We start from the raw sequence: 397,550 nt of genomic DNA on the forward strand, positions 1-397,550 counted from the left end.
CTTGGCGAAATACCCTTGAAACCAGAACATTGCGGGGAAAATGATACAATCATTAGAAGAGCTGGACAAAGCTCTATATGAAATTGTCTTATCTCGCATGGAAGAAATAGGCGACAACGATAGCGGCGCATACAGTTATTATGGACACAGAATAAAAGAACTTAAATGCGCCTTTATTTCATATGAATGGTGGTTACCACACGTTATTCAGGAAGCTCGCCCGGATCATGTTGTCTATGCCGGATCTGGATTTGGCTACTTGGCTTTCGCATTAGCCATGCTGGGCATTCCCGTGCATTGCTACGAAGGTGATCAAACGCGATTCAACACACTGCTTGCCATCCGCGACCGCTTGTCGGGGCAGATCCCAAATGTGCAGCAGCTTGTCACAGCCACCAACAGCAAGTTCCCGGATATTAATTTGCAATTGCCGGCAGGAAGGAATCTTTTCCTGACCGCTAATCTTGGCGCCAAGACTACGTCAGAGGTCCGTGACAGCATTCTGGACGAATTCAAAAAGTTCGACTGCGTGATCGTCTGTGAACGGTTATTTTGTGGCACCTATGGTACTGATGAAGAACGTTTGGCTATGCGCAACCGGATATTTGAGAAATATCCGTCTACGCGCCAGGAGTTCAAAGAATATTTTGCGCGATTTGACGCGATCTGAACGCTGACAAACCCTCCACCCACCTCGTCGCCCAGGTGTCGGATGGTGCCGTTCAGTAGACAAAGATGGTCAACGTTACTGTGACTGTATGCTTTTCCTCCAGCGCATCCGCAACGCGACGGGGCGTTCGGGATAGCGTTCGCCCATGAAGTCCGCCCTGACCACGCGGTCCGTGCGGAAATGGCGGAAATCGCCCCGCATCTCGCACCAGGCGGCCAGGGTGCGTGCATTCTCGAAATAGGCGATCAGGACGGGCCAGACGGTGCGCTCCGTCTCCCGCCCCTGTTCGTCACGGTAAAGCAGGGTGATCTTGCGCCCGGCATGGATAGCGGTGCGCAGGGCCACCATGTCGATGGCATCCTCCACCGCGCGCAGGCGGGGCGGGGCCACACTGGCCGGACGCTGCACCACGGGGCGCAGATCCTCCGGCACCGACGCTTCGATCTTGGCCATCAGGTCGGCGGCGGCCCGGGCCAGCACCGGGTCGCCCTGGCGCGACACCCATTGCGCACCCAGCATCGCCACCTCGATCTCGTCGGGTGTCAGCATCAAAGGCGGCATGTCGAATCCGCCGTCGAGCATATAGCCGATCCCGGCCTCCCCCCGGATGGGCACACGCTGGCCGATCAGCGTGGCGACGTCGCGATAGACCGAGCGTTTGGAAGTCTCCAGTTCCACCGCGATGGCATCGGCCGTCACCGGCCGGGGTGTGCGGCGCAGGATCTGGATGATCTGGAACAACCTGTCCGCCCGCCGCATCGCACCCTCGTTGATTCATGCGCCCTCAAACGCCGGGCGCCCGCATCCGCGGGCTTGGCTTGACACCGCACGTGCGGCGGGCCGGCGGTCGCCGGCCTCCAGGCGCATGGGTCAGAAACCCATGCCTCTGACTTCATTGCTGACAGTAGGGTGGCAGCAGGGGGCGTGTAAACCAATGCCATCACCCAACAACGCGATGATGGAGCCCGACATGATCAAGCTGCACGCTTTCGGCCCGGCCTTCGGCCTGCCCGACCCCAGCCCCTATATCACCAAGACGGAGGTGCAACTGCGCATGGCCGGGCTGGCGTATGAGAAGGTAAAGGGCGATCTGGAGCAGACGCCCAAGCACAAGTTGCCGATCATCGAGGATGACGGGCGGATCGTCGCCGACAGCACCTTCATCCGCACCCATATCGAGCGTACGCGCAGCATCGACCTGGACGAGGGGTTGAGCCTGCGGGAACGGGCGGAGGCCTGGGCGGTGGAGCGTATGCTGGAGGATCATCTGTGCTGGGCCATGGTGCATGAGCGCTGGATGGATGATGAGAATTTCCGGCGCGGGCCGGCCCTGTTCTTCCAGGGCGCGCCCGACCATCTGCGCGATGCCATCATCCAGGATGTGCGGGCCCGCGTGACCACCAACATGTATGCCCATGGCATCGGCCGGCATAGCGCGGCGGAACGGCTTGAACTGGCCAACCGGTCGCTGTCGGCACTGGCGGTGCTGCTGGGTGACAAGCCGTTCCTGATGGGCGACCGGCCCACGGGCGTGGATGCCTTCGCCTTCGCTTTGCTGGCCGGGTTGATGTCACCCCAATTCGACACGCCGATCCGCCAGGCGGCAGAGGCCCATGGCGCCTTCGGCCCCTATGTCCGGCGCATGGCGGCGCGGTTCTATCCCGGTCATGCCTGGTGGTGGGACCGCGAAGCAGCAGCGGCGTGAAGATAGCGGCGGCGGGTGGTCAATCCCCGTCCCGCACCCGCCGCCATTTCACGACGTTGCGGTTATGCTCCTCCAGCGTTTCCGCGAAGGCGTGGCCGCCGGTGCCATCGGCCACGAAATAGATGTAGCGGTGCGCTTCCGGCTTCAGCACGGCCTGCAAGGACAACAGGCCCGGATTGGCGATGGGTCCGGGCGGCAGGCCGGCCAACACATAGGTATTGTAGGGGGATTCCAGCTTCCAGTCGGCGCGGGTCAGATCACGGTCGATCTGACCGCGCCCGTCCGACAGGACATAAATGATGGTCGGATCGGATTGCAGGCGCATGCCGATCCTGAGCCGGTTCACGAACACGCCTGCCACGCGCGGGCGCTCGGCAGCCACACCCGTCTCCTTCTCCACGATGGAGGCCAGGATAACGGCTTCCTGCTTGGATTTCAGCGGCAGGTCAGGGTCGCGTTCCGCCCATAGCCGATCCAGGGCCTTCTCCATGTCCACCGACATGCGAGCCAACAGGTCGGTTCGGGCGTCATCACGCAGGAACTGATAGGTTTCCGGCAACAATGTCCCCTCGGCCGGGATGGCGGTGACATCACCCGCCAGCCTTGCCTCTCCGCGCAGCCGTTCCACGATCTGCCAGCTGGTCAGACCCTCAGGCACGGTGACGCGGTGAACGATGACCTTGCCGCTGATGATCAGGTCCAGCGCACCCTTCACGCTGGTGCCGGCCGGAAACAGATATTCGCCGGCCTTCAGCCTGGCACCGTCGCCGCGCAGGCGGGATGCGGCCAGCACCTCCACGGAGTGGCGAACCACCCCGCCCTCGGCCAGTTTCTGGGCAATGCCCTGCACGCCGGCGCCGCGCGGGATGACGATGGCCGTGTCCGCCGCCAGGGGACCGGGACCGGTATAGAGCCGCCAGCCGAACCAGGCGCCGCCGGCACCCAGCAGGCCGATGACAAAAACCAACGCCGCCGTCGGCAGAAGCCAACGGCGGCGCGGTTTCGTCTGATTTTCCGTCGCGTTGCCCACGCCGGATGTCAGGACAGGGCCTTGAAGACCAGCGAGGCGTTGGTGCCGCCGAAGCCGAAGCTGTTCGACAGGGCAGCCCGCACCTTGCGTTCCTTGGCCACCTTCGGCACCAGATCGGCGCCTTCGGTCCCCTCGTCCGGATTTTCCAGATTCAGGGTCGGCGGAACGATCTGGTCGCGGATGGACAGGACCGAATAGATGGCTTCCACGGCACCGGCGGCACCCAGCAGGTGACCGATGGCCGACTTGGTCGACGACATGGACGCACCGGCCAGATCATTGCCGAACAGCCGCTTCACAGCCCCCAGCTCGATCAGGTCGCCCATCGGCGTGGAGGTGCCGTGCGCGTTGATGTAATCCACGTCGCCGGGGTTCATGCCGGCACGCTTCATGGCCATGCGCATGGAGCGGAAGCCGCCATTGCCGTCTTCGGACGGCGACGTGATGTGATAGGCATCACCCGACAGGCCATAACCGACCACTTCGGCGTAAATCTTCGCGCCACGGGCCTTGGCGTGCTCCAACTCCTCCAGCACGACCACGCCCGCACCCTCGCCCATGACGAAACCGTCGCGGTCCTTGTCATAGGGGCGGCTGCCCTTTTCCGGCGTGTCGTTATAGCTGGTGGACAGGGCGCGGGCGGCGGCGAAGCCGGCCATGCCCAGGCGGCTGACCGCACCTTCGGCACCACCGGCGATCATCACGTCGGCATCGTCCAGCGCGATCATGCGCGCGGCATCGCCGATGGAATGGGCCCCCGTGGAACAGGCCGTGACCACCGCGTGGTTAGGGCCCTTGTAGCCATGGTTGATGGAGATATGGCCCGACGCCAGATTGATCAGGCAGGACGGGATGAAGAAGGGGGAAACGCGGCGCGGACCCTTCTCCTGCAGGATCAGCGACGTCTCGTAGATGCCGGGCAGACCGCCGATGCCGGAGCCCACGGAAACGCCCGTGCGCTCGAATTCCTCGTCATTGGACGGCTTCCAGCCGCTGTCCTTGATGGCTTCATCCGCCGCCGCGATGGCGAACATGATGAAGTCGTCCATCTTCTTCTGTTCCTTGGGCGGAATGAAGAGATCGAGGTTCAGCGTACCGTCGCTGCCATCGCCGCGCGGCACCTGGCCGGCGATGCGGCAGGGGAGATCGGAGACCTCGAAGCCCTGGATGGTGCGAATGCCCGACTGACCCTTGATCAGCCGATCCCAGTTGGTTTGCACCCCGACCCCGAGCGGAGTCACGAGACCCATACCGGTGATGACGACGCGGCGCATGTATCCGACCTGTAGGCAGTGAAAAAGGAAAGACGGGCGACGGCCATGGCCGGGCCCGGACAAGCACATGGTGATGCCAGGGCGGGATTGCCAGGACCGGGGCCGGCATCGATGCCGGCCCCGCCCCCTCCCACCTTGGAAATCAGCCCTGCTTGGAGCTGATGAAGCTGATGGCGTCAGCCACGGTCAGGATCTTCTCGGCGGCGTCATCGGGGATCTCGATGCCGAATTCCTCTTCGAACGCCATGACCAGCTCGACGGTGTCCAGGCTGTCGGCGCCCAGATCGTCGATGAAGCTGGCGGTGTCGGTGACCTTGGCCTCGTCCACGCCCAGGTGCTCGACGACGATCTTCTTCACGCGTTCAGCAACATCGCTCATTTATTTGACCTTTCAGAATTTCCGGTGGGACCGGCCGGGGCCGGTTGTTGAGGGTCACCGCGGGAACGAACAAGCGCATTCCTTGCCCGGCCCGCGACGCCGGTCAGGAAAGTGCCGTCACTTAACATGAACGGCGGCCCCTGACCAGCACTCGCAGCAGAAGGATACGGCGGGCCCGCATGCGCCGGCCCGTCCGACCCTTCCTTAGATCATGGCCATGCCGCCATTCACATGCAGCGTCTGCCCCGTGACATAGGCGGCCTCGGTGGAGGCCAGATACAGTACGGCGGCGGCGATGTCATCGGGCGTGCCCAGGCGGCCGGCGGGAATGCGGCTGTTCATCGCCTCCTTCTGGGCGTCGTTCAGCACATCGGTCATGGCGGTGGAGATCATGCCGGGCGCCACGGTATTCACCGTGATGCCGCGCGTCGCCACTTCCTGGGCCAGCGCCTTGGACATGCCGATCATGCCGGCCTTGCTGGCGGCATAGTTCACCTGGCCGGGATTGCCGGTGACGCCGACGACCGAGGTGATGCCGATGATGCGGCCCCAGCGGCGCTTCATCATGCCCTTCACGGCGGCACGGGCCAGACGGAAACCGGCCGTCAGGTTGACATTGATGACGCTGTCCCAGTCCTCGTCCTTCATGCGCAGGATCAGGCCGTCGCGGGTCAGGCCGGCATTGTTGACCAGGATATCGACCGTGCCGCCCAAGGCGGCCTCGGCCTTCTTGAACAGTTCCTCCACCTGTGCCGGATCGGACAGGTTGGCGGGAACGACGACTGCACCCTCGCCCAGCTCCGCGGCCAGCGCTTCCAGCGCCTCCACCTTGGTGCCGTGCAGGGCGACCTTGGCGCCCTTGGCGTGCAGGGTGCGGGCGATGGCGGCACCAATGCCGCCCGAAGCACCCGTGACCAGGGCCGTTTTGCCGCTCAGGTCGAACATGGAAAACCTCCAGAAAGAATGAAGCGGATCAGCCCAGGGTGAAACCGTCGATATCGGCCGGAAGGCCGACGGAACTGGCCAGCAGTTCCTTGTCGATGCGCTTGGCCAGACCGGCCAGCACCTTGCCGGCACCCAGTTCCACCAGTTCCGTCACGCCCTGCTCCTTCATGAACAGCACGCTTTCGCGCCAGCGGACAGCACCGGTCACCTGTTCCACCAGCAGGCGGCGGATGGCTTCCGGATCGGTCACGGCCGACGCGGTGACATTGGCGACCAGCGGGGCGGCGGGGGACGTGATGATCGTGCCGGCCAGCGCTTCGGCCATGGCATCGGCGGCCGGCTGCATCAACGGGCAATGGAAAGGGGCGGACACGGGCAGCAGCATGGCGCGCTTGAACCCGCGCTCCGCCGCGATCTTGATGGCGCGCTCGACGGCTTCCTTGTGCCCCGACACCACCACCTGGCCAGGGGCATTGTCGTTGGCGGCGGTGCAGACCTGGCCCTGGGCGGCCTCGGCCGCGATTTCGCGCGCCGCATCCAGGTCGGCACCCAGGATGGCGGCCATGGCCCCCACGCCCACGGGCACGGCCTTTTGCATCGACTGGCCGCGCAGCTTCAGCAGGCGCGCCGTATCGGACAGGGAGATGGCGCCCGAGGCGCACAGCGCCGAATATTCGCCCAGGCTGTGGCCGGCGACGAAGGCGGCCTTGGACAGGTCCAGGCCCTTTTCGGCCTGCAGCACGCGGGTCACGGCCACGGACACGGCCATCAAGGCCGGCTGCGCATTCTCCGTCAGGGTCAGATCCTCACCCGGCCCTTCGAACATCAGGGCGGAGAGCTTCTGGCCCAGGGCCTCGTCCACTTCGGCGAAGGTGTCGCGGGCAATGGCGAACCGTTCGGCCAGCTCGCGGCCCATGCCGACGGCCTGGCTGCCCTGGCCGGGAAAGACGAAAGCGCGGGTCATCAAGGTAGTCCTGCAATAAATCCGGTGCGGCCTTGATACAGCGGTGCGTGGCCCTGTCAAGCTGTCAGCACCCCGACAACAGGTCCCGAACCTTGTGACGATTACGGAAGCCGATGCTAAGCCGATGGAAATACTGGCTTGAAGGCCCGTGCATGGAGATATCGCAGTGCCGGAGCCGCGGGAAGGCGAGTGGCACCCCGTGCCATACATCAACCCGATGGTAAGCGATCATATCGAATCTATCAGCGCCCTATGCGGGCAAGGCCGATCACCTTATACTACCTGCAACCACCAGCCGGGATGCGCCATGGCAAGCCCGCGACGTCAGGCACCGAACGCCCGCCACCCCCTTGCAGCCGCGATGCTGCTGGCCTGGGCACTGGTTTGTATGCCCATGGCTGCCCCCGCGGACGATGTGGCCGACAGTTTCGGTGATCCTACCCTCCCCGGGGTGACATTGGCAGTGCCGGTGATACCGACCATCGTCGACAGCAAGGGGCTGCTGGTGCCTGCCATGCGCGCCTGGCTTGGTCGCGTGGCCGCGGGGGCGAACATCCATCTGAAGATACAGGCCGCCAATTTCGACCGGCGATCCGCCGACATGGCGCGATCCGCCGACCATTGCGTGCTGGGCTATGCCAGGCTGCCGGCGCGGGAGGACAAGGCGCGCTGGCTGGCGCCGGTGCGACGCGACCGCATGATCTTCGTGGCCCGGCATGACGACCCGTTCCAGGGCGGGCTTGACGCCTTCATGAAAGCCGCCGACGGCAAGGTCGCGGCCCCCAGCGGCGTCTATCGCGAGGCGTTGGCCCAGCGCGGCGTCGAATACGTCGCCATCGACGATCAGCGGGCGTTGGCGCGCATGGTGGAGGCCGGTCGCGTCCGCTTCGGCATGCTGATCGCCGGCAGCCTGAACGCGCCGGAGGTACAGGCCATGCAATTGCGCGTCGTGGCGGAGATGCCGCCGCAGGAATTCTGGTTCGCCTGTTCACCCCTGATGCCCGACAGCGTGGCGGTGTCCCTGACCCGCGCTCTCCGGGATGGACATACCGAGGCATTGCGCCGGCTGGCCATGGCGGAGACACCGGCGGAGGAACGGACACCCACGCAATAGGGCGGCGCCCGCGCTTTTCCGGTAACAAAAGCTGGCCTATACTGTCGGCATACCCTTGATCGGGATATGCGATGGCAATCCTTCCCCGTGTTGCCCGACTGTGTATTGCCCGACTGCCGGCTGCGCTGATCGCCGGCGGCCTGCTGATGGTGATCAGCACAGCCGGCGCGGTGGGAACCGTGCTGGAGACAATCGGCCCCGCAAACGGGCCGGAGGTGGCGTTGCTGATCGCCAATACCCCCACGACGATGGACAGTGCCGGCAATCTGCGCCCCGCCCTGCGGCAATGGATCGGCCATATCGCCACGCAGGGCGAGGTCCATGTCAGCGTGCGGACCGTAACCGTCGACCAGCGGCAGGACGAGGCGCTGAAGAGCCCCGGCACTTGCGCCATGAGCTATGCCCGCCTGCCGGCGCGGGAGGACAAGGTGCGCTGGCTGGCCGAGGTGAAGCGCGACCGCATGGTGTTCATCGCCCGCCGGGATGACCCGTTCCAGGGCAGCCTGTCCGACTTCCTGCGCATCACCAACGGCAAGCTTGGCGCGCCCAGCGGCATCTATCGCGATATCCTGGAAAATCGCGGCATCCGCCACACACCCGTGGACGACCAGCTTTCACTGGCACGCATGGTGGAAGCAGGAGAACCCCGCTTCGGCCTGCTGATCGGTGGGGCCATGCACACGCCGGAGATCAGGGCCATGGCCGTCCGTGTGGTGGCCGAACTGCCGCAGGCGAGTTTCTGGTTCGCCTGCTCCGCCGCCATGCCCGATATGTTGTCAACAAGGTTGGCGGCCGTGCTGCATACGAAGGAGGCGGAAGCGCTGCGCCGGGAGGCCCTGGGCAATCTGGCGCCCGCGCGGTCGGTCGGGCAATAGCCCCATGCGACATGATCGCCCCGCCCATGTCCCGGCCAGATCCCGCCGGGCCTTGCACCGCGCGGCCCTTTCTGTATAGTGCGCGCCTTCCGAAACCCCGCCGGTGCTTTGCCAAGGCGCCGGCTAGGACCGTGCGGCTGATCCGGGGCATGCCCAGGACACAGCGGCGGACCATCAATAGCCATGGGGAGTTATATGGCACTGTATGAATCGATCCTGATTTTCCGTCAGGACATCTCCTCGACTCAGGTGGAAAGCCTGACCGAGACCTTCAGCACGATCCTGAAGGACAATGGCGGCTCCGTCGTCAAGACCGAACAGTGGGGTCTGAAGACCCTGACCTACCGGATCAAGAAGAACCGCAAGGGTCATTACGTCTATCTCGGCCTGGATGCGCCCGCCGCCGCCATCGCCGAAATGGAACGCAACCTGTCGATCAACGAAGACGTGCTGCGCGTCATGACCGTCAAAGTCGAGAAGATCGACGAAGGCCAGACCGCCATGCTCGCCAACAAGGGCGAGCGCGCGGAGCGTGGCCCCCGCGGTGGCTTCGGCGACCGTGGCCCCCGTCGTGAATTCGGCGATCGTGGTCCGCGCGAGGGCGGCTTCAGCCGTGGCCCGCGTCGTGACGCCGCCGTGGAAGGTGAAGGAGACCGCGCATGACCACCGAACGTCCCCAGGGCGGTGCTCCCGCCGGTGGCGCCCCCCGCTCCGGCGGCGGTGGTCGTCGCCCGTTCTTCCGTCGCCGGAAGACCTGCCCGTTCTCCGGCCCGAACGCGCCGGCGATCGATTACAAGGATATCAAGCTGCTGTCCCGGTTCATCTCCGAGCGTGGCAAGATTGTCCCGTCCCGTATCACCGCCGTCTCGGCGAAGAAGCAGCGTGAGCTGGCCCGTGCGATCAAGCGCGCCCGCTTCCTGGCTCTTCTGCCGTACGTCGTCAAGTAAACCAGGAGAAAAGACATGGACGTCATTCTGCTGGAACGCGTCGAGAAGCTGGGTCAGCTGGGTCAGGTGGTCAAGGTGAAGCCGGGCTATGCCCGTAACTACCTGCTGCCGAAGAAGAAGGCCCTGCGCGCCACCAAGGAAAACCTGGCCGTCTTCGAGGCCCAGAAAGCGCAGCTGGAAGCTCGCAATCTGGAGCTGAAGAAGGAAGCCGAGGTCGTAGCGACCAAGGTGAACGGCCTTTCCGTCGTTGTGGTCCGTCAGGCCGCCGAATCCGGCGTCCTGTACGGCTCGGTCAGCTCGCGCGATATCGCCGAGGCCGTGACCGCTGCCGGCACGACCATTTCCCGTGGTCAGGTCGCGATCCCCGATCCGATCAAGACCCTGGGTCTGTTCAAGATCCGCGTCATCCTGCACCCGGAAGTGTCCGTCGCCATCACGGTGAACGTGGCCCGTTCGGTCGAGGAAGCCGCCGTCCAGGCCGCCCGTGGCGGCATGGTCGTCGGTCGCGACGAGGATGAGGACGAGGAAGAAGCGGTCGAAGAGACCGAAGCCACCGAAGAGACCGAGGCCTGATTTAAGGCCCCGGTTGCCGGATGGAGACATCCGGCCTTCTGGTAGACGGGATGAGGGCGGTTTCCTTCGGGGGACCGCCCTTTTTCTTTTGGCCAGCTTTGCGACAGCGCGCGGCGGGACTACCTTTTCAAGACGCACCAGCGGCTTGGGAGATGTTCCGACATGCTGTTGTTCCGTTTTCTGCGCGCCATCGTCACCCAGGGCAGCCTTACCGTCATTGATGCGCGCGGTCAGCCGCACAAGTTCGGCACCGACATGCCTGGCATCAGACCGGTGAAGGTGCGCCTGACCGATCCGGCCCTGGAATGGACGCTGGGCCTGCATCCCGGGCTTTTCGCCGGGGAAGCCTATATGGACGGTACCCTGCAGATGGTGGAGGGCAGCCTTTACGACTTTGTCGATCTGATCACCCGCAATATCGGGTTCAGCCATATGGGCCCGGCGGGATTTGTCCAGCGCTTCGGCGTCGGTGTGCAGCGCTTCATCCAGCAGCGCAACCCGCTGGACCGGTCACGCCGCAACGTGGCCCACCATTATGATCTGTCCAGGCACTTCTATGATCTGTTCCTGGATGCGGACCGGCAATATTCCTGCGCCTACTTCCCCGAACCGGGGATGAGCCTGGAGGCCGCACAAGACGCCAAGAAGCGGCATATCGCGGCCAAGCTGCTGCTGAAGCCGGGCCAGGAGGTACTGGATGTTGGCTGCGGCTGGGGCGGCATGGCGCTGACGCTGGCCAAGCTGGCCGATGTGCATGTCACCGGCATCACGCTGTCCACCGAACAACTGGCCGTGGCGCGGGAACGGGCGACGGCGGCGGGCCTGTCGGACCGGGTACGGTTCGAACTGTGCGATTACCGCGAACTGCCGGGCCGGTTCGACCGTATCGTCAGCGTCGGCATGTTCGAACATGTCGGCGTGCCGCAGTACCCCACCTTCTTCAAGAAGGTTCGCGAGCTGCTGGCCGATGACGGGGTGGCGCTGCTGCATTCCATCGGAAGGGCGGAGGGGCCGGGCACCACCAACCCCTGGATCCGCAAATATATCTTCCCCGGCGGCTATTCCCCCTCCCTGTCGGAGGTCACGCCGGCCATCGAGGGGGCCGGCCTGTGGCTGACCGATATGGAGGTCTGGCGCCTGCATTACGCGGAGACGCTGCGCCATTGGCGCGAACGGTTCCTGGCCAATCGCGACAAGGTGCTGGAGCTTTATGATGAGCGGTTCTGCCGGATGTGGGAATTCTATCTGGTGGGATCGGAATGCGCCTTCCGCCACCAGGGCCACATGGTGTTCCAGGCCCAGCTGGCCCGCGACGTCCATGCCCTGCCGACCGCCCGCGACTATATGCTGACCGATGAGCGGGGGATGGCGGAGCGGCAGACGCGGGCAGCGTGAATGGGCAACTTATCCACAGCTTATCCCCAGATCGTTCCCCTTCTTTCTCAAGCCCCATCCTTGCGACGGCATGACGGCGCCCATGCGGGTCGCTAAAGTACGCCCGCCATGGATACCAAGCTGATCGACCCGTCCGGCTTTGCCGGTGCCGCCCCCATCGCCTATCGCACGCCGCCCCATAACGAGGAGGCGGAGCAGACGGTGCTGGGCGCCATCCTTGTCAATAACAAGGCATTTGAAAAGGTTGGTGAATTCCTGCGGCCGGAGCATTTCTTCGACCCCGCCAACCAGAAGATTTTCCAGGCCATCCTGAAGATGGTCGACCGGGGTCAGGTCGCCAATCCGATCACCCTGAAAGCCTATTTCGAGCAGGACCGCGACCTGTCGGAAATCGGCGGGCCGGAATATCTGGCGCGCCTGGCCGCGGCCATCGTCACTGTCCATAATCTGGAGGATTACGGTCGGGTTATCCACGACGCCTTCCTGCGCCGGCAGTTGATCGAAGTCGGCGAGGATATGGTCAATCAGGCCTATAAGCACGACATCGACATCGCCGCCAACGACCAGATCGAAGATGCGGAAAAGAAGCTGTTCGAGCTGGCGGCCACGGGCGACATCAAGGGCGATTTCATCCCCTTCGACCGGGCGCTGACCGCCGCCATCGCCACCGCCGAAGCCGCCTTCCGCCGCACCAGCCATGTCACCGGCGTCACCTCGGGCCTACGCGACCTGGACGGCAAGCTGGGCGGGTTGCACCCCTCGGACCTGCTGATCCTGGCCGGTCGTCCGTCGATGGGTAAGACCGCGCTGGCCACGAACATCGCCTTCAACGCCGCCAAGGCCTATATGCTGTCCGGCGGCAAGGAGGGGGCGCCCGTCGGCTTCTTCTCGCTGGAAATGTCGGCCGAACAGCTGGCTTTGCGTATCCTGGCCGATCAGGCGGAAGTGTCGGGTGACAAGATCCGTCGTGGTGAGATTTCCGCCACCGACTTCCCCAAGTTCGTGGAGGCCAGCCAGTATCTGGCCCGCGTGCCCTTCTTCGTGGATGATACGCCGGCGCTCACAATCACCGCCGTGCGTACCCGTGCCCGGCGCCTGAAGCGCACACATGGGCTGGGCCTTGTGGTGGTCGACTATCTTCAGCTGCTGCGCGGTGGCGGGTCCAGCCGGGGTGAGCAGAATCGCGTGCAGGAAATCTCAGAGATTACGCGCGGCCTGAAGGCCATCGCCAAGGAACTGGAACTGCCCGTTATCGCCCTGTCGCAGCTGTCGCGTTCGGTGGAAAGCCGCGAGGACAAACGGCCGCAGCTGTCGGATTTGCGTGAATCGGGCTCGATCGAGCAGGATGCCGACGTCGTCATGTTCGTGTTCCGCGAGCAATATTATCTGGAGCGTGCCGAGCCGGGCCGACGCCCGGACGAGTCGGAAGACAAGTATAATGACCGGTACGCGCAGTGGCAGGACCGGCTGGCCCAGGTCCACAACACCGCCGACGTGATCATCGGCAAGCAGCGTCACGGCCCCGTCGGCACCGTCCGCCTGTTCTTCGACGGCAATTATACCCGCTTCGGCGACCTGGAAACCCAGCATGGCGTGTCTTATGACGACTGAGCTGGCGGGGCTGCTGGACAGCCCCGAGGCAGCCCGTGTCGGTGCCGTGCTGGTCATCGACAAGGGCGCACTGGTCGCGAACTGGTGTGCCATGGCCGATCGCGCCGCCAGCGCCGAATGCGCCGCCGTGGTCAAGGCCAATGGGTACGGCCTGGGCGATGTCGCAGTGGCCACGACCCTGTGGGGAGCTGGCGCCAGAAGTTTCTTCGTGGCCGATATCGAGGCCGGGGTGCGGGTCAAAGCCACCCTGCCCGCTTCCCGCACCATCGTCCTGCACGGCGTGCCGGCGGGGACAGAGGATGAACTGGCCACGCGCGGGCTGGTCCCGGTGCTGAGCAGCCTGGGCGAGATCGAGCGCTGGGGTGCATTTGCCCGCAAGCTAGGTCACAAACTGCCGGCGCTTATTCATGTCGATACCGGAATGAACCGCCTGGGCCTGCCCGGCGGCGAATTAGACCGGCTGTGCAATGATCAAGCAACGCTGCTGCAAGGCCTGGATGTCCAGGCCTGGATGAGCCATCTGGCCTGTGCCGATGATCCCGCCAATCCGCTGACGGCGGAGCAATTGCGGCGGGTGCAGGCGGCGCTGGCGCGGCTGCCCAACGCGCCGGTCAGCCTGTCCAACTCCGCCGGCATCTTCCATGGCGCGGATTATCATTTCGATCTGGTGCGGCCGGGCATCGCGCTTTACGGTCCCAACCCCGCCCCCTGGCTGCCCAACCCGATGCGGCCGGTGATCCGGCTGTTGGCCCGCATCCTCCAGGTCCGTGACGTGGTCCCACCCGATACGGTCGGATATGACGCCACCCACCGCATCACGGCACCGGGCAAAGTGGCGGCCCTGGGCATGGGTTATGCCGACGGCTATCCCTGGTCACTGGCCGGCAAGGGGGTGGTGATGATCGGCGGGCACGCCGCACCCTTGGTTGGGCGGGTGTCGATGGACCTGCTGACGGCCGATGTGACGGGCGTTCCCGACCACCTGCTGAAAGTCGGCGGCTGGGCCGACGTCATCGGCCCGCATCGCGATGTGGATCAGGTCGCCAAGGAGGCCGGTACCATCGGGTACGAGGTGCTGACGCGTCTGGGGTCGCGGTATCACCGGATTTATGTCGGCGGTTGAGCCAAGCCCTTACGCCGTGATGGAAATGAAGCTCTCCGACGTCTGCACCGCGATGGTGAGGGTTTCGGTGTAGGTGGTGGTATAGGTCACATCCAGCACGGCACCGGCATCGACGCCACTCGTCTCCGACGCGCCGCCGGGGTCCATCCCCTCCAGCGTGCCATTCAGCCGTTCCAGCGTCTCTCCCGCCGCCGCCAGATCGTCGCGCGCCGCCTTCAGCGCCTCCTCATACTCCTTCTTGTCCTCCTCGCTCATCCAGACCGTGTTGCCCTTGTTGGCTTCGGCCTGGGTCAGCAGGGTGCGGGCGCGGCCCGCCACATCGCGCACCTCCTGCACATAGGCGCGGGCGAAGGAGATGGGAACACCACCGGCCGTCATGCCGGGCTGCTGTGCCACAGGTTTTGCGGGGTCCGGTTCCCCGCGCGCGATGGCGGCGGCCCGCTCAGCCGGATCGACATCACGGCCTTCGACAAGGTTCTTGGCCTCATCGGCCAGATTGCGGGTCATGCCCGACGCTTCGCGGGCAATATGGGCCAGCTTGCGAGCGTCGCCCTTGGCCGCGGCCTGACGCGCCTCCTGCTCCAGTTCGCCCATGCGGCGCTTGCCCTGGTTCAGCTTTTCGGTGGCGGCCTTGCGGTCGATATCCGACCGGGCCTGATCCATATATTTGGAAAGTTCCTCGACGCGCGCGGCGGATTTCGCGGCATCCTGAAAGGCGCCGCCGGTGATGCCGATATCCATCAGGCGCTTGAACATGTCCTTCTGGGACGTGCCCTGATATTCAGGGCTGTCGACCTTCCTGAACCGCTCCTCAACCGCCTTGTCGACATGGCGGTCGATAGCCGTCTTCATCGCCTGCGCATTCGTGGCGTTGAAGAGCGAACCCGCGTTTAGCGAGATCATGGGCTCCCCCGATGCGATCATTTTGATCCGCATAAAAGGTACGACACTCGCGCGATAGGCTCAAGTTGCTAAAATTGTATCTTTAGTCATAGTCGCCGAAAAGAAACCGCCCGGCAGGTTTCCCCACCGGGCGGCATCATTTTCACCAAACCGTTGAAACGGCTTAGTTCTTGGACTTGTCCACCAGCTGGTTGGCGGCGATCCAGGGCATCATGGCGCGCAGCTTGGCGCCCACTTCCTCGATCGGGTGTTCGGCCTGGCGACGGCGGGTGGCCTTGAAGGACGGGGTGCCGGCCTTGTTCTCCAGCATCCAGTCGCGGGTGAAGCGGCCGGACTGGATATCATCCAGAACGCGCTTCATCTCGGCCTTGGTCTCGTCCGTCACGATGCGCGGGCCGGTGACATAGTCACCATACTCGGCGGTGTTGGAGATCGAGTAGCGCATGTTGGCGATGCCGCCTTCGTAGATCAGGTCCACGATCAGCTTCACTTCGTGCAGGCATTCGAAATAGGCCATTTCCGGGGCGTAACCAGCCTCGGTCAGGGTCTCGAAGCCGGCCTGGATCAGCTTGGTCAGGCCGCCGCACAGCACGGCCTGCTCACCGAACAGGTCGGTCTCGCACTCTTCCTTGAAGGTGGTCTCGATGATGCCCGAACGGCCACCGCCAACGGCGGAAGCATAGGACAGGGCGACGTCGAAGGCGTTGCCGGAAGCGTTCTGGTGAACGGCCACCAGGCAAGGGACGCCGCCGCCCTTCTTGTATTCGCCGCGCACGGTGTGGCCGGGGCCCTTCGGCGCGATCATGAACACGTCGGTGTCGGGACGCGGCTCGATCAGGCGGAAATGCACGTTCAGGCCGTGGGCGAACGCGATGGCCGAGCCCTTCTTCAGGTTCGGGCCGATCTCGTTATTGTACAGCTCGGCCTGATGCTCGTCCGGCGTCAGGATCATGATGACGTCGGCGGTCTGCGCGGCCTCGGCCGGGGTCACGCACTTGAAGCCGGCGGCTTCGGCCTTGGCGCGGGTCGGCGAGTTGGGCTTCAGCGCGATGACCACGTCCGTGACGCCGCTGTCCCGCAGATTCTGGGCATGGGCATGGCCCTGGCTGCCATAGCCGACAATGGCGACCTTCTTGCCCTTGATCAGGTTCACGTCGGCGTCGCGATCGTAATAGACGCGCATGGGAATGTTCCTTCGTCTTGCTCTGCTGTTGTCAGATCCGGCCCCGGCACGGGGTCCGGCATTGCGGTGATGGGTGTTCTTCTACAGGGTCGAGGTGCCGCGCGACAGGGCGGCGGCGCCGGTACGGCTGATATCGACCTCGCCCAACTGCTGCATCAGGTCGATGAAGCGGTCCAGATCATCGGCGGTGCCGGTGATCTCGAACACGAAGCTGGAAATGGTGGCGTCCACGACGCGGGCCTTGAACACATCGGCGATGCGCAGGCTTTCCACCCGCTTCTCGCCATTGGCCACAACCTTGACCAGCCCCATCTCCCGCTCGATGAACGGGCCTTCCAGGGTCAGGTCCTTGACCTTGTGAACAGGGACCAGGCGCTCAAGCTGCACCTTGATCTGCTCGATGATCATCGGCGTGCCCGACGTGACGACGGTGATGCGCGACAGGCTGTCGCCGGCATCGATCTGCGCCACCGTCAGGCTTTCGATATTATAGCCGCGGCCGGAAAACAGGCCGATGACGCGCGCCAGCACGCCCGGCTCGTTATCGACGAGCACGGAGATGGTGTGGCGGCGGATGCTGGTATCTTGGGTCACGGGCGGAAGGCTCCAGTGAGGTCTTGTTCTGGGGTGCGGAGGGGGTGTTGAGGACAGATGCCGGTTATACCAGCACCATCCCCTCCTCCGGCGTCGCCTCGGCCACGCGGTCCGCCGGGCCCAGCAGCATTTCGTTATGCGCCTTGCCGCCGGGGATCATGGGGAAGCAGTTTTCCTTCTGGTCCACGCACATATCGACGATCACGGCGCGCGGGGTGGCGATCATCTCGGCGATGACATCGTCCACTTCCGACACCTTGCTGGCGCGCAGGCCCACGCCGCCGAAGGCATCGGCCAGCTTCACGAAGTCGGGCAGCGCCTCGGAATAGCTTTCCGAATAGCGCGAGCCGTGCAGCAGCTCCTGCCACTGCCGGACCATGCCCATCCATTGATTGTTCAGGATGAACACCTTGACCGGCAGACGGTATTGCAGGGCCGTCGACATCTCCTGGATGTTCATCTGGATCGACGCTTCGCCCGCCACGTCGATGCACAGCGCGCCGGGATTGGCGATCTGGGCGCCGATGGCGGCCGGCAGGCCATAGCCCATGGTGCCCAGGCCGCCCGAGGTCAGCCAGCGGTTGGGCTTGTTGAAGGGCAGGAACTGGGCGGCCCACATCTGATGCTGCCCCACCTCGGTGGAGATGAACACGTCGTCGCGGCCCTGGATGGCGGCGCGCAGACGCTCCAGCGCGTATTGCGGCTTGATGACCTTGTCGGTCTTCTCGTACTGCAGGCAGTCCTTGGACCGCCAGACGGCGATCTGGTCCCACCAAGCTTTCAGCGCCGCCTGGTCGGCCCGCTTGTTGCGGGCCTTCCAGATGCGGATCATGTCTTCCAGCACATAGGCCGCATCGCCGACGATGGGCAGATCGACGCGGATATTCTTGTTGATGTTCGACGGATCGATGTCGATATGTATCTTCTTGGAGTTCGGGGAGAACTCGCTGACCTTGCCGGTGACGCGATCGTCGAAGCGGGCGCCGACCGAGATCATCAGGTCGCAGCCATGCATGGCCAGATTGGCCTCGTACGTGCCGTGCATGCCCAACATGCCTAGCCATTGCTGATCATGCGCCGGATAGGCGCCCAGGCCCATCAGGGTGGTGGTGCAGGGATAGCCCGTCATGCGCACCAGCTGGGTCAGCAACTGGCTGGCCACCGGACCGGAATTGATGACGCCGCCGCCGACATAGAAGATGGGACGCTTGGCATTGGCCAGCATCTCCACCGCCTCCTCGACCTTGTTCAGGTCGGGCTTCACCTGCGGGCGGTAGCTCTTGGGCTGGCTTTCGCCCGGCGTGCGATAGACGCCGTCGGCGAACTGCACATCCTTGGGGATGTCGATGACGACAGGGCCCGGACGGCCATTCTTGGCCACATAGAACGCCTCGTGCAGCGTACGGGCCAGATTATTGGCGTCCTTGACCAGGTAATTATGCTTGGTCGCCGGACGGGTGATGCCGGTCGTGTCGCATTCCTGGAAGGCGTCGTTGCCGATCAGGTGGGTGGGCACCTGACCCGTCAGGCAGACGATGGGAATGCTGTCCATCAGCGCATCGACCAGACCGGTGACGGCATTGGTGGCGCCGGGGCCGGACGTGACCAGCACGACACCGACCTTGCCGGACGAGCGCGCATAGCCTTCCGCCGCGTGGACGGCAGCCTGTTCGTGGCGAACCAGGATGTGCTTGATCTGGTTCTGCTTGAACAGCGCGTCATAGATGGGTAGTACCGCCCCACCCGGATACCCGAAGATCGTGTCTACACCCTGGTCCCGAAGGGCCTTGATGACGATTTCCGCACCGGAGAGGATGGTTCCCGAAGACATGGCAGACGCTTTCAAACTGTTCCAACTGGGTTGAAAAACGCCGCCTTTCGCAGGGGCGAAGGGCGACGTGGCGGCACCCTAGATGGAACCGGAAAGATGGTCAACCCATTTTGGCAATGTTCTTAGTCATGCCTGTCATGATCCGGTCATAAAGTTTCGCGAACGCCGTTTCAGATGCAAGTTCCGTCGAATCCAACCGCAGTGCGGCAGGCATCTGGTTGCGGAACCATGTAAGCTGGCGCTTGGCGTAATTGCGGGTCAGCTGCTGGGCCTTTTCGGTCGCAGCATTCCGGTCCAGGGTGCCAGAGAGCATGGAAGCGATCTCCGGCACGCCCAGCGCCTTCATCGCCGGCAATGCCGGATCGAGGCCCTGGGCCATCAAAGCCGCCACCTCCTGTTCCGCACCCTGTTCCAGCATCAGCAGGAACCGCCTGTCACACTGGGCATAGAGCCGGGGGCGCGGGGGTTCGACCACCAGGGTCGTGAAGGACAGGTGCGTGGGTGCGTCGGTGGGCGGGGCCGATTGCCAGTCGCTGATCGACCTTCCGGTGGCCTGGATCACCTCCCAGGCGCGGATCAGGCGCTGGCTGTCGGTCGGGTGCAGGCGCGCGGCCGTGACGGGATCGATTTCGGCCAGACGGGCGTGCAGAGCCGGGCTGCCGATCTCCGCCTGCAGGTCCATGGCGGCTTGACGCGTCCCCGCCGGGATCTCGGGAATGTCGGACAGGCCCTGCATAAGCGAGCGCAGGTAAAGCCCGGTGCCACCCACGACGATGGGCAAGCGGCCGGCGGCGTGTGCTGCATCGATCTCCGCCAGCGCCAGTTCCCGCCAGCGCGCGGCACTCATCCGGGTAGAGGCTGGAACGACACCATATAATGTGTGTAGTGCCTGGGCCTCATCCGCCGCCGACGGGCGGGCGGTGACGATGTGCAGATCGGCATAGACCTGCATGCTGTCGGCATTGATCACCACGCCATTGGCGCGTTTGGCCAGGGCCAGGGCCAAGCCCGACTTGCCCGACGCCGTGGGGCCGCCGATGACGAGGACGGGGCGGGGATCGGTGGGTTCGGACATGGGGAGATCGGGATCGCAGTGCATGGGCTGTGGTAGCGTCCCCTTGGATTCGTGGCAAGCGGTTGGCCACTTGGAATTCAAGCCCATTACATTATAATTCCGGAAATTACGGATTTTATGGAGGCAACCATGGTCGCCGTCACCGCTACGGAGTTCGCCAAGAATTTCGGCCGCTACAAGGAGGCCGCCCAGCGCGAACCGGTCGCCATCACCAGCCATGGCCGCACCAGCGGCTATTTCATGTCGGCACCAGCCTTCGAGGAATATCAGCAACTGAAGGCCAAGGCCGCCCGTATAGCCTTCAGTATCGAAGAACTACCCGACGAGATTGCCGATGCCATCGCGAAGGCGTCCATGGACCCATCGCACGCGCATCTGGACAGGCTGATGGACGAGTAATCGTCCATGGCATTGCCCCAACCGGAAAACGGCCTCGTCCTCTCCTATACCTATCTCTGGCGACATGAGGCGGCCGCCGGCCTGACGGAAGGCCGTAAGAACCGGCCGGCAGCGATTCTTCTCTGCGTGAACCGGATGGATGCCGTAGCACCCCAGGTGACGGTCGCACCCATCACCCATAGTCCACCACAAGACCCGGCCGCTGCCGTGGAAATCCCGCCTTCTGTGAAAGCCCATTTGGGTCTGGACTACGAGCGGTCGTGGGTCGTGCTGGATGACCTGAACGTCTTCACATGGCCCGGCTTCGATCTGGCTCCAGTTCCAGGCCACCCCGACCGGTTCGCCTATGGACTGTTACCGCCGGCCTTCTATCGCAGGCTGATCGAACAGTTCGCCCAGTTGCGGCGCGAGCGGCGTATCGCGGTCCAGACGCGAGCCGATTGAGAAGCATTCCCGCCCCCCGCCCGCACACCATTGCGCTCCCGCCCGCCAGCGGCGATAAGGGCGGCAATCGACCACCCCATATGGACGGGACCTCCGATGCTGCGCCAAGTCTTGACCCTGATCGCCGATCCAGCCGCCCCGGCCCTGGATGATGCCATCGCCAAGACGGCGCGTGCCGCCCTGGCCGATCTGGGGGCGGAGACGGCACCGCATGACTGGCTGGCGCCGGGTATCGCCTGCGATATCGGCTTCAACGGGCTGAACGATGACCAAGCCCAGGCCGCCGTGGCCAAGGCGCTGGCGGGCAAGCCCATCGATATCGTCGCCCAGGCGGTGGAGGGCCGGCGCAAATCGGTGCTGGTCGCCGACATGGAATCCACCATCATCCAGCAGGAGATGCTGGACGAGTTAGGCGAGTTGGTCGGGGCCCGCGACCGCATCGCCGCCATCACCCACCGCGCCATGAATGGCGAGATCGATTTCAAGGGTGCGCTGCGCGAACGCGTGGCCCTGCTGGCCGGGCTGGATGCCGGCGTTCTGACCCAGATGATCGGGCGCGTCACCTATATGCCGGGTGCGGCCACCCTGATCGCCACCTTGAAGAAGCATGGCGTTTACTGCGCCCTGGTGTCGGGCGGGTTCAAGACCTTCACCGCACATGTGCGCGAGGCGCTGGGCTTTGATGAGGATCAGGCCAACGATTTGATCGTGGCCGATGGCAAGCTGGCCGGCACGGTGTTCGAGCCCATCCTGGACAAGGATGCCAAGCACCAGGCCCTGATCCGCATCACCGCGGCCAAGCGGGTGCCGGTGGCCGCCAGCATCACCGTGGGCGACGGCGCCAACGACCTGCCCATGTTGCTGGCAGCCGGCATCGGTGTCGCCTATCACGCCAAGCCCAGCGTCGCCGCCCAGGCGCGTGCCCGCATCGACCATGGCGACCTGACCGCCCTGCTCTATATCCAGGGGTACAGGGCTGCCGAAATCGTGGTGGTGTAAGAGTATTTACAAATGCAGCATGGTGGGATCACGCCCTTGATGGAGCGCCCGCCATGCCCGATTTTCCCATCGACACGCTGCTGCTGTTCATGGCGGCCGCCCTGGCGCTAAACCTGACGCCGGGACCGGACATGCTGTTCTGCCTGGGCAGCGGGGCACATCGCGGGCCCAAGGCCGGCATCGCCGCGTCATTGGGCGTGGCGGTGGGCGCCATGGTGCACACGGCTGCCGCCGCCTTCGGGCTGGCCGGCCTGCTGATGGCGTCGCCGACCCTGTTCGAGATCGTGCGCTGGACCGGGGCGGCCTATCTGGTCTGGCTGGCCTGGAACACGTTCCGCGCCGCCCCGCCGGCGGCGGAGGGCACCAGGGTCACGCAAAAGGATATCCGCCGCATCTTCCTGCGCGGCATGGTCACCAACCTGCTGAACCCCAAGGTGGCGATCTTCTTCCTGGCTTTCCTGCCGCAATTCATCGATCCGGCGCGGGGCAGCGTCATCATCCAGGCCCTGGTGCTGGGCACGATGCTGAACATTTCCGGCACCATCGTGAACGCCCTGGTCGGCATCGGTGCCGGTGGGCTGGGACGGCAGCTGGCGCGCAACCCGCTGGCGGCCAAGGTGTTGAACTGGGCGTCGGGAACGGTGTTCCTGGGCTTGGCCGTGCGCTTGGGGCTGATGAGCCGGGTGTAAGACCATATCCCGGTGATCGTAACCGATCACCGGCCTCAGTCGCCGGCGCCGCCATCCGGCGGCTTGGCTACGCGCCACAAGGCGCGCGGCGGCAGTCGCCGCCGAACCAATTCCCGATCAAGGGATGGCCAGCACACCCTCCATCCCGGCGCGGATGGTGGCGCGGTCGGCCACGTCCTTGTTCTGGCTGAGCTTGGCCTTGCCTTCCAGCCGCTCAACATGCAGCACCAACCCGACAATGCCGCGCAGGTTGGCGGCGATGAAGTCGGCCGGCGCGTCGGAGACTTTCCAGGGGCTTGCCCGCCCGCCCTCATGCCGGTTGGTCAGGCGGGTAACGATGTCCAGCACCCCATCGGCATCCTCCACCGCCTCCAGCCGTCCATGGGCGTGGACGGTGACATAGTTCCAGGTGGGTACCACCTTGCCCGTCGCCGCCTTGGCCGCATACCAGGCGGGAGCGACGTAGCCGTCGCCGGCATTGAAGATGGCCAGCGAGGGCACCGACGGGTCGAACCGCTTCCAATGCGGATTGGCACGGGCCACGTGGCCGATCAGGCGGATATCCCCGTGCGAGCGATCCAGCAGCAGCGGCAGCGGCGTGGACAGCAGGCCGCCCTGCCCCAGACTGACCAGGGTGGCGAAGTTCTGCTGTTCAAGGACGCCAAGCGCGTCCTCTTCTTCCATCTTGAAATGTGTCGGCATGTACATGGGGCAAGGGTCCTGGATCGGGGGTCCTTCTTCCTGACGCAGAACGGGCGGACGCGCATTCATTGTCTTGTCATAAGGACAAGGTTGCATCCGCAACCGCCTGCCCGCAGCATCACCCGGATTTCAACGGGGGAAAATACGATGCCCGGTTTCAGGGAGGCTTTGCGGTTCTGGTTCTGGCTGGGCTGCGTCAGTTTCGGTGGGCCGGCGGGGCAGATCGCTCTGATGCAGCAGGAACTGGTGGATAAGCGTCGCTGGATCGACGCCACGCGCTTCCTGCACGGGCTGAACTTCGCCATGCTGCTGCCGGGCCCGGAGGCGCAGCAATTGGCGACCTATGTCGGCTGGCGGATGCACGGTACCATCGGCGGCCTGGCAGCGGGCGGGCTGTTCGTGCTGCCGGGTGCGCTGGTGCTGCTGGGCCTGTCCTGGCTGGCGGCAGAACATGGCGATCTGGCCTGGGTGGCGGCCCTGTTCGACGGGGTGAAGCCGGTGGTCATCGCCATCATCGCCGCATCGGTCTGGCGTCTGGGCCGGCGCACGCTGAAGGGGCCGGCACCGCTGATCCTGGCCGGTGCGGCCTTCCTGGGGCTGTATCTGGGCCACCTGCCCTTTCCCGTGCTGATCGCCGGGGCGGCCCTGATCGGCTATCTGGCGGCCAGGGCGGGCAAGCCTTTATTCGCGCCGGCGGGCCATGGCAGCATGGATGACGGCTTCGTGCCGGACGACCGGCCGGTGGACCGCAGCGCCGGACGCTTGCTGCGCCTGTCGCTGATCTTCGCCGTGTTGCTATTGGTGCCGGTGGTGGGTGTCGTGCTGCTGCTCGGGCGCATGCCCTGGGCCGATATCGCCGACCTGTTCACCAGTGCCGCCTTCATCACCTTCGGTGGCGCTTATGCGGTGCTGCCCTATATCGCCGAACGGGCGGTGGAGACCTATCAGTGGCTGACGCCGGCCGACATGCTGAACGGCATGGCACTGGCAGAGAGCACACCGGGACCGCTGATCCTGGTCACCCAATATGTGGGGTTCTTCGCGGGCTGGAACAATCCGGGCGCCCTGTCGCCGGGAATGGCCGGGCTGATGGCGGCGGCGCTGACCACCTATGTCACCTTCCTGCCCTGCTTCTTCTTCATCTTCGCTGGTGCGCCCTATGTGGAGGCGCTGATCCATAACCGGGCCGCCGCCGGCGCCCTGGCCGCCATCACCGCCGCCGTGGTGGGGGTGATCCTGAATCTGGGCGTGGTGCTGGGGGAGCAGGTGCTGGTGCCGGGTGGAAAGCCTGACCTTGTGGCGTGCGCCGTCGCGACGGTAGCGCTGGTGGCCCTGCTGCGCTTCAAGCTGGCCGTGCACTGGCTGGTGCTGGCGGGGGCAGGATTTGGCTTGGCGCGGATGGCATTGACCTGAAACCACGGTCATTTCCCATGACCGTTGGAGGCCGGCGACTGCCGGCCCGCGGCCACGTGGTCGCGTAAGCCAGGCCGCCGGATGGCGGCGCCCGGCTTCTCGAGGGAACAATGCACAAAAAGAATGGGGCGCCTTCGGACGCCCCATTCTGATCACTCTTCGAAATCCTCGTCATCGTCGTCCTTCGACTCCGGGCCGACATCGACATCGATGGGCACGCCCGGCGCGTATTTGGACTGGCGGATGGCCAGGGCCGACTTCACATGGCTGACATTGGGGGCCGCCGTCAGCTTGGTGGTCAGGAAGCGCTGATAGCTGTCCCAGTCGACGGCGACCACCTTCAACAGGAAGTCTGTCTCACCGGCCAACATGTTGCACTCCCGTACCTCCGGCCAGGAATTGACCAGGGCTTCGAAGCGCTTCAGATCGCTTTCCGCCTGGGACGACAAGCCGACCTGTGCGAAAACCGTGACATGGAAGCCCATGGATTCCGGATTGATGTCGGCATGGTAGCCGCGGATGTATCCCGCCTCCTCCAGCGCGCGGACACGCCGCAGGCAGGGAGGGGCCGAAATGCCGGCACGCCGCGCCAATTCCACATTGGTCATCCGGCCGTCCGCCTGCAGGTCGCGCAGGATGCGCCGATCAATTCGGTCGAGTTTGACCCGCCGCATGGTGATTTTTTAACTCCAGGAGTTCTTGATTTGAGCAAGGATATTACACGGGACGCTCCTGCCCGCAAGGGCGACCCGGTTTGCGACACAAAATTTCCTGGGGACAAGTCTTCGCATACGTATGCGAACAACAAAATGCCGACTTGCTGGGTGGTGTCGGACGGACGGGCGGGAATCGAGAACCCGTGCCTGGGGTTGGCGGAAGCACTGGGGCTGGCGCCATTGGTGAAGCGGGTGAAGCTGCGCACGCCCTGGCGGCAGACCACGCCCTATCTGCCGCTGCCCGGCATCGGCCTGGCGCTGGATCCGGCATCGGACCGGCTGGAAGCACCCTGGCCCGACCTGCTGATCAGTTCCGGACGGCAGGCGGTGGCCCTATCCATGGCGGTGGGGCGGCGGTCACCGGCAACGGTGCGGGTGCATATCCAGAATCCGGGCGTAGCCTTCGACCGGTTCGATCTGGTGTCCCTGCCCCGCCATGATGGCAAGTCGGGCGCCAACCTGGTGGAAAGCATCGGCGCCATCCACCGGGTGACGCAGACGAAGCTGGACGTGGCGGCACTGGAGTTTGCGCCCCTGGCGCAAGGGCGCAACCGGCCTCTGGTATCGGTGATGATCGGCGGATCCAACCGGTTCTGCAAACTGACGCCGGCGATGATGGCGGATGTGGCCGATCAACTGGCGGTGCTGGTGCGTGACCAGGGGGTTGGGATGATGATCACCACTTCCCGGCGCACGGGTGCCGAGAACGAGGCGATCCTGAAGGACCGGCTGGCGGGCCTGCCCGTCTTCATCTGGGACGGGATGGGCCCCAATCCCTATTTCGCAATGCTGGCACTGGCCGACACGCTGATCGTCACATCCGACAGCGTCGCCATGGTGTCGGAGGCGGCCAGCACCGGTAAACCCGTGCATGTCATCGACCTGCCCGGCAACGCACCGAAATTCGAACGCTTCCACGCGCTGTTGCGGCAGGCAGGAGTGACGCGCACGTTCAGGGGCGTGCTGGAAAGCTGGACGTACCAGCCGCTGGACGACACCGCCCGGCTGGCCGACCGAACGCGGGCGATATTGGAAAACCACCTGGGTTAGGGGCTCAGCCCCGGATGCTCATCGGCACCCGGAGGCGGTGCGTCGGGATCACCCAGGGGACGGACCATCAGCACCCAGTCCAGCCAGCGCCCATGCTTCACCCCCAGGCCCGGCACGGTGCCCGCCAGTTCGAAGCCCAAGGCACGATGCAGTCCTACCGACCCTTCGTTGCTACCGTCGCCGATGACGGCCACCATGCGGCGGAAGCCGGCACGGGTGCATTGATCGATCAGCGCCTTCAGCAGGGCGCGGCCCACGCCCGCCCCTTGGGCCTGTGGCGCCACATAGATGGAATTCTCCACCGTGAAGCGATAGCCGGGGCGGGAGCGAAAGGCGCTGGCATAGGCATAGCCCAGGATATGTCCGCCGCGTTCAGCCACCAGATAGGGAAAGCCCTGCGCCTGGATCGCCGCCATGCGCAGCGCCATTTCGCCCGCATCGGGGGGCACCGACTCATAGCTGGCCGTGCCTTCGCTGACATGGGGGGCATAGATGGTGGCGATTGTGGCGGCATCGCCCGCCCCGGCGGTCCGGATCAGCATCCCCGTCCCCTCCCGCTCAGCGGTCGCGCGGGTGCAGCGCCTGCGCCGGCACCGCCGCCAGACGGGAGACCAGCTGGCGCATATGCAGGGCCAGGGTGTCGAGATAGGGACGGCGAGCCAAGGCGACCTCATCCATATAGAGGGAGCGGTTCAATTCGATCTGCAATGCGTGCACCCCATCCCCAGGCCGCCCGTAATGGCGCGTCGTATAACCGCCGGCATAGGGCGCGTTGCGGCCGACGACATAACCCAGGTCGTTCAGCGTCTCCTCCGCGACACGGGTAAGGGCCGCATCACAGGCACTGCCGAAGCAATCGCCCAGGACCATGTCCATCGCACCGCTGGCCGCCGCCTCTGGCGGCAGGTCGATGGAGGGCATGGAATGACAATCGACAAGGATGCAGAACCCGAACGCCGCCCGCGTCTGATCGATGAGCGAGCGTAATGCAGCATGGTAGGGATAGTAGCAGCGATCCACCCGCTCCACCGCCTCGGCGAAGCGCAGGCGCTGGCGGTATATCTCCTCCCCGCTGGCCACGATGCGCGGAATGGTGCCCAGGCCCGCCGCCACGCGCGGACTGCGGCTGTTCACATATGAGGGCAAGGCCCCTTCGAACATGCCAGGATCGAATTCGAACGGTTCGCGGTTGGGATCCAGATAGGCCCTGGGGAACAGCGCCTCCAGCAGCGGCACGCCCAGGTCCACGGCGGGCCGGAAAATCTCGTCGACGAAGCAATCCTCCGACCGGCGCAGCGCCCGCGCATCCAGCCGCGACCGGGCCACGAAGCTTTCCGGATAGTCGCGTCCGCTATGCGGCGATGCCATGACGATGGGCAGCAATTGCCGCGGCGGCCGGGAAATCCGGAACACGCCGCCACCCGTGCCGACGTCTGGGGGACGGGCAACAGGCTTTTCGCTGGAAAAGGCGGGGTCCAGACTGCTCATGGCTGAAAGATGTATCGAATTGTGAGAAGCGTCGCCAGCCGAACGGAAGCGGTTGGAAAAAAATCGGCGATTTTCTGAAAACAGACTGTTGCAATGCCCGGATCGGCTCGCTATAAGCACGCCCACCCCGACGGCGCTGCCGACGAACGGCACGAAGCGGGGCGATGGACGGATGGGCGCGTAGCTCAGCGGGAGAGCACTACCTTGACATGGTAGGGGTCACAGGTTCAATCCCTGTCGCGCCCACCATCCGTACCAAACCGAAAAGGGCCGGCCCCACCAGGGGCCGGCCCTTTCGCTTTTCCGGGCCTGCCCGCCTCACCCAAAGGATAGGTTCCGCGTTGCGACCAATGGTACGGTGGCCTGATAGGCTTGCTCGGGCTGTGGAAACCGGCGCGGGCGGCGCCCTGGATGGGATTCGGGTGCGGTCATGATGGTTTGGCGTTCCTGGAAACTGTTTCTTGCCGCGGGATTGGTTACCGCGGCGGCCGTGACGGGCACCCTGCTGGTGCGTGGTCATGGCGGGCGCCAGCATCTGGTCCTGGCCGAAAGCCATCAGATGATGTCGGCCCTGATCTTCGTGGCCCAGGCGGAGGGCCATTTCGCCGATCAGGAACTGACCGTCGACCTGCTGCCGGCCTCCAACGGCAAGATCGCCATGGAACTGATGCTGGATGGCAAGGCCGACCTGTCGCTGTCATCCGATGTCCCGGCGGCCGGGGCGGTGATGGCCCGCAAGCCCATCCGCATCCTGTCCACGATCCAGACATCCGACCGCGACGTGGTGATCGCCTCTCCGTCCGGCAGCGGCCTGACCATCCCGGGGGAACTGGCGGGAAAGCGCATCGGCTATACGCCGGAGACGAATTCCCAGCAGTTCCTGGACCTGCTGCTGTTGCAATCGGGCCTGACCGGCAAGGTCACCCTGGTCCCGCTGGACAGCAACAAGATCATGCAGGCGATGGCGGATGGAGAGGTGGACGCCGTGTCGGTCTGGACCACGGTCCGCATCCTGGGTGCCGGCCTTTTCCCCAAGGGATTGGATACCCTGTCCCTGCCGGGCCTCTATACGGGAAGCTGGATCCTGTCGACCCGTACGGAGGTGGTGGAGGCCAGGCGCGACACGATGGTGCGCTTCATCCGCGCCCTGCTGGCGGCTGAATGGTCCATCCTGAAGGATCGCGAGAAGGCCATCCCCGTGGTCGCGGCCGCCACCGGCTTTGACGAAGCACTGGTCCGCAGCCATTGGGAGAGTTATGGTTTCACCCTGCGTCTCGACCAGGCGCTGCTCTTGTCACTGGAGGGGCACCTCCGGCGCGCAGGCGGCGATCCGGGGCCGGAGATGCTAGGCTATCTGCAAAGCGACGTCCTGAGGGAGGTCGACCCTACACGCGTCACGGTGCTGGACTGAACTGATGAACATCCGCACGCGAATCACCACGACCCTGGTTTTCGCGGCGGTCGCCCTGGTCATGTCGGTGGCATCGGCCCTGTGGTCCTGGCAATGGATGGGCCAATCCACGGCGCGGGTGACGGAAGCCCAGGCCCTGGTCCGCTCCGTGTTCGAGTTGAGCCTGCTGGTCCATGAATATGCCGATACGGGCAGCGAACGGGCGCTGTTCCAGTGGCAACGTTCCCACGAACGGTTGTCGGCGGAGCTGGAGCGGCTGCGTGGCGGCATCCAGGACCCCGTGGACCAGGCGCTGCTGCGCCGGCTGGCATCGGACAATTCCCTGATGATGGACGGCATGGTGCGCATGACCCAGGCGCACACGTCCCCCGACGCGGCGCGGGTGGCGCAGGACACGCTGCAGCTGCGCTACAATGTCATGGCATCGGATGCCGACCGGCTGGCCGCCCATGCCAATGAGCGGGTGAATGCCTGGGGCCGGCTGCTGCTGGTGCTGCAAGTGTTGCCGCTCCTGCTGCTGGCCGTCACGGTGGCGCTGGCCACCGCCGCCAGCCGGCGGGTGCTGGGCGGGCTGGACCGCATCGCCGACGGCATGGCGGCTATCGGGCAGGGACGGCTGGACCACCGGCTGGAAGTGGCGGGCAAGGACGAGTTCGCGGTGCTGTCGGCCGGTGTCAACCGCATGGCCGAACAGCTGCAGACCCTTTATGCCGATATCGGCGGCAAGGTGGAGGCGCTGTCCAACGCCAAGGTACAGGCCGAAGCCGCCGAGCGCGCCAAGAGCGCCTTCCTGGCCAATATGAGCCATGAGATCCGCACGCCCCTGAACGCCATCATCGGCTTCGCCGACCTGCTACGTGACGAGAAGGCGCCCCTGGTGGAGCGGGAGAAGTGGCTTTCATTGCAGATGGAGGCGTCGCGCGCCCTGGTCGCCATCGTCGATGACGTGCTGGACCTGTCGAAGATCGAGGCCGGGCGCCTGGAACTGGAGATGGGGCCGCTGAACCCGGCGCGGCTGGCGGAAAGCTGTATCGCCCTGCTGGCCCCGCGCGCCGCCGACAAGGGGCTGTCCGTGCGCGCGGAGATGTCGTCCGACCTGCCGGAATGGGTGTTGGGGGACGAGGCGCGGCTGCGTCAGGTGCTGCTGAACCTTTTGTCCAATGCCGTGAAATTCACGTCCAAGGGCAGCGTCGTGCTGTCCGTGGCCCGCATGGGCGTGCAGCTGCGCCTCAGCGTCACCGACACCGGCATGGGCATCCCGGCCGACCGGCTGAAACATCTGTTCATGCCGTTCAGCCAGTTGGACGCATCGGTAACCCGCCGCTTCGGCGGCACGGGCCTGGGGCTGGCCATCACCAAGCGGCTGGTGGAGGCCATGCAGGGCCGCATCGAGGTGAAGAGCCAGCCCGGTTCCGGCAGCCGGTTCGAAGTGACCCTGCCGCTGGCCGTCACCACAGCCCCGCCGCCCGAGGCGGAGACGCCGGCGACGCCGGCCGCCCTGCCCTCCTTCCGGCCATTGTCGATCCTGCTGGCGGAGGATGTGTTCGCCAACCAGATGCTGGTGCGCACCATCCTGGAAAAGGCCGGGCACAGCGTCATCGTGGTGGAGAACGGGGCCGACGCCATCATGACTGTTACCCGCGACGAGGACGAACTGGATCTGGTGCTGATGGATGTGCAGATGCCGGTGATGGACGGGATGGAGGCCACGCGCCGCATCCGCCAGGCCGGTTATACCCTGCCCATCCTGGCGCTGACCGCCAACGTGCTGCGCGAGGAGCGGGAGGCCTGCCTGGATGCCGGGATGAACGGCCATGTCGCCAAACCGGTGACGCCGCAGGCGCTGAACCAGGCCATCGCCGAGATTGCAGGTTTCCGCCCCACCCGGACGGATGCGGCACCTGCGCCGCCCGCTGCCGCCGATCCCGGTGAACCGGCGCTGGATCAGGAGATCCTGGACAATCTGCTGCTGGTGGTGGGCGATGATATCGGCGTACAGCTGCTGAACGACGCGCTGTCATCCTTCCGCACGCGGGTCGACACGATCATGGCGGCCGGGAACGATCTGGAGCGGGTGGAGCGGGAAGCGCATTCGCTGGTGTCGTCGGCCGGCAATCTGGGCTTCATGGCCCTGTCGCGGCGATCGCGCGCGTTGATGAACGCCGCCGCCGAGGGCGATGGGGCGGAGGTGGCACGGCTGGTGGGTGACCTGCCGGCGCTGTGTGAGGCGGCATTGGCCATGGGCCACCGCATCATCGCCAAACTGTCGGCGGATGCGGCGGAGTGAAAGCAAGCCTGCGTTCGTAATAACCGGGCTCGAAACTCACCGCCGGAAATCGGCCAGGGAACGACGGGCGGCATTCTCGGGCACTTCCGACCAGTCGCCGATCAGGTCGCCGGACAGGTAGTTGATCCCCACATCCTCGCACAGGCTCTCCATGGCCAGGCTGTCCACGCCCTCCACCGAGGTCTGCAGGCGGTTCTTGGCGGCGATGGCCCCGAAGCGCTGCAGCTCGGCCCGGTGCCGGTCGGTCGCGGCACCCGAGGGCAGCAGCACGCAGGCCACACGGGCCCCGGCAGCGGCCAGGGTCGGCAGGTCGTTGGTGTTGGGATCGACCACCACCATGATGGTGCGGCCATAGGGACGCAGCGTGCCAACCATCTCCGCCAGACGGCCGGTGGGCACACCCGCCGGCACGCCATAGAGATGGTAGGTCATGAACGGGCGCATATGCATGGGGATGGATTGCAGGGTGGCCACCATCTCCCGCCGCCGGCCCAGCACGGCCAGGCTTTCGAAATGCACCGGCACCGACAGGAAGAAGCGGAAACGATTCTCGTAAAGCTCCACCGCCTCGCTGACCGCCTCCTGGATCACCTGCAGGTCCATGGCCAGGATCTGCTGCGGGTCTTCCGGATTGTCCAAGCCATCATACCCCCAGACCAGGGTGAGCCCGCCGCGCAGGCGGCAGCCACGGGCGATGAAGACGGAGACGACCTGCTGCTTCACGTCCCAGACCGGACGGTAGCGCACCTCGATCCGGCTGGGCTTCTCACCCTGGCGTACGCGGGGGGCGGAGCTGTCCAGGGCGGCACTGGCCGCCGCCGCCTCACGGCCCAGGCGGCCGGCCGCATCGTCCAGCATCTGTTTCAGGCTGGCGGGCACCAGCATCATGTCCGACCCGATCTCATGCACGGCGGTGCGCACCATGATGGTGGCCGTGTCGGCCTCCCCCAGCAGCATAATCTGCAATTCCTCCACCACCTTGGCGCAGATCAGGCGGGCCTGCTCGGGCCCCAGCTTGGAGAACACCACGACATAGGCCTCGCCGCCATGGCGGAACCATGTGTCCTGTGGTGAGAGATACCCTTCCAGCAGCCGGGCGGTCAGCATATGGACGCGGTCGGCGACCGCCTTCCAGCGCTCGCCCACCCGTTCGCGCAGGCTTTCCAGGCCCATGAGATGGATGCTGCCGGCCTGCGCCGGGTCACGGCGGGAAAAGATGCTTCGCAGGGCGTCGGCGACGTTCGCATCGGCCGACGGCGGCGGTGCGGCATCCGCTTGTTTACTAGAGGAAACGCCCCCGAGGGGGGAACCGGTATGAAGGGCACCATGCGCCGTATCACCACGGAATGCCGCCATAACCCTCCCGATCAGCCTGAGCATGGGGAGCTGCCTTTCCATCTGCGAGGATGTTCGGATGCTACACCCGGCACGCGGCAGTGGTGATGCGCGAAGGGTTATATAAACCTTTTGTCAATCAGGCGGGCCGGGACGGAGATTGACCTCCTGGCGCTCGAAATCCGTGCGCGACCGGCGGACCACATGCTCAGGCACGTCCACCCAGCCGCCGATCAGATCTCCCGACAGGAAACGCACGCCCGCCTCCTCGCACAGATCCTCCATGGCTAGGTTCGCGACCCCTTCCAGGGCGGACAGCAGCCGGTGGCGCGCGGCATTGGCGGCGAAGCGGGTGACCTCCGGCCGCCAGCGTTCCAGGGACGCATCAGCCGGCAGGGTCATGTTGATGACGCGCACGCCCGCCGTCTCCGCCGCCACCAGCGCCGTGCCGGGGGCCGGCTGTTCCAGCATGATGGTGCGGCCGAACGGCTTCAGGGCGGCAACCAGCTCCGACAGCCGCCCCCCGGGCACACCCGCCGGCACGCCATGCAGGTGATAGGTCATGAAGGGCAACAGGTGGCGGGGGATGGACCGCAGGGTAGCCATCACCTCCTGCCGGCGTGTGGTCGCGGCCAGGCTTTCGAAATGCAGCGGCAATGACAGGAAGAAGCGGAAGCGGTTGTCGTAAAGCTCCAGCGCGGTTTCCAGCGCCTCGCGGGCCACATGCAGGTCCAGTTCCAGGATGCCGGCCACATCCTCGGGATCGTCCAGACATTCATAGCCCCAGAGCGGCGCCCTTGCCTCCCGCTCGCGGCAGCAGCGGGCCATGTAGAGCGACAAGACCTGCTTCTGCGCATCCCAGACGGGGCGGTAGCGTACCAGGGGCGGACCGGCGCGGGCCAGAAGCGGCGCGCGAAAGCCGGTCGGCCTGATCAGCACGGGGCCATGCGCCGCCTCATCCGCCGCGTGGCGGGCGGCGGCCAGCATCTCCGTCAGGCTGGCAGGCACCAGCACCACGTCCGACCCGATCTCATGCACGGCGGTATGCACCTTGATGCTGTCGGTATCGGCATGGCCCAGCAGCAGGACCTGCAATTCCTCCACCACCTTGGCGCAGACCAGCCGCGCCTGCTCCGGCCCCAGATGGGCGAAAACCACGACATAGGATTCCTCACCATGCCGGAACCAGGCATCCTGGTCGGACAGGTGCTGGTCCAGCAGCTTGCCCGTCAGGGCATGGACGCGGGCCGCGACATCCGCCCAGCGCGCCCCCAGCCTGTCATGCAGGCTGCCCAGGCCCAGCAGATGCAGGCTGCCGGCCTGGGTCGGGTCGCGCCCATCGAAGATGCGGCGCAGACGCAATGCCAGATCGTGATCTGGCCCGCCCGACATGTCGGGCGGCGCGGGGGCGGCGGGTTTCGGGGCGGGCGTGTGATCGCGATGGAATTGCGGGCGCGGAACAGCCGCCGGATGCTGCGGCTGGCCATCGGCGCCGAACAGCGTTTTCAGGATGGAAGCCATGAATTTACGCATCGACTCCCCCTTTCCCGCCAGGACCGCCGCTTTCCCTTCATGTTTGCCGCTTTGGGCGGCGGGTCAAGCTGACTTTCGGTGCGGCCTCTCTGATCTGGATCAATGCGGCGAACCAACCATTCGGGCATGCAAGTGGCATACTGCCTGAGGGCAGATGGAAAAGGATGGGAACGTCATGACCATTGCCGACGCGCCGCCGGGGAAATCCCGGCCTTTCCTGACCGGGGTGGAACGTCCGTTCCATGATGACGAACTGATCGTCACCAAGACCGACAAGGGTGGGCGCATCACCTACGCCAACCGCACCTTCCTGCGCGTTGCCGCACTGACGGAGGAGAAGGCGCTGGGCCAGCCGCACAATCTGATCCGCCATCCCGACATGCCGCGGGTGGTGTTCAAGCTGCTGTGGGACACGCTGGGGGCCGGCAGCGAGATTTTCGCCTATGTGCTGAACCGTGCGGTGAATGGCGACCATTACTGGGTCTTCGCCCATGTCACCCCGTCGCGCGACACGGGCGGCAACATCATCGGGTTCCATTCCAGCCGCCGCACGGCGGAAAAGCGCATCGTGAACGATGTCATCAGCCCCCTCTACAAATCGCTGCTGGCCGAGGAGGCCAGGCACAGCCGCATCCGCGAGGGCATCGCGGCCAGCGAGGCGATGTTGGTGGGACTGCTGCGCGACCGGGGTTTGAGCTATGAACAACTCATCTTCTCTCTTTAAGGCCCGTCTGACGGGTGTGGCCGTGCTGGCCGGGTCGACGATCGATCTGGCGGGCAATTTCCTGGGCGTGCATGAAGTGGCCGTGGCCGGCGGGGTGATCACCCTGCTGGCGGCCCTGGCCAGCTTCTATTACCTGGCACGCGTCGACCGGGTGCTGACCGGGGCGGGCGTGGTACTGGAACGGCTGGCTAGGGGCGATTACGAGGCCCGCGTCATCGGCATCCGCGAGGGCGGACCGCTGGGCGAGCTGCTGCATCGGATCAACGAGGTGACCGACCGCGCCGATGCCTTCGTGCGTGAGGCCACCGCCTCGCTTCAGGCCATCACCAACCAGAATTATCACCGCCGCGTGATCGAGAAGGGCATGCTGGGCACCTTCCTGGTGGGCAGCCGCGCCATCAACCAGGCCAACAACGCCATGACGGCCAAGGTGACCGGCTTCCGCGGCGTGGCGGACGAGTTCGAGGTGACGATCAAGTCCGTCGCCGACGATCTGGGCCGCGCCGCACACGAGATGGAGGATGCGGCCGACACCATGACGCACGCGGCCGAGGGCACGAACCATGAAAGCATGGCCGTGGCCGCCGCTGCCGAGCAGGCCAGTTCCAACGTGCAGACCGTGGCCGCCGCCGCGGAGGAGTTGACGGCCGCCATCCGGTCGATCACGGAGCAAGTGGACCGATCGCGCGACATCACCAATGCCGCCGTGGGCCGGGCCCGCGCCGCCAATGAAAGGGTAGCCACCCTGTCGGACGCCGCCATCCGCATCGGGGAGGTGGTGGGCCTGATCCAGGAGATCGCGGCCCAGACCAACCTGCTGGCCTTGAATGCCACGATCGAGGCGGCCCGCGCCGGGGAGGCCGGCAAGGGCTTCGCCGTCGTCGCGTCGGAGGTGAAGAACCTGGCCGGGCAGACGGCACGCGCCACGGAGGATATCCAGCACCAGGTGGCCGACATCCAGGCCGCCACCCAGTCGGCCGTGGACAGCATCAGTGAGATCACCCAGGTCATCGCCGACGTCAACGGCACCACGGTGAACATCGCCGCCGCCGTGGAACAGCAGGGTGCCGCCACGGCAGAGATCGCCCGCAATGTCGAACAGGCGGCCCTGGGCACGCGGTCGGTGTCCGAACGCATTGCTGAGGTGACGCGCGCGGCGTCGGAGACGGGTGCCGCCTCCACCCAGGTGCTGGGTTCCGCCGGCCGCCTGTCGCACCGGTCGGGCCAGTTGGGCGCTGCCATGGGCGACTTCCTGGTGGCGCTGCGCCGGGTGATTTAATCCAGTTGCTGGGCAACTGGATCGGCGGCGACTGCCGCCGCGGCGCACGTGCGCCGTGAAGCCAAGCCACGAATGTAGCGCCGGCGTCTGAGGAAATGTAAAAACCACCCTGCCTAACGCAAAATCATATGATTTTGCGTTAGGCAGGGTTTGATCTTTTTCAAGGGCGACACCAGATGAAGGCCACCTGCATGAACGGGAGGTCTGCCATGTCGCTTCATCTTACCCGCCGCACATTCCTGAACAGCACCGCCGCCATTGCCGGCGCCGGTGCCGTCGCCCCGCTTCTCTCCCTGCCCGCCTTCGCCGCCCCGGCGGCGGTGATCGGCAAGGCCGCACCGGCCTTCACCGGCACCAATGTCGACGGCGCCGCCGTCTCGCTGGCCGATTACAAGGGCAAGCTGGTTATCCTGGAATGGACCAACCATGGCTGCCCCTTCGTCCGCAAACATTATGATTCTGGCAACATGCAGGCCGTGCAGGCGGAAGCCGTGGCTGCCGGTGCGGTGTGGCTGAACGTCATCAGTTCCGCCCCCGGCGAACAGGGCAATGTCACCCCGGCGGATGCCAAGGCCCGTGCCGCGTCGGAGAAATGGTCCGCCACCACCACCATCCTGGACCCGACGGGCGCCATCGGCCGCGCCTATGCCGCCAAGACCACGCCGCATCTGTTCATCATCGGCAAGGACGGCACCCTGCTCTATGACGGCGCCATCGACGACAAGCCGACGGCCGACAAGGCCGATATCCCCGGCGCCAAGAACTATGTCCGCGCCGCCCTGGCCGACATCGCCGCCGGCAAGCCGGTGGCCGTCAGTTCCAGCCGCGCCTATGGCTGCTCGGTGAAATACTCCAAGACCACGGCTTGATGGAGGTTTGTTCCCTCAAGCGCCGGGCGCCCGCCTCTGCGGGCTTGGCATGACGCCGCACGCGCGGTGGGCCGGCCGTCCCGCCGGCCGTCCCGTCGGCCTGCAGCGGCAAGCCGCTGACGCGAAGCCGTCCACCTTGTTGGACGGCTTCCATTTCAGCCTGCCATACAAGGTAATTTTGCTACATTTTGGACAGAAAAAAAGGCCGTGGCATTGCCACGGCCTGAGTTTAGGGAGGAAACGCCCAAGAAGTGCGTTACGACAGAGGGCATAGGGCCGTGTCGCAAGACAGAATATGCGCGCCTGACGGCCATTGTGCAAGTGCAAAATCGTACAGGGGCCATGCGGATAGGTTCTAGCGCAGCCAAGCGAAACAGCTACTTAGAAGGCATTCGACTAAAGTAGGTGCATATTGCACCGCAGCAGAAGTGCCGTTTGGCGCCGAAAAATGGCACGAACGGCCGATTTCAGGCGGCCTTGCCCTTTCCGAAATGGGCCACATGGTTCACATGTCGAAACATCTGTAACGTCGGTACCGGACGGTTTGTCGCACCCTGCCCAGGCCCAAACAAAAAGGGCGCCGGCCCTGCAGCCGACGCCCCGATTGCCACCGGTTACCCGGTGGGTGTTTCAACGGACGGGTATCAATGCGCCGTCTCGCCACCATTCTGCACGATGACCCCATACCAGCCAAGGCCGCGATAGGTCTCATATCCCGGCGTCAGGGCAAAACCCACCAGCCGGCCGAACCGGTCGACATAATGGCCCATGGAACGGCCCTGCGTCTCCAGCGGGAAGCTTTCCGTCAACTGACCGCGCCCATCAGACGATGCGATGATGCGGCCCGTCGCATCGACCAGCAGGCAGCGCGTATGCGCCTCCTCGCTACGGTCCAGGCGCACGCCGGAGGTCACGGCACGGGCCTGCGGTTCCCAGTCGAAGAAGATGCCCATGGCGCCGATCACTTCGCCATCCACGGCGCCGTCGCGACGGACGGCGGTGGAATATGCGGCCACCGTGCGGCCGTCCAGCACCTGGTTGGCGGTGACGTCGACCACGGCGAAGTCCGACCCGTCGCGGGTATTCAGCGCCTGACGGAACCAGGGCTCGTTGGCGACATTGGTACCAATGGCCTGCGGGAACCGGCGCGGCCGGCCCGTGGCGATGACCCGGCCCTGGCGATCGGCCACCCACAGGTCCAGATAGACCGTATAGCTGTCCAGGATCACGCCCAGGCGGGAGGAGGCGAAGGCGGTGGCGTCGGTCGAGGGGTCCGCCAGACAATCCACCACGGCCTTGTCCGTCGCCCACCAGCGCACGTCGCAGGAGCGTTCATAGAGATTGCGATCGATGATCTCGATCATGTTCAGCGCCAGATCGGCCAGCCGCTGCCCCCGGAACCGGACCATCAGGTCCTCGCCCACCGTGGCCATGCGGTCGACCAGCTGCCCAATTTCTGAGCGGAGTTCGCTGGCCACCACGCTGACCTGACGGGAGATGGAGTTCACCTCGTTCGCCACCACCGCGAAGCCGCGGCCCGCATCGCCGGCCCGGCCCGCCTCGATCAGGGCGTTGAAGGCCAGCATCTTGGTGGTGCGGTTGATGTCCTCGATGGCGGATACCTTCTGGCTCGCCACATCCAGTACGTTCCTCGTCAGGTCGATCAGGCTGTTATCCATGGGTGGTGCCCTTGCCTTGCGCCAACATTCCGCGAAAACTCTTTCCACGAAAGCGAAAGCAATTTGCATGCCCTTCCGTAACGGAAACTTAACCCTTTGACTCATTTAAGAAGTTTAAAAGAAGTTAAACAACGGTGTTAAGGTACGAACCTTTCGTTTGCCTGTATTTTGGGCAAAGCAGTGGAAAATGCCGTGCGGGGTGGCGGTTACAATTGAAACAATCGCCGGAGGTGCCCTCAAAACGGCATTTTCTGATTTTGCCAGCGCGGAAACGCAGCTGGAAGCTGTCATACCGGATTTGCATAACCCCATGACGGGAGCCTATGGCCCGCACCGTCGGGAAGACATGTGGCGGACCGGCCAGGGTTCCAAGGGGCGAATAGGTTCCCCGGCCGGTCCGTCACCCGATACCGCGCAATTGGGGCATCGCGGGGTATCGGCGTCTTTGCCACCGATGCGGGATGGGGCTCTGCATCGGCGGTATTCTGATGCTAAGTCCCGGGGACGGCGCGAACGCCGCCCCCGGAGCTTTTCGTTCGAAACCCGAAGACAGGGGCGATGCTCCGTGCCTCGAACGATGTCCAGTAATCCTGAAACGTGGAGTTTATGTCAAGCAAAATTCTAATGAGCGAAGCTGAATTTTTGCCCCTTGCCCCCACGCGCCCGGCATGCCACCTTGAAAACCAGTGAGTTCGGAGATTTTGAGCATGGCCGCAGCCGTGACCCCGCGCACGAAACCGCGCGGCGAGGAAAGTGAAAAGACCAAGCTGACCCGCCAGATGCGGCGCGACGCCGGCCGCTGGCTGAGCGCGCAGCGCGAGAAGGCTGGTGTGACCCAGGCGCAGGTTGCCGACCATGTCGGTTACCGCTATTACACTTTCGTCTCACAGGTTGAAGGCGGGCATGGCCGCGTGCCGTCCGAACATTTCGAACTCTGGGCCCAGGCCATCGGTGTCGAACCGCCGGCCTTCGCCCGAAAGCTGCTGGGATTCTATGAACCGGAAATCCATCGCCTGCTGTTCGGCGGCGAGGAATGAGGGGTTGACACGTTGAGCTGCGCAGCGGGGCTTGGGGCCTCCGCCGGCGGTGATCAACAGGGGGGCGGATTTGGGCGACGTGCTGCGGTTCATAAGGGCCGTGACGCAAACCGGCTACTGGACGAACCAGGAAAAGGCGGAACTGTTCCGCCTGGCCGAAGAATTGTCGGGCCAGGGCACTGGGATCGAGACGGCGACAGGGATCAGCGACAGCGGTGATCCCTGGTTCATCGTCTATGACGCCGGTTCCGGCGACGTGCTGGTGCATGTGGCCCGCATCGCCGGCAAGTTCGTCGTGCATGACATGTCCGGCGACCTGCTGCTGGAGGGTGACGACCTGCGTCGCCTGGTCAACCGCGCCGCGGGCGCCGAAGCGGCGGAGCTGGCCAGCGGTGGCCATAACAATGTCGTGGTGCTGGCGGCATTGGCCCTGGTCGTCGATTTCTTCCTGAATACGGAGAAGGCGCAAGCCGCGGAGGATGGGTCGGGCGCCGACCTGCCCGTCGTCTTTGCCACGCTGGCCCTTTCCCACACCTATCTCGATCTGCCACCGCCCGATGCGGTGCAGGGGGAGCGTACGGGCCCCGCCGACCGATCGCATGGCCAGGCGCAATGGGCCGCCCTGCCCGTCGTCGGCGAAAGCATGCTGCTGGCCCCCGGCGGGGAGCGCCAGGCCCAGACGGCGACGCAACTGGCACTGTCGGCGGACAATGTCCGTACGATCACCATTCCCCTGCATGCGACCCTCTCCGCCCTGCCCACCGCAGCAACGGACAGCACGCCGCAGGACCTGACGGGCACAGCCGGGCACGACACGCTGGTGGGCGGTTCCGGCAATGACACGCTGCGTGGCGGCGCCGGTAACGACCTGCTGGCCGGCGGTGCCGGCGATGACCTGCTGATCGGCGGGGATGGCGACGACACGCTGGTGGGCGGTGCGGGGCATGACACGCTGGAAGGCGGGGCCGGCAACGACACCCTGGTGGTCGATGCCCAGGACGTGGCCCATGGCGGTGCCGGGGCCGACAGCTTCGTGATGACCGACAGCCTGGTCGGGCAATGGGTGGCGCTGACCCAAGCCGGCAAGGAAGTGGTCTTCGCCGACAATGTCCGGGATTTCAGCTTCGCCGAAGGTGACCGTCTGTCCTTCGCCGTGAAGCAATGGCTGGTGACGGTCGATCACCCGACCGATGCGCGGCCGGTGCGGCCCGGCACGGATGATGCCGTGAAGAACAATGGCAATGACGAAACCCGCCTCACCGAGGGTGAAGGCGGCGGCAACCGCCATGTCGATGGCGGCGGCGACAAGGGTAATGGCGGGGGCGATTTCGGCGTCACCGGCAATGGTGACGGCGATTTCAGTACCAGCCTGGTGCCACCCGGCGGTACCGGCCTTGTACCCGGCCCCGGCCCCAGCACCATGGTGGAACTGGACACCGACAATGACGGGGTGGTGGACACGATCATCACGGTCCGCCCCACGCCGCCGGCCGACGATATAACGGGCACCGTCGATCTTTCGGGGCTGGCGGGCCTGTCCCCGGCCGATGATTGGGGTTACTGGGGCTGATGCCCCGCAACCGGTTGCGACGGACCGCCTTCACTTCCCATCCTGACGGGTGGGTCGTTTCCCGCGGTCCGCCGCCCGGCCGTCAATAGCCTGTCAGACGCCTTGACGGCCGGTTACTTGGTCCCAGGCGCGAAAAGCTTCGCGCCCGGAAATCAGATCCAACCCGCGTTGAACCCGTCGAGCAGGGCGCCCGACAGACCCGACGGGTCGATGGCCAGACGGCCGGTGCCGACGATGTCGACGGCCGGGGTCTCACCCACGGTCAGGTTGAACACGGTGCCGTCCAGCAGCGTCAGGCTCACGCCCTCTTCCGTCAGCACGAAGGACTGGAAGCCGAAGCCCGACGTGGCCACCAAATCGGCCGGCAGCAGGTTGGTCCAGTTCACGGCCGACAGGTCGATGCTGCCGATGGCCAGGGCGCTGAAGTCGAAATTGAAGCTCAGCGGACGGACGGCGAAGATGCCTTCGTCAAACACCGGCAGGATGCTGACTTCACCTTCGGGGAAGTACGGCAGGATCGTGAACACGCCGTCGTCGCCCGGCATCGGGAACGGCAGAATGGTGACGACGCCGTCTTCGGCCGAGATCGGCTGAATGCTGACTTCGCCATCGAACGGCAGGATGGTGAACACGCCGTCATCCGTGGGCAGCGGAAACGGCTGGATCGTGAACACGCCATCACCAGCCGGCAGGCTCATGATGGTGACTTCACCCGAGACAGGCAGAGCGCCATTATCGACGAACATTTTATGCTCCATAGAGGAAACAAGGTTTTACGAGCACCCGACGCTTCGGGTTACCCCCGTCGTGCCGGCCGTCGTGGTGTACAGTAATCTTGAAACTTGAAATTACAGTCAAGAATTTTTGAAACTATGATCCACGAAATTCATTCTTGCGCATGTCCGCCCCCTGTGCCAGCCTTGGCCGCGGTTTGAAGTGGAGGCAGTGATGAGCACGGAACCGGAGCAGCGGGGCAAAACCCGTGGCGCGGACAATCCGAAAAGCAAGCTGACCAAGGAGATGCGCAAGCAGGCGGGCAAATGGCTGTCCGCGCGGCGCGAGGCGGCGGGCGTCACCCAGGCGCAGTTGGCCGAACAAGTCGGCTATCGCTACTACACCTTCGTCAGCCAGGTTGAAGGCGGCCATGGCCGCGTGCCCTCGGAACATTTCGAACAATGGGCCGATTGCGTTGGCGTGGAACGGCGCGACTTCACCAAGCAGCTGCTGCGCTTCTATGAGCCCGACATCTATCGCCTGCTGTTTCCGGGTGACGTTGCCGCCATGCCTGCCTGATCAACCGGACCGACGCGTTTTTGGGGAGGACGCATTTGGGCGACGTGCTGAATTTCATCCGGGCCGTGCGGCAGACCGGGCAATGGACCAACCAGGAAAAGGCCGAGCTGTTCCGTCTGACCGACGCGCTGTCGGACGACAATGTGGAGATCGAGACGGCGTCCGGCATCAGCGACGCGGGCGATCCCTGGTTCGTGATCTATCATGCCGTGACCGGCGACGTGCTGGTGCATGTGGCCCGCATCGCCGGCAAGTTCGTCGTGCATGAAATGTCGCGCGACCTGCTGGTGGAAGGCGACGACCTGCGCCGCCTGCTGGGCCGCGCATCGGGTCGGGGCGAGGAATTGTTCGCCCAGGCGCAGAATGTCGTGGTGCTGGCGGCCCTGGCCATGGTGGTGGATTTCTACCTGTCCACGGAGCCGGCCGAAGCCGCCGAGGCGCCGACCGTTGCATCCGTCGATGATGACATGGCCCTGGCCGCCATCCTGCCGCTTGCCGGGATGCTGGCCGATGCGGAAGCGATCAAGTCCAATGCCCATGCCGTAATGGCGGATAGCGATGGTGACCGGCCGCATGGTGCCCTGCTGCTGACCGGGGCGTTGGACCTGAAAGCCATGGAGGGAGACGAAAGCCCCCTGCCCGACCCGGTGGCGATGGCCGTGAGGCCGATCACCCCGCCTGCCCATCACGAGGCCGTAACCGCCATCGAAGCCACCGCCCTCCCCGACGCGCCCGGCATGACCCTGGTCGGCGGGACCGGCAATGACACGCTGATCGGTGGCGACGGACACGACCTGCTGATCGGCGGTGAGGGCGACGACCTGCTGGAAGGCGGGGCCGGCAACGACACGCTGATCGGTGGTGCGGGTCATGACACGCTGGTGGGTGGTGCCGGCGACGATGTGCTGGTCCTGGATGCCGACGACATCGCCTTCGGCGGTGCTGGTGCCGACACTTTCGTCATCACCGACAGCGTGGTCAGCCAGTGGGTGACCGTATCGCAGAGCGGCGGCACCATCAACCTGCTGGACCAGTTGAAGGATTTCACCTTGGCAGAGGGCGATCGCCTGACCTTCGGCACCCTGGACTGGGATGTCACCATCCTGACCGGGGGCGAGGGTTTCGAACTGCCGCAGGATGATGGTCGCGTCGGTGGCCTGAATGTCGAGATCGAGATCGACATAGATGGTGATGGGCAGATCGACACGGTGCTGAGCGCCAGCAATGGCGGCAGCCTGACCCTGCGCGCAGACACGCTGACCACCACGGGTGCGATCAGCCTTTTCGGCCTGCAAACCACCGGCGTTACCACGCCACAGGATACCGGCTTCTGGGGTTAACAGCCCCACCCCTTTAGCCGGGAAAGCAAAGGCCCCGCCGCTGACGAGCGACGGGGCCTTTGTGTATTTTGTGTTCCCTCAGGCGCCGGGCGCCCGCATCCGCGGGCTTGGCTTACGCGACCACGTGGTCGCGGGCCGGCCGTCGCCGACCTCCAACGGTCATGGGAAATGACCGTTGGTTGAGCACCTGAAACCTTCAGCGGCAGAAGGGCGGCAGCGGCTGCGGGCCGGCGGCCTTTTCGATGACGTCCGCCACGCGCAGCAGCGTCTCCTCATCGAACGGACGGCCGATGAGCTGCAGGCCCAGCGGCAGACCATCCGATGCCAGACCAGCCGGCACCGACATGCCCGGCAGACCGGCCAGGCTGGCCGGCACCGTGAACACGTCGTTCAGATACATGGAGATCGGGTCGTCCTGCTTTTCCCCGATGGCGAAGGCCGTGCTGGGCGCCGTCGGCGTCAGCAGGATGTCGCAGCTCTCGAACGCCTTGGCGAAATCCTCGGCGATGCGGGCGCGGACCTTCTGGGCCTTCAGGTAATAGGCGTCGTAATAGCCGGCCGACAGGACGTAGGTGCCGATCAGAATGCGGCGGCGCACTTCCTTGCCGAAGCCCTCGCCACGGGTATTCTCATACATCTCCGCCAGATCCTTGCCTTCGACGCGCAGGCCGAAGCGCACGCCGTCGTAACGGGCCAGGTTGGAGGAGCATTCGGCCGGCGCCACCACGTAATAGGTGGCCAGGGCGTATTTGGTGTGCGGCAGGCTGACCTCCACCGGCGTGGCACCGGCCGCCTTCAGCCAGTCGATACCCTGCTGCCAGACACGCTCGATCTCCGCCGGCATGCCATCGACGCGGTACTCCTTGGGAATGCCCACGCGCAGGCCGCGGATATCGCCGGTCAGCGAAGCCAGCAGGTCCGGCACCTTCATGTCGACGGACGTGCTGTCCTTGGGGTCGAAGCCGGCCATGCTCTGCAGCATCAGGGCGGCGTCGCGCACCGTGCGGGTCATCGGCCCGGCCTGGTCCAGCGAGCTGGCAAACGCGATGGTACCCCAGCGCGAACAGCGGCCATAGGTCGGCTTCAGACCGACGATACCGGTGAAGCTGGCCGGCTGGCGGATGGAGCCGCCGGTGTCGGTGCCGGTGGCGGCGATGGCGAAGCGGCCGGAGACCGACGCGGCCGAACCGCCGGACGAACCGCCGGGCACCAGCTTGCGATCCGCACCGGCCGGGTTCTCACCCGTCCAGGGGTTCAGCACGGGGCCGTAATAGGAGGTGATGTTGGCCGAACCCATGGCGAATTCGTCCAGGTTCAGCTTGCCCAGCATCACAGCACCGTCACGGAACAGGTTCTCCGTGATCGTGCTTTCATACTCCGGCTTGAAACCGTCCAGGATATGGCTGGCGGCCGTGGTCAACACGCCCTTGGTGCAGAACAGGTCCTTGATGCCCATGGGCATGCCGTCCAGCGGACGCGCCTCACCCTTGGCATAGCGGGCGTCGGACGCCTTGGCCTGTTCCAGGGCGATGTCCGGCGTCTCCGTGATGAAGGCGTTCAGCGGACGCGCGGCCTCGACAGCGGCGACATAGGCGTTGGTCAGTTCCAGCGCCGTGAAATCCTTGCTCTTCAGGCCGGCCAGAGCCTCGGACATGGAGAGATGGGTCAGATTGGTCATTATTCGACGACCTTGGGCACGGAGAAGAAATGTTCGGCGGCATCAGTGGCGTTGGACACGACCTTGTCCGGATAGCCACCATCGGTCACGGCATCGGGCCGGCGGCGCAGCGTCTGTGCTGCGACCGACGTCATCGGCTCCACCCCGTCGGTATCGACCTCGCCCAATTGCTCGACCCAGTCGAGCAGCTTGTTCAGTTCACCCGCGAGATGCTCCTGCTCTTCGGCGGGGACCTTGATGCGGGCAAGATGGGCGATCTTCGCCACGGTCTTGGCGTCCAGGGTGGCCTTGTCCTGCGACATGGTGCTAAATCTCATCCTTGCTGCGGGCAATCGCCCCGGCCGTCCGCCGATATGGAAGACGCGGGCGCGAAAGCGGTCAGGAAGCTAGCATCCCATCATGTCCATCCGCAACCTTGTGGAACTGAAGGCGGTCATGCCGCGCCACGCCCGGCTGATCGGGCTCGATATCGGTGAAAAGACCATCGGTATGGCGGTCTGCGACCCCGGTTTCACCGTGGCCTCGCCCATCGGCACCATCAAGCGCACCAAATTCACCCAGGATGCGCAGGAACTGGCCCGCGCCATGAAGGACCGCGACGTGCGCGGCCTGGTCATCGGCCTGCCGGTCAACATGGACGGGACGGAGGGGCCGCGCTGTGAGTCGGTGCGCGAGTTCGCCCGCAACCTGCTGCTGCGCCCGCAATTCTTCGCCAATGTCGAACCGGAGATCGCCTTCTGGGACGAGCGGCTGTCCACGTCCGCCGTCGACCGCATGATGATCGAATGGGACATGACCCGGAAGCGGCGGGACGAGGTGGTGGACAAGATGGCCGCCGCCTACATCCTGCAAGGGGCACTGGATTTCTTGAAGAAGGCCGAGGAGCAGGACGAGCCCGATCAGTAATGCCGGCGGCAGGAGGCGATCTCCACCCTCTGATCAGCGCCGGTACCGGCAACCCGGTATACCAATCGGTGTTCCTGCGCGATCCGGCGTGACCAGAAGCCGCTGAGCATGCCTTTCAAGGGTTCCGGCTTGCCGATGCCGCTGAAGGGTGTACGGCGGACACTTTGCAGCAGTTCATTGATACGTCCGGCGACGTCTGGAGCCTGCGCCTGCCATGCTAGGTAATCCTCCCACGCGTCGCCGGAAAAGATGACCTTCATTCAGGATCGGTCCATTCGACCGTCCGGCCGGCATCCAGCTGTTCGATCGACCGCCGAAGATGCTCGGCATTCTTGGGCGAGTTGAGCAGGTGAACAGTTTCCTGCCAGCCCTCGAACTCGCTCATGGACATCAGCACCACATCCTCCGCCCCCTGACGCGTGACCACGACGGGCGTCCGATCCTGGGTCACCTTGTCCATCAGGCCAGCCAAGTTCTGGCGCGCAGTGCTGTAATTCACCACATCCATGGGGACCTCCGCTCACCTCACCATCAACATTTGTACCATAATTTGTACATCCCATGAAGCCGTCGTGATGGCGCAAAGCAAAAGGGCCGGAGCTTTCGCCCCGGCCCTTCGCAACGCTAAACCGCAAACCGCGATCACATATGGATGGCGCGGCCATCCACGGCCAGGGCCGCTTCCTTGATGGCCTCGGTCAGAGTCGGGTGGGCGTGGCTAGTGCGGGCGATATCCTCGGCCGAGGCGCCGAACTCGATCGCCAAGCCCAGTTCCTCGATCATCTCGCCGGCGCAGGCGCCGATGATATGGGCACCCAGGATGCGGTCTGTCTTGGCATCGGCCAGGATCTTCACGAAACCGTCGGTGGCGTTCATCGAACGGGCGCGACCATTGGCGGTGAAGGGGAACTTGCCGGCCTTGTAGGCGACACCCTCGGCCTTCAGCTGCTCCTCGGTCTTGCCGACCGAGGCCACTTCCGGCCACGTATAAACGACGCCGGGGATGGCATCGTAGTTCACATGGCCCGTCTGGCCGGCCAGGATCTCGGCGAAGACCACGCCCTCTTCCTCGGCCTTATGGGCCAGCATGGCACCGGCCACCACGTCGCCGATGGCGTAGATGCCGGGGACGTTGGTCTGGAAATGATGGTCGATCTTCACGCGGCGGCGCTCATCCAGTGCCACGCCGACGGCTTCCAGGCCCAGGCCGGTGGTGAAGGGACGGCGGCCGATGGCGACCAGGACGATATCGGCCTCGATGGTTTCGGCATTGCCGCCGGCCGCCGCTTCCAGCGTCAGCTTGACCGTACCGCCCTCGTTCACGGCGGACGTGACCTTGGTGGAGGTCTTGAAGCCCATACCCTGCTTGCCCAGGATACGCTGCATCTGCTTGGACACTTCGCCATCCATCGTCGGCAGGATGCGGTCGAAGAATTCGACCACGGTGACCTGTGACCCCAGGCGCTGCCACACCGAACCCAGTTCCAGGCCGATGACGCCGCCGCCGATGACGACCAGGCGACCCGGCACCTTGTCCAGGGCGATGGCGCCGTCGGAGGACACGATGGTCTTCTCATCGATGGTCACGCCAGGCAGGGGGGCGACGTCGGAACCGGTGGCGATCAGGATGTTCTTGGTGGCGACATCTTCCGTCGAACCGTCGTCCTTGGTGACGGTCACGGTGCCGGCGGCCTTGATCGAGCCCAGACCGGTGAGACGGGTGATCTTGTTCTTCTTGAACAGGAAATCCACGCCGGTGACGTTGGACTTCACCACCTCGTCCTTGTGCTTCATCACACCGGGCAGGTCCAGTTCCACGCCCGACACCTTCACGCCGAAGGCGCCCAGATGGTGCTTGGCCTCGCTGTACTTCTCCGACGCGACCAGCAGCGCCTTGGACGGGATGCAGCCGACATTCAGGCAGGTGCCGCCCAGCGTCTTGCGCTTTTCCACGACGGCCACGCGCATGCCCAGCTGGGCGGCGCGAATGGCGGCGACGTAACCGCCGGGACCGGCACCGATGACGACGAGGTCGAACTGCGTATCAGCCATGGGAATGACCATCCGTTATTGTGCGACCCCGATCGCCGAGGCCCTGGGTTCTTGTCGCGGGATTTATGGCAATCCCCGGCGCGCATGTCCATCGCGCGCCCCTGGGGACAGATGCCGCCCCCGCACATGGCTGCCACAGAGGGCACGTACACCTGTACAGGCTGGCGACCGCCAGCCCGCCGCACGTGCGGCGTAAGCCAAGGGCGCGGATGCGCCCGCCCGGTGCCTGAGGGAACAAGCACAAACCGGAGTAACACGTTTTAGTAAAAGAACCGGGTAAAATTACAGGCGTTTTAGGAAATTATCGACCAAAGGCGATCTACCTTCGGACAGGAAAGGATGAGATGCTTGTGCCTTATAAGCACAAAGCCGGTTCCACCCAAAAAAGGAACGACAATGGCGCAGGAGTTGGGAGGAAACATGGACCACGCCACGCCTTGGCGGGATACCGCCACGTCTGCACATAGAACGCAAAATGCCATCGCCGAACTGGCACAGGAGGTGGGAACGCTGGGCGTCGCCATCGCCGATGTCGCCGGCCATGTCGGCGATGTTTCCACCCGCATCGCCCGCCAGGCCGCCATTTTCGAGGAGCTGCGCCATCAGGCGCATGAGATGGCCGGCGGCAATACCCGCGTCACCGAAGCCGCGTCGGCCGCCCGTGACGCCACCATCCGCGCCCGGCGCGAGGTGGCGCAAAGCCGGAGCCAAGTGGATCATGCCCTGGCCGATATCCGCGCCCTGGCGGAGGATGTGAACGGCATCGAGCGGCAGCTTTCCGGCCTGACCGAGGCGCTGACCCGCGTCGGCCGGGTGGCGGCGGAGATCAACACCATCGCTAAGCAGACCAACCTGCTGGCGCTGAACGCGACGATCGAGGCGGCACGGGCCGGCGATGCCGGGCGCGGCTTCGCCGTGGTGGCGACGGAGGTCAAGGCCCTGGCCAACAAGACGGCGGAGGCGACGCAGGAGATCGACGCCACCATGCGCGACCTGGGCCAGCAGGTGAAGGACCTGTCGGCCAAGGGTGCCGCCGGTGCCGCCAAGGCCACCGCCGTGCGCAACGACACCACCCGCATCGGCGATGTGATGAACACGCTGGACAAGGCCATGGCGGAGGTCGATAGCCAGCAGGACCAGATCGACCGCGCCGCCCGCGCCATCGCCAGTTCCATCGACGCCGTCGATGGCCGCATCGACGGGCTGGCCGGCGACGTGAAGGACAGCGCTGCCAGCCTGTCCGTGGCCGGTGACCGGTTGAACAAGCTGCTGGCCACGTCGGAAAGGCTGATCGGGCATTCGGCCGAACTGGATGTGGAAACGGTGGACACGCCCTATATCCGCACGGTGCGCGAGATCGCCGCCCGCGTGGCCGCCGGGTTCGAGCGTGCGGTGGCGGAAGGCGTGGTCAGTGTCGCCGACCTGTTCGATGACAGCTATCAGCCCATTCCCGGCACCGATCCGGTCCAGCACCGCACCCGTTTTCTCGACCTGACCGACCGGCTGCTGCCCGACATCCAGGAACCGGCGCTGTCATTGTCGGACAAGGTGGTGTTCTGCGCCGCCGTGGACCGCAACGGCTATCTGCCCACGCATAACCGCAAATTCAGCCAGCCGCAGCGGCCGGGCGACGTGGCCTGGAACACCGCCAACTGCCGCAACCGCCGCATCTTCGACGACCGGGTGGGGCTGGCCGCCGGGCGCAACACGAAAACCTTCCTGCTGCAAGCCTATCGCCGTGACATGGGCAACGGCAGTTTCGCCCTGATGAAGGATTGTTCGGCCCCCATCATCGTGGCGGGCAAGCATTGGGGGTCGGTGCGGTTGGCGTATCGGGTGTGACAAAGGGAATGAACATTTCCGGGAGTCCTCATCTGTCACTTTCTGAAGTGATGGCATGGTGCCATGGCAAGGCGGATTCTCTGGGGAGGGTTGGTTTCGTTTGCGAGGTGAAGGAAAATCTCGAATGCGACAACCGTTCCGTAACGATGACGGTGGATGGAAAGAATATTATCGCCGAGTTGGTCATATGGAGCGGCGGTAGAATCTATAGCGAAGCGCTGAGCCCTCACACCGGGGCACGCCAATATCTGAAAGATACTGATGTCGAAGATATGAACTCTCTTGAAGCCGAAGCGGCGGATTTCTTTCGTCTCTTCCTTTAACTACATAACCCTTACCGCCGCAGCCGTCGCTCTAGTTCCGTCACCGCCTCCGCCTTGCCGAAGGCGCGGCACATGTCCATCAGCGGTGCGATGTTGGCGGCGGTGGCGTGGCGGGCGTTGGGGGCCATTTCGTGACTGCGCAGATAGCGGTCCACGTCATCCACCGCCTTGTCGCCCAGGCGTACGCGCAGCCGGTAGGCGCGGCTGCCGCGCTCCCCGCTGTCGATCAGCATCAGCAGGGCCGGATAGATGCCGGCCAGCGGGCCCAGCACCATGGTGGCGCGCATGCGCTTTTCCGCCGGCCCCACCAGCACATCGTGCAGCCAGTCCATCAGACCCTCGCCCAGCCGTTCGACGCTGTCGAAGCCCAGGCGGCCGCGCAGCAGGGCTGTCACCCCTTCCGCCCCCGCCCCTTCCGTGCCGAACAGGGGGATGCGGCGCAGGCGGGTGACCAGCCGGTTCAGGGTGAATACCCGGTCGGCCAGGTCCAGCAGGACCTCCGTCGGCTGGGTGCGCGGCGGGCGGGACAGCAGCGTGGCCAGATCGGCCGCCAGATTGTCCAGCCGATGGTGCAGCCACTGCACGGCCAAGCCCACCGGTTCCGTCAGCGTGTCGAAATAGAAAGGGAAGGCATCGATGACATCCACGGGATTGGGCGTCATCTCGAACAGATACAGGACATAGAGGTCGAACTGCGTATCCAGCAGTTCGAACACGCCATACCAGTTGGAATAGAGGCGCAGGGCCTGCACCTGATCGGTCTGGCGGGCTTGGGATTGCTGGAAATAGCGGACATTGGGCATGACCAGCCGGTGCCATTTCAGCACCCGCGCCGCGAACCGCACCACCGCCGCTTCATGCACCGACAGTTTCAGGCGGGCCGGGATATTGGCGGCATTGTTCAGGATGAAGGCAGCAAGATCGGTGACCTGATGGGCCACCTGGTCCAGCGCCATCTGGTCGCCATCGAAACAGGCCGTCAGGTGGCGGCGGCGCAACTGGTCCACCAGATCAGCGTTCGCCGCCTCCACCAGTTCCCACAAGGGGCGCAGCAGGCGGCGCGGCACGATCCAGGGCGCGTCGGGCACGATGTCGGGTTCGTCGGTCAGGAACCGTTCCAGCGGGCGCCAGCACATGCGCTCCACCGACCCGACCCGTTCCGGCCGCAGGTCGCGCAGGCGCGGGCGCAAGGTGTCCAGCAGGTCGGGAGCGTCCCCCTCCAGCACACCCTGGAATTCCAACGACCGGGCCAGATGCCTTATGTCGGCATCGGACAGCGCGGCCAGCCCCCGGCGCAAGGCATCGGACCCGCCCGCGGTGCGGACGATATGCAGGCGGCTGAAGGAAAGTGGGGTGTGGCGGTCGGCAGGCATGGGCAGGTGCGTCGGCAAAAGGACCGGCACTATACAAAGGCAAACGCGACTGTCCAGCAGACAAACGAAGACGATAATGGTTAACGAATTATTGATGTCAAAAGGATGACGAATTGGTCACATGACACCGAAAGACAAATTAAGAATTGAATTCCGAGGCGGGATTCGGATTCCCTTGTGCCTGGGACGGGATCAGTAAACCCCGCCCGTGCCCGTACCCACGGTGGGCTGCGGCTGCCCCGGCGTGGCGCCCGGCTGGCCCTGGACGAAGCTGGCACCGCCATCGCTGCCATCCAGCACCCCCTGCTGGCCGCGCGGTTCCGTGCCGGGAATGAACCCTTCCCAGATGGCGTTGCGCTGGCCGGGCGATGCCGGGCGGCCCGTTTCCGCATCGACACGGACCAGCTGCAAACCCGGCGGCACGCGGAACGGCGTGGCCGGCGCATCCTTCAGCGCGGCACCCATGAAATCCTTCACGATGGGCACGGCGATGGTGGAGCCGCTTTCATGATCGCCCATCGATCGCGGCTGGTCGTACCCGACGAACACGCCCACGGCCAAGTCGGGGGAGAAACCGACGAACCAGGCGTCCATGGCATCGTTGGTGGTGCCGGTCTTGCCAGCCAGCGGCTTGCCGATCTCCCGCAAACGTACACCGGTACCCCGCTGCACCACACCTTCCAGCATGGAGACGATCTGATAGACGCTGCGCGGATCGGCGATCTGTTCGCGCGTGTCGGGAATCAGGGGCAGCACGTTCGGATCGGCGGCCAGCACGGGTTCCGCCGGAACCGGGGCGGGCATCGATACCGGCACCACGCCGGGGGAAGCGGGGGCCGCCGCAACCTCCGTCACCAACGGGCTGCGACAGCCGGCGCAGTCGCGGTTGTCATGGCGATAGACGGTCTTGCCGGCCTTGTCCTGCACCCGGTCGATGAAGCTGGGGTCGATCTTGCGCCCGCCATTGACCAGCATGGAATAGGCGGCCGTCAGGCGCAGTACCGTCGTCTCCCCCGCCCCCAGCGCCATGGCCAGGGTGGGTTGGAGATCATCCTTGATGCCGAAGCGGTGGGCGACATCCACCACCTTGTCCATGCCGATATACTGGGCCAGACGCACGGTCATGACGTTACGCGACTTCTCGATCCCCACCCGCAACGGCGTGGGGCCGTAATATTTCTCGGTGTAGTTGGATGGCTTCCACTTGCCCAGACCGCCACCCTGGTCCAGCGCGAAGGGGGCGTCCAGTACCAGGGTACTGGGTGTGAAGCCCTCATCCAATGCGGCCAGATAGACGAACGGCTTGAAGGCGGAACCGGGCTGGCGATAGGCCTGGGTGGCGCGGTTGAACACGCTGATCCGGGCGCTGAACCCGCCGGACATGGCCAGGACGCGACCCGTATGCGGGTCCATGGCGACAAGCGCCCCCTGCACCTCCGGGATCTGGCGCAGGCCCAGGGTACGGGCCTTGTCGTCCAGCGCCTCCACGAACACCACCTCCCCCGGCGACAGGGCGTCGGACGCCTTCTGGATACTGGGACCGACGAACTTGCCGTCTTTGACCTTGCGCGCCCATTTCAGTTCCGACAGCGGGATCTGGCCCGTGGACCCGTCGGGCATGCCGACCTCCACCGCGTCAGCCCCGGTCGACAGCACGACGGCCAGGTCCCATTCCTCACCCCCGGCCGGAGCGCGGACATCCTCCAGCTGTTCCTGCCAGCCGGCCAGATTGTCGAACCGGGTGATGGGTCCGCGCCAACCGTCGCGGCGGTCATAGGCCAGCAACCCGTTGCGCAGCGCCGTCGACGCGGCGGCCTGAATATCCGGGTCCAGCGTGGTGCGCACCGACAGGCCACCGGCATAGAGCGTCTGCTCGCCATAGAGCTTGGCCAGCTCGCGCCGCACCTCCTCCACGAAATAGTCGGCGCGGACATTGCTGTCGTTGGAGCGGTCGGCGAAATTCAGCGGCTCGGCACGGGCGGCGTCCGCCTCTTGCGCGGTGATATAGCCATCCTCCTGCATGCGGCCGATGACATAGTTGCGGCGTGCGATGGCGGCATCGCGGTGACGCTCGCGGTAATAACGATCCGGCGCCTTGGGCAGGCTGGCCAGGAAGGCCGCCTCCGCAATGGTCAGCTCATCCATCGACTTGTTGAAATAGTTCAGGGCGGCGGCACCCACACCATAGGCGCGATTGCCCAGAAAAATCTCATTCATATAGATTTCAAGGATCTTGTCCTTGCCCATCGCCTCTTCCAGGCGGCCGGACAGGATGGCTTCCTTGATCTTGCGGACGTAGGAGACCTCGTTCGACAACAGGAAGATGCGCGTCACCTGCTGGGTGATGGTGCTGGCGCCGATGGGTCGGCGGCCCTGGCCGATATTCTTCACATTCTGAAGCTGGGCGCGGACCACGGCGAACCAATCCACCCCGTGATGGGTATAGAAATTCTGGTCCTCGGCGGAGACGAAGGCGTTGCTGACCCGCTTGGGGATGGCGGCAATGGGCACGAAGACGCGGCGTTCACTGGCGAATTCCGCCACCAAGCGGCCGTCGCCGGCATGCACGCGGGTGGCAACCGACGGGTTGTAATTGGCCAGCGTCGTATGGTCGGGCAGATCCTTGCTGAAATAGACCCAGGCACCCCCGGCGGTGGCCACACCCAGCACACCCAGCGAGACACCGGCGATCAACAGGCCCTTCACGACGCGATTCATGCTCACAACACCCCAACCGGCCGGCAAAGGCCCATAGAACAAGCGCCGCCCGGTCGGGGGCGGCGCCACATCAGCAGTATAACAATGCAAACCGGATTATGTCGCGGTCATGACCGCGGTGAGGACGCATTGCCGGCAAAGTAGCCATCCACGGCGCGCAGGAGCGATGAGGCCATGCGTTTGCGATGGGTATCGCTGGACAGCAGCTTGGCATCCTGACTGTGTGACAGGTACCCCATTTCCACCAGCACGGCTGGCACGTCGGGCGCGGTCAGCACGGCGAAACCGGCCGAGCGCAACGGGCCGGGCAGCACGGCGATGTTGGGGTCCAGGCTTTTCAGCAGGGTGGCGGCGAAGCGGCGCGACTGGTTCATCGTATCACGCTGCGACAGGCCGATCAGGATATTGGCCACGTCGGCACGATGGCCCGACAGGTCCATGCCGACAATGGCGTCGGACTGGTTCTCGCGCTGGGCCAGCATCTCCGCCTCCTTGTCCGATGCCTTGTCGGACAGGGTGTAGATGGACAGGCCGCGTATCTGCTTCGATGTGATGCTGTCGGCATGGAGCGAGATGAACAGGTCGGCACCCTTGGCCCGGGCAATGGCCGGCCGGTCGCGCAGCGGGATGAACATATCCTTGTCGCGGGTCAGGGCCACGCGATAGCGGCCGGTGGCCAGCAGCTGGCGCCGCACCTCCTTGGCCATGGCCAGCGTGAGGTCCTTCTCATACCCGCCACCCACGGCGATGGCACCGGGGTCCTGGCCGCCATGGCCGGGATCGATGACGATCATCGGCAGGGGTGGCTTGGGCTTTTCCTTGGGCACCGGCGGGTTCAGCGTCGTGACGCTGGCCGGCGTCAGAACGGCACCGGGCCCGGCCGTGCCGGCAGCCAGATCCATGATGAAACGGGGCGGCATGCCGTCGCGCGGCGGGATCACCTCGGCCAACAGCACGCGCACCGGGCCATTGGTGGTCAGCACCAGGCGCAGCCGCCCGGCCTTGGCCCCCGCCCGCACGCCGACGGCCCGCACCAGCCCCTTGGGCGGCGGCAGGACGGCATCCAGCGCCGCTTCCATCTCCACCACCACGCCATTGGCGTCGGGCAGGATGGCGAAGGGCGCGTCGCGTGTCAGTTCCAGAACGAAGCGGGTCTTGTCGCCATGATCGCCCAGCCGGGCGGCCCCGATGCGGGCCGCGCCCGGCGCGGAGAGGGAGGATGCCACCGACGCCGTCTGTACCGGCCCCTGGGCCCATGCTGCCATCACAAAGCCTAGGCACAGCAGCCAAGCCAACAGCGCACGCGCCGTTGACGCCGACCTTGCGGCCATGGCCCGGATTGCCCCGTTTTGCGGCACGGTTGCCCTTCCCCCTTCGGGCGAATCGAAAATGGCGATCTGTTCAATGGCACTATAAGCACGTCGAATCAGTGACTTCAACGGCTATCATCACCCGATGACTCAATTGGTATCGGCAGGGCTGAAGATGGCTCCGGGAATCGGTGTGAACAAACACGCCGGTCGCAATTCTATCGTTGTGGAACAGGGGGGTGTGTGTTTATGGTGACAGTCGCGACAAACCGCGCTTCGCCAGGGCCCTGAAACGGGCATCGGCGTCGCCCTTGGGGACCCGCCGCCGGCCATGTTTGCCGACTTGGCAGCGCCCCCTGGATGTGACGCCACAAGGGTTCGACCCCAGCGGCGCGCGGTGCAGTGGAAACCTTGAGGCTGGCCTGTCCGGTTCATTCGGCACGGGCCCGGCATCGGCGCTGGTCCATCCTGGCTGCGTCCCCTGGGTCCCTCACCGGGCTTTGGTCGGCGCGCTGTTCGATGACCCTCCCCGCCTTTGCCGACAAGCCTCGCACCGCTATGGTGGCAGGGCCCGTTGTTCCGTCCCGTCGCGCGGAGGCTGCGGTGCCCCTTGCCACGGGGAAGACATATGGCCAAGCGTATGCTTGTCGATGCCACGCATCCGGAGGAAACCCGGGTCGTCGTGGTCAATGGTAACCGCCTGGAAGAGCTTGATTTCGAGATCGCCTCCAGGAAGCAGCTCAAGGGCAATATCTATCTGGCCCGGGTCATCCGGGTCGAACCGTCGCTTCAGGCGGCGTTCGTGGAATATGGCGGCAACCGTCACGGTTTCCTGGCCTTCTCCGAAATCCACCCCGACTATTACCGCATCCCGGTCGCCGACCGTGAGGCGCTGCTGCGCGAGCAGCAGGAGCTGGCGGAAGAGCGGGAGGCCCGCGCCGAGCGTGGCGAGGATGATATCGCCGAGAACGGCCATATCGAGGAAGCTCCCGCCACCCTGCCGCCCGAAGAGATCGGAGGTGCGGCCCCGGCCCCCATCGTGACCGAGGATGCGGGCGAGCCCCTGATCGGTGACGCGGCCGATGTCGTGGAAGCCGGCGACGCCGAAGGCGTACTGCCTGAGGATGAGCATACCGGCGGCGACGCCGATGGTGAGACGGCCGATGCCGGCGAAGGCTCGCCCTTCGTGCATTCCTCGGGCCGCGAGCGCAACCGCCGCTACCGTCCCCAGCCCGCCCAGGCCGAAGGCAGCGAGGAGAGCGTCGAGGAAGAGGTGGAGGAACGTCCCCACCACCACAGCAGCAACCAGCAGCGCCGCCGTCCGCTGAAATCCTACAAGATCCAGGAAGTCATCAAGCGCCGCCAGATCCTGCTGGTGCAGGTGACGAAGGAAGAGCGCGGCAACAAGGGTGCCGCTCTCACCACCTACCTGTCGCTGCCCGGCCGTTACGCCGTGCTGATGCCCAACACGCCGCGTGGCGGCGGCATCAGCCGCAAGATCACCAACCCGGCCGACCGCAAGCGCCTGAAGGAGATGCTGGAGGATTTCGACATCCCGTCGGGCATGTCGGTCATCCTGCGCACCGCCGGCATCGAGCGGTCCAAGCCGGAAATCCGCCGCGATCTTGAGTACCTGATGCGCCTATGGGACAGCATCCGCGAGACGACGCTGCAATCCGTGGCCCCGGCGCTGATCTATGAGGAAGCCAACCTCATCAAGCGCACCATCCGCGACCTCTATTCCAGCGACATCGATGAAGTGCATGTCGAGGGTGAGGCCGGGTACCGGGTGGCCAAGGATTTCATGCGCATGCTGATGCCCAGCCACGCCAAGAAGATCCAGCTCTATAACGACACCTCGATCCCGCTCTATCACCGGTTCCAGGTGGAAGGGGCCATCGAGACGATGTTCAACCCCGTCGTCCAGCTGCGCTCGGGCGGGTACATCGTCATCAACCAGACCGAGGCGCTGGTCGCCATCGACGTGAACTCGGGCCGTTCCACCAAGGAGCGGAATATCGAAGAGACGGCGGTCCGCACCAACCTGGAAGCCGCCGAAGAGGTGGCCCGCCAGCTGCGCCTGCGCGATCTGGCCGGTCTGGTCGTTGTCGACTTCATCGACATGGAAGACCCGCGCAACAACGCGGCCGTCGAAAAGCGCATCAAGGACGCCATGAAGGCGGACCGTGCCCGCATCCAGCTGGGCCGCATCTCCGCCTTCGGCCTGCTGGAGCTGTCGCGTCAGCGCCTGCGCCCGTCGCTCCAGGAGATCAACTTCGAACGCTGCCCGCATTGCCAGGGCACCGGCATGGTCCGCAGCCTGGAGAGTGCGGCTCTCGCCGTGCTGCGCGCCGTGGAGGAAGAGGGTATCCGCAAGCGGTCGGCCGAGATCACGGTCACCTGCGCCACCCATGTCACGCTCTATATCCTGAACCACAAGCGCGAGGCTTTGGCGGATATCGAGCGGCGCCATGGGCTGCGCGTCTATCTGTTGTCTGATGACAAGCTGATGGGCCCCAGCCACCATATCGATCGCATCCGTGCCCGCACCGCCGCCGACGATGTCGTGGCCGCGGCACCGGTCAGCGCCGAGCGGGTGATGGCCCAGACCGAACGCGCCATCGAGATCGAGGAAGCTGAAGCCGAGGTGGAAGCTACCGAGATCGAGGCGGAGGACGAAGTCCAGGAAACCAAGCCGCAGGCGCGCGGTGAAGGCCGCGGCGACCGGGATGGTGATCGTGGCCGTCGCCGCCGTCGCCGCCGCCGTCGTGGTGAGCGCGGCGAGAATGGTGGCGCACCCGAGGCCGGTGAGGCCGAGGATGAGGCTGAAGGCGATGCCGGTGAGGAAGCCGAAGCGGCTGCCGAAGGCGAGGCGACCGAAGCCGCCGAGGGTGAAGCCCCCGCCGCCGCTGGCGAGGATGAGCGCAGCAAGAAGCGCCGTCGTGGCAAACGTGGTGGTCGCCGTCGTGGCCGCCGTGAGGATGGCACGATCGATCCTGCCGGTGAGGATGAGGGCGACGAGGAAGGTGTGACCGAGGGCGAAGCCCCGGCCGCCGCCGCCGAGGAAGCCCCCGCCGTCGCGGTAGAGCCGGTTGCGTCCGCCGAACCGGTGGTGACCGAGCCTATGGCCACGGAGGAGGCTCCGGCCCCGAAGAAGCGCGCCACCCGCAGCCGCAAGAAGGTCGCCGAAGCAGAGGCCGTACCGGCCGAAGCGCCGGTGGTTGAAGCCGCCCCCGTCGTGGTCGAGGAAGCCCCTGCCGCCCCCGTGGCGGAAGAGGCCCCGGCCCCGAAGAAGCGCGCCACCCGCAGCCGCAAGAAGGTCGCCGAAGCGGAGACCGCGCCGGCCGAAGCGCCGGTGGTTGAAGCCGCCCTCGTCGTGGTCGAGGAAGCCCCTGCCGCCCCCGTGGCGGAAGAGGCCCCGGCCCCGAAGAAGCGCGCCACCCGCAGCCGCAAGAAGGTCGCCGAAGCAGAGGCCGCACCAGCCGAGGCCGTGACCGAACCCGTCGCCGAGCCGGTGGCGGAAGCGGTCGCGGAGCCGGTGGCCGAACCGGCCCCGACGCCGGCGCAACTGGCCACCGAGGTCAACCCGACGGTGGAAAAGCCCAAGCGCGGCTGGTGGAGCCGCAAGTCGTAAGGCTTGTTCCACATACGCAATGGAAAGGGGGAGGTGTTCCGCACCTCCCCCAATTCATTTTGACTTCGTAATGATAAAGCAGCTGGACGCAGCGTCGATCCGCCGCTTGTCGCCTTGCGCGTGAATGCGGTAAGCAACCGCGCAATCCCGTTTCGAGAGACCCGCCATGACCGCCCTTACCGCCCCGCGCCTGACCGACCGTGTCGCCCTTGTCACCGGTGCCTCGCGCGGCATCGGTGCCGCCGTGGCCGAGCAACTGGCGCGCGAAGGTGCGCATGTCGTGCTGCTGGCCCGCACTCTGGGCGCGCTGGAGGAACTGGACGACCGGATCAAGGCGCTGGGTGGGGCCGCCACCATCATCCCGCAGGATCTGATGGACAGCGCCAAGCTCGACAGCCTCGGCCCGGCCCTTTACGAGCGGTTCGGCCGGCTGGATGTGCTGGTCCATGCCGCGGGTCAGCTGGGCACGCTGGGCCCCATCGCCCATTCCGATCCGAAGGATTGGGACAAGGTCATGGGCGTGTCCATCGCGGCCGGCATGCGCCTGATCCGCACCACCGACCCGCTGCTGCGCCTGTCCGATGCCGGCCGCGCGATCTTCCTGACCGACCGGGTGGGGCGCGAGCCCACGGCCTACTGGTCGGCCTATGCCGCATCCAAGGCGGCGCTGGACATGATGGCCCGCACCTGGGCGGCGGAAACGCTGAACACCAAGCTGCGCATCAATCTGGTCGATCCCGGCCCGGTGGCCACGGGCCTGCGCGCCAAGGCCTTCCCCGGGGAGGATGCGGCGACCATTGCCACGCCAGCCGACACGGCCCGCGCCATTGTGGAGTTCGCTGTGCCTGCCTGCGCCCTGCATGGCGAATTGATCGACCTGCGTACGGCGTGACCAGGGTCACAGTCGCGGGGCCGAAGTCCGGGTTAGGGTTTGATCACTGACCGTTCCCCGTTCAGTGGCGGATGGGTTCCATCCCTTTCCCATCCCGCCGACGACCCCGCCTTGAACCCGCCGCCCCGCCCCGGGCTGGCGGGTTTTCTTTGTGTTTGTTCCCTCGGGCGCCAGGCCAGTGGCCACCCGGCAGAATTTTCCCAATAAAAACCGGCATATGGCTTGCTTATACCCTCCCGTCCTTTTCACCGGGAGGGTCCACATGCACGACCGACTACAGCGCCCTGGGGTTGCCAAACCGACAGCCTCCTTCCTGCGTACCAAGGAGACCAAGCCTGCGAGCGGTTTCGACGGGTTGCCCGCCGGGCTGCGGCTGCTGGATGACGCCAAGGACAATGTCGGCCTGGCGGAAATTCTTGCCGCCCTCACGGCAGAACCTGCCCAGCCCGACATGCGCCTGCGCGAGGTGGAAGACAGCATCCGCCGTCATTGGGCCGTGCTGCGCAATCTGGTGCGCGAACATGCCGAACTGACCCGCGCCGCCATGAACCTGCCGTCCAACGCCACGTCGGTGCGCACCGATCGCCCCCTGCCCAAGGTGGCGATGTTCACGCCGCCGTCGCGCGGGATCGTTGCTGCTGAATAATACCAACCTGCCGCGCAGGTTGGTTGGCGCGTTGAGCGCCCGCGCCCATGCGCGCACAAGCCAAAGCGGCCGGATGGCCACGCCGGCGCCTGAGGGCATTGATCGTGACCAGCGGTCATGATCAATGCGACTTACGTATAAGCTGTGACAAGTCCGGTGGAGGCGGGACGGGCCATGGCAAATCCGCCAACCCGCCCCGCCTCCGCCCGGTGCTTGACCGGGTTTCGCCGCAATCTCCGCCCATCTTGATCTCATGGACGCCAATTGGCGCGAATGATCACAAGGTGGCGGTTATGAGTTTCACGATGAAAATCCTGGTCCTGTCCAGCCTGGCGGCCCTTCTCGGGGCCTGTGCCGGCTTGTGGGACCTGACCGCCGACACGCTGTCCGGAACGCTGGCCATCCTGGCCGCCTCGGCCTTTGTCCTGGCCCTTTTCCTGCCGCGCCTGGCCGCCCTGGGCGTGCTGGGTCTGGCCGGCGGCGTGCTGCTGGCACACCTCATGACCTATCCCCCGCCGGGCAGCACCCCCCTACCCGTGCTGGAACGCGGCCTGATCGCCGCGGCCGTGGCCCTGCTGCCGGCCGCCGCCGGTGCCCTGGCCGGTATTGTGGCGGCACGCACAGCGGTCTATATGGGCTGGCGCACGGAGTAGATTTTATCCGTTGGCCACCAGCCGCGGCCCCGCCAGCGCGACATTCAATATCCCGCCCAGCGCCCCGCACTGGCCTTCGCAGGCATTGACCTCCGACAAGATCCATTCCCGGAAGGCCTTGATCTTCGGCTCGTCCACCCGGCGCTGGGAACAGACCAGCCAATAGGAGCGGTCGGTGACCAGCACCTGATCCGGGAACGGCACCACCAGCCGGCCCGATGCGATATCGGCGGCGAAGAAGGCGGGACAGACCAGGGCCACGCCCTGGCCCATCACCGCCGCTTGGCCCGTGATCGACTGCATGTCATATTGCGGGCCACTGCGCATCCGGTCCACGGCCACGCCCGCCTGGGCGAACCATTGGTGCCAGTAGCGGATATCCTCCTGGTCGTTATAGTCCAGCAGCGGCAGGCGGGCGATGTCCGACGGGTGGCGGATGCCGCCGACACGTTCGGCCAGAATCGGGCTGATCACCGGGGTCAGCCGGTATTGCACCAGCTTTTCCGACACCGTGCCCGGCCATTCCCCATGGCCCGACCGGATGGCGATATCGAACTGGTGGCTGAGATCGCCCAAACCGACGGAACTGTCCAGCCGCACGGCGAGATCCGGCCGGCGCAGCTGGAAATGGCCCAGGCGTGGTACCAGCCAGTGCGAGGCGAAGGTGGGCAGGGTCGTCACCGACAGCACCTTGTCCTCCGCCGCGTCGGTCAGCTTATGCATGGTGGAGCGGATACGGTCGAACGCATCCTCCACCGCCCCCTGCAATTCCAGCCCGGCCGGCGTCAGTTCCAGCTTGCGCGTCAGGCGGCGGAACAGCTCCCGCCCGATATGGTCCTCAAGCTGTCTTATCTGATAGGACACCGCCGCCTGGGTCACCGCCATCTCATCCGCGGCCTTGGTGAAGGACAGGTGGCGCGCGGCCGATTCAAAGGCACGCAACGCGTTCAACGGGGGCAAACGCTTGTCCATAACCGAGCCTCACGCACAAAGCCAGTTATTGCATCCTATCGGGATTACTCGTTTGTCGTCCAGGTCGGAATGGGCGAAAAAGAGGTCAAGGAAGACATCACCCTCCGACGGTTCGGAAAGGAACCCTGACAATGCAAAAGCTGAACTTGGTCCATGGGGCCGCGCCGCGGCCGCAAACCCTGGCGTTTGCCCGCACCACGCCGCCCTCGCGCCGGATGACCGCCTTTTCCGGTCTGGCCGGGCAGTTGCAGGTGGTCCTGACCGAACTGCTGGCCGGCGAAACCTATCGCCACGGCATCTCGCCGCAGCTGAAGCGGGATGTGGGATATTGGGGGTGAGTGTGCAGGTGCAGGCCCCGGAAATGAAGCTTACCCGAAGAACCCGATCCGCTGCGTCAGCGCGTTGCTGGTCCGGCGGATCAGTTCATAGAGCGAGGCGAGCGGCCGGAAGATGTTCTGGTTCTCCTGGCTGTAATCCTGGCTCTCATCGCTGACATAGGTCGCGACTTCGCCGAACCCATCATCCAGCGTCGCCTCGGTCCGCGCCGGGAAGATACGGGCCAACTGGTCCAGCGCCCAGGGAATATCCAGGTGCAGCAGACGCGTCACCAGCCGCTGGTTGGTGATTGAGTGCTGGCTGGAGAATTCCGGGATATGCACGGCCAAGCGATAGACCTGATGGATCAGCGACAGGCGCACGGCATGCAGCAGGGCCAGATGCCGGTCCAGTTCCGGATTGGGCTTGGGCGCCGCGCCAGCCCGTTCCAGATTCTGCCGGAGCACGCCATAATCGCGATAAAGCTTGCGGAAGATGCGGATCAGGCGGGCCTGGGTCGGCGTCTCCTCCAGCACGGCCGCGATGCGGCGCATGTCGTCGGCTTCCAGCGGATTGTCGGTGCGCGCCGCGCGCGTCAGCCAATGGCCGGGGTCGAGTGTATCGACATAGGCCTTCAGCGCGTCGGGGCAGCTGACCGCCGTGCCATAGACGACGATGCCGATCAATTCCCGGAAGCGCGGTGAGGTGGAGTAAAGCGTGCGGAACTGTTCGGGATCACGGTCGATCGCCTCCCCCACGCCCGACAGGACATTGGCGGCCAGACCCATCTGCAACAGCACGGCATTGTGCGGAATGGCGCGGAACTGCCCGGCCATGACGCGGGCCGCCGGGTCGGGGGCGGCATCATGCTGGCGCTTGATGGCGCGGCTGCCGCTGGGGAACAGCAGGTTGGTGCCGAAGGCGGCCAGCAGCTCGCCATAGTTCGGGTCCTCGACCAGCCCGACCTGGAAGGTCTTCACGGTGGTGAAGAACTCCCGGATATAGTCGCCCTTGGCATAGAACACATCATGATCCAGGTCCGGCTTGGCCGTGCCGATCATGTATTCCAGGATGCGGGTGACCACAGCCAGGGCCGAGGCCGGGGTGACGAAATAGGTGTAGCCGTCGCCACCCTGGAAGCTGACCTCCTGCTTCAGCTCGATATTGTGCTTCGCCGCAAAGGCCAGGGTGGCCGGTGGGCTGACATAGGCCAGGCGGTTATGCAGGCCGGCGGGATGACCACCACGGCCGATGCTTTCACCATGGGTGTCGAAGATCACCAGTTGCACATTGTTCAGCGCATGGCGGGTGAACAGGCGCATGACGCGCAGGCGCAGACGTTCGATCGACGCGCTGGCCGGCGTCTGGCCCAGATAGCGGCCGGCATCGGAATAACCGGTCTGGATGCACAGGCGCCCGCGCTTCTGCACATAGGCGCGGTAATGCGGGTTCTCCAGCAGCTGTTCGATGATGCGGCTGCCGGTCTCCAGCGCCTTTTCCGTCTCGAACAGCGGGCTGATATCGACCCGTTCCTCCACCCCGAACAGCTTGGCGAAATACAGCGCCGACAGCACCGTGAAGGCGCTTTCGCTCTCGGCGATCAGGAAGCGGATGGGCGTGCGCGCATCAGAATATTTCAGCATCTGCGCCACGACCATGAACAGGCGCTTGGCGCTGGTGCGTTCGGCCACGACGGAGCCGAAATTGATATCGACCGGTTCCACCTTGTCCAGCAGGTCGGTCAGGGTCGCCAGATAGGATTGGCGATAGCGCGGATCGTCCGCCGCCGTATCCAGGCCCACGGCCTTGCGGATGGCGTTATGCACCTGGGTGCTGTTCAGGCGGACATGGGTATGGGCCATACCCAGGCCGAACGTGGCCAGCTCGGCGCGCAGCACGGCCAGCTGTTCCACCGTGCCCAGGGCCTTGTCGCCTTCGATCGCGGCGGACAGGCGGATGGCACGGTTGACGAATTCGATGGCCTCGGTGGCATCGACCAGACGCAGCGGCAGTCCTTCATGCATGCGCTTGGCGATGCGGCGCAGATGCTCCAAATCCTGGGCTTCCGACCCGCCGAAGGCCGCGATCTCGTCCGTCACCTGGTTCAGCGCCAGGGCCAGCCGGCTCTCGATCAGGGCTAGCGTGTGGCGCAGATCCTCCAGCACCGGCGCGCCGGCGCGGATGTCGCGCAGATTGGACAGGTAATAGCGCAGCTGGCGTTGCTGCACGATCAGGCGCTTGTGCAGCGTGTCGGACCAGCGGATGTCCGACCGACCGTCCAGGTCGTAGCCGACCCAGCTGGCCACGGTCAGCAGGCGCGGCGTCAGTTCCGTCCAGCGTTCCGGATAATGCCGGCGGCCCACGCGCAGCACGGCGCGGTAAAGCGTGCGGATGGCGATCTGGATATTGGCGATGGCGTCCAGGGAGAGTTCGTGTTCACGCGTCAGCGACATGTCTTCCGGCGCATGTTCGGCAGTCGCCATCTGGCGGATCAGCGCCTCGCGTGCGTCGGCCGTCAATGGCTTGCCGTTCTGGTCGCGCCCCGTGGCTAGGCAGGCCATGGTCACCATCTGCGTGCCGGCCAGGTTGAAGGTGGGATGCGCGGTAATAACGATACCGAACACCTCCTTCTCCACCAGCTTCTGGAACGCCTCGAAGCTCAGCGGGTCGCCGCCGCTGCCGGCGGCGGCCACGTCCAGCAACTCTTCCATGCGGCTGGCATTGGCTTCCGGCGATGCCTCACCCAAATAATTGGAGAGACGGGCGGAACGGGCCAGGAACCCTTCGGCCGACAGATACTGGATCAGCTGTTCCAGGGCGCCGGGCGACAACTCCCCCGACGCGACGCGGCGGGAAATGTCGAGCGCCAGCAGCATGACGGGGTTGGCGAACGGGTCCTTCTCACCTTCGGCGCTGAACCGGTCCAACTGGCCCATCAGATCCGACGCCAGGGCCCGCACATTCAGTCCCTTGGGTGCCGGGAAGCGCGCCTGTTTGGTGGACAGCAACGCCCCCTTGGCCGTAGTGGTGCCCAGGAACTCCAGATCGGACGGGGCGGCGGCTTGGGGCATGGCGGGGTCCAGCGGCATGGGGGCTTCCATCTTGTACGCGAAGGCGGCATTCTGCTGCGGCGCAGCGTCGCAGGTTGAGGTAACTCCGTTACATCTGTCAACGCCGATTGGGTAATGGCGGACATAATCAGTCCGCATTACGCTTCGGATTGAAGCGATAGAATAATTGAGCTGGGCCCGGCTGGCGATAGATTACTTGTAACGTCATTCGCTTACAGGTGAGATCAGTACAAGGGTGTTGCGCATGCACAGCAGTCCGGCACGCGACCGCGAGATGATCGGAGAGGGCGGCCAGACCCTGGCCATTGCCCTGCTGTCCGACGCGTCCACGCATGGGCTGCCGCCGGGCGGGTCTGTCGATCGTATCGACACGCATGCCGCCCGGATTTTCATGGCCGGCAGCCGCGCCTTCAAGATGAAGCGCGCCGTGACCTATCCCTTCTTCGACTATGCCACCCTGTCGCAGCGGCTGGACACGTGCGAGGCGGAACTGGCGCTGAACCGGCGGACGGCACCCGATCTGTATCTGGGCGTCGGCGGGCTGGTGCGCGGGACCGATGGCAAGGTGCGGCTGGTCGAACAGGCGCCGGTGGCTGCCGATGGCGGGCCCGACCCGTCGGTGATCGAGTATCTGATCACCATGAAGCGCTTCCCCCAGGCGGCGCTGCTGGACCGTATGGCCGGCGACGGCACCCTGTCGCCTTCCATCATGCGCGACCTGGCCGCCATCATCGCCGAATTCCACGAGACGGCGGAACCCAGGCCAAAGGCACCGGGTGCCGAGGAAATGGCCGATCTGGCCCGCACCAATATCTGCGAGATGCGCAAGCATGGTGCCCTGTTCGATGCGACAGGCGTTGACAGGCTGGACCGGGCCACGGAGACGGCGCTGGCGGCGGGGGCGGACCTGATCGACCGGCGCCGCGATGCCGGCTATATCCGCCACTGCCATGGCGACCTGCATCTGCGCAATATCGTGATGCTGGAGGGGCGGCCGGTGCCGTTCGACTGCGTGGAGTTCGGCGACCGCATCGCGGTGACCGACGTGCTCTACGATCTGGCCTTCCTGCTGATGGATCTGGAACATCGGCGGCTGCGCGGGCTGGCCAATATCCTGTTCAACCGCTATCTGGACATCACCGGTGATCTGGCCGGCATGTCGCTGCTACCCCTTTTCATGTCCGTGCGGGCCGGCATCAGGGCGCACCTGACGGCATCGGCTGCTGTTGGCCAAAGTGATGCACGGCAGGCGGCATTGCTGACGGCGGAAGCGGCATCCTATCTGGAACTGGCAAACCGGCTGCTGGCCCCGCCGACCCCTTCCCTGGTCGCCATCGGCGGCCTGTCGGGCACGGGCAAGACGACGCTGGCCCGCGCGCTCGCCCCCACATTGGGGCCGGCACCGGGCGCGGTGATCCTGCGATCGGACGCGCTGCGCAAGCGGCTGGCCGGGGTGGAAGAGAGCCAGCATCTGCCCGAAAGCTTCTATGGCCCCGATCACGCCGCGCAGACCTATGCGGAGCTGACGGGACAGGCGGGTCTGGTGCTGGACGGGCATCACGCGGTCATCTGCGACGCCGTCTATGCGCGGCCCGATCAGCGGCAAGCCATAGAGGATGTGACGCGGGCGGCAGGGCTGGGCTTCACCGGCCTGTGGCTGGTGGCCGATCAGGCGGTGGCGATGGCGCGCGTGGCGCGGCGCCGGGGTGATGCGTCGGACGCCACCGCCCAGGTGGTCCGCCGCCAGGCCGCCTATGATCTGGGGGAGATGCGGTGGGAAGTGATCCCCGCCAGCGGCGACGCCGACGACACGACGGCGATCGCCAGACGGCATATCGCCAGCTGAAGAACCGGCGGCATGGCTATCGGGTCAGGAATCGCTCCACGCCCTTTGCCGCCGCCACGGCGGTAGCGTAGCAGCCCTGGAGCAGATAGCCGCCCGTCGGCGCCTCCCAATCCAGCATTTCCCCGCAGGCGAAGGTGCCGGGGACATCACGCAGCATCAGGTTGCCATCCAGCGCCGACAGCTTGATACCACCGGCGGACGAGATGGCGCGATCCAACCCGCGCTGTCCGGACAGGGGCACGGGCAGCGCCTTGACCAGCCCCGACAGCACCGACGTCCGGCCCAGATCGGCATCACCGGCGAATTCCCGGATCAGGGCACCCATGGGCGGGCCCAAGCTCAGGCCCTTGCGCAGCTTGTTGGCCAGACTGTCGGCCGGCGGCACGCGGGCCAGCTTGTTCTGCACCTGGGCGAGCGACAGGTCGGGCTTCAGGTCCAGATGCACCAGGGCCCTGCCCTCCCGATCGATGGCATCGCGCAGGGGGGCGGACAGTGCGTAGAGCGCCCCGCCCTCCAAACCGGTCTTCGTCACCACCAGTTCGCCCGGTACCGTGCGGTCCTTGAAGGCAATGGCGATTCGCTTCAGCGGCTCCCCCTCCCCCCGCTCCAGGAAACCCGGCGTCCAGGGCACATCGAAACCGCTGTTGGACGGGCGGAACGGTGCCAGCGGCACGCCCTTTTCCGCCAGCAGCGAAGCCCAGCCGCCATCGGAGCCCAGGCGCGGCCAGCTGGCTCCACCCAGCGCCAGCAGGGTGGCCGCGGGTTCGACGGCGAGCGGGCCCGACGGCGTATCGAAACTGACGGCACCGTCGGCAGCCCAGCCCGTCCAGCGATGGCGGGTGAAGAGCTTCACGCCCAGTCCGTCCAGCCTTTGCAACCAGGCGCGCAGCAGGATGGAGGCCTTGAAGCTTTTGGGGAAAACCCGGCCCGAAGAACCGACAAAGGTCTCCACCCCCAGCCCATGGCACCAGTCACGCAGCTGTGCGGGTGTGAAGGCACGAACCAGCGGGTCCATGAAGGGCCGCGCAGCGCCATAGCGGGTAATGAACCGGTCCAGCGGTTCGGAATGGGTGATGTTCAGCCCGCCCCGGCCCGCCATCAGGAACTTGCGCGCCGGGCTGGCCATGGCGTCGTGGATTTCCACCGCATGGCCGGCTTGACCCAGGATTTCAGCCGCCATCAGGCCCGCCGGGCCGGCACCGATGATCAGGATGGGGCGGGTCATGGGCGCGGTTCCGAACAGTGGGGCAGAGGATGCATTCGTCAATGTTTAGCGAAATAGCATGCAATTCCTGAAAGTGTCATGCTTTACAATAGTATCGACCATGCTGATCTTGATTTCTGATCGCACGCAGTTTTAATCATGGCACCCAGGGAGATGTTTTATATTTCACTGGATTTCTAATTTATACAAAAAATCCATAGTGGAATCGTATGCACCCGCCACACAATCAATCTGCACTTGATGTGATGGAGACAGAAAATGAATGCAGTCAACATCTTGGAAAAGCATCTGGAAAATGCTCGATTTGCGCCGATCATTAAAGAGGCTATTCAAATAGTTAATGATTCGAAACAAGTTAGCGTCGATAATTCCTCAGAAATCTATACTGATAGCGGTTATCTTGTAAGACTTTATGAGGGGAGATTAAAATATGGTAACGTGAACAATGTACCCGGAATACACGATACGTTAAATTTCCTTCGCCAGAAAAATATTAAAATCAAAACCGAATTTATACTAGCTGACGAAAAAATTATCATGCTGATCAAATCGATAGATGATGATTTAGTTGGAATCATGATTTTTACGCTAAAGACCCAATGAATCCCGACTTTACCTGGAGCGTGTCATGGGTATGGGTCCGAACGGTGAGGCGGGGGAAGCATTGCGAATAAGAAAAGGCGGCGCCGTCGCCGGCACCGCCCTTTGTCCAAACCCGGCGCCGAAATCAGGCGTGGGTGATGGCGCGCTCGACCAGCTGGCCCAGATGCTGGGTACGCTTGGTCAGGCTCTGCAGCACGGCGGAGATTTCCGCCGTGGCGGCGGCGGTCTGGCCCGACAGGTTCTTCACCTCGCCGGCCACGACGGCGAAGCCCTTGCCGGCTTCACCCGCACGGGCGGCTTCGATGGTGGCGTTCAGGGCCAGCAGGTTGGTCTGCTTGGCGATGGCGTCGATCTGCTGCGCCACCGTGCCGACCTTTTCAATTTCGGTCCGCAGGCCTTCCAGTTCACGGCTGATTTCCTGCAAGGCGGAGGAAACCTCGCTCTTGCCAGCGCCGGAGAGAGTGCTCGATTCGCTGCCGTACTTCATCTGCAAAGGCCTTGCGTCTATGGGTTGCCCGGTATTGAACCCAGTTCCTGCCGGGTCCGACAGACTACATAGCACAAACTATCGAACGGCATGGTTACGATTTTCCACATCGCGCACCACTTTCGGATAGGCGGCACCGCAATGAAAAAGGGGAGAGCTTGCGCCCTCCCCTCTCCACATCACGCGGGTGCGTGAAACTTAAGCGAACGCCAGTTCCGTCGCGCGCACCACGCTGGGCAGGGCGCGGATGGTGGCCAGCAGGGCCTCGTCCACCTTCTGATCGACCGACACCAGACAGATGGCATTAGCGCCCGGGGCCGTGCGGCCCAGGTGGAAGGTGGCGATGTTGACGCTTTCATTGCCCAGCGTCGTGCCCAGCTTGCCGATGAAGCCCGGCTTGTCCTCGTTGCGGACGAACAGCATGAAGGGCGTCACTTCGGCTTCGATCGGCACTTCGTCGATCTCGACCAGACGCGGCTTGTCACCGCCGAACAGGGTGCCGGTCACGCTGCTGGTGCCCTTGTCCGTGGTCACGATGATGCGGACCAGCGTGTGGTAATCGCCATCCACGGCGCGCTTGGTCTCCGCCACCTTGATGTCACGCTCCTTGGCGATGACGGGGGCGTTGACCATGTTCACCGATTCCATCAGCGGGCCCAGCAGGCCCTTCAGAACGATGGCGGTCAGCGGACGGGTGTTCAGCGTCGCGGCCTGGCCTTCATACTCGATGGTCACGCCCTTCAGGCTGCCATCGATCAGCTGGCCCACGAAGCCGCCCAGTTGTTCGGCCAGCTTCATGTAGGGACGCAGGCGCGGGGCTTCCTCGGCGGTGACCGACGGCATGTTCAGCGCGTTGACGACCGCACCGCTGACCAGATAGTCGGCCAGCTGCTCGGCCACCTGCAGGGCGACATTTTCCTGCGCCTCCGTCGTGGAGGCGCCCAGGTGCGGGGTGGCCACGACCTTCTCATTGCCGAACAGCGGATGGGCCTTGGCCGGCTCCTCCGCGAACACGTCAAGTGCTGCACCGGCGACATGGCCGGCCTCGATGGCGGCCTGCAGAGCCTCTTCCACGATCAGGCCGCCACGGGCGCAATTGATGATGCGCACGCCCTTCTTGGTCTTGGCCAAGGCCTTGGCGTCCAGGACACCCTTGGTGGCCTCGGTCAGCGGGGTGTGAAGGGTGATGAAGTCGGCACGGCGAAGCAGGTCTTCCAGTTCCACCTTCTCCACGCCGATTTCCGTGGCGCGCTCCGGCGACAGGAACGGGTCGAAGGCGATGACCTTCATCTTCAGACCGATGGCGCGGTCGGCGACGATGCCGCCGATATTGCCGCAGCCGATGACGCCCAACACCTTGCCGAACAGCTCCACGCCCATGAAGCGGTTCTTTTCCCACTTGCCGGCATGGGTGGAGGCGTTGGCGGCCGGGATCTCACGGGCCAGGGCGAACATCATGGCGATGGCATGTTCGGCCGTGGTGATCGAGTTGCCGAACGGCGTGTTCATCACGACGACGCCACGGGCGGTGGCGGCCGGGATGTCCACGTTGTCGACGCCGATACCGGCGCGGCCGACAACCTTCAGGTTGGTGGCGGCGGCCAGGATATCCTTGGTCACCTTGGTGTTGGAACGGATAGCCAGACCATCATACTCGCCGATGATGGCCTTCAGCTCGTCGGGCTTCAGGCCGACCTTCACATCGACCTCGACGCCGCGCTCCTTGAAAATCTCAACGGCGCGGGGGCTCAGGCTGTCGGAAATCAGAACCTTGGGCATTTTGGGGGTGTCCTTCGCATGAAGATGCGGGATGTCGTTGGGGGGCTACTGTCCGGCTCGCTCTCAACATCGCCACTTGCACTTTGCTGCCTCCCCCGCGAAGGCGGGGGTCCAGGGGCCGCTTGGAACCACGGTCGGGCCTGTGGCCCCTGGTTCCCCGCTTTCGCGGGGAAGGCACTTAAATGCGATGGCTGCTCAAGGAGCGTTTCACCGGAACAGCAGAGAGTTTGAAATCAGCCGGCCTTGACCGTGGCGTAGGCCCAGTCCAGCCAGGGCAGCAGGGCCACGATGTCGGTGTTCTCGACCGTGGCACCACCCCAGATGCGGATGCCCGGAGGCGCATCGCGGTAGGAGCCGGCGTCCAGCGCCACGCCTTCCTTTTCCAGCAGGCTGGTCAGCTTCTTGGCGATTTCCGCCTGAGCCTCGGCCGGCTGTTCCGTCGCCCAGGGGTCGACGATCTTCAGGCAGATGGAGGTGCAGGAACGGCTCTCCGCCGTCTCGGCCAGGAAATCGACCCAGTCGGTCGCGGATACCCAGTCGGCCACGGCCTTCAGGTTGGCTTCCGAACGGCCGACCAGCCCTTCCAGGCCACCCACGGACTTGGCCCAGTTCAGGCCGTCCAGCGCGTCTTCGACGGCGATCATCGAGGGGGTGTTGATCGTCTCGCCCTTGAAGATGCCTTCCGACAGCTTGCCGCCGCTGGCCATGCGGAAAATCTTCGGCATCGGCCAGGCCGGCGTGTAGTTCAGCAGCCGTTCGACGGCGCGGGGGCTCAGCGCCAGCATGCCATGCGCCGCCTCACCGCCCAGCACCTTCTGCCAGGACCAGGTGACGACATCCAGCTTGTCCCAGGGCAGGTCCATGGCGAAGGCGGCCGAGGTCGCGTCGCAGATGGTCAGGCCTTCGCGGTCGGCCGGGATCCAGTCGCCATTGGCGACGCGGACGCCCGAGGTGGTGCCGTTCCAGGTGAAGACCACGTCACGGCTGAAATCCACCGTGGAAAGGTCGGGCAGCTTGCCGTAACCGGCGGTGAGCTGACGGACGTCGGCCAGCTTCAGCTGCTTCACGACATCGGTCACCCAGTCCTTGCCGAAGCTTTCCCAGGCGACCATGTCGACGCCACGGGCGCCCAGCAGCGACCACAGGGCCATTTCGACAGCACCGGTGTCCGAAGCGGGAACAATGCCAAGCCGGTAATCGGCGGGGATGCCCAGAATTTCCTTGGAGAGGTTGATCACCTGCTCAAGCTTGGCCTTGCCGGGCTTGGAGCGGTGCGAGCGGCCCACGAGGGCGCCCTTCAGGGCTTCGATCGTCCACCCGGGGCGCTTTGCGCAGGGACCGGACGAGAATTGCGGATTCGCGGGGCGATTGCCCGGCTTCGGCGCAGCCATTATGGCTATTCCTTCCAGAATAGTAGCGCCCCGTTGGGGGGGCGTGACCCGCCGCCGAAGCTATGGAGTTGGAAGGGGCGCGTCAATGGGGGATCGGCGTGTGCGGATCGGAAAGCTGCCCTGCGAAGCGTGCAGGGGAAAGATAATTGCTCTTTCTTTGTTCCCTCGAGAAGCCGGGCGCCCGCATCCGCGGGCTCGGGTTTACGCGCCACGTGGCGCTGGCCGGCAGTCGCCGGCCTGCACTGGTCATCGGCCTGACCTGTGCTTTTCCCCATATAAATCGTAGGTCAGGTCGAGCAAAGCGAGCCCTGACGCTTACTGGCACCGTCGCTTGTCAGGGCTCGGCTTCCGCCTCGACCTGACCTACGGCACCTCCCCGTGCTCACCCCATCGGCAGCAGCGACTTGTCCACCAGCCCCGATTCCAGCATGGCGTTGCACAGCTTGAAATAGGCATCGCGGCGTTCCTGGGCGCCGGGGAAGCGCTCCAGATAGTTCAGGATGAATTCCGGGCGCTTCAGGGCCTGGGTCAGCTGGTCCGCCGCCAGCTGCCGGGCGCGGCCTTCCGGCAGGCCGCCACACAGGCGCACGATGGTCAGGATGCGGTCGGCGAACGGCATCGTATTGTTGGCCAGAATCTCCGTGCGGATGCTATCGAAGATCGAACTGTCCAGGATCTCCGCCATCTCGCGCTTGGTTGCCGCCGGCATGCCCGACATCACGATGCGCCGCGCGAAACCGCCCAGGGTCTTGATCGACTCCATGCGGTTGCCCATCTCGCGGATCAAATCCTCCGGCACGATCAGGCTGCGCAGGTAAGTCGCGATCTTGGCCTTGGGCGCATCGCCCGGTGCCGTCTCGGCCAATGACAGCACGGTTTCCGCCTTGCCCATGGGGCTGCGGATCGGACCGATCAGTTCCGACATGGCTTCCGGCTGAATCAGGCGGTCGGCGCGCTGGGCCAGTGCCTCCAGCACTTCCTCGTCCCTGGCCAGCGTCGGCGCGTGCTTGCGCAGGTACGTGATGACCTCGACCGTCGCCTCCATCTCGTCGCGGATGCCGCGATCGCTACGCAGCGGCAGGCGGGAATGGAGATGGCGCAGCAGACCCAGGCGCAGTTCGGCCAAAGTGCGGGGCAACACCCCTTCGGCCAGCAGCATGGACAGAGCCTTCACCCCCGCCGGCTGCTCCCCTTGCCCGCTGCCCATATTGCCGACATAGAGATCGACCGCGCTCAGCACCAGTTCCAGGCGCTGTTTCTCCTGCCCCGCCAATTCCTTCAGCGCGAAGGGCGACGCCAGGATTTCGGCCGCTATGCTGTCCAGGATGCGCATTTCCCGCACCGACAGGTCGGGCGTGGACAGAAGGAACAGCCGGTCCAGCTTCTCCACCCAGCTCTTGGCGTCGGCCAGATGCGCCGCCACAGCGCGATAAAGCACGCGGGACAGGCCCTCGGCCGGGCCCTTGTACGCCGCCACCACCTCCAGCAGGCCGCCGGGACCGATCTTCAGCGGCGGGTTGCCCTTGCCTTCCTTGACCAGCACGGACAGGCCGTTATCGGCGATGTTCATCAATTCCTTCATGCGCGACACGGCAGTCTGCTTCGTGCCGCGCACCTGTACCGACGCCAGGCGCTGCAAGGCGCCCTGCACGGTGGTGCCAGCCCCGTCCAGGACGCGGGCATGCACCTCGTAGTTCAGGATTTCCAGCGGTGTCAGGCGCTTCTCGTCCAGGAACTTGGCGAAGAAGGTGCGGAACATCTGCCGCTGGATATCGCCCATCAGGTCTTCGGGCTTGTCGCACCAGGACGCGTCGCGGCCGGGATTGGCGCGGGCCAGCGGGTCCGCCTCCTGCACGCCACTGCGCAGGCGCTTCACCATGGTGACGGTGGTCAGGAACTCATGGTCCTTGTAATCGGACCGGCGGACAAGGCGGATGCCATCCACCTCGTTGCGCTGCACCAGCATGGCGGCAGACGGTTCCAGCTGCCGCAGGTCGGGCGACTCCCGCACCACCAGCCACAGATCGCCGTGGAAACTGTGCAGTTCATAGACCGTCTGGACGGTACCGATGAGTTTCTGTTTGTCCACAGGCAAGGGCTCGATAATACCGTCCGGAACGCCGACCGCGTGGCAGATCGCGGTCGACGCCAGCGGCGGGCAGGTCTGAAAGCCGGGCTATCTTGCTCAATTCTCCATCCGGGGTAAACAGTGGAATAACGGAAGAGAAGTTTAGGCCGAAAGACATATTACTGTTTTACCACCTATGAGAGTGAGTTTCAGGCAGGTGCCGGCCGAGCCATTACCCTTTCCGGCTTATCGAGCGGACCGAAGCCGAACTTCGCGTACAATCCCTGCCCGTCGGCCGTAAACAGCATGAAACGGCGCAAATCCGCCCATTCCGGACGGTTCACCACCGTCTCCACGAAGAAGGTTCCCAGCCCGCCGGCCCGCCGCGACGGGTCGATCCAGACGTCGGCCAGATAGCCGAAACTGGTGTGATCGGTGATGACCCGGCAATAGCCGATCTGGAAACGATTGGAATCATAAAGCCCGATGGCCACGGAATGGCGGGCCGCACGCTCCACCTTCTCGCGGGTGATTCCCGGCGACCAGTAGCTGGACGCCAATGCCGGATGGATGAAATCAAAATCCAGCCGGGTCGGATCGTTGGTCACGACATGACCGTCATCGCGACGGACCTCCCAAATGTCCACGTCCCCTACCCCCTACCGGTTGATGGCCATATGAGCGGCAAGCCCGGCCAGAACGGAGCCCATGACCATGCGCTGCACCCGCGCCCAGAGCGGCCGGCCGGATAGGAAACGTGCGATCTCGCCTGCGACCAGGATGAAAATCGCGTTCACCGACAGGCTGATTATGATCTGCATCGCCCCCAGCGTCAGGCCCTGCACCAGCACCGACCCGCGCGCCGGATCGATGAATTGCGGCAGCAGCGACAGGTAAAGCATCGCGGCCTTGGGGTTCAGCAGGTTGGTTAGCAGCCCCATGGAATAGAGCCGCCAAGGACCGTCCGGCGGCAGATCACGCACCTGGAAGGGTGAATGGCCACCGGGACGCAGCGCGTTCCAGGCCAGCCAAGCCAGATAGGCGGCACCGGCCCAGCGGATGATCTCGAATGCCAGCGGCAGGGCCTTCAACATCGCGGCGAGACCCAGCACGGTCGCGGTCAGGAAGGCGACGAAGCCAGTGGCCACGCCCAGCAGCGACACCAGCCCCGCCCCCCGCCCCTGGCAGATGGAGCGCGAGACCAAGTAGGCCATGTTGGGGCCGGGCGTCAGCACCATGCCCAGGCACAGGGCCGCGAAGCCGCCCATCACGGGCAGCGGCACCAGCGCGAACGTCTCAGACATGGATCGTCCCTTCCAGGTAGAGAACGGCCCGGCCGGCAATATGCACCCGGTCGCCCAGCAGGCGGCAATGCAGCCTGCCGCCACGTGCGGAGACCTGATGCGCCTCCAGCATATCCTTGCCCAGCCGTTCGGCCCAATAGGGGATCAGGGTGCAATGGGCGGAACCGGTAACGGGGTCTTCCGGAATGCCGTCCATGGGGGCGAAGAAGCGGGAGACGAAATCCACCCCCGGCTCATCCCCGGGTGCCGTCACGATGGTCATGCGGCCAACGCCATTCAGCAGGGCGAAGTCCGGCGACAGGGCGCGCACCGTGGCCGCATCCTTGTACACCACGAACCAGTCGCGCGCCGCCTGCACCAGTTCCGGCTGCGGCCCACCCAAAGCCGGGATCAGGTCGGGATGCACATCGATCGCCTGCGGGGCGCGGGTGGGGAAATCCAGGGTATAGAGATCGTCGGCATAAAACACCCGCAAGGCCCCCGCCACCTTGGTGCGGAAGATGAATTCCGTGGCGTCGTGATTGATGAAGTTCCTGATGACGAAGGCCGATGCCAGCGTGGCATGGCCGCACAGGTCGATCTCGTTGGCCGGCGTGAACCAGCGGATGAACCACTCATCCGCGTCACGCACGAAGAAGGCGGTTTCGGCCAGATTGTTCTCCGCGGCAATCGACTGCATCACGGCGTCGGGCAGCCAGCTTTCCAGTGGCACCACGGCGGCCGGATTGCCGGCGAACAGCGTGTCGGTGAAGGCATCGACCTGATAGAGGGGCAGGCGCATGATCTTGTCCTTGGGTGAAGATTCAAACGGTTTCGCGCAGGCTGGCCAGCACGGCGATGGCGTGATCGATCTCCGCCTCCCCCGTCCGCCAGCTGGAAATGGACAGGCGGGCGGCGGGCCGGCCACGCCAGATTGTGGGGCCGAACCAGAGTTCGCCGGACGCTTCGGCCGCCTTGCGGATGCGGGTCAGGCGGGCGCCATCCTCATCCCCCTCCAGGCGGATCAGCACCTGGTTCAGGACGACACGGTTCACCACCTCGTAACCCGTGGCGCGCAACCCGTCGGCCAGGCGGCGGGCCAGGGCGCGATGGCGGTCCACCATCCCGGCGATACCATCCACGCCCAGCGTGCGCAGCGCCGCCCAGACCGAAATGCCCCGCGCCCGGCGGGAGAATTCCAGGGTCAGGTTTTTCTGCGCGAACGGATCGGCGGCGGCATAGGCGGCGTCGCTGTTCATGGCATCGGCCAGGGCGCGCGCGTCGCGGCAGATGGCGATGGCGCCATCATAAGGCGTGTTCAGCCATTTATGCCCGTCGGTGGTCCAACTGTCCGCCCCGTCCAATCCGGCGGTCAGGCGCACGGCGTCCGATGACAGACGGGCCCAGAGGCCGAAGGCACCATCGACATGCACCCAGGCACCGACCGCACGCGCCGCCTGGATCAGTGGGATGAACGGGTCGAATTCGCCCATGTTCACCTCACCCGCCTGCAGGCAGAGGATCGTCATGTCATCCAGCCGCGGCAGGCGAGCGGGATCGACGCGGCCATAGTCGTCCGTAGACGCGATGATCAGATTGTCCAGGCCGAAGCCCAGGATGCGCAGGGCCTTGCGCACCGTGACATGCACCGTCTCCGACACGACCACCTGCACCGCCGGCGATCCGGCCAGCCCCTGCCGGTCGACATCCCAGCCCTTGCGCGCCAGCAGCGACCGCCGTGCGGCCGCCAGACAGGCCAAGCCGCAGGCCGTGGCGCTGGTGCCGAAACCCACGGCGGACTCGCGCGGCAGGTCCAGCGCCTCCAGCAGCCATTGCCCGGCCAGCTTTTCCAGCGTCGCCGCCACAGGTGAATTGTCGAAGGAGGAGGCACACTGGTCCCAGGCCAGCATCAACCGTTCGGCCGCGGCGGCCGCCGGCAGGGCGCCGCCGATGACGAAGCCGAAATAGTTCGGGCCGTTGCTGGTGACCGTTGCCGGCGTCCCGATACGGTCCAGCAGGTCCAGCGTCTCCGCCGCCGGGCGACCCAGGCGGGGTAACGGCTCCTGGAAGGCCCAGAGTGCTGCCAGCGCATCGGCATCGGGGAAGACCCGGCGATCAGCCACGCCCGCCAGATAGGAAGCGGCACGATTGTCAGCGTCGCGGATCAGGGCAAGCTCGTCCATGATTGTCCCTGTCAGGAAGGGAAATGCCGCAGATAAGCGGCACAATCATCAGGTACAATCAGGACAATAAGGGTTCAATCTCGAAATTGTATCCATAACAAGATCACGACCAGGGCTTTGATACCCTTATCCCACCAGATGGTAGGGGCGGACCAGCATGTCCGCCGGTATCTTCCATTCCTGGTGCAGGCGCCAGATCATATCCGTGGTCAGGGCACGCTTGCGGTTCAGCACTTCCGATGCGCGCGAGCGTGAGCCAAGCAGCTTGGCAAGGTCGGTCTGCTTGTATCCGGCGGTCTCCATCACTGCCACGACAGTATCGATCGGGTCTGGCGCTTCGACCGCCCAATGCTTGGCCTCATAGGCACCGATCAGATCGGCCAATACCAGGAACCGATCGGCATCCGGCGTACCCGGCTCCGGCTCATGTTCGAAGTAAGACTCTATCTCCTTGAGGGCCCAGTCATAATCTTGTTCAGTCAGGATCGGGCGGACATTCATCATGATCATCACCAGGATATCGAAAACGTGAGGCGGGAGCAGTCAAACACTGACGGGATTGACCCTGTCATACTCCGCATGGGTTCCAATGAACTTCACCAGTACCTTTCCGTACCGGTAGGCCACATGCACGATCAGGCGGTACTTGTTGCCGGCGATATCGAAGATAATGCGATTGTCACCCATAAAATCGACGGCACTGCCAAACATCGCTTTCACATCTGCCGGCCCGGCCCACGCAGCCTTGGACACCAAGCCGTACCAAGTCTGCAAAGGCACCTCCCCTTGCGGATGCATCTCCCAAAACAGCTTCAGGGTACGCTTGGCAATGATTTGCATCGTGGCTGCCTTGGGTAAGGCTATGGCATATAATATCATGTTCCCGATACGGGAACAACCCGCCTGCTTCAAAGCAGCAACAGCAGCGCGCTGGCCGCCGTGGCCAGCCCCAGGAAGCCGTTAAACAGGCGCAGGCGGCGGTCGTCGCGCAGCCAGTTGCCCATGGCTTGGCCGAACAGCACCCAAAGCAAGGTCCAGGGCATGCCCACCACCAGGAACATGGCCGTGATGGTGGCGATGCTGCCCCATTCGCCCAGTTGCGGCATGCGATAGATGGCATGCACCGACAGAGCCATGGCCAGGCCCTTGGGATTGATGAACTGGAAGGCCGCAGCCTGCCAGAAGGTCAGGGGCTTGGCCCGCGATCCCGCTTCCGGCCGGCCGGCCGTGCCGATCTTGAAGGCCAGGTACAGCATATAGGCCACGCCGGCATATTTCAGCACCGGTTCCAGCACCGGCACCGCATGCATCAGCGCCTCGCCCCCGACGCCGGCCAGCAGCAGCAGGGAACCGAACCCCACGACGATGCCCAGCATGTTGGGGATGGTGCGGCGGAAGCCGAATGTGGCACCGGACGCAGCCACGATCATGTTGTTGGGACCGGGCGTGACGGAGGTGACGATGCAATAGACGGCCAGGGCCAGCAGGATCTCGGTCAGGCTGTTATCCATCGCACCCTCCATAAAAAGGGTGACAATCCATATTGCCACCGTTGAATTGCGATAATTGTCACCCTGCATCGCATTTATGCCGGGTTGAACCGACTACCCAATCTGGATATTGTGGAGACAATCAAGGGTCAATGTGCGGATTGTTCCTGGCACCCATGCGACAATGGGGGACAATTTCCGCCACGGAGGGATGTGCCATGAATCAGCCCGCCACCGTCCGCTGGCAGCCCGCCATTTCCGGCCGTCCCGGCCCGCTTTATCGCGCCATTGCGGCGGTGCTGGCGGAGGATATCGCCAACGGCACGCTGCCGCCCGGTACCCGCCTGCCCACCCATCGCGATCTGGCCTGGGACCTGAAGGTCACGGTCGGCACCATCACGCGGGCCTATCAGGAAGCCGAACGCCAGGGCCTGATCGGCGGTGAGGTGGGGCGCGGCACCTTCGTGCGCGATCCGCGGCGCCTGACCGAACCGGTGGTGGAAGCCGGCGGCAGCCTGATGGACATCAATGTCGGGCTGATCGACCTGTCGGTGAACGCCACGGCGCTGTGGCCCGATGCCCAGGCGCTGGCCAGCGCCACCCAGGCCGTGGCGCAGCGCCCGGACCTGGTGGCGCTGATGTCCTATCAGACGCCGCTGGGCCATCCGCGCCTGCGCGCCGCCATCGCCGACTGGCTGGCCGACAGCGCCAATATGCATGTGGCGCCGGAACAGGTGCTGCTGGCCGTGGGGGGCCAGGGTGCCATGCTGACGGCCCTGTCGGCCGTGACCCGGCCGGGCGACACGCTGCTGGTTGAACAGCTGACCTACCCCGGCCTGCGCGCCGTGGCGCTGCATCTGGGCCTGCGGCTGGTGCCGGTGGCAATGGACGCGGAAGGGTTGCTGCCCGACGCGGTGGAACAGGCGGCGCGCGCCCATGGCGCCCATGCGCTCTATTGCATGCCGACCTTGCAGAACCCCACGACCATCACCCTGTCGCTGGAACGGCGCAGGGCGCTGGTGGATGTCGCCCGGCGCATCGGACTGATGCTGATCGAGGATGATGTCTACGGCTTCCTGAAGCAGCCGGCGCCGCCCACGCTGGCCAGCCTGGGGCCGGACGTGACGCTCTATATCTCCAGCCTGTCAAAATCGCTGTTCCCCGGCCTGCGCACCGGCTATGTCGTCGGCCCCCGGCCCTTGTTCGACCGGCTGGCCACCATTCTGCGCGCCACGGTGCTGGCGCCGGCCCATATGGGCACGGTGGTGGCGGCCGAACTGATCGACAGCGGGGAGGCCGGGCGTATCGCCCATCGCCGCCGCCTGCTGGTGGCCGAACGCCAGGCACTGGCACGGGCCAGCTTGTCGGGGCTGGACCTGTCCGGCTCCGATGCCGCCGTCACCCATCTCTGGCTGCCTTTGCCGGAGAATGTTCGGCGGGAGGAACTGGTGCGCGGTGCCCTTGAACGCGGGGTGAAGATCACGGCGGCCGACGGATTCGGCCTGGGCAAGGGTGAGGTCCAGAATGCGGTGCGCATCTGCCTGATGGGCGTGGACCATGCCTGTCAGCTGGAAAAGGGCCTGTCGGTGGTCGAGGGGCTGATCAGCAACCCCGTCGCCACCAGTGCGGCATGGGTGTGAGTATATGACGTGGTGCCGTAGGTCAGGTCGAGCCGAAGGCGAGCCCTGACGAGCGACAGTGCCGTTGAGTGTCAGGGCTCGGGCTTCGCCCTCGACCTGACCTACGACAATAGCCGCTCCGCCAGCTCCACATCCGCCGCCTTGTCGACATCGACGGCGGCCAGGCCGAACGGCATCTCCACCATGGCGGCCTTGGCCCCGGTGATACGGCCCAGCCGGGCCAGGGCGCCGGTCAGGGTCAGGCGGCCGGTGATGAATTTCAGGATCGACAGCAGGCCCAGCAGCCGGATCATGCGCAGCGGATGCTTGCGCTGCGCCTCCACCTGACGCCAGGTGCGGGCCACACCCTCGGACGCCGGCGTGCGGAAGGCGAACATGTTGCAGCCGGAAAAGGCCCCGTCGGCGAAGCGCAGATAGGTGCGCTTGGTCTCCGGCACCGCCGCCTGGATGACAAGATCCCGCGCCAAGCCGACACAGACATCCGACCCGTCCGGCAGATGCGACAGGAAATGGTCCACCCATTCCGGGCGCAGCAGGGCATGGTCGGCCGTGGTCACGAACAAGGGCGTGCCCAGTTTTTCCAATGCCGCCGACACGGTGCGGCTGGGGCTGCCCTCCGCCGGCAGTAGGGCCAGCCGCCCGCCGGCCAGCAGCAGGCCCAGTTCCGGATGATCCTCCACCAGTTCCGGCCGTTCGATGGCGATATGGATGGTCCCCACCGATGGCGATGCGATCAGGGCGCGCACCACCCGCACCAGCATGGGCACACCGGCGATGGGGGCAAAGGCCTTGTGGCTGACACCCATCAGCCTGGCCACCGGATCGTCCGGCCCGCGCGATCCCGCCAGGACCAGGGTTGCCACAGCACTCACAGCGGCTTCCCGTACAGCCGGTAGGTCTTGTAGCGCGAGGTTGCCACCGCCTCGATGATGCGGCGCATGGGCAGATTGTCTTCCAGGATCCAGGACAGTTCGATCTGCTTATAGCCCAGCTGTTTGGCTTCCCGGCGCATGGCATCGATGATCAGGAAGGGCAGGATGGCCTGCAGCCAGCCGCCGACATCCCGCCGCACCCCCATCAGGGGCACGCGGGCCGTCTTCACGCCCTTCACCTTCAGCCGCCACAGCAGCTTGATCAGGCCGAAAGGCAACAGCTTGCCACCCAGATCGGCGATGGCCTCGTTCAGGTTGGGCAGGCAGACGCCAAAGGCGGCGGGGGTGTCATCCACCTCCACGATCCAGGCCAGCTTGGGATTGATCAGCAGCTTCAGCGACTTGGCCATCTGCTTGGTTTCGGCCTCCGACAGGGGCACGAAACCCCAATTGCCGGCCCAGGCATTGTTGAAGATGGAGGTGATGTTTTCCAGATCCTGGTCGTACCGCTTCATGTCCAGCATGCGCAGACGGATATTGGCCGGCAGCGGCCGGTCGATCAGCCGGCGTACCGGCTTGGGCAGGTCGTGCTGGATATCGTAGAGATAGGCATAGATGTCCTTGGCCTTGGTCAGGCCCGCCCCTTCGATCCGCGGCCCCAGATAGGCCCGGTCATGGCCCATCAGCAGCATGGGCGGGGTATCCCAGCCATCGACCAGCAGCCCCGTCTCCTCATTGATCGACAGGTTGAAGGGGCCGACCATATGCACCATGCCCCGCGCGCGCAGCCAGTCGGCCGCCGCCGCGAACAGGGCATCGACCACCGCCTGGTCGTCCTCTGCCGCCAGCAGGCCGAAATGGCCCGTCGCGTCCTGACGGATCTCAAGCCCTGCCCGGTCGATCTGGGCGGAGATGCGGCCCACCACCTTCTCCCCGCGCAAGGCCAGGAAGAACATGACGTCGGCATGCTGGAAATAAGGGTTCAGCTTGGGCGACAGGGTTTCCTGCCGCTCCATATAGAGCGGTGGCACCCAGTTGGGATCGCCCTCATGCAGGCGATATGGCAGGGCGATGAACCGGTCAACAGCCTTGGAGCCGGGTACCACCTGTTCGATGCGGATGCCGGCGTCCCCGCCCTGGCCGCCGCTCAAGATGCCGCCTTCACGCCGTCATTGGTGCCCGATGCCGGCGGGCGCGGCGGCCGGTCGCGCGGTGGCGCCCCCGTCGCTTCCATCACCCAGGGATACAGCTTCGCCTCCTCCAGGTCATAGCCCAGGTTGAACACCGTGGGGCTGCGCGGCTTCTGCTTGGCTTCGGCATAGAAGGTGCCCAGCATCATGTCGGGGCCATAGGAGATGATGCCGTAATTGCCGTCCTCGTTATGGAAGTGGTGATAGAGGTGCAGCTGCTTGATCCGCGCCACCCAGGCCCAGCGCGGCTTGTAGTTCAGGTGCTGGATGCAGTGGAAGAATTCATAGATGCAGGTATTGACCAGTCCGGTGGCCAGCGCCGCTGCGGCACCCGCCTCCCCGCCGATCCACCAGCCGACGGGCATGCTGACCAGGGCGATGGTGGGCAGGGTGTTGGCGAGGCTGCCGAACAGCACCTCCAGCTTGTGCGGGTCCTGGTGATGGTCGAAATGGATGCGCTTCCACAGGGTGGCGGACCATTTCATCCGGTAAAGCCAACGCCCATGCAGGATGTAGCGGTGGATGCCATACCAGGCGAGCGGATAGATGATGGAAACCACCAGCACGATCAGTGCGATGCGTCCCCAATCCTGCGCCCAGACTGCGGCCAGGATGGCGGAAACCAGCGCCAGTGCCGCATAGACCTGGATCGCCGGATATGTGGAATAGGCGAACGCCAGTTCCCGCAGGTTCATCTTGCCGAGGTCATAGCTGCGGCCGCTCCAGGCATCGCCCCACATGCCCCTACCCTTTCCAAAGTAAAAAAGCCGGCCCGTAGGGCCAGCATCATCATGCCGTCAAATTAGAACCCGCATCGGTCTGCATCAAGGGCGTTGCCGGATTGCGACATCGTGGCATCCAGGTGCCAGCAATGCAGTGACCGGGCGCACTACCCCTCCACATAAACCATAATGGCCCCGCCGATCGCGGCGAAGAAGATCAGGGGCGACCAGACCGCCACGATCGGCGGCAAAGCGCCGGCCTGCCCCATCGACCCCAGGATGCCCGAGGACAGCAGGAAGACCAGGCCGATCACCGTGCCCAACGCCAGGCTGCCCATCGCCCCGCCGCGCCGGCGCATGCCATGCGCCACGGGTGCGGCGAGCAGCAGCATGACCAGCGACGCCAACGGTGCGGCATAGGTGGAATGCAGGCGCGTGGCATAGAAGGCGGGACTGCCGCCCCCGGCCCAGGTGCCGCGCACGATGCGCAGCAGCCGGTGGAAGGAGATGTTCTCCATCGGCTTGCGCAGGTCGACCATGTTGTTGGGCGACAATTCCACGCTCCACAGCGTGCTGTCCTCATGCGTGGTGCGTATCGGCTCCCCGATGCGGGTGCGGTTGACATCGTATAGCTGCCAGCCGCCCGGCCCATGTTCCCCGCGTGCGGCGGACATCATGGCCGTGGCCTTTCCCGCCTCGTCACGGCTGATCATTTCCAACCCGGTGATCTTGCGGCCATCGTCGGAGATGCTGGCGATGCGCACCACATCGTCGCCCAGGCGGAACCAGACGGGCTTGTCCGGCGTGGCATCGTCGGGATCGTCGGCCACATTGTCGGTGGCGGCCCACCAGGTGACGAAGGCGCGTTCCGCCCGCGGCGCCACCTGGTCCGATAGCAGGAAATGGCCGACGGCAACCACCAGGGCCGCCGGCAGCAGTGCCCCCATGATCTGGTAGGGCGTCATGCCCACCGACCGCATGGCCACGATCTCGTTGGTCGACGCGAAGGTCCAGAGCGTGGAGAGCGACCCGATCAGCACCGCCAGCGGCACCACCCGCTCCACCACCATGGGCAGGCGGATGATGGTGTAATAGACCAGCCCGCCGCCGCCCAGGCCGCGTTCCAGCACGGTGGACGCGGCGTCCAGCAGATCCAGCAGTTGCAACAGCGCCGACAGGGCGATCAGCACCGACAGGACGCGGACCAGGAAGGTACGGGTCAGGTAGCGGGTGATGGTGCTGCGGTTCATGGCCTGCCCCCCCCCGCCTTCCTTCTGCGCTTGAACAGCTTGCCGACCATGCCGACCAAAGTATCGATGGCATCGAACATGGCGGCGAACGGGTTCTCCCCCGGCCGCACATCGGCACGGTGGAACAGCCAGCCGCAGAGCAGACAGAACAGGCCGAACGGCACCCAGATGCCGATCAGGGGCGACAGGCGCCCGACATCGCCCAGGCTTTCGCCCAGCTGGATCAGGTGGTGGTAGATGATCAGGATCAGGGTGGCGAGTGCTATGCCCTGCCCGCGCCGCGCCCGCTTGGCCGCCATGCCCATGGGCACGGCCAGGAGCGGCAGCAGCGGCAGGGACAGCGACCGCGCCAGCCGCCCATGGAGTTCCGATTCCAATCGTGTGTGCGGCACGATCGATTTCGGATCGTGCATTTCCGACCACAGCTCGTGCAGGGTCAACTCGCGTTCGCTGCCACCCCGGTCCCGGAACGGTTCGGTGACCAGCTGGAACGGCTTGTCCAGGGTCAGTTCGCCGAACTCCATCACCATGCGCCGCCCGTCGGGCAGCATACGCACCTGCACCCCGTCATGCAGGGTCAGCAGCACGCGCTGCCGGTCGTCGGTGGCGGCCAGCGCACCGGTGACCGAGGTGGTGACCCAGGTCTCCCCGTTCCCACGGTCCTGCTGCACGAACACCTTTTCCAGCCGGCGGCCCGTGGCATCCACGATATCGGCGGAAATGGTAATGCCTTCACCCGCATCCACGAACATTCCCTGGGGCACGGTCGCGTCCCAGGCGGCATTGACCACCATGTGGTAGATGGCGCTGTAGCCATAGCGACTATAGGGCTGGAGATAGCCGAACAGCAGGATGGAGAACACCATCAGCGCCACACCCAGGCCCAGGAAGGACCGGGCGATACGCGGCACGGACAGGCCGGCCGATTGCAGCGCGTCCAGTTCATTATCCTCACCCATGCGGGCGACGATGATGAACATCGAGATGAAAAAGGCGGCCGGCAAAGCCAGGCCCAGATAATGCGGCACCAGATTGGCGACCAGCCACATCACCATGTTGAACGGCCCGCCATGATTGGCCAGCAGGTCGAACAGGCGCAGCAGCCGTTCCATCAGCAGCGCCACCAGCACGACCAGCAGCGACGCGAACAGCGGCTTCAGCGTCTCCACCAGGATATAGCGGTCGATCCGCTGCGTGGAATGCAGCGGGCCGCGCTGTTCAGCCGGAAGCGGGGAACCGGTCACGTTGCATCCACCCACATGGCCTTCAGGTCGGCGACCAGGGCCGCCAGCGTCGCGCCATCCAGCGCCACCGCCTGACCCAGCGCCGGCGGGCCGGGCCAGCCGGCATCGGCGAAGCTGAGCCCCCGATAGTCGCGAACACCCTCATACCGGGGGATAACGTGGAAATGCACGTCGGGGTCCACCATCATCAGCATCAGGTAATTGATTTTCTGATAGGCGGTGAAGCGGGTCAGCACCGCCTCCACCTTGGCCACGACGCCCTGCAACTCCGTGAAGGCCGCCGGGCTCAACTGGCCGAAGGCCGTCGCCGGCTCCTTGCACACCAGGACCAGGGCGCCCAACGCCGGCTGCTGCGGCCGCACCTGAACCGACCACAGGGCCGTCTCCGCCACGACACTGGCCGGGTGGCCGAATTTCAGCATGGTGGCGTTGGGTGCGGTCATGGCGAACGGGACTCGGGGCGTATGCAAGGGAGGGCGTACTTTAGTGATTAAGCCTGGGCGTGGCAATGAACGCTCAACCGGGGTCCGTTCATCCGACACCTGTGCCCGGCAGCCGCAGGGACCAGCCGCCCAGCGCCGTCACCGGCGCATCCCGGCGTTCGACCCCGCGCACCTCCACCTGCACGTGCCAATCCGGCCCGTCTGTGTCCACCGTCACAAGATGCCAGCGGGCTGGCATGTCGTGGCGATAGCCGATGGCCGAGGCCGATGGCGCCGTCAGGCTGGGAATTGGGCCCAGCGGTCCCTTGATCATCGACAGGTCGGCATGATGGGCATGGCCATGCAGCAGCATCTCCGCCCCCGTCCGGGCCAGCAGCGCGCGCAGCGCCTTGCGGTCGGTCATCCCCTTGCGGTTGGATACGACACCATCGGCCACCGGATGATGCACCATCAGCACCCGGAACAGGCCCCGCCGCCCCGTGTCGGACAGCGTATCGCCCAATCGTTCGATCTGTTCGGCCCCCAGATGCCCCTGGGCCAGCAAGGGTGCGGTGGGCACCCCGGAATTGGCGCCGATGAAGGCCACCGGCCCGCGCTGGCGCAGATAGGGGAAGGAAACCGCCTTCGCGCCGTCGCCGGTCATGTAACCGGCCCACAGGCCCAGGCCCTGATCAAAGGGCACATGCACCATGGCGTCATGGTTGCCGGGCACATAGCTGACGCCCGCCGCCGGCCCGATCGACCGCAGCCATTCCGCCCCGCGCCGGAACTCACCGGGCAGGGAGATATTGGCGATGTCGCCGGTCACGGCCCAATGGTCCACGCCTTGCGACCTTATGTCCGCGACGATGGCGGCCAGCATGGCGGGCGTGTGGGCATGGCGGCGCTTGCGCTGCCAGGACTGGTAGCTGAGCGTGCGTTTCGACAGCCATTCAAGGCCCCGTGGACGGTCGGGGGCCAGCGGCAGGTGCGGATCGGACAGGTGGGCGAAGCGGAAGGGCTGCATGGACGCCAACCTACAATGCCCTGCGGCCCATAGGCAAAGGCCGCGTCTGGCTGTATGAAGACGGGCAGGAAACCCATCTGATCATGGTTCAAGACCTTGTCCGCCGATACCTCCACCACCGAGACCCCGATGCCGATGGCCGCAACCATCGGCGACAATCCCGTCCGCCTCTGGGGCATGACATCCGCCGAACGCCTGCGCCGCCAATGCGTGCGCAACGGCGTGAAGGAGGTGCGGGCCTGGGACGGGCTGGACAGCGGCAATGCACAACTGCTGCTGCGCACCGACTGGGTGTTCGATGAGGTGCTGGTGCGCGATCTGGCCAAACGGCCGGGCACCATCCTGGTCGATGCCCGCAACAAGGAGCCGGTGGCGGCCCATGTAGCGGCGGAAGACGCAAGCGAAGCGGCGGCGATGCTGTCCAGCAGCCGAATCGTGCCAGACAGCCTGTCGGCCCGGCTGCGCGTGCTGGAACCGGAGGAGCTTTCGTCCTCCTACAATCACGCCCTGCGCAAGCGGGAGGTGCCGTTCCTGCTGCGCCTGACTCCGGAGGCGCTGCCCAGGATCGAACAGCGCATGTTCGCCGGCAGCTACAAGGGCGTCACCGACGTCATCACCAAATATGTCTGGCCCCTGCCGGCCCGCCACGTCACCAAGGCCTGTGCCGTCATCGGCATGACGCCCAATATGGTGACCGGCATCGGGGCGGTGCTGATGCTGCTGGCCCTGTGGCTGTTCGCGACTGGCCACTACCTGCCGGGCCTGGCCTGCGGCTGGGTGATGACCTTCCTGGACACGGTGGATGGCAAGCTGGCCCGCGTCACCCTGACCAGCAGCAAGTGGGGCAACATCTTCGACCATGGCATCGATCTGGTGCACCCGCCATTCTGGTGGTGGGCCTGGGTCGCGGGCCTGCCGGCAGCGGGATTCGCCATGCCGGGTGGTGAAGCCTTCGCCCTGATCGTCATCTGGGTGGGCTATGTCTCCCAGCGCCTGCAGGAAGGCTATTTCATCAAGCAGTTCAACATCGACATGCACACCTGGCGGCCGTTCGACGGGTTCTTCCGGCTGATTACCGCCCGGCGCAATCCCAATCTGGTGATCCTGACCATCGCTACCCTGCTGGGAAGGCCGGATATCGGCATGGCGCTGGTGATCTTCTGGATCGTGGCCTGCTTCGCCGTCCACATGGCGCAGATCGTCCAGGCGCATCAGGCCGCCAAGAAGGGTCCCATCGTCTCGCACCTGTCCGCCTGATCCATCATGGCGCGTCCGGGACTGATCCGTAATCCGTTCAGCCATCGCAACCATGGCGGTAGGGCGGTGCCGGCCGATGCCGCCCGCCTGTTCGGTCCGCATGTCGCATCGCCCGACACACCGGAAAAGCTGATCGCGGCCCTCGCCGGCTTCGTGGCCGGTGGCGTGGATGTGCTGGTGGTGGATGGCGGCGACGGCACGGTGCGCGAGGTGCTGACCGCCCTGCCCCATGCTTATGGCGACAATCCGCCGAAGATCGCCATCTTGGCCGGCGGCAAGACCAACCTGATCGCCGCCGATGTCGGCACCACCGGCTACGGCGCGCGTGGCATGGCGGGGCTGGTACGCGCGGCCCATGAGGAAACGCTGGGCCGGCGTACGACCCGCCGCCCCGTCCTGTCCCTGCACTGGCCCGATGGCGAGCATACCGACGTGCGCGGCATGTTCATGGGCGCCGGCGCCTTCACCCGCGGCACCGATCTGGCCAACGCCGCCATCCACAAGGCTGGCTTCACCCAGGAGATCGCGGTCGCGCTGACCATGGCCGGCGTGCTGGGCCGGGCGCTGATCGGCAATGACCAGCATGGTTGGCTGGCGGGGGAGGATTTCGGGGCGGCCGTCGATGGCGATGCCGTGGGGGATGGCAACCGCTTCCTGTTCCTGGCGACGACTTTGAACCGGCTGATCATGGGCCTGTGGCCCTTCTGGAACCATGGTGACCGGCCGCTGCGCTATCTGGATGTCGCGGCCAATCCGCCGGGCCTGCTGGGCAGCCTGCCCCGGCTGATGACGGGGCGGCCCAGCGCGGCGATGCGCGACGGCGATGCCTACCGCTCCGGCGGGGCGGAACGGATCGAACTGCGCCTGACCAGGCCGCTGATCATGGATGGGGAGACGTATCCCGCCGGCCGTGTCATCCTGTCGGCCCATGACAGCATCAGTTTCGTGCAGCCGTGAGCCTGACCGACATCCTTCGCGCCGAATGGGAAACGGACCTGCCGCCGCCGGCCGCCGCCATGGTACAGGCGCTGATCGATCATGGCGGCGGCACTGTGTCCTCCGTGCTGTTCTACGGTTCCAATCTGCGTTCGGGCGATGTGGAAGGGGTGCTGGATTTCTACGTGCTGGTCGATGATCTGATCCGCTGGCGCGACAGCCGGCCACTGGCCCTGGCCACAAGCCTGCTGCCCCCCACTGTGGAATATTGGGAACTCCCCTGGCAGGGCCACACGCTGCGCGCCAAGGTGGCGGTGATGGGCGCGGACCAGTTCGTTCACCGCACACGGTTCGACCGGCTGGACACCACCATCTGGGCCCGCTTCACCCAGCCCGTGCTACTGGCGTTTGCCCGCGACGATGCCGCCCGGCAGCAGGCGCTGGATGCGGTGGCGCAGGCCATCGCGTCGGCGGCGCGCTGGGCGGCCCTGCTGGGCCCGGAGACGGGTACGGCGCGCGATTATTGGGAAGCCCTGTTCAAGGCCACCTACAGCGCCGAACTGCGCGTGGAAAAGGCGTCTCGTGGGGTCAGCCTGGTCGATCATGCCGCTGACCGCTACACCGCACTGCTGGCACCCGCCTGGGTGGCGGCGCGTATTCCCTTCGAAGATCGGCCTGGCGACCAGCACCGCCCGCTGCTGTCACGGGCTGAACGGGCACAGGGATTGGCCGCCTGGGGCTGGCGGCGGCGGTTCGGCAAGGCGCTGAACATCGCACGGCTGGTGAAGGCGGCCTTCACCTTCACCGGCGGGGTGGATTACCTGCTGTGGAAGCTGCACCGCCATTCCGGCGTGCGCCTGGAGCTGACGCCGTTTCAACGGCGCCACCCCATCCTGTCCGCCCCCGGCATCCTTTTAAAGCTGCGGCGCATGGGGGCGATACGGTGAGGGCCCGGGCGGGAAACTCCACTCTCGCCCATTACAGCGCGCATGCCGCGCATTACGCCGATATCCTTGCCGACCATGACAGCAAACCCGCCCGTGACCGGTTCCTGGCCGCCATCGGGCAAGCCGCCCCCACGATCCTGGACCTGGGCTGTGGTGCGGGACGCGACCTGACCGGGTTCCGCGATTCCGGATGTCAGGCGATGGGTGCTGACGGTGCGGTCCCGCTGGTCGCCATTGCAGCAGAACGCACAGGCTGTCCCGTCCATGTGCTGGACCTGCTGTCCACGGCATCGCCACCCTGGAACGAGGCGACCTTCGACGGCATCTGGGCGCATCACCTATTCTTCCACCTGCCCAGCCCGGCCCTGCCCTTAATCCTGCGCCGGCTGCGCAGTTGGTTGCGGCCGGGCGGCCTGTTCTATGCCTGCGACCCGACGGGCGACGGCATGGAAGCAACCGCTGACGATGGTCGCCACCTTGCCTTCCGCCGGCCGCAAAGCTGGAAGGCCGCGGCACGGGCAGCAGGTTTTCACCTGGAAGCCGAATGGCGCCGCCCGGAAGGGCTGCCCAGGCCCCGGCAGGACTGGCTGGCGACACTATGGCGGGCATCACCTGACCGATAGAAAACAAAAACCCCGCGGGAACCTTCCGGCCCCCACGGGGTTTTTCAATTCATGAACCAACCAGCCTTATTCGGCGGCGGTCTGCACCAGGGCCGGCTGCACGCCCAGCTGACGGGCCACCTTGGCAAACAGCTCGATCGCGGTATCGATCTGCTTGGCCGTGTGGGCGGCACTGATGCTGGTGCGCAGCAGCGACTGGCTGTTCGGCGTGGCCGGCGGCAGGGCGAGGTTCAGATACAGCCCCTCTTCCAGCAGACGGTTCCAGAAGGTGATCGCCAGTTCGATCGACGGCAGCGACACGGCCACGATCGGGTTGACGTCCGGACCGACCTGGAAGCCCAGGTTGCGCAGGCCGTGATACAGCCGCTCGGAATTGGCGCGCAGCTTGGTGCGCAGGCCAGGCTCCTCCTGCAGGCGACGCAGCGACTGCAGGGCGGTGGCGATGACCGACGGGGGCAGCGAGGCCGTGAACATGTAGGGGCGGCAGGCGACCCGCATCACGTCGAAATCCGGCAGGTCGGAGACGCAGAAGCCGCCGACGGCACCCAGGCTCTTGGAGAAAGTGCCGACGATGAAATCGACATCGTCCTCAACGCCGACTTCCTGAGCCAGACCACGGCCGGTGTCACCCAGCACACCCATGGAATGGGCCTCGTCCACCAGCATGTAGACGCCGTTCTCGCGCTTGACCTGGGCGAATTCCTTCAGCGGGGCCACGTCGCCCAGCATGGAATAGATGCCCTCGACCACCACCAGCTTGTTGCCGGGATGATCTGCCACGCGGCGCAGGCGCTTGTTCAGGTCTTCCGGGTCGTTGTGACGGAAACGGATGACCTGGGCTGGCGTCATCTTGGCGGCGTCATAGATGCTGGCATGGCTGTCGCTGTCCAGGAACAGCAGATCGTCCTTGCCCACCAGAGTGGAGATGATGCCCAGGTTCGCCTGATAGCCGGTCGTGAAGACCATGCAATGCTCACGGCCGTAGAAAGCCCCCAGCTCACGCTCCAGCGTGGCGTGGCCGTCGTAGGAACCGTTGGCGATGCGCGAACCGGTGGTGCCCGTGCCGAACGACCGCAGCGCTTCGACACCCTTGTCGATGCAGCTCTGGTCGAAGGTCAGGCCCAGATAATTGTTGGTGCCCAGCAGGATCGTGCGGCGGCCGTTCAGCATGCCTTCCGTGGAAGACAGCATGCTGTCGAATTTCACCGTGAACGGGTCACGGCCGGCACCGGCGATACGGTGATAATGCTCGCGGAGCTTGGTGTACTTGGCAAGGATCGTCATGTCTCAGGCGTGCCCCCGGAGTTCCGATATGGTCCTGGCCAGGTCGCCGATGGTTTCGACCTCCGCGATCCGCTCCATGGGGATCGAGACGTCGAACTTGTCCTCGAGCACCATCACGAAATCCATGACGGCCAGACTGTCCAGGCCGAGATCGCGCGTGATGCTGGTCTCCGTTGTGATGGTGACCGGCGTTGGCAAGGTCTTGACCAGGGCGGCGATGATGGTTTCGACGATGTCGTTGACGTCGGTAGTCATTAAAGCGCCCCGGTAATCCAGTCGTACAAGGTTGTTGCAGTGGCGAACATGCCGGTGCCCCCCGGCATTGTCCTAAAAAGCGTCACTTTCCCGTAAGGTAATTGCAACGCTCAAGGATGCAAGAACAAACCACAAAACCCATCGGGCACCTGTGACAGATGACACACCAAAGGGCAATTCCGCAACAGTTTGGAGCGAACTTCGTTCAAATTGCTATATCCAGCGATGCTCCCGATACCATTTTGCCGCATCCGCGAAGCCCTGCTCCAGCCCGATGCGGGGTTTCCACAGCGATTCAGGCGGCATTTGCTGCGACGCGACGGACCAGTCCGGAAAGGTGATCTCCCGCGTCTTCGGCAGGGTCAGCATGACGGGTTTGCCCGTCAAAGCCGCCTGGATGCTGCCGCCCAGACCGATGGCGCGCAGCAGCGGCACCGGCACCCGCATGCGCATCGCCCGCCGCCCCACAGCCCTGGCCGCGCAATCCAGCAATGTTTCCCAGTCGTACCCACCTGCGACACCATCGCACAGGGCATATTCCTGTTGTTTCGGCCCGCCCGACGCAGCCAGGGCGGCGATGGCGTCGGAGGCATCGGCCACCTGCACCATGGCCAGCCTTGCGTCGCGGCCGCCCAGCACGGGCACTATGGGACCGCACGCTGCCTTGAACAGCGACAGGGTTTCCCGGTCCCAGGGGCCATAAATGGCGGGCGGGCGGGCAACGCACCAATCATCCCCGCCATACGCGGCGATCGCCGCCCCCTCGCCCGCACGCTTGCTGGCGGCATAATGCGACAGATGCGGCTGGGTCGCGGCCTGGCTGGACACGATCAGCAGTCTGGCCTGCGGCGCGTGCGCGGCCATGGCCCGGCCGACCGCGGCCGCCCCACCCTCATTCACGGCGAAGAAGCCGGCGCGGTCGCGCGCCTTGATCAGGCCGGCGGCATGGATGACGACATCGGCCCCCGTGACCAGCCGCACCAGCGCCGCCTCGTCCCGCAGGTCGCCCGGCACCAGCTCCGGCCGCACATCGGCCAGCAGCGGGTGCACCGGGTCCTGGCGGACCAGCATGCGGACCTGGAAGCCGGCCCGATACAGCGCCGCCACGACATAGCGGCCCAGGAAGCCGGTGCCACCGGTGATGGCGGCGATGGCCATGTCAGGCGGACAGGGTGGCGTTGGCACCGAACTCCCCGGCCAGCAGCATCTGCTTGGCCTTGGTGCGCGACAGCTTGCCGGACGAGGTCTGGGGCAGCGAATGGGTGGGCACCAGCACCACCTTCACCTCCAGCCCATGGGCGGCGCGGAGCACACCCTGTACCTGGGCGGCGAGCGCTGCCCGCGCCTCCTCCTGGGTCGGACGGCACTGGACCAGGACGATGACCTGTTCCCCGCCATCGCCATCGACGGAGAAGGAAACCACGTCACCCGACCGCAAGGATTCGACCGCATGTTCGGCCGACCATTCCAGGTCCTGCGGCCAGATATTGCGGCCATTGACCAGGATCAGGTCCTTGGCGCGGCCGGTGATGACGATCTGCCCATCGCAGAGATAACCCAGGTCGCCGGTGTCCAGCCAGCCATCGGCGGACAGCACGGCCTCGGTCTCCTCCGGCCGGTTGAAATATTCCCGCATCAGCGACGGTCCGCGGGCGAAGATGCGGCCCACCTGCTTTTCGACCAGGATCCCGCCGTCCGGATCGCGCACTTCCAGGGTGTGGCCGGGCAGGACGGGACCGTTCAGCACGAATTCGCGCTCCCGCTCCGTATCCGGGCCGGGCGGCACGGCGATGGCCTCACCCTCCAGCTTGTCCAGATCGACCAGATCGGTGACCAGTCCTGTGCCCAACGGTGCGAAGGACAAAGCCAGCGACGCCTCCGCCATGCCATAGGACGGGACCAGGGCACCGGGTTTGAAGCCGCGCGCGGCGAAGGTTTCGGCGAATTTGCGCAGCACGCGCGGGCGCACCATGTCGCCGCCGATGCCGGCCCCGCGCCAGGTGGACAGGTCGATGCCTTCCGTCGATGCCGTCTCCGCCCGGCGCGCCGCCAGCTCGTACCCGAAGCTGGGGCTGTAGGACAGCGTGCCGCCATTGCGGGAGATGATGTTCAGCCACAGCAGCGGCCGGCGGGCGAATTCGCGCGTCGGCAGATAATCGATGGAAACCTGGCAGACCAGTGGGGTCAGCAGGAACCCGACCAGCCCCATATCGTGATAGAGCGGCAGCCAGGACACGCAGCGGTCGGCCGCCGTGATCTCCAAGCCATAATGGGTGATGGCGTAGGCGTTCGCCATCAGCGCCTTCTGCGTCACCGCCACGCCCAGCGGGAAGCGGGTGGAACCGGACGAGAACTGGAGATAGCAGAGATCATCTGGTCCGACGGTGGGCAGCTCCACGCCCGCGCCATCGACATCGTCGAACACGGACAGCGTGCCCACGGCCTTCAAGCCCAGACCATCGGCGGCAGCGGCCACCCAGTCGGCCAGAGCGGCGGGGGAGACAACGGCCGAGGCCGACGCACCCTGCATCATGCGGCGGATATGGTCGATATAGGCATCCTTGCCACCGAACGCCGCCGGCAGCGGCAGCGGGGCCGGCACCAGACCCGCGAACTGGCAGGCCGTGAAGGCGCGCATGAAGTCGCCGTCGCTTTCGGCGATGATGGCAACGCGGTCACCCTTGACCAGCCCCTTGGCCAGCATGCGACGGGCCAGATCGATACCCTGTTCATACATGCGGGCATAAGGCAGCGCCTCGGTCAGCTCCCCCTTGCCGGAATAGAAATTCACGCCGGTCTCACCGCGGGCCGCGTAGGCGATGGCTTCCGGCACCGTGGCGAAATCCGCCCGGCGGGAGGCAAGCGCATGCTTGGAAGGGGTGGGGCTGGCCATGGCGAACTGTTCCGAAATAGAGAACCGGACAAGATTTGAAGGCTGTTCAACGCGCGAACGGACAGCCATCGCGCCCTCGGCATGGAGGGCACGTGTAAGTCGGCTGAATAGCAGAGCGTGACCGTTCGGGCAATCGGCGCGGATGCGAGGGCACCCCTGCCCAGGGTTAAATCCCTCTGGACAGCCAGTCGGCCAGCAGCTGCGCATTGTGCCGGCCGGGATCGGGGACGGACAGGTCGAAATTGGCGGCGAACGCCTTTTCCTGGTGCGCGCGCCATTCGCCATGACGGGCGATGGCGTTGGCCAGCCGGTCGGGCAAGCCGTCCAGATCGTCCAGCACCGGCCCGAAATGCCAGAACAGGTAACGGGGACTGTCCCGCCATTCCACCCCATGGGCGTTCAGGAACACACATGGCCTTGGATTGACGAGATATTCGTAAACCTGGCTGCTGACATCGCCCATATAGAGGTCGGCACCCAGCGTATAGGTCATGTCGCAGCTGGCATCGCTGCCCAGATCGATGCGCATATGCGGCACATCCTTGAACCGGTCGAAGGCAGCCAGACGGCGCGGCGTCGGCGGGTCGAAAAGCCGCATATGCGGGGCGAAGACCAGATTGAACCGGTCCTGCCGCGCCATGGCATCCAGCACCGCCATGCCGAAGCGCGGCCAGGAGGACAGGGTCGGCTCGAAATGCGGATTGTACAGCACGGTGGGCCGGCCATTGCCGAACAGGGGTGGCCGGTCGCGGTGCAGCCGGCGCACGATGTCGAACTTGGCATAGGCGGAAACGGCGTAGCGGTCGGACTTCAGATATCCCGCCTCCACCAGCCAGTTGGCGATCTTGGGGCTGGGGATCAGGTTGAAGTCGAATTTGGCGACACGCGCATCGACGGCCACGTCCCGGTCGCCGGCACCATGTTCGGTATTGATCAGCTTCGGCCGGTCGACGCCGAAACGACGCATCCACAGGCTGGTCTTGTCGGTCATGACCAGCACGTCGAAACTGTTCAGGTACGCCCGGTTATGCAGCAACGACCAGACCTTGGGCGGCACCGGCATCGGCCGGAAGCGGCGGATCAGGCCGACGGCCATGGGCTGGCGCAACAGGCGCAGGGCGACGCGCGCGCCGGGATAAAGCCCGACGAACTGCGCGACATAGTCCAGATGCGCCTGGGATGGCGCCAGCACCTCCACCTGCCAGTCCGGCCGCAGGATGGACAGTTCCAGCGCCATGGGCAGGGAATGCAGGATCTGGTGGTTCTGGCTGTTATAGAGAAAGCCGATCTTCATGCCCTGTTCCGCTCCTCCGCCAGCCGATGCCGGAACCAGCGCACCACGGGCACGGTGAATGCCACCAGCACCAGCACGGCGGAGAACATGCGGGCCCAGCCGGCGCCGATCAAGCCAAAGTAATGGATCGAGGCGAGAAGCACGGGGATATAGACGGCCGTGGTCCATAGCCGCACGACCAGCGCCTTGTGCGCCTCACCCGCCGACACCATCACCGGTTCCAGCGGGAAGGACCAGATGCCGACCACGGCGGCGGCCACCAGCCACATCATCACCGGGTAAGCGGGTACGAATTCCGGACCCACGATCAGGCGCAGGCCGATCTCCCCGATGCCCCAGCAGATGACCAGGGCCAGCATGGCGCCTGCCCCGGCCAGCAGGGCGGACCGTTCGATCAGCGACCGCATCACCTTGTAATTGCGCGCCTCGATCATCCGCGACAGTTCGGGATAGATCGCGGGGATCAGCAGCTTGGCCGGCTTGGCCAGCGCTTCGCCCAGCTGACGCGCGATGCGGAACAGGGCCGCCTCACGCGGGCCCAGCATCCAGCCCACGGCCAGCGTACCGATATGGGTATAGGCCAGTTCCAGGGTGGAGGAGAGGTTGGTGGACCAGACGAAGCTCCATACCCCGTCGAATCCATGGGTCATGGGTTTGCCATCGCCACGCCAGCTATACCCATCCAGCAGGCCGCGCTTCTTCAACTCCGCCCAGCCCTTGGCGATCAGATAGATGCCGGCGATGGCGGTGGCGACGTACCAGGCCACCAGGAAGGCGACGATGCCCCCGCCCACGGCCCAGGCAATGCCGCCACCCACCATGCGGATGATGGCGCCCAGCGTGCTTTGCACCGACAGGATATCGAACCGGTCGATCAGGCGCAGAATGCCCGTGGGCGTGGCCTGCACCATGAACAGCACCGACGTCACATAGATCAGCGCCGCCGGCATCAGGTCGGGCGGCCAGTCGAAGGACGGCCCCAGCGCCCAGGCCACCGCCACCGACAGGAAGGTGCCGGCCAGCGCACTCCACCCGTCCAGATGGGCGGTGAATCGCAGCAGGCGCTGGAAATCGCCGATCCGCCCCTCGTTCAGGGCCGGGGTGCCATAGCGCAGCACAGCTTGCCAGCTCTGGAACTTGGCGATCTCCCCGATGGTCTGGGTGAAGGTATGGATCAGCACCAGGATGCCGAACTGTTCCACGCCTAGGGCGCGGGCGGCGATGGCCAGGCCCGCCAGGCCGGCGATGGCATTGACCGTCTTGCCGCCCAGCAGGATGCCGGCATTGCCGAACAGCTTGCGCAGGCGGTCGTCGCGGAACCAGGTGGTAATGGCGGAACGGGGGGGCTTGGCTATCACGAAGGGTCGAACTGTCTTAAATGCGTATGCCTGCCCATTTAGCAGCATGTATCCCGGCCGCATAGGCCATGCATACGGGGATAGACGAAATGCAACGTTGGCAATGGCGGCGTTAACTGTGACTGTGATCACTTTGTTGCACCGCGTTGCGGCCTAAATGAACAAGGTTCGCACCGCATGTTCCGCCCGTTTGACAGATTGCCGAGGCTTCCCCGCATGTCCCGCCCGTCCACCGCCCCCTTGCTGCGCCGCACGGCGATGGCGACTCTGCTGGCCCTGTCCGTCGCTGTCCTGCCGGCCGCCTCACAAGAGGCTCCCGCCCCGGCGCTGAATGTGGACCATTCCGGCTTCACCGACGACCAGGTGGCCCAGATCCCGGGCGAGGATGTGAATGATCCGCTGGAGCCGGTGAACCGTGCCATCTTCTGGGTGAACGAGGGGCTGGACGTCGTGCTGATCCGGCCGGCGGCCAAGGTCTATCGCACCGTGCTGCCCACCCCGGCACAGAAGGGCATCCGCAACGCGCTGCGCAACCTGCGCTCGCCGCTGGACCTGACCAACCAGCTTCTGCAGGGCGACTGGGACGGGGCGGGCAACGTGCTGAAGCGCTTCCTGATCAACAGCACGGTGGGTTTGGCTGGCCTGATCGACGTGGCCGCCGACAACGGCATTCCGTACGAGTATGAGAGCCTGGACCAGACCCTGGCCATCTGGGGCATCCCGGAAGGGCCCTATCTGGTGCTGCCGCTGCTGGGCCCCTCCTCGCTGCGCGATGCCACGGGCACCGTGGGCGAATATTTCGCCGACCCGGTGTCCAACTATGCCAGCAATACCGACCGGGAATGGGCGAACTACACCCGTGCCGGCCTGCTGGCCCTGGATACCCGCGCCGAATATATCGAGGCGCTGGACGACGTGAAGCGCAACAGCTTCGACTATTACGCCTCGATGCGCTCGCTCTACCGCCAGCGCCGCGATGGCTGGATCCGCGACGGGCAGCCCGCCGTGGACCAGATGCCGGACATCCCCGACTACGACAACTGATCGGGCGACAGCCCCATCGACGCCAATGTCGCCGCCATGTGCGGCGGCTCGCAGGCGGTGGCACTGACCTCCGCCCCCGAGCCATCCAGGCCGGGGAATCGGACCGAGCGGGCCAGCAGGTGCAGCGGCACCTTCGGCGGCTTCTCCGCGCCGTAAATCTTATCGCCCAGAATCGGCATGCCCATATAGGCGCAATGGGCGCGCAGCTGATGCATGCGGCCGGTGCGGGGATAGAGTTCCAGCAGCGACAGGCCATTGGCGCCGGCCAACCGCTTCCAGCGGGTCAGGGCCGGCTTGCCGACCGCATCCAGCACCATCTTCGACCCGCCGGGCACCCAGACCTTGTGCAGGGGCAGGTCGATCAACCCCTCATCCGCCTTGGGGCCGCCCTGCACGACCGCCCAATAGGTCTTCCGCACCCGCCCGTCGACGAACATGGCGCCCAGCCGGGCCGCGGCCTCGGTATCACGGGCCAGGACCAGACAGCCGGCCGTGTCCCTGTCCAACCGGTGGGCAAGGCGCGGCGGGTGCAGCCGGTCGCCCTGGACAAAGTGCAGATACTGTTCCAGGTCCACATCCCCATCGCCCACGGAATGGACCAGCAGCCCATGCGGCTTGTCCAGGATGATCACCCGTTCATCCTGATGCAGCACGCGGGCACGCATCTCCTGTTCCGTATAAGGCACGGGCGCTCGCGTCAGCCCAGGGCCAGACGGGTGAACAGCAACTGCGCCGGCTGGCCCTGCCCCTGCCAGACGATGGCATACTGGCCCAGCATCTCCGCCAGTTGCAGCGCGTCGAAGGGCGCCAGGTCGAAGATGGCCACGCCCTTTTCTACCGGCCAGTCCCTGGTGGCCGGACGCAGTTCGGCCGGGATGTAATCCAGGTCCTCATCCTCCAGGATGTCGGTCAGACGGGCATGGGCGGCGACATTCACCGCTTCCCCCACCCGCTTGCTCTTCGGGTTCCAGGCGGTGACGAACACCACTTCCGCCGCCCCGCGCTTTTCCAGCAACGCGTCGATCTCCCCGCCATCGGCCATGATGCGGGCCGTGGCCGTCTGCTTGCCGTTCAGGGCAACGTAGCTGGTCTGCTGATACCCGGCCAGAAGCTCAGGGCTGAAACCGGTCATGCGAAATCCCCCACGGTATGGGCATGGTTCAACGGACCGTGACCCTGGCCGAAACCGGGGGCGGTGCGGATGGCGATATCGACATAGCGCCGGGCGCGGGCGACAGCCGACACCACATCCAGCCCCTGGGCCAGCCCGGTAGCGATGGCGGATGACAGGGTGCAGCCGGTGCCATGGGTATGGCGCGTCTCCACCCGCTGGCCGGTGAAGGCATGTTCGCTGACCGGCGTGACCAGCAGGTCGGTCAGCACCGGCCCCTCCATATGCCCGCCCTTCATCAGCACCGCCCTGGCGCCATATTCCATCATCGCGGCGGCGGCACGGCGCATATCATCCACGGTCTTGATGGCAATGCCGGTCATCGCCTCGGCCTCCGGCACGTTGGGCGTGACGATGGCGGCCAGCGGCAGCAGGCGGCGGATCAGCGCCCCCGTGGCGCTTTCATCCAGCAGCCGGTGCCCCCCCTTGGCCACCATCACGGGATCGGCGACCACGGCCACGCCGGGGGCCGCTTGGATCAGCGTGTCGGCCACCGCATCAATGATCTCGGCGGTGGCCAGCATGCCGATCTTCACCGCATCGGCGCCGATATCACCAAGGACCAGCCGCATCTGCTGCGCCACGAAATCGATCGGCACGGGCAGCACGCCATGGACACCGTTGGTGTCCTGCGCCGTCAGCGCGGTGATGGCGGTCATGGCATAGCCGTTCAGCGCGGTGACCGCCTTGATATCGGCCTGGATGCCAGCCCCGCCACCCGAATCCGACCCGGCGATGATGAGGACGCGTCCCTTCATGGGATTTCCCTTTCAAGTTCCCTCAGGCGCCGGGCGCCGCCATCCGGCGGCTTGGCTTGCGGCGCACGTGCGCCGGGCCGGCAGTCGCCGGCCTGCGATAGCCGCTGAAGCGACCATCGCTCACTCCGCCGCCACGGCCTGGGTCACGCTGCGCACCGCATCGCAGATATCATCCACGACGCGGGTCACCAGCGCATCATCCTCACCCTCCGCCATGACGCGGATCAGCGGTTCGGTGCCCGACTTGCGGATCAGGACGCGGCCGACCCCGGCCAGCTTCTCCTCCCCCGCCCGGATGGCGGCCTGCACGCTGTCGGCGTCCAGCGGGCGGATGCCGGTGGTGGCATCGTAGCGGACATTCTTCAAGAGCTGCGGCAGCGGCTGGAACACGCGCAACACCTCGGACGCCGGACGGCCGGACTGGCGGATGCAGGCCAGCACCTGCAACGCCGCCAGCAGGCCGTCACCGGTGGTGGCGAAGTCGGACAGGACGACATGGCCCGACTGTTCGCCACCCACATTGAACCCATGCTCGCGCATATGTTCCACGACATAACGGTCGCCGACGGCGGTGCGGGCCAGGGTCAGGCCCAGCTTCTTAAGGTGCAGTTCCATGCCCATGTTGGACATGACGGTGGCCACCACTCCGCCGCCGCGCAGGCGGCCGGTCTCCGCCCAACTCTGGCCGATCAGGGCCATGATCTGGTCGCCGTCGATCTGGCTGCCCGTCTCGTCGGCCAGGATCAGGCGGTCGGCATCACCGTCCAGCGCGATACCCAGGTCGGCCTTGTGCTCCACCACGGCGGCGCGCATGGCGCCCACCGACGTGGCCCCACACTTGTCATTGATGTTGAAGCCGTTGGGCTGGTTGAACAAGGTCACCACCTCCGCCCCCAGTTCATACAGCACACGCGGGGCGACCTTGTAAGCCGCACCATGGGCGACATCGATGACGATCTTCATGCCGTCCAGGCGCAAACCGCGCGGGAAGCTGCTCTTCACCACCTCTATATAACGGCCGGACGCGTCCTCCATCCGCTGCGCCCGCCCCAGATCGCGAGGAGCGGCCAGATCGGGCGTGAAGGGCAGCGCCATGCGCGCCTCGATCTCCGCCTCGATCTCATCCGACAGCTTGTAGCCGTCGGGGCCGAACAGCTTGATGCCGTTATCCTGGAACGGGTTGTGGCTGGCCGACAGCATGACGCCCAGATCGGCGCGCATGGACCGGGTCAGCATGGCCACCGCCGGCGTGGGCAGCGGGCCGACCAGGATCACATCCATGCCCATGGAGATGAAACCGGCCGTCAGCGCCGGTTCCAGCATATAGCCCGACAGGCGGGTATCCTTGGCGATGACCACCGTATGGCGATGGTCGCCGCGCCGGAAATGCAGGGCCGCGGCCATGGCGGCCTTCAGCGCGGTTTCCGCCGTCATCGGCTCGGTATTGGCGGTGCCGCGGATGCCATCCGTGCCGAACAATTTACGCGACATGTCTTCTCGTCCTGGAGATGGCCCGAAGCCGGGGCCTTGATTGTTACATACCCTATATCACGCCGATTGCAGCGCCTGCCACACGGCGACCGCCTGCACCGTCGCGGCCACGTCATGCACGCGCAGGATATGGGCACCCTGGGCCAGCGTGTGCAGGGCCGTGGCGATGGACCCCGCCACTCGGTCCTTGGGCGCCTCCCCCTTCGACAGGCCGGCGATGAAGCGCTTGCGGCTGACGCCGATCAGGATCGGGCAACCCATATTATGCAGCAGGCCGACGCGGGCCAGCAGGTCGACATTGTGGCTCAGGCCCTTGCCGAAGCCGATGCCGGGATCGATGGCAATCTTCTCCCGCGCGATGCCCGCCGCCATTGCCGCGTCGATGCGGGCGGACAGAAAGTCGTGCACCTCCCGTCCGACATCATCGTAATGCGGCGCGTCCTGCATGGTCTGTGGCTCGCCCTTGATGTGCATCAGCACGAGGGGCAGGCCGGTGGCGGCCGCCACCGACAGGCTGTCCGGATCGCCGGTCAGGGCGGTGACATCGTTGATGATCATGGCCCCCGCCTCGGCGGCGGCTTGCATCACGGCGGCGTGGCTTGTGTCGATGGAGATCACGGCACCCTCGGCCGCCAGTGCCCGGATGACGGGCACCACGCGGGCGATCTCCGCCTCCACCGGCACCGGTGCCGCACCCGGCCGGGTCGACTCGCCGCCAATATCCAGGATGTCCGCCCCCTCCGCCAGCAACCGACGACCATGGGCGATGGCGGCATCGGCCTGCGCATGGTCGCCACCGTCGGAGAAGCTGTCGGGCGTGACATTGACGATGCCCATGATCACAGGCCGGGTAAGGTCGAATCCGGCCCATGGGGCGCGGGGGGTGGCCAGGGGATGGCTGGGGGGGAGTACGGTTGCCGGCATGATGCCGATGGACGTTTCAGCCAAGGTGAAGGCCAATGGACCACCAGCCAACGGGCGGGCATGACCAGCTTTGACAGCAACGCGGGCAGCAAGCCCGGAGAGGATGGCAAGGGGACGGGGCATGACCTGTTCCGGAGAAGACCGTAGGTCAGGTCGAGCCATAGGCGAGCCCTGACAAGCGACGGTACGGCATGGAAATGTCAGGGCTCGGCTCCGCCTCGACCTGACCTACGGCAACTTGTGCAAAAACAAACCCCCGGCACTTGCGCACCGGGGGTCTGCCTGCTCAAACAAACCTGCCTCACACGCCCGGCTGCGGTTCCGGCTCGATGCCGTCATTGCCGGAAGTGGGGACCGAGGACCGGCGGCCGGTGGATTTGGGCGGCTCCGGCGCCTGGGGGCGCGGGGCCGGCGGATCGGTGCGGACCACCTGCTCGCCCCGCATCAGGGCCTTCACTTCCTCACCCGACAGCGTCTCGAATTCCAGCAGCGCTTCCGACACCTTGTGCAGATCGTCCAGATGTTCGGTCAGCAGTTTCTGGGCCAAGCTCTCGCCCTGTTCGATCAAGCGGCGAATTTCCTCGTCGATCAACTGCGCCGTCGCTTCGGAGATATTCTGCTGCTGCGCCACGGAATGACCCAGGAAAACCTCCTGCTCATTGGCGTTGTAGCGCACGCGGCCCAGCTTGTCGGACATGCCGTACTCGGCCACCATGGCACGGGCCCAGCGGGTGGCCTGCTGGATGTCGCTGGAGGCACCGGTGGTCACATTCTCCGCACCGAAGATGATCTCTTCCGCGACGCGGCCACCAAACAGCACGGCCAGACGCGATTCCATCTCGCGTTTGGTGTAGTTGGTGCGGTCGCGCTCCGGCAGGTTCATCGTCACGCCCAGGGCGCGGCCACGCGGAATGATGGTGACCTTGTGCAGCGGGTCATATTCCGGCACCAGCAGCGACACCAGCGCGTGGCCGGCCTCGTGATAGGCGGTCAGTTTCTTCTCCCGCTCGGTCATCACCATGGAGCGACGTTCCGCACCCATCATGACCTTGTCCTTGGCCGCCTCGAAATCGGCCATGCCGACGACGCGCTTCCCGGCACGGGCCGCCAGCAGAGCCGCCTCGTTCACCAGGTTGGCCAGATCGGCACCGGAGAAGCCGGGGGTACCGCGGGCGATGATCTTGGGGTCCACGTCAGGCGCCAGCGGCACCTTGCGCATATGGACCTTCACGATCTTCTCGCGGCCCAGCACGTCGGGGTTCGGCACCACGACCTGACGGTCGAAGCGGCCAGGACGCAGCAGGGCCGGGTCCAGCACGTCGGGGCGGTTGGTGGCGGCGATCAGGATAACGCCCTCATTCGCCTCGAACCCGTCCATCTCGACCAGCAGCTGGTTCAGGGTCTGCTCACGCTCGTCATTGCCGCCGCCCAGGCCGGCGCCACGATGGCGGCCGACGGCGTCGATCTCGTCGATGAAGATGATGCAGGGCGCGTTCTTCTTGCCCTGCTCGAACATGTCGCGCACGCGGCTCGCACCCACGCCCACGAACATCTCCACGAAGTCGGAACCGGAGATGGTGAAGAAGGGCACATTGGCCTCGCCGGCCACGGCGCGGGCGGTCAGGGTCTTACCGGTACCCGGGGGACCGACCAGCAGCACGCCCTTGGGGATCTTGCCGCCCAGGCGCTGGAACTTCTGCGGGTCCTTCAGGAAATCGACGACCTCCTCCAGCTCCTGCTTGGCCTCATCAATGCCGGCCACGTCGTCGAAGGTGACGCGGCCCACCTTCTCGGTCAGCAGGCGGGCGCGGGACTTGCCGAAGCCCATGGCCTTGCCGCCGCCGGACTGCATCTGGCGCATGAAGAAGATCCACACGCCGATCAGCAGCAGCATCGGGAACCAGGACAGCAGGATGGAGAACAGCGTCGGGCTGTTATCCTCGGCCACCACCGACACGCGGACATTCTTGTCGACCAGACGGTCGGCAACGTTGGCGCCCGGCGGCACCGTCACGGTGAAGGGACGGCCGTCGTTGGTGGTACCGGAAATCTGGTCGCCCTTGATGGTCACGGCAGACACCGACCCACGCGACACCTCCGACAGCAGGTCGCTATAGGCCATGCCGGATTGGGACGAGCGGGTGGACGACGTCTGGAACAGGTTGAACAGGGCGATCAACAGCACCCCGATCACCAGCCACAGCGCCAGATTCTTACCGAAATTATTCACAGCCCTGACCTTTCATCGACCGCGCCCCCGGGCGCGCCGGGGGAACTCCTTCCATTAGATAATGTCATCTGTGGCGGTGACAACAGCGAACCGTGCGGGAACTGCCGGAACCGATACCAATGGCACCATATGGAGGCCCGGATCGGCCATGCCGCCGACCCGATAATCCAGATGGGGTATGGCGATCAGCCGATCTTCGGATAGCACCGCCGGCAGGGTCCAGCGCAGGGCCGCCGGCAGGTCGGACCGCCCCAAAACCGGCCGGTCGGCCAGGGCACGGCGCCATAACTCCTCGTCCAGCGCGCGAACGGTATAATCGCCAATCCGTTCGACCCACAGGCGGAAACGCCCGTCCCACGTGACCGGTGGCCCACCGCCGACGAACCGGACCGGTCCTTCCAGATTGCGCGCCTCCCGCACCAGCCGCCAGCCGTCGGTGATCGGCATGAAGCGGCAGCCGGCCAGGGTGCGCCCCTGCCCCCGCTGTTCCACCAGCACGGCCACCAGATCGGCGACGGCGGCCGGCGATGGCGGATAGGTCGCCCCGCCCACGGCGCGCAGCAGGGTTGCGATCAATCGCTGGGCCAGCTCAAGCGGATGCTCGAACAGGCCATGGTCCAGAATCGCCGAGCCGGCAGGCTGGAACCGTGCATGGGCGGCCAGCAGCCGGGCGGCTTCGTCATCCTCGCGGGCACGATCCTGCGCCGCCGCCCGCGCAGCCGTGGCGTCCCCCTTCCCCACCGACTCCGACAGGCGCAACTGGACGCGGGCGAAAGCGGGGTTGCGGTTGGACGGGTCCTCCACCCATTCCTGGCCCATGGCCCGGCAGGTGGCGATCAGCCGATCCTTGCCCACGGGCAGCAATGGACGGATCAGGCGCAACCGATCCATCTCCCGGATGGCGGGCATGCCGGCCAGACCCTGGCGCCCGCTGGACCGGTCGGCGCGCAGCCGGTGGGTTTCGGCCTGGTCATCCGCATGATGGGCCAGGGCCAGATGCAGGATACCGACGTCGGCTGCCGCATCGGCCAGCAGGCGCAGGCGGGCATGACGCGCACCCGCCTGGATGCCGGTGGCCGGCTTCGGTCCCTGCCAGTGCAAGATACGGTGGTCGATCCCCTGTGCCGCCAGCCAGCCGGCAACACGCGCCGCCTCCGCCCCGCTGTCGGGGCGCAGGCCGTGATCGACGGTCAAGGCCAGCAGATGGCCGCCGCGACCGGTCAGCCAGCGTTGCAGCAGCAGGGCCAATGCCATGCTGTCCGCCCCGCCGGAAACGCCGACGGCGACGTGCGGGGCCGACTCGAACGGTCCCAGGGCCTGCATCAGCCGGTCGAATCCGACCGGCCCGATGGGCCCGCTCACTTGCATTTCAGGCGGTTCTTTTCCGCGTCGGCGCGACGCAGGATGGTTTGCGGCGCCGTCGCCTTATAGGCGCGGTTCAACTCCGTCAGAGCGGCGCACGCGTCCTCGTTCGACTTCATCGCCGAGAGCGACAAAGACAGTTTCAGCAGGGCATCGGGCGCCTTCGGGCTCTTGGGATATTTCTGATACCCCTCGGCGAAGGCCACCGCCGCCTCCTTGTACTTGCCGCGCACATAGAAGGTCTCGCCCAGCCAGTATTGGGCATTGCTGGCCAGCGGGCTGGCGCTGTTGGCGCTGATGAAATGGGTGAAGGCCGTTTCCGCCTTGTCGTACTGCGCCTGGCGCAACAGGTTGAAGGCGCTGTCATACTGTTCCTGCGCCGATCCGCTGGGCAGGTCGGCCGGCGCCGACGGAACGGTATTGGTGGCCGCGGGCGCTGCGGCCGGCGCCGTGCCGCCATTGCCATGGGAAGCGGGCGCATCGCCGGCGGGCGCCGGGGTCGCGGACAGGCCACCACCCTGGCCCTGTTCCAGCCGGCTCAGGCGGAACTCCAGGTCCTGCTGCATCTTGGTCAGCTGTTCGCGCAGCTGCGCCACCTGGAAGGTGGATTCCTCATAGCGGCCGGTCAGGGTCTGCATCTCCGATTCCAGGCGCTGCAGGCGCACCTCGAAATCGGCCGCGACATTCCCGCCCATGGCCGGTGCCGGTGCAGCCCCCGCCGGACGGCCACCACCGCGATAAACCTCGCGGCTCAGCGTCTGCAACTCGTTCTCCAGCCGTTGCAGCCGGTTCGCCATCTCGCGCGTGTCGGACTGGCCGGAAGCCGGCAAGGTGGCGATGACGGCCGCCAATGCGACAGCGGCAACGGTCAGGCGGCGGGAACGGAGACTGACGGCGGAACGCAGGGGTCGGATCATCGGAGACCAATGGCTGGCGGAGATTACGATGGCGCGACCCTACCGCGTCGGCAGGGACCGGGAAAGTGTCCACAGGCGGTAAGGCATGATTATGGCGGTTTATATGCTTTGCGCCCTCAGACGCCGGGCGCCCGCATCCGCGGGCTCGGGCTCACGCGACCACGCGGTCGCGGGCCGGCGGTCGCCGGCATTTTACCTGCCCTCAGACGCCGGGCGCCCGCATCCGCGGGCTCGGGCTCACGCGACCACGCGGTCGCGGGCCGGCGGTCGCCGGCATTTTACCTGCCCTCAGGCGCCGGGCGCCCGCATCCGCGGGCTTGGCTCACGCGACCACGCGGTCGCGGGCCGGCGGTCGCCGGCCTGGGTGCGCATCGGGAATGTGGCAGCGGCAGAATCACGCCGAAAAAGAAAACGCCGCCCGGTTTCCCGGACGGCGTCTCCTTCAGGCTGTCGCCCGAACCGGTCGGATGACGGTGATCAGTTGATCACGGTCACGCCACGGCGGTTCTGCGTCCAGGCAGCTTCGTTGGAACCAACGACCTGCGGACGCTCCTTGCCGTAGGAGATGGTCTGAACGCGGGCGGCTTCGACGCCCAGGGCGGTCAGGTAGTTCTTGACCGACGTGGAGCGGCGATCACCCAGGGCCAGATTGTACTCGCGGGTGCCGCGCTCGTCAGCATGACCTTCGATGGTGATGGTCACGGACTTGTAGGTCTTCAGCCAAGCGGCCTGACGATCCAGGGTAGCGGTCGCTTCCGGGGTCAGGTCGAACTTGTCGAAGCCGAAGAAGACGCGATCGCCAACGTTGACGATGAAGTCTTCGGCGGAACCCGGGACCGGGCCCGAGGGCTTGGCCGGAGCGGTCGGAGCAACGGCGGTGGTGCCACCGGTGGTGGCGGTCGCGGCCTGTTCCGGCTTGCTGGAGCAGGCGGTGGCCAGCAGGGCGACCGCGACGAGGCTGAGCATCTTGAAGCGCATTTGAGAGACCCCCTAGGTGGAACTCGAGTTTAAGTTAGAAGTGCGTGTTTGCCCCACGGAACAGTGCGAACCACAGTCAGCCGCCGCATGGACGCGATCTTTGAGGACCAACGGATTTGAGCACTGTTCTTGCGTTGCGAAATTAGTGTGACGCACTCACGGAATCAAGGGCGACCATGCAGGGTCCGAAGCATCGGTGGGCGTCAAGACCTGCCGTTCATTAAACCCTGTCAAGTCGATTGAGTATAGCTTGGCTTGGCGCTGTTTGCCTCCCTGTCCAGAAGGCCGTTCCTTAAAGAACATTAGCACTCGTCCATTTGGGGCCCAGGTAGGCCCTTCGACGTGGAACGCCTCGGTCAAAAGGCGCTCGCCCGACCCATCCGGCCGAATGACGCCTATATAGAACTTATCACCGGCCAGACGGGTGAAGGCGATGAGATCGCCACGCGGAGACCAGACGGGCGTGCCGTAGCGGCCCTGCCCGAAAGTAATCCGCTTCACGTCGCTGCCATCGGCATTCATCGTGTACAGCTGCTGTGTACCGCCACGGTCGCTTTCGAAAACGATTCTATTGCCATCGGGCGAATAGGACGGCGATGTGTCGATGCCCGGATGGTTCGTCAACTGCGTCTGGCGGCGGGTGCGCAGGTCCAGCGCATAGATGTCGCTGTTGCCAGATGTGGCCAGCGACATGATCACCTTATTACCATCGGGTGAGAAGCGCGGGGCGAAAGTCATGCCGGGGAAATCGCCCAGCACTTCCTGGCGGCCCGTGTCGATATTGAACAGGTACACCCGAGGCTTGTTGTTGAAGTAGCTCAGATATGTGATTTCCTGAGTGCTGGGCGAGAAGCGCGGCGTCAGCACCAGGACACGGCCATCGGTCAGGAAACGGTGGTTCTGCCCATCCTGGTCCATGATCGCGAGTTGCTTGACGCGCTGCAACGCAGGGCCTGACTCGGCGATATAGACGATGCGGGTATCGAAGTAGCCCTCTTCACCGGTGACACGCTTATAGATGGCATCGGAGATGATGTGGGCGACTCGCCGCCAGCCATCGGCCTGCACCGTATAGGCGAGGCCCGTCACCTGCTGGCCCGCCGTCACGTCGAACAGGCGGAATTCGATGCGGGTACGGCCGTCCGGCGACTGGGTCACCGTACCGGTCACCAGCCCCTGGGCCTGGATCAGACGCCAGTCGGCGAAGCGCACGCCGGTTTTCAGGCTTTCGGGCGTCTGCACGAACTTCGCCGGTTCCAGCGGACGGAACAGGCCGGAACGCTCCAGATTGGCGGAGATCACACCGGCGATGTTGTTGCCGATCTGCTGGGCATTCGGATTGTCGCCGGCGAAATTGGTGACGGCGATGGGAATCGGTGTCGGATTGCCTGACGTGATGTCGATCTCAAGTTCGGCACGCGCGGGTGCGGTGAAACCGGCGGTCAGCACCACCGCCACCAGGGCGACGAAGCGACCGACGACCCGCCAGCCGCCCGTGGAGAAAAGAGCGTTGGCTTGCATCAGAACATGTCCTTCGGGCTGAATTTCATCAGGATGGACCCCTTGTCCCCGTACTTGTCGCGGGGGATGTTCAACGTACTACAGCCGGGCAAAAGCGGCGCCCGTAAGGCAGATTCCACGAAAGCCCGAAAATGGGGATCGGTATTGGGATTACCCGTACCCGACACGTACTCCACATTTGTGACGCGCAGAGCACTGTCGAACAAGACTCGGATTTCCGCCTGCATGCTTTCCACGCCCTTGGCACCCACCGGTACGTTCCAGCAATTGCGGATTTGACGGCGCAGCGCGTCCTCCTCGCTGATGGAAAGCCGCTCACCGGTCTTCGCGGCCAGGGGCTGCGGCGGCTGCGAATTCTCCTTCGGCGGCTCCTTGGAGGGGGGCGCGTCCGTCTTTAGCTTGGCGACATTCTTCAGCACACTGTCGAGCGTCTTTTCCGGTGGCTTGGGCTTGGGTTCCTCCTTGGGAGGCTTCGGCTTGGGCTCTTCCTTCTTCGGCTCTGGCGGCTTGGGCTTGGGTTCCTCCTTCTTGGGAGGTTCCGGCTTCGGCTCTTCCTTCTTCGGCGGCTCGGGCTTGGGTTCCGGCTTGGGCTCGGGTTTCGGCGGCTCCGGCTCGGGCGGCTTCTCGGCCACCTGCTTGGGCGGCTCGGGCACCTTCACCTCCGGCGGGGGCGGCGGGGTTTCCTTCGCCTGCTGGGGCGGCGGCGGGGGTTCCGGCTTCGGCGGAGTCGGCTTGGGTGGCGGGGGTAGCGGCTTGGGATTGGGCTCGGCCAGCTTGGCGATGGTCATCGGCCCGACCTCCACCACATCGACCGGCACTTCCTGAAGCTGAATGACCTCCCGCTCCTTGATCAGGTGCGGAAGGCCGATCAGCGCCAGAATCAGCAGCGCCAGGTGGAGGATGCCGGAAAGGATCAGGGTGGTCCGCATGGTACGTCGGTTTCCGCCCTTACTGTGTGCCGCGACCGTCGGATTCGATGATCAGCTTGGCCTCCGACAGGCCGGCGCGGCGCGCCTCGCTCAGAACATCGACAATGCTGGCATAGGTTGCCTGACGGTCGCCCCGCACCAGCACCTTGCGGTCGGGTGTCTGTTCGGCGACCACGGACAGGCGCGGGCCCAACTCGGCCAGATCGAACATCTCGTTGTCGAAGACCTTCTTGTCCTTGAAGGAGATGCGGCCATCGGCGGTCACGGTGACCCAGAGCGGGTCCTCCTCCGACTTCAGCGCCTGCGCCGCCCCCTTGGGCAGATTGACGGGGATGCCGGCGGTCAGCAGCGGGGCCGCCACCATGAACACGATCAATAGCACCAGCATGACGTCCACGAAGGGCGTCACGTTGATATCCGACATGGCGGCGCGGCGACCACGCCGTCGCCCGCGACCACCCTGCTTGCCGGAAAGGCTCGCCCCCATATCAGCCCCGCTCTTCCAGATGACGCTGCAGAATCGCGGAGAATTCTGTCACAAATGAGTCGAGCCGGTCGCCAAAACGCCCGATCTCCGACGAGAAGTAATTATAGGCCAGCACGGCCGGGATGGCGGCCACCAGACCGATGGCCGTGGCGAACAGGGCCTCGGCGATGCCGGGCGCCACGACGGCCAGCGAGGTGTTCTGCTGGGCCGCGATGTTGGTGAAAGCGCCCATGATGCCCCAGACCGTGCCGAACAGGCCGACGAAGGGACCCGCCGAACCGACCGACGCCAGCACCGTCATGTAGCGTTCGGTTTCCGCCATCTCGCGGCCCACCGTCACCGACATCACGCGTTCCATGCGCTGCGACAGGTTGGCCCGCATGGCACCGGAAGACGACAGGCCGCGCTCGTTCGCGTGGCGCCATTCGCGCATGCCGGCGGCGAAAACAGCGGAGAACGGGTCGGCCGGGGTGGGGCCGACGCTGTCGTAGAGCTGGTCCAGCGAGCCGCCCGACCAGAACTGTTCCTCGAAATCGGCAGCGGCGGCCTTCAGGCGGCGCAGCTTGGTCACCTTGTTGAAGATGATGGCCCAGGTCCAGACCGATGCGGCCAGCAGGCCCAGCATCACCAGCTTCACGACGAAATCGGCCTGCAGGAACAGGCCCAGCGCCGTCAGTTCATGGGCGGGGGCGGTGGTGCCGCCAAGCGCGGACGCTGCTTGCAGAAGGGTGGAAAACATCGGGTTCAGTCCTGACCTTGCCTAGATAAACCATGACCGGAGCCGGCCGCGTCGCGGACGGCGGGTGACAAACCATTGCGCAGTACGGCCCGCAGCGCGGCCGGCAGGCGGACGGGCCGCCCTTGCGTGTTTATGCATGCCAGGCGCAGGCCCATACGGACCAGCGGCACCGGCCCCGTCGAGGCCGCCACCCCGCCCCAGGCCAGGCCCGATGCGCGGCACACATCCTGTTCGATATCCAATGTCGCGGCGCCGATATCGACAATCCGCGTGACGATCACAAGCGCGTCGTCAAGACGGGCGGGTTGCCGAAAATCGATGTCGCAACGGCGCACGGTGAGCGCCATGCCGGTTTCGGCCACCATGGCGGCATGCGGGAAACCAGCCAGCCGCAGCATCTCGTTGCGCGCCCGCTCCGCGAACCGCAGGTAATTGGCGTGATAGACGATGCCGCCGGCGTCCGTATCCTCGTAATAGACGCGGGTCGGAAAGACGTGGGAGGCACCTTCCCACCAGCCGGCCGGGGGCATGGCGACATCAGGCATCGTCATCCCCGTCGAACAGGTCGCCCACCGGCGCATTCCCCTTCCCCACCGTCGGCATGCCGCCCAGCAAGTCCAATTGACGTGACGGCGTGGCCGGCACGGGCAGGCCCAGATAGCGATAGCCCGTATCCGTCAACATGCGCCCGCGCGGTGTGCGCTGCAACAACCCTTGTTGGATCAGGTAGGGTTCGATGGTTTCTTCCAGCACGTCGCGCTGCTCCCCGAGCGCCGCCCCCAGCGTCTCCACCCCCACCGGCCCGCCGCCATAATGATCAGCGATGCAGGTGAGATAGCGGCGGTCCATGGCGTCGAAACCCAGCCGGTCGACCTCCAGCCGCGTCAGCGCCCGGTCGGCAGCCTTGGCATCGACCACCGCAACCCCCTGCACCCCGCAAATGTCGCGCACCCGGCGCAGCAGGCGACCGGCGACACGCGGCGTGCCACGCGACCGGCGGGCCACTTCCAGCGCCCCTTCATCCGTCATCTCCACGCCCAGGATGCGGGCGCCACGGCTGACGATCAACTGCAGCTCTTCCGGCTCGTAGAACTGCATGCGCAGCGGGATGCCGAAGCGTTCGCGCAGGGGACGGGTGATCAGGCCGGAACGGGTGGTGGCACCGACCAGGGTGAAGGGCGGCAGGTCGATGCGCACGCTGCGCGCCGCCGGGCCTTCGCCGATGATCAGGTCCAGCTGGAAATCCTCCATGGCCGGATAAAGGATTTCTTCCACGGCCGGCGACAGGCGGTGGATTTCATCGATGAACAGCACATCATGCGGCTGAAGATTGGTCAGCAGGGCCGCCAGATCACCCGCCCGTGCGATCACGGGGCCGGAGGTGGCGCGGAAACCGACATTCAGTTCCTTGGCCACGATCTGGGCCAGCGTCGTCTTGCCCAGGCCCGGCGGCCCGAACAGCAGTACATGGTCCAGCGCCTCCCCGCGCGACCGCGCGGCCTGGATGAACAGGGCCAGGTTTTCACGCACCTGTTTCTGTCCGGTGAATTCGGCCAGCGACAGCGGGCGGATGGAACCCTCGGCGCCATCACCGCCGATACGGTCCTGCTCCACCATGCGCTCCGGTCGCGGCGCCTCCGGCTTGGGCTTGGGCGTCCGGCTCACTGGCTCAGTTCCTTCAGGCCGGCCCGGATCAGGGCGGAGACATCAGCCTCGCCACCCAGGGTCTGGGCGGCCTTGTTCACGGCCGTGAAGGCCTCGATCCGCTTGTATCCCAGATTGACCAGAGCCGACACCGCATCACCGACGGAAGAACTGACGGCGGGTTGTGCCGCCGCCTGGGTTTGGCTTGCCGCCACGGGCGTGGTGGCGAGCGTGGCCACCTTATCCTTCAATTCGTTCAAAATTCGGGCGGCCAGCTTCGGCCCGACGCCATCCGCCTCGCACAGGGTGGTCTTGTCCTGGGCGGCAATGGCGCTGGTCAGCCGGTCGGGCGCCAGCACCGACAGGATGTTGAGCGCCACGCGCGCCCCCACCCCCTGCACCGTGGTCAGCAGGCGGAACCAGTCACGCTCAGTAATGTCGGCAAAGCCGTAGAGCGCCATCTTGTCCTCCGACACCCACATCTCGGTATGGACGGAGACGGCGTTCCCGGTGCTGCCCAGCCGGCGCAGGGTGCGGGTGGAGGCAGAGATCAGATACCCGACCCCGGCCACATCGATGATGGCCCAATCCAGGCCCGTGCTATCCAGCAGCCCGGACAATTTCGCGATCATTGGCTCACTCCCGCCTCCGGCACCAGCAAAGGCAGGGCCGCGACGATGTCGGTATGGATGAAATCCTTGCCCTTGAACAGCAGCGGGGCGTTCAAGGTGCGGGCCAGCGCATAGGCGGCACAGTCGCACAGGTTCAACTGGGCCGGATGGCCACCCCCCTTGCCGAACTGGCGATAGGCCTCGAACGCAGTATCCGATTGCGTGCCGTCAAAGCCATGCACCGCAACCGGATAGAGGGAGAGCATGCGGTTGAAGCGCGCCACCAATTGCTCCCCCACCCGTCGCATCAGCACCGTCTGCGCCTCGAACACGTTGACGGCCGACATGGCGAGCGCCGGTGCCACGCTCATGGCGTGGGTATAGGTATCAGCATCCGGCTCCGCCAGCAAAATGGCCATCAACGCCGAACTGTCGACAATGATCGGCGCGTTCAATCGAACGTTCCCCGCTCGTTATAGCCAATGATCTCATCAGGAGAGCGGGGGTCCAGCACGGGGGCAGACTGGATTTCCTTGATGATGGCGTTGATTTCCGCCCAGCGCGCCTCCTCGGCGCGCGCCTCGGCCTGTGACAGCCTTTCCAGCCGCTCCCGCACGGCCGTATGCATCGCCTCCGTCAGGCTCTCGCCTGTCAGTTCGGCCAGGCGGCGGACGTCCTTCTCCGCCTCCGGGGATTTGATGTTGAGCGCCATGGGACGGCCCTTTCTTCCTCAGCGGGAAGAATTCTACACCATATGAACAAATCAGCAACATATGGCGGAAGCACAGGTGCCGATTTCGGCTTGGCACCTACCGCCGGATCCCCAGGACCGCATCGCCCACCTTGCGCCGCGTCTGGGCGTGGTGGGCGTGGCAAATGGCGACGGCCAGGGCGTCGGCGGCGTCGGCGGTGGAGCGCTGGAAACCGGGCAGCAGCATCTTGACCATGTGCTGCACCTGCTTCTTGTCGGCATGGCCGGTACCGACGACGGATTTCTTCACGGCCATGGGCAGGTACTGTTCCACCGGCAGCCCGGCCTTGGCGGCACTGAACAGGGCGATGCCGCGGGCCATGCCCAGCTTCAGGGTGGAGGAAGGATTGACGTTGGACAGCGTCTCTTCCACCGCCGCCTCGTCGGGCTGCCATTGCGCGATGACGGCGGCGATGCCCTCATGCAGTTCCAGCAAACGCATGGCCAGATCATCGGCACTGTCGGTATTGATCGTGCCGTCGGCCACATGGCTCAGCCGATTGCCGGCGACGTCGATCACACCCCAGCCCAAATGCCGCAAGCCGGGGTCGAGCCCCAGGATACGCACGGGTGTTTGCCCCGCCATCCCTCAGCCCTCCCCCCAGTTCGGCCTGATACTTAACCCAGCTTTTCCAACAGATCGGCCGGAATGTCGAAATTGCCCAGCACCGTCTGGACATCGTCATTGTCTTCCAGCACGTCCAGCAGCTTCAGCAGCGTCTGGGCCGTATCCTCCGCCGTGACCGGCAGCAGGTTCAGCGGCGTCCAGGTCAGCTTCGCACTTTCCGGCGCACCGAACCGGGCTTCCAGCGCGTCGCGCACCTCGCCCAACGTGTCGGTGCCGGTGATGATGGCGTGGCCGCTCTCATCGGACTGCACATCCTCGGCCCCGGCCTCGATGGCGGCTTCCAGCATGTCGTCGGCGGATGCCGCACTGGCCGGGTAGGTCACCTGGCCGATGCGGTTGAACATGAAGGAAACGGAGTTGGTTTCACCCAGCGAGCCGCCATGCTTGGTGAAGGCGGAGCGCACTTCTGATGCCGTGCGGTTGCGGTTGTCGGTCAGCGCCTCGACGATCAGGGCGACGCCGCCTGGGCCATAGCCCTCGTACCGCACCTCGTCATAGTTGGTATCGTCGGCGCTGCCGGGGATCCCCATTTTGATGGCCCGGTCGATGCGGTCCTTGGGCAGGTTCTGGGCGCGGCCAGCCTGGATGGCGGCGCGCAGGCGCGGGTTCATGGCCGGGTCGGGCAGGCCCGACTTCGCGGCGACGGTGATTTCGCGCGCCAGCTTGTTGAAAATCTTCGACCGCTTGGCGTCCTGCGCGCCCTTGCGATGCATGATGTTCTTGAATTGGCTATGACCGGCCATGGGGTGACGCCTTACCGTATCGTTTTGATATATGGGCTGAAACTGCGGCTTGATACCATATATCCGGCCCTTTGGGCACCCCTTGCCCTAACCGACGATGGAATACCCCCCGTCGATATATTCGATGCCGCCGGTCACGGCCTTGGCACCGTCGCTGGCCAGGAAGGCGGCATAGGCGCCGACATCATCGATCGTCACTTGGTTGCGGATGGGCGCCCGTTCGGCGGCGCGGACCAGCAATTCATCGAACCGGTCGATGCCACTGGCCGCACGGGTCTTCAAGGGTCCCGGCGACAGGCTGTGGACGCGGATACCTTTCGGCCCCAGCTCGGCCGCCAGATAGCGGGTGGTGGCCTCCAGCGCCGCCTTCACCGGGCCCATCAGGTTGTAATGCTCCACCACCTTTTCCGAGCCGTAGAAGCTGACATTCATCAGGCAGCCGCCATCGGGCATCAGCGGTTCGGCCAGCTTGGCCATGCGGATGAAGGAATGGACGGATACGTCCATGGCGGTCAGGAACCCCTCCCGGCTGCTGTCCACGACGCGGGCATGCAGGTCCTCGCGCGGGGCAAAGGCGATGGAATGCAGCAAAAAATCCAGCCGACCCCAATGCGCCGCGATCTTCGCGAACACGGCCTCCAGTTCCCCCGGCTCCCGCACGTCGCAGGGCAGGAACAGCGGCGCTCCCAGTTCGTCCGCCAGGGGACGGACATGCGGCACCGCCTTTTCGTTCAGGTAAGTCACAGCCAGATCGGCACCCTGGGCACGGAAGGCCTTGGCACAGCCATAGGCGATGGAAGCGCCATTGGCGATGCCGATGACAAGACCACGCTTGCCGGAGAGATCGAACAGACCCATGTCCCACCTTCTTTTCGCATTGCACAAGGGCGCCAGGGTGCGGTTTAAGCCGCCCCCGATCAACCCCATATGCGTGTGGCCATAACCCGGACGAACCCGCCTGTAACTGACCTGTATCAAGGTGGAACCCCGAAAAGCCCGCGCCGGTGGCCCTTGGCCGCCCGCAATCGTGGCGCAATCATGGCAGACCCGATGGTACCCGTAAGGCAGTGTCCCTGAATGTTCACCCACTTCCTGATCATTGCCGCCGCGGCGCTGATCCTGACCGGTCCGGCCCAGGCGGGGGCCGAATTCCGGTCGGGCAACGAGGTGCGGCTTTACACCCCTTTGCCCGATGATCTGGTCGCGGCCGGCTGTTCGGTGTCCATCGACGCACCGGTGGATGGCGACATCCTGGGTACGGGTTTCGACGTGCGGATCATGGCACCGGTCGGCGGCGATGCGGTGTTTGCCGCCTTCGACCTGACGATGAAGGGGCCGGTTCGGGGCGATCTGATGGCGGCGGCCTTCGATCTCACGCTCAACGGCGATGTTGCGGGTGATGCCGCCCTGACGGGTGCGGAGATCAATCTGCACAAGGGCGCCCATGTGGCCGGCGATCTGCGGGCCGACGCCAAGGAACTGACCCTGTCCGGACAGGTGGATGGCGATGCCGTCCTGACCGGCAACCGCGTGGTTGTCGAAGGCCGGATCATGGGCGATCTGGAGGTCGCGGCGAACATTCTGGAGTTACGGCCGGGGGCGGAAATCCTGGGCGACCTGCGCCATACCGGACCGCAATCGGTGACGGTGCCCGACGGTGTGCATGTCGGCGGCACCGTTCGATACCACTATCAAAGCCAGGTGAGCGACGGTCCCACCCTGCTGGGCACGCTGGGCAAGGCCCTGGCCCTGTTCCTGCTGGGTGCCGGCGTGCTGTGGCTGCTGCCGGGTCCGGTGACCCGCGCGGCCGATGCCATGGGCCGGCACCCGATCCGTCACCTGCTGCTGGGTGCTTCCATCCTGCTGTTCTCACCGATGCTGCTGGCCCTGCTGATGGTCAGCGTCATCGGTATCCCGCTGGGATTGCTGCTTCTGGGCCTGTGGCTGCTCTGCGTGCCGCTGGGCATCGCGGTGACCGGGTTCGGTCTGGCGCTTGCCATCCGCCGCGGCCCTGCCCGGTCGGGAACGGAAGCCGCGGCCCTGATGCGCCGCTATGCTCTCGCGGTCCTGGCCCTGGCGCTGGTTTCGCTGATGCCCATGGCCGGGGTCGCCGTTCTGGCACTGGCGGCCTCATTGGGGTTGGGGGCTCTGGCCGAAAGCCTGCTGCGCGGGCGCGGGAAATTGGCCACCGGCTGAAACAGAAAGGGCCCGCCGTCACCGGCAGGCCCTTTCCCATTTCAATCGCGGACCATCAATCGCCGAACGCCTCTTCCCAGCTGCCCTTGGTGGCGGCCTTGGAATATTCGGTGGCGCGGTTCTCGAAGAAGTTGGTGTGTTCCACCCCGTTCAGGATGGCATCCATCCAGGGCAGCGGGTTCTTCTCCGTCTGGTAGATCGGGTCGAGGCCCAACTGCACCAGGCGGCGGTCGGCGATGTAGCGGATGTATTTCTTCACATCCTCGCCTTCCATGCCCCTCACCGCACCCATCTCGAACGCCAGATCGATGAAGGCGTCCTCGTGATGCACGATGGTGCGGCAGGCCTCGTACAATTCCTCCTGGAAGGCGGGCGTCCAGACCTCGGGATTTTCGCTGATGAAGGTCTTGAACAGCTGGATGATCGACTGGGTATGCAGGCTCTCGTCACGCACCGACCAGGTGACGATCTGGCCCATGCCCTTCATCTTCCCGAAGCGGGGGAAGTTCATCAGGATGGCGAAGCTGGCGAACAGCTGCAGGCCCTCGGTAAAGGCGCCGAACACGGCCAGGGTCTTGGCGATGTCGGGTTTGCTGTCGACGTTGAAATTCTGCATGTAGTCGTACTTGTCCTTCATCTCCTTGTAATGGAGGAAGGCGGAGTATTCGACTTCGGGGATGCCGATCGTATCCAGCAGATGGCTGTAGGCCGCGATATGCACCGTCTCCATGGCGGAGAAGGCGGCCAGCATCATGCAGACCTCGGTCGGCTGGAACACGCGGCTGTAATGGCGCATGTAGCAGTTATTCACCTCGACATCGGCCTGGGTGAAGAACCGAAAAATCTGCGTCAGCAGGTTCCGCTCGCCGTCCGACAGGTTGTTGCGCCAATCCTTGACGTCATCGGCCAGCGGCACTTCCTCCGGCAGCCAGTGGATGCGCTGCTGCGTCAGCCAGGCCTCGTAGGCCCAGGGATAACGGAAGGGCTTGTAGACGGGATTGGGCGTCAACAGGGACATGGCACCGACACTAGATGTAGGGGGTGGATGCCGCACCCTAGCACAATGGGCGGCGGTGGGAAGCTGAAATGCCTGTGGATGGATTGTGGATGACGGGGGTGGGCACAGAACTGTGCCTCGTGGCTATAACGAAGGAACAGGTCGTACGGGACAGCGTTCCTTTATCGGATACAGCACAAGTCCGAGCTTGCCAGCCTCTTGCATGGCAGCGATCAAAAGCGCCCCGCTGCGAACGCTTGATCGTCCATGCTCTCGCTGAACGGGATTTGGTTCATCTCGAATAGATGCTTCGCTGCGATCAGGCTGAGACACGATCCACTCCCCAAACGGGCCGTCACTCCGAATCCAAACATTATAGCCCAGCAGTGTCGAAAACCTACCGGCCCCGCTCCGCCGTCTGCGTATCGGCATTCATCAGCGGGTTCAGCGCTGGGGCCAATATCTTCAGCAACTGCGCCGGCAGGGCCGAGGTGAAGCGGTATTCCGCCGCCTCCGGCCCATGGACATGGGCGGTGATCACGCCGAAGAACCGGTCGCCGATATAGAACACGAAGGTGGCCGTGCGGTTGACCACACGGCTTTCCAGCACCACCCCGCCGGGGCCATAGCGTTCGAACCGGTGGTCGCCCGTGCCGGTCTTGCCGCCCACGGCGATCTCCTGCCCGTCCTGTCCGGTGAAGGCGCCCTTCACGCGCCGGGCGGTACCGTTATCCACGATGTCGCGCAGATGGCGGCGAACGACACGGGCCACTTCCGGTGCCATCACCTGCTCCGCCCCGTCCAGCAGGCGCGACGGCACGAAGCTGGTCTCATACGGCGTGCCCGACGCGAAATGCAGCCGACCGACGCGCAGGGTGGGCAGGCGCACGCCGTCATTCAGGATGATGCCCATCAGTTCCGCCAGCGCGCCGGGCCGGTCGGCGGAACTGCCGATGGCGGTGGCATAGCTGGCCAGCAGGCTGCCGAACGGATAGCCCAGCCGCGTCCATTCCTCATGGATGCGGTTGAACGCCTCCTCCTCCAGCACGATGCCGATGCGCGTGTCCTGGGCGCGCTTGGAGCGGGAGGAGAACAGCCACTTATAGCTCTCCTGGCGGGGCGCGCTGCTGTCCTTCAGCATGTCGCCGCGCTGCGGCCGGCGGCTGTCCTGCAGATAGGAGACCAGCCACAGTTCCAGCGGATGTACGCCGGCAATATAGCCACGGTCGTTCAGGGACCAGTTGTCGGGCGCATAGCGATCATAAAGCGCCTTCACCTGTGCCTCGGGCGGCCCACCCGCCGGTAAATGCCGGTTCAGGAACAGGGTCAGGTCCTCCACCGGCGCGTTTGGCAGGGCGGAGCGGAACACCACCGACAGCCGGTCGGGCACCGGCCGGATGCGCTTGGCCAGCTTGTCCAGCGCCGCCTCCGGCTCCAGCCCCTTATAGTCGGACCAGAACTTGTTCAGATACGCACTGCCCTCCTGATCGGCGAACTGTGCCAGATAGGTGCGGCGGGCCGGATGGCGCGGATCGTCCATCAAATCGTCGCGGCTGTCCGGCCCCTCCGCCACGTAATGGTTCACGATGTCCCGCATGATGCGGATGAAGACCAGATTGATGGAATGGCGGAACGCCTCCGCCACGGTCACGATGCGGCCATCATCCTTGTCATCGAAATTGCCGAAACTGTGCAGACCGCCGCCGGTGAAGAAGCGTTCGCCCGGACTGGCGGAATATTGCCGCTCCATCGCCTGATCCAGGATGCCGGCGATGCCGATGCCGGGCTGTGCCGCCATGGTCCGCAATACCCATTGCGACAGCCGGTCCGGCGCCTCCATCGCCGCCGCTTCCAGCTCGTAAGATTCGCGAGTGATATAGCGGTCATGCAGCTTGGCCACGATCTCCAGATATGTGACCAGCGTGCGCAGCTTGGCCGTGGAGCCCAGGTCCAGCTTGGCGCCTTCGTTCAAATCCAGCGGCTGGGGCAGTGTGTCGACCTGCACCCGCACCAGATTGGCATCGGCGGTGCGTTCGAACAGGGTGACGGAATAGACGATGCGGCCCGGATCGGCATTGTTCAGCAGCCGTTCGCCAACCAGTCCCAGGGCCGCGGCCTGCGCCGGATCGGCCAGCTTCTTCAGCGTGTCGGTCACCCGCATCTGCGTCGGCTGGTCCAGCGTCGTGTCCACGGCCAGGTCCAGCCGGTCCAGCGCATAGAGGCTGGGCACGCCCAGCATGCCCAGCAGGCGGGCGCGAATGGCGTTGGTGGCCTTCTGCTCGACAAAGCTGGGTTCCGGCACGGGCGGCGGTTCGGCGCGGAAGCGGAGCGGGAAGAAGCGGGCAGCATCAGCCAGCGGGGCGGGCACCACACCCGCCTTCTCCAGCAGGCTGAGATGGCTGTTGGCCAGATCGTTCAGCGCCTTGCGCCCGTTCGGCCCCAGATAGGCGGTGGGCCGTCGCTGCGCCAGCAGCAGGCTCAACACCTGCTTATAGACGACGGCCTGGACCTGCAGGTCCTCCTCATTCTTCGGCTGGGAGCGCAAGATACGATTGGCCACCATGAAATCTGTGCCGTACCAGGCCCAGAGCCCGTCCCCCAGCCCGTTCACCTCCCCCACCCCCGGCCGCGCGGAAAGCGGTGTGGAGTTCAGGTAGTCCACCACGATCTGATGGCGGGCCCGCGTCGTCTCCGCCCCGCCCTTATAGGCGCGTACCGAGGCCGACATCATCTGGCGCAGCTTCTCCACGCCGCTGCCGGTGCGCCCCTCCGGTGAATGGCGGTATTTCTCGATCTGGGTGGCCAGAGTGGAGCCACCGGCGCGCGGGCTGTCCGGATCGATCAGCTTCAACGGGATATTGACCAGGGCAAGCGCGAACCGGTCCCATTCCACCGCCGGATTGCGGTTGGGGAAGGTCGTGTCCAGCAATTCCCGATTCTCGATGAATAGCAGCGTATCGGCCACCAGCTTCGGCACCTCGTTGAAGCCGGCGTAGATACGTTCGGGATAACGGGCGTCGAACAGCGGGTTCCCCATCTGGTCGCGGATGGACAGGCCGCCCGAGGTCTTTTCCTGGTACGGCGCGAAACCGCCAAATTCCATGTAATCGCGCAAGGAAGGGGTTGGCCGTGCCTGCAGATCCACGCGGTAATCGGCGGCCAGCAGCCGTTCCACGAAACTGGGCAGACTGGCATAGCCCAGCCGCGCATCATAAGGGCCGGAGCCTGGGAAGCGGATATCGGGATTGGGGCCGGGTTCGACCTTCCAACCCAGATCACGGCCATAGCGGGCCAACACTTCGGACTGGAACGCCGATGTCCGCGCCTCCTGCCAAAGGGCGGCACCGGCACCCGCCACCAGCGCCAGGGTCATGCCCCAGGTCATCCAGCGATAGAACCGTGCCGACGCCATGCCCCGAAAAACTCCCCACCCCTTTGTTGTTAAGGCATCCATAGCATGGGCCAAGGCAGGCTTTCCATGCGGGTGGTGGTCTCTAACCCTAATGGATGTGCCCGGTCACATCAGGCATTGCGGAAGACGAGTTTCTTCGACAAGACAAAGTTGAAAACCAGGCCCGAAACACTGCCCGCCGCCACCCCGGCATAGGGCAGCAGGACCGTAAGCGTCTCCGGCCACAGGCCGATGGCGTCGATCACCCAGGGTCCGACATTCAGCACCAGCACATAGACACCATAGTTCACCAAAGCCCCCACGGCGTTGGCCGCCAGGAACCGCGCCCATTGCCGGATGGCACCGCGGCGGCTGACACCCGTGAAGGTGTATCGCCGGTTCATGTACCAGGTGAAGGTCGCCGCCATCAGATAGGAGAAGACGCGCCCGCCATAGGGGTCCAGCCCCAACAGATGCAGGGCCACGGCCAGCGCCGCCATATCGACAAACAGGCCGCCGACACCGATCAGGGCGAAGGTCGCGAACTGGCGGGAAACAGGCTTGGTCATGATGGGCGGCGGTCCGTGACGTCTGCCCCCTGCCTACACCCTTTCGCATCGGCGGTCACGCCACTCGACAGGGGGCGTGTGATGGGATAGGCGTTGGCCCATGTCGATCGCCAAAGCCATCCACCACCCGTTCGCATCCTCCCTGCTGCCCCTGCCCGCCAGCGGCTTCATCCTGAATGTCCAGGCCGACAGCGAATTGCCGCCGGCCCTGCGCGCTTTCACCTGCGTCACCGGCTTCAAGCCCGCCCACGATACGCTGACCAAGGCCGGGTTCCGCGTGGTGCAGGAACTGCCCGAGGGGGACTGGCAGGCCGGCCTGTGCATGATGACCAAGCACAAGGCCGAAAGCCTGGCCAGCATCGCTCGGGCCTGGGCAGCCCTGCCCGTGGGCGGGCTGCTGGTCTGCTGCGGCGACAATGACACCGGCGTGACCAGCCTGATGAAGGCGGTGAAGGATACGTTCGGGGAGGTCGAAAGCCTGTCGAAATACCACGCCCGGACCTTTTGGCTGCGCAAGGGCGACAGGCCGGCACCGGCTATCCTGGCCGACTGGCAGGCTGGCGGTGCCGTGCGACCGGTGGCGGCCACGGGCTTCACGGCCGGTCCCGGCATGCATGGCTGGAACAAGATCGATACAGGTTCCCGCCTGCTGGCCGCCCAGTTCCCCGGTGCGATCCGGGGCCGGGTGGCCGATCTGGGTGCCGGCTGGGGCTATCTGTCGGCCGAACTGCTGCGCGCCGCCCCAGGCCGGATCACTGGCCTGGACCTGTACGAAGCGGATGCGGCGTCGCTGGCGGCGGCGGCGGTGAACGTGGCGCCGCTGGCCGGTGAAACGGTGTTGAAGTACCATTGGGCCGACGTGACGGCGGGCCTGCCGCGCGGCCGGTTCGACTGGGTCATCACCAACCCGCCCTTCCATGCCGGCAAGGCCACCGACGTGACCCTGGGCACGCAGTTCATCACCCGCGCGGCCGAGGCACTGGGTAGCGGCGGCACCATGCTGCTGGTCGCCAACAAGCACCTGCCCTATGAGGCGGTGGTGGAAAAGCATTTCAAGTCCCGCCGCACAGTGGCGGAGGCGGATGGGTTCAAGGTGATCGAGGGGAAGCGCTGAGAGAAGGAGGCTCTGATGCGGTTGGGATTGGTGATGCTCCTAGCCCTTGCCTTATCGGCCCTCGGCCTCCAAGGCGCATATGCAACGACCCGCATGATCATCATCGAAGAGCCTGAGCTGATCCTATCTGCCAACGGCCGGTTCCACCTGACCGTCACCAACATCTGCACACCCGCTCCGTCGGAATATGACCACTTCCAGGACAGGCCGCAACGTCCTGTCAGCGAAGCACAGTACAAGCCACGATGCGCCACGGCCGGGGTCGTCTATGTCGCAGAATTCGCGGCACTGAATGATGATGGATCCTGGCGCATCCTGTGGTCCAGGCCATTGCCCGAAGGCTCCCCCGCCGCTGGCTGGGTGATTGATGATCAAGGACGCTTCCTGGTTGTCAACTGGCGGGTGGGTCCGGGCATGATTGACAGGCTCATGGTCTTCAGCGGGGCGGGCGACCTGCTGCACAATCACGATCTGGCGACCACCCTGTCCGGGGCCGGCCTTTTCTGGCTGTACAGCGAATATGAGCGCGATTACTGGTCCGGCAGCGCACGTTTCAGCGACGACGGGCTTTCATTGCGGTTCACATTGAGGGTACGCGGTGGACCGACATGGCTGAATCAGCCCGCCGATGCGCAGGCCACCCTGTCGCTGGCCGATGGTCAGCTTACGGCAACCGACCTGAACCAGTGGCATCCGTTCCGTCAGGAACTGGACTGTGCGCGTATGGTACGGCGCGCCGAAATAACTGCCTCCGACCCGCAAATCGAATGGGATGATCAGGGGCACGGCAAATGGGTGAACAATTCCGCCCCGGAGCGAATGTGGAACAGGATCACCACGCGACTGTCGGCCGATACAGCACCAGTCAAGGCGAACATCCTTTTCCGGCTTGGGATTTCCTGCGGCAAACGCCCATTCGTCGCCCCGCCGTGACGCCCCTGCATCCCCGCCCCGTCCCCACCGCCGTTTACGCCTTGCCCGCACGGGCTTATATATGCCCGCATGACGATACCGTTTTTGAAGATGCATGGGCTGGGCAATGACTTCGTGGTCATTGATGCCCGCAAGACCCCCGTCCCCCTGACGGCGACGCAGGTGGTTGCCATTGGCGACCGGCGGCGCGGGGTGGGTTTCGACCAGTTGATCCTGATCGAGCCGCCCCAGGACAAGGCGGCCGACATCTTCATGCGCATCCTGAACCCCGACGGCAGCGAGGCCGGGGCCTGTGGCAACGCCACGCGCTGCGTCGCTTCCCTGGTTGGCAAGGGGTTGGGCGGGGATGCGCTGGTCATCCAGACCATTTCCGGCCTGCTGGATTGCCGCCTGCACGAAGACGGTACCGTCACCGTGGATATGGGCCCGGCCCGGCTGGACTGGCAGCAGATCCCGGTGGCGGAGGCTTGCGACACACTGCACCTGCCCCCCATCGCCGGGCCGTTGGGTGATGGTGTCGGCGTCAATATGGGCAACCCGCATGCCGTGCATTTCGTGCCGGATGCCGAGGCCGTGGACCTGGAAACCTGGGGCCCGCAGCTGGAACGCCACGCCTTCTTTCCCGACCGCGCCAATATCGAGGTGGCCAGCGTCACCGGCCCCTCATCCGTGCGCATGCGGGTGTGGGAACGCGGGGCCGGCATCACCCAGGCCTGCGGGTCGGGGGCCTGCGCCGTGGGCGTGGCCGCCATCCGTCGGGGACTGGTCGAGGGCCGCCGCGTCGCCGTCACCCTGGATGGCGGCGTCCTGACGATCGAATGGCGCAAGGACGGGCATGTCCTGATGACCGGACCGGTCGCCACCTCCTTCGCTGGTCATCTCGGCCCCGACCTCTTGGGCGGAGAAGCCCTGTGAGCGTCGAGACGGCCCTGGCCGATGCCGAACATGTGCATGAACATGGCGAAGGCGGCCCGCCCGAGGTGACGGGCGGGGCCGGGGAACCGACGCTGGTTACGTTCGGCTGCCGCCTGAATGCGTATGAGTCCGAAGTGATGCGCACCCATGCGCGACAGGCCGGGCTGGACGATGTCGTCATCGTCAATACCTGCGCCGTGACGGCGGAGGCCGAACGTCAGGCCCGCCAGACCATCCGTCGCCTGCGCCGCGAGCGGCCGGGATCGAAGATCATCGTCACCGGCTGCGCCGCCCAGGTCAGCCCGGAGAAGTTCGCCGCCATGGGCGAGGTCGACCATGTGCTAGGCAATGACGCCAAGCTGACCGCCGCCCCCTGGGTGGAATTCGGCGGGGCGAATGCCGAGCGTGTCGTCGTCAACGACATCATGAGCGTGAAGGAAACCGCCGGCCACCTGATCCAGGGGATGGAGGGCCGGGCCCGCGCCTTCGTGCAGGTGCAAAACGGCTGCGACCATCGCTGCACCTTCTGCATCATCCCCTATGGCCGCGGCAATTCCCGCTCCGTGCCGATGGGAGAGATCGTCCAGCAGGTCCGCGCCCTGGTCGAGGCCGGCTATAACGAGGTCGTGCTGACCGGGGTGGACGTCACCTCCTATGGCGCCGACCTGCCGGGCACGCCGTCGCTGGGCCAGATGGTCCGCCGCCTGCTGGCCCTGGTGCCCGACCTGCCGCGGCTGCGCCTGTCGTCGTTGGACGCGGTGGAGATGGATGATGATCTCTGGCGGCTGGTGGCGGAAGAGCCGCGCCTGATGCCGCACCTGCACCTGTCGCTCCAGGCCGGCGACGACATGATCCTGAAGCGCATGAAGCGCCGCCATCTGCGCGGTGACGCCATTGCCTTTGCCGACAAGGCGCGCGCTTTACGCCCCGACATGGTGTTCGGCGCCGACATCATCGCCGGCTTCCCGACCGAAACCGATGCCATGTTCCAGAACAGCCTGGACATCGTCGAACAATGCGGCCTGACCTGGCTGCATGTCTTTCCCTACAGCCCCCGTCCCGGCACGCCGGCCGCCAAGATGCCCCAGGTTCCCGGCCCGGTCCGCAAGGAACGCGCCGCCCGTCTGCGCGCCACCGGCGAGGCGCAGGTGGCCCGCTATCTGGCGACCCAGGTTGGTCATTCCGCCAACGTATTGATCGAGCGCAAGGGCCTGGGCCGCAATGAGGGCTTTGCCGAGATCATCGTCCCGGATCATTATGAGACCGGAACGATCATCCGCTGCACCATCACCGGCGTGGCCGGCACGCAACTGACCGCACGAGTCCCCGACTGATGTTGAACTGGTTCAAGAAGAAGCCGGCCGCCACCCCGGAAGCCCCGGAGCCGCAAGCCGAGCTGGTCGTCACGCCCGAACCGATCGTCGAAGCCGTTCTCCCGACGGAAATGGTCGAGCTTGTGGTGGAGCCGGTTCCAGTTGAACACACAGCGGAGGAACCGCCCCCCGCCATCATCGAGCCGGCCCCCGTGGTCGAGGCACTGCCCGAGTTGGAGGACAGGCCGGAACGCAAGAGCTGGTTCTCCCGCCTGAAGGACGGCCTGTCCAAGTCCACCGGCCGCCTGACCGAGGGCATCACCGGCATCTTCACCAAGAAGAAGCTCGATGACGAGGCGCTGGAGGAGTTGGAGGAACTGCTGATCCGGGCCGACCTGGGCCCGGTCACCGCCGCCCGCCTGACCGCCGGCCTGGCCAAGACCCGCTTCGGCAAGGAGGTTTCGGCCGAAGAGGTGAAGGATTACCTCGCCACCGAAGTGCAGAAGATCGTGGAGCCGGTGGCCCAGCCACTGGTCATCGATCCCACCAAGAAGCCGCATGTCATCCTGCTGGTCGGTGTGAACGGCACCGGCAAGACCACCACCATCGGCAAGCTGGCCCGCCAATTCCGCGATGAGGGCAAGAATGTCTGGCTGGCCGCCGGCGACACATTCCGCGCCGCCGCTGTCGCGCAGCTCAAGGTCTGGGGCGAGCGTACCGGCTGCCCCGTGGTCGCCCGCGACACCGGGGCCGATGCGGCAGGGCTGGCCTTCGACGCCATCCAGCAGGCCACCCAAGCCGGTGCCGACGTGCTGCTGATCGACACTGCCGGCCGGTTGCAGAACAAGGCCGGGCTGATGGAGGAACTGCGCAAGATCGTGCGCGTGATCAAGAAGATCAATCCCGAGGCCCCGCACACCACCCTGCTGACGCTGGACGCCACCACCGGCCAGAACGCCCACAGCCAGATCGAGGTGTTCAAGGACATGGTGTCCATCAACGGCCTGGTCCTGACCAAGCTGGACGGGTCGGCCCGCGGCGGTGTGCTGGTGGCGCTGGCGGAGAAGTTCAAGCTGCCGGTGCATGCCATCGGTGTGGGCGAAGGCGTCTACGACCTGCGGCCGTTCGAGGCCAAGGGGTTCGCACGGGCCCTGGTGGGGCTGGAATAGGCGTTACGCCTATTTCCGTCGTTGTCGTATAATGCGACCCGGTCATTGACGGGTGGCACTAACATGAACGTAGCCCTTGAAGAGGCGGACGACGCCGATTGGCCCGGCTTTGACATTGCGAAGCCGCCTCCAGCCCATGTCGATGCCTTCCTGGATTGGCTGCCCTTCGCCCCCATTGGCCGTTGGGAATTGTTCGACGGGCAAGCCCGCTGCATGTCCCCTGCCAGCCCCACCCATGGCGCGACCCAGGGAAACGTGGCGGGCGAAATCCATGCCCATCTGCGCAAGACCGGCTCCCCTTGCCGGGTGCTGACTGAGGCACCTGTGGTGCCCCATATCGAAAGCGACACCAATCTGCGTGTCCCCGATATCCTGGTCACCTGCACGCCGGACAAGCGTGGTCAGAAGGTGGTTAGCGATCCGGTGCTGATCGTGGGAATTCTCTCACCCCACAATGCCGGCCGCACGCACGCCAATGTCTGGGCCTAAACCAGCATCCCGTCGGTGAAGGAAATCCTTGTCCTGCAATCGGACCAGGCAGGGGCCAAGCTGTTCCGGCGCGATGATGCCGGCCAATGGACCACACCTGCCAAGCGCATCACGCGCAGCGGCAAGCTGGTCTTGAAATCCATCGGCCTCAGCCTGCCGCTTATAGCGTTCTATGCGCAAACCTGGATCGCCAACGGCAAAGCCTGACGGCACCACTGTGCCCTTCCGGCAACCATCCGCCCCCATCCTGAAACCGTCAAAAATCCCCCCTTCCCAACCCCCCCTCCCTGGCGCATAAAGAAGTGCAAACTCATAGGAGCTTGCACAGTGATTTCATCCAACAATTCGACCGTTGACCCGTCGGTGGAAAGCTTCCCCGACGCCGATAGTGCTTATGCCCGCGTCCGGGCGCTTTATGACGAAGCCGTTGAATATCTGCGCGGCCGCTTTTCGGCCTTCGCCCGGGGCGAGGATCTGGGCGGGCGCGTGCGCGCCTGCTACCCCTTCATCCAGGTCCGCATCGACAGCGAACCCCGTGTCGACAGCCGTCTGGCCTATGGCTTTGTCCATGGCATGGGCACGTTCCGCACCACCATCACCCGGCCCGACCTGTTCGACCATTATCTTCACCATCAGCTGAGCCTGCTGGTGAAGAACCATGGCGTGCCGCTTGAGGTGGGTGTCAGCGACAGCCCCATTCCCATCCAGTTCGCCTTCCCGGAAGGCATGCATGTCGAAGGCGACCTGACGCCGGAGCGGCTGTACCAGCTCCGCGACTATTTCGACCTGCCCGATCTGGTCTATATGGATGACAGCATCGTCAATGGCACGCATGTCACGCCGCCCGGCGCGCCCCGTCCGCTGGCTTTGTTCACCGCCCCGCGCGTCGATTACAGCCTGCACCGGCTGAAGCACTACACGGCGACCAAGCCCGACCATTTCCAGAACTACGTGCTGTTCACGAACTACCAGTTCTATATCGACGAGTTCGTGCGCCGTGGGCTGGAGATCATGGAGCCGTCGGACGATCCGGCCACCCAGGCCTATCGCCGCCAGTATAAATGCTTCATCGAACCGGGCGACCATATCACCTGGAACCAGGCCACCCATCCCGGCAAGGAGGCCACGGGCCAGAAGGTGGCGCGCCTGCCGCAGATGCCGGCCTATCACCTGAAGCGCAAGGACGGCAACGGCATCACCATCGTCAATATCGGCGTCGGGCCGTCCAACGCCAAGACGATCAGCGACCATATCGCCGTGCTGCGCCCGCATGTCTGGCTGATGCTGGGCCATTGTGCCGGCCTGCGCGACACCCAGAAGCTGGGCGACTATGCCCTGGCCCATGGCTATGTCCGCGACGACAAGGTGCTGGATGCCGACCTGCCCACCTGGGTTCCCGTCCCGGCGCTGGCCGAGGTGCAGGTGGCGCTGGAGGATGCGGTGGAGGAGGTTACCGGCCTGTCGGGCTGGGAGCTGAAATCGATCATGCGCACCGGCACGGTCGCCACCATCGACAACCGCAACTGGGAACTGCGCGACCATAGCGAGCCGGTGCAGCGGTTCAGCCAGTCGCGCGCCATCGCACTGGACATGGAATCGGCGACGGTCGCCGCCAACGGGTTCCGTTTCAGGGTTCCCTACGGTACCTTGCTCTGCGTGTCGGACAAGCCGCTGCATGGCGAGATCAAGCTGCCCGGCATGGCCAACCATTTCTACCGCGCCCGCGTGGACCAGCATCTGGCCATCGGCATGCGCGCCATGGAAATGATGCGCGACACCGGCCTTGAGCGCCTGCACAGCCGCAAGCTGCGCAGCTTCGCCGAGGCGGCATTCCAGTAAATCGGATCAGGCGGGCGGGATATCACCCCTCCCGCCGCCCCCCAATCAGGAATTCCTTGTTCCCCTCCGGCCCCGTGATAGGGCTTTCGACCACACCCAGCACCGTCCAGCCCGGCTGGCCCGCCAGCCACGCCTGGATACGGTCGCAGACCTCCTGGTGCAGCTCCGGTTCGCGCACCACGCCGCCCTTGCCGACGCGGCCCTTACCCACCTCGAACTGCGGCTTGATCAGTGCCACCAGGTAGGCACCGGGTTTGGTCAGGGCCATGGCGGCCGGCAGCACCGTCTCCAGCCCGATGAAGCTGGCATCGCAGACCACGATATCGACAGGATCAGGGATGATCTCGGCCGTCAGGTGCCTTGCATTGGTCTTTTCCAGCACCACGACCCGCTGATCCTCACGGATCTTCCAGGCCAGTTGCCCATGCCCGACATCCACGGCATAGACCTTGGCGGCGCCGCGCGTCAGCAGCACGTCGGTGAAACCGCCCGTGGAGGCGCCGACATCGATGCCGGTGAAACCCGTCGGGTCGATCCCGAACTGGTCCAGCCCCTTGACCAGTTTCAGCCCACCGCGGCTGACCCAGGGATGGTCCTGGCCCTTGACCACCAGCAACTGGCTCCCAGGCACCGTGTCTCCGGCCTTGTCGATGCGGCGCGTGTCGGCATAGACCAGACCGGCCAGGATCAATGCCTGGGCCTTGGACCGGCTTTCGGCCAACCCACGATCGACCAAAGCCTGATCGACCCTGACTTTCGGCTCTTTAACTTTTGGCGGCTTGGACATCTTGGCCCGCTTTGCGATAATGGGTTAACCGGAACAGGTAGTTCCAGAACAACGGATAAGATCATGAAGCGCGCTCTGACCCTCGTCACCCTTGCCATTGCCGCCCTGTCGCTTTCCGCCTGCAACACCGTCGAAGGTGTGGGCAAGGATATCAAGAGTGCGGGCAAGGCCATCGAAGGCAGCGCCAACGGCGCCAAGTAATACCAGAACCCAGCTCGCGGGTTCTGGTATTCGGCGGCGACTGCCGCCGCGCGCCACATGGCGCGTGAGCCAAGTCGCCGGATGGCGACGCCGGCGACTGAGGACAGGCATTGGTCTTCAAGCGGCCTTGAATATGGACGCGATTTCGGTCGCGTCCAGCAACCGCCATTCGCCCTCTTCCAGATCGCCCAGGGTCAGGCCGCCGATGGAGACGCGGTGCAACGTCTCGACATGATTGCCCACGGCGGCGAACATGCGGCGGATCTGGTGATAGCGCCCCTCGCGAATGGTGAGCCGGGCACGCCGCTCGCCCAGCACCTCCAGCGTGGCCGGTAATAACGGCGTCTTCTCCGATTTCAGCATCATGGTACCCGACGCGAACACAGCCGCCTCTTCCCCCGTCAGCGGCCTTGCCAGTTCCGCCTCGTACACCTTGGGCACATCGGCCTTGGGCGAGATGATGCGGTGGAGCAGCTGGCCGTCATCGGTCAGCAGCAGCAGGCCGGTTGTATCCCGGTCCAGCCGGCCGACGGGGGCGATGATCGGGTTGCGATATTCGAACCGCTCGGGCAGCAGCTCATAGACGACGCGGCCGGGATCGGAAGTGGAGCAGGTATAGCCCGCCGGCTTGTGCAGCATCAGCACCGAACCCTGGGCCGGGTCCAACCCCTCCCCGTCGATGTGGATATCGGCGTGATCGGCCTTGTCGCCATCGGACAGGATGGTGCCGTCGGCCAGGGTCACCCGGCCTTCCTTCAACAGCATCTTCACGTCGCGCTGGCTGCCATAGCCCAGATTGGCGATGAGGCGGACAAGGCGCATCAGGCAAACCCTTGAAAAGAGATTGGGGCCGGAGATTGCTCCCCGGCCCCATTACAGCGAATTTCGCCCGGATCAGCGTTCCAGCGGCTTGTACTTGATGCGGTGCGGCTGATCGGCCTCGGCACCCAAACGGCGGCGCTTGTCGGCCTCATAGTCAGCGTAGTTGCCCTCGAACCACACCACTTGGCTGTCACCCTCGAAGGCCAGGATATGGGTGGCCAGACGGTCCAGGAACCAGCGATCGTGCGAGATGACCACGGCGCAACCGGGGAAGGTGGTCAGCGCCTCTTCCAGGGCGCGCAGCGTTTCGACGTCCAGATCGTTGGTCGGTTCGTCGAGCAGCAGGACATTGGCGCCGGACTTCAGCATTTTGGCCAGATGCACGCGGTTGCGCTCACCGCCCGACAGCTGACCGACCTTCTTCTGCTGGTCGGCGCCACGGAAATTGAAGGCCGAGACATAGGCGCGGGACGGCATGGACTTCTTGCCCAGCTCGATCACGTCCAGACCGCCGGAGATTTCCTCCCAGACGTTCTTCTTGTCGTTCAGGGCGTCGCGGCTCTGATCGACATAGCCCAGCTGCACCGTCTCGCCCACGCGGAAAGCGCCGCCATCGGGCTGCTCCGACCCGGTGATCATGCGGAACAGGGTGGTCTTACCGGCGCCGTTGGGGCCGATGATGCCGACAATGCCGCCGGGCGGCAGGCGGAAGGACAGGTCATCCACCAGCAGCCGGTCGCCGAAGCCCTTGCGCAGGTTCTCCGCTTCGATGACCAGATTGCCCAGGCGTGGCGGCGTCGGGATGACGATGCGCGTCTCGCCGATGGCTTCCTTCTGGTTGGCGGATGCCAGCAATTCCTCGTAAGCCTGGATACGGGCCTTGGACTTGGCCTGGCGGGCCTTGGGCGAGGCGCGAACCCATTCCAGTTCCTGGGCCAGGCTCTTCTGCTTGGCGCCCTCTTCCCGGCTTTCCTGCTCCAGACGCTTCTGCTTCTGTTCCAGCCAGGCGGAGTAATTGCCCTCGTACGGGATGCCCGAACCGCGATCCAGTTCCAGGATCCAGCCCGTGACGGCATCCAGGAAGTAGCGATCGTGGGTGACCATCACCACGGTGCCCGGATAATCGGCCAGGAAGCGCTGCAGCCAGGCCACGCTCTCCGCATCCAGATGGTTGGTCGGTTCGTCCAGCAGCAGCATGTCGGGCTTGGACAGCAGCAGCTTACAGAGCGCCACGCGGCGCTTCTCACCGCCCGACAGCTTGTCCACGGCGGCGTCGCCGGCCGGGCAGCGCAGCGCGTCCATGGCGATCTCGACCGTGCGGTCCAGGTCCCAGGCGTCGGCGGCGTCGATCTTCTCCTGCAGCTCGGCCTGTTCGGCCATCAGCGCGTCGAAATCGGCGTCGGGATCGGCCATGGCCTCCGACACCGCATTGAACCGGTCCAGCAGCGCCTTGGTGGGACCGACACCCTCCATGACATTGTCCCAGACATTCTTGTCCGGGTTCAGCTGCGGCTCCTGCGGCAGATAGCCGACCTTCACGCCCTCGGCCGACCAAGCCTCGCCATTATAATCCTTGTCCAGCCCCGCCATGATCTTCAGCAGGGTCGACTTACCCGACCCGTTCACGCCAAGCACGCCGATCTTGGCGCCGGGATAGAAGCTGAGCCAGATATTCTCGAACACCTTCTTGCCGCCGGGATAGACCTTGGTCACACCCTTCATCACATAGACATATTGATAAGCGGCCATGGCGGCATCCTTCGCAAAAGGCGGTCTGGAAAATGGTTGCGGGCCTTGTACCCCAGCGGGCGGCGGGGCGCAATCGGGTGGGGTTAGAACAGGGGCACAGAGAGGGAGCGCGCGGCGGCGATGATCTCCCTGTCATATGTTGCCACCGGCACACCCAAGCGCATCGCCAATGCCAGATATGAGGCATCATAACCGGTGAGGTTGTGCTTGGCCGCCAAGTCAGCCACTTGCCGCCATAAATCGGGTTCTGTCGGCAGATCAAATTGTATCGGCATCCGTTGGAACTGCGCCAAAGCCTGGAGCCGATATGATGGCTCTACACGTCGCCGGCGTTCTGCCGCCAACAGGGCGTTCATGATTTCATATTTCAACAGCACCGGCGCGAACGCCCCATCATAGGATAGGCGGTCCAGCAGATGCAAAGTCCTGTCATCCGGCTCATCGGGCAAAAGGAACGACATCAGCACCGAACTGTCGATCACAAAGCTCACCGACGCCCCTCATCCCGCAACTGCCGCCTTTCTTCATCCGTGAAAGGTGCGATCCCCGCCAAGCGGGCACGCTCCCGCATTTGTAGATAGAGGTCCTTCCAACTGATGGCAGCCTCCGGTGGCGGCTCCGGCTCAACCGGCGACACCCGCGCCACGGGGCGGCCATGATCGGTGATCACCGTCTCTTCCCCCTTGCGGGCACGGTCGATCAGCCGCGCAAACTGCGCCTCTGCCTCCGCGGTCGAAAGCTGTTCTTCCATGCAGCACCTCCGGCATTCCGGTCATCAAAATATGGACCTGTTTGGCGTGAGCGCAAAGGGGCTCTGCAATGACCGGAACGGAGCTGGTGAACCGATAACGCCGAATGGGGCCGTTGTACAGCCCATCGGCCCTCCCTGCCGCCTATCCCAATTCCTTCGCGCCAAACCTGCCAAAATCCTGTAACATCCTGTCCTAGTGCCACATCCCAGGGAGCCACGCATGGGTATGTTCGACTTCCTGAAGGTGGATGTCATCGAGAAGGTAAAGGTGCCGAAATATACCGCGCACCTGAATATCGATGGCAAGGAACTGACCGTCGCCAATCTGGGCGTCAACAGCGTCACCGTGTCCGGGGCCAAGCTGAAGGTCGGGCAGTCGGTCACCTTCGACCTGAACCTGAAGGACCCCAAGCAGAACCTGCGGCTGAAGGGTGCGGGCACCGTTGCCTCGGTGGACAAGAAGGCCGGGACCAAGATCAATTTCACCAGCCTGCCGGAAGAGAGCAAGAAGGCCGTCGCCCTGTTCCTGGCCCGGTTCGCCATCACCCGCTGATCATGACCCGCCGCTTGCCGATATCGGGCCTTGCCCTGGCCTGCCTGCTGCTCACCGCCCCCGCCCTGGCCGACCGTCCCGCCCCGGCACAGCCCAACCACGGCCGTGGATTCGGCAAGCTGCCCTGGCAGAGCTGGACAGACCCCGCCATCGCCAAGCCCCGGCCCGCACCCCAGCGGCGCGACCGCATCGTCTATGCCTTCGATGCCCCATCGCGCGGGCTGCTGACGGTCAATCTGGAACTGTCGAAACTCTGCCGGGCCAGACAGTTCAGCCAGTTGATCAACCTGCATTACCGCGCCTTCGGGTCCGAGGAGCGTCCCTGGGGCGTGGCCTATGGGCGCATGGCGGTGAACCTGTTCGACCCCAATCACAAGCGTGACGAGGGGCTGGTCTATTTCTTCAAGGGCCAGGAAACCACCAACTGCACCGTCTACACGGCGCGACAGGACGATCTGCGTGGCTTCTATATCGGGCCGTGACAGGCGATAGCGCTCACCATCTTTTGCATCCCGCCCGACGCATCCCAGCGCCCCAAGCTCGGCACTTCAATTCCCGGTCCGACCCCTCTATATAGGCGCCTCAGCCGGGCGTCCCCCGCACCCATTGTGGAGCGGGGGGCGTTTTGCCGCGACCATACTCGCCCTTCCCGCCCGAAAAAGACGGTCCGACTGATCATGCCGAAACGCTCCGACATCAAATCCATCTGCATCATCGGCGCGGGTCCGATCATCATCGGACAGGCCTGCGAATTCGACTATTCCGGCGTTCAGGCCTGCAAGGCGCTGAAGGAGGAAGGCTACCGGGTCGTCCTGGTGAATTCCAATCCGGCCACGATCATGACCGACCCCGGTCTGGCCGACGCCACCTATATCGAGCCGATCACGCCGGCCGTCGTCGCCAAGATCCTGGAGAAGGAGCGGCCCGACGCGCTGCTGCCCACCATGGGCGGCCAGACGGCGCTGAACACGGCACTGGCCTTGTTCCATGACGGCACGCTGGAGCGCCTGGGCATCGAGATGATCGGTGCGAAGGCCGACGTCATCGAGAAGGCCGAGGATCGGCTGAAGTTCCGCGACGCCATGGACAAGATCGGGCTGGAAAGCCCGCGCTCGCGCGTCGTGCGCAATTATGACGAGGCGCTGGACGCGCTGGCCGTGGTCGGCCTGCCCGCCATCATCCGCCCGTCCTTCACGCTGGCCGGCACCGGCGGCGGCATCGCCTTCAACCGCGCGGAGTTCGAGGACATCGTCCGCGGCGGTCTGCGCGCCAGCCCCGTGCATGAGGTGCTGATCGAGGAATCGGTGCTGGGCTGGAAAGAGTATGAGATGGAGGTTGTCCGCGACAGCAAGGACAATTGCATCATCATCTGCTCCATCGAGAATATCGATGCCATGGGCGTGCATACGGGCGACAGCATGACCGTCGCCCCTGCCCTGACGCTGACCGACAAAGAATACCAGATCATGCGCAATGCCAGCCTGACGGTGCTGCGCGAGATCGGCGTGGATACCGGCGGGTCGAACGTGCAGTTCGGCGTGCATCCGGAAACCGGCCGCATGGTCGTGATCGAGATGAACCCGCGCGTGTCACGTTCCTCAGCCCTGGCGTCCAAGGCCACCGGCTTCCCCATCGCCAAGATCGCCGCCAAGCTGGCCGTCGGCTACACGCTGGACGAGCTGGACAACGACATCACCGGCTCCACGCCCGCCAGCTTCGAGCCGACGATCGACTATGTCGTCACCAAGATCCCGCGCTTCGCGTTCGAGAAGTTCCCCGGCGCCGATAACACGCTGACCACGTCGATGAAGTCGGTCGGTGAAGTGATGGCCATCGGCCGCACCTTCGCGGAGAGCATGCAGAAGGCGCTGCGCGGCCTGGAAACCGGCCTGACCGGCTTTGACGAGATCGACCTGCGCGACGCCAACGGCAATCTGGACCAGGGCCGCCTGCGCCACATGCTGAGCCGCCCGACGCCGGATCGCCTGCTGATGGTGGCCCAGGCCATGCGCCATGGCTGGACCGTCGAGCAGATCTATGAAGAGTGCAAGTACGACCCCTGGTTCATGCGCCAGATCGAAGCCATCGTGAAAGAGGAGGAGGCCATCCGCGCCGCCGGCCTTACGAACTTGGACGCGCAGGCCATGGCCCGCATCAAGTCCATGGGCTTCAGCGATGCCCGCATCGCCACCCTGACCGGGCAGCCGGAGGCGGCCGTGTCGGCCCATCGCCGCGGACTGAACGTCCGCCCGGTGTTCAAGCGCATCGACACCTGTGCCGCCGAATTCGCCAGCCGCACGCCCTATATGTACTCCACGTACGAAGGCAACGGCCTGGAGCCGGCGGAGTGCGAGAGCGCGCCGACGGACAGGAAGAAGGTCGTCATCCTGGGCGGCGGTCCCAACCGCATCGGCCAGGGGATCGAGTTCGACTATTGCTGTGTCCATGCCGTCTATGCCCTGCAGGAAGCGGGCTATGAGACGATCATGGTCAACTGCAATCCGGAGACGGTTTCCACCGACTATGACACCGCCGATCGACTTTACTTCGAATCGCTGACGGCCGAGGACGTGATCGAGCTGGTGGAGAAGGAAAGCCAGAATGGCGAGGTCAAGGGCCTGATCGTGCAGTTCGGTGGCCAGACGCCGCTGAAGCTGGCCAAGGCCCTGGAAGAGGCGGGCCTGCCCATCCTGGGCACCACGCCGGACGCCATCGATCTGGCCGAGGATCGCGAGCGGTTCCAGCGGCTGCTGCACAAGCTGGAACTGCGCCAGCCGGCCAACGGTCTGGCCCGGTCGCTGGAAGAGGCCGTCGCGGTGGCCGAGAAGATCGGCTTCCCCGTGGTCATCCGCCCCTCATATGTGCTGGGCGGCCGCGCCATGGAGATCGTCCATGACATGGCCAATCTGCACCGCTACATCGCGACCGCGGTGAAGGTGTCGGGCAACAATCCGGTGCTGATCGACAGCTATCTCCAGAACGCCATCGAGGTGGATGTGGACGCCGTGGCCGACGCCACGGGCGAGGTCTATGTCGCCGGCATCATGGAGCATATCGAGGAAGCCGGTATCCATTCCGGTGACAGCGCCTGCGCCCTGCCCCCCTACACCCTGTCCAAGCCGGTCATTGACGAGCTGACGGTGCAGGCGGTGAAGCTGGCCAAGGGTCTGAACGTCGTCGGCCTGATGAACATCCAGTTCGCGGTCAAGCAGTCGGCGGACGGGTCGGGCGTCGGTGGTTACGACATCTACATCCTGGAAGTGAACCCGCGCGCCAGCCGCACGGTGCCCTTCGTGGCCAAGGCGACGGGCACACCCATCGCCAAGATCGCGGCCCGTGTCATGGCCGGGGAAACCCTGTCGCAGTTCAAGCTGTCCGGCCCCTTCCCGCCGCATACCGCGGTCAAGGAAGCCGTGTTCCCGTTCAACCGTTTCCCCGGCGTCGACCTGCTGCTGGGGCCGGAGATGCGCTCGACGGGCGAGGTCATGGGCCTGGACAAGAATTTCGCGCTGGCGTTCGCGAAGAGCCAGCTGGGTGCGGGCGTCACCCTGCCCAAGGAAGGCACCGTCTTCATCTCTGTGCGCGACAGCGACAAGGCGTCGATGATCCCGGTGGCCGCCAAGCTGGTGTCGCTGGGCTTCAAGGTCGTCGCCACGCGTGGCACCGCCAAGCTGCTGAACGACAATGGCGTGAAGGTTTCCCCGATCAACAAGGTGGTGGAAGGCCAGCCGCACATCGTCGATGCCATGATCAACGGCGACGTCCAGCTGATCTTCAACACGACCGAAGGGTCGCAGGCGGTTTCCGATAGCTTCAGCTTGCGCCGCACCGCGCTGACCAATAACATCCCCTACTACACCACGGTGGCCGGAGCCGAAGCGGCGGTTGAAGCCATTTCGGCGTTGAAGGTCGGCGGTCTGGACGTGGCCCCGCTCCAGTCTTACTTGAGCGGCTCTTACTAAGGACGGTCTGGTCGGCCGGGACGGGAGACCGTCCCGACAGGCTTATTTTGTTTCTGGGTTACCTTTACTGGGATAGGGCACGATGGAAAAAGTTCCCATGACGGCTCGGGGGTATAACCGGCTGCAGGATGAGTTGAAGCACCTGAAGAGCATTGAGCGTCCAGCGGTGATCAAGGCCATCGCGGAAGCCCGCGAGCATGGCGATCTGTCGGAAAATGCCGAGTACCATGCGGCGCGTGAGAAGCAGAGCTTCATCGAAGGCCGCGTGATGGAGCTGGAGGACAAGATCAGCCGCGCCGAGGTGATCGAGCCGACGAAGCTGTCCGGCAGCGCCGTGAAGTTCGGCGCCACCATCACCCTGGCGGATGAGGACACCGATGAAGAGGTGACCTATCAGATCGTCGGCCAGGATGAGAGCGACATCAAGCAGAGCTTGATCAGCATCACCAGCCCGCTGGCCCGCGCGCTGATCGGCAAGTCCGTCGGCGACAGCGTCGAGGTGACGACCCCCGGCGGCTCAAAGAGCTATGAGGTTGTGGGCATCGCCTTCAAGTAAGGCGCTTCCGGCACCTTATGCCAAGGCATCGAACCCGCCCGGCCCCGGCCGCGGCGGGTTTTGCTTTTCAGGCCGGGCAATGGTGGCACTACTTTCACGCGCTTATGGCCCATCACTTTTACATTGCATACGTGTATCGCGCCAAGCATCATGACGGCACCAAGGTTGATGCTCGGGGGTCCCATGCGTGCCGTTTTGCTGCTTCTGGCCGGCTTGGCACTGGCACCGGCAACCTTGGCCGGGGAAGTGACCGACGTGACGGCCGACAAGCCGGCCTGGCGTAAGGTGCCGCTGAAGCGCATTCCCACGGCGGATGAACTGGTGGCCCTGCGCATCGGCATCCGCGAGGAAAGTTTCTACGGCACCCGCCATATCATCGTCGATGTGCCCACCGGCCCGGCCTTCGTGGCGCAGATCATGATCGATCCCAAGGCGCCGCCGCCGGCGGAAAACGGCATCCTGTGGTTCGACGGGGCCGTGCCGTCCCATGCCTTCAACAGCACCCATCCCGACCTGAAACTGCGCTTCCTGATGGATGAGGGCTGCAAGCCCGGACAGGCTGTGCCCGCCGGGCGCGGCCCGCTTCAGGTGACGGAGGTGAGGGCCGAGCTGGCGTCGCTCAGCCCTTGAACGTGTGCCCTCAGGCGCCGGGCGCCGCCATCCGGCGGCTTGGCTTACGCGACCATGGGGTCGCGGGCCGGCGGTCGCCGGCCTGTGGTTTTGTTCCCTCAGGCGCCGGGCGCCGCCATCCGGCGGCCTGACTCATGCCGCCGGCCTCAGCCGACCACCTGCCAGGAACCGTCCGGCTGCTGGCAGGCCGTGCCATAGGCATCCTCCGTCCGGCCACCGATGGTCACCCGCTGCTGGAATTCGCGGCAATAGGCGCCCTGGGGCGTGCGCCCCTCGCGCAGGCTGGTGACGGTGCCGGTGGCCTGCCCGTCGGACCAGATGATGGGCTGGCCGATCGGCGCCGTGGTGGCACGGATCTGCGCATCCTCATGCGCGCGCTGCTGCGTCTCGTTCAGCGAATTCAGCGCCAGCAGGGTGATGGCCGTCAGGCCCAGAAAGGCCAGCGCGTCATTGTCACGGCGGTAATGGCCGTAGCCGCCATACCAGTGGCCATAGGGCCGGACGACCACCACGTCGCGATAGACCCGGCGGCGGGCCGGCGGCACATCCCAGTGCCGGACCGGGTAGCCACCCCGGTCGTACCAGCCCGGCGGCGGGGAGCCGTAGCGGTAGTCGGGACCGTGCCCACGGTCATCCCAGCGGTCGCGATCCCGGCCCCTGTCGCGATCATTGTCACGGCCCCGATCACGGTCATCATGCCGGCCATGGCCGTCCCGGTCCCGATCGCCCGCCATGGCCGGTGGCACGCCCAGGGAAAGGGCCAGAACAGCCGCCACCGCCAGTTTGCCAACATCACGCAAAGCCATGATCGCCTCATCACCAACAAGCATGTTCCGAATTGGAACATCGTTCATATTGGGAAGCTGCGCCCGGCCCGCGGCGAATTTATGGCAGCGCATCCGATATCCCTGTCCTTTCCCGCAAGCCCCAACAACAGCCGGATGGTCCAGTGCGACCGGGACTTGGCACAAGGTTACTGAGTCACTCCCTACCCCTTCCGACCACCCCCACACTCCCGAATTGTATTCGCCAATTCTTATTATCGCCCTTATGGTTTCCATGGGGGCGCCGGATTGGAATGCAAGGGTGGAGAGATGGCGACGGGACAGGTCCTGACGGGTACCAATGGCGATGATACGCTGACGGGCGGCGCTGATGATGACACGATCACCGGACTGGACGGCAATGACGTCCTGTCCGGTGGGGCCGGGAGTGACAGTCTGGTCGGCGGTGCCGGCAACGATATTCTGTCGGCAGGCATCGGTTCTTCACAGACGTTAGGGCTCGGCTTCGACACGGTCGATGGCGGTGATGGCAACGACCAGATATCCGCCAACAACTTCACCCTGATCACGGCAGGGACGGGCGACGACCTGATCACCCTGGCGGGTGGCAACAACACGGTCCGCGGTGGAGCCGGCAACGACACCGTCAATAGTGCCACTGGTACGAATTGGATCTATGGTGAGGATGGCAACGACGTTCTGACCGTCGCCGGCGGCACTGGCAGCAACCCCGTCAGCGGCGGTAGCGGCCAGGATCGGTTCGTGATCATCCCGAACGCCACCGGTTCCGGTTCCAGCCCCTGGCAGGTGACCATCTCGGACTTCACCGCCGGTGCCAATGGCGACATCATGGACCTCACCGCCATTTTGCCAACCCTGATCGGGCTGCGCGGCAGTGATCCGTTCGGGACCCATCTCTGGGTCGAGCCGGTCCCGGGCGGCGGCACCCTGATCACCATGGACCGCGATGCAGCCGGGCTTCAATATCGTGATTTTTATGATGAATTTTATGGCAGGGAGACGCTGGTCGTTCTCAATGGCGTCTTCGCCAATGATCTCGTGGCCGCGAACTTCGCCGGCGGCATGGTGCCGACACGCGAGGTGAACCGCGCCGACGGCACCCAGACAGGCACGGCGGCATCGGAAACGCTGGCCGGCGGCTGGGGCAATGACACGATCAACGGGGCCGGTGGCAACGACTACATCACCGACGGGGTCGGCAATAACTCCCTGTCGGGTGGCGACGGCAATGACACCATCAGTGCGGGCACCGGCAGCGATACGCTGCTGGGCGGGGCCGGGGACGATTGGCTTTTTGGTGGCAGCAGCATCAATAACGGCCTGGACCAGTTGTCCGGCGGCGATGGCAATGATCGGTTGGAAGGCAACGGCACCCTGGATGGTGGTGAGGGGGACGATACGCTGAATGGTGGCGGCCTGCTGCTGGGGGGCAATGGCAATGACACGCTGAACAGTGTCGGCCAGAGCACGGTGCGCGGCGGGGCCGGCAACGACACGATAACGGGTGGCGGCGGTGGCCAGTTCTTCGGCGAGGCCGGGGACGACATCATCACCGCAGGTGGCGCCAGTGTGGATGGCGGCGACGGCAATGACGTCCTGCAGGTCAGTTCGGGCCAGATGACCGGCGGCGGCGGTGCCGACCGTTTCGTGCTGGACGGCGTGACCCGGCCCTATTCCGGCTCCTTGCAATATTACGGCGTCGCCACCACCACCATCACGGATTTCAGCGCCGCGCAGGGCGACAAGATCGACCTGGACCGCATCATCCACACGATTTACGGATTTGAAGGCGGCAATCCGTTCGGCCGTTACCTCCGGCTGGAACAGGACGGGGCGGATACGCTGATCACGCTCGACCCCGATGCGGGTGGCCTGTCCTGGAACAATGCGGACCGGGGCCTGCTGGCCCGGCTGAAGAATGTCCAGGCCAGCAGCCTGACCAGCAATGATTTCGTGCAGGGCTACGACCTGTCGATCCTGGCGCAGTACCAGCCCCAGACCGTGAACGGCGGCGATGGCAACGACATCGTGCGCGGCGGGTTGGGTGAGGACAGCCTGATCGGCGGAAAGGGTGCCGACCTGCTGATCGGCGGGGATGGCAACGACATCTTGCAGGGCGGGGATGGTATCGATGCCGCCTATTTCACCGCACCGCCGGGCAATGCCTTCGTCATCAGCTACAGCCAGGGGACGGATGCCAGCGGCAATGTCACTTTCCGGGTCTGGGATCATCGGATTGCGGGCGAAGGTATCGATATGCTCCACGGGGTGGAGATCGGCATCTTCGACGATATCATCCTGCCCCTGATCGCGCCGACGGGCCGGTCGGCCGTCCGTCCCTATGATCACGCGCAGTTCGATGATGCCGCCTATCTGGCGATGAATCCCGATGTGGCCAACGCCGTCGCCAATGGCATCTTCAAGAATGGGGAGGCGCATTTCCTGGCCTTCGGGCAAAGGGAACAGCGCGCCTCCCCCGCCCTGGCCAATGGTACGCTGGTGCTGTTTGACAGCAAATATTATCTGCTGGCCAATCCGGATGTGGCCCGCGCCGTTCGCGACGGGGTGATCACCGATGCCTGGACCCATTACAAGCAATGGGGCGCCCGGGAAGGGCGCGACCCGAACATCCTGTTCGACACCGACTGGTATCTGGCCAGCAATCCCGACGTGGCCGCGGCCGTGGCCGCGGGCCATACGGACGCCCTGACCCATTTCGCGCAATATGGCTGGAAGGAAGGGCGCGACCCGTCACGCTGGTTCGATATCAGCGCCTATCAGCAGAACCATGGGGCCACGATCCCCCAGGGCATGAACCCGCTGCTGCATTATCTGAACGATGGTTATCCGTTAAATCTTCCCCTGACCTGGACGGAGATGGGATGAGCCACCATGGCCGCGGGACTGGTGATCACTGGCACTGACGGTAACGACAGTCTGACGGGCACCGCCGGCGATGACACGATCGCCGGCCGGGCTGGTGTCGACCGCCTGTCTGGTGGGCCTGGCAACGACACGCTTGGCTCCGACGGTGCCGGCTCCCTGCTGCTGGGGGAGGATGGCAACGACACGCTGGTCGCCATGGCCCCCGCCACGCTGGAAGGCGGGGTCGGTGATGACTGGTTGCAGGCCGGGGCCGGCCTGATGATCGGCGGGGCCGGCCGGGACGATTTCACCCTGCGCGGGGTGGTGCCGGGCAGTGGCGGCCTGCAGGTCAACGCCGTCACCATCGCCGATTTCGATATCGCCGGTGGGGATGTCATCGGCCTGATGCCGGCGCTGCGGCAATTGCGGGGGTTCGAGGGGGGAAACCCCTTCGGTCGCTGGTTCCGGCTGGTTCAAGACGGGGCCGATACCCTGCTGCTCGTCGACCCGGATGGTACGATGCTGTCCGGCGACGTCCCCTTCTCCGTCCTGGCACGGCTGAGCAATGTCCGGGCAGACAGCCTGACCGTCGATGATTTCGAACAGGGTTACGACCCGTCGGTGCTGTCGCAGTACCGGCCACAAACCATCACCGGCGGCAGCGGCAATGACCGGCTGGTCGGCGGACGGGGCAACGATCTGCTGACCGGGGGTGACGGGTCGGACCTGCTGATCGGTGGGGATGGCGATGATGTGCTGTATGGCGGCACTGGCATCGATGCCGCCCTGTACCGTTTCGCGCTGGATGTCTGGGTGTTCGCCCACTCATCCGGGTCACAGGTCAGCATCACCGACACTTACGCCACAGGTGATGGAAGGGATCAACTGCATGGGGTGGAGATCGGCATCTTCGATGGCCGGGTCGTGCCGCTGCTGGCTCCCTCATCTCTCTCCTGGAACCACCCCCATGATGGCGCCTTCATCCTGTTCGATGCCAGCTTCTATCTGTCCCAGAATCCCGACGTCGCCACCGCCATCGACCAGGGCATCATCGCCGATGCCTGGAGCCATTATGTCCGCTTCGGTGCCGGCGAAGGGCGCGACCCGAATGTGCTGTTCGATACCGACTGGTATCTGGCACAGAACCCGGATGTTGCTGCCGCCCGCATCGACGCCCTGGCCCATTACGCGCAATTCGGCTGGAAGGAAGGGCGCAACCCGTCACGCTGGTTCGACGGGGACGCCTATCTGGCCGCATATCCGGACGTGGCGGATGCTGGCATGAACCCGCTGCTGCATTATCTGGGCTATGGCTATCACGAAGAAAGGGTGCTGACCTGGACGGAGGCGGGTTAGGTCCAGCCCGCCCAGAGATGCGCCGTCGCCAGGCTGCGCCAGGGGGCGAAGGGACGCATCAGCGCCTCCTGCTCTGCAATGGTCGGCCGGCGGTCCAGCCCGTGGAAATGCTGCAACGCCGCCGCCAGCCCGGCATCGCCGATGGGCGCCACATCGGGAAAGGCGCAGGCGCGCAGCAGCACATAGGCCCGCGTCCAGGGCCCGATACCCTTGATCCCGGTCATCGCCGCCTCGGCAGTCGCCGCATCACCCTCCGGCAGCGCCTCGAAATCCACGCCGGCCGATGCGGCGTTGATCAGGTAGGCGGCCTTGGAACAGGAGAATTTCAGTGTGCCCAGCAGACCCGGATCCAGGGCGGCGATGCCGGCCGGCGTGGGGTGCGCCTTCATGCCCGACGGATGGTCGATGCCCGCCAGCTCGATCAATGTCCGACGCAACTGGCCCGCGAAGCGCAGGTTCACCTGCTGCCCGACAATGGCCCAGCACATGGCCTCGAACACGCTGGCCGTCTGGGCCAGACGCAGGCCGGGGCCACAGCGCGACAGCAGCCGCGCCACCCCAGGATCATCCTCCGCCAATGCCTCCAACCCCGACACGTCGCCCGACACGCCCAGCATGCGGGAAGCCGCCGCCTGCAGCCGCGCCGCCTCGAAATCCGTGACATCACCCGGATCAGCGGTCAGGGCGGCGTGGGTGTCGTGCAGGGTGATGTCCAGACGGATGGCCCGGCCGGCGGGTGCCAGCAGCTTGGTGATGGTGCGGTCCACAACCCGTTCCGACAGCCCGTCCGGGTCGCGGCCATGATAGGAGAGCACCCAGTCCGCGCGGTATCCGGCGGGCAGCTTGATGTCGGGCAGGCTGGCCATGGGATCAGCCCCCCACCAGCACGCCGTCGCGCATCTCCACGATCCGGTCCATGCGCCGCGCCAGATCCAGATTGTGGGTGGCGACCAGGGCACCAAGCTTTGCGCCCCCTGGCCCCTGCCCCCGCACCAGATCGGCGAACAGGGCGAACACATTCTCCGCCGTGTGCATGTCCAGGTTGCCCGTCGGCTCGTCCGCGATCAGCAGGCGCGGGCGGTTGGCCAGCGCGCGGGCAATGGCCACGCGCTGCTGCTCCCCCCCCGACAGCTTGGCCGGGCGGTGGCCGGCGCGGGCCGACAGGCCGACCAGACCCAGCAGTTCCCGCGCCCGGTCGCGCGCCTTGGCCCGCGGCACGCCGGCCAGCATCTGCGGGATGGTGATATTCTCCTCCGCCGTGAATTCCGGCAGCAGGTGATGGAACTGATAGACGAAGCCGATCTTGTCGCGCCGGATGGCGGTGCGTTCCTTGTCGGACAGGCCGTCAGCCTTCACACCCGCGATCTCTATCCCGCCCTTGTCGGCCGGCTCCAGCAATCCGGCGATATGCAGCAGGGTGGATTTGCCGGCGCCGCTGGGCCCCACCAGGGCCACCATCTCGCCTGCGCGGATGGCAGCATCGACGCCGCGCAGCACATGCAGGGGGCTTTCCACCTGGGTGAAGGACCGGTGGATGCCGGTCAGGCGCAGGACGGTATCGGCCATGGGATCACTCGTATCGAAGGGCTTCGACGGGGTCCAGCTTCGCCGCCCGCCAGGAGGGATAGAGCGTGGCCAGCAGCGACAAAGCCACCGAGGCCAGACCCACCTGTGCCACCTGCCACGGATCGGTGAAGGAGGGCAAGGAGGACAGGAAATAGATGTCCGAATTGAACGGATCGACACCCGTCGCCGCCTTCACCAGCTGGCGCAGCTGTTCCATATGGCCCGACAGAACGACACCCAGGATCAGCCCGGCCGCCGTGCCCGCCATACCGATGGAGGCACCCGACATCAGGAAGATGCGCAGGATGGTACCCCGCCCGGCCCCCATGGTGCGCAGGATGGCGATCTCCCGCCCCTTGTCCTGCACCATCATGATCATGCCGGAAATGATGTTGAAGGCGGCGACCACGACGATCATGCCCAGGATCAGCGACACGACATTGCGCTGGGTTTCGATGAAGCCGAAGAAGGCGCCATTCACCTGCTGCCAGTCGCGCACGAACAGGCTGCCCGGCAGGCGCTGGGCCACGTCGGACACGTGCAGCGGCGCCAGGGCCGGATCAGCGAAATTCACCTCGATGGCGGTGACATTATCCTCCACCTCGAAGAATTCCTGCGCGGTAGCCAGGTCCATCAGCACCAGGGTATTGTCGAATTCCGACACGCCCAGCGCCACGATGCCGGACACGGTGAAGGCGCGCGACCGAGGCGATCCGCCCTGGCCGTCCACCTTGGGCGACAGGATGGTCACGCGGTCGCCGACCTTGATATGGCCCTGTTCCGCCATGCGCTTGCCGATGGCAATGCCGTCGCCCTCAGCCAGCGTACCGTCCACCAGCGACCCGGCGAAGGCCGGGCGGGACGCCATGTCGGCGGGGCGCAGCGCCTTGACCAGCACGCCGCCCGCGAACTCGCGATGGGAGAGCAGCCCCTGCGCATCCAGGCTGGGCATTACGCTGACCACACCGGGCACGGTGCGCACCCCATCCATCAGCGTATTGGACGCCGGGAACGGCCCCGACCCGCCGATGGCCACGACATGCCCCTGGAAGCCCAGCACACGGGCCAACAGGTCGCGCTGGAATCCGTTGAAGACGGAGAGCGAGATGATCAGCGTCGCCACGCCCAGCGCGATGCCCAGGAAGGAGAAACCGGCAATGACGGAGATGAACCCCTCCTGCCGGCGTGCGCCCAGGTAGCGGAAGGCGATCCAGCGTTCCAGCACGCCGAACATGCGGGATTTGGCATCAGCCATGGCGCAGCGCCTCCACCGGGTCCATCGCCGCCGCCCGGCGTGCGGGGTAAATCGTGACCCCTACCGACAGGAACAGGCCCAGCGCCACCACCAAAGCCACCTCCGCCCAATCAATGATGGCGGGCAATGTGGTCAGGAACAGCAGCATCTGCGACCCGCCCACGCCGGGTATCCGGCCCAGCGCATAGCCGATGGCCTGCACATTCTCCGTCAGCACCCAGCCCAGCAGGAACCCGATCAGCGTGCCCATGGCCCCGATGGAGGCGCCGGCCAGCAGGAAGATGCGCGACACAGACCCCCGCTCCGCCCCCATGGTGCGCAATATGGCGATGCTGGCCGCCTTGCCGCGCACCAGCATGACCATGGAGGAGACGATGTTGAAGCTGGCCACCAGGATGATCAGGGTCAGCACGATGAACATCGCCACCCGCTCCACCCCCAGCGCCGTCACCAGCCCCTGGTTGGACTGGCGCCAGTCGGTGACCTTGAAACCGGGGCCGGCGGCAGCGGCCAAGGAGGCGTGCAGCGCCGGCAGGTCATGCGGGTTCTTCACGAACACGTCGATGCCACTGACGCCCGCCCCCAAGCGGAAGAAGGCCTGGGCGGCCGGCAGCGGCATATAGAGCAGGCTGGCATCCTGTTCGGGCATGCGCAGATCGACCACGGCATAGACCGGGAATTCCTTGCGCCGGAGCATGGTGCCGAAGGCGGTGACGGTGCCCTTGGGGCTGATCAGCGTGACATTGCCGCCGGCGGAGATGCCCAGCGAGCGGGACAGGTTGAAGCCCAGCGCCACGCCATCCTCGCCCAGGTCGGACAGGCCGCGGATGACGCTGCGCCCCACGATGGGACGTGCCTGGAAATCGGCAACCGTCAGCCCCCGCACCTTCACGCCGACCGCCCTGCCATTGACCGTGGCCAGCGCCTGGCCCTCCACCACCGGCATGGCCTGTACCACACCGGGAGCGGTGCGCAGCCGCTCCAGCAGCGGGGCATAATCGGCCAGGGGGCCGTTCGTGGCGGTGACGCTGGCATGGGCGGAAACGCCCTGGATGCGGGATACCAGTTCAGCCCGGAAGCCGTTCATCACCGACATGACGATGATCAAGGTCGCCACGCCCAGCGCCACCCCGATGAAGGAGAAGCCGGCGATCACCGACACCGTCCCCTCCTGCCGCCGTGCCCGCAGGTAACGGAAGGCGACCATGCGTTCAAGGGCTGTGAAGATCATCGGGGCTTTCGGGCGAAGGACGGGAGGGCTTGTGATCTAGCTTTGCTTATAGGCGGAATTGGGGCGGCGGCGGTAGGGTGATGTCGTCAAATTCCCAACCATTCCAGCCCACCCGGTAGCGCCGCTGCCGCGTAATCCACATGCAGTACCCGCCGCCGACCGGTCTGCACCGCAGGTGCAGACGCATGCAGGATCAAGGTGGCGTAGGCCCAGGCATCCCCCGCCGCCGCGAGCGATGTGGCCGTGCCGCAACGTGCCACGGCCTGCGCTACCTCCCTCTCCGGAACCATACCCAGGCGATGGGAGCCGGGCGCGTAGAGCAGCGGGGCATTGCCCTCATCCACCGGGTCCAGATGCAGGCGGATGGTCACCATTCCTGCCAGCACCGACACCGGCGGCGCGACATGGTGGATGCCATCCTTGACCGACCAGGGCCCAAAGCCCGGCACGTCGCGCCGTTCCCTGACGGCGATCACCCGGTCCTGATGCCAGCCCACGGTCCAGTTGCGTGCGGCCGACTTGTCGAACAGCAATGCCCGCACCGGCATGGCACCCGGCCGGATCAGGTCCGCTGCCAACCGACCGACCCTACCCTGCGGCCCGAGAAGGTCGTGCAACGGCTCAACACCCCGCAACCGCAGGCCGGGCCTGTCCAGCGACACGGGAGCCAGCGCCGTGCGCAGCGCATCCAGGGCGGGCACATCAATCAATCGGGGAACATGCAGGGCACCCTCGGCGGGGATTCCAGTCAAAGCCACTCCTGTTCCCCTTCCATCACCCGACATCATCCTGGCACCATGCCCATATTCTGTGGAAGGAAGCACCGCATGGACAAGACCCTGCCCGGCCCCGATGGTCGCCCCCGCTGCCGCTGGTGCGCCTCGGCCCCGGAATTCCCGCATTACCATGACACGGAATGGGGTTTCCCCGTCGCCGACGACCGCCGCCTGTTCGAGAAACTATGCCTGGAAGGGTTCCAGTCGGGCCTGTCCTGGCGCACCATCCTGGCCAAGCGCGAGAATTTCCGGGCGGCTTTCCACGGGTTCGATATCGACGCCGTCGCCGCCTTCGGTGAAGGCGACGTCGAACGGCTGTTGCTAGATGCCGGCATCGTCCGCCATCGCGGCAAGATCGAAGCCGCGATCAACAATGCAAGACGCGCCCGGGAACTGATCGCCACGGAAGGTTCCTTGGCCGCCTATGTCTGGGGCCATGAACCGGCGGCGGGAGAGGCCGGCCCGCCGCAGACGGCCTCCACCTCCCCCACTTCGCTGAAACTGTCCAAGGACCTGCTGAAACGCGGTTGGAAATTCGTCGGCCCGACCACGATCTTCGCCTTCATGCAGGCCATGGGGCTGGTCAACGACCATGCCGAGGGCTGCGTGATCCGGGAGGAGGCCGCGAAGGCGCGGGAAGCGTTCAGGGTGCCCAGCCTGTGAAGCGGCTTGAACGATCAGGCAATGGCTGATCCGTCACAGACGGGCTTGCCAAACCGCAGGGTCACGTCGTTCATGCAACAAGGCGATAACAACAATCAGGTCGGCATCAACGCGAAAATAGAGACAGTACGGAAATCGCTGCATCCGTGCGACCCGGATATATGCCATCCGTTCCTGGTATATCTGCGGCATGCTGACAATTCGGTCTTGAAGCTGCCGCAACTGGCTCAGAAATGGCTGCACCATCCCCGATGCTTGGCTTTGATACCAATCGGCAGCGGCCAGGATATCTTCCTGCGCCAGAGGTGTGACAATCAACGTCGACATTATCCGAAGCGCTGCCGCAGTGTACGGTCGAATTCCTCCCAAGAGATGCTGTTGGCGATATCAACATCCAGGGTTATCAACCGCCGCTCCAACTCCTCCCGATGCCCATCCGGCAGCGGCAGGTCGGCGGGGTCCAGGCTGTCGACCAGACGTTCGATCAGGTCGATCTTCTCTTCCGTTGTCAGCTTGTCGATGGCGATGGCCGTCATGGCGCGCGCTCCTTTGAAACCCGATGATCCTGGCACCGGCATGGGACCCTGTCGAGGGTACAAACAAAAAGGGGCGGCACCATGGCCACCCCTTTGCACTCAAAGCCGCCGAAAGCCTCAGGCCATGACCTTGGCCAGCGCTTCCTCCAGCCCCAGTTCCAGCTTCTCGCCCGTGGCGCGGCGCTTCAGTTCCACCGTGCCGGCCTTCAGGCCGCGGGGGCCGATAGTCAGCTGCCAGGGAATGCCGATCAGGTCCATGTCGGCGAACTTGGCACCCGGCCGCTCGTTGCGGTCGTCATAGATCGTCTCCACGCCGGCCGCGTTCAGGCGGGCATAGAGATCGTCGCAGGTGGTGCGGCAGCCCTCGTCGTCGGCCTTCAGGTTGATCAGGGCCACCTTGAAGGGTGCGACCTGGTCCGGCCAGATGATACCGGCATCGTCATGGCTGGCCTCGATCAAGGCTGCCACGACGCGGGACACGCCGATACCGTAGGACCCCATCTCCACCGTCACCGGCTGCCCGTCGGGACCCGTCACCACCGCACCCATGGGCGCGGAGTACTTGGTGCCGAAATAGAAGATGTGCCCGACCTCGATCCCGCGCGCGGTCTCCAGATCGGCCGGCGCCTTGGCCGGATCGTGCATCTCCTCCGTCGCGGCATAGATGCTGGTGTACTTGGCGAAGAAATCCTTCAGGTCGCTATTGGCGTCGGGATTGTCGGCCAGCACGTCCATGTCCAGCCAGGCCTTGTCGCAGAACACCTGGCTCTCGCCCGTTTCCGCCAGGATGATGAATTCATGGGACAGGTCGCCGCCGATGGGGCCGGTATCGGCGCGCATCGGGATGGCCTTGATGCCCATGCGGGCGAAGGTGCGCAGGTACGCCAGGAACATCCGGCGATAGGACAGGCGGGCACCCTCCGCATCCAGATCGAAGGAGTAATTGTCCTTCATCAGGAATTCGCGACCGCGCATCACGCCGAAACGAGGGCGCACCTCATCCCGGAACTTCCACTGGATATGGTACAGGTTGCGCGGCAGGTCTTTGTAGGACTTCACGAAGGTCTTGAAGATGTCGGTGATCATCTCCTCGTTCGTGGGGCCGAACAGCATCTCGCGGTCATGGCGGTCGGTGATGCGCAGCATCTCCTTGCCATAGGCCTCGTACCGGCCCGACTGCTTCCACAGCTCCGCCGACTGGATGGTCGGCATCAGCAGTTCCTGCGCGCCGGCGCGGTCCTGCTCCTCGCGCACGATCTGCGACACCTTCTGCAGGACCTTCCAGCCCAGCGGCAGCCAGGCATAGATGCCGGCCGAGGTCTGGCGGATCATGCCGGCCCGCAACATCAGGCGATGGCTGACGATCTGCGCCTCCGACGGCGTTTCCTTCAGCGTGGGCAGGAAGTAGCTGGACATACGCATGGGGAGCGAACTCACAGGGTCTGGGGTGACGATTTGTGCCGCGACTTTATGGGCTGGCGCGGCCGGGGGCAAGGCGGGAGAGTGCCGGGCCGGAATGTGGGATATGCCGGAACCGGTCCGGCGCCGGTGGCGTTGCCGGTACAGCCCTTGCCAAGGACCCATCCCCATGAAGCTGTTCCAGTGCCAATGCTGCGCCCAGGCGCTGCATTTCGAAAACACCAGTTGCCTGCGCTGCGGCCGTTCCGTCGGCTATCTGGCGCAAGCCGACCGCATGGCGGCGGTGGAGGCGGACGGCGCCTGCTGGCTGGTGCCGGGCCCGGAGGGGGCGGCACCCGATGGCGCACGCTGGCGCTTCTGCCGCAACTGGGAGCTGAGTGCCTGCAATTGGATGGTGCCCGTCGCCGACGGGGATGATCCGGATGCCGCCGCCGCCTTCTGCCCCGCCTGCCGGCATAACCGCACGGTCCCGGACCTGACGGATCCGGTCCGCCATGCGCAATGGCAGAAGATCGAAGCCGCCAAGCGCCGGCTGGTCTACACGATCCACCGCCTGGGCCTGCCCCATCCGGCCCCCGGCGACGGCCATCCCGAACCGCTGGTCTTCGACTTCCTGGCCGACGACCCGGATGCCGGGGAACGGGTGACCACCGGCCATGACAGCGGCGTGGTGACCATCGCCCTGAAGGAAGCCGACGACGCGGCGCGCGAGAAGACCCGCCTGGAAATGGGCGAGGCCTATCGCACCCTGCTGGGGCATTTCCGCCATGAGGTCGGGCATTATTACTGGGACCTGCTGGCCCGCGACACCGATGCCCTGGCGCCCTTCCGCACCCTGTTCGGCGACGAGCGGCAGGATTACGGCCAAGCCCTGGACCGGCATTACCGGGAAGGGCCACCACCGGGCTGGCAGGATTCCTACGTCTCCGCCTATGCCACCATGCATCCATGGGAGGATTGGGCCGAAACCTGGGCGCATTACCTGCACATGGTCGACACGCTGGAAAGTGCCGGTGCTCTGGGCATGCGGGTCGAGCCGGCGGTGGATGAGGAAGGGGAACTTTCCGCCGCCGTCGATTTCGATCCCTATCGTGTGCGCCGGGCCGAAAGGCTGCTATCGGCCTGGGTACCCTTGACCGTGGCGCTGAACACGCTGAACCGGTCCATGGGCATGGCCGACCTGTACCCCTTCGCCCTGACCGACCCGGTACAGCGCAAGCTGGGCTTCATCCACGATCTGGTGCGGGGCGCCATCGGCAAGGGCTGAGCCATTGCCGATACTCGCCACCACACCTATGATCCCCCCATCATGAGCGATTTCTTCTCCGATCCCGCCCCCGCCCGCCCCGGCACCAACCTGCCCGAACAGACGGTCAGCGATCTGGCCCGCTCCGTGAAGCGCACGGTGGAGGATGCCTTCGGCTATGTCCGCGTGCGCGGCGAGATCAGCCAGCCCAAGCGCCATACCTCGGGCCATATCTATCTGCGGCTGAAGGATGATGCGGCGGTGATCGAGGCCGTGTGCTGGAAGGGCACCGCCGCCCGCCTGTCCATCCGGCCGGAGGAAGGGATGGAGGTGGTCTGCACCGGCAAGCTGACGACATATCCCGGCCGTTCACAGTACCAGCTTATCATCGACAGCATGGAACTGGCGGGCGAAGGTGCCTTGCTGAAGATGCTGGAGGAGCGCAAGCGGCGGCTGGCGGCGGAAGGGCTGTTCAATCCGGAGCGCAAGAAGCCCCTGCCCTTCCTGCCCCGCACCATCGGCGTCGTCACCAGCCCCACGGGGGCGGTCATCCGTGACATCCTGCACCGGCTGGCCGACCGGTTTCCCCGCCATGTCCTGCTCTGGCCCGTGGCCGTGCAGGGCGAAGGGGCGGCAAGCCAAGTAGCCCGCGCCATCCAGGGATTCAACAGCCTGGAACCCGGTGGCAGGGTGCCGCGCCCCGATCTGATCATCGTGGCACGCGGTGGCGGCAGCCTGGAGGACCTGATGGCCTTCAACGAGGAGATCGTGGTGCGGGCAGCGGCCGACAGCCGCATCCCCCTGATCTCCGCCGTGGGGCATGAGACCGACACGACCCTGATCGACTTCGCGTCGGACCGGCGCGCCCCCACCCCCACGGCCGCGGCCGAGATGGCGGTACCCGTGCGGGCGGAATTGCTGAGCCAGGTGCTGGATGACGAACATCGGCTGCACCGGGCCATGACCCGCGCCCTGGACCAGCGCCGCACCTATGTGCAGGGCCTGGCCCGCGGCCTGGGCGATCCGCGAAGCCTGCTGGATGGCTTGGTACAGCGTCTGGACGACCGGGGCGAACGGCTGGTCCTGTGCATGCGCACAGGCATTGAGCGGCGGGGCACTGCCGTGCGCCAGCTGGGCCTGAAGCTGCGCCACCCGCGTGAGGTGCTGCATCTGGCCGCCACGCGGCTGGACGGGGCGTCGCGGGCCCTTCGCACCGGCCTGGAAAGCTCCATCCGCCTGTCGGAGGGCCGTTACCACCGCATCGCCGACCGGCTGTCCGACCGGGCCTTGCGGCGCGCCATGGCGGAGGGTGGCAACCGCCTGTCCGATCTGCCTGCCCGCCTGGAACGCGCCCATCTGGCCGCACTTTCGGCCCACGGCGACCGGCTGGCGCAACTGGGCCGGCTGCTGGAGAGCGTGTCCTATCGCGGCGTGCTGTCACGCGGATTCGCCCTGGTCACCGATGCGCAGGGCCACCCGGTGACGCGTGCGGGCGATCTGACGGACGGACAGCAGGTGGCCATCGCCTTCCAGGATGGCCACCGTTCCGCCGTGATCGGCGACGCCGGGGCGGCACCACCCACCGCCAGGCCGGCACGCCCCGCCCGCAAGACGACCCAGCCCCCGCAAGGTAGCCTGTTCTAACGACATACCCCGGCACCCTATCCACTGGGATTAGTGTGCCGCACTGCGACAGCAAGCATCGCACTGTATGCTTGCAAGCATGAGTGACCCGTTCTCCACCTTGCCGGCCCAGGACGCCTTGTCGGTTTCACGCCTTCGACGGAATGCCGTGGAATGGCTGGGATTGCCGCTGGGCGTGGTGATGGCGCTGGCCCTGGCGCTGATCATCGCCCTGCAATTGGTCAATGACCGGGACAATACCAGGGCGCAGGCGCAGGAAGCCGCCGTCAACCTGTCCAGCGCCATCGCCCGCGACATTTCCCGGCATGTCGACCTGTTCCGCTTCGTGCTGTCGTCGCTGCGCGATACGGTGACATCCGATGCGTTCGACCGTATCCCCGCCGACCTGCGCGACACCGTCCTGTTCTCCCACACCGCGGCACCCAAGGCGCTGGGGGTGCTGTTCGTCACGGACGAGAACGGTATCATAACCGCCGAATCCGGCCAGAATGGCATCAGGGGGAAAAGCCGGGCCTGGCGTCCGTACTTCGCTTACCACCGCCAGAACGACGACCCGGCCCTGCTGATCAGCGGGCCGGTGGCATCGGCCACGTCGGGGGACCCCATCATCGTTCTGTCCATGCGGCTGAACAATCCCGACGGGTCGTTCAAGGGCGTGGTCGTGGCCTCCATGCTGCTCACCTATTTCGACGGGCTGATGGCCGACCTGACGCTGGAGGAAGGGGCGAGCCTGACCCTGCTGCTGGACCAGGGCGTGGTGGTCTCCCGCAAGCCCACGGACCCCGAGGCAGTGGGCCGTGACCTGCGGCGCGATCCGCTTGTTGCCGCCACCGCCGGATCGCCGCTCGCCATCTATGAGGCGCCGGATACCCTGTCTGGTGACCGACTGGTGGTCTCCACCGCCGTGGAGGGCTCCAGCGTGCGGGTCCAGATGGCGCAGTCGCTGGACACGATCCTTGCGCATTGGCGGGCCAAGGCCTGGACCATCGGCATCACCACCGCCGTGCTGATCGCCGGCATCATCAGCCTGATCGTGCTGTTCTACCGCGAATCCGGGCGCCGCGCCCGGGCGCAGGCAGCGCTGGCCCAGGCCAACACCACGCTGGAACGCATGGCCACCACCGACCCGCTGACCGGCATCCCCAACCGCCGCATGTTCGAGGAGACCCTGCGGCGGGAGGAGGACAGGGCGGCGCGCACCCCGCATGAGGCCGCCGTTCTGATGATCGATATCGACCTGTTCAAATCGTTCAACGACACCTATGGCCATGGTGCCGGCGACGCCACGCTGCGTTCGGTCGCCCATGCGGCCAGACGGGCCGTGACGCGGGGCGGTGATCTGGTGGCCCGCATCGGGGGCGAGGAATTCGCCGTACTGCTGACGGAAACCGACCTGTCGGGCGCGCGCGCCGTGGCCGACCACATCCGCGCCGGCGTGGCCGCTCTGGGCATCCGCCATACCGGCAGCCCGCACGGCCATGTCACCGTCTCCATCGGCCTGGCCGCATCGGCCGGAAACAGCGAGGTGCTGAACCTGGACGAGACGCTGGACCGTGCCGACCAGGCGCTCTACATCGCCAAGAAGGCCGGGCGCGACCGGGTGGAGGTCGCGTCACCCACCATGGTTGCGGCGTGAATCAACCCAGATGCCGCCGGCCATAATATGGCCGGTGGTACGGCGGCGACCGCCGCCGCGCCGCACGTGCGGCGTAGCCAAGCCAGCAGATGCTGGCGCCGGCGATTGAGGGGCAGGAAAGATTGACCGAAGGTCAAGATTTCATGCCACTGGTATGATAGCGCAGGAAATGGATGCGGGCCTGTGAATAGTCGCGCGCATCCAGAGCCGTGAACCCCTCGGGCGTCGTGAAGGCATCATCCGCCCCCACCTCCACGATGACCAGCGCGCCGGGTGCCAGCCAGCCAGCCCGCGACAGGCCGGTCAGGGCCGGCGGCGACAGATTCTGGCCATAGGGCGGGTCCAGAAAGGCCAACCGGGCGGCGAAGGGGGCTGCCGGTGGTTTGGCGGCGTCCCCCAGGATGAAGCGGCAATTCGCCCCCTCCCCCAGCATCTCCGCATTGCGCCGCGCGATATCCAGCGATGACCGCGCCCTGTCCAGGAAGGCGGCGCGGGCGGCACCATGCGACAGCGCCTCCAGCGCCAAGGCACCCGTACCGCAGAACGCGTCCAGCACGTCCGCACCTTCCAGCACATCCGACCCATCGCCCATCCAGTCGCCATGGGACAGGATGTTGAACAGGGACTGGCGGGTGCGGTCACTGGTGGGGCGCACGTCGCGACCCGTCGGGGCCTCCAGCTGCCGGCCGCGATGCCTACCGGCGACGATCCGCACGCGGGGCTCCCTTGGGCAGCGGCTTGTTGCCTGCCGGCTTGGCCGGAGCGGCGGCAGCAGCCGGCGGACGCTTGGGAGCCGTCTTGGCCGAACGGCGCGCGGGCGCGTCATCGTCGGGGATGTCCGCACCGGACAGGGCGCGGTCCAGCTTGGCCACGGCGCGCCGCGCACTCTCGCTCAACTGGTCACCGGCGCCACGGCGGGCGGCCTTGGGCATTTCCGATTCCACGCGGGTCGCCGGAGCCGGCTTCTTCGGCGCGGTGCTGGCAGCGGCCTTGCGCGCACCACCCATCAGGCGTTCCACGCTGTCGCGGGCCTTGGCGGCGGACGGCTTGGCTTTGCCCTTGGTGGCGCTGGACGGCGCCGATGCCGCCATGGCCTTGGGCAGGCGGTCATAGCGCATGCGCGGAACGGCACCCGGCTTGGCGGAAGCTTCCGTCGCCGGCTCCACCGCGTCGGCGGGGAAGAAGTCGGGCATCTGGTCGCGCAGGACGCGGCGCGGCACTTCCTCCACCGCCCCGCGCTCCAGCTTGCCCAGTTGGAACGGGCCGTAAGCGACGCGGATCAGGCGGCTGACGGGCAGGCCCAGCCATTCGAAGACACGACGGATCTCGCGGTTCTTGCCCTCGCGCAGACCCACGGTCAGCCAGGAATTATAACCGACGGTGCGGTCGATCACGGTTTCGATGGGGCCATAGGCCAGACCGTCGACGACGATACCGTCGGCCAGCTTGCGCATCGTCTCCGGCGTCGGAACCCCGTGCACACGGATGCGGTACCGGCGCAGCCAGCCCGTCGATGGCAGTTCCAGGTGACGGGCCAGCGCCCCGTCATTGGTCAGCAGCAGCAGCCCTTCCGACGACAGGTCCAGCCGGCCGACGGAGATGACGCGCGGCATGGTGGGCGGCAGATGGTCGAACACCGTGGCCCGGCCCTTCTCGTCACGCGCCGTCGTCACCAGCCCTTCCGGCTTGTGGTAGCGCCAGAGACGGGTCGGTTCCGGTTCGCCGACATTCTGGCCATCCACCTGGATGCGGTCACCGTCGCGCACCAGGAAGGCTGCGCTTTCCAGGGTCACGCCGTTGACGCGCACGCGGCCATCGGCGATCCATCGCTCGGCATCGCGGCGGGAGCAGATGCCGGCGCGGGCGAGTCGCTTGGCGATGCGTTCACCCCCGGCGGGCGCGGGGGCGTCATCACTATCGGTTTCGTCGGCAACGGCATTGACCGCCACCTGACGCAAAGGGTCGTATGAATTCTGGGACATGGGCGCGGAGATTACGCGCGAAACAGGCAAGCCGCAAGCGGACCCCCGCCTTGACGGGCGCGACCGTCCCATGCAGCCTTGCGCGCATCATGACCGACCTGCCCAGCGCCCCCAATCCCATGGACATCGCCTTCGCCGAAGCGGAGAAAGCCGCCGCGCGCGGGGAGGTGCCAGTGGGGGCCGTCGTGGTCGATCCCGCCACGGGTGCCGTGCTGGGGGCCGCCGGCAACCGGACGGAGGAACTGTCCGACCCCACGGCGCATGCGGAGATGCTGGCGATAAGGCAGGCGGCATCCGCCCTGGACAGCCCGCGCCTGCCGGGCCTGGACCTTTATGTTACGCTGGAACCATGCGCCATGTGCGCGGGCGCGATCAGCTTCGCCCGCCTGCGCCGCGTCTATTTCGCGGCCTATGATCCCAAGGGCGGAGCCGTGGATCACGGCCCCCGCTTCTTCGCGCAGCCCACCTGCCACCACGCCCCCGACGCCTATGGCGGCTTCGGGGAGGCGCGGGCGGCGGCATTGCTGCGCGATTTCTTCAAGGACAGGCGATAGGAGAAAGACCATGACCCAGCCTCCCTTCCCCGCCATCGTGGCGCTTGCCGATGCGGGCGCGGAACCGGAAACCTATCGCCCGCCCGCCGACCGCATCCTGTCCGGCGATCCGGTGCAGAGTGTCAGCAACCGGTTCAGCAGCGCCGATGGCCGTTTCAATTGCGGCGTCTGGACGGGGGCGGTCGGGTCCTGGCGTGTCGTGTTCACGGAGAACGAGTTCTGCCAGTTGCTGGAGGGCGTGGTCGTGGTGAAGGGCGATGACGGGTCGGAGCGGCGATTCACCGCCGGCGAGGCGTTCGTGATGCCGGCCGGCTTCACCGGTGTGTGGGAGATTCTGGAGCCGGCGCGGAAATATTACGCGGTCTATGAGTAAAGCGGTGCCATTTGCAACTTTTGTTGCAAGCGTTGACTTCAGTATAAAAAGCGAACACATTATCAAAAATGCAATCTTGGTTTGGAATTGGCCGATGCGGCGCACTCTCTGTTTCCTGGCCGTCATGTCGACTGCGTTTTCTTCTGCCCAGGCTACTCCACAGGAGGACCTGAAGCGCAGCGTCGCGAAATGTGCCGGCGTCGCTGATTCCGTATTGCGCGCGCAATGTTATGATGAGTTGGCCAGGTCTATTGGCGTTGACACGCCCAAGACAAGCGCATCCTCCAATGGAAAATGGAATCTCAGGGAAAAATCATCCCCAATCGACGATAGCAAGACTGTTGTTGGAATGCTGGAGGCCGATGAGACCGTATCGGTCGGATCCTATCAAAGGACAAAACCCACATTTGTTGTCCGTTGCAGTGAGAATGTGACATCCGTATATTTTGTATATGACGTATTTCTTGGGTCGGACGAGACGGAAACGACGACCCGCGTCGACTCCGATAAAGCCGTGACGGAAATCTGGTCCATATCAACCGACCACAAAGCGGTGGGCATGTGGGAGGGCACCTCATCGATCCCGTTCCTCAAGCGACTGGCGGGGAAAAACCGACTGATCGTTCGATTGACCCCCTATTCCGAATCGCCGGTCACCGTGTCCTTTTCGCTGGATGGCCTGGCCAACGTCGCGACATCCGTGGCGAGAACCTGTGGGTGGAAGATGTAGTCCCGGACGAGTCATCCGCGGAAGATGCGATCCCGGCGTTTCAGTCCGGCCAGCGGCGATGCTGCCACATCCACTGGCCGGGAACCTCATTCACCCAGTCTCCCAACAGCGCATTCACCTGCGCCATGGCCGCCAGCGTATCGGCCTTCATGTCGCCTGTGCGGACAAATTCCAACGGCGATAGCACCATCACCCGAAACCGCGCCGCACCCGTCCGGACCACCCGGATGGGCACGGCGGGCGCGTCATAGCGCAGGGCCAGATCGGCCAGCACCGTGCCCGTCCGCGCCTCGCGCCCCAGGAAGGGCACCAGCGGCCCCTCGTTCAGCTTCTGGTCGACCAGCAGCCCGACATGGCCGCCGGCGCGGATCGCCGCCATCAGGCCGCGCGCCGCCTCCCGCCCCTTGGGCACCATCGTGCCGCCCAGGGGCGCCCGCGCCACCGCCAGCATCCGGGCGACATGCGGGTTGTTGGGCTTGCGGAACACATAGGTCAGGTCCAGGCCCATGCGGGCCGACACCATGGCGCACAGTTCCCAATTGGCGAAATGGCCGGTGAAGACGATGCCGGGGCGGCCATCCGTGGCCAGGGCGCGCAGATGCTCCGCCCCCGACAGCTCCACATGCCGGTCGAAATCCGCCGCCATCCGGTCCAGATGCACATATTCGGCGAAAGTACGGCCCAGATTGTCCCAGGCCTGAGCGACGATCGCATCAACCCTTGCCGGCTCTACCCCCGGCATTGCGCGTTCGATATCCCGGCGCATGCGGCGGGAGCGCGACAGGTGCCGCCCCAGCCGGCGCAGCAGCCCACCCCCCAGGTCCGATGCCCGCTCCGGCGACATCAACCGCATGGCGCGGATGAACAGCCAGACGAACGCCGCCTGTAGACGATAGCCCAGCAGCCGGTCGAACCGCCGGCGCAGGCGCCCATGGTCAGCCATGGCGCACCCCCATCAGCCGGTCCAGCAACCGCTCCACGGCAGCCGGATCATCCCAGGAAAGGCGCACAGGCAGGGTCATCACCCGGTCCCGCCATATGGGCGTCAGGCGCATCGCATCCTTCTGTGTCGTCACCAGGATCGCCCTATCCCGCGCCGCCTGTTCCGCCAGGGCGGACAGCTCGGCCTCGCTGAACCGATGATGGTCGGCAAAGCAATGCTCTGCCACCACCCGCGCGCCGGCGCCGCGCAGGGTGGCGAAGAATTTGGCCGGGCGGCCGATGCCGGCGAAGGCCAGCACCTGTCGATCCTTCAGGCCGGTCACCGCCGCCTCGTCCGGCACCAGTCGCGCCGTCAGCACGGGGCAATTCCCCGCCACCGCCCGTGCGGCCGGCAGCCCCGGCCCGTCGCCGATGACCACCAGCGCATCGGCCCGCGCCAGACCGGCGGCCACCGGCTCGCGCAGCGGCCCGGCCGGCATGACGAAGCCATTGCCGAAACCGGCCCCGCCATCGACGATGATAAGAGACAGATCCTTGCGCAAAGCCGGGTTCTGGAACCCGTCATCCATGATGACGGCCCCCACACCCGCCGCCGCCATGGCCTGGGCCGCCGCCACACGGTCGCGCCCGACCCAGGCGGGGTGGAAGCCGGCAAGCAGCAGGGGTTCGTCCCCTACATCACCGGCATCATGGCGGATCGGATCAACCGGCAGCGGTCCCGCCAGCCGCCCGCCATGGCCACGCGACAGCGACGCGGCCGCCACGCCCCGCACCCGCAGGCGGGCAACAAGGTCGCGCACCACCGGCGTCTTGCCGGTACCGCCCGCCACCAGATTGCCCACGCACAGCACGGGTACCGGCACCGCCTGCGGCTTTCCCGCCCGCAGCGCCCCACCCAGCCGCCACAGCCAGGATAGCGGCAACAGCAGCAGTGCCAACAAGCCTGGCGGGGCATGCCAGAAGCCCGGCGCCCGCATCAGCCGACCCCCGCCCGCGCCAGCAGCGGCGCCAATGCTTCCATCACCCGGTCGATGGCCGTGGCGTTGCGCAGGGCCACGCCGCGCGCGGCATCGGCCTGCGCATTCCGCACCACCGGATCGGACAGCAGCCCCGCCACGGCCGGGGCGATGGCATCCGGGCCGTCCAGGGACAGCAGCCCGCCCGCCGCCCGCATTTCCGCCACCATTTCGGTAAAGTTGAACATGTGCGGTCCATGGATGACGGTGCTGTTCAGCAAGGCCGGCTCGATCGGGTTGTGCCCACCCACGGGCATGAAGGACCCGCCCATCACGGTGACGGGCGCCAGGCGGAAGACCAGCCCCATCTCCCCCAGCGTATCCATCAGATAGGCGCTGTCATCCGCCCCTGGCAGCGCGCCCCCGCTCCGCCGCGCGAATGACAGGCCCGATGTCGACAGCATCCCCGCTACTTCCCCACCCCGGTCGGGATGGCGGGGAACCAGCAGCAGCAGCGTATCGGGGCGGATTTCCAGCAGCGCCTGCTGGGCGGCAATGGCCATGGCCTCTTCGCCCGCATGGGTGCTGGCGAAGGTCCAGACGGGACGGGTGCCGATGACGGCGGTCAGTGCCGCCAGGGCCGCCTCATCCGCCGGCAGCGGACCGCCGGAATATTTCAGGTTGCCGATGGCCCGGCTGTCCGTGATGCCCAGCACCCGCAGCCGCTTCGCCTCCACCGCCGTCTGGGCCAAGGCCAGGTCGAACACCGACAGCAGGCGCCGCGCCGTGCCGGGCACACGGCGCCAGTTGGCGAAGCTTTTCTGCGACAGCCGCGCATTGACCAGGGCACAGGGAACGGCCCGGCGGCGGATGGCCGACAGCAGGTTGGGCCAGAATTCGGATTCCACCCACAGCACCAGATCCGGCCGCCAATGGGCCAGAAACCCGTCAACCGCACCGGGCAGGTCCACCGGCACATATTGATGGAAAGCACGCGGCGCCGGCAGCCGCCTTTCCATCAGGGCGGCCGACGTGACCGTACCCGTTGTCACCATCACCGACAGGTCGGGGGACGCCGCCAGCAGCCGATCGACCAGTGGCAGGACGGCCAACGATTCCCCCACCGATGCGGCATGCAGCCAGACCAGACGCCCGGTGGGACGCGGATGCCGCGGGCGGCCCAGCCGTTCATGACGACGGGCCAGGTCCTCCTTGCCGCGTGCCGCCCGCTTGTCCAGCAGATGGGAAACGGCGGGGCCGGCAAGGCGCGTCAGGCCGCGGTAAAGGCTTTCCAGCATGGGATGTTCAGGGTTCCGGGCATTGGCGGGCACCCTAGCACGCGCCAACCGCTGGCCGCCAGCCCACCCCGGCCCCACCCCAACAATGCCCAGTCCCTGCCCCAATCCGGCCCTGATCGATGTTCAATCTGACCATGGCGGGGTATAGCCCCCGGAACTGGATATTGGTGACGATCATGCGCAAATCCCTGCCGTTTGCGGCCGCCACGGCCGCCCTGCTGGCCCTGGCGCCCGTTGGCGAAGCGCTGGCCGATCGCGATGACGACCGTCATGGCCGTCACCATCAGAATGATGACCGGGGACGGGACCGGGACCGGGGCCGCGATCATGACCGCGACCGCGGCGAGCGCCACGACCAGGGCCGGGGTCCTGACCGCGACAGGCCCCGGCATGACCATTACCGCCCGGCACCGCCGCCGCATGAGGTGCATCACCATCATCACCGTCCGCCGCCGCCCCCGCCGCCGCGCGTGGTCCACCACCATTACCGTCCGGCCCCGCCGCCCGTCGTGCATTACCATGTCGTGCAGCCGCAGCACTGGCATGGGCATTACGGCAACCGCTGGCGCCGCCTGCCGGAATTCTATTCGATGAATGTCGGCATCGATCGTGGCCGCTGCGACCGCCGCGCCGTGAACAACAATGTCGGCACCCTGCTGGGGGCCGTGGCCGGCGGTCTGGCCGGGTCCACCATCGGCGACGGCCGCGGCCAGGTGGCCGCCACGCTGGGCGGCGTTCTGGTCGGGGCCGCGATCGGCAGCAGCCTGTCCAGCAGCTACAGCCATGCCGATTATGGCTGTGCCGTACAGACGTTCGAGCGCGCGCCGACCGGTCAGGCGGTGATGTGGGACGATCCGGACCGCGATGCCCGCTATACCCTGACGCCGACCCGCACCTATGAGGCATCGAGCGGCCGCTATTGCCGGGAATATACCAGCCAGGCGCAAATCGGCGGCCGGACGCAGTCCACCTACGGCACCGCCTGCCGCCAGCCGGATGGCAGTTGGGAGATTGTGGGGTGATAAATCGACTGCCCCCTTGACGCGGGCGTCCACACGCATGACCTTATAGGCAATTGCGGGCACCCAAGAGGTGGCCCGGTTCCCCCGATAGCGGCGCCCGGCCCAACGGCCCCCAATGGCCCTGGCGCCCCGGCAGTGGATGGAGATGGTTCCGATGCGTAACGCTTTCACCCGTCAGGCCCGCGCCACCGGTATCGCCGCCCTGTTGGTGGCTGTGCCGATCGCGACGCCGGTGCTGGCGGACGAAGCGGGCAAGGCAGTGAATACCTTCAAGCCCATCACCCGCGCCGTGACGCCGGGCGAACGCGCCGCCGCCCAGTCCTATGCCCGCCCCGGCACCGAAGCGGCCGCGGCCGCTGCCCTGGCCCTGTCGGGTGAAGGCAATGCCCGCATGCCGGACGGGTTCAGCCTGTCGGTCAGCGGCAACATGCCCTCCTTCAGCAGCGGCTATGGCGCCCGCCGGTCGAACCAGCTGCTGGGGGACGGCCAGATCGGCTATGATGCCGAGCCGTTCTATTCCAACAATCGCGGCTATTACACGCCCTACGGCTATTCCTACGGCACGCCGCGCCTGAACTATAACGAGAGCTTCCTGCGCCATAAGTATGGCGGCAACATCCTGGGCGCCCCGTCGGTGTCGGCACCGCTGGAATTCTGGGACGGGCGCCGGTGATGCCATGAAGGCAGGCGGTTTAGCGGTCCTCGCGCTGTTCCTGCTCACGGTACCGTCCGCGCTGACCGCCGAGCCGGCGACCAATACATTCAAACCCATGCCCGCCTATGACCCGCTGCCGGGTCAGGTCGTGTCGCTGGACGATGCTGACCTGAAGCTGCGGGCGGCCCTGCCCCCGCCCTGCACGGGACGCAGCCAGAAAGGGGCGAAGGCCGGCACCTGGATCGGTGCGGCCCTGGGCGTGATGGCCGGCATGGCCGTCAGCAATGATGATGACAGCAGCGTCACCACGGCCGCCAAGGGTCTGGCCGGCGCCGGCATCGGTTCCACCATCGGCTACCTTGCCGGCCGTGCCTATGACGGGCCCCGCGACTGCCCCGGCATGAAGAACGAACTGCCGCGCAGCTCCTTCTTCCCCGTCGCGGATGAGGTGACATGGGAGGAACGCCGGCGGGAACTGGCGGGCGGGCCGTAAGACGAGATCGTGATCTGGTCCGGTGGCGACTGCCACCGCGCTGTACGTGCGGCGTAGCCCAGCCCACGGATGTGGGCGCCGGCGACTGAGGCCCTGTATAAGACGTGGAAACAAACAGAATATTATCCTTCGTGACGGATTCACCTTGGCGAGTCGCTGTGCTAGATTCGGTCAAAGTGACCGGACCGGCCCCTTCGTGCCGGCCCCTGTGTTGTTGGAGTGGCCGCCATGGCGATGCGCGTTCGTGAGGATTATCGTGGCCTGACCGGACCGGAGAAGGCCTCCATCCTGATGCTGGCGTTGGGCGAAGAGATCGCGTCGAAGCTTTTCGCCCTGATGGGCGACGACGAGATCAAGGAACTGTCCCAGACCATGGCCAATCTGGGGTCGGTCAGCTCCAACCTGGTCGAACGCCTGTTCGTGGAATTCGCCGAACAGATCAGTTCCACCGGCTCGCTGGTCGGTTCGTTCGACAGCACCGAACGCCTGCTCACCAAGGTCCTGCCCAAGGACAAGGTCGACCAGATCATGGAGGAAATCCGTGGTCCCGCCGGCCGTACCATGTGGGACAAGCTGACCAACGTGAACGAACAGGTGCTGGCCAACTATCTGAAGAACGAATATCCGCAGACCGTCGCCGTGATCATGTCCAAGATCAAGGGCGACCATGCCGGCCGCGTGCTCCAACTGCTGCCCGAAAGCTTCGCCATGGAAGTCATCATGCGCATGCTGCGCATGGAGGCGGTGCAGAAGGAGGTCATCGACGATATCGAGCGCACACTGCGCACCGAATTCATGTCGAACCTAGCCCGTACCAACCGCCGCGACGCGCACGAGATGATGGCGGAGATTTTCAACAGCTTCGACCGCAACACCGAAAGCCGCTTCCTGGCGGCCCTGGAAGAGCGCAACCGCGACAGCGCCGAACGCATCCGCGCCCTGATGTTCACCTTCGAGGACCTGTCCAAGCTGGACCCCAGCGGCATCCAGACCCTGCTGCGCTCTGTGGACAAGCAGAAGCTGGCCACGGCCTTGAAGGGTGCGTCGGACACGCTGAAGGACCTGTTCTTCACCAACATGTCCGAACGTGCCGCCAAGATCATGCGCGAGGATATGGGCGCCATGGGCCCTGTCCGCCTGCGCGACGTCGATGAAAGCCAGATGTACATGGTGCAGCTGACCAAGGATATGGCGGCGCGCGGCGAAATCGTCATTGCCAGCGGCAAGGGCGAGGACGAACTGGTCTATTGATCCCGACCATCGACCCCGCATTGTCCCCGACCGACGCCGGTGCACCCGCGCGCGCGATGGTGCGCGCGTTGCTCGATGCCCCTCCCATCGATGCCCTCCAATTCCTGCCCGTCCTGGCGGAGGCCACGCGACTGACCCCTTCCGACGATATTGCCGGCACCCTGGCGCTGGCCGATATCCTGCTCATGGCGAAGCGCCACATCGCGGTGCTGGGATTGCTCAGCAGGCCGGCCCGTCAATGGACGGGGGTTGAACGGGTGCAGGCCGAACTGCTGCTGGCCCGGAGCTGGCAAGGCATTGGCAGCATCCAGACGGCCCGGCGAGCCTATGAAACAGCCTCCCGGCTGGCGCCCTCCCTGGATCTGGGGCCGGCACTGGCGGCCCTGGCGGAAGTCGAAGCGACAAGCGTGCAGAGCCTTTTCGACGTATTCGCCGACAGTTTCGATGAAAAACTGTTGGGAACACTCGGCTACGCCATCCCCGGCATGCTGGGCGGGCTTCTGGCCGAATTGGGGGTCGGCGATGGTTTGTCGATCCTGGACATGGGCTGCGGCACGGGCCTGTGCGCGCCTTCCCTGGCCCCCCGCGCCGCTCGGCTCGATGGCTGCGACCTGTCCCTGAACATGCTGGAGAAGGCGGCGCAACGCGGGGGATACAGCCATCTCTGGTGGGGCGACCTGCTGGATGTCCTGTCATCCTGGACCGCAGCCTGGGATCTGGCCGTGGCGACCGACGTGTTGCTCTATATTCCCGACATCGAGCCGCTTTTCGCCCGGATGGCGACCGCCTTGCGGCCCGGCGGGCACTTCATCTTCAGTGTGCTCACCCCTGCCGGCGACGTGGAGGTGGAACGGCGCGCCGATGGCCATCATCACCATTCGGACGCCTATATCAGCCGCCTGATCGGCCAAAGCGGACTATCCGTAAGCCACTGGCAGGAAATCACACCGCGGTACGAGAACAAGCAACCCCTGGAAGGGCGGCTGGTGGTCGCGCGACGGCCCTGAAACAGAAAGGCCGGCGGGTTTCCCCGCCGACCTCTACCGTAAAAAATGCCGCCCGGATCACGTATCCAGGAAGCTCCGCAGCTTGCGCGACCGCGACGGGTGCTTCAGCTTGCGCAGCGCCTTGGCCTCGATCTGACGGATACGCTCGCGCGTCACGCTGAACTGCTGACCCACCTCTTCCAGGGTGTGGTCGGTGTTCATGCCGATGCCGAAGCGCATGCGCAGCACGCGCTCCTCGCGGGCGGTCAGCGTAGCGAGTATACGCGTCGTAGTCTCGCGCAGGTTCGCCTGGATAGCGGCATCAAGGGGCAGAACGGCGTTCTTATCCTCGATGAAATCACCCAGATGCGAATCCTCCTCGTCGCCGATCGGCGTTTCCAGCGAGATCGGCTCCTTGGCGATCTTCAGGACCTTGCGGACCTTCTCCAGCGGCATCATCAGCCGCTCGGCCAGTTCCTCCGGCGTCGGCTCGCGCCCGATCTCGTGCAGCATCTGGCGCGAGGTACGCACCAGCTTGTTGATCGTCTCGATCATATGCACGGGGATACGGATGGTGCGGGCCTGGTCGGCGATCGAACGGGTGATCGCCTGCCGGATCCACCAGGTGGCATAGGTGGAGAACTTGTAACCGCGCCGATACTCGAACTTATCCACGGCCTTCATCAGGCCGATATTGCCCTCCTGGATCAGGTCCAGGAACTGCAGGCCGCGGTTCGTGTACTTCTTGGCGATGGAGATCACGAGGCGCAAGTTGGCCTCCACCATCTCCTTCTTGGCGCGGCTCGCCTCCTTCTCACCCTTCTGGACGGTGGAGACGATGCGGCGGAACTCACCGATGGGCAGGCGGGCCTGCGTGGACACGTCCGAAATGCTCTCGCGAACGCGGCCCACCTCGAACGACGAGCGTTCGGCGAACTTGGCCCAGGCCTTCGACAAGTTCTTGCAGCGGTCCAGCCACTTGGGATCCAGCTCCGAGCCGTAATAATGCTGGAGGAAATCCTCGCGCTTCACACGGCAATCGGTGGCCAGACGCAGCAGGCGGCCTTCGAAACCCAGCAGCTTGCGGTTCAGGGCATAGAGCTGCTCGACCAGCTGCTCGATACGGCCATTGTTCAGGCGCACGGAATTGACCAGCTCGGTCAGTTCGCCCTTCACCTTCTCGTACTTCTTGTCGGAACCCTTGGGCAGCTCCTGGCCGCTCTGCAGCAGGCCCAGGCGCTCTTCCTGCATCTTGTGCAGGCGCTCATAGGTTTCCTCGATCTTGCCGAAGGTCTCCAGCACCTTGGGCTTCAACTCGGCTTCCATGGCGGAAAGCGAGACATTGCCCTCCTCCTCGCCCTCGCCTTCGGCGGCGGGACCGCCTTCGCCCTCGGGACGCTCGACCTCCTCCTCCTCGCGCTCGGCGGCGGGACCGTCCAGTGCTTCGGGCGGCAGCTCGCCGGCTTCCGGATCGACACCATAGGAGGCGTCCAGATCGATGATGTCGCGCAGCAGCATCTTGCCGTCCTGCAGCGACTGGTGCCATTCGATGATGGCCTGGATGGTCAGCGGCGATTCGCAAATCGCGCCGATCATCATCTCGCGGCCGGCCTCGATGCGCTTGGCGATGGCGATTTCGCCCTCGCGGCTCAGCAGCTCCACCGACCCCATTTCGCGCAGATACATGCGCACGGGATCGTCGGTGCGGCCGATATCGTCATCGTCCAGGTTACCGGACTGACGGCCTTCGCCTTCACCCTCGCCGCTGCCGCCTTCTTCGGCCTCCTCGGCCTCGACGACATTGATGCCCATCTCGGACAGCAAGGCCATCGTGTCCTCGATCTGCTCGGAGGACGAGCTGTCGGGAGGCAAGGCCGCATTCAATTCGTCATAGGTGACGTATCCGCGCTCCTTACCGCGCGCGATCATCTTCTTGACGGCAATGGCCATGCCATCCATCAGAGGGCCATTGGCTTCCTCTTCCCGCTGCTCCGACACTTCTGCCGTCTGCGCCGCTTTCGTCGCCATTCGTTCGCTGCCCCCGTACCCTCAGGCTGCCACCGGTAAACGCAAATGGACGACTCGGGCAAGGGCCCGGTCATCCGACGAAACTCGTATTGGCTATAACTTTGGGGAGTGACCGCCAACTGTGTCCGCCACGACACAGTTTCTGTGGACAAATGCGTCACACGACGCCCGAAAGATCGACCGTCCGTCCGTCATCCATCCAACTCCGTCAGATTGTCGACATGGCCCCGGAGAATCAGCAGCTCCCTCTGCAGCGCGCGAAGTCTCGCCAGATCATCCTCACTGAATGTCTCGGCAAACCGTCTCTCGGCATCGCGCAGCTCGCGTTGAAGCAAACCATCCTCGGAACTAAGCCAAACCTCCTGCCAGCCACTCTTCGCGATTTCGAACGACGCTCCAGGTTGCGCAAATCTAGGCGCGTCCGCATTCAGCAGACTATCCAGCGTCTCGTAAAAACCGCGACCAGACAGGTGGCGCTTCAAACCCTCCGCGTCAAGTGTTGATTCGGCCGTGAGGCATGCGACAAGCGCTTGGCGTAGCGCCTCCATCTCGCCATCGGCGAAATCCGCCCCCGCCAAGGTCTCCCCGATATCCTGGAAAAGCTCGGGATGATGGATGACAGCCAGCAACAGGTAACGCTCACGCCGGCGCGGTTCGGTGCGCAGGGTGCCACTGCGGAAACGGCTGTCCCACAGGCGGCTGACCGGCACCTCGCCCGGCTGGAGGCGGCGTGGGCGCCCACCGGCATTGCCACCACCCGCGAAGCCACCAGCCCCGCCGCCTGCCCGAATGGCGGCCCGCAGCTTCTCGCGCAGGACGGAGCGATAACTGTACTGCACCGACTTGTCGGTGACTTTTTCCATCATCTGGTTGATGCCACCTTCGATACGCAGGCGGCCATCGGCGGTCTTCGGGTCTTCCCCCTGCCGCACCATCTCCCAGATGAAATCCTCCAGCGACAGGGCACGCTCCAGGATGGCGGCGAAGGCATCGGGCCCGCCCGATCGGATCAGGCTGTCGGGGTCCTCCTTGTCCGGCATGAAGGCGATGCGCACCGTGGCGTCGGGCACCAGGATGGGCAGCACCCGGTCCACGGCCCGCTGTGCCGCCCGCCGCCCGGCATTGTCGCCATCGAAACAGAGGATGGGGTTGCGCTGCCCTTCCGGCGCCAGTTTCCACAGCACCTGGATCTGCGTCTCCGTCATCGCGGTGCCCAGCGGCGCCACCGCGCCCTCGAACCCCGCCTGGACGCAGGAGATGACGTCCATATAGCCTTCGGTGACGATCAGCCGCTGGCCATCCGCCGCCGCCTGGCGGGCGCGTGACATGCCGTAGAGCAGGTTGCCCTTGTGGAACAGCGGGTTCTCGGCCGAATTGATATATTTCGGGCCATCGCCTTCCAGCACGCGACCGCCGAAGGCCACCACCTGACCGCGCCGGTCGGTGACGGGGAACATGACGCGGTTCCAGAAGAAATTGCGGATGGGCCGGTCGCCCTCCGCCCGCTTGAACAGGCCGACCTCCACCATGTCGGCCTCGTTATACCCGGCCTCCAGCAGCAGCATGCGTAACGGCCCGCCTTCCTGCGGGGCATAGCCCAGGCGGAAGCGGGCGATGGCGGCATCATCCAGCCCGCGCCGGCGCAGATAATCCAGCGCCGTGCGCCCGCCGGGATTGTAGAGTTCCTTCTCATAATATTTCGTAGCGCGCTCGACCAGATCATAGAGCGACTTCTGCCGCTCATACTGCTGGCGCTCCTGCGGCGTGGCCTGGGGCACCTGCATCCCGGCCTCGGCCGCCAGATGCTCCACCGCCTCCATGAAGGACAGGCTGTCATGGCGCATGACGAAGCCGATCTGGTCGCCATGGGCCCCGCAGCCGAAACAATGAAAGAAGTTCTTCTGGTCGTTGACGTAGAAGCTGGGCGTCTTCTCATTGTGGAAGGGGCACGGGGCCTTGAATTCCCGGCCGGCGCGTTGCAGGCGCATGCGCTTCATCACCACTTCCGACACGGAAAGGCGGGAACGCAACTCTTCCAGGAACTGCGGCGGCAGGGCCATCAGGGACGCAATCTTAAAGCTACGGGAGGCGGGATCGGCCGGGCAGCATAGCGCAGGCGGGACCGGCATTGCCATGCATGGCGCCACTTATCCCCAGGTGCTGCGTTTTCCACAGGCTGTGGAAAACAAGGCCGATTGGTTCGAATTTCATCGGTATGGAGATTGCTTGCCCCGGGTAACAAAACATCCCGCACGAAGGGCATGCGCCATGAATATCAGCTCCATGTTTTCCCCCTCCGCCATCATCTCGCGATTACAGGTGAAGTCGACCGCCACCGCCGGCACCCAAGCACCGGCGGCCAAAGCCGGCACCGCCCCGGCCGATCCCGCCGCCCAGCAGAAGGATGAAATGGCGGCGTTGAAGAAGGAGCGCGAGGCCTATGACGCGCAGCGAAACACCGAAATCCGTAAGCGCGAGAAGGAGTTCGAGCAGACCTATGGCCGCAAATACGGCCAGGATGGCGACCCGCCCCTGGCCTATCAGATCGCCTTGCCGGTGAATGAACGCGGCTATCAGCCCTTCGTCAACGCCGACCAGCAGAAGCAGATCGACGCCATCACCGACAAATACATCTACCGGGAAAATCTTGCCCCCATGTGGGAAGAATTGACCTCCATGGGGCTCAATCCCGACCAGCTGGTGAAGTCGGCAAAATACTTCATCTCCATGGATGGCCGCATGGCCACGCGGGAGGAGGCGACGAAGGGCATCGACATCAAGGTGTGATGTCAGCCCAGCAGCACGATCCCGTAGTCACCGATGATGCGAAAGCCCAGTGACAGGTAGGCGCGCCGCGCCGGCGCGTTCTGCTTGCCGGTGAACAGCACGCCCGTCGCCGCCCCGTCTTCCCGCGCCGCCAGCAAGGCACCGGCCACCGCGGCACGGGCGTAGCCACGACCCCGCGCGGCGACGGGCGTCCAGACCCCGCCGATCTGCACAATGTCCGGGATGCGGGCATTGTGGGTGGCCATGGAAAGCGGCGTCCCCGCCGCATCGGTCAGCAGGAACACGTCCCCCGCCAACACCCAGGCCGTGACATCGGCCCGGGCGCGGGCGCGCAGGTCGTCGCTATCCGCCTCTCCCAGCGTTTCCAAGCAATAGTCGCGGCGCCAGCCGGACAGCAGGTCCAGATGCGCCTCCCCCGCCCGGCGCCACAACAGCGCGCCATCAGCCAGGGCCGGTGGCACGTGCAGGTCGGCAAGCGGCAGATCGAACAAATCCTCCGCCCCATCCTTCAAGGTGGGGCGACCGGAGAATAACGCCTGGACGGCACGCATGGCCGCCAGCGGACCGAGAATGCCCTTCACCGGGCGATCACCGACTGCAATGTGATATCGGGCCAGTTCAACCGCCGCCACCGGTTCCGCCTGGATCAGCAGGTTGCCGTTCCAGGCATGGGCCACCACACCCTGAACGGCTCCCGCCCCATCGACCAGAGCGACGTAGCGGGCCTGGAACCGCTGGCCCTTATCGGTCAGCCCGACCCGGCGCAGGTTGGAACGCAGAAACAGCGATGTGGCCGGGTGCCGGGCGAGGTAGGCATCAAGACGCCCCTCATCCCCTGGCGCCAAGCGCTGGATGGCGGTCACCGGAATGCTCAGTTGGCCAGTTTCTGGCGCACCAGGGCGCTGGCCTTGGTGAAATCCATCTGGCCGGCGAAACGGCCGCGCAGCTCGGCCATCACCTTGCCCATGTCCTTCACCCCGGTGGCACCCAACTCCGCGATCAGGGCCGCGATGGCCTCGCGCGTCTCCGCCTCGTCCAGCTGCTTGGGCAGGAAGGCCTCGATGATCTCGATCTCCTCCCTTTCCTGCTGGGCCAGTTCGACGCGGCCACCCTGCTCGTACATGGTGATGCTTTCGCGGCGCTGCTTCACCATGGTCTGCAGCATGGCCAGCAGGGCGGCATCGTCGATACCGTCCTGGTTGCCCGTGCCGCGCGCCGCGATGTCACGGTCCTTCAATGCCGCCAGGATCAGCCGGACAGTGGCGACGGCGCGGCTGTTCTTGGCGCGCATCGCGTCCTTCAGGGCCTCATTCAGCGTCTGGCGCAACATTGGAATACCTCTAAGGGTGGGGTGAAACAGCCGGCAACATTAGCCAACATACCGGCCGTATGCCAGCGAATAGCAATCACGCCCGTCGCCATCTGGAAACGTCCACGCCGGAACGGACACCCAACGATGGCGCGTGGCAGGGCCGCGCCCACGTTGGTTGACCCGGGTCCCGTGAATGGCTAATTCAGCTTCAGAACCGTACCGGCCATGGCCGGCGCGCGGCATCGGCGCGAACAGGCTTCGCGACGCGACTGCGGGCAGGCCGCCCCGCCCCTTGGGCGGGAAGGACCGGGCCTTTTCAACGGCGCCCCGGCGTCGCTCCGCAGATCATAAAGGTGCCCCCGCAATGTCCGACACCCCGCCGATGGGTTCCCCCAGCCGCGCGCCCGCCCCCAAGGGGGCCACGGGCGTTCTCGTCCTTGCCGATGGTTCGGTCTTCTGGGGACGAGGCGTTGGCGCCGTGGGCCATAGCGTGGGCGAGGTCTGCTTCAACACCTCCATGTCGGGATATCAGGAAATCCTGACCGACCCGTCCTATGCGGGGCAGATCATCACCTTCACCTTCCCGCATATCGGGAACGTGGGGACGAACCCGGAAGATATCGAGACGACCACGCCGGTCGCCCGCGGCCTGATCATCAAGGCCGACATCACCGAGCCCGCCAACTGGCGCGCCACCCAGCATCTGGACGCCTGGCTGAAGAGCCATGGTCTGGTCGGCCTGTCGGGCATCGACACCCGCCGCCTGACCCGCCTGATCCGCGACAATGGCGCGCCCAACGGCGTCGTCGCCCATGCGCCGGACGGGGTGTTCGACATCGACGCCCTGATCAAACAGGCCCAGGAATGGCCCGGCCTGGAAGGCATGGACCTGGCCAAGGACGTCTCCACCAGCCAGACCTACAGCTGGGATGAGACGATCTGGAGCCTGAAGGAAGGCTATGGCCGGCAGACGGCACCCAAGCACCATGTCGTCGCCATGGATTTCGGCGCCAAGCGCAACATCCTGCGCTGCCTGGCGGCCTCGGGCTGCAAGGTCACCGTCGTTCCCGCCACCACCAGTGCGGAAGAGATCCTGGCACTGAACCCCGACGGCATCTTCCTGTCCAACGGCCCCGGCGACCCGGCGGCCACCGGTGCCTATGCCGTGCCGACCATCGCGCGGCTGGTGGACAGCGGCAAGGCCGTGTTCGGCATCTGCCTGGGCCACCAGATGCTGGCGCTCGCGCTGGGTGGACGCACCGTGAAGATGGACAAGGGCCATCGCGGCGCCAACCATCCGGTGAAGGATCTGGCGTCGGGCGTGGTGGAGATCACCAGCCAGAATCATGGCTTCGTCGTCCTGCGCGAAAGCCTGCCGGAAGAGGTGGAGGTCACCCACGTCTCCCTGTTCGACGGGTCCAACGAGGGCATCCGCCTGTCCGGCCGCCCCGTCTTCTCCGTGCAGTACCATCCGGAAGCCAGCCCCGGGCCGGAGGACAGCCATTACCTGTTCGAACGTTTCATCGACGCCATCGAAGGGCGTTACTGAGGTGACGGCCGATCTCGGCCTGATCCGCCTGGGCGATTGGGACCGCCCTTCCGGGATGCCGGAAGGGCTGGCGGGACTAGTGGCGGGCTGGCCCGTCATCAACCGTTCGCCGGCCGGTGAAGCGTTCCTGGATGAAAGCGGCCTGATCCGGGTCAGCGATATCTGGAACCTGCCCGGCGGCGCCTTCACCACCGACCGGCCCGTCGATATCCACGGCGGCTGGGCCGTGGCCCGATTGATCGACGATGTCTGGAAGATCATCGAGATTGCACCGGCGCATCCGCGTGATGCCGGCCGAGCGCTGCTGCGCGACCGGGCCGAACGGCTGCTGAATGGCCGGCGCTGGACCGGTGGTGATCTGGAGGCGTTGGACAGCCTGCTGAAGTCGGAGCCGGTGACGCAGGATGCCTGGCTTTCCGCCGATGTCGGCCGTGAGCGTGCGCTGAAATCTTTGTCCAAGCTGCGGCTGGCGACGCTGACCGAAGCCTCCCACCCTGCCCTGTCCGCCGCCGTTGCCTCCGCCCTGCCCGCCGGCCCCGTCCTGTGGATGGACGAGGATGCGCGGGAAGTGGCCGAACAGGTCATGGCCCATAGCCGCCGCCGCATGGAAGTGTCGGCCAAGCGCGTGGCCCGCGACGACAAGCAGCGCGGCGCCGACCTGAAGGACAGCATCGCGCAGGCGGTGAAGGCGGTGTTCCCCGGCATGCCCGAGGATGTGTCACTGTCCATCGCCGCCCGTCTGGCACCCGCCGCCATCAAGCTGGGTCGCCGCCCCGGCACCCAGGCCATCGTCGATTGCACCGCCGAGCTGCGCCTGGACCGCTGGCGCCAGGTGATCATCGGCGACCCACGTGTGGCAGCCAGGCTCAACGCCATGCAGGCCAAGGGCGATAATAACCGGGCGCGCAAGCGTTACCGTGACCAGCGGGCGCTTGAACAGGTGGCCGCGGAAATCGCCCGGTGGCGTGGGGACCTGGAACCGGTCACCTCCCGCTGGCTGGGGGACGAGGTGTAAGGGGCGCTCAGCGCCCCAGCACTTTACGCCCCGTCGCCGGATCATCGGTGATCAAGCCGTCCACGCCCCAGTCGATCAGCCGCTTCATGTCGGCCGCGTCGTTGACGGTCCAGGGCAGGACCTTCAGGCCCAATCCATGGGCCTCCTTCAGCAGTTCCCGCGTCAGGTTGGGGTGGTAGGGCGACCAGATCGCCCCGCCCGCCGCCTTGATCGCCGCCGGCAGGCTGCCGTCATGCTTCACCGGGTCGAATCCGGCCGACCAGGGGCTGGAGCCGGTTATCGACACGGTGCTTTCCTCCGGATCGATGATGGTCAGATAGGCGGTGCTGATCTCCGGCGCGATCTTCTGCACCACCTGCAGCGTACGGAAATCGAAGCTCTGGATCGTCACCCGCTTTTCCAGGCCAGCCGCCCGCACCTGCTTCACCAGCAGGGTCGCAAACGTTTCGGGACCGACACTATCGCCGGGCGCGGTCGGATCGATCTTCGTTTCGATATTGAAATGGATATTGCTGCCCTTGCGCTTTTTCACCAGATCGAACAGGGAGGCCAGGGTCGGCACCGTCGTACCGTCGATGGGCATCTGGTTGGCGAAACGTTTGGCATAGGCACTGCCGGGCCGGATTCGGCCAACATCGAAGGCCTGCGTCTCCGCAAGGGTCAGGCTGTGCCAGGTCGGTTGCACACCCTCCACCCATTTGCCGTCGCGCCGGGCCAGGTTGGTATCGACATGGCGGTCATGGGCGATGATCAGCTGCCCGTCCCTGGTCACGCCGACATCCAGTTCCAGCGTATCGACGCCCAGATCCAGGGCCCGCTCGAACGCCGGCAGGGTGTTTTCCGGCCACAAGGCACGGCCACCGCGATGGGCCTGCAGGTCGAAGGCGAGGACGGGGCTGGTGGCGAGCATCAGGGCGGTCATCATCAGGGCAGAAAGGCGCATGTCGGTATCCGTTGCTTCGGTCTGCTACCGACCATAGGGTGCCGCGGTTACGGTTTCATGTCGGGCACCAACGACATGCCGTGGCGTTCGCGCGCCATCAGGCAGGCCTCGTCCCCCGCCACGCAGTCATGGCAGACGATGGGACGGTCGGCATAGATGGTACAGGCCACATGCTCCCCCACCGTGCCCGACAGGGCCGCGCATCGCTCGCCGGTCCAGCGCATGCCCGACCCATCCTCGGCCACCATCGCTTCCGGGATGCGGGCGATGTCGGCATCCTCTTCCAGGGAGAATCGCGGCCAGTCGGCGGCATAGGCGCAACAGGCCCCGCATTCCTGGCAGGCGAAGGGAGGGGGATCGTCGGGCTGGTCCAAGCAACGGCCTGTGGTGAAAGTCGACAATGCTGGTTTGTCGCCGACCGCGCGCCGCTTGGCAAGGGTGGCGCCTCTGCTATAAAGCGGCCAGGAGGAGCCATGCTGGAAATCTATGTCGATGCCGACGCCTGCCCCGTGAAGGAGGAGACGTTCCGCGTTTCCGAACGCTATGGCATGCCGGTGCATCTGGTGGCCAACGGCCCGTTGCGCGTGCCGTCCGGTGGGCTGGTGCGGCTGGTGGTCGTGTCCGACGGATTCGATGCCGCCGACAATTGGATCGCGGAGAATTGCGGGCCACAGGACATCGTGGTGACCGCCGATATCCAGTTGGCCAAGCGCTGCCTGGACAAGGGGTCGAAGGTGCTGGGCAATAATGGCCGCCCCTTCACCCCGGCCAATATCGGCTCGGCGCTGGCTTCGCGCGCCCTGATGCAGGATCTGCGCGACATGGGCGTCGTCCAGGGCGGTAACGCGCCCATGTCCAAGTCGGACAAGAGCCGGTTCCTGCAAGAGCTGGACAAGATGGTGAATGAGGTCAAGCGGGGACGATAGGAGGAGGGTATAGGTCAGGTCGAGGGCATCGCCCGAGCCCTGACAAGCGGCAGCGCCATAGAGTGTCAGGGCTCGCCTGCGGCTCGACCTGACCTACATGATGCACGTCACAGATACCGTGCCCGCAGATGCGCCTTGAATATACCGGCATCCAGCGGCTTGCCCGTGGCGCGGATCAGCATGTCGCGGGCCGAAAGATACCGGCCCCAGCGATGCACATTCTCACCCAGCCACGCCACGAGATCGCGGAAATCACCATTCCCGATCCGGTCGTCCAGATCGGGGATGGCCGCCTGCGCCGCCTGGAACAGCTGGGCCGCCATCATGGCACCCAGCGTGTAGGTGGGGAAATAGCCCCAGGCGCCGCAAGGCCAATGGATATCCTGCAAACAGCCCTGGGCTAGGTCCGGCGGGGTGATGCCCAGCAGGTCGCGCATCCCCTGGTTCCAGGCCTCGGGCAGGTCGACCAGATCCATCCGCCCTTCGATCATCGCCTGTTCCAGGCGCCAGCGCAGGATGACATGGGCGGGATATGTGACCTCATCCGCATCGACGCGGATGAGGGTGCGGTCCACACGGCGGAAACGGCGGCGCAGGTTCTCCGCCGACCAGGCATCCCCTTCCCGCCCGAACGCCTCGGCCAGTTGCGGGGCCAGCCATTCCAGGAAGCGCGGGTGACGGCCCACCTGCATATCGAAGGTCAGGCTCTGGCTTTCATGCACGCCCAGGCCGCGCGCCTGCCCGATGGGCTGTGACATCCATTCCGCCGGGCGGCCCATCTCGTAAAGCGCGTGACCGGCCTCGTGCAGGCCGGATTTCAGTGCCTTGAAGAAATTATCGGGGTCCAGGCGGGTGGTGATGCGCACATCGCCCGTCGCCCCGCCGCAGAAGGCGTGCAGCGACTGGTCCACCCGACCCTGAAAGCCCAGAATGCCGGCGAGCCTCTGCACCAATGCGCGCTGTGCATCCACCGGAAACGGTCCCTCGAACGGTTCCGCCCGGGGTTCACGCGCCTGCGCCACCTCCACCTCCGCCAGGAAATCCGGCAGGAAGGCGGCGTAATCGTCGAAGACTGGGCCGTATTCGGCCACGCGGCTGCCGGGCTCGTACAGTTCATGCAGCGCATCGTAGAGGCCGCAATCCAGCACGGCGGCGTTGGCGGCCGCGATCTCCCGCTGATGGTCCAGCACCTGGCGCAGGTGCGGCAGCAGCAGGGCGAAATCGTTTTCCGCCTTGGCCGTGCGCCAGATCACCTCGCACCGCGCCGCATCTCTGGCATTGGCCTCCACCAGATCGGGGGGTACAGCGGTGGCCAGCAGATGCTCCCGCCGCATCTCCGCCAGATTGGCGCGCTGCCAGTCATCCAGGTTGTGCGCATCCTGTTCCGCCGCATCCAGCCAGTCGGCGATGGCGGGGTCCAGCAGGGCGGCATGGATGGCACCCTCCAGGGCTGCCACCTGATCGGCACGGGCGGGCGATGCCGCGGCCGGCATCATCGTGCGGCTGTCCCAGTTCAGGATGCCGAGCGCGCCCTGCAGGCCCGCGCGGCGGGCGAACTGCTTCTCAAGGGTGGCATAGGCGGTCCGGGTCATGGTGTTTCCTGGCGGCGGAAGCTGGCGGCGATGAAGACGCCAACCAGGGTCAAGGCAAGCCCGTACCAGGTCAGCGCATAGGAGAGATGGTCGTTCTTCAGGGCGACGATGGTCCGCCCACCGATGGGCAGCCCGCCGGGATTGGGCGTGGCATCGACCTGCAGCACCAGCGGGCCCAGGCGATCCACGCCTGCAATGGCGGCCAGGGCCGGCATGTCCAGCCAGAAGAAGGTGCGGGTGGCCGGATCATTGTCCGGCTGCATGAAGGCCCGGTCCTGCGGCACGCGGGCGATGGCCGTGATGGTGACGGATCCGTCCAACTGCCCCTCGGCGCGGCCGGCGGGGTCGCGCCGGTCCAGCGGCACCCAGCCGCGATCGATCAGAACCATTCCCGCCCCATCATCACGGACCAGCGGGGTCAGCACATGCACGCCCTGCTGCTGCCGCCCATCCGGACCGGCATAGAGGCGCGGACCGATATAGGTTTCGCGCTCATGCAGGAAGCGCCCCGTGACACGGACGCGGCGATATTCCCAATCGGCGGGATGGTCGATGGCGGCGGGCAGGTCCACCGGATCGGCCGCCAGCCCGGCATCGATCCGTGCGATCAGGTCATTCTTCCAGGCCAGCCGATCCATCTGCCAGGTCCCCAGACCCACCAGGATCAGCAACGCCACCAGGGCGGCGATGGAGGGCAGAAGATGCGGCCGGAAGATACGTCGTGCGGCGGCGGACATGGCCGGATCAGCCTTCCTCGCCATCGAACTGGTCGCGGCGATAACGGTACTGGGCGGCGATGGTCAGGGCCTTGGCCGGTCGCATCAGGCCCAGCGTGGCACCAATGATGATCGGCGCCCAGAGCAGCAGCAGGACCCAGAGCGGCCAATCGACCTTCAGCGCGAAGATCAGCGCGGCCGGAACCAGCGTGAAGCCCAGAATGAAGATTAGAAAAACAGCCGGGCCGTCCCCGCTGTCGGCGGCGGCCAGATCCAGGCCACATACCGAACAGCGATCGACGACCCGCATGAAGCCCTTGAACAGGGCACCCTGGCCACAGCGTGGGCAGCGGCACCGCAAGCCCACGCTGAGCAGGGAGGATGGCGTTTCCGTCACCGGGGCGAACCCGTTGCGGATCAGTGGGCGGCAACCCACTTGCCGCCGGCACCCCACCAGTAGATGGAGATGAACAGGAACAGCCAGACCACGTCCACGAAGTGCCAGTACCAAGCCGCCGCCTCGAAGCCGAAATGGCTTTCGGCGGTGAAGTGGCCCTTCTTGGTGCGGAAATAGCAGACCGCCAGGAAGATGGTCCCCACCAGCACATGGAAACCGTGGAAGCCGGTCGCCATGAAGAAGGCCGAGGAATAGACGTTGGCGCCAAAGCCGAAGGCGGCATGGCTGTACTCATAGGCCTGGAAGCCGGAGAACAGGATGCCCAGCAGCACGGTGATGCCCAGCGCGCGGGCGGCTTCCTTCATCTTGCCTTCGACCATCGCATGGTGCGCCCAGGTCACGGTCGTGCCGGACAGCAGCAGGATGATGGTCATCAGGAAGGGCAGGTCGAACGGGTTGAAGGGAACAGTGCCCTTCGGCGGCCAGACGCCGCCATTCGCCTCGACACGGGCCACCTGGATAGCCTCGTTATAGAAGATCGAGGCGTCGAAGAAGGCCCAGAAGAAGGCGGAGAAGAACATCACTTCCGAGGCGATGAACAGCGACATGCCATAGCGCAGGCCGATCTTCACGACGGGGCTATGGGCCTTCTCGACCACCGATTCCTTCACGATATCGCGCCACCAGCCGAACATGCAGCCCAGCACGGCGGTCAGGCCGGCGGCCAGCAGGTACCAGCCATGGCCATGGAACTGCATCACCAGACCGGTCGCCAGCAGACCGGCGGCGAACGCGCTCAGCAGCGGCCAGGGGCTCGGGTTGACCAGGTGGTAGGGCTGCGGAATGCCTTCCCCGGGATTGCCGCCAGCAATATGGGCGTTGACGTCAGCCATCTCTCTTTTCCCTCAAACCAAGGAACTTTGGATCATACGCGATTTGAACAGGAACCGGTCCTCAGGACCTGTCCCCCGGGGCGGCGGCAGCGGTCGGTTTATCGGCCGAACCGTGAGCGTTCCCTTGGTAATCCTTCCCGGCCGGCCCGTCCAGTTGTCCGTCTGCCGCACCCTTCCCCGGGGTGGACAAAGCGGCGCTCTGATCAGCGGCGCGGAAGAAGGTGTAGGACAGCGTGATCGTCTTCACGTCGGCCATTTCCGGATCGTCGGCCATGGCCGGATCGACATAGAAATTGACCGGCATCTCGATCGACTGTCCGGGTTCCAGCTTCTGCTCGGTGAAGCAGAAGCATTGAAGCTTGTTGAAATACTGCCCAGCCTTTTCCGGCGTGACATTGTAGGTGGCGGTACCAATCACCGTGCGGTTCTCCAGGTTGCGCGCGCGGTAGGCGATGGTCATCGCCTCCCCCACATGCACATCGACCGCATGCGTATCGGGCTTGAATTCCCAATTGATGGAATTGTTCACGTCGGCATTGAAGCGGACGGTGATGATGCGCTCCAGCGCCTTGTCCGGCGCCTTTTCGGCCACCATCGTGGCGCCGCCGAAACCGGTGGCGCGGCAGAACAGGTCATAGAGCGGCACCGACGCAAAGGACAGGCCGATCATACCGGCCACCACCGCACCCAGACCCAGGGCCATGCGGCGATTGCGGCGATGCGCATCGGGTACCTTGGGGGCACCGTTCATGGGGCTCATGGGAAGGTTCCCCCGCTCATCCGGACCATCGCCACGACATAGATGATGATGATGAAGGTCACCAGGGCCGCCAGGACGGCCAGATTCTTGCCCCGCTGCCGGCGATGGATCTCCGTGTCGGCGCCATGGCGGCGGACCGGGCCGTTGCTCTGCTGCTGGTTCATGATCTTCCTCCCGTTTCTCAGACCGCCAGATGTTCGCCGATCAGGATGGCGAACAGGGCGAACAGGTAGAGGATGGAGAAGGCGAACATGCGCTTGGCCGGCTTATGGTCCTCGGTCCGCAGGACCTGGATGGCGAAGCCCAGGAAGGCCAGACCCAGGGCGACGGACCCGACCAGGTAGGCCAGCCCGCCGATGCCCAGGAAATAGGGGCTGATCGCCAGCGGAAACAGGATCGCCGTATAGATCAGCATCTGCTTCTTGGTTTCATGCTCACCCGCGACGACGGGCAGCATGGGCACCCCGGCATGCTGGTAATCCAGCTTGCGGAAGATGGCCAGCGCCCAGAAATGCGGCGGCGTCCAGAAGAAGATCAGGGCGAACAGCACGATGGAGGCGACGGAGACCTCACCGGTCACCGCGGCCCAGCCGATCATCGGGGGAAAAGCCCCGGCCGCACCTCCGATGACGATGTTCTGCGGCGTCCGCCGCTTCAGCCACATCGTGTAGATGAAAATATAGAAGCCCGACGCCAGGGCCAGCAGGCCGGCGGCAACCCAGTTCAGCGCCAGACCCATCAGCGAAACCGACGCCACGGTCAAGATGATGCCGAAAGCCAGAGCCTCTTCCGCGGGCACACGGCCCTGCGGGATAGGGCGGTTGGCGGTGCGGTCCATCAGCGCGTCGATGTCGCGATCATACCACATGTTGATGGCACCGGCGGCACCCGAGGCCAGCGCGATGCACAGGACGGCGACCAGCGTCAGCACCGGATGCAGGTGGCCCGGGGCCACGACCATGCCGGCGAAACCGGAAAAGACAACCAGCGACATGACGCGCGGCTTCAGCAGCGCCACATAGTCGCTTACCGTGCCGCTCGACACCTGACTGTCCATGATCTCGGGGGCGATCACGCTGTCGGTCATGATGATGGTCTCTTCAACTCTCAACAAAAACGGAACCGGTACTTAGGAGAAAACCGCGCGGCGGTGTCCCGCCGCGCGGTTTTGCCAAGGGCAAGGTCCGATCGGACCGCTGCCTTACTTGATCTTCGGCAGGGTTTCGAACTGGTGGAACGGCGGCGGGGAGGACAGGGTCCATTCCAGCGTCGTGCCACCGGTCTGCCAATAGTCACCCTCGACCTTGCGACCGAACAGCTGCGTGTAGATGGCCATCACGCAGAAGAAGATCGTGGAACCGAAGGCCATATAGGCGCCGTAGGACGAAACCATGTTCCAGAAGTGCAGCGCGTCCGGATAGTCGGGCATGCGGCGGGCCATGCCGGCCAGACCCAGGAAGTGCTGCGGGAAGAACAGCATGTTCACGCCGATGAAGGTCGTCCAGAAGTGCAGGTGACCCGCCCAGCCCGGATGCTGACGGCCCGACATCTTGCCGACCCAGTAGTAATAACCGGCGAAGATCGCGAACACGGCACCCAGCGACAGCACATAATGGAAATGCGCCACGACATAGTAGGTGTCGTGCATGGCGATATCCATGCCGGCATTGGCCAGCACGACACCGGTCACGCCGCCGATGGTGAACAGGAAGATGAAGCCCAGCGCCCAGACCATCGGCACCTTGAACTCCATGGAGCCGCCCCACATGGTGGCGATCCAGGAGAAGATCTTCACGCCCGTCGGGACGGCGATGATCATGGTGGCGGCGGTGAAATAGGCGCGGGTATCGACCGACAGGCCGACCGTGAACATGTGGTGGGCCCACACGATGAAACCGACGACGCCGATGGCGACCATGGCATAGGCCATGCCCAGGTAACCGAACACCGGCTTCTTGCAGAAGGTCGAGATGATGTGGGAGATGATGCCGAAGGCCGGCAAGATCATGATGTACACTTCGGGGTGACCGAAGAACCAGAACAGGTGCTGGAACAGGATCGGGTCACCGCCGCCGGCCGGATTGAAGAAATCCGTGCCGAAATTACGGTCGGTCAGCAGCATGGTGATGGCGCCGCCCAGGACGGGCACGGCCAGCAGCAGCAGGAACGCGGTCACCAGCATGGCCCAGACGAACAGCGGCATCTTGTGCAGCGTCATGCCCGGGGCGCGCATGTTGAAGATGGTGGTGATGAAGTTCACCGCACCCAGGATCGACGAGGCGCCGGCCAGGTGCAGGGCGAAGATCGCCATGTCCACCGACGGTCCGTTATGCCCGTACTCGGAGGAGGAGAGCGGCGGATAGACCGTCCAGCCCGTACCGGCACCGGGGCCGACGAAGGCGGAGCCCAGCAGCAGCAGGAAGGCCGGAACGATCAGCCAGAAGCTGATATTGTTCAGGCGCGGGAAGGCCATGTCGGGCGCACCGACCATCAACGGCACGAACCAGTTGCCGAAGCCGCCGATGAGGGCGGGCATCACCACGAAGAACACCATGATCAGGCCATGGGCCGTGATGAACACGTTCCACTGCTGACCGGCATCGGCCGAGAAGGCGTGCATGTACTGGATGCCCGGATCCTGCAGCTCGAGGCGCATGATCACGGAGAACAGGCCACCGATCAGGCCGGCCAGCACCGAGAAGTAAAGATAAAGCGTGCCAATGTCCTTATGGTTCGTCGAGAAGAACCAGCGGGCAATAAAGCCCGGCTTGTGATCATGATGATCGTGGGCGTGCGCCCCGGTGACAGCACCCATGGTAGTACCCTCTCTTCCGAACCGTTACTGGGCGGTCGCTTCAGCGACCTGACGCGGCGCGGAGCCATTGCTGTTCAGGGCCTGCTTTTGCTGGCCCAGCCATTCCTGGAAGCGCTCCTTCGACACGGCCTCGACGGCGATGGGCATATAGCCATGGCCGGTGCCGCAGATCTCGGAACACTGTCCGTAATACACACCCTCGCGGGTCACGTTGAACCAGGTCTCGTTCAGGCGGCCGGGCATCGCATCCTTCTTCACGCCCAAGGCGGGAATGGCGAAGGCGTGGATGACGTCGGCGCCGGTGACCAGGACGCGGACATCAACGCCGACCGGCACGATGATGCGCTGATCGACTTCCAGCAGGCGCAGCTGGCCCGGCTGGATCTCTTCTTCCGGGATCATCCGCGACTCGAAGGTCAGCCCCTCATGGTCGGGATACTCGAAGCTCCAGTACCACTGGTGGCCGGTGATCTTGACCGTCAGCTCCGGATTCGGGGCCTTGTCCATATAGTACAGGACGCGGAAGGACGGGATGGCGATCAGCAGCAGGATGATCACGGGAATGCCCGTCCAGGCCACTTCCAGCCAGGTATGGTGCGTCGTGGTCGACGGCACCGGATTGGTCCGCTTGTTGAAGCGGATCATCACATAGAGCAGCAGCAGGGTGACGAACACGGCGATGGCGATGATCGTCCACAGCAGGATGTTGTGGAACTCAACCAGCCGCTCCATCACGGGCGATGCCGCCTCCTGAAAACCCAACTGCTTGGGGTGCGGCGCACCGACGGCCTTCGCCGCCTCCTGCGCCATGGCCGAGCCATCGACCATCGCGCTGACAAACAGGGCCGTCACAGCGGCGCCGATCTTGCTTACAGACATCCCTTACCACTCTCGTCGTTGCCGGGGGTTTTCCCCCCGCTTGAGCCAGCCGGACCGCCCGCCCATCCCCCTCACCACCCGCCAATGGCGGTGGGCAGGAAAGTCGCGGCGTGACGCAGACCCGGAACGGATCAAACCGTTTCGGCGGGACACTACACGCGCGTGGGGCTCACGAACAACATATGCGCCACCAGGACGGGGCGCACATATCGTCGCAGACCATACAGGCAAGCACCCCGGAACGGCAAGAACGTCCGCCATCCGCACCCCGCAAGGCCGGTGGGCATTGCGTCGCAGGCCATGCGCGGATTGATCTGGCGCATGGCGAGCCTCACGACCGCCCCTGGGCCTTGCCCCCGGCGGCGCGCATCGCCATTGTGATGGGCATGTCTTCCGTTTGCCATGAAAGCATAGCGCCATGTCGCTCCTGACCCAGACCGACGATATCTTCTTCAACCAGGCGGGATTGGACCTGGGCCGTACCCATGCCCTGGTGGGCGGCGCGCTGCGCGGGGCCGATGATGGCGAGCTGTTCCTCGAATATGCGCAGAGCGAGAGCTTCGCCTGGGACGATGGCAAGCTGCGCAGCGCGTCCTTCGACACCAGCCAGGGATTCGGCCTGCGCGCCGTGGCGGGCGAGGCATCGGGCTATGCCCATGCCTCGGTCCTGACCGAAGACGCCATCCGCCGCGCCGGCGACACGGTGCGCGCCGTCCATGCCGGGCATAGCGGCCTGATGGCCGAGGCACCCATCGGCACCAACCGCCTGCTCTATGCCAGCGACAATCCCCTGGTGCTGGTGCCGTTCGAGGCCAAGGTGAAACTGCTGGAGCAGATCGACGCCTATGCCCGTGCCAAGGACAGCCGCGTGCGTCAGGTCTCCGCGTCGCTGTCGGGCGAATGGCAGGCCGTGCAGATCATCCGCGCCGATGGCAGCCGCGTCGCCGATATCCGCCCGCTGGTCCGCCTCAACGTCTCCGTCGTCGTGGCCGAGGGCGACCGCATGGAATCGGGCACCTATGGCGCCGGTGGCCGCCGCACCTATCAGCAGTTCCTGGAACCGGAACTGTGGCAGGGCTTCGTGGATGAGGCGCTGCGCGGTGCCCTGGTCAATCTGGGCTCCATCGACGCACCGGCGGGCGAAATGCCCGTGGTGCTGGGGCCGGGCTGGTGCGGCATCCTGCTGCACGAAGCGATCGGGCATGGTCTGGAGGGCGACTTCAACCGCAAGCAGACCTCGGCATTCTCCGGCCTGCTAGGCCAGCGGGTGGCCGCACCCGGTGTCACCGTGGTCGATGACGGCTCCATCGAGGGGCGCCGCGGGTCGATCACCGTGGATGACGAAGGCACGCCCAGCCAATGCACGGTGCTGATCGAGGATGGCATCCTGAAGGGCTATATGCAGGATCGGATGAACGCCCGCCTGATGGGGGTGAAGCCGACCGGCAACGGCCGGCGCCAGGGTTATGCCCACATGCCCATGCCCCGCATGACCAACACCGTGATGCGCGCCGGCGACAAGGACCCGGCGGAGATCATCGCCTCGGTGAAACGCGGCATCTTCGCCGCCAATTTCTCCGGCGGGCAGGTCGATATCGTGTCCGGCAAGTTCGTCTTCTCCGCCAGCGAGGCCTATCTGATCGAGGATGGCAAGCTGGGCCCGGCCGTGAAGGGCGCCACCCTGATCGGCAACGGCCCGGACAGCCTGACCAAGGTCACCATGATCGGCAATGACAGCTCCATGGACCCCGGCATCGGCGTCTGCGGCAAGGCCGGCCAGGGCGTGCCGGTGGGCGTGGGCCAACCGACCCTGCGCATCGACGGGCTGACGGTGGGGGGAACCAAAGCGGCGTGAGGGCGATAGGCCATCCGCCTTGCCGGTGTTATGGTTTGGATGGATTAACGTGGAGGCCGGTGATGTTGGCAATCCAGTTGCCAGCGGATGTGGAAGAGAGGTTGACTGCCCTCGCCCGCGCCACTGGCCGTTCCGAAACCTTCTATGTCCATGAGGCGATCCTTCAGCATCTCGATGATCTGGAGGATCTTTATCTGGCCGAACAGCGTCTGGCCGCCAATCGCGTCGGGACATCCAAGCGCCATACACTGGATGATGTGGAGCGCGATCTTGGCTTGGCGGATTGAGTTCGATGACGCAGCCAAGAAGGATCTATCCAAACTCGACAAGGTTGCTGCCAAACGCGTCATAGCCTTCCTTCGGGAACGGTTATCTGTCGGCAGTGATCCTCGAACGCTCGGTGAAGCCTTGAAGGGGTCGAAGCTGGGTGATTTCTGGAAGTACCGCGTCGGTGATTATCGGATCATCGCGCATATCGAGGACAGTACAATCACTATCCTCGTCGTGAAGATCGGTCATCGTCGAGAGGTTTATCGATAGACAAAAAAAGCCCGCCGTTACCGGCGGGCTTTTTCATTCACTCAAACCGTTCAGCCGCTTAGTGCAGCTTGGCCGGCAGTTCCTGGATGGCGGCATCGACCAGGGCACTGTTGCGCGCCTCATCGACATTTTCCACCAGCAGCTTTTCCGTGGCCTGAACGGCGATGTCCACGGCCAGATCGCGCACCTGCTGGAGCGCCTGGGCCTCGGCCTGGGCGATCTTGTCCTCGGCCTGCTGGACGCGGCGCTTCAGCGTCGCTTCCAGGTCGCTGGCAGCGTTCGCACGGATGCGGGCAGCTTCCTCGCGAGCCTGGGCCACGATGGCTTCGGCTTCCTTCAGGGCGTCGCGCTGCTTGCGCTGAAACTGCGCCAGGGCAGCCTGCGCGTCTTCGCGCAGCTTCTGGGCCTGCTCCAGCTCGCCAGCGATGCGACGGCTACGCTCATCCAGCCCACCCAGGATGGACTTGCCGGCCAGCTTCGCCACCACGACGATGAAGATGATGAACGCGACGGCATACCAGAAAGTGCTGTCGATATGCATCACGCACGCTCCTTCAGAACGCTATCCACCGCGGCGGCGGCGGCTTCCGGCGACAGCACGGCACCCGACAGGCGGGCGGCGGCGGCCTGGGCGGCTTCGGCGGCGACGCTGCTCAGGTTGGACAGCGCTTCCTGCTTGGCGGCCTGGATGCGGGCCTCGGCGTCGCGGGCCTTGACGGCCAGCTGAGCGCCCTGCTCCGTGTTGGCGCGCGCGGCATCGGCATCGGACGCGGCAACCGAGGCGGCCACTTCCTTCTGCGCGTTGGCGCGGGCTTCCGCCAGGGCCTTCTCATAGGCCTGCATGACGCCCTCGGCTTCGGCCTTCAGGGCCGACGCCTTCTCCAGGTCGTTGGAGATCTTTTCCTGGCGGGCTTCCAGCACCTCGGCGACGCGCGGCAGCGCCACCTTGGACATCAGCCAGAACAGCAGACCGAACGTCACCGCCCACCAGAAGACCTGGGAAGCGAAGCTCGCCGGGTTGAGCTGCGGCAGGCCGGCCTTGGCATGCTCGCCCTCGGCGGCCAGCACGGGGCCCGCGAGGACGATGGCCGTGGTCAGCGCCGTCGCGGCGCCGGCGCACAGGCGCGAAAAGCGTTGGACAGGCATAGAAGCACCCATTCACTGCTGACCGGCCGAATATCGGACGGTCACGCCAAATTCCCGTCAGCGCCTTGGGAAAAGCTGGGAACGGACCATGAGGCCCATAGAGCGACCGCCGCTGTCGGATGATTCACCCGGCAGCGGCGGCGATCCCGGCGCTGAAGCCCCGGCGCCCGCAACGGGCACCGGATCAAGAAACCGTCCGGCTATTAGCCGAACAGGATCAGGAAGGCGATAACCAGGGCGAACAGGCCCGTCGCTTCGGTCAGCGCGAAGCCGATGAAGACGAAGGTCTTGTAGGAGTTCAGAGCGGCCGGGTTGCGCGAAGCAGCCTGGTACAGACCGGAGAACAGGTTACCCAGGCCGATGCCGACGCCCAGCAGGGCGAACATGGCGAGACCGGCACCGATGAACTTTGCGGCTTCAGCTTCCATTTTGAAGTTCCTCTAGGTTGGAAGTGTCTTGTGGAGAAGACGGGTTGGACAGCGGGGATGCTTAGTGCATCTCCAGCGCGTCACGCAGGTACACGCAGCTCAGCAGCGCGAAGATGTAGGCCTGGATGCCGGCGACCAGGAATTCCAGGCCGAACAGGGCGACATTCAGGAGAACCGGCAGCAGGCCCGCCGCGGCCAGACCACCACCAGCGGCGACCATCGACACCGTGAAGCCCGCGAAGACCTTCATCATGGTGTGGCCGGCCAGCATGTTGGCGAACAGACGGATGGACAGGCTCAGCGGACGCACGAAGTAGGAGATCATCTCGATCGGGACGATCAGCGGCGCCAGCCAGAGCGGCGTTCCGTGCGGCAGGAAGAAGTGGAAGAAGTGCAGGCCGTGCTTGGCGAAGGCCACGATGGTCACGGTCACGAACACGAACAGCGCCATCGCGAAGGTCACGATGATGTGGCTGGTGAAGGTGAAGGACCAGGGAACCAGACCCAGGACGTTGCCGAACAGCACGAAGATGAACAGGGAGAAGATGAAGGGGAAGAACTTGCGGGCCTGCGGGCCGGCATTGTCCCGAACCATCTCCGCCACGAACTCGTACAGCAGCTCGGCGATCGACTGCATGCGGCCCGGCACCAGGGCGCGGCCGCGCATGCCATAGACCAGCAGGAAGGTGGCGCCGACGACGGAGATCACCATCCACAGAGCGGAATTGGTGAAGGACAGATCAAGATTGCCAACCGGCAGGCTGACCAGGGTCTTGATCTCGAATTGCTCCAAAGGACCAGCCACGATGCCTTCACTCCCCACCGTCCCGACTTTGGGACTTGTCGAACCCCGCCGCATATCCCTGGCCGTTGGCCAGGCGATACACATTCATAAATCCGGCTATCGCGCCCAGGAAGACCAGGATGATCATTCCCCAGGGCTTGGTATCCAGCCACCAGTCGATGCCATAGCCGAGCGCGAGCCCGAACAGCACACCGGCAACCAGTTCCACACCCACACGCAGGCCAAGCGCCATATCGCGGTTCGACACGCCTCCGTCTGTCTGCCCTGGAATGGGTTCAGGCGGGTCCATGCCGGCGCTCCGGCGCGCCTCACGCAGGCGGGCATCCAGTTCTTCCAGCGACGGGGGCGTGCGTTCATCGGACATGAAGCGGGCTCCCTTCCGCCAGATTGCTTGGATACCGTGCGAAAGCGGCGGCACCATACGGGTAGGCCCTTACCCTGTCAAGGGTATGACACCCCCACCTAAGTAGCTGATAAATCACGATTTCCACGCCGCGCATAGGTCCGATGCCGCATCGCATCATGCCTTTTGCACGGGAAATGGGCGTTTTGCCCTCCGAATTGCCGGTAACGCCCCCGATTTCGTTACATGGAAGGCGATGTCAACGCCCCCTGGCGCGGTGGGCGGAGATCGCTTCGACCATCTGTTCGGGCGTGGTGTCCTTGGCGAAGACGGTGACGAAGGACCCGTCCGGCGCCATCAGATAGGAGAAGGTGGAATGGTCCATCAGATACTGCGTGGGGTCCGGTTCGCCTTGGGAACGGGCGTAATAGACGCGGTATTCCTTGGCCACGGCGGCGATCTGTTCCGCCGTTCCGGTCAGGCCGATGACCGACGGGTGGAACAGCTTCACATAGTCGGCCAGCACGGGTGCCGTGTCGCGCGCCGGATCGATGGTGATGAACAGCGGCTGCACGTCCCCACTTGATTCGCCCATCAGGTCCATGGCCTGGGCAATGGTCTGCAATTCCGTCGGGCAGATGTCCGGGCAGAAGGTATAGCCGAAGAACACCAGCCGGTATTTGCCCTGGAAATCCTGATCGGACACCACGCGGCCGTCATGGGCGGTCAGGGTGAAGGGCCCGCCGATGCTGGCCGGCGCCACGCTGGCCGCCACGCCGCCCGTCTGGCGCTGATCGTGGCGGATGGTCATCCAGGCGATGACGGCCGCCATGATCAAACCGACCAGGGAAGCCAGCGCCATGCGGATCAAACGTTCCCGATTCATCGGCCACCCCTGCGAATGCCATGACAAGATGCTATGTTTCTCCCATAGACGATGCGGCAACAAGTTCATAGGGGCGGATGATGGCAGTGCGGATGGTCCGGTTGGCGGCTCTGGGTTTCTCTTTACTGGCCACAGGCGGCACCTTTGCGACGGACAAACCGTCCTGCGAGGATGAAAGCTTCGGCTGGAGCCGGACGGAGCCGTCCCTAAACCTGCGCCATGTGCTGTGCGGGGAGGTGAAGAAGAACGGCGACGTCGTGGGCATGCATTCGCGCGCCATCATCGACACCGCGCCGGTGAAAGAGGTGGAGGCCCAGCCGGCGCAGGAAGACGGTCTCTACAACACCAAGGTGTTCTTCGAGAACGGCAAGACCAAGAATTCCACCTTCTATCCCGACAATTGCACGGTGGAGCAGATCACCAGTTCCATCCTTTATGCCGTGAAGAACAGCCATGCGCCGGGCAAGCCCTGGGGTAAGCTGGGCTGTTCGGCACCGGCCAAACCGGATGCGAAATATTGCACGGGCCCGCAGGGCCAGCGCTTCGTCATCCGCTTCGCGCCATTCGATGATGGCCGTATCAACACCGCCTTCCCGCAAATCGGCGAAAGCTGTCCGCAATGATCCACGATCCCGCCGAATGGCTGGCCGACTGGCTGCAAACCGACATGGGGGGCGACCGCGAGGGGATATCCGCCTTCATCACCGGCCTGACGGGCGGCGGGCGGCCGGACCGGCGCGTGGGCAACCTCTATGCCGCCAGCGTGACGGATGAGGGACTGGTGCTGGAGAACATCATGCAGGATGACTGGCCGCCGGTTGTGGTACCGGCGGCACAGGCGCTGGCGGCACTGACCGTGGGGCAAGTGTAAGGTTACTTAGCTTCCTTTGGCTCTTTCGGTTCCTTGGGCAAATCCTCCCCCGCCGGCTGTGGCAGGAAGAAAAGGTTGCGCAGGAAGCCCGGCGCCAGCACGGCCAGCGGGTTGACGCCGACCTGAAGATTGTCCGTCGGGCCCTTGATGGAATATGTGGCCGCGAACAGCCCCTGCCCTTCCCCGCCGACCAGCAGGTCGCCCAGCAGCGGGATGATGCCCAGCAGCTTGTTCACCGTAGTGAAGGGTACGATCGTGCCCTGCAGGGCCACGTCATCTCGCTTGATGTCGATATTGCCTTCCAGGGTCAGCCCGACCTGGGAGCCCGAGGTGCGCATGTCGCGGAGCGTGATGCCGTCCTTGTGCCAGAGCCAGTCACCCGAGAGGCGGGAAAAGGCGATGGGTTGGCCCGACATGAAATTGGCGAATCCGCGCGGTGACGCGGCGGACAGCAGACGGGCCAGCACCGGCGCGTCCTGCACCTGATAATCAGTCAGATCGGCCTTGCCCACCAGCGCCTGGCCGGGATCATCGGCCAGGGACCGGCCGGTCAGGGTCAACCGGCCGCCCCGGAACTGGCTCAGCACATCCAGCCCGCGCAGGGTGGCGCCGGCATCGTCGGTCTCCAAGGCCAGGGTCAGGATGCGGGCATCGGACGGGTCCGGCGCGTAATGCACGGTCAGCCGCCCCTTCTCCCCCACCACAGCGTCCAGTTCGGTGCGGTACCAGATACGCGTGTCGCGATCCATCCGGCCCTTGGCGTTGCGGATTTCCTTGCCGTCGTCGCCCATGATGGCGCGGCCCAGGTCGAAACTGATGGATAGCGGCGTCTTGGGAAGGGCTTCTTCCGCCGGATCGGGGGGGATGACCTTGCCGTCCGGGCCCTTGTTCTTGCCGCGGAAGGGGCGCACGTCGAAACTGGTACCCTTCACGTCGATGGCCAGCCCGCCCTTGCCGTCCGTGTCGCGCATATCGATGCGGGCATCGCTCTCCCCCAGCTTGAACTGCTCCAGCAGCAGATGCGACAGGCCGTAATCGGCCTCACGCAGTTCCATGGAACCAACGGCCGTCAATTCCTCCGTCGTCACCACGAAGGCGGGGATCAGGATGGGCTTGCCATCCTTGAAGCCGACGGTGATACGGCCCTGGCCGGGCTTGCCCTCCTCCTTGCGCCATTTCATCGCGTCGATGCGCAAGCTCGATGGCGTCAGATCGATATCGGCCTGGATGGTCTGGGTGCGGCCTTCCGGTTTGTGTTCGCTGGTATAGACCATGTCGATACCGGCCGGGCCGTTCAGCCAGTCCGGGAAATCCAGGCGGAACCGGCCGCGTTCCTCATCATTCACCCGGCCGCGCACCCGCACCTGGGTGCCGATCGGCGCCTCGGCTGGGAAATTCTCCACCCATTCCACCTGTGCCGGCACACCGTTCAGCTGTGCGGTGCCCGCCATATGCAGGTCGTGACCGGTGACCGCCAGTTCCAGCACGCCCTCGGTCGCGTCGATGTCGGAGACGATGTCGGGCACGGACACATCTGTCAGGCTGGCCTTGCCGTCCAGTTCCACCATGTCCATGGTCAGGGCGGCGACCAGCGGGAAAGCGAAATGCAGTTCCGCTTTCGCATGGCCTGCCGCCTTCTCCGGCACCAGATTGACCTTGGCGGCATAGCCCAGCGGCGGATGATCCAGCACGGTCAGGGCCGATGACAGCGGGCCTTCCAGGGCGACACGGATATCGATGCGGTGCTCGTTATCCGTATCCAGCCCCAGAATGCCGATCGTGCCCGGCCCCGCCTTCATGTCCAGCAGCAGGCCATCCTTGATCTGGATATCGAAGCTCTTGCCGTCGAAGGCGGCGGTGGCGGAGACATTCTTCACCGGCGGCAGCGGCGGGCGGTAATGGATGGTGAAACCCGACAGGGCGAAATCCCCCTGCATCTTCGCCACCTGGAAATTGTCCAGATCATCGACGGGGCCGGACCCTTCCAGCCGGAAGACCGTGCGATCGAAGGTGCCATCGGCCAGATTATGCACCATCCAGTCCCGCGTGTTGGTCTTCACCCCCTTGGGCCAGTAACGGTGCAAGTCCGCCATGGGCAGACCCGTCAGCTCCGTGGTCAGAGCCAGGTCGATGGTCTTGTCATGCTGGCGCGCACTGCCGCTGATCGTCAGTTCGGCGGGGCCGGCCATATCCAGGTTGAAGCGGGTCAGTTCCAGGTGGCGGCCGGCATCGTCCAGCGTGCCATGCAGTTCCACCCGCTCGAATTCCAGCGGTTCGGGCAGCTGATCGGGCAGCGCCAGGGTGCCCTTGCCGCCGCGCAGACCCAGGACCAGATTGACCGGCGTCAGGTCCGATTTCAGCTCCAGCATCACCGTGCCGGCCAAGGTCACGTCCAGCGCGCGCAGCGGATGCAGGACGGGCGCGATCTCTGCGAAATCGGCGGGCACGATATCCGCCATCCCGCTGCGCAGCGTGATGGCGCCATCCTCGGCCCGCCATGTGACCTCCGCCGCGATCTGGTTGATCTTGGCACCCATGTCGATATCGGCCGATGCCGTGCCGCGCACCCCGCGCACATCGCGGCGCAGGCGCAGGTCCAGGCGCGGTACCTGCCATTTCGTCTCCGTGGCCAGGTTGGCCACCACCAGCTTGCCGCGCGTGATGCGCAGGTCGCGCAGTGCACCCATTGTGGCTTCCGGATTGGGCGGCTGGCGCATCTGGGCGATCAGGTCGGACAGGATGCGGGCACCGGCTTCCGGATCGGAACTGTCATCGCCGATATCCAGGCGGAAACCGCCATCCACGGTGCGTTCGGCATAAAGGCTGGGTTCGACCAGATCGATGCGGGTGGGCGCCACCCGGCCGCGCAGCAGCGCCGGCACCGACAGGCCCAGCCGCATTTCCGGCACGGCGGCCAGCAGGGCGCCGCTGACGCCATGCGCCTCTACCCCTTTGACGCGGATATCGATGGGCGTGCCGAATCCGACCCAGGCCAGCTCCGTCGTCGCCACCTCCAGCGTGACCGGTCCCTCCTTGGAGAGTTCCTGCATCAGGTAAGGGGTGATGAAATCGACCGCGATCGGCCCCTGCTGCGTCAGCCGCCAGGCCAGGAAGCCGCCGCCCAGCAGGACCACCAGCAACAGGCCGGCGACCAGTTCAAGCAGGATAAGGGCGGTGCGGCGCAGCATCGATCTCGGTTCTCCGGCGGGTAATGCCGGGCGTTACGGGCGGCTTGACCTGTTGCTCAAGCGGTGGGCAGTCTGGCCCCCCGCCATCGCGGTCAGTTTGGGATAGCCCGGTAGACACCTCATGTTCAATCAAGAATCCCTTCCCCGCCTTGGTGATCCGCACCGCGCCGCCATCGGATTGGAACATTGGCATGATGCGGCGGGCCCCGCCTGTGATCCCGATCTGGCCGAATTCGCCCGTTCCTACGCCGCCGATCCCCAGGGAAAACGGGTGCTGGAGGCGGTGTTCGCCAACAGCCCCTATCTGGGGGCGGCCCTGGTCAGGGAAATGGGTTTCTTCCGGCGGCTGCTGGAAATCGGCTTCGACCAAGCCTTTGCGGAACTTCTCCAGGCACTGTGGCGCGATCATGGCGCGGAGGCCAACGCCGATAAGCTGATGAAAGGACTGCGCATCGCCAAGCGCCGCGCCGCCCTGCTGATCGGGCTGGCCGACATGGCCAATGACTGGCCGCTGGAAAAGGTGACGGGTGCGCTGTCGGATTTCGCCCAAGCATCGTTGCAGCTGGCCGTGCGCGTCGCACTGCGCCAAGCGGTGAATTCGGGCAAGCTGGTGGTGCCCGATCCGGAACAGCCGGAAAAGGACAGTGGCTATATCGTCCTGGCCATGGGCAAGTTCGGGGCGCGGGAACTGAATTACAGCTCCGACATCGACCTGATCGTGCTCTATGACGACGGCATCGTGCAGGTGCCGGACGGGGAGATGACCAAGCATTTCGTGCGTGTGACGCGCGAGATGGTGCGGATCATGGATGACCGCACGGCCGACGGATACGTGTTCCGCACCGACCTGCGCCTGCGCCCCGATCCCGGCGCCACGCCTGTGGCCGTCAGCCTGTCGGCGGCGGAGGCCTATTACAGCAGCCTGGGCCAGAACTGGGAACGCGCCGCCATGATCAAGGCCCGGCCCGTGGCAGGCGATCTGGAGGCGGGCAAGGGCTTCATGGACATCATCCGGCACTTCATCTGGCGCCGGAACCTGGATTTCGCCGCCATCCAGGACATCCATTCCATCAAGCGCCAGATCGGTACCCACAAGGGCCACCGGGAAAAGACCGTCAACGGCCACAATATCAAGATCGGCCGTGGCGGCATCCGCGAGATCGAATTCTTCGCCCAGACCCAGCAGCTGATCTTCGGCGGCCGCGACCGCACCCTGCGCACCTGCGGCACGGTAGAAACGCTCTATGCCCTGGTGGACGCCGACCGGGTGGAACGTCCTGTCGCCGACGACCTGTCCACGGCCTACCGGTTCCTGCGCACGGTGGAACACCGGGTACAGATGGTGGATGACCAGCAGACCCACCAACTGCCCAAGACCGATGAGGGCGTGGCGCAGATCGCCGCTTTCCTGGGCTTCCCCGATGCCGATGCTTTCCGCGAAAAGCTGATGGCCACCCTGACGGTGGTCGAGGATCATTACGACCATCTGTTCGCCGAAAGCCCGGCCTTGTCCGGCACCGGCAGCCTGGTGTTCACCGGGACGGAGGATGATCCGGACACGATGGTGACGCTGCGGGAGATGGGGTACGCCAACCCGTCCGCCGTGGCTGGCCAGATCCGCGCCTGGCACCATGGCCGCTATCGCGCCACGCGCAGCCAGCGGGCGCGCGAATTGCTGACCGAACTGGCCCCTACCCTGCTGGCCGCCTTCGGCCGCACGGCCCATCCCGATCAGGCCTTCCTGAAATTCGACGAGTTCCTGTCGCGTCTGCCGGCCGGCGTGCAGCTGTTCAGCCTGTTCTATTCCAACCCCAACCTGTTGGATCTGGTGGCGGAAGTGATGGGCACCGCCCCGCGTCTGGCCGAACAGCTGGCCCGCCAGCCACAGGCGCTGGACGCCGTGCTGCTGCCGGGCTTCTTCGGCGTACTTCCGGGACGGGACGAGCTGGAGGCCGGGTTCCACGCCCTGGTCGGCGGGGCGCAATATTTCGAGGAGATGCTGGATCTCACCCGCCGCTGGACCAACGAGCATCGGTTCCGTGCCGGCGTCCATATCCTGCGCCATGTCAGCGATGCCGACCGGCTGGGCGCCTTCCTGACCGACGTGGCGGAGGTGGGGCTGGAGGGTATCCAGAAGGCGGTGGAAGACGAGTTCGCACGTCGGCATGGCATCCTGCCCGGCGCCGGATTCGCCATCCTGGGCCTGGGCCGGCTGGGCGCACGGTCGCTGACCCTGCGTTCCGATCTGGACCTGATCACCGTCTATGAAATCCCCGAGGACGTTACGCAGTCCGACGGGGCCAAGCCGCTGTCCCCCAACGATTATTTCATCAAGCTGACCCAGCGTCTGGTCAATGCCATCACCGCCCACACGGCGGAGGGGCAATTGTACGAGGTGGACATGCGGTTGCGCCCGTCGGGCAATGCCGGGCCGCTGGCCGTCAGTTTCGAAGGGTTCGCCAAATATCAGCGCGACAGCGCCTGGACCTGGGAGCACATGGCCCTGACCCGCGCCCGCACGGTAACGGGGCCGGCGCATCTGCGCGACCGGCTGGCGGATGAGATCCGCGCCCTGCTGACCCGCCCACGCGACCCCGCCAAACTGCGCGACGACGTCGCCTCCATGCGCGCCCGCATCGATCAGCAGCACCGGACCGACGATATCTGGACGGTGAAATATGTGCGCGGCGGCATGGTCGACATCCAGTTCATCGCCCAGTACCTGACCCTGATGCACGCCCCCGAACGGCCGGAGATCATTGATCCCAACACCACCGGCGCCCTGGCCTGGCTGGGCGATTGCGGGTTCCTGGATGTGGATACGGCCAAGCTGCTGATCGACGCGCACAAGACCTGGCGCCGCGTACAGGGCTTCCTGCGCCTGACGGTGGAAGGATCGTTCGACGCCGCCAAGGCACCGGCCGGGCTGAAGGCCGGGCTGGCCCGCACCGCCCTGCCCGAATTGTCGGAAACCACACCGTTCGAGGCGGTGGAGGCGGCCTTGCGGGAGAAGGCGGCGGCGGTGAAGGCGGCGTTCGACCGGATCGTCGGGGCACCGCCGGCTTAAGGATTACGCGAGCAACTCCCGCGCCTTGGCGCTGTCGGCCACGATCTGGTCCTTCAGCGCCTGGAAGCTCTCGAACTTCATTTCCGGCCGGATGAAGTGGCAGAGCCGGATGCGCAGATGCTTGCCATAGAGGTCGCCATCGAAGTCGAACAGATGCGCCTCCATCCGCTCGCTTACCCCGCCCACGGTGGGACGGCGGCCGATATTGGCCACACCCTTGTGCCAGACGGTCTTCGTCCCCTCATCCACCCCGGCCAGCACGGCATAAACACCCAGGCGCGGACGCAGATAGGCGCCCAATTCGACATTGGCGGTGGGAAAGCCGATGGTACGGCCGCGCTTGTCGCCATGGTCGACCCTTCCCTCGATCTCCCAGTCATGGCCCAGGATCGATGCGGCTTCCCGCACCTCACCGGCCTGAAGATGCCGGCGCACGGCGGTGGAGGAATAGGCGATGGCGTCGGGGCCGGCCACGGGCCGCACCTCCGTCACCTGAAACCCATGCTGTTCGCCCGCCGCGCGCAGGAACGCCATGTCGCCCCCGCGCTTATGCCCGAAGACGAAATCATAGCCGGCCACGACATGCGCCACCTCCAGCCCCTCGACCAGCACCTGGCGCACGAATTCATCGGCCGTCAGGTGGGAGAAGGCTTCATCGAAGCGCAGTTCGAACAGCGCCTCCACGCCCAGCGCCTCCACCAGCCTGGCCTTGATGCGCCAGGGGGTCAGGCGGAAGGGAGCATCATCGGGACGGAAGAAACTGCGGGGATGCGGCTCGAACGTCAGAACCGCCGCCGGCACGCCAAGCGCACGGGCGGCATCCTTGGCCGCCTCGATCACGGCACGGTGGCCCTGGTGGACGCCGTCGAAATTGCCCAGCGCCACGGCGCAGCCACGGATGGCGGCCGGAAGGTCGGTGGTGTGGCGGAAGATCAGCATGGCGCCGGCAGATGGTTACGAACTCTCGCCATGTCTATAGTCGCAAGCGAGGATGGCGGTCCAGTCCCGCCATCCCCACCGATAATCAATGCAGCGGCGCCACCACGGCAGGCCGGGTCGTGACAGCCCCCCGGTCCAGCGCCCGGCTGGCCAGCGCCACGCCCAGACCGGCCAGGGTGACCAAGGCCGCCACCCAGGTCACAGCACCCAGGCCCGGACCATGATCGATGGTCAGCCCGCCGATCCACGCACCCAGCGCGTTGCCCAGGTTGAAGGCGGCGATGTTCAGGCTGCTGGCCAGTCCCTGGCCCGCCCCTTCCGCCTTTTCCAGCACCCGCATCTGCAACGGCGCCACGGTGGCGAAAGCCGCCACACCCATCAGCCCGACGAACAGCACGGCCATGACCTTGTCCTGGAACGCCCAGCCCATCAGCGCCTCCACCAGCGCCAGGGCCACAAGCGTGGCCAGCAAGGTCGGCATCAACCACTTGTCGGCCAACCGCCCGCCCAGCAGATTGCCTACGGCCAGCCCACCGCCGAACACCAGCAGGATGGCCGACACGGCGGCGTCGGAGAAACCGGTGACCTGCGTCAGCAGCGGCTGGATATAGGTGAAGACCGCAAACACCCCGCCGAAGCCCAGCACGGTCATCAGCAGCCCCAGCCAGACCTGCGGCTTGACCAGCACCGACAGCTCGTCACGCATCGACAGCGGTTGCGGCGCCGCCTTGTCGGCCGGCACGAACAGGGCCAGCACGATGGTGGCGGCCACACCGATCAAGGCCACCGCCCAGAAGGTGATGCGCCAACCATATTCCAGGCCCAGCCAGGCCCCGAACGGCACGCCCAGCAGCGTGGCCATGGTCAGGCCGGTGAACATGATGGCGATGGCCGAGGCCTTGCGGTCCGGCGCCACCAGGCCGGTGGCCACGATCGACCCGACACCGAAGAAGGTGCCATGGGCCAGCGAGGTGACGACCCGCGCCGCCATCAGGGTGGTATAGTCGGGTGCTATGGCACAGGCCATGTTGCCGATGGTGAAGATCACCATCAGCGCCACCAGCAGGGTCTTGCGCGGCAGCTTTCCCGTGGTCAGCGTCAAGAGCGGCGCGCCGGCGAACACGCCCAGCGCATAGCCGCTGATCAGCAGCCCGGCCATGGAGACCGAAACCCCAAGGTCGGCGGAGACCTGCAAAAGCAGGCCCATGATGACGAATTCCGTGGTGCCGATGCCGAAGGCACCAGCCGTCAGAGCGAACAATCCGATGGGCATGATCCGAATTCCCGGATGTGAGATATTACATGCCCGCCAAGATGGACGAGGCTTCATCCGTGAACTAGACTGCCGGTCGGCACATGATTTGTGAGTTCACGTCACATGTCGCGACTGGATATCAACCGCGCGGGGGAGATGGAGGTCTTCGCCCGCGTGGTGGAGAGCGGCAATTTCTCCGGCGCCGCCCGGGCCCTGGACATGACCCCGTCCGCCGTCAGCAAGCTGGTGGCCAGGATGGAGGCGCGGCTGGGTGCGCGCCTGCTGAACCGCACCACGCGGCAACTGCGCCTGACGCCGGAAGGCGACCTGTTCCATGAACGCTGCCGCCGCATCCTGGCTGACATGGACGAGGCGGAGCAGGCGGTGGCGGCCCGCGCCGTGCCGCGCGGACCGGTGCGCATCAACACCTTCGTGCCGTTCGGTGTGCACTACCTGCTGCCGCTGCTGCCCCGCCTGTCGGCGCTCTATCCGGAAATCCAGCTGGATATCACCCTGACCGACACGGTGGTGGACCTGTTGCAGGAACGCGCCGACATCGCCATCCGCGTCGGCCCGCTGAAGGGGGCGAACCTGATGGCGCGCAAGTTGGCGCAGAGCCGGGTGGTGGTCGTCGCCTCCCCCGACTATCTGGCCCGCCACGGCACGCCGCGCACGCCGTATGATCTGGCGCAGCACAACATGATGGCCTTCGGCTTCGTGCGCAGCGTCGGGCCCTGGCCCTTCCGCCTGCCTGACGGCACGTTGGTGGAGGTGCCGGTGCGCGGCAACACCATCCTCAGCGACGGGGAGAGCATGCGCCAGCTGGCCCTGGCCGGCCATGGGCTGGGCCGCCATGCCTGGTTCCATGTCGGTCCCGACATCCTGGCCGGGCGGCTGGTGGCACTGCTGGAGGATTACAATTCCGGGGAGACGGAGATCGTCCATGTCGTGTTCCAAGGCGGCCCGGTCATGCCGCCCCGCATCCGCGCCGTCATCGACTTCCTGGCCCGGGAGATCAAGCTGGCCTGAGGGTGGATCAGCCCGCCGCCTCGCTCCGCACCGGCCGGCTCGGCACCATCACCATGGCCTCCCCGTCGATCACCACCCGATCGCCCACGGTGCAGATGGTGGACAGCATGGCACGGTGCTTCTCCGGCACCAGACCCGTCACGGTCACCGTCGTCGTCACCGTCTCCCCGATCCGCACGGGCGAGCGGAAGCGCAGGTTCTGGGACATATAGATGCAGCCCGGCCCCGGCAGGCGCGTGCCCAGCACCGTGGTGATGAAACAGGCCGACAGCATGCCATGGGCGATACGTCCGCCGAACGGCGTGGCCTTGGCATAGTCCTCGTTCAGATGCATGGGGTTGGTGTCGCCGGAAATGCCGGCGAACATCACGATGTCCGTCTCGGTGATGGTGCGGGCATAAATGCCCTTCATGCCGACAAACAGATCCTCGAAATAGAAACCGGTCAGATCGGCCGGGTCCAGGCCGGAACGGCGCGCGACATTATCCATCGTAACAATGCTCCCAGGCTTGGCGTGCGGGCTTGCCGCCGCTTATGGTTGCCATAGATAGGCATGGGCCGGTGATCTGGTCAAACAGGCGGAAAGGATGAAGGGCATGGATGGGCCCATGGGTGGCGGGGTGACGGTACGGGGACATTGGGCGCATCATATGCTGGCCCTGCCCGACGGCACCCGGCTGCGCCTGTCGCGTTGGCAGCCCGTGGGCCCGGCCCCGCTTCCCGATGACGCACCCACCATGCTGGTTCTGCCCGGCCGTGCGGCACAGGTGGAACGTTATACCGAACTGGCGTCGGACCTGACGGAACGGGGCCTGCACGTTCTATCCATGGATTGGCGTGGCCAGGGCGGATCGTCGCGCCTGCTGCCCGACGCCATGGTGGGCCACGCCGTGCATTTCGATGCCTTCCTGGACGATCTGGCCGCCGCGCTGGACCATTGGCGGGACGGGGTGAAGGGCCCGTTCCTGGCGCTGGGCCATTCAATGGGCGGGCATATCCTGCTGCGTTTCCTGGCCGAAAGGCCGCATCCGTTCGCCGGTGCCATCACCTGCGCCCCCATGCTGGGCATCAACACCGCACCCCTGCCGGAATGGCTGGCGCGCGGTCTGGCGCGGCTGGCCGTACGCCTGGGCCACGCCAATGATTACGCCCTGCTGCAGGGCCCCCGTTGGGCCAGGCACCCCCCGCCCTTCAAGGGCAACCGCCTGACCTCCGACCCCGGCCGTTTCGCCGAATGCTATGCGGTGATGACGCGCGATCCGGGGGTGGCGCTGGGTGGGGCCAGCTGGGGCTGGCTGGACGGGGCCTTCACCTCCATCCGGCATTTCTTCGAACAGGACCGGCTGGAGGATGTGGATGTGCCGGTCCTGCTGATCTCCGCACGGGCCGACAGCATCGTGCGCGCCGACCGTCATGACGAGGCCGCCCGTCGCTTAGCAGATTGCACCCTGGTCCCTTTCGCCGAAGGCCGGCACGAATTGCTGATCGAAACGGACGCCATCCGCGACAAGGTACTAGCCGCCATCGACAGCTTCCTGGATTTGAAAATCGGCATCCACAATTTTTCAGCGAAATCTTAACGCTTGGGCGATAGGGTTTGACCGGGGATTTCGTTGTCAGGTCAAGGGCATGCCAGGGGCTGGGCGGTGCCGATCCGGCAACCTGGAAACAATGCTTCCGGTCATACCGATGGATGTTGTCACGTCGGTTGATGGGCCATAGTTTCCGGGAGCGGTAACATCTTGCGGTGGGGGCGAGGTTCATGGGGCGGCTGCGATCATTGGCGATCATTGGCGGGATGCTGCTGGCGCCGATGGCTGCCCATGCCGAGGAATGGTCCTTCACCACCCTGGAATGGCCGCCCTTTTCCGGCAGCCTGCCGCAGGGCGGGTCGATGACGGCGGTGCTGCGCGCCGCCTATGGCACCCAGCATCAGGATATCCGCATCACCATCCTGCCCTGGAAACGCGCCGTGACGGCAGCCATGCAGACCGATGGACCGCATGTCGGCTTCTTCACGGCCACGCGCAGTGAATGCGACGCGGCCGGCGGGGTCCTGTCGGAACAGCCGATCGGCCATTTCCGCTATGCCCTGGCACAGCGTCAGGAACTGCCCATCACCTGGTCCAAACCCGATGATCTGGCCGGCCTGCTGATCGGCGTCGTCGACGGCTATGATAATGGCCCGATCATCGAGGACCTGCGTCGTCAGGGCCGATTGCAGGTGGACAGCGCACCCAGCGACGCCGTGAACCTGCGCAAATTACAGGCGGGCCGCGTCGATGCCGCCGTCGTGGAACTGAGTCAGTTCGCCTACCTGCAACCCGGCCTGGGCCGCGCCCGCATCGCCCAGGGCCTGTCAGCCCTGACCCTGAATGAACGTCCCCTGGGCCCACCCCAGGCACTGCACGCCTGCTTCAACCGGAGCGACCGGGCCATGCTGGCCCGTGCCAGCCTGGAAAAGGGGCTGGGACGCATCGACAGCAACGGTCTGGCCGAGCGCTATATGGAGCATCTGGGGCTGGAAAGTGCCGTGTCGAACTGAGGCGGAAGGGGCCGGGCCGCGATGGCCCCGCCCCTTCAACAGCCCTTACAGAACCGTCAGCATGCTGGCCACCAGCGGATGGCGCACGATGTCGGCATCGGCCAGACGGACGACGGCGATGCCTTCCACCACCTCCAGCCGCCGCGCAATGTCGGCCAGGCCGGACATGCCCTGCAGCAGGTCCGACTGGTCCGGATCACCGGTCAGCACCATGGTGGAATGCCAGCCCAGGCGGGTCAGCAGCATCTTGATCTGGGCATAGGTGCAGTTCTGCGCCTCGTCAATCACCACGAAAGCGTTGTTCAGCGTGCGGCCGCGCATATACCCGACGGGCGCGATCTCGATCGAACCGTCGGCCATCATCGCCTTCAGCCGCTTGGAGCCCAGCCGGTCGGACAGCGCGTCATAGAGCGGGCGCAGGAACGGCGCCATCTTCTCATTCACGTCGCCGGGCAGGTACCCGATGCTTTCGCCTGCCTCGATCGCCGGGCGGGACAGGATGATGCGGTCCACCTCCCCCTTCTCCAGCGCGGTGACGGCGGATGAAATCGCCAGATAGGTCTTGCCGGTGCCCGCGGGGCCCAAAGCCAGGGTCAGGTTGTGCTCCTTGACCGCCTGCATCAACAGCGCCTGGCCGGCGCTCATCGGCTTGACGGTGCGGACATAGGATTGCTCCCGCCGCTCCTCGCCCCCGTTACCGCCCAACGGGTCCCAGCCCTGGGACTGGCGGGGGAAAAGCGGCTGAACCTTGTTGTCGCTGCTGCTGGACGCGGGCTTGGACTGGCGCTTGGCCATCAGGCATCTCCTCACTTGCGGCAATGGACGGAAGTCCGGTTGAAGCGGGAACGCGGCAGAGGTCCGGGCGGGCAACAAAAAACCGCACCCTCGGCTGAGTGGTGCGGTTTGGAATGGGCCCGTCGGACGGTCGGTGCTGCTGCGGGCGGTGCGCCCGCTGCGCGACAGGGTGCTGCAAGGCATGCTGCCGTTGCACTGCGGGACGATGCTGTCAGGCCATCTGCCATCGAACGATCCGATCCACCCCTGTAGGACCAACATTGGGAATCCTATCTCAAAAGATTCTGGCCGTCACCAGCTGTTGCGGTTGAAACGGAATATTCACACAATATCTCGCGACATACCCCTTTCGTATCTGGGATTCCCGAGTCGGCCTTCGCGCGTGCAGTAGGAATGATCACCGCTCCGATCGCCCGCGCCACCAGTGCTGCGCGCGGCACCCTAAGCTGTTCCGTCGCCACGATTTCCGGACCCGTCTTCGCGCCCATCCGGAATAGATATTGTGGAGCAACGGCGCATTGTCGCAAGATATGCGGCACGAAACGCTTGCGTCGGCGCGCGAAACGCGCTTGAACGGCGACATGATTCGGGTGGCGGGCCGATGTCGGCGCCGCATGTCGGGGACAGGTGGGGTCGAAGAAGGACATGAGCAGCCAGGTCGCCTTCAGGGACGCGCCATTCCAGTTGCGCGGCAGCACCTTCACGATGATGGTGCTGAAGGTCAGCGACCCCCATAATCCCAATTTCTTCCCCGTCCTGTCCGGCAAGATCGCGCAGGCGCCCAACTTCTTCCGCCATGCCGGCGTCGTGCTGGACCTGGACGATCTGCCCGCCGGCACGCCGTTCGACATGGACAGCTTCTGCAAGCTTCTGAAGAATCTGGGCCTGATGGCCGTGGGTCTTCTGGGCGGCACGAAGGAACAGCAGGACGCGGCCCTGGCGCGCGGCATGGCCCTGATCGCTACCCCACGCGGCAAGGTGGAAACCTTCGACCCGCTGGCCGGCACCGGCCGCAGCCCGGCGCAGGGTCTGGCCAATGTCCAGGCACAGCCGCAGGCACCGGCCGCACCGACCCCGGCACCCGTCGCCGTGGCCCCGCCGCCCGAACCCGCGCCGCAGCGCACCACCATGGTGATCGCGGAGAATGTGCGGTCCGGCCGGCAGATCTATGCCCCCGGCGGTGATCTTGTGGTGATCGGATCGGTCAGCCCCGGTGCGGAGTTGCTGGCCGACGGATCCATCCATATCTATGGCTCGCTGCGTGGCCGCGCGCTGGCCGGTGTCGGCGGCGATCAGTCGGCGCGCATCTTCTGCCAGAGCCTGGATGCCGAACTGGTGTCCATCGCCGGCCTTTACCGGGTATCGGAAGATATCGGCAAGGATATCCGCCGTCGTCAGGTCCAAATCTACCTGAATAACGGCTATCTGCACATCGACCCCCTCGCCACCACCGTGGCCTGAGGGACCTGCTGGCCACCGATGGGGCCGGCGGGCGGATTTGATCAACCTTTGACCTTGGGAGACGCCACTTGGCCAAGATCATTACGATGACCTCCGGCAAGGGCGGCGTGGGGAAGACCACATCAAGCGCCGCCTTCGGGACCGGCCTTGCCCTGCGCGGTTTCAAGACCTGCATCATCGATTTCGATGTGGGCCTGCGCAACCTTGACCTGATCATGGGATGCGAGCGCCGGGTGGTGTTCGACTTCATCAACGTGATCAATGGCGAGGCCCGGCTGAGCCAGGCGCTGATCAAGGACAAGCGGGTCGAGAACCTGTACATCCTGCCCACCAGCCAGACGCGCGACAAGGATTCGCTGACCCAGGAAGGTGTCGGCAAGATCCTGGAGGAGTTGAAGAAGGAATTCGACTACATCCTCTGCGACAGCCCGGCCGGTATCGAGAAGGGTGCCCTGATGGCACTCTACTGGGCCGACCATGCCATCATCGTCACAAACCCCGAGGTTTCCTCCGTCCGCGACAGCGACCGTATCCTGGGCGTGATCCAGGCCAAGTCGCGCCGCGCCGAACAGGGTCTGGAGCCGGTGAAGGAACATCTGCTGGTCACCCGCTACGATCCCGACCGGGTGGAGAAGGGTGAGATGCTGAAGGTGGATGATGTGCTGGAGATCCTGGCCATCCCGCTGCTGGGTATCATCCCGGAAAGCCCCGCCGTGCTGAAGGCGTCCAATGTTGGCATGCCCGTGGTGCTGGACGACAAGTCCAATGCCGGTCTGGCCTACAGCGACGCGGTCGGCCGCTTCCTGGGCGAAACCATCGAGCATCGCTTCATCAAGCCCGAGAAGAAGGGCTTCCTGGACCGCCTGCTGCGGAGGACCGCATGAGCCTGCTGGATCTTTTCCGCAAGTCGAAGCCGCCCACGGTCGCGGCCCAGGCCAAGGAACGCCTTCAGATCGTCCTGGCGCATGAACGGTCGGGTCGCGACAGCCCGGACTTCCTGCCCGCCTTGCAGCAGGAACTGCTGGCCGTCATCAAGAAGTACGTCAATATCGATGACGACAAGGTCGCGGTGAAGCTGGAACGCGAGAGCGGCTGTTCCATGCTGGAGGTGAATGTGGAGCTGCCCGTGCCTTCGCGGCGCAGCGGCGCCACCCCGGCCCCCACAGTGAACTGATGCATGCCACTTCCCGGTGACCGACATTGGTCACCGGGAAGCAGCCATGGGCAGCTAGAAGCCATCTTGCCTGCCGGCCCCAAAACCGGGCATGTTTCCAGTCGGTTGCCCGACAGGATATGGATGCGGGGGATTGGTGGGACGCACGATCACCCGGTTGCGGCTGTTGATCCTGGCGCTGGCACTGTTCCCGGCGGCATTGCCCGCTGGGGCGGCCGACCTTCTGGTTGCCGCCATTTCCGGCCAGGTCACCGCCAGTGATCCGCAGGAGGCGCGCACCGGCGCCGATTTCCAATATTACGAGCATCTGTTCGACACGCTGGTGACGCGTGACGGGTTCGATGTGGCGCCGCGCCTGGCGAAAAGCTGGTCCAACCAGGGCCACCGGGTCTGGAGCTTCCAGATCGACCCCACCGCCCGTTTCGCCGACGGCAGACCCGTCACCGGACATGATGTCGCCTACAGCCTGTGCCGGCACCAGACCATGGTCCGCCGCATGGGGCGGGAAACGCTGGGCCTGACCCGTGTCGTGGCCGAGCCGGGCGGGCGGGTGATCCTGACGCTGGAAAGTCCCTACCGGCTGCTGCCCGCCGCCTTGTCGCTGGTCTTCATCGTGGCGGCCCCCACCGATGCCGGCGACGGGCCGCTGGGTTGCGATCCGGCCCAGGTCCTGGCTGCGCATGCCGGCGCGCAGATGGGCAGCGGCCCTTATATTCCAGCCACCGAACCGGTCCCGCCGGAGCAGCGCACACTGGTCGCCTCCCCCAATTGCTGGCGCGATTGTCCGGTCTGGTCGCGCATCGTGCTGTGGTCGGCGCCCGACGCGCGCGACCGGCTGCGCCTGCTGGTGACGGGACAGGCCGACATCATGGAGGATGTGATCCCCGTCCACCTGCCCTATATCACCAAGATGAAGGGCGTGACGCTGGCAGAGCTGCCCACCGACCGCACCTTGCTGCTGACCTTCAACCTGCGCCCCACGCTGCCGGACGGGAAACCCAATCCCGTCGCCGATATCCGCGTGCGCCAGGCCATCTCCCTGGCCCTGGACCGGCATGTGCTGGTGGAACGCGGGCTGGAGGGGTTCGCCGGTCCCGCCTGGCAACTGGCCCAGCCCGGCATGGAAGGCTATCTGCCCGAACGGCCGCGCATCCTGCGGCCCGATCCGGACCGGGCCCGCACCCTTCTGGCCGATGCGGGCTATGGCGAGGGGTTGGACCTGCCGCTGCTGCTGCCGATGACCCGGATCACCGACCGGCCGCGCGTGGCCGATGCGCTGTCGGGCATGCTGGGCGCCATCGGCATCACCCTGTCGATCAACCCCATACCGGCCGTGGAATCCCGCGCCCGTGTGGCGGCCGGCGATTTCCAGGTGATGTTCGCGGGCCTGGGCCTGACGGCGGGATCAGCCATGGAGGGCTATACCGCAGTGGCCGGTGCCGCCGAAAAGGATAGCATCACCAATCCCAGCGGATACCGCAGCCCGGCACTGGACGAACTGCTGCATCAGGCACGTGGCGCCAATCCGCGCGACATCCCGTCCCTGACGGAGAGGGCGACCGCCATCCTGGACCGCGATCTGCCCATGATCCCCCTGATGCATATCCGCGATCTGGTGGCCCACCGGGCCGGCCTGTCACTGCATGCGCGCGACACGGCCCGCGCCTTCGGCCGCATCGCCAGCCCCGCAACAGCGGATGCCAGGGGCGTGCGCGGCGATGATTAGAGCGGCGGGAACCGGAAGCCGCTCCGGCGGCGACTGCCACCGCACCGCACGTGCGGCGTGAAGCCAAGCCGCGGATGCGGCGCCGGCGCTTGAGGAATATGAAATTAACCCTTGCGCACCGGAAATACATGGGCGGCGCCGGGGAAGGCACGTGACCGAACCTCGGCCGCGTAATCCGCCGCCGCCTTCGACACCGTCTCGCCCAGTTCGGCATAGCGCTTCACGAATTTGGGTGTGAAGCCGCCGAACAGACCCAGCATATCGTCCGACACCAGCACCTGCCCGTCGCAGGCGGCGCTGGCGCCGATGCCGATGGTGACCACGGGCACCTGTTCGGTGATCTGGCGGGCCAGCGGTTCCACCACGCCTTCCACCACGATGGAGAAGGCCCCGGCCTCGGCGATGGCCTTGGCGTCGCCCAGGATCTTGGCCTGTTCGGCGTCCGACCGGCCGCGGGCACGGTAACCACCCAGCGCGTTCACCGCCTGCGGCGTCAGGCCGACATGGCCCATGACGGGAATGCCGCGGCGGACCAGGAATTCAACCGTCTCGGCCATCTCCTCCCCACCTTCCAGCTTCACCGCCTGAGCACCGGTCTCCGTCAGGACGCGGGCGGCATTGCGGAAGGCCTGTGCGGGGCTTTCCTGATAGGTGGCCCAGGGCATGTCGACCACGACGCAGGCCTTGGACGACCCGCGCACCACGGCGGCGCCATGGTTGATCATCATGTCCAAGGTCACCGGCAGCGTGCTGTCCAGCCCGTAGAGCACCATGCCCAGGCTGTCGCCCACCAGCAGGCAGTCGCAATGTTCGTCCAGCAGGCGGGCCATGGAGACGCTGTAGGCGGTCAGCACCACGACAGGGTCCTGGCCCTTGCGGGCGGCGATGTCGGGCACGCTGGTGCGCTTCACCTGTGCGCTGGCGCTCATGGGCCTTCCTCCGGTCTGGTCATTATTGTGCGTTGCGAAATCCCGTACATCAGAACAGGGAGCGGGTAAAGCATGGGACGGATGGCCCCACCCCATTGCCGGGTCACCTGTCACCCTGTAGGGTCGCAACCCCGCCCCGCGCCGGCATCATCTTGCCGGCCAAGGTCACAGGTCCCCATCTCTCGGGGCGTTCGCATCATCCGCTTCCAAGGAAAAATCATGGCCACCCACCGCTCCAAGGTCCTGATCATCGGCGCCGGCCCGGCCGGCTATACCGCCGCCATCTATGCCGCCCGCGCCAGCCTGGAGCCGGTGCTGGTTCAGGGCATGCAGCCCGGCGGGCAGCTGACCATCACCAAGGACGTGGAGAATTATCCCGGATTCGCCGATCCGGTGGAAGGCCCGCACCTGATGGAAGAGATGCGCGCCCAGGCCGAACGGTACGGCACCAAGATGTTCTACGACATCATCACCGATGTCGATTTCACCCAGCGCCCCTTTGTGTGCAAGGCCGACAGCGGCGATGAATTCGTGGCCGACGCGGTGATCATCGCCACCGGTGCGCAGGCCCGCTGGCTTGGCATTCCGGGCGAGCAGCATTACCAGGGGGCCGGCGTCTCGGCCTGCGCCACCTGTGACGGCTTCTTCTTCCGCGGCAAGGAAGTTGCCGTCATCGGCGGCGGCAATACCGCGCTGGAAGAGGCACTGTATCTGACCCACCATGCCAGCAAGGTCACCCTGATCCATCGCCGCGACAGCTTCCGTGGTGAGCGCATCCTGCAGGAACGCGTCGCCGCCCATCCCAAGATCGAGGTGGTCTGGGACAGCGTGGTGGAGGAGATCCTGGGCCAGGGCGGCTCCAGCTTCACCGACCCCAAGCTGGTGACCGGTGTGCGCCTGCGCAATGTGAAGACCGACACCATCACCGACCGTCCCCTGGACGGCGTGTTCGTCGCCATCGGCCACGACCCCGCCACCTCCGTCTTCAAGGGCAAGGTGCGCATGGATGACGAGAATTACATCGTCACCGATCCGGACAGCACCCGCACCGACATCCCGGGCGTGTTCGCCGCCGGCGACGTCAAGGACAAGGTGTTCCGCCAGGCCGTCACCGCCGCCGGCATGGGCTGCATGGCCGCACTGGAAGTGGAGAAGTTCCTGGCCGGGCACTGATTTTTTCCCTCAGGCGTCGGGCGCCGCCATCCGGCGGCTGGGCTTACGCGACCATGGGGTAGCAGGCCGGCGGTCGCCGGCCTGGGGCCGTGCCCTGCGTGATTCGACAGTCGCGACCAAGGATTGCAGGGACGGGTTCTGGGGATGGCGGCGGATTCGCCCCCATCCCTACTCCAAGCCGACAGGTGCTTTACCTCTTTCGCAGGGGCTTGCGCTTCGCTCCTTCAGCGAACTGTTGCAAGAACAATACGATAGCTAGCGGTAAATCGACAAATCCGTGACAAGCCCTAGCTTTGGCGGCGGCCTCTGTATATCATCCATGCGTCGGGCGCATTCCCGTGTCCGACCAACAGACGGGGCGCCAGGGCGTCATCCGGCGTTCGGCAGTTGCGCCACTATCTAGGGACGGGTCCATGGACTGGGACAAGCTTCGCGTCTTTCACGCTGTGGCGGAGGCGGGCAGCTTCACGCATGCGGGGGAAACCCTGAACCTCAGCCAGTCGGCGGTCAGCCGGCAGATCAGCGCGCTGGAGGAAAGCCTCCATGTGCCGCTGTTCCATCGCCACGCGCGCGGGCTGATCCTGACGGAACAGGGCGAGCTGCTGTATCGCACCGCGCGGGAAGTGTTCGCCAAGCTCTCGATGACGGAGGCCATGCTCTCCGAATCGAAGGAGCATCCGAAGGGCCCGCTGAAGGTCACCACCACCATCGCGCTCGGCTCCACCTGGCTGACGCCGCGGGTGAAGGACTTCCTGTCGCTCTATCCGGATGTGCAGCTCACCCTGCTGCTGGACGATAACGAGCTGGACCTGTCGATGCGCGAGGCGGATATCGCCATCCGCCTGTCGGCCCCGCGCCAGCCCGACCTGATCCAGCGCCACCTGATGACGGTGCGCGTGCACCTGTACGCCCACAAGTCTTATCTGGAAAAGCGCGGCACCCCGCAATCGGTGGCCGAACTGGACCAGCACGACCTGATCGCCTACCCGAACGAGGCGCGGGCACCGGTCACCAACATCAACTGGGCCCTGCATGTCGGCGACCCGCCGGGTGGCGAACGCCACACCGCGCTGCGCGTCAACAGCCTGTACGCCATGTTCCGCGCCGTTCAGTCCGGCCTGGGCATCGCGTCGCTGCCCGATTATGTCGTCGACAACCAGCCCGACATCGTCCGCGTCCTGCCGGAAGTCAGCGGGCCGCGCATCGATGCCTATTTCGTGTACGCGGAGGAACTGCGCCATTCCAAGCGCATCGCCGTATTCCGCGATTTCCTCGTCAAGAAGGTCGCCGAGACCTTCCCATCGAGCCATGCTCAAAACGCATAACTCCGCTTTGGCTTCACCCCTGGTATAATCGGCCAAGATGCTTAAATCTTGGGCCATCGCTGCTGCGACGCAGCAGCGATGTTTCGCCCCGATTTACCCGGTCGGGGTTGGGTCCTTGACCCAGCGTCTCCCAGACGTGAAGCCTCCCTGTTCAACTCGGCCGGAAACCTTACGGTTTTCCGGCCGTTTTTTTATCTGCACTGTGCCTGGGCAGCGGCTGCCTCCAAATGAGGCATGCGCCCACGATCCGCGAATCACCTGCGACAGACTATCCAATTGCGCAATTCAACGTGGATGAAGCGCACGTTATGATGCTCCCCAGGTCCATCCAGGGCATCCGATCATGGCCGTCGACGGCATATCCAGAAACACCGGCAGCTACACGGCTCCCGCCCCACCGCCCCCCGAAGGGGCGCCGGGCCGCCGTTCGGCCGACCCGGCACCGGCCCCGCCACCGCCCCGGCCGGCTCCGGCGTCGCAATTGCCGGACCGCAACCTGCCGCCGGTGCAGCCTGTGCGGCTGGAACCTGTGCGGCCGGTCATTCTGGAACCGGTGCGCCCCACCCAGCATCGCGGCTATATCATCGACATCACGGCCTGATCCTGTCGGTCAGGTCGAGCCGAAGGCGAGCCCTGACGGAATGGCAAATAGCTTTGCTGTCAGGGCTGGGGCTTCGCCTTCGACCTGACCTACGCGCTCTGCTTCTGCTTGTCCGGATTATGGGCGCCCAGCGCCGGCGGATCGGACAGATCGCCCTCATGCGGCTTCACATCGACGATGCTGAAGCCATTCTCCTCCGAAAAGCGCAGCAGCACCTTGCGGCGGGCCCGCGGCATATCGGTGGCGAAGAAGAAGACGTAGCGCCCTTCGTCCCAAAGCCGGGTGATGTTGCTGGGTTCCAGCGGCGATGCCGCATCCGGCCGGCGGCGGACACAGATGATCCAGCCCGTCTCCGAAAGGCCGCGCCGCTCATCCATGACCAGGACCCGGCGATCCTCCGCCTCCAGCAACTCGATCGTCCGCTTCAGATGGTCGGTGCGATTGGCCAGTTCATCGGCCTCGTGGTCGTCCTGGCCGGCGGTCAGGCGCTGCCCCAGGCTTTCGCGCGCCAAGGCGCGGATCTTGTTGCTGAGCGCCTGCTGCCGCCGCCGCAACTCGATCATCGCCCGCTTGGCCTCCTTGATGGTGCGGTTGGCCTTCAGCACGGTGGGCTTCACCGACAGGAACACGATCATCAGGGCCAGTGCGATGGTGAAGCCGCTCATGCCGGCTCCATTTCCGGGTCGTCGGCGGTTTCCACGCCGTCCCCTTCCGAACTGTCCTTGGGTGCCGCCGCCCCTGTCAGCGGCTGGGCATAGACGGCTTTGAAACCCGACGCCTTGGGATAGACCCGTTCGAATTCCGCCTTCGCCTCTTCCGGCCCGCGCGCCCAGACATGGACGGGGCAGGGTTGCGCCCAGCTGCTGTCATAGAATGGGTGCTTCTCCCCGCGCTTCACCTGGTGTGCGACCGAGGTGTTGATGACCAGGAATTCGTAAGGCTTGTTGGGGAACTGCTCCGCCCCGATCATGCGCACGAAGCGATGAGGACTGTTCTCCAGTTCTCGGATGCGGCCCTTCAGCTGCTTCTCGTGGCGCTGGGCGCCAAACAGATGGGTGGCGGCCCCGGCGGCGGTGTTTTTGCGCGCCTCCACCCGATTGGTGAGGCCGGTGGCGATGCGGGCATAGCGCGCCAGCCGGTCGCGCATCGCCGTCTCCTGCCCCTGCACCCGGATCATCTTGGCACAGGCATAGGCGACCAGCGACACGATCACGTTGGCGGCAACCGCTGCCAGGAACGTGACGACCGCAAATCGGACCAGCTCTATGACCCCGTTCAGCACAAGAAGCCTCGGACTCTCTCCAATCGATTTATTGTAGAGAAAGTTTCAATTCCTTGAAAGAGGCAATAAACAGGAACGAATTCGTATAGGTACCATTGCCTGCCGACTTGCAATCGAATGCCTGGAACTCAATCGCTGGTGCCGACAAGGGGATCGACACCATAGGGGTAGGGTCCATCGCCGCCCATCATCCACCGCCACCCTTGCGGTTTACCCGCCGCTGTGGGTGAATGGGGCCCAGCCGAAGCGAGGAGCCGTCCCATGGAACAGCGCATCACCCTGGTCACCCTGCGCGTCGCCGACATCGCACGGGCGCGCGGCTTCTACGAGGATCTGGGATGGCAGCCGACGCCGGGAAGCCAGGCATCCGTGGCCTTCTTCCAGATGGGTGGCATCGGGCTGGCCCTGCTGGCCGCGGCGGATTTCGAAAATGAGATCGCGGGCGATGCCGGCAAGGTCGCCCATGGCCCCACCATGCTGGCCCATAATGTCCATGACCGGGCGGAGGTGGATCGGCTGGTCTCCTTCGCACTGACCCGCGGCGGCCGGCTGGTGCGTCCGCCCACCGAACAGGTCTGGGGCGGCTATAGCGGCATCTTCGCCGACCCCGATGGCCATTACTGGGAAATCGCCTTCAATCCCCACTGGCCGCTGGCCGCCGACGGCACGGTGACGGTCGCCTGATGGACATCCTGCTGAACGGCGCCACGCTGAAGGCCGATCCAGCCGGGGCCCTGTTCTGGCCCACGCGCGGCTGGCTGCTGGTCGCCGACCTGCATCTGGAGAAGGGATCGGCCTTCGCCCGGCATGGCCAGTTCCTGCCCCCCTACGACACCGCCGCCACCCTGGCACGGCTGGAGGCGCTGTGTGCCGCGTGGAAGCCGACCCGCGTCATCTGCCTGGGCGACAGTTTCCATGACCGGGATGCCGCCGGCCGCGTGTCGGATGCCGACGGGCGGCACATCGCGGCACTGACGGCCGCCCATGATTGGGTCTGGATCGCCGGCAACCATGATCCGGCCCCGCCGCCCGGCTGGGGTGGCACCGTGGTGCCGGATGAGCTGCGCGAGGGGCCGCTGGTCCTGCGGCATGAGGCGGCGACCAGCCCGACACAGGCCGCCGGCGAAATCTCCGGCCATTACCACCCCAAAGCCGCCACCGTGGTCCGGGGCAAATGGATCAGTGCCCGCTGCTTTGCCGGTGACGGGCGCCGCATGATCCTGCCGGCCTTCGGCGCCTATGCCGGCGGGCTGAACGTGCTGGACCCCGCCATATCCGGCCTGCTGCACCGGCCGTTCCAGGCCTGGATGCTGGGTACCGGCCGGCTGTTCCCCCTGCCCAGCACCCGCCTGTCGGCCGACGCCGCCACAAAGCGGGAAATCGCGGCGGCCAGACGGTAATGACCGACCAGAACCCGATCATCGTCTGGTTCCGCCAGGATCTGCGCTTGGCCGACAACCCGGCCCTGGCCCATGCCGCCGCCAGCGGCCAGCCGGTCCTGCCCGTCTATGTGCTGGACGACATCACCCAAGGTGCCTGGAGGATGGGGAGTGCCACGCGCTGGTGGCTGCATCACAGCCTGATGCATCTGTCGGCGGCGCTGGAGCGGCTGGGTTCCGCCTTGTTGCTGCTGCGCGGGCCGGGCGATGTGGTGATCGAGGATCTGGCCGAGCGTATCGGGGCGGCGGAAGTGGTGTGGAACCGCTGTTACGAACCCTATGCCATCGAACGCGATTCGCGCCTGAAGGCGGCATTGAAGGGCCGGATCAAGGCCAGCAGCTTCAAGGCCGGACTGCTGAACGAACCGTGGGAGGTGTTGAGCGGGGCCGGCACCGCCTACAAGGTCTTCACCCCCTATTGGCGGGCCTGCCTGTCGGTGACCGATCCGCAACCGCCCCTGCCCGCCCCTGAACGTCTGATCCCCTGCCCCGACCGGCCGGCGGGCGACAGCCTGTCCGACTGGGCCCTGCTGCCCACAAGCCCCGACTGGGCCGGTGGCCTCCGCCGCACCTGGGCCGATGGGGTGGGCGTGGGGGAAGCGGCGGCATCGGCACGGCTGGCGCAATTCCTTTCCCATGGCGCCAGCAACTACGCCGCCGGCCGTGACGTGCCGGGGATCGACGGCACCTCGCGCCTGTCGCCGCACCTGCATTTCGGCGAAATCTCTCCCCGTCAGGTCTGGCACGCCGCCAAACAAGCCGGTGCCAAGGCGTCCGAAAGCTTCCAGGCGCAGATGGACAGCTTCCTGCGCGAGATCGGCTGGCGGGAATTCTGCCATGGGCTGCTCTACCATTTCCCGCACATGCCGGAGCGCCCGCTGGCCCCGCAGTTCGAGGCGTTCCCCTGGGCCAGCGACGATGCCGCCCTGTCGGCCTGGCAGCGGGGCCGCACCGGCTATCCCATCATCGATGCCGGCATGCGCCAACTCTGGGAAACCGGCTGGATGCATAACCGCGTGCGGATGATCGTGGGGTCGTTGCTGGTCAAACACCTGCTTCTGCCGTGGCAGGCGGGGCAGGATTGGTTCTGGGACACGCTGGTCGATGCCGATCTGGCCAACAATGCCGCCGGCTGGCAATGGATCGGCGGCTGCGGCGCCGATGCCGCCCCCTATTTCCGGGTGTTCAATCCCATTTTGCAGGGGCAGAAATTCGACCCGGACGGGCGATATGTGCGACAATGGCTACCCGAACTGAAACATTTGCCGGACAAATATATCCATGCCCCATGGACGGCACCGCCAATGGTGCTACGCGGGGCCGGGATTATGCTCGGCCGAGACTATCCCGCCCCGGTCATCGATCATGCGCTGGGCCGGCAGCGCGCGCTGGACGCCTTCGCCGCCATGCGGGGCGACCCGGTGGAGCCGGATTGAAGGACCCCGGCGGAGCCGGACTGAAGGAAGGGTGCCATGAGGATCGCGGTCATCGGTGCCGGCATCACCGGCCTCAGCGCCGCTTGGCTGTTGAACCGGCATGGGCACGACGTGACCCTGTTCGAACAGAACGACTATCTGGGCGGCCATTCCAACAGTGTGGCGGTGGCGGACAGGGATGGGAAAAGCGTGGCCGTTGATACCGGCTTCAGCGTGTTCAATGCCGCGACATACCCCAACCTGATCGCCCTGTTCGCCCATCTGGGCGTGCCGTCCCTGCCCTGCACCATGAGTTTCGCCGTCAGCCTGGACCGTGGCCGCCTGGAATATTCCGGCAGCAATCTCGCCGGCATGTTCGCGCAGAAGCGCAACCTGCTGTCGCCCACCTATCACCTGATGCTGCGCGACATCCTGCGCTTCTACCGCCAGGCTCCCAAGCTGCTGCGCGATGCCAAGGCCATCGGGATGACGCTCGGCGAATATCTGGATGCCGGCCGCTATGGCCACCGCTTCATCTATGACCATCTGCTGCCCATGGGCGCAGCCATCTGGTCCTCCACCATCTCGGAAATGCTGTCCTTCCCGGCACAGAGCTTCATCCGCTTTTTCCAGAACCACGGCCTGCTGAAGATCAAGAACCGGCCGCAATGGTTCACGGTCAAGGGTGGCAGCCACACTTACGTGCGCATCCTGGCCGACACGCTGGCCGGGCGTTTCCATACCGACCGCGCCATCATCGCGCTGCGCCGCACGCCGGCCGGCGTATTGCTGCGTGACACGGACGGGCAGGAAAGCCAGTTCGACCAGGCCATCATCGCCACCCATGCCGATCAGGCCCTGTCCATGCTGACCGACGCGGACGAGCAGGAGAAACTGCTGCTGGGCGCCTTCCGCTATCAGCTGAACCGCGCCCATCTGCATCGCGATCCGGCCCTGATGCCCAAGCGGCCCAAGGCCTGGTCGGCCTGGAACTATCTGGCCAGGGATACCCGTGACCGCAACGCCAAGGTCGCCGTGACCTACTGGATGAACGAGTTGCAGGGCATCGACGAGACGAACCCCCTGTTCGTGACCCTGAACCCGATCCAGCCGCCGCGCCCGGAATATCGCATCCGGGAATTCATCTACGACCACCCCATGTTCGACGCCGCCGCCGTCCGGGCCCAGGGCAGCTTCGCCCGCATCCAGGGCGTGCGCCGCACCTGGTTCTGCGGCGCCTATCTGGGCTATGGCTTCCATGAGGATGGGCTGTCGGCCGGGCTTTCCGTGGCGGAGGCGCTCGGCGCCAAGCGCCCCTGGAGCGTCACCGACATCTCCCCCGCCGGCCGCAACGCCAAACCGCTGCGGCCGTTCAAGGCGGCGGCGGAGTGATATACTGGCACCGGCCCTGGAGAATCTATGATGGAAGCGACCAAGCCATTCGACCCGGCCAAATACATGACGACGCCGGAGGCACAGCAGGAATTGCTGGATGATGCCCTGGCCAGCGGCAATGCCGCCTATATCGCCGACGCGCTGGACATCATCGCCCGCGCCCTGGGCGTCACGCTGACGGCCCGCCTCAACTGACCTTCAAAAAGGAACAGGCGGGTCCCCTCGGCCCCGCCTGTTCCATTCTCCCTGAACCGAGCGCCGCTTCTTAACGGCGCCACTCCCGGTAATCCTCGCCGAAGGCGCGGGCATAGCGGTCATACTTGGCCGCCGCCGGGCGGTTGGACAGAACCAGAGCCGCCACGAAGTAGGCGATGATCGTCGTGCCGCCCAGGAAGATCATGCTCAGCACGGCGGCGATGCGCACCCACAGGCGGCTGATCCCCAGCCATTCGGCGACACCGGCGCAGACGCCGAAAATCATGCCGTTGGTGCTGTCCTTGAAAAGCTTGCCACCCTGGAAGCGGCTGGCGAAGCGGTCGAAATGGCGGTTATAGCGGCTCACGTTTCTCTCCATCGTTCCATATGTCTATCGGGAACCCCGTCGCTCTCACCGGCGCCAGGGGTAAGCTCAATCTCTTCAGGCGGCGTTATTGCCGTTGCGCTCGGCGACCCGCTTCTTCAGCGCGGTCAGTTCATCCTCGACCCGGCCTTTGCTCTCCAGCGTCGCAAACTCGTCTTTCAGGCTGCGGGGGCGGCCCATGGACAGGGCGTCGCCGGCGGCTTCCACATGGTCGATCTCGCGTTCCAGTTCACGGCTGCGGGCCAGCGCCTCGTCCAGGCGGCCATCATAGAGGCTGGTCCGGGCCCGCAGCCGGTCGACGGCGCCGCGGTAGCGGGTGGCCAGGCTGCGGCGGCGGGCATGCGCCTCGGCCAGCTTGTCCTCCAGGGCGCGGGCATCTTCCGTCATCCGGGCAATGGCCGCTTCCAGGGCCTTGATCTCCGCCTCGGCGGGTGCCGCGGCGCGGCGGATTTCTTCCTTGGCACCCAGGGCGGCGCGGGCCAGGTCCTCGCGGTTATGAGACAGGGCGATCTCCGCCTTGCGTTCCCATTCCAGCATCTCGAACTCGGCGGCGCGCCAGTTGGCGGCCAGTTCCTTCTTCTCCGCGATCATGCGCACGGTGCCGCAGCGCACTTCGGAGAGCGTATCCTCCATCTCCCGGATCGCCTGGTTCAGCGTCTGCTCCGGGTCCGCCGAACGGTCCAGCAGGCTGGACAGGTTGGCGTTGATGACATCACCGAGGCGGTCGATCAGGCCCATTTTGGGGCTCCTTCTGAACAGGGTAGATTTGGGATCGTGCTGGAAAGATGCGGTGATCAGATCATCATGTTCAGCATCATGACCGAGGCCAGGGCGGCGACCAGCACCGGAACCATCTCGGTCAGGCTCGACAGGTTCAGGTCGCCGGTAACCTTGGCGGTGCGGGCGGCGCGCTTGGCGAAGAAGGTCATCGTGGTCATCGTCATCTCCATCGGGTTCGAATTTCGGTGGCCGTTTCAGCCATGCAGACATAAAAGCAAAGGGCGTGCCAAGTGCGGACGCCGCCCGGAAAATGGCGGATTTCCGCCATTCTTCCGAAAGATGCCGATGGGAAGCAGTGGCAAAACTGGCGACATCGGCAAAGGAGTGGCGAAATCCACCACTTAGGCCATCGCGAAAACGAAGAAGCCCCCAACCCGGAGGGGCTGGGGGCCTTCAGAATGTGGCCGAAGACGAAACTCTTTGGGCGAAACCCTCACCGTCCCGTCAGGCGGCGCAGCAGATCGCCGATCGGATCACCACCTTCCTGGGCCGGCGGCGGTTCCGACGGGGGTGCACCCTCGGCCGTCTGCAGGATGGTGCCATCAGCCGGCAGTTCGGAGACGGGCTCGGGCGTCATGGTCGCCGCCTCTTCCACCGCCGCCACCGACGGCGCCCCGCCCAGACCGGGCAGACCGCGGGCCGGCAGTCCCTGGTGGGCATCCATCATGATCGCATGCCACAGCTTGGCCGGCAGGCCACCGCCCGTGACCTTCTTCATCGGCGTGCCGTCATCATTGCCCAGCCAGACGCCACCCACCAGATCGGCGGTATAGCCCATGAACCAGGCATCCTTGTAATCCTGGGTCGTGCCGGTCTTGCCCACCGTGGGCCGGTCCAGCATGGCGGCCTTGCCGGTACCATAGGTGACGGGGCCGGACAGCAGGCGGTTCATCGCCTCCACATGCGGGGCCGCCACGGCGAAGCCGGCCGACGATCCCTGGCGCTGATAAAGGATGCCGCCGCCCGTGTCGCGGATTTCCAGGATACCATAGGGGATCACCGCCTCCCCGCCATTGGCCAGCGTGGCATAGGCACCGGTCAGGTCCAGCAGGGTCACTTCCGACGTACCCAACGCCAGCGACAGGTCACGGCGCATCGGCGTGGTCAGGCCCAGGCGCTTGGCGGCATGACGGACATTGTCGATGCCCACCGTTTCGGCCAGCCGGATGGTTGCGGTGTTCAGCGAATGGGCCAGCGCGTCGCGCAGGCTGACATCGCCGCGGAAGCGTCCGTCATAATTGCCGGGGTTCCATTTGGCCTTGCGGTAGGGGGCGTCCAGGACGGTGCTGTACTCGCTCCACCCCTCCTCCAGCGCGGCCAGATAGACGACAGGCTTGAAGGCGGAGCCGGGCTGGCGCATGGCCTGGGTGGCGCGGTTGAATTCGCTGCTGCTGTAATCCTTGCCGCCGATCATCGACCGGATGGCGCCGTCCGGGGTCATCACCAATGCTGCCGCCTGGCTGACCTTGGCATCGGCGCCCGGACCCTTCAGCATCTCCACCACCTTCTGTTCGGCCAGGCGCTGCAGGCCGGGATCGAAGGTGGTGTAGACGATCAGGTCGCCATGGTCGGCCCCGACAAACGCCGGCAGCTGGTCGGCGACCCAGCCCGCGAAATAGCGGCCGTCGCCGTCATCATCCTGCTTGCGGGCCGGCGCCGGTGGTGCCGCCATGGCGGCGTCATACTGGGCCGGCGTAATGTACCCCTCATCCAGCATGGCGCGCAGGACCACGCCCATGCGCTGGGTGGCGCGGTTCAGGCTGGCCGTGGGGGCATAGCGCGACGGCGCCTTCAGCAACCCGACGATGATCGCCGATTCACGAAGCGTCAGGTTCCGCGCCGACTTGTTGAAATAGGTGCGGGCGGCGGCATCCACGCCGAAGGTGCCGGCCCCCAGATAGACGCGGTTCAGATAGGCGGTGAGGATCTGTTCCTTGCTGTATGTGGCTTCCAGCTGCACGGCCAGCAGGGCTTCCTGCGCCTTGCGCTTGAAATTCTGGTCCGGCGTCAGGAACAGGTTCTTGGCCAGCTGCTGGGTCAGGGTCGACCCGCCCTGCACTGTGCGGCCCGCCTGATGGTTGGCATAGGCCGCGCGCAGGATGCCCATCGGGTCGACGCCGAAATGGCGGAAGAAGCGCCGGTCCTCGGTGGCGACCAGGGCCTGGATGAAATGCTTGGGCAACTCGCTGGCATCCAGCGTTTCCCCGCGCAGATCGCCCAGCCGCTGGAACTCCGTCCCGTCCAGGGCCACCAGGGTGATGGCCGGGCGGCGCGACGCCGTCGCCACTTCGGAAATGCTGGGCATGTCATGGGCGACATAGGCCACGACACCGGCCGCCACGATCACGCACCAGATGCCGGTGGCGATCAGGCCCGACAGGATGCGCTTGCCCCAGGTCTTGCGCGGTCCCTTGGCCTTGCGCGGGGCCTTGCCGTTCTCCGGTTCCCTGGGCGGGCCGCCGCCGGTACCTCCCCCGCCATTCCCCCCCGGAGGCGAACCGGACGGGCCGCGCTTGGCCGGCGGGGCGGCGGGGCGGAAACGGGGTGGGGCGTTCAGGGTGCTCAAGGGGGCGGGTCCGGACACGGCGTTTTCAGGGGATCGGCGGCCAGGATAGAACCGGGCCACCAACCGGACAAGCTGATGCACCGCCATTAAGGCGATTTCAGGGATGATGTGGCGGCTCGCGTACGGCATCATCGGCCGCAACCATTAAGATGGAGGAAACGCATGGGTACCCTGACTTATGCCACGGTGGGATCGAACCAGCTGACGGCGGCGAAGATTTTCTATGACACATTGATGGCCCAGGTCGGATTGAAGCCGATCCTCGAACATCCGTCGGGCGGGCGCCTTTACGGGCGGCGCGGACAGCCGCAATTCGGCGTCCTGGGACCGTTCAACGGCCAGCCCGCGACGGTGGGCAATGGATCCATGTTCGCCTTCTGTCTGGACAGCCGGGCGGAGGTGGAAGCCTTCCATGCCAAGGTGCTGGAACTGGGCGGAACCTGCGAGGGGGCACCCGGGGTGCGGGGACCGGAATGGTATTTCTGTTACACCCGCGACCTGGACGGCAACAAGCTGTGCGCCTACTTCATGGGATAGGTGTCACGCCAACGGTATCAATGGGCCGGATGCAGGCCACGGCCGGTGGATGCCACCCGCTTCTCCCGCCGGCCCGCCATCCGCCGCGCCACCATGAAGGAAAGCGGAATGGCCAGCAGGAAACTCAGCACGGCCGCCCCGTAAAAGGCCAGCACGGCCAGGGCGAACTCGCTTCTGAGACCTGGCACCATGGCCAGGCCGATAGCCATGAAGCCGAACAGCACCGCGGCGATCGGCATGAAGGCGATGGCAGCAATCTTCAGCATTTCCGGGACCTCCGCTGTCACATGTCAGTGAAGCAACGGCGGTCGGGACCGGACTGTTCCCTGCTGGAACGCGATGTCCCCAACGTCTCACGCGTCGGGCGTGGGGACCACCAGGACCTTGTCGATGCGCCGCCCATCCATGTCCACCACCTCGAACCGGTAGCCGTCATGGTCGGCATACTCGCCGGCGGTGGGGATGCGGCCCAGCTTGAACAGCAGGAAGCCGGCCAGCGTGTGATAGCCGCTATCCTCGTCGCGCAGGCTCTTCAGGCCCAGATGCGCCTCCACCTCTTCCACGGCCATCATGCCGTCGATCAGCAGGGAGCCATCCTCGCGCCGGACGATGTCGCTGTCCTCGCCACCCTCGTCGGGCAGTTCGCCGGCGATGCCTTCCAGCACGTCGGTCAGGGTGGTGATACCCTCCACCGTGCCATATTCATCCACGACAATGGCCATCTGCTCGCCCGACTTCTTGAACAAGTCCAAGAGGCGCATGACCTCCGTGCCATCATGCACGACCAGGGCATCGCGCACATCGGCGCGCAGGTCGAACGACCCGCCCTGCAACAGGCGGTGCAGCAGGTCCTTGGTATGGATGACGCCGATGACATCATCGAAATCGCCCCGGCAGACGGGGAAGCGGCTGTGGTGGGTCTCGCGGATCTCGCGCTTGATGTTCTCCGGCTCGTCATCGATATCCAGCCACATCACTTCCGGACGCGGCGTCATGATGGAACGGACCGTGCGGTCGGCCAGGCGCATCACGCCCTCGATCATCCGCTTCTCGCCGGGATCGAACACACCGGTGGCCGTGCCCTCGGCGATCAGGCTCTTCACCTCTTCTTCCGTCACCGTCTGTTCCGGCTTTTCCGGTACGCGCAGCAGCTTCAGCATGGCTTCGGTGCTGGCGCCCAGCAACCAGACGAAGGGGGCGGTGGCGCGCGACAGCGAACGCATGATGGGGGCGGCGAAGCTGGCGATGGCTTCGGCATTGTTCAGCGCGATGCGCTTGGGCACCAGTTCGCCGGCGATCAGCGACAGATAGGTGATGGCCATGACCACCAAGGCGATGGACAGCGTCTCGCCATAGCCGGTCAGCGCAGGTATGGCGTCAAGCACCGGGGCCAGCCGTTCGGCCAGGGTGGCGCCGCCGACGGCACCATTGATGACACCGATCAGCGTGATGCCGATCTGCACCGTGGAAAGGAAACGGGAGGGGTCCTCCTGAAGGGACAGCGCGGTTTTCGCGCCACGGCTTCCTTCCTCGGCCATCTGCTGGAGCCGGATTTTCCGGGCCGAGACCACGGCCAGTTCCGACATGGCGAAGAACCCGTTCAACAGGATCAGGAACAGGACCGCGGCGAGTTCAAGCGAAACCATCTTCTCGAGGTATGTGACGCGGGCACCAAGGCGGCCCGCACGCCATCCTATCGCATCGCACGCGAAATGCGAGCGGTCATGCAGGCCTGTCACCGTTTCATAACGAAAAGCCGGCCGGTGACCGTCATCACTTGTCGCGGCCAAGGGTATCGCTACACCTGGGTGCATGAACCATGGTGCGCCGCCGCAAACGGCCGTGACGCACCGCAACATTCTGCTTCAGGGACTTTCCCACATGAGCCAGACCAACCTGCTTTCCCCGCTGCGCCTGGGCGCACTGGACCTGCCCAACCGCGTCATCATGGCGCCGATGACCCGGTCGCGCGCCGGCAAGGGCGACGTTGCCACCCAGGCGACGGCCAAATATTACGTGCAGCGCGCCAGCGCCGGCCTGCTGATCACCGAAGGCACCCAGATCACGCAGCAGGGCCAGGGTTATGCCTTCACGCCCGGCATCTTCAGCCCCGAACAGGTGGCGGGATGGCGCGGGGTGACCGATGCCGTGCATACCGCCGGCGGCCGCATCGCGGCCCAGCTCTGGCATGTCGGCCGCCTGTCGCACCGGGTGTTGCAGCCCGGTGGTGCGCTGCCGGTTGCGCCCAGCGCCCTGCAACCCGACGGCAAGGCCTTCACGCCCCAGGGCATGCTGGATTACGAAACGCCGCGCGCCCTGGAAACGGATGAGATCGCGGGTATCGTCGCCGATTTCGCCAAGGCGGCGGAGAATGCCAAGGCGGCCGGATTCGATGCGATCGAACTGCACGGCGCCAACGGCTACCTGATCGATCAGTTCCTGCGCAGCGGATCGAACCAGCGTACCGACCGCTATGGCGGATCGGTGGAGGGGCGCAACCGCTTCATGCTGGAGGTGGTGGCAGCCGTCACCGACGTGCTGGGCGGCGGGCGCGTCGGCATCCGTTTCAGCCCCAACGGCGCCTATCACACCATGTCGGACAGCGATCCGGCGGCCACATTCGGCTATGCGGCCGAACAGCTGAACCGGTTCAACCTGGCTTTCCTGCATGTGATCGAACCGCTGGTGGACGATCACAATATGAGCCCGCCGCCGGGTGCGACCCGCGTCGCCGGCCTGCTGCGCCGGACCTTCAAAGGGCCGTTCATCCTGAATGGCGGCATCACGCGGGACGTCGGCGACCGGCTGATCCGGGACGGGGCGGCCGACGCCATCGCGTTCGGCGTGCCCTATATCGCCAATCCCGATCTGGTGGAACGCTTCCGCAAGGACGCCCCGCTGGCCAGTGCCGACCGCGCCACCTTCTATGGCGGGGATGAGAAGGGATATCTGGATTATCCGGCGCTGGACGCGGCTTGATACTTGTTCCCTCAAACGCCGGGCGGGCGCATCCGCGCCCTTGGCTTACGCGCCCATGGGGGGCGCGGGCGCTCAACGCGCCAACCGAACCTGCGATGAGCTGAACTCATCGCAGGTTCGGTATTGGACCTTCCATAATGCGGTTCCACCGCACCCGGTCGATATTGACCCGGCCGGCGGAACCCGCTACCCATCCGGCCATGGCCGTCTATACCGAAGTCTCCGATGAGGATGTCCGCGCGTTCGTTGCCCAGTATGATCTGGGCGATGTGGTGTCCTGCAAGGGCATCGCGGAAGGCGTGGAGAATTCCAACTTCCTGCTGGTGACCGACAAGGGTCCCTATATCCTGACGCTTTATGAAAAGCGTGTGGACCCGGCGGACCTGCCCTTCTTCCTGGGCCTGATGGATCATCTGGCCGCCAACGGCCTGACCTGCCCGCAGCCGGTGGCCGGCACCGATGGCGTGGCGCTGCGCAGCCTGTGCGGCCGGCCCGCCGTCATCGTCACCTTCCTCAAGGGCATGTGGCCGCGCCGTATCCTGGCCGAGCATTGCGCCGGCCTGGGCGAAGGCCTGGCCCGCCTGCATCTCGCCGGTGAAGGCTTCACCACCGCCCGCCGCAATTCCCTTTCCGTCGCCGGCTGGCGTCCCTTGTTCGAGGCGGCCCGCTGGCGCGCGGATGAGGTAAAGCCGGGCCTGGCCGACGCGCTGGCAGCGGAACTGGACTTTCTGGAAGGCGCCTGGCCCGGGGATCTGCCGGCCGGCATCATCCATGCCGACCTGTTCCCCGACAATGTGTTCTTCAGCGATGGCAAGCTGTCGGGCCTGATCGATTTCTATTTCGCCTGCAACGACCTGTTCGCCTATGACGTGGCCATCTGCCTGAATGCCTGGTGCTTCGAGGCGGACGGGTCGTTCAACGTCACCAAGGCGCGGATGCTGCTGGCCAGCTATGACCGTGTACGACCGTTGAGCGAGGCGGAGCGGGCCGCCCTGCCCGTCCTGGCGCGCGGCAGCGCCATCCGCTTCCTGCTGACCCGCCTGTATGACTGGCTGAACACACCGGCCGGGGCCATGGTCAAGCGCAAGGACCCGCTGGAATATCTGCACAAGCTGCGCTTCCACCAGCAGATCCGCCACGTCGCCGATTACGGGCTGGACCGGCCGTGAGCGAGACGGCCGCCACCGGCAATGTCGTCGAAGCCTTCACCGACGGCGCCTGTTCCGGCAATCCCGGTCCGGGCGGCTGGGGCGTGCTGCTGCGCTGGAACGGCACGGAGAAGGAACTGAAGGGCGGAGAGCCGGACACGACCAACAACCGCATGGAACTGCTGGCCGCCATCAGCGCGCTGGAGGCCCTGAAGCGCTCGGTGCCGATCAAGCTGCATACCGACAGCCAGTATGTGAAGAACGGCATCACTACCTGGATCCATGGCTGGAAGAAGAATGGCTGGAAAACCGCGTCCAAGGACCCGGTGAAGAACGAGGACCTGTGGCGCCGCCTGGACGATCTGGTCGCCCGCCACACTGTGGAGTTCCATTGGGTCAAGGGCCATGCCGGCCATGTGGAGAATGAGCGTGCCGACCAGCTGGCACGCGAGGGCCTGCGCGAGGCGCGGGACGGAATCTGATACCAAACAACACCCCCAGTGTTTGGTTCGGCGCCCGGCGCTTGAGGGCGCATGGTTCGACGTCTGCGTTTCCGGACTGGCTCGGCCGTTCGGAACGTATACGAAATGTACGGATCGGCTTTTGCGTTCCAGCGCCTGTGCCTGTATAAATATGAAGTCGATTAACCAAGCAGGGTTCGCGACCGGTGCAGAACCTTCTGCGCATTCTGGGGCAGACCTCCTACGAACAGCGGCGGCGCGATTTCACCGTCGATGGGCGGCGTGTCAGCGCCTGCATCAGCCAGGAATGCTGGGACGCGCTGGAGGATATTGCCGTGCTGGAGGGGGTTTCGCTGGAAACCCTGGTATGCGGTGTCGCCCGCCGTTGCGGCCGCCGCAGCCTGTCGCTGGAATTGGACCTGTTCGTCATTTCCTACTATCAGACGGCCAGCCTGCCGGCCGACGGGTTGCGCGACATTGAGCCGGCGAACCTGCTGCCCTGCTAGACCGTACATGGTGAGTTGAACTCACCATGTACGGTACGGCGGCGACTGCCGCCACGTGGCGCGTAAGCCAAGCCGCCGGATGGCGGCGCCCGGCGCCTGAGGGAACACGAAAATACCACCGCCTCACCCCGCGATCAGCGCCGCCCATTCCTCCTCCGACAGGATTTTCACGCCCAGTTCCTGGGCCTTGGCGGCCTTCGATCCGGCATCGGCACCGACGATGACATAGTCGGTCTTGCCGCTGACCGAACCGGCGACCTTGGCGCCCAGCGCCTCCGCCTTGGCCTTGGCCTCCGACCGGCCCATCGTCACCAGCGTGCCGGTGAACACCACGGTCTTGCCCGCCATGGGGGACGTGGCGGCCGCGGCCGGCGGCTCATACTTCTTCGGCTTCACCTGCGCCAGCAATGCGGCCACCGCATCTAGGTTATGCTGTTCGCGGAAGAAATCGGTCAGGTCGTCGGCAACACTAACACCGATCTGCTCGATCCCGCACAGTTCGGCATAGGCCTCGCCCACCAGTTCCGGCTTCTTCTCCTCGCGCTTTTCCGCCCGTTCGGCCGCAGCGGCGATCATGCGGTCGCGCCAGTTTTCCGCGGTCCGGTAGGCACGCGTCAGCAGTTTGGCCGTCGCCTCCCCGATCTGGCGGATGCCGAGTGCGAAGATGAACCGGTCCAGGGCGATGGTCCGCCGCGCCTCGATAGCAGCGAACAGCTTCTCCACCGATTTCTTGCCGAAGCCGGTCATGCTGACCAGCCGGTCGATACGCTCCTCTTCCCGCTTCTCAAGCGTGAAGATGTCGGCCGGCTGCTTCACGCGCCCCTGTTCGAAGAACAGCTGGATACGCTCGATCCCCAGCCCCTCGATATCGAACGCATTGCGCGATACGAAATGGCGCAGGCGCTCCACAGCCTGGGCCGGGCAGACCAGCCCGCCAGTGCAACGGGTAACCACCTCTCCCTCCTCCCGCACGGCGATGGAGCCGCATTGCGGGCAGCATTCGGGGAAGGCATAGGGTTCGGCCCGCTCCCGGTCCGGCTCTGCCACGTATCCCACGATCTGTGGGATCACGTCGCCGGCGCGCTGCACGATGACCAGGTCGCCGACGCGGACATCCTTGCGCTCGATCTCGTCCTTGTTGTGCAGGGTGGCGCGGCTGACCACCACGCCGCCGACATTCACCGGCTCCAGTTCCGCCACCGGCGTCAGCGCACCGGTGCGGCCCACCTGGATGGTGATATTGTTCAGTCGCGTCGTCGCCTGCTCCGCCGGGTATTTATGCGCCGTGGCCCAGCGCGGCGAACGGGAGATGAAGCCCAGCCGTTCCTGCAAAGCCAAGCTGTCGACCTTGTAGACGACACCATCGATGTCGAACGGCAGCTCTGCACGGCTGCGCCCGATCTTGCGGTAATACTCCAACAATTCCTCAGCGCTCGCGCACAATTCCGAGGGTTGCGAGAGCGTGAAACCGAACCCGCCCAGCCGCTGCCGGCTTTCCCACTGCGTCGGACCCAGCGGTTCCGACAGCGCCCCCCAGGCATAGGCGAAGAAGCGCAGGGGTCGGCCGGCGGTGATGGAACTGTCCAGCTGGCGCAAGCTGCCGGCGGCGGCGTTGCGGGGATTGGCGAAGACCTTGTCGCCCTTCTCCGCCTGGGCCCGGTTCAGCTCCATGAAGTCGGCGCGGTTCATGTACACCTCGCCCCGCACCTCGACCAGATCGGGGGCATCGCCCGTCAACTCATGCGGGATGTCGCGGATGGTGCGGACATTGGCCGTCACATCCTCGCCCTCCGCCCCGTCACCGCGCGTCGCAGCCTGGACCAGCCGGCCCTTCTCATAACGCAGGGAGAGAGAAAGCCCGTCGATCTTGGGCTCCGCCACGAAGGCAACCGGCGTTTCGTCCGACAGGTTCAGGAAGCGGCGGACACGGCCGACGAAATCGCTGACATCCACATCCTCGAACGCATTGGCCAGCGACAGCATGGACACGGCATGCCTGACCTTGCCGAATCCGGACGAAGGTGCCACTCCCACCGTCTGGGTGGGGCTGTCGGCGGTCATCAGCTCGGGAAACCGCGCCTCGATGGCGCCCAGCCGTTGCTCCAGCCTGTCATAGTCCGCGTCCGGCAGGGCCGGTGCGTCCTTGGCATAGTAAAGCACGCGGTGATGATTGATCTCCGCCACCAGGGCGGCATGCTCGGCAGCAGCCGCCTCCAGGCTCAGATCATCGACGGCGGTCAGGCGATGGGGGGAGGACATCGGCGGCGCTCTCAGGTCAGCGGGCGTTTCCGCCTCTTGTACGAGAGAGGATTGCCGGGGGCAATGGGCGACCCCGCCCCCAAGCCCGTCCTCACCCCGGGACCTTCTTGCCGTTGACCTTGACGCTGGCCAGACCGGAGGAGTTGATCCGGCGTTCCTTGGCCTGGCCTTCGAAGGCGACGGAACCCAGGCCGGAGACGGAGACGTCCAGCAAATCCACGTCGCCCTTGTTGAGATCGACGTCGCCGACGCCACTGACCCTCACGGAGACGGGTCCCTTGACGCCGGCGACATCGACATTGCCGAAGCCGGCGATACGGATATCGGCGCCCTGTCGCACGGTACCGATATCCACATCGCAGGCCCCGGCGATGTTCAGGTCCAGCTTGCCGGCAATATCACCGGTATCGATGCCGGCAGCACCGGCCACATCGATGCGGGCACTGGACAGGCGGCCGGTCTTGATGTCGGCCGCGGCACGGATATCCGCGGTCAGCGGCCCATCCAGGTCACCCACATCCAGCTTGCCGATCATGTCATCGATATGGATGGCCGTGCCCTTGGGCAGGGTGACAGTGATGACGACGTCGTTATCCTCCACCTTCCATTCCCGCCGCTTCTTCTCCGGCGGACGGGACCGGGCGACGATAACGCCACCGTCACCGGCCTTGGCCGACAGCAGCGGGAATTCCTCCGCCTCGGCATCGATGGTCACCGTCACGTCGCGGGCCGATGGGTCGACATTGACACGCACCTCGCCGATCACATCACGGATGGTCAGCTTGGTCGCATCGAAGCGTACGGGACCGGACGTTTCCGCCCAGGCAGCACCGGCGAAGGCCGACAGCGCGACGGTGGCGAGAAGGATGAAGGCTGGCTTGCGCATGGTGAAGGCCCCCCGTGGCCCCGGTTCATTCAGGCAAGGCGGTCCCGTTCCCGGCCTACAGCGGGCGGGTCGATACCGGACGAATTCAGATAATGCCAACGGTCATTCCCCATGACCGTTGGAGGCCGGCGACCGCCGGCCCGGCGCCCATGCGCCGTAAGCCAAGCCGCCGGAGGCGGCGCCCGGCGCCTGAGGGAATAATCAACTCGTCTTTCCCGTAACCTTCACGTTGCCGGAGCCGGACTGTTCGATGCTCTGGTTGCGGGCCACGCCGTCCAGCAGCAGGGAACCGGAGCCGTTGATCTCCACGGCCAGCGGATCGGCCAAGCCGGACTGGATGCGGATGTCGCCGGAACCGTTGATCTCCGCACTGATCGGGCCGTTCGCATGGGCCAGCGTGATCTCACCCGACCCGTTGATCTCAAGTTCCGCCTTGCCGGCGGTACGGCCGGTGATGACGGAGCCGCTGCCATTGATCTCCAGGCTGACATCGCGATCGACATCGCCCAGCTTCACATCGCCCGACCCGTCGATACCGACGCTGGCCGTGGTGACACGGCCGACCGCCAGCTTGCCGGAATTCATGCCGTCGATGGAAAAGGCGCCGCGCAGATCGCCGACCGTGCCCTCACCGGCGAAATCATCGATTTCCAGCTTGGTGCCGGCCGGCACGGTGACCTGGACGGTCACCCAATCCTCCTGCTCGCGCCAACGGCGCTCCCGCGGCGATTCCTTCTGGCGGATCACCAGGTCGCCGCCCTCCTGCCGCACCTCGACCAAATCCACCCAGCGGGCGGGGCCGGTGACGCTGGCGGTGACCTTGGAGGCACCGTCATCCACCTTCACCTCCAGCCGGCCAACGACGCCCTGGATGGTCACTTCCTTGGCGGAGAAATCCTGCGGCCCGAAGGCCAGCGCCGGCAGGGACGTAAGCGTCAGGGCGGTGGCGAGGAGGAGGGGCTTCAGCGACATGATGGTCAGGCTCCGATTGGGTCGGTTGGTTCTGACCAGGGGAAGAGCAACTGCCGTGCCAAGCGCAAAAATGGCGGATTCGCTGGGGCGGGATCGCTAGATGGTGGGAACACGGCCATGAAGTGGTGAAAATGACGATTGAAGGTGGCGATATGCGCCACCTTCAATCGTGGTGCAATCAGCCGATCACGCTCTTCAGCCACGCCGCCAGCTCTTCCCGCTTCACGGCATTCTGGCTGCCCGCGACCATGTCCTTGACCAGGACTTCGCCCTTTGCCTTCTCGTCGCCGCCCATGATCACGGCGTAGCGGATACCGGCCTTGTCGGCGTACTTGAACTGCTTGGCCGGCTTGTCGGGCGACAGATAGATCTCCGTATTCACCCCCGCCGCCCGCAATTCGGCACCGATGGACAGGTAATCGGTCAGCAGGGCGGGATCGAACTGCGTCACCAGCGCCTGCACGCTGCTGTCGCCATCCTTGACGATGCCGGCCTGCTCCAGGGCATAGAACAGGCGCGTCAGGCCGATGGAAATGCCCACGCCCGGCAGCTTTGACTTGGTGTAAAGCCCGGCCAGATTCTCATACCGCCCGCCGGAACAGACCGAGCCCAGCGACGGATGGTCGGTCAGGAAGGTCTCGTAGACCGTGCCGGTGTAGTAATCCAGGCCACGGGCGATGGCCAGATTGATGCGCCAATGCGTCTCCGGCACGCCGAACGCCTTCAGGGCACCGACGACCTGTGTCAGTTCGTCCACGCCTTCCTTGAACAGGGCATTGTCCAGGCCCAGGCGGTTCAGATGCGCCAGCGTATCGGCTGACGGTCCGCTGAACCCGATCATGTCGAGCACCGAGACCGCCTGTTCGGCAGACAGCGAGATATCCTCGGTCGTCTGCAATATCCCAAGCACTTCTTCACGAGACAGCTTGTCCAGCTTGTCCACCTGACGCAGCACCAAGGTGCGACGGACAGGATCCATCACCCCCAGCGCCTCGAACATGCCCAGCAGGATCTTGCGGTTGTTGAAATTGATCTGGAAGGGGCCGACGGCCAGTTCCGTGAACACTGCATAGATCACCGCCGGCATTTCCGCGTCATAGGCGACGGGCAGGCTGTCCTTGCCGATCACGTCGATATCGCACTGATAGAACTCGCGGTACCGCCCCTTCTGTGCCCGTTCGCCGCGATAGACACGCTGCATCTGGTAACGGCGGAAGGGGAAGGCCAGCTCGCGCTCATACTGCGCCACGTAGCGGGCGGTGGGCACGGTCAGGTCGAAACGCATGGCCAGGTCGGGCTTGTGGCCCTGTTCGATCGCCCCCGTGGACTGCACGAAATAGACCTGCTTCTCCGTCTCCCCGCCCGATTTGGACAGCAGCACATCCGCCACCTCGAACACCGGCGTCTCCAGGGGGATGAAGCCGAACCGTTCGTAATTGCGGCGGATAGTGTCCAGCATGCGCTGGAACGTGATCTGCCGGCGCGGCAGCAGTTCCATGGTGCCGGCGGGGGTGCGGGGGGTGATCAGGGCCATGGGATGGGTTCCGGACGGTATTTCAACAGGCTGGAACGCTTTTACCCAGGTCCGGCCCGGCCCGCCAGCAGCAATGGCGGCGGGGGGCCATGTCGATCAAGCTGCTTGGCGGCGGCGCGCATCGACCAGCCAGCGCAGGGCCGGCCCTTCGTCCCGGAAGGCGCGGTGCTTGGCGCCGGGATAGAAGCTGGCCAGGATGGTGACGAAACTGGCGAACCCTTCCGGCAGCAGATAGGCACAGCGCAGGCCCGTCGGCTGTCCCAGCACCCAGGGGGCGAAGCGGCGCATGTCGCGGATCATGCCCCAGTCGATGGAGCCGGTGAATTTGCGGATATCCACCAGCACCAGATTATCCGACCGCAGCATACCGTCCGCGGCCGCCAGTCCCAGGGCAGTCTCGATATCGGCGGACGATACGTCGCCCGACAGATGGAAGCACAGGAAACCCTCGCTGAGCGCGATGGTGATATGGTCTGCGCCGTGACCCACGGAGAACATGCCGATCGACCCGCTATCCTTAAAAAGCGAGCGGCAATATGTCTTCTGCTACTCCGCAGGTCAATGATTCCGTGAACATATTATACGATTTATTGCATACAATTTTAGAAAATCATGATCAACATTAAAATCAAAAATCGCTGACAAGGCCGTATGGGAAGAATATCGTGGTACAGAACCAAGCATCGGTGGAGCCGGACATGACCCAATGGACCTCCAGCACGCTGTTTTTCGTGAGTGACGTTGAAGCTGCCATAGATTTTTATATCGACCGCTTCGGCTTCACTCTCAACATGCGGTACGAAGAGGAAGGACGGGCACGGGTGGCGGGCGTCAGCAATGGCGATGGCTGCGCCATCCTGCTGACCGACCAATGGCCCGACAAGAACGGAACCGGCGTGCTCTATACCGCACTGGACAAGGATGAATTCACATCCCTGAAGCGGCGGCTTGCGGAAAAGCGTGTGCAGATGGAGGACGGTTTCTGGGGCCGTCCGCTGCTGGTCGTCACAGACCCCGGCGGCAACCAGCTCTACTTCCCCCATCCGGGAGAAGTGGAAGAAAGCTGACCCCATACCTTAATGGCATTGGCCCAGCGATCCCACGCCGCAGGTCCGGCCATCGGTCCAGCGGGCACCCGTCAGGTCGGCATTGCGCAGGTCGGCCCCATCCAGCCGGGCACCGGTCAGATCGGCCCCCTTCATCACCGCCCCCACCAGCTTGGCATTGCGCAGGTCCGTGCCCTTCAGGCTGGCCCCGGCCAGTTCGGCGCGGGTCAAATCGGCCTCGATCAGGCGGGCACCATCCAGCACCGCCTTGTCCAGCCGGGCCGACAGGAACTTGGCCCGATAGGCATCGGCATTGGTCAGCCTGGCACCGGTCAGGTCGCTGCGCTGGAACGTCGCCTCGCGCAGCATGGCCTTGTCCAGCGACGCCCCCGTCAGGTCGCGCCCGTCCAGATAGCAGCGGCGCCAATTGACCCCGTCCGCCGCCGGGTCCGTGCAGCCCGCGTAGGCCCCGCCCGCCAGGATCAGCAGGGTGGCCAACAAGCCGGACAGGCGAAGCGGAAGGGAGGCGGACGGGGCGCGTGGACGGGGCTGGTTTCTCATGCCATGAAAATAAGCAGCCCCCCGGGCCGGTGCAACGGGTGGGCGAAAAAAGCTGGTAAATGCGCAAGCGGATATCAGACGCGGCAAACGCGCGGATTGCAACGGCGCGCCGAGTGGCGCAAGGTTAATCGGAACAACCTTTCACGTGGGATAGTGCGTAAATATGGCCGTGCGGCGTTATTTGGGCCATTCTGGTATGATGCGCTGGTTCTGGGCGCCTCTTGTCGCGGCACTGATCCTCTCCACCCTCTGGGCCGGCCTGTCTGCGGCCCTGACCCAACGCCCGCTTGCCGTTGACGGCGTGCTGGACCTGCGCGGCTGGGATTTCCGCAATAACGGCCAGATCTTCCTGGAAGGCGACTGGCAGTTCTGGCGCGACCGGCTGGTCGCACCGGCGGACATTGCCGGCGGCAGTGCCCCCCATCCGGCATTGCTGGCCGTACCCGGCCGCTGGACCAGCCAGAAGGTGGACGGCGTTCCTCTGGCAGCGGAAGGCATTGGCACCTACCATCTGCGCGTGCTGCTGCCCAAGGACGCCCCGCCCCTGGCCATGCGCCACAACCAGCGCTTCGTGGCCTGGGATGTGCTGGTCAACGGCGAACGCTCCATCCATGCCGGCAAGGTCGGCATGGACGAGGAAAGCACCAACAGTGCCGGGCAGAAGGCCATCGCTGCCGTCCGGCCCGTCGACGGGGTGCTGGACATCACAGTGCAGGTGTCGGCCTTCGGCGGCTATGGCGGCATCCCGCGCGCCCTGTTGCTGGGTGATGCCGACAGCATGTATGGCGACTGGCAGCAGGAACTGGCCTTCCGCGCCGCCTTCCTGTCGCTCTGCCTGTCCATCGGACTGCTCTACCTGATCCTTTATGTCCTGCGGCCACGCGACCGGGAATGCCTGGTCTTCTCCGTCATGTCGGTGGCCATCGCCCTCGTCCAGCTGACCTCCAACACGCCGTTGGGCAGCGAGGTGCTGTACAGCCTGCCGGGGCAGCTGCTGGGCTTTCTCAATAATGTGATGTTCCCCTTCGTCTGGCTGTCCTGTCTGGCCAGTGCGGCGCTGCTGTTCCCCGGTTCCTTGCGCAGGGAGCTGGCCTGGCCGTCCTTCCTGTTCATCCTGGCCGTGCCCGTGGCCAGCCTGTGGACCCTGCAATTTCCCTGGCTGCTGACCTGGACGGCGACCATCGGCCTGATCCTGGCCATGATGACGCTGATCTGCGCCACGGCCCTGGCCGCCCGCCAGCGACAGCCGCTGGCCCTGCCCATGGCCATCGCCTGGACCGTGCTGGGCTTCGCCAATCTGGCGCTGGTGCATCGCATCGGCTTCACCGGCATCATGGAGGCCGGATACTGTTTCATGCTGTTCCTGCAGGCCGCCTTGCTGATCGATCGGCTGCGCCACATGCTGGATCAGGCCAAGCAGTCCAACGCAAGGCTGGCCGCGCTGAACGGCGCGCTGGAGGATCAGGTCGCCGACCGGACCAGGCATCTGTCGGAAACCGTGGATCGCTTGCAGCTGGCCCAGGACCGCATCGTGCAATCGGAGAAGCTGGCCAGCCTGGGCCGGCTGGTCGCCGGTGTGGCGCATGAGGTCAACACCCCCGTCGGCACGGCGCTGACCACCGCCACCCATCTGGCGCAGCAGGTGGAAGCAGCGGAGGAAGCCATCAATGCCGGCACCATGACCCGCCGCCAGCTGGCCGATTTCCTGGCGGAGGTGAAGGAGGCGGCGGGTCTGCTGACCAGCACCGTGGAGCGCACGGCCGCCGTGGTGCAGAGCTTCAAGCAGATCGCCACCGAACGCTCGGACGAAACCTTGCGCCGCCTGGACGTGCATGACCTGCTGAACGAGCTGCGTCCGGCCATGGAGGTGCGCACCGACGCCCCCAATATCAGCCTGGTCGTGGACAGCAAGCCCGGCCTGGTACTGGAAACCAATGGCGGCGCCTTGACCCAGGTGCTGGGACAATTGCTGGCCAACTGCATGGACCACGCCTTTCCGGACGGTCGGTCCGGCCATATCCGCGTCGCCGCCGGCATGGCGCCGGATGGCGCTGTGGACTTGGTGGTGGAGGATGACGGCATCGGCCTGGACCCGGCCGTGCGCCCCCGCCTGTTCGAACCCTTCACCACCACCGGCCGCGCGGAGGGCCGCACGGGCCTGGGCCTGCACATGGTCTATACGCTGGTGGCCGGGCCCCTGGGCGGGGCCGTGGAGATGGGCGACCGTCCCGATGGCGGCACAAGCGTGCGGGTGCGCCTGCCCGGCACGCCGCGCACCGGGGGTGATACGCCGCCGCCGCCCGTTCCCGTCGTGGGCGCCCTCGGCATGTCAGCCATCATCACATAAAGATATCTTTATGTTTGCATGCGTAGCGGTGCCAAGGTAAAACCGAGGCCAGGGGTGCTTCGCGCCCATTTGCCGGCATTTCTGCGTTTGGATGGAGGGGTTGATGACAAGGACGGAACGGCTGTCACGGCTGCGTGACATTGCCCTTCAGCGCATCCTGGTGATCGACGGTGCCATGGGCACCATGATCCAGCGCCACAATCTGCAAGAGGATGATTATCGCGGCGAGCGTTTCCGGACCTGGAACCATGATGTGAAGGGTAATAACGACCTTCTGTCGGTCACCCAGCCAAAGATCATCTACGACATCCATGCCCAGTACCTGGATGCCGGTGCGGATATCATCGAGACCAACACCTTCAATTCCACCAGCATTTCGCTCGCCGATTACGGCATGGAAAAGCTGGCCTATGAGCTGAATTTCGAAGGGGCGAAACTGGCCCGTCAGGCCGCCGATCTGGCCGAAGCCGCCGATCCCACCCGCCCCCGCTATGTCGCCGGTGCGCTGGGTCCCACCAACCGCACCGCCAGCATCAGCCCGGTGGTCACCGACCCCGGCTTCCGCAATGTCGATTTCGACGAGTTGCGCATCGCCTACAAGGAACAGACCGCCGGCCTGATCGATGGCGGGGCCGACCTGCTGATGGTGGAAACCATCTTCGATACGCTGAACGCCAAGGCCGCCCTGTTCGCGATCGAGGAGGTGCTGGAGGAGAAGGGCCTGGAACTGCCCGTCCTGATCTCCGGCACCATCACCGACCGTTCCGGCCGCACCCTGTCGGGCCAGACGACGGAGGCCTTCTGGAACAGCCTGCGCCATGTGAAGCCGTTCAGCATCGGGCTGAACTGCGCCCTGGGTGCCGACCTGATGCGGCCCTATGTGCAGGAACTGTCGCGGGTGGCCGAAGTGTTCGTGTCGGCCTACCCCAATGCCGGCCTGCCCAATGAGTTCGGCCAGTATGACGAGAAGCCGGAACACATGGCCGGCGACCTGGCCGGCTGGGCCAAGGATGGCTTGGTGAACATCGTCGGCGGCTGCTGCGGCTCCACCCCCGACCATATCCGCGCCATCGCCGAGGCGGTGAAGGGCGTGCCGCCCCGCGCCCCGGCCTCACCGGACCCGGTGATGCGCCTGTCGGGGCTGGAGCCCTTCACCATGTCGGCATTCTGAGGGGGAAGGATCAGGTGTCCACCACCGCAGCCCAGGGATCGACAAGGGTGACGCCCGCATCGGCGAAATGCCGGATGTTGCGGGTGGCCAACGCCGCGCCATGGGCCAGGCAGGTGCCGGCGATCATCGCGTCACGGTGGTCGATGACGATCCCTGCCCGTTTCCGCCGCCCTTGCAGTGCCGCCGCCAACCTTGCCGCCTGTTCGGACAGGATCAATGGCGGCTGGACAAGCATGCCCGACAGCAAGGTTTCCGTGCGCCGGGCCAGTTCATCCCTGCGTCGCTCCATGTCCAGCCGCTCTACACCCATCCATAGCTCGAAGGTGGTAACGGTTGTGGTCAGCAGCTCATCAGCCTGCTGCTCATCCAGCCAGCGAACGATGGCCGCATCCGGGCTTTCCGCCGTCACGGCCGAAATGACGTTGGTGTCCAGCACGATCATTTGGAATAGTCGGGAACTTGCCAGTTGCCGCCCCGCAGCTCCTGAATCTCCCCGCTCCGGAATCCATATCCGGAACCGGAGAACAGCGCCGCGATCCGCGTGCCCAACCCCGGCTGGCCAGCCGGCTTCGTCGGCACGCCACCAGTTACGTCAACGAGGATGGCCTGCACCTCATCATCCAGCGAGCGTCCATGTTCGCGGGCGCGCTGCTCCAGCCGCTCGCGTAGTGTGGGGTCCAAGTCCAGCACGAGGTGGTTATCCATCACCGCCCCCAACATCGATATTCTAGTCCCTGAAATATAGCACGCCCACCCCCTCCCCAAGTCCCCGCCCAGAACCCCCGAGAACCCGCCATGACCACCGCCCCCCGCACCGCCAGCTTCATCAATATCGGCGAGCGCACGAACGTCACCGGCTCGGCCAAGTTCAAGAAGCTGGTGCTGGAGGGACAGTACGAGGCGGCACTCGACATCGCCCGCGATCAGGTGGCCAACGGCGCCCAGGTCATCGACATCAACATGGATGAGGCGATGCTGGACAGCGAGGCGGCGATGGTCCGCTTCCTGCGCCTGATCGCGTCCGAACCCGACATCGCGCGGGTCCCCGTCATGATCGACAGCTCCAAATGGAGCGTGATCGAAGCCGGGCTGAAAAATGTCCAGGGCAAGCCGATCGTCAATTCGATCAGCCTGAAGGAGGGCGAGGAACCCTTCATCGCCTATGCCAAGAAGTTGCGCCGCTATGGTGCGGCCGTCGTCGTCATGGCCTTCGATGAGGTCGGTCAGGCCGACACCCGCGCCCGCAAGCTGGAAATCTGCAAGCGTTCCTACGACATCCTGGTGAACCGGGTGGGCTTCCCGCCCGAAGACATCATCTTCGACCCCAACGTCTTCGCCGTCGCCACCGGTATCGAGGAGCATAACAACTACGCCGTCGATTTCATCGAGGCCACGCGCGACATCCGCCGCGAATGCCCCGGCGCCCATATCTCCGGCGGCCTGTCCAACGTCTCCTTCAGCTTCCGCGGCAACAACTCCGTGCGCGCCGCGATGCATAGCGTGTTCCTCTACCACGCCATCCCGGCCGGCATGGACATGGGCATCGTCAATGCCGGCGAACTGCCGGTCTATGATGACATTCCGGAGGAACTGCGCGAGCGGGTAGAGGATGTCATCCTCAACCGGCGCGAGGATGCCACCGACCGGCTGCTGGAAGTGGCCGACAAGTACAAGGGCGGCGAGAAGAAGAAGGCCGCCGACCTGACCTGGCGCACCCTGCCCGTCAAGGAACGCCTGGCCCACGCCCTGGTCCATGGCATCGACGAGTATATCAACGACGACACCGAAGAAGCCCGGCTGGCCGCCGAACGGCCCCTGCATGTCATCGAAGGCCCGCTGATGGACGGCATGAACGTGGTCGGCGACCTGTTCGGTGCCGGCAAGATGTTCCTGCCGCAGGTGGTGAAATCCGCCCGCGTCATGAAGAAGGCCGTGGCCTGGCTGCTGCCCTTCATCGAGGAGGAAAAGGGCGGCGGCAAGTCCGAACCGGCCGGCCGCGTGCTGATGGCGACCGTGAAGGGCGACGTCCACGATATCGGCAAGAACATCGTCGGCGTGGTGCTCCAGTGCAATAATTTCGAGATCGTGGATCTCGGCGTCATGGTGCCCTGCGCCCGCATCCTGGACGAGGCCAAGGCCCATAATTGCAACATCATCGGCCTGTCCGGCCTGATCACCCCGTCCCTGGACGAGATGGTGTTCGTGGCCAAGGAGATGCAGCGCACCGGCCTGAAGATGCCGCTGCTGATCGGCGGCGCCACAACGTCGAAGGTTCATACCGCCGTCAAGATCGACCCCAACTATGACGGCCCCGTCGTCCATGTGCTGGATGCCAGCCGCGCCGTGGGCGTGGCGCAGAACCTGTTGAACGAAGTCAACGGCCCGACCTTCACCGCCAAGACCAAGTCCGACTATGCCGCGATGCGCGAGGCCCATGCCCGCAGCCAGATCAACCGCGCCCGCCTGCCGTTCGTCCAGGCCCAGGCCAACGCCCTGAAGCTGGACTGGGCCACCTACAGCGCCCCGCAGCCCCTGAAGCCCGGCGTCACGATTTTCCAGGATTACGATCTGGCCGAACTGGTCAGCCATATCGACTGGAAGCCCTTCTTCCAAGCATGGGAACTGCACGGCAATTTCCCCGCCATCCTGGAAGATGACAAGGTCGGCGAGAGCGCCCGCGCGCTGTGGGCCGATGCCCAGTCGATGCTCCAGCGCATCGTGGGCGAGAAATGGCTGCGCGCCAACGCCGTGGTCGCCCTGTGGCCCGCCAACAGCACCGGCGACGATATCGAGCTGTACACCGACGAGACCCGCAGCACCGTCCTGGACCGCCTGCACATGCTGCGCCAGCAGATGGCCCGCGACCCCGGCCGCGACCGCGCCCACCTGTCGCTGGCCGACTATGTGGCGCCCAAGGACAGCGGTGTGCCCGACTGGATGGGCGGCTTCGCCTGCACGTCCGGCATCGGGCTGGAGGAGCGCGCCAAGCAATTCGAGGCCGCACACGATGATTACAGCGCCATCCTGCTGAAGGCCCTGGGCGACCGTCTGGCCGAAGCCTTCGCCGAGCGCCTGCATGAGCGCGTGCGCACCGAGCTGTGGGGCTACGCCGCCGGCGAGACCCTGACCAACGAGCAGCTGATCGCCGAGGCCTATCGCGGCATCCGCCCCGCCCCCGGCTACCCCGCCTGCCCCGACCACACGGAAAAATCCACCCTGTTTCGCCTGCTGGACGCCACCAATGCCGCCGGCATCACCCTGACCGAAAGCTTCGCCATGACGCCCACGGCGGCCGTGTCGGGCTGGTATTTCGGCCATCCGGACGCGAAATATTTCGGCGTGGCCAAGGTGGAGCGCGATCAGGTGGCCGACTACGCTGCCCGCAAGGGCATGAACCTGGCCGAGATGGAGCGCTGGCTGGCGCCGAACCTGAACTATGATCCGGATGCGGCGGATCGGGCGGGGGTAGCGGCGGCGTAATCGCCGCTACTGTATTTTAATAACATCACAAAATAGAATAGTAAAAAGCAGTTTTAAATTTTTCTTGATAGTAATCAATAATCTCATTATTTCGATGACTCGAGGTATGTCGGAATATAGTTAAAGCTGAATCCTTTATCTGAGATGAATTCAACCTAATTGATCTTTCGTGTTGCATTACGTACCACTTTATATATCGTATGCAAAATCCCATCAGCACATGCCCGGGGAATCTGCTCTCTTTCAAATGTACATCCGTAATCTCTCGATTTAACAATTTAAATTTACCTTTTTCTTTCTTGATCCTGGAAATTAAAGGGGAATAACTTAACTTAAGTTCCCCATTTTTGTCGTCGAAATGAATTACACCATCACACGTCTCATTTGTGGGAACAAAGCTCACGCCAGAGCCATAAGAGACTAATTGCAGATATAGTGACCTTCTCAATATACATTGCAGTCTATTAAATTTTATAAGAAAATCTGCATTTATTCGGTTCTCATCGAATGCAGATAGGTGGCCTATACTGCCAATTATCATAGGTATCATTCCAGGGAAAAACACATCATTTTCCCATGAATAGCCAATTGTATAAATAACCCTGCTATCATTAATCCATTTTCCAGATATATCATCCCAATCTCGATCCAATACAAAAATTACTTTCTTGTCTCCACGATTTAAGATTGTCTTGGCATACGAAACAACTGCAGATTTGCTACCCAGGGGCTTAATTTTAATGGTCTTCCCAGGGGCAGACTTATCAATAACAGTCCTCCAGAATGTTACATCCTCGGCGCACGCGTTATATGCACCGCCATCCACTTCCCCCTCCAAAAGAGAAGCGCTACCACCCTCACAATAGATAATAAATTCCGCACCAGTAAAGAGGGAATAATTACCGAATCCAGACGCAGTGCGTATAAATACATTCATTATTGATCATCCCCAAGAGTTATTATATTATTTGTAAAACTCGATACTATATCCGGACTATGTGTGGCAAATATAAACTGTGCGTTCTTGTTTAGTTGGCGCAATGACTCTACAAGCCGCTCCTGCCACATGACATGCATAGATAACTCTGGTTCATCTGCAATATAGACCACTGGACGCCCTCTCTCTAACAATGCTTCCATAAGAAAAATATAAAGTTGCTTTTCACCTGAAGACAGCTGAAACGGAGAAATGAAAGTCCTATTTGTAAAGTTATTACCCCTATAAAGGGCGAATAATATTCTTCCATCTTCCAGTATTATTAGTTTTTTATTAGAAAAGAACTTTTCAAACATCTCCTTGATAAATTTCTTTCCACGCGAATGAGAGTCAACTTTACGCTGATAATCTAGCCAGAACCGTGCGGTCTGATCTGCTTGAAATATTGAAGCCAATACGATCAAATCATTTAACCGCAGCTCGTCTTTTTCAAGAAACTTTCTCCGAACGTTCTCCGCAAGTTCATAATGATAGTCCATCTTATCAATATAATCAGATTTATTAACGCCAAGATCTCCAAATATCGTTGACATGTATGTCTTTTGACTTGGAAGATCAATGGATTCAAGAATATTGTTAGAGTAATTATATTTAGATGAGTCATATATAATAGAAGAAAATATTTTCTTTTCAAATTCCCTGGCCTCTCGCTTAATAAGATTGTCGATTTCTGTCACATATTGATTAAATCTATTCCCCAAATCACCTATCCGCTGATCAACACTGCTGTCATAACCAGTATCATTTTCTAGATTTACAGCCTCTGACTTACGATGCACGGACAGCCAAGTCACTTCGCACAGAAATCCTATAGCGCTTGCCATCTCCGGATGTAGTGGTGCCAGTCGCTGCGAGAAGGAGCCCAATCCACTTACGTCTCGTTGCCGACCACGATGGTACATTGCAGGAAGAGACGCAGAATGAAGAGGCTTCTTATCTTTCGAGTTCTTAAAGAACTGAATAGTTAATGACTGCGCAGGGCCGGAGTCACCATCAGAAACTCGCGAAAAATACAACATGGGCCGACTAGAGCCCGACGCACTTAAAAAATACACCCTAGCGTTTCTAAAATGAACTTTAAATATGGCATCCATATTGCATGACAATATAGAGGAAATGAGATTTATTATGGTGGTCTTTCCTCCACCATTTTTGCCAATTAAAAAATTTACGTCTGACCTAAAATCAATAGATACGTCCTTATAACCCCACAAACCGCCAATCTCTAAACGAGAAACATAATGCTTGTCCTCATTCTCATCCCTATCGTCAGGGGAATGATTCATTGAGCTGACCATGCTGGCTCCAGGAATTGAAACTTTATCGCCTGCCATTCGGCAAACTAACCGATTATACCGTTGCATTGACTTGACACAAAGGGAATTCAACAAAAAGAGCACGCCCCGGAACATATAGGATAAGTACAATAAATTTTGGAATTTATCAATAAATCTTTAATATAAATTGGCGATTGGTATTTACTTAATCACTTTATTGAGTGTAAATCAAATTAATAATGCCGACACCCCAATATGTATTTAGACAATTATCATCAGTATTGTTTTATATTCCCCATGATTTAAAACAGCCATTTCAATAATGGCTTAAAGTTTTCATTAACATAACGCAAAAATTGAATGCCTGCCTGCACAACGGCGCTTACATCAACATTATCGCGACGCGCCACCAGTTCATCAATGAAGCTGCCAACATCTTCAGGCACAGATCACGTCACTGAGGTACGCATCAGGGTTTCCTCAACAAAAGACATCAAACAATCATAGCATAAATCCGTCGCCCTTCTCATTTCCCCCAATTCGGGCCAATTTGAACCTTGTTGATCAATCTCTGGTCGGAGCTGCCATCATGCCTCAGGTCACCATCCACAGCGCTGAAGCCAATCTACCCAAACTGATTGAGCAAGCCATGAACAGGGAGGACGTGATCATCACCAAGGAAGCAAAGGCCATGGTGCGACTGGTGCCCGTGACTCAAGGCAGCTTCAAGGTTGGCATTCTGAAAGACACGTTGGGCCAAGCTCCCGACTTTCTGGAACCGATGGGCCAGCAGGAACTTGGCTCATGGGAAGACGGCAACTGATCCCAATCTGCTGACTGTCGCTCTGGCGCAGCCATGTCTTGTATGGCGATCAAATCTGGTCTAGGCTATTAATCCTAAAATCGGTGGGATTCTCTCTGCCACCGCCTTCCACTTAAACAGGAGAAGACCACAACAACACTCCGAATTCATTCGGAGCCAGCGACCAGGACCTCCGAATTCGAAACTCACCAACCATTTGATTTTACTTGGTTTCCAAAATTCCATCCGTGCAACGCAACCCGATTTTGTGTTTCACAATGTTGCACAAGCCCCCTCGCCCCGACGTCAACCGAGCCGGCACGACCTCCGCCTATTCACCCCCAACCGCCCCGGCAGCGTAATGATGAACCGGCTCCCCAACCCCGGCGCGCTTTCCAGGCTGATGCTGCCCGACAAGGGGCCGGCCACCAGATTGTGGACGATGTGCAGGCCCAGGCCGGTGCCGCCATGGTCGCGGGTGGTGGTGAAGAACGGGTCGAAGGCCTTGGCCCGCACATTGTCATCCATGCCCACCCCGTCATCGGCGATAGTGATCACCGCCGTATCCTCGATGGCCGACAGGGTCACGGTCAGGGTGCCACCGCCGCCTTGGGGCCAGGAATGCTGGAGCGCGTTCAGCATCAGGTTGGTCAGGACATTGACCATGGCACCGGGCTGCACCAGGGCCGTCAGTTCCCGCATCCCCTCCAGATGGAAAGTCACCTGCTTTTCCCGCAGGCGCGGCTGAAGCGGGGCGACGGCTTCGGCGACCAGGGTGGACAGGCGCTGGCGCTGGCGGGGGCCGGCATATTCCTCCGCCGAGACCTGCTTGAAGCTCTGCACCAGCCGGGCGGCACGCTGGAGATTGGCCTGCAGCACGCCCATCGCCTCCCGCCCCGTGGCCAGGAAGTCGGACAGGGCCGTGCGGGTCAGGGCCTTGCCATCGACCTGCCGGCTGACCGACCCCATTTCCTCCGACAGGAAGCTGGAGGTGGTGATGGCCACGCCCAGCGGCGTGTTGATCTCATGCGCGACACCGGAGACAAGGCGGCCCAGGCTGGCCAGCTTCTCCTCCCGCACCAGCCGGTCCTGGGTGGCGCGCAGATCCTCCAGCGTGGCGGCCAGCTTGTCCTTCTGGCGGGCGATCACCTCCGTCCGCTCATCCACCTCGCGTTCCAGCTCCCGCTGGCGGCGACGCAGGCTGAGCGTGCGCAGCTGCACGATCGCCCAGGCGGCCAGCCCCAGGGCCAGCAAAGCCAAGCCCCGGAACCACCAGGTCTGCCACCAGGCCGGCATCACCGTGACGGGCAGGATCAGCGGTTCCGGCGCGAACATGCCGGCTCGGTTGCTGCCCCGCACCAGCAGCCGGTAGGAACCGGGCGACAGGTTGGCATAGGCGACATGGCGGTGAGTGCCGTCGCCGGCCATCCACTGCTCCTCGAACCCGTCCAGACGGTAGAGAAAGCGGGTGCGGTCGGGGGCGGTGTAATCCAGCGACGCGAACTCCACCGACAGCGACCGCTGATCAGGCAGCAGGCTGAGCGAGGGCGGGTTGGGCAGATTGTAGATGTCGGCCGGCACCGGCTTGCCATCCACGCGCAGGTCGGTCACCACGGTGGGGGCCAGGGTGCGCCAGGCATCCAACAGCGAAGGCTTCACCACCACCAGCCCGTCGCGCCCGCCGAACATCATCTGTCCATCGGCATCGATGGTGGCGGAATTGGACCAGAAGCTGCCCACGCCCACCCCGTCCGGCCGGCCCAGCGCCTGGATCGACAGATCGTCGCCATTGACCACGGCCAGCCCGGCATCGGTGGAGGCCCAGATGCGGCCCGCCGCATCCTCCCGCAAGGCATTGATCAGCAGGGTGGGCAGGCCGTCGGCCTGACCCAACCGGCGGAATTTCGGCACCTGCCCCGGCTGCCAACCGGCCTCCAGGATGTTCAGCCCACCGCCCAGCGTGCCCACCCAGATGCGGCCCTTCCGGTCGGTCAGAACGGCGGTGACGAAGTTATGGCTCAACGACTGACCATCGGCCGGGTCGTTGCGGATGCGCTGAAACCCGCCATCGGCACCGCGATAATGCAGCCCGGCATTGCCGCCCACCCACAGCCCGCCATCGGGGCCGGGCGCCAGCAGGCGCAGCCGGTTGTCGATCAGCGAGCGCGCATCCCCCAGCCTGGTCCGGTCCACATTCATGGCGCCGGTGGCCAGGTCCAGCGCCACCAGCCCGTCCGTGGCAATCCACAGCACATTGTCACGGCGCATCAGGAACCAGACGGCGGCATTGGCACCGGGGGCCGGCAGCGGCACCGCCTCCAGCTTCGCCACCGCCGGCCGGCGACGGAACAGCCCGCGTTGCGTCCCGATATAGACGGTGCCGTCCGGCATGGTCTCCATCGACAGCACGGCCCCGTCGGGCAGACCGCCGGTGCCCGGCCGGATACCATCGCGCCCGCCCGTTACCGGGTCCAGGATATCGATGCCGTTGGCCTGCAACCCCGCCCACAACTTGCCATCGCCGGCCAGCATCAGGCTGCGCACCTGCGGGTCGGACAGGCGGTCGGCACGGATATGGGAGGCCGGAACCGACAGCACGGCCCGGGTCACCGGGTTGCGCCGGGCCACCCCGCCGCCCCAGGTGCCGATCCAGAGAATACCCGACCGGTCGACCAGCAGGGAGCGCACGTCGGACGCCACCAGGCTGCTGATCAGGGTCGGGTCGTTGCGATGCATGGTGACATGGCCGCTGGCCACGTCCAGCTCCGCCAGACCCGCCCCTTGCGTGCCGATCACGATGCGATCGGGCGCCAGTTCGGCCAGGGCATGCTTGGCGATGGTGGCCGCAGCCGCTTCGCCGTCACCCGGCAGGTTGAACAGCCGCTGTTCGCCCGTGGCCGGGTCCCACATGGCGACCCCGGGAAACTCCCCCGTCACCCAGAGCCGGCCCTTGCTATCGCGCAGCAGCCCCTGGATGGGGGCATCGGCCGGCACGGCACCGCCCAGCGACACAGGCGCGGTCACATCGCCCGACGGGTCGATGCGCACCAATCCCCGCCCACTGGCCAGCAGCAGCCCACCATCGGGCAGCTCCACCATGTCGCGGATCTGTTCCAGCGGCGGGATATCCGGCTCCGGCCCGCGGCGGGCATAGAAGCGGCTGGCCCCCGTGGCCGGGTCGCGCATATGCACGCCGCCCACCGTCCCCACCCACAGCCTTCCCTGCGCATCGGTCAGGATCGACAGGATCGACAGGTTCAGCAGCCCGTCATTGACCCGCACGAACCGGTCGGTGGCCGCGTCGAACCGCGCTAGGCCACCGGCATTGGTGCCCACCCACAAGACACCCTTGGAATCGACATGCAGCGCGGTGACATAACTGTCGGGCAGGCTTCCCGGATCGCCGGCATTGCCCGTGTAATGGCGGAACCGGTGTCCGTCATAGCGGGCCAGCCCGCCACCGGTGCCGAACCAGATGAAGCCTGCCTGATCCTGGACGATGGCACCCACCACGTCGTTGGGCAGACCCTGTTCCCGCCCCAACCGCTCGAACAGCGGCTCGGAAAAGGCCGACCAGTCGGCGGCCCGCGCCGGCGACAACCCAAGTACCACCGCAACCAGGGGGGCTAGAAAGCGTACCCATCGACACCACGGCTGCGGATGCTGCGACCGATCAAAAGACATTGTTGTAACCGGCATCATCATCAGCCATCTTGCGGATGGCTCCATCATAGCAAGTCAAAGCCATTAGGGAAATCCGCATGGCGGTTATGGACAGGGGATGCTGCAACCTTGACTGATCGCCACCCCCGGAAGGTCGCAGGCCCGGCCCCGCCGCGCACCGGCCTTTTCACATCGGGATTGCCGCTGGCAAATATTAGGATCAAGGACGCGGGCGGCTATGGGCCATTGACGCCGCAATCGTACAAATCGCGTTATAGACCAACCGTTTAGGGCTCGTCCGATGCCGAATATTGACTTGATTTACATTAATCTGGACCGGGCTGTTGAACGGCGCGAAGCGCTGGAACGGAACTTCCGCGAGGCGAATTTCTCCAGCGCCTGGAAGCTGCACCGGTTTCCCGCGGTCTTGTGGAGCTCCGACGCGGTGACCAATATGGCGGGCCCCGCATCCCCGACCCTGAAGGGCAATTGGCTGAGCCATATCGGCTGCATGAGGCGGGCCATCGAAAGCGGCTGGAAATCACATCTTCTGATCGCCGAAGATGATGCCGAATTCTCGCCAAAGGCCGAGGCGATGGTCAATCTGGCGATTAATGACATGGAGCCGGACAGCTGGGATATTCTTTTCCTTGATCTGCTGATCCCCCGCGCCATCGATATGCCGTCGATCTTTTCGTTAAGGCAGCATTGTGCCTTAAAAAATGAAACCATGATGTTAAACCTGGAAGCACTTCGCCATCGATATGGCTTTATCGGCGCCGGTGCCTATGTTGTGAACAATGCCTCCCTGCACAAGATGTTCACGACCTTCAATTCCAACAGTATACCCGCAGCATATGATGTTGCTTTACGCCATTTCATCTACAACGGCGATGTGAAGGCGTTTGCCATCTTTCCATTTCCGGCCACGGTCAATGTCCATGGGGACAACCCGGATGTCTCGCATCCCGACAACTGGGTTTATGAATGCAGCCTGATGCATGAATTCCGCCGCCTGATCTGGATTGACTCCGATCTTGACCTGCGGCGTCCCGAGTTGGCGCGGGACGAGATAGCGCCGGATGTCGAGCGCTTCCAATCCATCTTCGCTCGCTTGCTATCTCGACAGTATGCATTCATCTAGGTAACTTGGGTCTGACATTGGCGCGCTCGGTGGAACGATTTGAAGAGCCGGGGCCACAAGGCCTGTCATCCTATGATCATGCTGCTCTTTCCCGACCGCGATGATACCGAGCGAGCGGTTGGTATCCCCGCTTTCCGGGACAGAAGCCAGGAGAAGTACCGTGCTTGCGGATATATCGACTGTGAATGACGACCAGTTCGCCGACGCCGCAATCGCCCGGATGCGCTCGCCATACGAGATGCATATCATCTGCGTCGATGTGACGAACAAGTGCGACCTTCACTGCTCGAACTGCACCAGGCTGCTGAAGAACCAGACTAGCTTCTGGGATATGACACCCGATAATTTCCGGCTGGCATTGCGGAGCCTGCGCGGCTTCAACGGCGTGATCGCCATGATCGGCGGCAATCCCTGCGTCCATAAGCAGTTTGAGGAACTGTGCCGGATTTTCGCGGAGGAAATCCCGAATAAGTCACAGCGTGGCCTCTGGTCGAACAACCTGTTCGACTATGAGCAGCTTATCGCGGACACGTTCGGCTTTTTCAACCTCAATCCCCACAACGATCAACGTGGGCGCAAGTCACTGGAAAGACTGAAGAAGCTGATCCCGAGGGTCAATTTCTTCAACGGACATTCCCACCATTCGCCCTTGTTGACGGCCGTGCAGGACCTGTATCCCGACAAGGCGGAGATGTGGGACCAAATCTCGACCTGCGACATCAATCGCCAATGGTCCGCCACGGTGCTGCAGAACAAGGGTGAGCTGCGGGCCTATTTTTGCGAAGTGGCGGGATCGTTCGATCTGGCACGGGGTGAGGATAACGGCTATCCGGTCGTTGAAGGCTGGTGGTGCAAGCCGCTGCAGGACTTCGCCTCGCAGGTCAAGAAATTCTGCCCCGGCTGCGGTGTGCCGGCCCGGCTGAAGGGGCATCTTGACAGTGACGAGATCGACACCTATTCGCGCTCCAACGCCAAGCTGGCCGAGCAGTCCTTGCGCAAACGGCGCAAGATAATTGAGATAAACTCCCTCGAAGAGGCGGAGAATCTGAATAGCGATTTCACAAATTACAATAACTACCACCAGCTCAGGGAACACACGTTCGAGCAGCGCGACGGTCTGGTCGGCACGCTGTACAGAAGGGCGGACAAGTTCATCGTCCAGCCGGGCAGCGTCTCTTCCACCGACCCGGGAAATTTCACCCAGCAGGAGTTGCCCGCCTATGTGACAAACCTGCTGCTGCCGGACGATTCCGTTCTGCTGCTCGGCCCCGGCTATTCGACCAAGATTGTCGATATCGCCCGCCGCGCGCGCTTCGCCTGGGCATTGGACCCCGATGCCGCCGTGGTTGAGGCGCTGTCATTGACCTGTCAGGTGAATAGCTGCGCCAATACCAAGGTCGAGCGGCTTGCCGCCTACGACCACAACGCCGTTGCACGATTTGCACGGGGTCAGGGCCAGGGCGCTGGTCTGGTCGATCTGGTCGAGGCGGACGACATCGTAACCACCGGCGCTGAAATTCTGTATGTGAACTGCGTTCGGGTTGATGACTATTTCGATGAGCCCGCCCAGGTCGTGGTGTCGACAATTCGCGGTCGCGGTGAACTGGCCGCACTGACCGGGGCAAAGCAGACCTTGAAGCAGGCGCGACTGCTGTTCCTGGACTTCGCCGCGGAAGGCTTCCGGGCCCATCCGGACAAGCTGGAGAAGGTCGCTTCCCTGCTGGGTGAAAGCTTCGAGTTCGGCTATGCGCCCTTCGCCATGCTGCAGACGGAGAAGGTGGCATTCACCGCCCTGTTGCAGAAACTGGTGGAGGATAATTCGAGCGGCTGCATGATCTTCTGCAAAATTGCCCTGATCTGAGGCTGATCAACTGGAATGCGCCCCATCCGATGCTCATGGCAGCATCGGATGGGGCGTTTTCTCATGCCGCCACCAACTCGAACCTGTCCACATCCACCAGCCCCATATCGGTGATCTTCAGGTGCGGGATCACCGGCAGGGGCAGGAAGGCCAGTTGCAGGAACGGCTCCGCCAGCGGGCAGCCCAGCGCCTTGACCGAGGCACGCAGCGCCTCCAGCTCATGTTCCACCGCCTCGAACGGTTTCAGGCTCATCAGACCGGCCACGGGCAGGGCCAGTTCGCCGACCACCGCGCCATCCTTGACGGCCACGAAGCCGCCGCCGATCTCGGTCAGGCGGTTGATGGCGACGACCATGTCGGCATCGGCGGCACCCACGGCACAGATATTGTGGCTGTCATGGCCCACGGAACTGGCCAAAGCACCCGACCTGATACCGAAGCCCTTCACGAAGCCCTTGCCGATATTGCGGGTGAAGCCGTGGCGTTCGACCACGACGATCTTCAGGATGTCATTGTCCGGGTCGGCATGGCGGCGGCCATTGCGGTAGGGAACGCTGGCCTGCAAGGCCTCGGTGATGATCTTGTTGGGCAGGACGCCGATGACCGGCGTGCCGGGGCCGCTTGCGGGAATGGCCAGGTCGTCGGCCACCACCCGGTCGCGCTTGATGGAATTCAGGCCGACAGGCGGCGGGGAGGTGCGGCCGGCGAAGCTGTCCGGCGTTACCGGCTTGCCGGCGCGAATCACTTGGGCGACCGTGCACTGCGCCAGATCGTCCAGCAGGACAATGTCGGCCAGATATCCCGGTGCCACCAGCCCCCGATCCTTCAGCCCGAAGCCGCGCGCCGCCGACCAGGTGGCCGTGCGGTATGTGGACGCTATATCGGCCCCGCCGGCGATGGCACGGCGGATCAGATGATCCAGATGCCCTTCCTCGGCAATGTCCAGCGGGTTGCGGTCGTCGGTGCAGAAGGCCAGGAAGGGGCTGGTCAGCGGGTCGATCAGGCCCGACAGCTGATCCACGTCCTTGGATACCGACCCGTCGCGGATCAGCACCTGCATGCCCTTGGCGATCTTCTCCCGCGCTTCGGCCTGGCTGGTGCATTCATGGCAGTTGCGGATGCCGCAGGAGAGATAGGCGTTCAACTCCTTGCCAGTGACCAGCGGAGAATGGCCATCGATATGGGCGCCGTAGAATTCCGCCAGCTTGTCCAGCACCTCCTCATCCTTCCACAGCACGCCGGGGAAGTTCATGAACTCGGCCAGACCGATGACCTTGGGATGGTGGCGGTGGCGGGCCAGATCGTCGGCCTTCAGTCGGGCACCCGCCGTTTCCAGATGCGTGGCCGGCACGCAGGACGAGAGCTGGACGCGCAGATCCATGGCGGTGGACAGCGATGAGTCCAGGAAATATTTCAGCCCCGTCTCCCCCAGCACATTGCAGATTTCGTGCGGATCGCAGATGGCGGTGGTGGTGCCGCGCTGCAGGACGCAACGGTCGAATTCCGACGGGGCGACCAGGGTGCTTTCGCAATGGACATGGGTATCGATGAAGCCGGGCACGGCGAAGCGGCCCTTGCCGTCGATCTCCACCAATCCATCATAGCGATCATAGGTGCCGACGATGGTGTCGCCGCAGATGGCGATATCGGTTTCCTCGATCGTGCCCGTGGCCACGTTCAGCAACCGGACATTCTTGATGACGAGGTCGGCGCGGTTGCGCCCCATGGCCTGGTCGATCCGCTGTTTCAGGATGGCTTTGGCGGCGGCGCGGTCCATGGGTTTATCCTTCGCTATCAACGCGGTGTCTTGGCACAGAGCGCCAGCAGGTCGGCCTCGGCCGCCGGCTGGATGGGGCGGCCGTTGAACAGGACCTGACTGCCCTGCACCGTCACGGTACCGATCTGCGCCTCCCCCCGGTAGAGGTTATTTGTCTGAAAGCCGAAGCGGCGGGCGATATCGGTGGTCAGCTGGATATCGATATGGTCGGGCATCTGGATCGACGCGCCATCGGGCAGGTCGGCCGGGGCCACCGGCTTGCCATGCACATCCACGCCCGGCTTGTACTCGACATCGGCACTGGGCTGATGCCGTGTGACATAGCGGCAGGCGGCGGGATCGACACGGATGGTGGGCAGGTCGGATTGCGCCAGGGCGGGCGATGCCGCGCCTGCGAAAAGCGCCATCAACCCTATGGCCCTCAAGGCTTTTTCAATGAATACTGGCATCCCTTCCCTCCCCCTCCTTCGCTGGGGCGTCCCGCACATGCTGACATCCTACTTCAAGCTGAACGAACTGGGCAGTGATGTCCGGACGGAGTTGCTGGCCGGTTTCACCACCTTTTTAACAATGGCCTACATCATCTTCGTCAATCCGCAGATTCTGTCGGCGGCGGGGATGGATCATGGGGCGGTATTCGTGGCCACCTGCGTGGCGGCGGCCATCGGGTCGGCCATCATGGGGCTCTATGCCAATTACCCGATCGCCCAGGCGCCGGGCATGGGGCTGAATGCCTATTTCGCCTTCACCGTGGTGGGGCAGATGGGCCATTCCTGGCAGGTGGCGCTGGGGGCGGTGTTCCTGTCGGGCGTGCTGTTCATCATCCTGTCGATCCTGCCCATCCGCGAGGCAGTGGTGAATGCCATCCCCCGCACACTGAAGCTGGCGATTTCCGCCGGCATCGGTCTGTTCCTGGCCATCATCGCGCTGGAGAATGCCGGTTTGATCCAGGCGCATCCGGTGACGCTGGTCACCATGGGCGATCTGACCAAGGCGCCGCCGGTGCTGGCGGCCATCGGCTTCATCCTGCTGTGCGCCCTGGCGGCGCGCAAGGTGACGGGGGCGGTGATCCTCACCATCCTGGCCGTGGCGATCATCGGCATGGTGGCGGGCGTGTCGCCCTTCAACGGCCGCGTCGTCTCCCTGCCGCCGGACCCCAGCCCGACCTTCATGGCCATGGACCTGTCGGGCGCGTTCAGTGTCGGGCTGATCACCGTGGTCTTCGCCTTCTTCTTCGTCGACCTGTTCGACACGGCCGGCACCTTGATCGGTGTGTCGCACCGCGCCGGGCTGCTGGACAAGGATGGCAAGCTGCCGCGGCTGAAGCGGGCTTTGTTCGCCGATGCAGCGGCCACCACCATCGGCGCCACGCTGGGCACCTCCACCGTCACCTCCTATATTGAGAGTGCGGCTGGCACCAATGTCGGCGGGCGCAGCGGGTTGACGGCGGTGACCGTGGCATTGCTGTTCCTGGCCTGCCTGTTCTTCGCACCACTGGCCGCCAACATCCCCGCCTATGCGACGGCACCCGCCCTGCTCTATATAGCCTGCCTGATGGCGCGGGGGTTGACGGAGGTGGATTGGGACGATGTCACCGATTATGCACCGGCGGTGATGACGGCCATTTCCATGCCGCTGACCTATTCCATCGCGCATGGCATCGCCATCGGCTTCATCACCTATGCCGGCATCAAGATCCTGGCCGGACGCTGGCGCGATGTCGGGCCGGTGGTGGCGGTGCTGGCGCTGCTGTTCCTGCTGAAATTTATTTTGTTGGCGTGAGTGATTCTGGATGATTCGATGACAAGGGCCGCTCCCATCGGGGGCGGCCTTTTCTTATGGCGAGGGATGAAGCTCGTTCAGTAGGCAGCAAAAATCATGGTACCGATAGCAACGGCTATTTTATGTGCAATCGCCCCCTAAATGGGCACATCTTCCGTTCACGTAAAGCGCGACGACCGATCGTTCCGCCACGAAACCTTCACTTGTCGTCAAATCTGTTGTTTTTCATATACTTAGAACATCACTCACATGACAGTGAGCCATGCGGTGGGGTTATGGGGTCGTCTGGACGCATGCAATCGTGGCAAGGCGGCAACAGTGGCCGCTGCATTTTTAAGCTTAACGCGCATTCATTGAATTTAGATGGTGACGGCTTTTGCGAGCGCTGCTTATACTCCGCCCCACAAAAGAAAAGACCGCGCCAGCAAGGCAGCGCGGCCTGAGTTTAGGGAGGAATCGCCACCAGGCGGTGTCAAAACAGGGATCCAACCCCGTTCGACAAGATAAGTTTTCAGTTTTCTGAATTTAAAGGCAAGCCGATTTCGTCGGCTTGCCTTTTTATTTGGTCGATTTTTAGGTTTTTGCCTACACCTTGTGCAAATGCCGACCATCCGAACAGGCGTTTGCCCAATCAGAAGGCGGCATATCCGGCAAAGCCCCCGTCCACGGCCCGCTTCCACGGCAAATCGAGACTCATCATCGCCATTCCGGCGGGACAGTCGGCCCGGTGGGCGCCGGGCAGGAAGCCGATGCTCATCAGGAACTCGCCCACGATCTCGCCACCGGTAAAACGGAAATTCTTGGCGAACAGTTTCACCCAGTCGGCCTTGGCCCGCGGGTGATGGGCCAGCAGCCAGGCATGGAACGAACCATGGCTGTCGCGCAGGCGCTGGATCACCTGGGCATTATGAATGGCGGCATGCACCTTCAGCTTGTTGCGGATGATGCCGGGATCGGCCAGCAGCCGGTCGATATCATCCGGCCCGAAGGCTGCCACCCTGTCGACCACGAAGCCGGCATAGGCGGCACGGAAGCTCTCGCGCTTCTTCAGGATGGTCAGCCAGGACAGGCCGGCTTGGTTGATCTCCAGCACCAGCCGCTCAAACAGCTCGTCATCGCCCCTCAGGGGCACACCATATTCATGTTGATGATAGGGGCCATGCCATTCATGCCCCGGCGCCACATCGCAATAGCCCGACACGCCCGCCATCCTTTGACCGATGAAAGAGGGGCAGGATAGCCGTTACCAGATCGCTTGTCGCGACAGATGTTCGCTTTTTGTACTAAATTTGTACCGAATTGTATCCCCGGGACCGCAAAAGCGTGACCAAAAAGCCATAGCTGCACCGCAGCATGTTTCTTTAACGAAACTCAACTCAAACTGTCACACATTCCCGCTACCCCCGCTGCAAAAGCCTTCCGACAGTTGGGGATCCTCATGCACCACACCTTCTCTCTCGGCTTCCGGCGTGCGGCCCGGCTGCTGGCGACGACGGCGATCGTTTCCACCGGCGCCGTCTCCGCCGTCTATGCCGGTGCGGTCACCGGTACCGTCACCGACGTAACCGGGACCAGCGCGCTGCGCGGTGCGGAGGTCACCCTGGTGGAATTGGGGCAGAGCGCCACGGTGCAGGCCGACGGCTCCTTCCGCTTCGCCAGCGTGCCCGCCGGCACCTACAAGCTGCATGTGCGCTATTCCGGCGCCGAGGATCAGGTCCAGCAGATCACCGTGCCGCAGGCCGGTGACATCAGCGCCCAGTTCGCCCTGGCCGGTGCCAATACCGAACTGGCGGAAATCCTGGTGGTGGGCCAGCGCGCCAACCTCGCCTCCTCCATCTCACGCCAGCGTTCGTCCGACAGCGTGCAGACCACCCTGTCGCGCGACAGTATCGGCAATTTCCCTGACCAGAACGTGGCGGAGAGCATCCGCCGCGCGCCGGGCGTCAACACGCTGAACGACCAGGGTGAAGGCCGCTTCGTCTCCGTGCGTGGCCTTGATCCCAACCTGAACTCCGCCTCGATCAACGGCAACCGCATCCTGGCCACCGGCGGCGATGACCGCGCCGTGGCCATGGACGTGATCCCGTCGGAACTGATCGAGAGCATCGACATCAAGAAGAGCCTGACGCCGGACATGGATGCCGACACGATCGGCGCCTCCATCGAGATCAAGACCACGTCGGCCTTCGACCGCAAGACGGGCTTCGTGTCGGGCTCCATCGAAGGGTCGTACAACGACCTGAACGAGAAGACCTCGCCCAAGGGCAGCATCGATTTCTCCACCCGCCTGACCGACAATATCGGCGTGGCCGGCGGCTTCAGCTATTACGACCGCAAATTCTCCACCGACAATGTCGAGGCGGATGGCTGGGAGGAAACGTCGGGCGGCCTCTATGCCGAGGATTTGGAATATCGCGATTACGATGTGCGCCGTAAGCGTTATGGCGGCACGCTGAATTTCGATTTCCGCGCCGGGGAGACCACCTCGCTCTATCTGCGCTCGCTCTATTCGAAGTTCGACGATACCGAGAAGCGCACACGCCTGGTGTTCGATCTGGCCGACGCCGACATCGCCGTCAATGGCAGCCGTGCCACCTTCGGCATCGATGATAGCGGCGATACCGCGATCACGGTGGAACGCGACCTGAAGGACCGTCGCGAGGTGCAGTCGGTCAAGACCTTCTCCGTGGGTGGCGAGACCTTCCTGGACAAATGGACCCTGACCTATGACGCGGCCTATTCCCAGGCCCGGCAGTGGGAGGATGGTTCCTTCGACCCCATCGTCTTCCAGCAGGAATTCGAGGATGAGGGGTCGCTGGGTGTGGCCATCGACTATGCCAACCTGAAGAAGCCGGCCTATTCCATCACCCGGGGCAGCGCCGCCTTCCTGGACGCATCCAACTATGAGTTCGACAAGCTGGAGCGGACGACGGACGAGAACAGCAAGGACGAGGAATATTCCTTCAAGGCCGATGCCGCCTACGACATCGACCTGGATGAAGGTTCGGCGCAGGTGAAGTTCGGCGGCAAGGCCCGCCTGCGCGATAAGAGCCTGTCCTTCATCTATGACGTGTTCGACGGTTATGATGGCGACTTCACCCTGGCCGACGTGATCGGCAAGCCCAGCTATGGCCTGGCCGATATCGGCACGGTGCCCGACCTGAAGGGCGTGCGCGGTTTCGTGCGCACCAACCTGGGCAAGTTCGAGTTGGACCAGCTGGATACCGACTTCGCGTCGGCCGCCGAGAATTTCGACGCCAGCGAGGATATCTATGCCGGCTATGTCCAGGGCCGCTATGACAATGGCCCGCTGCGCCTGATCGGCGGCGTGCGTGTTGAGCAGACCAAGGTCGAGCTGAGCGGCACGCGTCTGGAGTTGGTCGAGGAAGGTGCCACCGTCGGCGGTGTCGAGCTGGACGAGGATACGCTGTTCACCACGCCCGTATCCTTCAAGAAGGATTACACGGACTGGATGCCCAGCCTGAACCTGCGTTACGAGCTGGGCGACGATGTCGTGGCCCGTGCCGCGTACTTCAAGTCGATCATGCGCCCGTCCTTCGGCAAGATGGCCCCGCGCTTCGTGATCGAGGAGAATGACGATAATGAGCGGTCGGGCGAGTTCGGCAATCCCGAGCTGAACCCCTACAAGGCGCATAATTTCGACGCCACGCTGGAATATTACTTCGCCAGCAACTCCGTCATCCAGGCGGGCGTGTTCTATAAGAAGATCAACGACTTCATCGTCGATGCCGAGTTCGAGAACGGCAGTTTCGCCGGCATCGGCTATGACGAGGCGGTGATCCCCGTCAATGGCGACAAGGCCAAGGTGAAGGGCATCGAGCTGGCCTATGCCCAGGCCTTCACCGAGCTGCCGGCGCCCTTCGACGGGCTGCTGGTCAACGCCAATTATACCTACACCGATGCCGAGGGCGACGTGCTGGGCCGCACCGTGTCCCTGCCCGCCTCGTCCAAGCACACAGCCAATTTCGCCCTGGGTTATGAGAAGGGTCCGATCACCCTGCGCGCCTCGCTGACCTATCGTTCGGGCTATCTGGACGAGCTGGGCGGCGATGCCGAGGAGGATCGCTGGATCAAGCCGCACCGCCAGTGGGATTTCAGCGCCAAGTACCGCGTGACCGAGAATGTCCGTCTGTTCGCGGAACTGGTGAACGCCAACGACGCCACCTACACCGCCTATAACAAGATCGGTGGCCGCCAGAACCTGCTCCAGTACGAAGAGTACAGTTGGACCGGCAAGTTCGGCGCCAAGTTCAATTTCTGATCCGTCAGCTAGCCGTCAGGGCTGGCCTGACATGATTTCATGACCAACGGGGTCCGCGACCGGCCTTCATGAAAGGCCCGGCCGGGCCCCGCACCATTTCCAGGAGACCCGGATGATCTCGACCCTGCGGCTTTTCGTCTGCGGCCTTGCGCTGATGGCCCCTTCCCTGCCCGCCTTGGCCGATGACCTGCCACCCATCGAGATCCCGCGCACGCCGGGCCTGCCCTATACCGTACGCAACATCCCCGATCGCGTCGTGCTGACGCCCGGTGCCGATCCGGCGACGGAGATGGCCGTGTCCTTCCGCACCGACAGCATGCAGCGCACGGCGGAGGCGCAACTGGCCATCGCCGTGGATGGCCCGACGCTGGAGAAGCATGCCAGCACGGTTACCGGCACCTCCACCGTTCTGCCCAGTTCCAACGGCCTGGCCCATTACCATCATGTGCGCTTCACCGGCCTGAAGCCGGACACGGTCTATGCCTATCGCGTCAAGGGACAGGCCGGGTTCACCGAATGGCACCAGTTCAAGACGGCGGCGACCGAGGCCAGGCCCTTCCGCTTCATGTATCTGGGCGACACCCAGAACGGCATCCTGGACTTCGCCTCGCGCGTCATCCGCCGCGGGTTCCATGAGGGCAAGGTGGAGCTGGTGGTGCATGCCGGCGACCTGATCGCGCAGCGCGACGATCTGGACCATGATGATGAATGGGGCGAATGGACCCAGGCGGGCGGCTACAGCTACGCCATGGTGCCGCAGCTGCCGGCCACCGGGAACCATGAGTATGCCGACCGTATCCTGCCCGACGGCAGCGAATCCCGGAAGCTGGGCCAGCATTGGCAGGCGCAGTTCGCCTTGCCCGCCAACGGTGCTGCAGGCCTGACGGCCACCACCTATTATGTCGATTACCAGGGCGTGCGGTTCATCGTGCTGGACGGCACGGCGGCCCTGGACCTGGGGCAACTGGATGTGCAGACCAAGTGGCTGGACGATACGCTGGCCGCCAGCAAGGCCACCTGGAACTTCGTGCTGTTCCATCAGCCGATCTTCACCTGCGCCCGGCCCAACGATACCGAGGCGTTGAAGGCCGCCTGGAAACCGATCTTCGACAAGCGCAAGGTCGATCTGGTCCTGCAGGGCCATGACCATTGCTACAGCCGCCTGTCGTCGGAAGCCGGACGCGCCGCCGGCATCACCGCCCGCAAGAGCGGCAAGACCCAGGGGCCGGTCTATCTGGTCTCCGTCGCCGGATCCAAGATGTACGGCCTGAACGACCGCGCCGGCACCCAGCCGGACAAGGTGGCCGAGGCCACGGAGCTGTACCAGATCGTCGATGTGGAGACGGGCCGCCTGAAGTTCCGCACCTATACGGCATCGGGCAAGCTTTATGACGGGTTCGACCTGCAACGGCAGAAGAATGGCAGCAACCGCATGGTCGAACTGACCGAGCCGATGCTGGCCACCCGTACCTGCAAGGATGGCAAGGGGCCGGATGGGGACAAGTGCGTGGCCAAGGCCAAGGATTGAGGGGTGGCAGGGTGCCGATATACCACTCCGTCATCCCGGCGAAAGCCGGGACCCAGAGGCCACAGGATCAAATCTGTACGCTGCCTTGATCAAAGCCGCCGCAAAGTCGGGCGCTTGGCCCCTGGGTCCCGGCTTGCGCCGGGATGACGGGAGAGAGGAATTCCGATCCAAGGAAAATCGCTCTAATCCCGGAACAGACCCGGCCAATCCACCCAGCCGAAATGCACACTGGCCCAGCCCAGGAACACCAGTACGGCCGAGATGATCGAGGTCCACAGGAACTTTTTCATCAGCAGGGGCTTGGCGGGTGCGCCGGGCTGGTGCCCCACCTCATCCACATTGCCTTCCTGCGTGCGGCCGAACGGCAGCACCAGGAACAGGACCGTCCACCAGACGGTGAAATAGATGGCAGCCCAGGTTGCCCAGCCCATGGTCTCGCTCCCTTAAACCTGCTCGATCTCGACCAGGGTGCCGAACAGGTCCTTCGGATGCAGGAACAGCACCGGCTTGCCATGGGCACCGATCTTCGGCTCCCCATCGCCCAGCACGCGCAGACCGTCGGCCTTCAGCTTGTCGCGCGACGCGATGATATCCTCCACCTCGTAACAGACATGATGGATACCGCCGGACGGGTTGTTGGTCAGGAACTTGCCAATGGTACTGCCCTCGCCCAGGGGATGCAGTAGCTCGATCTTGGTGTTGGGCAATTCCACGAACACGGTGGTCACGCCATGTTCGGGCAGATCCAGCGGTGCCGACACCGTGGCACCCAGCGTGGTGCGATAGGTTTCCGACGCGACGGCCAGATCCGGCACGACAATGGCGACATGGTTCAAACGGCCGATCATCCCTGGGCTCCCCTCTTTTGGTTTTCCGGCCGAAAGATAGCCACGGGCGACGCCGTCGTCACCCGTGACAAATCGCGCGGGCAGCTTTCAATCCCTCAAGCGCCGGCGCCACATCCGTGGCTTGGCTTCACGGCGCATGGGCGCCGCGGCGGCGGTCGCCGCCGAAGCCAGTTCCCGACTGCGGGAACTGGCTCTACACCCGGACCAGATGCACTTCCGTCAGGGGCTTGCGCCCCTGGCTGGAATGGAAGGACCGGCGGATGGCCAGACGCGCCGCCTCCTTCACCTGGGCGTCATCCATGCGGGCGGTCCTGGAGAGCTGTTCAACGGCACCGCGCACGCGTGCAATCAGGTCCGTCGTCTCCTCATCCACCTCATCCTCTTCCAGCAGGCCGATGGCGGATACCTTGGGGTCGGCCAGCAGGTCGCCCCGGGGGGTCATTACCAGGGTGACCATGGACACGCCGGATTGCGCCATGCGGGTACGGCCGCGCAGCGCCATATTGGTCAGCGGCACGATGCGCTTGCCATCGATACACAGCTTGCCGGCATGGACATGGCCCAGATTGGCGGCCGGGCCCGGCCCCAAGCGGATGACCATGCCATCATCGGGCACCAATACCTCCGGCACCTGACAGTCACGGGCCAGGGCGGCATGCACCGTCAGGTGACGATGTTCGCCATGCACGGGGATGGCGATGCGGGGCCGCACCCACTGGTACATCTGCACCAACTCATCCCGTGCAGGATGACCGGAGACATGGACGAATTCCTCATCCGCCGTGATCACCTCGATCCCCTGGCGCATCAGGCCGTTCTGGATCTTGGCGATGCCCTTCTCATTGCCCGGGATTTCGCGGGCGGAGAAGATCACCACGTCGCCCCGTTCCAGCACCACGTCGGGGTGGTCGTCATTGGCGATGCGAGCCAGGGCGGCGCGTGGTTCCCCCTGGCTGCCGGTGCAGATCACCACCAGCTTCTCACGCGGCACATATCCCGCCTCCCGCTCCGACAGGAACGGCGGCAGGTCGGTCAGATAGCCATTGGCGCGAGCGGCATCGTTGATGCGCCACAGCGACCGGCCGGCCAGCGCCACCTGCCGGTCATTGGCCCGGGCGGCGATGGCAATGGAATGCAGCCGCGCCACGTTGCTCGCAAAGCAGGTGACGGCGATGCGGGTTTCGGTGTGGCGGCTGAACAGCTCCTTCAGGCTTTCCTGTACCGCCGCTTCGGACCCGGACGTGCCGGGCACCATGGCGTTGGTGCTGTCGCAGATCATCGCATCCACGCCCTGGCGCCCCAGCTTCTGCAACGCCTCCTCATCCGCCAGCAGGCCGATGACGGGGTCGGGGTCCAGCTTCCAGTCGCCCGTATGCAGCACCGTGCCGGCGCCGGTGCGGATGACCAGCGCGTTGGGCTCGGGGATCGAATGGGTCAGGGAAATCAGTTCGAGATCGAAAGGACCGATGCTGGCCTTGCCACCCAGCGGGATGATGTTGATCGGCACCTTGTTCTGCAGGCCCGTCTCGGTCAGCTTCGCCTTCAGGAAGCTGGCCGTGAATGGCGTGCACCAGACGGGGACGCGCAAATCCTCCCACAGATAGGGGATGGCACCCAGATGGTCCTCATGCGCGTGGGTGACGACGATGCCCAGCAGGTCGCCCCGCCGCTCCTCGATGAAGCTGGTATCGGGTAGGATGATATCGACCCCAGGGGTCGTTTCGTCACCGAAACTGACGCCAAGATCGACCATCAGCCACTTGCCCTGATGGTGGTAGAGGTTCAGGTTCATCCCGATTTCGCCCGCACCGCCCAGGGGGACGAAATGCAGGCCCTTCGGGTCGAAATCCTTACTCTCCAGATGCTTTGCTTGCGTCATTCGGTCCTGTTTTCAGTTGGCGGCGGCGTTGCGTTCATGGATCAGCCGGAGACCGCGCAACGTCAGGTCCCCATCAATATGGTGGATCATGTCGGTCCCTTCAGCGAACAGGCGGACAAGGCCACCGGTTCCGATCACCGTCACCGGCGTCTGCCCATAGGGCGACAGCTCGGCGATGATCTTCTTCAGGATCCCCTCGATCATCCCGGTATAGCCCCAGAACATGCCCGACTGCATCGCCGCGACCGTGCCGCGACCGATGGCCGCCTCAGGTTTGGCGATATCGACCTTGGGCAACTGTGCGGCCACCCGGTGCAGCGCGTCCAGTGACAAGGCGGGGCCGGGCGCGATGACACCGCCGGCGAAGTTGCCGTCGGCATCGACCACGTCGAACGTCGTGCCCGTGCCGATATCGATGACGATCAGCGGCACCGGATATGCCGCCTTGGCCGATACGGCATTGACCAGCCGGTCCGCCCCCGCCTCACGCGGGTTGGTCAGCTTGACCTCCAGCCCCAGGGTCACCGACGGGTCGCCCACACGCATGGGCGTGCAGCCGAAATGATCCTCGGTCAGCTTGACCAGGGCATAGGTCTGGGTCGGCACCACGGAGGACAGGATGGCGGCGTCGATATCGTCCTGGGTCAGCCCCTTCATGGCCATCAGCGTGACCAGCCACACGGCATATTCGTCGGCCGTGCGCTGGGTGTCGGTGGAGATGCGCCAATGCGCCCTCTTCTCGTCACCGTCGAACACAGCGAAGACGACATTTGTATTACCGGCATCGATGGCCAGAAGCATCTCATCCCCCTTGCGTCGGGAAGAACACGTCACCGGCCGTCACCCGGCGCAGCCCGCTGCCGGTATCGACCAGCAGCACACCATCATCATCCATATCGACGAAGCGGCCGGTGAAGGTCTCGTCATGCAGCCGCACCGTGACGTCACCACCCAGCCCCTGCGCCGCATTCAGCCAGGCCGCACGGATGGGTGCGAAGCCCTGGGTCACGAAGCGCTGATACCAGGCATGGAACGATGTCGCATAGGCCTCCAGCACCCTTTCCACCGTGACATCGGCGCCGGCGGCCAGCAGCGAGGTGGCGGGATACAGCGCTTCGTCCGGGTAATGCCGGACATTGATGCCGACGCCCAGCACCAGCCATTCGACCGATCCGCCGCGACCCGCTTCGGACTCCAAAAGGATGCCGGAAATCTTGGCCCCATCGACCAGCACGTCGTTGGGCCATTTCAGGGTGACACGCGCCGCGATCAGCGCCGACACCGCCTCCCCCACCGCGACGGCGGCGATGAAGGAGGTGAGGGCCGCCTGCCCCGGTGCCATGCCCGGCCGCAGGATCAGGGAACAGGCGAGATTGCCCTCGCCACTGCTCCAGGCCCGGCCGCGACGGCCACGCCCGGCGGTCTGACGTTTGGCCCAGACGATTGTGCCTTCGATAGCACCTTCGGTGGCCAAGCGCTTGGCCTCGTCATTGGTGCTGCCGCATTCATCCAGGGCCACGAGACGAAAAAACGCGGGCAGCGTGGCTGCCCGCGTTTCAACGGATGGGTCATTCCCGGCCATCATGTCCGGAACACCGGTCACCGGGCCCCGAACAGGGCAGCGGCGGCGGATGCCGCACCGGCGGTGATGGGCGACAGGAAGAAGATGTAGATCGGGAAGACGAACAGAGCCGTGCCCGCCACCACGAAGCCGGCGGTGGGGGTCGGGCGGTCCAGCGGCTCCGTCACGTCATCGAAGTACATCGCCTTGATGACGCGCAGGTAATAGAAGCAGCTGATGCCCGAGGCGATGACGCCGACGATGGCCAGCGGATACAGGCCCGCCTGGATGGCCGGCAGGAACACCGCCCACTTGCCCCAGAAGCCCGCCGCCGGCGGCACACCGGCCAGCGACCACATGAACACCGCCATGGCGAAGGCCAGCAGCGGATGGGTCTTGGACAGGCCCGCCAGATCGGCAACCTCTTCCACGGCGCGGCCGGACTGGCGCATCGACAGGATGATGGCGAACACGCCGACATTCATGACGAGGTAGATCGCCATATAGATCAGCACGCCGCGCACACCCTCGACCGAGCCGGCGGACAGACCGACCAGCGCATAGCCGATATGGCCGATGGAGCTGTAAGCCATCAGGCGCTTGATGTTCTTTTGCTGGATGGCGCCCAGGGCACCGACGATCATCGAGGCGCCAGCGCAGAACTGGATCACCTGCTGCCACTGCACGGCCAGATCGCCGAACGGGCCGACCAGGACGCGGATGAACAGGGTGATGGCCGCCACCTTGGGTGCCACGGCGAAGAAGGCCGTGACGGAGGTCGGCGCCCCTTCATAGACGTCCGGCGTCCACATGTGGAACGGCACGGCGGAGATCTTGAAGGCCAGGCCGGCGGCGACGAACACCATGCCGATGACCACGCCAGCCGACGGCGCCCCCTCGGCCCCGGTCAGCACCGTGGCCAGCTTGTCAAAGCTGGTGGTGCCGGCGAAGCCATAGACCAGGGACGAGCCATAGAGCAGCAGACCGGACGACAGGGCGCCCAGCACGAAATATTTCAGGCCGGCTTCGGTCGACTTGGCCACGTCGCGCTTGAACGACGCGATGACGTAGAGGGCAAGCGACTGCAATTCCAGGCCGACATAGAGCGAAATCAGGTCGTTGGCCGACACCATGGCCAGCATGCCAAGCGTGGCCAGGGCGATCAGCACCGGATATTCGAACCGGGCCACCCGCTCCTTCTCCAGGTAATTGACCGAGAGGATCACGGCCAGCGACGAGGCGATCAGGATCAGCAGCTTGGCGAAGGTGCCGAAGCTGTCGGCCACGAACAGGCCGTTGAAGGTGACGGCACGCCCCTCAGGCCCCTGCAACAGCAGGAACCCGGTGGCGATGAAGGAGGCGACAGTCAGCCAGGAGACGAGGCGCAGGCTGCCATCACCCCGGAACACGCCGATCATCAGCAGGACCATGCTTGCGCAGGCCAGGAAGATCTCGGGCAGGGCCGGGGCCAGATCGGGAATGGTTGCCATGGCTCAGTTCTCGCTCGCCGGCTGGGTCGCCGGGGTTTCAGTCAGCATCTCGGCCGTCTTGGTGCCATCGGCCTGAATCAGGCCGGCAGCCTTCAGCGACGCCTCATGGTCCGCCAGGATCTTCTCCACGGTCGGGTTGTAGACATTCTGGAAGCTGGCCGGATAGACGCCCATGATGATGACGATGGCCACCAGCGGGGCGAAGAAGGCGACCTCGCGCAGGGACAGGTCCTGCATGGCCTTAACTTCCGGCTTCTCCAGCTTGCCGTAGAACAGCTTGCGATAGAGCAGCAGCATGTAGGCGGCACCCAGGACCAGACCGGTGGCCGACAGCATGCCGTACCAGGTGCTGACCTCGAACACGCCCAGCATCGTCAGGAATTCACCCACGAAACCCGAGGTGCCCGGCAGGCCCACCGACGCGAACATGAAGATGGCGAAGACCACCGCATAGCGCGGCATGTTCTTGGCCATGCCGCCATAGGCGGCCATCTCGCGGGTATGCAGGCGGTTATAGGCCACACCGATGCACAGGAAGAGGGCGGCCGACACGAAAGTGTGGCTCAGCATCTGGAACATCGCGCCGTCCAGGCCGCGCTGGTTCATGGCGAAGATGCCCATCGACACGTAACCCATATGGGCAACGGAACTGTAGGCGATCATTTTCTTCATGTCGGTCTGCGCCAGCGCCACCAGCGAGGTGTAGATGATGGCGGCGATGGACATGAAGAACACCACGTCCTGAAAGAAGAAGCTGGCTTCCGGCAGCATCTGGACGTTCGCACGGATCAGGCCGTAGCCGCCCATCTTCAGCATCACGCCCGCCAGCATCACGGAACCCGCCGTCGGCGCTTCCACGTGAGCAAACGGCAGCCAGGTATGGGCCGGCCAGATCGGCGTCTTCACGGCGAAGGCGATGAAGAAGGCCAGCCACAGCCAGATCTGCATGTTGCTGGCGAACGGGTAGTCCACCATCACCCGCATATCCATGGTCCCGGCCGTCAGATACATGGCCAGGATGGCCAGCAGCATCAGCACCGAACCGATGAAGGTGTAGATGAAGAACTTGTAGGCCGCATAGACGCGGTTGGGGCCGCCCCACACGCCGATCAGCAGGAACATCGGCAGCAGCACCCCTTCGAAGAAGAGGTAGAACAGCACGAAGTCCAGTGCTGTGAACATGCCGATCAGCATGGTCTCCAGCACCAGCAGCGCCACCATGAACTCCTTGACCCGCTTTTCAACGGCGTCCCAGGAGGCCATGACGCAGATCGGCGTCAGCAGGGTGGAGGCCAGCACGAACCAGATGGAGATGCCGTCCACGCCCTTGATATAGGCGATGTTGAAGGCCGGCAGCCAAGCCACTTCCTCCACCAGCTGGAAGCCGGTGTTGGACGGGTCGAAGCCGGTCAGGATGAACAGCGAGACGATGAAGGTGATGATCGACGTCCACAGCGCCACACTCTTGGCGTTGCGGTTCACCGTCTCCTGCTCACCACGAATGAGCAGGATGAACAGCGCACCGACAAGGGGCAGGAACGTCGTCAGCGAAAGGATCGGCACATCGGCCATTTCGAAAGACTCCCTACCTCAACGCGCCAGGAGGAACCAGCCGGCCAACGCGACCACGCCGATCACCATAACGAAAGCATAATGGTACACGTAACCCGACTGGACCCGGCTGGCAGCCAGCGACAGGCGGCGGGTCACCGCGGCAGCCCCGTCCGGGCCCAGCCCGTCGATGACGCCGATATCGATCTTCTTCCACAGGCCGAGGCCCAGCTTCATGGCCGGACGCACGAACAGCGCGTCATACAGTTCGTCGAACATGTATTTGCGGAACACGAAGCCGTGGATGGCCTTGAAGCTGTTGACGAAGGCGCCGGGCAGGCCGGGGCTGAACATGTAGAACACATAGGCCAGCACGATGCCGGTCACGCCGGCAGCCAGCGGGGCATAGGGCACCCAGCCCGGCACATGGTGTGCTGCCTCAATGATCGTCCCATGCTCGCCTTCCAGCATCAGGATGCTGCTGCCCCAGAAATGGGCCATGTCATGGCCGACGAACCAGGGATAGGCGACGAAACCGGCGAATAGCGCACCGATCGACAGCACGATCAGCGGCACCAGCATGACGGCCGGGCTTTCATGCACATGGGCCATCACCTTCTCCGACGAGCGCGGCTTGCCATGGAAGGTCATGATCAGCAGGCGCCAGGAATAGAAGGCGGTCATGAAGGCGGCGGCGATGCCCATCCAGAAGGCAAAGGTTCCGGCGGCCGTATGCTTGGCATAGGCCACTTCCAGGACCATGTCCTTGGAATAGAAGCCCGCGAAGAACGGGATGCCGGCCAGGGCCAGATTGCCGATCCACATCATGACATACGTGGCCGGGATCAGCTTCCAGATGCCGCCCATACGGCGCATGTCCTGTTCGTCGGACATGGCATGGATCACCGAGCCGGCGCCCAGGAACAGCAGCGCCTTGAAGAAGGCGTGCGTCATCAGGTGGAAGATGGCGGCCGGATACGCGCCCACGCCGATGGCGAAGAACATATAGCCGAGCTGGCTCATCGTCGAATAGGCGATGACGCGCTTGATGTCGAACTGGGTAAGGCCGATGGTCGCGGCGACGAAGGCCGTGGCGGCACCCAGGTAAGTCACGACCTCCAGGGCTACCGGGGCATACTCGAACACCGGGCTCATGCGCGACAGCATGAACACGCCGGCGGTCACCATGGTGGCCGCGTGGATCAGCGCCGACACCGGGGTCGGGCCTTCCATGGCGTCCGGCAGCCAGGTGTGCAGGCCCAGCTGGGCCGACTTGCCCATCGCACCCACGAACAGCAGCAGGCAGGCGCAGGTCAGCGCATGCACTTCCCAGGAGAGGAAGTGGAAGGTCGCGTCCGCCTTGCCGGCGGCCTGGGCGAAGATGCCGTCGAATTCGACCGTGCCGAAGATGATGTAGATGGCCATGATGCCCAGCGCGAAGCCGAAATCGCCCACGCGGTTCACCAGGAACGCCTTCATCGAGGCGTCGTTGGCGCTCTTCTTCTCGTACCAGAAATTGATCAGCAGGTAGGAGGCAACGCCCACGCCTTCCCAGCCGAAGAACATCTGCAACAGATTGTCGGCGGTCACCAGCATCAGCATCATGAAGGTGAACAGCGACAGGTAGGCCATGAAGCGCGCCCGGTGCGGGTCGTGGCTCATGTAGCCGACCGAATAGACATGCACCATGGACGAAACACCGTTGACGACGACCAGCATGACGGCGGTCAGCGTGTCGACGCGCAGCGACCAGGACACCTCGAAGGTGCCGCTGTTGATCCAGGTGAACAGCTCGATGGTGCGCGCGGCCTCATGCCCGCCGAAACCAACCTGCGTGAACAGGATGATCGACAGGACAGCCGCGGTCAGCACACCGGCGCAGGTGACGATCTGGGCCCCGCGGTCGCCGATGATGCGCCCGAAGAACCCGGCGATGAAGGCGCCCAACAGGGGCAGGAAGATGGCAGCGATTTCCATGATGCCCGCCTCAACCCTTCATCATGTTGATGTCTTCGACCGCGATCGTGCCGCGGTTGCGGAAATAGACCACCAGGATCGCCAGGCCGATGGCGGCTTCCGCCGCGGCAACGGTCAGGATGAACATGGTGAAGATCTGACCCACCAGGTCGTTCAGATAGACGGAGAAGGACACCAGGTTGATGTTGACGGCGAGAAGGATCATCTCGACCGACATCAGGATGATGATGACGTTCTTCCGGTTCAGGAAAATCCCGAACACGCCGATGGTGAAGAGGATGGCCGACAGCGTCAGGTAATGCGCCAGGCCGATTTCGCCGAATTCCATGATCAGACGCCCCCCCGCGTCGGAACCTTGCGTACCTGCACAACCTCGCTCCGCTTGCGATCAAGCTGCTGGCCGATCTGCTGGCGACGGACGCCGGGGCGCGACCGCAGGGTCAGCACGATGGCGCCGATCATCGCGACCAGCAGGATCAGGCCGGAGACCTGGAAGGCGTACACATAGTCGGTATAGAGGATGTGGCCGATGGCCTCGGTATTGGTGACCTGATCCAGCGGCGGGATGGGCGAATTGTTGGCCTGGCCGCCCACGGGGCCGCCGGCCAGCTGCGTCGCCGCCAGGAACACCAGCTCCACCGCCAGGATGGCGCCGACAACCAGCCCCACCGGCATGTAGCGCATGAAGCCCTGCCGCAGTTCCTGGAAATTGATGTCGAGCATCATCACCACGAACAGGAACAGCACCGCCACCGCGCCGACATAGACGATGACCAGGATCATGGCCACGAATTCAGCGCCGATCAGCACGAACAGGCCGGCGGCGTTGAAGAAGGCGAGGATCAGGAACAGAACCGAGTGCACGGGATTCTTGGCCGTGATCACCCGCACGGCGGATGCCAGCAGGACGATGGCGAACGCATAGAATGCGACAGCGGTCAGGGTCATGTTACGCCGCCTCCGGCGCTGTGGTCATCGGGTACTGGGTCACGGAGGATACTCCGAGCGAAGGACGGGAGATGGCAGGATGACCGGCCATCGTCGAAATCAACGGTAGGGCGCGTCGGCCGTGAGGTTGGCCGCGATCTGGGCCTCCCAGCGGTCACCATTCGCGAGCAGCTTGTCCTTGTTGTAGTACAGCTCCTCGCGGGTCTCCGTGGCGAATTCCAGGTTCGGACCTTCCACGATGGCATCCACCGGGCAGGCTTCCTGGCACAGGCCGCAATAGATGCACTTCGTCATGTCGATGTCGTAGCGCGTGGTGCGGCGGCTGCCATCCTCACGCGGTTCGGCCTCGATGGTGATGGCGAGTGCGGGACAGATGGCCTCGCACAGCTTGCAGGCGATGCAGCGCTCTTCGCCATTGGCGTAGCGGCGCAGCGCATGTTCGCCGCGGAAGCGCGGGCTGGTGGGGCCACGTTCGAACGGATAGTTCAGGGTCACCCGCGGACGAAACATGTAGCTGAAGGTCAGCGCCAGTCCCTTCACGAGTTCCACCAGGAACAGGCCGCGCGCCGTACGGTCGAGCAAGGCCATCACACACCTCCAATATCGGGCGGGTCACCCCGCCCCTACCAAATCTCAGTTCGGCAACAGATCGAAATAGACGAGCACGCCGGCCGTCAGCACCACCCAGATCAGGGAGAAAGGCAGGAACACCTTCCAACCCAGACGCATCAGCTGGTCATACCGGTAGCGCGGCAGCGTGGCGCGCACCCAGATGAAGCAGAACAGCACGAAGCAGATCTTGGCGATGAACCAGAGCGGACCGGGGATCCAGTTGAGCGGCGCGATGTCCATGGGCGGCAGCCAGCCACCCAGGAACAGGATGGATGTCATCGCGCTCATCAGGATCATGTTGATGTATTCGCCCAGGAAGAACAGGGCGAAGGTCATCGACGAATATTCGACGTTGAAACCGCCCGACAGCTCGGACTCGCCTTCCGGCAAGTCGAACGGGGCGCGGTTCGTCTCGGCGAGCGCCGAGATGAAGAAGATGATGAACATCGGGAACAGCGGGATGAAGAACCAGACAGTCTTCTGTGCCTCGATCACCTTCGACAGGTTCAGAGAGCCCACGCACAGCAGGACGGTGATGATGACGAGGCCGATGGAAACCTCGTACGACACCATCTGTGCGGCGGCGCGCAGGCCACCCAGGAAGGCGTATTTGGAGTTCGACGCCCAGCCGGCCATGATGATGCCGTACACACCCAGCGAGGAGATCGCGAACAGGTACAACACGCCGACATTGATGTCGGCCAGCACCAGCCCGTCACCGAACGGGATCACCGCCCAGGAGACCAGCGCCAGCAGGAAAGTCAGCATCGGCGCACCCACGAACACGGCGCGGTTGGCGCCGGTCGGGATCACGGTTTCCTTGGCCACCAGCTTCAGGCCGTCGGCAAACGGCTGCAGCAGGCCGAAGGGGCCGACCAGATTCGGGCCCTGGCGCAGCTGCATCGCGGCCATCACCTTGCGCTCGAAATAGGTGAGCATGGCCATGCCGATCATCAGCGGCAGGACGATGGTGAGGATACCCACCACGATGCGCACGATCAGCGGCAGGTCGGCCCAGAATGCCCCGAGTTGAGCCAGAATTTCCGACATCGTCACTTACTCCGCCGCCGCGGCCGCCAGGGCCGGCTTCAGAAACGCTTCCGTGCATTCGGCCATGGTTTGGGACGCACGGCTGATCGGATCGGTCATGTAGAAATTCTCCACCGGCGAGGTGAAGTGCGCGTCGGCGACGGCCCCGTCCCCACCGAAGGCACCCCAGGCGGCCGGGACCAGACGGTCCAGCGTGCTGAACACCGGGTTCAATGCCGCCAGACGCTGACGCAGCTGGGCCAGCGTGTCATAGGGCAGCGCCTGCCCCAGTTCCGCCGACAGGGCGCGCAGGATCTTCCAGTCTTCGCGCGCCTCACCCAGCGGGAAGGCGGCCAGGCGGGCATGCTGCACGCGGCCTTCGGTGCTGACGTAGGTGGCGTGCTTTTCCGTGTAGGCGGCACCCGGCAGGATGACGTCGGCGCGATGGGCGCCACGGTCGCCATGATGGCCCTGATAGATCACGAAGGCCTTGCCGAAACGGTCGGCCTCGATCTCGTCGGCACCCAGCAGGTAAACGACCTCAATCTCGCCCTTCTGCGCACCGGCCAGGATACCGCCCAGGTCACGGCCACCGGGGCCGGGCAGGAAGCCGGCATCCAGGGCACCGACACGGCCGGCGGCCAGATGCAGGACGTTGAAGCCGTTCCAGTCGTCGCGCACGGCGTTGACATTCTCGGCCAGTTGGCGGGCGGTCGTCTGCACGGCCGGGCCGTCGCCGCGGCGCAGCGCCGCAGCCCCCAGGATGATCATCGGGTTCTTGGCGTTGCGCAGCACTTCCGCGAACGGGTGCGTGCCGGCAGCCAGATCCTTCAGGATCGAACCGGAATTGCCCAACCATTCGGTCGGGTAGGTCAGGTCGATATTCTGACCGATGACCGCAACCTTCTTCAGCTTGCCGGTCAGATAGGTCTTGCGGATGCGGGAATTCACCAGCGGCGCTTCCCAGCGCGGGTTGGTGCCGATCAGCAGCACCACGTCGGCATTCTCGATCCCGGCAATACCGGAATTGAAGATGTAGCCGGCACGGGTTGCGGTATCGAACGTCGCCCCGTCCTGACGGCAATCCATGTTGCCCGAACCCAGACCGATCAGCAGGTCCTTCAGCGCCACGGTGCTTTCGACATCGACCAGATCACCGGCGATACCGGCGATCTTGTGCCCGTCGACACCGGCCACGCGCGCCTTGATGGCGGCAAACGCCTCCGCCCAGGTGGCGGGCTTCAGCTTGCCATCGGCACCACGCACATAAGGGCGGTCCAGACGCTGGCGCTTCAGACCGTCAATGGCGTAGCGCGTCTTGTCGCTGATCCATTCCTCGTTCACATCCTCGTGCAGGCGCGGCAGGACACGCAGCACTTCACCACCACGGGCGTCGATGCGGATGTTGGAGCCCACCGCGTCCATGACGTCGATGCTCTCGGTCTTGCGCAGTTCCCACGGACGGGCGTTGAACGAGTAGGGCTTCGACGTCAGCGCACCCACGGGGCAGACATCGACCAGATTGCCCGACATTTCCGAATTCACGCCGGCTTCCAGGGCCGGGGTGATCTCCAGATGCTCGCCACGCGCCAGACCGCCCAGGGCCGGCACGCCCGCGATCTCATCCACGAAGCGGATGCAGCGGGTGCACTGGATGCAGCGGGTCATATAGGTCTTGATCAGCGGACCCATATACTTGTCGCTGACCGTGCGCTTGTTCTCTTCGAAGCGGCTGCGGTCATAGCCGTAGGAGACGGCCTGATCCTGCAGGTCGCATTCGCCGCCCTGGTCGCAGATGGGGCAGTCCAGCGGATGGTTGATCAGCAGGAATTCCATCACGCCCTTGCGGGCCTTGTGGACGTTGGGCGTGTTGGTCTTGACGACCATGCCCTCGCCCACCGGCAGCGCGCAGCTGGCGGCCGGCTTGGGCATACGCTCTACTTCCACCAGGCACATGCGGCAATTGGCGGGCACGGACAGGCGCTCGTGATAGCAGAAGCGCGGCACTTCGATGCCGAGCTGCTCGCAGGCCTGAAGCACCGAGGTACCGGGGGCGACTTCGATTTCGACGCCGTCGATGGTTAGCTTGGGCATGATATCCTCTTAACCCCCGCCTTACTCTGCCGCCACGCGCGCGCCGCGTTCGGCGTGCGTGCGGTATTCCAGGATGCGACGCTCCACTTCCGGGCGGAAATGGCGCATCAGACCCTGGATCGGCCAGGCAGCCGCGTCGCCAAGGGCGCAGATGGTGTGGCCTTCGACCTGCTTGGTGACGTCCAGCAGCATGTCGATCTCCTCGACATGGGCGTGGCCCTTCACCAAGCGCTCCATGACGCGCCACATCCAGCCCGTGCCCTCGCGGCACGGCGTGCACTGGCCGCAGCTCTCATGCATGTAGAATTTCGACAGGCGCGCGATGGCCTTCACGATGTCCGTGGACTTGTCCATGACGATAACGGCCGCCGTACCCAGGCCCGACCGGACCTCGCGCAGGCTGTCGAAATCCATCAGCACCGTGTCGCAGATTTCCTTGGGCAGCAGCGGAACCGAGGAGCCGCCGGGGATGATGGCCAGCAGATTGTCCCAGCCGCCACGCACGCCGCCGCAATGCTTCTCGATGAGCTCCTTCAGGGGGATGCCCATCTCCTCTTCCACGGTCGCCGGCTGGTTCACATGGCCGGACACGCAGAACAGCTTGGTACCGCTGTTCTTCGGACGCCCCAGGTTCGCGAACCAGGAGGAACCGCGACGCAGAATGGTGGGAACCACCGCGATGGATTCGACGTTGTTCACCGTCGTCGGGCGGCTGTAAAGGCCGGCCATGGCGGGGAACGGGGGCTTGTTACGCGGCTGGCCCTTCTTGCCCTCGATGCTTTCGATCAGCGCCGTCTCTTCACCGCAGATATAGGCGCCCGCCCCCAGATGCAGGTAGACATCGTGATCATAGCCGGTGCCGCAGGCGTTCTTGCCGATCAGGCCCGAGGCATAGGCCTCGTCGATGGCGCGCTGGACATTGGCGGCCTCGTAATAGAACTCGCCACGGATATAGATGTAGGTGGCGGTGGCGCCGATGGCGAAACCGGCGATCAGGCAGCCTTCGATCAGTTTGTGCGGATCATGGCGCATGATTTCCCGGTCCTTGCAGGTACCGGGCTCACCCTCGTCGGCATTCACCACCAGATAGACGGGGCCGTTGCTGGTCTTGGGCATGAAGGACCACTTCATGCCGGTGGAGAAGCCGGCGCCGCCACGGCCGCGCAGGCCCGAATCCTTCACCAGCTCGATGATCTTCTCACGGCCCAGCTCCAGGATGTCCTTGGTGCCAGCCCAGTCGCCTCTTGCCTTGGCGCCTTCCAGGAAAGGGCTCTCGAAACCGTAGAGGTTGGTGAAGATGCGGTCTTCATCGCGAAGCATGGTTCACCCTCCTCAGGCCTGGCCGGCGGGCTTCACGCCCGCCTTGATGGCCGATTCCGTCAGCGACGTCGGGCCGCCCGAGGCACAGGCCCGGATACGGCCGTTCTGCGGGCCGGTCGCCGGCTTTTCCCCGCGCGCCAGCGCGTCCAGGACCTTCTCGGTCGTTTCCGCCGTCAGGTCCTCATAGAAGTCGTCGCCGATCTGCATCATGGGCGCGTTCACGCACGCACCCAGGCATTCGACCTCGATCACCGTGAACTGTCCGTCATCGGTGGTCTGGCCGGCCTTGATGCCCAGCTTCTTCTCGCAGGCATGCAGCACCTCGTCCGACCCGCGCAGCCAGCACGGGGTCGTCGTGCAGACTTGGACGAAGTGCTTACCGACCGGCTTCAGATTGTACATCGTGTAGAAGCTGGCCACTTCCAGCGCCCGGATCGGGGCCATGTCCAGATAGTGGGCCACATAATCGATGGCGACCTTGGGCAGCCAGCCGCCGCACTGGCGCTGGGCCAAGTCGAGCAGCGGCATCACCGCGCTCTGCTGGCGGCCTTCCGGGTACTTGGCGATGATGCGCTTGGACAGCTCGATATTCTCGGGCGTGAATTCGAAGCTGGTCGGCTCCGTCCCGGCGGGGCCATGGGAATGGGCGGCACTCATCGATCAATCTCTCCGAACACGATGTCCATGGAGCCGATGATCGCGACGGCGTCGGCGAGCATGTGGCCCTTGGACATGAAATCCATCGCCTGCAGGTGCGAGAAGCCCGTGGGGCGGATCTTGCAGCGGTACGGGCGGTTCGTCCCGTCGGACACCAGATAGACGCCCAGCTCACCCTTGGGCGATTCGGTCGCCGTATAGGTCTCGCCGGCGGGCACGTGGTAGCCTTCGGTGTACAGCTTGAAATGGTGGATCAGCGCTTCCATCGAACGCTTCATCTCGCCCCGGCTCGGCGGGGTGACCTTGCGGTCATTCACCTTCACCGGACCCGGCGTCTTGGACAGCTTGTCCAGCGCCTGACGGACGATGTGCATCGACTGCTTCATCTCTTCCATGCGGACCAGATAACGGGCGTAGCAATCGCCCGTCAGGCCCACCGGAATGTCGAAGTCGAATTCCTCGTAGCTGTCATAGGGCTGCGACTTGCGCAGGTCCCAGGCCACGTTGGAGCCGCGCAACATCGGGCCGGTGAAGCCCCAGGCCAGCGCATCGGCGGCCGATACGACACCGATATCGACGGTGCGCTGCTTGAACACGCGGTTCTCGGTCAGCAGCCCCTCCAGGTCCGCGATGAACTTGGGGAACGTGTCGAAATAGGCGCCGATATCGTCGGCCAGACCGGCCGGCAGATCCAGGTTCACACCGCCGGGACGGAAATAATTGGCGTGCAGGCGGGCACCCGACACACGCTCATAGAACTCCATCAGCTTCTCACGCTCCTCGAAGCCCCAGAGGGCGGGCGTGATGGCGCCGACGTCCAGCGCGAAGGTGGTGAGATTCAGCAGATGGTTCAGGATGCGGGTGATTTCCGCGAACAGCACGCGGATATATTGGCCGCGCTTGGGCGGGGTGATGCCCAGCAGCTTCTCCACCGCCAGCACCCAGCTATGCTCCATCGACATCGGGGACACATAGTCCAGCCGGTCGAAATAGGGCGTTGCCTGGGTATAGGTCTTGTACTCGATCAGCTTTTCGGTGCCGCGATGCAGCAGGCCGATATGCGGATCGGCCCGCTCCACGATCTCGCCATCCATCTCCATCACCAGACGCAGCACGCCGTGCGCGGCCGGATGCTGGGGACCGAAATTCATGGTCAAGGGCTTGATCTGCACTTCGCCCTGGCTGGCGCCGGTCGACAGGGACAGCCCGGTTTCGGTCGCGACGTTGGTCGTAGCCATGCTTGCCGGCTCCCTTAACGCTTGTCCGCGATGGCGGGACGGGCCGCCAGCGGAATGACGGCCTTCTCATCGCCCGGCAGCTGGACGTCCGTCATGCCCTCCCAGGGCGACAGGAAGTCGAAGCTGCGGAAATCCTGCGTCAGCTTCACCGGCTCATAGACCACGCGGCGCTGCTCATTGTCGTAGCGCAGCTCGACGAAGCCGGTCAGCGGGAAGTCCTTGCGCAGCGGATGGCCTTCGAAACCATAGTCGGTGAGGATGCGGCGCAGGTCGGGATTGTCGGCGAAGAAGATGCCGTACAAATCCCAGGCCTCGCGCTCGAACCAGCCGGCGACCGGGTAGAGGGAGACGATGGAAGCGACGGGCGTATCCTCGTCGGTGGCGACCTTTACGCGGACGCGGTGGTTATGCTTCACCGACAACAGATTGTAGACCACCTCGAACCGCTCGGCGCGGTCGGGATAATCCACGCCGGCAATGTCGGCCAGCAGCTCGCAATGGGTGGTCGAATCGTCGCGCAGGAACTGGATGCCCTTGAACAGCGCCTCGCGCGTCAGGGTCAGGGCCAGCTCGCCATGGGCGATCTCGGTCTTCACGATGGCCGCACCCAGTGCGCCGCCGATATAGTCACCGAGTTCCTTCAGAGCCTCGTCGCTCATCTCAAGCGTCCTCGTTCCAGCAGATCAGGCGCGGATCAGGCGGTTACCGCCCTTGATCTTCTTCTGCAATTGCAGAATGCCGTAAACCAGCGCCTCCGCCGTGGGCGGACAACCCGGCACATAGATATCGACGGGCACGATGCGATCGCAGCCGCGCACCACCGAATAGGAATAGTGATAATAGCCGCCGCCATTGGCGCAGCTGCCCATGGAGATCACCCAGCGCGGCTCCGCCATCTGGTCGTAGACCTTGCGCAGCGCCGGAGCCATCTTGTTGCACAGCGTGCCGGCCACGATCATCACGTCGGACTGGCGCGGGCTGGGACGCGGGATCACGCCGAACCGGTCCAGGTCGTAACGCGCCATGTAGGCGTGGATCATTTCCACCGCACAGCAGGCCAGACCGAAGGTCATCGGCCACAGCGAACCGGTGCGAGCCCAGTTCAGCAGGTCGTCATATTTGGCGACCAGGAAGCCCTTGTCGTTCAGTTCGGTGGTGACGGCGTTCAGATACGCCTCCTGCGCCGGACCCGGCGGCAGAGGGCTGGTGTTGGTGGTGATGAGATTGCTGCTCATGGCTTTATCGCTCCCAGGCTGACCGGATCAGGGATCACTCCCACTCCAGCGCGCCCTTCTTCCATTCATAGATGAAGCCGATGGTCAGGATGCCCAGGAACACCATCATCGACCAGAAACCGAACATGCCGATATCACCCAGGGCGACCGCCCAGGGAAACAGGAAGGCCACTTCCAGGTCGAAGATGATGAACAGGATGGAGACCAGGTAGAAGCGGACGTCGAACTTGCTGCGCGCATCCTCGAACGCTTCGAAGCCGCACTCATAGGCGGACAGCTTCTCGGCATCGGGCTTCTGCTTGCCGACCACCATGGAGGCGGCGATCATCGCGCCGGCCACGACCGTGGCGATGGCGAGGAAGACCAGGATCGGCAGATACTGCAACAGCAGCGGGTTGGACATCGGATCGGACATCGTCACACCGGTTCAGCCCGGCGTTGCGTCACGGCAATGCGTCGGGCCGAACAATCGGGCCGATGATCGTCATGTCACAACCGCGGGCGGTTCATGGACCAGGAAGGCCGCCCGGGGTACCCCGGAGCCCACGGGAATATAGGCCCCGTCCGCGCCGGAAGGAAAGCGAATTACGTCATTTTCGGGGTTGAGAAACGTTCGCAACTAGGTGGAATTGCTGGGCTTCCAGCGTTTTGGTGCGGCGCGGCAAGGCAGTGTTGCGTTGCATGGATTACATAACGGCGCCAGGCGCGCGGCCGATTTGGATGGCCGCAAAACAGTTGAAAATCAGCATATCCACGTATGGGAAATGCAATTTCAAAATACGAATTTTTTATGGGGTTTTTTAAAGTTCCACAACCCTGATCGGGTCAAGGCGATTTGTCGCACTTGGCAAGGGAAAGTGGCGCGAGTGACGGGACTTGAACCCGCGGCCTCCGGCGTGACAGGCCGGCGCTCTAACCAACTGAGCTACACCCGCGCAGGGTGGAAGAAGTTAGCGTCCTCTCCCGGACGGGCCACCACAAGGGATGGCGCGAGTGACGGGACTTGAACCCGCGGCCTCCGGCGTGACAGGCCGGCGCTCTAACCAACTGAGCTACACCCGCACAGCGACGGATCGATTGTCAGGTCGATCCTGAACCTCTGGAAAGTGGCGCGAGTGACGGGACTTGAACCCGCGGCCTCCGGCGTGACAGGCCGGCGCTCTAACCAACTGAGCTACACCCGCAAACTTTTCCAACAGCGCCGCGACCGTTTCCAGCCCCGCCGCCGCTGAGGTGGGCGGGTGTATATTCGACCCCGGCACCCTTGTCAAACATGAAATCGCCGTCTGGCACGGGTTATAATGACCGCCTATGTAGGTCAGGTCGGGCCGCAGGGAGCCCTGACAAGCGGCGGCGCAAAGAAGCGTCAGGGCTCGCCTGCGGCTCGACCTGACCTACGGGAGAGATCAGCCGCCCTTCGCATGGCGCAGGGCCAGGAGCCGGTCCAGAGCGTCGTCCAGCGCTGCCGGCGGGTCGCGCTTCTCCACCGCGTCGGGGCCGCCATAGCGGCTCAGCGCCAGTTCCAGCGCCCGCCAGAGCTGTTCGGCGATTTCCAATTCCTGTTGGTCGATGGCCAGCTCCAGCGCGGCCAGAATACGGTCGCCCAGGCGACGATCAGCGGAATCGGTCACGAAGCGCCTTCCCCCCATCCAGCGGCCGCCAGGAACGGCCTGGACGCGATCATACCCTTTCCCCCCGCCCTGCGACAGGTGGATCATCCGATATGGGTATGAAGATTGGAGAGGGATGGTGGGCGGTGAGGGGATCGAACCCCCGACCTGCGGTGTGTAAAACCGATGCTCTACCGCTGAGCTAACCGCCCACGCCATCCGTGGCCGGGACAATAGCGGCGCGAACGGTGGGGTCAACAGGGAAGTTGGGCGTCCGCGCACTGGAGTGGTTTTCCTCGTACCTGGAAAACCACTTCGGCGGCGACTGCCGCCGCGGCGCACATGCGCCGTGAAGCCAAGCCGCGGATGCGGCGCCGGCGCTTGAGGAAAACGAAAGCGCACCAGAAACAGAAAAACGGGCGTGCCTTGCGGCAGCCCGTTTCATCCGCTGTCAGTCAGCCCGGCCTAACGCCGGGCTTCCCAACCGGTCGTCGCTCAGTTCAGCGCGTCCTTCAGGCCCTTGCCGGGCTTGAACTTCGGCTGCTTGCTGGCAGCGATGGAGATCTTCTCACCGGTACGGGGGTTACGACCCTCGGAAGCGGCGCGCTCGGCCACCGCGAAGGTGCCGAAACCGACCAGCCGCACTTCGTCGCCCTTCTGCAGCGCGCCGGTGATCCCATCGAAGACCGCATCCACGGCCTTATTCGCGTCCGCCTTGGACAAACCAGCCGCTTCGGCGACCACGGCAACGAGATCGTTCTTGTTCACTTAAGGCCCCCCTCATCAAGAGAGTAACGGTTGCACCTGCCCGAAAAATATTCCCAGGCATTCAGGATAGGTTCCGCCGCCAACACAAGGATTTGTGCGGGTGGCGGCGGGAACCCAATTCACACGATTTCCCGACGCACTTCAATGCCGAATCACGCCGTCACGGTCCTCATCCCCAGCTTTTCCGGGCACCTGGGCCACTTCTTCGGGCTCGGACCACTCAATTCCGACCGGAGCGGTGACCAGGGCATGGGCAATAACCTCATCTACGGTTGAAACCGGGGTGATGGTCAGGCCCTTTTTGACGTTATCCGGGATTTCGGCCAGATCCTTCTCATTATCCTTGGGAATCAGCACGCGCTTGATTCCCGCCCTCAGAGCCGCCAGCAGCTTCTCCTTCAGGCCGCCAATGGGCAGGACCTTGCCGCGCAGGGTGATCTCACCGGTCATCGCGATGTCCTTGGCGACGGCGATTCCCGTCAGGACGGACACGATGGTGGTGATCATGGCCACGCCGGCCGACGGGCCATCCTTCGGGGTGGCCCCCTCCGGCACATGGACATGGATGTCGCGCTTTTCGAACAGGGTCGGCTTGATGCCGAACTTCAGCGCATTGGCCTTCACATAGGATTCGGCCGCCTGCACCGATTCCTTCATCACGTCGCCCAGCTTGCCGGTGGTCTGGATGCGGCCCTTGCCGCGCAGCATCACCGCCTCGATGGTCAGGATCTCCCCACCCACCTCGGTCCAGGCCAGACCGGTGGTCGCACCGACCTGATCCTCCAACTCGGCCTCGCCGAATCGGAAGCGCTTCACGCCGGCGAACTTTTCCAGGTTCTTGGGCGTGACCTTCACCTTGTCGAGACCCTTCATGAGAATCTCTTTGATGGCCTTGCGCGCCAGATTGGCCAGTTCGCGTTCCAGCGAACGCACACCGGCTTCCCGCGTGTAATAGCGGATCAGGTCGCGCAGGGCGTCGTCGGTGATGGTGAACTCACCCGGCTTCAGCCCATGGTCGGTCACCTGCTTGGCGATCAGGTGGCGCTTGGCGATCTCCACCTTTTCATCCTCGGTGTAGCCGGCCAGGCGGATGATCTCCATGCGGTCCAAGAGCGGCTGCGGCATGCGCAGCGAATTGGCCGTGCAGACGAACATCACGTCGGACAGGTCGTAATCGACCTCCAGGTAATGGTCGCTGAACGTCGAATTCTGCTCCGGGTCCAGCACCTCCAGCAGGGCCGAGGACGGGTCGCCGCGCCAGTCGGCGCCCAGCTTGTCGATCTCGTCCAGCAGGAACAGCGGATTGGAGGTCTTGGCCTTCTTCATGCCCTGGATGACCTTGCCGGGCATGGAGCCGATATAGGTGCGGCGGTGACCGCGCACTTCGGCTTCATCCCGCACGCCGCCCAGCGACATGCGCACGAAATTGCGGCCGGTGGCCTTGGCGATCGACTTGCCCAGCGAGGTCTTGCCGACACCCGGCGGGCCGACCAGGCACAGGATCGGGCCCTTCACCTTGTCCATGCGCTGCTGCACGGCCAGATACTCAAGGATACGCTCCTTGACCTTCTCCAGACCGTGATGGTCGGCGTTCAGGATGGTTTCCGCACCCTTGATGTCCTTCTTGACCTTGCTGCGCTTCTTCCAGGGGATGGACAGCATCCAGTCCAGATAGTTGCGCACGACGGTCGCCTCGGCGCTCATCGGGCTCATGGTACGCAGCTTCTTGACCTCGGCCAGGGCCTTTTCGCGGGCTTCCTTGCTGAACTTGGTCTTGGCGATCTTCTCCTCGATCTCCGCGACCTCGTCCTTGCCGTCCTCGCCCTCGCCCAGCTCCTTCTGAATGGCCTTCATCTGCTCATTCAGATAGTACTCGCGTTGCGTCTTCTCCATCTGGCGCTTCACGCGGTTGCGGATGCGCTTTTCCACCTGCAAAACGCCGATCTCGCCTTCCATGAAGGCATAGACCCGCTCCAGCCGCTCGGCGACCGTCGGGGTCTCCAGCAACTGCTGCTTCTCGGGGATCTTCAGCTGGAGATGGCTGGCGATGGTGTCGGCCAGCTTGCCCGGCTCCTCGATCTGGTTGATGGAAACCAGGACCTCGGGCGGGATCTTTTTGTTCAGCTTGATATATTGCTCGAACTGCGACACGGCGGCGCGGGACAGCGCCTCCAGTTCCTGCTGCTCGCCGACCTTCTCGTCGATCAGCTCGGCATAGGCCTGGAAGAATTCCTCATTGTCGCCGAACTTGGTGATGGCGGCGCGCTTGCCGCCCTCCACCAGCACCTTCACCGTACCGTCGGGCAGCTTCAGGAGCTGGAGAACGGTGCCGATGGTGCCGACGGAGAAGATGTCGGCCGGGGTCGGATCATCCTGGGAAGCGTTCTTCTGGGTGACCAGCAGGATCTGCTTGTCATCCTTCATCACATCTTCCAGCGCGCGGACCGATTTCTCACGGCCCACGAACAGCGGGACGATCATGTGCGGGAAGACGACGATGTCTCTCAGCGGGAGAACCGGGTAGAGAACACCGCGGGGGATGTCCAACATCTTGGGTCAACCTTCTATATCCATGCCGCCAGCCCCACTGGGCCTGGACAGGCCGCCCGCCCCAATTGGGCACGGAAGAAACGGCCCTGACGGCGTCAGGCGTTAACGTGGCACACCAAAACACCCCCTTCAAGGGCTTGAACCCGTCCAAAGGCGTACTACGGTCTTGTCACAGACGAAAAAAGGGCCGCCCGGCGATGCCGGCGGCCCTTTTCCACATCAAACACGCTGTGTTTCAAGGCCGCCGAGCGGCGGCCCGGCACCCCATGGTGCCGTGAGTCAAGCCGCCGGAGGCGGCGCCCGGCGCCTGAGGGAACAGCGTACCGTCAGACCTTGCCCAGCAGAGCGGCAATGGCCAGCACGACATAGCTCAGCACCATGAACAGCATGGCGTAACCCCAGCCGATGAAGAAATGCAGCATCATCATCAGCAGGAACAGGACGACGGCGATGACGCCGATCGTGGTGAAGCGGGTGAACGCGTGCCAGCCCTCGGCATGCTCCTTCACCAGCTTGTCGCTGACCACTGCGGGACCGTGATTGCCGGCCATGTTCTGCTCCCCGGGACGAAAATGGAATTCTGCGCGATTGTGTAAGGGTTGGTGGGGCGGTTGACAAGGGGCTCTAGAACAGTTGGGGGTGCTACCGAATGTCCTTCACCAGCCGCAGCGTCTCCTCCCCATATCCCTGTCGCTCATAGAAGGCGCGACCGCGGCTGTTGCTGGCGAAGACATCCAGCGACAGGGAGGCATATCCCTGCCGTCTGGCCCAATCCTCCACCGCCGCCATTAGCACCTTGGCCGCCCCATGCCCTTCCGCCGCCTCGGCCACGGCCAGCAGCGGTATATAGGCGGCCAGATTGTCGGTGAAGATGTCCAGCATCGGCTCGGCATGGACGAAGCCCAGCTTCGTTCCGGCCTCATCCTCCGCCACCAGGGTCACCGCCCCCGGCTTGGGCGCCTCCAGCGTCTCATGCATGAAACTGCGCTGAAACCGCATCACCTCATCCGCACTGCGCCAGGGCAGGTCGGCCACGCCGGCCAGACGCGGGGCGAGGCTGTGGATGAAGGGGAGGTCGGCGGAAGTGGCGGGGCGGATATGGGGCATGGCTGTTCCGTAGGTCAGGTCGAGCCAACGGCGAGCCCTGACGGCATTGCTGGAAATCCGTTTCTGTCAGGGCTCGGCTCACGCCTCGACCTGACCTTGTCTACGATGTTAAGCCAACGGCCCGATCACCGCATCCGCCAACCCAGCGCCCCGCACCGCCACGCGGTTGCCCTCCACCGTCACCCGCCCCTCCGCTATCAGCCGCACGGCCAGTGGATAGGCCCGGTGCTCCTGCTCCAGCACGCGGGCGGCCAGACAGTCCGGCGTGTCATCATCGGCCACGGGCACGGCGGCCTGCACGATGATGGGTCCCGTATCCATCTCCACCCGCACATAATGCACCGTGCAGCCATGGAAGCGCACACCGGCCTCAATGGCGCGGGCATGGGTTTCCAGGCCGGGAAAAGCGGGCAGCAGCGAGGGGTGGATATTGATTAGCCTGTCGTACCAGCAATCCACGAAGAAGGGCGACAGCAGGCGCATATAGCCGGCCAGACAGACCAGCCCGACACCGGCCTCCGCCAGGGCCGCCGTCACTGCGGCCTCATGCGCCGGCTTGTCCGCATAATCCTTGGGCCGGATCACCTCCGTGGCGATACCGGCGGCGCGCGCCCGTTCCATGCCGGGCGCGTCGGGCTTGTTGGAGATGACGATCGCCACCTCCGCCGGAAAATCCGGGTCCCTGGCGGCGTCGATCAGGGCCTGGAGGTTGCTGCCCCGGCCGGAGATCAGGACGCCCAGGCGCAGCCTCACGACCAGCGCCCCAGGCCCGAGATCACCACGCGGTGGCCATCGCCGGTGCGCGGCACGACGGTGCCGATGCGCTTCACATTCTCACCACCGGTGGTCAGGATGCGGGCGGCCTCGTCGGCCTTGTCCGCCGGGACCACGACGACCATGCCGATACCGCAATTGAAGGTGCGGGCCATTTCCGCCGCCTCGACATTGCCGGTCTTCATCAGCCAGTTGAACACCGGCGGCAGGTCCCAGCTGGCGGCGTCCAGGTCCACGCCCAGACCATCGGGCAGGACGCGCGGAATATTCTCGATCAACCCGCCGCCCGTGATATGAGCCAGCGCATTGACGGTGCCGGCGCGCACGGCGGCCAGGACCGACTTCACATAGATGCGGGTCGGCGTCAGCAGCGCGTCGCCCAGGCTGCGCGACCCATCCCAGGGGCAGGCGCTGTCATAGGTCAGGCCCGACACGCCCACCAGCTTGCGCACCAGCGAATAGCCGTTGGAATGCACGCCCGACGAGGCCAGGCCCAGCACCACGTCGCCGGCCGCGACCTTGTCGCCGACCAGCACCTGGGAACGTTCGACCGCACCGACGGAGAAGCCGGCCAGATCGTAGTCGCCATGGGCATACATGCCCGGCATCTCCGCCGTCTCACCGCCCACCAAGGCGCAACCGGCCTGGCGGCAGCCCTCGGCAATACCGGCGACGATGGCGCGGCCGGCGGTGACGTCCAGCTTGCCCGTGGCATAATAATCCAGGAACAGCAGCGGTTCCGCCCCCTGCACCACCAGATCGTTCACGCACATGGCGACCAGATCGATGCCGACCGTGTCATGCTTGTTGGCATCGATGGCGACCTTCAGCTTGGTGCCCACGCCGTCGGTGGTGGAAACCAGCAGCGGATCGTGGAAGCCGGCGGCCCGCAGGTCGAACAGCGCGCCGAAACCGCCCAGCCCGGCATCGGAGCCGGAACGGGCCGTGGACTTGGCCAAAGGCTTGATCGCATCGACCAGCGCGTTGCCCGCGTCGATATCGACACCCGCATCCCGATAGGAATAGCTGCTCATGCCCTGGTCCTCGCTGCTGGCGTAAGGGAGCCGGGGTGCGGTAGAAAGCGTTATACGGTCGCCGCCCCCCGGATTTGGCGCCGAACATAGCAACATCGGAACTCAAGGCAATGCCGGTCATCCGCACCCCCGCCCTGCGCAAAAGCCTGTCCGCCGCCCTGGTCGCGGTGGCACTCGCCCTGCCCGCTGCCGGCCAGGGGGCGGACGACCTGTTCACCATCCGTGACGTGCGCGTCGACATCTCGTCCGGCAATGCCAATGTCGCCCGCGACCAGGGCGTGCGCGAGGCACAGCGCAAGGCGTTCGACCTGCTGTTCGACCGGCTGACCGTCGACGGCGCCCGCACCGCCCTGCCGCCCGTGGCGTCCGACAGTATCGAGCGCATGGTGCAGAGCTTCGAGATCCAGGAGGAGCGGACATCGGCTACCCGCTATGTCGGTCGGCTGGCCATCCGCTTCAACGCCGCGTCGGTGCGCAATTACCTGCGCGCCAACGGCGTCTCCTATGCCGAGGTGCGGTCCAAGCCGGTGCTGACCCTGCCCGTGGACCAGGGCGGCGGGACGCCCGTGCTGTGGCAGGCGGAGACGGGCTGGCGCCAGGCCTGGGCCGATCTGGCCCCGCAGCAGGGCGGGCTGGTGCCCGTCACCGTACCCTATGGCGAGGCGGCGGACGTGGCCGATATCGGCGTGGAACAGGCGCTGGCCGGTGATGCAGGGGCGCTGCGCCGCATTGCCGACCGGTACAAGGCCGGTGATGTCGCCGTGGTGGTGGCCACCGGCACAGCGGAAACCGGCCTGACCGTCAATGTCAGCCTGCATCCCGTCCATGGCGGGGCAGAACATTTCACCCTGACCCAGTCGCCGCTGCCCGCCGATCCGGCCGCCGTGCCCGGCGCCGTGCAGGCCAACCCCACCCTGCGCGCCGCGGTGGAGGCGGTGACCCACCGGTTCGAGGAACGCTGGACCGCCGCCACCCAGATCGCGGCGGGGTCGGAGGCCGGCATGGTCCTGACCGTCAGCTTCGCCGATCAGGCCGGCTGGCAGTCGGTGCGCAAGCGCCTGGCCAGCGTCAGCACCGTCACCCAGGCCAAGGTGACCAGCCTGTCACGCACCAGCGCCGTGCTGGACCTGCGCCATGTCGGCGGGGTGGAACAGTTGCGCACCGCCCTGGCGCAGCGCGATCTGGTGCTGGAGGATGGGGCGGAAGGGCCGGTACTGCGCGCGATGCGGTAGTAGAGGAACCGTGGGTCAGGTCGAGGGGCAGAGCTCTGAGCCCTGACAAGCGACGGTGCCAATGAATGTCAGGGCTCGCCTTTGGCTCGACCTGACCTACGGCGAAAGCCTGACCGGTACCCCATACCTCTACCAGCCCATTGTTATCCATCCGGAATCCCCCAATACTGCCGCACATATGTGCCCATAGGCGGAGCAGACGCCCCATGACCGCGCCCTTGTCCGACACCACGGCCACCGATCCCACCATGGAACGGCTGCGCCGCATGACCATGGGCATCACCGCCGCCCGGCTGGTGGCGGCCCTGCTGATCGCCTGGCTGATCTATGGCGGCCACATGACCATCGCCTTCTGGCTGTTCGTGCTGGCGGGCGTGGGCGCCCTGCTGGAGGGGCTGGCGGCGCTGGTCTTCAAGACGCGGACGAAGCTGGGCGGCGCGCTGGATGGGCTGGCCGACCGGCTGCTGCCGATTTTGGCACTGGCAGCCCTGACCTATAATAACCTGGTGCCGCTCTGGGTGCTGATCCCTGTGCTGCTGCGCGAACTGGTACTGGGCCTGGGGCAGTATCTGCCGCAATCGGCCGGCAACGATCCCTGGATTCGCGAACCACGCTGGCTGTTCCATCTGAACATCATCGCCATGGACCTGCTGGCCCTGATCATCCTGGTCTTCCAGGGGCCGGGATTCGGCATGGACCTGTTCATCATGCCGGCCGAACTGCTGGTCGTGATCCTGGCGCTGGGTGCCCTGGTGGGGGCATATCTCAACCGGCCCAAGCCGGAAGAGGAATTCCTGACCGACAGAGACGGCCCGGGGAAAGACGCATGATGCGCGCCAGCAGCCAGTGGAAATTCTGGGTCTGGGGCCTGGTCATCTTCGTTCTTCTGTTCTGGCTGCTGCGGTCGATGCTCGCACCCTTCGTGGTCGGCATGGCCGTGGCCTATCTGCTGGACCCCGTGGCCGACAAGCTGGAGGCGCGCGGCTGGAAGCGGTGGAGCGCCACGACATTGGTGCTGCTGGGCTTCCTGCTGGCCGTCGTGCTGGCGCTGCTGCTGCTGGCACCGCTGCTGCAGGCCCAGATCACCCGGTTGATCGAAGTGGCGCCGGAATGGATCACCTGGGCCAAGCAGGAGGTGGTACCCACCGTGCAGCGCTGGCTGCGCCGCCTGCCCGCGTCGGAGCAGCAGCAGATCCGGGCGGCGGCCGGCAATTATGCCGGCACGGCCGTGGGCTGGACGGCGGATGTGGTGCGCAACATCCTGACCAGCAGCGTGGCCATCATCGACATCCTCTCGGTCGTGTTCATCACTCCCATCGTCGCCTTCTATCTGCTGCGCGACTGGGACCGGCTGGTGGCGACGGTGGATGGCTGGCTGCCGCGCCCGCATGTCGATACGATCCGCGAACAGGCCCGCGAGGTGGACACCACGCTGGCCGGATTCGTGCGTGGGCAGGCGCTGGTCTGCCTGTTCCTGGGCGTATTCTATGCCCTGGGCCTGACCATCGCCGGGCTGGAATTCGGGCTGGTCATCGGCCTGATCACCGGCATCCTGTCCTTCATCCCCTTCGTCGGCTCCCTGGTCGGATTCTCGGCCAGCGTCGGGCTGGCCCTGTTCCAGTTCGATGAGATGTGGCGCGTGGGCGTCATCATGGGCATCTTCTTCCTGGGTCAGGCGATCGAGGGCAATTTCCTGACGCCCAAGCTGGTGGGCGACCGGGTGGGGCTGCATCCCGTCTGGGTGATATTCGCCCTGATGGCCGGCGGAGCGCTGGCCGGATTCGTCGGCGTGCTGGTGGCCGTGCCGGTGGCATCCATCATCGGGGTGCTGACACGCTTCTGCCTGCGGCAATATACGCAGAGCAGCTTCTACAATGGCTGCCCGCCGGTGGTGGCGACGGACCTCGACTTGCCCCCCGACCCGCTGCTATCCCATCCGGCAGCGGAGGGAGCCGAACGCGCCGGCCCCGCCGACACCAACCCCGCCCCGTAACATTCCAGCCCATGAAAGGAGGGCACGCCATGATCGTTCCCTCCCGCCAGATACCGCTGGACCTGGGCCATCGTTCGGCCATGGGCGAGGATGATTTCCTGGTAGCACCCGGCAACCAGGATGCCGTTGCCTGGCTGGACGCCTGGCCGGAATGGCCGGCCCCGGCCCTGCTGCTGTTCGGCCCGCCCGGTTCCGGCAAAAGTCATCTGGCCCAGATCTGGCGCGCCCGGGCGCGGGGCAACCTGCTGTCGGTGGACGATCTGCGGGACGAGGCGGAATTGCCCGAACTGCTGCGCCCCATGCGCACCGCCGTGCTGGATGGGGCCCAGGATGTGGCCGGCGATCCGGCGCTGGAGCGGGCCTTGTTCCATCTCTACAATCTGGCCAAGGAGATGGGGGGCTATCTGCTGCTGCTGGCCGACAATGCACCCGTCAACTGGGTCATTCGCCTGCCCGACCTGCGCTCCCGCCTGCTGGCCGCCCCGGCCGTGGGCATGGAGGCCCCCGACGATGCGCTGCTGATGGCCGTGCTGGTCAAGCTGTTCGCCGACCGGCAGATAAGGGTAGGGGAGGATGTCATCGACTGGTTGATGACCCGCACCGAACGCAGTTTCGCCAATGCCCGCCACGTGGTGGCAGAGTTGGACCATGCGGCATTGGCCGCCAAGAAGCCGATCACCGTGCGCTTCTGCCGGCAAGTGCTAGGGGATCAGGTCTAAACCGGCACCTTGCTGGCGCCCACCTCCAGCGACCCGTCAAAGAATCCCGGCAGCACCGGCAGGTCGGTGACACCGGGATCGACGCCCAACTGCATCATCAAGGTCGTCGCCTGCCCGCGATGATGGGTGCCATGGTTGAACATATGGGTCACCGGTACCCAGGCCGGCAGGGTCCAGCGGTGCGGGTTGAACTTGGTGACATAGGTGATGGGGGCGGCCAGCCATTCCGGTGTCAGCGTCTCCGCCCACTGCGCAATGTCCGCATCGGCCGCCGCCCGATCGGCCACCAGTTCGTCCCAATCGGGGCGCAGCAGCCCCTCGGCCTTGGGCACTGGCAGGGCGGTGCCCCGGAACCGGCCCATCCAGATCATGTCGGCCCACAGGATATGGTCCAGCGTGCCGTGCAGCGACTTGAAGAAAGCCCCCATGTCGCGGCTGCGGTCGGCCGCCGGAATGGCGGTACACGCCGCCATCATGCGGCTGTTCATCCACTGGCTGTAGGCGGCCATGGTGCGCACATAGTCGACGGTGATCATGCGTTCACATCCCCAATGCGCCGGACGGGTTGACTATCCCGCCCGGCATCTCAATTCTGGCGCCGACATTATCCGCCAAGGACCCCACAGATGACCATCGCCATCGGCGCGCCCGCCCCCGATTTCACCCTGCCCACCGACGGCAATGGCAGCGTCACCCTGTCCGCCCTGAAGGGCCGGGCCGTCATCATCTATTTCTATCCCAAGGACGACACGACCGGCTGCACGGCGGAGGCCTGCGGATTCGGCGAGCAGCTGCCGCATTTCAAAAAGGCCGATGCCACCATCATCGGCATTTCCAAGGACAGCGTCGCCAGCCATGACAAGTTCAAGGCCAAGTACCAGCTGCCCTTCATCCTGGCATCCGACAAGGACAGCGACGTGGTGGAACGGTACGAAAGCTGGGTGGAGAAGAACATGTATGGCCGCACCTATATGGGCATCGACCGTTCCACCTTCCTGATCGACAAGGACGGCATCCTGCGCGCCGTCTGGCGCAAGGTGAAGGTCAAGGGCCATGTCGAGGCCGTGCTGAAGGCGGCGCAGGAGCTTTGAGGGGGCGTTGCCCCTTCACCTCCCCAAATAATCGCCCACCTCCGCCAACCGGAACCCCGCCGTTTCGCTGGCAAAATGACGTAGCCAGTAATTGTGGCCGGAGCCATAGACCAACAGTACGCGGTCGCCCGGCCTCACCACCTGGGTCAGCTTGGCGAAGATGCGGGCGTTGCGGGCATACCAGCGGGCATTCAGGTCGGCCCCCGGCAGGTCACGGCCCTTGCCCAGGGTCAGCAACCGGTAATAGCCCTCACCCATGCTCTTGATGGCGATGGGATGGTCCGGGGCGTTCAGTTCGGCCAGAAGATCGCTGACGCTGCGGGTCTTCTGGTCCTGTTCCAGCTTGCTGGCCCAGGCCTGGACGGGGCCGAACAGGGCGCCGATGACATCGGCCTTGCCATTGGCGTCGGCCCATTTCTGCACCGGTTCGAACGGGAAATAATCGGGCTCGCCCGCTTCCGCCACCTCATCCACGGCATAGACTTGGCGCAGGCCCAGCCTGTTGGCCAGACGATAGGCGATCTGCACCCGCTCATCCGGGTTCTTCAAAAGGTCGGCCGGGGTGAATTCCGGATAGCGATGGTCCAGCATCGTGGCCTGATCCTTGGCCACCCGCTCCACGGCGATGACGGTCGGCTTGAACTTGGCCAGCCTCTCCGCCAGTTCGGCCAGTTGCGCCTGCTTGGCCGGGGTGGTGACGGGATCGACCTGGGCATTCACCTTGTCCTGGCCGGGATTGGCGAAGTGATAGGTGCCGAGCACCATGACCTCCACCGGTGCCTCCACCGCCCTGGCCCCCAACGTCAGCACCGACAACAGGGCCAGCGCCCCCATGAACCCGCGCATGCCACTTCCCCCCTCAACGCCTTGTTTGCGGGAGATGTTAGCATGGTTAACGCAGGGTCATCAGGCCATTGCCGCCCAGATCTCTGCGGCCAATGCCTCCAACTCCTCAACGCCCTTCGACTTCGGATCGGTTTCGGCCAGCGTCAGCCCCTCCATCAGCGATCCGGCGAATCCGATGCGGTTGCCCAGGCTTTCCGCCGCCACGGGCACGCCCAGTTCCGCCGCCTTCTCCGCCACCGCATCCACCAGCTTGCCGCGTGCCGGCACCCGGTTCATGACCAGCATCACCGGCCGTTTCTCCGCCCGTGCCAACTCCAGGGTGGGGCGGGTGGCCCACAAATCCATGGGGCTGGGCTGCACCGGCACCACCACCAGCCCGGCCGTGCGCACGGCGATGCGGGCGTCGGTTTCGGCATGCGGCGGGCTGTCGATGACCACAACATCGTGGGATTTGGCCAGCCGCTCCACCTCCCGCTGGGTGCGCCAGCCGGAGATCTGGAGATGGGTGATGCCGGTATTCTCCGGCCCCAGCGTTGCCTGGCGCTGCTGGTACCAGGCGGACAGGCTGCCCTGCGGGTCGATATCGACCAGAGCCGTGGACTTGCCCGCCAGCGCCCAGGTGACGGCCAGATGGATGGCCAGCGTGGTCTTGCCCGCCCCGCCCTTCTGTTGTGCGATGGTGATGACGCGACCCGTCATGCCCGGCCCCTTGCTGCGCTCTGTTGCAGGGGCCAGTGTGCCCACATGATCAACGGGCGGCAAGCGCCGCACCGCAACATGGAAGATATCCGATGAATCAAGCCGTCTGGCCCACCCATTTGCCCATCACCCGCCTGCGCGTGGCGCGCCCCACGGATCGGATCAAGGAGGTCACGGAATTCTATCGCGATGTGATCGGCCTGACCGTGATCGGGGGCTGGGTCGATGATGGCAGCCATGCCGGCTATGACGGGGTGCTGCTGGGACTGCCCGGCTGGGACACGCATCTGGAGTTCACCCAGCACAAGGATGGCAGCCCCTGCCCCGCGCCGACGCGCGACAATCTGCTGGTGCTGTATGTGGACAGCCGGGCCGATCTGCTGGCGGTCTCGGCATCCATCCAGGCGCGCGGCGGCGTGCCGGTGGTACCGGAAAACCCCTATTGGCTGGACCGCGCCGTGTGTTTCGAAGACCCGGACGGCTGGGGCATCGTCTTCTCGCTGAAGCCGGGGGTCGCCTGACGCAGCATGGCTTTGCGCCAAAAGCCCGTGATCGTTGGGGTTGGGGCGACTATCTTCTGAACCAGATGTTTCAGGACCTGCCCCGTGCCCCACGATCATTGCTGCGACGATCCCAACCACCATCACCATGACGCGCCGGCACCGCCGCCGCATCCCGACCGGCCGCGCGTGCTGCCGCCGGGTCCGGCGGCCTATGCCGAAGCGTCGGACGTGCTGGCGGCGGGGCATCTGGTGGCCCTGCCGACGGAGACCGTTTACGGCCTGGGCGGGGATGCCGGCAATGATGCGGCCATGGCCGCCATCTTCGCCGCCAAGGGCCGCCCCAGCTTCAACCCGCTGATCGTGCATGTAGCCGATGCCGGTGCGGCCGAGGCCCTGGTCCATATCGATGAGCGTGCGTCCCGCGCCATGGAGATGTGGTGGCCCGGCCCCCTGACCCTGGTGCTGCCGCGCCGGGCGGATGCACCCTTGTCGCTGCTGGTCTCTGCCGGTCTGGACACGGTGGCGGTGCGCAGCCCCGCCCATCCCATCGCCCGCGCCCTGATCCAGGCATCCGGCCGGCCCATCGCCGCACCGTCCGCCAACCGCTCCGGCAATGTCAGCCCGACCACGCCCATGCATGTGGCTGACGAGTTTCCCGACGGCGGTGGGGCACGTCTGAAGCTGATCCTGGCCGGCGGGCGCTGTGCCATCGGGGTGGAATCGACCGTGCTGGACCTGACGGGGGAGCGTCCGCTGCTGTTGCGGCCCGGTTCGGTGACGCGCGAGGAACTGGAGAGCATACTGGGTCCCGTCGATGTGGCGACCGCAGCCGACGGGGTGAAGGCGCCCGGCATGATGACCAGCCATTACGCGCCGGGCCTGCCTGTGCGGCTGGAGGCCACCAGCGTAGCGGCGGATGAGGCGCTGCTGGGTTTCGGTCCCGACCAGTTCCTGCGCGGCGGAGCGATACGCATGAACCTGTCCAACAATGGCGACCTGACCGAGGCGGCGGCGAACCTGTTCGCCATGCTGCGATCGCTTGATCGGCCCGGCCTGTCCGGTATCGCGGTGATGCCGGTTCCGGACAGGGGCCTTGGCGCGGCCATCAACGACCGTCTGCGCCGTGCGGCGGCACCCCGTGCATGAGCGACGATCTTCTGTCTCGCTTGGCCGACCTGATCGGCCCCACCCATGTGCTGACCGGCACCGATATGGAGGCTTATGCCTTCGACCAGCGCAAACGGCATGAAAGCAAGCCGCTGGCCGTGCTGCGTCCCGGGTCAACGGAACAGGTGGCCGCCATCGTGCGCCTGTGTGCCGAGGCACGCGTGCCGCTGGTGCCGCAGGGCGGTAATACCGGGCTGGTCGGCGGCACCATCGCCGTGGAGGGCACGGGCGCCCTCATCCTGAATCTGGGCCGCCTGAACCGCATCCGCGTGCTGGATGCCGCCGATTACACGATCACGGCCGAGGCCGGCTGCGTACTGGCCGATATCCAGGCAGCAGCCGAAGCGGCCGACCGCTATTTCCCCCTGTCGCTGGGGGCGGAAGGGACCTGCATGCTGGGCGGCAACCTGTCCAGCAATGCCGGCGGCATCCTGACGCTGCGCTATGGCAATGCCCGCGACCTGGTCCTGGGGCTGGAGGTGGTGCTGCCCGACGGGCGCGTCTGGCACGGCTTGCGCACCCTGCGCAAGGACAATAGCGGGTACGACCTGAAGCACCTGTTCCTGGGCGCCGAAGGTACGCTCGGCATCATCACCGCCGCCTCGCTGAAGCTCTATCCACGTCCCCGGCAGGTGGAAACCGCCCTGGTGGCCGTGCCAGATCCGGCTGCCGCCGTCACCCTGCTGGGCCTGGCGCGCACCGGTACCGGCGACAGCCTGTCGGCCTTCGAACTGATGCCCCGCTTCGCCATCGATGGTGCCCGGGAAATATTGGGCCGCGACCAGGACCCGCTATCGGCCGCGTCGCCCTGGTATGTGCTGATGGAAGCATCAAGCGGCATGGCCGGCCCCCTGCTGCGCCAACAGGTGGAGGCGGTGCTGGAGACGGCCCTGGAACAGGCCATCGTCACCGACGCTATCTTCGCCGACAGCGGCGAACAGGTGCGCAAACTGTGGCTGATTCGCGAGGGCCTGCCGGAGATCGGGCGCAAGATCGGCGGGGCCGTCCATACCGACATATCGGTACCGGTCAGCCGCATTCCGGATTTCCTGGCCGCCACCCTGGCGGCGGTGGCGGATTACATGCCCGGCATCCGCCCCTACCCGTTCGGCCATGTCGGCGACGGCAATATCCATTTCAATGTCGGTCGCCCGGCGGACATGGAGGGGGCCGCCTATCTGGCCCATGCCCATGCCATCACCGATCTGGTCCATGGTCAGGCCCTGGTCCATGGCGGCAGCATCAGCGCCGAACATGGCATCGGCAACCACAAGGCAGATGAGTTGGCGCGGATCAAGGACCCGGTGGAGATGGACCTGATGCGGGCGGTGAAGGGGCTGCTGGACCCGGCAGGGATCATGAATCCGGGCAAGGTGTTGTTGCCATAGGTCCAGGCGGGCCCCTACGCCTCCTCCAACCACGCCCCGGCCCGTGCCCTTCCATGCGCCTTCAGTGCCAGCAGGTATTCTATATCGATGCGCAGCCCGTTTAGCTCCCCCAGCACCGGGTCCTGCGGGTCGATGGACAGCAGGTCCAGCCGTTCCGGCCGCTCCCCCTGATCCAGCACCGCGCGCACCAGTTCCATTTCCGCCTCCAGCGGGCGGGAGAAGGTGATCTGGTTCAGGCGTTCGCGAATCGCGGCGGCCGTGCGTGGCGTGTCGTCGGTGCAATTGGCCATGGCCTGCACCACCAGCAAGCGTCCCACCACTGGCCCGTCCAGCAGGGCGCGGATGGGCGGGTTCAGGGTATAGCCGCCGTCCCAGTAAGCCTCGTCCTTGATCTCCACGGCCTGATGCAGGGTGGGCAGCGTGGTGGAGGCCAGCAGCGAATCGACCCCAACCTCGCCATTGCCGAACAGGCGCGGCTGCCCATCGCGCACGCGGGTGGCGGAGATCAGCACCAGCGGGGCCGTGGGCAGGGACAGGGCGGCGAAATCCACCTCCTCCACCAGGATCGATCGCAGCGGATTGAAACCTAGCGGGTTCAATGCATAGGGGGAGAAGAAACGGCTGGCCATGGCGAAGGCGGCACTGTTCACCGCCTGGGTGATGCCATTATTCGCCCAGGTCGGGCAGAAGCCGAGCGCGCCGACCCCGCATTCCCCCACCCGGTGCCAGATACGGTCCAGCGCGTTGCGCGCACCGGCCGGCCCACCCTTGGCCCAGCCGCTGGCGAAGGAGACGGCATTGACGGCACCGGCCGAGGCGCCCGACAGGCGGGAGGGTGCGAATCCTGGTTCATCCAGCAGCCGGTCCAGCACGCCCCAGGTGAAGGCCCCCAGCGACCCTCCGCCCTGCAGCGCCAGGGCCAGCCCGGCCGGCCGGTTGGGGCGCGGTAGCGGGGCGGGAACCGTCGCCCCCGGCACGCCCCGGCGCAATCCGCGCATGATCCGCTTCAACACCATGTCCGCTACCTCTGTTGCGCCGCGACATGATAGCCCGGAATGGTTCCGCCGCCGACCCTTGACGGTGGGTCACCCGCTCCCCAAGTCCTTCAATCAGGTGCTGCCACGGATGCCCAGGATGGGGTCCGCGATGGTGCGCCGTGAAAGAAGGGGCATCGCTTCGTGAAGGAGGATCGCACCATGACGACCCAGCCGGACCCTAACCTGGTCCCCAAACTGATCCGGACCGCCTTCGTATCGGCCGGAAACCATGCCAGCGGCCGGGAGGACCTGACCGCCGCCGCCGTCGCCGGCCTGCGCAAACTGCGCCGTGTGCTTGCCGAACAGGCGGGAGACAGCGCCACCCAACAGGTGATGGATGGCCCGGTGAACGCCTATATCCTGGACCGCAACCTGAAGGAATTCGCACGCACCGGTGTGGAACCGGTCCCCGCTCCCCTGCCACCCGACTTGGCCCTTGTGGGGCCAGCGGCGGCCGTGATGCTGGACGCGGTGGAAAACGGCCTGATCGTGCACAAGTTCACGCAAGGCAACGGTGCCTTGACCCTGATGGTGCCGGAACTGATGGCCTGCCTCTGCGCCACGCTGGACGGCACACCGGAAGCGGGGGCCCTGCTGGCGCTCTTGCGCAGGGGCACCGCGGAGAATGGCGAGCCGGGGATTCAGTTGGACGGGCCGCCACCATCGCAGCGGCTGCACTGAGCTGCGTCACTTACGCCGCCAGACGCGCCGTTTCGGCCTTCTTACGCATGCGGTTATAGGCGAACTTGGCGGCAACGCCGTGCAGCCAGGTGTGGGGCTTCAGGCCCGATGCCTTGAACACCATGCCGACCATGCGGTCCAGATGCTGCGGCCGGTAATAGGAATAGGCGAGGCTGGTATATTCGGCATTGTTCTCGACCCGCTCATAGGGCCGCGTCCAGTAGTTGGCCGCGTAGAAGGCGTAGGCCAGCTCGTCGTCTTCGGTTTCGTTGATGCGCGACAGGCAGACCATCAGCCGCTGCACGCGGTTCAGCTTCTCCGACACCAGGTAACGCTTCAGGTGATCGTAGAACAGCTTGTAATGGCGCAGCTCATCGGCGGCGATGTGCTTGCACAGCTGCTTGAAAACCGGCTCTTCCGTGGCGTCGGCCAGGGCGGTGTAATAGCTGGAGGTACCGGTTTCCACGATGCAGCGGCTGACCAGCTCGCCGGCCCGGCTGCCACGCTTGCTGTCCATGGCGTGGATATCGATCTGGTAGCCGTCGCGGAAGCGCTGCACAGCCGCCTGGAAGTCCCAGGAGGGGTCGACACGGGCCGCCCAGGTGCCCAGCGATTCGCCATGTTGCACCTCTTCCACGGCCCATTCGCGCACCAGGGCGCAGAATTCCGGGTCCTCGCGGAAGACGTTGCACAGATAATCGGCATAGATATGGCCGTTATATTCGACCAGGGCCGCCGCCTTGGCCAACTTCAGCATGTCGGGCGACGCCTTGGCGGGGTCCAGCTGGTCCCAGGGCAGGCCCTCGATGGTCCAATGCGCATTCGCCATGGTGCCGATACTTCCACTTAGCTGGGGCGCCCCGTGCGGGGCCGCATGATTGCTGACAGATTGGGCCGCTACGCTGAAAAAGCAACGGGGGCGCAAGGCGCCCCCGTGATAATCATTCGCATCACCCCGGAACGTGACACATATGTGACGCGTTTCCGGGCGCCGATCAACGCGGCATTTAGTGCAGGGTGCCGGCCTGGACGTCCAGCTTGGCCTGCACGATGGCCAGCTTGCCCTCCAGCGTGTGACGCTCCGCCTCGGACTTGGCATCGGCCACGTCCTCGGAGAGGTCAGCCTGCTGCTTTTCCAGCGCCGCGCGGTCCAGGCCACGGACGGCATCCAGATCGGACGCCTCCTCGGCCAAGATGGTCACGCGGGTCGCGGTGATCTCGCAGAAGCCACCCGCCACGAAGATGCGCTGGGTGATGGTGCCCATGTCATTGGCATAGATATCGATGATGCCCGGCTTCACCGTGACGATCATCGGGGCATGGCCCGGCAGCACGCCCAGGAAGCCCTCGGCCCCTGGCACCACCACCATATGCACCGGCTGCGACACCAGCAGCTTTTCCGGCGACACCAGCTCGAATTCAACCTTGTCGGCCATGGTTTGCACCCTGGTAAAACGCGTCAAGGAGGGGTCACCCCCTCCCTTTGCCCATCCCCCGCCCGGTCGGAAACCGGCGGGCGGGGTCCGGAGCGAACTTAGGCGGCCTCGGCCATCTTGCGGGCCTTCTCGACGGCCGCTTCAATGGTGCCGACCATGTAGAAGGCGGCTTCCGGCAGATGGTCGTAGTCGCCGTTCACGATGCCCTTGAAGCCCTTGATGGTGTCTTCCAGGGAGACCAGAACGCCCGGCGTGCCGGTGAACACTTCGGCCACATGGAACGGCTGCGACAGGAAGCGCTGGATCTTGCGGGCGCGGGCCACGACCAGCTTGTCCTCTTCCGACAGTTCGTCCATGCCCAGGATCGCGATGATGTCCTGCAGCGCCTTGTACTGCTGCAACACCTGCTGAACCTTGCGGGCGGTGTTGTAATGCTCTTCACCGACGATGCGGGGATCCAGAGCGCGCGAGGTGCTGTCCAGCGGGTCCACGGCCGGGAAAATGGCCATTTCAGCGATGGAACGGCTCAGCACTGTCGTGGCATCCAGGTGGGCGAAGGAGGTGGCCGGGGCCGGGTCGGTCAAGTCGTCGGCGGGCACGTAAATGGCCTGCACGGACGTGATCGAGCCTTTCTTCGTCGAGGTGATGCGTTCCTGGAGCGCACCCATGTCGGTGGACAGCGTGGGCTGATAACCCACGGCCGACGGGATACGGCCCAGCAGCGCCGACATCTCGGCACCCGCCTGGGTGAAGCGGAAGATGTTGTCCACGAAGAACAGCACGTCCTGGCCTTCTTCATCGCGGAAATACTCGGCGATGGTCAGGCCGGACAGGGCGACGCGGGCGCGCGCACCCGGCGGCTCGTTCATCTGACCATACACCAGGGCCACCTTGGAGCCTGGGCCGTCGGTCTTGATGACGCCGGCGTCGATCATCTCGTGATACAGGTCGTTACCTTCGCGGGTGCGCTCACCCACGCCGGCGAACACCGACATACCACCGTGCGCCTTGGCGACGTTGTTGATCAGTTCCTGGATGGTCACGGTCTTGCCCACGCCCGCACCGCCGAACAGGCCGATCTTGCCGCCCTTCAGGTACGGGGCCAGCAGGTCGATGACCTTGATGCCGGTGATCAGCAGGGCGGCGTCGGTCGCCTGATCGACGAAGTCGGGCGCCTCGCGGTGGATCGGCAGGACCTTGTCATGGCCGACCGGGCCGCGCTCGTCAATCGGCTCGCCGATGACGTTCAGGATGCGGCCCAGGGTGGCCGGGCCGACGGGCATCAGGATCGAGTTGCCGGTATCCACCACCTCGGCGCCGCGGACCAGACCGTCGGTCGTGTCCATGGCGATGGTGCGGACGGTGTTCTCGCCCAGGTGCTGGGCCACTTCCAGAACCAGGGACTTACCCTCGTTCTGGGTGGTCAGCGCGTTCAGGATCGGCGGCAGTTCACCGTCGAATTGCACGTCCACGACGGCACCAAGAACCTGCGTGATGCGGCCGACCGCGTTGCTGTTGTTAGCCATGGGGTAAGCTCCCTCGGAACCTTGACTTCGTCGTGAATGCGGGTGGATTTACAACGCTTCCGCGCCGGAAATGATTTCGATCAGTTCCTTCGTGATCGAAGCCTGGCGGGTGCGGTTGTAAATCAGCGTGTACTTCTTGATCATCTCGCCGGCGTTGCGCGTGGCATTGTCCATCGCGGTCATCTGCGAGCCGAAGAATGACGCAGCACTCTCCAGCAGGGCGGAATAGACCTGGATGGCCAGGTTGCGCGGCAGCAGGTCGGCCAGGATGGCCTCCTCGCTCGGCTCGAACTCATAAACGGCACCGGCTTCGACCGGGGCGTCGCCTGCCGCGGGGGCCGCGAACGGCACCACCTGCTGGAAGGTGACGATCTGCGTCATCGCCGACTTGAACTTGTTGTAGACGATGGTGGCAACGTCGAATTCGCCGGCATCGAACAGCTCCAGGATCTTCGCCGTCACCATGTCGGCATCGGCGAAGGAGAGCTTCTTCTTGCCCACTTCCTCGAACGTCGCGACGATCAGCGACGGGAACTCGCGGCGCAGCAGATCGCGGCCCTTGCGGCCCACGGTCAGCAGCTTCACCGTCTTGCCCTCGGCCTGCAAACGCAGGATGGCGCGCTTGGTATCGCGCACCACGGAGCTGGTGAAACCACCGGCCAGACCACGGTCGGCGGTCATCACCACCAGCAGGTGGGTCTGGTCGCTGCCCGTCCCGGTCATCAGGCGCGGGCCACCGGGGCCGCCGGCCACGTTGGCCGCCAATGAGGCCAGCATCCGGCCCATGCGCTCCGCATAGGGCCGGCCGGCTTCAGCCTGTTCCTGGGCACGGCGCAGCTTGCTGGCCGCGACCATCTTCATGGCCGACGTGATCTTCTGCGTCGACTTGACGCTGGCGATCCGGTTTCGGATGTCCTTCAAGCTCGGCATGACAGCCCTACGCTCTCAATTCGCCCCGTTGCCGGGTGCTTGGATCAGGCGAAAACCTTGGTGAAACCTTCGAGGAAAGCCTTCAGCTTTTCCTCGGTTTCCTTGGAGATCGCCTTCTCGTTGCGGATCGCGGCCAGGATGTCAGCGCCCTTGGCCCGGACTTCGTCCAGGAAACGCGCTTCGAACCGGTTCACGTCGTTGGTCGGGACCTTGTCCAGGTAACCCTTCACGCCGGCGAAGATCGACACGACCTGCTCTTCCACGGGCATCGGCTTGAACTGGGGCTGCTTCAGCAGCTCCGTCAAGCGCGCGCCGCGGCTCAGCAGACGCTGGGTGGTGGCATCCAGATCGGAAGCGAACTGCGCGAAGGCAGCCATTTCACGATACTGGGCCAGCTCCAGCTTGATCGAGCCGGCAACCTGCTTCATCGCCTTGATCTGAGCGGCGGAACCCACGCGGGACACCGACAGACCGACATTGATGGCGGGACGGATGCCGCGATAGAACAGGCCCGTTTCCAGGAAGATCTGGCCGTCGGTGATCGAGATCACGTTCGTCGGAATGTAGGCGGACACGTCGCCGGCCTGGGTCTCGATGACCGGCAGGGCCGTCAGTGAACCGGCGCCATTGGCGTCGTTCAGCTTGGCGGCGCGCTCCAGCAGGCGGCTGTGCAGATAGAACACGTCGCCGGGATAGGCTTCGCGGCCCGGCGGACGGCGCAGCAGCAGCGACATCTGACGGTAGGCAACGGCCTGCTTGGACAGATCGTCATAAACGATCAGGGCATGCATGCCATTGTCGCGGAAGAACTCGCCCATGGCCGCACCCGTGTAGGGGGCCAGGAACTGCAGCGGCGCCGGCTCGGAAGCGGTGGCGGCCACGACGATGGAATATTCCATCGCGCCGTTCTCTTCGAGCGTCTTCACGATCTGCGCCACGGTGGAGCGCTTCTGGCCCACGGCGACATAGATGCAGTACAGCTTCTTGCTCTCGTCGTCGCCCTTGTTGATGCCCTTCTGGTTGATGAAGGTATCGAGAGCGATGGCGGTCTTGCCGGTCTGACGGTCACCGATGATCAGCTCGCGCTGACCACGGCCGACGGGCACCAGGGCATCAATGGCCTTCAGGCCGGTCTGCATCGGCTCATGCACCGACTTGCGCGGGATGATGCCGGGGGCCTTGACTTCCACGCGCTGGCGGACGACGTCGGTCAGCGGGCCCTTGCCGTCGATCGGGTTGCCCAGACCGTCGACAACGCGACCCAGCAGGCCACGGCCCACGGGGACCTCCACGATGGCGCCGGTGCGCTTGACGGTGTCGCCTTCCTTGATGGTGCGGTCGGAACCGAAGATCACCACGCCGACATTGTCGGTTTCGAGGTTCAGGGCCATGCCCTTGACCCCGCCGGGGAATTCAACCATCTCGCCGGCCTGGACCTTGTCCAGGCCATGGATACGGGCCACGCCGTCACCGATGGACAGAACCTGGCCCACTTCGGCGACATCGGCTTCGGTGCCGAAGTTCGCGATCTGCTGCTTCAGGATCGCGGAAATCTCAGCGGCGCGGATTTCCATTATCCAACCCCTTTCATGGCGAGTTTCAGCTTATTGAGCTTGGTGCGCACGGAGCTATCCACCATGCGGGAACCGATTTTGACGATCATGCCGCCGATCAGCGACGGATCGACCCAGACATCGAGCTTCACGCCCTTGCCTTCGCTCTTGGCCAGAGCGGCCGACAGCTCGTTCCACTGCGCATCGCTCAGCGGGCGGGCCACGGTGACGCGCGCCGTGCTTTCGCCGCGACGCAAAGCCAGCTTGGCCAGATAGCCGTTGATCATGCCCGGCAGGGTGAACAGGCGGCGGTTGCGGGCGACGAGGCCCACGAACTTCCGCACCAGTTCGCCAACGCCAGCGGCCGACAGAACGGCCTCCATGGCGCGCTCCTGGTCGTTGCGGGCGAGCAGCGGGCTGCCGATCAAGCGGCGGAGATCCGCGCTTTCAGCGAGCAGAGCCTTGACGGACGTCAGATCCTGGGCCGTTTGGTCCAGGGCCTGCTGCCCATCCGCGAGATCGAACAGGGCGCTCGCATAACGCGAGGCGAGTTCGGAGACGCCAGTCCCTTCGGTTGCCACTGGGTAACCTCGGTTAAAGTCCGTGGACCTGAATGATTTCAGGACGTTAGCAATGATCGACCACTCCGGAGGAGGACCCTCCGGCGTCAAGCGAGCGAGCATGTAACACAGCCCCAGCCCCTACGCAACTGCGTCCGGGTGGATTGGGGGTATGCGGTTTTGCACCGCTTCCGGCCAGTTTGCCCAGGAAAGGGGCCGTTCTGCGACCTTCGTCGCATGCCGGCGCTGTGCAGGTGCGAAACGGCTTTTTCCCGTTCATACCAAGTCCCGGTGATCGCAACCGATCACCGGCCTCAGTCGCCGGCGCCCACATCCGTGGGCTTGGCTACGCCGCACGGGCGGCGCGGCGGCAGTCGCCGCCGAACCAGATCCCGATGAGTTCCACTCACCGGGATCTGGTATCAGCCCACGGCACATCCCAATGGATGGGCTATGCTTTTGGACCGGGTGCGGTTAAGGACGCATTAAGCATGCCGGCCGATTCTGGGCCATGCGCGGCACCAAGCCGTGATCCCAGAGCCCAGAGGTCGCCCATGTGCGTCATCGTGCCCTTCGCCCGCCAGCGTTTCACCCCCACCGATCTGGTTGCCTGGAAGTCCATCCTGATCGACCGGCGCCGCCGTGGCCTGTGGCAGAAGGTGGAGCGCACGACCAGCCCGGACCGCGACTGGCTGCTGGTCTGGCTGCCGGGCCTGCAGGAACCGACCCTGCGCCTGGAGCGTGACCTGCACGGCACCTACCGCCTCTATTTCTATGATGGCAAGGGCTGGTTCCAGTTTCGCAAGGGCGACAACATCATCGACTGCCTGGCCCATATCGAACCCGGCGAGCGCGTGCGCCAGCCGCTGCGTAGCGCTTGATTTTTTGTTCCCTCAGGTGCCGGGCCGGCCGTCGCCGGCCTCCAGCGGCACGAAGTTGTGCCGCTGGCTTTACGCCCCGCCAACCACCCTCAGCTTCCCACTCCATATTGATATGTCGACGGGCAGGCGGGCGATGACATCCCCGTCGCCCTGCACCGGCTCCCCGTCCGGCCCCTCGATCCGGGCGGCGATGGCCGGCAGCACCAGCACATCCCGCCGCCCGCGCAGCAGGCCCAGCGTCATCGCACTGGCATAAGTCATGGCCGCCAGCCGGCCGGGCCTTGTGAACAGCACGGCGTGCAGCACCGGCTGTCCCAGCCGCACATCGGGGGCCAATACGAAAGTACCGGCATAGAAATGGCCCTTGCACAGGATGCAGCTGGCGGCCCGGTGCCGGCTGACCGTGCCGTCGGGTGCCGTCAGCGTCACCCTGTAATCCAGACCCGGATTGGCCAGGATCTGCTGCAGGCCGCCCAGGGCATAGGCACCCTTGCCGATGCGGCGCTTCAGCACCGGATCGATGTCGGCCACGACGCGGGCATCCAGGCCCGTTCCCGCCATCATCGTGAACAAGCGCCCATTGGCCAGCCCGGCATGCACCACCTGCGCCGGCGCCAGGGCCAGCCGTTCCCCGATTCGCCGCGCATCACCCATCGCCGACAATTCATGCGCCAGGACATTGGCCGTACCCAGCGGCACCATGCCCAGGGGGGGCGGTTCCGCCACCCCCGACGCCGCCATGCCGTTCACCACCTCATTGATGGTACCGTCCCCGCCAGCGGCCACGATCACGTCGGCCGTATCAGACCGCGCCAGATCGCGGGCGATGGATGTGGCATGCCCCGCCGCGTCGGTCGTGTGCAGCGAGACGACGGCGCCGGCCGCCGTGGCGGCGGCCATCACCTGCTCCACCAGTCCCGGCCGGCGCCGGCCGGCCACGGGATTGAAGATCACGGCGAGCCGCCGACCGAGCCCATGTGACATTTCCAAAACACCTCCATGACGGATACGTGAAATGGCGATGTAATAAAAGTGACCATGCCAAGAAGTTTCTGCGTATCGCGCCCCTTATCCATTAGATGACGCTGACACGATACCAGATGAAGCGGTATAGAACGCCGCGATCCGCTATGGCTAGTCTTTAATTCCAGGCGGACGATTGACGATTGGGTTGACCGGCGATGGGGGAACATATGCTGGGCGACGGGGACGTGCGGCGCTATCGCGCCATCTGGTTGTCTGACATCCATCTGGGGACGCGTGGATGCCAGGCCGACATGCTTCTGGATTTCCTGAAACATACCGAATCCGACGTGCTCTATCTGGTGGGGGACATCGTCGATGGCTGGCGGCTGAAGAAGGGCTGGTACTGGCCCCAGGCGCATAACGACGTGGTGCAGAAGATCCTGCGCCGGGCCCGCAAGGGGGCGTCGGTCTTCCTGATCCCGGGCAACCATGACGAAGCGTTCCGGGATTATATCGGGCTGCAATTCGGCGGCGTGACGATCCTGGAGGACACGATCCACACGGCCGCCGACGGCAAGCGTTATCTGGTCATCCATGGCGACCAGTTCGACGCCGTCGTGCGCTACGCCAAGTGGTTGGCCTTCGTGGGCGACACCGCCTACACCTTCCTGCTCTGGCTGAACACGGTGTTGAACAAGGTCAGGCGGAAACTGGGTTTCCCCTACTGGTCCTTGTCCGCCTACCTCAAGCACAAGACCAAGAAGGCCGTCGAATTCATCGGCGATTACGAGACGGCGCTGACCGACGAGGCGCGGCGGCGCCAAGTGGACGGCGTCATCTGCGGCCATATCCACCATGCCGAAATGCGCGACATGGACGGCGTGCTTTACATAAATGACGGGGACTGGGTCGAATCATGCACCGCATTGGTCGAGCACGAGGACGGTCGGCTGGAGATCCTGCGCTGGGCGGATATTGTCGCCGCCCGGACGGCGCTGAAGGCGGCGGCGTGAAGCTGCTGATCGTCACGGATGCATGGCATCCGCAGGTCAACGGCGTCGTGCGCACCCTGACGACGACGCGGACCGAACTGGAACGGCTGGGCCACAAGGTGGAGGTGATCTCCCCCGACCGGTTCCGCACCGTCCCCATGCCCACATATCCGGAAATCCGCCTGGCCCTGGCGCCCGGCCGGCGGGTACGGCAACTGATCGACGAAGCCAATCCGGACGCCATTCATATCGCCACCGAAGGCCCGCTGGGCTTCGCGGCCCGGCGTTACTGCCTGAAGCGCAAGCTGCCCTTCACCACGGCCTATCACACGCGGTTCCCGGAATATGTGCGCGACCGGGCGCCGGTGCCGCTGTCCCTGTCCTATGCCTTCGTGCGCCGGTTCCATTCGCCGGCCCATTCGGTGATGGTGGCCACCGCCAGCATCGAGGCCGACCTGGAAAGGCGCGGCTTCACCAATATCCGCCGCTGGTCGCGCGGCGTGGATACGGAGCTGTTCCGGCCGCGTGACAAGGGCCTGTTCGACCATCTGCCCCGGCCGGTGTTCATCTCCGTCGGCCGCGTGGCGGTGGAAAAGAATATCGAGGCGTTCCTGAGCCTGGATCTGCCCGGCAGCAAAGTGGTGGTGGGTGACGGTCCGCAGCGGGCGGAATTGCAGGCCAGGTATCCTGGCGCCACCTTCGTGGGCGCCAAGCATGGGGAGGAACTGGCCCGACACTATGCCGCCGCCGACGTGTTCGTCTTCCCCTCGCGCACCGACACGTTCGGGCTGGTGCTGCTGGAGGCGCTGGCATCGGGCCTGCCCGTGGCGGCCTATCCTGTGCCCGGCCCCCTGGACGTGATCGCCGACAGTCCGGCCGGCGTGCTGCACCAGGACCTGCGCGAGGCCTGTCTGAAGGCGGTGGGTATCGACCCCACCACCTGCCGCGACCATGCCCTGACCTTCTCCTGGCAATCCTGCGCGCAGCAGTTCCTGGCCAACCTGCGGCCGTTCAAGGACGTGGCGTAATATCATCGGTCATAGCTATGACCGATGATACGGTGGCGACCGCCGCCGCGCCGCTCGTGCGGCGTAAGCCAAGCCAAGCCAACGGATGTTGGCGCCGGCGCCTGAGGTGCTGAAAATCTTGACCATCGGTCAATATTTTCAGCCGCTGGTATAAGTTGACAAGATCGCGGATCAGCCGGCGATGAACCGGCTGTTCCGGCAGGAGAGGATGCCGTCATTGATATAAAAGCGGCCGAATTCCGCATCGAACTCGCGTTCGCCGGCATAGAAACGGTCGATGATCCAGCCATTTTGTTCCAGCAGGGGCCGCAACCGGTCCTCGATATCGCGGGCATGGGTGCCGATATGCATCCGCTTCACCTGGCGGCTGACCGGGTCGATCGCGGCTTCGATGGCCCGTAACTCCGCCCCCTGGATGTCGATCGTCATGAAATCCACGACACCACCTTGCCCCACCGCCTCGCGCAGCACGTCGGACAGCGGCACGACCTTGATGATCAGGTAGGGGAGCGCAACCCCGTCGACCTGCAGAAGATGTTCGCCGGCCTCGTAGTACTTCTTCAATATGTCGCCGGGAATCTGCTGAATAGCGGTGCTGTAATCGGTACTTTTACGCAGTTCCATGATTTCATAGGAAACGGCGTCCGAAACCCCGGTATGCAGAAGCAGGCGCTGCTCCGCTGTCACGCCGTTCAGGTCCAGATGGCTTTGCAGCCATTGGAACTGCATCCCCTGCATCTCGACACCGCAGAAGAAACGGCTGCCGATGCGCGGGCCACGGAACCGGTCTAGCGCCTTGGCCGCATTGGCCAGCCAGCGGCCATAGCCGGCGCCCAACTCGATCATCACGAAATGGTCCTTGGCCTCGGCAATGGCCGTCAGCAGGTCGATCCATTCATAATAATCTTCTGACAGCGGCTCCGGCAGATGCGGGTTCCCCGCGGATCGGCGGAACGGAACCGCACCACTGGTCAGCATGCCGGGAAGCCGTTCCATGACCAGCGGCTTGTCATAATCCAGGCTCGTGCGGACACCGACATTGTTCACATGGAATCCCTCCTCGTCATGGGGGATCTGCATGTCGAACCGCTCAAAAATCGGATGCTCCCGCACGGTAGCCGCTCCTCAAGGACTTGTCGCAGCAGAAGGTAGCATCGGGAAGGGGGCGGCAGCCACCATCCCCTTATACCAATTCCCGATGAGTTGGGCTCATCGGGAATTGGTTCGGCGGCGACTGCCGCCGCGCGCCTCGTGGCGCGTAGCCAAGCCGCCGGATGGCGGCGCCGGCGACTGAGGCCGGTGATCGGTTACGATCACCGGGACATGGTATTACGCCTCAATCCTCTTCCTTCACCCGCTCCATATCGGCACCACAGGCGGCCAGCTTGGCCTCCACCCGCTCATACCCGCGATCCAGGTGGTAGATGCGGCTGACGGTCGTCTCACCCTGGGCGGCCAAGCCGGCCAGGACAAGGGAGACCGACGCGCGCAGGTCGGTGGCCATGACCGGCGCACCCGTCAGCTTGGGCACACCGCGCACCAGGGCGGACGAGCCGTGGACATTGATGTTGGCGCCCATGCGGGTCAGTTCCGGCACATGCATGAAGCGATTCTCGAAGATCGTTTCGGTGATCATCGAGGCACCCTTGGCCACGCACATCAGAGCCATCATCTGCGCCTGCAGGTCGGTGGGGAATCCCGGGAACGGTTCGGTCATCACATCCACGCCCACCAGTTCGCCCTGGGTGGCCGCGACCAGCAGACCGTTGGCCGTCTCCGTCACCTTGACATTCGCGCCGGCCAGCGTCTTGGCGACCGATTTCAGGTCATCCATGCGGGCACCCAGCAGCTCCAGCTCGCCGCCGGTGATGGCGGCGGCCATGGCGAAGGTGCCGGCCTCGATCCGGTCAGGCAGGACGGAGTAGGTGGCGCCGTGCAGCCGGTCCTTGCCCTTGATCACCAGGCGGTCGGACCCGATCCCCTCGATCTCCGCGCCCATGGCGATCAGGCAGCGGGCCAGGTCGGCGATCTCCGGCTCGCGCGCGGCGTTCATCAGGACGGTTTCGCCCTTGGCCAGGGTGGCGGCCATCATCAGGTTTTCGGTGGCGCCCACCGACACCTGCGGGAAGACGAATTCCGCACCGACCAGCCCGCCTTCCGGCGCCTTGGCCAGAATATAACCACCCTCGATCTCGATCTGCGCACCCATGGCCTGCAGGCCCTTGATATGCAGATCGACGGGGCGGGTACCGATGGCACAGCCGCCGGGCAGGCTTACCTTGGCCTGACCGAACCGGGCCACCAGCGGACCCAGCACCAGCACGCTGGCGCGCATCTTGCGCACCAGGTCATAGGGGGCGGTTGTGTTGAAGATGTCGTTGGCGAACAGCTCCACCGACCGGCCGCTGGACCCGAACGCGTCACGACCATCGATATGCACCTCCACCCCGTGCTGGGCCAGCAAACGGTTCATGGTGGTGATGTCGGCCAGCAGCGGCAGATTGGTCAGAACCAGCTTCTCGTCCGTCAGAAGGCATGCCGCCTGCAATGGCAGGGCCGCGTTCTTGGCGCCGGAAATGGTGATCTGGCCCTTCAGCGGGTTACCGCCGCGGATGCGAAGCTTGTCCATGGATGGTTACGATCTGTCTGGGGTCTTGGAGCGGCCCGGACCATGGGCCGCGATGATGGCGGATCAGAGGCGGGTGACTAGATCCGTGCGAGCGTCACGCCGCGCTGCTTCATGTATTTGCCGGCACGGTCGGCGTAGCTGACCTCGCACGGGCTGGCACCCTGGAAGAACAGGAACTGGCACAGGCCCTCGTTCGCATACACCTTGGCCGGCAGCGGCGTGGTGTTGGAAATCTCCAGCGTCACATGGCCTTCCCATTCCGGTTCCAGCGGCGTGACATTGACGATCAGGCCGCAGCGGGCATAGGTGGACTTGCCCAGGCAGACGACCAGCACATCGCGCGGGATGCGGAAATATTCCACCGTGCGGGCCAGGACGAAGCTGTTGGGCGGGATGACGCAGACATCCACCGTGCGATCCACAAAGCTGGTCTCGTCGAACTTCTTGGGATCGACGACGGCATTGTCGACATTGGTGAAGATCTTGAATTCCGGCGCGACGCGGGCGTCATAGCCGTAGGAGGAGAGGCCGTAGGAGATCACGCCCTCGCGCTTCTGCGCCTCCACGAACGGCTCGATCATGCCGTGCTTGGTCGCCTGTTCCCGTATCCAGCTGTCGGGCATGATCGGCATGTCGGTCCCCCACTCGTCCCCAAATATCAGCGCCGCGCACATGCGGCGACGCGCAAGACCTTGTAGCCCAGCCGTCGGGCCCACTCAAGCCGTGGTATCGGGCACCTGTCCTTCGGTGGTGGCCCCCGTGGGGTCGATGCCCAGGGCCTTCTCCATCGCCTCCTGTGCGTCGCGCGCCCGGTCCTGGTCCTTGCGGCGGCGCAGATTATCGCGCAGCGCCTGGGCCAGACGGTCCTTGCGTTCATCCTTCTTCGGCGGGCTCTGGGTCATGGTGGCGGATCCGATGCGCTGAAACAGGCGGAATTCCTGGACTTTTCGCAGGCGCACGTCAAGCATGCGGAAAAAATCGACGGGCCCGGGCTTTTTTTGCTTGCGGGGGCGGGGCTGAAGTGGCACATAGCCGCCCACCGCGGCGGCAACGTCGTCGGTGACCCGGATGAAGGCGCTGCCGTAGCTCAGTCGGTAGAGCGCGTCCTTGGTAAGGACGAGGTCGTTGGTTCGATTCCAATCGGCAGCACCATCCCCGGATAAAACAAAACCCGCCCGTCTTCAATGACGCGGCGGGTTTTGTTTTATCCGGGTTCGGCTGCAACCCGTAGGTCAGGTCGAGCGAAGCGAGCCCTGACAAGCGACGGTGCCAGTAAGATGTCAGGGCTCGGGCTTCCGCCCTCGACCTGACCTACGGCACCCACGCCTGCCATCACCCTCAGTGATCCGACCCCTGCAGGATCTGGCGGCGCATGCCCGTCTCATACTCCAGCCCCTCGCGCGTCAGCGTCACCGACAGGGGGAAGCTGCCCACGATCAGGCCCTTGCGTTCCAGCGCCGTCCAAGGCGCCGGGTTGCGCAGGCCGGTGGCGTCCTGGGCATAGACCAGCCAGGGGCCCAGATGGAAATGGTTGCCATGGCTGGTAAAGGGCAATTCCAGCACCTCGATGCCGCCATCGCCGGCGGGGCGGGTGATATCCTCGAACTCGGCCAGCGCCTGGAACAGGGTCAGGGTCTTCAACTGCAAGGGGTTCAGGTTCAGCGGGTTCTTCTTGGCGGCCATCAGGCGCACTCCGGTCATGGAATATTGCCGGCAGGTTGAAGCCCGTTTGACAGGCATCGTCAAGCACGCCCTTGTCCGCTATGAAGAGGTGGCACCCCTTTCGATGGATGTCCCGCCCGCATGAAGCCGTCCTTCCGCCCCGCCGCCCTGGCCCTTTCCCTGGCCCTGCTCGCCGCCCCGCCGGCCCTGGCCGATATCCAGGCGGGGCGCATCGCCTATTCGGCGGGCGACTATGCCACCGCCTTCAAGGAATTCAGCGCGGCGGCCGATGCGGGTGACAGTTCCGGCCAGTATCTGGCGGGCGAGATGCTGATGCAGGGACGCGGCACGGCCAAGGATGTGCGCCGGGGCATGACCCTGCTGGAAGCATCGGCGCGCGGCGGTCATGTGGGCGCACAGAGTATGGTCGGGGCGCTGCACGCCTTCGGCCAGGATACGCCGGCCGATTATGCCAAGGCCTTGTCCTTCCTGCGCCCGGCGGCGGAAGCCGGCGACATGCATGCCCAGAACAACCTGGCGGCATTGCTGTATTTCGGGCTGGGCACCAAACAGGATGTGGTCGACGCCCTGTCCTGGGCCAAGCGTGCCTCGGCCAAGCGGCTGGTCGCCGCCATCAAACTGGAAAAAGAGATCGAATCGCAGACCACGCCGGACCAGATCAAGGCGGCGACGGCCCGGGCGGGCCAGCCGCTGGCCGCCCCCAGCCCGGTCGTGGCGGCACAGGCGGCCCCCGCCCCCGTCACGGCGGCAGCCCCCGTGGCCAAGCCCCAGGCCGCACCGGCACCCAAGCCGGCGGCACCCGCCAACGCCATACCGGTTGCCCGCCCCGCGCCCGCACCACAGCCGGAAGCAGCACCGGCCCCCGTGGCGTCGCCGGCCACCGTTCAGGCACCCACGCCCGCCCCGGCCGGCGGCTGGGTGATCCAGGTCGGCTCCCTGCCCTCGCGGGAGGAGGCGGAGAAGCATTGGAAAGGTATCGCCGCCAAACAGGCCGGCCTTGTCGCCGGCCGGCAGCCGTCGCTGGTGCAGGCGGACCTGGGCACCAAAGGCATCTATACCCGTGTCTTCCTGACCGGATTTGCCGCCCAGGCCGATGCCGCCGCCCTGTGCGCGAAGCTGAAAGCGGCGGGCACCGACTGTCTGGTCAAGAAGGGGCCCTGATCCGGCCGGCCAGCACTGTCAGGGCACCGGCAAACAGCATTCCGCAGATCAGCCAGCCTTGCCATGCCCCATAGGCGAAGCATTGGATGAAGATGGCGGCCCCGAACAGGGCGATGGCCATGGGCCGGATACTGTCCTCCAGCCGCGTCAGCCGGTAGAGCCCCACCAGCAGCAGGGCGGCCGCCAACACCGCCCCCACCCAGCCCAGTTCCAGGCGCACCTGCAGGAACAAATTATGCGGATGTACGGGCAGCATCCGCAGGCCCGTGCCGGGGAATGACCCGTCACCGCCCGGCACGGCCCGCGACGCCTCCAGCCCATAGCCGATCCAGGGATGATCACCCAGGCGGCTCGCCACGAAATCCCAGGTCATGATGCGGTGGCGGAAACTGTAGGGCAGGAAGGAAAGCTTGGAGAGGCCTACCGCCTCCATCCAGTGCGCCACCGGCCCGCAAAGGGCGAATCCGGCAACGATCCCCGTGGCCACCAGCCCTGCCGCCGCCCGCCAGCTGACCACCCCGACGCCCAGCAGCACCAGCAGGCCCAGCAAGGCGGCCACCGCCGACTGGCTGGTGCTGTCCAGTGCCATCAGCACGGGCAGGAACAGCGCCACGCCCGCCGGCACCCGCCGGCCCAGCCGCCAGAGCAGCAGCGCCACCGGCCCCGCCAGCAGGGCCAGCAGCACGGCCGCCCGGTTGATATCGCGCTCATAATCGACGGGGGATTTCTCCGGCGGGGCAGCCAGGTGCTGGATGGGCTGGTCGGCCAGCAGTTCCACGGCGAAGATCACCACGCCGACAGCCACCGCCGGCAGCAGCCAGCGGGCGATGCGCCGCGCCAGGGGGTCCGGGGCGGTGCCCAGCAGGACCAGCAGCAGCAGCGCCGGCAGCCAGAGATAAAGAAAGCTGAAATAGGAGATCGCAGCCTTGTTGCCGCCCGCCGTCCAACCCAGGCTGAGCCCGGCCCAGCCCAGGAAAAGACCCAGCGCCAGCAGCAGGGACCGGTCAGGCAATGGCAGCCGGTGACGGCGCCAGAGCACGGTGCCGACCGACAGGACCGCCAGCGCCGCCACGCCGGGCGCGATCCCCAGCGGGACCAGCGGCACCAGCACCGCCAGGATCAGAATTCCAAGAAAGCAGAAGAATGAAGTGAAGGCGGGGCCGAACCCGTCCCCTTCCCCGTTCAACGCGGACATCTGCGCCGTCCTTGCCCAAAGATACCAGCGCCCCTCACCTCCCTGCATAAACCCTTCCCATGGAAATAGCGAAGCGTAATCCGCTCTACGAAACGCCGTGCCTATGCCTATATGTAAGCAACCCTGCCCAACCGTTCCCGGAACGAACGACCATCATGGCCGACCTGCCGCTGATCCATCTACCCGACCGCGCCCTGATCGCCGTTACCGGCGAGGATCGGGTGGCTTTCCTGCAGGGGCTGATCACCAATGACGTGACCAGGCTTGACGGCCGTGCCGTCTGGTCGGCGCTGCTGACGGCGCAGGGCAAATATCTGCATGATTTCATCGTGCTGGCCGATGGCGACAGGCTGCTGCTGGATGTGGAGGCGGCGCGGCGCGACGACCTGCTGCGTCGGCTGCGCATGTTCAGGCTGCGGGCCAAGGTGGAACTGGCCGATCTGACGGGCCAGCTTGGCATCTTCGCGCGGCTGGACACCGACGCGGCGGAGCGCGGCACGGTGACGCCCGTGCCCGGCGGCTGGCAGATCGTGGACCCGCGCCATGCCGGGCTGGGCCATCGCCTCATCCTGCCTACCGATACGCCGGCCGGTGGCGATATCGCCGACTGGGACCGTGCACGCATCGCCCTGGGCATCCCCGATGGCAGCCGCGACCTGCTGCCGGAGAAGTCGATCCTGCTGGATAACGGCTTTGACGAGCTGGGGGGCGTTGCCTGGGACAAGGGTTGCTATGTCGGCCAGGAACTGACGGCCCGCACCAAATATCGCGGGCTGGTGAAGAAGCGGCTGGTGCCCGTGCAGGTCGACGGCCCCCTGCCCGATGCCGGGTCCATCGTCACGCGTGAGGGCGCGGATGTGGGGGAGATTCGCGCCGGCCGGGGTGATCTGGCCCTGGCCCTGATCCGGCTGGATGCGCTGGCGGCGGGGGGCACCCTGGCCTGTGGCCCGGCATTGCTGACGCCACAGCCGCCTTCCTGGATCAATCTGCCCCGCACGGAAGGCGATATGCCAACGAATGGATGAAGTTGGCACAAGAATTGGTTAGTCTCTGCCGCGAATGACCCAATATGAAGCGCGCGGGGGAGGCAACATGGAGCGGGGCACGGGATCGCGGCTATCGTCGCTGCGGAACCTCAGCACCGCCACGGCCCTGGGCGCCACCTTGCTGATCGGCGGTCTGGCCGCCGGTGCCACCTTCCAGATGGCGCAGTTCCAGGTGCAGTCCGGCAGCATGGAAGTGCCCGGCGACCAGCTGGCCAAGACCCGCCTGCTCACCGATTTCCAGGACCGCATGGGCCATGGCGGCTTCCTGTCGGCCCTGGCGCAGTTCGCGGAGACCGGCAATGCCGAGGCGCGGGCGGAAATGCGCACCAGCCTGGAAGCCGCCGACCAGGCGTTGCGGGGGCTGCAGGGCAAGCGCCTGACCCCGCAGGAAGTGGAACTGGCCGCCGACCTGAAGCGCCTGCTGGACGGAGCGCGCCGCGCCCTGGAATCGGCCAATACCGGCCCGGCCGCCTTGGGCCAGACCACACCGGTCATGCTGCTGACCCGCTATGCCGCCCTGTCCGACCGCATTGATGAGCGTGGGCGCGGACAGCATGCGGTGGAACTGGCGCGGCTGGAGGATGTGGCGACGCGCGGCCTGTGGCTGGGCGGGGCCGCCGTGCTGGTGCTGGTCGCCACCCTGTTCGCTTTCCTGTCACTGATCGGGGCCCGCGTTCTGCGGCCGCTGCGCGAACTAACGGGGGCCGTCAATGGCGTGGCGCGCGGCGACTGGCGCGCACCGGTCTGGGGCGCGGAACGGGAGGACGAATTCGGCGATCTGGCCCGCGCCGTCGACGGGTTCCGCAAACATGCAGCCGAGATTCCCGATATCTCCGTCGCGACTGAAGACGGGCGCCTGCGCCTGAAGTTCGAGGGTGAGTATGCCGACCTGTTCGAGGCGCTGACCGCGCGGCTGCGCGGGGCCGGCGGGTCGCTGGCCATGCTGGGCAATGATGTCAGCCGCATTGTTGGCGACACCAGGCAGCAGCTGAACGAGACGCTGGGCCAGGTGAACCAGCTCTGCTCCGCCGCCGTGCGCACCGTGACCGAAAGCAACCGCGAGATCCGGCAGGCGACGGAGATGTTGGGCCATGCCGTGGCCCAGGTCCGTGCCTTCGATGCCAGCGAGGATCATGCCGGCCTGGACGATGTGATCGCAGCATTGCGTTCAAATGCCGACCTGCTGGCCGATACGGCGGCCAATACCGGTGCCAAGGTCGTGGAGACCCTGGACAGCCTGACGGAAAGCGACAGCGACATCCGCCATGCCAGTGTCGAGGCGCGCGACGCCGCCAAGGCGCTGTCAGCCTCCATGGACGAGGCGCAGCAAGGCCTGTTCTCGGCGGTGAAGCTGCTGCGTGCCTCGGGCGACCTGCTGGCCAATACCGTGGATCAGACCGGATCGCGCATCACGCGGGCCGCCGACGCCATGGAAGAGGGCGAGAAGGCCCTGGTCGCCACGCTGGGCGGCGTCACCAACCGCTTCGACGAGGCGACGGAACGGGCATCGGCCCGGCTGGAGGATGCGGGCCTGCAGGTATCGCGCGCCGCCGACCTGCTGGACGACCGGTCATCGGAAATCAGCTACAAGCTGGAAACGGCGCTGGACAGCATGAACCATGCCCGCAGCGCCATGCAGCAATCGGCGGAGATCGCCGAGGACATGACGCGCGGTAAGCTGGAACCGCTGGCCGAACAGTTCGGCGATATCCAGTTCCGCTTCTCCACATTGATGGCCGATGTCTCCGATCGGGCCGATAGCATGGCCGACGCCGTCGATGCCCTGCGCCTGACCAGCGACGGGCTGCGCCAGGAGTTCGAGCGCCGGCGCGTGGAACCCGGCCAGCATGAGGCCATCGCCGACCTTCTGGCCCGTCTGCGCGGCAGCGCCGCCCAGGTCGGCGACCGGGTGAAGGAGATCGGGGAAACGGCGGGCCGGCTGGCACAGAGCCTGACCGGCGGCGTGGACGATGCCACGGCACGCCTGCGCGACCTGACCGGCGACCTGCGGGCGGAAACCAAGGCCCTGTCGTCGGAAGCGCATATCGCCACCACCACCCTGTCGCGCACCGTGGGGCAGCAGGAACGCCTGCTGGCCGACATGCGCGAGGTGGCCGGCGAACTGGATGCACAGCGCGACCGGGACAACACGCCCCAGGCGCTGATCGACCTGACCGGCGGCCTGCGCGCCGCCATCGATGCCGTCCATGCGCTGGTGGCCAGCGCCGACAACCGGGAAAAGGTGGCCATCGATCAGGCATTCGGTCTGGTCGACAAGCTGCAGCAGCGTATCTTGAATGTGGAGGGCATGGCCGGTGGCCTTGCCGCCGCCACCGACGCGCTGCATGCCCTGGCAGCATCCGACAATGCCGGACGGGAGCGGGAGAATGCCGATCTGCTTTCCATCGCCACCGCACTGAAGGCCCGCCTGGACGGTATCGACCGGCTGGGCGACCGGCTGGACAGCACCACCGACAGCGTGCGCGCCGTGCTGGAGGAAACCAGAGGACGCGAGCGCAGCGACCTGTCCATCGTATCGGAACTGACCCAGAACCTGCGCGAACGCGTGCTGCGCCTGGACGGATTGTCGGTGGACCTGTCGCGGGCCATCGACATGCTGCGGTCATCCTCCCGCCAGAACGAGAATGCCAGCGCCGTCGCCGCCCGCGACCTGGGCACCCGTCTGGCCCAGATCGCCGACCAGCTGCGCGGTGCCGCCGGCGGGGCCTGATTTCTAACAGCCTTTGATGCCGCTGCAGGCCGGCGACTGCCGGCCCGCCGCACGTGCGGCGTAAGCCAAGCCGACGGATGTCGGCGCCCGGCGCCTGAGGGCGCAAATACTTACAAGGTCACAGAACAATTGCCTTTCCCTGCCGTTGATCCGGTATGGGTGCGGGGGCAATCCCGCCGCCCCTACCGTCAACAGAGGGAAGGAACAGGACCATGCGCACACGATTGATCGGTGCCGCGACGGTTACAGCCCTGCTGCTGGGTACCGGCGCCTTTGCCCAGACGGTGCCCCCGGGCACCGCCGAACCCGCACCGCCCGTTCCGGGTACGGTCGAGCCCGGCCGCATCGGCCAGAATCCGGACGTGCTGCCGGAACGGGAGACCGCACCGGAGATTCTGGCCGCCCCGCGTCCAGGCATCGACCGCACGTCCGCTGAACGGCTTCTGGGCCGCACGGCCGTGGGTGCCGATGGCGAGAAGCTGGGCGAGGTCGAGGACGTGATCCTCAATGCCAGCAGCGGCGATGCGGAAGCCCTGATCATCTCGTCGGGCGGCTTCATGGGCCTGGGCGAGAAGAATGTCGCTGTCGATATCAGCGATGCCGACCTTCTGGCCGGGGGCGACAGTGTGAAGGTGCGTAACCTGACCACGGCCCAGTTGGACCAGATGGCCGAATATGAATATGGCAAGGACACGCGGTCCCTGATCCGCACGGAGCGGTAAATGACGCCTCGGCGTCAGCCCTGACCACTCCGATGTCCCTGCCACTGCCCCCGGCCCAAACCCCTCCTGGGCCGGGGGCTTTTTATTGTGTTTTTTTATTGTTCCCTCAGGCGCCGGGCGTGCGGCGGGCCGGCAGTCGCCGGCCTGGAAAAGACGGGAACGGGAAATCAGCCCTTGGCCGCCCGCACACCCAGCATGTGGCAGATGGCCACCGTCAGGTCGGCGCGGTTCATGGTGTAGAAGTGGAACTGCTTCACGCCATGCTTTTCGAGATAGCGGCACTGTTCCACCGCCACCGTCGCCGCCACCAGGTGACGGGTCTCCGGCGCCTCGTCCAGGCCGGCGAACAGGTCGCGCATCCAGGTGGGGATGGCGGTATTGCACTTCTCCCCCATTTCCGCCGCCCGCGTGAAATTCACGATGGGCAGGATGCCGGGCACCATGGGCACATCGATGCCCGCCGCCGCCGCCTTGTCGCGGAAGCGCAGGAACGCATCGACATCGAAGAAAAACTGGCTGATAGCGCGGTTGGCACCAGCATCGACCTTGCGCTTCAGATTGTCCAGATCCACCTGGGCGCTGGGCGCTTCGGGATGCACCTCCGGAAAGCAGGCGACGGAGATGTCAAAATCGCCGATGCGCTTCAGCCCGGCCACCAGATCGGCGGCATAGGCATAGCCGCCAGGGTGCGGTTCATAGCCACGCCCGCCCAGACCGCCGGTACCATCGGCACGCGGCGGCGGGTCACCGCGCAGGGCCACGATATGGCGGATGCCGGCATCCCAATATTCCCGCGCGATATCGTCGATCTCTTCCTTCGTCGCGGCCACGCAGGTCAGGTGGGCAGCGGCGGGGATGCCCGTCTCCGCCTGGATGGCGGTCACGGTGGAATGGGTACGTTCGCGCGTGGAACCACCGGCGCCATAGGTGACCGACATGAAGGTGGGGTTCAACGGCGCCAGCCGGCGGATGGAAGCCCACAGGTTCTCATGCATCTTCTCCGTCTTGGGCGGGAAGAATTCGAAGCTGACGGTCAGGCCGCCCGGTGCGGTGATCAACGGGGCGGGGCTGGCGGCGGCGTCCATCAGGTCGCTCAGGCTCATGGGGAAAACTTCCTTCAGGCGGCGGCCAGCGGACGAGGCCGCGTGGCGGGGGCATCGGTGCGGGTGGCGCGCCAGATGCAGACGGTCAGGGGGTCGCCCGGCAGGGTGACGGCGGGTTCGGGCGTCATGCCGGCACGGCGCAGCCAGCCGGCCACCTCCTCCTCCGTGAAGCCCAGCCGACGATGAGCATGCTGTTCGCGCAGATATTCAAGGTCATGGCGGGCGAAATCGACCACCAGCATGACCCCGCCCGGACGCAACACACGCGCCGCCTCCGCGATCGCATCCGTCGGCTCCTCCGCGTAATGCAGCACCTGGTGGAAGATCACCGCATCCTGGCTCTGGCCGGGCAGCGCCAGCTGGTACATGTCGCCCAGCCGAACCTGGCAATGGCGAAGCCCCGCCTGTTCCAGGTTGACGCGCGCCACGGCCAGCATCTCGCGCGAGGCATCCAGGCCCAGGCCACGGGCGATGCGATCCCCGAACAGTTCCAGCATGCGGCCGGTGCCGGTACCCACATCCAGCAGATCGTCCACGCCCGTCTGGGGCAGCAGCGACAGCAATGCCGCCTCCACCTCCCGCTCGGGCACATGCAGGCCGCGCATCTCGTGCCAGCGGGCGGCATTCTCACTGAAATAGCGGCCGGCGGCTTCGCGGCGGCCCTGCTTGATCAGGTCCAGCCGCTCCAGGTCAAGGCCCAGCCCCTGGTCGTCACCGGGAATGGCATCGACCAGGGTCCGCGCCAGTTCCGCCACCGGCCCGCGTTCCGCCAGCCGGTAATAGGCCCAGATGCCCTCGCGGAACCGCTCCAGCAGCCCCGCCTCGCACAGCAGTTTCAGGTGACGCGACACGCGCGGCTGGCTTTGCCCCAGGATCTGGGTAAGCTCGGTGACGGACAGTTCGCCATGGGCGCAGAGCGACAAAAGCCGCAACCGCGTCGGTTCCGCCGCCGCCTTCAGCGCATTCAACAGGAATTCCATGCGATCCGACCCACACAACGTTCAAATCAATATATAAAGATATATTTATGTCTTCGCAAGTGTGTGTTTGTGTTCCATCAGGCGCCGGGCCGGCGGTCGCCGGCCGGTAGGGACTGCCCGCCGCGCATCCGCCCCGCGTCGAAGGCGGTTCACAATCATAATGCCATCGCGATATGGCTTTTAAGCCGCAGATCGGACGCAATTGCCGTCTATCCATGAGCATGACAAATGGTTAATGCCATGGATGACCGGACGTGACGCGCGTCACTGCCGGCGGCCCGGCCGCCGGGAAAGATGACGCCCAAGACCATAAGGAATGGATGACGTGACCAAGCAGACCCCCCATCGTCGTTCGCCGCTGGCCGGCACCGCCCTGCTGATGCTGGCAGGTGTGGCCGCGATCGCCGCGCCGACGCTGGCGCCGGCCACCGCGTTGGCGCAGAACGTCAAGGGCCCGCAAGCCGCCGCCGGCTTCGTGCAGTCGCTGGGCGACAAGGCCATCGCCACCCTGGCCGACCCCAAGGTGTCCAAGGATCAGGCCAAGGCCGTGTTCCGCGACCTGCTGAACCAGAATTTCGACATCAACACCATCAGCCGCTTCGTGCTGGGCAAATATTGGAACGTCGCCAGCGACGCCCAGAAGAAGGAATACCAGACCCTGTTCGAGCAGATGATCGTCGAGGTCTATGCCGAACGCTTCAGCCAATATGCGGGTGAGAAGTTCAAGGTCGGCAGCGGCCAGGCATCGGGTGAGAACGATGCCATCGTCGCCTCGCAGGTACTGCGTCCCGGCGGTCAGCCGCCGGTCAACGTCTCCTGGCGCGTGCGCTCCAAGGATGGCAGCTACAAGATCATCGACGTGATCGTGGAGAACGTGTCGATGAGCGTGACCCAGCGTTCGGAGTTCGCCAGCCTGATCGAAAGCAATGGCGGCCGGTTCGAAGCCCTGCTGAACGCCCTGCGCGAGCGCACCCAGGCGCCGCAGGCGACGCAGTAAGCCAAAGACGCTTTCGCATAAGCTGTGCTATGTGACGGGTCCGTTCCGGAGATCGGGGCGGACCCTTTTCATTGTCCCCGGTTGGCGATGCTTCGCGAGATCCTGATTAGCCTGCGCACCCGCTGCGCACCGGCCTTCGTGCGTCTGGGATACCGCTATGCCGCCGTCGCCTGCGTGGGACGCGCCGCGCGCTGCGCCGCCGCCTGGGCTCCGCACCAGGAAAGCACCCGCCGCCGCATCCTGACCGCCATGGCGGAAGCGCCGGAGGGCAAAGGCACCGCCGTCATCCTGGGGTCCGGTCCCTGTCTGGACCTGCCCATGGCGGAACTGCTGTCCCGGTTCCGGCGTGTGCTGCTGGTGGATGTGGCGCATCCGCCGGCGGCCCTGCGGCTGGCCCGTCGTCACAGCGCTATCGACCTGCTGGAATGCGACCTGACGGGCGTCGCCGCCGCCCTGGCCAACCCCGCGATACCGGCCCCGCCCGCCCCTGGCTGCGACGCCTTCCTGGGCGATCAGGACGTCGGACTGGTGGTGTCTGCCAACCTGATCTCGCAATTGCCGCTGGTCCCCCTGCGCCAAATGGGCAAGCGCTGGCCGGATGCCGACCGGCCCGCCTATGCCCGTGCCATCGTCACCGCCCATCTGGAACATCTCAGCACCTTCTCCTGCCCCACACTGCTGATCGGCGACGTGCAGCGCCGGGTCATCGACCCCGACGGACGGGTAACGGAGATGGAGGACCCGCTGTTCGGGGTCGCCCTGCCGGCCGGGGAGATGGAGTGGGACTGGACGGTGGCTCCGGTGGGCGAACTGTCCACCGGCTGGTCCATCGTCAACCGGGTGCGTGCCGTCCGGCTGGACCGGGTCTGAGGTTACTGCGTCACGTCATAGCGATTGAGGATGGCCTGATAGGACCCATCCTCCCGCACCCGCCGCAGCCCTTCATTGAAGCGAGCCGCCATGGCCGGATCACGGAAGCCGGCGCAGTAATGGTTGGGCGCAAACAACCGATGCTCAACCACCGGCAGGGTTTGTTTCTGGTCGCCCGACTCCGCCAGGACCCGGGCCACATGATACATGAGCACCCGGCTCTCGCCGATCAGCACATCGTAGCGGCCATAGAGCAGCCCCTTGGCCTGCAGCGCCTGCACCGGTTCCTCCCGGTAATCGGCCGCCGCCGCGATGGCATCGGCGAAGTCGGGGCCCAATACCCGGGTCGCCCGTTGAAAGGCCAGCACCCGCAGGCCGCCGAGGTCGGCAGGCGTCTTTAGCGAGATATCGCGGGCCGCCAGCGTCAGGGCGACATTGTGATAGGTGATGTAGCTGTCGGTCAGGACCAGCCCGTCCGGAACCGCACCCACGACAGGCGCGAATCCGTCCACCGCACCCTCTCCGGCCGCCAGGGCCAGCCGGGCATTGGAACCGACATAGGGCTCCATCTTCAAACCGGCGGCGGCCATGATAGCGGTCAGCAGCTCATATTCCAGCCCACGCAGCCGGCCATCGGGACCGGTTTCCACCAGGGGGGCCGCTTCCCGCAGACCGAAGCGCACCGTATCCGCCGCAACGGATGGTGCTGGCGGCAGGGCGAGGAACAGCAGAAGGAGAAGCAGATGCCGGCGCATGGAACCTTGCCACGATTATCCGGAACGGGTTTCTGTCAAAACCCTATCAAATCGGAGCGATGGGCCGGCAAGTGCATGGGGATAGGCTTTGTCAGCGGCGACCGAGCTTGGCCGCGAGGTCCGGCGCGATCGGCTGCGGCATGAAGGCGGAGATGTCCGACCGGCCGCTGTTACCCAGCGGTGCCTTGCCGGTGACCGATCCCGGTACCGCCAGCAGCAGACGGAACAGCTGCCCCCGGATTTCCCGCCAATCCCATGTGGCGATACCCAGCCGGAGCATCAGCAGATGGACGCGGACGTGCTGGTACCAGTCCATCTGCCCCAGGATGTGGGCGCGTTCCAGTGCCGTCCATGCGGATGGGATGTCGCCATGCGTCCGCGCCCGGCGGTAAAGGACAAGCTCCTCCTCCACCAAAGCGGCGATATCCGGCATCTTTTTTACTCCCTCAAACGCCGGGCGCCGCCATCCGGCGGCTTGGCTCACGCGACCATGGGGTCGCGGGCCTACCGTCGCAGGCCTGCACCTTTACGAGGTAAAGCCCCGTAAAGGTGCTTCACTTCGCCAGGATGTAAAGGCCGCGCTGGCCTTCCATGGGCTTGAACTTCTCGGTAATGCCCAGCACGGTTTCAGCACCACCCAGATACAGGATGCCATCGGGCGGCAGCAGCTTGGCCATCGCCTCCAGCACCTTGCCCTTGGTCGGCTGGTCGAAATAGATCAGCACGTTGCGGCAGAAGATGACGTCGAACTGACCCAACGGGGTCAGGTCGGTCAGCAGGTTGTACTCCTTGTACTGCACCCGTTGCCGGACATCGTCATTCAGCTGCCACTTGTCGCCCACCTGCTTGAAATATTTGACCAGATGGGTGATGGGCAGGCCGCGCTGCACCTCGAACTGGGTGTAAAGGCCGGCGCGGGCCTTGTTGACCATCTCACCGGAAAGGTCGGTACCGACGATCTCGATCCGCCAGCCGGCCAGCTTGGACCCTTCCTCATTCAGCAGCATGGCCAGCGAATAGGCTTCCTGCCCCGACGAGCAGGCGGCGGACCAGATGCGGAAGGTCTTCTTGGCGGCGCGGTTGGCCAGCAACTGCGGCAGCACCACGGCCTTGAACTGGTCGAAGGGCTTCTGGTCGCGGAAGAACGAGCTTTCGTTCGTGGTCATCGCCTCCGTGATGTCACGGAGCAATGCCTCGTCACGCTTGGAGCGAACGGACGACGCCAGTTCATCAAGCCCCTTCAGGCCCCATTTGCGCGCCACCGGCATCAGCCGGCTTTCCAGCAGATAGGCCTTGTCCGGGGTCAGGACCAGACCCGACCGCTGCCGCAGCATGGTGCAGAACATATCGAAGTCTTCGACCTTCATGCTGCCTGCCTCAATGCGATCTTGCGAATGTAAGGCCCGATTTCCTTCAATGGCAAGACGGCGCTGCACAGCCCCGCATTCGCCACCGCCCCCGGCATGCCCCACACGACCGAGGAGGGTTCGTCCTGGCCCAGCACGGCACCGCCGGCGGCCACCACCACTTCCGACCCGCGCTGCCCGTCATGGCCCATCCCGGTTAGGATGGTGACCAGCACCCGCTTGCCATAGGCGCGCACGATGCTGCGCAGCATCGGGTCCACGGCCGGGCGGCAGAAATTCTCCGGCGGATCCTTGGTCAGGGTCAGGCAGTTCTGGCCGTTGCGCTGCACCACCAGCATATGGAAATCACCCGGCGCCACATAGGCGCGGCCACCGACGATCACCTCACCCTCCTTGGCCTCCGCGCACTGCACGCCGCACTGGCGGGTGATGTGCTCGGCCAGGATGGTGGTGAAGGTCGCCGGCATATGCTGGGTGATCAGGATCGGCTGCTTGACGTCCTTCAGGTGGCTCAGCACCTCGAACAGGGCCTGCGGACCGCCGGTCGAGCTGCCGATGGCCAGGATGTCGGGCCGGAATTCGGGCAGTGGACGCAGGCTGATCGGCCCCACTTCCGGCTTGGGCCGTATCGGCGTGGGCAGGGTGAAGCTGGTCGTCGGCGCCACATTCGGCACCGGCGTCACGACGGGGCGCGGCAGGGGCACAGTCCCCGGCGTGGCCACCGGATGTGGTGCACCCTTGCGCGGATCGGCCTTGCGCGCCGCCATGGCCAACGCCTTGACCTTGCTGGTCAGCTCGCGCTTGAAATCATCGGCACTGGTCAATTCGCGGGTGGAGGACGGCTTGGGGATGTAATCCGCCGCCCCCGCCTTCAGTGCCCGCAGCGAGATATCCGCGTTCTTGGCCGTCAGGGTGGAGGCCATGACGATCTTCACATGCGGATCGATGGCAAGCAGGTGCGGCAGAGCCGACAGCCCGTCCAACACCGGCATCTCGATATCCAGCACGATGACGTCGATGCTCTGGCGCTGCAACGTGTTGATCGCCATCTGCCCGTTGGCCACCGACGCGACGACCTTCACTTCCGGATCGCCTTCCAGCGAACGCGTCAGCAGGCCGCGGATGACGGCACTGTCATCCACCACCATGACCCGGTAGGGCTCTGTTCCGGTCGGCGCTGCTGACGGCGCCGTCTTTCCGGGAAGCTCGTTCATTGCCTGCAATCCCGGACAGCCTCAGAGGAGGCCGACCTGCTGGAACTTGGTTTGGATGATGTCACTGTCGAACGGCTTCATGATGTACTCATTGGCGCCGGCCGACAGGGCTTCCTGGATATGGGCCAGGTCGTTCTCCGTGGTGCAGAAAACGACGCGTGGGCTTTCCCCGCCCGTCATCTTCCGCAGCCGACGCAGGAATTCGATGCCGGTCATGACCGGCATGTTCCAGTCCAGCAGGATGGCGTCGGGCATCCGCTTGGCGCACAGCTCCATGGCCTGCTTGCCATCCTCGGCCTCCTCGCAGGAGAAGCCGAGTTCTTCAAGGATCTTGCGCGCCACCTTGCGGACAACGCGGCTGTCATCGACGACCAGACAGGACTTCATCAACGGACCTCGATTGCCGGATGCGGGTTAGGCCGCTTCGATGTTAGCAAAGTTCAGCAGCTTTGAGACATCCAGAACGACAAGCAAAGTTTCTTTCAGGCGATAAATACCCGTTGAAATCTCACGCCAGCGCGGGTCCAGGGTTGCCGGATGGCGTTCGAAGTCATCCGACGACAGTGACAGCACCTCGCCGACATTGTCGACCATCAGCGAATAAAGCTCGCCTTTGTGGTCGACGACGATGCTCATCACCGGCTTGCCATCGGCCGGCCGGGGCGGCAGGCCCAGGCGCAGCCGGACATCGATGGCCGTGACGATGCGACCGCGCAGGTTCAGCGAACCGGCAACCTCCGGCGGGGCCAGCGGGATGCGGGTGATCTTCTGCGGGCCCAGAACGTCCTGCACCTGCAGGACGGGGATGCCGAACAGCTGGTTCGCGATGGTCGCCGTGACGAAATCCTCGTTCTTCACGACGGCGATTTCAGTGGAACCGGCCTTCTTGACGGCGGGGAGACGGGCACTCATGCGGCACCTTTCTCGGTGATGGTCTGCTGCAACGTGAAGAGCAGGGCTTCACGATCGAACTTGGCGACATAATCGTTGAAGCCGGCCTGACGGCCACGCTCCAGGTCGCGCGGGGCGGCGTGGCTGGACAGCGCCACCAGCGGCGTCGTGGACCAGCGGGCATTGGCACGAACAGCCTGGGCGAATTCCAGGCCGCTCATGCCGGGCATCTCGATGTCCGACACGATGACGTCGAACTCCTCGCCCGATTCGCTGAGTGCCAGTGCCTCGTCGCCGCTTTCCACGGCCGTGACGTCGTAGCCGGAAACGGTCAGCAGCGGCGTCAGCAGGTTGCGGAAGAACGGGCTGTCATCGACCAGCAGCACGCGATGCTGGCGCTCATCCTCGAAGCTCTCATGGGCGTTGCCGAACCAGTCCTTGAAGGCCCGGGTCAGGTAGAAGCCGGCATCGATGACGTCGGTCGCCTTGTTGGCGATGATGGCGGAACCCAGGAAGCCCTGGCGCTCCGTGCCCAATTCGACCTGCAATTTGTCCTCGACGATATCGACGATCTCGTCCACGACCAGACCCATGGAGCGGTCGCCATCGGCGAACACCACCACCGGCTGGCGCTTGTCGCGCACGATCTTCCAGTTGGGATCGATGGGCACCAGCGGCATCAGGCGGCCGCGATACTGCACCACCGGCTCGCCGTTCGACAGCTCGACCTGGTTGAGGTCGACATCCTCCAGACGGGCGACCAGCGACAGCGGCACGGCCTTCGGCCCGCCTTCCCCGGCGCTGAACAGCAGCAGGGCCATCTTGTCATCCTCGCGACGCGACGACTTCGCCACTTCCTGGGCGGCGGCGGCGGCATTGTCGGCGGCACTGCCCATGGAACCGGACGCGGTGGCGATGCCATTGGGGTCCAGGATCATGATCACCGAGCCATCGCCCAGGATCGTGTTGCCCGAGAACAGCTCGATATGGCGCAGGATCGGCGCCACCGGCTTCACCACGATTTCCTCGGTGTCGAAGACGCGGTCGACGATGATGCCGAACGTGTAATTGCCGACCTGACTGACGACGATGAAAGTCTCGCGCTTGTCGTCGTCGTCGGCCTTGCCCAGCTTCAGCAGGTTCTGCAGGCTGACCAGCGGCAGCAGACGGTTGCGCAGGCGCAGGACCGGGGCGCCATTGATGCGCTCGATCTTGTGCTCACTATCGCTGGCGGCGCGCACCAGCTCGATCACGCTGATCTGTGGCACGGCGAAGCGTTCGGACGCGCATTCGACGATCAGGGCCGACACGATGGCTAGGGTGAGCGGGATCTTGATGGTGAAGGTCGTACCGCGGCCTTCGACCGACCGCATCTCGATCGTGCCGCCGATCTTCTCGATATTGGTCTTCACCACGTCCATGCCCACGCCACGGCCGGACACCGAGGTGACCTTGGCGGCGGTGGAAAAGCCGGGCTTGAAGATGAACTGCTGGACCTGCTGGTCCGACATCTGCGCCAGCTCGGACTCGGTGGCCAAGCCGTTCTGGACGATCTTGGCCTTGATCTTCGACAACGCCAGACCGCGACCATCATCGGCGATCTCGATGATGATGTGACCGCCTTCATGATAGGCGTTCAGCGTGATGCGGCCGGTTTCCGACTTGCCCGCAGCGACGCGGTCGGCCGGGATTTCCAGGCCGTGATCGCCGGAATTGCGGACCATGTGGGTCAGCGGGTCCTTGATCAGCTCCAGCACCTGACGGTCCAGTTCCGTCTCGGCACCCAGCATCTGCAGCTCGATCTTCTTGTGAAGTTCGTGGCTGAGATCGCGGACCAGACGCGGCAGCTTGGCCCAGGCATTGCCGATGGGCTGCATGCGCGTCTTCATGACGCCTTCCTGCAGCTCCGACGTGACATGGTTCAGGCGCTGCAACGGCGCGGCAAACTCGCTGTCCTTCTGCGAGCGCAGGATCTGGAGCAGCTGGTTGCGGGTCAGCACCAGCTCAGACACCATGGTCATCAGGTTTTCAAGCAGGTCCACATGCACGCGGATGGTCTGCTGGGCCAGCGCACTTTCCTTGGACTCGCCACGGACATCGTCCTGAGGCTCGCTACGCGGCGGCGGTGGGGGGGGCGGGGCCGGCGGGGGGGCGACCTCCACCGGGGCCGGCGGCTCGGCCGCCTTGACCACGGCGGCAGGGGTCGGCGGCGGCGGGGGCGGCGGCGATGCAGGGGCCAGCGTATGGGTCAGATGGGCGGGAACCGGCGTGAACAGTTCTTCCGGATCATTCTCAGGCGGCGGCGGGGCGGCCGGGGCGGGTGCCGGGGCGGCAGCGGCGGCCTTGGGCAGTTCCTTGCCATCGGCCATGGCGTTCAGCCGGTCGATCAGATCCTGGTCACCACCGGGCGGCTCCGCCTCGGTCTGTTCCAGGACGGACAGGATGCCCTTGATCGTGTCCAGCGATTCGAGGATCAGCGACACGGCATAGGGGGAGACGTGCAACTCGCCGTCGCGGAACTTGCCCAGCACGTTCTCGCCGGCATGTGCCACCGATTCCAGCCGGGGCAGGCCCAGGAAGCCGCAGGTGCCCTTGATGGTGTGAACCAGACGGAAGATGTTCGACAGCAGCCCCGGATCGTTGGGGTTCTGCTCCAGCTTCACCAGCTCGACGTCGAGGACGGCGAGGTTCTCATTGGTCTCAGTGAGGAATTCACTCAGCAGATCATCCATGGTCCACGCCCCGTTTCGGGAAAACCCAGTTTCCGCGTCATACGCCGGTCTTCAGTCCGGTGAAGCACCCTTGTACGCGCCCGGCCGCCCGTCGGCCAAATGAAGAGTATCGGAATTCGGTTAAATTCGTTCTGGCACCTGGGAATTGATGGCCTGTCGGACAGGCCTTTGGCAAGGGGAACATTACCTCTTTTCGGTTAGGTCCGACCATCTTGATCTGCCGCAACGACAAAGTGTGAGCAAGCTCCCGCTCCCGGCGTGGTTGAACAGTTGCCCGGCTGCATCATCCATACCGATTCCGCCGCCGGGTCAGGTTCCGGCCGGCTGGATTCGCATCCGCACCTCCCCCGCCCCACCCGGATTCTCCACGGCGAAGGACAGGCCATAGCCCGCCGCGATGCGCGGCGTGGCGTAGGACAGGACGGAGCGGGGCCCGAGATCGGCCTCTGCCACCTGTCCGGCGAGCGCCGGCCCCATTTCCGGCCGCAGCGCACAGCCCGTCCCCGACGCCGTGACGGTCAGACCTCCATCACCGCCCGTCACCTGCACCGTACCGCCACGCGGCAACGTCTCCTCCGCCAGCAAGGCAGCCAGAAGGGCGGCCTTCAGCAGGCCGGGCGGCGGATCGAAGGGTGCTGCGCTCCAGTCCAGCCGGATCTTGCCGCCGCGGAACCATCCCTCCAGCACGGCCCGCGCGTCACCGCCGGTCAGCGACTGTCCGCCGGCCGCCCCCAGCGCCACACGATAAAGCCGCAGGCGGGCGGATGCCGTCTCCGCGCTGTCGGCGATCAGGTCCAGTGCCTCCCCGCCGGTGTCGCCACCCTCGTCCAGCAGTTCCACGCCATTGTTGACGGCCCCGATCGGCCCGACCAGATCATGGCAGAGACGGGAGCACAGCAGCTCCACCGCCCGAATTCCCAAAACCATCCCGCATCCCCGGCGCTGGGGCACGCCATCTCCGCCGGCCGGGGATGGCGAGCCGTGTCACAGGCCGCTAGGATAGGGCGTGGTCAATGGAGTGGGAACCAAAGAGATGTCCGATTTCCTGGCGCCCGGCGTTTTCGTCCGCCATCCGGCCCAGCCCGATTGGGGTCTGGGGCAGGTGCAATCGGTGGTGGGGCCGCGCGTGACAGTGAATTTCGAACATGCCGGCAAGCTGCTGATCAATGCCGCCGCCGTGTCGCTGACCATCGTCGATCCGGACGATGAGTAGGCGACAACAAAGGGGCCCCCGTCCGGAGCGCCTTGGGCACACATGTCGACAGGGCCCATCGGGCCCTACCTCACTGCGATCACCATTTGCGTTCGGTCTTCAGCTGGCCGCCGTTCAGGGCATCCAGGAAGCTGCCGCCCGGCTTGGGCCGCTGGGCGCGGACCATGCGGGGGTTGGGCTTCTTGTTCGCCTGCTCCACCACCTTGATGGCGGTGGTGGTGGCATCCGTCTCCACCCGGCGGCGCACGCCCTCATCCAGGGATTCGAAGGCCTGCTGGGCGAAGACCAGGGCATTCTCGGACCGCGTCTCCACGACCTGACGCAGTGCGTTCGCGGCCATCAGGCATTCCAGCCGTTCCGGCCCGGTGATGTCGTCCAGGGCACCGGCCAGAATCCCGATTGCTTCCAACGTCTTGGGATCGCTTAGTTCCACGGACATTTACGCGCGCGCCCTTCAGGTACAGTCACACTCATCTATATAGTCACACCGTCGGCGGAAATACGCAACACATAGTCTGGAAACGCCTTGTCATGCGGCCGGCGAAGCCCCGCCGCGCGCCGATGGCGGGACGCACGGGCTTTACAGGCACCCCCGTCATCGGCATGGTCAAGCCCATGTCGATCCTGAACCAGACCACTACCACCATGACTAAAAAGACCACCCTGCGGGGCGGGCTTCTTGTCATGCGCGCGGTCTGACGCGGTTCGACAGAAGCCAGATGCCCCGCCGGAAACGGATGGGGCGGCCAAACCTGGACCAGACCCTGTCTCCGGCAAGTGAAGACAGAGGAACAGGGTCCATGAATATCCGCGTTGCCCCCGAAAACCTGAACCAAGCTGCCCAATCTGTTGGGGGCCGGTCCATTTCCGTCGCCGTTGTCGGTGCCACCGGTGCGGTGGGCGTGGAAATCCGCGAATGCTTGGAAAAATCCGGCCTGAACCTGACCCAGGTGCGCCTGTTGGCCTCCAAGCGGTCGGCCGGACAGGCTGTGCCTTTCGCCGGCGGCACGCTGGTGATCGAGGAACTGGGGGATGACAGCTTCCAGGGCATCGATTACGCCCTGTTCTCCGCCGGCAGTGGCATCTCGAAGGAATTCGCGCCCAAGGCCGTGGCCGCCGGCGCCGTGGTCATCGACAATTCATCCGCCTTCCGCATGGATGAGGCCATCCCGCTGGTGGTACCGGAGGTGAACCCGGACGTCGTCCCGGCCCAGCCCGGCATCATCGCCAACCCCAATTGCGTGGCCATCATCGCCACCGTGCCGCTGGCCCCGCTGGACATTGCCCACAAGATCCGCCGCGTAAACATCGCCACCTACCAGGCCGCCAGTGGCGCCGGTGCGGCGGCGATGGAGGAGTTGCGCGCCGCCACGGCCGCCCATCTGGCCGGCGAGCATTATGCCCCGCGCGTGCTGCCGCACCCCTACGCCTTCAACGTCTTCTCCCACAACGCCGCTATCAACCCGGCGACGGGTTACAATGGCGAGGAGGAGAAAGTGATCGAGGAGACGCGCAAGATCATGCGTCGCCCCGACCTGCATATCAGCATCACCTGCGTGCGCGTGCCCGTGCTGCGCGCCCATTCCATGGCGGTGACGGTGGAGTTCGAGGATGTGGTCACCCCCGACCAGGTCCGCGCCCTCCTGCGTGACGCGCCGGGTGTGCGTATCGTGGAGGATATCGAGGGCAACCATTTCCCCATGCCGAACGAGGCGTCGGGCCAGGGCGACGTGCTGGTCGGCCGCATCCGCCGCGATGTCGGCGACCCGTCCGGCCGCTCCATCGCCCTGTTCCTGGCCGGTGACCAGTTGCTGAAGGGTGCGGCGCTGAACGCCGTGCAGATTTTGCAGCGGCTGGTGGGGTAAGGTACGAGGCCGGGGTGGGCCAGACCGCCCCGGCACCCTTCCCGTAGGTCAGGTCGAGCCGCAGGCGAGCCCTGACAGCAAAGGATTGAAGGCATTATCCGTCAGGGCTCGGCTTACGCCTCGACCTGACCTACTGCTTCTTGCCCAGTACCCCCTGCAACAACCCCTTCACCCCGTCCTTCGACTTCAGCTTCTCGATCTGCTCCTGCGCCTTCTTCGGGTCCTTCAACGCCGCCTTGGCGGCCGAGGACAGGTCGGGCGTATAGGAGAGGTTGTCAAACGGCCCGCGCACACGGACGGGCACGGTGATGCCGTCGGCTTCCACCTTCGACGTCCCCTGCCCTTCCAGGCTGGCCACCAGCTTGGGCGCCAGGCGCATGTCCACACGCTTGGACGGCAGGTTGACATTGCCCTTGCCGGTGACGCGCAGCAGCGGGGCCAGCAGGTGGAAATCCTCCGTGGCCGCGATGCCGTCGGTCAGGGTGAAGCTGCCGCCCATTTCGGCGAAGTCGGTCTGTGGCGGCTCGTTCCCGCCCTGGCCAATGGCGCTGCGCACGATATGGGCGAGGTTGACGCCCTTCACCGCGCCATTGCGGAAGACGACATTGCCCGTGCCGTTCAGGCTGCCCACCAGTTCCTGCTGGTTGGTGCCGGTGGCGCGGATATCGATGGTCCCGTCGGTGGCGCCCGACAGCCGGTCGAACGCTGCGAAGCGGGTCAGAACCGGTTCGGCCTGCACCCCCCTGGCCGTGGCATTCACCACCAGCGACAGGGCGGGCCGCCCGCCATCCAGGGTCAGCTTGCCGCCCAGCGTGCCGCCGAACAGGGCGGTATCGGCCAGTCCGGCATTCAGCCGCCCGTCGGTCAGCTTCAGGGTCAGGGTCGTGGCCCCGGCTTCCACCCCCTTCGCCACCAGTCCGGCAAGTTGTAAGGTCAGGTCCAGGTCGGCGGTCTTCAGGGCCGACAGATCGATCCGTTCCTTGCTCCACCCGGCCGGCCCGGTCTCAGGCGGCGTGGCCGGGGTCGCGGGTTCGGCCGGTGACGGCAGATAGCGATCCAGTTCCAGCCTGGGCAGCGACAGGCTGCCACCCAGCGCCGGCCGGGCACCATCCAGCTTCACCGTCAAATTGCCACTGGCCGAAAGGTCCCCGGCCTTGGCCTGCAGCCCGCTCAGCGCCAGCCGGGCCGGCGTGCCGGACAGCTTGCCGGTCAGGATCAAGTCATCCACGGGCAGGTCGGCTGGCGCCACCCCCGTCGCCGCCTTGATCAGGTCGGACAGCGAGGTGACCTTCAGCGCCAGATCGCCGGCCAGTCCCAGCGGCGCATCGCCCTGGCGTTCCACCTGCCCCTTCACGGCCAGCTTGGTACCCGCACCGTCCAACGCCACGCTCAGGGCCGCCGCTCCGCCCGACAGCAGCGGGCGCACAGGATCGATGCCCAGCTCCAGCGCCAGCGGTGTGCCATTCAGCTTCAGCGCCGCCTCCAGCGCCAGCGGCCCGTCCAGTTCCGGCAGCGACAGGGTGAGGTTCACATCCGTCGCCTCGCGCACCATGCCGGTGCGGGCGTCGGTATAGCGCAGGCGGCCATCGACCACCTCCACCTCGGCCAGCGACAGGTCGGCCATCATGCCGGGGGCGGCAGCCTCCTGTCCCGCCGGGGCTGGGGCCATGGAGACGTCCCAGTTGGGCTTGCCCTGCCTGTCCACCGTCAGGTCGATGAACGGCTCGGTCAGCACGAATTTCTCCACCTCCGCCTTGCCGCGCAGCAGCGGCATCAGGCGCAGGCGCACCGCCAGCCGCTTTACGGCCAGCAGATCCTCCCCCTGGCGGATGCCGGCGAAATGCACCTGGTCGGCCGTCACGGCGATGGAAGGGAAGTAGGACAGATCGACGCGGCCATTGATGGTCAGGGCCCGGCCCGTCGCCTTTTCAACCTGCCCTTCCACCTCCGCCACGATGGCGCCAACCGGCACCAGGAAGGGCAAGGCAACGGCCGCCGCGATGGGGATCAGCAGCAGCAGGCAGAGGATGAAGGCGATCTTGCGCATGGGCTTGGTCCGTCTCGTCAGGAGCGGGTTGATTTGATTAACGGACAGTGTTTCAGCCCAACTTGCCCAAAACAAGGCCGAATACAGCATCTTTAGTGCGGGTCCATCTTGGAGCCTCAAGCCCGACGCGCTATATCCTGCGGACGATGCCTATGTCCCCCGCTCCCCTCCCAGCTCCGTTGATTGACCCGTTCGGCCGCGCCATCACCTATGTGCGCGTATCGGTCACCGACCGTTGCGATTTCCGCTGCGTCTATTGCATGTCGGAGGATATGGCCTTCCTGCCCAAGGCCGACATCCTGTCGCTGGAGGAGTTGGACCGGCTCTGTTCGTCCTTCGTGGCGCTGGGCACGCGCAAGCTGCGCCTGACCGGTGGCGAACCGCTGGTCCGCCGCAACATCATGGAACTGATCCGGTCGCTGGGCCGGCACCTGAAGACGGGCGCGCTGGACGAACTGACCCTGACCACCAATGGCAGCCAGCTGGCCAGGTATGCCGACGATCTGCGCGCCGCCGGGGTGCGCCGCATCAATGTGTCGGTGGACACGCTGGACGCAGACCGGTTCGCGAAGATCACCCGCTGGGGCCGCCTGCCCCAGGTGCTGGAAGGGCTGGAGGCGGCGCGGGCGGCCGGGCTGGAGGTCAAGATCAATGCCGTGGCGCTGAAGGGCGTCAACGACATGGAACTGGACCATATGCTGTCCTGGTGCGGGGAAAAGGGCTTCGACCTGACCCTGATCGAGGTGATGCCGCTCGGCGACATGGATGGCAATGGCGGCGGGGCGGTGCGCGAGGAACAGTTCCTGTCGCTGCGCGACGTGCGCAACGACCTGGAAAAGCGCTGGACCCTGATCGACAGCACCCACCGCACCGGCGGTCCCGCCCGCTATGTCACGGTGGCGGAGACGGGCAAGCGCCTGGGTTTCATCACGCCCATGACCCACAATTTCTGTGAAGCCTGCAACCGCGTGCGCGTCACCTGCACCGGCACCATGTATATGTGCTTAGGCCAGGAGGATGCGGCCGACCTGCGGGCACCCTTGCGGGCCAGCACCGATGACGGGTTGCTGCACGATGCCATCCGGTCGGCCATCACCCGCAAACCCAAAGGCCATGATTTCATCATCGGCCGCGGCCAAGCCCCCGCCGTGGGCCGGCATATGAGTGTCACCGGCGGTTGAGAAGCCGGGTCCGCATCGGTTAAGCTGCGGCACTGTCGTGATATCGGGAAATCCGCCTTGTCCCAGACACCCGTGCCGCTCGCCTTCGTCGCCGCCGATACACCGGATGCGCGCGCCGCCAGGGACAGGCTTGCCGTGCGCTATGCCGGTGTCCCGCCGGAAGAGGCGGGGATCGTCGTGGCGCTGGGCGGTGACGGCTTTCTGCTGGAAACCCTGCACCGCTATCTGCCGCGCGGCATCCCCGTCTATGGCATGAACCGCGGTTCCGTCGGCTTCCTGCTGAACGACTATAGCGAGGATGGGCTGACCCGCCGCCTTATGCGGGCCCAGCGCGTCGTGCTGCATCCGCTGCGCATGAAGGCCACGACACGGACAGGGGAGGCGTTCGAGGGCCTGGCCTTCAACGAGGTGTCGCTGCTGCGCGAGACACGCCAGGCCGCCAAGCTGCGCATCACGGTGGACGGCAAGGAGCGCATGCCGGAGCTGACCTGCGACGGCGCCCTGGTCTCCACGCCGGCCGGCAGCACGGCCTACAACCTGTCGGCCCACGGCCCTATCCTGCCGCTGGGTGCCGACATCCTGGCCCTGACCCCGATCAGCGCCTTCCGCCCCCGCCGCTGGCGCGGCGCGCTGCTGCCGCACACGGCCCGCATCCAGTTCGACGTGCTGGAACCCGCCAAGCGCCCGGTCAGTGCCGTGGCCGACTTCACCGAAGTGCGCGATGTGGCCAGCGTGGAGATCAGCGAGGACCGCAAGGTGACCTGCACCCTGCTGTTCGATCCCGAAATGGCGCTGGAGGAACGGATCCTGAAGGAACAGTTCGCGCCGTAGGTCAGGTCAGCCCGAGCCCTGACAGGAAAGGCTTTCCAGCGATGCTGTCAGGGCTCGCCTACGGCTCGACCTGACCTACACCTTACGCCGCCTCCACCCGCAGCACCGTCCCGTCCACGCCGGTGACCCGCACGCGGGCCCCCTCCGGCAGGTCGGCCAGACCGGCCACACGCCAGACCGTGTCGCCCACCTTCGCCCGGCCGAAGCCGTTCAGGATCGGCGCCTCAAGCGTCAGGACCTGACCCAGATACTGTTCCCCGCGCCGGTTCAAGGTGCTGGCATGGCCGTCCGCCGGGTCGCTGCGCGATACCAGCCGCGACAGGAACCAGGCCAGTACCGCCAGCACGCCGAACAGCACCAGCTGCGCCGGCAGACCGATATCGACACTCAGCACCACCAGCCCGACCAGGGCTGCCGCCCCGCCGATCCACAGAAAGGCGGCGCCGGGGATGAACATTTCCAGTGCCGCCAGGACCAGGGCCAGGCACCACCAGTACCAGTAGAGAACGCGGAACCCTTCCATAATTGTCCCCTTTTTTTTTCCCTCAGGCGCCGGGCGGGCGCATCCACGCCCTTGGCTTACGCGCCACGTGGCGCGGGCCGGCGGTCGCCGGTCTCCGGGGGACTGACGTCCCCTGGCTCAGCCGCCCGTCGCATCACCCCAGGGCGACGGCTGCTTCTGGGCCGCCTTGACTGCCGCCGCCTGTTCGGCATTGGTCAAGCCCGCCGACGGCAGCGACGGGGTCGCCGGCTTGCGCGGGCTGGGCTTGGGGGCCGGGGGCGGGTTGGTGGGCCCGCCCCCGCCATTGAAGGCATCCTTGGCCAGTTCCGCCAGACCGCCCAGCGAGCTGATGATGCCCGTCGCCTCCATCGGCATGAAAAACACCTTCTGGTTCGGGCTGTGGGCGAATTCCTTGAAGGTGGTCAGGTACTGCTGGGCCACGAAATAGTTGATGGCCTGGACGTTCCCGCCGGCGATGGCGTCGGACACCATGCGGGTCGCTGCCGCTTCGGCCTCCGCCTCGCGCTCACGTGCCTCGGCGTCGCGGAAAGCGGCCTCGCGACGTCCCTCCGCCTCAAGGATCGCGGCCTGCTTCTGGCCCTCCGCCTTCAGGATCGCCGACTGCCGGGCCCCTTCTGCCTCCAGGATCAGGGCGCGGCGGTCACGCTCGGCCTTCATCTGGCGGGCCATGCTGTCCACCAGATCGCGCGGCGGCTGGATGTCCCGGATTTCGATGCGGGTAACCTTGATGCCCCAGGGCTGCGTCGCCTCATCCACCACATGCAGCAGCTGGGCATTGATGCGGTCGCGCTGGGACAGCAGCTCGTCCAGGTCCATGGAGCCCATGACGGTGCGGATATTGGTCATGGTCAGGTTCAGGATGGCCACCTGCAGCTGGCTCACCTCATAGGCTGCCTTGGCGGCGTCCAGCACCTGGTAGAAGACGACACCGTCGACCTTCACCATGGCATTGTCCTTGGTGATGACCTCCTGGCTGGGCACGTCCAGCACGATCTCCATCATGTTCATCTTGGAGCCGACGCTGTCCACGAACGGAATGATGAAATGCAGGCCCGGGCGCAGCGTGTGGGTATAGCGGCCGAACCGCTCCACGGTGAATTCCATGCCCTGCGGCACCGTCTTGATGCCGGCGAAGGCCAGCAGGATGCCGAACACGGCCACGACGATGGCGAAAATGCCCAGTTCCATCTTTTGGCTCTCCCCCCTTGAACCTGTTGTCCCATCATCGCATGTGGGAAGGGTATAGGGCGAGCACAAGTAAGCCGGCACAACCATTAACCGATTTTCCGGGAGTGCCCATTTCCCCCTTCGCTTGCCCTTGGCGGCCACCCGGCATAGCCTGCCCGATATCTTGCGATTTCAGGAGTTTCCATCATGCGCCGTCCCCTCGCCGCCCTGATCTTTTCCCTGTCGCTGGTCCTGCCGGCCGCGGCACAGGAAGTCGTGGGGGAGTTCAGCAATGACTGGACGGGCAACGAGTTGGACATCACCGCCTTCGCCGATCCCGCAGTCAAGGGGGTCACCTGCCATATCGTGGATTTCGACCGCTCGGTCTGGGACCGGCTGTCCAAGGGCAACTGGTTCGAGGACCCGTCCAACGCATCGATCGCCTGCCGGCAGACCGGCGCCATCTCCATCGGTGATATCGACCTGTCCAAGCGCGGGGAGCAGGTGTTCTCCGAGCGCAAGAGCCTGATTTTCAAGTCGATCGCCGTGCGCCGCATCTATGACAAGGCCAACGACACGCTGATCTATGTCGTCTATAGTCGTCAGGTAAAGGATGCCTCGGCCAAGATGTCCATCACCACCGTGCCGCTTTTCGCGGCAAATCCCGTTTGGGAGAAGGGAAAGCCCCGGTGACAAATCGGCGGTTTCTTGCCCTGCTCCAGCTTTTCTTTGGCAAACCCTTCCTAATGGGTTAATACAAGGTTTATCTTCCAAGCCTTTCGGTGATATGTATCGGTGGTCCCAAAGGGACGGTACATACTCCAAAATGGGGACCATCGGTCATGTGGATGACGAGCCTTGTCGGGGGCGGCAAGGGTTCTGCCATTGGGCGCCGCCTTAATTTCGAAGTCCACACGTTCAAGGTGGACCACTGGGTTATTGAAGACACCCTGGCCACCGAAGACGAGGCGAGGGCGCTGGCCAACAAGCTGCTGCCCAACCGCGACGGTGTGCGCATCGTGCGCGATTTCGCGGGTGTCCCGGGGAAACCCGCGACGGAAACCATCATCTTCTCCGAGATGCGGGAACAGAAGGGCAAGACCATCTCGGTCCAGCCCATCGAGGACAGCCCCGTCTGCGCGGCTCCCACCGACTATCTCCAGGCTGAAAGCCGGCAAACCATCTCCAAGCTGCTGCGGCAGTATCTGGAGGACAAGGCGCTGACCGCGTCGGAGCTGCTGTACAACGCGGCCGAGATGAAGCGCGCCATCAATTTCGAAAATCTGGTGCCCACGGCCGTGGGCCGGGTGGCCAGCATCCAGGGCAAGGCCACCGGCCAGGATGTGCGCGAACGCCGCGACCTGATCTATTCCAGCCTGACCGACCTGCGCACCAAGGCGGAAGACGCGCAGAAGCGCGCCGCCGTCAGCGTGAAGCAGGACGGGTTCCGTGGTGCGCTGGACAAGGTGGAAGCCCTGTGCAAGGGGGATGAGGCGGAGACCGATTACCTGTCCAAGGTGATCCTCTGCCGCGACCTGGTGCAGATCCGCAACCTGCTGGGCAAGGTCGAATGGCTGCTGGAAAGTGCGGGCGACGCCGCCCAGAATAAGACCGCCCATATCAACATCATCGATACGCTGGTGGCCGATGCCAGCAGCTTCCCGTCGGTGATCCAGGATCTGCTTGGCCGCCAGCCGGACCTGGCCACGGCCATGCAGCGCATGCTGGACCTGCTGGAAGGCAAGTTCGAGCCGACGGACCGGGAAATGGCCCCGCCCATTTCCAAAGTGCTGAGCCAGTGGCTGGGCCTGGGCCACGCGCCGCAGACCTGGCAGGTGGTGCTGGAAAGCTTCCAGCGCTCCCTGCGCGGCAATGTCCCGCTGGCCCGCGACCCGGAGCGCAACCGTGCCCATTTCGTCGCGCTGACCGGCCGTCTGATCACCCCGTCGGGCCTGTTCGGCGGGGCCCGCATGGCCGACGCCCTGACCATCGGTCATCTGCGTTTCATCGAACAGGGTGGCGGCGAGGGCCGGCGCCTGTCGATCGAGGGCGTGATGGGCATGCTGCCCAGCCTGCGCGACCGCGCCCTCTACCTGTCGGAGCTGTCGGGCGCCGACACGGGCCAGCGCGAGGCGGAAACCGTGATCGCACGCCTGCGCCCGCTGCTGTCCACCGATCGCGACGTGAACCAGCTGGTCGGGCTGCAGGTGCCTTTGAAGCCGAAGATGCAGGCCATGGCCTCGCTATATGTCTCCCTGGTGAATTCGGGCCTGGACAATGAAATGCGCGCCGCCCTTGCCGACCGGGTGGACGAGATGGTGGCGGGCTATATCGCCAGCGCAAAGGTGATCGAGCGGCTGGACGATCCGTCGGCCGGCCTGCGCATCCGCGCCACCCGCCTGATGCAGTTCGCCGCCAACGACGTGCTGTCCAGCCCCAAGGCCCGCAAGATGGTGCGCGACCAGATCGTCGGCCATCTGCGCCAGCCCAATTTCGACGGCAAGTTCGTGGAGGGGCTGAACACCCCCCAGGAACAGGCCAACGCGCTGCGCCAGTTCTACGGCCTGCTGCGTCAGGCGCAGTTTATGTAATTTGTTCGCTCCGGCGCCGGACGATCGCATCCGCGCCCTTGGCTCACGCGGCACGTGCCGCGCGGCGGCAGTCGCCGCCGTCGATGGGCATGGTCAATGCCCATCATTGGTCTTTCCTCTGCTTCCCCATCGCCGCCACAGGTGATAAGCCGCCGGCGCGAACAGGATGATCAGGACGATGCGCACGATGTGGTGCGTGGCCACGAAGGCCGCGTCCACATGCAGCGACAGGGCCACCAGGCTCATCTCCGCCAGCCCACCCGGCGCGAAGGCCAAGATCAGGCCCGGCAGGCTGAGCCCCGTCATCAGGTGGATCACCAGCGACAGGGCGATCGTCACCACCAGCAGCAGGATTGTCAGCCCCGCCGCCACCCCTGCCGTGCGGGCGATGCGCATCAGCGGCACACGCTGGAACCGCCCGCCGACCGACGCGCCGATCACCACCTGCGCCGCGGCCACCAGCAGACCCGGCGGCTTCACCGCCGTGACCCCCGTCAGATGCAGCACGGCCGACAGCAGCATGGGGCCGACCAGGATGCCGGCCGGGATGCGCAGCCATTGCGCCACCGGCGCGCCCGCGAAGCAGGCGACGATGATGGCATAATCCATCAGGCCCAGTTCCCAGGGATAGGGGCCTAGCCCATGCAGGCTCCAATCCCGCCCCGCCGGGTCGTAGCCGGGCAGCGCCTGGAAAGCGAACGGCACCGTCATCACCACCAGCATGATGCGCAAGCTGTGGCCCAGCGCGATGGACCGGTCGTCCCCGCCCAGTGCACCGCCCATCAGCACCATTTCCGTGAACCCGCCCGGCATGGCGGTGAAATAGGCGGTGGCCGGATCATAGCAGGCGAAGCGGCGCAGGTAGAAGGTGCCCGCGGCGGCACCCAGGGCGATGTATACGGCCATGAAGCCCAGGCTGATCGACCATTCGCCCAGATGGCCCAGCAGGGTGGGGTTGAAGGCGCTGCCCAGCATGATGCCCAGCACGATCACCAGCCCGTCGCGCAAGCCCTTGGGCACCATGGTGCGCACGCCGGCCAGGGCCGCCACCGTGGTGGCCAGCATGGCGCCGATCATGAAGGCAAGCGGCACATGCAGCTTGAAACAGACGACACCACCCACCGTGCCCAGCGCCATTGCCATGGCGAAGGCGGGCCAGTCGAAACGGCGGCGGCGGCCAGGGGTGGAGGCGGGGGCTGGGTCGGGCGGGGCGCTCATGCCCCGAACCGGCCCAGGCGCACGGCCGTCTGGCCCCGTTCCACATGCCGCGACGGCATGATCAGCACGCAATCATCATGGGGTGTGCGCAACGCAACCTCGCCATCCAGGGCGAAGACGGTGCCGGCCATGGGGATGACATCCATACCCTGGTATTCCTTCAGGAACCGGAAACGCTCGTTCCTTACCGTAACGGTTTCCGTCACCTCGACAAGCCGGGTGGGGCCTGGCGGGGCGGATGGCAGCCATGGGCTGAGCGCACCCGCATCCACCACGCCCGCCGTCAGCAGGAATTGCGCCGTTACCGCCAGGGCCACCTGCGCACTGTCCCGGTCCCAATGCTGGCCGCATTCGGCCAGCAGCGCCACGGGCCCCTCCCCATCCCCTTCCGTGAAGCGCGGATGATCGATCAGGCGGCTGCCGCCCTCATGCCCCCGGTCGGCCACGATGATGGCGGGCAGACCCACGCGCCGGGCGAATTCCCGCCCCCGCGCCGATGACCCGCACAGCATCAGGGGGATGCGATCATGCTGCAACGAATGCAGGTCCAGAACCAGATCGGCCGTGGTGAACAGCGGCCACAATTCCCGCGCGCGGCGGCGCTCCGTGGTGGACATGCCATGTTCCAGCGATCCCGGCGCCCAGATGCGGTTCATGTCCTCCTCCACATAGCGGGACATGATAGGAAAGTCGGGATCGAACTGGGTGAAAGCATCCATGTTGGCGAAGGCGAAGGACAGGCTGCCCCGTATCGGCCTTATGCCGGCCTCCAGCAGTGTGGCCGCGGCAATGGCACCGGAATATTCATTGCCATGCATCAGGGCGTTGATGACGACATGCGGGCCGGGCCGTCCCGCCCGGAACCGCCAGACGAAGGGGACGCCATCATTGCCGGACGCCCACCGCGTCAGGTCGGGTGGCCACAGATCGTCGGGCGTCAAGGCTTCAATACGCGCCATGCCCCTCCCCCCCACGGCTGGCCCACACATACAAAGGCAGGCATGTCTTCTGCACTATCGACGCCGGCCCCCTGGAAAGGTATAGGTTCCAAGTCATTTCGATGAAAGCGCGGTTTCAATCCCGCGACGTCTTCATCGGGACTTGTCCGCAACCGGAGACGGGTTGAATGAGCCTGGTGATCGATGATGTGGCTGTCCGGCATGATCCGGTCGGGCCCGCGGTCCCTCTGCTGTTCGACAGTCCGCACAGCGGCACCCGCTATCCGGCGGATTTCAACTTCACCTGCCCCTTCCCCCTGCTGCGTCAGGCGGAGGATACGCATGTCGACGAACTGTTCGCCATGGTGCCCGACATGGGGGCTACATATCTCTGCGCCCTGTTCCCGCGATCCTATATCGACGTGAACCGGGCGCCCGATGATATCGATCCGGCCATGCTGGAAGGTGTCTGGCCCACGCCGGTCAACCCGTCAGCCAAGAGCCTGGCCGGCATGGGGCTGGTCCGCCATCTCTGCCGCCCCGGCGTGCCCATGTATGACGGGCGGCTACCGGTGTCAGTGATCCAGGACCGGCTGGACAATTACTGGCGCCCCTATCACGATCTGCTGGCGGAGACGATGGACGGGCTGCATGCAAGGTTCGGCGCCGTCTACCATGTCAATTGCCATTCCATGCCCTCCTTCGTGATCGGGCCGGAACGGCAGTCGCCGGATTTCGTCATCGGTGACCGCGACGGGTCCACCGCCGAACGCGCCTTCACTCGACTGGTGGTCGATACGCTGCGCGCCATGGGCTATACTGTCCGCCTGAACGACCCGTACAAGGGCGTGGAACTGGTCCGCCGCTATTCCTGCCCGCCGCGTGGCCGCCATTCCCTGCAACTGGAAATCGACCGCCGCCTCTATATGGATGAGGAGACGCTGGAACCCCATGCCGGGTTCCAGGAACTGCGTACCAATCTGGCAACCCTGGTGCGCACCATCCGCGACTATGCGCTGGAGCGTACGGCACGGCTGGCGGCGGAGTAGGGCTCGGTCTTCACCGACAATCGTTTCCAGGCATGGGCGCTTCAGGCGGCTGTATTCGCCATACCCATGGAATCATGGGAGAATCTCCTATTCCCCCATTGCCTTCAATGGATAGACTTCAAAAACAAGCCTGCAGTAATCATCAAATCATCGTTAAGAGATTATTGATGAAGTGAATGAATTCATATCCGTCTGGTCATCTGGCGAAACCCGCGACCTTGCCCAAAAATGGCGCTGGAAATTACAGGTGACGGATGCGGGCGCTCTCACATCATCTTGGCAGGGGCACGCCTGCCCCGGCGGCAGGCAATGCATCGGCCTTGCACGACCCGCTGACGGGGCTGCTGAACAAGCGTGGCTTCACCCTTGCCGGTGACCGGGCGCTGCCGGTGATGGCGGCGGCTGGCGGGCACCCCCAGGTCATCTTCATTGAAATCAACAATTACGAAGGCATCGTTTCCCGCATGGAGTACGAGGGCGCGCAGGAACTGCTGCGTGCCATGCGGCGGCGGCTTGAACTGGCCTTCGGCAGCGATGTGCTGATGGCGCGTTTCGACAGCGAGCGGTTCGCCGTGCTGCTGCCCGAGGCGGTGGAGGGGCTGGGCGCCCTGCAGCGGGCCCTGGAGGCACCGGTGGTGATCGGCGACGCCGCCTATCGCCTGTCCATCACCTGCGGCATGGCCTGTTATCCGGACGCGGCGGACAGCATGCATATGCTGATCATCGCGGCGCGCATCGCCCGGCGTGACGCCGCCAATGCCGGCCGGCCCGTGGGCACCTTCACCAGCGATCTCTGCCACCGCCTGGCCCGCAGCCGGTCCATCGAGGATGGGTTGTGGGAAAGCCGGGCGGGGGCCGGCATCTCCCTGGTCTATCAGCCCAAGATCGAAATTCTGTCCGGCCGCGTGACGGGGGTGGAGGCACTGATGCGCTGGCGCCATACGGCGCTGGGCTGCATTTCGCCGTCCGAATTCGTGCCCGTCGCGGAACGTACCGGCGCCATCATCCCGCTGGGCGAATGGCTGATCCGGGAATCCCTGCACCAGCAGGCCGAATGGCGCCGGCAGGGGCTGGACCTGGGCATGTCGGTGAATATCTCGCCCGTGCAGCTGGCGCCGCAGGCCAGCGGCACGCCGGTGCTGGACATCCTGATCGATGAATGCAACCGGCTTGGCCTGGACCGCGCCCATGTGGAGCTGGAGATCACCGAGGGACTGCTGACCGATGCCGAAACCATGGCCGAGGTGCGCCGTCTGGCCGATGCGGGATTCGGCATCGCCATCGACGATTTCGGCCGCGACCATTCGGCCCTGTCGCTGCTGGTCGACAGCCCTGCCACCACGTTGAAGATCGACAAGGGATTCGTCGACAACATTCTGCGCAACGAACGTCAGGCCGCCATCATCCGTTTCATCGCCGAACTGGCGCGCGAACTGGGCATGCGCACGGTGGTGGAGGGGATCGAGCATATCCGCCAGCTGGTCGCCGTGGCCGGTGCCGGCTGCGACTATGGCCAGGGCTATTTCTATTACCGGCCGATGGCCCCGGCCCAGATCATGGACCTGCGTCACCGCCACTGATACCGTTCCGGTGATCGCAACCGATCACCAGCCTCAGTTGCCGGCGCTCACATCCAGCGGCTTGGCTACGCGGCACGTGCCGCGCGGCGGCAGTCGCCACCATACCAACGGTCATGACGACCGCTGGTATCAGGTGATGGAAACCCGGCAACTCCTGCCTCTCCATAAAGGCTGGGCGTGACAGCCCTTTCGGCTGGGTAACGCAGGCGGCATTGTGCAATCGCACATGGTTTGCGATGATCGCGCGCGGAAACCTTTCCCCGCCATCACGCCCCGCCAGAGCGAGCCTGTCACCCCATCATGGCCAACAGCGCCGCCCCCGATGAGAAGCCAGCCCCGGCCCCGCCGCCGCCCCGCCGGGGCGCGGAATCGCTGGCACCCGCCATGCCCGTCGACCTGGGCGGACGGTGCGAGATCATGCCGGGCACGCCGATGCCGGCACTGGATTCGGCCGGCGGCCCCGCCTTCGCCGCGCGGATGAGCCGGGATCGCAAGACCGAAGCCTTCGCCATCGTCACCGACCGGCCCGTACCGGCACGGGTGGACATGATGGCCAATTACCGGTCCATCGAGAATCCGGCCGTGCTGCGCCTGCTGGACTGGGGCACGGTGGACTGGTCGCCCGATGGCAAGAAGCGCTTCGTCCTGATCTATGAACGGCCGGGCGGTCGCCGGGTCATGCAGGATATGGCGGAAACGCGCGAACCCCTGCCCGACGACCAGATCACCCGCAACGTCATCCCCACGCTGCTGTTCGCCCTGCGGGAGATGAATGCCCGCGGCATGACCTGCGGCGCGGTGCGCCCCACCAACCTGTTCCACAAGGACCCGGCCTCGCCCGTGGTCTGCATCGGCGACTGCCTGTCGGTGCCTGTCGGCTATGGCCAGCCGGTATTGGTGGAGACGATCGAGCGCGGCATGGCCCAGCCGGCGGGACGCGGGCCGGGCACCATCGCCGACGACCTGTACGCCCTGGGCGTGACGCTGCTGATGCTGCATCTGGGCCGCAGCCCGCTGGCCGACCTGGATGATGAGAGCATCCTGAAGCTGAAGATGGACAAGGGTACCTACCCGGCGCTGACCAGCCAGATCCGGTTGCCGCAGAGCCTGGTGGAACCGCTGCGCGGCCTGATGATCGACGATCCCAAGCAGCGCTGGTCCGTCTCAGACCTGGATCTGTGGCTGCAAGGCCGCCGCATGTCGCCCAAACAGCCGCAGATCCCGCGCCGCGGCGCCCGCCCGTTCGAGTTCCAGGGTGAGGAGTTGATGCATTGCCGGGCGCTGTCCCGCTCCCTGACGAGGCACAGTGCCGCCGCCGCCGCCCTGATCGAACGCGGCGATGTGGAGAAATGGGTCCGCCGTTCCGTGGGCGATGAAGGCCGGGCGGAAGCCATGCAGACCGCCATCGCGTCGGCCAGCGCCGGCGGGCGCGGCGCCAGCCAGGAGGACAAGCTGGTCACCCGCGTGTCCATCGCCCTGGACCCGCCGGCTCCCATCCGCTATCGCGGCCTGTCGCTGCTGCCCGATGGGCTGGGCCCGGCCCTGGCGGAGGCGATGTGGCAGAATACCGGCATCCAGCCCTTCGCCGAATTCGTCCTGGCCCAGTTCCCGCATTTCTGGGTGAACTGCCAGACCGATTTCCGGCCCGAATATGTGCCCATGGTCCAGGCCTATGACGGCTACCGGGCGCTGCTGGAACATGTCGGCATGGGCTTCGGGATCGAACGCATCGTTTATGAGCTGTGCCCGTCCTGTCCCTGCCTGTCGCCGCAGCTGCGCGACCATTATGTGCTGTCGCCGGCCGAACTGCTGGCGGCGCTGGACCAGATCGCCACGCGGCCCAACCGTGGTCGCGACCCGATCGACCGGCATGTGATGGGCTATATCACCACCCACCATAAGAAGCTGAACGACCGGCTGCTGGTGCCGCTGTCCAACCCGCACGACCCGGCGCGGCGGATGATCGCCATGATCACCGTGCTGGCCGATGTGCAGAACCGGTTCGGCCCGGCGCGGTTGCCCAACCTGTGCAACTGGCTGGTGTCGTTGATGGACCCGGTCTTCAAGCGCTTCAAGAACCGGGAGACGCGCGACCGCATGAAGGCGGAAGTATCGCAGGTGGCCCGCGACGGCGTGCTGGACGCCATCGTGCGCGTCGTCGACAATGTCGATGCCATCCGCGCCGACGACAAGGGCTTCCTGACCGCCATGCGCCAGTATGAAAGCCTGACCCGCCAGATCGAGAAGCTGCGCTCTTCGGCCGACGACAGGAATGGCATGGCCGAAGGTACGGGCCGGCAGGTGGCCGCCGTCGTCACCTCCATCGTCGCCGGGCTGACCATGATCGGCACCGTCGTCTATATGCTGAGGCTGGCATGAGCCGGTCCCTGGGCAAAAGGCCGCCCCGGCGGCGCAGCGGTGGTGGCGGTGCCCTGCTGCTGTTGCTGCTGCTGGCCCCGGCCGGACTGATGATGATGCCGACCAGCGTGCTGGTTCTGGCGGGCCTGGCCCCGACCTTCGTGGCCTATCTGATCGACCGCGACCCGGAAAAGTCGGCGGCCCTGACCGTGGGTGCCATGAATCTGTGCGGCGTGGCGCCCTTCGTGGTCCGCCTGTGGCAGCGCGGGCATGAAATGTCGATGACCCTGCGCATGCTGGCCGATCCCGGTACCTGGCTGGTGATGTTCGGGGCGGCGGCCATCGGCTGGCTGATGTATTTCTTCATCCCGCAGATCGTGGCCGCGGTGATGAGCCTGCGCAACCAGTCCAAGATCAAGGAACTGGAAGAACGGCGCAGCCTGCTGGTCGCCGACTGGGGCGCCGACGTCATGGGCCGCCCGGATGGGGACAAGGCGGAGCCGGTGGGGCTGCTGGACGAGCAGCCGGAGTAATACCAGGGGCATGGGTTTTGGCTCATGCCGCCGGAGGCCGGCGCCCGGCGCCTGAGGGAATTGTATAATCTTCTGCGCCAATATTGGGATACGCCGCCTGCAGCTTCCTGCTGTAGGCTGAGACCGAACATATCCGTCACGGTCGGCAATGCCCATACGCCCGCATGCCTTTCTCCTGCTGTTCTGCGCGCTGATCGCCTGGCCCCTGCCCGCCCTGTCCCAGGCGGCGGGCGATGGCATGCTCACACCCGTGCGCCTGCAATTGAAATGGACGCACCAGTTCCAGGGCGCCGGCTTCTATGTGGCCTTGGCGAAGGGCTATTACCGCGAGGCCGGGCTGGATGTGCGCATCATCGAGGGCGGGCCGACCGTGGATGCCGCCGCCCAGGTGTCCGATGGCGCGGCGGAGTTCGGGGTGGGCAGCGCCGGCCTGCTGGTGGAACGGGTGAAGGGAAGGCCGGTGGTGGCCATGGCCGTGCTGATGCAGCATTCGCCCTTCGTCCTGTTGACCCGCATCGATACCGGTCCGCCGCATGTCCATGCCCTGCCCGGCCACCGGCTGATGCTGGAAACCCATGCGGAGGAGCTGCTGGCCTATCTGGCGGTGGAACGGGTGCCGGTGGAAATGCTGACCGTGGTGCCGCACAGCGGTTCGGTCGAGGCGCTGATCAAGGGTGATGTCGATGCCATCACCGCCTATACGACCAGCGAGCCCTATGATCTGCGGGCCGCTGGCATCCCCTATCAGGTCTTTTCCCCCCGTGCCGCCGGCATCGATTTCTACGGCGACACCATCTTCACGTCGGAACGCATGGTGAGCGAGGCGCCGTCGGTTGTGGAGGCGTTCCGCAAGGCCAGCCTGCGCGGCTGGCGCGATGCACTGACCGATCCCGCCGGCGCCATCGACCTGATCCGCCGTGATTACGCCCCGCACCTGGAACGCGCCCGCCTGGCGTTCGAGGCGGAGGAGATGGCGCGGCTGATGATGGCCGACATGGTGGAGGTCGGTTACATGCACGCGGGCCGCTGGCGCCACATCGCCGAGGGCTTTGCCGCTGCCGGCCTGATGCCGCGCGATACCGACCTGGATGGTTTCCTCTACGCGCCGGACCAGAAGCCGGACCTGACCTGGTTCTATGTGGCGCTGGCCGTGCTGGCCGGATTGACCCTGGCCATCGGACTGGTCACCGCCCGCTTCCGCACCCTGAACGGCCTTCTACGGGCGGAGGTCGCGGAAAGGGCGCGGCTGGAGGCGCACTTCCGTACCCTGGCCAGCCAGGATGGGCTGACCGGCCTGCCCAACCGCCGCGCCTTCCTGGACCAGGCCCAGGCGGAACTGGCCCGCGCCCGGGTGACGGGCCTGCCCTTGTCGCTGCTGATGCTGGATATCGACCATTTCAAGGCGATCAACGACCGGTTCGGCCATGCCGCCGGTGACGCCAGCCTGATCGCCTTCTGCAATGCCTGCCGTGCGACCTTGCGCGAACAGGACGTCATGGGACGGCTGGGTGGCGAGGAATTCGCCGTGCTGCTGGGCGATACGGAGATCGGCGGGGCGCTTGCCACCGCCGAACGGCTGCGCGCCGCCGTGGAGGAACGGGGCGCCGACACGGTGGAACGCCACTTCCTGACCGTCAGCGTCGGCGTCGCCACCCTGTCGGGTGACGAAAATCTGGACCAGCTGCTGATCCGCGCCGACCGGGCGCTCTATACGGCGAAGATGGAAGGACGCAATCGGGTGGTGATGGCATAAGCGTCTACCTTAACGCCCGACGCACCCTCCTCGTCATCCCGGCGAAAGCCGGGGACCCAGGGGCCACAGGATCAGACCTCAACGCAGCTTGGATCAAAGCTGCTGGCAGGTCGGGCGTTTGGCCCCTGGGTCCCCGGCTTTCGCCGGGATGACGAGGTAAGCATTTGTATTTAACCCACGATCAGAACCCCTGCCGCACCATGGCCGGGATCACCGCCACCATGTCCTGGTCGGCCCGCAGATAGGGCGCCAGGGTACCGATCATCGGGCGGAACGGCGCCAGGGTACGCTCGGCCACGCGGCCGGCGACCGCATCGCCGACCTTGGCGCTGGTGTCGCCTGACAGCAGGTCCATCAGATAATCGAACTGCGTGCGGCGGTGCGGCAGGGTGACGGCGCGCAGCGGCGCATCCTCGGCCAGCTTCAGCGACTTGCGCACTTCACCCAGTGCGGTCGTGTAACCGCCCAGCACATCCACCAGACCCAGTTCCTTGGCCTGGCGGCCGGTATAGACGCGGCCCTTGGCGATCTGCTTCACCTTGTCCAGCGGCAGATTGCGACCCTGGGCCACGCCCTGGGTAAAGGCGGCATAGGTGCTATCCAGGAAGGCATTCAGCCGTTCCTCCTGCCCTTCGGTGAAGGGCGTGTTCGCCGACCACATGCCGGCATTGGCACCACGGCTGATCGGTTCGAAATTCACGCCGGCCCAGTCGGTCAGGCCCTTCACCACCATCTTGCCGGCGATGACGCCGATGGACCCGGTGATGGTGCCCGGCTCCGCCACGATGCGGTCGGCACCCATCGACACCCAATAGCCGCCGGACGCGGCCACGGCCCCCATGGAGACGATGACCGGCTTGCCCGACGCCTTGGCCTTCAGCACCTTGCGGCGCACGACTTCCGACGCCACGGCGCTGCCGCCGGGGCTGTTCACCCGGAACAGGATGGCCTTCACCTGATCATTCTCGATCGCCTCGTCAAAGGCGGCGGCGATGGTGGCGGCGCCGAAGCTTTCCTCGCCCGACAGCGGATCGCCCTTGTTGTCGCCACGCATGATGGCGCCGTCGCCCACGATCATGGCGACCAGCGGCGCCTCGTTGATCGACAGGTCCAGCCCTTCCGGCGGGGCGCGGTTATAGTCCTGCAGGCTGATCAGTTCGGGCTTGGTGCTGCCACCAGCCTTCTCCAGAGCCCAGTCCACCGCCTCGTCCCAATAGCCCAGCTTGTCGACCAGCTTCAGCTCCACCGCGTCCTTGTCCAGCAGCGGCGCCTTGTCCACGGCGGCGCGGACGGCGGTATCGTTCAGGCCTCTCGCCTGGGCCACGTCGGCCACCCACTGGTTGAACAGGTCGCCGACCAAGCTGTCGATGGCCTCGCGGTTGGCGGGGGTCGGGCCGGTCTCGGTATACTGCTCGGCAAAGGACTTGTATTCCTCGCGCTTGCGGAACTGCGGTTCCACCATCAGCTTGTCCAGCGCCCCGCGCATGAACATCATTTCGGCCTGCATGCCGGTGATGGCCAGATCGCCCATCGGCTGCATCCATACCTGCTCGAACGCGGTCGCCAGGTAATAGGGCTGCATGCCGTTGCCCATCTCGCCGAAGCTTTCGGCATGGATAATGGCGAAGCGGCCTTCCTTGCGCAGCTTGGCGATGCTGTCGCGCAGTTCCTGGGTCACGGCGAAGCTGTGCACGCCGTTGCCGGTGCGGGCGATGATGCCCTTGACGCGGCTGTCCTTGGATGCGCGGTTCAGCGTGCGCACCACCTGTTCCACCGTCGTCCGCCGCTCACCCAGCAGGCCCGCGACCGGATCGGTGGCCGGCGCTTCCGCCAGCGGTTCCTCCAGATCCAGTTCCAGGACGATATTGTCGGGCAGCTTGGGCTGCCGGTTGGCGAGATGGATGCCGAGCGCGATGGCCCCGGCCACGAGAAGAACCGACAGGAAGCCGATGATGGCAAAGACGCGCAGGATGATCCGCATGACCCGTTCCGATTGATGTCAAACCCGCCCAGACTAACCGCTAAGGCACCCGCCGGGCCAGGATTGAAACAACCCTGTTACGACGAGGTTCCCCGCTGCGCATCCAGGACGCGAACGTGAAAGCCCTATATTGGGATCGTGAGGGCTGGTGCCAGGGGGTGGCCCTACGGGGGCACCGATTCGATGGCCCAGCACCCGGCCCTTATCCTTCCGCGTCGCACCAAAATCGCCCCGCGTCGCGCCCGAAATAGGCCGCCAGGCCCCTTTTACATCACCTTATGGTCGGCCATATCATTATTAAAAGCGTCAAAAAACAGCGGCTTATTAAGGAACGCGAAATTTTTGCAGCCGTATGCTTTGACCATGAGCCCGCTTTCGGGTCATGCTGTGAAGACGGAACCCGCCGCTGTATGGGCGGGTTATATCGGGGTAGAGACCCCCAAACGGGCAGGCGCCGAACGCCGCCCGGTCGCCCGGACGGGCAGGTGCTTCGGCATACATACCTATGCCTTCGGCCTGCCTCAATCGGGGAGGATGATGCTTAGCGTCGGTTCGGTTTCGTTAAGAGATTTGAGCGCTTTGGTACCAGCAGCTTGATTGCCGAGTGACCTCCAGATTGGGAGACGCAGGCGTGATGGGTGACGGTGAAGCCAGTATAGACGGGAGAGGCCGGTCGATGAGACCGGAAGGCCCCGTGCGGCCGGCAGCCAGCATCCCGATGACGACAGCATTGGCCCGACGGCGCACCAGAAGGTGGCCGGGACAGGCATCGGGCCGGGAGGCCCGGGAAGAGACCGCAAGCATCGACCGCCACCATAGTCCACTGCCCCCCGCCACCGCCGGCATGGCGGCGCGTTGCATGGAGCCCCCATGCCCGCCCCTTCGCCCGCCGACCGGCCGCCAGGAAGGAGAGTGCTGATGAGCAAACTGGTCACCGACCTATTCGCCAGCTACGCCACCTCGTACGAAAGCCGCCGCGACGTCGAGATGTCGCTGATGGAATATCTGGAAGGCTGCCGGGACGATCCGCTGATGTATGCCAGTGCGGCCGAACGGCTGCTGGCCGCCATCGGCGAGCCGGAGGTTGTCGACACGGCCAAGGATGCGCGCCTTGCCCGCATCTTCATGAACCGCACGATCAAGATCTATCCCGCCTTCGCCGAATTCTACGGCATGGAAGAGACCATCGAGCGCATCGTCGGCTTCTTCCGCCATGCCGCGCAAGGGCTGGAGGAACGCAAGCAGGTGCTCTACCTGCTGGGTCCCGTCGGCGGCGGCAAGTCGTCCCTGGCCGAACGGCTGAAGGCGCTGATGGAGGACAAGCCCATCTACGCACTGAAGGCCGGCGACCAGATCAGCCCGGTGTTCGAAAGCCCGCTGGGCCTGTTCGACCCCGTCACTATGGCGGAAGGCATCGAGGAGAAGTTCGGCATTCCCCGCCGCCGCCTGACCGGGCTGATGAGCCCCTGGGCCCTGAAGCGGCTGGACGAGTTCGACGGCGATATCCGCAAGTTCAAGGTGGTGAAGCTTCGCCCCTCACGCCTGCGCCAGATCGGCATTTCCAAGACGGAGCCGGGCGACGAGAACAACCAGGACATCTCGTCCCTGGTCGGCAAGGTCGATATCCGCAAGCTGGAGCTCTACAGTCAGAACGATCCCGACGCGTACAGCTATTCCGGCGGCCTGAACCGGGCCAACCAGGGCATGCTGGAATTCGTGGAGATGTTCAAGGCGCCGATCAAGATGCTGCACCCCCTGCTGACCGCCACGCAGGAGGGCAATTATATCGGCACGGAGAATATCGGCGCCCTGCCCTTCCAGGGCATCATCATGGCGCACAGCAACGAAGCCGAGTGGCAGAGCTTCAAGAACAACAAGAACAACGAGGCCTTCATCGACCGTATCTGCGTGGTCAAGGTGCCCTATTGCCTGCGGGTGATGGAGGAGCAGCGCATCTATGAAAAGCTGATCAAAACGTCGGAGCTGGGCGGTACGCCGTGTGCGCCGGCGACGCTGGAGATGCTGGCGCGGTTCACCGTGCTGTCGCGCCTGCGCGACCATGGCAATTCCAACCTGTTCAGCAAGATGCGGGTCTATGACGGGGAAAGCCTGAAGGAGACGGACCCCAAGGCCAAGACCATGCAGGAATACAAGGACGCGGCCGGCGTGGACGAGGGGATGAACGGCATCTCCACCCGCTTCGCGTTCAAGGTCCTGGCCAGTACCTTCAACTATGACAATACCGAGGTCGGGGCCGATCCCGTCCACCTGATGTACATCCTGGAACAGGCCATCAAGCGGGAGCAGTTCCCCGACGATACCGAGAAGAAGTACCTGGAATTCATCAAGGGCGAGTTGGCCCCGCGCTATGCGGAATTCATCGGCAACGAGATCCAGAAGGCCTATCTGGAGAGCTATCACGATTACGGCCAGAACCTGTTCGACCGGTATGTGGATTACGCCGACGCCTGGATCGAGGATCAGGATTTCAAGGACCCCGATACCGGCCAGTTGCTGAACCGCGACCTGCTGAACCAGGAACTGACCAAGATCGAGAAGCCGGCGGGCATCGCCAATCCCAAGGATTTCCGCAACGAGGTGGTGAAGTTCGCGCTGCGCATGCGGGCCAACAACAAGGGCCGCAATCCGGAATGGACCAGCTATGAGAAGCTGCGCGAGGTTATCGAGAAGCGAATGTTCAGCCAGGTGGAGGAACTGCTGCCGGTCATCAGCTTCGGTTCCAAGAAGGACAGCGACACGGAGAAGAAGCACACGGAGTTCGTCAATCGCATGACGGCGCGCGGCTATACCGAACGGCAGGTCCGCCGCCTGGTGGAATGGTACATGCGGGTGAAGCAGGCGGGGTGATTGCTGCCCTCTCCCGCACAGCGGGAGAGGGAGGGGCCCAAGCCGTGAGGCTTGGGAGGGAGAGGGAGCGACGCTGCAACCGACGAACCCTCCCCCTCCCGTGCAGAAAGGAACGCCATACCTTGTTCACCATTGTCGACCGACGTCTCAATCCTTCCGGCAAGTCACTGGCCAACCGCCAGCGGTTCCTGCGCCGCGCCAAGGAACAGGTGATGCGGGCCGTGCGCGATGCATCGGCCAAGCGCGGCATCCGTGACATCGACATGGGCGGCGACATCGCCATCTCGCCCGACGGCATCCGCGAACCGACGCTGCGCCGCTCCTCCTCCGGTGGGCAGCGTGACTATGTCGTGCCCGGCAACAAGGAGTTCCTGTCAGGCGACAAGATCAAGCGCCCACCGCAGAATGGTGGCGGGGGCGGTGGCAATCAGGCATCGGACGATGGCGACGGCCAGGACGAATTCCGCTTCGTGCTGAGCCGTGAGGAATTCATCGACCTGTTCCTGGAGGATCTGGAACTGCCGGATCTGGCCAAGCGCAAGCTGGCCGTGACCGACAGCGTGGACTGGCACCGCGCCGGCTATTCGGCATCGGGATCGCCGGCCAACCTGAACCTCGTGCGTACCATGCGCAACAGCCTGGCCCGCCGCATCGCGCTGAACCGCCCCACGGGCGATGAGGTGAAGGCACTGCGTGAGGAGATCGACGATCTGGAGCGGACGGGCAAGAACCGGGAGCGGCTGGAACAGGCCCGTCTGGAACTGGCCGAGGTTCTGAAGCGCACCCAGCGCATCCCCTATATCGACCCGGTCGATGTCCGCTACAACCGCTTCGCGGCCACGCCGCGCCCGGCGGCGCAAGCCGTCATGTTCTGCCTGATGGATGTGTCGGGCAGCATGACGGAGCATATGAAGGACCTGGCCAAGCGCTTCTACATGCTGCTCTACCTGTTCCTGTCGCGCCGGTACAAGCATGTGGACGTGGTCTTCATCCGCCACACCCACAAGGCGGCGGAGGTGGATGAGGAGACCTTCTTCTACAGCCCCGAAACCGGCGGCACAGTGGTGTCGACGGCGCTGGAGGAGATGGCGCGGGTGATCAAGGAACGCTACCCGCCCGCCGAATGGAACATCTATGCCGCGCAGGCCAGCGACGGCGACAATGCCCTGTCGGACAATACCAAGACGGCGCAGCTGATGCAGGGCGTGATCCTTCCCGACTGCCAATATTATGCCTATCTGGAAGTGGGACAGGAGGGGATGACGCCGGGCCTGCCCTATGGCGGCGGCCCGCGTGAGACCGACCTGTGGCGCACCTACAAGACCATCCAGGCCGGCGGCGCGCTGGCCATGCGGCGGGTCACGGAACGCAAGGAGATCTATCCCGTTTTCCGTGAACTGTTCGCCAAGGACAAGGCCGGGCAACCGGCGGAGGTGAGTGCATGACCACCCTTACAGCCTTCGACGGCGCCCCGCTCTATACCGGGGCCGACTGGGATTACGACAAGGTCCGCCGCGTCTATGACGCCATCGAGAAGGTGGCGCTGGAGATGGGCCTGGACACCTATACCAACCAGATCGAGGTGATCACGTCCGAACAGATGCTGGACGCCTATTCCAGCATCGGCATGCCGCTCTTCTACAAGCACTGGTCCTTCGGCAAGCATTTCGCCCGCGACGAGGCCATGTACCGCAAGGGCCAGCGCGGCCTGGCCTATGAGATCGTGATCAATTCCAACCCCTGCATCAGCTACATCATGGAAGAGAACACCATGACGATGCAGACGCTGGTGATCGCACATGCCGCCTTCGGCCATAACCATTTCTTCAAGAACAACTACCTGTTCCAGCAATGGACCGATGCCGACGGCATCCTGGATTACCTGTCCTTCGCCAAATCCTACATCACCCATTGCGAGGAACGGTATGGCCACGCCATGGTCGAACGCGTGCTGGATGCCGCCCACGCCCTGATGAACCATGGCGTCCATCGCTATCCCCGCCGCCGCGGTCCCGACCTGCGCAACGAGGAGAAACGGGCGCGCGAACGCCTGGAGCATGCCGAGGCCACCTTCAACGACCTCTGGCGCACGGTCCCCACCAAGGCCGGCGGCGCCAGCCCGCTGTCCGACCGCGACCGCCGCCGCGCCCTGCTGGAACTGCCGGAGGAGAACATCCTTTATTTCCTGGAGAAGAAGGCGCCGCGCCTGCAGGGCTGGCAGCGGGAAATCCTGCGCATCGTCCGGCATGTGGCGCAGTATTTCTATCCCCAGCGCCAGACCAAGGTGATGAACGAGGGCTGCGCCACCTATTGCCATTACCGCATCCTGTCCACCCTGCATGACCGCGGCGCGCTCACCGACGGCGCCTGGATGGAAGCGATGCACAGTCACACCAACGTGGTGTTCCAGCCGGAATTCGATGACCGCCGGTATGGCGGCATCAACCCCTACGCCCTGGGCTTCGCCATGATGCAGGATATCGAACGCATCGTGACCGAACCGACGCAGGAGGACCGCTACTGGTTCCCCAATCTGGCCGGCAAGGGCGACCCGATGGGGGCGTTGCGCGATGCCTGGGCCAATTACCGGGATGAAAGCTTCATCCTGCAATACCTGTCGCCGGCCCTGATCCGGAAGTTCCGCCTGTTCCATGTCGCCGACGATGCGCGCGACCCGGAAATGAAGGTGGCGGCCATCCATGACGAACGCGGCTACCGCGCCGTGCGCCAAGCCCTGGCCCGGCAATACGACATCGCCTGGGCCGAAGCCGACATCCAGATCGTCGATGTCGATCTGGTCGGCGACCGCAAGCTGATCCTGGAACATCACGTGATGAACCAGATCCTGCTGGAGGAGGAGGAGGCCAAGTCGGTGATGCAGCATCTGGCCGACCTCTGGGGCTATGAGGTCGTGCTGACCGAGGTGGAGACACCGGGCGGCACAGCCCTGCGCCGGATCAATGTCAGCCCGCGGGTGGTGCTGGGGGGCGGGTGAGATCGACACCTGCACCGTAGGTCATGTCGAGCGAAGCGAGCCCTGACAGAAAAGGCTTCAAGTGATGCTGTCAGGGCTCGCCTGCGGCTCGACCTGACCTACGCCCCCCCCCTCACGGCTGATCCGTGATCTCCGCCGCCAGCCGGTACCCCAGCCCCTTCTCCGTCACGATCACGTCCAGCGAGCCGCTATCCTGCATCTTGCGGCGCAGGCGGCTGACCAGCACGTCGATGGTGCGGTCGTTGGGGTTGCGGTCGGTACCGCTGACAGCGTCGATCAGCTGGTCGCGCGTCACCACGCGCCCACCGGACCGCACCAGCAGGCCCAGCAGTTCGAACTCCCCGCGCGTCACCCGGACCTCGATCCCGGCCGGGTCGACCAGGCGGCGGCGGGCCAGGTCCATGGTCCAGCCGGCGAAGTAACGAACCGCGCCCTCGGCCTTGTACATCTTGCTGGGATGGGTCCGGCGCAGCAGGTTGCGGGCGCGGGCCAGCAGCTCGCGCGGATTGGGCGGCTTGGTCACATAATCGTCGCCACCGGTCTCCAACCCGAAGACCCGGTCGCCATCATTGGCGCGCTGGGTGACGATGATGATGCCGACATTGGAAATCTCGCGGATGCTCTTGGCCAGCGTGAAGCCATCCTCGTCCGGCAGCTCGATATCCAGCAGGACAAGGTCCGGCGGCTGGCTCTGCATCACCTCGCGGGCCTGCTTGCCATTCTCGGCCTCGGCCACCAGGAAGCCGGCCTCGTGGAAATAACCGGCCAGCAGCGCGCGCGTCGCCGGCTCATCCTCGACGATCAGAACCAGCGGGGCATCGGCGATCTCGGTCATCCGGAACCGAACTCCATATCGGGGTCTTGGGCGCCAGGATGGAAACACCCTCCTGGCAACATCGGCCCTTCGCCTATAGCCTTTTTTCACAGAAAAATGAAGCCGTTGGACGATGTTCCCCCGCATGGGAGCCCACCATCCAACGGCGCGGCAGTGGGATTGCTGTTTTAGGTTGCATTATTATTGCGGACGGAAACATCGGATTGCCGCTACTCCCGCCTGCGAGACTAGCGGATCGTTCAGCGCCGCCAGCTTTGGTTTTACGCCCCCAACTCCAAAAGTGAGGCGTTGCCGCCGAACGCCGTCGTGTTGACGGTCAGCGTCTTCTCCGTGACGAAGCGGTGCAGATAGTGCGGGCCGCCGGCCTTCGGCCCCGTGCCCGACAGGCCCTGCCCGCCGAAGGGCTGCACACCCACGACCGCCCCCACCATGTTGCGGTTGATATAGGTGTTGCCCACCGGCAGCGTCTTGAACAGGTTCTGGGCACGGCCTTCCAGCCGGCTGTGGACGCCGAAGGTCAGGCCGTAACCGGTCGCCGCGATCTCCGCCGCCACCTTGTCCAGATCTGACGCCTTGAAGCGCACGATATGCAGGATGGGGCCGAACACCTCGCGCTTCAGCACCGACAGGGAAGCGATCTCATAGAGGCGCGGACCGAAGAAGGTGCCGCCGATCAGCGCATCCGGCACCGTCACGGCCTTGACCAGACGCGCCTCCCCATCCATGCGACTGGCATGGGCGATCAGGATGTCGCGGGCCGCATCATCGATGACCGGGCCGACATCGGTGGCCACATCGATCGGGTCGCCCAGGCGGATCAGATCCATGGCCCCGGCCAGCATGTCGGCCAGCTTGTCCGCCACCTCTTCCTGCGCGAACAGAACGCGCATGGCGGAGCAGCGCTGGCCCGCCGACTGGAAGGCCGACGTGACGCAATCATCCACCACCTGCTCCAGCAGGGCGGTGCTGTCGACGATCATGCAGTTCTGGCCGCCGGTCTCGGCGATCAGCGGCACGATGGCGCCGTCACGGTTGGCCAGGCTGCGGTTGATGGCGCGGCCGGTCTCGGTGGAGCCGGTGAAGCAGACGCCGGCGATGCGGGTATCGGCGACCAGTGCCGCCCCCACCGTCTCACCATCACCCGGCAGCAGATGCAGGATATCGCCCGGCACCCCGGCCTTGTGCAGGATGCGCACGGTCTCCGCCGCGATCAGCGGGGTCTGTTCGGCCGGCTTGGCGATGACGGCATTGCCCGTCACCAATGCTGCCACCACCTGACCCGCGAAGATGGCCAGCGGGAAATTCCACGGGCTGATGCAGGCGAAGGTGCCACGGCCGGTCAAATGCAGCTCATTGCGCTCACCGGTGGGCCCCGGCAGCAGCACGGGCTTCAGGCCGGTGCGCGCCTGCGCCGCATAGTAACGGCAGAAATCCACCGCCTCGCGCACCTCGGCGATGGCGTCCGGCAGGGTCTTGCCCGCCTCACGCACCAGCAGCGCCATCAGGGCGGGCGTGCCGGCTTCCATCAGGTCGGCGGCCTTGTCCAGGCAGGCGGCGCGATGATCCGCACCAGCCCGATCCCAGGCGCCCTGTGCGGCAACCGCCAGCGACAGGGCCTTCTCCACCGCCGCCTTGTCGGCCAGCACGACCGTGCCGACCGTGCGCCCCCGGTTGCTCGGGTCGGTCACCGGCTGGGCGGCTCCCACCAGTTCCACGCCGCCGACGATGGGACCGGCCGTCCAGGTGCGGGCCAGGGCCGCCTGCATCTGGACGGTCAGTTCCTCCACCTTCTCAGGCGCCGTCAGGTCGAAGCCCTTGGAATTGGGACGCTCGGCGCCATAGATGTCGGCCGGGGTGGGGATGCGGGGATGGCGCAGCATGCCTTCTCTCTCCAAGAACGCGGCCGGATCGGCCACCACGTCGGACACGGGCACGTCCGGGTCCATATAGGCGTTGACGAAATTGCTGTTGGCGCCGTTTTCCAGCAGGCGGCGCACCAGATAGGGCAGCAGATCCTCATGCGTGCCCACCGGCGCATAGATGCGCACCCGCGGGAAAGCCGGCAGCACCTCGCGCGCCGCTGTATAGAGCAGCTCGCCCATGCCATGCAGGCGCTGGAATTCCAGATCGCGATTGTCGCCGGCCAGATGCAGGATGGCCGTGATCGTATAAGCATTGTGGGTGGCGAACTGCGGATAGATCGCATCCTTGGCCGCCAGCATCTTGCGGGCACAGACCAGGTAGGACAGGTCCGTCGCCGCCTTGCGCGTGAATACCGGATAATCGGGATGCGATGCGATCTGGGACATCTTGATCTCGGTGTCCCAATAAGCGCCCTTGACCAGCCGCACCATCAGGCGACGGTTGGCCGCGCGCGCCAGATCGACCAGCCAGTCGACCAGCAGATGGGTGCGCTTGGAATAGGCCTGAATGGCCAGGCCCAGCCCGTTCCACCCGGCCAGGTCCGGATCATGCGACAATGCTGCCAGGATATCCTGCGACAGCTCCAGCCGGTCGGCCTCTTCCGCATCGATGGTCAGGTTGATGTCCCAGCGCTTGGCCTGCAGCGCCAGGCCCTTCACGGCCGGCACCAGACGGGCCATCACGTCCGCATGCTGCGCCTGGACATAGCGCGGGTGCAGGGCCGACAGCTTGATCGACACGCCGGGAGCGGCCATGGGGCCACGGCCGGCCGCCTCCTCCCCCACCGCGTCGATGGCCTTCACATAGGCATCCAGATACCGCGTCGCCTGTTCCCAGGTGCGCGCCCCCTCGCCCAGCATGTCATAGGAATGGACGGTGCCGGCGGGCCGCGCCTTGCGCGCCTCGGCCATGGCCTCCTTGATGGTGCGGCCCAGCACGAAATGCCCGCCCATGACGCGCATGGCCTGGCCCATGGCGGTGCGGATGACACTCTCGCCGGACCGGGCCACCATGCGCTTCAGGAAGCTGCCGGCATCCCGCTCCCCGCCGCGCTCCAGATCGGTGATCTTGCCGGTCAGCATCAGGCCCCAGGCGGCGGCATTCACGAAGGCGCTGTCGCTGCGGCCCAGATGCGCATCCCATTGGCCTTGCGCGATCTTCTCGGCGATCAGCCGGTCGGCCGTGTCGGGATCGGCGATGCGCAGCAGGCACTCGGCGATGCACATCAGGGCCACGCCCTCATTGTTCGACAGGCCGAATTCCTGCAGGAAATTGTCCAGTGGCCCCAGTTCGCGCCGGCGCAGCCGTGCCGCCTCGACAATGGCGACGGCCCGATCATGGATGCCGTGGCGCTCGGCAGCGCTCAGGCCATGGCCGCGCAGAAGCTGCGTCACCACCGACACTTCATCGGCATGTTTGTTCTGGCGCAGGCTGTTCAGGACGGTGCTGGACATCGCCGTCAACTCCGTTTGTACGCTATGGGGTGGAATGCCCGGAGTATGGCAAAAATCCTGGGCGATTTTTCTCCAAATAAAGGGTTTTGACAGGATATCATCCGGCTATATCGACTTTTGACCGGATGATATAATGGCCACCGATTCCGCATCAGCGAAGCTCGACCGTATCGACCAGAACATCCTGCGCATCCTGCAGGAGGATGGGCGCATCTCGAACGTGGAACTGGCCCGCCGCGTAAACCTCTCCCCCACCCCCTGCCTGGAGCGGGTGCGGCGGCTGGAGCGGGGCGGCTATATCCGCCAGTACGTGGCCTTGCTGGACCCGGAGATGCTGGACCGCTCGCTGGCCGCCTTCATCGAGGTACGGCTGGACCGGACCACCCAGGACGTCTTCCAGCTTTTCGCCGACGCCGTCCGCCGTCTGGACGAGATCCAGGAGGCCCACATGGTGGCCGGCGGCTTCGATTACCTGATCAAGGTCCGGGTCGCCGACATGGCGGCCTACCGCGCCTTCCTGGGCGACAAGCTCTCCTCCATCCAGGGTGTTGCCCAGACCCATACCTATATGGTCATGGAGGAGGTGAAGAACACCCATGTGGTGCCGGTGCCGGGGCGGTGAGCCTTCACAGAACCCGAACCCGGTCCGATGGACATAGCAATCCGCCGCCACTCGCAGTATGGTGAATATTATGCATATGACTCTTTTCTCCTGACGAGATGGGAGGCGGCCCGTGGGCCACTCAGCAGCGGTTCAAAAGGTGCAATCACAGCATTCTACGAATGTTGCGCCGGATCGCAGCCGAGCGGCATCGGGCCTCGGTAACACCGGCGCGCGAACCACCGCGCATGGGCTGGACACATCGCCCCGCGCGGCTGGACTTCAGCTGATGCAGAGGCGGCTGGACACGTCACCCCGTGTGGCGGAACTCCAACTGATGCAGAAACGGTTGGATCGATCCGCCCCGGCCGCAATGAGGGCCGATCCGGTCGCGCCAGTGATGCAGCGAATGAAGATCAGTAATCAGGGTAAAAACGTCGACATTCCTGATGAAGACATCAGCAGTTTCTGCTTCTATCTGCGCGACACGCAAAAAATTAATGGAAAACTCAACACGTCATCGGGCAGAGTTATTTTCCTTGAGCAAACGGCCCAGGGCCTTGATCTTGCTGCTTTGTATCAAGAATTTAAAAAGGAATCATCCGAACCCAAGCCTCCGACCTATACGGCGGAGCATATGGATCGGGACTTCACGACCCAAATTCCCGGATCGCACCTGTATCACGGGACCCATGTCTCATTCATGGACAATATTATCAGTGGCGTGAACGGTCTGTTCGATATGGTGTATTTGCCCGATATCCCCAGGGTCGACATTAAGATCAAGATGAAGATGCCAGGGGGTCTGAACTTCCGGCGCTGGTTGCAGATTTCAAGCTCACTTGCTCAAACCGCACAGTTTTGGTCAGGGCAGTACGGGCTGCGACAGAAAGACAGCGAGCGAACGATCGGAATTTTCGTCCGCATCCAAGAGGTCGATAAAGGCGAGCATTACAGATACAACGATCTGGACGGAACTGGCGCGCGGCCGAATGTGGTTCGGGATGTTGAGTATGGCGGCACCTTCTCCACCACGACCGTCGACCATGATGCCCGCACGGGTGGGCAGACCGCCTCCTTCCACGAACTGGGCCACGTGCTGGGCCTGAACGAGGAATATGATCTGGATGTAAAGGGGCGGACGCATCCCCACGAACAGCTGACCTCGGACCAGTCGACCAACCCGCTCCATGGCGACTTCTCCCAGTCCCATGTTCCGGGTTCGATCATGGGGCCCGCACAGGGGAACGTGCAGCTTCAGCATTTCGGGCCGATCCGGCAGGCTTTCGCCAAGATGACCCGCACCGCGGCCAGCGACTGGACCCTTGTGAAGCTGTAACCGCCGCATTCCCCGATACGGCGCATCAGTCCAGAACCCGGACCACCTTCCGCACTCCCAGCGCATTGGTCAGCACGATATCGTCCGCCCGGCGCAGCTCATCCACCGACACCACCCGTTCCTCCGCCCGCCAGTTCTTGACCAGCGCCGCCCGCATGGTGCCCGGCAGCGCGCCTTCAGCAACCGAGGGCGTCACCCAATGCCCGTCCAGCGACAGGAACAGATTGGCAGCCGTGGCCTCGGCCACGCGGCCCTGGCTGTTCAGCAGCACGGCATCGTCCGCCCCCCGCGCCGCCGCCTCCCGTCTGGCGATGATGCTGTCCAGATAGTTCAGGGTCTTCAGCCGCGACAAAGGCGATTTCTCGTTACGGCAGGTGGTGCGGGCGATGATCAGACGGGCGGGTGGTGCTTCCGCTGGGATACGACCGGCCGCCAGCATCAGCGTCGGGGCCGGCACCTCCGGCCGCGGCAGACCGCGGGGGCCGGGCCCCGCCGTCAGGGTGAGGCGCACCGCCGCCTCCCCCTCGAACCCATTGGCGCCCAGCAGGCCCAGGATGGCGTCGTGCAGCACCTGGTCACCCGCCGGTACGGGCAGGCCCAGGAAATCCGCCCCCTCCCGCAGGCGTTTCAGATGCGCCTCCAGCCGCAGGGGCACGCCGGCCTTCACCGCGATGGTCTCGAACAGGCCATCGCCCAGGGTCAGGCCGCGGTCATGGGCCATCAGGGCCGGCTTGTCGGCGGCCAGGAAATCACCGTTCAGCCAGATGACGCTCATGCCGCCTGCTCCTGATCGACCGCGATGGCGGGCGGCCAGGCCATGGCCGGGTCGAAGGCGGTCAGGATGGCCTTGGCCTTGGTCAGGCTCTCCTGATATTCCTCTTCCGGGTCGCTGTCGGCGACGATGCCGCCGCCGGCCTGCACCTGCACCTTGTCACCGGAAATGGCGGCGGTGCGGATGATGATGGAACTGTCCATCGCCCCGTCCCAGCCGATCCACATCACCGAGCCGCAATAGGGGCCGCGCCGCGCCGGCTCCAGCTCATGGATGATCTCCATGGCCCTTATCTTGGGTGCACCCGTGATCGACCCGCCGGGAAAGGCGGCGCGCAGCAGATCCACCGGCCCCAGGCCCGGCCGCAACCGTCCGGTGACCACCGAGGTCAGGTGATGAACGGTGCGATAGCTTTCCAGGCCCCACAGGCTGGGCACCTTCACCGACCCGATCTCTGCCACCCGCGACAGGTCGTTGCGCAGCAGATCGACGATCATCAGGTTTTCCGCCCGGTCCTTCTCCGACGCCAGCAGTTCGGCGGCCAGCGCCGCGTCGCGGGCGGCGTCGGCATGGCGGGGACGGGTGCCCTTGATGGGCCGCGTCTCGATGGCGCCATCCGCCGACAGGGCCAGGAACCGCTCCGGCGAACCCGACGCCACCGCCCTGCCCGCTCCCAGATTGAGGAAGGCGGAAAACGGTGCCGCCGTACGCGGCCGCAGCCGGCGATAAGCGTCCCAGGCGGTCACACCGGGCCGCAGCAGGCCCAGGAAGCGCTGGGTCATGTTGGCCTGATAGATGTCACCGGCCCGGATGTATTCCAGGATGCGCGCCACCCGCGACCGATAGCAGGATGGCGCCAGCTCCGCCTCCCATCCCGGCCGGCGCAACAGCCCGTCGCCCTGATCACGGGCCAGGACCGGCGCCGACAGCAGCCGATCGTGCAGCGCCTGGGCCAAGCGGTAGGCCAAAGCGGGGCGGACACCCGCATCGGCTTCCCGTTCCGCACCCGAAACGACCCAGCCCTTGCCGTTGTCATGATCGATGACGGCCACCGTGTCATACAGCCCGAACGCCATGTCGGGCAGGTCCAGCCCGCCAGCGCGCGGGGCCGGCAGCCGTTCCAGATACCGGCCCAGCTCATACCCCATCACCCCCACGGCCCCGCCGGCGAAGGGGGGCAACCCTTCCGGGACCGGCCGCGCGAAGGGCCTCAGCGCCGACTCAAGCGCCGCGAACGGATCGACGCCCAGCACCGCACCGTCGCGCATCACGGTCCCGTCACCCGCCACCTCGATCCAGGAGAAGGGATCGGCGGCCAGGATGGAATAACGTGCACGCCCCCCCTCCGCCGCCCCGCCATCCAGCAGCATGGCGCCCTTCTCCCCCGCCAGCACCGCGAAGGCGGCCAGGGGATCGGGCAGTTCCAGGGGCAGGATGTGGAGCGGGCTTGTCACATTCATGGCCGGACCATAATCGCAGCCGGGCCATTCAACAACGGCCCCCGTTGCAAGTCTTCGTGATCCCGCAGCGCGAAAGGGTAGGTATGCGTTGTTCGCTATTGCAACAGATCACTGTATGATTTGATCTAGTCACGTGAATGCCATCGTTTTGGATCAACGGCTTCGCAATTCGGCCGCAATGGCCGGCGATGCTGCGATGCGTGAAGGGAAGCGGCCACCGGGCCGATGACCAACACCGGACCAGCCTGATGGTACCGAGATTGTCCAACCCGCAGGTGACAAGATGCACAGCGCCGATTTCGAAAACGCCTTCAACGCCGCCTGCCAGGAACTGGGCCTGGATCCGGCCAACACCAACATCTTCGCGCTGGAATGCCGTCGCCAGGGCCTGGACCCCCAGCGCACCCGCGCCTTCGACCTGGACAAGAACCCGTCCGCCATGTGGAAGTCGTTCCGCAAGCTGAAGACCGCCTGATCCCCAGCCCCGCTTCAGGGGCACGGGTTCGGTGATCGAAAGGGTCGCCCCCACCGGGGCGGCCCTTTTGCTTTGGGATGCACCTGGTGGTGCCCGCCGATATTTGCTTGTACAGGCCGGCCCTGTTTCGTGCATGATGATTGCGACGGAATATCGCAGCACCGTCCGGTGGCCCGTTGGGATACCGGGGACGGTGCCGATGATTGAACGGCCGACGCGAAGCCTCCGGGGAGGGCGATGCTGAAAGGGCTGGGCAGTTCCTTGGCGGCAAGACAGGCGGCGCGTGCCGTGCTGGCCGCCTGCATCATCGGATTGGTGCTGAGCGGGCTGGAGGTTGCCTGGGCGACGTGGCGCGAGCGCGGAAAGGCCAGCGATCTGGTCGAACAGATGCTCGACCTGATGGAGGGCAGTGCCGCCGCCGCCGCCTGGAACGTCGATGAGGCGCTGGCCCAGCAGATCGGCAACTCCGCCCTGTCCATCGGCGCCATCGCCGGCATCGATATCCGCATATCCGAGGAACAGCCGCTCTGGTCCCGCCACCGTGCCCTGCCGGCCCCGTCGGGCGGCAACGGCACGATCGGCCGGCTGGTGTTCGGCGATCTGGCGCGCGGCACCCGCCTGCTCTACCGCCCCCTGCCCGACGGGCGGGACAAGCCGCCCATCGGCATCCTGCGCATCGACCTGGATATGGCGCGGGTGTCGGCCGACTACATCGCCTTCGTCACCTCCTCGCTGCTGGGCGGGCTGGCGCGCAACATCCTGCTGGGATTGTTGCTGACCTGGGTGTTCCACCGGTTCCTGACAAGGCCGCTGGTGGAACTGGAACAGGCCGTCGCCGGCATCGACCCCGACAATCCCCGCGACACCCGCCTGGTCATGCCGCTGGGGCATGAGGGGGACGAGCTTGGCCGCCTGACCCAGCGCATCAACGAGACGTTGGACAAGCTGGATGAGAGCCAGGGGCAGTTGCGCCAGCTGGCCACCCGCGACCCGCTGACCGAACTGCCCAACCGCGCCCTGCTGCTGGAACGGCTTGAGCATGCGCTGGCCCGCGCCCGGCGGAGCAAGCGCGGGCTGGCCGTGCTGTTCCTGGATCTGGACCGGTTCAAGCATGTGAATGACAGCCTGGGCCATGACATGGGCGACCGCATGCTGCAGGGCATCGCCCGGCGCCTGGACGACACGCTGCGCCATTCCGACACGGTGGGCCGCCTGGGCGGGGACGAGTTCCTGGTGCTGGTGGAGGATGTGAAGGAACCGAAGGAGGCGATCCAGGTCGCCGACCGCATCCTGGCCACCCTGGCCCGCCCGCTGGAGCTGGACGGACACCTGCTGCATCCCAGCGCCTCGATCGGCATCTCGCTGTGGCCCAGCGACGGGCAGGATGCGCGCCAGATCCTGCGCTGCGCCGATGTCGCCATGTACGCGGCCAAGGCCGCCGGCACCGGCTGCTGGCGCATGTTCTCCGCCGAGATGTCGGAACAGGCCATGGCGCGTCTGCGCACCGAGGCCCGCCTGCGCGCCGCCGAACTGCGCGGGGAGTTCGAGCTGTTCTACCAGCCCAAGGTCGATCCGCGCAGCCTGATGCTGCGGGGGGCGGAGGCGCTGTTGCGCTGGAAGACCGAGGAAGGTTATGTCGCCCCCGCCGATTTCATCCCCGTGGCGGAGGAGACGGGCCTGATCGGCCCCATCGGCGACTGGGTGCTGGGCGATGCCTGCCGGCAGGCGGCACTCTGGCGGCGCAAGCATGGCGACCTGCCGGTGGCCATCAATGTCAGCCCGCGCCAGCTGGCCGATATGGATTTCCCCAATCGCGTCCGTGCCGCCCTGGCAAGTTCCGGCCTGCCGCCGCACCTGCTGACGCTGGAGATCACCGAGACCGTGGCGATGTCGCAGGCGGCGGGTGATTTCGCCATGCTGCGGCTGCTGCGCGATATCGGCGTGGGCATGGCCATCGATGATTTCGGGACGGGCTATTCATCCCTGTCCCACCTGCGGCGCATCCCGCTGACCGTGCTGAAGATCGATCGCGGCTTCATGCAGACGGTGCCGCATGACGTGGCCATCCCCGCCACCATCCTGGAACTGGGCCAGCGCCTGGGGCTGGAGATCGTGGCGGAAGGGGTGGAAACGGAACCGCAGCGCGATTGGCTGTGCAACATGGGCTGCCAGACCATCCAGGGCTTCCTGATCTCCCGCCCCGTGCCGGTTCCGGAATTCGAGGAACGGTTCCTGGCGGAGCGGGTGCGGGCGGTGGGGTAACCCCAATCGTGATTGGGTACGGCGGCGACTGCCGCCGCGCGCCTCGTGGCGCGTAGCCAAGCCGCCGAATGGCGGCGCCGGCGACTGAGGCCGGTGATCGGTTACGATCACCGGAACATGGTATCAGTCGAAAGTGCGCAGCGCCGCCGGCGCACCCTTCAGATGCTTGTCCAGCAAGGTGACGATCTCCTCCATCTGCTGGCGGACCTTGTCCAGCTCCATGGAGGTCTTGTCGTCCAGGGCCGCTTCCATCAGCATCATGTCGAAATCGTTCAGCAGGCTCATCAGGCTTTCGCGTTCCTGCTGCAGGATGTCATAGGCACCCAGCGCATGGACCAGCAGTTCCGGCGGCTCGCGGAAGAACGCCAGGCTCATGCGGGTGAAGCTGGTGATGGACCGCAGCCGCATGCGCACCAGCCAGCCCTTCAAATCGGCCGGCACACCGCGGTTGGGGGCTTCCTCCGCCTTGTCGGCGATGGTGAAGATCAGCGCCTGGATTTCCAGATAGCGGGCGCGCGCCTTCTTGAAATCGGGGAAGGTGGCGAGCTTCACGCCCTCCTGCTTTTCAAACAGGCTGACGGCGCCGGCGAGCGATTGCGACAGATGCCGCAATACCGTCGCCCTCTGTGCCGCGTCCTGTTCGTAGCGCATGAATGTCCCCGTATGTCGTCATTCACAACTTTCGCGCACTCTATCCGTGGATGGCAAGTAACACCACCACACCGAAAGGATGGCTCCGAAAGTTCGCCCCCTCGCCAAACCGACGGGTCTGCCCCCGCGTCCCCGTGGCTTGTCGACGGATGGGGCCGATGGTAGAGCAGGCACATGATGCAGCCCCTGCTTCGCCCCCTTCCCCACCCCCTTACCGGCACGCCCGCGCGCGATCCCGGACAGGTGGTGTTGCCTGGGCAAGTGGTGTTGGTCGTCCGCGACCTGGTGGTGACCACGCTGATCGGCATCTATGATTATGAATATGTAGAGCCGCAGCGCATGCGCCTGAACCTGGAACTGGCGCTGGCACCGGATGCGGCGACACCCTGGACCCATGCGGAACTGGTGGAAACAGCCAGCCGCATCGCCACCGACGGCCACACCAACCTGCTGGAATGCGTCGCCGAACGTCTGGCCGCCACATTGCTGGCCGGCGACCGTGCCGTCACCGCCCTGATCCGGGTCGAAAAGCTGGACGCTTTCGAAGAATGCGAAGCGGTGGGCGTGGAGATCGTGCGGGCGGCGTAACGCCGCCCGCCTTCTTAAACTTAGACCACGTCCCGATGAGTTCAACTCATCGGGACGTGGTCCGGCGGCGACCGCCGCCGCGCGCCACGTGGCGCGTAGCCAAGCCCACGGATGTGGGCGCCGGCGATTGAGGCCCGGTGATCGGTTGCGATCACCGGGAACTGGTATTAGACCACCCCACCCGCCAGCACCTGAACCTCCAGCCCACCCTTGGTGCGCAGCGCGTCCAGGACCCGTTCGGCATGGCGCTTGGACCGGCATTCGATGGTCAGGTCGATGTCGGTGGCCTTCACCGTGCTGGTGGTGAACAGGCGCTGATGGATGGCCTCGATGATGTTGCCGCCGGCATCGCCGACCAGGCCGGTGATCTTGGCCAGCACGCCGGGCCGGTCGGGGATGACGATGCGGACGGCGATCAGGCGGCTTTCACGCACCAGCTGGCGCATGATCACCTGGGCCAGCATACGGCTGTCGATATTGCCGCCGGTCAGGACCAGCCCGACCTTGGCACCCTGGAACAGGTCCGGATGGGCCAGCAGCGCCGCCAGACCGGCCGCCCCGGCCCCTTCCGCCACCGTCTTCTCGATATTCAGGAACAGGGCCACCGCCTCTTCCACCACCACATCGGGGACCAGCACGACCCGCTCGATCAGGGCGCGGCAAATCTCCAGGGTCTTCTGGCCGACATTCTTGACCGCGATACCCTCGGCGATGGTGTCGCCGCCCACCTGCACCGGCTCACCCTTCAGGGCCTGTTCCATGGCGGGATAGGCTTCGACCTCCACACCGATGATGCGGATATCGGGGTTCAGCGCTTTGGCCGCCACCGCGATACCGCCGATCAGCCCGCCACCGCCCACCGGCACGACCAGCGTGTCCAGATGCGGCACCGCCAGCATCATTTCCAGCCCGATCGTGCCCTGGCCGGCGATGACGTCGACATCGTCATAGGGATGGACGAAGACCAGCCCCTCCTCCCGTGCCAGACGCTCGGCCTCCGCCGCCGCCTCGGCCAGGACGGAGCCTTTCAGCACGACGCGCGCACCATGTTCCTCGGTGCGTTCCACCTTGGTGAAGGGCGTACCTTCCGGCATGACGATGGTGGCCGGAATGCCCAGGCGGCCGGCATGATAGGCGACACCCTGGGCATGGTTGCCGGCCGACATGGCCACCACACCGCGCGCCCGCTCCTCCGCGGTCAGTTTCCGCAGCTTGTTCAGCGCACCGCGCTCCTTGAAGCTGGCGGTGAACTGCAAATTCTCGAACTTCACCCAGACATCGGCCCCCGTCAGCTGCGACAGGGTGCGCGACGGGACGAAGGGCGTGTCCATGATATGGCCGGACAGCGCCTGCGCGGCTTCCTTCACATCGGCCAGGGTCACGGGCAAGACGGGGGTGGTCATGGGGCGGTCTCCTTGGACGCGGAACAGCGGCGCCACCATTGTCCGAATGGCGGGACCGATGGATGCCCGTTCAGGTCCAGGCACTTCTCCCCTTCTTGCTCGCACTTCCCACCGTTGCTGACGAGACGATTTTTCACAGCACAGCCCCCGCCCTCCCGACATAACCCTCCGGGCGGCCCCTGCGCATGTTGCATTCGTGTTATGAAGGGCTCCCCAGCGGCGCCCGCAGCGTCTATATAGGGGCCGCGTCCGTTATCCCCCTGGTATCCCCTGGAGCCGTCACGACCTTGGCCCGCGCCACTAGCAAATATGTCTGCCAGAATTGCGGGGCCAGCTACCCCAAATGGTCGGGCAAGTGCGACGCCTGCGGTGAATGGAACACCCTGGTCGAAGAACAGGTGGCCGACGCCATGCCCAAGGGGCTGGGCAAGACCGGCAGCGGGCGCAAGATCGAATTCGTCGCCCTGTCGGGCGTGCCCAGCGATGCGCCGCGCCGCATGACCGGCATCCAGGAATTCGACCGGGTCTGCGGTGGCGGGCTGGTCCATGGCTCCGCCCTGCTGGTCGGCGGCGATCCCGGTATCGGCAAATCCACCCTGCTGCTGCAGGCCACCTGCTGCCTGGCCCAGGAAACCCGCTGCGCCTATATCAGCGGCGAGGAAGCCGTGGATCAGGTGCGCATGCGCGCCAGTCGCCTGGGCCTGGCCAACGCGCCGGTGCAGCTGGCATCCGCCAACAATGTCCGTGACATCGTCGCCAGCCTGGAGGCCGCAGACGGCCCGCAGGTGGCGGTGATCGATAGCATCCAGACCATGTATATCGATACGCTGGACAGCGCGCCGGGCACGGTGGCCCAGGTCCGGTCCTGTGCCGCCGAACTGATCCGCGTGGCCAAGCGCAAGGGCATCACGCTCTTGATCGTCGGCCATGTCACCAAGGACGGGCAGATCGCCGGGCCCCGCGTGCTGGAGCACATGGTCGACACGGTGCTGTATTTCGAGGGCGAGCGCGGGCACCAGTTCCGCATCCTGCGCGCGGTGAAGAACCGCTTCGGCGCCACCGACGAGATCGGGGTGTTCGAGATGGGCGAGGATGGGCTGGTCGAGGTGCCGAACCCGTCCGAACTGTTCCTGGCCGACCGCCGCCGCGACATTACCGGCACCGCCGTCTTCGCCGGGCTGGAGGGCACGCGCCCCGTGCTGGTGGAGGTGCAGGCCCTGGTCGCCCCCTCCCCCCTGGGCACGCCGCGCCGCGCCGTGGTGGGCTGGGACACCTCGCGCCTTGCCATGGTGCTGGCGGTGCTGGAGGCGCGCTGCGGCGTGGCCATCGGCGCCAATGATGTCTATCTCTCGGTCGCCGGCGGCCTGAAGGTCACCGAACCGGCCGCCGACTTGGCCGTGGCCGCGGCGCTCATCAGTTCCCTGACGGGGGAGCCGGTGCCCGCCGATGCCGTGGTGTTCGGGGAGATCGGCCTGTCGGGCGATATCCGCGCCGTCAGCCAGACCGATCAGCGGCTGAAGGAAGCCGCCAAGCTGGGCTTCAACCGCGCCCTGATGCCACAGCCGCGCCGGTCGCGCGGCGATGGTTCGGCCGACGGGTTGCGGCGCGTGGAACTGGACCATCTGTCCGACTTGCTGCCATTGTTCCAGGCGGACGTGCCCCCGCGCCCGCCGCGCCGGGACAGGGATTGAGGGAACCGGAATGGAAGGCAGCAGCCTGAACCCCGTTGACGTCGCCGTTATCGTCGTCCTGTTGATCTCGGCCCTGATGGCCTTCGCCCGTGGATTCGTGCGGGAGGTGCTGTCGGTCGCCGCCTGGATCGGTGCGGCCCTGGCCACGCTCTGGCTGTTCCCGCTGGCCGCCCCCTATACCCGCACCTATATCAGCACCCAGTATGTCGCCGATGGCGTCACCATCCTGGGCGTCTTCACCCTGTCCCTGATCGCCCTGTCGGTGGTGACCAGCATGGTTTCCGGCAAGGTGCAGGAAAGCAACCTGTCGGCCATCGACCGCTCCCTGGGCTTCGCCTTCGGTGTGGTGCGCGGGGCCGTGCTGGTGTCCTTGGCCTATCTGTTCGCCGCCTGGCTGTGGCCGGAACAACCGGTCTGGCTGCGCGAGGCGAAGGCCCGGCCGTTCCTGGAGACGGGTGCCGACATCCTGCGCGACTTTCTGCCCAATGCCGACCTGTCGCCCGCCCAGCGGGAGGCGCAGCGCGCCCAGCACCGGCTGGAAGAGGCTGAGAATGCGAAGCGTACGCTGGAACGGCTGGCCAATCCGCGCCCCACATCTGCGGGGAACGCGGCTGTGCCGGAGACCGATCGTGGCTATAATGTTGAAGACCTCGGTCGTCTCGACCAGGTGATCAAGAGCACCGACCAGCAACCCGACCAACCGGATCGACGTCCCGCAGGGGACCAACGCTGACCCGGCCATTTCGTTTGACCGTACCGGACACCCCCGTGAAAGGCGCCCCCATGCTGACGACCCATCCCTACGACGACGACAAGCTGCGCGAGGAGTGCGGCGTCTTCGGTGTGTACGGTCCCCAGGACGCGGCGGCGCTGGTGGCGCTGGGCCTGCACGCGCTTCAGCATCGCGGGCAGGAAGCGGCCGGCATCGTCAGCTTCGACGGCCAGGACTTCCCGCAGCATCGGGCGCTGGGCCAGGTCGGCGATATTTTCGGCAGCGAAGCGGTTATGCGCAACCTGACCGGTGAGATCGCCATCGGCCATGTCCGCTACGCCACCACCGGCGAACGGTCCTTGCGCAATGTGCAGCCGCTGTTCGCCGAATTCGAATTCGGCGGCTTCGCCCTGGCCCATAATGGCAACCTGACCAACGCCATGCAGCTGCGCCGGCAGCTGGTGCGCCGCGGCTGCCTGTTCCAGTCCACCTCGGATACCGAGACCATCATCCATCTGATGGCGACCAGCCGCTTCGGCAGCGTCATCGAACGGCTGATCGACGCCCTGCGCCAGATCGAGGGTGCCTATTCCCTGGTCTGCATGGCCAAGGATCAGGTGGTGGGCGTGCGCGACCCGTATGGTGTGCGCCCCCTGGTGCTGGGCCGCGTCGGCGACAGCCATGTGCTGGCGTCGGAGACGGTGGCGCTGGATATCATCGGTGCCGACTATATCCGCGACATCGAACCGGGCGAGATGGTGGTGCTGGACAAGAACGGGGTGCAGAGCCTGCGTCCCTTCCAGCAGGCCCCGTCGAAGTTCTGCATCTTCGAATATATCTACTTCGCCCGCCCCGACAGCTTCATGGAAGGCCACTCGGTCTATGGCGTGCGCAAGAAGATCGGTGCGCAGCTGGCCATTGAAAGCCATGTCGATGCCGATCTGGTGATCCCCGTGCCGGATTCGGGCGTGCCGGCGGCACTAGGCTATGCCGAACAGAGCCAGATCCCTTTCGACCTGGGCATCATCCGCAACCATTATGTCGGCCGCACCTTCATCCAGCCGACGGACAAGATCCGCCGCCTGGGCGTGAAGCTGAAGCACAATGCCAACCGGCATTTCATCGAAGGCAAGCGCATCATCCTGGTCGATGACAGCATCGTGCGCGGCACCACCTCGGTGAAGATCGTGGAGATGATGCGCGATGCCGGCGCCAAGGAGGTGCATATGCGCATCTCCAGCCCGCCGACCAACAATGCCTGCTTCTACGGCATCGACACGCCGGAGAAGGAAAAGCTGCTGGCCCACCGCATGTCGGTGGAGGAGATGCGCCAGTATATCAATGCCGACAGCCTGGCCTTCATCAGCCTGGACGGTCTCTACAAGTCGCTGGACCATGCCAAGCGCGACGGCGACATGCCGCAATATTGCGACGCCTGCTTCACCGGCGAATACCCGATCAGCCTGACCGATTACGAAACGGCCCGTCCCGACGTGGCCTATATCGGGGCCAAGCGGGCGTAAGTTGCGCGTGGATCAATATGAAAGGGGCGGGGCGACATCATCGCCCCGCCCCTTTCATTTACGGCTTGTACAGCGTCCCGTCCGGCGTGATGCCCGTCGGCTGGCCGACCAGGATGGTGGTCAGCTTGGCCGGGTCCAGCAGGCGTGCAGCCACCCGTTTCACATCCGAAATGGTCACGGCGTTCAGCAAGTCGTTGCGCTTGTTCAGATACTCAATGCCCAGATCGTCGCGCTGCACCTGCAACAGCAGGCCGGCAATGGCGCCGTTATTGGTGAATTGCAGCGGGAACGATCCGGTCAGATAGGTCTGGGCATCGCGCAGCTCGGCCTCGGTGATACCGTTCTTCGCCACGTCACCCCATATCTGTTTCGTAACCGAAATGGCCTCGGCCGCCTTGTCGTTGACGGTGGAACCGCTGACGCTGATCAGGTTGGCATGGTCATAGCTCTGCAAGCTGGAACCAATGCCATATGTCAGACCGCGCTTTTCCCGCACCTCGTCCATCAGGCGGGAGGAGAAACCACCACCACCCAGCACGTAATTCAGAATGGTTGCCGCATACCAGTCCGGGTCCGACCGGTCCAGCCCGCCATGGGCCAGGATCATCACCGTCTGCGGAATGGGGCGCGGAACCAGAATGGTCTTGCCCGGTGCCGCCAGCTGGATATCGGCCACCTTCGTCAGGTTGGCCTTGGCCGGCAGGGCGCCGAACAGGCTGTCCAGCAGCGGGGCCAGTTCCGCCGCCGTGATGTCACCCGATACCGCCACCTTCAACCCTTCGCGGGCCAGACGCGTGCGGGCGAAGGCCACCAGATCGTCGCGGGTGACGGCGGCCAGGGTCTGGGCCGTACCACGCTGCGGGCGGCCATAGGCATGGCCGGGGAACAAGGTCTCTCCGAAGGCCAGCTGCGCCCAGTAATTGGGGTCGGCCTGCGACCGGCGCAGGCTGGTCAGCAACTGGTTGCGGATACGCTCCACCGCCTCATTATCGAAACGCGGCCTGGTCAGGGCAAGGCGCAGCAGGTCGAAGGCGGTGTCCTTCGTCTCCCGCAACGTCGTCACCTGCCCCGCGAACCCGTCACGACCGGCGCTGAAGGTCAGGGTGATGGAATTATCGTCCAGCTTGCCCTGGAACGCCTGGCTGTCCAGGTCGCCGGCCCCTTCGTCCATAGTGCTGGCCGCCATGATGGCCAGGCCCAGCTTGTCCTGGGGGTCCAGCTCCGTGCCGCCCTGGAAGGCATATTGCAGGGAAATGATGGGGTTCTTGGCATCGCGCACCAGCCAGGCCTCGACCCCGCCGGGGCTCACCACCTTCTCGATATCGACGGCGGCGGCGGGCAGGCTGGTGAAGGCCAGGGCGAAGGCGGTGAGCAGCAGGGCGCCGGTTTGGCGGATCATCTTCATGGCGTCCATCACTTGGTCCCCCCCTGCTTGGTGGGGGCAGCCGGGGCCGCCGCCGGGGCGGAGACTGGCGCTTCGGCCGGCATCAGGATGCCGGTGACATGGTTGTCCCGGGACAGGACCAGACGCGCGGCCGCTTCCACCTGCTCGCGGGTCACGGCGGCGATCCGGTCGGGCCAGGCCTCCACATCCGCCACGGTCTGCCCCGTAGTCAGGGCGACACCGAACGCATAGGCCGGGCCCTGCAAACTATCGCGGGCGAAGATAGCGTCGCGGCGCAGGCGCACCTTGGCGCTCTCCACCTCCGCATCCGTCACCCCGCCAGCCAGCAGCTTCGCCAGCTCCGCATCCACCGCCTTCTCCACGGCCGCGACATCCTGGCCGGGGGCCGGGGTGGCGGAGATGGACAGGGTGCCCAGGTCCAGCGCGTTGGGATTGTAGGACAGGCTGGCACCCGCCGCGACCTTCTGGTCCACCACCAGCGCCTTGTACAGGCGCGAGGTGGCACCGTCGGCCATGATGTTCTCCAGCACCTCCAACGCGCTGGCATATTGCTTCTCACCCGCCGAGTAGGAGGGCGCCTTCCAGATACGGCTCCAATTGGGCTGGCGCACCTGATCGTCGGTCAGGGTGATGCGCCGCGCCCCTTCCGTGGGCGGCTCCGTCACCCGTACGCGGGCGGGGATGTCCTTGGAGGGCTTGATCTTGCCATAGGTCTTCTCGGCCAATGGCTTCAGATCGGCGGCCGTGATGTCGCCCGCCACCACCAGGATGGCATTGTTGGGCGCGTAATGGCGCTTGTAGAAGTCCAGCGCGTCCTGCGTCGTCAGCTGCTCGATCTCATGCATCCAGCCGATGATCGGCGTGCCATACGGGTGGTGCACGAACAGCAGGCTGTAAAGCTGCTCGTAAAGGCGCGAGGCAGGCTCGTTCTCCGTGCGCTGGCGGCGCTCCTCCTGGATCACCTTGCGCTCCGGCAGGACGATATCGTCCGTCAGGCGCAGATTGACCATGCGGTCGGCCTCCATCCCCATGACCAGCTCCAGCCGGTCGCGGGCGATATTCTCGAAATAGGCCGTGTAATCGTACGCCGTGAAGGCATTGTCGCGGCCACCATTGCGGGCCACGGTCTTGGAGAATTCCGACGGCTTCATCTTCGCCGTGCCCTTGAACATCAGATGTTCAAGATAATGGGCCAGCCCGGACTTGCCCGGCTCCTCGTCCGCCGACCCCACCTTGTACCAGACCATGTGGCTGACCACGGGGGCGCGGGGGTTGTTCACCACCACCACCTGCATGCCGTTCTTCAGCGTGAAGGTCTCCGGATCGAAGACGCGGGCCATGGCGGGCTGGATCGCCGCCAGGCCCACCAGGGCCGACAGCGCCACACCGGCGGCCAGCCCGCGCCAGCGGCGATGGGGCGTTGCGGGACGTGCGTTCTGGGTCACGAGGGTCATTTCCTCCCGGCTCGGGCCAATTTGCCCGTACTGTGGCGCGGGGGAGATGGAATGCCAATGGAATTCAGGTGAACGGCGTGTAATGCGGCGTGTGGGGAATCCGTGCTAGGATGGGTCCGCCGATATACGGGAACTGTCGATGAATTAAGGGGCTGCTTACCCCACCTTGTGACCCGTAGTCGCCGTCAGCCGCGCATAGTCCGCCCGCAATTCGGCCAGCCGCGTGGCGGCGGCTTCGGGGTCGCTGGCGGCCAGATCAATCGCATTCTGCGCCGCGTGCTGCAGGCGCTGATGGGCCCGGTTCATGGTCAGGGCCTGATCGAAGGCGTTGCTCATGGCGATCAGGCCGCCCTGCAGAGTGTGGCACAGGCTTTCCGCCGTGCGCCCCATGCTATCCACCGCCGTCACCAACTGCGGCAGGCCCGCCGTCGCTTCCATAAGGCGATCGGCCAGCAGGATGGCGCTATCCATGGGTTTCGGCTGGCGGATGAACGGGATGACCGTGCCCATTGCGGCTTCCTTGTCACCATCAAAGAGAAGGGGGGCGGTCGAACCGAACGGTCCAGCCGGTGCCCCCTACCCTGTGCCGATGCGCGCCTGTCCGCAACCTATCCATTGGCACACCTATCCGTACGTATCCCTCCGGGGTAGCCCACGGGAAGAATGCACGGCCCTGAACGGATCAGCGCTTGCCGCCCATGACGATGTCGCCCAGGGGGCCCAGCACGCTGCCCTCCCCCTTGCCGGCACCCGGCATGGCGGCCGACAGCATACGGCCGGCCAGACGGGAGAAGGGCAGGGACTGGATCCACACACGCCCCGGCCCGCGCAGCGTGGCGAAGAACAGACCCTCACCCCCGAACAGCACCGACTTCACCCCGCCCACCTGCACCAGATCGAAATCCACGTCGGGCGTGAAGGCGGCCACACAGCCCGTGTCGACATGCAGCACCTCTCCCGGTGCCAGCTGACGTTCCATGACGCAGCCGCCGACATGGGCGAAAACCCAGCCATCGCCGGTCAGCTTCTGCATGATGAATCCTTCACCGCCGAACAGGCCGGTCAGGATGCGGCGCTGGAAATGGATACCCACCTGCACGCCCTTGGCCGCCGCCAGGAAGCTGTCTTTCTGGCAGATCAGCCCGCCGCCCAGATCGGCCAGGTTCAGGGGCAGAATGGTGCCGGGGAACGGGGCCGCGAACGCCACCTTCGCCTTGCCGCGCCCATTCTGGGTGAAGACGGTGGTGAACAGGCTTTCCCCGGTCAGCACGCGCTTGCCGGCCCCGATCAGCTTGTCCAGGAAGCCGCCCGATTCGGTGCCGTCGCCGAAGATCGTGTGCATCTCCACCGACGCGTCCTTGTAGACCATGGCCCCGGCCTCGGCGATGGCGCTTTCGCCGGGGTCCAGCTCGACCTCGACGAACTGCATCTCCTGCCCGTGGATCTTGAAATCGATCTGGTCGGCCTTGCCGTACCGGCCACCTCCGCGTGGCGGGGGCGGCGGGGCGCCGGCCCCGCCCCAGGGGCTGGGCTGCGGCGACAGTTCGGCCACGGCGCGCACCGGCAGCCATTCGGCCATGCCGTTGCGCCAGCAGAAGGCGTCGGGATGGGCGCGGACGTAATCCAGCGCCGCCTGCCCGTCCAGCGGACCCACCCGGTCGTCATCATCATGGAAGAACCATTGCGTCATTGCCGCATCCCCCTGGTCTGGCATTGAACGATCCGCAGGATATCGTAATGCCGCCGGAAAAGAAAAAGGCCGGCTGCCATCGGGCAGCCGGCCAATTCCGCAACGGCATATGGTGCCGATCAATCTTCCTGATCGTCCCCGGCCAGCGTCGGGTCCAGATCCTCGTCCTCGGCATCCATCTCCGGCGTCTCCGGTTCCGGACGGCCCTTGCGGGCCTTTTCCAGGGCGGCGTCCAGCTCGCGCTGGCTGCACAGGCCCAGCAGCACCGGGTTGCGCGCCTTGATGTTGGCGGCGTTCCAGTGGGTCTTGTCGCGCACGGCGGCGATGGTCGGCTTGGTGGTGCCGATCAGCTTGCAGATCTGCGCATCCGACAGCTCCGGATGGGCCTTCAGCAGATGCGCGATGGCATCCGGCTTGTCACCGCGCTTGGTGACCGGCGTATAGCGCGGGCCCTTGGAACGGGCGACCGGCTGCGGCAGGTCCTGATGGCGCATCCGCAGCTTCAGGTTGGGATTGGCCTCGACCCGGGCGATCTCCTCCGCCGTCAGTTCACCACCGGCGACCGGATCGCGGCCGACCATGCCCACCGCCACTTCGCCATCGGCGATGGCCTGCACTTCAAGCTCATGCATACCGCAGAATTCCGCGACCTGCTCGAAGGTGAGGCCGGTATTTTCGACCAGCCAGATGGCGGTGGCCTTCGGCATCAGGGGCAGTGCCATGCTTCCTCCTCAAAAACGCTTCACCGGGCTGGAACCGGCGGAAAATCGATCCGTGAACGCAAAAGCCGCCCGTCGCGCGCGGGAGGGGCCCCGCGCAGCCAACCGGACGGACAAGTCAACGACCCTTATCCCTATAGCGTTCCGTCACGCGACAAGCCACGGGATTCTTTCAACGATCCGTGTAACGCCAAAGCAGGATGAGCTTGCTTCATCCTGCTTTGGCTGGCGCGTTGAGCGCCCGCGACCCCATGGTCGCGTGAAGCCAAGCCGCCGGAGGCGGCGCCCGGCGACTGGGGAAAGAATGTAGTCCCCTTACACCACCAGCATGATCTTGCCGATATGGGCGGAGCTCTCCATCAGGCGGTGGGCGTCGGCCGCCTGGTCCAGCGGGAAGGTCCTGGCGATGACGGGGCGCACCTTTCCGGCGGTCACCATCGGCCAGACATTGGCTTTGACGGAAGCCGCCAAGGCCGCCTTCTGCGCCGTCGAACGGCTGCGCAGGGTGGAACCGGTCAGCGTCAACCGCTTCATCATCACCGGCACCAGGTTCAATTCCGTCTTGGGCCCGCGCAGGAAGGCGATGGTGACGTGACGCCCATCAACGGCCAGACAGTCGATATTCCGCGGCAGGTAATCGCCACCCACCATATCCAGCACGACATCCACGCCGCGCTTGCCCGTCTCCTCCTTCACCACCGAAACGAAATCCTGGCTCTTGTAGTCGATGGCATGGTCGGCCCCCAGGTCGCGGCACGCCGCCACCTTGTCCGCCCCGCCCGCCGTGGCGAAGACGGTGGCGCCCAGCGCCTTGGCGATCTGGATGGCGATGGTGCCGATGCCGCTGGTCCCGCCATGCACCAGGAAACTCTCGCCCGCCGTCAGACCGGCCCGCTCCACCACATTCGTCCAGACGGTGAACACCGTCTCCGGCAAGGCCGCCGCCTGCACCATGTCCAGCCCATCCGGCACCGGCAGCACCTGGCCCGCCGGTGCCGTGGCATATTCGGCATAGCCGCCGCCACCCAGCAGAGCGCAGACCCTGTCACCCACCTGCCGGCCGGCAACATCGGGACCCAAGGCGGCGACGGTACCCGCCACCTCCAGCCCTGGCAGGTCGGATGCACCCGGCGGCGGTGGATACAGGCCCTGGCGCTGCACCACATCCGGCCGGTTGACGCCGGCCACCTCCACCTTGATCAGCACCTCCCCCGCCGCCGGCACGGGCACGGGCCGGGTGGTTGGCACCAGCACCTCCGGACCACCGGGTTGCGTGATCTCCACGGCGCGCATGGTGGTGGGCAGGGTCATGATGGGGTTACCTCATGGTTCGGTGTGGCGGTCATCGGGCTGATACCGCAGAATGGCGCCCAAGACAAAGATATGGGGGAAAAGATGGCTTTCGACCTGGACGAATTGCTGCCCGCCAAGAAACCGGCCAAGCCCCTGGAACTGGCCACGCTGTCCGTGGGCGACCTGAACGATTACATCGCCGCACTGGAGGCGGAGATCATGCGGGTGAAGGCCGCCATCAAGGACAAGCAGGATGTCCACGCGGCCGCAGCGGCGTTTTTCAAGAAGTAGGGCGAAACGCCGCCAGCACGTGCACCCGGAGCGCCGAGGACAGGTTCCCCGTCCGCGTGGCGTCCACCCGTTCGATCAGGGTGTTGACCGACATGCCGTCCCTCGCCGCCAGTTCCTTCAGCGCTTCCCAGAACGGTTCCTCCAGCGTCACGCTGGTCGGGTGGCCGGCGATCATGACGGAGCGTTTACGGACCTCGGTCATCATCGCCTCTCCCTTCCTGTTCCCTCAAGCGCCGGGCGCCGCCATCCGGCGGCTTGGCTTACGGCACCATGGGTGCCGGGCCGCCGGTATCAGGTCAAATGCGGTCGCGCCAGGTAATCCTCGGCCTGCATTTCCATCATGCGGCTGACGGTGCGCTGGAATTCAAACGCGTGGGTGCCTTCGGCATAGATGCGCTCGGGCGCCACTTCCGCCGCGATGATGGTGTTCACCTTGTGCTCGTACAGCGCATCGATCAGCGTCATGAAGCGCTTGGCCTCGTTGCGCAGCGCCTCGGGCAGGCGCGGCACCATGTCGATCAGCACCGTGTGGTAATGCGTGGCGATGGCGAGGTAGTCACCGGCCCCCAGCGGCCGCGCGCACAGCTCGTCAAAGGTGAACCAGGCCACGCCCTTGGCGCTGCGTGGCACCTCCACCCGGCGGCCCTGGACCGTCAGGTGGGTGGCCACCGGCGTCTCCCCGTCGGTCACATCGGCGAAGGTCTGCGCCATCAGCCCGGCCGTCGCGGGTCCCAGCGGGTAATGATAGACCTTGGCCCCCATCAGCCGCGCCAGACGATAGTCGCGCGCCGAGGCCAGGTGCAGCACGTCCAGCTTTTCCTTCAGCAGCGCGATGAAGGGCAGGAACAGCTGGCGGTTCAGGCCATCCTTGTACAGATCCTCCGGCGGCCAGTTGCTGGTCGCCACCACCACCACGCCCAGATCGAACAGGGCGGTGAACAGCCGGCCCAGGATCATGGCGTTGGTGATGTCGGTGACGTGGAATTCGTCGAAGCAGAGCAGCCACCCCTCGGCCGCGATCTCCTTCGCCACCTCCACCACCTCCTCGCCCGGCTTGGCGCGGCCTTCGCTGCGGAGCGCGTGGATGCGCTCATGCACGTTCAGCATGAAGGCGTGGAAATGCACCCGGACCTTCTGTTCGACAGGCGCCGTCTCATAGAACAGGTCCATCAGCATGGATTTGCCACGGCCGACATCGCCATAGATGTACAGGCCCTGCGGCGCCGGATCGGGCCGCCGCGTCAGGCCGAAACGGGCGCGCCATCCCGTCTGCCCCGTGGCCGGGCGATAATCCTTCAGGGCGTGCCAGAGGCTTTCCAGCTTCTCCGCCGCCAGTTCCTGCGCCGGATCGGCCTTCAGCGTGCCGGTGCCGCGGCGGGCGCGGTAGACGGAAAGGGGACCTTCGGTCATGGCGCGATCATCAGCAAGGTGATGGGACTTCAACCAGAACAGGTAACGACAGCCCCGGCCCTTCGCAAGTGCGGCATCCACGACCCTGCCTTGTGGCATGGTCGGGCATGCTGAAATTGGTCGTTACATTTTAAATAAATCCGTGTGAATTTGTAACGACCATGAAAACGCCTTCCCCTGCCCTGCTGGCCGCCATTGCGGCCCTTTTCGCGCTGCCTGCCTGGCTGCCGGCCGCCGCCGGGGAAGGTGCGGGCGGCTGCCACATGCAATTCGTCTGGGCGGAAATGCCGCCCTATCAGACGCTGGGCGGGGACGGCAAACCCACCGGCATCGATATCGAACTGGTGGCCGAAGCCGCGCGCCGTATGCCCTGCACCATCGATTGGGAACTGGCACCGCGTGCCCGGGCCGTGCTGCTGGTGCAGGAGGGCAAGGCCGATGCCATTGTCGGCGTGGCCCGCACGGCGGAGCGGGAAGCGTTCGGCATCTTCTCCCAACCCATCCGCGAGGGACGCAATGTCCTGATCGTGCGCAAGGGCGACGCCAAGAGCTTCCCGTACAACAGCCTGACGGAACTGTCGGCCAGCGGCTTCCGCCTGGGCGTCACCTCGGGAACCAAATACAGCCAGGAATTCGAGAACCTGTCCCGTGGCGGCGCGCTGGCCGACAATATCGTCACCGTCCAGAACGGGGAAAGCGCCATGGCCATGCTGCTGCGCGACCGGATCGACGGGTTCCTGGACGGCTATCGCATCGCCATCAACCGGGCCGAACAGATGGGCATGCGCGGCGATATCGATGTGCATCCGATGTTCGTCAATGAACAGAAGGCCTTCACCCTGTTCAGCCGCACGTCCGGCATCAATCCGGCCACCATCACCCGCTTCAACGCCGTGATGCTGGGCATGCAGACCGACGGCACCACCAACCGCATCATCAGCAATTACGGCAGCTGATTGGCCCCATCGTTACAGGGGGCAATTGGCGCCTTTCGGGCCGGCACGACATCCCGCCCTGCTGCGCCGCAGCAAAATTAACGATGTCGCCGGCCGGCCCACGTTTGTCCGTTGAAAGCCGGGCACGGATGGGGGATCGTGGCGCCATGCCGCACCCCGCCACGCCCCACCGCCCCACGCGATGACCGACCGGCCAGACCCCAAGCTGGGGCCCCAAGCCTATGAGCGGGCCAAGGAGATCGCGGCCAGCCGTGATCCGGCGCAGCGCGCGGAACTGGCGTTGCAGCCGGAAACCCCGCCGGAGCTGCTCTATTATCTGGCTGACGACGATGATGCGCTGGTCCGCCGCGCCGTCGCCTTTCGCACCGAAACGCCGGTACAGGCCGCCCCGCGCCTGGCGCGCGACCTGGACACCGATGTGCGCGTGCTGCTGTCGCGCAAGCTGGCCCGCGCCCTGCCACATCTGTCCGGCGCCGAACATACGGCCATCCGCGATCTGGCCCATCATGCGCTGACCATGCTGGCCGCCGATCAGGTGGTGCGGGTGCGCGCCGCCCTGGCCGGCGCGCTGCGCGACGTGGCATCGGCCCCGCCCGGCCTGGTCGCGCAACTGGCCAGAGACGTGGCGCGCGAGGTGGCGGAACCCATCCTGCGCGGCTGCGTCAACCTGTCGGATGAGGAGATTGTCGCCATCATCGCGGCCCAGCCGGTGCCCTGGGTGCTGGAGGCGATTGCGCGGCGCGACCGCGTTTCCGCCCCCGTGGCGGAGGCGGTGGCCGCCGCCGGCGATCCCGTGGCCACGGCCAGCCTGCTGGCCAATCCCGGTGCCGCCCTGTCCGACGGCGCCATGTCGCGCATGGTGGCCAAGCCGCTGGCCGCCATCGACATGGGCAAGACCACGGCCAAGCCGCTGCTGCCCCCCACCCTGCTGGGCAAGCTGGCCCGCATCGTGGAAGACAGTATCCGGGGGGAACTGGCCGGCCAGGGCTTCGACAAGCAGGACCGGCAGGAAGTGGTGGCCGTCACCCAGCGCCGCCTGGACTGGGCGCGGGATTATGTGAAGCGCGAGCCACCGGATGCCAAGGCCGCCCGCCTGAAATCGGAAGGCAAGCTTGACGAGGCGGCGATCTGGGACGCCCTGTCCTGGGGCGACAAGCCCTTCGTGCGCGAGGCTTTGGCGCTGCGCGCCGACCTGCCATCCGAACTGGTGCAGCGGGTGATCGATACGCAAAGTGCCCGCGCCATCACCGCCCTGGCCTGGCGGGCCGGGCTGACCATGCGCTGCGCCCGGCTGTTACAGCTGAAATCCGGCCTGCCGCCACCCAAGCTGCTGAACGCCCGCCACGGGGTGGATTACCCGATGAATGAGGCGGAGATGCGCTGGCAGCTTGGGTTGTTCGGGGTGGAGTGATCACCCCTCACGTCCCCGTGCGCACCGAGGCCAGGAACCGGTCCACCTGGGCGCGCAGCGTACCCGCATGGTCGGTCAGCTCCGCCGACGCCCCCAGCAGCTGCCGCGATTCTGCACCCGTGCGGGCCGTGCCCTGACGAACATCGCCCACCGCCTGGGTCACCGTCTCCACCCCGTCCGATGCATGGCGGGCGCTGCGGGCGATCTCGGTGGTGGCGGCGTTCTGTTCCTCCACGGCCGACGCGATGGAAGCCGAAATCCGGTTCACCTCGGCCACCGTGGCCCCGATCTCCTTGATCGCCTTCACCGCGTCGACCGTGGCCGACTGGATTTCGGCGATGCGCTGGGCGATATCGTCGGTGGCGCGTGAGGTCTGGCTGGCCAGGCTCTTCACTTCCGACGCGACGACGGCGAAGCCCTTGCCGGCCTCCCCCGCCCGCGCCGCCTCGATCGTGGCGTTCAGCGCCAGCAGGTTGGTCTGACTGGCAATGTCGCTGATCAGGCCCAGCACGTCGCCGATCCGCTCCGCCTTGGTCGACAGGCCATCGACGATGCCGTTGGTATGTTCGGCCTGTTCGGCGGCGCGGCGCGTGCGATCGGCACTGTCCTCGATCTGGCGGGCAATCTCCTGGATCGACGAGGCCAGCTGCCCGGCGGCCGTGGCCACGGCCTGGACATTGTCGGTGGCCTTGGTGGAGGAGGCCTGGACCGTATCCACCCGTTCCTCCGCCTGACCGGCCGTGGCCAGCAGCAGTTCTGCCGACTGCTTGACCTGGGCGGACGAGGCGCCGACCGCGGTGACGACGGCACTCACCTCATCCTCGAACCGGCGCGCCAGCGCCTGCATCTCCGCCTGCCGCGCCTGCTTCACCCGTTCCTCCGCGGCAACCTGTTCACGGCGCAGGGTATCGGCCTCGATGGCGTGATGCTTGAACACCTCCACGGCACTGGTGATTTCCCCCACCTCGTTGGCGGCGGTGCTGGCCGGGATTTGCGTGGTCAGGTCGCCATCGGCCAGACGCAGCATGGCATCGGTCAGCCGGCGCAGCGGCCGCAGCGACGCCACGGTCCACCAGGCCATGCCCACGCCCACCACCAGACAGATGGCGAAGACGGCCAGCATCAGTTCGGAAAAGCCGCGCGCCTGGGCCCGGGTCTCGTCACCGATGATGGTATTGTCCTGCTCCTCCTTGTCGATGAAGCGGTTGATGCGGGCCAGCCATTCATTCAGGTCCAGGCGCACGGTGGACAGCAGCAGTTCCTGCGCTTCTGCCGTCTTGCCCGCCTTGTGCAGCTCGATCACCCGGTTGATGCCGGGCAGGGTCTTGGCCTCGATCTGCTTGATCGCGTCCAGGATCTGGCGCTCGGCGGGCAGGATGTCCTTGCGGGCCGCGAACATGGCGTCCATGCCCTTGGCGGCGGTGGCATAATTCGCTTCCAGCCGGCGGATGTCGCCGACGATGGTGTCGATGGTCGCCGCATCCTGGACCAGCACCACATCGCGCAGCGCAATGGCCCGGTCATGCACGGAGCCGCGGAAATTGATGGCGTGGCGCAGCTTGACGCCATTCACCTCGTTGATCTGGGTCAGGCTGTGGTTGATCAGGCTGACCTTCTGCACGCCGACGCCGGTCAGGACGACCAGCAGCAGCAAAAGCACCCCGAAACCGATCATCACGCGGGTCTTGATCTTGGCATCACGCAGGCTGCGCATGGGACGCTCTCTGTATTGGGAATTCGGGGCTACCCAGAACGGGTAGCGGATTGGCCAAGCAGACGACCGACGGGCAGGTCCCGGCAGTGATGTGCCGCACAGTGTCCCCCTCACGTTTTTGGCATTGCAGCCCTGTCGCCGCGCGGCGTAGCAAGTAACAGAGCAGTGGCATGAAATTTGTTTCATGCCACTGCCAGGCCGGCGACCGCCGGCCCCGCGCCTGAGGGAACGAGAGGATGACAAATTGCGGACCATCCTGACCATCCAGTCCCATGTCGCCTTCGGCCATGTCGGCAACCGGGCCGCGGTTTTCCCTTTGGAACGGCTGGGTTTCGATGCCATCGCCGTCAACACGGTGCAGTTCTCCAACCACACGGGCTACGGTGCCTGGACGGGCATGGTGCTGCCGCCCGACCATATTGCCGACGTGCTGAACGGGGTGGAGGCGCGCGGCGCCCTGGATGGTCTGCATGCCGTGCTGACCGGCTATATGGGTGACGCAACGCTGGGTGATGTGGTCCTGTCCGCCGTGGCGCGGGCCAAACAGGGCAACCGTGACGCGCTCTATTGTTGCGATCCGGTGATGGGCGATGTCGGGCGCGGTTTCTTCGTGCGACCCGGCATTCCGGAATTCTTCCGCGACCGCGCCGTGCCGCAGGCCGACATCATCACCCCGAACCAGTTCGAACTGGAATATCTGACCGGCCACACCGTCACCGATCTGGCATCCGCCCTGGCGGCCACACGGGCGGCGCGCAGCCTGGGCCCGCGCTGGGTGATGGTGACCAGCCTGACCCGCGCCGACGCGCCCGCCGACAGGATCGAGGTGCTGCTGGACGGGCCGGACGGAGCCTTCCTGGTGGCCACCCCGCGCCTGGACCTGACACCACCGCCCAGCGGGGCCGGCGATTGCGTGGCGGCCCTGTTCCTGGCCAAATTCCTGGAAACCGGCGACGGCGCGCTGGCCCTGTCGCACGCGGCATCCGCCGTCTATGCCGTCTTCAAGGCGACGCGCGACAGCGGGCAGCGGGAATTGCAGATCATCGCGGCCCAGGACCAGCTGGTCCGGCCCGACCAACTTTTCCCCGCCGACCGTGTCAGCTGATACGCCCCGCTTGCCGTTGCCACGCAGCGGGCCTATTTGAATTTGTGCCGCCATCAAGGAGCGCCAACCGGATGTCCCGCCTGTCCATCGCCTGCTTCGGCATCGCCCTGCTGTCTGTCCCCGCCGCCATTGCCCAGCCGGCCGTCCAGCGCGCACCGCAGGGGGAATTCGGCTGCGAGGTGCAGAAGGGCAATCCCTGCCAGGGCCGCGTGGATTTCAACGTCGGTAAGAGCTTCGAGTTCAAGATCCCCGGCCCCGGCGACGTGACGTTCGAAAACAAAGGCAACAAGCGCTGCGTGCTGGAATATTCCATCACCGAAAGCACGCTCGCCGCCACCGGCCGGCAGCTGTCGCTGGGCCCCGGCCAGAACCAGGTGCTGGCCGTGCGCGATGCCGGCGGCATGGTCATCCGCTTCTTCAGCCGCGGCATCGGCTCCACCACCTGCGACCTGACGGTGGGTCTGTCCTGACCCCCATCC

General features: G+C 65.1%; 378 protein-coding genes and 6 tRNA genes. 158 read left to right on the plus strand and 226 right to left on the minus strand.

The features are described 5' to 3' along the window. Positions 1–40 precede the first annotated feature (40 nt). A complete protein-coding gene (locus ACM9HJ_RS08800) occupies positions 41–670 on the plus strand; it encodes a hypothetical protein (RefSeq protein WP_416571344.1) in 630 nt (209 codons plus the stop codon). A 75-nt stretch (positions 671–745) separates the two neighbouring features. Here ACM9HJ_RS08800 and ACM9HJ_RS08805 read toward each other — a convergent pair whose 3' ends face one another. Then, complete coding sequence (locus ACM9HJ_RS08805) at positions 746–1,411, minus strand: helix-turn-helix transcriptional regulator (protein WP_416571345.1); 666 nt, start codon at positions 1,409–1,411, stop codon at positions 746–748. 229 nt (positions 1,412–1,640) lie between these two features. On the opposite strand from ACM9HJ_RS08805, the gene ACM9HJ_RS08810 reads away from it, so the two are divergent. Further along, positions 1,641–2,375: a glutathione S-transferase family protein gene (locus ACM9HJ_RS08810; RefSeq protein ID WP_416571346.1), complete on the plus strand. Its 735-nt coding sequence runs from the start codon at positions 1,641–1,643 to the stop codon at positions 2,373–2,375. A gap of 19 nt (positions 2,376–2,394) precedes the next feature. On the opposite strand, the gene mltG is transcribed toward ACM9HJ_RS08810, so the two are convergent. The 5 genes from mltG to fabD all read right to left on the minus strand — a co-directional run bounded on the left by mltG (position 2,395) and on the right by fabD (position 6,967). Beyond that, entirely contained in the window at positions 2,395–3,342 is a 948-nt protein-coding gene (gene mltG, locus ACM9HJ_RS08815) for an endolytic transglycosylase MltG (protein WP_416571347.1), read from the minus strand. A gap of 71 nt (positions 3,343–3,413) precedes the next feature. Beyond that, a complete protein-coding gene (gene fabF, locus ACM9HJ_RS08820) occupies positions 3,414–4,679 on the minus strand; it encodes a beta-ketoacyl-ACP synthase II (protein ID WP_416571348.1) in 1,266 nt (421 codons plus the stop codon). 142 nt (positions 4,680–4,821) lie between these two features. Further along, positions 4,822–5,058, minus strand: coding sequence for an acyl carrier protein (locus tag ACM9HJ_RS08825; protein WP_416571349.1), 237 nt, complete (start codon positions 5,056–5,058; stop codon positions 4,822–4,824). Positions 5,059–5,262: 204 nt separating this feature from the next. Further along, entirely contained in the window at positions 5,263–6,003 is a 741-nt protein-coding gene (gene fabG, locus ACM9HJ_RS08830; RefSeq protein WP_416571350.1) for a 3-oxoacyl-[acyl-carrier-protein] reductase, read from the minus strand. A 28-nt stretch (positions 6,004–6,031) separates the two neighbouring features. Beyond that, positions 6,032–6,967, minus strand: a complete 936-nt coding sequence (gene fabD, locus ACM9HJ_RS08835) for an ACP S-malonyltransferase (RefSeq protein ID WP_416571351.1) — start codon at positions 6,965–6,967, stop codon at positions 6,032–6,034. A gap of 394 nt (positions 6,968–7,361) precedes the next feature. Here fabD and ACM9HJ_RS08840 point away from each other — a divergent pair, with 394 nt between their 5' ends. The 8 genes from ACM9HJ_RS08840 to alr all read left to right on the plus strand — a co-directional run bounded on the left by ACM9HJ_RS08840 (position 7,362) and on the right by alr (position 14,605). After that, on the plus strand, positions 7,362–8,081 hold the full coding sequence (locus tag ACM9HJ_RS08840) for a hypothetical protein (RefSeq protein WP_416571352.1): 720 nt from the start codon (positions 7,362–7,364) through the stop codon (positions 8,079–8,081). A gap of 71 nt (positions 8,082–8,152) precedes the next feature. Beyond that, positions 8,153–8,956, plus strand: coding sequence for a hypothetical protein (locus ACM9HJ_RS08845; RefSeq protein ID WP_416571353.1), 804 nt, complete (start codon positions 8,153–8,155; stop codon positions 8,954–8,956). A 195-nt stretch (positions 8,957–9,151) separates the two neighbouring features. Continuing rightward, a complete protein-coding gene (gene rpsF, locus ACM9HJ_RS08850) occupies positions 9,152–9,619 on the plus strand; it encodes a 30S ribosomal protein S6 (protein ID WP_416571354.1) in 468 nt (155 codons plus the stop codon). Beyond that, the gene (rpsR, locus tag ACM9HJ_RS08855) at positions 9,616–9,903 is read left to right on the plus strand and encodes a 30S ribosomal protein S18 (protein WP_416571355.1); all 288 of its coding nucleotides are present in this window, start codon (positions 9,616–9,618) and stop codon (positions 9,901–9,903) included. Before rpsF ends, rpsR begins: the two co-directional genes overlap by 4 nt. A gap of 15 nt (positions 9,904–9,918) precedes the next feature. After that, a complete protein-coding gene (rplI, locus tag ACM9HJ_RS08860) occupies positions 9,919–10,476 on the plus strand; it encodes a 50S ribosomal protein L9 (protein WP_416571356.1) in 558 nt (185 codons plus the stop codon). Positions 10,477–10,638: 162 nt separating this feature from the next. Then, a complete protein-coding gene (locus ACM9HJ_RS08865) occupies positions 10,639–11,871 on the plus strand; it encodes a class I SAM-dependent methyltransferase (protein ID WP_416571357.1) in 1,233 nt (410 codons plus the stop codon). 108 nt (positions 11,872–11,979) lie between these two features. Then, the gene (locus ACM9HJ_RS08870; RefSeq protein WP_416571358.1) at positions 11,980–13,482 is read left to right on the plus strand and encodes a replicative DNA helicase; all 1,503 of its coding nucleotides are present in this window, start codon (positions 11,980–11,982) and stop codon (positions 13,480–13,482) included. Beyond that, positions 13,472–14,605, plus strand: a complete 1,134-nt coding sequence (gene alr / locus ACM9HJ_RS08875; RefSeq protein ID WP_416571359.1) for an alanine racemase — start codon at positions 13,472–13,474, stop codon at positions 14,603–14,605. The genes ACM9HJ_RS08870 and alr overlap by 11 nt, the downstream gene beginning before the upstream one ends. A 9-nt stretch (positions 14,606–14,614) precedes the next feature. Here alr and ACM9HJ_RS08880 read toward each other — a convergent pair whose 3' ends face one another. The 5 genes from ACM9HJ_RS08880 to miaA all read right to left on the minus strand — a co-directional run bounded on the left by ACM9HJ_RS08880 (position 14,615) and on the right by miaA (position 20,191). Then, on the minus strand, positions 14,615–15,508 hold the full coding sequence (locus tag ACM9HJ_RS08880; RefSeq protein WP_416571360.1) for a hypothetical protein: 894 nt from the start codon (positions 15,506–15,508) through the stop codon (positions 14,615–14,617). Between the two features lie 163 nt (positions 15,509–15,671). Next, on the minus strand, positions 15,672–16,691 hold the full coding sequence (gene ilvC / locus ACM9HJ_RS08885; protein ID WP_416571361.1) for a ketol-acid reductoisomerase: 1,020 nt from the start codon (positions 16,689–16,691) through the stop codon (positions 15,672–15,674). 81 nt (positions 16,692–16,772) lie between these two features. Continuing rightward, complete coding sequence (gene ilvN / locus ACM9HJ_RS08890; RefSeq protein WP_416571362.1) at positions 16,773–17,285, minus strand: acetolactate synthase small subunit; 513 nt, start codon at positions 17,283–17,285, stop codon at positions 16,773–16,775. 64 nt (positions 17,286–17,349) lie between these two features. After that, the gene (locus ACM9HJ_RS08895; RefSeq protein ID WP_416571363.1) at positions 17,350–19,116 is read right to left on the minus strand and encodes an acetolactate synthase 3 large subunit; all 1,767 of its coding nucleotides are present in this window, start codon (positions 19,114–19,116) and stop codon (positions 17,350–17,352) included. A 100-nt stretch (positions 19,117–19,216) separates the two neighbouring features. Next, positions 19,217–20,191 (minus strand): tRNA (adenosine(37)-N6)-dimethylallyltransferase MiaA, encoded by a 975-nt coding sequence (gene miaA, locus ACM9HJ_RS08900; RefSeq protein WP_416571364.1) that lies wholly within the window; start codon positions 20,189–20,191, stop codon positions 19,217–19,219. Positions 20,192–20,320: 129 nt separating this feature from the next. Here miaA and ACM9HJ_RS08905 point away from each other — a divergent pair, with 129 nt between their 5' ends. The 4 genes from ACM9HJ_RS08905 to ACM9HJ_RS08920 all read left to right on the plus strand — a co-directional run bounded on the left by ACM9HJ_RS08905 (position 20,321) and on the right by ACM9HJ_RS08920 (position 22,722). Then, a complete protein-coding gene (locus tag ACM9HJ_RS08905) occupies positions 20,321–20,590 on the plus strand; it encodes a type II toxin-antitoxin system prevent-host-death family antitoxin (RefSeq protein ID WP_416571365.1) in 270 nt (89 codons plus the stop codon). Positions 20,591–20,596: 6 nt separating this feature from the next. Then, positions 20,597–21,034, plus strand: a complete 438-nt coding sequence (locus ACM9HJ_RS08910) for a growth inhibitor PemK (protein WP_416571366.1) — start codon at positions 20,597–20,599, stop codon at positions 21,032–21,034. A 99-nt stretch (positions 21,035–21,133) separates the two neighbouring features. Next, positions 21,134–22,033 (plus strand): phosphoserine phosphatase SerB, encoded by a 900-nt coding sequence (serB, locus tag ACM9HJ_RS08915; protein WP_416571706.1) that lies wholly within the window; start codon positions 21,134–21,136, stop codon positions 22,031–22,033. Positions 22,034–22,086: 53 nt separating this feature from the next. Beyond that, positions 22,087–22,722, plus strand: coding sequence for a LysE family translocator (locus ACM9HJ_RS08920; RefSeq protein ID WP_416571367.1), 636 nt, complete (start codon positions 22,087–22,089; stop codon positions 22,720–22,722). A gap of 117 nt (positions 22,723–22,839) precedes the next feature. Here the strand turns inward: ACM9HJ_RS08920 and ACM9HJ_RS08925 are convergent, their stop codons facing one another. Further along, positions 22,840–23,430 carry an FMN-binding negative transcriptional regulator gene (locus tag ACM9HJ_RS08925; protein ID WP_416571368.1) on the minus strand — a complete coding sequence of 197 codons (591 nt, stop codon included), beginning with the start codon at positions 23,428–23,430 and terminating at the stop codon, positions 22,840–22,842. Positions 23,431–23,571: 141 nt separating this feature from the next. Here ACM9HJ_RS08925 and chrA point away from each other — a divergent pair, with 141 nt between their 5' ends. Next, positions 23,572–24,837, plus strand: coding sequence for a chromate efflux transporter (gene chrA, locus ACM9HJ_RS08930; protein WP_416571369.1), 1,266 nt, complete (start codon positions 23,572–23,574; stop codon positions 24,835–24,837). A 152-nt stretch (positions 24,838–24,989) separates the two neighbouring features. On the opposite strand, the gene ACM9HJ_RS08935 is transcribed toward chrA, so the two are convergent. After that, on the minus strand, positions 24,990–25,511 hold the full coding sequence (locus ACM9HJ_RS08935; RefSeq protein WP_416571370.1) for an Lrp/AsnC family transcriptional regulator: 522 nt from the start codon (positions 25,509–25,511) through the stop codon (positions 24,990–24,992). A 135-nt stretch (positions 25,512–25,646) separates the two neighbouring features. On the opposite strand from ACM9HJ_RS08935, the gene ACM9HJ_RS08940 reads away from it, so the two are divergent. Further along, positions 25,647–26,603, plus strand: coding sequence for a mitochondrial fission ELM1 family protein (locus tag ACM9HJ_RS08940; protein WP_416571371.1), 957 nt, complete (start codon positions 25,647–25,649; stop codon positions 26,601–26,603). Here the strand turns inward: ACM9HJ_RS08940 and ACM9HJ_RS08945 are convergent. After that, positions 26,600–27,145, minus strand: coding sequence for a GNAT family N-acetyltransferase (locus ACM9HJ_RS08945; protein WP_416571372.1), 546 nt, complete (start codon positions 27,143–27,145; stop codon positions 26,600–26,602). The genes ACM9HJ_RS08940 and ACM9HJ_RS08945 overlap by 4 nt on opposite strands. 16 nt (positions 27,146–27,161) lie before the next feature. Beyond that, positions 27,162–28,091 carry an N-formylglutamate amidohydrolase gene (locus ACM9HJ_RS08950; RefSeq protein ID WP_416571373.1) on the minus strand — a complete coding sequence of 310 codons (930 nt, stop codon included), beginning with the start codon at positions 28,089–28,091 and terminating at the stop codon, positions 27,162–27,164. A 174-nt stretch (positions 28,092–28,265) separates the two neighbouring features. Between ACM9HJ_RS08950 and ACM9HJ_RS08955 the strand changes: the two genes are divergently transcribed. The 3 genes from ACM9HJ_RS08955 to ACM9HJ_RS08965 all read left to right on the plus strand — a co-directional run bounded on the left by ACM9HJ_RS08955 (position 28,266) and on the right by ACM9HJ_RS08965 (position 31,789). After that, positions 28,266–28,340 (plus strand) — tRNA-Val (locus tag ACM9HJ_RS08955). A gap of 181 nt (positions 28,341–28,521) precedes the next feature. Continuing rightward, the gene (locus ACM9HJ_RS08960) at positions 28,522–29,502 is read left to right on the plus strand and encodes an ABC transporter substrate-binding protein (protein WP_416571374.1); all 981 of its coding nucleotides are present in this window, start codon (positions 28,522–28,524) and stop codon (positions 29,500–29,502) included. Between the two features lie 4 nt (positions 29,503–29,506). After that, the gene (locus tag ACM9HJ_RS08965) at positions 29,507–31,789 is read left to right on the plus strand and encodes an ATP-binding protein (protein WP_416571375.1); all 2,283 of its coding nucleotides are present in this window, start codon (positions 29,507–29,509) and stop codon (positions 31,787–31,789) included. A gap of 36 nt (positions 31,790–31,825) precedes the next feature. On the opposite strand, the gene ACM9HJ_RS08970 is transcribed toward ACM9HJ_RS08965, so the two are convergent. Further along, on the minus strand, positions 31,826–32,962 hold the full coding sequence (locus ACM9HJ_RS08970; RefSeq protein ID WP_416571376.1) for a hypothetical protein: 1,137 nt from the start codon (positions 32,960–32,962) through the stop codon (positions 31,826–31,828). A 297-nt stretch (positions 32,963–33,259) separates the two neighbouring features. Continuing rightward, positions 33,260–34,657 (minus strand): hypothetical protein, encoded by a 1,398-nt coding sequence (locus ACM9HJ_RS08975; protein WP_416571377.1) that lies wholly within the window; start codon positions 34,655–34,657, stop codon positions 33,260–33,262. Positions 34,658–34,832: 175 nt separating this feature from the next. Here ACM9HJ_RS08975 and ACM9HJ_RS08980 point away from each other — a divergent pair, with 175 nt between their 5' ends. The 3 genes from ACM9HJ_RS08980 (at position 34,833) to ACM9HJ_RS08990 (ending at position 37,529) form a co-directional block, all read left to right on the plus strand. Next, a complete protein-coding gene (locus ACM9HJ_RS08980) occupies positions 34,833–35,381 on the plus strand; it encodes a PAS domain-containing protein (RefSeq protein ID WP_416571378.1) in 549 nt (182 codons plus the stop codon). Continuing rightward, entirely contained in the window at positions 35,356–36,660 is a 1,305-nt protein-coding gene (locus ACM9HJ_RS08985) for a methyl-accepting chemotaxis protein (protein ID WP_416571379.1), read from the plus strand. Before ACM9HJ_RS08980 ends, ACM9HJ_RS08985 begins: the two co-directional genes overlap by 26 nt. A gap of 209 nt (positions 36,661–36,869) precedes the next feature. After that, positions 36,870–37,529 (plus strand): redoxin domain-containing protein, encoded by a 660-nt coding sequence (locus ACM9HJ_RS08990; RefSeq protein WP_416571380.1) that lies wholly within the window; start codon positions 36,870–36,872, stop codon positions 37,527–37,529. A gap of 644 nt (positions 37,530–38,173) precedes the next feature. Here ACM9HJ_RS08990 and ACM9HJ_RS08995 read toward each other — a convergent pair. Further along, the gene (locus tag ACM9HJ_RS08995; protein WP_416571381.1) at positions 38,174–39,208 is read right to left on the minus strand and encodes a methyl-accepting chemotaxis protein; all 1,035 of its coding nucleotides are present in this window, start codon (positions 39,206–39,208) and stop codon (positions 38,174–38,176) included. A gap of 707 nt (positions 39,209–39,915) precedes the next feature. On the opposite strand from ACM9HJ_RS08995, the gene ACM9HJ_RS09000 reads away from it, so the two are divergent. Next, positions 39,916–40,245: a helix-turn-helix domain-containing protein gene (locus ACM9HJ_RS09000; protein ID WP_416571382.1), complete on the plus strand. Its 330-nt coding sequence runs from the start codon at positions 39,916–39,918 to the stop codon at positions 40,243–40,245. Positions 40,246–40,324: 79 nt separating this feature from the next. Further along, on the plus strand, positions 40,325–41,815 hold the full coding sequence (locus ACM9HJ_RS09005) for a calcium-binding protein (protein WP_416571707.1): 1,491 nt from the start codon (positions 40,325–40,327) through the stop codon (positions 41,813–41,815). Between the two features lie 152 nt (positions 41,816–41,967). Here the strand turns inward: ACM9HJ_RS09005 and ACM9HJ_RS09010 are convergent, their stop codons facing one another. Then, positions 41,968–42,561, minus strand: a complete 594-nt coding sequence (locus ACM9HJ_RS09010; protein WP_416571383.1) for a hypothetical protein — start codon at positions 42,559–42,561, stop codon at positions 41,968–41,970. A gap of 202 nt (positions 42,562–42,763) precedes the next feature. Between ACM9HJ_RS09010 and ACM9HJ_RS09015 the strand changes: the two genes are divergently transcribed. Further along, positions 42,764–43,108 carry a helix-turn-helix domain-containing protein gene (locus tag ACM9HJ_RS09015; RefSeq protein WP_416571384.1) on the plus strand — a complete coding sequence of 115 codons (345 nt, stop codon included), beginning with the start codon at positions 42,764–42,766 and terminating at the stop codon, positions 43,106–43,108. Between the two features lie 44 nt (positions 43,109–43,152). Continuing rightward, on the plus strand, positions 43,153–44,448 hold the full coding sequence (locus ACM9HJ_RS09020; RefSeq protein WP_416571708.1) for a hypothetical protein: 1,296 nt from the start codon (positions 43,153–43,155) through the stop codon (positions 44,446–44,448). Between the two features lie 196 nt (positions 44,449–44,644). On the opposite strand, the gene gatA is transcribed toward ACM9HJ_RS09020, so the two are convergent. Together gatA and gatC are read right to left on the minus strand one after the other, a co-directional pair. Next, a complete protein-coding gene (gene gatA / locus ACM9HJ_RS09025; RefSeq protein ID WP_416571385.1) occupies positions 44,645–46,126 on the minus strand; it encodes an Asp-tRNA(Asn)/Glu-tRNA(Gln) amidotransferase subunit GatA in 1,482 nt (493 codons plus the stop codon). Further along, positions 46,126–46,428 carry an Asp-tRNA(Asn)/Glu-tRNA(Gln) amidotransferase subunit GatC gene (gene gatC, locus ACM9HJ_RS09030; protein ID WP_416571386.1) on the minus strand — a complete coding sequence of 101 codons (303 nt, stop codon included), beginning with the start codon at positions 46,426–46,428 and terminating at the stop codon, positions 46,126–46,128. The genes gatA and gatC overlap by 1 nt, the downstream gene beginning before the upstream one ends. Positions 46,429–46,525: 97 nt before the next feature. On the opposite strand from gatC, the gene ruvX reads away from it, so the two are divergent. Then, on the plus strand, positions 46,526–47,032 hold the full coding sequence (gene ruvX, locus ACM9HJ_RS09035) for a Holliday junction resolvase RuvX (RefSeq protein ID WP_416571387.1): 507 nt from the start codon (positions 46,526–46,528) through the stop codon (positions 47,030–47,032). On the opposite strand, the gene ACM9HJ_RS09040 is transcribed toward ruvX, so the two are convergent. The 3 genes from ACM9HJ_RS09040 to lpdA form a co-directional block, all read right to left on the minus strand. After that, positions 47,026–47,292 (minus strand): Txe/YoeB family addiction module toxin, encoded by a 267-nt coding sequence (locus ACM9HJ_RS09040; protein ID WP_416571388.1) that lies wholly within the window; start codon positions 47,290–47,292, stop codon positions 47,026–47,028. The two genes, ruvX and ACM9HJ_RS09040, sit on opposite strands and share 7 nt — an antisense overlap. Then, a complete protein-coding gene (locus tag ACM9HJ_RS09045) occupies positions 47,289–47,540 on the minus strand; it encodes a type II toxin-antitoxin system Phd/YefM family antitoxin (protein ID WP_416571389.1) in 252 nt (83 codons plus the stop codon). Before ACM9HJ_RS09045 ends, ACM9HJ_RS09040 begins: the two co-directional genes overlap by 4 nt. A 134-nt stretch (positions 47,541–47,674) precedes the next feature. Beyond that, entirely contained in the window at positions 47,675–49,084 is a 1,410-nt protein-coding gene (gene lpdA / locus ACM9HJ_RS09050; RefSeq protein WP_416571390.1) for a dihydrolipoyl dehydrogenase, read from the minus strand. Between the two features lie 420 nt (positions 49,085–49,504). On the opposite strand from lpdA, the gene ACM9HJ_RS09055 reads away from it, so the two are divergent. Both ACM9HJ_RS09055 and ACM9HJ_RS09060 read left to right on the plus strand, forming a co-directional pair. Beyond that, positions 49,505–50,926, plus strand: coding sequence for a methyl-accepting chemotaxis protein (locus tag ACM9HJ_RS09055; protein WP_416571391.1), 1,422 nt, complete (start codon positions 49,505–49,507; stop codon positions 50,924–50,926). A gap of 8 nt (positions 50,927–50,934) precedes the next feature. Beyond that, positions 50,935–51,249, plus strand: coding sequence for a hypothetical protein (locus tag ACM9HJ_RS09060; protein WP_416571392.1), 315 nt, complete (start codon positions 50,935–50,937; stop codon positions 51,247–51,249). Between the two features lie 11 nt (positions 51,250–51,260). On the opposite strand, the gene ACM9HJ_RS09065 is transcribed toward ACM9HJ_RS09060, so the two are convergent. The 3 genes from ACM9HJ_RS09065 to ACM9HJ_RS09075 all read right to left on the minus strand — a co-directional run bounded on the left by ACM9HJ_RS09065 (position 51,261) and on the right by ACM9HJ_RS09075 (position 56,605). After that, complete coding sequence (locus ACM9HJ_RS09065; protein ID WP_416571393.1) at positions 51,261–52,622, minus strand: hypothetical protein; 1,362 nt, start codon at positions 52,620–52,622, stop codon at positions 51,261–51,263. Positions 52,623–52,814: 192 nt separating this feature from the next. After that, entirely contained in the window at positions 52,815–55,340 is a 2,526-nt protein-coding gene (locus ACM9HJ_RS09070; RefSeq protein WP_416571394.1) for a penicillin-binding protein 1A, read from the minus strand. Positions 55,341–55,447: 107 nt separating this feature from the next. After that, positions 55,448–56,605: an N-acetylmuramoyl-L-alanine amidase family protein gene (locus tag ACM9HJ_RS09075; RefSeq protein ID WP_416571395.1), complete on the minus strand. Its 1,158-nt coding sequence runs from the start codon at positions 56,603–56,605 to the stop codon at positions 55,448–55,450. A 673-nt stretch (positions 56,606–57,278) separates the two neighbouring features. Between ACM9HJ_RS09075 and ACM9HJ_RS09080 the strand changes: the two genes are divergently transcribed. From ACM9HJ_RS09080 to ACM9HJ_RS09095, 4 genes are all read left to right on the plus strand, one after another. Further along, on the plus strand, positions 57,279–60,284 hold the full coding sequence (locus ACM9HJ_RS09080; RefSeq protein ID WP_416571396.1) for an Rne/Rng family ribonuclease: 3,006 nt from the start codon (positions 57,279–57,281) through the stop codon (positions 60,282–60,284). Between the two features lie 166 nt (positions 60,285–60,450). Continuing rightward, on the plus strand, positions 60,451–61,176 hold the full coding sequence (locus tag ACM9HJ_RS09085; protein ID WP_416571397.1) for an SDR family NAD(P)-dependent oxidoreductase: 726 nt from the start codon (positions 60,451–60,453) through the stop codon (positions 61,174–61,176). A gap of 262 nt (positions 61,177–61,438) precedes the next feature. Further along, a complete protein-coding gene (locus tag ACM9HJ_RS09090; RefSeq protein WP_416571398.1) occupies positions 61,439–61,822 on the plus strand; it encodes a hypothetical protein in 384 nt (127 codons plus the stop codon). A gap of 293 nt (positions 61,823–62,115) precedes the next feature. Continuing rightward, positions 62,116–62,475: a hypothetical protein gene (locus ACM9HJ_RS09095; RefSeq protein ID WP_416571399.1), complete on the plus strand. Its 360-nt coding sequence runs from the start codon at positions 62,116–62,118 to the stop codon at positions 62,473–62,475. A gap of 3 nt (positions 62,476–62,478) precedes the next feature. Here the strand turns inward: ACM9HJ_RS09095 and gcvA are convergent, their stop codons facing one another. After that, positions 62,479–63,447: a transcriptional regulator GcvA gene (gene gcvA, locus ACM9HJ_RS09100; protein WP_416571400.1), complete on the minus strand. Its 969-nt coding sequence runs from the start codon at positions 63,445–63,447 to the stop codon at positions 62,479–62,481. A gap of 131 nt (positions 63,448–63,578) precedes the next feature. Between gcvA and ACM9HJ_RS09105 the strand changes: the two genes are divergently transcribed. Beyond that, complete coding sequence (locus ACM9HJ_RS09105) at positions 63,579–63,785, plus strand: hypothetical protein (RefSeq protein WP_416571401.1); 207 nt, start codon at positions 63,579–63,581, stop codon at positions 63,783–63,785. 30 nt (positions 63,786–63,815) lie between these two features. Here ACM9HJ_RS09105 and ACM9HJ_RS09110 read toward each other — a convergent pair whose 3' ends face one another. Next, positions 63,816–66,851 (minus strand): phosphoenolpyruvate carboxylase, encoded by a 3,036-nt coding sequence (locus ACM9HJ_RS09110; RefSeq protein WP_416571402.1) that lies wholly within the window; start codon positions 66,849–66,851, stop codon positions 63,816–63,818. 226 nt (positions 66,852–67,077) lie between these two features. Between ACM9HJ_RS09110 and ACM9HJ_RS09115 the strand changes: the two genes are divergently transcribed. Further along, entirely contained in the window at positions 67,078–68,679 is a 1,602-nt protein-coding gene (locus ACM9HJ_RS09115; RefSeq protein ID WP_416571403.1) for an AAA family ATPase, read from the plus strand. Between the two features lie 16 nt (positions 68,680–68,695). Here the strand turns inward: ACM9HJ_RS09115 and ACM9HJ_RS09120 are convergent, their stop codons facing one another. Beyond that, positions 68,696–69,904 (minus strand): TIGR03862 family flavoprotein, encoded by a 1,209-nt coding sequence (locus ACM9HJ_RS09120; protein ID WP_416571404.1) that lies wholly within the window; start codon positions 69,902–69,904, stop codon positions 68,696–68,698. A 258-nt stretch (positions 69,905–70,162) separates the two neighbouring features. Here ACM9HJ_RS09120 and ACM9HJ_RS09125 point away from each other — a divergent pair, with 258 nt between their 5' ends. After that, the gene (locus ACM9HJ_RS09125) at positions 70,163–70,507 is read left to right on the plus strand and encodes a hypothetical protein (RefSeq protein ID WP_416571405.1); all 345 of its coding nucleotides are present in this window, start codon (positions 70,163–70,165) and stop codon (positions 70,505–70,507) included. A 124-nt stretch (positions 70,508–70,631) separates the two neighbouring features. Here ACM9HJ_RS09125 and ACM9HJ_RS09130 read toward each other — a convergent pair whose 3' ends face one another. The 11 genes from ACM9HJ_RS09130 to ACM9HJ_RS09180 form a co-directional block, all read right to left on the minus strand. Further along, positions 70,632–70,994 carry a methyl-accepting chemotaxis protein gene (locus ACM9HJ_RS09130; RefSeq protein WP_416571406.1) on the minus strand — a complete coding sequence of 121 codons (363 nt, stop codon included), beginning with the start codon at positions 70,992–70,994 and terminating at the stop codon, positions 70,632–70,634. Positions 70,995–71,192: 198 nt separating this feature from the next. After that, complete coding sequence (serA, locus tag ACM9HJ_RS09135; protein ID WP_416571407.1) at positions 71,193–72,773, minus strand: phosphoglycerate dehydrogenase; 1,581 nt, start codon at positions 72,771–72,773, stop codon at positions 71,193–71,195. A 233-nt stretch (positions 72,774–73,006) separates the two neighbouring features. Further along, complete coding sequence (locus ACM9HJ_RS09140; RefSeq protein ID WP_416571408.1) at positions 73,007–74,164, minus strand: phosphoserine transaminase; 1,158 nt, start codon at positions 74,162–74,164, stop codon at positions 73,007–73,009. Between the two features lie 382 nt (positions 74,165–74,546). After that, entirely contained in the window at positions 74,547–76,253 is a 1,707-nt protein-coding gene (locus ACM9HJ_RS09145; RefSeq protein ID WP_416571409.1) for a hypothetical protein, read from the minus strand. 188 nt (positions 76,254–76,441) lie between these two features. Continuing rightward, positions 76,442–76,879 carry a GNAT family N-acetyltransferase gene (locus ACM9HJ_RS09150; protein WP_416571410.1) on the minus strand — a complete coding sequence of 146 codons (438 nt, stop codon included), beginning with the start codon at positions 76,877–76,879 and terminating at the stop codon, positions 76,442–76,444. Positions 76,880–76,891: 12 nt separating this feature from the next. Next, complete coding sequence (locus ACM9HJ_RS09155; RefSeq protein WP_416571411.1) at positions 76,892–77,536, minus strand: LysE family translocator; 645 nt, start codon at positions 77,534–77,536, stop codon at positions 76,892–76,894. Then, the gene (locus tag ACM9HJ_RS09160; RefSeq protein WP_416571412.1) at positions 77,529–78,317 is read right to left on the minus strand and encodes a PhzF family phenazine biosynthesis protein; all 789 of its coding nucleotides are present in this window, start codon (positions 78,315–78,317) and stop codon (positions 77,529–77,531) included. Before ACM9HJ_RS09160 ends, ACM9HJ_RS09155 begins: the two co-directional genes overlap by 8 nt. A gap of 22 nt (positions 78,318–78,339) precedes the next feature. Then, positions 78,340–79,698, minus strand: coding sequence for a pyridoxal phosphate-dependent decarboxylase family protein (locus ACM9HJ_RS09165; RefSeq protein WP_416571413.1), 1,359 nt, complete (start codon positions 79,696–79,698; stop codon positions 78,340–78,342). Between the two features lie 126 nt (positions 79,699–79,824). After that, positions 79,825–80,202: a helix-turn-helix domain-containing protein gene (locus tag ACM9HJ_RS09170; protein WP_416571414.1), complete on the minus strand. Its 378-nt coding sequence runs from the start codon at positions 80,200–80,202 to the stop codon at positions 79,825–79,827. Positions 80,203–80,241: 39 nt separating this feature from the next. Next, a complete protein-coding gene (locus tag ACM9HJ_RS09175; RefSeq protein WP_416571415.1) occupies positions 80,242–80,538 on the minus strand; it encodes a type II toxin-antitoxin system HigB family toxin in 297 nt (98 codons plus the stop codon). Positions 80,539–80,606: 68 nt separating this feature from the next. Continuing rightward, positions 80,607–81,209 (minus strand): LysE family translocator, encoded by a 603-nt coding sequence (locus ACM9HJ_RS09180; protein WP_416571416.1) that lies wholly within the window; start codon positions 81,207–81,209, stop codon positions 80,607–80,609. Between the two features lie 197 nt (positions 81,210–81,406). Between ACM9HJ_RS09180 and ACM9HJ_RS09185 the strand changes: the two genes are divergently transcribed. Beyond that, a complete protein-coding gene (locus ACM9HJ_RS09185; RefSeq protein ID WP_416571417.1) occupies positions 81,407–82,828 on the plus strand; it encodes a PLP-dependent aminotransferase family protein in 1,422 nt (473 codons plus the stop codon). Between the two features lie 101 nt (positions 82,829–82,929). Here the strand turns inward: ACM9HJ_RS09185 and ACM9HJ_RS09190 are convergent, their stop codons facing one another. The 7 genes from ACM9HJ_RS09190 to ACM9HJ_RS09220 all read right to left on the minus strand — a co-directional run bounded on the left by ACM9HJ_RS09190 (position 82,930) and on the right by ACM9HJ_RS09220 (position 89,555). Beyond that, positions 82,930–83,700, minus strand: a complete 771-nt coding sequence (locus ACM9HJ_RS09190; protein ID WP_416571418.1) for a nucleotidyltransferase family protein — start codon at positions 83,698–83,700, stop codon at positions 82,930–82,932. Further along, positions 83,697–84,851: a dATP pyrophosphohydrolase gene (locus ACM9HJ_RS09195; protein ID WP_416571419.1), complete on the minus strand. Its 1,155-nt coding sequence runs from the start codon at positions 84,849–84,851 to the stop codon at positions 83,697–83,699. The genes ACM9HJ_RS09190 and ACM9HJ_RS09195 overlap by 4 nt, the downstream gene beginning before the upstream one ends. Further along, positions 84,848–85,630, minus strand: coding sequence for a sterol desaturase family protein (locus ACM9HJ_RS09200; protein WP_416571420.1), 783 nt, complete (start codon positions 85,628–85,630; stop codon positions 84,848–84,850). The genes ACM9HJ_RS09195 and ACM9HJ_RS09200 overlap by 4 nt, the downstream gene beginning before the upstream one ends. A 149-nt stretch (positions 85,631–85,779) precedes the next feature. After that, positions 85,780–86,862 (minus strand): LPS export ABC transporter permease LptG, encoded by a 1,083-nt coding sequence (gene lptG, locus ACM9HJ_RS09205; RefSeq protein WP_416571421.1) that lies wholly within the window; start codon positions 86,860–86,862, stop codon positions 85,780–85,782. After that, positions 86,859–88,106, minus strand: coding sequence for an LptF/LptG family permease (locus tag ACM9HJ_RS09210; protein WP_416571422.1), 1,248 nt, complete (start codon positions 88,104–88,106; stop codon positions 86,859–86,861). The genes lptG and ACM9HJ_RS09210 overlap by 4 nt, the downstream gene beginning before the upstream one ends. After that, positions 88,103–88,549, minus strand: a complete 447-nt coding sequence (locus ACM9HJ_RS09215) for an HIT family protein (protein WP_416571423.1) — start codon at positions 88,547–88,549, stop codon at positions 88,103–88,105. Before ACM9HJ_RS09215 ends, ACM9HJ_RS09210 begins: the two co-directional genes overlap by 4 nt. An 88-nt stretch (positions 88,550–88,637) precedes the next feature. Then, positions 88,638–89,555 (minus strand): metallophosphoesterase family protein, encoded by a 918-nt coding sequence (locus ACM9HJ_RS09220; RefSeq protein WP_416571424.1) that lies wholly within the window; start codon positions 89,553–89,555, stop codon positions 88,638–88,640. Positions 89,556–89,651: 96 nt separating this feature from the next. Between ACM9HJ_RS09220 and ACM9HJ_RS09225 the strand changes: the two genes are divergently transcribed. From ACM9HJ_RS09225 to ACM9HJ_RS09240, 4 genes are read left to right on the plus strand one after another with little or no spacing between them, the layout of a single operon-like run. Beyond that, on the plus strand, positions 89,652–90,812 hold the full coding sequence (locus ACM9HJ_RS09225; RefSeq protein ID WP_416571425.1) for a CDP-alcohol phosphatidyltransferase family protein: 1,161 nt from the start codon (positions 89,652–89,654) through the stop codon (positions 90,810–90,812). Between the two features lie 6 nt (positions 90,813–90,818). After that, a complete protein-coding gene (locus ACM9HJ_RS09230; protein ID WP_416571426.1) occupies positions 90,819–91,769 on the plus strand; it encodes a diacylglycerol kinase family protein in 951 nt (316 codons plus the stop codon). Further along, complete coding sequence (locus tag ACM9HJ_RS09235; RefSeq protein ID WP_416571427.1) at positions 91,766–92,695, plus strand: hypothetical protein; 930 nt, start codon at positions 91,766–91,768, stop codon at positions 92,693–92,695. The genes ACM9HJ_RS09230 and ACM9HJ_RS09235 overlap by 4 nt, the downstream gene beginning before the upstream one ends. Then, entirely contained in the window at positions 92,692–93,318 is a 627-nt protein-coding gene (locus tag ACM9HJ_RS09240) for a class I SAM-dependent methyltransferase (protein ID WP_416571428.1), read from the plus strand. Before ACM9HJ_RS09235 ends, ACM9HJ_RS09240 begins: the two co-directional genes overlap by 4 nt. 66 nt (positions 93,319–93,384) lie before the next feature. Here the strand turns inward: ACM9HJ_RS09240 and spt are convergent, their stop codons facing one another. From spt to ACM9HJ_RS09270, 6 genes are all read right to left on the minus strand, one after another. After that, complete coding sequence (gene spt, locus ACM9HJ_RS09245) at positions 93,385–94,602, minus strand: serine palmitoyltransferase (RefSeq protein ID WP_416571429.1); 1,218 nt, start codon at positions 94,600–94,602, stop codon at positions 93,385–93,387. Positions 94,603–94,605: 3 nt separating this feature from the next. Continuing rightward, positions 94,606–94,857, minus strand: coding sequence for an acyl carrier protein (locus ACM9HJ_RS09250; protein WP_416571430.1), 252 nt, complete (start codon positions 94,855–94,857; stop codon positions 94,606–94,608). Positions 94,858–95,070: 213 nt separating this feature from the next. Next, positions 95,071–96,015 (minus strand): NAD-dependent epimerase/dehydratase family protein, encoded by a 945-nt coding sequence (locus tag ACM9HJ_RS09255; protein ID WP_416571431.1) that lies wholly within the window; start codon positions 96,013–96,015, stop codon positions 95,071–95,073. A gap of 1 nt (position 96,016) precedes the next feature. After that, positions 96,017–97,750 (minus strand): fatty acyl-AMP ligase, encoded by a 1,734-nt coding sequence (locus ACM9HJ_RS09260; protein WP_416571432.1) that lies wholly within the window; start codon positions 97,748–97,750, stop codon positions 96,017–96,019. A 166-nt stretch (positions 97,751–97,916) separates the two neighbouring features. Next, positions 97,917–99,044, minus strand: a complete 1,128-nt coding sequence (locus ACM9HJ_RS09265) for a hypothetical protein (RefSeq protein ID WP_416571433.1) — start codon at positions 99,042–99,044, stop codon at positions 97,917–97,919. Next, on the minus strand, positions 99,041–100,402 hold the full coding sequence (locus ACM9HJ_RS09270) for a lipopolysaccharide biosynthesis protein (RefSeq protein WP_416571434.1): 1,362 nt from the start codon (positions 100,400–100,402) through the stop codon (positions 99,041–99,043). Before ACM9HJ_RS09270 ends, ACM9HJ_RS09265 begins: the two co-directional genes overlap by 4 nt. A gap of 216 nt (positions 100,403–100,618) precedes the next feature. Between ACM9HJ_RS09270 and ACM9HJ_RS09275 the strand changes: the two genes are divergently transcribed. Further along, complete coding sequence (locus ACM9HJ_RS09275) at positions 100,619–101,446, plus strand: VacJ family lipoprotein (protein ID WP_416571435.1); 828 nt, start codon at positions 100,619–100,621, stop codon at positions 101,444–101,446. Here ACM9HJ_RS09275 and ACM9HJ_RS09280 read toward each other — a convergent pair. From ACM9HJ_RS09280 to fabI, 21 genes are all read right to left on the minus strand, one after another. Further along, positions 101,434–102,111 (minus strand): RluA family pseudouridine synthase, encoded by a 678-nt coding sequence (locus ACM9HJ_RS09280; protein ID WP_416571436.1) that lies wholly within the window; start codon positions 102,109–102,111, stop codon positions 101,434–101,436. The genes ACM9HJ_RS09275 and ACM9HJ_RS09280 overlap by 13 nt on opposite strands. 32 nt (positions 102,112–102,143) lie before the next feature. Then, positions 102,144–102,578 (minus strand): DUF3293 domain-containing protein, encoded by a 435-nt coding sequence (locus ACM9HJ_RS09285; protein ID WP_416571437.1) that lies wholly within the window; start codon positions 102,576–102,578, stop codon positions 102,144–102,146. Then, complete coding sequence (thiD, locus tag ACM9HJ_RS09290) at positions 102,575–103,375, minus strand: bifunctional hydroxymethylpyrimidine kinase/phosphomethylpyrimidine kinase (RefSeq protein ID WP_416571438.1); 801 nt, start codon at positions 103,373–103,375, stop codon at positions 102,575–102,577. Before thiD ends, ACM9HJ_RS09285 begins: the two co-directional genes overlap by 4 nt. Positions 103,376–103,495: 120 nt before the next feature. Further along, entirely contained in the window at positions 103,496–104,866 is a 1,371-nt protein-coding gene (gene glmM, locus ACM9HJ_RS09295; RefSeq protein WP_416571439.1) for a phosphoglucosamine mutase, read from the minus strand. 57 nt (positions 104,867–104,923) lie between these two features. Further along, positions 104,924–105,913, minus strand: a complete 990-nt coding sequence (gene folP / locus ACM9HJ_RS09300; RefSeq protein ID WP_416571440.1) for a dihydropteroate synthase — start codon at positions 105,911–105,913, stop codon at positions 104,924–104,926. A gap of 178 nt (positions 105,914–106,091) precedes the next feature. Beyond that, complete coding sequence (gene ftsH / locus ACM9HJ_RS09305; protein WP_416571441.1) at positions 106,092–108,020, minus strand: ATP-dependent zinc metalloprotease FtsH; 1,929 nt, start codon at positions 108,018–108,020, stop codon at positions 106,092–106,094. Positions 108,021–108,074: 54 nt separating this feature from the next. Then, a complete protein-coding gene (gene tilS / locus ACM9HJ_RS09310) occupies positions 108,075–109,382 on the minus strand; it encodes a tRNA lysidine(34) synthetase TilS (RefSeq protein ID WP_416571442.1) in 1,308 nt (435 codons plus the stop codon). Then, positions 109,379–110,299 (minus strand): tol-pal system protein YbgF, encoded by a 921-nt coding sequence (gene ybgF, locus ACM9HJ_RS09315; protein WP_416571443.1) that lies wholly within the window; start codon positions 110,297–110,299, stop codon positions 109,379–109,381. Before ybgF ends, tilS begins: the two co-directional genes overlap by 4 nt. Positions 110,300–110,776: 477 nt before the next feature. Further along, the gene (gene pal / locus ACM9HJ_RS09320; protein WP_416571444.1) at positions 110,777–111,277 is read right to left on the minus strand and encodes a peptidoglycan-associated lipoprotein Pal; all 501 of its coding nucleotides are present in this window, start codon (positions 111,275–111,277) and stop codon (positions 110,777–110,779) included. Between the two features lie 156 nt (positions 111,278–111,433). Continuing rightward, complete coding sequence (gene tolB, locus ACM9HJ_RS09325) at positions 111,434–112,798, minus strand: Tol-Pal system beta propeller repeat protein TolB (protein WP_416571445.1); 1,365 nt, start codon at positions 112,796–112,798, stop codon at positions 111,434–111,436. Further along, a complete protein-coding gene (locus ACM9HJ_RS09330) occupies positions 112,798–113,727 on the minus strand; it encodes an energy transducer TonB (RefSeq protein WP_416571446.1) in 930 nt (309 codons plus the stop codon). Before ACM9HJ_RS09330 ends, tolB begins: the two co-directional genes overlap by 1 nt. Before the next feature lie 19 nt (positions 113,728–113,746). After that, positions 113,747–114,214, minus strand: coding sequence for an ExbD/TolR family protein (locus tag ACM9HJ_RS09335; RefSeq protein WP_416571447.1), 468 nt, complete (start codon positions 114,212–114,214; stop codon positions 113,747–113,749). 1 nt (position 114,215) lies between these two features. Next, entirely contained in the window at positions 114,216–114,953 is a 738-nt protein-coding gene (gene tolQ, locus ACM9HJ_RS09340; protein ID WP_416571448.1) for a protein TolQ, read from the minus strand. Positions 114,954–114,958: 5 nt separating this feature from the next. Continuing rightward, positions 114,959–115,498, minus strand: coding sequence for a YbgC/FadM family acyl-CoA thioesterase (locus tag ACM9HJ_RS09345; protein ID WP_416571449.1), 540 nt, complete (start codon positions 115,496–115,498; stop codon positions 114,959–114,961). After that, positions 115,491–116,570: a Holliday junction branch migration DNA helicase RuvB gene (ruvB, locus tag ACM9HJ_RS09350; RefSeq protein WP_416571709.1), complete on the minus strand. Its 1,080-nt coding sequence runs from the start codon at positions 116,568–116,570 to the stop codon at positions 115,491–115,493. Before ruvB ends, ACM9HJ_RS09345 begins: the two co-directional genes overlap by 8 nt. A 44-nt stretch (positions 116,571–116,614) precedes the next feature. Continuing rightward, complete coding sequence (gene ruvA, locus ACM9HJ_RS09355; RefSeq protein ID WP_416571450.1) at positions 116,615–117,229, minus strand: Holliday junction branch migration protein RuvA; 615 nt, start codon at positions 117,227–117,229, stop codon at positions 116,615–116,617. Then, positions 117,226–117,663: a type II toxin-antitoxin system VapC family toxin gene (locus tag ACM9HJ_RS09360; RefSeq protein WP_416571451.1), complete on the minus strand. Its 438-nt coding sequence runs from the start codon at positions 117,661–117,663 to the stop codon at positions 117,226–117,228. The genes ruvA and ACM9HJ_RS09360 overlap by 4 nt, the downstream gene beginning before the upstream one ends. Continuing rightward, the gene (locus ACM9HJ_RS09365) at positions 117,660–117,920 is read right to left on the minus strand and encodes a type II toxin-antitoxin system VapB family antitoxin (protein ID WP_416571452.1); all 261 of its coding nucleotides are present in this window, start codon (positions 117,918–117,920) and stop codon (positions 117,660–117,662) included. The genes ACM9HJ_RS09360 and ACM9HJ_RS09365 overlap by 4 nt, the downstream gene beginning before the upstream one ends. Positions 117,921–118,017: 97 nt before the next feature. Continuing rightward, the gene (gene ruvC / locus ACM9HJ_RS09370) at positions 118,018–118,545 is read right to left on the minus strand and encodes a crossover junction endodeoxyribonuclease RuvC (protein WP_416571453.1); all 528 of its coding nucleotides are present in this window, start codon (positions 118,543–118,545) and stop codon (positions 118,018–118,020) included. A gap of 32 nt (positions 118,546–118,577) precedes the next feature. Beyond that, positions 118,578–119,330, minus strand: a complete 753-nt coding sequence (locus ACM9HJ_RS09375) for a YebC/PmpR family DNA-binding transcriptional regulator (protein WP_416571454.1) — start codon at positions 119,328–119,330, stop codon at positions 118,578–118,580. A gap of 87 nt (positions 119,331–119,417) precedes the next feature. Further along, entirely contained in the window at positions 119,418–120,188 is a 771-nt protein-coding gene (fabI, locus tag ACM9HJ_RS09380) for an enoyl-ACP reductase FabI (protein ID WP_416571455.1), read from the minus strand. A 219-nt stretch (positions 120,189–120,407) separates the two neighbouring features. On the opposite strand from fabI, the gene ACM9HJ_RS09385 reads away from it, so the two are divergent. Next, complete coding sequence (locus ACM9HJ_RS09385; RefSeq protein WP_416571456.1) at positions 120,408–121,526, plus strand: hypothetical protein; 1,119 nt, start codon at positions 120,408–120,410, stop codon at positions 121,524–121,526. A 55-nt stretch (positions 121,527–121,581) separates the two neighbouring features. On the opposite strand, the gene ACM9HJ_RS09390 is transcribed toward ACM9HJ_RS09385, so the two are convergent. The 3 genes from ACM9HJ_RS09390 to ACM9HJ_RS09400 form a co-directional block, all read right to left on the minus strand. Continuing rightward, a complete protein-coding gene (locus ACM9HJ_RS09390) occupies positions 121,582–122,544 on the minus strand; it encodes a ribonucleotide-diphosphate reductase subunit beta (RefSeq protein ID WP_416571457.1) in 963 nt (320 codons plus the stop codon). Positions 122,545–122,920: 376 nt separating this feature from the next. Continuing rightward, positions 122,921–125,935 carry a transglycosylase domain-containing protein gene (locus ACM9HJ_RS09395; protein ID WP_416571458.1) on the minus strand — a complete coding sequence of 1,005 codons (3,015 nt, stop codon included), beginning with the start codon at positions 125,933–125,935 and terminating at the stop codon, positions 122,921–122,923. Positions 125,936–126,045: 110 nt separating this feature from the next. Continuing rightward, positions 126,046–126,483, minus strand: a complete 438-nt coding sequence (locus tag ACM9HJ_RS09400; RefSeq protein WP_416571459.1) for a GtrA family protein — start codon at positions 126,481–126,483, stop codon at positions 126,046–126,048. Between the two features lie 100 nt (positions 126,484–126,583). On the opposite strand from ACM9HJ_RS09400, the gene ACM9HJ_RS09405 reads away from it, so the two are divergent. The 8 genes from ACM9HJ_RS09405 to ACM9HJ_RS09440 all read left to right on the plus strand — a co-directional run bounded on the left by ACM9HJ_RS09405 (position 126,584) and on the right by ACM9HJ_RS09440 (position 134,255). Then, positions 126,584–127,597 carry a class I SAM-dependent methyltransferase gene (locus ACM9HJ_RS09405; RefSeq protein WP_416571460.1) on the plus strand — a complete coding sequence of 338 codons (1,014 nt, stop codon included), beginning with the start codon at positions 126,584–126,586 and terminating at the stop codon, positions 127,595–127,597. A 93-nt stretch (positions 127,598–127,690) separates the two neighbouring features. Next, entirely contained in the window at positions 127,691–128,530 is an 840-nt protein-coding gene (locus ACM9HJ_RS09410) for a hypothetical protein (protein WP_416571461.1), read from the plus strand. A 69-nt stretch (positions 128,531–128,599) separates the two neighbouring features. Then, on the plus strand, positions 128,600–129,445 hold the full coding sequence (gene dapF, locus ACM9HJ_RS09415; RefSeq protein WP_416571462.1) for a diaminopimelate epimerase: 846 nt from the start codon (positions 128,600–128,602) through the stop codon (positions 129,443–129,445). Positions 129,446–129,582: 137 nt separating this feature from the next. Next, positions 129,583–130,779: a tRNA (N(6)-L-threonylcarbamoyladenosine(37)-C(2))-methylthiotransferase MtaB gene (gene mtaB / locus ACM9HJ_RS09420; RefSeq protein ID WP_416571710.1), complete on the plus strand. Its 1,197-nt coding sequence runs from the start codon at positions 129,583–129,585 to the stop codon at positions 130,777–130,779. Continuing rightward, positions 130,779–131,927, plus strand: coding sequence for a signal recognition particle-docking protein FtsY (ftsY, locus tag ACM9HJ_RS09425; RefSeq protein WP_416571463.1), 1,149 nt, complete (start codon positions 130,779–130,781; stop codon positions 131,925–131,927). The genes mtaB and ftsY overlap by 1 nt, the downstream gene beginning before the upstream one ends. Positions 131,928–131,990: 63 nt before the next feature. Further along, on the plus strand, positions 131,991–132,416 hold the full coding sequence (locus ACM9HJ_RS09430) for a Uma2 family endonuclease (RefSeq protein WP_416571464.1): 426 nt from the start codon (positions 131,991–131,993) through the stop codon (positions 132,414–132,416). Positions 132,417–132,431: 15 nt separating this feature from the next. Then, positions 132,432–132,623 carry a hypothetical protein gene (locus ACM9HJ_RS09435; protein ID WP_416571465.1) on the plus strand — a complete coding sequence of 64 codons (192 nt, stop codon included), beginning with the start codon at positions 132,432–132,434 and terminating at the stop codon, positions 132,621–132,623. A 120-nt stretch (positions 132,624–132,743) separates the two neighbouring features. Next, complete coding sequence (locus tag ACM9HJ_RS09440; RefSeq protein WP_416571466.1) at positions 132,744–134,255, plus strand: AMP nucleosidase; 1,512 nt, start codon at positions 132,744–132,746, stop codon at positions 134,253–134,255. A gap of 22 nt (positions 134,256–134,277) precedes the next feature. Here ACM9HJ_RS09440 and ACM9HJ_RS09445 read toward each other — a convergent pair whose 3' ends face one another. Beyond that, positions 134,278–135,042 carry a TlyA family RNA methyltransferase gene (locus tag ACM9HJ_RS09445; RefSeq protein ID WP_416571467.1) on the minus strand — a complete coding sequence of 255 codons (765 nt, stop codon included), beginning with the start codon at positions 135,040–135,042 and terminating at the stop codon, positions 134,278–134,280. Between the two features lie 63 nt (positions 135,043–135,105). Here ACM9HJ_RS09445 and ACM9HJ_RS09450 point away from each other — a divergent pair, with 63 nt between their 5' ends. Further along, positions 135,106–135,243: an entericidin A/B family lipoprotein gene (locus ACM9HJ_RS09450; RefSeq protein ID WP_416571468.1), complete on the plus strand. Its 138-nt coding sequence runs from the start codon at positions 135,106–135,108 to the stop codon at positions 135,241–135,243. 117 nt (positions 135,244–135,360) lie between these two features. Here the strand turns inward: ACM9HJ_RS09450 and ACM9HJ_RS09455 are convergent, their stop codons facing one another. From ACM9HJ_RS09455 to ACM9HJ_RS09470, 4 genes are all read right to left on the minus strand, one after another. Continuing rightward, positions 135,361–136,065: a pseudouridine synthase gene (locus tag ACM9HJ_RS09455; RefSeq protein ID WP_416571469.1), complete on the minus strand. Its 705-nt coding sequence runs from the start codon at positions 136,063–136,065 to the stop codon at positions 135,361–135,363. 72 nt (positions 136,066–136,137) lie between these two features. Further along, positions 136,138–137,814, minus strand: a complete 1,677-nt coding sequence (gene ettA, locus ACM9HJ_RS09460) for an energy-dependent translational throttle protein EttA (protein ID WP_416571470.1) — start codon at positions 137,812–137,814, stop codon at positions 136,138–136,140. 83 nt (positions 137,815–137,897) lie between these two features. Beyond that, positions 137,898–138,305: a type II toxin-antitoxin system VapC family toxin gene (locus tag ACM9HJ_RS09465; RefSeq protein WP_416571471.1), complete on the minus strand. Its 408-nt coding sequence runs from the start codon at positions 138,303–138,305 to the stop codon at positions 137,898–137,900. Beyond that, entirely contained in the window at positions 138,302–138,565 is a 264-nt protein-coding gene (locus ACM9HJ_RS09470; protein ID WP_416571472.1) for a type II toxin-antitoxin system Phd/YefM family antitoxin, read from the minus strand. The genes ACM9HJ_RS09465 and ACM9HJ_RS09470 overlap by 4 nt, the downstream gene beginning before the upstream one ends. A gap of 220 nt (positions 138,566–138,785) precedes the next feature. Between ACM9HJ_RS09470 and ACM9HJ_RS09475 the strand changes: the two genes are divergently transcribed. The 5 genes from ACM9HJ_RS09475 (at position 138,786) to ACM9HJ_RS09495 (ending at position 144,266) form a co-directional block, all read left to right on the plus strand. After that, positions 138,786–139,118, plus strand: a complete 333-nt coding sequence (locus ACM9HJ_RS09475; RefSeq protein WP_416571473.1) for a hypothetical protein — start codon at positions 138,786–138,788, stop codon at positions 139,116–139,118. A 2-nt stretch (positions 139,119–139,120) separates the two neighbouring features. Continuing rightward, positions 139,121–139,600: a hypothetical protein gene (locus tag ACM9HJ_RS09480; RefSeq protein WP_416571474.1), complete on the plus strand. Its 480-nt coding sequence runs from the start codon at positions 139,121–139,123 to the stop codon at positions 139,598–139,600. A gap of 195 nt (positions 139,601–139,795) precedes the next feature. Then, positions 139,796–143,080, plus strand: coding sequence for a carbamoyl-phosphate synthase large subunit (gene carB / locus ACM9HJ_RS09485; RefSeq protein WP_416571475.1), 3,285 nt, complete (start codon positions 139,796–139,798; stop codon positions 143,078–143,080). Between the two features lie 82 nt (positions 143,081–143,162). Continuing rightward, positions 143,163–143,636: a transcription elongation factor GreA gene (gene greA, locus ACM9HJ_RS09490; RefSeq protein ID WP_416571476.1), complete on the plus strand. Its 474-nt coding sequence runs from the start codon at positions 143,163–143,165 to the stop codon at positions 143,634–143,636. 183 nt (positions 143,637–143,819) lie between these two features. Further along, complete coding sequence (locus ACM9HJ_RS09495) at positions 143,820–144,266, plus strand: hypothetical protein (RefSeq protein ID WP_416571477.1); 447 nt, start codon at positions 143,820–143,822, stop codon at positions 144,264–144,266. Between the two features lie 146 nt (positions 144,267–144,412). Here the strand turns inward: ACM9HJ_RS09495 and ACM9HJ_RS09500 are convergent, their stop codons facing one another. Continuing rightward, complete coding sequence (locus tag ACM9HJ_RS09500) at positions 144,413–145,072, minus strand: hypothetical protein (RefSeq protein ID WP_416571478.1); 660 nt, start codon at positions 145,070–145,072, stop codon at positions 144,413–144,415. Positions 145,073–145,360: 288 nt separating this feature from the next. On the opposite strand from ACM9HJ_RS09500, the gene ACM9HJ_RS09505 reads away from it, so the two are divergent. Together ACM9HJ_RS09505 and ACM9HJ_RS09510 are read left to right on the plus strand one after the other, a co-directional pair. Beyond that, entirely contained in the window at positions 145,361–147,958 is a 2,598-nt protein-coding gene (locus ACM9HJ_RS09505) for a type I secretion C-terminal target domain-containing protein (protein ID WP_416571479.1), read from the plus strand. A gap of 6 nt (positions 147,959–147,964) precedes the next feature. Beyond that, entirely contained in the window at positions 147,965–149,293 is a 1,329-nt protein-coding gene (locus tag ACM9HJ_RS09510) for a calcium-binding protein (protein ID WP_416571480.1), read from the plus strand. Here the strand turns inward: ACM9HJ_RS09510 and ACM9HJ_RS09515 are convergent. The 5 genes from ACM9HJ_RS09515 to ACM9HJ_RS09535 form a co-directional block, all read right to left on the minus strand. Then, on the minus strand, positions 149,290–150,159 hold the full coding sequence (locus ACM9HJ_RS09515; RefSeq protein ID WP_416571481.1) for a DNA-3-methyladenine glycosylase family protein: 870 nt from the start codon (positions 150,157–150,159) through the stop codon (positions 149,290–149,292). The two genes, ACM9HJ_RS09510 and ACM9HJ_RS09515, sit on opposite strands and share 4 nt — an antisense overlap. Before the next feature lie 4 nt (positions 150,160–150,163). After that, on the minus strand, positions 150,164–150,859 hold the full coding sequence (locus tag ACM9HJ_RS09520; protein ID WP_416571482.1) for an ABC transporter ATP-binding protein: 696 nt from the start codon (positions 150,857–150,859) through the stop codon (positions 150,164–150,166). Positions 150,860–150,863: 4 nt separating this feature from the next. Next, the gene (locus ACM9HJ_RS09525; RefSeq protein WP_416571483.1) at positions 150,864–152,114 is read right to left on the minus strand and encodes a lipoprotein-releasing ABC transporter permease subunit; all 1,251 of its coding nucleotides are present in this window, start codon (positions 152,112–152,114) and stop codon (positions 150,864–150,866) included. Continuing rightward, positions 152,107–153,345, minus strand: a complete 1,239-nt coding sequence (locus ACM9HJ_RS09530; RefSeq protein ID WP_416571484.1) for a lipoprotein-releasing ABC transporter permease subunit — start codon at positions 153,343–153,345, stop codon at positions 152,107–152,109. Before ACM9HJ_RS09530 ends, ACM9HJ_RS09525 begins: the two co-directional genes overlap by 8 nt. An 86-nt stretch (positions 153,346–153,431) precedes the next feature. After that, entirely contained in the window at positions 153,432–154,103 is a 672-nt protein-coding gene (locus ACM9HJ_RS09535) for a phytanoyl-CoA dioxygenase family protein (protein WP_416571485.1), read from the minus strand. Positions 154,104–154,172: 69 nt separating this feature from the next. Here ACM9HJ_RS09535 and ACM9HJ_RS09540 point away from each other — a divergent pair, with 69 nt between their 5' ends. Beyond that, a complete protein-coding gene (locus tag ACM9HJ_RS09540; protein WP_416571486.1) occupies positions 154,173–154,784 on the plus strand; it encodes a DNA-3-methyladenine glycosylase I in 612 nt (203 codons plus the stop codon). A 33-nt stretch (positions 154,785–154,817) separates the two neighbouring features. Here ACM9HJ_RS09540 and ACM9HJ_RS09545 read toward each other — a convergent pair whose 3' ends face one another. The 3 genes from ACM9HJ_RS09545 to proS form a co-directional block, all read right to left on the minus strand. After that, entirely contained in the window at positions 154,818–155,111 is a 294-nt protein-coding gene (locus ACM9HJ_RS09545; RefSeq protein ID WP_416571487.1) for a type II toxin-antitoxin system RelE/ParE family toxin, read from the minus strand. Beyond that, the gene (locus ACM9HJ_RS09550; RefSeq protein WP_416571488.1) at positions 155,111–155,320 is read right to left on the minus strand and encodes an addiction module protein; all 210 of its coding nucleotides are present in this window, start codon (positions 155,318–155,320) and stop codon (positions 155,111–155,113) included. The genes ACM9HJ_RS09545 and ACM9HJ_RS09550 overlap by 1 nt, the downstream gene beginning before the upstream one ends. Positions 155,321–155,437: 117 nt before the next feature. Further along, positions 155,438–156,742 (minus strand): proline--tRNA ligase, encoded by a 1,305-nt coding sequence (proS, locus tag ACM9HJ_RS09555; protein WP_416571489.1) that lies wholly within the window; start codon positions 156,740–156,742, stop codon positions 155,438–155,440. A 166-nt stretch (positions 156,743–156,908) separates the two neighbouring features. Between proS and ACM9HJ_RS09560 the strand changes: the two genes are divergently transcribed. The 3 genes from ACM9HJ_RS09560 to ACM9HJ_RS09570 all read left to right on the plus strand — a co-directional run bounded on the left by ACM9HJ_RS09560 (position 156,909) and on the right by ACM9HJ_RS09570 (position 161,265). After that, the gene (locus tag ACM9HJ_RS09560; protein WP_416571490.1) at positions 156,909–158,006 is read left to right on the plus strand and encodes a zinc-binding metallopeptidase family protein; all 1,098 of its coding nucleotides are present in this window, start codon (positions 156,909–156,911) and stop codon (positions 158,004–158,006) included. A gap of 42 nt (positions 158,007–158,048) precedes the next feature. Then, complete coding sequence (gene xseA / locus ACM9HJ_RS09565) at positions 158,049–159,629, plus strand: exodeoxyribonuclease VII large subunit (RefSeq protein ID WP_416571491.1); 1,581 nt, start codon at positions 158,049–158,051, stop codon at positions 159,627–159,629. Between the two features lie 79 nt (positions 159,630–159,708). Continuing rightward, positions 159,709–161,265 carry a diguanylate cyclase gene (locus ACM9HJ_RS09570; RefSeq protein ID WP_416571492.1) on the plus strand — a complete coding sequence of 519 codons (1,557 nt, stop codon included), beginning with the start codon at positions 159,709–159,711 and terminating at the stop codon, positions 161,263–161,265. A gap of 133 nt (positions 161,266–161,398) precedes the next feature. Here ACM9HJ_RS09570 and ACM9HJ_RS09575 read toward each other — a convergent pair whose 3' ends face one another. Next, positions 161,399–161,980 carry an RsmD family RNA methyltransferase gene (locus tag ACM9HJ_RS09575; RefSeq protein WP_416571493.1) on the minus strand — a complete coding sequence of 194 codons (582 nt, stop codon included), beginning with the start codon at positions 161,978–161,980 and terminating at the stop codon, positions 161,399–161,401. Next, a complete protein-coding gene (locus ACM9HJ_RS09580; protein ID WP_416571494.1) occupies positions 161,961–163,247 on the minus strand; it encodes a pseudouridine synthase in 1,287 nt (428 codons plus the stop codon). The genes ACM9HJ_RS09575 and ACM9HJ_RS09580 overlap by 20 nt, the downstream gene beginning before the upstream one ends. An 89-nt stretch (positions 163,248–163,336) precedes the next feature. Between ACM9HJ_RS09580 and ACM9HJ_RS09585 the strand changes: the two genes are divergently transcribed. The 3 genes from ACM9HJ_RS09585 to ACM9HJ_RS09595 are packed head-to-tail and all read left to right on the plus strand — an operon-like array spanning position 163,337 to position 164,904. Further along, a complete protein-coding gene (locus ACM9HJ_RS09585; protein ID WP_416571495.1) occupies positions 163,337–163,801 on the plus strand; it encodes a nucleoside deaminase in 465 nt (154 codons plus the stop codon). 10 nt (positions 163,802–163,811) lie between these two features. Beyond that, positions 163,812–164,174, plus strand: coding sequence for a cupin domain-containing protein (locus tag ACM9HJ_RS09590; protein WP_416571496.1), 363 nt, complete (start codon positions 163,812–163,814; stop codon positions 164,172–164,174). Continuing rightward, a complete protein-coding gene (locus ACM9HJ_RS09595; RefSeq protein WP_416571497.1) occupies positions 164,167–164,904 on the plus strand; it encodes a type VI secretion system-associated protein TagO in 738 nt (245 codons plus the stop codon). The genes ACM9HJ_RS09590 and ACM9HJ_RS09595 overlap by 8 nt, the downstream gene beginning before the upstream one ends. Before the next feature lie 40 nt (positions 164,905–164,944). Here the strand turns inward: ACM9HJ_RS09595 and ACM9HJ_RS09600 are convergent, their stop codons facing one another. Genes ACM9HJ_RS09600 through ACM9HJ_RS09610 form a run of 3 tightly spaced genes read right to left on the minus strand, consistent with a single transcriptional unit; the run spans position 164,945 to position 168,100 of the window. Then, the gene (locus tag ACM9HJ_RS09600; RefSeq protein WP_416571498.1) at positions 164,945–165,847 is read right to left on the minus strand and encodes a lauroyl acyltransferase; all 903 of its coding nucleotides are present in this window, start codon (positions 165,845–165,847) and stop codon (positions 164,945–164,947) included. Next, entirely contained in the window at positions 165,840–166,823 is a 984-nt protein-coding gene (gene lpxK, locus ACM9HJ_RS09605; protein WP_416571499.1) for a tetraacyldisaccharide 4'-kinase, read from the minus strand. Before lpxK ends, ACM9HJ_RS09600 begins: the two co-directional genes overlap by 8 nt. Next, on the minus strand, positions 166,823–168,100 hold the full coding sequence (locus tag ACM9HJ_RS09610) for a 3-deoxy-D-manno-octulosonic acid transferase (protein WP_416571500.1): 1,278 nt from the start codon (positions 168,098–168,100) through the stop codon (positions 166,823–166,825). The genes lpxK and ACM9HJ_RS09610 overlap by 1 nt, the downstream gene beginning before the upstream one ends. Positions 168,101–168,276: 176 nt before the next feature. Between ACM9HJ_RS09610 and ACM9HJ_RS09615 the strand changes: the two genes are divergently transcribed. The 5 genes from ACM9HJ_RS09615 (at position 168,277) to ACM9HJ_RS09635 (ending at position 172,528) form a co-directional block, all read left to right on the plus strand. After that, complete coding sequence (locus ACM9HJ_RS09615) at positions 168,277–169,122, plus strand: glycine zipper 2TM domain-containing protein (protein WP_416571501.1); 846 nt, start codon at positions 168,277–168,279, stop codon at positions 169,120–169,122. Between the two features lie 154 nt (positions 169,123–169,276). Beyond that, entirely contained in the window at positions 169,277–169,795 is a 519-nt protein-coding gene (locus ACM9HJ_RS09620; protein WP_416571502.1) for a hypothetical protein, read from the plus strand. Positions 169,796–169,799: 4 nt separating this feature from the next. After that, entirely contained in the window at positions 169,800–170,270 is a 471-nt protein-coding gene (locus tag ACM9HJ_RS09625; RefSeq protein ID WP_416571503.1) for a hypothetical protein, read from the plus strand. A gap of 228 nt (positions 170,271–170,498) precedes the next feature. Then, complete coding sequence (fliG, locus tag ACM9HJ_RS09630) at positions 170,499–171,521, plus strand: flagellar motor switch protein FliG (RefSeq protein ID WP_416571504.1); 1,023 nt, start codon at positions 170,499–170,501, stop codon at positions 171,519–171,521. A 68-nt stretch (positions 171,522–171,589) separates the two neighbouring features. After that, positions 171,590–172,528 carry a class I SAM-dependent DNA methyltransferase gene (locus ACM9HJ_RS09635; protein WP_416571505.1) on the plus strand — a complete coding sequence of 313 codons (939 nt, stop codon included), beginning with the start codon at positions 171,590–171,592 and terminating at the stop codon, positions 172,526–172,528. Positions 172,529–172,585: 57 nt separating this feature from the next. On the opposite strand, the gene rpoD is transcribed toward ACM9HJ_RS09635, so the two are convergent. Together rpoD and dnaG are read right to left on the minus strand one after the other, a co-directional pair. Continuing rightward, positions 172,586–174,535, minus strand: coding sequence for an RNA polymerase sigma factor RpoD (gene rpoD, locus ACM9HJ_RS09640; RefSeq protein WP_416571506.1), 1,950 nt, complete (start codon positions 174,533–174,535; stop codon positions 172,586–172,588). A 191-nt stretch (positions 174,536–174,726) separates the two neighbouring features. Next, the gene (gene dnaG, locus ACM9HJ_RS09645) at positions 174,727–176,595 is read right to left on the minus strand and encodes a DNA primase (protein WP_416571507.1); all 1,869 of its coding nucleotides are present in this window, start codon (positions 176,593–176,595) and stop codon (positions 174,727–174,729) included. 208 nt (positions 176,596–176,803) lie between these two features. On the opposite strand from dnaG, the gene ACM9HJ_RS09650 reads away from it, so the two are divergent. Further along, entirely contained in the window at positions 176,804–177,322 is a 519-nt protein-coding gene (locus ACM9HJ_RS09650; RefSeq protein ID WP_416571508.1) for a hypothetical protein, read from the plus strand. A gap of 2 nt (positions 177,323–177,324) precedes the next feature. Here the strand turns inward: ACM9HJ_RS09650 and ACM9HJ_RS09655 are convergent, their stop codons facing one another. Together ACM9HJ_RS09655 and ACM9HJ_RS09660 are read right to left on the minus strand one after the other, a co-directional pair. Next, complete coding sequence (locus ACM9HJ_RS09655; RefSeq protein ID WP_416571509.1) at positions 177,325–178,185, minus strand: GNAT family N-acetyltransferase; 861 nt, start codon at positions 178,183–178,185, stop codon at positions 177,325–177,327. Positions 178,186–178,193: 8 nt separating this feature from the next. Continuing rightward, positions 178,194–178,652, minus strand: a complete 459-nt coding sequence (locus ACM9HJ_RS09660) for a GatB/YqeY domain-containing protein (RefSeq protein ID WP_416571510.1) — start codon at positions 178,650–178,652, stop codon at positions 178,194–178,196. A 364-nt stretch (positions 178,653–179,016) separates the two neighbouring features. Between ACM9HJ_RS09660 and carA the strand changes: the two genes are divergently transcribed. Together carA and ACM9HJ_RS09670 are read left to right on the plus strand one after the other, a co-directional pair. Continuing rightward, positions 179,017–180,183, plus strand: coding sequence for a glutamine-hydrolyzing carbamoyl-phosphate synthase small subunit (carA, locus tag ACM9HJ_RS09665; RefSeq protein ID WP_416571711.1), 1,167 nt, complete (start codon positions 179,017–179,019; stop codon positions 180,181–180,183). Position 180,184: 1 nt separating this feature from the next. Further along, positions 180,185–181,198 carry a hypothetical protein gene (locus ACM9HJ_RS09670; protein ID WP_416571511.1) on the plus strand — a complete coding sequence of 338 codons (1,014 nt, stop codon included), beginning with the start codon at positions 180,185–180,187 and terminating at the stop codon, positions 181,196–181,198. A gap of 7 nt (positions 181,199–181,205) precedes the next feature. On the opposite strand, the gene ACM9HJ_RS09675 is transcribed toward ACM9HJ_RS09670, so the two are convergent. Both ACM9HJ_RS09675 and ACM9HJ_RS09680 read right to left on the minus strand, forming a co-directional pair. Further along, positions 181,206–182,141: a glycerophosphodiester phosphodiesterase gene (locus tag ACM9HJ_RS09675; protein WP_416571512.1), complete on the minus strand. Its 936-nt coding sequence runs from the start codon at positions 182,139–182,141 to the stop codon at positions 181,206–181,208. 47 nt (positions 182,142–182,188) lie between these two features. Beyond that, positions 182,189–182,515, minus strand: coding sequence for a YkgJ family cysteine cluster protein (locus ACM9HJ_RS09680; RefSeq protein WP_416571513.1), 327 nt, complete (start codon positions 182,513–182,515; stop codon positions 182,189–182,191). Positions 182,516–182,617: 102 nt separating this feature from the next. Here ACM9HJ_RS09680 and ACM9HJ_RS09685 point away from each other — a divergent pair, with 102 nt between their 5' ends. After that, positions 182,618–183,067, plus strand: a complete 450-nt coding sequence (locus ACM9HJ_RS09685) for a YaiI/YqxD family protein (protein WP_416571712.1) — start codon at positions 182,618–182,620, stop codon at positions 183,065–183,067. A gap of 107 nt (positions 183,068–183,174) precedes the next feature. Here the strand turns inward: ACM9HJ_RS09685 and ACM9HJ_RS09690 are convergent, their stop codons facing one another. From ACM9HJ_RS09690 to coxB, 9 genes are all read right to left on the minus strand, one after another. Next, complete coding sequence (locus tag ACM9HJ_RS09690; protein ID WP_416571514.1) at positions 183,175–184,659, minus strand: carboxypeptidase M32; 1,485 nt, start codon at positions 184,657–184,659, stop codon at positions 183,175–183,177. Beyond that, positions 184,656–185,396: an SURF1 family protein gene (locus ACM9HJ_RS09695; RefSeq protein WP_416571515.1), complete on the minus strand. Its 741-nt coding sequence runs from the start codon at positions 185,394–185,396 to the stop codon at positions 184,656–184,658. The genes ACM9HJ_RS09690 and ACM9HJ_RS09695 overlap by 4 nt, the downstream gene beginning before the upstream one ends. A 7-nt stretch (positions 185,397–185,403) precedes the next feature. Continuing rightward, the gene (locus ACM9HJ_RS09700; RefSeq protein WP_416571516.1) at positions 185,404–185,811 is read right to left on the minus strand and encodes a DUF983 domain-containing protein; all 408 of its coding nucleotides are present in this window, start codon (positions 185,809–185,811) and stop codon (positions 185,404–185,406) included. Next, positions 185,793–186,665 (minus strand): cytochrome c oxidase subunit 3, encoded by an 873-nt coding sequence (locus ACM9HJ_RS09705; RefSeq protein ID WP_416571517.1) that lies wholly within the window; start codon positions 186,663–186,665, stop codon positions 185,793–185,795. Before ACM9HJ_RS09705 ends, ACM9HJ_RS09700 begins: the two co-directional genes overlap by 19 nt. Before the next feature lie 61 nt (positions 186,666–186,726). Next, positions 186,727–187,425, minus strand: a complete 699-nt coding sequence (locus ACM9HJ_RS09710; RefSeq protein ID WP_416571518.1) for a cytochrome c oxidase assembly protein — start codon at positions 187,423–187,425, stop codon at positions 186,727–186,729. After that, positions 187,422–187,589 (minus strand): hypothetical protein, encoded by a 168-nt coding sequence (locus ACM9HJ_RS09715; RefSeq protein ID WP_416571519.1) that lies wholly within the window; start codon positions 187,587–187,589, stop codon positions 187,422–187,424. The genes ACM9HJ_RS09710 and ACM9HJ_RS09715 overlap by 4 nt, the downstream gene beginning before the upstream one ends. 17 nt (positions 187,590–187,606) lie before the next feature. Beyond that, positions 187,607–188,512 (minus strand): heme o synthase, encoded by a 906-nt coding sequence (cyoE, locus tag ACM9HJ_RS09720; RefSeq protein WP_416571520.1) that lies wholly within the window; start codon positions 188,510–188,512, stop codon positions 187,607–187,609. A gap of 114 nt (positions 188,513–188,626) precedes the next feature. After that, entirely contained in the window at positions 188,627–190,240 is a 1,614-nt protein-coding gene (ctaD, locus tag ACM9HJ_RS09725) for a cytochrome c oxidase subunit I (RefSeq protein ID WP_416571521.1), read from the minus strand. A gap of 24 nt (positions 190,241–190,264) precedes the next feature. Further along, positions 190,265–191,119, minus strand: coding sequence for a cytochrome c oxidase subunit II (gene coxB, locus ACM9HJ_RS09730; protein WP_416571522.1), 855 nt, complete (start codon positions 191,117–191,119; stop codon positions 190,265–190,267). Between the two features lie 418 nt (positions 191,120–191,537). Here coxB and tldD point away from each other — a divergent pair, with 418 nt between their 5' ends. The 3 genes from tldD (at position 191,538) to ACM9HJ_RS09745 (ending at position 193,514) form a co-directional block, all read left to right on the plus strand. After that, positions 191,538–192,974, plus strand: coding sequence for a metalloprotease TldD (tldD, locus tag ACM9HJ_RS09735; protein WP_416571523.1), 1,437 nt, complete (start codon positions 191,538–191,540; stop codon positions 192,972–192,974). A gap of 62 nt (positions 192,975–193,036) precedes the next feature. After that, positions 193,037–193,261: a TraY domain-containing protein gene (locus ACM9HJ_RS09740; RefSeq protein ID WP_416571524.1), complete on the plus strand. Its 225-nt coding sequence runs from the start codon at positions 193,037–193,039 to the stop codon at positions 193,259–193,261. Beyond that, the gene (locus ACM9HJ_RS09745) at positions 193,245–193,514 is read left to right on the plus strand and encodes a type II toxin-antitoxin system RelE family toxin (RefSeq protein ID WP_416571525.1); all 270 of its coding nucleotides are present in this window, start codon (positions 193,245–193,247) and stop codon (positions 193,512–193,514) included. The genes ACM9HJ_RS09740 and ACM9HJ_RS09745 overlap by 17 nt, the downstream gene beginning before the upstream one ends. Before the next feature lie 58 nt (positions 193,515–193,572). Here ACM9HJ_RS09745 and atpF read toward each other — a convergent pair whose 3' ends face one another. From atpF to ACM9HJ_RS09775, 6 genes are all read right to left on the minus strand, one after another. Then, positions 193,573–194,055: a F0F1 ATP synthase subunit B gene (gene atpF / locus ACM9HJ_RS09750; RefSeq protein WP_416571526.1), complete on the minus strand. Its 483-nt coding sequence runs from the start codon at positions 194,053–194,055 to the stop codon at positions 193,573–193,575. After that, positions 194,055–194,660, minus strand: coding sequence for an ATPase (locus ACM9HJ_RS09755; protein WP_416571527.1), 606 nt, complete (start codon positions 194,658–194,660; stop codon positions 194,055–194,057). Before ACM9HJ_RS09755 ends, atpF begins: the two co-directional genes overlap by 1 nt. A gap of 203 nt (positions 194,661–194,863) precedes the next feature. Beyond that, the gene (locus ACM9HJ_RS09760) at positions 194,864–195,088 is read right to left on the minus strand and encodes a F0F1 ATP synthase subunit C (protein ID WP_416571528.1); all 225 of its coding nucleotides are present in this window, start codon (positions 195,086–195,088) and stop codon (positions 194,864–194,866) included. 61 nt (positions 195,089–195,149) lie between these two features. After that, positions 195,150–195,893, minus strand: a complete 744-nt coding sequence (locus ACM9HJ_RS09765; protein ID WP_416571529.1) for a F0F1 ATP synthase subunit A — start codon at positions 195,891–195,893, stop codon at positions 195,150–195,152. Between the two features lie 7 nt (positions 195,894–195,900). Further along, complete coding sequence (locus tag ACM9HJ_RS09770; RefSeq protein ID WP_416571530.1) at positions 195,901–196,257, minus strand: AtpZ/AtpI family protein; 357 nt, start codon at positions 196,255–196,257, stop codon at positions 195,901–195,903. Positions 196,258–196,495: 238 nt separating this feature from the next. Next, positions 196,496–197,122, minus strand: a complete 627-nt coding sequence (locus tag ACM9HJ_RS09775; protein ID WP_416571531.1) for an SCO family protein — start codon at positions 197,120–197,122, stop codon at positions 196,496–196,498. A gap of 101 nt (positions 197,123–197,223) precedes the next feature. On the opposite strand from ACM9HJ_RS09775, the gene ACM9HJ_RS09780 reads away from it, so the two are divergent. Both ACM9HJ_RS09780 and ACM9HJ_RS09785 read left to right on the plus strand, forming a co-directional pair. Continuing rightward, on the plus strand, positions 197,224–197,745 hold the full coding sequence (locus ACM9HJ_RS09780) for an EndoU domain-containing protein (protein WP_416571532.1): 522 nt from the start codon (positions 197,224–197,226) through the stop codon (positions 197,743–197,745). Further along, positions 197,742–197,993, plus strand: coding sequence for a hypothetical protein (locus tag ACM9HJ_RS09785; protein ID WP_416571533.1), 252 nt, complete (start codon positions 197,742–197,744; stop codon positions 197,991–197,993). The genes ACM9HJ_RS09780 and ACM9HJ_RS09785 overlap by 4 nt, the downstream gene beginning before the upstream one ends. 2 nt (positions 197,994–197,995) lie before the next feature. On the opposite strand, the gene ACM9HJ_RS09790 is transcribed toward ACM9HJ_RS09785, so the two are convergent. Then, positions 197,996–201,181, minus strand: a complete 3,186-nt coding sequence (locus ACM9HJ_RS09790; protein WP_416571534.1) for a DUF3971 domain-containing protein — start codon at positions 201,179–201,181, stop codon at positions 197,996–197,998. 121 nt (positions 201,182–201,302) lie between these two features. Here ACM9HJ_RS09790 and ACM9HJ_RS09795 point away from each other — a divergent pair, with 121 nt between their 5' ends. Beyond that, positions 201,303–204,248 (plus strand): bifunctional [glutamine synthetase] adenylyltransferase/[glutamine synthetase]-adenylyl-L-tyrosine phosphorylase, encoded by a 2,946-nt coding sequence (locus tag ACM9HJ_RS09795; RefSeq protein ID WP_416571535.1) that lies wholly within the window; start codon positions 201,303–201,305, stop codon positions 204,246–204,248. Between the two features lie 3 nt (positions 204,249–204,251). Here the strand turns inward: ACM9HJ_RS09795 and ACM9HJ_RS09800 are convergent, their stop codons facing one another. Then, complete coding sequence (locus ACM9HJ_RS09800) at positions 204,252–205,187, minus strand: bifunctional riboflavin kinase/FAD synthetase (protein ID WP_416571536.1); 936 nt, start codon at positions 205,185–205,187, stop codon at positions 204,252–204,254. 85 nt (positions 205,188–205,272) lie between these two features. Beyond that, positions 205,273–206,460 (minus strand): MFS transporter, encoded by a 1,188-nt coding sequence (locus ACM9HJ_RS09805; RefSeq protein ID WP_416571537.1) that lies wholly within the window; start codon positions 206,458–206,460, stop codon positions 205,273–205,275. 105 nt (positions 206,461–206,565) lie between these two features. Here ACM9HJ_RS09805 and ACM9HJ_RS09810 point away from each other — a divergent pair, with 105 nt between their 5' ends. Beyond that, on the plus strand, positions 206,566–207,471 hold the full coding sequence (locus ACM9HJ_RS09810) for a LysR family transcriptional regulator (protein WP_416571538.1): 906 nt from the start codon (positions 206,566–206,568) through the stop codon (positions 207,469–207,471). A 7-nt stretch (positions 207,472–207,478) separates the two neighbouring features. Here the strand turns inward: ACM9HJ_RS09810 and ACM9HJ_RS09815 are convergent, their stop codons facing one another. Then, positions 207,479–207,961 carry a MaoC family dehydratase gene (locus tag ACM9HJ_RS09815; protein ID WP_416571539.1) on the minus strand — a complete coding sequence of 161 codons (483 nt, stop codon included), beginning with the start codon at positions 207,959–207,961 and terminating at the stop codon, positions 207,479–207,481. Positions 207,962–208,067: 106 nt separating this feature from the next. On the opposite strand from ACM9HJ_RS09815, the gene ACM9HJ_RS09820 reads away from it, so the two are divergent. Next, positions 208,068–209,051: an alpha/beta fold hydrolase gene (locus tag ACM9HJ_RS09820; protein WP_416571540.1), complete on the plus strand. Its 984-nt coding sequence runs from the start codon at positions 208,068–208,070 to the stop codon at positions 209,049–209,051. A 182-nt stretch (positions 209,052–209,233) separates the two neighbouring features. Then, positions 209,234–210,016 (plus strand): substrate-binding periplasmic protein, encoded by a 783-nt coding sequence (locus tag ACM9HJ_RS09825; RefSeq protein WP_416571541.1) that lies wholly within the window; start codon positions 209,234–209,236, stop codon positions 210,014–210,016. 45 nt (positions 210,017–210,061) lie between these two features. Here ACM9HJ_RS09825 and ACM9HJ_RS09830 read toward each other — a convergent pair whose 3' ends face one another. Next, positions 210,062–210,811 carry a PhoH family protein gene (locus tag ACM9HJ_RS09830; RefSeq protein ID WP_416571542.1) on the minus strand — a complete coding sequence of 250 codons (750 nt, stop codon included), beginning with the start codon at positions 210,809–210,811 and terminating at the stop codon, positions 210,062–210,064. 645 nt (positions 210,812–211,456) lie between these two features. Between ACM9HJ_RS09830 and minC the strand changes: the two genes are divergently transcribed. The 4 genes from minC to ACM9HJ_RS09850 all read left to right on the plus strand — a co-directional run bounded on the left by minC (position 211,457) and on the right by ACM9HJ_RS09850 (position 215,172). Then, complete coding sequence (gene minC, locus ACM9HJ_RS09835) at positions 211,457–212,272, plus strand: septum site-determining protein MinC (RefSeq protein ID WP_416571543.1); 816 nt, start codon at positions 211,457–211,459, stop codon at positions 212,270–212,272. Between the two features lie 68 nt (positions 212,273–212,340). Next, a complete protein-coding gene (gene minD, locus ACM9HJ_RS09840) occupies positions 212,341–213,156 on the plus strand; it encodes a septum site-determining protein MinD (protein ID WP_416571544.1) in 816 nt (271 codons plus the stop codon). Then, positions 213,153–213,446, plus strand: a complete 294-nt coding sequence (minE, locus tag ACM9HJ_RS09845; RefSeq protein ID WP_416571545.1) for a cell division topological specificity factor MinE — start codon at positions 213,153–213,155, stop codon at positions 213,444–213,446. Before minD ends, minE begins: the two co-directional genes overlap by 4 nt. Before the next feature lie 136 nt (positions 213,447–213,582). After that, the gene (locus ACM9HJ_RS09850; protein WP_416571713.1) at positions 213,583–215,172 is read left to right on the plus strand and encodes an ABC transporter substrate-binding protein; all 1,590 of its coding nucleotides are present in this window, start codon (positions 213,583–213,585) and stop codon (positions 215,170–215,172) included. 104 nt (positions 215,173–215,276) lie between these two features. On the opposite strand, the gene panB is transcribed toward ACM9HJ_RS09850, so the two are convergent. Continuing rightward, positions 215,277–216,101, minus strand: a complete 825-nt coding sequence (gene panB / locus ACM9HJ_RS09855; protein WP_416571546.1) for a 3-methyl-2-oxobutanoate hydroxymethyltransferase — start codon at positions 216,099–216,101, stop codon at positions 215,277–215,279. Between the two features lie 219 nt (positions 216,102–216,320). Here panB and trxB point away from each other — a divergent pair, with 219 nt between their 5' ends. The 3 genes from trxB to ACM9HJ_RS09870 all read left to right on the plus strand — a co-directional run bounded on the left by trxB (position 216,321) and on the right by ACM9HJ_RS09870 (position 219,200). Next, positions 216,321–217,274, plus strand: coding sequence for a thioredoxin-disulfide reductase (gene trxB, locus ACM9HJ_RS09860; protein ID WP_416571547.1), 954 nt, complete (start codon positions 216,321–216,323; stop codon positions 217,272–217,274). A gap of 413 nt (positions 217,275–217,687) precedes the next feature. Further along, positions 217,688–218,599 (plus strand): LysR family transcriptional regulator, encoded by a 912-nt coding sequence (locus ACM9HJ_RS09865; RefSeq protein ID WP_094456896.1) that lies wholly within the window; start codon positions 217,688–217,690, stop codon positions 218,597–218,599. A gap of 343 nt (positions 218,600–218,942) precedes the next feature. Beyond that, entirely contained in the window at positions 218,943–219,200 is a 258-nt protein-coding gene (locus ACM9HJ_RS09870) for a hypothetical protein (protein ID WP_416571548.1), read from the plus strand. Positions 219,201–219,289: 89 nt separating this feature from the next. Here the strand turns inward: ACM9HJ_RS09870 and ACM9HJ_RS09875 are convergent, their stop codons facing one another. Both ACM9HJ_RS09875 and ACM9HJ_RS09880 read right to left on the minus strand, forming a co-directional pair. After that, positions 219,290–219,865, minus strand: a complete 576-nt coding sequence (locus ACM9HJ_RS09875) for a hypothetical protein (RefSeq protein ID WP_416571549.1) — start codon at positions 219,863–219,865, stop codon at positions 219,290–219,292. Continuing rightward, complete coding sequence (locus ACM9HJ_RS09880; protein WP_416571550.1) at positions 219,862–220,482, minus strand: hypothetical protein; 621 nt, start codon at positions 220,480–220,482, stop codon at positions 219,862–219,864. The genes ACM9HJ_RS09875 and ACM9HJ_RS09880 overlap by 4 nt, the downstream gene beginning before the upstream one ends. Before the next feature lie 261 nt (positions 220,483–220,743). On the opposite strand from ACM9HJ_RS09880, the gene ACM9HJ_RS09885 reads away from it, so the two are divergent. The 5 genes from ACM9HJ_RS09885 to ACM9HJ_RS09905 are packed head-to-tail and all read left to right on the plus strand — an operon-like array spanning position 220,744 to position 224,926. Further along, a complete protein-coding gene (locus ACM9HJ_RS09885; RefSeq protein WP_416571551.1) occupies positions 220,744–221,166 on the plus strand; it encodes a VOC family protein in 423 nt (140 codons plus the stop codon). Continuing rightward, positions 221,166–221,882 (plus strand): ligase-associated DNA damage response endonuclease PdeM, encoded by a 717-nt coding sequence (pdeM, locus tag ACM9HJ_RS09890; RefSeq protein ID WP_416571552.1) that lies wholly within the window; start codon positions 221,166–221,168, stop codon positions 221,880–221,882. Before ACM9HJ_RS09885 ends, pdeM begins: the two co-directional genes overlap by 1 nt. Further along, the gene (locus tag ACM9HJ_RS09895) at positions 221,882–223,357 is read left to right on the plus strand and encodes a cryptochrome/photolyase family protein (RefSeq protein ID WP_416571553.1); all 1,476 of its coding nucleotides are present in this window, start codon (positions 221,882–221,884) and stop codon (positions 223,355–223,357) included. Before pdeM ends, ACM9HJ_RS09895 begins: the two co-directional genes overlap by 1 nt. A 36-nt stretch (positions 223,358–223,393) precedes the next feature. Beyond that, positions 223,394–224,728 (plus strand): NAD(P)/FAD-dependent oxidoreductase, encoded by a 1,335-nt coding sequence (locus ACM9HJ_RS09900; RefSeq protein WP_416571554.1) that lies wholly within the window; start codon positions 223,394–223,396, stop codon positions 224,726–224,728. Between the two features lie 27 nt (positions 224,729–224,755). After that, positions 224,756–224,926: a DNA-binding protein gene (locus tag ACM9HJ_RS09905; RefSeq protein ID WP_416571555.1), complete on the plus strand. Its 171-nt coding sequence runs from the start codon at positions 224,756–224,758 to the stop codon at positions 224,924–224,926. Between the two features lie 70 nt (positions 224,927–224,996). Here ACM9HJ_RS09905 and ACM9HJ_RS09910 read toward each other — a convergent pair whose 3' ends face one another. The 4 genes from ACM9HJ_RS09910 to ACM9HJ_RS09925 form a co-directional block, all read right to left on the minus strand. Beyond that, positions 224,997–225,293 carry a PspC domain-containing protein gene (locus ACM9HJ_RS09910; RefSeq protein WP_416571556.1) on the minus strand — a complete coding sequence of 99 codons (297 nt, stop codon included), beginning with the start codon at positions 225,291–225,293 and terminating at the stop codon, positions 224,997–224,999. 75 nt (positions 225,294–225,368) lie between these two features. Continuing rightward, complete coding sequence (locus tag ACM9HJ_RS09915) at positions 225,369–226,049, minus strand: PspA/IM30 family protein (protein ID WP_416571557.1); 681 nt, start codon at positions 226,047–226,049, stop codon at positions 225,369–225,371. A gap of 56 nt (positions 226,050–226,105) precedes the next feature. Continuing rightward, positions 226,106–226,249: a hypothetical protein gene (locus ACM9HJ_RS09920; protein WP_416571558.1), complete on the minus strand. Its 144-nt coding sequence runs from the start codon at positions 226,247–226,249 to the stop codon at positions 226,106–226,108. 275 nt (positions 226,250–226,524) lie between these two features. Continuing rightward, positions 226,525–228,657 (minus strand): transglycosylase domain-containing protein, encoded by a 2,133-nt coding sequence (locus tag ACM9HJ_RS09925; RefSeq protein ID WP_416571559.1) that lies wholly within the window; start codon positions 228,655–228,657, stop codon positions 226,525–226,527. 162 nt (positions 228,658–228,819) lie between these two features. Here ACM9HJ_RS09925 and ACM9HJ_RS09930 point away from each other — a divergent pair, with 162 nt between their 5' ends. Then, positions 228,820–229,194, plus strand: coding sequence for a VOC family protein (locus tag ACM9HJ_RS09930; protein WP_416571560.1), 375 nt, complete (start codon positions 228,820–228,822; stop codon positions 229,192–229,194). A gap of 17 nt (positions 229,195–229,211) precedes the next feature. On the opposite strand, the gene ACM9HJ_RS09935 is transcribed toward ACM9HJ_RS09930, so the two are convergent. After that, positions 229,212–229,460 carry a hypothetical protein gene (locus ACM9HJ_RS09935; protein WP_416571561.1) on the minus strand — a complete coding sequence of 83 codons (249 nt, stop codon included), beginning with the start codon at positions 229,458–229,460 and terminating at the stop codon, positions 229,212–229,214. Positions 229,461–229,547: 87 nt separating this feature from the next. Beyond that, positions 229,548–230,840: a hemolysin family protein gene (locus tag ACM9HJ_RS09940; protein WP_416571562.1), complete on the minus strand. Its 1,293-nt coding sequence runs from the start codon at positions 230,838–230,840 to the stop codon at positions 229,548–229,550. A 235-nt stretch (positions 230,841–231,075) separates the two neighbouring features. Between ACM9HJ_RS09940 and ACM9HJ_RS09945 the strand changes: the two genes are divergently transcribed. The 4 genes from ACM9HJ_RS09945 to ACM9HJ_RS09960 all read left to right on the plus strand — a co-directional run bounded on the left by ACM9HJ_RS09945 (position 231,076) and on the right by ACM9HJ_RS09960 (position 234,288). Next, complete coding sequence (locus ACM9HJ_RS09945) at positions 231,076–232,173, plus strand: alkene reductase (RefSeq protein WP_416571563.1); 1,098 nt, start codon at positions 231,076–231,078, stop codon at positions 232,171–232,173. Positions 232,174–232,373: 200 nt separating this feature from the next. Beyond that, positions 232,374–233,342, plus strand: coding sequence for a homoserine kinase (locus tag ACM9HJ_RS09950; protein ID WP_416571714.1), 969 nt, complete (start codon positions 232,374–232,376; stop codon positions 233,340–233,342). Beyond that, on the plus strand, positions 233,339–233,803 hold the full coding sequence (gene rnhA / locus ACM9HJ_RS09955; RefSeq protein WP_416571564.1) for a ribonuclease HI: 465 nt from the start codon (positions 233,339–233,341) through the stop codon (positions 233,801–233,803). Before ACM9HJ_RS09950 ends, rnhA begins: the two co-directional genes overlap by 4 nt. 185 nt (positions 233,804–233,988) lie before the next feature. Then, positions 233,989–234,288: a ribbon-helix-helix domain-containing protein gene (locus ACM9HJ_RS09960; protein WP_416571565.1), complete on the plus strand. Its 300-nt coding sequence runs from the start codon at positions 233,989–233,991 to the stop codon at positions 234,286–234,288. 123 nt (positions 234,289–234,411) lie between these two features. Here the strand turns inward: ACM9HJ_RS09960 and ligA are convergent, their stop codons facing one another. From ligA to ACM9HJ_RS09985, 5 genes are all read right to left on the minus strand, one after another. After that, positions 234,412–236,547, minus strand: coding sequence for an NAD-dependent DNA ligase LigA (gene ligA, locus ACM9HJ_RS09965; RefSeq protein ID WP_416571566.1), 2,136 nt, complete (start codon positions 236,545–236,547; stop codon positions 234,412–234,414). Positions 236,548–236,638: 91 nt separating this feature from the next. Next, the gene (locus tag ACM9HJ_RS09970; RefSeq protein WP_416571567.1) at positions 236,639–237,433 is read right to left on the minus strand and encodes a hypothetical protein; all 795 of its coding nucleotides are present in this window, start codon (positions 237,431–237,433) and stop codon (positions 236,639–236,641) included. 201 nt (positions 237,434–237,634) lie between these two features. Beyond that, on the minus strand, positions 237,635–238,405 hold the full coding sequence (locus tag ACM9HJ_RS09975) for a GIN domain-containing protein (RefSeq protein WP_416571568.1): 771 nt from the start codon (positions 238,403–238,405) through the stop codon (positions 237,635–237,637). A gap of 178 nt (positions 238,406–238,583) precedes the next feature. Further along, on the minus strand, positions 238,584–239,939 hold the full coding sequence (hisS, locus tag ACM9HJ_RS09980; RefSeq protein WP_416571569.1) for a histidine--tRNA ligase: 1,356 nt from the start codon (positions 239,937–239,939) through the stop codon (positions 238,584–238,586). A 96-nt stretch (positions 239,940–240,035) separates the two neighbouring features. Beyond that, the gene (locus ACM9HJ_RS09985; protein WP_416571570.1) at positions 240,036–240,428 is read right to left on the minus strand and encodes a hypothetical protein; all 393 of its coding nucleotides are present in this window, start codon (positions 240,426–240,428) and stop codon (positions 240,036–240,038) included. Positions 240,429–240,604: 176 nt separating this feature from the next. Between ACM9HJ_RS09985 and ACM9HJ_RS09990 the strand changes: the two genes are divergently transcribed. Beyond that, complete coding sequence (locus ACM9HJ_RS09990) at positions 240,605–241,006, plus strand: VOC family protein (RefSeq protein ID WP_416571571.1); 402 nt, start codon at positions 240,605–240,607, stop codon at positions 241,004–241,006. Between the two features lie 9 nt (positions 241,007–241,015). Here ACM9HJ_RS09990 and ACM9HJ_RS09995 read toward each other — a convergent pair whose 3' ends face one another. Further along, positions 241,016–241,546 carry a pentapeptide repeat-containing protein gene (locus tag ACM9HJ_RS09995; protein WP_416571572.1) on the minus strand — a complete coding sequence of 177 codons (531 nt, stop codon included), beginning with the start codon at positions 241,544–241,546 and terminating at the stop codon, positions 241,016–241,018. Positions 241,547–241,742: 196 nt separating this feature from the next. Here ACM9HJ_RS09995 and ACM9HJ_RS10000 point away from each other — a divergent pair, with 196 nt between their 5' ends. Together ACM9HJ_RS10000 and ACM9HJ_RS10005 are read left to right on the plus strand one after the other, a co-directional pair. Beyond that, a complete protein-coding gene (locus ACM9HJ_RS10000) occupies positions 241,743–243,893 on the plus strand; it encodes an ATP-binding protein (RefSeq protein ID WP_416571573.1) in 2,151 nt (716 codons plus the stop codon). Positions 243,894–243,996: 103 nt separating this feature from the next. Further along, a complete protein-coding gene (locus ACM9HJ_RS10005; protein WP_416571574.1) occupies positions 243,997–245,064 on the plus strand; it encodes a homocysteine S-methyltransferase family protein in 1,068 nt (355 codons plus the stop codon). A gap of 10 nt (positions 245,065–245,074) precedes the next feature. Here the strand turns inward: ACM9HJ_RS10005 and ACM9HJ_RS10010 are convergent, their stop codons facing one another. Both ACM9HJ_RS10010 and ACM9HJ_RS10015 read right to left on the minus strand, forming a co-directional pair. Continuing rightward, positions 245,075–245,506 (minus strand): PIN domain-containing protein, encoded by a 432-nt coding sequence (locus tag ACM9HJ_RS10010; RefSeq protein ID WP_416571575.1) that lies wholly within the window; start codon positions 245,504–245,506, stop codon positions 245,075–245,077. Continuing rightward, positions 245,503–245,769, minus strand: a complete 267-nt coding sequence (locus ACM9HJ_RS10015; protein ID WP_416571576.1) for a FitA-like ribbon-helix-helix domain-containing protein — start codon at positions 245,767–245,769, stop codon at positions 245,503–245,505. Before ACM9HJ_RS10015 ends, ACM9HJ_RS10010 begins: the two co-directional genes overlap by 4 nt. 90 nt (positions 245,770–245,859) lie before the next feature. Between ACM9HJ_RS10015 and metH the strand changes: the two genes are divergently transcribed. Further along, the gene (gene metH, locus ACM9HJ_RS10020; RefSeq protein ID WP_416571577.1) at positions 245,860–248,544 is read left to right on the plus strand and encodes a methionine synthase; all 2,685 of its coding nucleotides are present in this window, start codon (positions 245,860–245,862) and stop codon (positions 248,542–248,544) included. A 25-nt stretch (positions 248,545–248,569) separates the two neighbouring features. Here the strand turns inward: metH and ACM9HJ_RS10025 are convergent, their stop codons facing one another. The 3 genes from ACM9HJ_RS10025 to ACM9HJ_RS10035 form a co-directional block, all read right to left on the minus strand. After that, entirely contained in the window at positions 248,570–249,481 is a 912-nt protein-coding gene (locus tag ACM9HJ_RS10025) for a DUF4435 domain-containing protein (RefSeq protein WP_416571578.1), read from the minus strand. Beyond that, on the minus strand, positions 249,481–250,875 hold the full coding sequence (locus tag ACM9HJ_RS10030) for an AAA family ATPase (protein WP_416571579.1): 1,395 nt from the start codon (positions 250,873–250,875) through the stop codon (positions 249,481–249,483). The genes ACM9HJ_RS10025 and ACM9HJ_RS10030 overlap by 1 nt, the downstream gene beginning before the upstream one ends. Positions 250,876–251,120: 245 nt before the next feature. Continuing rightward, on the minus strand, positions 251,121–251,264 hold the full coding sequence (locus ACM9HJ_RS10035; protein ID WP_416571580.1) for a hypothetical protein: 144 nt from the start codon (positions 251,262–251,264) through the stop codon (positions 251,121–251,123). Positions 251,265–251,407: 143 nt separating this feature from the next. Between ACM9HJ_RS10035 and ACM9HJ_RS10040 the strand changes: the two genes are divergently transcribed. After that, positions 251,408–251,641 (plus strand): type II toxin-antitoxin system Phd/YefM family antitoxin, encoded by a 234-nt coding sequence (locus tag ACM9HJ_RS10040; RefSeq protein ID WP_416571581.1) that lies wholly within the window; start codon positions 251,408–251,410, stop codon positions 251,639–251,641. 285 nt (positions 251,642–251,926) lie between these two features. On the opposite strand, the gene ACM9HJ_RS10045 is transcribed toward ACM9HJ_RS10040, so the two are convergent. Next, on the minus strand, positions 251,927–255,220 hold the full coding sequence (locus ACM9HJ_RS10045; protein ID WP_416571582.1) for a two-component regulator propeller domain-containing protein: 3,294 nt from the start codon (positions 255,218–255,220) through the stop codon (positions 251,927–251,929). A gap of 364 nt (positions 255,221–255,584) precedes the next feature. On the opposite strand from ACM9HJ_RS10045, the gene ACM9HJ_RS10050 reads away from it, so the two are divergent. Together ACM9HJ_RS10050 and ACM9HJ_RS10055 are read left to right on the plus strand one after the other, a co-directional pair. Then, positions 255,585–256,427, plus strand: coding sequence for a glycosyltransferase family 25 protein (locus tag ACM9HJ_RS10050; RefSeq protein ID WP_416571583.1), 843 nt, complete (start codon positions 255,585–255,587; stop codon positions 256,425–256,427). Between the two features lie 181 nt (positions 256,428–256,608). Beyond that, the gene (locus tag ACM9HJ_RS10055) at positions 256,609–258,288 is read left to right on the plus strand and encodes a hypothetical protein (RefSeq protein WP_416571584.1); all 1,680 of its coding nucleotides are present in this window, start codon (positions 256,609–256,611) and stop codon (positions 258,286–258,288) included. A 61-nt stretch (positions 258,289–258,349) separates the two neighbouring features. On the opposite strand, the gene ade is transcribed toward ACM9HJ_RS10055, so the two are convergent. Together ade and ACM9HJ_RS10065 are read right to left on the minus strand one after the other, a co-directional pair. Beyond that, entirely contained in the window at positions 258,350–260,065 is a 1,716-nt protein-coding gene (gene ade, locus ACM9HJ_RS10060; protein ID WP_416571585.1) for an adenine deaminase, read from the minus strand. Between the two features lie 17 nt (positions 260,066–260,082). Then, positions 260,083–260,472: a hypothetical protein gene (locus ACM9HJ_RS10065; protein WP_416571586.1), complete on the minus strand. Its 390-nt coding sequence runs from the start codon at positions 260,470–260,472 to the stop codon at positions 260,083–260,085. Positions 260,473–260,551: 79 nt separating this feature from the next. Here ACM9HJ_RS10065 and ACM9HJ_RS10070 point away from each other — a divergent pair, with 79 nt between their 5' ends. Further along, the gene (locus tag ACM9HJ_RS10070; RefSeq protein ID WP_416571587.1) at positions 260,552–261,847 is read left to right on the plus strand and encodes an NCS2 family permease; all 1,296 of its coding nucleotides are present in this window, start codon (positions 260,552–260,554) and stop codon (positions 261,845–261,847) included. Between the two features lie 631 nt (positions 261,848–262,478). On the opposite strand, the gene ACM9HJ_RS10075 is transcribed toward ACM9HJ_RS10070, so the two are convergent. Beyond that, positions 262,479–263,048: a DNA-3-methyladenine glycosylase I gene (locus ACM9HJ_RS10075; protein ID WP_416571588.1), complete on the minus strand. Its 570-nt coding sequence runs from the start codon at positions 263,046–263,048 to the stop codon at positions 262,479–262,481. 237 nt (positions 263,049–263,285) lie between these two features. Between ACM9HJ_RS10075 and ACM9HJ_RS10080 the strand changes: the two genes are divergently transcribed. Together ACM9HJ_RS10080 and ACM9HJ_RS10085 are read left to right on the plus strand one after the other, a co-directional pair. After that, positions 263,286–266,129: a TonB-dependent receptor gene (locus ACM9HJ_RS10080; protein WP_416571589.1), complete on the plus strand. Its 2,844-nt coding sequence runs from the start codon at positions 263,286–263,288 to the stop codon at positions 266,127–266,129. 112 nt (positions 266,130–266,241) lie between these two features. Further along, positions 266,242–267,657, plus strand: a complete 1,416-nt coding sequence (locus tag ACM9HJ_RS10085) for a metallophosphoesterase (RefSeq protein WP_416571590.1) — start codon at positions 266,242–266,244, stop codon at positions 267,655–267,657. Positions 267,658–267,839: 182 nt separating this feature from the next. On the opposite strand, the gene ACM9HJ_RS10090 is transcribed toward ACM9HJ_RS10085, so the two are convergent. The 30 genes from ACM9HJ_RS10090 to purM form a co-directional block, all read right to left on the minus strand. Then, on the minus strand, positions 267,840–268,088 hold the full coding sequence (locus tag ACM9HJ_RS10090; protein WP_416571591.1) for a DUF1467 family protein: 249 nt from the start codon (positions 268,086–268,088) through the stop codon (positions 267,840–267,842). A 12-nt stretch (positions 268,089–268,100) separates the two neighbouring features. Next, entirely contained in the window at positions 268,101–268,505 is a 405-nt protein-coding gene (gene mce, locus ACM9HJ_RS10095) for a methylmalonyl-CoA epimerase (RefSeq protein WP_416571592.1), read from the minus strand. A 193-nt stretch (positions 268,506–268,698) separates the two neighbouring features. After that, entirely contained in the window at positions 268,699–270,384 is a 1,686-nt protein-coding gene (locus tag ACM9HJ_RS10100) for a ribonuclease J (protein ID WP_416571593.1), read from the minus strand. Positions 270,385–270,396: 12 nt separating this feature from the next. After that, complete coding sequence (locus ACM9HJ_RS10105; protein ID WP_416571594.1) at positions 270,397–271,185, minus strand: type III pantothenate kinase; 789 nt, start codon at positions 271,183–271,185, stop codon at positions 270,397–270,399. A gap of 1 nt (position 271,186) precedes the next feature. Then, entirely contained in the window at positions 271,187–271,969 is a 783-nt protein-coding gene (locus ACM9HJ_RS10110) for a biotin--[acetyl-CoA-carboxylase] ligase (RefSeq protein ID WP_416571595.1), read from the minus strand. 14 nt (positions 271,970–271,983) lie between these two features. Beyond that, positions 271,984–273,435, minus strand: a complete 1,452-nt coding sequence (gene nuoN, locus ACM9HJ_RS10115) for an NADH-quinone oxidoreductase subunit NuoN (RefSeq protein WP_416571596.1) — start codon at positions 273,433–273,435, stop codon at positions 271,984–271,986. Positions 273,436–273,438: 3 nt separating this feature from the next. After that, on the minus strand, positions 273,439–275,007 hold the full coding sequence (locus tag ACM9HJ_RS10120) for an NADH-quinone oxidoreductase subunit M (protein ID WP_416571597.1): 1,569 nt from the start codon (positions 275,005–275,007) through the stop codon (positions 273,439–273,441). Between the two features lie 18 nt (positions 275,008–275,025). Further along, positions 275,026–276,963 carry an NADH-quinone oxidoreductase subunit L gene (gene nuoL, locus ACM9HJ_RS10125; RefSeq protein WP_416571598.1) on the minus strand — a complete coding sequence of 646 codons (1,938 nt, stop codon included), beginning with the start codon at positions 276,961–276,963 and terminating at the stop codon, positions 275,026–275,028. A 10-nt stretch (positions 276,964–276,973) separates the two neighbouring features. After that, on the minus strand, positions 276,974–277,291 hold the full coding sequence (nuoK, locus tag ACM9HJ_RS10130) for an NADH-quinone oxidoreductase subunit NuoK (protein ID WP_416571599.1): 318 nt from the start codon (positions 277,289–277,291) through the stop codon (positions 276,974–276,976). Between the two features lie 2 nt (positions 277,292–277,293). After that, complete coding sequence (locus ACM9HJ_RS10135; RefSeq protein ID WP_416571600.1) at positions 277,294–277,911, minus strand: NADH-quinone oxidoreductase subunit J; 618 nt, start codon at positions 277,909–277,911, stop codon at positions 277,294–277,296. Between the two features lie 99 nt (positions 277,912–278,010). Further along, the gene (gene nuoI, locus ACM9HJ_RS10140) at positions 278,011–278,499 is read right to left on the minus strand and encodes an NADH-quinone oxidoreductase subunit NuoI (protein ID WP_416571601.1); all 489 of its coding nucleotides are present in this window, start codon (positions 278,497–278,499) and stop codon (positions 278,011–278,013) included. A gap of 45 nt (positions 278,500–278,544) precedes the next feature. Next, positions 278,545–279,573, minus strand: a complete 1,029-nt coding sequence (nuoH, locus tag ACM9HJ_RS10145) for an NADH-quinone oxidoreductase subunit NuoH (protein WP_416571602.1) — start codon at positions 279,571–279,573, stop codon at positions 278,545–278,547. 6 nt (positions 279,574–279,579) lie between these two features. Next, on the minus strand, positions 279,580–281,646 hold the full coding sequence (gene nuoG, locus ACM9HJ_RS10150) for an NADH-quinone oxidoreductase subunit NuoG (protein WP_416571603.1): 2,067 nt from the start codon (positions 281,644–281,646) through the stop codon (positions 279,580–279,582). Positions 281,647–281,667: 21 nt separating this feature from the next. Further along, on the minus strand, positions 281,668–282,966 hold the full coding sequence (gene nuoF, locus ACM9HJ_RS10155; protein WP_416571604.1) for an NADH-quinone oxidoreductase subunit NuoF: 1,299 nt from the start codon (positions 282,964–282,966) through the stop codon (positions 281,668–281,670). Between the two features lie 12 nt (positions 282,967–282,978). Then, positions 282,979–283,623, minus strand: a complete 645-nt coding sequence (nuoE, locus tag ACM9HJ_RS10160) for an NADH-quinone oxidoreductase subunit NuoE (protein WP_416571605.1) — start codon at positions 283,621–283,623, stop codon at positions 282,979–282,981. Continuing rightward, on the minus strand, positions 283,620–284,774 hold the full coding sequence (locus ACM9HJ_RS10165) for an NADH-quinone oxidoreductase subunit D (protein WP_416571715.1): 1,155 nt from the start codon (positions 284,772–284,774) through the stop codon (positions 283,620–283,622). Before ACM9HJ_RS10165 ends, nuoE begins: the two co-directional genes overlap by 4 nt. A 101-nt stretch (positions 284,775–284,875) precedes the next feature. Next, a complete protein-coding gene (locus ACM9HJ_RS10170) occupies positions 284,876–285,520 on the minus strand; it encodes an NADH-quinone oxidoreductase subunit C (protein ID WP_416571606.1) in 645 nt (214 codons plus the stop codon). Between the two features lie 24 nt (positions 285,521–285,544). Next, positions 285,545–286,096 (minus strand): NuoB/complex I 20 kDa subunit family protein, encoded by a 552-nt coding sequence (locus tag ACM9HJ_RS10175; RefSeq protein ID WP_416571607.1) that lies wholly within the window; start codon positions 286,094–286,096, stop codon positions 285,545–285,547. Between the two features lie 34 nt (positions 286,097–286,130). Then, positions 286,131–286,499, minus strand: a complete 369-nt coding sequence (locus ACM9HJ_RS10180; RefSeq protein ID WP_416571716.1) for an NADH-quinone oxidoreductase subunit A — start codon at positions 286,497–286,499, stop codon at positions 286,131–286,133. Positions 286,500–286,954: 455 nt separating this feature from the next. Further along, positions 286,955–287,031 (minus strand) — tRNA-Asp (locus tag ACM9HJ_RS10185). Positions 287,032–287,081: 50 nt separating this feature from the next. Further along, positions 287,082–287,158 (minus strand) — tRNA-Asp (locus ACM9HJ_RS10190). A gap of 45 nt (positions 287,159–287,203) precedes the next feature. Continuing rightward, positions 287,204–287,280: transfer RNA gene (locus ACM9HJ_RS10195), tRNA-Asp, on the minus strand. A gap of 222 nt (positions 287,281–287,502) precedes the next feature. After that, a complete protein-coding gene (locus ACM9HJ_RS10200; protein WP_416571608.1) occupies positions 287,503–287,727 on the minus strand; it encodes a hypothetical protein in 225 nt (74 codons plus the stop codon). Positions 287,728–287,843: 116 nt separating this feature from the next. Beyond that, positions 287,844–287,918, minus strand: a tRNA-Val gene (locus tag ACM9HJ_RS10205). Between the two features lie 283 nt (positions 287,919–288,201). After that, positions 288,202–288,474 (minus strand): HU family DNA-binding protein, encoded by a 273-nt coding sequence (locus ACM9HJ_RS10210; RefSeq protein ID WP_094456833.1) that lies wholly within the window; start codon positions 288,472–288,474, stop codon positions 288,202–288,204. 141 nt (positions 288,475–288,615) lie between these two features. Continuing rightward, positions 288,616–291,024, minus strand: coding sequence for an endopeptidase La (gene lon, locus ACM9HJ_RS10215; protein WP_416571609.1), 2,409 nt, complete (start codon positions 291,022–291,024; stop codon positions 288,616–288,618). A gap of 326 nt (positions 291,025–291,350) precedes the next feature. Further along, complete coding sequence (locus ACM9HJ_RS10220) at positions 291,351–291,575, minus strand: hypothetical protein (protein ID WP_416571610.1); 225 nt, start codon at positions 291,573–291,575, stop codon at positions 291,351–291,353. Between the two features lie 91 nt (positions 291,576–291,666). Further along, complete coding sequence (locus tag ACM9HJ_RS10225) at positions 291,667–292,131, minus strand: GNAT family N-acetyltransferase (protein WP_416571611.1); 465 nt, start codon at positions 292,129–292,131, stop codon at positions 291,667–291,669. Positions 292,132–292,239: 108 nt separating this feature from the next. Continuing rightward, positions 292,240–292,884: a phosphoribosylglycinamide formyltransferase gene (purN, locus tag ACM9HJ_RS10230; protein ID WP_416571612.1), complete on the minus strand. Its 645-nt coding sequence runs from the start codon at positions 292,882–292,884 to the stop codon at positions 292,240–292,242. After that, the gene (purM, locus tag ACM9HJ_RS10235) at positions 292,881–293,939 is read right to left on the minus strand and encodes a phosphoribosylformylglycinamidine cyclo-ligase (RefSeq protein ID WP_416571613.1); all 1,059 of its coding nucleotides are present in this window, start codon (positions 293,937–293,939) and stop codon (positions 292,881–292,883) included. The genes purN and purM overlap by 4 nt, the downstream gene beginning before the upstream one ends. Positions 293,940–294,049: 110 nt before the next feature. Between purM and ACM9HJ_RS10240 the strand changes: the two genes are divergently transcribed. The 4 genes from ACM9HJ_RS10240 to ACM9HJ_RS10255 all read left to right on the plus strand — a co-directional run bounded on the left by ACM9HJ_RS10240 (position 294,050) and on the right by ACM9HJ_RS10255 (position 297,883). Beyond that, on the plus strand, positions 294,050–295,171 hold the full coding sequence (locus ACM9HJ_RS10240; RefSeq protein WP_416571614.1) for a DUF2066 domain-containing protein: 1,122 nt from the start codon (positions 294,050–294,052) through the stop codon (positions 295,169–295,171). 206 nt (positions 295,172–295,377) lie between these two features. Then, positions 295,378–296,001, plus strand: coding sequence for a CDP-alcohol phosphatidyltransferase family protein (locus tag ACM9HJ_RS10245; protein WP_416571615.1), 624 nt, complete (start codon positions 295,378–295,380; stop codon positions 295,999–296,001). Then, positions 295,998–297,164 carry an AI-2E family transporter gene (locus tag ACM9HJ_RS10250; RefSeq protein ID WP_416571616.1) on the plus strand — a complete coding sequence of 389 codons (1,167 nt, stop codon included), beginning with the start codon at positions 295,998–296,000 and terminating at the stop codon, positions 297,162–297,164. The genes ACM9HJ_RS10245 and ACM9HJ_RS10250 overlap by 4 nt, the downstream gene beginning before the upstream one ends. A 29-nt stretch (positions 297,165–297,193) precedes the next feature. Next, entirely contained in the window at positions 297,194–297,883 is a 690-nt protein-coding gene (locus tag ACM9HJ_RS10255; protein WP_416571617.1) for an HdaA/DnaA family protein, read from the plus strand. Here ACM9HJ_RS10255 and ACM9HJ_RS10260 read toward each other — a convergent pair. After that, positions 297,880–298,419 (minus strand): DinB family protein, encoded by a 540-nt coding sequence (locus tag ACM9HJ_RS10260; RefSeq protein WP_416571618.1) that lies wholly within the window; start codon positions 298,417–298,419, stop codon positions 297,880–297,882. The two genes, ACM9HJ_RS10255 and ACM9HJ_RS10260, sit on opposite strands and share 4 nt — an antisense overlap. 90 nt (positions 298,420–298,509) lie before the next feature. Here ACM9HJ_RS10260 and ACM9HJ_RS10265 point away from each other — a divergent pair, with 90 nt between their 5' ends. After that, positions 298,510–298,974, plus strand: coding sequence for a peroxiredoxin (locus tag ACM9HJ_RS10265; RefSeq protein ID WP_416571619.1), 465 nt, complete (start codon positions 298,510–298,512; stop codon positions 298,972–298,974). A gap of 15 nt (positions 298,975–298,989) precedes the next feature. On the opposite strand, the gene ACM9HJ_RS10270 is transcribed toward ACM9HJ_RS10265, so the two are convergent. Together ACM9HJ_RS10270 and parA are read right to left on the minus strand one after the other, a co-directional pair. Beyond that, complete coding sequence (locus tag ACM9HJ_RS10270; protein WP_416571620.1) at positions 298,990–299,820, minus strand: DUF5694 domain-containing protein; 831 nt, start codon at positions 299,818–299,820, stop codon at positions 298,990–298,992. A gap of 60 nt (positions 299,821–299,880) precedes the next feature. Next, the gene (gene parA, locus ACM9HJ_RS10275; RefSeq protein ID WP_416571621.1) at positions 299,881–300,519 is read right to left on the minus strand and encodes a ParA family partition ATPase; all 639 of its coding nucleotides are present in this window, start codon (positions 300,517–300,519) and stop codon (positions 299,881–299,883) included. A 92-nt stretch (positions 300,520–300,611) separates the two neighbouring features. On the opposite strand from parA, the gene ACM9HJ_RS10280 reads away from it, so the two are divergent. From ACM9HJ_RS10280 to ACM9HJ_RS10290, 3 genes are all read left to right on the plus strand, one after another. Next, a complete protein-coding gene (locus tag ACM9HJ_RS10280) occupies positions 300,612–301,040 on the plus strand; it encodes a VOC family protein (protein ID WP_416571622.1) in 429 nt (142 codons plus the stop codon). 168 nt (positions 301,041–301,208) lie between these two features. Next, positions 301,209–302,168 carry an L-threonylcarbamoyladenylate synthase gene (locus ACM9HJ_RS10285; protein WP_416571717.1) on the plus strand — a complete coding sequence of 320 codons (960 nt, stop codon included), beginning with the start codon at positions 301,209–301,211 and terminating at the stop codon, positions 302,166–302,168. Beyond that, positions 302,165–303,577, plus strand: coding sequence for an FAD-binding oxidoreductase (locus ACM9HJ_RS10290; protein ID WP_416571623.1), 1,413 nt, complete (start codon positions 302,165–302,167; stop codon positions 303,575–303,577). Before ACM9HJ_RS10285 ends, ACM9HJ_RS10290 begins: the two co-directional genes overlap by 4 nt. 14 nt (positions 303,578–303,591) lie before the next feature. Here the strand turns inward: ACM9HJ_RS10290 and ACM9HJ_RS10295 are convergent, their stop codons facing one another. After that, positions 303,592–304,593, minus strand: coding sequence for a patatin-like phospholipase family protein (locus tag ACM9HJ_RS10295; protein WP_416571624.1), 1,002 nt, complete (start codon positions 304,591–304,593; stop codon positions 303,592–303,594). Positions 304,594–304,773: 180 nt separating this feature from the next. On the opposite strand from ACM9HJ_RS10295, the gene ACM9HJ_RS10300 reads away from it, so the two are divergent. After that, positions 304,774–305,295, plus strand: coding sequence for a hypothetical protein (locus ACM9HJ_RS10300; protein WP_416571625.1), 522 nt, complete (start codon positions 304,774–304,776; stop codon positions 305,293–305,295). 10 nt (positions 305,296–305,305) lie between these two features. On the opposite strand, the gene ACM9HJ_RS10305 is transcribed toward ACM9HJ_RS10300, so the two are convergent. From ACM9HJ_RS10305 to ACM9HJ_RS10330, 6 genes are all read right to left on the minus strand, one after another. Then, positions 305,306–306,124, minus strand: coding sequence for a ferritin-like domain-containing protein (locus ACM9HJ_RS10305; RefSeq protein ID WP_416571626.1), 819 nt, complete (start codon positions 306,122–306,124; stop codon positions 305,306–305,308). A gap of 178 nt (positions 306,125–306,302) precedes the next feature. Then, a complete protein-coding gene (atpC, locus tag ACM9HJ_RS10310; RefSeq protein WP_416571627.1) occupies positions 306,303–306,731 on the minus strand; it encodes an ATP synthase F1 subunit epsilon in 429 nt (142 codons plus the stop codon). Positions 306,732–306,829: 98 nt separating this feature from the next. Next, positions 306,830–308,257: a F0F1 ATP synthase subunit beta gene (gene atpD, locus ACM9HJ_RS10315; protein ID WP_416571628.1), complete on the minus strand. Its 1,428-nt coding sequence runs from the start codon at positions 308,255–308,257 to the stop codon at positions 306,830–306,832. 48 nt (positions 308,258–308,305) lie between these two features. Beyond that, the gene (locus tag ACM9HJ_RS10320) at positions 308,306–309,187 is read right to left on the minus strand and encodes a F0F1 ATP synthase subunit gamma (protein WP_416571629.1); all 882 of its coding nucleotides are present in this window, start codon (positions 309,185–309,187) and stop codon (positions 308,306–308,308) included. A gap of 44 nt (positions 309,188–309,231) precedes the next feature. Further along, a complete protein-coding gene (gene atpA / locus ACM9HJ_RS10325) occupies positions 309,232–310,761 on the minus strand; it encodes a F0F1 ATP synthase subunit alpha (protein ID WP_416571630.1) in 1,530 nt (509 codons plus the stop codon). Further along, complete coding sequence (locus tag ACM9HJ_RS10330; RefSeq protein WP_416571631.1) at positions 310,761–311,321, minus strand: F0F1 ATP synthase subunit delta; 561 nt, start codon at positions 311,319–311,321, stop codon at positions 310,761–310,763. The genes atpA and ACM9HJ_RS10330 overlap by 1 nt, the downstream gene beginning before the upstream one ends. 533 nt (positions 311,322–311,854) lie before the next feature. Between ACM9HJ_RS10330 and ACM9HJ_RS10335 the strand changes: the two genes are divergently transcribed. After that, a complete protein-coding gene (locus ACM9HJ_RS10335) occupies positions 311,855–312,181 on the plus strand; it encodes a hypothetical protein (RefSeq protein WP_416571632.1) in 327 nt (108 codons plus the stop codon). 69 nt (positions 312,182–312,250) lie between these two features. Here the strand turns inward: ACM9HJ_RS10335 and ACM9HJ_RS10340 are convergent, their stop codons facing one another. Next, positions 312,251–313,165 (minus strand): diacylglycerol/lipid kinase family protein, encoded by a 915-nt coding sequence (locus ACM9HJ_RS10340; RefSeq protein ID WP_416571633.1) that lies wholly within the window; start codon positions 313,163–313,165, stop codon positions 312,251–312,253. A 197-nt stretch (positions 313,166–313,362) separates the two neighbouring features. On the opposite strand from ACM9HJ_RS10340, the gene ACM9HJ_RS10345 reads away from it, so the two are divergent. Together ACM9HJ_RS10345 and ACM9HJ_RS10350 are read left to right on the plus strand one after the other, a co-directional pair. Further along, entirely contained in the window at positions 313,363–314,160 is a 798-nt protein-coding gene (locus ACM9HJ_RS10345) for a UDP-2,3-diacylglucosamine diphosphatase (protein WP_416571634.1), read from the plus strand. Further along, positions 314,157–315,167, plus strand: a complete 1,011-nt coding sequence (locus ACM9HJ_RS10350) for a glycosyltransferase family 4 protein (RefSeq protein WP_416571635.1) — start codon at positions 314,157–314,159, stop codon at positions 315,165–315,167. Before ACM9HJ_RS10345 ends, ACM9HJ_RS10350 begins: the two co-directional genes overlap by 4 nt. Positions 315,168–315,338: 171 nt before the next feature. On the opposite strand, the gene ACM9HJ_RS10355 is transcribed toward ACM9HJ_RS10350, so the two are convergent. The 4 genes from ACM9HJ_RS10355 to ACM9HJ_RS10370 form a co-directional block, all read right to left on the minus strand. Then, positions 315,339–316,280 carry an FkbM family methyltransferase gene (locus ACM9HJ_RS10355; RefSeq protein ID WP_416571636.1) on the minus strand — a complete coding sequence of 314 codons (942 nt, stop codon included), beginning with the start codon at positions 316,278–316,280 and terminating at the stop codon, positions 315,339–315,341. A 223-nt stretch (positions 316,281–316,503) separates the two neighbouring features. Continuing rightward, a complete protein-coding gene (murA, locus tag ACM9HJ_RS10360) occupies positions 316,504–317,796 on the minus strand; it encodes a UDP-N-acetylglucosamine 1-carboxyvinyltransferase (protein ID WP_416571637.1) in 1,293 nt (430 codons plus the stop codon). Between the two features lie 77 nt (positions 317,797–317,873). Next, complete coding sequence (gene dcd / locus ACM9HJ_RS10365) at positions 317,874–318,428, minus strand: dCTP deaminase (protein WP_416571638.1); 555 nt, start codon at positions 318,426–318,428, stop codon at positions 317,874–317,876. Positions 318,429–318,512: 84 nt separating this feature from the next. After that, complete coding sequence (locus tag ACM9HJ_RS10370) at positions 318,513–318,698, minus strand: hypothetical protein (RefSeq protein WP_416571639.1); 186 nt, start codon at positions 318,696–318,698, stop codon at positions 318,513–318,515. 174 nt (positions 318,699–318,872) lie between these two features. Here ACM9HJ_RS10370 and ACM9HJ_RS10375 point away from each other — a divergent pair. After that, a tRNA-Thr gene (locus tag ACM9HJ_RS10375) sits at positions 318,873–318,948 on the plus strand. Between the two features lie 186 nt (positions 318,949–319,134). On the opposite strand, the gene ACM9HJ_RS10380 is transcribed toward ACM9HJ_RS10375, so the two are convergent. Then, the gene (locus ACM9HJ_RS10380; protein WP_416571640.1) at positions 319,135–319,497 is read right to left on the minus strand and encodes a hypothetical protein; all 363 of its coding nucleotides are present in this window, start codon (positions 319,495–319,497) and stop codon (positions 319,135–319,137) included. Positions 319,498–319,599: 102 nt separating this feature from the next. Between ACM9HJ_RS10380 and ACM9HJ_RS10385 the strand changes: the two genes are divergently transcribed. After that, entirely contained in the window at positions 319,600–320,640 is a 1,041-nt protein-coding gene (locus ACM9HJ_RS10385) for a tetratricopeptide repeat protein (RefSeq protein WP_416571641.1), read from the plus strand. Here the strand turns inward: ACM9HJ_RS10385 and ACM9HJ_RS10390 are convergent. Then, positions 320,624–321,835, minus strand: coding sequence for an O-antigen ligase family protein (locus ACM9HJ_RS10390; protein WP_416571642.1), 1,212 nt, complete (start codon positions 321,833–321,835; stop codon positions 320,624–320,626). The two genes, ACM9HJ_RS10385 and ACM9HJ_RS10390, sit on opposite strands and share 17 nt — an antisense overlap. A gap of 155 nt (positions 321,836–321,990) precedes the next feature. Between ACM9HJ_RS10390 and ACM9HJ_RS10395 the strand changes: the two genes are divergently transcribed. From ACM9HJ_RS10395 to ACM9HJ_RS10405, 3 genes are all read left to right on the plus strand, one after another. Next, positions 321,991–322,860, plus strand: coding sequence for a YgfZ/GcvT domain-containing protein (locus tag ACM9HJ_RS10395; RefSeq protein WP_416571643.1), 870 nt, complete (start codon positions 321,991–321,993; stop codon positions 322,858–322,860). Positions 322,861–322,927: 67 nt separating this feature from the next. Continuing rightward, a complete protein-coding gene (locus ACM9HJ_RS10400; protein WP_416571644.1) occupies positions 322,928–325,612 on the plus strand; it encodes a HAMP domain-containing protein in 2,685 nt (894 codons plus the stop codon). A 212-nt stretch (positions 325,613–325,824) separates the two neighbouring features. After that, positions 325,825–326,334 carry a PRC-barrel domain-containing protein gene (locus ACM9HJ_RS10405; RefSeq protein WP_416571645.1) on the plus strand — a complete coding sequence of 170 codons (510 nt, stop codon included), beginning with the start codon at positions 325,825–325,827 and terminating at the stop codon, positions 326,332–326,334. Positions 326,335–326,501: 167 nt separating this feature from the next. On the opposite strand, the gene metF is transcribed toward ACM9HJ_RS10405, so the two are convergent. Continuing rightward, positions 326,502–327,437: a methylenetetrahydrofolate reductase gene (metF, locus tag ACM9HJ_RS10410; protein ID WP_416571646.1), complete on the minus strand. Its 936-nt coding sequence runs from the start codon at positions 327,435–327,437 to the stop codon at positions 326,502–326,504. A gap of 14 nt (positions 327,438–327,451) precedes the next feature. Beyond that, on the minus strand, positions 327,452–328,417 hold the full coding sequence (locus tag ACM9HJ_RS10415; protein WP_416571647.1) for an ArsR/SmtB family transcription factor: 966 nt from the start codon (positions 328,415–328,417) through the stop codon (positions 327,452–327,454). Positions 328,418–328,742: 325 nt separating this feature from the next. On the opposite strand from ACM9HJ_RS10415, the gene ACM9HJ_RS10420 reads away from it, so the two are divergent. Both ACM9HJ_RS10420 and ACM9HJ_RS10425 read left to right on the plus strand, forming a co-directional pair. After that, positions 328,743–329,414: an MlaC/ttg2D family ABC transporter substrate-binding protein gene (locus ACM9HJ_RS10420; RefSeq protein ID WP_416571648.1), complete on the plus strand. Its 672-nt coding sequence runs from the start codon at positions 328,743–328,745 to the stop codon at positions 329,412–329,414. 87 nt (positions 329,415–329,501) lie between these two features. Then, positions 329,502–330,284: a hypothetical protein gene (locus ACM9HJ_RS10425; protein WP_416571649.1), complete on the plus strand. Its 783-nt coding sequence runs from the start codon at positions 329,502–329,504 to the stop codon at positions 330,282–330,284. Between the two features lie 2 nt (positions 330,285–330,286). Here the strand turns inward: ACM9HJ_RS10425 and ACM9HJ_RS10430 are convergent, their stop codons facing one another. From ACM9HJ_RS10430 to ACM9HJ_RS10465, 8 genes are all read right to left on the minus strand, one after another. Then, positions 330,287–331,039, minus strand: coding sequence for a substrate-binding periplasmic protein (locus ACM9HJ_RS10430; RefSeq protein WP_416571650.1), 753 nt, complete (start codon positions 331,037–331,039; stop codon positions 330,287–330,289). A 91-nt stretch (positions 331,040–331,130) separates the two neighbouring features. Then, entirely contained in the window at positions 331,131–331,472 is a 342-nt protein-coding gene (locus ACM9HJ_RS10435; protein ID WP_416571651.1) for a DUF3703 domain-containing protein, read from the minus strand. Between the two features lie 121 nt (positions 331,473–331,593). Continuing rightward, positions 331,594–332,406: a CheR family methyltransferase gene (locus ACM9HJ_RS10440; RefSeq protein ID WP_416571652.1), complete on the minus strand. Its 813-nt coding sequence runs from the start codon at positions 332,404–332,406 to the stop codon at positions 331,594–331,596. Then, positions 332,403–333,620, minus strand: a complete 1,218-nt coding sequence (locus ACM9HJ_RS10445; protein ID WP_416571653.1) for a protein-glutamate methylesterase/protein-glutamine glutaminase — start codon at positions 333,618–333,620, stop codon at positions 332,403–332,405. The genes ACM9HJ_RS10440 and ACM9HJ_RS10445 overlap by 4 nt, the downstream gene beginning before the upstream one ends. Before the next feature lie 21 nt (positions 333,621–333,641). Next, positions 333,642–334,007 (minus strand): response regulator, encoded by a 366-nt coding sequence (locus ACM9HJ_RS10450; protein ID WP_094457562.1) that lies wholly within the window; start codon positions 334,005–334,007, stop codon positions 333,642–333,644. 27 nt (positions 334,008–334,034) lie between these two features. Continuing rightward, positions 334,035–334,532, minus strand: a complete 498-nt coding sequence (locus ACM9HJ_RS10455; protein ID WP_416571654.1) for a chemotaxis protein CheW — start codon at positions 334,530–334,532, stop codon at positions 334,035–334,037. Continuing rightward, positions 334,529–337,243, minus strand: coding sequence for a chemotaxis protein CheW (locus tag ACM9HJ_RS10460; protein ID WP_416571655.1), 2,715 nt, complete (start codon positions 337,241–337,243; stop codon positions 334,529–334,531). Before ACM9HJ_RS10460 ends, ACM9HJ_RS10455 begins: the two co-directional genes overlap by 4 nt. A 309-nt stretch (positions 337,244–337,552) precedes the next feature. Further along, positions 337,553–338,170, minus strand: a complete 618-nt coding sequence (locus ACM9HJ_RS10465; RefSeq protein WP_416571656.1) for a histidine phosphotransferase family protein — start codon at positions 338,168–338,170, stop codon at positions 337,553–337,555. 106 nt (positions 338,171–338,276) lie between these two features. Here ACM9HJ_RS10465 and ACM9HJ_RS10470 point away from each other — a divergent pair, with 106 nt between their 5' ends. Beyond that, the gene (locus ACM9HJ_RS10470) at positions 338,277–338,456 is read left to right on the plus strand and encodes a DUF3553 domain-containing protein (RefSeq protein WP_416571657.1); all 180 of its coding nucleotides are present in this window, start codon (positions 338,277–338,279) and stop codon (positions 338,454–338,456) included. 79 nt (positions 338,457–338,535) lie between these two features. On the opposite strand, the gene ACM9HJ_RS10475 is transcribed toward ACM9HJ_RS10470, so the two are convergent. After that, positions 338,536–338,895: a hypothetical protein gene (locus tag ACM9HJ_RS10475; RefSeq protein WP_416571658.1), complete on the minus strand. Its 360-nt coding sequence runs from the start codon at positions 338,893–338,895 to the stop codon at positions 338,536–338,538. Positions 338,896–338,987: 92 nt separating this feature from the next. Here ACM9HJ_RS10475 and ACM9HJ_RS10480 point away from each other — a divergent pair, with 92 nt between their 5' ends. Both ACM9HJ_RS10480 and ACM9HJ_RS10485 read left to right on the plus strand, forming a co-directional pair. Next, positions 338,988–339,155: a hypothetical protein gene (locus ACM9HJ_RS10480; RefSeq protein WP_416571659.1), complete on the plus strand. Its 168-nt coding sequence runs from the start codon at positions 338,988–338,990 to the stop codon at positions 339,153–339,155. A 101-nt stretch (positions 339,156–339,256) separates the two neighbouring features. Beyond that, positions 339,257–340,321 carry an aspartate-semialdehyde dehydrogenase gene (locus tag ACM9HJ_RS10485; protein WP_416571660.1) on the plus strand — a complete coding sequence of 355 codons (1,065 nt, stop codon included), beginning with the start codon at positions 339,257–339,259 and terminating at the stop codon, positions 340,319–340,321. Positions 340,322–340,451: 130 nt separating this feature from the next. Here the strand turns inward: ACM9HJ_RS10485 and ACM9HJ_RS10490 are convergent, their stop codons facing one another. Further along, a complete protein-coding gene (locus tag ACM9HJ_RS10490) occupies positions 340,452–342,368 on the minus strand; it encodes an AsmA family protein (RefSeq protein WP_416571661.1) in 1,917 nt (638 codons plus the stop codon). A gap of 152 nt (positions 342,369–342,520) precedes the next feature. Here ACM9HJ_RS10490 and moaA point away from each other — a divergent pair, with 152 nt between their 5' ends. Beyond that, positions 342,521–343,549: a GTP 3',8-cyclase MoaA gene (moaA, locus tag ACM9HJ_RS10495; protein ID WP_416571662.1), complete on the plus strand. Its 1,029-nt coding sequence runs from the start codon at positions 342,521–342,523 to the stop codon at positions 343,547–343,549. A gap of 57 nt (positions 343,550–343,606) precedes the next feature. Then, positions 343,607–344,380, plus strand: a complete 774-nt coding sequence (locus tag ACM9HJ_RS10500) for an NAD kinase (protein WP_416571663.1) — start codon at positions 343,607–343,609, stop codon at positions 344,378–344,380. Positions 344,381–344,462: 82 nt separating this feature from the next. Here ACM9HJ_RS10500 and ACM9HJ_RS10505 read toward each other — a convergent pair whose 3' ends face one another. After that, a complete protein-coding gene (locus ACM9HJ_RS10505; RefSeq protein ID WP_416571664.1) occupies positions 344,463–344,903 on the minus strand; it encodes an NfeD family protein in 441 nt (146 codons plus the stop codon). 117 nt (positions 344,904–345,020) lie between these two features. After that, on the minus strand, positions 345,021–346,091 hold the full coding sequence (locus tag ACM9HJ_RS10510; RefSeq protein ID WP_416571665.1) for an SPFH domain-containing protein: 1,071 nt from the start codon (positions 346,089–346,091) through the stop codon (positions 345,021–345,023). A gap of 186 nt (positions 346,092–346,277) precedes the next feature. Between ACM9HJ_RS10510 and ACM9HJ_RS10515 the strand changes: the two genes are divergently transcribed. Continuing rightward, on the plus strand, positions 346,278–346,763 hold the full coding sequence (locus tag ACM9HJ_RS10515) for a CreA family protein (protein ID WP_416571666.1): 486 nt from the start codon (positions 346,278–346,280) through the stop codon (positions 346,761–346,763). A 155-nt stretch (positions 346,764–346,918) separates the two neighbouring features. Beyond that, positions 346,919–348,661, plus strand: coding sequence for a hypothetical protein (locus tag ACM9HJ_RS10520; RefSeq protein WP_416571667.1), 1,743 nt, complete (start codon positions 346,919–346,921; stop codon positions 348,659–348,661). Positions 348,662–348,754: 93 nt separating this feature from the next. Here the strand turns inward: ACM9HJ_RS10520 and ACM9HJ_RS10525 are convergent, their stop codons facing one another. Further along, complete coding sequence (locus ACM9HJ_RS10525; RefSeq protein ID WP_416571668.1) at positions 348,755–349,879, minus strand: AbrB family transcriptional regulator; 1,125 nt, start codon at positions 349,877–349,879, stop codon at positions 348,755–348,757. After that, on the minus strand, positions 349,876–350,838 hold the full coding sequence (locus ACM9HJ_RS10530) for a succinylglutamate desuccinylase/aspartoacylase domain-containing protein (protein WP_416571669.1): 963 nt from the start codon (positions 350,836–350,838) through the stop codon (positions 349,876–349,878). The genes ACM9HJ_RS10525 and ACM9HJ_RS10530 overlap by 4 nt, the downstream gene beginning before the upstream one ends. Positions 350,839–351,005: 167 nt before the next feature. On the opposite strand from ACM9HJ_RS10530, the gene ACM9HJ_RS10535 reads away from it, so the two are divergent. The 5 genes from ACM9HJ_RS10535 to ACM9HJ_RS10555 all read left to right on the plus strand — a co-directional run bounded on the left by ACM9HJ_RS10535 (position 351,006) and on the right by ACM9HJ_RS10555 (position 358,090). Then, positions 351,006–351,866: an N-formylglutamate amidohydrolase gene (locus ACM9HJ_RS10535; protein ID WP_416571670.1), complete on the plus strand. Its 861-nt coding sequence runs from the start codon at positions 351,006–351,008 to the stop codon at positions 351,864–351,866. A gap of 320 nt (positions 351,867–352,186) precedes the next feature. Further along, positions 352,187–353,446: an EAL domain-containing protein gene (locus ACM9HJ_RS10540; RefSeq protein WP_416571671.1), complete on the plus strand. Its 1,260-nt coding sequence runs from the start codon at positions 352,187–352,189 to the stop codon at positions 353,444–353,446. A 300-nt stretch (positions 353,447–353,746) separates the two neighbouring features. Further along, entirely contained in the window at positions 353,747–355,825 is a 2,079-nt protein-coding gene (locus ACM9HJ_RS10545; RefSeq protein WP_416571672.1) for a serine/threonine protein kinase, read from the plus strand. Beyond that, on the plus strand, positions 355,822–356,337 hold the full coding sequence (locus ACM9HJ_RS10550; RefSeq protein ID WP_416571673.1) for a hypothetical protein: 516 nt from the start codon (positions 355,822–355,824) through the stop codon (positions 356,335–356,337). Before ACM9HJ_RS10545 ends, ACM9HJ_RS10550 begins: the two co-directional genes overlap by 4 nt. A 148-nt stretch (positions 356,338–356,485) precedes the next feature. Then, complete coding sequence (locus ACM9HJ_RS10555) at positions 356,486–358,090, plus strand: diguanylate cyclase (RefSeq protein WP_416571674.1); 1,605 nt, start codon at positions 356,486–356,488, stop codon at positions 358,088–358,090. A gap of 181 nt (positions 358,091–358,271) precedes the next feature. Here ACM9HJ_RS10555 and sppA read toward each other — a convergent pair whose 3' ends face one another. Continuing rightward, positions 358,272–360,071 (minus strand): signal peptide peptidase SppA, encoded by a 1,800-nt coding sequence (gene sppA / locus ACM9HJ_RS10560; RefSeq protein WP_416571675.1) that lies wholly within the window; start codon positions 360,069–360,071, stop codon positions 358,272–358,274. A gap of 918 nt (positions 360,072–360,989) precedes the next feature. On the opposite strand from sppA, the gene ACM9HJ_RS10565 reads away from it, so the two are divergent. From ACM9HJ_RS10565 to ACM9HJ_RS10575, 3 genes are all read left to right on the plus strand, one after another. After that, entirely contained in the window at positions 360,990–362,939 is a 1,950-nt protein-coding gene (locus tag ACM9HJ_RS10565) for a PrkA family serine protein kinase (protein WP_416571676.1), read from the plus strand. Between the two features lie 122 nt (positions 362,940–363,061). Further along, on the plus strand, positions 363,062–364,384 hold the full coding sequence (locus ACM9HJ_RS10570; RefSeq protein WP_416571677.1) for a YeaH/YhbH family protein: 1,323 nt from the start codon (positions 363,062–363,064) through the stop codon (positions 364,382–364,384). After that, entirely contained in the window at positions 364,381–365,934 is a 1,554-nt protein-coding gene (locus ACM9HJ_RS10575; protein WP_416571678.1) for a SpoVR family protein, read from the plus strand. The genes ACM9HJ_RS10570 and ACM9HJ_RS10575 overlap by 4 nt, the downstream gene beginning before the upstream one ends. A 112-nt stretch (positions 365,935–366,046) precedes the next feature. Here the strand turns inward: ACM9HJ_RS10575 and ACM9HJ_RS10580 are convergent, their stop codons facing one another. Together ACM9HJ_RS10580 and putA are read right to left on the minus strand one after the other, a co-directional pair. Further along, positions 366,047–366,769 carry a response regulator gene (locus ACM9HJ_RS10580; protein ID WP_416571679.1) on the minus strand — a complete coding sequence of 241 codons (723 nt, stop codon included), beginning with the start codon at positions 366,767–366,769 and terminating at the stop codon, positions 366,047–366,049. Positions 366,770–367,029: 260 nt separating this feature from the next. After that, a complete protein-coding gene (gene putA, locus ACM9HJ_RS10585; RefSeq protein ID WP_416571680.1) occupies positions 367,030–370,146 on the minus strand; it encodes a bifunctional proline dehydrogenase/L-glutamate gamma-semialdehyde dehydrogenase PutA in 3,117 nt (1,038 codons plus the stop codon). Between the two features lie 133 nt (positions 370,147–370,279). Between putA and ACM9HJ_RS10590 the strand changes: the two genes are divergently transcribed. Both ACM9HJ_RS10590 and ACM9HJ_RS10595 read left to right on the plus strand, forming a co-directional pair. Next, positions 370,280–370,768 (plus strand): Lrp/AsnC ligand binding domain-containing protein, encoded by a 489-nt coding sequence (locus ACM9HJ_RS10590; protein ID WP_416571681.1) that lies wholly within the window; start codon positions 370,280–370,282, stop codon positions 370,766–370,768. Between the two features lie 316 nt (positions 370,769–371,084). Continuing rightward, positions 371,085–372,086, plus strand: a complete 1,002-nt coding sequence (locus tag ACM9HJ_RS10595; protein ID WP_416571682.1) for a hypothetical protein — start codon at positions 371,085–371,087, stop codon at positions 372,084–372,086. A 25-nt stretch (positions 372,087–372,111) separates the two neighbouring features. Here the strand turns inward: ACM9HJ_RS10595 and ACM9HJ_RS10600 are convergent, their stop codons facing one another. Together ACM9HJ_RS10600 and pabB are read right to left on the minus strand one after the other, a co-directional pair. Then, positions 372,112–372,861 (minus strand): aminotransferase class IV, encoded by a 750-nt coding sequence (locus ACM9HJ_RS10600; protein ID WP_416571683.1) that lies wholly within the window; start codon positions 372,859–372,861, stop codon positions 372,112–372,114. Beyond that, positions 372,858–374,318, minus strand: a complete 1,461-nt coding sequence (gene pabB / locus ACM9HJ_RS10605; protein ID WP_416571684.1) for an aminodeoxychorismate synthase component I — start codon at positions 374,316–374,318, stop codon at positions 372,858–372,860. The genes ACM9HJ_RS10600 and pabB overlap by 4 nt, the downstream gene beginning before the upstream one ends. A gap of 283 nt (positions 374,319–374,601) precedes the next feature. On the opposite strand from pabB, the gene ACM9HJ_RS10610 reads away from it, so the two are divergent. After that, entirely contained in the window at positions 374,602–374,793 is a 192-nt protein-coding gene (locus ACM9HJ_RS10610) for a hypothetical protein (RefSeq protein WP_416571685.1), read from the plus strand. Between the two features lie 237 nt (positions 374,794–375,030). After that, a complete protein-coding gene (locus tag ACM9HJ_RS10615) occupies positions 375,031–377,055 on the plus strand; it encodes a putative bifunctional diguanylate cyclase/phosphodiesterase (RefSeq protein WP_416571686.1) in 2,025 nt (674 codons plus the stop codon). Between the two features lie 123 nt (positions 377,056–377,178). Here the strand turns inward: ACM9HJ_RS10615 and ACM9HJ_RS10620 are convergent, their stop codons facing one another. Next, positions 377,179–377,706 (minus strand): hypothetical protein, encoded by a 528-nt coding sequence (locus ACM9HJ_RS10620; protein WP_416571687.1) that lies wholly within the window; start codon positions 377,704–377,706, stop codon positions 377,179–377,181. A gap of 174 nt (positions 377,707–377,880) precedes the next feature. On the opposite strand from ACM9HJ_RS10620, the gene ACM9HJ_RS10625 reads away from it, so the two are divergent. Then, complete coding sequence (locus ACM9HJ_RS10625) at positions 377,881–378,294, plus strand: dihydroneopterin aldolase (protein ID WP_416571688.1); 414 nt, start codon at positions 377,881–377,883, stop codon at positions 378,292–378,294. A 167-nt stretch (positions 378,295–378,461) separates the two neighbouring features. Here the strand turns inward: ACM9HJ_RS10625 and ACM9HJ_RS10630 are convergent, their stop codons facing one another. After that, positions 378,462–379,697: a threonine ammonia-lyase gene (locus ACM9HJ_RS10630; protein ID WP_416571689.1), complete on the minus strand. Its 1,236-nt coding sequence runs from the start codon at positions 379,695–379,697 to the stop codon at positions 378,462–378,464. 287 nt (positions 379,698–379,984) lie between these two features. Here ACM9HJ_RS10630 and radA point away from each other — a divergent pair, with 287 nt between their 5' ends. Genes radA through purF form a run of 3 tightly spaced genes read left to right on the plus strand, consistent with a single transcriptional unit; the run spans position 379,985 to position 383,623 of the window. After that, positions 379,985–381,388, plus strand: a complete 1,404-nt coding sequence (gene radA, locus ACM9HJ_RS10635) for a DNA repair protein RadA (RefSeq protein WP_416571690.1) — start codon at positions 379,985–379,987, stop codon at positions 381,386–381,388. A 10-nt stretch (positions 381,389–381,398) separates the two neighbouring features. Beyond that, the gene (locus ACM9HJ_RS10640) at positions 381,399–382,121 is read left to right on the plus strand and encodes a CvpA family protein (protein ID WP_416571691.1); all 723 of its coding nucleotides are present in this window, start codon (positions 381,399–381,401) and stop codon (positions 382,119–382,121) included. Positions 382,122–382,171: 50 nt separating this feature from the next. Next, the gene (gene purF, locus ACM9HJ_RS10645; RefSeq protein WP_416571692.1) at positions 382,172–383,623 is read left to right on the plus strand and encodes an amidophosphoribosyltransferase; all 1,452 of its coding nucleotides are present in this window, start codon (positions 382,172–382,174) and stop codon (positions 383,621–383,623) included. Positions 383,624–383,681: 58 nt separating this feature from the next. Here the strand turns inward: purF and ACM9HJ_RS10650 are convergent, their stop codons facing one another. From ACM9HJ_RS10650 to ACM9HJ_RS10675, 6 genes are all read right to left on the minus strand, one after another. Further along, on the minus strand, positions 383,682–385,037 hold the full coding sequence (locus ACM9HJ_RS10650; RefSeq protein ID WP_416571693.1) for a M16 family metallopeptidase: 1,356 nt from the start codon (positions 385,035–385,037) through the stop codon (positions 383,682–383,684). Continuing rightward, positions 385,037–386,473, minus strand: a complete 1,437-nt coding sequence (locus ACM9HJ_RS10655; protein WP_416571694.1) for a M16 family metallopeptidase — start codon at positions 386,471–386,473, stop codon at positions 385,037–385,039. The genes ACM9HJ_RS10650 and ACM9HJ_RS10655 overlap by 1 nt, the downstream gene beginning before the upstream one ends. A gap of 165 nt (positions 386,474–386,638) precedes the next feature. After that, complete coding sequence (locus ACM9HJ_RS10660; protein WP_416571695.1) at positions 386,639–386,992, minus strand: hypothetical protein; 354 nt, start codon at positions 386,990–386,992, stop codon at positions 386,639–386,641. A 172-nt stretch (positions 386,993–387,164) separates the two neighbouring features. Next, entirely contained in the window at positions 387,165–388,172 is a 1,008-nt protein-coding gene (locus ACM9HJ_RS10665; RefSeq protein ID WP_416571696.1) for a TIGR00266 family protein, read from the minus strand. 119 nt (positions 388,173–388,291) lie between these two features. Then, positions 388,292–388,894 carry a DUF1013 domain-containing protein gene (locus ACM9HJ_RS10670; RefSeq protein ID WP_416571697.1) on the minus strand — a complete coding sequence of 201 codons (603 nt, stop codon included), beginning with the start codon at positions 388,892–388,894 and terminating at the stop codon, positions 388,292–388,294. A 312-nt stretch (positions 388,895–389,206) separates the two neighbouring features. Further along, positions 389,207–390,202, minus strand: coding sequence for an NAD(P)H-quinone oxidoreductase (locus ACM9HJ_RS10675; protein WP_416571698.1), 996 nt, complete (start codon positions 390,200–390,202; stop codon positions 389,207–389,209). An 84-nt stretch (positions 390,203–390,286) separates the two neighbouring features. Here ACM9HJ_RS10675 and ACM9HJ_RS10680 point away from each other — a divergent pair, with 84 nt between their 5' ends. Beyond that, a complete protein-coding gene (locus tag ACM9HJ_RS10680; protein ID WP_416571699.1) occupies positions 390,287–390,475 on the plus strand; it encodes a DUF1192 domain-containing protein in 189 nt (62 codons plus the stop codon). Here the strand turns inward: ACM9HJ_RS10680 and ACM9HJ_RS10685 are convergent. Next, complete coding sequence (locus tag ACM9HJ_RS10685; protein WP_416571718.1) at positions 390,465–390,677, minus strand: ribbon-helix-helix domain-containing protein; 213 nt, start codon at positions 390,675–390,677, stop codon at positions 390,465–390,467. The two genes, ACM9HJ_RS10680 and ACM9HJ_RS10685, sit on opposite strands and share 11 nt — an antisense overlap. Positions 390,678–390,766: 89 nt before the next feature. Further along, positions 390,767–391,885 carry a cell division protein ZapE gene (zapE, locus tag ACM9HJ_RS10690; RefSeq protein WP_416571700.1) on the minus strand — a complete coding sequence of 373 codons (1,119 nt, stop codon included), beginning with the start codon at positions 391,883–391,885 and terminating at the stop codon, positions 390,767–390,769. A gap of 161 nt (positions 391,886–392,046) precedes the next feature. On the opposite strand from zapE, the gene ACM9HJ_RS10695 reads away from it, so the two are divergent. Together ACM9HJ_RS10695 and ACM9HJ_RS10700 are read left to right on the plus strand one after the other, a co-directional pair. Further along, positions 392,047–392,841 (plus strand): substrate-binding periplasmic protein, encoded by a 795-nt coding sequence (locus ACM9HJ_RS10695; RefSeq protein ID WP_416571701.1) that lies wholly within the window; start codon positions 392,047–392,049, stop codon positions 392,839–392,841. A gap of 181 nt (positions 392,842–393,022) precedes the next feature. Then, positions 393,023–394,252, plus strand: a complete 1,230-nt coding sequence (locus ACM9HJ_RS10700) for a DUF2336 domain-containing protein (RefSeq protein ID WP_416571702.1) — start codon at positions 393,023–393,025, stop codon at positions 394,250–394,252. A gap of 7 nt (positions 394,253–394,259) precedes the next feature. Here ACM9HJ_RS10700 and ACM9HJ_RS10705 read toward each other — a convergent pair whose 3' ends face one another. Continuing rightward, positions 394,260–395,966 carry a methyl-accepting chemotaxis protein gene (locus tag ACM9HJ_RS10705; protein ID WP_416571703.1) on the minus strand — a complete coding sequence of 569 codons (1,707 nt, stop codon included), beginning with the start codon at positions 395,964–395,966 and terminating at the stop codon, positions 394,260–394,262. Positions 395,967–396,210: 244 nt separating this feature from the next. Between ACM9HJ_RS10705 and pdxY the strand changes: the two genes are divergently transcribed. After that, complete coding sequence (pdxY, locus tag ACM9HJ_RS10710) at positions 396,211–397,071, plus strand: pyridoxal kinase PdxY (RefSeq protein ID WP_416571704.1); 861 nt, start codon at positions 396,211–396,213, stop codon at positions 397,069–397,071. Positions 397,072–397,142: 71 nt separating this feature from the next. Beyond that, positions 397,143–397,541 (plus strand): hypothetical protein, encoded by a 399-nt coding sequence (locus ACM9HJ_RS10715; protein ID WP_416571705.1) that lies wholly within the window; start codon positions 397,143–397,145, stop codon positions 397,539–397,541. Positions 397,542–397,550: the final 9 nt, after the last annotated feature.

The sequence above is a fragment of the Niveispirillum sp. KHB5.9 genome, assembly GCF_048066115.1.
Classification (GTDB): Bacteria; Pseudomonadota; Alphaproteobacteria; order Azospirillales; family Azospirillaceae; genus Niveispirillum.

What these genes read in the sequence shown, in the direction of transcription:
- ACM9HJ_RS09170 (WP_416571414.1), bottom strand. Translation starts at nt 80,202, where the DNA reads ATGATGAATGTCCGCCCGATCCTGACTGAACAAGATTATGACTGGGCC.
- ACM9HJ_RS10065 (WP_416571586.1), bottom strand. Translation starts at nt 260,472, where the DNA reads ATGGCGCTTTTCGCAGGCGCGGCATCGCCCGCCCTGGCGCAATCCGAC.
- ACM9HJ_RS10715 (WP_416571705.1), top strand. Translation starts at nt 397,143, where the DNA reads ATGTCCCGCCTGTCCATCGCCTGCTTCGGCATCGCCCTGCTGTCTGTC.
- thiD (WP_416571438.1), bottom strand. Translation starts at nt 103,375, where the DNA reads ATGAAGGGACGCGTCCTCATCATCGCCGGGTCGGATTCGGGTGGCGGG.
- chrA (WP_416571369.1), top strand. Translation starts at nt 23,572, where the DNA reads ATGCCCGGTTTCAGGGAGGCTTTGCGGTTCTGGTTCTGGCTGGGCTGC.
- ruvC (WP_416571453.1), bottom strand. Translation starts at nt 118,545, where the DNA reads ATGGCGGGGCAAACACCCGTGCGTATCCTGGGGCTCGACCCCGGCTTG.
- ACM9HJ_RS09615 (WP_416571501.1), top strand. Translation starts at nt 168,277, where the DNA reads ATGCGCAAATCCCTGCCGTTTGCGGCCGCCACGGCCGCCCTGCTGGCC.
- ACM9HJ_RS10515 (WP_416571666.1), top strand. Translation starts at nt 346,278, where the DNA reads ATGCGCCGTCCCCTCGCCGCCCTGATCTTTTCCCTGTCGCTGGTCCTG.
- serA (WP_416571407.1), bottom strand. Translation starts at nt 72,773, where the DNA reads ATGCCCAAGGTTCTGATTTCCGACAGCCTGAGCCCCCGCGCCGTTGAG.
- ACM9HJ_RS10430 (WP_416571650.1), bottom strand. Translation starts at nt 331,039, where the DNA reads ATGCGCCGGCATCTGCTTCTCCTTCTGCTGTTCCTCGCCCTGCCGCCA.
- ACM9HJ_RS10415 (WP_416571647.1), bottom strand. Translation starts at nt 328,417, where the DNA reads ATGGAATTCCTGTTGAATGCGCTGAAGGCGGCGGCGGAACCGACGCGG.
- ACM9HJ_RS09070 (WP_416571394.1), bottom strand. Translation starts at nt 55,340, where the DNA reads ATGAATCGCGTCGTGAAGGGCCTGTTGATCGCCGGTGTCTCGCTGGGT.
- ACM9HJ_RS09530 (WP_416571484.1), bottom strand. Translation starts at nt 153,345, where the DNA reads ATGATCTTCACAGCCCTTGAACGCATGGTCGCCTTCCGTTACCTGCGG.
- ACM9HJ_RS09695 (WP_416571515.1), bottom strand. Translation starts at nt 185,396, where the DNA reads ATGTCCGCCGCCGCACGACGTATCTTCCGGCCGCATCTTCTGCCCTCC.
- ACM9HJ_RS10695 (WP_416571701.1), top strand. Translation starts at nt 392,047, where the DNA reads ATGAAAACGCCTTCCCCTGCCCTGCTGGCCGCCATTGCGGCCCTTTTC.
- ACM9HJ_RS09395 (WP_416571458.1), bottom strand. Translation starts at nt 125,935, where the DNA reads ATGGCGTCGGCACGGTTCTATCGCTGGATGACCTGGGGCATGACCCTG.
- ACM9HJ_RS10220 (WP_416571610.1), bottom strand. Translation starts at nt 291,575, where the DNA reads ATGGCCGGCAATCACGGTCCCGCAGTGGTCAGCGACAAGCTGGTGAAG.
- gatC (WP_416571386.1), bottom strand. Translation starts at nt 46,428, where the DNA reads ATGTCGCAGGACAAGGCCACCCTGGACGCCAAGACCGTGGCGAAGATC.
- ACM9HJ_RS09600 (WP_416571498.1), bottom strand. Translation starts at nt 165,847, where the DNA reads ATGGCTGACCATGGGCGCCTGCGCCGGCGGTTCGACCGGCTGCTGGGC.
- ACM9HJ_RS09385 (WP_416571456.1), top strand. Translation starts at nt 120,408, where the DNA reads ATGTTCACCCACTTCCTGATCATTGCCGCCGCGGCGCTGATCCTGACC.
- ACM9HJ_RS09180 (WP_416571416.1), bottom strand. Translation starts at nt 81,209, where the DNA reads ATGGATAACAGCCTGACCGAGATCCTGCTGGCCCTGGCCGTCTATTGC.
- ACM9HJ_RS09625 (WP_416571503.1), top strand. Translation starts at nt 169,800, where the DNA reads ATGAAGGCAGGCGGTTTAGCGGTCCTCGCGCTGTTCCTGCTCACGGTA.
- ACM9HJ_RS10085 (WP_416571590.1), top strand. Translation starts at nt 266,242, where the DNA reads ATGATCTCGACCCTGCGGCTTTTCGTCTGCGGCCTTGCGCTGATGGCC.
- ACM9HJ_RS09785 (WP_416571533.1), top strand. Translation starts at nt 197,742, where the DNA reads ATGATCCACGATCCCGCCGAATGGCTGGCCGACTGGCTGCAAACCGAC.
- proS (WP_416571489.1), bottom strand. Translation starts at nt 156,742, where the DNA reads ATGCGTATGTCCAGCTACTTCCTGCCCACGCTGAAGGAAACGCCGTCG.
- rpoD (WP_416571506.1), bottom strand. Translation starts at nt 174,535, where the DNA reads ATGGCGACGAAAGCGGCGCAGACGGCAGAAGTGTCGGAGCAGCGGGAA.
- ACM9HJ_RS09200 (WP_416571420.1), bottom strand. Translation starts at nt 85,630, where the DNA reads ATGTGGGGCGATGCCTGGAGCGGCCGCAGCTATGACCTCGGCAAGATG.
- ACM9HJ_RS10100 (WP_416571593.1), bottom strand. Translation starts at nt 270,384, where the DNA reads ATGACGCAAGCAAAGCATCTGGAGAGTAAGGATTTCGACCCGAAGGGC.
- ACM9HJ_RS10660 (WP_416571695.1), bottom strand. Translation starts at nt 386,992, where the DNA reads ATGGGCACGGTCATCCCGTTCATCCGCCAGCCGAAACCCATGGATAGC.
- fabD (WP_416571351.1), bottom strand. Translation starts at nt 6,967, where the DNA reads ATGACCCGCGCTTTCGTCTTTCCCGGCCAGGGCAGCCAGGCCGTCGGC.
- ACM9HJ_RS09040 (WP_416571388.1), bottom strand. Translation starts at nt 47,292, where the DNA reads ATGAAGGTCATCTTTTCCGGCGACGCGTGGGAGGATTACCTAGCATGG.
- ACM9HJ_RS09970 (WP_416571567.1), bottom strand. Translation starts at nt 237,433, where the DNA reads ATGCGCAAGCCAGCCTTCATCCTTCTCGCCACCGTCGCGCTGTCGGCC.
- dapF (WP_416571462.1), top strand. Translation starts at nt 128,600, where the DNA reads ATGACGATACCGTTTTTGAAGATGCATGGGCTGGGCAATGACTTCGTG.
- ACM9HJ_RS09800 (WP_416571536.1), bottom strand. Translation starts at nt 205,187, where the DNA reads ATGCTGATCTTCCGCCACACCACCGACCTTCCGGCCGCCATCCGTGGC.
- ACM9HJ_RS10595 (WP_416571682.1), top strand. Translation starts at nt 371,085, where the DNA reads ATGCAGAAACGGTTGGATCGATCCGCCCCGGCCGCAATGAGGGCCGAT.
- ACM9HJ_RS09275 (WP_416571435.1), top strand. Translation starts at nt 100,619, where the DNA reads ATGTCCCGCCCGTCCACCGCCCCCTTGCTGCGCCGCACGGCGATGGCG.
- ACM9HJ_RS09690 (WP_416571514.1), bottom strand. Translation starts at nt 184,659, where the DNA reads ATGACCCGGACCGCCTATGCCACCCTTGAGAAGCAGTTCGCCCGCCGC.
- ACM9HJ_RS10455 (WP_416571654.1), bottom strand. Translation starts at nt 334,532, where the DNA reads ATGAGTGCCCGTCTCCCCGCCGTCAAGAAGGCCGGTTCCACTGAAATC.
- ACM9HJ_RS10255 (WP_416571617.1), top strand. Translation starts at nt 297,194, where the DNA reads ATGATCGTTCCCTCCCGCCAGATACCGCTGGACCTGGGCCATCGTTCG.
- ACM9HJ_RS09165 (WP_416571413.1), bottom strand. Translation starts at nt 79,698, where the DNA reads ATGGACGAGCTTGCCCTGATCCGCGACGCTGACAATCGTGCCGCTTCC.
- ACM9HJ_RS08980 (WP_416571378.1), top strand. Translation starts at nt 34,833, where the DNA reads ATGACCATTGCCGACGCGCCGCCGGGGAAATCCCGGCCTTTCCTGACC.
- tldD (WP_416571523.1), top strand. Translation starts at nt 191,538, where the DNA reads ATGTCGCTCCTGACCCAGACCGACGATATCTTCTTCAACCAGGCGGGA.
- ACM9HJ_RS10180 (WP_416571716.1), bottom strand. Translation starts at nt 286,499, where the DNA reads ATGTCCAACCCGCTGCTGTTGCAGTATCTGCCGATCCTGGTCTTCCTC.
- ACM9HJ_RS10395 (WP_416571643.1), top strand. Translation starts at nt 321,991, where the DNA reads ATGGCCGACCTGCCGCTGATCCATCTACCCGACCGCGCCCTGATCGCC.
- ACM9HJ_RS10120 (WP_416571597.1), bottom strand. Translation starts at nt 275,007, where the DNA reads ATGGCCGATGTGCCGATCCTTTCGCTGACGACGTTCCTGCCCCTTGTC.
- ACM9HJ_RS10510 (WP_416571665.1), bottom strand. Translation starts at nt 346,091, where the DNA reads ATGGAACTGGGCATTTTCGCCATCGTCGTGGCCGTGTTCGGCATCCTG.
- carB (WP_416571475.1), top strand. Translation starts at nt 139,796, where the DNA reads ATGCCGAAACGCTCCGACATCAAATCCATCTGCATCATCGGCGCGGGT.
- ACM9HJ_RS10340 (WP_416571633.1), bottom strand. Translation starts at nt 313,165, where the DNA reads ATGTCACATGGGCTCGGTCGGCGGCTCGCCGTGATCTTCAATCCCGTG.
- greA (WP_416571476.1), top strand. Translation starts at nt 143,163, where the DNA reads ATGGAAAAAGTTCCCATGACGGCTCGGGGGTATAACCGGCTGCAGGAT.
- ACM9HJ_RS09905 (WP_416571555.1), top strand. Translation starts at nt 224,756, where the DNA reads ATGATGGAAGCGACCAAGCCATTCGACCCGGCCAAATACATGACGACG.
- ACM9HJ_RS09540 (WP_416571486.1), top strand. Translation starts at nt 154,173, where the DNA reads ATGGACAAGACCCTGCCCGGCCCCGATGGTCGCCCCCGCTGCCGCTGG.
- ACM9HJ_RS10680 (WP_416571699.1), top strand. Translation starts at nt 390,287, where the DNA reads ATGGCTTTCGACCTGGACGAATTGCTGCCCGCCAAGAAACCGGCCAAG.
- ACM9HJ_RS09510 (WP_416571480.1), top strand. Translation starts at nt 147,965, where the DNA reads ATGGCCGCGGGACTGGTGATCACTGGCACTGACGGTAACGACAGTCTG.
- ACM9HJ_RS08865 (WP_416571357.1), top strand. Translation starts at nt 10,639, where the DNA reads ATGCTGTTGTTCCGTTTTCTGCGCGCCATCGTCACCCAGGGCAGCCTT.
- spt (WP_416571429.1), bottom strand. Translation starts at nt 94,602, where the DNA reads ATGACGATCCTTGCCAAGTACACCAAGCTCCGCGAGCATTATCACCGT.
- ACM9HJ_RS09215 (WP_416571423.1), bottom strand. Translation starts at nt 88,549, where the DNA reads ATGACCGCACCCAACGCCACCATGCTGAAATTCGGCCACCCGGCCAGT.
- ACM9HJ_RS08950 (WP_416571373.1), bottom strand. Translation starts at nt 28,091, where the DNA reads ATGAGCAGTCTGGACCCCGCCTTTTCCAGCGAAAAGCCTGTTGCCCGT.
- miaA (WP_416571364.1), bottom strand. Translation starts at nt 20,191, where the DNA reads ATGTCCGAACCCACCGATCCCCGCCCCGTCCTCGTCATCGGCGGCCCC.
- tolB (WP_416571445.1), bottom strand. Translation starts at nt 112,798, where the DNA reads ATGCAAGCCAACGCTCTTTTCTCCACGGGCGGCTGGCGGGTCGTCGGT.
- ACM9HJ_RS10615 (WP_416571686.1), top strand. Translation starts at nt 375,031, where the DNA reads ATGCTGAAAGGGCTGGGCAGTTCCTTGGCGGCAAGACAGGCGGCGCGT.
- ACM9HJ_RS09410 (WP_416571461.1), top strand. Translation starts at nt 127,691, where the DNA reads ATGATCATCATCGAAGAGCCTGAGCTGATCCTATCTGCCAACGGCCGG.
- ACM9HJ_RS09400 (WP_416571459.1), bottom strand. Translation starts at nt 126,483, where the DNA reads ATGACCAAGCCTGTTTCCCGCCAGTTCGCGACCTTCGCCCTGATCGGT.
- ACM9HJ_RS10165 (WP_416571715.1), bottom strand. Translation starts at nt 284,774, where the DNA reads ATGAATTTCGGTCCCCAGCATCCGGCCGCGCACGGCGTGCTGCGTCTG.
- ACM9HJ_RS10520 (WP_416571667.1), top strand. Translation starts at nt 346,919, where the DNA reads ATGACGAGCCTTGTCGGGGGCGGCAAGGGTTCTGCCATTGGGCGCCGC.
- ACM9HJ_RS09805 (WP_416571537.1), bottom strand. Translation starts at nt 206,460, where the DNA reads ATGCCCATCGGATTGTTCGCTCTGACGGCTGGTGCCTTCGGCATCGGC.
- ACM9HJ_RS09995 (WP_416571572.1), bottom strand. Translation starts at nt 241,546, where the DNA reads ATGAGAAACCAGCCCCGTCCACGCGCCCCGTCCGCCTCCCTTCCGCTT.
- ACM9HJ_RS08895 (WP_416571363.1), bottom strand. Translation starts at nt 19,116, where the DNA reads ATGTCTTCGGGAACCATCCTCTCCGGTGCGGAAATCGTCATCAAGGCC.
- ACM9HJ_RS09255 (WP_416571431.1), bottom strand. Translation starts at nt 96,015, where the DNA reads ATGGCCATCGCCGCCATCACCGGTGGCACCGGCTTCCTGGGCCGCTAT.
- ACM9HJ_RS09060 (WP_416571392.1), top strand. Translation starts at nt 50,935, where the DNA reads ATGAACATTTCCGGGAGTCCTCATCTGTCACTTTCTGAAGTGATGGCA.
- ACM9HJ_RS09560 (WP_416571490.1), top strand. Translation starts at nt 156,909, where the DNA reads ATGAAGCTGTTCCAGTGCCAATGCTGCGCCCAGGCGCTGCATTTCGAA.
- ACM9HJ_RS10000 (WP_416571573.1), top strand. Translation starts at nt 241,743, where the DNA reads ATGATGCGCTGGTTCTGGGCGCCTCTTGTCGCGGCACTGATCCTCTCC.
- ACM9HJ_RS09065 (WP_416571393.1), bottom strand. Translation starts at nt 52,622, where the DNA reads ATGCCTGCCGACCGCCACACCCCACTTTCCTTCAGCCGCCTGCATATC.
- panB (WP_416571546.1), bottom strand. Translation starts at nt 216,101, where the DNA reads ATGAGCGCCAGCGCACAGGTGAAGCGCACCAGCGTGCCCGACATCGCC.
- zapE (WP_416571700.1), bottom strand. Translation starts at nt 391,885, where the DNA reads ATGACCGAAGGTCCCCTTTCCGTCTACCGCGCCCGCCGCGGCACCGGC.
- fabI (WP_416571455.1), bottom strand. Translation starts at nt 120,188, where the DNA reads ATGGGTCTGTTCGATCTCTCCGGCAAGCGTGGTCTTGTCATCGGCATC.
- ACM9HJ_RS10610 (WP_416571685.1), top strand. Translation starts at nt 374,602, where the DNA reads ATGCACAGCGCCGATTTCGAAAACGCCTTCAACGCCGCCTGCCAGGAA.
- ACM9HJ_RS08910 (WP_416571366.1), top strand. Translation starts at nt 20,597, where the DNA reads ATGGCATTGCCCCAACCGGAAAACGGCCTCGTCCTCTCCTATACCTAT.
- ACM9HJ_RS09620 (WP_416571502.1), top strand. Translation starts at nt 169,277, where the DNA reads ATGCGTAACGCTTTCACCCGTCAGGCCCGCGCCACCGGTATCGCCGCC.
- lpxK (WP_416571499.1), bottom strand. Translation starts at nt 166,823, where the DNA reads ATGCGGGCGCCGGGCTTCTGGCATGCCCCGCCAGGCTTGTTGGCACTG.
- tolQ (WP_416571448.1), bottom strand. Translation starts at nt 114,953, where the DNA reads ATGTTTTCCACCCTTCTGCAAGCAGCGTCCGCGCTTGGCGGCACCACC.
- ACM9HJ_RS09505 (WP_416571479.1), top strand. Translation starts at nt 145,361, where the DNA reads ATGGCGACGGGACAGGTCCTGACGGGTACCAATGGCGATGATACGCTG.
- ACM9HJ_RS09945 (WP_416571563.1), top strand. Translation starts at nt 231,076, where the DNA reads ATGAGCCAGACCAACCTGCTTTCCCCGCTGCGCCTGGGCGCACTGGAC.
- ACM9HJ_RS10435 (WP_416571651.1), bottom strand. Translation starts at nt 331,472, where the DNA reads ATGCCGGATATCGCCGCTTTGGTGGAGGAGGAGCTTGTCCTTTACCGC.
- ACM9HJ_RS10490 (WP_416571661.1), bottom strand. Translation starts at nt 342,368, where the DNA reads ATGCGCAAGATCGCCTTCATCCTCTGCCTGCTGCTGCTGATCCCCATC.
- purF (WP_416571692.1), top strand. Translation starts at nt 382,172, where the DNA reads ATGCTGACGACCCATCCCTACGACGACGACAAGCTGCGCGAGGAGTGC.
- ACM9HJ_RS10470 (WP_416571657.1), top strand. Translation starts at nt 338,277, where the DNA reads ATGTCCGATTTCCTGGCGCCCGGCGTTTTCGTCCGCCATCCGGCCCAG.
- dnaG (WP_416571507.1), bottom strand. Translation starts at nt 176,595, where the DNA reads ATGGCCCTGCCGCCGCAGTTCCTGGAAGAGTTGCGTTCCCGCCTTTCC.
- ilvC (WP_416571361.1), bottom strand. Translation starts at nt 16,691, where the DNA reads ATGCGCGTCTATTACGATCGCGACGCCGACGTGAACCTGATCAAGGGC.
- ACM9HJ_RS08990 (WP_416571380.1), top strand. Translation starts at nt 36,870, where the DNA reads ATGTCGCTTCATCTTACCCGCCGCACATTCCTGAACAGCACCGCCGCC.
- ACM9HJ_RS10380 (WP_416571640.1), bottom strand. Translation starts at nt 319,497, where the DNA reads ATGACCGGAGTGCGCCTGATGGCCGCCAAGAAGAACCCGCTGAACCTG.
- ACM9HJ_RS09525 (WP_416571483.1), bottom strand. Translation starts at nt 152,114, where the DNA reads ATGGCTGATGCCAAATCCCGCATGTTCGGCGTGCTGGAACGCTGGATC.
- ACM9HJ_RS10555 (WP_416571674.1), top strand. Translation starts at nt 356,486, where the DNA reads ATGCCCATACGCCCGCATGCCTTTCTCCTGCTGTTCTGCGCGCTGATC.
- trxB (WP_416571547.1), top strand. Translation starts at nt 216,321, where the DNA reads ATGGCCACCCACCGCTCCAAGGTCCTGATCATCGGCGCCGGCCCGGCC.
- ACM9HJ_RS10175 (WP_416571607.1), bottom strand. Translation starts at nt 286,096, where the DNA reads ATGAGCAGCAATCTCATCACCACCAACACCAGCCCTCTGCCGCCGGGT.
- ACM9HJ_RS08840 (WP_416571352.1), top strand. Translation starts at nt 7,362, where the DNA reads ATGGCTGCCCCCGCGGACGATGTGGCCGACAGTTTCGGTGATCCTACC.
- ACM9HJ_RS10025 (WP_416571578.1), bottom strand. Translation starts at nt 249,481, where the DNA reads ATGAATGTATTTATACGCACTGCGTCTGGATTCGGTAATTATTCCCTC.
- ACM9HJ_RS10530 (WP_416571669.1), bottom strand. Translation starts at nt 350,838, where the DNA reads ATGGCGCGTATTGAAGCCTTGACGCCCGACGATCTGTGGCCACCCGAC.
- ACM9HJ_RS10105 (WP_416571594.1), bottom strand. Translation starts at nt 271,185, where the DNA reads ATGCTTCTGGCCATCGATGCCGGTAATACAAATGTCGTCTTCGCTGTG.
- pdeM (WP_416571552.1), top strand. Translation starts at nt 221,166, where the DNA reads ATGGACATCCTGCTGAACGGCGCCACGCTGAAGGCCGATCCAGCCGGG.
- ACM9HJ_RS09475 (WP_416571473.1), top strand. Translation starts at nt 138,786, where the DNA reads ATGGGTATGTTCGACTTCCTGAAGGTGGATGTCATCGAGAAGGTAAAG.
- ACM9HJ_RS09885 (WP_416571551.1), top strand. Translation starts at nt 220,744, where the DNA reads ATGGAACAGCGCATCACCCTGGTCACCCTGCGCGTCGCCGACATCGCA.
- ACM9HJ_RS10010 (WP_416571575.1), bottom strand. Translation starts at nt 245,506, where the DNA reads ATGATCGTGCTGGACACCAACGTCATTTCGGCCGTGACGGCGGAAAGC.
- gatA (WP_416571385.1), bottom strand. Translation starts at nt 46,126, where the DNA reads ATGACCAATCTGACCCATCTCTCCATGTCCGAGGCTCTGGCCGGCCTG.
- ACM9HJ_RS10460 (WP_416571655.1), bottom strand. Translation starts at nt 337,243, where the DNA reads ATGGATGATCTGCTGAGTGAATTCCTCACTGAGACCAATGAGAACCTC.
- ACM9HJ_RS10640 (WP_416571691.1), top strand. Translation starts at nt 381,399, where the DNA reads ATGGAAGGCAGCAGCCTGAACCCCGTTGACGTCGCCGTTATCGTCGTC.
- atpF (WP_416571526.1), bottom strand. Translation starts at nt 194,055, where the DNA reads ATGCATATCGACAGCACTTTCTGGTATGCCGTCGCGTTCATCATCTTC.
- ACM9HJ_RS08800 (WP_416571344.1), top strand. Translation starts at nt 41, where the DNA reads ATGATACAATCATTAGAAGAGCTGGACAAAGCTCTATATGAAATTGTC.
- ACM9HJ_RS10700 (WP_416571702.1), top strand. Translation starts at nt 393,023, where the DNA reads ATGACCGACCGGCCAGACCCCAAGCTGGGGCCCCAAGCCTATGAGCGG.
- ACM9HJ_RS09125 (WP_416571405.1), top strand. Translation starts at nt 70,163, where the DNA reads ATGAATGCAGTCAACATCTTGGAAAAGCATCTGGAAAATGCTCGATTT.
- ACM9HJ_RS09495 (WP_416571477.1), top strand. Translation starts at nt 143,820, where the DNA reads ATGCGTGCCGTTTTGCTGCTTCTGGCCGGCTTGGCACTGGCACCGGCA.
- ACM9HJ_RS09585 (WP_416571495.1), top strand. Translation starts at nt 163,337, where the DNA reads ATGACCGACCTGCCCAGCGCCCCCAATCCCATGGACATCGCCTTCGCC.
- ACM9HJ_RS10385 (WP_416571641.1), top strand. Translation starts at nt 319,600, where the DNA reads ATGAAGCCGTCCTTCCGCCCCGCCGCCCTGGCCCTTTCCCTGGCCCTG.
- ligA (WP_416571566.1), bottom strand. Translation starts at nt 236,547, where the DNA reads ATGTCCTCCCCCCATCGCCTGACCGCCGTCGATGATCTGAGCCTGGAG.
- ACM9HJ_RS10535 (WP_416571670.1), top strand. Translation starts at nt 351,006, where the DNA reads ATGAGCCTGGTGATCGATGATGTGGCTGTCCGGCATGATCCGGTCGGG.
- ctaD (WP_416571521.1), bottom strand. Translation starts at nt 190,240, where the DNA reads ATGGGTGCTGTCACCGGGGCGCACGCCCACGATCATCATGATCACAAG.
- ACM9HJ_RS10705 (WP_416571703.1), bottom strand. Translation starts at nt 395,966, where the DNA reads ATGCGCAGCCTGCGTGATGCCAAGATCAAGACCCGCGTGATGATCGGT.
- ACM9HJ_RS10685 (WP_416571718.1), bottom strand. Translation starts at nt 390,677, where the DNA reads ATGACCGAGGTCCGTAAACGCTCCGTCATGATCGCCGGCCACCCGACC.
- ACM9HJ_RS09810 (WP_416571538.1), top strand. Translation starts at nt 206,566, where the DNA reads ATGTCGCGACTGGATATCAACCGCGCGGGGGAGATGGAGGTCTTCGCC.
- ACM9HJ_RS09775 (WP_416571531.1), bottom strand. Translation starts at nt 197,122, where the DNA reads ATGAATCGGGAACGTTTGATCCGCATGGCGCTGGCTTCCCTGGTCGGT.
- ACM9HJ_RS10080 (WP_416571589.1), top strand. Translation starts at nt 263,286, where the DNA reads ATGCACCACACCTTCTCTCTCGGCTTCCGGCGTGCGGCCCGGCTGCTG.
- ACM9HJ_RS09675 (WP_416571512.1), bottom strand. Translation starts at nt 182,141, where the DNA reads ATGCGCCTTTCTGCCCTGATGATGACCGCCCTGATGCTCGCCACCAGC.
- ACM9HJ_RS10525 (WP_416571668.1), bottom strand. Translation starts at nt 349,879, where the DNA reads ATGAGCGCCCCGCCCGACCCAGCCCCCGCCTCCACCCCTGGCCGCCGC.
- ACM9HJ_RS09830 (WP_416571542.1), bottom strand. Translation starts at nt 210,811, where the DNA reads ATGGCCAAGCGCCAGTCCAAGCCCGCGTCCAGCAGCAGCGACAACAAG.
- nuoE (WP_416571605.1), bottom strand. Translation starts at nt 283,623, where the DNA reads ATGAGTGCCGCCCATTCCCATGGCCCCGCCGGGACGGAGCCGACCAGC.
- ACM9HJ_RS08945 (WP_416571372.1), bottom strand. Translation starts at nt 27,145, where the DNA reads ATGCTGATCCGGACCGCCGGGGCGGGCGATGCCGCCACAATCGCCACC.
- ACM9HJ_RS09345 (WP_416571449.1), bottom strand. Translation starts at nt 115,498, where the DNA reads ATGCCTGATGTCGCCATGCCCCCGGCCGGCTGGTGGGAAGGTGCCTCC.
- ACM9HJ_RS09390 (WP_416571457.1), bottom strand. Translation starts at nt 122,544, where the DNA reads ATGTCCCTGTTGACGCCCAATCCCGTCTACAAGCCCTTCCGTTATCCC.
- coxB (WP_416571522.1), bottom strand. Translation starts at nt 191,119, where the DNA reads ATGTCTGTAAGCAAGATCGGCGCCGCTGTGACGGCCCTGTTTGTCAGC.
- ACM9HJ_RS10305 (WP_416571626.1), bottom strand. Translation starts at nt 306,124, where the DNA reads ATGGCGAATGCGCATTGGACCATCGAGGGCCTGCCCTGGGACCAGCTG.
- ACM9HJ_RS09930 (WP_416571560.1), top strand. Translation starts at nt 228,820, where the DNA reads ATGGGTACCCTGACTTATGCCACGGTGGGATCGAACCAGCTGACGGCG.
- nuoK (WP_416571599.1), bottom strand. Translation starts at nt 277,291, where the DNA reads ATGGAATTCGGCGAAATCGGCCTGGCGCATTACCTGACGCTGTCGGCC.
- ade (WP_416571585.1), bottom strand. Translation starts at nt 260,065, where the DNA reads ATGGACCGCGCCGCCGCCAAAGCCATCCTGAAACAGCGGATCGACCAG.
- ACM9HJ_RS10650 (WP_416571693.1), bottom strand. Translation starts at nt 385,037, where the DNA reads ATGGACGCCATGAAGATGATCCGCCAAACCGGCGCCCTGCTGCTCACC.
- ACM9HJ_RS09500 (WP_416571478.1), bottom strand. Translation starts at nt 145,072, where the DNA reads ATGGCTTTGCGTGATGTTGGCAAACTGGCGGTGGCGGCTGTTCTGGCC.
- ACM9HJ_RS09740 (WP_416571524.1), top strand. Translation starts at nt 193,037, where the DNA reads ATGTTGGCAATCCAGTTGCCAGCGGATGTGGAAGAGAGGTTGACTGCC.
- ACM9HJ_RS10280 (WP_416571622.1), top strand. Translation starts at nt 300,612, where the DNA reads ATGAATCAAGCCGTCTGGCCCACCCATTTGCCCATCACCCGCCTGCGC.
- rpsR (WP_416571355.1), top strand. Translation starts at nt 9,616, where the DNA reads ATGACCACCGAACGTCCCCAGGGCGGTGCTCCCGCCGGTGGCGCCCCC.
- ACM9HJ_RS09130 (WP_416571406.1), bottom strand. Translation starts at nt 70,994, where the DNA reads ATGAAGTACGGCAGCGAATCGAGCACTCTCTCCGGCGCTGGCAAGAGC.
- ACM9HJ_RS09365 (WP_416571452.1), bottom strand. Translation starts at nt 117,920, where the DNA reads ATGGCGCTCAACATCAAATCCCCGGAGGCGGAGAAGGACGTCCGCCGC.
- nuoG (WP_416571603.1), bottom strand. Translation starts at nt 281,646, where the DNA reads ATGCCCAAGCTAACCATCGACGGCGTCGAAATCGAAGTCGCCCCCGGT.
- lpdA (WP_416571390.1), bottom strand. Translation starts at nt 49,084, where the DNA reads ATGGCTGATACGCAGTTCGACCTCGTCGTCATCGGTGCCGGTCCCGGC.
- ACM9HJ_RS10345 (WP_416571634.1), top strand. Translation starts at nt 313,363, where the DNA reads ATGGGGGAACATATGCTGGGCGACGGGGACGTGCGGCGCTATCGCGCC.
- atpC (WP_416571627.1), bottom strand. Translation starts at nt 306,731, where the DNA reads ATGGCCGACAAGGTTGAATTCGAGCTGGTGTCGCCGGAAAAGCTGCTG.
- ruvX (WP_416571387.1), top strand. Translation starts at nt 46,526, where the DNA reads ATGTCCATCCGCAACCTTGTGGAACTGAAGGCGGTCATGCCGCGCCAC.
- ACM9HJ_RS09330 (WP_416571446.1), bottom strand. Translation starts at nt 113,727, where the DNA reads ATGCGGACCACCCTGATCCTTTCCGGCATCCTCCACCTGGCGCTGCTG.
- ACM9HJ_RS09770 (WP_416571530.1), bottom strand. Translation starts at nt 196,257, where the DNA reads ATGTCCGATGAACGCACGCCCCCGTCGCTGGAAGAACTGGATGCCCGC.
- ACM9HJ_RS09015 (WP_416571384.1), top strand. Translation starts at nt 42,764, where the DNA reads ATGAGCACGGAACCGGAGCAGCGGGGCAAAACCCGTGGCGCGGACAAT.
- nuoF (WP_416571604.1), bottom strand. Translation starts at nt 282,966, where the DNA reads ATGCTTCGCGATGAAGACCGCATCTTCACCAACCTCTACGGTTTCGAG.
- ruvA (WP_416571450.1), bottom strand. Translation starts at nt 117,229, where the DNA reads ATGATCGCGAAATTGTCCGGGCTGCTGGATAGCACGGGCCTGGATTGG.
- ACM9HJ_RS09705 (WP_416571517.1), bottom strand. Translation starts at nt 186,665, where the DNA reads ATGGCTGACGTCAACGCCCATATTGCTGGCGGCAATCCCGGGGAAGGC.
- ACM9HJ_RS10600 (WP_416571683.1), bottom strand. Translation starts at nt 372,861, where the DNA reads ATGAGCGTCATCTGGCTGAACGGTGATTTCCTGGCCGCCGACAAGCCG.
- ACM9HJ_RS10245 (WP_416571615.1), top strand. Translation starts at nt 295,378, where the DNA reads ATGACCGCGCCCTTGTCCGACACCACGGCCACCGATCCCACCATGGAA.
- nuoI (WP_416571601.1), bottom strand. Translation starts at nt 278,499, where the DNA reads ATGGCCTTGCTCGACCGTACGGCGCGCGGCCTGTTCCTGGTGGAACTC.
- mtaB (WP_416571710.1), top strand. Translation starts at nt 129,583, where the DNA reads ATGCGCACCCATGCGCGACAGGCCGGGCTGGACGATGTCGTCATCGTC.
- ACM9HJ_RS10485 (WP_416571660.1), top strand. Translation starts at nt 339,257, where the DNA reads ATGAATATCCGCGTTGCCCCCGAAAACCTGAACCAAGCTGCCCAATCT.
- ACM9HJ_RS10625 (WP_416571688.1), top strand. Translation starts at nt 377,881, where the DNA reads ATGATGCAGCCCCTGCTTCGCCCCCTTCCCCACCCCCTTACCGGCACG.
- ACM9HJ_RS09470 (WP_416571472.1), bottom strand. Translation starts at nt 138,565, where the DNA reads ATGGAAGAACAGCTTTCGACCGCGGAGGCAGAGGCGCAGTTTGCGCGG.
- nuoL (WP_416571598.1), bottom strand. Translation starts at nt 276,963, where the DNA reads ATGGAAATCGCTGCCATCTTCCTGCCCCTGTTGGGCGCCTTCATCGCC.
- ACM9HJ_RS08905 (WP_416571365.1), top strand. Translation starts at nt 20,321, where the DNA reads ATGGTCGCCGTCACCGCTACGGAGTTCGCCAAGAATTTCGGCCGCTAC.
- ACM9HJ_RS09405 (WP_416571460.1), top strand. Translation starts at nt 126,584, where the DNA reads ATGTCGATCGCCAAAGCCATCCACCACCCGTTCGCATCCTCCCTGCTG.
- ACM9HJ_RS10505 (WP_416571664.1), bottom strand. Translation starts at nt 344,903, where the DNA reads ATGGAAGGGTTCCGCGTTCTCTACTGGTACTGGTGGTGCCTGGCCCTG.
- ACM9HJ_RS10550 (WP_416571673.1), top strand. Translation starts at nt 355,822, where the DNA reads ATGAGCCGGTCCCTGGGCAAAAGGCCGCCCCGGCGGCGCAGCGGTGGT.
- ACM9HJ_RS09265 (WP_416571433.1), bottom strand. Translation starts at nt 99,044, where the DNA reads ATGAAGATCGGCTTTCTCTATAACAGCCAGAACCACCAGATCCTGCAT.
- gcvA (WP_416571400.1), bottom strand. Translation starts at nt 63,447, where the DNA reads ATGGACAAGCGTTTGCCCCCGTTGAACGCGTTGCGTGCCTTTGAATCG.
- ACM9HJ_RS09920 (WP_416571558.1), bottom strand. Translation starts at nt 226,249, where the DNA reads ATGACCACGATGACCTTCTTCGCCAAGCGCGCCGCCCGCACCGCCAAG.
- ACM9HJ_RS09105 (WP_416571401.1), top strand. Translation starts at nt 63,579, where the DNA reads ATGCAAAAGCTGAACTTGGTCCATGGGGCCGCGCCGCGGCCGCAAACC.
- dcd (WP_416571638.1), bottom strand. Translation starts at nt 318,428, where the DNA reads ATGCCGATCATGCCCGACAGCTGGATACGGGAACAGGCGACCAAGCAC.
- ACM9HJ_RS10335 (WP_416571632.1), top strand. Translation starts at nt 311,855, where the DNA reads ATGTGCGTCATCGTGCCCTTCGCCCGCCAGCGTTTCACCCCCACCGAT.
- ACM9HJ_RS10575 (WP_416571678.1), top strand. Translation starts at nt 364,381, where the DNA reads ATGACCACCCTTACAGCCTTCGACGGCGCCCCGCTCTATACCGGGGCC.
- ACM9HJ_RS08970 (WP_416571376.1), bottom strand. Translation starts at nt 32,962, where the DNA reads ATGGGCCTGGAAAGCCTGCGCGAACGGGTGGGCGAGCGCTGGAAGGCG.
- ACM9HJ_RS09445 (WP_416571467.1), bottom strand. Translation starts at nt 135,042, where the DNA reads ATGTCCAAGCCGCCAAAAGTTAAAGAGCCGAAAGTCAGGGTCGATCAG.
- ACM9HJ_RS09895 (WP_416571553.1), top strand. Translation starts at nt 221,882, where the DNA reads ATGACCGACCAGAACCCGATCATCGTCTGGTTCCGCCAGGATCTGCGC.
- ACM9HJ_RS09715 (WP_416571519.1), bottom strand. Translation starts at nt 187,589, where the DNA reads ATGAACCAGCAGCAGAGCAACGGCCCGGTCCGCCGCCATGGCGCCGAC.
- ACM9HJ_RS09940 (WP_416571562.1), bottom strand. Translation starts at nt 230,840, where the DNA reads ATGGTTTCGCTTGAACTCGCCGCGGTCCTGTTCCTGATCCTGTTGAAC.
- ACM9HJ_RS10250 (WP_416571616.1), top strand. Translation starts at nt 295,998, where the DNA reads ATGATGCGCGCCAGCAGCCAGTGGAAATTCTGGGTCTGGGGCCTGGTC.
- ACM9HJ_RS10390 (WP_416571642.1), bottom strand. Translation starts at nt 321,835, where the DNA reads ATGTCCGCGTTGAACGGGGAAGGGGACGGGTTCGGCCCCGCCTTCACT.
- ACM9HJ_RS09085 (WP_416571397.1), top strand. Translation starts at nt 60,451, where the DNA reads ATGACCGCCCTTACCGCCCCGCGCCTGACCGACCGTGTCGCCCTTGTC.
- ACM9HJ_RS09115 (WP_416571403.1), top strand. Translation starts at nt 67,078, where the DNA reads ATGCACAGCAGTCCGGCACGCGACCGCGAGATGATCGGAGAGGGCGGC.
- ACM9HJ_RS10400 (WP_416571644.1), top strand. Translation starts at nt 322,928, where the DNA reads ATGGAGCGGGGCACGGGATCGCGGCTATCGTCGCTGCGGAACCTCAGC.
- nuoH (WP_416571602.1), bottom strand. Translation starts at nt 279,573, where the DNA reads ATGTCGGAAATTCTGGCTCAACTCGGGGCATTCTGGGCCGACCTGCCG.
- ACM9HJ_RS10300 (WP_416571625.1), top strand. Translation starts at nt 304,774, where the DNA reads ATGACGACCCAGCCGGACCCTAACCTGGTCCCCAAACTGATCCGGACC.
- ACM9HJ_RS09815 (WP_416571539.1), bottom strand. Translation starts at nt 207,961, where the DNA reads ATGGATAATGTCGCGCGCCGTTCCGGCCTGGACCCGGCCGATCTGACC.
- ACM9HJ_RS09095 (WP_416571399.1), top strand. Translation starts at nt 62,116, where the DNA reads ATGAGTTTCACGATGAAAATCCTGGTCCTGTCCAGCCTGGCGGCCCTT.
- metF (WP_416571646.1), bottom strand. Translation starts at nt 327,437, where the DNA reads ATGAGCCTGAGCGACCTGATGGACGCCGCCGCCAGCCCCGCCCCGTTG.
- rpsF (WP_416571354.1), top strand. Translation starts at nt 9,152, where the DNA reads ATGGCACTGTATGAATCGATCCTGATTTTCCGTCAGGACATCTCCTCG.
- ACM9HJ_RS09140 (WP_416571408.1), bottom strand. Translation starts at nt 74,164, where the DNA reads ATGGCTGCGCCGAAGCCGGGCAATCGCCCCGCGAATCCGCAATTCTCG.
- fliG (WP_416571504.1), top strand. Translation starts at nt 170,499, where the DNA reads ATGGCGATGCGCGTTCGTGAGGATTATCGTGGCCTGACCGGACCGGAG.
- ACM9HJ_RS09220 (WP_416571424.1), bottom strand. Translation starts at nt 89,555, where the DNA reads ATGCAGCCCTTCCGCTTCGCCCACCTGTCCGATCCGCACCTGCCGCTG.
- moaA (WP_416571662.1), top strand. Translation starts at nt 342,521, where the DNA reads ATGTCCCCCGCTCCCCTCCCAGCTCCGTTGATTGACCCGTTCGGCCGC.
- lptG (WP_416571421.1), bottom strand. Translation starts at nt 86,862, where the DNA reads ATGAACCGCAGCACCATCACCCGCTACCTGACCCGTACCTTCCTGGTC.
- ACM9HJ_RS09155 (WP_416571411.1), bottom strand. Translation starts at nt 77,536, where the DNA reads ATGTCTGAGACGTTCGCGCTGGTGCCGCTGCCCGTGATGGGCGGCTTC.
- ACM9HJ_RS10070 (WP_416571587.1), top strand. Translation starts at nt 260,552, where the DNA reads ATGCTGACATCCTACTTCAAGCTGAACGAACTGGGCAGTGATGTCCGG.
- atpA (WP_416571630.1), bottom strand. Translation starts at nt 310,761, where the DNA reads ATGGAAATCCGCGCCGCTGAGATTTCCGCGATCCTGAAGCAGCAGATC.
- ACM9HJ_RS10135 (WP_416571600.1), bottom strand. Translation starts at nt 277,911, where the DNA reads ATGACCCTGACCGCTGTCGCATTCTATGCGTTCGCCATCGTCCTGCTG.
- ACM9HJ_RS10170 (WP_416571606.1), bottom strand. Translation starts at nt 285,520, where the DNA reads ATGAGCGACGAGGCTCTGAAGGAACTCGGTGACTATATCGGCGGCGCA.
- ACM9HJ_RS08940 (WP_416571371.1), top strand. Translation starts at nt 25,647, where the DNA reads ATGCCGACTTGCTGGGTGGTGTCGGACGGACGGGCGGGAATCGAGAAC.
- ettA (WP_416571470.1), bottom strand. Translation starts at nt 137,814, where the DNA reads ATGGCCGCTTATCAATATGTCTATGTGATGAAGGGTGTGACCAAGGTC.
- ACM9HJ_RS09900 (WP_416571554.1), top strand. Translation starts at nt 223,394, where the DNA reads ATGAGGATCGCGGTCATCGGTGCCGGCATCACCGGCCTCAGCGCCGCT.
- ACM9HJ_RS09935 (WP_416571561.1), bottom strand. Translation starts at nt 229,460, where the DNA reads ATGCTGAAGATTGCTGCCATCGCCTTCATGCCGATCGCCGCGGTGCTG.
- ACM9HJ_RS10475 (WP_416571658.1), bottom strand. Translation starts at nt 338,895, where the DNA reads ATGTCCGTGGAACTAAGCGATCCCAAGACGTTGGAAGCAATCGGGATT.
- ACM9HJ_RS09820 (WP_416571540.1), top strand. Translation starts at nt 208,068, where the DNA reads ATGGATGGGCCCATGGGTGGCGGGGTGACGGTACGGGGACATTGGGCG.
- ACM9HJ_RS10425 (WP_416571649.1), top strand. Translation starts at nt 329,502, where the DNA reads ATGCTTCGCGAGATCCTGATTAGCCTGCGCACCCGCTGCGCACCGGCC.
- ACM9HJ_RS08810 (WP_416571346.1), top strand. Translation starts at nt 1,641, where the DNA reads ATGATCAAGCTGCACGCTTTCGGCCCGGCCTTCGGCCTGCCCGACCCC.
- ACM9HJ_RS10005 (WP_416571574.1), top strand. Translation starts at nt 243,997, where the DNA reads ATGACAAGGACGGAACGGCTGTCACGGCTGCGTGACATTGCCCTTCAG.
- ACM9HJ_RS09595 (WP_416571497.1), top strand. Translation starts at nt 164,167, where the DNA reads ATGAGTAAAGCGGTGCCATTTGCAACTTTTGTTGCAAGCGTTGACTTC.
- ACM9HJ_RS09000 (WP_416571382.1), top strand. Translation starts at nt 39,916, where the DNA reads ATGGCCGCAGCCGTGACCCCGCGCACGAAACCGCGCGGCGAGGAAAGT.
- ACM9HJ_RS09760 (WP_416571528.1), bottom strand. Translation starts at nt 195,088, where the DNA reads ATGGAAGCTGAAGCCGCAAAGTTCATCGGTGCCGGTCTCGCCATGTTC.
- ACM9HJ_RS10675 (WP_416571698.1), bottom strand. Translation starts at nt 390,202, where the DNA reads ATGACCCTGCCCACCACCATGCGCGCCGTGGAGATCACGCAACCCGGT.
- purM (WP_416571613.1), bottom strand. Translation starts at nt 293,939, where the DNA reads ATGAGCAGCTATTCCTATCGGGATGCGGGTGTCGATATCGACGCGGGC.
- ACM9HJ_RS10265 (WP_416571619.1), top strand. Translation starts at nt 298,510, where the DNA reads ATGACCATCGCCATCGGCGCGCCCGCCCCCGATTTCACCCTGCCCACC.
- ACM9HJ_RS08870 (WP_416571358.1), top strand. Translation starts at nt 11,980, where the DNA reads ATGGATACCAAGCTGATCGACCCGTCCGGCTTTGCCGGTGCCGCCCCC.
- ACM9HJ_RS09055 (WP_416571391.1), top strand. Translation starts at nt 49,505, where the DNA reads ATGGACCACGCCACGCCTTGGCGGGATACCGCCACGTCTGCACATAGA.
- ACM9HJ_RS09580 (WP_416571494.1), bottom strand. Translation starts at nt 163,247, where the DNA reads ATGTCCCAGAATTCATACGACCCTTTGCGTCAGGTGGCGGTCAATGCC.
- fabF (WP_416571348.1), bottom strand. Translation starts at nt 4,679, where the DNA reads ATGCGCCGCGTCGTCATCACCGGTATGGGTCTCGTGACTCCGCTCGGG.
- glmM (WP_416571439.1), bottom strand. Translation starts at nt 104,866, where the DNA reads ATGTCGCGTAAATTGTTCGGCACGGATGGCATCCGCGGCACCGCCAAT.
- ACM9HJ_RS09045 (WP_416571389.1), bottom strand. Translation starts at nt 47,540, where the DNA reads ATGGATGTGGTGAATTACAGCACTGCGCGCCAGAACTTGGCTGGCCTG.
- ACM9HJ_RS09975 (WP_416571568.1), bottom strand. Translation starts at nt 238,405, where the DNA reads ATGTCGCTGAAGCCCCTCCTCCTCGCCACCGCCCTGACGCTTACGTCC.
- ACM9HJ_RS09185 (WP_416571417.1), top strand. Translation starts at nt 81,407, where the DNA reads ATGAATCAGCCCGCCACCGTCCGCTGGCAGCCCGCCATTTCCGGCCGT.
- ACM9HJ_RS10620 (WP_416571687.1), bottom strand. Translation starts at nt 377,706, where the DNA reads ATGCGCTACGAACAGGACGCGGCACAGAGGGCGACGGTATTGCGGCAT.
- ACM9HJ_RS09590 (WP_416571496.1), top strand. Translation starts at nt 163,812, where the DNA reads ATGACCCAGCCTCCCTTCCCCGCCATCGTGGCGCTTGCCGATGCGGGC.
- ACM9HJ_RS09570 (WP_416571492.1), top strand. Translation starts at nt 159,709, where the DNA reads ATGAGTGACCCGTTCTCCACCTTGCCGGCCCAGGACGCCTTGTCGGTT.
- ACM9HJ_RS09260 (WP_416571432.1), bottom strand. Translation starts at nt 97,750, where the DNA reads ATGGCCAGCCCCACCCCTTCCAAGCATGCGCTTGCCTCCCGCCGGGCG.
- ACM9HJ_RS10590 (WP_416571681.1), top strand. Translation starts at nt 370,280, where the DNA reads ATGGCCACCGATTCCGCATCAGCGAAGCTCGACCGTATCGACCAGAAC.
- ACM9HJ_RS09660 (WP_416571510.1), bottom strand. Translation starts at nt 178,652, where the DNA reads ATGTTGCGCCAGACGCTGAATGAGGCCCTGAAGGACGCGATGCGCGCC.
- ACM9HJ_RS09875 (WP_416571549.1), bottom strand. Translation starts at nt 219,865, where the DNA reads ATGAGCGGCTTCACCATCGCACTGGCCCTGATGATCGTGTTCCTGTCG.
- atpD (WP_416571628.1), bottom strand. Translation starts at nt 308,257, where the DNA reads ATGGCTAACAACAGCAACGCGGTCGGCCGCATCACGCAGGTTCTTGGT.
- minC (WP_416571543.1), top strand. Translation starts at nt 211,457, where the DNA reads ATGAGCAGCCAGGTCGCCTTCAGGGACGCGCCATTCCAGTTGCGCGGC.
- ACM9HJ_RS08975 (WP_416571377.1), bottom strand. Translation starts at nt 34,657, where the DNA reads ATGCGTAAATTCATGGCTTCCATCCTGAAAACGCTGTTCGGCGCCGAT.
- ACM9HJ_RS09090 (WP_416571398.1), top strand. Translation starts at nt 61,439, where the DNA reads ATGCACGACCGACTACAGCGCCCTGGGGTTGCCAAACCGACAGCCTCC.
- ACM9HJ_RS10295 (WP_416571624.1), bottom strand. Translation starts at nt 304,593, where the DNA reads ATGGTGTTGAAGCGGATCATGCGCGGATTGCGCCGGGGCGTGCCGGGG.
- ACM9HJ_RS09075 (WP_416571395.1), bottom strand. Translation starts at nt 56,605, where the DNA reads ATGGCAGCATGGGCCCAGGGGCCGGTACAGACGGCGTCGGTGGCATCC.
- ACM9HJ_RS09870 (WP_416571548.1), top strand. Translation starts at nt 218,943, where the DNA reads ATGGCCGTCGACGGCATATCCAGAAACACCGGCAGCTACACGGCTCCC.
- ACM9HJ_RS09110 (WP_416571402.1), bottom strand. Translation starts at nt 66,851, where the DNA reads ATGCCGCTGGACCCCGCCATGCCCCAAGCCGCCGCCCCGTCCGATCTG.
- ACM9HJ_RS09520 (WP_416571482.1), bottom strand. Translation starts at nt 150,859, where the DNA reads ATGGCCGATACCGTCCTGCGCCTGACCGGCATCCACCGGTCCTTCACC.
- ACM9HJ_RS08960 (WP_416571374.1), top strand. Translation starts at nt 28,522, where the DNA reads ATGATGGTTTGGCGTTCCTGGAAACTGTTTCTTGCCGCGGGATTGGTT.
- ACM9HJ_RS10040 (WP_416571581.1), top strand. Translation starts at nt 251,408, where the DNA reads ATGCCTCAGGTCACCATCCACAGCGCTGAAGCCAATCTACCCAAACTG.
- ACM9HJ_RS09120 (WP_416571404.1), bottom strand. Translation starts at nt 69,904, where the DNA reads ATGACCCGCCCCATCCTGATCATCGGTGCCGGCCCGGCGGGCCTGATG.
- ACM9HJ_RS09080 (WP_416571396.1), top strand. Translation starts at nt 57,279, where the DNA reads ATGGCCAAGCGTATGCTTGTCGATGCCACGCATCCGGAGGAAACCCGG.
- ACM9HJ_RS09335 (WP_416571447.1), bottom strand. Translation starts at nt 114,214, where the DNA reads ATGGGGGCGAGCCTTTCCGGCAAGCAGGGTGGTCGCGGGCGACGGCGT.
- ACM9HJ_RS09865 (WP_094456896.1), top strand. Translation starts at nt 217,688, where the DNA reads ATGGACTGGGACAAGCTTCGCGTCTTTCACGCTGTGGCGGAGGCGGGC.
- ACM9HJ_RS10630 (WP_416571689.1), bottom strand. Translation starts at nt 379,697, where the DNA reads ATGACCACCCCCGTCTTGCCCGTGACCCTGGCCGATGTGAAGGAAGCC.
- ACM9HJ_RS08825 (WP_416571349.1), bottom strand. Translation starts at nt 5,058, where the DNA reads ATGAGCGATGTTGCTGAACGCGTGAAGAAGATCGTCGTCGAGCACCTG.
- ACM9HJ_RS10580 (WP_416571679.1), bottom strand. Translation starts at nt 366,769, where the DNA reads ATGACCGAGATCGCCGATGCCCCGCTGGTTCTGATCGTCGAGGATGAG.
- ACM9HJ_RS09430 (WP_416571464.1), top strand. Translation starts at nt 131,991, where the DNA reads ATGAACGTAGCCCTTGAAGAGGCGGACGACGCCGATTGGCCCGGCTTT.
- ACM9HJ_RS10480 (WP_416571659.1), top strand. Translation starts at nt 338,988, where the DNA reads ATGCGGCCGGCGAAGCCCCGCCGCGCGCCGATGGCGGGACGCACGGGC.
- murA (WP_416571637.1), bottom strand. Translation starts at nt 317,796, where the DNA reads ATGGACAAGCTTCGCATCCGCGGCGGTAACCCGCTGAAGGGCCAGATC.
- ACM9HJ_RS10225 (WP_416571611.1), bottom strand. Translation starts at nt 292,131, where the DNA reads ATGCCCCATATCCGCCCCGCCACTTCCGCCGACCTCCCCTTCATCCAC.
- ACM9HJ_RS09790 (WP_416571534.1), bottom strand. Translation starts at nt 201,181, where the DNA reads ATGCTGCGCCGCACCGCCCTTATCCTGCTTGAACTGGTCGCCGGCCTG.
- nuoN (WP_416571596.1), bottom strand. Translation starts at nt 273,435, where the DNA reads ATGGCAACCATTCCCGATCTGGCCCCGGCCCTGCCCGAGATCTTCCTG.
- ACM9HJ_RS10450 (WP_094457562.1), bottom strand. Translation starts at nt 334,007, where the DNA reads ATGAAGTCCTGTCTGGTCGTCGATGACAGCCGCGTTGTCCGCAAGGTG.
- ACM9HJ_RS09480 (WP_416571474.1), top strand. Translation starts at nt 139,121, where the DNA reads ATGACCCGCCGCTTGCCGATATCGGGCCTTGCCCTGGCCTGCCTGCTG.
- ACM9HJ_RS09710 (WP_416571518.1), bottom strand. Translation starts at nt 187,425, where the DNA reads ATGAGCCCCATGAACGGTGCCCCCAAGGTACCCGATGCGCATCGCCGC.
- ACM9HJ_RS08995 (WP_416571381.1), bottom strand. Translation starts at nt 39,208, where the DNA reads ATGGATAACAGCCTGATCGACCTGACGAGGAACGTACTGGATGTGGCG.
- ACM9HJ_RS09915 (WP_416571557.1), bottom strand. Translation starts at nt 226,049, where the DNA reads ATGGGCCTGATCGACCGCCTCGGTGATGTCATCAACGCCAACCTGTCC.
- ACM9HJ_RS10110 (WP_416571595.1), bottom strand. Translation starts at nt 271,969, where the DNA reads ATGATGGCCGGGAATGACCCATCCGTTGAAACGCGGGCAGCCACGCTG.
- ACM9HJ_RS09950 (WP_416571714.1), top strand. Translation starts at nt 232,374, where the DNA reads ATGGCCGTCTATACCGAAGTCTCCGATGAGGATGTCCGCGCGTTCGTT.
- ACM9HJ_RS09450 (WP_416571468.1), top strand. Translation starts at nt 135,106, where the DNA reads ATGAAGCGCGCTCTGACCCTCGTCACCCTTGCCATTGCCGCCCTGTCG.
- lon (WP_416571609.1), bottom strand. Translation starts at nt 291,024, where the DNA reads ATGTTGGACATCCCCCGCGGTGTTCTCTACCCGGTTCTCCCGCTGAGA.
- ACM9HJ_RS09545 (WP_416571487.1), bottom strand. Translation starts at nt 155,111, where the DNA reads ATGTCGACGTTGATTGTCACACCTCTGGCGCAGGAAGATATCCTGGCC.
- alr (WP_416571359.1), top strand. Translation starts at nt 13,472, where the DNA reads ATGACGACTGAGCTGGCGGGGCTGCTGGACAGCCCCGAGGCAGCCCGT.
- sppA (WP_416571675.1), bottom strand. Translation starts at nt 360,071, where the DNA reads ATGCGGATCATCCTGCGCGTCTTTGCCATCATCGGCTTCCTGTCGGTT.
- ACM9HJ_RS09375 (WP_416571454.1), bottom strand. Translation starts at nt 119,330, where the DNA reads ATGGCCGGTCATAGCCAATTCAAGAACATCATGCATCGCAAGGGCGCG.
- ACM9HJ_RS09175 (WP_416571415.1), bottom strand. Translation starts at nt 80,538, where the DNA reads ATGCAAATCATTGCCAAGCGTACCCTGAAGCTGTTTTGGGAGATGCAT.
- ACM9HJ_RS10440 (WP_416571652.1), bottom strand. Translation starts at nt 332,406, where the DNA reads ATGAAGGTCGAAGACTTCGATATGTTCTGCACCATGCTGCGGCAGCGG.
- ACM9HJ_RS08935 (WP_416571370.1), bottom strand. Translation starts at nt 25,511, where the DNA reads ATGCGGCGGGTCAAACTCGACCGAATTGATCGGCGCATCCTGCGCGAC.
- ACM9HJ_RS10370 (WP_416571639.1), bottom strand. Translation starts at nt 318,698, where the DNA reads ATGACCCAGAGCCCGCCGAAGAAGGATGAACGCAAGGACCGTCTGGCC.
- fabG (WP_416571350.1), bottom strand. Translation starts at nt 6,003, where the DNA reads ATGTTCGACCTGAGCGGCAAAACGGCCCTGGTCACGGGTGCTTCGGGC.
- ACM9HJ_RS10665 (WP_416571696.1), bottom strand. Translation starts at nt 388,172, where the DNA reads ATGACGCAATGGTTCTTCCATGATGATGACGACCGGGTGGGTCCGCTG.
- carA (WP_416571711.1), top strand. Translation starts at nt 179,017, where the DNA reads ATGGGTTCCCCCAGCCGCGCGCCCGCCCCCAAGGGGGCCACGGGCGTT.
- rplI (WP_416571356.1), top strand. Translation starts at nt 9,919, where the DNA reads ATGGACGTCATTCTGCTGGAACGCGTCGAGAAGCTGGGTCAGCTGGGT.
- ACM9HJ_RS10270 (WP_416571620.1), bottom strand. Translation starts at nt 299,820, where the DNA reads ATGCGCGGGTTCATGGGGGCGCTGGCCCTGTTGTCGGTGCTGACGTTG.
- ACM9HJ_RS09160 (WP_416571412.1), bottom strand. Translation starts at nt 78,317, where the DNA reads ATGCGCCTGCCCCTCTATCAGGTCGATGCCTTCACCGACACGCTGTTC.
- ACM9HJ_RS09795 (WP_416571535.1), top strand. Translation starts at nt 201,303, where the DNA reads ATGTTCAATCAAGAATCCCTTCCCCGCCTTGGTGATCCGCACCGCGCC.
- pabB (WP_416571684.1), bottom strand. Translation starts at nt 374,318, where the DNA reads ATGAATGTGACAAGCCCGCTCCACATCCTGCCCCTGGAACTGCCCGAT.
- pal (WP_416571444.1), bottom strand. Translation starts at nt 111,277, where the DNA reads ATGCGCTTCAAGATGCTCAGCCTCGTCGCGGTCGCCCTGCTGGCCACC.
- ACM9HJ_RS09825 (WP_416571541.1), top strand. Translation starts at nt 209,234, where the DNA reads ATGGGGCGGCTGCGATCATTGGCGATCATTGGCGGGATGCTGCTGGCG.
- putA (WP_416571680.1), bottom strand. Translation starts at nt 370,146, where the DNA reads ATGTCCAGCACCGTCCTGAACAGCCTGCGCCAGAACAAACATGCCGAT.
- folP (WP_416571440.1), bottom strand. Translation starts at nt 105,913, where the DNA reads ATGCCCCGTCCCCTTGCCATCCTCTCCGGGCTTGCTGCCCGCGTTGCT.
- ACM9HJ_RS10090 (WP_416571591.1), bottom strand. Translation starts at nt 268,088, where the DNA reads ATGGGCTGGGCAACCTGGGCTGCCATCTATTTCACCGTCTGGTGGACG.
- parA (WP_416571621.1), bottom strand. Translation starts at nt 300,519, where the DNA reads ATGACGGGTCGCGTCATCACCATCGCACAACAGAAGGGCGGGGCGGGC.
- ACM9HJ_RS10290 (WP_416571623.1), top strand. Translation starts at nt 302,165, where the DNA reads ATGAGCGACGATCTTCTGTCTCGCTTGGCCGACCTGATCGGCCCCACC.
- ACM9HJ_RS10545 (WP_416571672.1), top strand. Translation starts at nt 353,747, where the DNA reads ATGGCCAACAGCGCCGCCCCCGATGAGAAGCCAGCCCCGGCCCCGCCG.
- ACM9HJ_RS09230 (WP_416571426.1), top strand. Translation starts at nt 90,819, where the DNA reads ATGGCGCGTCCGGGACTGATCCGTAATCCGTTCAGCCATCGCAACCAT.
- ACM9HJ_RS10260 (WP_416571618.1), bottom strand. Translation starts at nt 298,419, where the DNA reads ATGATCACCGTCGACTATGTGCGCACCATGGCCGCCTACAGCCAGTGG.
- cyoE (WP_416571520.1), bottom strand. Translation starts at nt 188,512, where the DNA reads ATGACCGACAGCGTGATCGCCCCCGAGATCATGGACAGTCAGGTGTCG.
- ACM9HJ_RS08925 (WP_416571368.1), bottom strand. Translation starts at nt 23,430, where the DNA reads ATGTACATGCCGACACATTTCAAGATGGAAGAAGAGGACGCGCTTGGC.
- ruvB (WP_416571709.1), bottom strand. Translation starts at nt 116,570, where the DNA reads ATGGTGGAGCAGGACCGTATCGGCGGTGATGGCGCCGAGGGTTCCATC.
- ACM9HJ_RS10405 (WP_416571645.1), top strand. Translation starts at nt 325,825, where the DNA reads ATGCGCACACGATTGATCGGTGCCGCGACGGTTACAGCCCTGCTGCTG.
- ACM9HJ_RS10565 (WP_416571676.1), top strand. Translation starts at nt 360,990, where the DNA reads ATGAGCAAACTGGTCACCGACCTATTCGCCAGCTACGCCACCTCGTAC.
- ACM9HJ_RS09455 (WP_416571469.1), bottom strand. Translation starts at nt 136,065, where the DNA reads ATGCGCCTTGTCCGCCTCATCGCCAATCTGGGCTATGGCAGCCAGCGC.
- mce (WP_416571592.1), bottom strand. Translation starts at nt 268,505, where the DNA reads ATGATCGGCCGTTTGAACCATGTCGCCATTGTCGTGCCGGATCTGGCC.
- ACM9HJ_RS10240 (WP_416571614.1), top strand. Translation starts at nt 294,050, where the DNA reads ATGCCGGTCATCCGCACCCCCGCCCTGCGCAAAAGCCTGTCCGCCGCC.
- ACM9HJ_RS08880 (WP_416571360.1), bottom strand. Translation starts at nt 15,508, where the DNA reads ATGATCTCGCTAAACGCGGGTTCGCTCTTCAACGCCACGAATGCGCAG.
- ACM9HJ_RS09250 (WP_416571430.1), bottom strand. Translation starts at nt 94,857, where the DNA reads ATGACTACCGACGTCAACGACATCGTCGAAACCATCATCGCCGCCCTG.
- ACM9HJ_RS09755 (WP_416571527.1), bottom strand. Translation starts at nt 194,660, where the DNA reads ATGCCTGTCCAACGCTTTTCGCGCCTGTGCGCCGGCGCCGCGACGGCG.
- ACM9HJ_RS10445 (WP_416571653.1), bottom strand. Translation starts at nt 333,620, where the DNA reads ATGAACGAGCTTCCCGGAAAGACGGCGCCGTCAGCAGCGCCGACCGGA.
- ybgF (WP_416571443.1), bottom strand. Translation starts at nt 110,299, where the DNA reads ATGATCCGACCCCTGCGTTCCGCCGTCAGTCTCCGTTCCCGCCGCCTG.
- ACM9HJ_RS09610 (WP_416571500.1), bottom strand. Translation starts at nt 168,100, where the DNA reads ATGCTGGAAAGCCTTTACCGCGGCCTGACGCGCCTTGCCGGCCCCGCC.
- ACM9HJ_RS10670 (WP_416571697.1), bottom strand. Translation starts at nt 388,894, where the DNA reads ATGGCACTGCCCCTGATGCCGAAGGCCACCGCCATCTGGCTGGTCGAA.
- ACM9HJ_RS08845 (WP_416571353.1), top strand. Translation starts at nt 8,153, where the DNA reads ATGGCAATCCTTCCCCGTGTTGCCCGACTGTGTATTGCCCGACTGCCG.
- ACM9HJ_RS09280 (WP_416571436.1), bottom strand. Translation starts at nt 102,111, where the DNA reads ATGCGTGCCCGCGTGCTGCATCAGGATGAACGGGTGATCATCCTGGAC.
- ftsY (WP_416571463.1), top strand. Translation starts at nt 130,779, where the DNA reads ATGTTGAACTGGTTCAAGAAGAAGCCGGCCGCCACCCCGGAAGCCCCG.
- metH (WP_416571577.1), top strand. Translation starts at nt 245,860, where the DNA reads ATGACCACCGCCCCCCGCACCGCCAGCTTCATCAATATCGGCGAGCGC.
- ACM9HJ_RS09650 (WP_416571508.1), top strand. Translation starts at nt 176,804, where the DNA reads ATGAATATCAGCTCCATGTTTTCCCCCTCCGCCATCATCTCGCGATTA.
- ACM9HJ_RS10050 (WP_416571583.1), top strand. Translation starts at nt 255,585, where the DNA reads ATGCCGAATATTGACTTGATTTACATTAATCTGGACCGGGCTGTTGAA.
- ACM9HJ_RS09285 (WP_416571437.1), bottom strand. Translation starts at nt 102,578, where the DNA reads ATGACCGGTTTCAGCCCTGAGCTTCTGGCCGGGTATCAGCAGACCAGC.
- ACM9HJ_RS08985 (WP_416571379.1), top strand. Translation starts at nt 35,356, where the DNA reads ATGAACAACTCATCTTCTCTCTTTAAGGCCCGTCTGACGGGTGTGGCC.
- minE (WP_416571545.1), top strand. Translation starts at nt 213,153, where the DNA reads ATGAGCCTGCTGGATCTTTTCCGCAAGTCGAAGCCGCCCACGGTCGCG.
- ACM9HJ_RS10320 (WP_416571629.1), bottom strand. Translation starts at nt 309,187, where the DNA reads ATGCCGAGCTTGAAGGACATCCGAAACCGGATCGCCAGCGTCAAGTCG.
- ACM9HJ_RS10015 (WP_416571576.1), bottom strand. Translation starts at nt 245,769, where the DNA reads ATGGATAACCACCTCGTGCTGGACTTGGACCCCACACTACGCGAGCGG.
- hisS (WP_416571569.1), bottom strand. Translation starts at nt 239,939, where the DNA reads ATGGCCCTGATCACCCCCCGCACCCCCGCCGGCACCATGGAACTGCTG.
- ACM9HJ_RS10465 (WP_416571656.1), bottom strand. Translation starts at nt 338,170, where the DNA reads ATGGTTTTGGGAATTCGGGCGGTGGAGCTGCTGTGCTCCCGTCTCTGC.
- xseA (WP_416571491.1), top strand. Translation starts at nt 158,049, where the DNA reads ATGAGCGATTTCTTCTCCGATCCCGCCCCCGCCCGCCCCGGCACCAAC.
- ACM9HJ_RS09550 (WP_416571488.1), bottom strand. Translation starts at nt 155,320, where the DNA reads ATGACGGCCATCGCCATCGACAAGCTGACAACGGAAGAGAAGATCGAC.
- ACM9HJ_RS08965 (WP_416571375.1), top strand. Translation starts at nt 29,507, where the DNA reads ATGAACATCCGCACGCGAATCACCACGACCCTGGTTTTCGCGGCGGTC.
- ACM9HJ_RS09010 (WP_416571383.1), bottom strand. Translation starts at nt 42,561, where the DNA reads ATGTTCGTCGATAATGGCGCTCTGCCTGTCTCGGGTGAAGTCACCATC.
- ACM9HJ_RS09515 (WP_416571481.1), bottom strand. Translation starts at nt 150,159, where the DNA reads ATGGCCAGCCTGCCCGACATCAAGCTGCCCGCCGGATACCGCGCGGAC.
- ACM9HJ_RS08920 (WP_416571367.1), top strand. Translation starts at nt 22,087, where the DNA reads ATGCCCGATTTTCCCATCGACACGCTGCTGCTGTTCATGGCGGCCGCC.
- ACM9HJ_RS10030 (WP_416571579.1), bottom strand. Translation starts at nt 250,875, where the DNA reads ATGGCAGGCGATAAAGTTTCAATTCCTGGAGCCAGCATGGTCAGCTCA.